Genomic DNA, 461,373 nt, shown 5'->3' with positions numbered 1-461,373 from the left:
GATGGCAGCTTCCAGGTCCTGAACAAGCGCGAGGCCCTGAGCCGTCGCCGCGAAAAGGACAAGCTGGATCGCAGCCTGGGCGGTATCAAGGACATGAACCGCATGCCCGATGCGATGTTCGTGATCGACGTCGGCTACGAGAAGATTGCGGTGGCCGAGGCGAAGAAGCGCGGCATTCCGGTCGTTGCCGTGGTGGATTCCAACCATTCCCCGGAAGGCGTGGATTACGTGATCCCGGGCAACGATGACGCGATGCGTGCGATTCAGCTCTATGTGGCCGCGATCGCCGATACCATCATCGAGGCCAAGGGTGCGGTGACCACGGGTGGCATGGGCGAAGCAGAAGCCGCCGAGCCGGCCGCTGCAACCACTGACGCCCCCGACACCGCGTCGCCCGCCAACCCCGCTTGATAACAGGAGCCGGTCGCCACGCTGGCGGCCGGCTCGAGCATGATTCAGGAGCAAGCAACGATGCAGATTACTGCTGCACAAGTAAAAGAACTGCGCGAGCGCACCGGCGCCGGCATGATGGAATGCAAGAAGGCCCTGACCGAAACCGGCGGCGATCTGGAAGCGGCGGTCGAGGCCATGCGCAAGTCCGGCATGGCCAAGGCCGACAAGAAGGCGGATCGTGTCGCGGCCGAAGGTCGCGTCGAGATTGCCAGCGACGGTTCGCGCGCGGTGATCGTCGAGATCAACTGCGAGACGGACTTCGTCGGCAATGACGACAACTTCCGTGCCTTCACCAGCGCCTGCGCCAATGTGGCGCTGAACACCGCCGCCGATTCGGTGGAAGGGCTGATGACCGAGACGGTCGATGGCCAGACCCTGGAAGAACAGCGTACTCAGCTGATCGCCAAGGTCGGCGAGAACGTCCAGGTCCGCCGTTTCGAACGCATGACCGCGGAAGGTGCGCTGGGTTTCTATCAGCATGGTGCCCGGATTGGCGTGCTGGTTGGCCTGAACGGTGGTGACGAGCAGCTGGCCAAGGATATCGCGATGCATATCGCGGCGAGCCATCCGGTGTGCATCGACGAGAGTCAGGTGCCGACCGAGATGCTCGACAAGGAACGTGCGATCTTCAAGGCCCAGGCCGAGGAATCGGGCAAGCCGGAGAACATCATCGAGAAGATGATCGAGGGGCGTATCCGCAAGTATCTGGGCGAGATCACCCTGGTGGGCCAGCCGTTCGTGAAGGATCCGGATCAGACGGTCGCACAGCTGCTGGAAAGCAAGGGGGCTTCGGTCTCCGGCTTCATCCGCTTCGAGGTGGGCGAGGGGATCGAGAAGAAGACCGAGAACTTTGCCGAAGAGGTAATGGCTCAGGCGCGCGGCGCCTGATCCAGCAGGACTCCGGGGCGGCCGCTTGATGCGGCCGCTTCCGGATAATAGGGCCAGAAAAAACTGGCAAGCGAGAACAACCGAGCCCGAGATAAGGAACCCCATGAGTCAGGACAGCCAGCCCGCGTTCCGGCGCATCCTTCTGAAGTTGAGTGGGGAGGCCCTGATGGGTCAGCAATCCTATGGGGTTGACCCGGATGTCCTGGCGCAGGTGGCCGAAGAGGTCTCGGAGCTCTCCCGCATGGGGGTCGAGGTCGGCATCGTGATCGGTGGCGGCAACATCTTCCGTGGTGCGGGTCTGGCACAAGGCGGCATGGACCGGGTGACCGGCGACCACATGGGCATGCTGGCAACGGTGATCAATGCGTTGGCGCTGCAGGATGCGATCGAGCGCGCCGGGCGTTTTTCGCGGGTGATGTCGGCGATCCGCATCAATCAGGTGTGCGAGGACTACATCCGCCGGCGTGCGGTACGCCACTTGGAAAAGGGGCGCATCGTGGTGTTTGCGGCCGGTACTGGCAATCCGTTCTTCACCACGGATTCCGCGGCCAGCCTGCGGGCGATCGAGATCAACGCCGACATCATGATCAAGGCGACCAAGGTCGACGGGGTCTACGATGCCGATCCGATGACCACCAAGGATGCCCGACGCTACGAGCGGCTGACGTTCGACGATGCGCTGGAACAGCGTCTGGGCGTAATGGATACCACGGCTCTGGTGATGTGCCGAGACAATGGCCTGCCGATCCGTGTAATGAATATGTTTGCCAAGGGCGACCTGCAACGGCTCGTGATGGGCGAGGCGGTCGGCACCTTGGTCGAGGGAGCCCGTAATGAGTGACGCCACCCTGAAAGATGCGCGCGAACGCATGGACAAGAGCCTGGAAGCGCTGCGCAACGAGCTATCGAAGATTCGAACCGGCCGTGCGCACCCCACGCTGCTCGAACATGTGCATGTGGAGTACTACGGCATGGATGTGCCGATCAACCAGGTCGCGAACATCAATGCCGAGGACGCACGCACGCTCTCCGTGGTCCCGTACGAGAAGGACATGGTCGGCAAGATCGAGAAGGCCATCATGACTTCGGATCTGGGACTCAATCCGGCGAGCATGGGGACGACGATCCGTGTGCCGCTGCCGGCGCTGACCGAAGAACGGCGCCGTGACCTGGTCAAGGTCGTCCGGGCTGAGGCCGAGCACGCGCGGGTGGCCGTGCGCAATATCCGGCGGGATGCCAACAACGCGTTCAAGCAGCTGGTCAAGGACAAGGAGATGTCCGAAGACGACGAGCACAAGGCGCAGGATCAGATCCAGAAGCTGACCGACGACCACATCGCCAAGGTCGACGCGATGCTTGCGGACAAGGAAGCCGAGTTGATGGAAGTCTGACCGGCGCAGGCGATGCCGGTTACTACTTCACCCAGCGAGGCGCTCCCGGCGCACGTGGCCATCGTGATGGACGGCAACGGGCGGTGGGCCGAGGCCCGAGGTCTGAGTCGTTCCGAAGGCCACCGGGCGGGGCTGGAGGCGACGCGGCATGCCGTGCGGTTTTTCGCCGAACAAGGCGTGGACACCCTGACGCTGTTCGCCTTTAGCAGCGAGAACTGGGGCCGGCCGCGCGAAGAGGTCGAGGCACTGTTCGATCTGTTTGTGTCCGCCATCGAGGCGGAACTCCCGGAACTGATCGAGCGCGGGATCGCGCTCACCTTTATTGGCGATCGCGCAAGCTTTCCGCCGGATCTGCAGACGCGGATGGCGGAAGCCGAGCAGGCCTCTGCCGCCAACGAGGGTATGCGGGTTGTCGTGGCACTGGGATACGGTGGCCGCTGGGATATCCTGCAGGCGGCCCGCCGCTGGGTGGCCGCCGGCGACGAAGGGGCGGACCCCGAGGCTTCTTTCGCCGGCTATTTGAGCACGGCCGGGATGCCGGACGTCGATCTGTTGATCCGCACTGGCGGCGAACGCCGCATCAGCAATTTCCTCCTGTGGCAGGCGGCGTATGCCGAGTTGCTCTTCATCGAGACGTTCTGGCCGGACATCACAGCCGATGATCTGCGACAGGGGCTGGCGTGGTATGCGAGTCGCCAGCGGCGTTTCGGCTGCGTGACCGGAGCCGCCGAGGCAAGTGCGCGGGAGGTACCGAGTGCTTAAACAACGGATTCTGACCGCCGCGGCACTGGGTTTGCCGGCGCTGGCCCTGGTGGCCTGGGGCCCGAACTGGGCGGTGCTGGCGCTGGTCGCGCTGGTCCTCGGGTTGGCGACCTGGGAGTGGGGTGGACTGGCCGGGCTCGAACACCCGTTGGCACGCGGCGCGCTGGTGGCGGCCGTGGTGGTTCCCGTGCTTGCGCTCGGTCTGGCGCCGGTTGCGGGGCTGCACTACCTGATCCTGGGTCTGGTGTTGCTGTGGTGGCTGGTGATCCTGTTGCTGTTGCCGTTTTATCGCGAGCGCGAGACGGCCGCACCGGCATCCAGTCGGACCCTCTTTGCGGTGGCCGCGATCATGACGTTGGTGCCGGCGGGAATGGGCCTGGTTTGGCTGCATGCCCTGGCACCGTTGCTGGTGGTCTATCTGGTGGTGCTGGTTGGCCTGGCCGACACCGGGGCGTATTTCGCCGGGAAGGCGTTCGGGCGCAACCCGCTGGCGCCGCATATCAGTCCCGGGAAGACCCGCGAGGGCTTGCTTGGCGGTCTACTGACGGTGCTGGCCTTCGCGATCGTGGTGGCGGCCGTTTGGGGCCTCGAGCCGATGGACGCGATGGTATTCCTGCTGCTGTCGGTGCTGATCGGGCTGGTCTCGGTCGTGGGGGACCTGTTCGAGAGCATCCTGAAGCGACAGGCTGGCGAGAAGGATAGTGGTTCCTTGCTGCCGGGCCACGGGGGTATTCTGGACCGGTTCGACAGCATGGTCGCGGCGGCTCCGGTTTTCCTGGCGGGGTTGCTGTGGCTGGCGCTGATTCCGGCCCCGCCGGTGGCGGCATAGCGCGAACGGACGCAGGTACCCATGAAGACGACGCAGATCACCATTCTCGGATCAACCGGCAGCATCGGGTTGAGTACGCTCGATGTCGTGGCGCGTCAGCCGGAACGCTTCCGCGTGTATGCCCTGACGGCGCATCGCAATGTGGAGCGCATGCGCGCGCAGTGCCTGGCGCACCACCCGGAAGTGGCCGTGATGGTCGATCCCGATGCCGCCGAGGCTCTGCGCACGGCTTTGGCGGCGGTCGGCTCGCGTACCGAGGTGCGGGCGGGTGCGGAGGCCCTGGCGGAGGTCGCCCGGGAGCCCCGGGTCGACGCGGTGATGGCGGCGATCGTGGGCGCAGCCGGACTGTTGCCGACGCTGGCCGCGGCCGAGGCGGGCAAACGGGTGCTGCTCGCCAACAAGGAGGCGCTGGTCATGTCCGGGGCCTTGCTGATGGATGCCGTGCGCCGCTCCGGTGCCTGTCTGCTGCCGATCGATTCCGAGCACAACGCGATCTTTCAGTGCCTTCCCAATGGCTACGTCTGTGCCGAGTCGGTGACACCGCACGGGGCACGCCGGATCTGGCTCACCGCATCGGGGGGGCCGTTTCGCGACCGTCCGCTGGACAGCTTTGCCGGGATTACGCCGGACGAAGCCTGCGCCCACCCCAACTGGGATATGGGGCGCAAGATCTCGGTGGACTCGGCGACGATGATGAACAAGGGGCTCGAGGTGATCGAGGCCTGCTGGCTGTTTGCCGTGGCGCCCTCGACGATTCAGGTGGTACTTCACCCGCAGAGCATCGTGCATTCGATGGTGGCCTACGATGACGGGTCGGTACTCGCGCAACTCGGCAATCCCGACATGCGCACACCGATCGCCCATGCGCTGGCCTGGCCCGAGCGTATGGAGTCGGGCGTTGAACCGCTGGATCTGCTCACGATGGGCAAGCTGGAGTTCTCCGAGCCGGAAGCCGCGCGTTTCCCGGCGCTCGGTCTCGCCTACGCCGCACTGGAGCGTGGAGGGACGGCCACCGCGGTTCTCAACGCGGCCAATGAAGTGGCGGTGGATGCCTTCCTGGGAGAGCGTCTGGCCTTCAGCGAGATCCCGGCGGTGATCGCCACGACCCTGGAGGCGATCGAGGCCGAGGCGGCCGATTCGCTGGAGCGCGTCCTGGGTGCGGACCGGCGGGCTCGCGAGGTCGCGAGCGAGTATGTCGCGAACGCACGACCCGTCCTGTCATGACGTTCCTGACGAGCCTGCTGGCGTTTGCGGTAGCCATTGGCGTACTGGTGACCGTGCACGAATATGGGCACTACCTCGCCGCTCGTCTGGTGGGGGTGAAGGTGCTGCGCTTCTCGGTGGGTTTCGGCCGGCCGATTTTCAAGCGCTACTTCGGGCGGGACCGGACGGAATTCGTGATTGCCGCATTGCCGCTGGGTGGCTACGTGAAGATGCTCGACGAGCGCGAGGGTCCGGTGGCGCAGGAAGAGGTCACGCGCGCCTTCAACCAGAAAGGTCTTGGGGCCCGTACGTTCGTGGTGTCGGCCGGGCCGGCGGCGAATTTCCTGCTGGCGATCCTGGTATACGCCGTGATGTTCATGGTGGGCGTGGGCGGGATCAAGCCCATTCTGGGCGAGGTGGCACCGGATACGCCGGCCGCCGAGGCGGGCCTCGAGCGGGGGCAGGAGATCCTGCGGGTGGGCGATCGTGAAGTGGCGGACTGGGAACAGGCCAACCTGCGCCTGCTGGACCATGCGGTTCGCGGCGAGGCGGTCACCCTGCTGCTGCGCGGCACGGACGGTCGAGAGATCGAGCGGGAGGTGGACCTGCGGGATCGCCAGGCGTTGCTGGCAGAGGGGCAGTTCCTCGACAAGCTGGGGTTGCAGCCCTATCGGCCGATGCTGGAACCGCGGATCGGTGCCGTCGAGGGTGGGAGCCCCGCGGCGGCGGCAGGACTGGAGGTCGGGGATCGCGTGCTGGCAGTGGACGGCGAGCCGGTCGCGGACTGGAATCGCTGGGTCGAGGTGGTGCGTGCGCATCCAGAAGCCGATCTGCGGGTCACCGTGGAGCGCGACGGGCGCACCCTGGAACTACGGATGACGCCGGAGGCGACAGATCACGACGGGGTGACCATCGGCCGTATCGGCGCGGGCGTGGATACGGATCAATCGGCGGCACGGGACATGGCCGTACTGGTGCGCCAGGGTCCGGGATCGGCATTTGTCTCAGGGGCGGAGCGGACGTGGGATGTGACCGTCCTGACACTTGGCATCCTGTGGCGAATGATCACCGGGGATGCGTCGGTTAAAAATATCAGCGGACCGGTTACCATAGCCGAGTTTGCGGGGGTCTCGGCGTTGATCGGGATTTCGGCGTTCCTGGGATTTCTCGGGCTGGTGAGCGTGTCGCTCGGGATCATCAATCTGCTGCCGATCCCGATGCTGGATGGCGGCCATTTGCTGTACTACGCCGCCGAGGCGGTGAAGGGCAGCCCGGTGTCGGAGCGCACCCAGATAATCGGTCAGCAGGTGGGTCTGCTGGCGATCGCGGGGCTGATGACACTGGCCCTGTACAATGATTTGACACGACTGTTCGGTTAGGCGAAGGCACGCTGGAGCGGCACCCCGGGTACCTCGATCAGCCCACCGAACGGCCTATTTTTTGGCGGAGAGCATGGCGCGAAACAGCTTGAGAGGAATGGCCCTGGTCGGTTTGCTGGGCCTGGCGGGGACGGCCTGGGGCCAGGCCTACGAGATCGAGGATATCGAGATCGAGGGGCTGGAACGGATCACCGCCGGTACCGCGCTCAGTTATCTGCCCGTGCAGGTTGGGGATACCTTCGACGACAATCGCAGTCCGGAGGTGATCCGCGAGCTGTTCCAGACCGGCTTCTTCGACGATGTGGAGATCGCCCGGCGCGGGGACGTCCTCGTTGTGATTGTCTCTGAACGCCCCGCGATCAACGAGATCAATTTTTCCGGTAACCGGGATATCCCCGACGAGGGCTTGCGCGAGGCGCTGGATTCGGCCGGCCTGCGTTCCGGGCGGGTATTCAACCGCACGATGCTGGACCGCATCGAGAGCGAGCTGCGCCAGCAGTATTTCGCGCGCGGGCGCTACAACGTGCAGGTCGATGTGGAGATCGTGGAACTGCCGCGTAACCGCGTGGACATCGAGATCGACATTACCGAAGGGCCGGTGGCCAAAATCCGCCAGGTCAATGTAGTGGGCAACGAGAGCTACTCGGGTCGTGAACTGACCCGGCGTTTCGAGTCCGGCGTGCCACGCTGGTGGGCCTTTTTCAGTCGGCGTGACAACTACTCGCGCGAGAAGCTGTCCGGGGATCTGGAACAGCTGCGTTCGCATTATCTGGATCAGGGTTTCCTGGAGTTCGATATCGACTCCACTCAGGTGACGCTGACGCCGGATCGGCGGGATCTGTTCATCACGATTAACGTCGACGAGGGCGATCGCTACACGGTGACGGGTGTGGATCTCGCCGGGGAGTTTGTGATCCCGCGGGAGGAGCTGGAGAGCCTGATTGACGTGGACATCGATGCGCCGTTTTCGCGCAGCCAGGTGACCGAATCCGCCGAACGGATCAGCGAGCGCCTGACTCGGGAGGGTTTCGCATTCGCCAACGTGAACCCGGTGCCCGACGTGGACGAGGACAACCGCGAAGTGGCGATCACGTTCTTCGTCGACCCGGGCCCGCGCGTCTATGTTCGGAACATCCGCATCACCGGCAATCAGAATACCGAGGAACGGGTGTATCGCCGCGAGATGCGCCAGATGGAGAGCGCCTGGTACAACGGGGCATTGGTCGAACGTTCCCGGGTGCGTGTCCAGCGGCTGCCGTTCGTCCAGAGCGTGAACGTGGAGACCGAGCGGGTCGCCGGCACCGATGACGAAGTGGACCTGAATATCACCGTGACCGAGCAGCAGTCCGGGGCCTTGTCGCTGGGCGCCGGGTTCTCGCAGAACCAGGGGCTGCTGCTGACCGCGAGCCTGACACAGGACAACTTCCTTGGGACCGGCAATCGCTTCTCCACCGAGGTGAGTACCAGCAAGGTCAACCAGCTGTTCCGGATGAGCGTCACCAATCCGCACTTCACCCCCTCCGGTGCGAGTCGCGGGTTCTCCGTGTTCTATCGCAAGATCGACGCCGAGGAGGCCAATATCTCGCGGTATTCATCCAACCGCTTTGGCTTCGACGTGACCTACGGGATTCCGCTGTCGGAGTTCGACCGGATTCAGGTGCGACCGGGTTTCGAGAACATCGAGATCGAGACGGTCGAACGCTCCGACACTCGTATCGGAACCCCGGACGAGATCATCGACGAGCTGGACGAATTTGGCGATTCCGCGAACCTCTACAAGCTCGAGACCAGCTACGTCCACGATACGCGGGACAGCACGACCTTCGCCTCGCAAGGCCGTCGTCATCGGGTCGGCCTGGAAGTCACGGTGCCGGGCAGTGACCGCGAGTTCTACAAGCTCACCTATTCGGGCCAGGAGATCTTCCGGCTGTCCGATCGGTACTCCTTCAGCCTCTCCGCCGGACTCGCGTACGCGGATGGCTACGGAGGGGATGACGTGCCGTTCTACGAACGGCTGTTTGCCGGGGGCATTCGCTCGGTCCGCGGCTACGAGGACAACCAGCTGGGCGATCTGCGACCGATCCGCGATGGTCAGGTGGCGACGCGCGATTCCAATGATGATCCTTACGGTGGGCGTTTCCGGACTACGCTGTCCGCGGAATTGTTCTTCCCGATGCCGTTTGCGGCCGACAACGATGCAGTCCGCATGAGTACCTTTGTGGACGCGGGGAATGTGTTCCATGATGTGTCGGACTTTGATACCAGCGAGTTGCGGGCATCGGCGGGTGTGGCGGTGACCTGGTTCTCGCCGGTGGGGCCGTTGAGCTTCAGCGTGGCCGAGCCGTTCAACGATCAGCCGGGTGACGAGCTGCAGCGCTTCCAGTTCCTGCTGGGGGCCAGTTTCTGAGGATGATCGATGCAAGCGCATCGGGAGGCGTCATGAGATCCGGGATGGCCTGGTTCGCGGCGGTGATTCTCGTCGTCAGCGGATGGCTGGTGGTACCCGCTGTCGCCGGGGCGCAGAACGTCGCATTCGTGACGATGAACCGGATTCTCGAGGATTCGCCGCAGGCCGAAGAGGCCATGCGCGAACTGGAGCGCGAGTTCTCGCCGCGCGATTCGGAGCTGGTGGCGGAGCGTGAGGAGCTGCAGCGGCTGCGTGACCGGCTGGAACGTGACGGGGACCTGATGAACCCATCGGAACGGGCGGACCTGGAGCGGGAATTCTCGCAACGTTCGCGGGAATTCCGGCGGGCGCAGGAGAGCTTCAGCGAAGACCTGAACGTACGCCGCAACGAGGAGCTGGCCAAACTGCAGCGACGGATCAACGATGCGATCGTTGATCTCGCCCGGGAACGCGACATTGATCTGATCCTGACCGAACGCAACGTGCTGTATGCCAGCGACCGGATCGACATCACGGACGACATCCTTGCCACAATGCAGCGAGACTGACGGCGGGTATTCGGCCCGCGAGCTGGCCGAGGCGCTGGGCGGGCAGCTCACGGGCGATGGCCAACGCCGCTTCACCGGGTTGAGCCCGCTGGCCACGGCAGGCCCCTGCGATCTGAGTTTTGTGACGGACGCCGGGCGTCATTCAGAGGCCTTGGCGGCGAGTGCCGCGGGTGTGATCCTGGTGCCGGAGGCCGCGGGCCTGCAAGCGACGTCTTCCCGAACCCTGATCCACTTGGATGATGTCTATCTGGGCTATGCCCGAGCGAGTCAGTGCCTGGGCAGGCCGCGTCGGGCACGGCCTGCGGGTGTCCATCCGGGTGCGTTTGTGGATCCCGAGTCCTCGGTTGCTCCCGACGCATTCGTGGGGCCCGGGGCGGTGATCGGGGCGGGGGCTACGGTGGGGCCCCAGAGCGTCGTGGAGGCGCATTGCGTGGTGGGCGAGGGGGTGATGGTGGGGGGCGATACCTTCCTGCACCCCCGGGTGACCCTGCTCGAAGGGGTTGAGGTGGGGGATCGCTGCATCCTGCACAGTGGTTGCGTGATCGGGGCCGATGGCTTCGGGTTCGCCCCCGCAGGCGACCAGGGGTGGGAGAAAATCGAACAGCTGGGCCATGTCGTGATCGGTTCCGATGTGGAAATCGGAGCGAACACGACCATCGATCGCGGGGCGTTGCGCGCGACGCGGATCGGGAGGGGAGTGAAGATCGACAACCTGGTTCATGTTGCCCATAACGTCGAGATTGGCGACCATACAGCCATTGCCGGCTGTGTGGGGATCGCGGGCAGTGCCCGGATCGGCGCGCATTGTGCAATCGGGGGCGGCGCCGGGATCCTGGGTCACCTGTCCATCGTGGATCACGTCACCATTCACGCGATGACCCTGGTCACGCGCTCCATTACGCGGCCGGGTCACTACGCCTCTGGAGTCCCGCATCAAGAGGCCCGGTTGTGGAATCGCATGCTGGCCCGACTGCGCCGTCTGGCGCGTTAGGCGATCGAGGGGCGATCGATCGGCCCTGGTAGTAACTGGCCTTGCCGCGCGTGGGGAGGCCGAGTCGAACGTCGTATTGCACGTCCCGCGCAGCGGTCCGGATGCGGCACAACAAGATCAAGAGAAAGGACACCGGCGTGGATGACTTTAATGTCCAGGAGATCATGCGCTACCTGCCGCATCGTTACCCGTTCCTGATGGTGGATCGGGTGCTGGAGTGGGAGGCGGGCAGCTATCTGACGGGGATCAAGAACGTCAGCATCAACGAACCGTATTTCCAGGGGCACTTCCCGATCAAGCCGGTGATGCCCGGGGTTCTGATCCTCGAGGCCCTGGCACAGGCCACCGGCCTGCTTGCGTTCAAGACCGAAGAGGCGCGTAACGAGAACCAGGACAAGCAGCAGCTGTACCTGTTTGTCGGGATCGACGAGGCGCGCTTCCGGCGCCAGGTGGTACCCGGCGATCAACTCCACCTGCGGGTGGATCTGAAGCGTACGGTGCGGGGTATCTGGCGCTTCGACGCGGTCGCGAAGGTGGGCGACGACGTGTGCGCGACGGCGCAGCTCATGTGTTCCGGTCAGGAAATCCCGGCGTGATCGATCCGCGCGCGGACGTCCACCCCAGCGCCGAGATCGACAGCTCGGTGACGATCGGGCCGTTCTCGGTCATCGGTGCCAATGTGAAGATCGGCGCGGATACCTGGGTGGGCCCGCATGTGGTGATCAACGGACCGACCGAGATCGGGCGGGAAAACCGAATCTTTCAGTTCTCCTCGATCGGGGAGGAGCCTCAGGACACCAGCTATCGGGGTGAACCCACGCGGCTGATCATCGGCGATCGCAACGTGATTCGGGAGTCGGTAACGCTGCACCGCGGAACCGAGAAGGGGCTGGGTGAGACGGTCATCGGGCACGACAACCTGATCATGGCGTATGTCCACATCGCGCACGACTGCACCATCGGGAACGGCATCATCTTCTCCAATGCCACGTCGCTTGCCGGGCACGTGGAGATCCAGGATCACGCAACGCTGGGTGGTTTCACCCTGGTGCATCAGTTCTGTCGCGTCGGCACCTACGCCTTCACCAGCATGGGTGCGGCGCTGAACCGTGACCTACCGCCGTATTGCCTGGCGAGCGGCAACTATGCGCGGCTGATCGGGATCAACAAGGTTGGACTCAAGCGCAACGGTTTCTCCAATGACGCCATTCAGGCGCTGCACCGGGTATTCATCCAGGGAATGCGTGGACGCGCCGGGCGCGAAAGTCATCTGGACGCCATGTTCGAGGAGACCGAGGTGCCGGAGGTGCGCAATCTGATCGGTTTCGTGCGCGGCAGTCGTCGCGGCATTCTGCGCGGCGGTCGTCCGCACTGACGCGGTCGCTGCGGGGCAGGGCCCTGTGTGCTGCCCAAGCGTTTGCTCCCCAAACGAACCGTCGCCCTTAGATCGGCTTCTCGCTGTCGCTTAGTTGGCCGTGGTGCAGGAGTTGGTGCGCCATTTCGGCCACGCGGCGGTCGGCTCCGCCATTGCCCAGGTGATCGCGCACTTGCGCCAGGCGATCGCGCATCGCGTCCAGGGCCGGGGGGCGGTCGAGCAGATCCGCGGCGTCGTGGGCCAGGCGCTCGGCGGTCGCCTGCTGTTGCAGGTATTCGGGCACCAGGCGCTCGCCGCCCACGATGTTGACCAGGGCGATGTTCTCAACCCGCACGAGACGCGAGAAGACCGCGTGGCTCAGGGTGCCCATGCGGTAGAACACCAGCATGGGGGCCTGGAGCAGACCGGCCTCTAGGGTTGCCGTGCCCGAGGCGATCAGCAATAGATCCGCCCCCGCCATCAGGGAGTGGGTGGCGGTGTGGCCGCCCACGAAATGGACGGGGAGATCGTCACAGGTGGCGAGGGCCCCCAAGTGTTCGGTGGTGACTCCCGGCGCCATGGAGGCCACGAACTGGATGTCCGGGTGCGACACGTGGAGGCGGCGGGCGGTGTCCACGAGCATGGGCCAGTGGCGCTTCAGTTCGCCGTTGCGGCTGCCGGGGAGAAGACCGACCAGGCGCGTATTGGCCGCGAGGCCAAGCTGTTCGCGAATCGGCTGTTTGGGCGGCTGCACCCGATCCACGAGAGGGTTTCCGACATAGCGTACTGGCACCCCGGCCTTCTCGTAGACGTCGGTTTCGAAGGGAAAAAGTACCGCCATCGCGTCCACGCTGCGCTGGATGCGCTTGATCCGGCCCGAACGCCACGCCCACAGCTGCGGGCTGACATAGAACAGCACGCGGATACCGAGGCGGCGGGCGTGGGCAGCCAGGCGCAGGTTGAACTCCACGTAGTCCACCAGGACCAGCAGGTCCGGGCGGTGGGTCTCCAAATGCTCGCACATGCGCCGGAACAGCCGGCGCAGGCGCGGGTAGTTGACCAGCACATCGACCAGGCCCACCACGGCCAGTTCGGAGACGTCGATCAGGGTGTCGACCCCGGCGGCGCGCATCTGCGTCCCGCCCATGCCCGTGTAGCGGAGACCGGGCTCCAGTGCCGAGAGTTCGTGGACCAGTCCCGCCCCGAGTGCGTCACCGGAGCTTTCGCCGGCGCAGATCACGACATGCTGCGTCATGACCGGTGGGGACCCCCTGTGGAAGCGATGTGGCGCGGCGTCACGCGAGGGCGGCGCGGATCTTCCCGCAGATCATGTCGATGGTCGCATCCTCGAGTTCCGGGAACACCGGCAGGGACAGGCAGCGCGCGGCGACGTCTTCGGTGACGGGCAGCGATTCCGGCCGGTTCGGGAGATCGGCGAAGGCCTTTTGCTGATGCAGGGGTACCGGGTAGTAGATTGCACAGGCCACCTCGGCGGCCTTGAGCGCCTCCATGATCGCGTCGCGATGATCAGTCAGCAGCGTGTACTGGTGGTAGACGTGGACCCCGATGCCGTCCTCGAACGGAACCTCGACCGGCAGCCCTGCCAGGCCGTCGCGATAACGTGCCGCCACCCGGCGGCGTTCGGCGTTGTAGGTGTCGATATGCGGCAGCTTCACCCGCAGGATCGCCGCCTGCATCTCGTCCAGGCGGCTGTTGTAGCCGATCTCGTCGTGGTAGTAGCGCACGCTGGAACCGTGGTTGCGCAATCGGCGCAGGGTGTCGGCGGCAGACGGGCAGTTGGTGGTCACCAGACCCCCGTCGCCGAAGGCCCCGAGGTTCTTGCTGGGGAAGAACGAAAAACAGCCGAAGGCGGTGGCCGCGCCGGTCTGTACGCCATCGACCGTCGCGCCGAAGGACTGTGCGCAATCCTCGACGATCAACACCTTGTGTTTCTCGGCGATGGCCTGCAGCCGCGGCATGTCGGCCGGCTGCCCGAACAGGTGGACCGGCAGGATCGCGCGGGTGCGCTCGGTGATGGCCGCCTCGACCTGGTCCGGGTCGATATTGAAGGTCCGCGGGTCGATGTCCACGAATACCGGGTCGGCCCCGACATAACGGATGGCCTCGGCGGTGGCAATGAAGGTAAACGGGGTGGTGATGACCTCGTCGCCCGGGCCGATGCCGGCCGCGGCCAGCGCCAGATGCAGGGCATCGGTGCCGGAGGCACAGGTGATCGCGTGTTCCACGCCCAGGTATTCGGCGAGCTCCTGCTCCAGGGTCTGGACGTTGGGGCCGAGGATAAAGCGCGCACCGGCCAGCACCTCCTGTAGCGCGGCATCGATTTCGGGGCGCAGGGTCTGGTACTGGCGCTGCAGGTCGACCATCGGGATCACGGCTTGACTCCTGTGGGGTTCGCGTCGAGGTGGCTGTGCGGGCCGTCGGCCCGGCTCATGATGTTCAGGTTCTCGTAGACCAGGTCGGTGATGCGGCTGGCCGTCTCCAGGGCCCGCTGGCCGTCGCGGCCACTGACCACGACCGGTCCCTGACCGTGCACGGCGGCCACGAAGGCCTGGATCTCGGCCAGCAGGGCGTCGGCCTCGTCGAAGACACTCTCCTCGCGGTGGATCGCGGGGGCCCCGGTCTCCGGGTCGGGCTCGCCGATGTGGTTCAGCGACAGGATGCGGTTCTGGAAGTCCACCGAGGCGTAGGCATGCGACTGGAAGATGCGCATGCGGCGCTCGGACTTGGTGCTGATGCGGCTGGAGGTCACGTTGGCTACGCAGCCGTCCGCGAATTCCAGCCGGGCATTGGCGATGTCGATGTCGCCGGTCAGCACGCGGGCGCCGGAGGCGCGAATGTCGGTCAGCGGGGCATCCACCAGCGACAGGATGATGTCGATGTCGTGGATCATCAGATCGAGCACGACCGACACGTCGGTGGCGCGCGGCTTGTAGGGCGCCAGGCGGTGCGACTCGATAAACCGCGGGTGCAACGGGGTCTCGGTCAGTCGGCGTAGCGCGGCATTGAAGCGTTCCAGGTGCCCGACCTGGAGGACGACGCCCTGTTGCTCGGCGATCTGGTTCAGCGTCTCGGCCTGCTCCAGGGTGGCGGTAATCGGCTTCTCGACCAGGACATGACAACCGGCCTCGAGGAAGTCCCGGGCGATGTCGAAGTGCAGGGTGGTCGGTGCGGCGATGGAGACCGCATCGACCTGACCGATCAGGGCGCGATGGTCGGTCTCCGCGCGGCAGCCGTGCTCCGCCGCGACGCGGCTGGCGGTTTCGGAATCGGCATCGACCACGGCAACCAGTTCGGTGTCGGGCAGCGCGGCGTATTTGGCGGCATGCCATTTGCCAAGATGGCCCACGCCGATGGCGGCGCAGCGTAACGGAGATTGGGACATGAGTAGGCTCGGATCCGGAGGGGGTGTGCTAGGATTTTCGGCGCTATTGTAACGGATCCCCGGCGCGGCGCATGTTCGCGTTCGGGCGATTGCCCGCAGTTCACCGTGGTGGAGACTCCATGTCCGATTTAGAGGCAGCGCAGCGCTATGTCGCCGGCGTGGACGAAGTGGGGCGCGGGCCGCTGGCCGGGCCGGTGGTGGCGGCCGCCGTCATCCTGCCGGAAGGCTACACCTGCCCCGGCTTGACCGACTCCAAGAAGCTCAGCGCGAAACGCCGCGAGTCGCTGGACGTGCAGATCCGTGCCGACGCGCTGGCATGGTCGCTGGGCCGGGCCGAGGCGGCGGAGATCGATGAACTGAACATCCATCATGCGACGCTGCTCGCCATGCAGCGGGCGGCGGCCGGGCTCGCCATCGCGCCGGCACATCTGCTGGTGGACGGGCGCTTCACACCGCAGGGCCCCTGGACCGCCGAGGCGATCGTCGGCGGGGATGGCTCGGTGGCTGCAATCAGTGCCGCCTCCATCGTCGCGAAGGTGGCGCGCGACGGCTGGTTGCGCGATCTCCATCACGACTACCCCGATTACGGCTTCGATCGCCATTCCGGCTACCCCACGGTGGCGCATCGCGAGGCCCTGGAACGGTTGGGGCCGTGCCCGCAACACCGCCGTAGTTTCGGCCCCGTAGCGCGTGCGCTGGCGGCGCGTGAACAGGAGATGGGGGCATGAGCGAAGGCCATCCCGGTTTCGTGCACCTGCGGGTGCATTCGGAGTATTCCCTGATCGACGGGCTGGTCCGCCTCAAGCCACTGGTGAACGCGGTGGCCGAGGGCGGGATGCCGGCCATCGCGGTAACCGATCACTGCAACCTGTTCGGGCTGGTAAAGTTCTACCGTGCCGCGATCGCAAAGGGTGTGCAGCCCATCATCGGTGCGGACGTTCTGGTGCGCGATGCCCGTGCCGACGGGAGCCTTGCTCGCATGACCCTGCTGGCGCAGAACGACCCGGGTTATCGCAATCTGACCCGGCTGATCTCGCGCGCCTGGCAGGAGGGCCAGGAGAAGGGCATTCCGCGGGTGGACTGCGCCTGGCTGGATGCGGCCGCCGAGGGCCTGATCGCATTGTCTGGCGGGATCGACGGCCTGTTCGTGAACGGTTCGGGGGCCGCGCGCGCGCTATTGGCCGAGGATCTCGAGCCGTGGATGCAGCGCTTCCCGGGTCGCTTCTATCTGGAACTGGTGCGCAGCGACCGCCCGGGCGAAGAGGCCTGGATCGAACAGGCGCTGGCCGCGGCCGAGGCCTTCGATCTGCCGGTGGTGGCCACCAATGATGTTCGCTTCCTGCGGCCCGAGGACTTCGAGGCCCACGAGGCGCGCGTCTGCATCCATGACGGCGTGACCCTGGACGACCCACGGCGCCCGCGCCGTTACTCGGAGGCGCAGTATCTGCGTACACCCGAGGAGATGGCGGAGCGGTTCGCGGACATTCCCGAGGCCCTGGCCAACAGCGTGGCGATCGCCCGGCGCTGTTCGGTGAGCCTGACCCTGGGCGAATCGGTGCTGCCGGACTTCCCGGTCCCCGAGGGCTATACCGTGGAAGATCACCTGCGCGAGACCTCGGCGCAGGGGTTGGCGGGGCGCCTGGAGCGCTTCTGCTTCGCGCCGGCGGCGGATTACGAGGCGCGCTTGCAGCGCGAGCTGGACGTGATCTGCCAGATGGGTTTCCCCGGCTACTTCCTGATCGTGGCGGACTTCATCCAGTGGGCCAAGGACAATGGCATCCCCGTGGGCCCGGGGCGTGGTTCCGGTGCGGGCTCTCTGGTGGCCTATGCGCTGGGTATTACCGACCTGGATCCATTGCGTTACGATCTTCTTTTCGAGCGATTTCTCAACCCTGAACGTGTCTCCATGCCCGACTTCGATGTCGACTTCTGCATGGAGCGACGCGACGACGTGATCGACTACGTCGCCGAGCGCTACGGGCGCGACAAGGTCTCGCAGATCATCACCCACGGCACCATGGCCGCCAAGGCGGTGGTGCGCGACGTCGGGCGTGTGCTGGGCCATGGCTACGGTTTCGTCGACCGCATTGCCAAGCTGATCCCGTTTGAGCTGGGCATGACCCTGCAAAAGGCCCTGACCGAGAGCGCGGACCTCAAGACGCAGTACGACGAAGACGAGGAGGTGCGCGCGATCATCGATCTCGCGCAGAAACTCGAGGGCCTCACCCGGAACGCGGGCAAGCATGCCGGCGGGGTGGTCATTGCGCCCTCGGCGCTGACCGACTTCTCGCCGCTGTACTGCGAAGACGACGGTGGCTCGCTAGTGACCCACTTCGACAAGGATGACGTCGAGGCGGTCGGCCTGGTGAAGTTCGACTTCCTCGGCCTGCGCACGCTCACCATCATCGACTGGGCGGTGGACAACATCCGCAAGATGGATGCCGCGGTGCAGGTGGATCTGGATGCGATCCCGCTGGATGACCCGGACACCTTCCGCCTGCTGAAGGACTACCAGACCACCGCGGTGTTCCAGCTGGAATCCGGCGGGATGAAGGATCTGATCAAGCGTCTGCAGCCGGACAGCTTCGAGGAGATCATCGCGCTGGTGGCGCTCTACCGCCCGGGCCCGCTGCAGTCGGGCATGGTGGACGACTTCATCGACCGCAAGCATGGTCGTGCCCAGGTGGAATATCCGCATCCGGATCTGGAACCCATTCTCCAGCCCACCTACGGCGTGATCCTGTATCAGGAGCAGGTGATGCAGATCGCCCAGGTGCTGGGCAATTACACCCTGGGTGGTGCGGATCTGTTGCGCCGCGCGATGGGCAAGAAGAAGCCCGAGGAGATGGCCAAGCAGCGCGAGATCTTCCTCGAGGGTGCACTGGGGCGCGGTGTGGATGAAGGGGTTGCGACCTACATCTTCGACCTGATGGAGAAATTCGCGGGCTACGGCTTCAACAAGTCGCACTCCGCGGCCTATGCCCTGGTTGCCTACCAGACCGCCTGGCTCAAGGCGCATTATCCGGCGCCGTTCATGGCGGCGGTGCTGTCCGCGGACATGGACAACACCGACAAGGTGGTGGGGCTGATCGAGGAATGCCGCAACATGGGCCTGGAGGTCCTGCCGCCGGACGTCAATCAGTCGGACTACCGCTTTACCTGCCACGACGCGCAGACCGTGGTCTACGGCCTGGGCGCGATCAAGGGCGTTGGGGAGTCGGCCATCGACACCCTGCTCAAGGCGCGCGGCGAGGGCGGTGAATTCCACGGGCTGGTGGACCTGTGCCAGCGGGTGGATCTCGGCAAGCTGAACAAGCGTGTGCTGGAGACGCTGGTGCGCGCCGGCGCGATGGATCGGATCGGCGCCAACCGTGCGACGCTGCTGAACGACATCCCGATGGCGGTCGCGGCAGCCGAACAGAGCGAGCGCAATGCCAATCTGGGTGTGGTGGACCTGTTCGGGGATCCGGCTGCGGCCGTGATCCCGGATAGTGCGACCCTCGCCGAGATGGAGGACGACGATCGTCTGCGCGGCGAGAAGGACACCCTGGGGCTTTATCTGACCGGTCACCCGGTGGAGCGCTACCGCGCCGAGTTGCTGCGCCTGACCGGCACCACGCTGCAGGCGCTGGAGGCCAAGCTGGAGGATCGCCCGGACGAGCCCCAGGGCCAGAAATGGCGGGGCAAGCAGGAAACCGTGCGCATCGCCGGTCTGATCGTCGGGGTGCGAGTGCGCAACACGCAGAGCGGGCGCATGGGCATCGTCACCCTGGACGACCGCAGCGGGCGGGCCGAGGTGGTGTTGTTCAACGACGACTTCACCACCTACAAGGACCGTCTGGAGCCGGATGCCCTGCTGGTCGCGGAGGGCACGGTGACGCTCGACGACTATGCCGGCGGGATCCGTATGCGGGCCCGTACCGTGTACAGCCTGGATGAAGCGCGGGTCCAGTGGGCCCGCGCGCTGCACCTGTGCCTGGAAGGGGTGGTTCCCGAGCAGGTGGCCCATTTGCGCGGGCTGATGGAGCCGCATCGTGAGGGGCCTTGCCGGGTGCACCTGTGCTATCGCCGTGACGGGCTGGAGGCGGATATCAGCCTGCCGGAGGGATGGACCATCCGTCCGGACGAGCGGCTGTTGCGTGGCATTCAGCAGTCCCTGGGTCCGGGTTGCGAGGCCGAGGTGCTCTACGGCCGATAGCTGGAAACAAGGCGTCGCCGCACCTGCATTGGAGCGGGGATCGCCGCAATTGGTTACAATTCGCATCCTTCGTCGGTATCCACAACCAAGTCTTCGGGACCCTGCATGAATCCGGACTTTCTCGACTTCGAACAGCCCATTGCCGAACTGGAAGCGAAGATCCGCGATCTGCGCTATGTCGGCGACGATGCCGAGGTCAACATCCAGGAAGAGATCCAGCGCCTGGAAGGCAAGTGCCGGTCTTTGACCGAGAGCATCTTCGCCAAGCTGACCCCGTGGCAGGTCTCGCAGATGTCGCGGCATCCGCGGCGACCCTACACCCTTGACTACATTCCCGACTTGTTCGACGAGTTCGAGGAACTGCACGGCGACCGTGCCTTTGGGGACGACCCGGCGATCGTGGGCGGCGTGGCGCGCCTGGACGGACGGCCGGTGATGCTGATCGGGCACCAGAAGGGACGCCAGACCCGCGACAAGGTCTACCGCAACTTTGGCATGCCGCGTCCGGAGGGCTACCGCAAGGCTCTGCGCTTGATGGAGATGGCCGAGCGCTTTCGCATGCCCGTGCTCACCTTCATCGACACGCCGGGTGCCTACCCGGGCGTCGGGGCGGAAGAACGTGGCCAGAGCGAGGCCATCGCGCGCAACCTGCGAGTGATGGCGCGTCTCGACACGCCGATCATTGCCACGGTGATCGGCGAAGGCGGCTCCGGTGGGGCCCTCGCGATCGGGGTGGGCGACGCCACCCTGATGCTGCAGTACTCGACCTACTCGGTGATTTCGCCGGAGGGCTGTGCCTCCATCCTCTGGAAGAGCGCGGAAAAGGCCTCGGAGGCCGCGGAGGCCCTGGGCATCACGTCGGAACGCCTGCGCGAGCTGGGGCTGGTGGACCGCATCGTGCCGGAACCCCTGGGCGGTGCCCACCGCGACCCCGACACCATGTCCTCCAGTCTGCGCGCCGCGCTTCTGGAAACCCTGGACGGCCTGGAAGGGCTGGACCCGGGCAAGCGCCTGGAGCGGCGCTATCGCCGACTGATGGATTACGGTGCCTTCCAGGAAGCCGCTTCCTGATCCCGGTGCCGGGGCGCTCGATCCTGTAGCCGCGGCGCTACGGGACTTCCTCCAGGCGCATCCCGGCTATCGTCAGGTGCGCATCGCCTTCAGCGGCGGTCTCGACTCGACTGTCCTGCTCCACGCCGCGGTGCGCCTGGGTATCCCCAACCTCGAGGCCATGCACGTGGATCATCGCCTGCGTCCGGACTCCGGCGAGCAGGTCGAGCACTGCCGCGCCTTTGCACAGGCACTGAACTGCCCGCTCCGGCTCCGTACCCTCGGCTCGCTCGACACCCGTGGCCTTGGCGTGGAGGCCGCGGCGCGCGAGGCACGCTACGCGATGCTGCGCGAAGGGCTGGACGCTACGGGCATCATCCTGGCCGCGCAACATGCGGACGATCAGGCCGAAACGTTCCTGCTGGGCGCCCTGCGCGGCAGCGGGCCCGAAGGGCTGCAGGCCATGCGGCCGCTGCGCCGCGAGGGCGAGACCTGGCTGGGGCGACCCTTGCTGGGCCTGCCCCGCGAGGCACTGGCCGCGTTGGCGGAGCAGGAGGGCCTCGATTGGTATGACGATCCCAGCAATCATGATCCCCGATTCGATCGCAATTTCCTGCGCCAGTCGGTGCTGCCCTTGTTGCGGGAGCGATTTGATGGCGCGGCCGGGCTGGCGCGCGCAGCCGGCTGGCAACAGGAGGCGGTCGGGCAATGCCGTCAGCACTTTTCCGGGCTGCTGAAGGGGCTGCGGGACCCGCTGGACGGTAGCCTGGACCTCCGCGCTTTGCGCGCGCTCGACTCGAGTACCCAGCGGGGGCTGCTACGGCACTGGCTGCGCGAGCAGGGCCTTCGTCCGCCCGGCCACGACCGCCTGGGTGAATTCCTGCGCCAGGCCCTCGTGGACAACCCCGAGGCCTCCCCCGCCGTGGAATGGGATGGCGGATGGATGCGGCGTTATCGCGATCAGCTGCACGCCGGGCCGAAGGAGGAGGCTGCGGGTCCGCCGCCCGAACAGCCGTGGCCAGCCGATCAGCCGGAACTGATGCTGGCAGACGGACGCCGCCTGACCCGGGAGATGCTGCCGCGGCTCGGCGTGGACCGCGAGGTCGCCCTCACCGTTAGCTATCGAAGCGGGGGCGAGGTGGTCGCGACCCCCGCCGGGCGCCGATCCCTGAAAAAGCTGATGCAGGAGCGCGGGATCGCCCCCTGGGAACGCAATCGGGTTCCGCTTTTGTGTCAGCTGGATGGAACGATTGTGGCGGTGCTCTGGCCCGGGTCGGTTCACGCTGGGAGTTGACGCGCCTGTCCAAATCGGACAATTCTTGGATCGTATTCAGGGGTGCGGGTGAGTGGTACGTGACAGGTTTCGCGGCACAATGCGGACGACGTACGGGCATGGGGGTGCTGGCGGCCGGGATGTTGCTGGCCGCGCCTCTGGCCGCGGACTCGCTGATGCTCACGACCGAGAGCTACCCCCCGTTCAATTTCGAGACCGAAACCGGCGAGCTGGACGGGATCTCCATCCGGGTGATGGATGCCCTGCTGGATGTCGCCCAAGTGGACGCCGAGATCCGCCTGCTGCCGTGGAGTCGGGCCTACGCCGAGGCTCAGTCGGACCCTGGTACCTGCGTCTTTTCCACCACGCGCACCTCCGAACGCGAAGATCTGTTCACCTGGGTCGGTCCTCTCGTGGAAAACCAGTGGCATGCGTTCGTGCTTGAAGGTGCCGAGGTGGATGCGCAGTCTCTGGAGGATCTGGAACGCTACCGCGTCGGGGGCTATCGAGACGATGCCGTGGCGCTCTTCGTTGAGGGCCGGGGCATCCCCGTGGATACCGCACCGAATGACCGGCTGAATGCGCGCAAGCTTGCGGCCAACCGGATCGATGTATGGGTCAGCGGTGAACATCTGGCCCCGTGGTTTGCCCGCCAGGAGGGTATCGGTGAACTCCGGTCCCTGTTCGCGTTCAACGATACCGTGATGTCCCTGGCCTGCCACCCGGAAACCGCGCGAGCCCCGCTGGATCGCATGCAGGAGGAACTGGATGCGATGCGCGCGGACGGGCGCTATGCGGCCATCGTGCAGGATGTCCTGGACAGCAATGGAGAGCGCAATGACTGACGCAGCCGAGGCCCGGACGGAATCGTCGGCCCTGATCGCCGAGGAGGTGCTGGGCTTTCAGCGCAACATGACGCGGCGCGGCATCATCTTTTCGTTCACTGGCTACATTTCCGAGGGCATCCTGAAGGCCCTGGGGGATGCGCTGCGGCAGAAAATCCGACTGGAGTCCACCGATACGAAGACCGTGAACCGCGTCTTTTCGGTATTCGTGGAACAGGTGCAGAACGTGATTCGCTATTCAGCGGAGCGTATCGAGCACGACGCGGAGCCCCCCGTCGAGCTGAGCTCCGGGATGATTACCGTCGGGTCGGAAAACGGCCGCTTCTTCGTCATTTGCGGCAACGTGATCGGGCGCAAGGATGCCGACACCCTGGCCGTGCGCCTGCGTGAGCTCGCGGGCATGGACAGCGATGAGTTGCGCCGCTTTTACAAGGAAAAGCTGCGGGAACCACCGGACGAAGGCAGCAAGGGCGGCAGCATCGGCCTGATCGAGATCGCACGCCGGGCAAGCGAGCCAATCCAGTTCGACTTTCAGCATCTCTCCGATGCGCAATCCTATTTTGTCCTGAAGGCCTATATCTGATGGCAGTCGTCGAGACCATTGAACACGCGGCAACCGACCGGACCCCGGCTGTCGTTTTCGATTTCGTGGCGGGGCAATACCGGCTGTCCGGCGAGTCGTATCCGGAAGATGCCGCGAACTTCTACGGCCCGCTGACTCAGGGGTTGCGGCAGGCGATCGAGGACCGGGCCAGCGACGAGGTGGAGTTCACCGTGGAAATGATCTACTTCAACAGTTCGACTGCGAAGGCCCTGATGAACATGTTCCAGATCCTGGAAGAAGGCGCCGAGTCGGGTCTGAAGGTACGGATCAACTGGTGTTACCACGATGACGACGAGACCATGGAGGAGTTCGGCGAGGACTTCTCCGAGGATTTCGAACACGCTGACTATCGAATGTGTCCGCTGACATGAAGGCCCCCTCCCGAGAGGACCCGATGAATCCTGCTACCCGGCCACGGGAGGGCCAGGAAATGGAGAGGCTCGCGGACTTCTCCCTGTTCGAGCAGGAAAAGTCCGTCATGCAGCGCTCCGAGCAGATGCTCGAGGCGCTGGATGCGGTAGGCGATGGCGTGAAGGTGCTCGCCAAGGCCTATTCCGAGAGCTATCGGGCGCAGCGTCGCATGATGCGCATGAGCGACCGCATGCAGGCGGATCTGCAGGAGGCCAACCGCCAGTTGCGCGAGCAGGCGGAGCACCTGGCACAGCTCAACAATGCATTGTCCGACGAGGTGCGCGAGCGCGAGCGCCTGACAGCCGAGCTGGAGCGCCTGGCGCTGGAGGATGCCCTTACCGGCCTGTTCTCGCGTCGCCGGGTGATTGACTGCGTGGAGGGCATGGCGGATAGCGTCGGCGAGGAATCGCGTTCGCTCACTGTGATGATGCTGGATCTCGACGACTTCAAGGCGCTGAACGACACCCACGGCCATGCCGCCGGCGATTTCGCCCTCGAGAACTTTGCCGACATCCTGCGGGGCGAGCTGGGGGCGGAACAGTACGCTGGGCGCATGGGTGGGGAAGAATTCCTGGTAGTGGCGGCGGATCTGGACCCCGAAGCGGCAGTCGCACTGGCCGAGCGCATTCGCTCGTCGGTGGAGAATGCATCGCTGCACTGGAAGGACGAACCGCTCGCGCTGGCGGTTTCCATTGGTCTGGTCATCACCACGAACCCGTGGCCGGACGCGGGCGAGCTGGTGGCTCTGGCCGATGACCTGCTCTATCGGGCCAAGAACGAGGGACGCAACCGTGTCATCGTGCAAACGCACGGCGAACACGGGTGATGGCGGGCGGCACCCGCCGGAATCGTAGCCTGGTCGCCAAGCTGGCCGTCGCCACGCTGCTGGCGGCGCTGGCGCTGAGCCTTCTCAGCAGCGCCTATGTCATTGCCTCGGACTGGCATGCCTTCCGGGCCGAGACCGGGGAACAGATCGACCGCCTGCAACGCCTGGTAGAACCACCCGCCGCCGAGGCGGCCTTCCAGTTGAGCGCCGCCCAGGCCGACTCCCTGGTCCAGGGCCTGCTGGTATTCGATAAGATCCGACGGGTCGAGATCCTCGACGACTTTGGCAACACCCTTGCGGAGGATTCCCAGGAACGCACCCAGACCGGTGGCGAATGGGCGCACTGGCTCTTCGGCGATCTGCAAACCCATGAGCGTGAGCTGCGCCACCCTGATACCCGCGGAAATATCCAGGGCGTGGGCGTCCTGCGCGTGGAACTGGACCCCGGCGTGCTGGGGCGGGCCTTCGTCAACCGGCTGCAGACCGGGGTCGTGACCAGTGTGACCCAGGCGGTGATCGTCTCTCTGGTGGTGGTTGTACTGTTCTATCTGCTGATGCTCCGTCCGATGTTGAAGATTTCACGTGCGGTGGCGGACACCGACCCGGAACAGCCCGCGCACTGGCCGATGCCACGCCTGGGCCATCACGAAAACGATGAGCTGGGGGCGCTGGGGCGTTCGCTGGATCGTTTGCTGCGGGCCTTTCAGGCGGGGCTGGACGCGCGCGACGGGGCCCGCGGCGAGCTGAAGGCGCTGAATGCAGACCTCGAACGGCGCGTCGAGGAACGCACCCGGCAGTTGGAAGCCGAGAAATCCGAGACGGAACGGGCGCTGGCCAAGGTGGACGAGGCCAACCGTGAGCTCGAGCGCAGTAATCGCCTGGTGGTGGAGAGCATCCGTTATGCCCGCCGCATCCAGACTGCCATGCTGCCGGACAAGCATGCCCTCGATGGTCACATGGACGAGGTGCAGATCTACTGGGAGCCCCTGCACCTCGTGGGTGGCGACTACTTCTGGGTCGAGGCCATCGACGGACACAGCATCCTGGTGGTGGCGGACTGCACCGGCCACGGTGTACCGGGTGCCTTCATTACCCTGGTGGTGGCCTCGGCGCTGGATCGCATCCTGCACGAACACCGCTTGCTTGAGCCCTCGGCCATCCTGCGCGAGATGGACCGACTGGTACGCTCGCGGCTGCGTCAGGATGGCTATGACTCCGACTCGGACGACGGGCTGGAGGCCGCGGTCTGCGTGTATCGACCGGAGGACCGCAAGCTGGCCTTTGCCGGGGTCGGGCTGCCGTTGATGATCGACCGCGGCGGCGAGGTCGAGGAGATCCGGGGCGTACGCGGCGGCCTTGGCTACCGCAGCCTGGAACCGGCCCAGCCCGTGGACCACGAGGTCGACGTGGAGCCGGGCACGGAATTCTTCCTGATCACCGATGGCGTGCACGATCATGTCGGCGGAGAGCCGCCGCGATTGTTTGGTCGGCGGCGGTTGCGCCAGGTGCTGACGGACAAGAGTGGCCGCGATCTGTCGGCCAAGATCGATGCCGTGGTGCGGGTGCTGGAAGATTATCGCGACGGCGAGCCGCGGCGTGACGATATGACCCTGGTGGCCTTCCGGCCGTTGTCATCCCGGGCCGGAAACGAGGCACTGCCCCCACCTTCCGATTGAGCGGGGGCGGGTGCTCTGGTACTCTCTCAGGGGTTTTCCGCCTGCCCCGGATTGCGTGTGCGAACCGGGGCAGGGTGCTTGTCAGCTCCCAGCCAGGTTTCCCGCATGACGCGTTTTGTTTTCATTACCGGAGGCGTGGTCTCGTCTCTGGGCAAAGGTATTGCATCCGCCTCGCTGGGGGCGATCCTGGAGGCGCGTGGCCTCAAGGTGACGCTGCTCAAGCTGGATCCGTACATCAACGTGGATCCGGGCACCATGAGCCCGTTTCAGCATGGCGAGGTGTTCGTCACCGATGACGGCGCCGAAACGGACCTGGATCTCGGGCACTACGAGCGCTTCGTGCGCATTCGCACCTCGCGGCGCAACAATTTCACCGCCGGGCAGATCTACGAGAACGTGATCCGCAAGGAGCGTCGCGGGGATTATCTCGGCGGCACGGTGCAGGTCATCCCGCACATCACCGACGAGATCAAGCGCTCGATCCACGAGGGGGCCGGCGATGCCGACATCGCCCTGATCGAGATCGGCGGTACGGTCGGTGACATCGAATCCCTGCCGTTTCTCGAGGCGATCCGTCAGATGGGCGTGGAGCTGGGGCATGACAACGCCCTGTTCATGCATCTGACGCTGGTGCCGTATATCGAGGCCGCCGGCGAGATCAAGACCAAACCGACCCAGCACTCGGTCAAGGAACTGCGCTCCATCGGTATCCAGCCGGATATCCTGCTGTGCCGCTCCACGCAGGCGATCCCCGAGGGTGAACGGCGCAAGATCGCGCTGTTCACCAACGTCGAGGAGAAGGCGGTCATCTCTGCAGTGGACGTAGACAACATCTACAAGATCCCGCTGTGGCTGCATTCGCAGAAGCTCGACGAGATCGTGCTGCGCAAACTCCATATCGAGGTCCCGCAAGCCGACCTTTCGGACTGGAAGCACGTGGTCAATGCCATGGAGTTCCCGGAGTCCGAGGTGACGGTCGGCATGATCGGCAAGTACGTCGATCTGACCGAGTCGTACAAGTCGGTGAACGAAGCCCTGACCCACGCGGGCATCCAGGCGGGTACCCGGGTCCGGATTCGTTATCTCGATTCGGAAAAGCTGGAAGGGGCCGAGAACGAGGCCGCGCGCGAACTCGAGGGCCTGGACGCCATCCTCGTTCCGGGTGGCTTCGGCGAACGCGGCGTGGAGGGCAAGATTGCCGCGGTGCGCTACGCCCGCGAGAACGATGTGCCCTATCTTGGAATCTGCCTGGGCATGCAAGTGGCGGTCATCGAGTTTGCGCGCGATGTGGTCGGGCTGGAAGGTGCGCACAGCACCGAGTTCGCCCCCGACACGCCGCATCCCGTCATCGCGCTGATTACCGAGTGGCAGGACAAGGAAGGCCGCATCGAACAGCGCGATGCCGACAGTGACCTCGGTGGCACTATGCGTCTCGGCGCCCAGAGCGCGCGCCTGACCCCGGGGTCACGCATTGCCGAGGCCTATGGTCGCGAAGAGGTGGGAGAACGCCATCGGCATCGCTTCGAATTCAACAACGCCTATCGTGAACGCCTGGAGGCCGCAGGTCTTCGACTCTCCGGGGTCTCGGAATCCGGCGAACTGGTAGAGGCCGTGGAGCTGGCCGACCATCCGTGGTTTGTGGGCTGCCAGTTCCACCCGGAATTTACCTCGACCCCAAGGGATGGCCACCCGCTGTTCACCGCGTTTGTGTGTGCCGCCCGGGATTACCAGGATGCCCGCGAACCGGAAACCACCACGGCGCTGACGGAATAGGCGCCCGTTCACTTTTTTGTGGCCGCACCCGGAGGGTGATGGCCTCCAGACAGGACAGAGCATGCAGCTTTGCGGTTTTGAAGTCGGCCTTGATCGGCCCTTTTTTCTGATTGCCGGCCCCTGCGTCATCGAATCCGAGGCCATGGCCCTGGAGACGGCCGGCGCGCTGAAAACGATGGCTGACGATCTCGGCATTCCGTTCATCTACAAGTCCTCGTTCGACAAGGCCAACCGGTCGTCGACGAAGAGCTTCCGCGGGCTGGGCATGGAAGAGGGCCTGCGCATCCTGGACAAAGTGAAGTCGGAGATCGGCGTGCCGATCCTGACGGATGTCCACGAGGACACCGCGCTGGACGAAGTCGCCAGTGTTGTTGATGTGCTGCAGACCCCGGCCTTCCTTTGTCGGCAGACCAACTTCATCCAGAACGTTGCGCGCCAGGGCCGGCCGGTGAACATCAAGAAGGGCCAGTTCCTCGCACCCTGGGATATGGGCAATGTCGTGGACAAGGCCCGCGAGGCCGGTAACGATCAGATCATGGTTTGCGAGCGCGGGGTCTCGTTTGGCTACAACACCCTGATCTCCGATATGCGCGGCCTGGCCCAGATGCGTCAGACCGGCTGCCCGGTCGTCTTCGATGCGACCCATTCGGTGCAGCAGCCGGGCGGGCAGGGCGCCTGCTCCGGTGGGCAGCGCGAATTCGTGCCGGTGCTGGCACGGGCGGCGGTGGCCGCTGGCGTATCCGGCCTGTTCATGGAGACCCATCCGGACCCCGAGAAGGCCCTGTCCGACGGTCCCAACGCCTGGCCGCTGCCGAAGATGGCCGCGCTGCTGCAGACGCTCAAGGCGCTGGACGCCGCCGCCAAGGCGCAGCCGTTTGCAGAGGCGGAGTACGGTCTCGGTTAACGACCGAAAGAATCGATAAAACGTCCCGGACGGGCCCGTCCGGGCGGGTATTTTCAAGGAGAGAGCATGTCCAAGATTGCGGAGATTCACGCCCGCGAGATCATCGATTCTCGGGGCAACCCGACGGTCGAGGCCGATGTTGTCCTGGATTCCGGCGCCATGGGGCGCGCGGCGGTGCCCTCCGGTGCCTCCACAGGCGCCCGCGAGGCCCTGGAACTGCGCGACGACGAAAAGCGTTACGGCGGCAAGGGCGTGCTGAAGGCCGTCAGCCACGTGAACGGCGAGATCCGCGACGCCCTGCGAGGTATGGAGCTGGACCAGACCGCGGTCGATCGCCGCATGCTGGAACTGGACGGGACCGACAACAAGGCACGCCTGGGTGCCAATGCCCTGTTGGCCGTCTCCATGGCCACTTCGCATGCTCTGGCCGCGGATCGCGAACAGCCACTGTTCGAGACCCTGGGCGGCGACGACGCCACGCTGCTGCCGGTGCCGATGATGAACATCATCAATGGTGGCGCCCACGCCGATAATAGCGTGGACATGCAGGAGTTCATGATCCTGCCAGTGGGGGCGGATTCGGTACGCGAGGCCGTGCGCTACGGCGCCGAGGTCTTCCACGCGCTGAAAAAGGTGCTGTCCAAGCGCGGGCTGGCGACGGCGGTGGGCGACGAGGGCGGTTTTGCGCCGGACCTGCCGTCCAACTCCGCCGCGATCGAGGTGATCCTGGAAGCGGTTCACAACGCCGGCTTCAAGGCGGGCGAGGACATCTGGATCGGCCTCGACTGCGCCAGCTCCGAGTTCTACCGTGATGGGCGCTATCACCTCGATTCCGAAGGCAAGGCCTTCTCTGCCGACGAGTTCTCCGAGTATCTCGCCCACTGGGTGGACCAGTACCCGATCCTGACCATCGAGGACGGGATGGCCGAAGATGACTGGGACGGCTGGAAGACGCTGACCGAGCGCCTGGGCAATCGCGTGCAGCTGGTGGGTGACGACCTGTTCGTGACCAATACCCAGATCCTGCAGGAAGGCATCGACAAGGGCGTTGCGAATTCCATCCTGATCAAGCTCAACCAGATCGGCACCGTGACCGAGACGCTGGAAGCCATCGAGATGGCGCGCAAGGCCAATTACACTGCAGTGATCTCGCATCGCTCGGGCGAGACCGAAGACGTGACCATCGCAGACCTGGCCGTGGCCACGCGCGCCGGCCAGATCAAGACCGGTTCGCTGTCGCGTTCCGATCGGGTCGCCAAGTACAACCAGCTGATCCGGATCGAGGAACACCTGGGTTCGCGGGCGACCTATCCGGGCATGTCGGCGTTCACCTTCGGGCGCTGATCGAGACCCGGGACGGCCTTGGTCACCACGCAGTCCTCAGCCTGCGGCGCGGTTCCTGTCCCCGGTCGTCAGGGGCTCGTAGAATGCCGGGCATGCCGGCCACTTGCGAAAGCCCTCGTCTCCACGTTGTCGCGTCTGTCGCGCTGCGCGGGCGAGGGCTTTCTCTGTTCAACCATACGGAGTGCGGGTGATGCGCGGCCTGTTGATCGGTCTGGCCCTCGTGCTGCTGGCCCTGCAATGGCCCCTGTGGCTGGGCGAGGGGAGTTGGCGCGATGTGCGCGATCTGCGCGAGCAGGTCGCGCAACAGCAAGCCGCAAATGCCGAGCTGGAACAACGCAACCAGGCCCTGGAGGCCGAGGTGCGCGATTTGCGCGGCGGTACTGCGGCGGTCGAGGAGCGCGCGCGTCGCGATCTGGGGATGATCCGCGAGGACGAGATCTTCTTCTTCGTGGTGGGCGAGGACGAGCCCACGAGGCTGCAGGTCGAGCCGCTACCGGGCCCGGCTGGAGAGACCGATCCGGGCCCGGACGCGCAAGTCCCGGAGGATGCGGAGCCCGCCACCGACACCCTGCCACCCGAGGACCCCTTTGATGGCTGACGCGGAACACGTGCCGACTCGGGAGCCAGCGTTCTGGGCGTTGATCCCGGCGGCTGGCATCGGTCGGCGCATGGGATCCAACCGTCCGAAGCAGTACCTGACACTCGGATCGCACACAATCCTGTCCCACACCCTGTCGATCTTTCTCGAACACCCGCGGATTCGCGGGGTGGTTCTGGTACTCGGTCCGGACGTCGACCCGGATGCCCTGGACCTGCCGCTGGCCGGCGGGCGGCTGTTCCGTGCGGCCGGAGGGGCGGAACGCGCGGATTCGGTCCAGAACGGGCTCGACTTCCTTGCCGAACGGGCGCACGAGGACGACTGGGTACTGGTGCATGACGCGGCACGACCCTGTCTGCCGCTAGCGGATGTGGACCGGCTGCTGCACGAGTTGCGTGACGATCCGGTGGGTGGGCTGCTCGCCAGTCCCAGCACCGATACCATCAAGTGGAGCGATGGTGCCGGGAAGGTCGAACGGACGCTGGATCGCGAACGGGTCTGGCGGGCCCTGACCCCGCAGATGTTCCGGCTGGGGATGCTCCGCACGGCCAACGCGCAGGCGCGTGCCGAGGGACATCCGGTGACGGACGAGGCCAGCGCCATCGAGTTCCTGGGCCAGGCACCCCGACTGATCGAGGGCTCCCCGATGAACATCAAGATCACCCGCAGCGAAGACCTTGAGCTCGCTCGCCTGTATCTGATGCAGCAGGGACGCCTGGAAGGCGGGTTTCGCGCATGAGTGGCTTGCGGATTGGCCAGGGCTTCGACGTACACGCCTTCGGCGAAGGCGACCACTTGGTACTCGGTGGCGTTCGTATCCCGTTCGAGCGTGGATTCGTGGCCCACTCGGATGGGGATGTGCTGATCCACGCGGTGTGCGACGCCCTGCTGGGCGCCGCGGCGCTGGGGGATATTGGCCTGCACTTTCCGGATACCGATCCGGCGTTTCGAGGGGCGGACAGCCGCGTCCTGCTGCGGGAGACGCTCGAACGAGTGGCCGGGGCCGGCTGGCGCCCGGTCAATATCGACACCACGGTGATCGCGCAGGCGCCCAAGCTTGCACCGCATGTGCGCGCGATGCGCGAAAACCTGGCAGCCGATACCGCCCTGAATATTGCCGATGTCAGCGTGAAGGCGACCACCACCGAGCACCTCGGCTTCACCGGGCGCAAGGAAGGGGTGGCGGCCCAGGCTATTGTGTTGCTCGAACCGGCCTCGGGGGTGATGCGGGTATGACTTCGGCGAAGCGGGTAGAACCCGGCATCCTGCGTTTGCATCACGCAAGCCTGGTGATTGCGGACACGCGGGTGGCGGCGGCCTTTTACGGGGAGCAGCTCGGCCTGGTGCCACTGGAACGCCCGGATCTCGACTTTCCCGGTCTGTGGTATGACCTGGGGAGCGGACAGGCTCTGCATCTGTTGCAGGTGCCGAACCCCGATCCGACCGAGCGCGGCGTGCGCTGTGGTCAGGACCGTCATCTGGCGTTGCGCGTCCGTGGCCTGGAGGCGCTGGCAGCGCGTCTGGAAGGGGCGGGGATTGCCGTGGAGCGCAGTCGTTCCGGGCGCCCGGCCGCATTCGTGCGCGATCCCGACGGCAACGCCATCGAGCTGATCGAGGAAGGCGGCTGAGGCCGGCCTGGGGGGGCGGCCACGAACCAGCGCCCCTGCACCCGTTGCGGGGCCATCCTTCTCCACGGAACGGATCGTGGGATCACCGGATCCACCCCCAAGCCTAGCTGGGTGGCCCGCTATGCCCATTGCGATCCGGGTTCCCAGCGCCCCGTCACCGCAGCCGTAGCGAACCGAAGAGCCGTGGTCTTCTGCATGGGTGCGAGACAGCGGGTCGGGGTTCGTTCCACGCAGTGAGATCCCGGATAACCGCTGCGCGGTTTCCGGGATGACGGAGAGGGGGACTCGCGCGAGGAACTTGCGGGATGCTGGGCTGGCTCGAGCTCAGTCCATGCTGGCCGGTTCGGCGGCGAGCTGGCCGGACTGGTAGTCGCTGATGGCCTGTTCGATCTCGTCGGAGGTGTTCATCACGAACGGGCCGTAGTGGGCGATCGGTTCGCCCAGCGGCCGCCCCTTGAACAGCAGTACCCGGGCATCCTGCTGCGCGATCAGGTGGATCTGGGTGTGGCCGTGCCAGACGCCCAGTTGGCCCGTGCCGAGGCCGGTCAGCTCGCCGTCGAACACGTAGGCCAGCACGCGATCCTCCAGTTGCACCGCAAGCGACAGGCGATAGCCGGCCGGTAGTGTGAGGTCGGCCATGGCGGCGCCTTCGCCGATCTGCGGCAGCGCGCCTTCGGTGTCCCCGGCGCTGGTCTGCCAGGAGCCGGCAATGGCCTTGAAGCGCAGCGAATCGTCGTCTTCCGGCAGGTGACGCATCGCGTCGGCGCGTACGTCGCGGTAGCGCGGCGGGTCCATCTTGCGCGCGGCGGGCAGGTTTACCCAAAGCTGGAAGCCGTGCAGGCCGTCCGCGTCCAAAAGCGGCATCTCGGAGTGGATTACGCCACGCCCGGCACTCATCCACTGGGCCTCGCCGGCCTCCACTCGTCCCTGGTTGCCCATGGAGTCCTCGTGGGTGAGCCCGCCATGGACCAGGTAGGTCAGCGTCTCGAAACCGCGGTGCGGGTGCGAGGGGAAGCCGCCGATGTAGTCCTCCTGGGCGCTGGCGTTCAGTTCGTCCAGCATCAGGAAGGGATCCAGCCCGCCACTAAAATCATGGATGCGCCGAATCTTCACCCCGGCCCCGTCCTGGGTGGGCTGAGAGGTCTTCACGCTGTCCGGCGGTGTCGGGTTCATGGCGTTCTCCTTCGCAACAGATCTGCACCATACCGACCATGAAACGAAAAGAAAATTGCATCGTTTCCCTTCATGGAGCGTTCTGTCAGGGCACGGGGAGCTCCCAGGAATCGGCAAACGCCTCGAGGCTCTCGACGAAGTCCGGGTCGTGCTCCTTGCGATTGATGGTCAGGTGCAGGATGACGGCGTGGGCGGCGGGCGGATGACCCGTGGTCAACGTCCAGGCGAGGCCATTCGGGCATTCCGGAAGGTAAAAGCGAACGCCACCGTTGATGACTTCCCGATGGACGCGAAACTCGCCCCACAGGCAGTACACGACGCCGGCATCGGGGCCCTCGTCGGCGATCAGCGTATCGATCGCGCCGCTGGCGTCGGGTAATGCGGGCACGGTGAGGCTTCGTTGCAGGCTTTCGGCATCCAGATCGGAATGCAGGGTGCGGAAGAATTCCATGGGGACTACTCGTTGCGCGGCAGGAAGACGGGCAGGCCGTCCACCTCGCCCACGCTCAGGCGTTGGTTGTACAGGCGCTCCAGTGCGCTGGGCACCAGCATGGTGGCCGTGGGGCCCCAGCACGCCTGTCCGTCAGGGAATAGCAGTAGCAAGTGATCGCAGTAGCGCGCCGCGAGGTTGACGTCGTGCAGGACCAACACCGCGCCTCGGTTTTCCTGACCGACGATGGACTGCACGCGGTTGAGCACGGCCACCTGATGATGCAGGTCCAGCTGGCTGGTGGGTTCGTCCAGCAGGAGCAGGCTGGGGTCCTGCGTCAGCACGGTCGCGATCGCCAGGCGCTGGCGTTCCCCGCCGGACAAGGTGTCCACCATGCGGTCCTCGAGGTCGGCGAGATCCATCGCCGCGAGTGCCGCCCGGGCGCGGGCGTAGTCCTCGGAAGACTCGATATCCCAGGGCCGTAGATACGGGTGGCGTCCGATCAGGGCCGTCTCCAGCACCGTGGCGGGAAAGCCGTCGTGGTGGGTCTGGAAGACCAGGCCCAGGCGACGGGCCAGTTCCGCGCGGGCGAGGGTCGCAATGGATTGTCCCTTGACCTTGATGGTTCCGGCACGCGCGGCCCGCAAGCCGGCGAGGGTCTGCAGGAGGGTGCTCTTGCCGGCCCCATTCGGGCCCAGGATGCCCCAGCACTGGCCCGGATCCACCGTCAGGTCCAGCGGCGAACCGGGCGGCCGCTCGGGCACGTCGATGACGAGCTCATGCGTCGCGAGCAGCGTCTTGGGCCCCGGTTCCTGGTGGACGCTGCGCGCGCCCAGGCCCGGCGTGTCATGTGGCTGGGTCGCCGCGGGGGCTGGGGGAGGTGTACGCGGCATCAGCGGCTCCGGTAGAGCAGGAACAGGAACACCGGGACACCCAGCATCGCGGTGATGACGCCCACCGGCAACTGTTCCGGGGCAATGATCGTCCGGGCCAGGGTGTCGGCCAGGGTGAGGAGGATGCCCCCGCCCAGGGCCGAGGCCGGGAGGATCACGCGCTGGTCGTTGCCAAAGATCAGACGCAGCATGTGTGGCACGATCAGCCCGACAAAGCCAACCGCGCCGACCTGGGTGACTGCGGTCGCGGTGATCAGGGCCGCCACCACATAGATCGTCCATTCCACCGGGCGTACGGCCACTCCGAGGGCCGCGGCCTGCATGGGCCCGCGCGCCAGGACGTTCAGGGTGCGGCCAAATGGCAGGGCGAGCAGGGCGACGACCACGAGTACGCCCCAGGCCGGGTAGGGGTTGCGGGCATGGGAGACGTCGCCCATTAGCCAGTACAGCATGCCCGGGAGCTCCGCAGTGGGGCTGACCGCGAGGATGAAACTGATCATCGCGCCCCAGCCGGCGGCCACCACGACACCGGTCAGCAGCAGGCGGGTCGGGGTCCAGCTGCCCGTGCCGTGGGCCAGGCCGAACACCAGAATGGTGGACAGCAGGGCGCCCACGAAGGCCGCGGCCGAGACCGAGAACATGGACAGCCCCGCGAGCATCGCCAGCAAGGCGCCCACCGAGGCACCGCCAGAGAGCCCCAGCACGTAGGGATCGGCCAGTGGATTGCGTAGCAGAACCTGCATCAGCGCTCCGGCCAGGCCCAGCAACCCGCCGGCGGCGAACGCGGCCAGCGCGCGCGGCAGGCGCAGATCCAGTACCAGGGTGCTGTGCAGTCGCGAGGCCTCGCCGAAGAAGACACTCAGGAGGTCAGGGAACGGAATCTGCACGCTGCCGTAGGCCAGTGCCACCAGGACGGAGAGCACAGACGCGGGCAACAGCACGCCCAGGGCCAGGAGGAACGAACGGGTCAAGCGGTAGCCCTCCGCTCCAGGCGGACGAAGCGGTAGGTTGCCGGAACGGCGGGAGCGCTGCCTTCAGCGCACGTACCACGCTCCTTCATTGGTGTCCCGCGATATCCTTTCCGGGAGACTGCGAGGCGGACCGTCATGGTCATGGGGCGGAACGGCGGGCGCGGGCGCGTTCGAGTTCTTCGCACATCAGGGCCGTGCCTTCCGCGATGCGTCCGGTATGGCGTTGCAGGAGCGAAGGGGGAATGAAGAACAGATTGTCGCGCTGGACCGCGGTCAGGTCCTCCCATTGGCCCCAGGCGACCACCCAGTCGGGACGGTCCTCGCCCATGCCGCCGCCGATGATGACCTCGGGGTCGGCATCCAGTACGGCTTCGCGCCCAATGCGTGGCACCAGGCGGTCGAGATCGCCGAACACGTTCACGCCGCCACACACGGCGATGGCCTCGGCGATCAGGTGGTCGTCATTGACCGTCATCAACGGTTGCTCCCACACCTGATAGAACACGCGAATCGGGTCCCGGTCACCGTACGTGGCGCGGAGCGCGTCCATTCGGCCCAGGAAGTCCTCTGCCGCGGCGTCGCCCTGGTCATGCGTGCCGGCGAGCGTGGCCATGCGCCGCATGCTCGAGGCCACACCCTCGAAGCTGCGTGGTTCCGATACGTACACCGGCAGTCCCAGTTCGCGCAGGCGTTCGACCTGGGAGGCGGAGTTGCCGCTCTTCCACGCGATCACCAGATCGGGGTCCCTTTCCAGTACCCGTTCCAGGTCAATCCGGCTGTAGCCGCCAATCCGCGGGATGGCCTCCGCCTCGGGCGGATAATCGCTGTACTGCGTTGCGCCCACGATGCGGTCCCCCGCACCCACGGCAAACAGCACCTCGGTGATGTGCGGCGCCAGGCTGACGATGCGCTCGGCAGGCTGCTCCAGATGGACCTCGCGGTCATCGTCGTCGGTGACCGTGATTGAGTCCGCCATTGCGATCAGCGGGGTTGAGAACAGGCCCAGGAGGCAAGCGAGAAGTGGAGTTCGGGAAGTCCAAAATTGCATGATTTTACAGTCGCATTGGATTGGTTGTTCAAGCGCCTTCGAGCCGGCTGGGGAGCCGCCACCTGGCGCTGGACTAGCGGGGCATCATAGCAGCAAGCCTGGGGCGCCTCGGAGCGTCAATTGGTCGGCAGTGGGCTTGCCGCGTATGATTGGCGCCTTGCTACCAGGTGCCCGGGCGACTGATCGCGCGGGTTAAACGGGAAGTCGGTGCAGGCGCGAGATCCTCCGCAGCCCCATTCCGACGCTGCCCCCGCAACGGTAAGCGAGTGGGTTCGAGGGGTGCTTCCGCAGGCCGCTCGGACCTCGACAAGTCGAAAGCCACTGGGCCGAACGCGGCCCGGGAAGGCGACTTGCCGCCCCGGGTTGCCGGGGCCTCGCGAGCCCGGAGACCGGCCTGGACGATGTTTCTGCGACCGCGCGGTGGGCGAGGGTCGGTAGGTGCGGGCCCCTGTGGCCACACCCCGATCCCTCTGCATCCGCGTCGTGTCCCCCTGACGGTAAGCCGATGCAGTCCGAGTTGCCCGCCAATGAGAACCCTTCCTGCCCGGGCGCTGATGCCGGGGGTTCGGGGTTTGCCCAAGATGAGCTTGCGGCCGTCTATCGCGTGATCGCGGAACGCCGGGATATGCGCCATTTTCGGCCGGACCCGGTCGATCCAGCGGTGTTGCGGCGGCTGCTCGAGGCGGCGCATCGCGCGCCGAGCGTGGGCTATATGCAGCCCTGGCGCTTCCTGCGCATTACCGACCCAGCGGTGCGCGAGGCGCTCCACGCCCACGCGGCGGAGGAACAGGCGCGCACCGCCGAGGCCTGTGGCGAGCGCGCGGCCGACGTGCATCGCTTGAAGCTGGAGGGCATCCGCGAGGCGGGCGAGTTGCTGGTCGTGGCCCTGACCGATGGCCGCGAGCGCTACGTGCTCGGCCGGAGGACCCTCCCCGAGATGGACCTCTGTTCGGCCGCGTGTGCGATCCAGAACCTGTGGCTGGCCGCCCGCGCCGAGGGCCTGGGCATGGGCTGGGTCTCCCTGTTCGATCCGGACTGGCTGGCCAACCGGCTGGAGATGCCCGAGGGCGGGTACCCCATTGCCGTGCTGTGCCTCGGGCATGTCGAGCGCTTCTATGACCGGCCGATGCTGGAAACGGCGGGCTGGGACACCCGCCGCCCCCTGGAAGACCTGGTGTTCCAGGATCGCTGGGGTGCGCCGTGCGAGCTGGCCTTGCCCACGGTTGTGCGGGAATCCGCCGCGCGTCCGGATGGGCCATCCGGGGGTGGCAACACATGAGTACCTTTCTGATCCTGATCGGAGCCCTGATCCTGGACCGACTGTTTGGCGACCCACGGCGGTTCCATCCGCTCGCCGGATTCGGCCAGCTCGCGGCCTGGGCCGAATCCCGCTGGCATGCGCCGAGTCGTGTACGCGGAGCGCTCCTTCTCGCGGCGCTGGTCCTGCCCTGGGTGGTGCTGGCCGCACTGGGCACCTCGTTGGCCTGGGGCTGGCTTCTGACGCTGGCGATCCTGACGCTGGCGATTGGCTGGCGCAGCCTGGACGAGCATGCGGAGGTGGTGGCCGAGGCCCTGGAAAAGGATGACCTGTCTGGGGCGCGCACCGGCGTCGGCATGCTGGTCAGTCGCGACACGGCGGCCCTGGACGAGCGAGGGGTGAGTGGCGCGACCATCGAGTCGGTGCTGGAAAACGGCAACGACGCACTGTTCGCCACGATCTTCTGGTTCCTGGTGGCTGGCGCGCCGGGCGTGGTGGCCTATCGCCTGGTGAACACGCTGGATGCGATGTGGGGCTATCGCAATGACCGGTTTCGCTCGTTTGGCTGGGCCGCCGCGCGCCTGGACGATGCCATGAACCTGATCCCCGCCCGCCTGACGGCACTGGGCTATGCCCTGGCCGGTCGTGGCCGGGACGCGCTGCAGTGCTGGCGCGAGCAGGCCGCCGGCTGGAAGAGCCCGAATGCGGGGCCGGTGATGGCCGCAGGGGCGGGTGCGCTGGGCGTGGTCCTGGGCGGAGCGGCACCCTATGGCGGGCAGCGCGAGTGGCGACCCCGTCTGGGGATGGGCCGCATGCCGGACGCGGCGGGCATTCGCCAGGCGATTACGCTGCTGGATCGTGCGCTGGCCATCTGGATGGCCTTCATTGTGGCCGGGGTGATTGTCGTTGTCCTGTTCTGAGGCCCAATCGATGCAGACGCCGGAGCCGCAGGCACTGATCCAGGTGCACGGGGGCGGTATCCGCCAGGCGGCCGCGCGCTACCGGATCCCCGAGGCCGACTGGCTGGATCTCTCCACGGGCATCAACCCGCATGGCTACCCCGCGGGCGAGCTGCCGCCAGGGGTCTGGGCGCGCCTGCCGGAACCGGACGACGGCCTGGAGGCCGCAGCCGCCGCCTATTACGGGACCGGGGCGCTGTTGCCGGTGCCCGGTTCCCAGGCCGCGATACAGCTGCTGCCCGCGCTACGGGAAGGCACGGCGCGCGTGGGTATCCTCGAGCCCAGCTACAACGAACACGCCCGGGCCTGGCACGGGGCCGGGCACGACGTCGTCCCGCTGGATGGGGATTCGATCGAGGCCGCACTGCCTGGCCTGGACGTGCTGGTGCTGGTCAACCCCAACAACCCGACCGGGCAACGGTTCGACCGCGCGGACCTGCTGGCGTGGCATGCGGCCCTGGCCGCGCGCGGCGGCTGGCTGATCGTGGACGAGGCGTTCATGGACGTGACACCCGAGGCAAGCCTGGCGAAGGACGCGCCGCGCGAGGGCCTGGTGGTGCTGCGCTCGCTGGGCAAGTTCTTCGGGCTGGCCGGAGCGCGCGTGGGGTTTGTCATTGCGGGCGAGGAACTGCGGGCGCGGCTGGCCGCCCGGCTGGGGCCGTGGAGCCTGTCCGGGCCGTCGCGCTGGATCGCGGCTCGGGCCCTGGCGGACCTGGCCTGGCAGGCGGAGACGCGCGGCATGCTGCGGGTTCGAGGACAGCGCCTTGAAGACTTGCTGCGCGCCCGCGGATTGGAACCCGCCGGCGGAACCGCGTTGTTCCAGTGGTGCCGCGTGGCCGATCCCGCGGGCTGGCAGGACCGCCTGGGCGCGCAGGGCATCCTGGTCCGACGGTTTGATCAACCGGGCAGCCTGCGTTTTGGCCTGCCGGGGCAAGAGCACGAATGGAAGCGCCTGGAGCAGGCGCTGGGGACGTCCTGATGGGTACGACGCTGATGGTGCAGGGCACGACCTCGGATGCCGGCAAGAGCGTGCTGGTGGCGGGGCTGGCGCGCGTGCTGCACCGGCGCGGGCTGTCGGTGGTGCCGTTCAAGCCGCAGAACATGGCGCTGAACAGCGCGGTCACGGCCGACGGTGGCGAGATCGGGCGCGCCCAGGCCCTGCAGGCTGCGGCCTGTGGTCTGGAGCCGCACACGGACATGAACCCCGTGCTGCTCAAGCCCAGCTCGGACCAGGGGGCGCAGGTCATCATCCATGGTCGGCCGGCGGCGGAGCTGGATGCCCGTGCCTATCACGACTACAAGCCGGTAGCGCGCGAGGCCGTGCTGGCATCGCATCGGCGCCTGACGGCGCAGTACGCCCATGTGCTGGTGGAGGGCGCCGGATCGCCGGCGGAAATCAACCTGCGCGCGGGCGACATCGCCAACATGGGCTTTGCCGAGGCGGTGGACTGCCCGGTGATCCTGGTCGCGGATATCGACCGGGGCGGGGTGTTCGCGCATCTGGTGGGCACGCTGGCCCTGTTGAGCGAAACGGAACGCGCGCGGGTACAGGGTTTCGTGATCAACCGCTTTCGCGGGGATGTCGGCCTGCTGCAGCCCGGGCTGGACTGGCTGGAACAGGAGAGCGGCAAGCCGGTGCTCGGTGTGATTCCATACCTGCACGGGCTTTATCTGGATGCCGAGGATGCCCTGCCGCGCGAGGCGATGCCTTCGACGCCCGCGGACGCGCTGAAGGTGGTCGTGCCGGCGTTGCCGCGCATCTCCAACCACACCGATTTCGACCCCCTGCGCCTGCATCCGGCAGTGGACCTGCGCTTTGTCGGTCCAGGCGAAGCCCTGCAACCGGCGGATCTGGTCATCCTGCCGGGCTCGAAGTCCGTGCGTGCCGATCTCGCCTGGCTGCGCGAGCAGGGCTGGGAAGAAGCGTTGCAGCGGCATGCGCGCTATGGCGGAAAGGTGCTGGGCATCTGCGGCGGTTTCCAGATGCTGGGGCGTGCCGTGCACGATCCCGATGGGGTGGAGGGCCAGTCGGGCTCCACGCCGGGGCTGGGCTGGCTGGATATCGAGACCCGGCTCGCACCCGAGAAGCACCTGGAGCGGGTTCGCGGCGACCGCGTGCTGGATCGGGAGGCCCGTGTGGAGGGCTACGAGATCCATGCGGGCGTGACGACCGGGCCGGGCCTGGGGCGTCCGGTGCTGCAGCTGGAACACGGCCCGGATGGCGCGCGTAGTGCAGATGACGCGGTGGCCGGCACCTATGTCCACGGCGTGTTCGATACATCGGACGCTGCCGAGGCCTTGCTGCACTGGGCGGGGATGCGCTGCGGGATGGAGACCGGGGAAGACCTGGCAACGGCGCGGGAACGCGGCCTGGAGCGCCTGGCCGATTCTCTGGAAGAACACCTGGATATGAATTACATACTGACCCTTCTGCAAGCCGAGACGAGGGAGCCAGTCGCATGAAGACCCTGGTACTGGGTGGCGTGCGCTCGGGCAAGAGCCGGCTGGCAGAACAACTGGCGGCGGCCAGCGGCCGGCCCGTGACCTACGTGGCGACGGCGCGCGCGGAAGATGCCGAAATGGCGCGCCGGATCGAACGCCATCGCGCCGACCGGCCCGTAGACTGGGGCCTCGTCGAGGCGGGCACAGGCCTGGCCCGGGCGCTGGAGCAGGCCGCTAGACCGGAGCAGTGCCTGCTGGTGGACTGCCTGACCCTGTGGCTGACCCAGCTCCTGTGCACCGATGACGAGGGCCGGATCGAGCGTGAACGCGAGGCCCTGATCGAGACCGTTCCGCGCCTGCCGGGCACGTTGGTGTTCGTCTCCAACGAGACCGGTATGGGCATCACGCCCATGGACGCACTGTCCCGCCGCTTCGCCGACGAGGCCGGCTGGCTCCACCAGCGCTTGGCCCCTGCGATGGACCGCGTCGTCCTCACCGTCGCCGGCCTCCCGCACGTCCTGAAGGGAGACCCGCTGTGACAAACCGGCCAACATGCATTCCGCCCTCCAGGCACATAGACAAGCACGCCGGCCGGCACCACCGCAGCATCCCGACCCCAACCGTCATCTCTGCCACCCAACCCTCGTCATCCCGGAAACTGCGAAGCGGTTATCCGGGATCTCCATCGTTGGCAGGTGGCACGGACGGCGGGGGGTATCCCTGGCGTGGGGAGATCCCGGCTCTCCGCTTCGCTGTGGCTGGGATGACAGACAGTAGTGGGAGGGCGGGCTGACGTCAGGGGGTGTGCTGCGCCCGGGACGACGGCAAGGGAAGCGCTTACGGCCGGAAGGGCGAGGAGTAATGGGCCGGGATGTCATGTGGGCGGGCGGCCAGGATTCCTGGTCCAGACATTCGGATGGTCCGCCAACGTCGTCATCCCGGAAACCGCGCAGCGGTTATCCGGGATCTTCGTCGTGAGAGGTGGCGCAGACGTCCCGGTGTTCCCGCGTGGGGAGATCCCGGCTCTCCGCTTCGCTGCGGCCGGGATGACGGGAAGTAGCCGGTCGGGATGGCGAGGAGTCATAGGCCGGGATGAAGGAAAGTGGCAGAGCGCGCACGAGAGACCAATGAGGACCAACAATTGACTGAAGACTGTGACTGGCTGCAGGTGCCGCCGGCAACCCTGGACGCCGCCGCCCGGCAGGCCGCGGCTGAACGGCAGGCCCAGCTGACCAAACCGCCCGGGTCGCTCGGGCAACTGGAGGCGATCGCCGAACGCCTTGCCGGGATGCAGGGCGTGGAGAAGCCCGCGCTGGAGAACGTCCACATCGCGGTGTTTGCCGGCGATCATGGCGTGGTGGCCGAGGGGATCTCGCGCTTTCCGCAGGCGGTGACGGCGCAGATGGTCGCGAATTTCGCGACGGGCGGGGCGGCAATCTCGGTGCTGGCGCGGCACCTGGGCGCCTCCATCGAGGTGATCAACCTGGGCACGGTCATGGAGCCGCCCGCTGTTAGCGGTGTGCAGCAACTGAACCTGGGCCCCGGCACCGCCAACCTCGCACGCGAGCCGGCCATGACGCCGGCGCAGCTGGAACGGGCCCTGAACGCCGGCCGCCAGTGCGCGGAACGCGCCCGGCGCAGCGGCGCCCAGATGTTCGTCGGCGGCGAGATGGGGATCGGCAACACGACCGCCGCTGCCGCGCTGGCCTGTTCCCTGCTGGATCTGCCGCCCGCCGATCTGGCTGGGCCCGGCACGGGGCTGGACGCGAATGGGGTGCGGCACAAGGCCGAGGTCATCGAACAGGCGCTACAGACCCATGCGGCCGTGCGGGGCGACGCACTCGGCAGCCTGCGCTGCCTGGGCGGCTTCGAGATTGCGGGGCTCGCCGGGGCGTATATCGCTGCGGGGCAGATTGGCCTGCCGGTGCTGGTGGACGGCTTCATCAGCACCTCGGCGGCGCTGGTGGCCGAGCGCCTGTGTCCGGGCACGGCGGACTGGTTCTTCTATGCACATACCTCGGCGGAGCCGGGTCACCAGCGCCTGCTGGCGGCGCTGGAGGCCGAGCCGCTGCTCGATCTCGGCATGCGGCTGGGCGAGGGGAGCGGGGCCGCCACGGCGGTGCCCCTGCTGCGCCTGGCCTGCGAGCTGCACTCCGGCATGGCCACCTTCGCCGAGGCGGGCGTCAGCGGAGAGGACGTTTGAGCGCCGGGGGCACGCGCATCGGCCTGCTGCGCCACGGCGAGACCACCGGCCAGGGCTTTTGTGGACGCGGCAGCGATGTTCCGCTGACCGAGGGCGGGTGGACGGCGATGCGCGATGCTCTGGCCGGAGGTAGCGTCTGGGATCGCATTGTCTGTTCGCCGCTGATGCGTTGCCGCGCCCCGGCACAGGCGTTTGCGGAAGAGGCCGGTGTACCGCTCGCCGTCGACGACCGCCTGGCCGAACTCGACTTTGGCACCTGGGAAGGCCGCACGGCGGCGGCCCTGATGGAGACGGACGCTGGTGCACTGGGCCGTTTCTGGCAGGACCCGCTGAATCACCCGCCACCCGACGGCGAGTCGCTTCAGGAGTTTCGCGACCGCGTCGTCGCCGGCTGGAACGACCTGGCGCCGAGCGAAAACGAGCGGGTGCTCGTGATCGTCCACGGTGGCGTCATTCGCCTGATCCGTGCCCTGCGCGAGGGCTGGCCATTGGAGAAGCTGCTCGGCATCGACGTCCCGCTCGCCTCCCTGCATGTTGTCGAGCCATGGGAGCCCTATCCATGAATCTCCAGCCCTTGGTGGGCCAAGGCCCTGTGGGCGCCCTTGTGAGGGCTCTTGTGGGAGCGTGCTTGCACGCGAAGCCCCTGCCAAAGTCAGGCGCGGGCAGGGGCTTCGCGGCCAAGGCCGCTCCCACAGGAATGCCGAGAACCAGCGGTGTGCGTCCCACATATTGTAGGAGCGCCCTTGGCCGCGAATACCTCCCACCAAAGTCCGACCGGGCACCCGCATGAGCGCCGCGCTGACACCCCTCTGGCTGGCCCTCCAGTTCCTCACTCGCCTGCCAACCCCCGCGCTCGACCCGCAACCGGCCGACCTGGGGCGTTCGGTGCTGGCTTATCCGCTGGTCGGCCTGATCCTGGGCCTGGTCGTGGTACTGGTCGGTATCGCGCTGGCGGCCATACCCGGCGCGCCGCCGCTACTGGTCGCGGCGCTAGTGCTCGCGTTATGGGTCGGCCTGACCGGCGCGCTGCACCTGGACGGGCTGGCGGACACGGTGGATGCCTGGGCCGGCAGCCATCAGGACCCGGAACGGGCCCAGGCCATCATGAAGGATCCGACCAGTGGCCCGATGGCCGTGGCAGCGCTGATCCTGGTCCTGCTGATCAAGTTCGCAGCCCTGGTAACCGTGGTGGAGACGGGTGCCTGGATCGCGTTGCTGGTCGCCATCGTGCTGGGGCGCGCGGCACTCACCGGGCTGTTTGTGCTGGTGCCCTACGTGCGGGAGCAGGGCCTGGGGGCCGAGATGGCCGCACACTTGCCGCGCAGCCCCGCCCAGATGGTACTGGTGGCCACCGGTGTGCTGATCCTGCTATTGGCACTGCTCACTGGCTTCTGGGGCCTGATCCTCGGCCTGGCGGTAGCACTCGCGTTGGTGTTCGCCATCGCCGCCTTCCTGCGCCGCTGGCTCGGCGGCTTCACCGGCGATACCGCAGGCGCCGCCCTGGAACTGGTGGAAGTGATGGCGATTACCGTCATGGCGCTCGTGCTCGCCCTGCATTAGGGAGTCGCCTCTCAATGAGGCGAGGTGTTCCCCATCGCCTTGTCCAACAGCGCCAGACCTTCCTGTTCCCGGCCCTGACCACGCTGGGCGGGCACCCGGAAACGGGTCTCCGCATCGTGTTCCGCAATCATCAGCGTGGCCATCTCGTCGACAAGGCGGTTCACGCTGGTCCCACGCTCGCGTGCCAGCGCCTTCAGCCGTTCGTACTTGTCGTCCGGCAAACGAATCGTTAATCGAGCCAATGCAGCGTCTCCGCGCTCAGGACCAGATGATGCATGCCTGAAGCTAGCAAAAGCTGTCATCGAATGGTCACGTAATTGCCACATACTTGGGTGATGACCGTTCCCGCGAAACTCAATCCGGCCCGCATGACCCTGCGCGCGCTCGTAAACCCGCTTGGGGCGGTGCGCGATGCGCAAGCAATCGAGCCGGCGCCGCCCTGGTGGCGGACATTCCTTTCGCTGGCGTTGCCGGTGCTGCTGGCGAGTGTGATCGCCAGTCAGTGGCTTTACCAGGTGATCCCGACTGGCCTGCCGCCGGAGGCGATGCCCGGTGCCTGGGGCTTTGGCGTTTATAGCGTGCTGGCGATGAGCATCGGGGTGCTGGGGATGGCCTGGTCCGCGCACTACCTTACCGAGCTGTTCCAGGGCTACTCGCACCCGGACCGTGCCATGCTCGCCGTCACGATCGGGCTGTTGCCCGCCTGGGTCGGCAAGGTGGTCGCCGCGTTCCCCTGGCCCTGGGGCAACGGCATCGCCTTGTTGCTGATCCTGTACTCCCTCTGGCTGCTCTACTGGTCGCTGCGCGAGATCATTGGCCTGCGCCGCGGCAACCGCATCGGCCTGTTCGTGGCCACCATCTTCTGCGGCGCCTTCATCACCCTGATCTTCGGCTGGCTCCTGATGGACCTGATCCCCGGCGCCACCCCCGTGCACCGCATCGGCACCACCTGGCTGATTTAGCCCGCGCCAGCCGTGGTGACCGGCGCCTGTGACTATCGCAGCAGTCGCCCCCACACACACCGTCGTCCCGGAAACTGCGAAGCAGTTATCCGGGATCTCCGTCGTTGGAGCCGGCACAAGCGTCGGGGTGTTCGCACGTGTGGAGATCCCGGCTCTCCGCTCCGCTACGGCCGGGATGACGGGGAGGGGAGCGCTGCGGCCGGGGTGACGAGAAGGCGAGCGCTGCGGCCGTGATGCCGGGAAGGGAGGCGGTGCGGCCGGGCTCGAGTAGTCGGGGCGGTCGGGATGAGGTGAGGGATACCCAGCGGCTTTGAGACCTTAAAGGCCGGCGGGTCCGATTTTCAGGTTCTCCTGCGCGTAGGTGCGCAGCGCGTGGTAGTCGGCGTGCATCTGGTCGGTGAAGCGGCAGGCGCGTTGGAGGGCCGGGGCCAGGTCGGCGGGCCTCTCCATGTATTCATGGACCAGGCGGTTGCGCAGCTGGCGCATTTGTAGCCAGGCGTCGGCGTCCTGGATGAGGGCGAGCTTCTCCAGACGTGACAGGTTGTCGATGGCCGGGCCCGTGTTTTCCCCGGCGCAGGCAAGAAACGTGGGGACGAGCTTGTCCATGATGGTGTCTTGCATGCGGCCGAACTTCGCGCCGAAGGACTCCAGGCGATCGACCCCGGTGTCCGTGGCAAGGATGCCCTGAACGCGTTCGGGACCGACTGTGCAATCGCCTTCCAGCAGGCGTTCGCGTACGGCGAGCAGGTGCTCATCCTCACGATCAACCAGATCAATGAGCCGTGCGAGTCGTTGCTGTGGCGTCGTAGCGGTCACAGGGCCACCCCCGTCCGGTCGGCATGCGTATCGATGGGGCGGTGCGGAGCGCCGCGTGGATGCACGACGATATCCACACGGCGTTCGCCCAGTTGGCGTTGCAGTGCCACGTACAGGCGCAGTTCCTGGTCCAGCAGTTCATCCGGTGTGCCGTCCGCCTCGATGTAGAGGTCGATGTCACCACCACGCGCGGCATCGTCCACGCGCGAGCCGAACAGCTTCACGCGAGCATCCGGCCCGAATGCACGGCCCACTTCCTCGCGGATGATCGTCTGTTGTTCGTCGGTCAGGCGCATCGCTCAAGTATATCAAGGCCCTGGAGCATATACCCGAACCGTCTCACCTCCGACCTCCACCACCGTCAGCCCGCGAACCAGCCGCGAATCCACCACCTCTGTCATTGCGAGGAGCGCAGCGACGAAGCAATTGCTCGGGACAAGCAGAGTGCTGGATTAAAACCAGAGTGCTGGATTAAAACGCCTTGCGTCCTGCCAGCCGATTGCCACGTCGCCTGCGGCTCCTCGCAATGATGGGAGGTAATCGCCACCCTTGAGAGGCCGGGTCGCGGCCCTCGTTTCCGTACAATCCTGCCACCCGAGTCATCCCGGAAACCGCGCAGCGGTTATCCGGGATCTCCGTCGTTGGGGGTGGCGCAGACGTCGGGGTGTTCGCGCGTGGGGAGATCCCGGCTCTCCGCTTCGCTCCGGCCGGGATGACGGGGAGGGGAGCGCTACGGCCGGGATGACGGACTGGGGCTGCGGCCGGCATGGCCGAAAGGGTTTCGGTGGGCGTAGTGCGGTCCGGATGATGGCTGGGCTTCGGTGCGTGGCGTTACGGTTTCGCGGCCGGAGGAACTGGGGGCGGCAAGGAATTGCCGCCGGTCGAAAAAAATTTCGATGCAGGGCTAAAGGTTCCTGGGTGAGGGTCGTTAAGGCTTCTGAGACCGGGGATCAACCCGTTCACCAGAACCGCCCGAGGCGGTGACGCAAGACTCTTACAGGAGAGCGATCATGTCCCAAGTAATTAACACCAACGTTCTTTCCCTGAACGCGCAGCGCAACCTGGGCAACTCCCAGGGCGCACTGGCCCAGAGCCTGGAACGTCTGTCCTCGGGCCTGCGTATCAACAGCGCCAAGGACGACGCGGCCGGTCTGGCCATTTCCGAGCGTTTCAGCACCCAGATCCGTGGTCTGAACCAGGCCGTGCGCAACTCCAACGACGGCATCTCCTTTGCGCAGACCGCCGAAGGTGCGCTGAGCACCGTCGGTGACGCGCTGCAGCGTGCTCGCGAGCTGTCGGTGCAGGCCGCGAACGACTCCAACTCGGCCACGGACCGTCAGGCAATCAACGACGAAGTACAGCAGCTGATGGCCGAGGTCTCGCGTATCGCGAACAACACCGAGTTCAACGGTGGCCGGATCCTGGATGGCAGCGTGAGTGATCTGTTCTTCCAGGTGGGTGCGAATCAGGGCCAGACCATTGCGGTGAGCGGTGTTGATTCTCGTACGACCGAGCTCGGCACCAACGAGGCTGTGGGCGAGAATGGACTCTCTCAGGAGCAGATCAATGACGACGGCATTGCTTCGATCGCAAAGATCGAGATCGATACTGCGGACGGACTTGACACTGCGATCGATGCTGACATGACTGGCGTGACGTCCCTCGAAGACGCAGTCCGGGTAATCAACACCGAGATTGCTGAACGTGCGGCGGCTGGCGACGATGACGCCGCCGCGATCGCCGATGCCGGATTCCAGGCGTCGCTGCGTGTTAATAATGACGGGACGACCACGATCGCCATTACTTCGACTTTTGATGAAGATAATTTGTTCACTGTTGATGGTGGACTGGTTACGCTGGAGGGCGGTGATACGGAACAGCTGTTTGGAGACGGAACAGACCCGACCACAGCGGTACAGGTTGACCTTACGGAAATCGACGTTACCACCCGTTTCAACGCGACTCAGGCTATTGGTGCCCTGGACGGCGCTCTGGATCAGGTGAACAGCCTTCGGGCCGAGCTAGGTGCGGTGCAGGTGCGCTTCGAGTCCACCATCGACAACCTGCAGGTGAGCTCGGAGAACCTGTCTGAAGCCCGTTCGCGCATCCGCGATGCGGACTTCGCGGCGGAGACGGCCGAGCTGACTCGCGCCCAAGTGCTGCAGCAGGCGGGTACCTCGGTGCTGTCGCAGGCCAACGCCGTTCCGCAGAACGTGCTGGCCCTGCTGCAGTAAGCTCGATCACTCGGGTTCGGGTTGAGGGTGGATGGCGAGAGCGCCATCCACCCCTTCTGATGAGGACAGCGATATGAGTGATGGAATCGGCAATATCACATCACCGCTGGTTGCAGTGAACCCGCGCGGGGGCGAGGGGGCGAAAGCGCCCGGCTCCGGCGTGGGTCTTGTTCGTGGCGAGGGGCGGCCGGAGGCCGTGGCTCGTTCGGACAGTAGTTCGGAATCAATGGCTCGCGGTTCCACCGGACCGGCGATCGAGGCCATGGACATGGCCGAGGTCAATCAGGTGGTCGAGTCGATTAATTCGTATCTGCAATCCACCAGGCGGGCGCTGGAGTTCAGCGTGGACGACAGCAGCGGCCGCACGGTGATTACGGTGATGGATGGAGAACGCGAACAGGTGATTCGTCAGATTCCACCGGAGGCCGTATTGGCCCTGGTGGAACAGTTCCAGAGCGAGCAAGAGCTTTCCGGGACGGGGCTGGCGGACAAGGCCTGACGGTCTTATCCAGACTGCACCTTAACGCGGTATGTTTCATTGAGCCGGATCCGGTAATGGGTCCGGCTTTTTTCGTTGGGTCAGCGGCAGCCTGCCGCAGATTCATGTGCCGCGGGCCTCTTTCCCGTCGTCTGCGCTTGCAGCGCCTTCGCCGCCATCCGGGGCACAGCCCCTTGCCTTCATGCCGCCCTAACCCCCGTTATGGTCATCCCGGCCGTAGCGCAGCGGAGAGCCGGGATCTCCTCCGTCGGAATGCCTCGACGTCTGTGCCACCTTCACGGTTTCCGGGATGACGGGGTCGCGGTCGGGGTCTGGGTCGGATGGACGTATTGGGACCAGGTGATCCCGGTTGCTTCGCTTCGCTTGCAATCACGGAGGAAGGTGGTGTTGGGACAGGGCAGACGGCTGGACCGAAGAGGGACGCCGGTGAAGGCTGGCTTTGACCGGTTTTTTCTTCGGTGGGCTCAAGATTTGGGCTAGGCTGTCGTTGTATACGCTATAGCGCGTGCAAAGGGTCCGAGACGTCGGACACCAAGGAGAATAACGACCATGGCCATTAGTGCGTTGGGTGTAGGATCGGGGCTCGATCTGAATCAGATTGTCGGCGACCTGTTGAATGCGGAACGGGTGCCGAAAGAGACGCGTTTCAACCAGCGTGAAGAACGGATCGAGGCCCAGATTTCCGCATACGGCAATCTGAGAAATGGCATCGAACAGCTGGGTAGTGCGCTTGGATCACTTTCCGGCTTTGAGCTCTCCCAGTCCGCCTCTGTTTCCGATGCGAGTGTGGCAAGCGTTACCGCCGACGGTACTGCGGCCAACGGAAGCTTCTCGCTTGAGGTTAATCAGCTTGCTCAGGCGCAATCAATCGCCTCGGCCCCGGGGGATTTCGCGGACGCCGACGCCGAGGTGGGAGCCGGCCAGCTGGAGATCCAGGTGGGTGGCGGAAATGCCATCACCATTAATGTGGAGGAGGGCGATACGCTCCGCGATCTCCGCAACGCGATCAACGAAGCTGACGCGGGTGTCACCGCATCCATCGTGAATGATGGCAACGGCGCTCGTCTTGTGCTGAATGCCAATGAGACCGGTGCGGACAACACGATCACGGTTAGCGCGACGGAGGATCCCGCGGGTAGTGGGTTGGCGCGTCTGGACGGCAACAACCTGGTTGAGACACGAGCCGCACAGGATGCCGAGGCGGTGATCAACGGCCTGACGGTAACGAGTTCAAGCAACACGCTCGATGACGCCGTCGAGGGGTTGAGTATTGAGTTGCAGAATACGTCGACGGGCCCCGTCAATGTTTCGGTCCGTGAGGACCAGGGCGAACTGCGTCAAGCCTTGCAGGCGTTCGTGGAACAGTACAACGCTCTGGTTGGGCAAACGCGTGAACTGACCTCGTACAACGCAGAAGAGGACGAAGCTTCGGTGCTCACGGGTGACAGTACGGTCCGCGGAATCCGCAGCCGACTCGGTGACGCATTGATGCAGCCCGCACAAGTACCCGATGCAAACGCGCAGACGCTCTCGGAGCTGGGTATTGTCTCGAACCGGGATGGGACGCTGAACTTCGATACCAGCCGCTTCAATCAGGCGATGGATAACAATAGCTTTGACAGTATTGCGGAGGTCGTTCGCGAGGTCGGTGGTCGAATGGAAGGGGTCACGAATACCCTTGTTGGAGCTGATGGTCTCATTGGTGCGCGTACCGATGGCCTGCGGAACGATCTGGAGCGAATCGGCCAGCAACGCGAACGCCTGGATATTCGCCTCGAGCGGATGGAGGAGCGCCTGATCGGTCAGTTCTCGAGGATGGACAGTGCCGTGGCGCAGATGCAGAGCACGGGTGATTTTCTGACGGGGCAGCTGGCGAACATGCCGCTGGCCCAGAACAATTCTCGTCGATAGTCGCCCCGTTTGGGCGAACGGATAACGGAGACCAACGCATGTACGGACCGGGCATGAATCGCGGAGTGAACCAGTACCGGCAGTCGGGCGCGCTGGCCGAGGCCCAGGTGGCGGACCCGTACCGGCTGATCCAGATGCTCTTCGAGGGGGCACTGGAGCGGATTGCCGTGGCCAAGGGCGCGATGCAGCAGGGCAACGTGGCGCTGAAAGGCGAAAAGATCGGCAAGGCGATCGACATTGTCGAGTCCCTGCGGGCGGTGCTGGACCACAAGCACAACGGCGAGCTGGCCGGGAACCTGGATGCGCTCTACGAGTACATGAGCCGCCGCCTGCTGGAGGCCAACGCGAAGAACGATCCGGCGGCACTGGACGAGGTGGCCAAGCTGCTGCGCGAGATCAAGGCCGGCTGGGACGATATTCCGTCCGAACAACGTGTTGCCCGGGCGAGTTGAAGGCGCCCATGGGCCAGCTTCTCGTGTGCCCCCAGGGCCGACGCCTATGACGGCCGGCGATAGGACCGATACCGCCGACGTCACGGTCGCGGCGACCATGGAGGATGCGGTCGAAGCGATCCGCGCCCATATGGCACGGGCCGTGGCCGAGGAGGATTGGGAAGAGTTGCAGGAGCTGGACCGGCAGACGAGGGCTCTGGTGGAGCGGGCCTTCGGAGCCGATCCGGTGCCGCTGCGCGATGACTCCGGTGCGGCGCTGCGCGCGGCCCTGGAGGACTTGGCGCGCTTCTACGAGACCTCCGTACAGGACCTGTCGCAACGACGGGGCGAGGTCGCACAGCAGATCCGCGAGCTGAAGTCCGGGCGCAAGGGCACCAACGCCTACGAGACGACCCGGCGGCATTCCATGCGGGCCGGGCCGGGCCACTCGGCCGACTGACGGGGCTCTGTACCCGGTCGGCACTTTTTCGACATCCAGCAAAGCTCGATCCCCCCTCCCGTCATCCCGGAAACCGCGGAGCGGTTATCCGGGATCTCTGTGGCGCGGTGCGCCCGCGCGTTGGGGCGTGTCCGGCGTGGGAGATCCCGGCTCTTCGCTGCGCTACGGCCGGGATGACGGGGAGCGCACGTTGTGCCGGGATGACGGGGAGCGCACGTTGTGCCGGGATGACGGGAAGGGGCGGCGATGTACGGTCTGGTTGACGAGATGCGGTCAGGGGTTTGGGGGTAGGCGGCGGACGGTTTGGACGCTGCTGAGGGATTGGAGGCGGTCGAAGAGGTGGCTGAGTTCGCCGAGGTCGCTGAATTCGGCTTCCAGTTCCATGCGCACACTGCGGTCTTCGCGGTTGGTTTCGGTGTTTACGCGCAGGAGGTTGATGCCGCATTCGGAGAAGGCGTTGCCGACTTCGCCCAGCAGGCCGGGGCGGTCGTGGGCATCCACCTCCAGGGTGATCGCCTCGCGTTCGGGCTCTTCACCCCAGGAGACAGGGATCAGGCGGCCGCGCTTGTCTTCTGGCATGTGCAGGATGTTCACGCAGTCGCTGCGGTGCACGGAGACGCCGGCGCCGCGGGTGATGAAGCCGATGATCGGGTCACCGGTCTGCGGATTGCAGCACTGGGCGCGCGTGGTCAGCAGCCCGCCGACGCCGCGGATTCGGATGTCGTCCGGTTTGGCTTCGCCCTCGTGGCGGCGCGGCCGCTGTGGCGCAGGGGTGGCAGCCGGCTGTTCGCCCGTTCGGGCGTCGCGCAGCTGGTGGGAGATACGTCCGGCGATCTGGGCGGTGGTGACATCCCCCGCGCCCAGGGCAATCAGGAGTTCGTCGAAGGTCTGATACTTCATTGCCTCGGCCAGCGCGCGGCGGTCGAGGTTGTGGCCGCAGCCAAGGCGCTGGCATTCGCGATCGAACAGGTGCTTGCCGGTCGCCAGGTGTTCGTCCTGGTGCTGCTGACGGAACCAGGTGCGGACCTTGGAGCGCGCGCGGGCGGTGTTGAGATAGCCCAGCGCGGGGCTCAGCCAGTCGCGGCTGGGCCCGCCTTCGCGGGTGGTCAGGATCTCCACGCGCTCGCCGGACTTCAGCTTGTAGGTGAGCGGGACGATATGGCCGTCGACCTTGGCGCCGCGGCAGCGGTGGCCGACCTCGGTGTGGACGGCGTAGGCGAAGTCCAGCGGGGTCGCGCCCTGGGACAGGTCCAGCACTTCGCCCTGGGGCGTGAGCACGAACACGCGTTGGTGCAGCGGCTCGCTCTGGATCTCGTCGAGCAGGTTCTGGTCGTTGTTGTCGGCGGCCTCCAGCAGCTGCCGCAGGCTGTTGATGGCGCGGTTGAGCGCCTGATCCTCGCGTCCGCCTTCCTTGTAGCGCCAGTGCGCGGCGACCCCGAGCTCGGCGAAGTCATCCATCTCGCGGGTGCGGATCTGCACTTCCACGACCTTGCCCTCCGGTCCGACCACGGCGGTGTGCAGGGACTGGTAGCCGTTGTCCTTGGGGTTGGCGATGTAGTCGTCGAACTCGCTGGGCAGGTGGCGCCAGTCGTTGTGGACGATGCCGAGCACGGTGTAGCAGGTGGCCAGCTGGTCGACGATCACGCGGGTGGCGCGCAGATCGTACAGTTCGGACAGCGAGGTGCGTTTTCGCTGCATCTTCTTCCAGATGCTGTAGATGTGCTTCGGCCGGCCGAAGACCCGGGCCTCGATGCCGTCTGCCTGCAGGCGTATCTTCAGTGTGCGGGCGAACTCTTCGACGTAGGATTCTCTTTCAGTGCGGTTTTCCTCGAGGCCGACGGCGATGTCGCGGTAGGTTTCGGGTTCCAGGATGCGCAGGGCGAGGTCTTCCATCTCCCACTTGAGCTGGCCCACCCCAAGGCGGTTGGCCAGCGGTGCGATGACGTCGAGGGTCTCCTGGGCGAGGATGCGGGCGCCTTCGTCGGGCTCGCGGACCAGCTGGCGCAGATGCTGCACCCGAAACGCCAGCTTGATCAGCACGGCGCGCACGTCGTCCACCATGGCCATCAGCATGCGGCGCAGGCGTTCGGCCTGTTCCGGACGCCCGGCCGGGGCCTCGAAGCGGCGGCGCACCAGCGCGGCGACGTTGGTGGTCAGCCGGGCCACCGCGGCACCAAAGCGCTGCTCGAGCTCGGCCGGCTTGATCAGGTCCGCCAGATACACGGGTACCAGCAAGGTCGCAATCAGCGTCTGCCGATCGACGTTGAGATGGCGCAGGATCTCGGCCACGTCCAGTGGATGCGATTCAAGCCCGGCGGTATCGACGGCCTCCAGTGCTTGATCCAGTGCCTCGGCCAGCTGCAGGCCGGTGGCGTCGTCCAGGGGCTGGCTGCCCGCGAAATGGCGCAGCAACGCGTCGCGGTCGAGCCCCTGCAGATCGGTATTGGTCAGCAGCGAATGGCGCATGGAGGCAATCGTCGAAACAGAGCGAGAGCCCTATTGTACGGGAGCGCAGACGGTGGCGAGAGGCTTGCGCATGGGGGTGACCGGGGTCAGGATCGCGGCATGGCCAACTTGTTCAAGATCCTGGTATTCGCGGGGCTGGGTTATGTCCTGATCACCGGGTTGATCTTTATCACCCAGGACCGCCTGATCTACATGCCTTCCAGCACCATCACCAGCACGCCGGAGCGCATCGGGCTGGACTACGAGGATGTGGAGCTGGTCACCGAGGATGGGGTGCGGATTCATGGCTGGTTCGTGCCGGGCCCGGATGGCGACACGCCCGTGTTGCTCTTCCTGCATGGCAATGCCGGAAACATCGGTCACCGGTTGCATTCCCTACGCCAGTTCCACGAGCTGGGACTGGCCGTGCTGATCATCGATTACCGCGGCTACGGGCGGAGTGCGGGGCGCCCCGACGAGGCCGGCACCTACGCGGATGCCCGCGCCGCCTGGCAGTACCTGATTGATGACCGTTCGGTTTCGCCAGAGGAGATCGTGCTATTTGGCCGTTCGCTGGGGGCGGCGGTCGCGGCGGAACTGGCAACGGGCGTGGAGCCGGGGGCGGTGATCCTGGAGTCCGCCTTTACCTCGGCTGCCGATCTGGGGGCGCGCCATTACCCCTGGCTCCCGGTGCGGGCGCTGCTGCGGCACCAATACGACACCCTGGGCCGGGTGGGCGCGATCTCCGCGCCGATCCTGCTGGCTCATAGTGCCGAAGACGAGATCGTGCCATTCGAGCATGCCAAACGCCTGCGGGCCGCCGCTACGAATGCGCGAGTGCTGGAGATGGAGGGTGGCCACAACGACGCCTTCCTGACCACGGGGAACGACTACACGGAGGGCCTGCGGGCATTCCTCCGCGATGCGGGCGTGGCGGTCTACGGCCCTCAATGACGAACGGACAAAGAGACTGGATGGGGCAGGTCGAGGGGAGAACCCGTGTTTCCATCGTGGGAGATTGGTAGACTCCGCGGCTGTTTTGGCTGGAATGGATCTCCCTGGCGTCCGGAATGAGCGAATCTGCCGCAAAAGCCCCCCTCACGGTTACCTACTGTCGTGATGAGCAGCCGGAATGCGCGTCGGCGCCGGTGGTGATCCGCTTTGGCGGGGCGAGCGGTGTGGAACGCCTGCCGGGGCGTCTGGAGATCCGCGTGGGGCTGGAGCCCCTGGGCGCCGAGTCGGACTGGGCGGAATGCTGGTCGCTGCCGGACGGCGCCGAGGGCGAGACCGGAGTGGAAGGCTCGCTGAGCTACCTTCGCCACAAGGATTGCCTGATCGGTTGCTGGATTCAGCCGCTGGATGCCGCAGGCGACCCGGACCCCCTGACCGAGCGCGCGTACCGCGAGATCCTGGCTGGCTGCCGTTCGCTGGGTTTCGAGCACCTGGTGCGGGTGTGGAACTATCTTCCCGCGATCAATGACCCGGTGGCCGGCCAGGAGCGCTATCGTGGCTTCTGCAGCGGGCGGGCGCGGGTGTTCGAGGCATTGCCGGAGTACGAACAGTTCCTGCCGGCGGCGACGGCGATTGGCACCCATTCCGACGGCTTGCTGATCTATTTCATTGCCACTCGCGAGGCGGCCGCGCGTATCGAGAATCCGCGCCAGGTCAGCGCGTATCGCTACCCGCCTCAGTACGGGCCGCGCAGCCCTTCGTTTGCCCGCGCCAGTTTGTGGCAGTCGGGGCCGGAATCGGCCGAGCTGTTCATCTCGGGCACCGCCAGTATTGTCGGCCATGAAAGCCGGCATGTTGGCGATCTCGAGGCGCAGATCGACGAAAGCCTGCGCAATATTGGTGTCCTGCTGGAACAGGCCGCCACGGATCACCCGGTTCGGGTGGAGAGGCCGCGCGACTTGTCGCTGCTGAAGGTGTACCTGCGCCATGCGGCCGATGCATCGGCCGCGGAACGTCACTTGCGCGCGCGCCTCGGTCACGATGTGCCGTACCTGTTGCTGCACGGGGATATCTGCCGCGAGGAATTGCTGGTGGAGATCGAGGGACTTTATTCGGAGCGTCTGACCGCGACGTTCGCGACACCATGAAGGATTGATGCCGGGCCGGTCAGGCCGCCGAATTGCGGTGGCGCCGGTCCCTTGCCTGGGGAGTACACGCAATGCAGCCAACCACCAAGAAGCCACACCCGGTCCTGAAGGACTACTACGGGGATGAAGCCAGCCGGCGCGCCTACGTCGACGACCTGTTCGACCGGACTGCCCCGTATTACGACCGAATCCTGCGGGTCGGCTTCTTCGGCACCGGGCAGTCGTATCGCCGGTTTGTCCTGAAACAATCCGGTCTGGAGGCCGGCATGGAGGTGCTGGACGTGGCCACCGGCACCGGCCCGGTTGCGGAGGAGATCCGCAAGGTGGTGGGCGATGACCACCTGACCTGCGTGGACCCGAGCCGCGGCATGATGGATGTGGCCCGAACCAAGATGGATGCCACGTTCGTCCAGAGCCTGGGCGAACAGATGCCCTTGCGCGACCAGCAGTACGACCGTTTGTACATGGGGTATGGGCTTCGCCATGTGCGCGACCTGCACGAGTTGTTCAGCGAGTACTTCCGCGTGCTGAAGCCGGGCGGGCGCTGCACCATCCTCGAGGTCTCGCGGCCACGTACGAAGTTCCAGTTTGGCCTGGCGCGTTTCTATTTCCGCGATTTCGTGCCGTTCGTGGGCAAGGTGCTCACCCGCGACCCGGACGGGCAACTGCTGATGCGCTATTTCTGGGACACTATCGACCAGTGCGTCCCCCCGGACGACATCATGGAAACCCTGCGATCCGTCGGTTTCGAAGATGTGCAGCGCAATGTCCAGCTCGGCGTCTTCAGCGCCTACATGGCGACGCGCCCGGCCGGGTAGGGTTTTTGGCCCGGCTGAAGGTCAAGGTGGCGCCCGGGAGCAAGCGCAACGCCATTGGCGGCTGGATGGGCGAGACCCTCAAGCTGCAGGTTCAGGCGCCGCCGGAGAAGGGCCGCGCGAACGAGGCCGTGGTGGCCTTGCTGGCCGCGGAACTGGGGTGTTCGAAGGCGGCCGTGCAGGTGGTGGCCGGTGCGACCTCGCGCAGCAAGACCGTGGTGGTCGAGGGCTGGTCCGAGGCCGAGTTGCACCGCGCGTTATCCTCATGACTCATACACTGTGACGGGGCCCAGTACCGGACGGCCCCCCTGCGAAGGGAACTACGGATGAACCGCCTGACCCTGACTCGACCGGACGACTGGCACCTGCACCTGCGCGATGGCGATGTGCTGGCGACGGTACTGCCGGACACGGCGCGCCGCTTCCGCCGCGCCATCATCATGCCCAACCTGAAACCGCCGGTGACGACGGTGGAGGCCGCCGCCGAGTACCGCGACCGCATCCTGGCGGCGCTGCCGGAAGAGGCGGACTTCGAGCCCCTGATGACGCTGTACCTGACCGAGGGCACGACACCGGGCATGATCGACGCGGCGAAGGCCTCCGGGTTCGTGCACGGGGTTAAGCTCTATCCCGCGGGTGCCACCACCAATGCGGCCAGTGGCGTGACCGATATCCGCCGCTGCTATCCGGTGTTCGAGGCGATGCAGCGGGTGGACCTGCCGTTGCTGATTCACGGCGAGGTGACCGATCCGGCCGTGGACATCTTCGATCGCGAGGCGGTGTTTATCGAGCGCCACCTGGAGCCGCTGATCCGCGATTTTCCGGAGCTTCGGGTGGTGCTGGAACACATCACCACCGAGTCGGCCGTGCAGTTCATCCAGGACGGGCCGGCCAACGTCGGCTCCACGATCACGCCCCAGCACCTGCTGTACAACCGCAATGCGCTGTTCGCGGGCGGCATGCGGCCGCATCACTTTTGCCTGCCGATCCTGAAGCGCGAACGCCATCGCAAGGCGTTGCTGGAGGCGGCCACCAGTGGCCACCCGCGCTTCTTCCTGGGGACCGACAGTGCTCCGCATCCACGCCACGCGAAGGAGTCGGCGTGTGGCTGTGCGGGTATCTATTCCGCGCACGCGGCCATCGAGCTGTACGCGGAGGCCTTTGCCGCGGCGGAGGCACTGGACCGGCTGGAGGGCTTTGCCAGTCATTTTGGCCCCGATTTTTACAAACTGCCGCGCAATACCGACACGCTGACGCTGGAGCGGTCCCCGTGGACCGTACCGGAGGCCGTACTGTTCGGGCATGATCCGGGTGTGCCCCTGCGCGCGGGCGAGACGATCGCCTGGCAGCTGGCGTAGTCCAGCCTCCGGAAGCGGCCGGCGTGGCGAACCCTGTAACGGCTCGGCGGTCAGCAGGGTAGACGAGTACAGGACAAGACGAGGATGGAGACATGACCGAACCCAATGTGCAACGCGGGACGCTGTTGTTCTGGATGGCCATCAGCCTGGGGGTGGCGTTGCTGATCGTGGCGCTTGGGGTCGGGCTGGAGCCGGCCGGCGCGCCGATCCTGCGCGCGCCGCTTAGCTCGCCGGCCGCCGGTGCCCTGGGCTTTGGTCTGCTGATGGTCTGGGCCGCGTATGCCTATGCGCTGTCTGCCGGACGTGCCGCGGGCAGCCAGGAGATGGGGGTGGTGATCCTCAACCTTGGGCTCCCGGTGGCCCTGATCCTGCTGTGGCGTGCCGAACTGAACGCGCTGGCGTTTTTCGTCGCGTTGGGCTGGGCGCTGACCCTGGGTGGCATGGCCGTGCGCCTGTTCCGGCGCGAGGCCCTGGCCGGCGTGATGATGTTGCCGCTGATCGGGGTCAGCCTGACGGCGATTCTGCTGTCGCTGACGCTCTGGGTGCTGCCGGCCGCGACCGGCGGGGCCTGAGGCCGGATTCCTATCCGGCCGCCGGCGCCTGACGGATGTCGGGCGTCAGCGCCTGCGCGCGGCGGCAGTGATCGAAAAAGGCATTGGCATCCATGGGCCGGGCGAACAGGAAGCCCTGAAAGAGCAGGTCACCGTGGGTGGTCAGCCAACGGTACTGGGCCTCGGTCTCGACCCCCTCGGCCACCACCGCCAGACCGAATTGGCGTGCGATGTCGCAGATTGTGCGCACCATGGCCTGGTCGTCCGGGTCGTGGTCGACCTGGCGGACGAAGCTCCGGTCGATCTTGAGTTCGTCGAACGGGAGACGCTTCAGGTAGCTGAGCGAGGAAAACCCGGTCCCGAAGTCGTCCATCGAGAAGCGCAGGCCCATTTGCCGCAGGGCCTGCATGATGTGAATCACCCGGTCGGTATCCTCCGCCACCACGTGCTCGGTGATCTCGAGCGTGATGCGGTGGGCGTGTTCACGGCCCAGATAGCGGGTGATCAGGTCTTGCATGCGGTGGACAAAGTTCAGGTGCACCAGTTGGCGCGGGCTGATGTTGATTGCGAGCTGCTCCAGGGGGAACCCGGCGCGATCCCAGTCGCGCAAGGCCTGGAACGCCCGCGCGATCACCGCGTCGCCCAGTTCGCTGATATAGCCGGTCTGTTCGGCGATGGGGATGAACTCCGCCGGTGACACGGCGCCCAGCTCGGCGCTGTGCCAGCGAATCAGGGTCTCGGCGCTGCGGATCCGCCCAGTGGTGTCCACCTGGGGCTGGAAAAGGACCTCGATCTCGCGATTGTGCAACGCAAAGTGCAGGCAGCGCTCGATCTGCAGATGCCGCTCCACCGCCCGCGACAGCTCGTCGCTGAAGACGACCACGCCGTCGCGCCCGCGGTCCTTCACTTCGTACATGGCGATATCGGCCTCGCGCACGAGTTGATGCGAGTCGACCGGCTGCGCGGGCTCGATCAGGCGGATGCCGATGCTCGCGCTCACGTGCAGGTGATGGTTGCGGATAATGTAGGGCGTCTTGACCACCTGAAGCAGCGAATGCGCCAGGCGGCGGGCGGCGCGCTCGCAAGTCTGGCGGTCTTCTTTGCCGGGGGCCACGATGACGAACTCGTCGCCGCCCAGGCGGGCGAGGTGGTGGCCCGGGGGCAGGGCGTTGGCGAAGTCGCGCGTCACGGACTTCAGCAGCTCGTCGCCGATGTCGTGCCCCAGCAGGTCGTTGACCGTCTTGAAATGGTCCAGATCGATCAGCAGCAGGTACGAGTGCTGTCCGTGATGTTGCAGGACCTCGAGGCTTTGTTCGAGATGCTCGATGAAGGCGGCGCGATTGTTCAGTCCGGTCAGGGCATCGTGGGAGGCCTGGTGGAAGCTGTTGCGCAGCAGCCCGAAGCTGCTGTTGGCCGCGTAAAACAGGACCAGGGCAAGGGTTGCCGAGAAGGCCGCCAGGACATAGCTATACCAGTCCCCGATTAGCAGGAAATACCCGGCCAGCGGCACCATCATGGCCGGGATTAGCGGCCGGAAAACCCAGGGGGCCGGGTAGAGCAGGGCCGCGACCACCGTGGTGGCGCCGATCTGCGTGAAAATGGCGATGTAGTGGAGATTGTGCGAGTCCAGGCGCACAAAGATCAGAAAGATCGCGGTCCACAACGCCAAGTAGAGATACAGGAAGAGGGTGAGGTGCAGCCGCCAGCGGAGCCGTTGCTCCGGCGACAAGGGAGAGCGGTGGTAACGCCAATACAGCTGCAGGCCCCAGAGCGATGTGGCAAGCATCACGCTGTACCAGGCTGCAGCCGCGGTGAAGGCCCCGTGCAGCGCACCCAGCAGGATGTAGCCCAGGCCGGGGACCAGGGACAGCGCCACCAGCACCGGGATCTGGCGCGTCAGATAGGTGTCGAACTGGGGATCGGCGCGTAATGCCTCGCGGGCCGGAACAAGCGCGCGTACGCTGGACGCCGGTGGATTGTCTCGCGGGGTGAGTGCCATCGGGGTCCAGACGGGGACGGTTTGTGGAAGAGCTGGACGTTACGGTAAATCGGGCGGGGCCTCAACAAGCGCGGCCCGGCGCATGAACAACGGACTACGGGATGTTGCTAACCGAGTTACAGATCGAGGCCCAGCTGGCCGATGCGGCGCGCCGCGGGGAGTTCGATGACCTCCCGGGGGCGGGTCGACCCCTGGAACTGGATGATGACAGCGCGGTGCCGCAAGAGCTGCGCATGGCCTTCCGGGTGATGAAGAACGCCGGCTATGTCCCCGAGGCCGTGCAACTGAGGGGCGAGATCGCCTCCACGGAGGCGTTGCTGCAGGCGGCGGACGACGAGGCGGCGCGCCAGCAGGCGGCCAAGCGTCTGCGCTTGCTGCTCGACCGGCTGAACCGCAGCGATGCGGGTCGGGGCATGCTCTCCGAGTCCGGCTATTTCCGACAGCTGTGCGAGCGCATGGATGGCCCCAGCCAATGAAACCGGTCCATGGACCGACCAAGGGCCGCGGCGCGACCATCGATCCCCATGCCCGCTTTGAGTCGACCCGGCACGAACCCTTCGACGACGGGTGGGTCGGTGATGGCGAGGCACCGGCGCCGCTGCGCACCGAGGTGACGGTCGAGCACCCGCGCAGGGTCCTGTCCTGGAATCAGTCCCCGGATGTGCCATTCGAGCTCTCCCTGAACCCTTATCGTGGCTGCGAGCACGGCTGTGCATACTGCTTTGCGCGGCCGGCCCATGCCTATGTGGGCCTTTCGCCGGGGCTCGACTTCGAGAGCCGGCTGTTCGCCAAGGTCGGCGCGGCCGACTGCCTGCGGCGCGAACTGGCGCGACCGTCCCACCGGGTGACCCCGTTGGCGCTCGGGATCAACACCGATGCGTACCAGCCGATCGAACGTGAATGGCGGATCACGCGTGAGCTGCTGGAGGTGCTGGCCGAGACCGGGCATCCCGTATCCATCGTCACCAAGTCCGCACTGGTCGAGCGCGACCTGGATTTGCTGGGTCCGATGGCGGAGCGCGGACTGGTGCAGGTGGCGATCTCGGTGACGACCCTGGATCGCGGGCTGTCGCGACATCTGGAGCCGCGCGCGGCGGCCCCGCAACGGCGCTTGCAGACCGTGGAGCGGCTCACGGCGGCGGGCGTCCCCGTCAGCTTGCTGGTGGCGCCGTTGATCCCCGTGCTCACGGACGGGGAGCTGGAGGTCTTGCTGGATGCCGGGGCGGCGGCTGGCGCAGTGGCCGCCGGCTATGTGCTGCTCCGGCTCCCGCGTGAGGTGGCCCCACTGTTCGAGGACTGGTTACGCACCCATCACCCGCTCAAGGCGGAGCATATACTGCAGCGCCTGCGCGAGGCGCATGGGGGCAAGCTCTACGATTCCACCTTCGGTCACCGTATGCGCGGGGCCGGGCCGTATGCGGAGCTGTTGCGGCAGCGCTTCCGGCTGGCGCGGCGCCGGGCGGGGCTGGCCGGACGTCTCGTGGAGCTGGACTGCAACCAGTTTGTCCCGCCCGCGCGCCCGCAGAAGACGCGGTCCGAAGGGCAGCTCGACCTCTTCTGACGCTCGGCGAATGCGGTCCGGCTGGCGCCGTTGTCCCGAGGACGCTTCTCCCGCGGGCGGGGTGTTCTGGTTTACAGTGAGGCCAACATCAAGACAGGGCGGACGATGCCGCAGAATCCAACCATGAGTACCAACGATGCGGCCTGGTGGGGGCGCCGGGGACTTGCATCGGGGCAACATGGACGCTGGTCCATCGGCCCCCTGGACCTCTGGCTGCTGCACGGCGAGCAGGAATGGCAGATGGTCCTGGAACGCCCGCGCGACCCCGCCGATGCCACACTGGCGATCGATGTTCCCTGCGCCGATGGGTTCCCTGCCGATGCGAACGACCTGCTGCGTTTTGCCGGATCCCCGGCGGATTCGGTACCGGAGCTGCGGGTGGCCCTGGCGGATCGGCCGATGGTCAGCCGGCCGCAAAACCCCTTCTATGTGCCGGCCCGTGGTCAGGTCACGCTTTATCTGAGTTCCCCGGCCTGGGTGCAGCTGCACCTGGGCGACGCCATGGTGCAGGAGTTTCCGGTCTATACGCCGTCCGATACCTGGTTCGGCCCCAATACCGTGAACGGCGAGCTCTGTTATGCCACTCGCACCCAGGCTCGCCTGGACCTGGCCGACGTGCCCGTGCGCCCGCACCGCGTCATCACGCCGCTGACCATCGAGAACAAGGCTTCGGATGCCCTGTTCCTGGAACGCGTGAACCTGCCGGTGCCGCGCCTTCCGGTGTTCGCCGACGAGCACCACCGGTTGTGGACCCCGGCGGTGCGCATGGAGCGCGAGGAAGATCGCGACATGGCGGACATGAAAATCGACTCCGGTCCTCCCGGCGTGGCCGGCGGGGCCCAGCGCATCGCCGAACCCCGCCAGGCCGGGGGGCGGCATTTGATGGTCAGGGCGTTCACCGCCCTGTTTCAGTAGGGAGCTTCCGGCGCGATGAATGAATGGCTGCAAACCGCTCAGACCTTTGTGACCAGCGAGGCCTTTCTCGCCGCCATCCGCGCCGCGGTTTACCTGCTGGTGGGCCTGTTGCTGGCTCGCCTGCTGTCGCGCGGTCTGGCGCGCGCGCTGGAGGACAAGCTCGACGCGCAGCAGGTCATGCTCACCCGCCGCATCAGTTTTTACTTGATCGTTCTGCTGGTGCTGGCCTCGGCGCTGCGCGAGCTGGGCTTCGATCTCACCGTGCTGTTGGGCGCGGCCGGCATCCTAACGGTCGCGCTTGGCTTTGCATCGCAGACCTCGGCCTCGAACCTGATCTCGGGGCTGTTCCTGATTGGCGAACGCCCATTCTCCGTGGGGGATGTCATCAAGGTCGGGGATGCCACGGGCGAGGTGCTGTCGATCGACCCGCTGTCGGTCAAGCTGCGCACCTTCGACAACCTGATGGTGCGCGTGCCCAACGAGACCCTGGTGAAGACGCAACTGACCAATCTCAGCCGCTTCCCCATCCGTCGTCTGGACATGCAAATCGGGGTGGGCTATCGGACCGATCTCAAGCAGTTGCGTGACGTGCTCATGGGCGTGGCCGAGCGCAATCCGGTCTGTCTGGAGGAGCCTAAGCCGCTGTTTATCTTCCTCGAGTACGGTGATTCCGCGCTGAAGATTCAGCTCTCGGTGTGGGCGCGGCGGGAGAAGTTCCTGGATCTGCGCAATTCCATGCACGAGGGTGTGAAGGCCGCGCTGGACGAGGCGGGGATTGATATCCCGTTCCCGCAGCGCACGCTGGGTGGCCTGGATGGAAGCCCGTTACCCGTGCGCATCGTCGACAACGTGCCGGAGGCCGAGGCGGAAGCGTCCGCGCGCGACTGACCGGCAGGCCGCTGGAGTGGAGTTGGGCCGTCACTCAATCCAGGCGGAGATCCGCCCAGGCCGGGTCGTGATCCGAGGCGCGCCAGGGCCCCGTGGCGGGCGCGCGACCGTCAAAGCCGAGGAAGCCGGGTTCGTCTGCATTGACCGGCCAGGCCGCACCGTCGTGCACGGCGTCGCGCAAGGCATCGGGACCCAGCAGGTAATCCAGCTGTCCGGCCCGGCCGCGAAAGACATAGGTATGGGCGGACGCGGGATCGTCATGCACCAGGTCCCGCTTGCCGGCCGCGGCCAGCGTTCGCACCGGGTCTTCGGCGGCGTAGGCGTTCAGGTCGCCGAGGATCAGTACGGGAACATTTGCGAATTCATTGCGTTGTTGTTCCCGGATCCATGTCACCAGACGTTCGGCCTGGGCCGTGCGCCGTTCATTCCAGCAACCCTGGCCGCGGTCAATATCGCCCGCGTCGGGGCAACCGCTCTTCGCCTTGAAGTGCACCACCACGGCCCCGAAACGCTTGCCACTCCCGGGTTGCTGGAACCAGCCGAGCAATGGCGGGCGATGATGCACGGCATCGCGATCGGTGGCGGACCCAACGAGTTGCAATCGGTCCGGACGGTAGAGCAGGGCCACCTTGATCGCGTCGTCGCCCGGCCCCGGGTGGGCGATGGCCGCATAGTCGCCGCGTGGCGGAGGGACGGCATTCAGTCGTTCGACCAGCTGCCGGCGCGCCGCCTCGGCGTTTTCCAGTTCGACCGCGCCCAGCAGGTCGGCGTCCAGCGTTTGCAGCAGGGCATCCAGCTTGGCCGTCTGGCGCTCGCGTTCCGCCCGGTTTTGTGCGCCGCGCTCGCCCAGCGTCACGAAGTCGTTCTCCAGATTGGCGGTGGCGATGCGCAGGTGGTCCGTCCCCGGCGTCGACGGCGGTTCGGGGCGCTCGCCGCAGAGCCAGTCCAGCGAGTGGGTGGGATGGATGCGATGGTCGCCGAAGGCGTGGGTCAGGATCCCGGTCAGGCCTTCCAGCGTGCTGCCCACCCGGCGCGTGCCATGATCGTCGCGATAGGGGATCGGGTCGGGGTTCGCGCGATAGCTGCCATCATCCAGGATGATCCGGCGATTCTCGTCCCGGGCGGTTCCTGCGGCCCCGGTCTGGCCGGGGTGCATGAGCCGCCCCCCGGCCGAGAGCGTCAGGCTGCCATAGCGCGCGAGTTCGTGGTTGGCGGTCACCGCCAGCGTCTGCGCAAAGCGAACACGGAGGTCGGCGTACTCGCCGAGGCGGCTGGCGTCGTCAGGCAGGCGCACCTCCAGCGGTGCCGGCAGTTCGCCGTGCCCGCAGCCCTGGATGCGGTCCAGCCGAGCGATCTGCGGGCGTCCGCGGTGGCGGCTAAAGACCCCGTGTACTTGCACATGCTCGCCGGTCGAGACCGGCTCGCGACGCGGGGCATACACGAACATACCGGCCGAGTCGGGCCCGGCGCCCTGCTGCAGATAGAACCCGCCGAGTTGATCGGGCCCCATAAACACACCGGTGACGATGCCCTCCGCGATGACGGCATCCCCCTCGGCGACCGCGCCGGCGCGGAGCTCGGCGAGAGGGGCGACCTCGGCCCCGGGGGAGGGGCAGGTCACCCGGGCATCGACCGGGGAGGCTGCGAATAGCAGAACCACCAGTGCGCCCCCCAGCGTGCGGCGCACGCACGGGGCCGGGTTGGCGTGGCGGCGGGGGTGCGTCAGCCGATCCATGGCCGCATGAGAAGAATCAGGCGCTCTTGCTGGGGTTCAGCAGTTCGTAGAGATAATCCGGCGCCTGGGTGACATCGGCGATGGTGTAGCGGTCGAGGACGTCCAGGAAGGCATCGCGCGCATCGTTCAGTACCCCACGCAACTGGCAACCAGGGAGAATCGGGCAGACGGGATTCTCGCAGTCCACCACGTTCAGGTTCGGCTCCATGTCGCGGATGACACTGCCTACGTTGATCTCGTTCGGCTCGCAGGCGAGCGAGATCCCGCCCCCCTTGCCACGCCGGGTGATGATGTAGCCCTTCTGGCCGAGCTGGTGAACGATCTTTACCAGGTGGTTGCGCGGGATCGTGAACTGCTCGGAGATATCGCTCACGGTCACGCGCTGGTCGCGCGGTTGCACGGTGAGGTACATCAGGACCCGAAGGGAGAAATCAGTATAGCGAGTGAGCTGCATAGGGAAGGAATCGTCGGTTCGCGGTTTTGAAGGATATGCATGCGCGCATATGTCTTGGAACCTTAATCGCTCCGGACACCCGTCACAAGTTCGGTCGTTGCCGCTGAGTGAAGGCCGGGGCGTATTCGGGGTTCAGAAACCGCACAGCCCGGCCGTTACATGCCAATAATAACAAGGCTTCTGAAGCCGAAATACAGGGGAATTCAATGGAGTCGATCAAGGGGTTGGGCCGGCTGTCACTCGCCGGACGGTTCTCGCTGGCCCTGAGCGCGATCGTGGGGGTGTTCTTTCTAATTGCCGCTGCCGCGGTGTTCTGGCACACCGCAACGCTCAAGGGGGGCATGGAGGCGACGTTGACGGGCGTCATGCAGGGCCACGAGACGACCCCGGCACTGGAGGCCGAGGTGGCGCTCGAGATCGACCGTCTGCTGGATCTTGCGGCCTGGCAGGTCAACGCGATGATGCTGGGTGTCGCGATCGGCGTGGTCGTCGTCGTGTATTTCCTGTTCGTGTTGATGATTCGCCGGCGCCTGGCGCATCTGGCCTCGCAGTTTCGCGGGGTATCGGAGGGGGAGGGCGATCTGAGCCAGCGGATCGAGGCCCCGCGCAATGACGGGATTGATCGCCTGGCGCGTCTGTTCAACGCATTTATCGAGCGCTTGCAGGGGATGGTGTCGGAGATGGTGGAACACGCGCGTGAACTGGGGGAGTCCGTCGGCACCCTTCACCGCGTGGCGGAAGAGACCAACCAGGAGGTGCAACAGCAACAAGCCCGGATCGGCCAGGTTGCTACCGCGATGAACCAGATGACGGCCTCGGCCGAGGAGATCGCGCGCAATGCCCAAACCGCGTCGGAAGCCGCCGATCAGGCCGAGAGCGAGACGCGTACCGGGTCCGATGTGGTGGACGCCTCGGTGCGCACGATGCGCGAACTGGCGAGCGAGATTGGCACGGCAAACGAGCAGGTGGCGCGCCTGCAGTCCGAGTCGGACAGCATCGGTTCGGTGCTTGACGTGATCCGCGGCATTGCCGAGCAGACCAATCTGCTGGCGCTCAATGCGGCCATTGAGGCTGCGCGGGCGGGGGAGCAGGGAAGGGGATTCGCTGTCGTAGCGGACGAAGTGCGGACCCTCGCCACGCGTACACAGGACTCCACCACCGAGATCCAGGCCATGATCGAACGCCTGCAGGCCGGCGCTCGGGCGGCGGCCAGCGCGATGGAGCGCAGCCGCGAGAGGGGCGAGGCCGGAGTCGACCAGGCCGCTGGTGCGGGCGACGCCCTGCAGGCGATCCGTTCCGCGGTGGAACGCATCCGTCATCTCAACAACGAGATCTCCGGGGCGGTATCGCAACAGGCGGAGGTCGCGCGCGAGGTGGATGGCACCCTCACGGAGGTTAGCCAGGGAGCCCAGATCACCGCGGGGAATGCCGAAGCCACGGCCAGCGAGACGGACGCCCTAGTGGGGCGGATCGAGCGGCTGCGGGGACTGACCACCCAGTTCCGGGTCTGATCCACGCCTGGCTGAGCGTGCGAACGGGGTCCCGGCGCCTCCCTGGCGTTTTCCGTATACTGCGGCCCGCCTCGGGTTCACGGAGCCGTATCTGCAATGACAGTCTGGGTCGCCGCCCTCCTCGGGATCGTTCAGGGCATCTTTATGTTTCTGCCGGTCAGTTCGACCGCGCACCTGGTCCTGACCCAGCACTGGCTGATCCGTCAGGGCGAACCGCTACCGGCGCCCGAGAGCCCCGAGATGATCCTGTTCGACCTGGTAGTGCACGTGGGCACCCTGGTCTCGATCGTCTTCGTCTTCCGCAAGAGCCTGACCCGGCTGACCGGTGGCATTGCCCGCGAAAGCCTGCAGTGGGCATCGGCCCGCGGGTCGGCCGGGCGCGAGATGCTGTCCCTGCGTCTGGCCCTGCTGGTGGTGCTTTCGGTGTTCGCGACCGCGGTGGTCGGATTCACCCTGAAGGCGGGCTTCGAGCAGGTGTTCGCCCACCCGACCCTGATCGCGGGCACGCTGAGCCTGACCGGGGTATTGCTGTGGTGGACGGACCGGCTGCAACGGCGCCCGTTGGGGCTGCGCCAGCTGAGTCCGAAGATCGCCACCATCATCGGCGTGGCCCAGGGCTTTGCACTGATCCCGGGGCTCTCGCGCAGCGGCATGACCATCACCTTCGCGCTGTTCACCGGGCTCAAGCGGCGCTGGGCGGCGGAGTACAGCTTCTTCCTCGCGATTCCGACCATCCTCGCTGCCACCGCCGTGCAGTCACTGGACGTGCTCAATGGCGACGGGCTGGGGAATCTGAACTGGACGGCGCTCGCGGTGGGCTTCGTGGTGTCCGCCCTGGTCGGGATCGTCTCGTTGAAGATGGTCCTGTTCTTCCTGTATCGCGCCAACCTCAAGGTCTTCTCGTTCTACCTCTGGGCGCTGGCGCTGCTGGTCCTGTTCGGATTCCTCGACGTGGAGATCATGTACGGAAAATGACCGGATCCCCGGGTGTGGAGTCTCACGAGGGGGGCCCATTTTCCCCAACTCTCCGTGGCGTCCCAATGATCGACGCGGGACCGGAGAGTGACCAAGGTGCTGCGCACCGCGCCTTGTCTCGAAAAAAATGGGGTAACCACGCGGACGGGTGAGTGAATCAGCCGCTCCCTGGATTCCTCGGCTTACTCCGGTCCGCGCAGGACCGCCAGGGGCGCCTGATCCAGCACCCGCCGGGTGCCCAGCCAGCCCGCCAGGGCAATCCCCAGCGTACCGCCACCGATGCCGTAGACGAAGGTCAGCGGGTTCACGCTGTAGTCGAACCCGAAGACCTGCCACGCGAGCAGGGCGCCGACCGCCGTGGCAATGACGGACGCCAGCAGCCCGGCCAGCAGCCCCAGGGCGCCAAATTCGGCCAGCAACCCGTTGCGGATCTGGTCGCGGCGTGCACCCAGGGTGCGCAGCAGCGCGGCCTCGCGCCGGCGTACATCGCGCGTCGCCTGCACCGCCGCATAGAGCACGGTCAGACCCGCAATCAGCGTGAACAGGAAGACGTACTCCACCGCCCGGGTGGCCTGATCCATGACGTCGCGCACCTGCGCGAGGATCGCGCTGACATCGATCGCCGAGACCGCGGAGAATTCGCGCAACCACTGGTTCTGGGCGGAGCGCTGCGCCTCGGGTACGTGCATGGCGGTGATGAAGGTCCGGGGCTGCTCGTCCAGCAGCGGCGGCGGACCGATCACGAAGAAGTTCACCTGGAAGCTGTCCCAGTTGACCTCGCGGACGCTGGTGATCGGGCTGCGAATGGCCTGACCGCCGACACGGAAGGTCAGGTGGTCCCCGAGTGCCAGGTTGAAGCGTTCCATCAGCCCGGCCTCGACCGACCACCCGCTATCGGGGTCCTGCCGCTCCTCGCCAAACCAGTTTCCCTCGACGATGGGGTTATGGTCCGGGGGCGACTCGGCGTAGGACAGGTTGAACTCGCGATCCACCAGCCGGCGATCGCGATCATCGTCGAAATCATCCGGACGCACGCGCTCGTCGTTGATCTCGATCAGCCGGCCGCGGATCATCGGGTCCAGTTGCGGGCGCTCGAGACCGGCCGCCTCGACGCGGTCGGCAAAGGCATCTTCCTGTCCCGGCTGGATGTTGATGAAGAACTGGTTCGGGGCATCCTCGGGGATGCTGGCATCCCAGGCCTCCAGCAGGTCTACCCGGACAATGGCAAGCAGCAGCAGTGCCAGGATGCCTACGCTGAAGGCCACGAGCTGCACGGCACTCAGGCCACCCCGACGGGACAGGTTGGCCAGGCCGAAGCGCAGGGCCATGCCGCCGCGGTTGCGCAGGGGCCGCAGGGCCAGCACCAGCGCCATCCCGAGTGCGGCCAGCACCGCGATCGCAACGGCCGTGCCTACCAGCACCCAGGCGGCCAGTTGGGGATCGGCGGCCTGCCAGTACAGCAGGCCGCCGAACGCCAGCAGTGCCAGGGCGCCGGACAGCCAGACCGAGGTGGGCGGCAGACCCAGATCGCGCCGGAGGACCCGCAGCGGCGAGACCTGGCCGATCCGCAACAGAGCGGGCAGGGCAAAGCCCACGGCCGTGATCAGCCCCACCCCAAGGCCGGCGATGACCGGGCGTGAACCGGGCGGAGGCAGGTCTCCGGCGAGCCAGTCGCCCAGCAGGGCCGCGAGGACAAACTGGGCCGCGAAACCGATCGCGAGCCCAACCCCGCTGGCCAGCAGGGCGACCAGCACAACGCGGCCGAAGTAGGTGAGCAGGACCTGGCGTCCGCTGGCTCCCAGCGCGCGCATCACCGCCGCCGGGTCGGCGCGGCGCTGGGCGAAGTGATGGGCCGCGACGGCGATCGCGGCCCCGGCCAGCAGTACCGCCATCAACGAGGCGAGGCCGAGGAAGCGCTCCGCACGTTCGATCGCGGTGCGCAGTTCCGGGTTGGCGTCCTCCAGACCCAGCAGGCGCTGGCCGGACTCCAGCTCATCCTCCAGCCAGTCACGGAACTCCGCGACGCCGGCGCTGGGTCCCGCGGCAAAGAACTCGTAGCGTACGCGGCTCCCCGGGCCGATCAGGCCACTGGCCTCCAGGTCATCGAAGGCCAGCATCAGTCGCGGCGCGATATCCAGCAGGTTGCTGCCGCGATCGGGTTCGTGCGTGATGATCGCGGTCACTTCCAGATCGAGGTCGCCGACCTCCACCCGGTCCCCGACCTCCAGTCGCAGGGCCTCGAGCAGCGCCGGCTCCAGCCAGGCCGTACCCGGTTCCGGACCGCGGTCGCGGACCCGCTCGTCCGCCTCGCGGCCAGGACGGATACGCGCCTCGCCTTTCAGTGGCCAGCCCGCCTCGACCGCGCGCAGGGCGGCCAGTCGCGATTCGTCGTCCGCAGTAAAGACGACGCTGGGGAGGGAGGCCGTACGCGCCGTTTCCAGTCCGTAGCTCGCCGCTTCGGCAGGCCAGACTTCCGGCAGCGGGTTGTCGCTGACGACTGCCAGGTCACCCCCCAGCAGCGCGGTCGCCTGCTGGGCCATGCCCCGATCCACCCGATCGGTGAAGAAGCCCACCGCCGCGACGGCTGCGACGGCGACGACCAGGGCGGCGGCGAGGACGCGCAGCTCGGCCGAGCGCCATTCACGCCAGGTGCCACGCAGCAGGGCGCGTAGATGGCTGCGGTCGGTTCCCCGGGTGGCAATCATTCGAGCACACCATCCTGGATCGAGATAATGCGATCACATTGTCCGGCCAGCTCGGGGTCGTGGGTAACCAGCACCAGGGCCGTTGCCGGCCCATCACTGTCGGGGTGACGCGCGAGGCTGAACAGCAGCTCAATGATGCGGTGCCCCGTCCGCCCGTCGAGGTTCCCGGTGGGTTCGTCGGCGAACAGCACCGCCGGGTGATCCACAATGGCGCGGGCAATCGCCACGCGTTGTTGCTCGCCACCGGAGAGTTGATGGGGGTAGTGTGCGGAACGTTCGCCCAGACCCACGCGTTCCAGGGCCTGTGAGGCCCAGTGGTTCAGGGTTTCCTGACTCTCTTGCGCATGGGCCGGGTTGAGCTCCAGCGGGAGCAGGGTGTTTTCCATCGCTGTCAGTGCCGGCAGGAGCTGGAAGGACTGGAACACAAACCCGACCCGGCCGGCGCGCAGGGCGGCCCGGCCATCCTCGTCCAGTTCGCTGATGGTTTGCCCGAGCAGCCGAACTTCTCCCGCACTCGGGGCGTCCAGACCTGCAAGCAACCCGAGAAGGGTGGACTTGCCGGAACCCGAGGCGCCGAGAATGGCCACCGTCTCGCCCGCCTGGACCGCCAGTGAGATGCCGCGCAGGATGTCCAGCGGTCCGCTGGGTCCGTTGATCCGCTGCTCGAGGTCCCGGGCCTCCAGTACAAATGACGAGGATGCATCCATGTTGCGTATTCCGTTGGTCGTGATGGGCTTGATCGCGTTGCTATGGAGTCCTGTTGCGGCTGCGAATTCCCTACCGGACGAAAATCGTTCGGCCGAGCCGCTCCGGGTCCTGGTGTTCGGGGACTCGCTGAGTGCCGCGTACGGCATGCCGGATTCCGCCGGCTGGCCGGCCCTGCTGGGCGAACGGCTGGCCGAGCGAGAGAAGGACTGGAAAGTGGTCAACGTATCCATCAGCGGTGATACCACTGCCGGTGGACGGAGTCGCTTGCCCGACGTGCTGGAACGCGCAGCGTTCGAAGTCGTCATCCTGGCCCTGGGCGGCAACGATGGCCTGCGCGGCCTGCCGCCGCAGGCCATGCGCGAAAACCTGGAGGCCATGGTCGATGCGATCGAGGCCGTCGACGCCAACACCCTGTTGCTGGGTATACGCATCCCGCCGAACTACGGCCGCCGCTATACCGAGCGTTTCGAGGCCGTATTCGCCGATCTTTCCGAGGAGCGGGGACTGGCATTCGAGCCATTCTTCCTCGAGGACATCCTGCTGGAAGACGGCATGTTGATGGACGACGGTATCCACCCCAGCGAGGCCGCTCAACCCCATCTGCTGGACGCGGTGTGGTCGCGGCTGGAACCCATGGTGGAGGAGGCCGAAGCCCGATCGCGCCCATGCAACGGAGCCGGGTAAACCCTCACTCCGTCAGCAAACCCCGCAGTTCGGCCACGACGGATTCCGGAAGCAGCTGGCGCAGGACCGGGTGCAGGTCGCGTTCAACCTCTGACAGCAACGAGAGGGTGCGAATTTCCGAATGGCGACAGAGGGGGTTGCCGTACTGATTGGCCTGGATGCTGCGCTCGGCGCCCATGCTCATCAAGGCGACCCCGGGCAAACCCCGAGGTCCCTCGTCCAGGACCTCGACCAGTTCCACCATGCAGCCGTCCACCTCGCCCTGAATGCCGATCAGCGGGGCGAGGAGATCGATCATGCGGGTGGACTGTTCGGTCGTCAGCATGGCCATCCGCCTACCTTACGACCGATGCGGGCACGGCGCCAGACCGGAGATCGACGCCCGCCTTGTGAATTTGGTGTCCCCGGCAGGATTCGAACCTGCGACCTGCCCCTTAGGAGGGGGCTGCTCTATCCAGCTGAGCTACGGAGACCTAGGGAAACACTGATCCATGTACACGCTCGCGCTCGAGTCGCTTTTGCGTGCGAACAAGGCGCGGCGACTGCCGTGCAGTCATTCTGCACAAGGGAGCCGCAACGCCGTGCGCGCTCAAAAGCGGCCGATCCCCGTCTTTCAATAGCTTGTGGGGTTGGCACCCCAGGTTCCCCGATCCTGCGTTGCGCCGCTTGCGGGTAGAACCACTACCCGCTGCACGACGCGCCTTGTCTCGGAAAACCTGGGGTGCCAACGCGAGCGTGTACATGGATCAGTGTTTCCCTAGCGCGAGAGTATAAGCGCCGGGCAGGGGCAGCCCCAAACGCTTCAGTCACCCGGGGCGGATTTCGGGTCGAGCTGGTGATGGGCCCAGGCGGTGAATTCCTCTAGCGTGGCGCGGTCCTCGCCGGGGGTGTCCGGCCCTGCAAGGTTGCGGTAGGTCAGTTGCCCGTCGTCGATGCGTAATACGCGCCGCACGGCCCAGTCGGCATCGCTCTCGCCATTGCTGAAACAGTGATCCGGCTGGATCGCGTCCGGCGTGATGGGGTCGGGGTGCTGGTGATGGCGCCGGGCCAATAGGTACAGGCGTGCCAGGTCGTCTTCCGTAAGGTCGAGATACAGGTTCATTTCGCGCATGGCGTATTCGAGGTCGTCCTGGCCCAGTCCTGCTCGCTCCAGGGCAGCCAGGGGACCTTGCTTTGGGGCTTCGGGCGTCGGCGTCAGGCTGGCCGGGTAGCGCCGCCAGGGGAACGGGTAGTTGATGATTACCGCGACAACCAGCATGACCCCCACGCTGGTCAACACGGGATGCAGGAGGAACCAGGGGCCCAGGGCCTGCACCGAGTCACCCCCGAGCACCGCATAGAGCGCGGTGGCGCCGCCGGGGGGATGCAGGCAGCGCAGGTAGTGCATCAGCCAGATTGCGAGCCCGACGGCGACCGCTGCAGCCAGCAATGGGTGGGGCAGAACGTCGCGCACCAGCACCCCCACGATGGCGGCGACGGCATGACCACCGAGCACGTTCCTGGGCTGCGACATCGCCGCGTGGGGCGCAGCGAAGAGCAGCACGGCCGTGGCACCCAGAGACGCGAGGATCAGGCCGTTGATCCCGTTGTCGGTGACCGATGCTGCGACTTCCAGCGAGAGGTAGAGGCCGATCACGCCGCCAATCAGGGCAATCAGCTTGTCCTTGTGGTCGGTGGTATCGAGCCAATCCCCCAACAGGGATCCGCGTCCAGAGCGCAAACCGGCCTCCTCGTAAGTGGAAAACGGAGTATATGTTCTGCGTACGCCGTCTCCGGGTCAAATGGCATCGCTTTGACGCGGACTGGCGGAGGATGTCAGCGCGGCAGGTCTATAACGCGGCCGCACCCGGAAAACGCTAATCACAGGCTTCTCCGGAGATCCAGTTTCCGCTACGCGGCCAGCGAGCGAGGCAATCACATCCGGGAAATGCCTGCATGAGCCTGCAGGACCCGTGGGAGGCCTTGCGAAACCGGGGCAGGGTGCCCGAGATGGTAGCCCTGTGCGAAATCGAACTTCAGGGCGCGCACCCGGCTGAGTTGTTCGGCGGTCTCGATCCCTTCCGCCACGGTGGTGTAGCCCACATCGCGAATCATCTGGACCAGGCCCTCGAGGATGTGGTGCTGGTCCGGCACATCCAGGCTGCGTATCAGGGTGATATCGAACTTGACGGTATCCACGGGCATGGAGGCCAGATAGCGGATGGAAGAGTAGCCGCTGCCGAAATCGTCGAGGGCGACGAGAAATCCTTGCCGGCGCAATCGCTGGAGATTTTCCGTCGCCAGTCCGATCTCGGTGATCAGGGCGGTCTCCGTGACCTCGAGGATGATTGGCCGGTCCTGTAGGAAGGGGACGAAGGCCTCCAGCCACTGGGTAACTCCGGCATTCACGATGGTGGGGCCCGACAGGTTGATCGAGATACCGACCTCAGGCGGGATGAGGGAGGCTCGCAGATCGCCGAGGATGCGGGTTAGTACGGCCCGGTCCAGGTCGACCTCCAGGCGGCGCGCCTCGACGACGGGGAAGATATCCGCGGGTCCGATGACCTCGCCCTGGTGTTCGATACGCAGCAGGGCCTCGACATACGAGCGATGGTGCTCGTTGAGCGCAACCACTGGCTGGTAGGCCATTCGGATCCCGGTTCCCCGGGTGGTGGCCTCGTACACGGCATTGTTGATCCAGTTCGAATAAAGGCTCTGGGTATCCTTCTCCAGTTCCGGGGTGAACAGCACGACCGGCGAGGATCCGGGGCGCTTGGCCTTGTACATGGCAACGTCGGCCTGCCACTGCAGGGCAAGCATGGCCGGTGCATCGTTGCCGGGCGCGACGGCCAGGCCGATACTGATCTTGATGGGTTCCCGCACCCCGTGCTGGGTGAAATCGGTGGCCCGGATCCGCTCCTGGCAACGCTCGCCCAGGCGCTGGGCGCCCGATTCGTCGCAGTTGAGGAGAATCGCGGCGAATTCATCGCCGCCGATGCGAAACAGGTGTTCCCCCTCCCGCAAGACCTCGTCGATGCTGCACGCCACACTCTGCAGGACTGCGTCGCCCGTCTGATGGCCGTAGCTGTCGTTGATGGCCTTGAAGTGATTGATGTCGAACAGGGCAAAGCACACAGGATAGCTGTGGCGGGCGGCCAGTCGCGGAAGGGTGTCCCAGTATTCATCGAAGGCCCGGCGGTTGCGCACTCCGGTCAGGGCATCGTGATGCGCGATGCGCCAGAATTCGCGGTTCTTCTCCTCCAGGCTGGAATGGACGTCCTGGAGCCGGGCCTGGTAGGAATTCAGCGATTCGCGGATCTTTTCCGTCTCCGCGACGGGCAGCAGCCCGCCGACGCGTTTCAGCACAAGGCCCCCGGCGCTTTCGCGCAGCCGGTCGACGTGGCCGGAGATGTCGCGCAGGGGGCGGACGATCAGATAGGCCAACGTGGAGAACAGGACAAGCGTGATCACACCCAGGATGGCCCCGAGATTGACCACCGCGCCCGACAGCAAGTCCTCCACCTGATCGGCCATGGGATTGGGGCGCAGATCGAACTGAGCATGCTGCAGAAGTTCCCTCGCGGGGATGGCGTTCCGCTCGCCGAGGTCGAATCGGATCGATTCGGGATCGACATGGCGGTAGACACGGCCCTCGCGGAGGGCATCCAGGAACCGGCTCTTCAGACCGACGAAGCCGGGTGGGGACTGGGCTGCGTCCGGCGCGGGAATCGGCTCGATGACCAGCAGGAAGGGCTCGGTGTCGCCCCGTACCGCCCGTGGAGCGGGTGGCGGGAGCTCGAGTCTCCCGGGCAAGTGGTCGCTGTCCGAACCGGGCAAGGTCATTCCCTGGTGATCATAGATCCCGGCGTCCAGGATCCTGTCGGTCAGGATCCCCGCCTGGTGCATGCGATGATTCTTCCAGTAGGCATAGTAGTGCGGCGTGCCCAGTTGCTGGCGCACTTCCTCCCAGCGGGCGAACCTTGATGCCTGTTCTGCCGCCTGCGTGAGGACGTGCTCGAGCGTGCCGGCAAGCTCCTGGCGGGCGGCCTCGCGGCCACTTTCCTGGATCTCGCCGCGTAGCTGGTCGACCTTGTACCAGGTGTAGAGGCCAAAACTGGCGAGGGTGACCAGGGCGATCGCTGCTAGCAGTAGGGCATAGTGCGTGATTGACGGGGTTCGGCCAGAAATCATTGCGCGCGGTGTCCCTGGAGGACGTGCTCGATCTCGTCCAGCAGGTCGAATTCGTGAAACTGATCGAAGAAGTGGTTGGCACCCTCCACGATGCGGACCTCTGCGCCATGCTGTTGCAGGGTCTCGATCCATTCCAGGTCGATCCGGTCATCGGCGCTGCCCGCGATCAGGGTGGAAGACACACCGCACGACTGGAAGGCCCGGTTGGTACGTTGCTTGTCCCAGTCGTAGTAGGACAGGTACGCCGCGGGCGTGGTGACGTACTGGCGACAGAAACCCAGGGCATATTCCGCCAGCCCGGCCTCACCACGGGCAAGGGCAGCGCGGGCACGAGTGGCATGTTCGGGGGATTCGAACGCGGCCTCGCCGTGCCCGAAATAGGTCACGCTGATGAAGATGGCGTGGGCGACGGGGCTGCCCGGGGAGTGCGTAAGATAGTCGAGAAGGTTGATGCTGCCGGCGCTGTGTCCGATGACGACGGGTTCCTGGCCGGTCTTTGCGTACAACCAGTCGACCCAGATCGCGATCTCTTCCTGGGTGTGTTCCATGGTGTGGGTATGTACGGCCTCGCATGGCAGGCTCGCCGTGCGCCGATCGATCCCCAGTGTCAGTGTGGGGGTCAGGACCGTGAACCCCGAGTCCGCTAACGCCAAGGCGAGGCGGCGCACGGTGGGGAAGTGACGGGTCTGCAGGAAACCGTGCTGGATCAGGATCGCGGGCATGTCCGGTTCGCCCGCCCAGTACGCCGCTTCAGCCGAATCCCCGGACGACATCTCCAGGATCACGGCTGTTTCCTTGGCGGTTGCAACCGTGTTCAGGCTCAGGAGGATCACGGTCGCAACCGCTGCCGCACTTCGCAAGAACCATCCAGACATCCTTGTATCCCCCTGTCCTGACGCGCAAACCGCTAACGAAAAATCCCTGATCGCAATGTACCAGCATCCTGCGGCGGCGGCATGCGTTGGCTAATAAACACGCGTGGGTCGTACCGCCTGTCGCGCGCTCGCCGCACCGGCGAAGACCCGCTTTTTCGTCGCGGTCGAGCAACGTTGCCTGAGCCGAGCCTACTGGCCGGGATCCGTGTGTGGCACCGCATCGGTCTCCAGCATGAGTGACACACGACGGTTGGCGGCGCGGCCTTCCGGGCTGGCGTTGTCGGCAACCGGACGAGTGTCGGCCAGCCCGACCGCGCGGAGCTGGGCTGCGTCCAGCTCGCGGGCCACCAGGTAGCGCACGACGCCGCTGGCGCGAATCGAGGATAGCTCCCAGTTCGACGGGAAGCGCTCGGTCGCGATGGGGATGTTGTCGGTATGGCCTTCCACGGTGATGGTGCCGGGGTGGTCTTCCAGGATGGGGAGCAGATCCTGGAGCAATGATTGCCCATCCGGGCGCAGGTCGGCCTCGGCGGTCCCGAACAGGATGTCGTCGCGGATGCGCAGCTCCATTCGCCCAGGTTGCTCGACGACGTCCACACCCTCGGGGGCGCGCGCGCGTAATCGGCCGGCCTCGCGGCTTGGGGGCTGTTCGGCGACCACCTCCGGGCCGGAGCGCTCACCGACCGGCGCCTCCTCCAGGGCGGGCCGATCCAGCAGAGAGGAATGGACCAGGGGTTCGATGAGGGCGCTGCGGTCCGGGTGGGCCAGGGCGATCGGGCTGGCCGAGACCGCCCTCGGATCATCGTCACGCGGGTCCATGAAGGTGAGCATGATGACGAACACCACGATAACCAGGGTCAGAACGTCCAGATAGGTCAGGATCCAGGCGTGCTCGTCGTCGCGCTGGCGTTCGCCCGGGTAGGAACCGAGAAAGGCCTGCTCCGGGCGTGTGGCGGCGTGGGCATCCATCTCTGCCTGCAGCGCGTCGCGTTCGGCGGTGGAGGGGCTGGGTCCGGACATGGACTCAGCGCCGCTCCGTGGATTCGCCGCTGGCGCGTTCGTCCGCCTCGGGTTCTTCCTCGCCATTCGGGGCCGCCTGGCGGATCTCGTCGCTGTGATTCTCCATGAACGAGCGCAGGGTCTCGCGGATGTAGCCAGGTGAGCGTCCCTTGCGCATCAGCATGATGCCCTCCAGCACCATGGTCATCAGCACCACGCGCTCCTCGGTCCGGCGCTCCAGCTTGATGGCGATGGGCCGGAAGACCAGGTTGGCGAGCAGGATGCCGTAGAACGTGGTGATCAGGGCGATACCCAGGTTCACCGCGATGACGGTGAAATCGTCGTTTTCGGTGGTCAGCAGCAGGTTGATCAGGCCAATGAGCGTGCCGAGCATCCCGAACGCCGGGGCATAGGTGGCCATGGTTCGGAACATCTGCGCATCGGCCTGTTCACGGGCTCGCAGGCGCGCCATGCGCCAGTTCAGCAGGTCGGACACATCGTCCATCGGGGTGTCGTCGATAACCAGCTGGATGCCGGTGCGCAGGAACGGGTTGCGGATCTGGTCCAGGCGATCCTGGATGCGCCGCAGGTTCTGGGAGAACCAGTAGCGCGAGACCTGGACGATCTCCTCGAGATCCTGGGTGACGTCGTAGCGTTCCTCGCGGATCGCGTTGGCACCGGCGCGAAACACGCGCATCACCTCGTGGAAGGGGTAGCTCATCAGCGTGGCCGCGATGGTGCCGCCTACCACGATGCCGAGGCCCGGCAGGTTCAGAAAGGCGTCGATATTCTGCGAGGAAAACGCGATGACGCTGCCGAACACCAGCAGACTGCCAAGGATGCCGAGGAGGGTGGAGAGATTCATGCGTACTTCCGGAAGGAGACCGGGGTCAGCATAAAACACCGCCATCGTGAGCGTCTGCCTTGTCGTGCTACCCGCATTCCGGCGTACACTCGGCTCGTCGACGATCAAGGAGTGTGGCGGGATGGATATGACTTGGGTGGTACTGGGGATCCTGGTTCTGTTGGTGATCTGGGGGGTGTGGACCTACAACCGCCTGGTGACCTCGCGCAACCGGTACAAGAACGCCTTTGCCCAGATCGACGTGCAGTTGACCCGCCGCTATGACCTGATCCCCAATCTGGTCAAGGTTGCGGAACGCTACATGAGTCATGAGCGCGACACCCTGGAGGCGGTCATCCAGGCCCGTAACAATGCGAAGGAAAGCCTGCAGGAGGTCGGCGGTGATCCAACCAACACCGAGGCAGTGCGCAAGCTCTCGAGCTCGGAACAGGGGCTGTCGGGGGCCTTGGGGCGGTTGTTCGCGCTGTCCGAGAGCTATCCCGACCTGAAGGCCAACGAGAACATGATGCAGCTGTCCGAAGAACTGACCAGTACCGAAAACCGCGTGGCTTATGCCCGCCAGGCCTTCAACGATGCCGTCATGCAGTACAACATCCTGCGCGAGATGTTCCCCAACAGCCTGATTGCCAACAACCTGGGGTTCCGCCCGGGGCAGCTGCTGGAGATCGAGGACCCGCAGAAGCGCGAGCCCGTGCAAGTGAACTTCTCCTGATCACCGAGGCGTCATGAATTTTTTCGAGCAGCAGGACCGGGCGCAGCGCCGGACGCGCTGGCTATTGTTTCTGTTCGGCCTGGCGGTACTCGCCATCGTGTTGGTGATGAATGCCATCGTGCTGGTGGTGTTCGGTCAGGCAGAGCCTGTCGCTGCGGGCGAACCCTGGCTGACCCGTGAGTTCCTTGCCAGCAATGTCGCCGTGATGGTCTGGACGACCGTGCTGACGGTTGGCTTGATTGGCCTGGGCAGTCTCTACCGCACGCTCGGTCTGCGCGATGGCGGCGGGGCGGTGGCCCGCGAACTCGGCGGGACGCGGGTGGATGGCGATACCCGTGACCCGCTGCGGCGTCGCCTGATGAACGTGGTGGAGGAGATCGCCATCGCCTCCGGCGTGCCGGTGCCCGAGGTCTACGTGCTCGAGCAGGAGGCCGGTATCAACGCCTTTGCCGCGGGTTACTCGCCGGACGACGCGGCCATCGCCGTGACCCGCGGGGCCCTGGAACAACTGGACCGCGATGAATTGCAGGGCGTGGTGGCGCACGAGTTCGGGCACGTACTCAACGGCGACATGCGCCTGAACATCCGCCTGATGGGGATGCTGTTCGGGATCCTGGTGATGGCCCTGATTGGCCAGCGTGTGCTGCTCGCCATGAGCCTGTCGCGCAATAACCGCAACGCCGGGGGCATCGTCGCCGCGGGCGTGGCACTGATCGTGGTGGGCTATATCGGGCTGTTCTTCGGGCGCTGGATCCGCGCATCCGTTTCGCGCCAGCGGGAATACCTGGCGGACGCCTCGGCGGTGCAGTTCACCCGGCAGCCGGAGGGTATTTCCGGAGCGCTCAAGAAGATCGGCGCCGCCCATACCGAGCTCGGGGCGGACACCGAGGAGGTCGGACACATGCTGTTCGCTTCCGGGGCCGTCAGTCAGATGTTTTCGACCCATCCACCGCTGGTCCAGCGCATCCAGGCGATCGAGCCGGGATTCAAGCCGGAAGAACTGGAGGCCATCCGCGAGCAGATGCAGAAGGATGCCCAGGCGCGTCGTGTCGAAAAGGACGCCCAGGCCGAGGCGGAGGAACGCGACCGCGGCTCGACGGAACGCCCGGGTGGCCTGCTCCTGAATCCGGAGCGGCTGATGGAAAACATCGGCGACCCGGGGCTTTCGCAGATCCTCGGGGCGGGGCTGCTGGTGGCGGCGATGCCGGGGCCGCTGGAGCGCGCGGCGCATTCCGATGCCTGGGGTGTCGATGTCTTGTTGTATCTGCTGATCAGTAATGATCCGGAAGTTCGCGATCACCAGCTCCTGCGGATCGCCGGCACGCGGGGGGCGGAGAGCGAGTCCCACGTCCGCACCCTGCTGGAGGCCGAACCCGAGCTGCGCCCGGACCTGCGCATTCCGCTGCTGGAAATGAGCTTTCCGGTATTGCGCCATCGCCCACGCGAGGAACGCCGGCAACTGGAAGGCCTCATCGACGAACTGATCCGCGCCGACGGCCGGGTATCGGCGTTCGAATACGCGACCGGCCGTCTATTGCGGCGCCAGTTGCGCGACCTGGAACAGCCCGAACGTGCCCGCGCGGGCGGACGCGACCGGCTGGCTCGCCATGCTGCCCACGCGCAGGACACGCTGGCCGTGCTCGCGCATCACGGACACCCGGACGACCCCGACAAGGCCCGGGCGGCCCTGCGCGCGGGCATTCTGGTCCTGGCGATCGAGGATCCCACCGGCGAGGCGATTGCCGCGGCTCTGGAGCGGACTGCCGATGAGGCCGCCTGGGCCGAGGGGCTGGATAGGACGCTGGAGGCACTGGATGCCCTGCGTCCGGCGGACAAGCAGACCCTGGTCACGGCGATGCTTGCCACGATCACGCATGGCGGCCAGACGGTGGTCGCGGAAGTGGAGCTGTTGCGGGCGATCGCCGCCTCGCTGCACGTGCCGTTACCCGTCGCGGAGATGCCCGCCGCCGACGCGGAATAGTGCGGCCCGCTCCCGCGGGTGCGACGATTGGGGCCGCGCGGTATGATGCGGCCGGTCCGGGGGCGTGGCGGAACTGGTAGACGCATCGGACTTAAAATCCGCTGGGCGCAAGCCCGTGCCGGTTCGATTCCGGCCGTCCCCACCAATCATTTCTACCCGGGTGTGTGATCGTGGCCAGCCCCCAACCCTGGTACGTCTATCTCCTGGAGTGCCGCGGTGCCCGGATCTATACCGGGGTTACACCGCGGCTTGCGGCGCGTCTGGCCGCTCATCGTGCGGGGCGCGGGGCGCGTTTCACCCGAATGTACCCGCCGGAGCAGCTCCTGGGGGCGAAGGTGTTTCCCGGCCACGGCGAGGCATTGCGCGAGGAACAACGTATCAAACGCCTGCGACCCGCCGAGAAGCGACGTCTCGCGGCGACCTGGAAGAGGCAAAACGACGGGCCCGAGGGCACGCTCGATCACGAGGCGTGAGGCGAAGGTTGGTGTTACATCCATGCAACGGTTCAGCGAGGACCGGGAAAAGCGCATAGTGGGGCTCTGAGCGTCCCTGTGAAAAGATCCGGCATGCCCCAGTCCACGGACACAACGGAAGGATCCGAAGCGCGGCCAGCGGCCCAGCCGGCCGACGCCCGCACCACCGAACCGCATATCAGCGGCCCGGTGGTGGCGGCGCTGATTGCCGGGTTGCTGTTTGCCCTGCTGTTCGTGGCCATCGACCAGGGCTGGAAACAGCAGATGGCCGACCGCTATCAGCAAGCCCTGGTCTCGGAGGCAAGCAGCCTTCGGACCCAACTGGAAAGCGTGCTGAATGGCACGGTCCATGCGACGATCGGGCTTGCCGCCTATGCCTATGTCCACCCGGACCTGACCGAGGATGACTTCGACCGGGCAGCGGACCGTCTTTATCGCAGCCAACCGGAACTGATTCGCTCTCTGACCCTGGCGCGCGGCGAGATCCTTGCGCTGGTCTACCCGCGCGATGGCAACGAGGACGCGATCGGCCTCAACCTGGCGGAACATCCGGAGCAGGGCGCCTCCTTTCAACAAGTGCTGGAGAGCCGGCAAACGGTCGTCGCCGGGCCCTGGACGTTGGCACAGGGGGGCCGGGGTCTTCTGGTGCGCGCCCCGGTCCTGACCGATCCGGAAGATCCGCCGGCGTTGGCCAATCCGTGGACACTGTCGAGTATTGCGCTGGATTTCGAAACGATCCTTGGCAAGGCGGGCCTGGCCCCGCGCCCGCCCAGCCTGCAACTGGCACTGCGCGGCCTCGACGGGACCGGCGCCGACGGTGAGGTCTTCTACAACCCCGAACAGATCGACGTGGCCAGCGCGCCGCTCGCGCTCGACGTGACCTTTGCCGGCGGCCAGTGGCAGATGCTTGCACACCCTGTCCCCAACCCATCCGCCACGGAGCGCCCGGCCGCCTGGTGGGTGATGGGCGTGGTCGGGCTGCTGGCGGTCAGTGGGTACACCTTCCGTGTGGGGGAGGGCATCCGGCAGCGGCGGGAGGCCCTCACGCGCTATCAGGCGCTCGTGAATCGTCTGGCGGATGCCACTCTGGTGGTCGCGGGGCGCCGGGTCCTTTGGGCCAATCCGGCCTTTACCCGCATGACCGGCCTGTCGCCGGATCCTGGCCAGACTCTTTCGGCGCTGGGGGTGATTCAGGCCGACGATCGCCGGCGCCTTCCCCCTGCGCTCGATTTTTCAATGGCATTGGAGGAGCCGCGCGGGCGCGAGATTCGCGTCCACACGGCGGACGGAGACCAGCGGTTTCATCTACTGCGTTGGGTACCGATTGACTGGGAAGGGCAGCGGGCCTTCCTGTTGAGCTTTGTGGATGTACACGACAACCGAATGCTGTTCAACGCGTTGAGCGAGGCCCGTGATCTTCAGGACGCGCTGTTCGAGGCCATGCCCGGCGATGCCCTGGTGATCGACGACACTGGTCTCGTTCGCGCGGTCTTTGGCGAAGCGCGGCGCGGCCAGGCACCCCAGCACACGGCGGCCGGGCACACACTGGCGGAACTGCTTCCGGATGAGGTCGCGCAGCGCTTTTCCGGCGTCGTGCGCCGGGCCTTGCGCGAAGGCGAATTGCAGGAGATTCAGTACCGCCTGCAGGCGAGCGTGTTCCACGGAGGCGAGACGAGTCCGTCAACGGAGGAAACCCGCTGGTATGAGGCGCGGGTACGCCCAATCGACGCACCGTTCGAGGGTTCGTCGGCCGTGGTGTGGCACGCACTGGACGTGACCGAGCGCAAGCAGCTGGAAGACCGCATGCAGGCCCTGGCCTGGGAGGACCCGTTAACCAGAACCGCGAATCGCGCGGCGCTGGATCGGGCATTTCCGCGGCTTGCGGCGCGAGCGGATCGCAAGGAGGGACAACTGGCGCTGCTGTTCATTGACCTGGACCGTTTCAAGCCGGTGAACGATCAGTACGGCCATGCCGTAGGGGACGAGCTCCTGCGCCAGCTGGCGCAACGGCTTGCGGCCAATCTGCGTCCGGATGACCTGCTGGTGCGCCTGGGCGGAGACGAGTTCATCGTGCTGAGTGCGCCGTTGAATCGGAATCGACGCGAGGAGGCCGGGGGGCTGATTGAACGGTTGCAGGGGGCTTTCCGGCAGCCATTCGAGTTGCATCCCGGCCATATGGAACCGGTGGAGGAGACCCTCTCCTGTAGTATCGGGGTCGCCTTCTACCCCCGAGATGGTCAGCGCCTGGCGGACCTGATGATGGCCGCGGACCATGCGATGTACCGCGTCAAGGCCGCCGGACGCAACGACGTGGCCTACGCGTCGGAGGCGGCGCCAGAATCCGGCACGGAGTGACGCGCCGGGGCGAACCGAGCCGCGGTTTGCGCCTCGAGGGGTTCGACCAGACCCAGCAGATGATCGGCCAGCCATTCGCCGGCCAGTGGGGCATAGAGCAGGCCGCGCGAGCCATGCGCCAGGCTCAACAGCACCCGGCCACCGGGATCCAGCCGGCTGCGCCCGACCAGCGGCAGGCGATCGCGGACCACAGCGCGTTCCCCGGTCCATTGCGCGAGGATCTCGACTGCCTGGGCATCCTGTAGCCCCGGCACCCAGGCCAGATGCCGCAGATTGGTCTGATCATCCTCGGCCTGCGGGGACTGGGACTGTTCATTTTCGGCCCCTGGGGCCTCCGTGCGGCGATAGGTCGCCCCAATCCAGGCGGTTCCGCCGCCCTCCGGGATGCAGTAGCCCTGACCTGTTGCCACAAAGCCACCCCAATCGGGGAAGGGTGCCCGGACCCGGGTCATCTGACCGGTCACCGTGGAGATATCCGCCTGTTCCGGGCACAAGGTCGTGCCACTGCCGGCGGCTGTGGCTACCACGACCGCGTCGAAGGCTTCAGATCCGGTGTCGCTCTCGACCTGCACGGGACCGGCGTTGGACGACGGTTTCAGCGCCTGTACCGATTCCTTGCGCAGCGGCGGCAGGTCGTCGGCCACGGCCTGGCAAAAGGCCCGCATGTCGATCGCCAGACCGTCTGGGTAATAGAGGTGTGGGGCCGCGGCGGTACAACCGGGACCGCCAGGGTCAAACAGCAGGGCCGCATGTTCGGGACCCGCTTTCAGCAGACGTTCCACGCGCTTGCGTCCGTGGGCGCTGATGCCATGGAAGGCCACGCCCGTTGCCAACCGGGTGCCGTATCCGCCGATCGCGTCGAGCTGGCCGGCAAGGAAACCGGTACGGCGTATCCCCGCGAGTGCCAGGGTATTCAGCTCCCCGTCGCGAGGATGAAGGTTCGGCAACAGGACGCCCGCCGGGTTGCCGGAGGCGCCACCGCCAACACCGTTCGGGTCGAAGACCGTGACCTCCACTCCTCGCGCCTGCAGGGCATGGGCGGCGCTGAGCCCGGCAATCCCGGCCCCCACGATGGCGACACGTTGCGGTACCTCGAGGGGCGGTGACTTCGTGGGCGACTGGGTGTCTCGAAGGGTCCCCACGAGACGCTCGCGTTTCGGGCCATGACCGGGCATCCGGCGTACCTCGAACCCCGTGCTCTCCAGGTCGCGTCGAACCTGACCGGCTGCGGTGTAGGTGCCGAATGTAGTACCCGGCGCGGAAAGCCGCGCCACTTGCCGGAACACCCCGGTGTTCCACAGGGCGGGATTGCTGCGCGGCGCGAACCCGTCAAAGAACCAGGCGTCCACGGTGCCGCGGATCTGTGCAAGAAGTGGAGCGGCGTCACCCAGGCCCAGGGTCAACGCGGCCCTGGCCTCGGGGAACTGGATTCGGTGGAGTCCGGGAACCGGTGGTGGATACTGGGCCCGTAGCTGGCGGGCGTCGGCATTGTCGAGGCCCAGGCGTTGGTGCAGGGCCGCAAGGTCGGCGGGTGCGAGCGGGTGGGCCTCGAGGCTCAACAGGGACAGGAAGGCGCCGGGGGGCGCGTGGCGTCGCCACTCCTGCAGCGCCAGCAAGAGGTTGAGCCCGCTCCCGAAGCCGGTCTCGGCAAGCACGAAGCGCTGACACTGGCGGAAGCGCCGGGCGAGGTCGTTGGCCTCGATGAAGACCTCGCGCACCTCGGCATGCGGATCGCTGGAGCCGAAGTAGCCGTCCCCGTAGTCGGCGGCGAAAGGTTGTCCGTCACGCCATTCGAGGCGTGCCCAGTCGAGCAAAGTGGGGGAGAGCAAGGGTGTCGCCAAGGACCGGACCGTCACAGCCCGCCAGGCGCGATTGCGCGAGACGGGCCGTAATGGGAGGTTAGCGGGCCAATTCTTCGAACGGGGTGAACGCCACCTGCTGGTTGCGCTGTCCGTTATCCAGCTGGGCCAGCAGGGTCTGGCTGATGGACTTGAAGCGGTCGAGCTCGTCGCCTTCCAGGGCGTCGCTTTCCGGCAGTTCCACGCGCATCGGGTTCTGGGGGCGGCTGTTCACGTGGATCTCGTAGTGAAGATGCGGCCCGGTACTGCGACCGGTATTGCCGGACAATGCGATGCGGTCGCCCCGCTCGACGGTCTGACCCGGGCGTACCAGCTGGCGGTCCAGATGCAGGTAGCGGGTGGAGTAGCCTTGACCGTGCTCGATCACGATGAAGCGACCGGCATACGGGTGGTTCTCGACGCGGGTTACGCGACCGTCGGCGGGTGCCTGGATCGGAGTTCCGATTGGCATGGCGAAGTCCGTCCCCTGGTGCGGGGCCACGCGTCCGGTCACCGGGTGACGACGATTCGGGTTGAAGCTGGAGCTGATGCGATAGTTGCCGGAAAACGGGCGGCGATCGAACGGGGGCAGCAGGCTTTCGCCATCCGGGGTGTAGAAGCGCCCGTTGACGTTGCGCGCCGCACGGATCTCGATGCGCTCGCCTTCGTAGTCGAATGCCAGCAGACGCAGGTTGAGCGGGGTGTCGTCGCCTACCAGGGTTTCCTGCTCTACCAGCAGGGTGAACTGGTCGCCGGTACGGGCGTGGGTGCGCACCGGCAGGTAGCGGTCCAGCAGCACGGCCAGGGCGTTGGCCGCACGCGCGGAGATATCCGCGCGTTCGGTCAAGGCGTTGGCGATGTTGCCATCGATCTCGCTCGTAATGATCAGGTGGCTGACCTCGCGGCCGTTCTCGACTTCGCCGAGTTCAAACTCCCAGCCATCGGCCTCGCGAACCCACTCATGCCCACGGGCCCGGTCGGTCCACAGGCGCAGGCGAGTCAGGTAGCCCTCGTTGTCGACCTGCCATTCGATCTCCTGGCCGGGGCGCACACGGTTCAGGATCGAGGCGTTGTCGTCGTCGTCCAGCAGACGGTAGAGGGTTGCCAGCGGGAGTTCCCATTCGCGTTCCCAGAGGCCCGTCAGACGCTCGCCTTTCTGCAGGGTGTGGGTGTACCAGTCGGTGTCCATGGCTGCGGCGTCAGCGGCGACATCGGAGTCGCCGTCGAGATCGAAGGTCTCGTAGGACGTCGGGGCCTCGGCGTCCGGGTCGATTGTGGCGTCGTCGTAATCCGGGGCGGGCTCGCCCGGCAGGTCGGAGGCAAAAGCCACGGTCTGGGCGCCACCCTCGAATGCGGCACTATGCGCCGTCCGTATCGACGCGCCGCCAGCCGGATGCTCCCCACGGGCGAGCGCGAGCTGGGCAGTGGGGAGCGGATTGCCGGCGCCGATTTTCAGCGGTTGGGACGTCTCGGAGGGCTGGGAGGCGAGAAGCAGGCTGGTGCCCACCAGAATGGTGAGTCCGGCGGTGCCCGCCAGAAAGAAATGCAAAGTCTTTCTGTTGTTACCCATATGGCCGTTGCCCTGCAGAGTTTCCGCTTTATACCACGTTTTTTCGGGCAATAAACAGCGTCGGAAGGCGGTCTCCCGGAGTTTCGCGGCCTGCGCGTCTCAGGATCGAATCCCCACGCCCCGGTTGAGCAGGACCAGCGCAACCCCGTACATGACTGCAATGAACCCGGCAATGATGGCAAAGGACATGGCGATCGGGAAGTCGCTATGGCCCAGGCTGCCGTAACGGAAGGCGTCGACCATGTAGAGGATCGGGTTCAGCATGGACACCCCCTGCCAGAACTCCGGCAACAGGCTGATCGAGTAGAACACCCCGCCGAGATAGGTCAGCGGCGTCAGGATGAAGGTCGGGACGATGGCGATGTCGTCGAAGGTACGCGCGAAGACACCGTTGATCAGCCCGGCGAGGGCAAACAGGATGGACGTCATCAGCACGATGCTCAGCATTACGGCGGGGTTGTGGATGCTGAGCGGGCTGAAGAACAGCGAGACCAGCAGTACGGCCACGCCGACCGCCAGGCCCCGCGCCACGCCGCCAAAGACGAACCCGAGAATGATCACGCTGTTGGGGATGGGCGAGACCAGCAGTTCCTCGATGTGGCGCTGGAACTTGGAGCCGAAGAACGACGACACCACATTGGCATAGCTGTTGGTGATCACCGCCAGCATGATCAGGCCCGGGACGATGAAGTCCATGTAACGGTAGCCTTCCATCTCCCCGATGCGCTCGCCGATCAACCCCCCGAAGATGATGAAGTACAGCGCCGTGGTAATGACCGGGGGCAGGACCGTCTGCACCCAGATCCGGGCAAAGCGCAGCACTTCCTTGCTAACGATAGTCCGGAAGGCGGTCCAGTAATCGCGCAGATGGGAGTCGCTCATGCCTGATTCTCCGGCTGCTCGGTGGTCCCGCTCGCGCCGGGGGTCAGATGGCTGGGGCTCTGGCCGGGGCGGGTCATGCGGATGAAGAGTTCCTCCAGCCGGTTGGACTTGTTGCGCATGCTCTGGACGCGAATGCCGGCCTGGTCCAGCACCCGGAACAGGTCGTTCAGGTGCTGGCCGCTGCGGATATCGGCCTCCAGCGTCATCTCGTCCACCTGGCGCAGGGCAATCGGGGAATCCAGCGGGATGCCGGGTGGCGGCTCGCTGAGATCCAGCACCATGGTCTCGGTCTCGAGCTTGGCCAGCAGCTGCTTCATCGTGGTGTTCTCGATGATCGCACCGTCATCGATGATCGCGATGTTGCGGCACAGCGTCTCCGCCTCTTCCAGGTAGTGCGTGGTCAGGATGATGCTGCGCCCGTCGGTATTGATGCGGGTCAGAAAGTCCCACATCGAACGCCGCAGCTCGATGTCGACCCCGGCGGTGGGTTCGTCGAGAATCAGCAGGCGCGGTTCGTGGACCAGGGCGCGGGCGATCATCAGGCGGCGCTTCATGCCGCCGGAGAGCGTGCGCGCCATGTCCTTGCGCTTTTCCCAGAGCCCCAGCTCCTTCAGGTAGTGCTCGCAGCGCTTCCAGGCCTCGCGCCGGGGGATGCCGTAGTACCCGGCCTGATTGACCACGATCTCGCCAATCGGCTCGAAATTGTTGAAGTTGAATTCCTGCGGGACCAGCCCGATGGAGCGCTTCACTGCCTGCAGGTCGGTATCCACGTCATGGCCGAAGACCTTGACCGTGCCGGCGGTCTTGTTGATCAGCGAGGTAATGATCCCGATGGTCGTCGACTTGCCGGCCCCGTTGGGCCCCAGCAGGGCGAAGAAGCTGCCCGGGGCCACCTCGAGGTCGATGCCCTTGAGGGCCTCGAATCCGTTCTTGTAGGTCTTCTTGAGCCCGCGAATCTCCAGCGCTGGCGTCATCGTCACATCCTGTAAGGCTAGGGGGATACGACCCCGGAGGGTCGACAAGGCAGGTATTATGAAGGCTTTGAATTGTTTTCGAGGAAAGCCGCGTGGATTCTGTTTTTGTTGCGTCGTCCGACACCGCCGTTCCCCTGATCCCGGTCAGCCGCGAGTCGCTGCCGGTCCGCCTGGAGAGTGCGCCGGAGAGCTGGCGCAAATGGGTGGACGCTTCTGGGTTCGAGGCGGAGCCGGGCGCAACCCTGCGCATCCCGGATACCGGGGGCGGGCTGGCGGCGGTGCTGGCCGGCTTCGATGCGGAAACTCCGATCTGGATGGTGGCCGCAGCGGCCGAGACCCTGGGAACGGGGGATTACCATCTGGAAATCGATTCCCTGAACCCCGAGATCCAGAACCTCGCGGCCATAGGCTGGGGCCTCGGACGTTATCGCTTCGAGCGTTACCGCGAGGCGCAGGATCGCTCGCCGCGGCTGGTGTGGCCGGAAGACGCGGATCAGGCGCGGGTGCTCGCGTTTGTGGAGTCCATCGGGCTGACCCGCGACCTGATCAACACCCCGGCCGCCGACATGATGCCGGCCAATCTGGCGTTGAAGGCTCGGGAGCTGGCCGAGGAATTCGGCAGCAGCCTGCATCTGGTGAGCGACAGCGACAAGCTGGAACAGGACTTCCCCTGTATCCACGCCGTGGGGGCCGCCAGCGACCACGGGGCCCGGGTAATCGAGCTGACCTGGGGGGCGCCCGACGCGCCGTCGCTGGTGCTGGTGGGCAAGGGCGTGTGCTTCGATTCCGGTGGCCTGAACCTGAAGCCCGGCAATTCCATGCGGCAGATGAAGAAAGACATGGGCGGGGCGGCGATCGTGCTGGGGCTTGCGCGCCTGATCATGGCGCAGGCGCTGCCGGTGCGGCTGACCGTGCTGATCGGGGCCGCGGAGAACGCCATCGGCGCCGGGGCCTTCCGCCCGGGCGATGTGCTGACCGCGCGCAACGGCAAGCGGATCGAGATCGACAACACGGATGCCGAGGGGCGCCTGGTGCTGGCCGATCTGCTGGACCGCGCGGGTTCCTTCCACCCCGACCTGCTGGTGGACTTCGCGACCCTCACCGGGGCGGCGCGTGTCGCCGTCGGGACGGAGATCAGCGCCTGCTTCACCCAGGACGAGGGCTGGGCGCGGGCGCTGGTGGAGCCGGCGCGCGAATGGGACGACCCGGTCTGCCAGTTGCCGCTACATACGCCCTATCGCTACATGCTGGACAGTGACGTGGCCGATATCGTGAACAGCTCTACCGGCGGCCACGGCGGCGCGATTACTGCCGCGCTGTTCCTGAAGGAGTTCGTCCCCGAGGGCACGACCTGGATGCATTTCGACATCATGGCCTTCAACGACCGCGCGCGCCCGGGGCGGCCCAAGGGCGGCGAGGCGATGGGCCTGAGGGCGCTGTTCGCGGCGTTGGAGTCGCGCTACGGGCAAGCGCGGTAGGCGGGGGCCCGCGGGAATCAGATCAGGCTCAGGTCGCTGCGGGCGCGAATGATCTTGCGCAGGGCGATCAGATAGGCGGCGGTGCGGTAGTCGAGTACCTCGCCATTGCTTTCCGTCTCGCGGACCTCGTGCATCTCGCGGAAGGCCTCGCGCATGGCGTCGTCCAGGCCCGAGCGGACCAGGTCGATCTCCTCGGCCCCGCGCACCACGGCATCGCGAATCCATTCGGGGACGCTCTCGTTGGTCATCATCTCGATGGCACTGACGATGTGCTGGCCCTGTGCCTGGTCGTAGCGGCGCTCCAGGCGCCCGAAGCGCATGTGCGACAGATTCCGCACCCACTCGAAGTAGGAGACGATGACGCCGCCGGCGTTGACGTACACATCCGGAAGGATCGTGACCCCGCGATCACGCAGGGCCTGGTCCGCCTCCCAGGTGCAGGGACCGTTGGCCGCCTCGGCGATCAGCCGCGCCTGGATCTGGTCGACGTTGTCCCGATGGATCGCGCCTTCCAGGGCGGCCGGAATCAGGATGTCGCACTCGCGTTCCATGATGCGGTTGCCATCGCGGACGAACTCGACCCCCGCGAAACCCTCCATGGTGCCGCTGCGGCGAACGTAGTCGTGCAGGGCCTCGATATCGATCCCGTCCTCGGAATACACCCCGCCATCGCTCTTGATGACGCCGACAATCTTCGCGTGATCGTCCTCCTGCAGGAAGCGCGCGGCGTAATAGCCCACGTTGCCGAAGCCCTGGATGATGATGCGCTGGTCACCCAGGCCGCCCTCGAACCCGGCCTCGCGGGCCGCCGAGCCTTCCCGGAAAAAGGCCTGCAACGCATACTGAACCCCCCGACCAGTGGCCTCCAGGCGCCCGACCATGCCGCCCAGCTCGACCGGCTTGCCAGTCACCGATGCGGCATGGTCGAGGTCCTCCGGGTGGCGATCGCGATAGGTCTCCATGATCCAGGCCATCTCGCGCTGGGACGTCCCCACATCCGGTGCCGGGACATTCTGGGCCGGGCTGATGTAGTCGCGTTGAATCAGTTCGTGGGCGAACCGTCGGGTAATGCGCTCCATCTCCCATTCGTTGTACTTCTGCGGATCGATGCGCAGGCCGCCCTTGGACCCTCCGAAGGGGATATCCACGATGGCGCATTTGTAGGTCATCAGGGCCGCCAGGGCCTCGGCGTGATCCTGATCCATGGTCGGGGAGAACCGCAGGCCACCCTTGGCCGGCAGGCGATGGGCGGAATGCACCGCGCGCCAGCCCTTGAACACCTCGATGCGGTCGCGAAAGCGGATCGGAAAGCTCACCTGAATGACCGAGTCGCAGGTCTTGACGGCCTCCCGGGCCCCCTCGGGAAGATCGAGGTAGCCCATGGCCCGGTCGACCATGTGTGAGACACTATCGCGAAAGGTTTCAGGCACTTCGCTTTCCGACATAATGGCAATCCTTTCTGATTTTTGGGCGCCGCCTGCGCGGCATGGAGATTCTGTGAATGGGTAACGCGGGCCACGCTCCCGACCCGCGGTTTTCGGTTGCGCCGATGATGGACTGGACGGACACCTGGTGTCGCCGGTTCCATCGGCTGCTGACACGACGGGCATTGTTGTACACCGAGATGGTGCATGCCAACGCGGTCATCCATGGGGATCGCGAACGGTTGCTGGGGTTCTCCCCGGTGGAACACCCGATCGCGCTGCAGCTGGGCGGCTCCGATCCGGCCACGCTGGCGCAGGCCGCGCGCATCGCGGCGGATCGCGGCTACGACGAGATCAACCTGAACGTGGGTTGCCCCTCCGACCGTGTGCAGTCGGGCGCGTTCGGGGCCTGCCTGATGGCACAACCGGGCCTGGTGGCCGAGTGCGTCGCAGCCATGCAGCAGTCCGTTGACGTCCCCGTCACCGTCAAGCACCGCATCGGCATTGACGACCAGGACTCGGAGGCCGACCTGCACGCCTTTGTCGAACGCGTGGCCACCGCCGGGTGCCGCCACTTCGTGGTGCACGCGCGCAAGGCCTGGCTCCAGGGGCTCAGTCCAAAGGACAATCGCGCCGTTCCCCCGCTGGACTATCAGCGCGTCTATCGACTGAAGGCCGAGTTTCCCGACCTGACGATTGTCCTGAACGGCGGACTGGACGACGTCGGCGCCGCGCGCGCGCACCTGGAGCATGTGGACGGGGTCATGTTCGGTCGGCTGGCCTACCACCAGCCCTGGAGCCTGTCGGTTGTGGACCGCCTGTATTTCGGGGGCGGGGACGACCCGACGCGCGAAGAGGTCCTGGAGGGCATCCTGGGGATTGCGGAGGGGATGCGCCGTGATGGCGTGCCGCTGGCGCGTCTGACCCGGCATGTCCTGGGCCTGTTCCACGGCGCGCCGGGCGCGCGCCAGTGGCGGCGGATCCTGACCGAGGGCGCCCACCACCCAGATGCCGGGCCGGCACTGATCGAGCGGGCCGCGCAGGCCTGTCTCCCCCGGGCAGCCTGAAAGCCCGGAGTCGTCGCGGCGTGACTATTCGCCCGGGTCGTCCGGTGCCAGCCAGCCGGCCTCGAGCCCATCCTCGAGGATCTGCCGGATCATGGGGATTGCCTCCTCCCATTCCGCGATGCTGAGCGTCTCCGCGCTACAGAAGGCCTCGAGAATATCCGCAGCAACCGCCTGTGCGGGATAGTCGTTTCCGGCGATGCACAGGATCGGGCCATCGGGGCCCTGGAACCACGCACGCCGGACGCCGGGGTGGATCGCAAAGCGATCGGCTGGGCCTGCAGTGGCCGCCAGCCCCGGGTCCTCCGGGGCGAGCTCGACATTGCCGGTGGGACGGGTCAGGAAACGCCCCAGATAGGCGTCCAGGTCGTGATCCTCCGCCGCCAGCAGGGCGCGCAGGGCTTCGCGCAGCGCCACGCGATCCGCGGCGGGAAGCTCCGCCGCGTGCGCGGACGGGTGCCGACCCGGATCCTCGAAGCGCGCCTGGTCGCCGATCACGTTGGCGCGTTCCTCGAGAAACCCGGTCAGGACATCGAGGATGGTCGGGGCGCGAAATCCTACCGACCAGGTCATGCACTGGTCGTCCAGCGACAGTCCGTAATGCGGCAGGTTGGGGGGCAGGTAGAGCAGGTCGCCGGGACCCAGCTCCCAGGTCTCGGTGGGATCGAATGCCCGCAGGATGGCCAGTGGCAGATCATCATGGCAATCCAGCGAGCCTGGCGGGTCCTGGATCTGCCAGCGGCGCCGGCCCGCGGCCTGGAACAGGAAGACGTCGTACTGATCCACATGCGGCCCGACCGAACCGCCGGGTGGGGCGTAGGAGATCATTAGGTCGTCCCGGCGCCAGCGCGGGATGAAGTCAAAGCGCGACAGGAAATCCGGGCCACCGGGCCAGAAGCGCTCCACGTCAGTAACCAGCAGGGTCCAGTCGCGTTCAGGAAGCTCGCCCAGCCGCTCGGCTTCGAAGGGGCCGTATTCGACATCCCAGTCCTGGCGGTCGACATGCCCGCTGACGATCCGGCTGGCCGCGTCTGGATCGGTGGCCAGGCCGGCGAGGTCATCGGGCTCGATCGGATTGTCGAAACCCGCAATCGCGTCGCGCACCAGTAGCGGGCGCTGTTGCCAGTAGTCGCGCAGGAATTCGGCGGGCGTCAGGCCGCCGAGTAGCGCGAGCGGTTGGTTCGGGTCCGGGGCCCCCATGCCGCGCGCGGGATCAGAGTTCGCGCGCGAGTCGGTCGGCGATCCCGGTGTAGCTGCCCGGCGTCAGCTCGCGCAGGCGGGCACGGGCCTCTTCCGGGATCTCGAGGCCGTCGATGAACGCCGCCAGGCCCTCGGGGGTGATGCGCTGACCCCGGGTCAGTTCCTTGAGCTTCTCGTAGGGCGACTCGATGCCGTAGCGGCGCATCACGGTCTGCACGGCCTCGCCGAGGACCTCCCAGTTCTGGTCTAGGTCCTCTGCCAGGCGTCCCGACTCGATCTCCAGCTTGCCGAGGCCGCGGCCGAACGCCTTGTAGGCGATCAGCGACCAGGCGAATGCCAGGCCGATGTTGCGCAGTACGGTGGAGTCGGTCAGGTCGCGCTGGAACCGCGAAACGGGCAGCTTGCTCGCCAAGTGGTCGAACAGGGCGTTGGCCAGACCCAGGTTGCCCTCGGCGTTCTCGAAGTCGATCGGGTTGACCTTGTGCGGCATGGTCGAGGAGCCGACTTCGCCGGCGACCACCTTCTGCTTGAAATAGCCCAGCGAGATGTAGCCCCAGATGTCGCGCGACGCATCCAGAAGGATCGTGTTCGCGCGCATGAAGGCGTGGAACAACTCCGCCAGGAAGTCGTGCGGCTCGATTTGGGTCGTATGGGTGTTCGGTTCCAGGCCCAGACTCTCGATCATCCGGCGCGACAGGGACGGCCAGTCGACCTCGGGGTAGGCCACGGAATGGGCGTTGAAGTTGCCCACCGCGCCATTGATCTTGCCGAGGCAGGCCACCCCGGCGATCTCGGCGCGCTGCCGCTCCAGTCGCGCGACCACGTTGGCCAGTTCCTTGCCCATGGTGGTGGGGGAGGCGGGCTGGCCGTGGGTGCGCGCGAGCATGGGCTGTTCGGCGAAGCGGCCGGACAGTTCGCGCAGCGGTGCGAGCACGGCGTCCAGGGCCGGCAGCATCACCATGTCGCGCGCCTCGCGGACCATCACGCCATAGGCGAGGTTGTTGATGTCCTCGGAGGTGCAGGCAAAGTGCACGAACTCGATCTGGCTCTGCAGGTCGGAGCGATCCGCCATCTGCTCCTTGATGTAGTACTCGATCGCCTTCACGTCGTGGTTTGTGGTCGCCTCGATCTCCTTGACCCGGGCGCCCGCGGTCTCGTTGAAGCTGAAGGCGATCTCGTCGAGGAAGGCGCCGGCCGTATCGGTCAGCGCCGGGACCTCGGGGATCGCGGGCTCGGCGGCCAGGGCCTTGAGCCAGGCGATCTCCACCCGCACGCGGGCCTGCATCAGACCTTGTTCGGAGAAGTAGGGGGCCAGGTCGCGGGTATGCCGGGCATAGCGGCCATCGACGGGGCTGATCGCGGACAACGGGCTCAGGGACATGGGGATTCCGGGGTCGGGTTCGGGACAGGCGGCGCAGTATACTAAGGTGCTCAACTGCAATACAGCATCGCGCCACGCGCAAACCAGGAGGAAGGCATGTCGAAGCCCGCAATGCGTCAGGAACAGGACAGTCTCGGGACGGTGGAGGTCCCGGAGCAAGCCCTGTGGGGCGCCCAGACCCAGCGCGCTGTGGACAACTTCCACATCAGCGGGCGGCCGCTGCCGCAGGCCTTCATTCGCGCCCTGGCCCAGACGAAGGCCGCCTGCGCCGAGGCCAACCAGGGGCTCGACCAGCTCCCGGACGAGGTGGTCGGGGCGATCGTCGCGGCTGCCGAGAGCATCGTCAGCGGCGAGCATGCCGATGCCTTCCCGGTGGATGTCTATCAGACGGGTTCCGGGACCAGCAGCAACATGAACATGAACGAGGTGATCGCGCGGCTGGCCTCGAGTGATGCCTTGACAGTCCACCCGAACGATCACGTCAACCGTTCCCAAAGCTCCAATGACGTGATCCCCACCGCCCTGCATGTGGCTGCGTCCGTTCAGATGGAAAAGCAGCTGATGCCGGCCTTGCGTCATCTCATTGCGACCATCGCCCGGCGCGAGGGCGAACTGACCGCAATCGTGAAGACCGGACGCACCCATCTGATGGACGCGATGCCGGTGCGGATGAGTCAGGAGCTGTCCGGCTGGCGCCGGCAACTGGAACTGGACGTCGAACGCCTTCGCGACACGCGCGCGCGGGTCAACCGACTGGCGATTGGCGGCACGGCGGTGGGCACCGGCATCAATGCACCGGCCCAGTTCGGGGACCGGGTCACCCACCGCCTGGCGGAGCGCACCGGGATCGCCTTCGAGCGCGAACCCAACGGCTTTGCGGCACTGGCCAGCCAGGACACCGCTGTGGAGCTCTCCGGCCAGCTGCGCACCACGGCCACCAGCCTGATCAAGATCGCCAACGACCTGCGCTGGATGAATTCGGGCCCGCTGGCCGGACTGGGTGAGATCGCCCTGCCGGCCCTGCAACCGGGCAGTTCGATTATGCCGGGCAAGGTCAACCCGGTGATCCCCGAGGCAGTGATCATGGCCGCGCAGCAGGTCGTGGGCCTGGACGCCGCGGTCGCCGCCGCGGGACAGGGGGGCAATTTCCAGCTCAACGTCGGACTGCCGCTGATCGCCGACAATCTGCTCAACCAGATGGGTCTGCTGGCGCGCGCGGCCGAACACCTTGCCGATCGGGCCATCGCCGGCTTCACCGTCAACGAGGAGGTCTTGCGCGCGGCCCTGGACCGCAACCCGATCCTGGTGACGGCGCTGAACGCAGAGATCGGCTACGAGGCCGGCGCCCGGATTGCCAAGGAGGCGTACGCCAGTGGCCGGCCGATCGTTGATGTCGCGGCGGAACATACGGACATCCCGCGTGAACGCCTGCAGGCCTTGCTGAACCCGGCGACCCTGACCGAGCCCCAGACGGACTAGTCCGAGGCCGCCCGGGCCCATGCATCGGGGGTGACGAACGGGGTCAGGCGGTCGCGGCTGGCAGCTGGATCCGGTCGCGGAGCAGACCCCGAAGCGCATCGAACGCCACCGGGTGCGAGAAATAGAAGCCCTGGGCCGTGTGGCAATCCAGCTGTTGCAGTATCTCCGCCTGGCGTTCGGTCTCCACGCCCTCCGCAATCACGTCCAGCCCCAGGGTATGGGCCATCAGGATGATCGCGCGGACGATCTGCGAATGTTCCTCGCCCTGGTCGAGATCCTTCACGAAGGAGCGGTCGATCTTCAGGGTGTCGGCCGGTATCTGCTTGAGCTGCACGAGGGACGCATGACCGGTTCCGAAATCGTCGACCGCCAGGGACATGCCGGCGTGACGCAGTCGCTGGAAGACCCGCGCCGCCCCTTGGGGATCGTCCATGATCGCGGTCTCGGTGAGCTCCAGCTCGATACAGCGGGGCGGAATGCCAGTCTCGCGGATAATGCGGTGGAAGGTCCCCGCAAGATCCGGCTGGCGCAGTTGGCGCGCGGAGACATTGATTGCGATACGCGGCAGTTCGTCTTCGGCCAGGCGCAGGGACTGCAGGTCCCGACAGACCTGGCGCAACACCCATTCCCCGATCTCCTCGATCAGGGTCATGTCCTCGGCCAGTTCGATGAAGTGGCTGGGGGGCAGCAGACCCAGCGTTGGGTGCTGCCAGCGAATCAACGCCTCCGCGCCGATGATTCGGCCGCTGTCCAGGTCGATCTTGGGCTGGTAATGCAGTCTTAGCTGATCATTGGCAATTGCCTGCCCCAGTTCGTTTTCCAGCTCAAAGTGGCGGAAGGTGCGGGCGTTGAGGTCCTGAGTGTAGAACCGGAACCCGTTGCGACCGCGCTGCTTGGCCTCGTACATCGCCGCATCGGCATTGCCGAGCAGGGTGTCCGCATCCTCGCCGTCATAGGGGTAGACGGCAATCCCGCAGGAGACACTGCTGACCACGGGCTGATCGAAGATCTGCCGCTCGGTCGCCGTTTTGCGCACGACATCGGTGACCAGCCGGACAACGCCCTCCAGGCCATGGGTGTCCTCGACGAGGATGCCGAACTCGTCGCCGCCAAGACGCGACAGGGTGGTTCGCAGGTGGCGTCCCGAGCGTTCTCGGGCATGGTCCAGCAGAGCGGACAGGTCCTGGGCGACCTTGCGGATCAGCTCGTCGCCGGCGCGGTGACCCAGCGAATCGTTGGTGCGCTTGAAGTTGTCCAGATCCAGCAGGATCAAGGCCACATGACCCGCCGCAGCACCCGCGTGGCGCTCCATCGCCTGCGACAGCCGGTCGCTGAACAGCATGCGGTTGGGCAGGTTGGTCAGCGAGTCGTGGGACATGTGGTGCAGCAGCTCGCGTGACTGGCGCTCGGTGATGCGCTGCAGTGCCTTCTGGCGCCGGTCCATCATCTGAAACAGGTCGGCACTCTCCAGGGCATAGGCGGTGTTGAACAGCACCATGGTCAGTGTCGACAGGATCATCTCGTAGCGTTGCAGCTCCGCCTGCCGGAAGCGGGCGACGAACATCCCGCGAATCCGGGTGCGCGTCGAGATCACGTGCAGCATCACACTCTCGCCCTCGACCGGGGAGGGCAGACAGACCGGATGGTTCTGGTGCAGCGCCCAGGAGAACTGGCCGTCCTGGATCAGTTGCTCGACAGTCTCCGACAGGTCCGGCGCCAGTTCCCCGGGGCGTTCCTGATAGTCCAGGTTGAACGAGCAGTCGTTGTCCAGGACGTACACCGCCATGTCCTGCGTCGGCAGCAGGCGCCGGATGGACTCGACGGTGTTCTGGATGATCAGTTCGGGACTGCGGTTACGGTCAGTGTCGCCGAAGATCGCCGTGGTCGAGGCGAGCACATCCATCGCGTAGGCGTTGGCCTCCAGCGCTTCCTCGAGGAAACGGATGCGCTCATGGAGGGCATTGACCTCCTCGGGCGTGCGGTACGATGGGCTCATGCAACAGCGTCCTTTGCTTGCATACAGGCTCAGTCGAGGAGGATCGTCTGCATCTGATCCAGATGCTTGCGGGCGTGGCCGATGATGTCCTCGTAGACCGCCATCTCCAGGCCAATGCGGTCGAAGGTCTCCGGGGCAACCGGGGGCACGAAACGTTCCCCGGAGGATCCCAGGCGCAAGGAGTTGGCGATGCTGTCGGCGACGTGCACGATGGCCGTCTCCACGGGAAACGCGCGGGCCTCTTCCGGGGCATGGTGGTAGCGCGTGGCTTCCACCTGGGCCGGGGCCATGCCCCATTCCTCCAGCAGGGCGGACCCGATGGCGGCGTGGTCAAAACCCAGCAGCTCGCGTTCTGCCTCGTACAACAGGCACTGCTCGCGCTCGCGGATGTTGATCAGCTCCTCGGTGCGGCTGCCCAGCCGGAGAAACAGCAGCAGCCGCCCGAGGTCGTGCATGATCCCGTAGAGGTACAGACGTTCGATGTTCGCTTCGCGCCGAAAGCGGGCGATCGAGCGGCTGAGCACGCCGACTGCAATGCTGTGGCGCCAGAACGATTCCATGTCGACGCCGATGACCGGCAGGCCGCGGAAGTGCTCGATCACGATGGTCGACAGCACGATCTGCCGCATCTGTTGCAGGCCGATGATGGAGACTGCCCGGTGCAGGGTATCGATCGGTTCGGGGAAACCGTACAGCGAAGAGTTCGCCATGCGCAGCGTCTTCGCCGCAATGGCCGGGTCCAGTTCCACCGCCTCGGTAATCCCGGCCACGTTCGCGGTCGGGTCGCTAAGGCGCGAGAAGATCGTGTTGTAACTCCCGGAAAAGCTGCACAACGAGTCATCCTGCTCGAGAAACTCGGCAACGGTCATCATGCGCTCCGGGCCTTGTGGCCGCGGCGCATGAGCTCGTCGAGCAGCTGGGTACGCGCGATGGAGTAGATGCCGTCCATGGGATAGCCGGTCAAGTCACAGTGACGGAAGCGCTCGGCCAGGATGGCATCGGCCTGTTCCTCCATCTCCGGCGTGGGCCGGGCATCCGCAGCCAGGTCCGGGACCTCGTCGTCCTGGGAATCGTTGGCTGCGGCATGTTCGTCCTCGACGATCTCGACAGTGCTGATGCCCCAGGACAGGAGCACGCGGATCTGCTTGTCCTGCAGCACCATGCCGGCGGGGATCAGGAGACGGCCGGAACGGTCATGCACGGCTGTTGCCAGCGTCTGACCGGACTGAATCACCTCCGTGGATACCCGCCGTCCCATGGCCAAACCTTATGCGGAAGCCGCGAGCTGGCGCAACACGTAGGGCAGGATGCCGCCGTGGCGGAAGTAATCCACCTCCTGCGGGGTATCCAGCCGCACACGCACGGCAAAGGTCTTGCGTTGGCCATCATCGGCCACGGCCGTGACCGTGGCCTCGCGCGACTCGCCGTTCTCCACGCCGGTAATGCTGTAGGTCTCGCGCCCGGTCAGTTCGTGGCTGGCCGCGTTCTCGCCGGGCAGGAACTGCAGCGGCAGTACACCCATCCCCACCAGGTTGGAGCGGTGGATACGCTCGAAGGTCTCGACGATGACCGCCTTGACGCCCAGCAGCAGGGTGCCCTTGGCGGCCCAGTCGCGCGAAGAGCCGGTGCCATATTCCTGTCCGGCGATGACGATCAGCGGGGTGTGCTCTGCCTGGTACTGCATCGCCGCGTCGTAGATCGACATCTGCTCGCCATCCGGCAGGTGCTGGGTCACGCCCCCCTGGGTCCCGGGCGCCAGCAGATTGCGCAGGCGCACGTTGGCGAAGGTCCCGCGCATCATCACTTCGTGGTTCCCGCGGCGGGAGCCATAGGAGTTGAAGTCGGCCGGCTTCACGCCCTGGGACTCCAGGTAGCGACCCGCCGGGCTGTCCTTGGCGATGGAGCCGGCCGGGGAGATGTGGTCCGTGGTCACCGAATCACCCAGCAGCGCGAGGACGCGCGCGCCCTGGACATCGTTCCAGGGTGTAGGCGTCATGCTCATGCCCTCGAAGTAGGGCGGGTTGCGTACGTAGGTGGAGTCCTCCTGCCAGTCGAAGCGCTGACCCTGTGGAGCCTCCAGGTTGCGCCAGCGTTCCTCGCCGGAATAGAGGTCACCATAGGCGCTGGTAAAGCTGCTGGCGCCGACATGGCTGGCCACCGCCTCGCGCACTTCTTGCGTGGTCGGCCAGATATCCTTCAGGTAGACCGGCTCGCCCTGTTGATTCTCCCCGATCGGGTCGCTGTACAGGTCGATGTTGCTGCGTCCCGCCAGGGCGTAGGCGACCACCAGCGGCGGCGAGGCCAGGAAGTTCATCTGCACCTCCGAGTGGATCCGCCCCTCGAAGTTGCGGTTGCCGGAGAGTACCGAGCTGACGATCAGGTCGTCCTTGATGATGGCCTCGGAGATCGGTTCCGGCAGCGGACCGGAGTTGCCGATGCACGTGGTGCAGCCATAGCCCACCACGTGGAAACCGAGGGCTTCCAGATCGGTCAACAGCCCGGACTTCTCCAGGTAATCGGTTACCACGCGGGAGCCGGGGGCCAGCGAGGTCTTGACCCAGGGCTTCACTTGCAGCCCGGCCTCGCGCGCCTTGCGCGCCACGAGGCCGGCACCCAGCATCACCGAGGGGTTGGAGGTGTTGGTGCAGGAGGTGATCGCCGCGATCACGATGTCGCCGTGATCCAGGGTGAAGGTCTCGCCGTCCATCTCGATGGCGGTGTGGTGGGGCTCCTCCGCCTGATGCTCCACGCCGACCGCGGTGTGCCCGCCCTCGGCCGCGAAGCGCTCGGCGTCGTCCGGTTCGTCGGCGCCGCTGGCGCGCTCCTTCAGCATGGTGTCGAGGTGACGGCTGATGGTCGCGCCGGCCTGGCTCAGCGGGATGCGGTCCTGTGGGCGCTTGGGCCCGGCCAGGCTCGGCTCCACAGTGGACAGATCCAGTTCGAACATGTCGCTGTAGCGGGCGATCGGGGCGTTGTCGTTGCGCCACAGGCCCTGGGCCTTCGCGTAGGCCTCGATGAACTCGATGTGCTGGGCGTCGCGCCCGGTCAGGCGCAGGTAGGTCAGGGTCTCGTCATCGATCGGGAAGATGCCGCAGGTGGCGCCATATTCCGGCGCCATGTTGGCGATGGTCGCGCGATCGGCCAGCGGCAGATCGGCCAGGCCGTCGCCGAAGAACTCGACGAACTTGCCGACCACGCCCTTCTTGCGCAACGTCTCGACGATCACCAGCACCAGGTCGGTCGCGGTCGCGCCCTCGGCCAGCTTGCCGGTCAGGCGGAAGCCCACGACCTGCGGGATCAGCATGGAGATCGGCTGGCCGAGCATCGCGGCCTCGGCCTCGATGCCGCCCACGCCCCAGCCGAGCACGCCCAGGCCGTTGATCATGGTGGTGTGGGAATCGGTCCCGACCAGGGTGTCCGGGTAGGCCATGCAGCCCCCCTCGGCCTGGTCATCCACGAACACCGTGCGGGCCAGGTACTCCAGGTTTACCTGGTGGACGATGCCGGTGTCCGGCGGCACCACCTTGAAGGTGTCGAACGCCTGCTGGCCCCACTTGAGGAAGCTGTAGCGCTCGCGGTTGCGCGAGTATTCGAGCTCCGCGTTCAGGTTCATCGCGTTGGCGTTGCCGTGGGCATCCACCTGCACCGAGTGGTCGATGACCAGTTCGGCTGGCTGCAGCGGGGTGATCTTTTTCGGATCGCCCCCCAGCGCCTCCATGGCATCGCGCATCGCGGCCAGGTCGACGACCGCGGGCACGCCGGTGAAGTCCTGCAGCAGCACGCGCGCGGGACGGAACGCGATCTCCTGGGAGGGTTCCGCCTTCGGATCCCAGTCCAGCAAGGCCTCGATGTCGGCGCGGCGCACCGTGCGCTCGTCCTCGAAGCGCAGCAGGTTTTCCAGCAGCACCTTCAGCGCAAACGGCAGGTCGGTCGCCCGGGCGTCGTCGGTGATCGGCACGTAGCGGCATTCGCGGCCGCCAGCGGTGAGGGTCCGGGTGTTCTTGGGGTCAGCGTGGCTCATGTGCGTCTTCCGCGTTCAGGTATTGAGTCGATTGAGGATGGCATGCGCTTCGCGAATCAGCCGCTTGCGGCCGAAAAGCAATTTCCAGCGCGATCCACCGGCCTGGCGCCAGAGGACCGCCGCCCGGATCCCGGCCAACAGCAGCGCGCGGATGCGCGCTGCGGTGTCGGGATTGGAGAGGTTGTTCTGTTCGCCCTGCACGATGATGCGCGGGCCGAGTTCGGAGATGGTCTCCTTGTAGATCTCGGCCAGCCGGGCAATCACGCTTTCGTGGGTGATGTGGAAGTAGTCGATCTGGCGCTGGGCGCCCTGCAGGCCGTCGGTCAGCTTCTGCAGCATGTCGTCACGCTTTTGCAGCTTGCGCTCGAGGAAGATCAGCCCGATGGCGTAACGGGTGATCTCCATGTCCGGCGGCTTGCTGCCGTTTTGCAGTTGGCTCTCGATGCGCTCCAGACCACTGCGCAGGCTGACCGCCTCGCGATAGACCGCTTCCGGGGTGTCCGCGTCGAAGGCGAACAGGCTCCCGACCAGGACCTCGAATTCGTAGTCGTCGCAGCTCCCGCGCCAGGCCAGATCCTTGACCAGGCTCGCGCACTGGAAGAGGGCGGCCAGCGCCAGGGTGCGGTTGTGATCGGAGCGGTCCAAACCAGTCGGTTCCTTGGGTGGGTCGGAGTCGGGTCGCCGGGCAGCGGCCACTATACCGGAAGTGGCCTGGCAGACTCACGGCGCATTCGTGGTTCGTGTGGCGATCACCGCCCCACCCAGACAGACATCGCCACGGTAGAAGGCGATGGACTGCCCCGGCGTCGCCGCGCGTTGGGGTGTGTCGAAGACCACGGTGGCGCCGGCCGTGTCCAGCGCCTGCACCCGGCATTCCTGCAAGGGCTGGCGATGGCGTAACCGGGCCTGCAGCGGCTCACCGGGGACCGGTACATCGTGGATCCAGTGCACCAACTCGGTGGTCAGCGACGGGCTCATCAATAGCGGGTGCTGGGGATCCTGGGCGACCACCAGGGTGTTGCTGTCCAGGTCCTTGTCGACGACATACCACGGGGCTTCGGCAAAGCCGTCGACCCCGCCGATCCCCAGGCCCTGGCGCTGACCGAGGGTGTAGAACATCAGACCCTGGTGGCGACCGACCACCTGGCCTTCCGGGGTGCGCATCGCTCCCTCGGGCGCTTTCAGGTACTGGGCGAGGAAGTCACGGAAGCGTCGCTCGCCAATGAAGCAGATCCCGGTGGAATCCTTGCGCGCATGGTTCGGCAGACCCAGTTCCCGGGCGCGTTCGCGGACCTGATGCTTGGGAATGTCTCCGAGCGGGAACAGGGCGGGGCGCAGTTGCTCCTGGGTCAGGGTATGCAGGAAGTAGGTCTGGTCCTTGTTGGCATCGGCCGCCTGGCACAGCTCACTGTAGTGCGCGTGATGGCGCACCCGGGCGTAGTGACCGGTGGCAATCCAGCGCGCCCCGAGATCCCGGGCATGATCGAGGAACGAGCGGAACTTGATCTCGCGGTTGCAGAGGATGTCGGGGTTCGGGGTGCGCCCGGCCTCGTACTCATGCAGGAATTGCGCGAAAACGCGCTGGCGGTAGTCCTCGGCAAAGTTCGCCTTGTGCAGCGGGATTTCCAGGCAGTCCGCCACCTCACGGGCCATGGCATAGTCGGCCTCGGCGGCGCAGTACTCGGCGTCGTCGTCATCTTCCCAGTTCTTCATGAACAGGCCTTCGACGCGATAGCCGGCCTCCAGCAGGCGGCTCGCCGCGACAGCGGAATCGACCCCACCGGACAATCCAACGATGACGCGCTCGCCGCGCATCATGCGCCCGGCGCCCGAACCAGATCGCCCACCGCCGCGAGCGGCAGCCGCAAGCCGTCCTGATACCGGCGGATGCTGCGCATCACCAGCAGACTGCGCAACGGCCATTCACCCTCGGCCTGTTCGGGCGCCAGCCAGTGCAGGGCATGAATCGCCGGGTCGCGGGGGGTTGGGGATTGAACCGGTGTCACCGGGCCGCAGAAGGCCACGCGCAGGATCACGGCGCCGCTGGCCACTTGCAGCAAGTCGCAGCCGAGGACCGCCTCGGGCACGAATTCCAGGCAGGTTTCCTCGCGGACCTCGCGGATCACGGCCGCGATCAGGTCCTCGCCGGCATCCAGGTGGCCTGCGGGCTGGTTCAGCACCCGGCGGCCGGCGTCGGTCTCCTCGACGAACAGGAACCGGCCCTCGCGCTCGATTACGGCGGCCACGGTGATATGACAGGGGAGGCGATCGGTCATGCCACGGATGATAACGCAGGCTGCCGGTCGGGCTGCCATACGGGAACGCGCAATCGCGCACTGGTTCGGTCACCGGAAAACCCAGTCCGGCATGTATAATCAGGTCATACGTGATTAACGATTCATCTACGAGATCCGCACAAGGAGTTGGCATGGCCTATCAGCACATTCAGGTCCCGGAGAAGGGCGAACGCATCACCGTCGACGGCCAGGGGAAGCTGCAGGTGCCGGATCATCCGGTGATCCCCTACATCGAAGGTGACGGGATCGGTGTGGACATCACCCCGGTGATGCGCCGGGTGACCGATGCGGCGGTGGAAAAGGCCTACGGCGGCAAGAAGGCCATCGAGTGGATGGAGGTTTACGCCGGCGAGAAGGCGACGCAGGTCTACGATGACGACTCCGGGCTGCCTGACGAGACCCTGGAGGCGGTGAAGGACTATCGCGTGTCGATCAAGGGTCCGCTGACCACCCCTGTGGGTGGCGGCTTCCGCTCCCTGAATGTGGCCCTGCGTCAGAAACTGGATCTGTATGTCTGTCTGCGCCCGGTGCGCTATTACGATGGCACCCCGAGCCCGTTGAAGGAGCCGGAGAAGACCGACATGGTGATCTTTCGCGAGAACTCCGAGGACATCTACGCCGGGATCGAGTTCGAGTCGGGGACCCCGGAGGTCAAGAAGGTCATCGACTTCCTGCAGGACGAGATGGGTGTCACCCAGATCCGCTTCCCGGAGACCGCCGGGATCGGTGTGAAGCCGGTCTCCAGCGAAGGCACCAAGCGCCTGGTGCGCAAGGCCATCGAATATGCGATCGATAACGATCGCCCGTCGGTGACCCTGGTGCACAAGGGCAACATCATGAAATTCACCGAAGGCTCCTTCAAGGCCTGGGGCTACGAGCTGGCACGCGAGGAATTCGGCGCGAAGGATCTGGACGGCGGTCCGTGGCAGACCTTCAAGAACCCGAAGACCGGGCGTGACATCGTGATCAAGGATGTGATCGCCGATGCCTTCCTGCAGCAGATCCTGCTGCGCCCGGAGGACTACTCGGTCATCGCGACCCTGAACCTGAACGGCGACTACATCTCCGATGCCCTCGCGGCCCAGGTGGGTGGTATCGGCATCGCGCCGGGGGCGAACCTGTCCGACAGCACGGCGATGTTCGAGGCCACGCACGGCACGGCGCCCAAGTATGCCGGTCAGGACAAGGTGAACCCGGGGTCGCTGATCCTGTCTGCCGAGATGATGCTGCGGCACCTGGGCTGGTCGGAAGCGGCCGACCTGGTGGTCAAGGGGATGGGTGGAGCGATCAGTGCCGGCGAGGTCACCTACGACTTTGCGCGGCAGATGGATGGTGTCGAGCCGATCGACTGCTCGGCCTTCGGCGAGGCGATGATCAAGCACATGTGAGGGTCGGGTGGTCGGAGTGTCCGTAAGGGCACTTGGCCTGAACCCGGAACCAATCGAGGATGACGACTAACAAACGAGTAACCGCTGAAGGCGTAATTTCGACCGATGAGTAATGACAAGCCCCAATCCCCCGATCGAGACGACTCGGTAACGGTCGAAGAATCGAGGCCGGAGCTCAAGCCACCGCGACAGTACAAGGTGGTATTGCTCAACGACGATTTCACGCCGATGGAGTTCGTGATCGAAGTACTGGAGACCTTCTTCAGCATGGATCGCGAGAAGGCCACCCGGGTCATGTTGCATGTGCATACGCGTGGCAAAGGCGTATGCGGCATCTTTACCCGGGATGTGGCCGAGACCAAGGTGGCGCAGGTGAACGACTATGCCCGCAGTCATCAGCACCCACTGCTTTGCTCGATGGAGGAGGTCTGACTCCCATGCTCGACAAGGAACTCGAATTCAGCCTGAACATGGTCTTCAAGGAGGCCCGCGAAAAGCGTCACGAGTTCGTGACGGTTGAGCATCTGCTGATGGCGCTGGCGCAAAACCCCAGCGCTGCCACGGTGCTGCGGGCCTGCGGGGGCGATCTCGATCGCATCCGCGACGAGCTTGCGGCCTATATTGACGAAAACACGCCGCGCATCCCGCCGAGCGATTCGCGCGAGACCCAGCCAACCCTGGGCTTCCAGCGAGTGCTGCAGCGGGCGGTATTCCATGTGCAATCCAGCGGGCGCAAGGAGGTCTCCGGCGCCAACGTGCTGGTGGCCCTGTTCGGAGAGCAGGACAGCCAGGCCCTGTACGTGCTGGGTCAGCAGAACATCTCGCGTCTGGACGTCGTGAATTTCATCTCCCACGGCATCTCCAAGGTCGGGGAAGACGAACTCGGGGCCCAGCCCAACCCGGGCGAGTCCCAGGGCGAGCCGGTGGAGGGTGAGCGCGAAGAAAAGACCAACGCGCTGCAGCTCTACGCCGCCAACCTGAACGACAAGGCGCGCAAGGACGAGATCGACCCGCTGATCGGGCGCGATCACGAGATCGAACGCACCATCCAGATCCTCTGCCGCCGCCGCAAGAACAACCCATTGCTGGTGGGCGAGGCCGGCGTGGGCAAGACCGCGATCGCCGAGGGCCTGGCGCGCCGCATCGTCGATGAACAGGTACCGGACGCGATCGCGTCTGCCACCGTCTATTCGCTGGATCTGGGCGCGCTGGTCGCCGGCACCAAGTACCGCGGTGACTTCGAAAAGCGTCTGAAAGGCGTGCTCGCCCAGCTCAAGAAAGAGCCGGGCGCGGTGCTGTTCATCGACGAGATCCACACCATCATCGGGGCCGGCGCGGCCTCCGGCGGGGTGATGGACGCCTCCAACCTGATCAAGCCGATGCTCGCCTCGGGCGAATTGAAGTGCATCGGGTCCACCACCTATCAGGAATATCGCGGCATCTTCGAGAAGGACCGGGCCCTGGCGCGGCGCTTCCAGAAGATCGAGGTGCCGGAGCCGACGGTGGACGAGACCGAGCAGATCCTCCGCGGCCTGAAGTCCCGCTTCGAGACGCATCACAACGTGCGCTTCACCAAGCCGGCCCTGCGCGCGGCGGCGGAACTGGCCGATCGCTACATCACCGACCGCTTTCTGCCGGACAAGGCCATCGACCTGATCGACGAGGCCGGGGCCAGCCGGCAGTTGCAGCCGGTCAGCCAGCGCAAGAAGACCATCGGCGTCCAGGACATCGAGACGATCGTGGCCAAGATCGCGCGCATCCCGCCGAAGTCCGTCTCCAGTTCCGACAAGGAGACCCTGCGCCACCTCGATCGCAACCTGAAGATGACCGTCTTCGGACAGGACGAGGCCATCGGGACGTTATCCACCGCGATCAAGATGGCCCGCTCCGGGCTGGGCGACATGGACAAGCCGATCGGCTCGTTCCTGTTTGCCGGGCCGACCGGTGTCGGCAAGACCGAGGTCACGCGCCAACTGGCGCAGCAGATGGGCATCCATCTGGCCCGCTTCGACATGTCCGAGTATATGGAGCGGCATACCGTATCGCGCCTGATCGGGGCGCCGCCGGGCTATGTGGGCTACGAACAGGGAGGGTTGCTGACCGATGCCATCCTCAAGCATCCGCATTCGGTGCTGCTGCTGGACGAGATCGAGAAGGCCCACCCGGACGTCTTCAATGTGCTGCTGCAGGTGATGGATCACGGCACGCTGACCGATGCCAACGGGCGCGAGGTCGACTTCCGCAACGTGATCCTGGTGATGACCACCAACGCGGGGGCCGAGCAGGCCAGCCGTCCATCGGTGGGCTTTACCAAACAGGATCATTCCAGCGATGCGATGGAAGCGATCAAGCGCACGTTCACGCCGGAGTTCCGCAACCGCCTGGATGCCACCATTCAGTTCGGGCCGCTGGACGAGGCCACCATCCTCAGCGTCGTCGACAAGTTCCTGATCCAGCTGCAAGCCCAGCTCGATGAGAAGAAGGTGCATATGACGGTCGAGCCGGAGGCGCGTGCCTGGCTGGCCGAGCACGGCTACGACGTCAAGATGGGCGCGCGCCCGATGGCGCGTACGTTGCAGGAGTACATCAAGAAGCCGCTGGCCGACGAGCTGCTGTTCGGGCGACTGGCCCACGGTGGCGAAGTGGTGGTCCGATTGGGCGAGGCCGGTCTGGAGCTGGATATCCAGGAAACCGCGGTGCCGTCCTGACGCGGCTCGCCGGTCCGGCGTTACCGGGCCCGGGAGGGCCCGCAAACGAAGAAGCCCCGGTCCGGCCGGGGCTTCTTCGTTGGAGAGGGAACTTACTTGTTGCGGTAGACGATACGACCCTTGGTCAGGTCATAGGGCGTCATCTGCACGATCACCTTGTCGCCGCGCAGGATCCGGATGTAATGCTTGCGCATTTTTCCGGAGATGTGCGCCGTGATCGTGTGCCCGTTTTCGAGCTCCACCCGGAAGGTGGTGTTGGGGAGCGTTTCGACTACAGTGCCCTCCAGCTCGATTTCGTCTTCCTTCGCCATACGGTCCCTCTCGTATTGAATCAAGGTGCGACATTATCCGGATGCACCGGCGGAACACAAGTCACGTGGCGGCTTTCGGGGGACATAGCCTCCCCCCGGCGACGGACCAGAGCCGGTCCCTGCGGATGGGCGGCGTTTGCCGGGGTGTACGTGACCGCCTACACTACGCGCGCTTTCACGCGCGAGATCTGTAACGAATGACAACTTCTTGGGCCGCCGTATTTCCGGGGCAAGGGTCCCAGTCCACCGGCATGCTGGCCGATCTGGGCGATGACCACGCCATTGTCCGCGACACCTTTCAGGAAGCGTCGGATTGCCTCGACGCGGATCTCTGGAGCCTTTGCCAGCATGGTCCGGTGGAACAACTCAACCAGACCGAGTGGACACAACCGGTGATGCTGGCTGCCGGGGTTGCCACTTGGCGCCTCCTGACCGAACAAACGGACGCCCGCCCGCAGGCCGTCGCGGGCCACAGCCTGGGCGAGTACAGCGCCCTGGTCGCCGCCGGCGTCCTGCGCTTCCCGGATGCGGTACGCCTGGTCGCCGAGCGCGCCCGGGCCATGCAGGCTGCGGTGCCGGAAGGTGAAGGCGCGATGGCGGCCATCCTTGGGCTCGACGATGCCGCGGTACACGCGCTTTGCCTCGAGCATGCCGGAGGCGAGATCCTGGAGGCGGTCAATCTGAACGCGCCGGGGCAGGTCGTGATTGCGGGCAATGCCACCGCGGTGGATCGGGCCGTAAGCGCCGCCAAGGATGCGGGTGCAAAGCGCGCCCTGAAGCTGCCAGTCTCGGTCCCGTCGCATTGCGCACTGATGCGCCCGGCCGCGGAACGCCTGCAGGCGGCCCTGGACGGCACCCGCTTTCAGTCCCCAACCATCCCGGTCTGGCAGAATGTGACCGCAGGGCCGACCGATTCCGCCGCGGCCATCAAGGATAATCTGGCCGCACAGCTGTATCGCCCGGTGCGCTGGGTCGAGACCATTCGCGGCTTGCGCGGGCAGGGCGTGGCGGTTCAGGTTGAATGCGGGCCGGGACGCGTCCTGACCGGTCTTGCCAAACGCATCGACCGCGAACTGGAGCTGTTCGATGTCGCCGACCGCGATACCCTGAAGGTTACGCTCGAACGTCTGGCCGCAGGCTGATCGACCGATCGCGACGGCGGCTTCCTCTCATTTGAAGTAAAGGCACAACCATGTCCGACAGCAAACGTGTAGCCCTTGTAACCGGTGCAAGCCGCGGAATTGGCGCGGCCATTGCCCGCCGTCTGGCGGAGCAGGGCCTGCAGGTGGTGGGTACCGCGACCAGTGCGTCCGGCGCCGAGCGGATCACCGAAACCCTGAAGCAATGGGGCGGGCGCGGCATTGCGATGGACGTGACCGACGCGGACTCCGTCGCGACCGGCCTGCAGGCGATCCAGGAACAGGAAGGGCCGATCGAGGTGCTGGTCAACAATGCCGGTATTACTCGCGACAACCTGTTCATGCGCATGAAGGACGCGGAATGGGACGCAGTCCTCGACACGAACCTGTCCGCTGCTGTGCGCCTGACACAGCGCCTGCTGAAAGGCATGATGAAACTGCGCCGCGGCCGCATCATCCTGGTTGGTTCGGTCGTGGGCTCCACCGGCAACGCCGGGCAGACCAACTACGCCGCCGCGAAAGCCGGCCTTGCGGGATTTGCCCGTTCCCTGGCGCGCGAGGTCGGCAGCCGCAGTATCACCGTGAACACGGTCGCACCGGGTTTCATCGATACCGACATGACCCGCGAACTGGGCGATGACACCAAACAGGCCCTGCTCGGACAGATTCCGCTGGGGCGCCTGGGGGCGCCGGAAGAGATCGCCGCGGCCGTCGGTTTCCTGGCCTCCGAGGAGGCCGGATACATCACCGGCGAGACCCTGCATGTGAACGGCGGGATGTTCATGCATTGATCACGACGGGTCGGCCGCAGGCCGCCCGCACGGCCCGCTGCGCGGATCGCTAGATCGCGGCGGGGCTTTTCTCTAGAATGGCGGACCTTTCAACGAAGCCGCCTCACACTGAAGGGGATTTCTGAACCATGAGTAGCATTGAAGAACGCGTCAAGAAAATCGTTGTCGAGCAGCTGGGTGTCAAGGAAGAGGACGTGACCAACGCGGCCGGCTTCGTCGACGACCTGGGTGCGGATTCGCTGGACACGGTGGAACTCGTCATGGCGCTCGAAGAGGAATTCGAAACCGAAATCCCCGACGAGCAGGCGGAAAAGATCACCACCGTGCAGCAGGCGATCGATTACATCAACGAGCACATGAAGGACTGATTCGACGCCTCCGGGCGCCGATCAGGACGACGCGAACGGGCCTTCCTGCGCGCAGGGCGGCCCTTCGTCGTTGCGCTGAGCGCGTAATTTCAGTCTTTCGAGGAGAACACATTGGCTAAGCGACGTGTCGTGATTACCGGACTGGGGATCGTCTCCCCGGTCGGATCCACTATCGACAAGGCCTGGAGCAACATCAAGGCCGGCAAGAGCGGCATTTCCCCCATCGATGTCTTCGATGCCTCGGACATGCCGGTGAAGATCTCCGGCGCGGTCCGGGACTTCGAGGCCAATGACTACGTCCCGCCGAAAGACCAGAAGAAGATGGATACCTTCGTCCTTTACGGGATCGCGGCGGGGCTTCAGGCCCTGGATGACTCCGGGCTGGAAGTCACCGAGGAGAACGCCGAGCGGATCGGGGTGGCCATTGGCTCCGGCATCGGCGGGCTGCCCTATATCGAACGTTCCTACGGCGCGTATCTGAAGGGCGGGGCGCGCAAGATCTCCCCATTCTTCGTGCCCAGTGCGATCATCAACATGGTGGCGGGGAATCTGTCCATCATGCGCAACCTGCAGGGCCCGAATATCTCCATCGTCTCGGCCTGCGCCACTGGCACCCACAATATTGGCGACGCCGCTCGCATGATCGCCTATGGCGACGCCGATGCCATGGTCGCCGGCGGGGCCGAGATGGCCACGACGCCACTGGGCATTGGCGGCTTTGCTGCCGCCCGCGCGCTGTCCACTCGCAATGATGATCCCGAGCGCGCCTCGCGTCCCTGGGACAAGGATCGCGATGGCTTTGTGCTGAGCGATGGCGCCGGGGTGATGATGCTCGAGGAGTACGAGCACGCGAAGGCCCGCGGGGCCCACATCTACTGCGAAGTGGCCGGCTTCGCCTGGAATGCGGATGCGCACCACATGACGCAGCCGGTCCAGGATGGTTCCGGTGCCGCCAAGTGCATGCATCGTGCCTTGAAAGATGCCGGTGTGAATCCGGAAGAGGTTGGGTACATCAATGCTCACGGAACCTCGACCCCCGCGGGTGACCTGGCGGAGACCCAGGGCCTGAAGAAGGCCTTCGGCGATCATGCTTACAAGCTCATGGTCAACTCCACCAAGTCGATGACCGGCCACCTGCTGGGTGCCGCCGGCGGGATCGAGGGCGTGTTTACCGCCCTGGCGCTGCGCGATCAGGTGTCACCGCCGACCATCAACCTGGATAACCCGAGCGAAGGGTGCGACCTGAACTACGTGGCCAACGAGGCACGCGAGATGAAGACCAAGGTCGGCCTGTCGAACTCCTTCGGTTTCGGGGGCACCAACGGCACCCTGGTGTTCCGCAGCATCTGACGCTGCGGCGCCGCCATGGCGGTCCATGAACTGGGCGCCGGGGTCGACTTCGCGGCCCTGGCGCGGCGATTCCCAGAGCGCTATCCCCACCTGCTGGAGTCGGCCCTGATCGGGCAGGCTCCCGCTCGTTTTTCCATCCTGTTCGCCTTCCCCGGCCGCACGTTGTCCAGTGCGGCCGGGGAAGACGTCCTTGGCGTGCTGGACCAGGATCTCTCGAGCACACCACCACTCGACCCCGAAGACGCCGCATATGCCCATCTCCCGTTCCTCGGGGGATGGTTTCTGTACGCCGGGTACGAACTGGCCTGGCGCATGGAGCCGGCCCTGGGTGACTGCCGATCCGACCCCTGGCTGCCGGATGCACTGGTGACCTATTTTCCGGCGGCACTGGTCCACGATCACCACGAGGGGACGACCTGGTTCGTCGACGAGGCAGGCGATTGCGCGCGTTTGGAGCGGGTGGAGTCGGACTGCGCGACAGTCCGGGGCCAGCCGAGTCCCGCATCCGAGCCGCTGCCCGCCCTGGCCCTTCAGGAGGAGGACGCCCAGTGCTATCGCGACGCAGTGATGAAGGGTCTCGAGTACATCCGGGCCGGCGACACCTTTCAGGTCAATCTGTCCCGCGAATGGCGTGCCACCGCCACGCAGCCGCTGGATCCGGCGGGGCTGTACACCCGCTTGCGCGAGGCCAATGCCGCGCCGTTTGCCGCGTGGCTGCAACTCCCCGGGGCTCACGTGATCAGTTCCTCCCCTGAGCGGCTGGTGTCGGTGGAAAACGCCATGGTCGAGACCCGGCCGATTGCGGGGACCCGTCGCCGCGATCCGGATGCGGAAGAAGACCGGCGTCTTTTCAGTGAGTTGACGTTCAACATCAAGGAACGCGCCGAGCATGTCATGCTCGTGGATCTGGAACGCAATGATGTCGGGCGGGTGGCCGAGATCGGTAGCGTGCGCGTGGCGGAGCTGATGACCATCGAGAGCTATCGCCGGGTGCATCACATCGTCTCCAGCATTGTCGGGCGCCTGCGCCCGGGCACCACCACGGCCGACATCCTGCGCGCGGTCTTTCCGGGCGGCACCATCACCGGCTGCCCGAAGATCCGCAGCATGCAGATCATCCAGGAACTGGAACAACAGGCGCCGCGTGGGGCCTACACCGGAGGCTGCGGGTACGTCAGCCGCCACGGCCGCATGGATACCAATATCCTGATCCGGACCCTCGTCGTTCGGGGGAACGAACTGCGTTTTCGGGCGGGGGCCGGGATCGTCGCGGATTCCGATCCCGAGCGCGAGCTGGAGGAGACCCGGCACAAGGCACGCGGCCTGCTGGAGGCGCTGCAGGGGGCGGGGGAGAAGAGCCCATGATCCTGGTGAACGGCGAGCCCGAGGGGCGGGTATCGGCATTGGATCGCGGGCTGCTCCTGGGCGACGGCCTGTTCGAGACGCTACGGGTGCGACAGGGCCGACCGCAGCTATGGTCCTACCACTGGGCCCGCCTGACGCGCGGGCTGGGGCACCTCGGGTTTCCGGAAATCGGTGAGACCGAGGTGCTGGACGAGATTGCGCGAGTGGCGACCCTGCCAGTCTGCATGGTCCGGCTGACGGTGACCCGGGGTGAGGGGCCACGGGGCTACGCGCCGCCTGCGGCACCGGTACTGACTCGGATCGTCAGTGCCGGTCCGGCGCTGGACGACGCCGCCCCCACTGAACGCGAATCCCTAAGCCTGGGTTGGGCCGCAGTGCCGATCGGCGTAAACCCGGCGCTCGCGGGCCTCAAGCACACCAGTCGCCTCGAGCACGTGATGGCCCGGCGCAGCTGGCAACCGGGCTGGGACGAGGCAATCCTCCACGATGCGCTGGGGCGCGTGGTCAGCGCCACGCAGGGGAATCTCTGGCTGCGCGAAGGGCGTACCTTGCTCACCCCGCCGGTGGATCAGTCCGGGATTGCCGGTACGCGGCGCGCCTGGGTCCTCGAGCATGCCGAACGGTTCGGGTTCGAGGTGATCAAGGCGTATCCGGAGCCCGCGCGTATCGAGCGTGCCGATGCGCTCTATGTCAGCAACGCGCGGATCGGGATGACCCCGGCCGTGCTGTCCGAAGGGGACAAGCGGGGGGCTGCGTGGCAGGATGATCCGCTGTATCCAATGGGAATCGCATTGCATGAAGCGGATTAGCCTCGCTGTCCTGGCCCTCCTGGTCGTTCTGGCCCTGGGCGCCGCCTGGTGGCTGAGCGAACACTACCAGGCGCAGCTGGATACGCCGATGGCGCTGGACGCCTCGGAACGCTTTCAGTTGGAACCGGGACAGGGGCTGCGTTCGGTGAGCAGGACCTTTGCCGAACGCGGCTGGGTGGATTCTGCCTGGGTGCTCGAGGCCTATGGACGGCGTCAAGGCATTGCAGCGCGTCTCCAGGCGGGGGAATACGCCGTGACGCCGGGCATGACCCCGCGCGAACTGATCCATGCGATGGCCCGCGGCGAGGTGGTGCAGCATCGCCTCACGTTCCCGGAGGGCTGGACCATCCGCCAGGCGCTGGCCGCCCTGCGCGAGCACCCGGAACTCATCGGGCCCGCCGAATCGGTCGGGGTCGACAACCTGCTGGAGGCACTGGGGCTCGAGGACCTGGGACACCCGGAGGGATGGTTCCTGCCGGACACCTATTTCTTCGGCTCCGGAACCGAGGCCCTGACGGTGCTGCAACGCGCCCACCAGGCGATGCGCCTGCACCTGGACCGCGCCTGGGAGGACCGAATCGAGGACCACCCGGTGAATTCCCCCTATGAGCTGCTGATCCTTGCCTCCATCATCGAACGCGAGACCGGGCGCGGGGACGAGCGTGACCGGGTGGCCGGGGTGTTCGTGAATCGGCTCAAGCGCGGCATGCGCCTGCAGACCGACCCCACCCTGCTGTACGCGCAGGAGCCCGGCGTACAACGCCTGACGCGCGCCGAACTGGACCGCGATCATCCCTACAACACCTATACCCGTGCCGGACTCCCGCCAACGCCCATCGCCCTGCCGGGGCGCGCGGCCTTGCAGGCGGCGGCACGTCCGGCCGCAACCAATGACCTGTTCTTCGTCTCGCGCGGCGACGGCAGTCATCATTTCTCCGAGACCTATCGTGAGCATCGCGAGGCCGTGATCCGCTACCAGCTGGGCGGGGATGGCAGCCGCTACGGCATACGCAACCGGTAACTGGAGACGCCCTGCACATGGAACGCTCGCCCCATTCCGGCCGTTTCCTGGTCCTCGAAGGCATCGAGGGCTCGGGCAAGACCACCCAGATCGAGCGCCTGGACAGCGCGCTGCGCGCTGCCGGACACCCGGTGCGCAACACCCGGGAGCCGGGCGGGACCGCCCTCGGCGAACGCCTGCGCGGCCTGCTGCTGGACCCCGATCTGCCGGGCATGTGTGCCGAGTCCGAGCTGCTGCTGATGTTCGCCGCGCGGGCCCAGCACCTGCACGAGGTGATTCGGCCGGCTCTGCAGGCCGGCGATTGGGTGCTTAGCGACCGCTTTACCGATGCCTCGTTTGCCTACCAGGGGGCCGGGCGGGGGCTCGGCTCCCAGCGGGTCGCGCAGCTGGAGGACTGGCTGCAGGGCGATCTCCGCCCGGATCTGGTAATCCTGCTGGACATCGACCCAGAGACCGGGCTCGATCGCGCCGTCCAGCGCGGCCGGCGAGACCGCATCGAACGCGAGGCGCTGGACTTCTTCGAGCGCGCACGCCAGGCGTATCGGGAACGCGCCGAGCGAGCGCCGGGACGCTATCTGGTCGTGGATGCATCCGCGGACCCGGACACGGTAGCCGAGTGCATCCTCGCGGGCGTGCGCGAGCGCCTGCCGTTGCACGCGTTGGAGGGTTAAGGGGGCCATGGCTGCGCCAGTCACCGACGATACCCTGCCGCCCTGGCTGCAAAAGCCGTGGGAGGCGCTGGCGCGGCGCGGGCGCGAAGGGCGCCTGCCCAGCGGTCTGCTGATTCATGGCGCTCCGGGCGTTGGCAAGGCACTGCTGACGCGGGCGCTAGTCCAGGCCCTGCTGTGCCAGCGCGCGACGGGCACCGAGCCGCCGTGCGGCGAATGCAACGGCTGTCGCAGCTTCCTTGGTGCTGTACACCCCGAGGTGATGACGCTGGAGCCGGAGGAGGCGGGCAAGGAGATCCTGATCGCGGCGGCCCGCGAGGCGATCGAGTTTCTCTCGCTGTCCGGTTCGGGCGGGCTGCGCAGCGTGATCATCCGCCCGGCCGATGCCCTGAACACGAATGCGGCGAATGCGCTGCTGAAGACCCTGGAGGAACCCCCGCCCAGGGCCATGCTGATTCTCGAGGCGGCGCAGCCGGCGCGCCTGCCAGCGACCATCCGCAGCCGCTGCCAGATGGTCGAGATCGCCACGCCGGGGCCTGTCGAAGCAACGGACTGGCTGCGCGGGGCCGCCGATGACCCTGCGGCAGTGGACGAGGCCTATGCCGCCAGTCTCGGGCGTCCGCTGGCCGCCCGCGAGATCCTGACCGACCCCGACCGTATGGCGCGCTGGGAACAGGACCGCGAGGCCCTGACCCTGTTACTCCGGCGCCCCGGGGTGACACCGATGGCCAGTGCCATGCAACGCAGCCTGCCGGAATCCCTGATCCCGCGAATCCAGGCCCTGCTGGTTGCGGCCCAGCGCCTGCTCGTCAACGGCGAGCCGGATGCGTTTGGCCGGCAGTTCCCGCGCGATCGACTCGAGGACTTCGCGCTCCGCATGGGACCGCGGCGGCTGGCCGAACTCTCGAATCAAGCGCTCGGCTGGCAACGCCAGGCCTCGCGCCAGCTCAACCCGCAGCTGCGCATGGAAGACATCGCATTGAGCTTCCTCGAGCAGTAAGGCGTCACTCGCCACGAGTACAGTCGGGGTGGCGCGGTATCGGTGCGATGGGCGATACTGCCAGACCCAGTACGATTTCAGGTCACACGGAGGGTCTATGGCCGGGCAGGGCATGCTCACCTTGGCAATCAAGGAAAAACCCGCGCTGTATGCGGCATACATGCCGTTCGTGACCAATGGCGGTCTATTCATCCCGACCGACAAGGCCTACAAGCTCGGAGACCAGGTCTTCCTGCTGCTGTCACTACTGGAGGATTCGGATCGCCTTCCGACCCCCTGCACGGTGGTCTGGATTACGCCGCCGCGCGCCCAGGGCAACCGGCTGCGGGGCATCGGCGTGCAGTTCAACAAGTCGGACAAGGGTGTGACCCACCGCCGCATCGAGGAACACCTGGGCGGCATGCTGAACTCCGACCGCAAGACGCATACCTTCTAGACGTCTGGAAGAGCCGTCTTGACCGACGCTGCGTCGGGACCTTGCATCGCGCACGAACACCCGCTTGCCACCCCTTCGCGACGAGCCTGAAACCGTCAGCGCACGTTCGCGGCACCGGTCTCGCGGATGGCCTCGCCCAGCGTTTCCAGCGCCTGGTCAATCTGCGCCCGCGTCAGGTAGAAGTGGGGCGCAAAGCGGATCCCGCCGCCTCGCATGGCACACAGGATGCCGTGCCCCTGAAGCCTCGCGTATAGCGCTTCCAGGTCATCCACCGGCGGTCGGAACGTCAGGATGCCGGCACGCCGGCCGCGCGGTGTCAGGATTTGGCAGCCATGCGCACGCAGGCCGTCTTCCAGATGCAGCCAGTGCTCGCGGATCTCGTGGTCGATGCTGTCCAGCCCGATCTCCAGCAGAAGGGAGAGACTGGCGTGCAGGGCGTGAATCCCGAGCATGTTCGGACTGCCCGGTTCGAAACGCCGTGCACTCGTGGCGGGCTCGATCCCCGGGTTCGAGAAATCGCCGGCATGCGCCAGCATGTTCCAGCCATATTCCTGCAGCGTCAGCCGTTCGCGGATCTCCGGGTTTACGTAGAACACCCCGATTCCCTCGGGCGCCAGCATCCACTTGTGGGCATCGGCCATCACGAAGTCGGCATGGCAACCCGGGGCATCGAAGGGCAGGGCGCCCAGGTGCTGGATCGCATCGACACAGAACAGGATGCGCCGCGAGCGCAGTTCCGCACCCAGCGCCTGGATGTCGACACGCAGCCCGGAGTCGTAGCGCACAGCACTGGTGGCCACCAGGCGGGTCCGCGCATCACATGCGGCCAGCAGGTCGCGCTCCGGTTCCTCGCCAATGGCGACCTCGCGCGCCTCGAGGCCGAAACGCTCTGCGGCGGCCAGCCAGACGACACGATTGGACGGGAACTCGTGCGCCGGGAACACCACATTGTCGCCCGGCTGCCAGTCCAGGCCGAAGGCCACCATCGACAGCGCCTCGGACGTGTTCTTCACGAAGGCAATGTCCTCTGCGGACGGCGCCCCGATCAACGCTCGTGCGAGTTCCCGCGTCGCGTCGATTTGCTGCAGCCACTGCAGGTAGTCACGCGAGCCATGGGCCACGTTCTCCCGGGCGAAGCGGCAGACCGCGTCCTCGGTGCGCCGGGGCCAGGGGCCCACGGCGGCATGATTGAGGTGGATGATCCCTTCCTGTGGAAACTCCGGGTGCATGCGATCCTCCTTGGCGGGAGCCAAAGGGTAACCCAGTCAGGCGAGGCTTAGAACACCCGGAGAGACGCAGCCGAAGGAGCCCGCCTGCGCACCCGACGCATCAGCCGCGCCCGGGAACTGGTTGTGAAAATGCTCTCAAGTTGTTAATTTACCGGCTTCTGAAGGTCCCGCTACCCCGCCCATCGACAGCGGCACGGGTCAGCATCTTACTCGCAGCTCTTCCGGACGCCGTTCGCGTGCGAATGGTCATCCCGTATTCCTAGAGCTTGAGCGCCCCGAACGTCCCGGGATACACGCGCATCCTCGCCCATCGCTGCGGCGAGGCACTCCAATTTCAGTTTGTCGGCACAGGAGTCGCGGATGAATTCCGTTGTCCAGTTCTATCGTGATCCCCAGCTTGGTGCGGTCGAGCCGCGCGAGTTCCGCGTCTTTAATGAACGCTCGATCGAACGCATCCCGGCCCTGGCCAGCCTGCCCGAGGCCATACGCTTCGAGATGCAGGTGGTTGCCAGTGTGCTTCCGTTCCGGGTCAATGACTACGTGATCGAGGAGCTGATCGACTGGAGCCGGGTTCCCGACGATCCAATCTTCCAGCTAACCTTTCCGCAACGGGACATGCTGGCCCCCGAGGCCTTCGACCGCATGGCCGTTCTGCATCGCCAAGGGGCAGGGCGGGCCGAGATCCAGGCCCTCGCGCGCGCGCTGCGCGAGGAGCTCAACCCGCATCCGGCCGGGCAGATGGAGCTCAACCGCCCGAGCGAGGAAGCGGGCGAGGTCATCAACGGCCTCCAGCACAAGTACCGTGAAACCGTGCTGTTCTTCCCCGGCCAAGGCCAGACCTGCCACAGTTATTGCACCTTCTGCTTCCGCTGGGCCCAGTTCGTCGGTGACAAGGAGCTGCGCATCGCCAGCACCGATGCCGCGTTGCTGCACGACTACCTGCGCGGCCATCCGGAGATCAGCGACCTTCTGATGACGGGAGGCGACCCGATGGTGATGAAAACCAAGCACCTGAAGGCCTATCTTGAGGCCTTGCTGGAGCCCGAGCTGGCCCACATACAGACCGTACGGATCGGCACCAAGGCCCTGACATTCTGGCCTTACCGATTCGTGACCGACTCGGATGCGGACGAACTGTTGCGTCTACTGGAACGGCTGGTCGAGGCGGGCAAGCACGTGGCCCTGATGGCGCATTACAACCATCCGAACGAACTGCGGACCCCGATTGCCCACGAGGCCATCCGTCGGGTACGGGATACCGGCGCCGAAATCCGTTCCCAGGGGCCCTTGCTCCGGCACATCAATGACGACGCCGAGGCCTGGGCCGAGCTGTGGCGCGAACAGGTACGCCTCGGGATCATCCCGTACTACATGTTTGTCGAACGCGACACCGGGGCACGGCGGTACTTCGAGGTCCCGCTGGCGCGCGCCTGGGAAATCTACCGCGAAGCCATGAAACAGGTCTCGGGGCTCGGGCGTACCGCCCGCGGCCCCTCAATGAGCGCCGAGCCCGGCAAGGTGGAGATCCAAGGCGTTGCCGAGGTCCAGGGCGAGAAGGTCTTCGTCCTGCGCTTCATCCAGGCACGCAACCCCGACTGGGTCCAGCGCCCGTTTTTTGCGCGCTACGATGACCAGGCCACCTGGCTCGATCAGCTCAAACCCGCCTTCGGCGAAGATCGCTTCTTCTTCGAGGACGAGCTGATGGCGATGAAGGCCGAATCGGCTCACTGAGTCCGCCTCAGCCGGGCGGGTTTGGCACAATGGACCTCATGGACAACAACACGCTCAAGCAACGCGACCTGCGCACCCTCTGGCATCCCTGTACCCAGATGAAGGACTACGGCGAGGAGGGGACCCTCCCGCTGCTTCCGATCCAGCGGGGGGAGGGTGTCTGGCTGTACGATTTCGACGGCAACCGCTACCTGGATGCGATCAGCTCCTGGTGGGTCAACCTCTTCGGGCATGCCAACCCGCGCATCGGTGATGCGGTCAAGGATCAGCTGGACCGACTGGAGCATGTGATCCTCGCCGGCTGCACCCACGAGCCGGTGGTCGAGTTGTGCGAACGCCTGATCGACATCACCCCCGAAGGCCTGGACCGGGTGTTCCTGGCGGACAACGGCAGCGCCGGGGTCGAGGTCGCCCTGAAGATGAGCTTTCACTACTGGCGCAACGTCGATCGTCCGCAGAAGACCCGCTTCATTCGCCTGTCCAACAGCTACCACGGCGAGACCCTGGGCGCCTTGTCCGTGAGCGACGTACCGCTGTACAGCGCAACCTACGAACCGCTGATGCTGGACGTCATCACCGTGCCGGCACCGGATTGTTTCGACCGCGAAGACGGCGAAACCTGCGCCGATGTGGCGCGTCGCCAGTTCGACCACATGGAGCAGGCGCTGGCGCAACATGCCGATGAGGCCGCCGCGGTCATCGTGGAGCCCCTGGTCCAGTGTGCCGGCCACATGCGCATGTACGACCCTGAATACCTGCGGCTGCTGCGCGAAGCCTGCGACCGTCACGGCGTCCACCTTATTGCCGACGAGATCGCAGTCGGCTTCGGGCGCACGGGCACGCTGTTCGCCTGCGAACAGGGGCCAATCACGCCCGATTTCATGTGCCTGTCCAAGGGCCTGACCGCCGGCTATCTGCCCATGGCAGCCGTGTTGACCACGGATACCATTTACCAGGCGTTCTACGACGATTACGAAAAGCTCAACATGTTCCTGCATTCGCATTCCTATACCGGGAATCCGCTCGCGTGCAGGGCCGCACTTGCCACACTGGACATCTTCGACTCCGATCCCGTTCTCGAGAGAAACCGGGAGCTTGCCGCCCATATCGAGAAACGACTCGAACCCTTGCGGGAACATCCGCATGTCGCCGACGTGCGCCAGCACGGCATGATTGCGGCGGTGGAACTGGTGCAGGACAAGTCCCGGCGCACCCCGTATCCGTGGCAGGAACGTCGCGGACTGCATATCTATCGCCACGGCCTGACACGCGGTGCACTGTTGCGACCACTGGGGAACGTGAGTTACCTGATGCCGCCGTACGTGATCACCGAGGAACAGATCGACTTCCTCGTCGAGGTGATGACCGAGGGCATCGAAAAGGCCGTGCGCGCCTGACGTGCGGGATCAGCCCTAAACGGGAACGGGAACGGGATTGGGCCTGGCGCAGGCCGCGTTCATGACTTCGGTGGGAACATCCCGGTCATTCCACTCGAGGCACGCCCATCTTCAATGTCGCATAATACATATTATGTTAAATCGTAGATAAGTGACCGTGTTGGTCGCCTTAGCGAGCCCCTGGACCATGCACGTGCGGTCACCCGGCCCGGGTTCTCTCCCCGGCCGGCCCTCCGAATTGTTAACGCCGTGGCGTCAGGAAAGACTGCTGATGACGTGCGTGAGGATCTGTTTCACCCGCGCCATGCCGACATCGAGATTCGCGGCGATGTCGTCCATGGTGATCTCGCCTTCGGCGCGTCCGGCCGCCCAGTTGGCGATTACGGCACAGCAGGCGTAGTTCAGCCCCAGTTCACGCGCCAGCGCCGCCTCGGGCATGCCGGTCATGCCCACCAGATCGCAGCCGTCGCGTTCCAGGCGATCAATCTCCGCGGCCGTCTCCAGGCGCGGTCCCTGGGTGGCCCCGTAGGTCCCGTGCTCCACGGCCTCGATACCCAGGTCGTCAATCGCGCGGATCAGCGTCTGGCGGACGCTGTCGCTATAGGGCCAGGTCATGTCGATGTGGGTGACCTCTTCCAGGTCTTTCCCCTCGAAGAAGGTATTCGCCCGTGACCAGGTGTAATCGATGATCTGATCGGGGATCGCGACCATACCCGGCTTCATCTCTTCGCCAATCCCGCCGACTGCAGCCACGGCCACCACGTTGTCGATCCCGGCATTTTTAAGCGCCCAGATATTGGCGCGGTAGTTCACCTCGTGCGGCGGGATGGTATGCCGGGCCCCGTGCCGTGGCAGAAACACGATCTCGGTGTCGTTCAGGCGGCCGAACACCAGCGGCCCCGAGGGCTCGCCATACGGCGTGTGCATTACCTGACGCCGAGTGATCTCCAGATCCTTCAGCTGGGTCAGGCCGGTGCCGCCGATGACGGCGATACGGGGTGTGGACATGAGCGCCTCGGACGTCAGTGGTTTATTGGTCGGCCACGGCGAAGATGCCGGGCGCATTGCGCAGATAGTCCTGGTAATCCATACCGTACCCGAACAGGTAGCGGTTGGGGGCCTCCAGGGCGGCGTAGTCGACGGTGATCGCCGGGTCCCGCTCCGGGTTGTGCTTGTCCACCAGGACGATGGAGATCACCTGCGCCGCACCCTGCTCCTCGCAGAACGTCTTGATTCCCTCCAGGGTGATCCCGCCGTCGAGGATGTCATCAACGACGACGACGGTACGGTCCTTGAGCGACGCCTGCGGACGAGCCAACCAGTGCAGCTGATCGCCGCCGCGGGTGCCACCGCGATAGCGCGTGGCGTGCAGGTAATCCACCTGCATGGGAAACGACCAGCGGGTCAGCAACCCGCCCATCAGCACCACACCCCCGTTCATTACGCCCATGACCAACGGATTGCGGTCCTTCAGCGTGGCGGCCGTGCGTTCCGCCAGGCGGTCGATCGCCGTCTCGACGGCATCGCGGCTGAAGAGGCAGTCGGCGTCGCGCAGCGTGGCTCGGGCCTGTTCCGGGCTCATGGCATGTCCTGAGGGTGTCGATGCGGGGAAATCATGTCCGAGCGTCGAACATTCGGCAAGGTTGGCCTCGCCTTTTCGGGGCCCGGAAACGCAACCGGCCGGCACAAGGGCCGGCCGGCTGAAAACGAACGTCGATAACCTTAGTAGGTAAAGGTGACCGTGTCGTCGTCCATCGCTTCGGAGATGACGTAGGCGCCGCCCACGGTTTCTTCGATCTCCGGAATCAGGTCGTTGCCCCACAGATCCAGCGTCGGGGTGCAGACCTTCATTACGACGCCGGCTTCGTGGGCGTCCTTCATGAAGTCGTAGACGCTCTTGCTGGAGCCTTCCTGCACGAACAGGTTCTCGGCAACGCCCTTCTTGGCGAGCTCGCCAGCACGGCCGGTCATCACGATTTCAACGTCGTATTCCATGGCGGCAGCCACGGTGGCCTGGAAGAACGGGGCACCCAGTTCGGAAGCGTTGCTCGGGTCGGTGTTGACCATGACGATCATGAGCTTATCGGCCATTTTGGATCTCCAACTTCAGTGGTGAGTGTGAATATTACTAGCTGCTCAAATGCAAACCGGTGGCGCATTATAGGCGGCTCGGCACGCGGGTGCCAATGCGCCCTTTCCATGGGGTTATGCCGTGGCGATCTGGGTGGCTTGAATCCAGTGCGTCAACTGCGCGCGCAATGCGACGAGACGCTGTGGATCAGGCTCCACTGGGCGCGCGCGCAAGCGTTCCAGTCGGCGCCGCGATTCAGGTGACAGCGGCTGATCCGCCTGGGCGGCAAGGATGATGTCGGCTTGTTCTGGCTGGTTGCAAATCAGCACCATGTCGCAGCCGGCCGCACGTGCGGCCGCAGCGCGCTCGGCGGGCCCGCCGATGCCCTCCGCCCCAGCCATGGCGAGGTCGTCGCTGAGGATCGCCCCGCGATAGCGCAGTTCGCGGCGCAGGATGTCCTGCAGCCAGACGCGCGAGAAGCCCGCGGGATGTTCATCCACCTGTGGGTATACGACGTGGGCCGGCATGATGGCCTCGAGGTCCCCAAGCACCGGGCGAAACGCCTCCAGGTCCTGATTCTCGATCTCGGAGAGTGGACGGTCGTCGACCGGCAAGGCGACATGCGAATCCGCGGCAACAGCCCCGTGACCCGGGAAATGTTTGCCCACGGCCGCCATGCCGGCCGCGGACAGGCCCCGGATCAACTCGCCGGCCAGGCGCGCGATCACGTCCGGGTCATAATGGAAGGCACGATCGCCGATGATCTCGCTGATGTCGAGGTCGCGATCCAGCACCGGGGTAAAGCTGAAGTCGATGTCCACCGAGCGCAGCTCACGCCCGAGAAGTTCGCCGGTCGCATGCGCGAGCTCGCAGGCCTTGTTGCGGTCGACATCGTGGACGTGGCCCAGCTGACGCATCGGCGGGATGGCGGTGAAGCCATCGCGCAGCCGTTGCACCCGTCCGCCCTCCTGGTCCACCGCAATCAGGATGCCGGGGCGCTCGGCGCGAATGGCGGCGACCAGCGCGCTCACCTGCTCCGCAGCCCCGACGTTGCGGGCGAACAGGATCACGCCGCCGGTGGCGGGATGACGCAGGCGTTCACGGTCTTCGGGAGTCAGTTCGGTACCGGTGACATCGAGCATCACCGGCCCCAGGGGCAAGGGGTCGTTCTTGGACATCACTCAGGGGCTCGATTCGGCGCTCCCGCGGGAGCCATCTTTTCAGGATAGCGAGGCTTCGGGGAGAAACGCGAGTGCCTTGAGCTTTTCGATGCGATTGCGAATCCGGGCGGCCTCCTCGAACTCGAGGTCGCGGGCCTTGGCAAACATCTCCTTTTCCAGGCGTTCGATTTCCTTGGCCGCGTTGTCCGGTGCGCCCACGTAATCGGCGCCCTCCTCCGCCACCTTTCGACCTCGTCGGCCGCCGGCGCCGGGCATCGCGTTGCGCGCCTCCAGGATGTCCGCAACGTTCTTGCGGATGCCGATGGGCGTGATTCCGTGGGCCTCATTGTGCTCGATCTGCTTGGCCCGGCGGCGCTCGGTCTCGTCGATCGCGCGCCGCATGGATCCGGTCACCTTGTCCGCGTACAGGATCGCCTTGCCGTTGACGTTGCGTGCGGCGCGGCCGATGGTCTGGATCAGCGAACGGTCGGAGCGCAGGAAGCCCTCCTTGTCGGCATCCAGGATCGCGACCAGCGAGACCTCCGGCATGTCGAGGCCTTCGCGCAGCAGGTTGATCCCCACCAGCACATCGAACTCGCCCAGGCGCAGGTCGCGGATGATCTCCATGCGCTCGACGGTATCGATATCCGAGTGCAGGTAGCGCACGCGTACCCCGTGCTCGGACAGATAATCCGTCAAGTCCTCGGCCATGCGTTTGGTCAGCGTGGTGATCAGGACGCGCTCGTTGCATTCGACCCGATCGCGAATCTCGGAGAGTGCGTCGTCCACCTGGGTACCGGCCGGGCGGATCTCCAGGATCGGGTCCAGCAACCCGGTCGGGCGCACCACCTGGTCCACGATCGCGTCGGCATGCTCGCGCTCATAGGGCCCCGGGGTGGCGGAGACGTAGATCGTCTGCGGCTGCAAGGCCTCGAACTCCTCGAAACGCAGCGGCCGGTTGTCCAGCGCCGACGGCAGGCGAAAGCCGTATTCGACCAGCGTCTCCTTGCGCGAACGGTCGCCCTTGTACATCCCGCCCACCTGCGGGACCGACACGTGCGACTCGTCGATCACCAACAGCGCATCCTTGGGCAGGTAGTCGAAAAAGGTCGGTGGCGGCTCGCCCGGGGCGCGGCCGGAGAGGTAGCGCGAGTAGTTCTCGATGCCGTTGCAGTAGCCGATCTCGAGGATCATCTCCAGATCGAACAGCGTGCGTTGCTCCAGACGCTGTGCTTCGACCAGCCGGTCTTCCTTGCGCAGAAAATCCAGGCGCTCCTTCAATTCGTCGCGGATGTGGTCCACCGCCCCCAACAGGGTTTCGCGCGGCGTCACGTAGTGGGTCTTGGGGTAGATCGTCAGGCGCGGGACGGTGCGCAGCTGTTCGCCGGTCAGGGGGTCGAAATACGACAGGCGTTCCACCTCGTCGTCGAACAGCTCGATGCGCACCGCCTCGATGTCCGACTCCGCCGGGTGGATGTCGATGACTTCGCCGCGGACGCGGTAGGTCGCACGGCGCAGCTCCGCATCGTTGCGGGTGTACTGCAACTCCGCCAGGCGCCGCAGCAAGTCGCGCTGGTCAATACGCTCGCCGCGCTCCAGATGCAGCACCATGGAGAGATACTTGCGCGGATCACCCAGGCCGTAAATCGCGGAGACCGAGGCCACGATGATCGCATCGCGGCGCTCCAGCAACGCACGCGTGGCCGACAGGCGCATCTGCTCGATGTGGTCGTTGATCGACGCGTCCTTCTCGATATAGGTATCCGAGGAAGGTACGTAGGCCTCCGGCTGGTAGTAATCGTAATAGGAAACGAAATACTCCACCGTGTTGTTCGGGAAAAACTCCTTGAATTCCCCGTACAATTGGGCGGCCAGGGTCTTGTTTGGCGCCAGGATAATGGTGGGGCGCTGGATATTCTCGATCACATTGGCGATGGTGAACGTCTTGCCCGACCCGGTGACCCCGAGCAGGACCTGATGTGCCAGGCCCGCCTCGAGGCCTTCGGTCAATGCCGCGATCGCCGCGGGCTGGTCGCCAGCCGGCTGGTATTCGGACACCACCTGGAATTGTTCGCCTTCGCCTGGCTGCACCTTATCCTCCGCGCCTGATTTCAGTATCATTTCGCACCCGACCGCCCGCGCGGCCCTTCGCCCCGATCACACAGAGGCCCCACCTTGGAAATCGAGCTCTCCGACCGCGTCCAGCGCATCCAGCCCTCCCCCACTCTCGCCGTCAGCGCCCTGGCCGCCCAGTTGCGAGCCGAGGGACGGGACATTGTCGGGCTGGGGGCGGGAGAACCGGATTTCGATACCCCCGAGCATATCAAGCAGGCCGCGGTCGACGCGCTTGCCCGCGGAGAAACCAAGTACACTCCGGTGGACGGAACGGTCAGTCTCAAGGCCGCCATCATTCGGAAGTTCGATCGCGACAACGGCCTGACGTTCACCCCCGACCAGATCCTGGTCTCCTCCGGCGGCAAGCAGAGCATCTTCAACCTCTGCCAGGCCCTGCTGAACCCGGGCGACGAAGTGGTGATCCCCGCCCCCTACTGGGTCTCCTACCCGGATATCGCCCTGCTCGCCGGTGCCCGGCCGGTGGTCGTCAGCGCCGAACAGGAAGCCGGCTTCCGCATCACCGGCGCACAGCTGGAAGCGGCGATCACCCCGAACACCCGCCTGGTGTTCCTGAACAGCCCGTCCAACCCCACAGGTGCCGCCTATTCGGCCGAGCAACTGACGGAACTGGCCGAGGTCCTGCGGCGTCATCCGCGCGTCGTCATCGCCACCGACGACATGTACGAGCACATCCTGTTCGGCTCCACGCCGTTCGTGAACATCGTCAACGTGGCCCCGGACCTGCTGGACCGTACCGTCGTCCTGAACGGCGTTTCCAAGGCCTACGCGATGACCGGCTGGCGTATCGGCTACGCCGGTGGACCGAAGAACCTGATCGCGGCGATGAAGAAGATCCAGTCGCAAAGCACCTCCAACCCGACTTCCATTGCCCAGGCCGGCGCCGAGGCCGCCCTCGATGGCGATCAGGACTGCGTGGTCGCCATGTGCTCCGCCTTTGCCGAGCGCGCACGTCGTGTGGTCGACGGCCTCAATGCCATCGACGGCATCGAGTGCCTGATGCCAGACGGTACGTTCTACTGCTTCCCGCGCGTCACCGGATTGATGCAGGCCGCGGACATCGATACCGATGTGGCCCTGACCAAACAGCTGCTGGACGAGGTGGGGGTGGCTCTGGTGCCGGGCAGCGCCTTCGGGGCCCCTGGTCATGTCCGCGTCTCGTTTGCCACCAGCGTCGATCAGCTCGACAAGGCCCTGGAACGCCTGCGCCAGTTCGTGGCCAACCACAGCTGAGGCCGCGAACGGCGGTAAAACGCGAAGGGCGGCCAGATTTTCCTTGACGCCCTCGCCCCGCCCCATTAGCATTTGCGCCCAATTCCCCGGTAGCTCAGTCGGTAGAGCGGGTGACTGTTAATCACTAGGTCGGCGGTTCGAGCCCGTCCCGGGGAGCCAGATACAGGAAAAGGGCCAGGTCATTGCGACTTGGCCCTTTTTCGTGGTGCGTACGGCGGTGCCGATTACTCGGGATCGTGTTCGATGGGCTCCAGGGAACCGATATAGACCGCGATGGCGCGGCGATCGGCATCGGTCAGATGGGCAGTGCCGTGATCGATCACGTCGGCCATGCCGCCGCCGGCAAAATCACCGTCACGGGTCAGGCCCATCTCCAGATAGCGCGCGATATGCCGCTCCCCCCAGCGTCCGATGCCGGTTTCGCGATCCGGGGTGATATTGGAGGCAACGTCCCCGTCGGGCAGTCGGGCGCCGGCCCCAATGCGCTTGAGGTCCAGGCCACCGGTCCGCGTGCGCGGAGTATGGCACTCCATGCAGTGTCCAAGGGCGTTGGCGAGGTAGGCCCCACGGTTCCATTCGTCCGACTGGTCGGGGTCCGCCTCGAAGGTGCCCGGTTCGAAATGCAGCCACTTCCAGCCCATCAGGGATGACCGGAACCGGCCATACCAGACCAGGTCATGCGGGGTGTTTTCCCGAGCGACGGGCTCCACCTCGGATTGCAGAAAGGCCCACAGGGCTTCCACGTCACGCGGCTTCATCTGGGTGTACGACGTATACGGAAAGGCCGGATAGTAGTGGCGCCCGTCCGGGCTGCGGCCCTCCAGCAGGGCGCGCTTGAAGTCCTCCTCCGACCAGCCCCCGATACCGTGTTCCGCATCCGGGGTGATGTTCGGACCATAGAACGCACCAAACGGGCTCTCGATCGCACGCCCGCCGGCCAGGAATTCCCCGTCTTCTGCCGTGTGGCAGGTCACGCAGCCACCGGCTCGCAAGACGTACTCACCGTAGGCGATCTGCCCGTCCGTACCCGCGGGCGGGTCGTGCTCGCCAATCTGCACCCCTGCCTGCACCGTGGCCGCCGACCCAGCCAGAAAAAGGGCTGACAGACAGGCTGTCAGCCCCTTGTTGCGCACTGCCGCCATGGATCACTCGCGGCGGAAGTCGTCGTGGCAGGCCTGGCAGGACTGTCCGAGGTTGCGGAAACGGATGGCGTACTCGTCTTCGTCACCGGCCTCCACCGCTGCGTGCAAGGCCTCGGCGGCCTCGACGGTGTCATTGGAGAGCTCCTCGAAGCGCTCCCAGTCGCCCCAGATCTCTTCCTTGGCATCGGTGTCCGGGAAGTCGCTCCCCTCCGGGAAGAGGCCCGGGATGTCCTGGCTCAGCGCTACCAGCTGGCTGGTATGCATCTCGAGGTTGTCGCCGAACTCGGCTCCGTCCACCACCACGGCGGCAATGGCCCCCACGTTGCCACCAATGGCGCGCATCACACCCTGGCGGTAGTCGATCGTGGCCTCGTGCTCATCGAATGCGTGAACGGTACTTCCGGCACCCAACCCCAAGGTCAGTGCGGCGGCCACGGAGGTGGCGGTAATCAGGCGTGCGACGTTCTTCATGGTGCTTCCTCCCTGTAACAATCAAGACTTCGCGGATATCTGGCGAACCGGATATGCGAAGCCACTATAAACGGCGGGCCCGCCCCATTTCCATGAGCGAAATGGATTACCCATCACGATTGCGGGCTTTCCCGATTGACCACATTCCCTGCGCGGGGTTCCCGGGCGAACCCGGTACAATCGCATTACGCCCAAGCGCTTCCGAGAAGATGACCCTGAACTCCCCCCACATGACCGACGAGACCGGCCTTCGCCAGGCCATCATCAACGCCGGCCTGGAGACCAATCGTCGGGGGCTCAACCAGGGCACCTCGGGCAACATCAGCGCGCGCTTCGGCGACGGCATGCTGATTACGCCTTCTGGCATCCCGTACGAGGCGTTACAGCCGGACGACCTGGTGTATGTCGCTGCAGACGGACAATGGGCGCCTGGCCGCAAGCCCTCGAGCGAGTGGCACTTCCACCGCGCCATCCTGCAGGCGCGACCAGAGCTGGGAGCGGTCGTCCATGTCCATTCCGTCCATGCCAGTGTCGTGGCGATCCAGGGACGCGACATCCCCGCGCTGCACTACATGATCGCCGCCGCCGGCGGGAACTCCATCCGCTGCGCCCCGTACGCCACGTTTGGAACGGAGACCCTCTCGCGGCTCGCGGTGGCGGCCCTGCAGGACCGCACGGCCTGCCTGCTGGCCAATCACGGGATGATTGCCACCGGGACGGACCTGGAGCGCGCCCTGTGGCTGACAGAGGAGGTTGAACTCCTGGCACGGCAATATGTGCTGAGCCTGCAGATCGGAGGGCCGCAATTGCTGGATGACGCGGAGATGGATCGCGTCCTGGAAAAGTTTCGCCACTACGGGCCACAGCGCGACAGCAAATAGACACACGTGGAGCGCGCCACCCTCAAAGACCGGGGGTGACACCTTCTCCATCGGCCAGCGGGGCCGAGCGCGGGGCGAAGTCGGCGCGATCACGGGTTTCCAGATAGTGCTGCAGGGCCCAGGTCACCGACGGGAAGGCGCGCTCCTCCGGCAGTTCATCGAAGCGGAACAGGCCGACCTCTTCCGATTCAGGGCCCGGCGCAATCGCATCGCTCAGCAAGCGCGCCCGATAGATCATCTGCACATGCCCGATGTGCGGGACGCTATAGACGCCCAGCAACTGTTCGATTTCGAGATCGGCCCGTGCCTCCTCCCAGGCCTCGCGGCGGGCCCCCTCGGCCGGGCTTTCCCCCTTTTCCATGAACCCCGCCGGCAGGGTCCAGAAACCACGACGCGGCTGAATGGCCCTTCGGCAAAGCAATACGCGGTCTTCCCAGATGGCCACGCTGCCGACGATGATTCGCGGGTTTTCGTAGTCAACGAAGCCACAATGGTCGCAGACACGCCGTTCGCGATCATCGCCTTCGGGGATATGGTGATGGAAGCTGGCATCCAGCCTGTTTTGATTGCGACTCATGGCGGTACCGTTAGGGGCGTTATAGCTTTTAATACAAAGTCGTACAGTGCCATGCGGTGCACCCGAGAGCCGAGCTCGAACACGCGCCGGTGGCCGCGGTCCACAATAGAGGCTTGCGCACCGAGGCAGGACAGAGGCGAACATGACCACACGCACGCGCTTTACCGTTGGTGAGCTCATTCACCATACCAAGTTCGATTACCGGGGTGTGATCGTCGATGTGGATCCGGTGTACGCCGGGTCGGACGAATGGTACGAAACCGTGGCCAAGAGCCGCCCACTCAAGGACCAGCCGTGGTATCACGTGCTGGTGGACGGCTATTCGCACAGCACCTACGTGGCCGAACGCCACCTGGAGCCGGATACTCGCGGCGAACAGGTCGAACACCCCGCCCTCGGGCAGTTCTTCGATCGTTTCATGAACGGCCGCTACTCGCGCCACGGCGAGCCCGGCGCCCACTAACCCACAACCGCAGGGAAGACCATGGCACAGGACAACCGCCGCAGCCGCGTCGTCACCGAAGGCCCCCGCCGCACGCCCAACCGCGCCATGCTGCGCGCAGTCGGCTTCGGCGACGACGACTTTCAGCGCCCGATCGTGGGCATTGCCAACGCCCACAGCACGATCACTCCCTGCAACATGGGCATTGGTGCCCTCGCCGCCCGCGCCGAACAGGCGGTGCGCCAGGCCGGTGGTATGCCGCAGACCTTCGGTACCATCACCATCTCCGACGGCATCTCCATGGGGACGCCGGGGATGAAGTACTCGCTGGTCTCGCGCGAGGTCATCGCCGACGCCATCGAGACCGTAGTCAACGGCCAGAGCCTGGACGGCATTCTCGCCACCGGCGGCTGCGACAAGAACATGCCCGGGGCGATGATTGCCCTGGCCCGTCTCAACGTACCGGGCATCTTCGTCTACGGCGGAACCATCAAGCCCGGGCACTACAAGGGCCAGGACCTGACTATCGTCAGCGCCTTCGAGGCCGTGGGCCAGCATGGTGCCGGCAATCTGTCCGACGAGGACCTCCAGGGCGTGGAACGCAACGCCTGCCCCGGCGCCGGCTCCTGCGGCGGCATGTTCACCGCCAATACCATGTCGAGTGCCTTCGAGGCCATGGGCATGAGCCTCCCCGGTTCGTCCACCCAGGCGGCCGAGGACCCGGAGAAGGGTGATTCGGCCGCCCGGTCGGCCGAGGTCCTGGTAGAGGCCATCCACGCGAACCGGCGCCCGCGCGACATCCTGACCCGCGAGGCCTTCGAGAACGCCCTCGCAGTGGTGATGGCCATCGGGGGCTCCACCAACGCAGTACTCCACCTGCTGGCGATTGCGCATGCCGCCCAGGTCCCCCTGGACATCGACGACGTCGAGCGCATCCGCCGCAAGGTCCCCGTGCTGTGCGACCTGAAGCCTTCCGGGCGCTACGTGACCACCCAGTTCCATGCGGTGGGCGGCACGCCCCAGGTGATGAAGATGCTCCTGAATGCCGGGCTGATGCACGGTGAGTGCCTGACGATTACCGGGGCCACCCTGGCCGAGACCCTGGCGGAGATCCCCGATACGCCCTCCCCGGATCAGGAAATCATCCGCCCGCTGGAGCGGCCGCTGTACCCACACGGGCACCTGGCCATCCTCAAGGGCAATCTCGCGACCGAGGGTGCGGTGGCCAAGATCACCGGACTCAAGCGGACCGCCATCGCCGGCCCCGCGCGCTGCTTCGACTCCGAGGAGGCCTGCCTGGATGCCATCCTCGACGGCCAGATCCAGGCCGGCGATATCCTCGTCATCCGCTACGAGGGGCCGCGTGGGGGTCCCGGCATGCGCGAGATGCTCGCGCCGACCGCCGCGATCATCGGTGCGGGCCTGGGCGATTCCGTTGGTCTGATTACCGACGGGCGCTTCTCCGGCGGGACGTACGGAATGGTGGTTGGACATGTCGCGCCCGAGGCGGCGACCGGCGGCACGATTGCGCTGGTCCGGGACGGGGATACGATCGAGATCGACGCCGGAGAAAACCGGCTCACGCTGCGGGTCGACGAAGCCGAACTGGAACACCGCCGCGCGGCCTGGGAGCCGCCGACGCCCCGCTTTGACCGCGGGGTCCTGGCGAAATACTCGCGTATCGTGGGCTCGGCCAGTCGCGGTGCCGTAACCGACGATTTCACCTGACGGCGGGGAGCAAAAGAGTCCGATGACACACCCGGACCCCCGGCACCCCGACTTCAGCATGATGCCGCCGGTGATCGGCTTCCTGCTGATCGCCAACGTGGGCCTGTTCCTCACCATGCCATGGCTGGGTGACTGGTTGATCACCCATTTCGGGCTCTGGCCCATCGGCACGCCGGCCACCGTCCATCAGGACGGCAGCTGGATGCGGGTGCCCGACTTCCAGCTCTGGCAGCTGGTCAGTTACGGCTTTCTGCACGGCGGTCCAGTCCATTTGTTCGTGAACCTGTTCGCCGTATGGATGCTGGGCGTGCAGATCGAGAACGCGTGGGGTTCACGCACCTTCGGCACCTACTTTCTGGTGTGCGTGATCGGCGCCGGGCTGGTGCAGCTGGTCATCACTGCCCACGGCAACGGTGACATGATCTACCCGACCATCGGGGCCTCGGGCGGGGTATTCGGGGTTCTGCTCGCGTTCGGGATGATGTTCCCCAACCAGCGCCTGTTCCTGATCTTCCTGCCCATCCCGATCAAGGCCAAGTATTTCGTGATCGGCTACGGTGCGCTGGAGCTGTACCTGGGGATCTCCGGCACGCTCGCCGGCATCGCGCATTTCGCTCATCTGGGCGGGATGGCCTTCGGCTTCCTGCTCATCCAGTACTGGCGCGGGCGCCTGCCGATCCGGCCGCGTCAGCGCCGTTTTTGGTGGTGACAGGACCCGCCGGGGCTCGGCGTCTCCCTAGCGGTTGCGGAGATACTCGGCGAAGTCGTCTTTCAGCTCCGGGTGGTTCAGAGCGAGCTCCACGGTCGCCTCCAGATAGCCCAGCTTGGAACCGCAATCGAAGCGGCGCCCCTCGAAGTTGAAGGCCGTTACCCGCTCCAGCTCCAGCAACCGCGCGATGGCATCGGTCAGCTGGATCTCGCCGCCGGCCCCTGGCTTTTGTGTGGCCAGCATCTCGAAGACTCTCGGGGTCAGGATGTAACGCCCAACCACCGCCACGTTCGACGGGGCCTGGTCCGGATCGGGCTTCTCGACGATCCCCTTCACATCCCAGCTGCGCGGGCCGGTCTTCACTGGATCGATGATCCCGTACTGATGTGTGCGGTCACCCGGCACTTCTTCCACCCCGAGCACGCTGCACCCGTGCTCGGCGTATTGCTCGACCATCTGCCGCGTCGCCCCACCATTACTTGACTCGATCAGGTCGTCCGCCAGGATCACGGCAAAGGGTTCGTTACGCACAATCGGATGGGCGCAGGCCACCGCGTGGCCGAGACCCAGCGCATCGGACTGGCGCACATAGACGCAGGTCACGTTCGGCGGAACGATATTGCGCACCTGCTCCAGGAGCTCTGTCTTGCCGCGCTCCTCCAGCTCGTGTTCCAGCTCGTAAGCCTTGTCGAAGTGGTCCGGAATGGAGCGCTTGTTGCGCCCGGTCACGAACACCAGGGTCTCGATCCCCGCTTCCACCGCTTCCTCCGCTGCGTACTGGATCAGCGGCTTGTCCACGATCGGCAGCATCTCCTTCGGATTCGCCTTGGTGGCCGGCAGAAAGCGCGTACCCATGCCGGCAACCGGGAACACGGCGGTACGGATCGGTGGGTGATTCTGGCTCATTCCATCTCCTGGGCGCTCAATAACGAACCCCTGGCCCACGCGTCCTGCCGGACCCATTGACCAGGGGCTGGAACCGGGTGGCAGCACGCGCTGCCACCCACTACGCTACAACGTTACTCGACGACGATGCGATCGAGATTCATCTCCACGGTGCGTTCACCAATCCCGGAGACCTCGGTCAGTGCCTGCACCGAAGCGAACTCACCGTGTGCCTCGCGGTGCTCCACGATCGCCTGGGCCTTCACCGGACCGACGTTGTCCAGCGCGGCCAGCTCTTCGGCGGATGCGCCATTCACGTTGAGCGGCTGGCCTCCCGAGGCCGTAACCATCACCAACGGCAGGACGCAGAGGCCCGCCAGGGCCCAGCACTTCGCGCATTGAAAAAGCTTCTTCATGAAAACGCTCCTTATCTTCATTGAACGATCGGTGCATCCATGCACCAACGGCATCCTAGCGGGATTGATGCCCTGCGAAAACCCCTCCAATCCACGCCGTCATTCCCTCTTCCCCAATCGTGTGATGAAGGCCTCCATGGCCATGCCCGGGTCCGCGGCACGCGTGATCGGCCGGCCGACCACGATGGCGCTGGCCCCGGCCGAGATCGCCCGTTCGGGGGTCATCACCCGCTTCTGATCGTCCCCGCCCGCGTCCTCCAGCCGAATTCCGGGCGTTACCAGCAACGGTTCCTCGCCGAGCAGGCGGCGCAGCATGGCGGCCTCCTGCGCCGAACAGACCAACCCTTCCAGGCCCGCCTTGCGCACCGCCAGTTCACCCAGCAGCCGCACCTGCTCGGCCGGTTCGCGATTCACGCCGATCTCACGCAAGGTACCGGCGTCACTGGAGGTCAGCACCGTTACGGCCAGAAGCGCCGTCGTATCATTCGTCTCGCGCACCGCCGCGTGCGCGGCGCGCATCATCTCTTCACCGCCGCTGGCATGGACGTTAATCAACCAGACACCGGTCCGCGCCGCGGCCCGACAAGCCGCTGCCACCGTATTCGGGATGTCGTGGAACTTCAGATCCAGAAAGACGCGAAAACCCAGGCCGTGCAGACGGTGCAACAGGTCGGGCCCGGCGACCACGAACAGCTCAAACCCGACCTTCAGCGCGCACTGGGCTGGATCGAGCTTTCGGGCGAACGCCAATGCGGCTTCGGCTTCGGAAAAATCGAGCGCCACAATCAGGCGCGTTGCTGGTTCCGGAATCGGATTCATGAACGGGGACTCCCTTCGCGGATTAGCGCCTCTTCGGCGGCCTCCGTCGTTTGATCAATGTCGAAGTCGAGACCGCGCAGCGTATCCCAGCGACGACAGCTTGGGCATTGCCACACATGCGCACGCCCTTGATAGCCACAGTTCACGCACTGGTACAGATGCTGGCTCCCGAGCTGGTCCGCAAGGGCCTTCTCGAATGCCGCAAACTCGGTGCTGTATTGCTGGACCGCCGGGAGAATCTTCATCCAGCGCACCGCCTCCAGCAATCCCGAGGTCGGCACCGGGCGCTGTGCCAGGATCGAACCCAGCTCCATCAGCGCGGCATCCAGTCGGCCCGTACGTCGGTAAAGACGCATCAGGGCAATGCGCGCCATCGTGATCCCACGGTTGCGCGCGAGATCGTCGAGGAGCTCCTCCAGCTGACCCAGACGATTCTCCCCAGGCAGCTCTTGATGCAACCGCTCGATACGCGGTACCAGCAAGGGCGCCAGCTGCGGGGTACGCGCCACCGCATCGCGTCCGAATCCGATCGCCTCGCGGATCTCGCCCTTGCGTGCCGCGATCTCCGACTGGATCAGCAGTGCCCGCGAAAGCCCCGGCACCAGGCCCTCGGCCTGTTCCGCGCGCGCTCTGGCGCTTGCCCAGTCACCCTTGTCCAGCGCGATCTGGGCCAGTTCGCAATGATAATGCGCGATCCTCTGATGCTCGTGCGCGACCCCATGTTCTTTCAGCCGGTCGCCCACCTCGATCGCACGCTCCCATTCCCGCTGGGTCTCGTAGACCTGACGCAGGCCTTCCAGTGCGGCGACCGCCTGATGCGGCGAATCCGCCAATTCACGAAACACTGCCTCCGCCCGATCCAATACGCCAGCCAGGAGAAAATCCTCGCCCAGTTCGCACAGGGCCTGCGCCCGCTGCGCCGCGGGCAGCGTGGGCCGCGCGACCAGGTTCTGATGGATACGGATGGCGCGATCGACCTCGCCCCGGCGCCGGAAGAGCCGGCCCAGGATCACATGGGTCTCGAAGGTTTCGTGATCGACTTCCACCATTTCGATGAAGGCCTGAAGGGCATCATCCGTGCGGTCGTCGAGGAGGTGGCGCACACCTTCCAGGTAGCGATCCAGTGACGGCTCCCGTTCCTCACGGTCTTCCGGCACGCCGTAACGCGCGAGCCACCAGCCACTTGCAGCCGCAATAGGGAGCAGCAACCAGAACCAGTCGTCGATCATGAGCGAGAATGGTTCCCGGATAAGAAAAGAAACGTGGAGGGCGTCAGTGGCCGCATACGCGCCACGTGACTAGTAGAAATCCCGCATGGGTGCGGTACGCAACTGCTCGACCTCGACCTTGAGGGCATGGTTCTGTTCGCGCAGGTCTGCAATCTTTTGCCGCAACCGGCGCAGCCGCAGCCAGAGTACGAGCGAAGCCAAAACGACCCCGAACAGGGCCGCAATCCCGAGGAACACCACGAGCGGCGCCTCGATCTGCACACCGGGTAACGCAAGGGTCACCAGGTCTTCGTTCAATACAACAAGAATGCCAACAGCGGACGAAATCACGATAAGCGCGGCAAAGGCCACGGCATTGCGAATCTGCTGTCGACGTCGGTCGTCCACGGACGGTCCCTAGTCGTTCCCGTCGATGGAACCGTTTACCCGTTCGCGCAATTCCTTGCCGGGCTTGAAATGGGGGACATGCTTACCGGGCAAGGCAACACCTTCACCGGTCTTGGGGTTACGTCCCAGCCTTGGGGGCCGGAAATGGAGGGAAAAACTGCCGAAGCCGCGAATCTCTACCCGCTGCCCATTGGCCAGCGCATGACTCATCCGTTCGAGTAATGCCTTGACCGACATCTCGACATCCCTGGCAGGCAAATGTGGCGATTTCCGGGCGAGGTTCTCGATCAATTCCGATTTGGTCATCTGGCACTCGTCACAGACAGGAAGGAAACCCGGTTTCCCGGAACAAAATGGCCCACGGCACCTTCCGGCACCGTGGGCCGCTGCAGAACGGACTTAGTCGTTCTTGTCCATCTGCTCCTTGAGCAGATCGCCCAGGGTAGTACCGGTACCGGCATTGCTGCCGTAATCGGAGACCATCTCGGCTTCCTCGGCACGATCCTTGGCCTTGATCGACAGGCTGATGGCGCGGGTCTTCTTGTCAACGCCCATGAATCGGGCTTCGACGGTTTCGCCGACCTTCAGCACGGTGCTGGCATCTTCCACACGATCCTGGGAGATGTCGGCGGCACGCAGGATGCCGTCGATGCCGTCGGCCAGTTCGATCACCGCGGCCTTGGCGTCCACTTCCTTCACGGTACCGGACACGATGCTGCCCTTGCTGTGCTCGGCCACGAAGTTGGCGAACGGATCGCGGTCCAGCTGCTTCAGACCCAGGGAGATGCGCTCGCGCTCGGGATCCACGGACAGGACCACGGCCTCGACCTCGTCACCCTTCTTGAAGTTGCGGATCGCCTCTTCGCCGGCCTCGTGCCAGGACAGGTCGGAGAGGTGGATCAGGCCGTCGATGCCGCCTTCCAGGCCAACAAACACACCGAAATCGGTGATCGACTTGATCTGGCCACTGACCTTCTCGCCCCGGTTGTGGTTGGCGGCGAAGTCGTCCCACGGGTTGGACTGGCACTGCTTCATGCCCAGCGAGATGCGGCGGCGCTCTTCGTCCAGGTCCAGGATCATCACCTCGACTTCGTCACCGATGGCAACCATCTTGCCCGGGTTGACGTTCTTGTTGGTCCAGTCCATCTCGGACACGTGCACCAGGCCTTCCACGCCGTCTTCGATCTCCACGAAGCAGCCGTAATCGGTGATGTTGGTGACCTTGCCGAAGATCCGGGTGCCGGTCGGGTAACGGCGGGTGATGTTTTCCCACGGATCCTCGCCCAGCTGCTTCAGGCCCAGCGATACGCGCATGCGCTCGCGGTCGAACTTCAGGACCTTGACCTCGACTTCCTGCCCGATCTCGACCACGTCGGACGGGTGCTTGACGCGCTTCCAGGCCATGTCGGTGATGTGCAGCAGGCCGTCGATGCCGCCCAGGTCCAGGAACGCACCATAGTCGGTCAGGTTCTTGACGATGCCCTTGACCTGCGCGCCTTCCTGCAGGTTCTTCAGCAGCTCTTCGCGCTCGGCGCTGTATTCCTGCTCGACCACGGCACGACGCGACACAACCACGTTGTTGCGACGGCGATCCAGCTTGATGAGCTTGAATTCCAGCTCCTTGCCTTCCAGGTACGCGGTATCGCGCACCGGACGGACATCCACGAGTGAACCCGGCAGGAACGCCCGGATATCGCCCAGCTCGACGGTGTAGCCACCCTTGACCTTGCCGGAGATCTTGCCGGTGACGTACTGCTCTTCTTCCATCGCACCTTCGAGACGGTCCCAGGCCTTGGCCCGCTTGGCCTTCTCGCGCGACATGCGCGTCTCGCCGAAACCGTCTTCCGGGGTCTCGAGGGCCACTTCGACGACATCGCCGACCTTGACCTCGAGCTCACCCTCTTCGTTCATGAACTGCTCGGTGGGAATGACCCCCTCGGACTTCAGGCCGGCGTTCACCACGACGACTTCCGGGGTGACCTCAATGACGGTGGCACTGAGGATGGCACCCGGCTGCATCTGGGTGTAGGCCATGCTCTCTTCGAGCAGTTGCGCGAAACTTTCACTCATGGATTTGTGAACCTGTGGTTTAACAAATGCTTGCAGATACTTCCTGCAACCAGTTCTAGACGTTTATGATCCCGCTTCCGACGGCTTATTCCGCGGGGCGGGGGCTTTGTTCCGGGAGTACGTCCCGAAGGCGCTCCAGGATCATGTCCACCACGCCGACGATGTCCAGGTCCGTGGTATCCACTTCCCAGGCATCTTCGGCGGGCTTGAGGGGGGCCACGCTGCGTTCGCGATCACGCCGGTCGCGGGCCTCCATCTCGTCCTGAAGGGCGGAGAGATTAGCACTAAGTCCTTGTTCCTTCAACTGCATGTATCGCCGCCTGGCCCGCTCCTCGGCCGAGGCCGTCAGGAAGATCTTCAGGTCCGCTTCGGGGAACACGACCGTGCCCATGTCGCGCCCGTCGGCGACCAGCCCCGGGGCCTTGGCGAAACCGCGCTGACGCTCCAGCAGCGCCTCGCGCACCGCCGGAATCGCAGCCACTTGCGAAGCGTCACTGCCCGTCTGCTCCGTGCGCAGCAGTTGGTCCACGGGTGCACCTTCCAGCAGCGTGGTCACGGCCGTGGCATCCCGATTGACCTCGAAGTCCACATCCAGACCCGCGGCCAGCCGGGCCAGTGCCTCCTCGTCGGTCAGTTCCACGCCGTGCTGTCGCGCAGCCAGCCCCAACAGCCGATAGAGGGCTCCGCTATCCAGAAGATGCCAGCCCATCGCCGCCGCCACGCGCATGCAGACCGTGCCCTTCCCTGCACCGCCGGGGCCATCAATGGTCAGTACCGGAATGGCCGTACTCATGCCGCCTCCAGTTGCAGTCCAGCCTCACGCGCCAGCGCCACGAAGCCGGGGAAGGAGGTCCCCACGTTGGCGCAATCGCGGATGCGGATCGGCGCTCGGGCACGCAGCCCGGCCATCGCGAACGACATGGCGATGCGGTGATCGCCATGACTGTCGACCTCGCCCCCAGTGAAACCGTCACCGCCCTGGATGCGAATGCCATCCGGCTGCACTGCGCAGTCCACGCCCAGCGCGGCCAGACCATCGGCCATCACCTGGATACGATCACTTTCCTTGACCCGCAGCTCCTCCGCGCCGGTCAGGACCGTCTCGCCCTCGGCACAGGCCGCGGCGACGAAGATGGCCGGGAATTCATCGATTGCCAGTGGCACCAGGTGCTCGGGGATCTGGATCCCCTTCAGAGTGGCCGCCTCGACCTCGAGATCGGCCACGGGCTCGCCGCCGGCCTCGCGCTGATCGAGGACGCGGATCTCGGCGCCCATCAGACGCAGGATGTCGATCACGCCCGTGCGCGTCGGGTTGATCCCCACATGTTCCAGGCGCATGCGCGAGCCGGTGGCAATCGAGGCACCGACCAAAAAAAACGCCGCCGACGAGATATCCGCGGGCACATCCACCGGGCTTGCGACCAGGCGACCGCCGCCCTCTACACAGGCACGGGGTCCGTCGCGCTCCACGCGGTAACCGAATCCGGCCAGCATCCGCTCGGTGTGATCGCGGGTGGGCGCCGGCTCGGTCACGCAGGTCCTGCCGTCGGCCCAGAGACCGGCCAACAACAGGGCCGACTTCACCTGGGCACTGGCGACTTTCAATACATGGTCCGTACCCCGCAACGGGGCCCCGCCGTGTACCCGCAACGGTGGCGTCCCGGCCTCGCTGGTATCGATGTGCGCACCCATGTGCGCGAGCGGGTCGGTGACTCGGCGCATCGGGCGCCCGCTCAGGGAGCGATCACCGACCAGCTCGCTGTCAAACGCCTGACCGGCCAGTACGCCGCACAGCAGCCGCATCGCCGTCCCCGAGTTGCCCATGTCCAGTGCCGCCGCCGGGGCCTTGAGCCCGTGCACGCCGGCACCCTCGATGCGCACATCGCCTGGCCCAGTCCGTTCGATCGCCACGCCCATAGCACGAAACGCCTCCAGTGTCGCAATACAATCGGCCCCCTCGAGGAATCCGGTCACACGCGTCTCGCCCTCGGCCAGCGCACCCAGCATGATCGCCCTGTGGGAGATCGACTTGTCGCCCGGCACGCGGGCGCGGCCCGAAAGCTGCCCGCCGGGCTGTACGGTAAAGGTATTCATCGATTTTCAGGTATCCAGTTGTGCGTCCGCGGGGTCGCAAAGGCGATCGCGGGTTTCCTTGGCGTGTTCAAAGCTCTGTTCGATGGTCGCGCCATCGCCGTGTTCGATGGCGCTGCGCAAACCCTCCAGATCGGTCTGGTACTGCCCGATCACCTCGAGGATGGCGGTGCGATTGGCGAGGCAGATATCCCGCCAGACCACCGGATCGCTGGAGGCGATGCGCGTGAAATCGCGAAACCCCCCGGCGGCGTAATGAAAGATCTCGTCGCGCTCGCTCATGTTCGCAAGCGACGACACCAGCGTGAAGGCCAGCACATGGGGCAAATGACTGGTCGCGGCCAGCACCCGGTCGTGGTGCGCCGGGGTCATGTACTCGACCCGCGCCCCGGCGGCCTGCCACATCTCGGCCACTCGGTCGGTCGCCAGCGCATTCGTGGCATCGACCGGTGTCAGGATTACCAGGCGCTCACGGAACAGGGTGGCAAAGGCCGCCCCCACCCCGCTCTTCTCGGTTCCCGCAATCGGATGGCCGGGGACAAACGCGCGCGGGACCTTGCCGAAGCCGGCACCCACCGCATCGATTACGGCCTGTTTGCTGCTGCCCACATCGGTCAGCGGGCTGTCTTCGGGCCACGCCGCAGCCAGGTCGCGCGCCAGTGGCTCCATCGCCCCCAACGGGACGGCGAGCACGCCCAGGTCCGCCCCCTCGGCGGCCTCGGCGACATCGGTGGTCCAGCGATCGATCACGCCCAGGCGCTGCGCCTCGCGCAGGTTGTCTGCATTGCGCGAACAACCCACGATCTCGCGCACGGCCCCCGCCTCGCGCAGGGCCAGGGCCAGCGAACCGCCGATCAGCCCGACGCCGAAGATGACCAGCCGGTCGATCACGCCAGGGCCTTTTTCAGGGCCGCGAGAAAGCGGTCATTGTCCGCACGGGTCGAGACCGTGACGCGCAGATGCCCGGGGAGACCGTAATTCTCTACCGGGCGCGTAATCACGCCGTCGCGCAGCATGGCGTCATATACCGGGCCCGGATCCCGGCCGGTGTCAAACGTCACGAAATTGCCCACCGACGGGATCACACGCAAGCCCAGCTCGCGCAGGGCCGCGCTCACCTGACGAACCCCCTCCCGATTGATGGCCACCGACTTTTCCACATGCTCGTGGTCGTCCAGCGCGGCCAGGCCGGCCGCCTGGGCAATCGCATTCACATTGAACGGCTGGCGCACTCGATTCAGCAGGTCCGCGATGGCCGGCGAGCTGACCGCATAGCCGAGGCGCAGTCCGGCCAGGCCCTGGATCTTGGAGAAGGTCCGGGTGACAATCAGGTTCGGATAGCGATCCAGCCATTGCGTGGTGTCCGGATACTCGGCCTCCTCGACATATTCGAAATAGGCCTCGTCGATAACGACCACGGTCGTGACTGGCATCGCGGCCACGAAGGCTTCGAGCGCCGCCGCATCCAGCCAGGTGCCGGTCGGGTTGTTCGGGTTGGCCACGAACACGACCCGCACATCGCCGTCCACCCGCGCCTGCATCGCGTCAAGATCGTGCCCGAAGGGCTGTTCCGGATGGTCGGCGGGCAGCGCCGCGGCAACTCGGGCCTCGGCATCCACCGCCTGAGTCACCAGCGGATAGACCGCAAACGCGTGGGCAGAAAACACGGCAGCACGCCCCGGCGCCAGCCAGGTCCGTGCAACCAACTCCAGCACCTCGTTGGAACCATTGCCGAGGGTGATCTGCTCCGGGGTCACGCCATGGCGTTCGGCCAGACGTGCCTTCAGCTCGAAGCCGTTGCCGTCGGGATAGACATGCGCATCGGCCAACGCCGCGCGCCCGGCTTCCACCGCAAGGGGCGACGGGCCCAGCGGATTTTCGTTGGAGGCCAGCTTGACTGCCTGGGTAATCCCCAGTTCGCGTTCCAGCGTGGCCACGGGCTTGCCCGGCTGGTAGGGGCTAAGCCCCTGGACGCCAGCAACCGCCAGGGTCACCGGATCAAACGCCGGGCCGGCCGTAGCGGATACGGAAGGATTGGATGCCATGCGGAAACCTCGGGGATTCAGGTGGCGGCCTGGGGATAGCTCCCCAGCACCTTGACGGTATCGGCGCTCGCGCGCAGCTGCTCCAGACATTCGCGGATCAGCGGATCCTGCTGGTGGCCGACCAGGTCGAGAAAGAAGACGTAGTTCCACGGCGTGCAGCGCGACGGGCGCGATTCGATACGGGTCAGGCTGATACCCGACTCGGCAATCGGCTTGAGCAGCGAATACAGCGATCCCGGGCGGTTGGCGGTCGTCAGCATCACCGAGGTGCGATCCGCGCCACTGGGTTCCGTGGTGCCGGAACCGATAATCAGGAAACGTGTGGTGTTGTCGGCGCGATCTTCCACGTGCGGCGCCCGCACCGGGATCTGGTAATGGTCGGCCGCGGCCTGGCTGGCGAGTGCCGCCACGGTCGGGTCCTGCGCCGCAATCTCGGCTGCGCGGGCGTTGCTGGAGACCGCCTCGCGTTCGGCGTGCGGCAGCTCCGCGTCCAGCCACTGGCGGCATTGCGCCAGCGCCTGGGCGTGAGCCAGCACGCGCCGGACCTGACCGAGATCCTCGGCGTGCGTCAGCAGATGATGGTGAATCGGAGTCACGACCTCACCGCAGATCTGCAGCGAAGAATCCATGAAGCAGTCGACCGTGTGGGTTACCACCCCCTCGGAGCTGTTCTCGATGGGCACCACGCCGAACTGCGCGCGACCGGTCTCCACGGCGTCGAACACGGCATCGATAGAGGCCAGCGGCTGGGTCTCGACCGCATGGCCGAAATGCTTGCGCGCCGCCAGATGCGTAAAGGTGCCCACCGGTCCCAGATAGGCCACATGGAGCGGATGCTCCAGCGCCAGGCATTCGGACATGATTTCGCGGAACAGCCGGGTAATCGCCTCGCCCGACAGCGGGCCGGGGTTCTGCTCACGCACCCGGCGCAGGATCTCGGCTTCGCGCTCCGGACGATAGAACACCGGATTGCTCTCCTGGCTGCGCTTCACCCGGGCCACGGCCTCGGCACAGCGGGCACGCTCGCTCAGCCGCTCGAGCAGCTCGACATCCAGCGCGTCGATGCGCGCCCGCAGGGCAGCCAGATTCTCCTGGCCGCCGGCGGGCTGCGACGAATGCGGGTCCGCGGCCACGATCTACAGCACCCGCGCCCGCAGCACGCCATCGATCTCATGCAGTGCATCCAGGGTCGCCTGGTCCGGCTGGCCATCCACATCCAGCAGGGTGTACGCAATGTCGCCGCGGGAGTCGTTCATCAAGTGCAGGATGTTGATGTTGGACTCACCCAGGGTATGCGAGATGCGCCCGACCCGGTCCGGCAGGTTGCGGTTGACGACGGCGATCCGGGTATCCCCCTTGCGATCCAGCACCAGGGTCGGCAGATTCACCGAATTGACCACATTGCCGTTTTCCAGGTAGTCACGCAGCTGATCCGCGATCATCACGGCGCAATTCTCCTCGGATTCGGTCGTCGAGGCCCCCAGATGCGGCAGGGTGATTACCCGCGGGTGCCCCATCATGCCCTGCACCGGGAAATCGGTGATGTAGGCGTGCAGGCGTTCGGCGTCCAGTCCCTCGCGCACAGCGGCGTCGTCCACGATGCCCTCGCGCGCCAGGTTCAGCACCATCGCCCCGGGATTCATCCCGCTCAGGTTCTTCGCGTTGACCAGATTGGCGGTGTTCTCGGTCAGTGGCACATGCACGGTGACCGCATCGGCCCCCTCCATCGCGGCTTCCACCGAGCGCGCGCGCTCGATGCCGGAGTCCAGACGCCATGCGTTCTCGACCGTCACCTTGGGGTCGAAGCCCACCACCTCCATGCCGAGCGCCCGCGCGGCATTGGCCACACCCACACCGATCGCACCCAGGCCGAGCACGGCCAGGCGCCGGCCGGGCAGTTCGAAGCCGGTGAACTTCTTCTTGCCGTGCTCCACCGAGGACATGAAGTCCTCCTTGGTGGGGTCCAGCCCCTGCACGTAGCCTGCCGCCGGCAACAGATTGCGCGCGGCCAACAGCAGACCGGCAATCACCAATTCCTTCACGGCGTTGGCATTGGCGCCCGGGGCATTGAACACCGCCACCCCGCGTTCGGACAGCGCCTCCACCGGGATGTTGTTCACCCCGCTGCCGGCGCGCCCGACGGCCAGGACGGAATCCGGGATCTCCACCGAATGCAGGTCGAACGACCGCAGCATCAAGGCGTCTGGCTGGTTGATGTCCGACGCGACCTCGTAGTGGTCGCGCGGGAAGCGGTCCAGCCCACGCACGGCGATGTTGTTGTAGGTCTGAATTCGGTACATCACGACCTCCTGGCCCGGTAGTTACGCCCGGCGACCACGATTCAACAGGATCAGGCGTGCCGGTTCTCGAAGTCCGCCATGAAATCGATCAGGGCATCCACGGAGCTTTCCGGCACGGCGTTATAGATACTTGCGCGCATCCCGCCCACCGAGCGATGTCCCTTCAACGAGGACAGGCCGGCCGCATCCGCCTCGTTGAGGAACGTCCCGTCGAGGGAATCATCCGCCAGGATAAACGGCACATTCATCCACGACCGGACCGAGGGCTCGACCGGGTTGCGATAAAAGGCGGAGTTGTCGATGTACTGGTACAGCTTGGCGGCCTTGCGCTGGTTGGTCTTGCCCATGCTCTCCAGGCCGCCCTGCTCCAGCAACCATTCGAACACCAGCCCGGCCAAGTACCAGCCAAAGGTCGGCGGGGTGTTGTACATCGAATCGTTCTTGGCCTGCAGTGCCCAGTCCAGCACCGCCGGCACGTTGCCCTTGTCGCGCTCCAGTAGGTCATTGCGCACGATCACCACGGTCAGGCCGGCCGGACCGATGTTCTTCTGCGCCCCGGCATAGATCACGCCGAACTTCGAGACGTCGATCGGACGCGACAGGATGGTGGAGGACATGTCCGCCACCAGCGGTACGTCGCCAACATCCGGGATATCCGGGAACTCGACCCCGCCAATGGTCTCGTTCGGGGTGTAATGCACGTAGGCGGCGTTCGGGTCCAGGTTCCACGAGGCGCGATCCGGGATCGAGTCGTACCCGCTCGCTTGCGAGCTGGCCACGATATTCACCGGCCCGTACTTCTGAGCCTCCTTGATGGCCTTGCCGGACCAGGCCCCGGTATCGATGTAGTCCATACCCCGGCCATTCGCCAGGTTCATCGGGATGGCGGCAAACTGCCCGGTCGCCCCGCCCTGCAGGAACAACACCGAGTAGTTGTCGGGGATGTCCATCAGCGTGCGCAGGTCCTGCTCGGCCTTCTCGGCCACGGCCATGAAGGGCTTGCCGCGATGGCTCATCTCCATTACCGACATCCCGGAACCGCGGAAGTCCAGCAGCTCGTCACGGGCCCGTTCGAGCACCGCCTGAGGCAGGGCCGCCGGCCCCGCGCTGAAGTTCATCACTCGCGTCATGCCTGTTCTCCATCGTCACTGGATTCGGGACCCGTCTCCGGGTCCGGGTCCGTCCCGATTTCCGATTGACCGGGCTCTTCATCGTCTTCGACACCGTCCTCGCCTTGCAACTGGGCGACCCGGGCGAGCTCGACCAGGTTTTCGTCTTCATCCAGACGGATCAGACGCACGCCCTGCGTGTTGCGACCGATCAATGGAATCTGGTCGATCGGTGTCCGCACCAGCGTCCCGCCATTGGTGATCAGCATGACCTCGTCGTCGTCCAGCACCCGTGCGGCCCCGACCAGCAGGCCATTGCGGCCCTCGGTCTGGATCGCGATCACGCCCTGGCCACCCCGGCGATGCACCGGGAATTCGTCGAAACGGGTGCGCTTGCCGTAACCGTGTTCCGTCGCCAGCAGCGCCGATCCCTCGTCGACATTCAGCAGCGCGATCACCCGCTGATCATCCTCCATGCGCACGCCGCGCACGCCGCAGGCCGTCCGCCCCATGGCGCGCACGTCGCTCTCGTGGAAACGCACGGCCTTGCCGGCCGTGGTCACCAGCATCACGTCGAGGGTGCCGTCGGTCAGGGAGACATCGACCAGATGATCCCCCTCGCGCAGATCCACCGCGATGATGCCGGAGGCGCGACGGCGCGAGAAATCCGTCAGCGGGGTCTTCTTCACCGTTCCCTGCGCGGTCACCATGAATACATAGTGATCCGGGTCGTACTCGCGCACCGGAAGGATCGTGCTGATGCGTTCATCCGCTTCCAGCGGAAGCAGATTGACGATGGGCTTGCCGCGCGCCGCCCGCGACCCCTGCGGCAGCTCGTAGACCTTCAGCCAGTACACCCGGCCGCGGCTGGAGAAGCACAGGATCGTGTCGTGCGTATTGGCCACCACCAGCCGGTCGATGAAATCCTCTTCCTTGAAGCTGGTCGCCGCCTTGCCGCGACCGCCCCGGCGCTGGGCGCGGTAGTCGGCCACGGGCTGGTACTTCACGTAGCCGGCGTGCGAAAGCGTGACGACCACGTCTTCCTCGCCAATCAGGTCCTCCAGCGTCAGGTTGGCCTGGCGCTCGCGGATCTCGCTGCGGCGTTCGTCGCCGAACTGCTCGGCCACCCCCAGCAGTTCGTTGCGGATTTCCTGTTGCAGGCGGTCGCCCGAACCGAGGATATCCAGGAGGTCTTCGATCAGCTCCAGAAGGTCGCGATATTCGTCGAGGATCTTGTCCTGTTCCAGCCCGGTGAGGCGGTGCAGACGCAGATCCAGGATCGCCTGGGCCTGGGCCTCCGACAGCCGATAACCATCCTCGCTCACGCCATATTCCGGCGCCATGTCCTCGGGACGCGAGGCACTGGCCCCGGCGCGATCGAGCATGTCGCTGACCACGCCCAGCGGCCAGGCGCGCGCCAGCAGCCCGGCCTTGGCCTCGGCCGGGTTCGGCGCGGCACGGATCAGTTCGATCACTGGATCGATATTGGCCAGCGCAATCGCCAGGCCTTCCAGGATGTGGGCGCGCTCGCGCGCCTTGCGCAGATCAAAGATCGTGCGCCGGGTCACCACCTCGCGGCGATGACGCAGGAAGGCCCGCAGCACCTGGCGCAGATCCAGCACCTTCGGCTGGCCATCCACCAGCGCGACCATATTGATGCCGAAGACATTCTGCATCTGGGTGTGCATGTAGAGGTGGTTCAGGACCACCTCGGCCATCTCGCCGCGCTTGAGCTCGATGACCAGGCGCATGCCGTCCTTGTCAGACTCATCGCGCAGCTCGGAGATGCCCTCCATGCGCTTTTCCTTCACCAGCTCGGCGATCTTCTCGGTCAGACGCGCCTTGTTCACCTGGTAGGGCAGCTCGGTGACGACAATCGCCTCGCGCTGGCCGCCTTCCAGCGGCTCCACGTGCGAGCGCGCCCGGATCAGGACCCGGCCGCGACCGGTCCGATAGGCCTCGCGCACGCCATCGATGCCGTTGATGATGCCGGCGGTGGGGAAATCCGGCGCCGGCACGTGTTCCATCAGGCCATCAATGGAGATGTCGGGGTCATCGATCAGCGCCACGCAGGCGTTGACGACCTCGCGCAGGTTGTGCGGCGGGATATTGGTCGCCATCCCCACCGCGATGCCGGCGGAACCATTGACCAGCAGGTTGGGAAACTTGCTCGGCAACACGGCCGGCTCGCTCTCGGAGCCGTCGTAGTTGTCGGTAAAGTCGACCGTTTCCTTTTCGATATCGGCCAGCAGCTCGGCCGCGATGCGCGCCATGCGCACCTCGGTGTAGCGCATGGCCGCCGGCGAGTCGCCGTCGATGGAACCGAAGTTGCCCTGCCCGTCCGCGAGCATGTAGCGCATCGAGAACGGCTGCGCCATGCGCACGATGGCATCGTAGACGGCGGAGTCGCCATGCGGGTGGTATTTACCGATCACGTCACCGACCACACGCGCCGACTTCTTGTACGGCTTGTTGTAGTCATTGCCCAGCTCGCGCATTGCGTAGAGCACGCGGCGATGGACCGGCTTGAGGCCGTCACGGACATCGGGGAGGGCCCGGCCCACGATTACGCTCATCGCATAATCGAGGTAAGACTGCTGCATCTCGTCTTCGAGATTGACCGGAAAAACTTCCTTGGCAAATTCAGCCATCGAGGGTTACGCCGTCCGTCTGAACAAGCTCGCGATGATACCACAGGGGTAACCACTGGGGGCGCCCTTTTCTCCCCTCAAAACGGTTCTCCGAGGCTCTCAGGCCCGAGGGCGGCCGGTGCCGGCCCCATTTTCCCGGGTGTCAGGCCCCGGTCGTGGTGGATTCCGCGGCAGCGGGCTCGCGCAGTGTGGCCAGGCGCTCCCGCGTCGGGGCCTCGACCACACCGCGTTCGGTGACGATGGCATCGATCAGGTCCGCCGGGGTCACGTCAAAGGCCGGGTTGTATCCCCGCGCACCGTCGGCGGCCACGCGCTGGCCGGCCAGCGCCAGCACCTCGTCCTCGCCGCGCTGCTCGATGGGGATGCCCGATCCGTCCGCCATCTCGAAGTCGATGGTCGCCACCGGTGCCGCCACCATGAACCGCACCCCGTGGGCCCGCGCCAGCAGCGCCAGGCCGTAGGTGCCGATCTTGTTGGCGGTATCGCCGTTGGCGGCAATCCGGTCCGCGCCGACGATCACCCAGCCCACCCGGCCGGAGCGCAACAGGCTGGCCGCCGCACCCTCGCACAGCACCTGCACCGGAATACCGTCGTGCACCAGTTCCCAGGCGGTCAGTCGGCTGCCTTGCAGCCAGGGGCGGGTCTCGTCGGCAAACACCTCCTTGATACGCCCGGCATCCCAGGCGGCCCGGATCACACCGAGCGCGGTGCCATAACCCCCGGTTGCCAGCGAACCCGTATTGCAGTGGGTCAGCACGCCGCGACCCGGCTCGATCAATTGCGCACCCAGGGCTCCCAATTGCCGATTGCCGGCAATGTCCGCCTCCAGCATCCGCTCGGCTACTGCCCGGGTCTCGTTCACGGCAGCATCCACCGACTCGCTGGCGACCACGACCGCCTGCATGCGATCCAGCGCCCAGAACAGATTCACCGCTGTGGGGCGCGAACCGCGCAGGGTCTCGATATCGGCGGCTACACGCGCACGCCAGTCGTCGTGACCTGTCGCGCGCTGACAAGCCAGCACCACACCGAATGCCGCCGTGATGCCGATCGCCGGCGCCCCGCGCACGACCATGTCGCGGATCGCCACGGCAACGGCGGGCGCGTCCTGATAGGTTTGCCAGACGCTCTCCTGCGGGAGGCGGCGCTGGTCCAGCAACTGGAGCGCGCCCTCGCGGAAGCGGATGGGACGGATGGTGTCGGAATGTTCGCGATTCATCCGGTCATTCTACCAGCGTGTCTCGTCCGTCGGCGTGGGGGTGCAACCCTCCTGCCCGCGCAAGGGTGGCCAGGGCGCAGGCTGCCAGAGCCTCCGGTGACGGGCCCGATGACCGGGCCCCACCTCCAGCTCCGAGTTCGCTTCCAGGCGCAAGGCGCCATGCAGCCCGGTCTCCTGCAGCGGCACACAGGCCGCCTTCAGACGTTCGCGGACAGCGCCCTCCAGACCGCGCCCGCGCCCATCGGTACTCGCCCAGGCCATGCGCGGCGGCGCATCCACCAGCCAGCCCCGGCTCAAGCTGCCCGTGCCAGCCCCGCGCGGCAGCAACAGAAGATCACTGGCACGCCCGTCCGGCACATCACGCATCAGCACTGCCTCGCCCAGTCCTCCGAGCCCGCCCGTCAGCAGCAGACGGACGCCACCGGCCGTCTCCACCGCCAGCACGCAGGAGGCCGAGGCGCTGCCATCCCATCCGGGCGGCGGGTGCAGCACTTCGAATCGCACCGCGTCCCATTCCCAGCGCTCTCCGACCTCGCACGCCCGCTCATCGGCCTCTGCCGGCACCCGTCGCAGGGTCTCGACCACGGGTATGGAATCCCGGACCCCGGCGCTGCCTCCGGCGTGCGCGGCGTGTTCGTGGCTGAGGATCATGCGATCCAGCCGGCGCACCCCCTCGGCCCGAAGGGTCGGGACCACAATCTGCTCACCCGCGCTGTAGCCACCCGCACGCCCGGGACCCGCATCGAACAACAGGTTGTGGTTACGCGTCTGCAGCAAGGCCGACTGCCCGTTCCCGACATCCATCAGGAGGACGTGCACGGCACCCGGCTCGATATCTGGTCGCATGGGCAAGGCCAGCGCCATGCCTGCGAGCACGACCCACAGGGCACCCAGACGCAGCCGCGGCTGCAAGGCCACGAGCACCGCGAGCCCGCCCAGCAGGCTCGCAGCCAGCGGGACCCGCCGCTCGTCCACCAGCACGGGCAATCCGGACAGGAGATCCAGCAACCCGACGAGCAGAGCCAGTACGCCGTCGCCCGCGTGCAGGAACGGCTGCCCCAAGGGGGCCCACAAGGCGGCCAGCCCTGCCCCGACCAGCAACACCGGCAGCACCAGCAGGCTGATCACGGGCACTGCCACCAGGTTGGCCACCGGCGCGACCCACGAACCCAACTGGAACCAGGCGAGACTGAGCGGGAGCATCGCCAGTGCCAGCATCACCTGGATACTCCCCGCCTCGCGCCAGCCCGGACGCCCCGAGCGCCCCTGCAACAACAGAAGAATGACCGCGACCGCGCCAAACGAAAACCAGAAACCGGGGGCCAGCACACTCGTCGGCTGCCACAGCACGACCGCGATCGCGGCCAGCATCAGACCGCGCCAGGCGAACGCCTCGCGGCGCCACACCAGGGCGGCCATGAAGGCCGCGAGCATGATCAACGCCCGCTGGGTCGGGATGCTGAAGCCGGCCAACGCGGCATACACCGCAGCCCCCGCCAGACCGGCCAGCGCCATGAAGGCCGCCTTCCGCAGACCCCGTTGCAGCGGCAACAAACCGCTCCAGGCAAACCCCGAAAGCAACCCGACAAAACCGGCAACCAGCCCCACATGCAACCCGGAGATCGCCATCAGATGGTTGGTTCCGGTGCGCAGAAAGGCCTGCCATTCCGGCGCGGTCATCCCCTGACGGTCGCCAATCACCAGGGCCTGCACCAGCCCCGGATGGCGCAACTCCGGGGCCGCGACTTCCAGCCGCCCGCGCAGCCAGCCGCGGACGCGGTGCAAGTCGGCCCGCCAGGGCCGTGCCGCAGCGGCCGGCACTCCGTTCCCGATCGACTCCAGATCAAGCAACGTCGCGGAGCCATGCAGGCCCTCGCGGTAAAACCACCCTGCGCGATCGAATCCGCCAGGATTCGCGGGCCCTTCGGCCGGGCGCAGGCGTAGGGTCATCTGGCCGCGTGTGCCTGCCTCGACCTCAGGCCGCGCCGGATACGCCGTCACCAGGAGCTCACGGGCAGCGAATGCCTCCGGCCCCGCGATGACCGCCTCCACTGTGACCCGGAACCGGCTGCGATGCCCGGCGTGTTCCGGCAAACTGGTGACCGTGGCAAGAACGGTGACCTCTTCTCCCGCAAGCGAAGGCGCCAAGGCCTGCTCGAGCCAGATGTTCGCGGTCATGGAGACGCTCCCCCAGGCGACCACCACACCCAGCGCCATCGCCCATGGCACAGTGGCCCGGTAACCGTATCGTCGCAGGCCGGCGCTGGCGCCCGCGGTGACCACCAGCAGCGCGAGCACCAGACCCGGGGCCATCGGAAGCGGCTCCGGTACCCGGTGTAGCCACCACGCCGTGACCAGAAGTCCGAGGGTGAAAGCGGTCACGTTGAGGCCCTGAACGCCCGGCCCACTGCGTGGCCCAAGACCCAAGTGCCGGGCGACACAGGCATTCGCCGGCCCAAATCAGCGAGAATGGACCCCACATGCGCGGTCGCGAGCCCGCGCCAGGCGCACCATCGGCAACCCGGAACATGGCTAGACACATCATCAAGAAGATGTTTCCCGGCATGGAGCGCATGCGTGGGCACAAGGCGCTCGCCCCGCTGGGGCCGCGTCTGGGGTCGCCGGATCTGTGGCATCTGAACCGCCGCTCCGTGGCTGGTGCGTTTGCCGTGGGGCTCTTCGTGACCTTCCTGCCACTGCCCATGCAGATGCTGATCGCGGCGGCCGTGGCCATTATCGTCCGCGTCAATCTGCCGATTTCGGTGATCCTGGTCTGGATCTCCAACCCGATCACCATGCCGCCCATGTTGTATACGGCCTACACGATCGGGCGCAAGCTTCTGGACGAACCCCGTCGCGATATCCGCCTGGACTGGAGCTGGGAGTGGTTCAGCACAGAGTTACTCACCATCTGGCAGCCCCTGCTCCTGGGGAGCGTCCTGCTGGGCTCGGTCGCGAGCCTGTCGGGTTATTTGCTCGTGCGCTTCCTGTGGCGGCTGAACGTGGTCCAGCGCGTGCGCAGCCGCCGTTATCTGCGGCGGTTGCGCAAGGAACTGGCGGAACGCGAAGCCGCGGAACGCAGCGAAGAGGAAAAATCGAACAAGAAGGAACCGCCGTTGGGCTGATCAACCGAGCCCGTTCAGGGTCCGATGCTGCAAGGCGCGCGGATTCGCGCTGCACGGGGGCTTATGCGTGGACCGCCGCCAATTGGCCGTCGAAGACCTCCGGCTCGAGGTGCCCCTTGACCAGCTGCACCGAGCGGTCCAGCTCGCGCGCCAGGGTGATGTCGTGGGTAACCAGGGCCAGCGCGGTGCCGGTGGAACGATTCATCGCACGCAGCAGCTCGAACACCTGCGCCGCCCGCTCCTGGTCCAGATTCCCGGTCGGCTCATCCGCCAGGATGGCCGAGGGTCGAGTGACCAACGCACGGGCGATCGCGACCCGCTGACGCTCGCCACCGGAGAGCTCCGAAGGCTTGTGCTCCAGGCGGTGGCCCAGATCCACCTGCTGCAGCCAGTGGCGGGCCTCCTCCCGCGCCTTGCGGTTGGACATCCGCCGGATCAGCAGTGGCAGGGCCACATTCTCGGCGGCCGTCAGTTCCGGCAACAGGTGGTGGAACTGATAAACGAACCCCAGATGCTGGTTGCGCAGATGCCCGCGCCGCGCCTCGCTCATGCGGGTCCAGTCCGTGCCCAGCAAGCGCACCTCGCCGGCCGTCGGGCGGTCCAGACCACCGAGCAGGTGCAGCAGGGTGCTCTTGCCACTGCCCGAGGCACCGATGATCGCGGTCTGGTCCCCCGGCTGCAGGGCGAAATCGACCCCGGTCAGTACGGCCACATCCAGCTTGCCGTCGCGGAAACGGCGTTCCACGCCCAAGGCCTCGAGGACCGGGGTCTCGCGGTCAGTCATAGCGCAGCGCCTCCGCCGGCTGGGTACGGGCCGCGCGCCAGGCCGGGAACAGTGTGGCCACGACCGTCAGCAGGAAGCCCAGGATGCCGACCCGGAGAACATCCGACAGTTTAAGTTCAGATGGCAAGTCACTGATATAATAGACCTCGGCGGACAGGAATTCGACGCCCAGCAGCCGCTCGATGAAGGGCACGACGACATCGATATTGGACGCCAGCGCGACCCCGGCCGCGGTACCCAGGAGAATGCCGATCGCCCCGATCACGACCCCCTGGACCATGAAGATCACCATGATGCCTGCGGGCGACAACCCGAGCGTTCGCAGGATCGCGATATCCCCCTGCTTGTCGGTCACCAGCATGATCAGGGTCGAGACGATATTGAAGGCGGCCACCGCCACAATCAGCGAGAGGATGATGAACATCACCATCTTCTCCATCTGGATGGCGCGGAACAGATTCGCGTGCTGACGGGTCCAGTCGGACACCCGGAAAAGCCCGTCCAGCTGCGCCGCTACGTCGCGTGCAATCACCCCGGCCTGCATCATGTCGGTCAGCCGCAGCCGCAGCCCGGTAACCTGATCGCCCATCTGGAACACCGCCTGGGCATCCTCCAGATGGATGAAGGCAGTCCCCCGGTCGTATTCATACATGCCGACCTCGAACAGGCCGGACACCTCGAAGCGCCGCATGCGCGGCATCACCCCGGCCGGCGACACCGAGGCCTGGGGAGCCATCAGGATGATCGAATCGCCAACCTGCACACGCAGTTCCGCCGCCAGTTCGCGCCCGAGCACGACGCGGTAGCGACCGCCCTCCAGGCTCCCCAGCTCGCCGCGGATCATGTGTTCGCCGATGCGCGCCACCCGTTCCTCTGCCTCCGGCTCCACACCGCGGATCAGCGCCCCGGAGATGTTCCCGCGCGCACTCAGCATCGCCTCGCCCTGAACATAAGGGGCCGCGGCCACCACCCGGTCATCGATCTCCGGCGCCTCGCGCTGCAGGCGCTCCCAGTCACGCAGCCCTCCGTTGGCCTCACCGATGGTCGCATGCGAGGCCATCCCCAGGATGCGCTCGCGCAATTCGCGCTCGAACCCGTTCATCACCGACAACACGGTGATCAGCGCCATCACGCCGAGCACCAGCCCGATGATCGACACCACCGAGATGAACGAGATGAAGTGGTTACGCCGCTTGGCACGCGTATAGCGCAGGCCGATGGCAAGGGTCAGGGGGCGAAACATCGCGAAAGCATGCCAGAGATACCGGGTCGCGCCTATAGGGGACGCGTCGGGGGAGGCATGGCGTCGCGGTTGACGCTACCATGGAGCCATCCAGCAAACGGAGAGTTGGTCATGCTAGGGAAATGCAACGCAGCGAACCCCACCTTGAAGTCCGGCGCACGCCGGGGCAGCACCGTGCGCGCCGCGGCCAGCGCCCTTGTACTGGCGCTTTTCGCCGGGGCCATGGCCACCGCCTCGGCCGACATCCTGCGCAGCCCCGAAGGGGGGTTCACCGTAAAGGAACGTGAAGGGGCCCCAACCCGTGGTCAGAGCCAGTCAGCGGTCATCCGCCAGCACGGCGAGCCGGAACAACGCCACGCCACCGTGGGCGATCCGCCGATCACACGCTGGGACTATGCCGACTTCTCCGTGTTCTTCGAGGGCGAGTACGTCCTGCACAGCGCAGTGCGCAACGGATCCCGCTCCGACCGTCCATGAGTACCGGGGACGCCACCCGGGTGCCGCCCAAACGCCGCCTCCCCGCCGAGTGGGAGCCCCAGGGTGCGATCCAGCTGACCTGGCCGCATGACGCCACGGACTGGGCACCCGTTCTGGATCAGGTGCACCCGGTATTTGCCACCATCGCCGCGAGCATCAGCCAGTACGAGCCGGTCATCATCGTCGCGCGCGATCCCGAGCACATTGAGGAGATCTCCGGCTTCCTGACCGAGACCGCCATCCGGCCCGACCGGCTGTGGTTTGCCCTGGCCTCGAGTAACGACACCTGGGCGCGCGACCATGGCGCCATCACCGTATTCGACGGCAATCAGCCACGCCTGCTGGACTTTACCTTCAACGGCTGGGGCGGCAAATACCCCGCCGATCTGGACGATGCGATCACTCGGGCCCTGGCCAGCCAGGGCGTATTCGGCAGCTGTGTACCGGAACCCACCGGGCTGATCCTCGAAGGCGGGTCGATCGAATCCGACGGCGCCGGCACACTGCTCACTACAACGCGCTGCCTGCTCTCCAGCACCCGCAACCCCGATCTGGATCGTACCGGGCTGGAACAGCGCCTCGGCGAATGGCTGGGTGCGGAGCGGATCCTCTGGCTGGAACACGGGCAGCTGGAGGGCGACGACACGGATGCCCATATCGACACGCTGGCCCGCTTCTGCGCCCGCGATACGATCGCCTACGTCCAGTGCGACGATCCGCAGGACCCCCATTACCCCGAGCTGCAGGCGATGGAACAGGAACTCCGGGCCCTGCGCCAGACCTCCGGAGAGCCCTACCGCCTGATTCCGCTCCCTTGGCCGGCCCCCATCGTCGAGGACGGCCGACGGCTGGCCGCCACCTATGCGAACTTTCTGATTCTGAACGGTGCGGTGCTCCTTCCGGTCTACAATGACCCCGCCGATGCCGTCGCCCGCGACCGGCTCGCCGGGGCCTTTCCGGGACGCGAGATCGTGGAGATCGACTGCCGGGCGATCATTCGCCAGGGGGGCAGCCTGCACTGCCTGACCATGCAATACCCTGCGGCCGCCCTCGGCATCCCGCAGGAATAACCTTCTGCACCGAGCACCCGTCATGCCCAACGCCCCACTGTCCGTCGCCCTGATCCAGCACCGCGATGCCGGGAGCGTCGACGCCAATCTCGACGCCACCGCGGCCGCGGTCGCCGAGGCCGCCGCGAACGGCGCCCGCCTGGTCGTATTGGCGGAGTTGCACACCGGCCCCTACTTCTGCCAGACCGAGGACCTCGCCACCTTCGATCGCGCCGAGGCGATCCCCGGCCCGAGCTGCGAGCGCCTGAGCGCCATCGCGCGGGACAACGGGGTGGTCCTGGTCGGTTCCCTGTTCGAGCGTCGCGCCGCTGGGCTCTACCACAACACCGCAGTGGTCTTCGAGACCGACGGCCGCCCGGTCGGCACCTACCGCAAGATGCACATCCCGGACGATCCCGGCTATTACGAGAAGTACTATTTCACCCCGGGGGACACCGGCTTCGTCCCCATCGACACTTCGGTCGGTCGCCTCGGGGTCCTGGTCTGCTGGGACCAGTGGTACCCGGAGGCCGCCCGCATCATGGCGTTGTCCGGCGCCGAGCTATTGATCTATCCCACCGCCATTGGCTGGGACCCGCAGGACACGCCCGAGGAACAAGCCCGGCAGCAGGACGCATGGATGACCGTCCAGCGCGGCCACGCCGTTGCCAACAACCTGCCGGTGATCGCCTGCAACCGCACGGGGCACGAACCGGCCCCCTCCGGACACGCGCCCGGGGCGAACTTCTGGGGCACAAGCTTCGTCGCGGGGCCCCAGGGCGAGATCCTGGCCCGCGCCGGCGAAGCGCAGCCGGAGATCCTCACCGTCGAGCTGGATCGCGGCCGGACCGAGGCCGTACGCCGCCAGTGGCCTTTTCTCCGCGATCGTCGCATCGATGCCTACGGCCCGATCCTGCAACGCTACATCGATCCCTCCTGAGGTGATCAACACCCACTAGCGCGATCCGCCCCAGGTAATCCCCCGCCTTCTCCGTGATCTCCATGCCCTCCGCCGCAAAAACACCCTTGAGCCGCACACGGCACAAACCGATTCGTCAGGGCGTCCTCTGGCTCACGCGCACCCGTCAGGCGGAATCCGTATAATCGCGGCCCTTTCCGCCCCCCCGACCGAACAACAGGCCCATGTCCGAACAACGGCGCAACCCGCTCCATCCCGGCCGCCTCCCCGGCTCCGGATTCGAGGTGTGGTCGGGGCTCAATGCCTCGGCGGCGACGCTCGCACTGTCGCGGAACGCCGGCGAGTTCGCCCGGCCACTTCTGGTGATCACGGAATCCAACGAGGCGGCCGACCGCTGGCAGGAAGAGTGGGAGTTCTTCGCCGGCGACCACGACCTGCCGCTGCTGCGCCTGCCGGACTGGGAGACCCTGCCGTTCGATGTCTTCTCCCCGCACGAGGACATCATCTCCGAACGCCTGCGCACGCTGTACCACCTGCCGGGGCTGGAACGCGGGATCGTGTTGATGCCGGTCTCGACCCTGATGCAGCGCCTGCCGCCGCGCGACTGGCTGACCACCCAGGGCCTTTCGCTGCAAACCGGCCAGCGCCTGGACCGCATGACCCTGCGCGAGAACCTCACCGAGGCCGGGTACAGCGCCGTTCAGCAGGTCATCAGCCATGGCGAATTCGCCGCCCGCGGGGAGATCCTCGACCTGTTTCCGATGGGCGCGGACGAACCCGTGCGCATCGAGTTCCTGGATGACGAGATCGACTCCCTGCGCCGCTTCGACCCCGAGTCGCAGCGCTCCACGGAAAAGGTCGAGCGACTGGAGATCCTGCCCAGCCACGAATTCCCGCTGAACGACACCTCCATCAGCGAATTCCGCACCCGCTACCGGGCGCATTTCTCAGGCGATCCCGCCAAGCACCCGATCTACCGCGACATCAGCGAGGGCCTGGTCCCGCCGGGCATCGAGGCCTACCTGCCGCTGTTCTTCGAGGGCATGGACACGGTGTTCGACTACTGCCCCGAGGTCCAGATGGTGCAGGTCGGCAACATCGCCGGGGCGGCCGAGGAGTTCGCCCAGGAGATCCATGACCGCTTCGAACAGCTCAGCCATCAGTATGATCGACCGCTGCTGCCACCCGAACGGCTCTACCTGGACGTCGACGACCTGGCCGGCGCGCTGCGCGAGCACTCCGGCATTGCCTTGGGCGACCCGGCCGCCCCGCTCCCCGCGGGACGCGGCGCGGACATCGCATTTGCCTGCGACGCGCTGCCGGAACTCGGCATGCAGCAGGGCCGCGACGATCCAGCCCAGCCCCTGAAGGTCTTTGTCGAGGGGCAACAGCGCGTGCTCCTGACCGCGGAATCCGCCGGTCGCCGCGAGGCCCTGCTGACGCTATTGCGGGACCAGGCCGTACCCCATCATGCCGTGGACGACTGGGACGCCTTCCTCACCGCCGAACCCGGCCTGTACGTCACCGTGGCCGCGCTCGGCGAGGGCTTCGTGCTGCCCGAGGGTGTGGCCGTCGCCCCCGAGGCCGCCCTGCTCGGAGAACGCGCGCGCCAGACCCGCGGACGCAACCGCACCACGCGGGACGCAGACGCGGTCATCCAGAACCTCAGCGACCTGACCATCGGTGCACCGGTGGTCCACGAGGAACAGGGCGTCGGCCGTTATCTCGGGCTGCAGACCCTGGACTTCAACGGCCAGCCTTCGGAGTTCCTGACGCTCGAGTACGCCGACGAGGCCAAGCTCTATGTCCCCGTGTCCTCGCTGCACCTCATCAGCCGGTATACCGGCGCGGATGCCGAGCACGCCCCCCTGCACCGGCTCGGCAGCGAGCAATGGGGCAAGGCGCGCAAGAAGGCGGCGGAAAAGGCGCGGGACGTGGCCGTCGAACTGCTCGATATTCATGCCCGGCGCGCGGCGAAACAGGGCACGGTCTTCGCTACCGACACCGCCGAGTATCACGCCTTCGCCGCCGGGTTCCCGTTCGAGGAGACCCTGGATCAGCAACAGGCCATCGACGCCGTGCTCGCGGACATGGCCGACACCCGACCCATGGATCGCGTGATCTGTGGCGACGTGGGCTTCGGCAAGACCGAGGTCGCGATGCGCGCCGCCTTCGTCGCGGTGCAGAACAACAAGCAGGTCGTGGTCCTGGTCCCGACCACCCTGCTCGCGCAGCAGCACCACCAGAACTTCACCGACCGCTTCGCCGACTGGCCGGTCCACATCGAGTCGCTGTCACGCTTTCGCAGCGCCAAGCAGCAAGCCGCGGTACTGGAGGGCCTGAAAGACGGCAAGGTCGACATCGTGATCGGCACCCACAAGCTGCTGCAGGCCAACCTGGACTTCTCCAACCTCGGCCTGGTGATCGTCGACGAGGAACAGCGCTTTGGCGTGCGCCACAAGGAGGCGCTGAAGAAGATGCGCGCCGAGGTCGACATGCTCACGCTGACCGCCACGCCGATCCCGCGCACCCTGAACATGGCCCTGGCCGGCCTGCGCGACCTGTCGGTGATCACCACACCACCGCGTGACCGCCTGGCGATCAAGACCTTCGTCAACGAATGGAACGACGCCATCATCCAGGAGGCCTGCCTGCGCGAGATCCGGCGCGGGGGCCAGGTGTACTTCGTGCACAACGAGGTCAACACCATCGAACGCACTGCCCAGGGCCTGCAGGAGCTGTTGCCCGGGGCACGGGTCGGCATTGCCCACGGGCAGATGCGCGAGCGCGAACTGGAACAGGTGATGCTCGACTTCTATCACCGGCGCTACAACATCCTGGTGTGCACCACCATCATCGAGACCGGCATCGACGTCCCCACCGCGAACACCATCATAATGAACCGTGCGGACAAGCTGGGCCTGGCACAGATGCACCAGTTGCGTGGCCGCGTCGGGCGTTCACACCACCGCGCCTACGCCTACCTGATCACGCCGCCGGAGAAGGCAATGTCCGCCGATGCCAAGAAACGGCTGGAGGCCATCGCATCGCTGGAGGACCTGGGCGTGGGCTTCACCCTGGCCAGTCACGACCTGGAGATTCGGGGTGCCGGCGAGCTGCTCGGCGACGAGCAGAGCGGGCAGATCCACGAGGTCGGATTCTCGATGTACAACGACCTGCTCAACCGCGCCGTGAATGCCCTGCGCTCCGGCAATATGCCGGAACTCGAAGGGCCCGCGGCCACCGGGACCGAGGTGGAACTGGGCCTTCCCGCCCTGCTCCCGGGCGACTACGTACCCGACGTACACACCCGGCTGATCCTCTACAAGCGCATCAGCAGCGCACCGACCTCCGATGCCCTTCGCGAGCTTGAAGTCGAACTGGTGGACCGTTTCGGCCTGCTTCCGGACCCGGCCAAGGCCCTGTTCGAGGCCGCCCGTCTGCGGCTGAAGCTGACCCCGCTCGGGATTCGCAAGCTGGAACTGGGCCCTGCTGGCGGACGCCTGGTTTTTGGTCCGAGTCCCAATCTGGACATCGCGGCCCTGATCCAGCTGGTGCAATCCGATCCGCAGATGTACAAACTGGATGGCCAGAAGGCCTTCCGCTTCTTTGCCCCGATGGAGACACTGGAGGCTCGGGCGCAGGCCGTCCTGCGCCTCTTAAACACCATCAGCCCCGAACAACAGGCCGCCTGAATGCGCAACGACCCATCCGAATCCCACAACCCCCTCCGACGCCGCCTGCTGGGCGGGCTGGCCGCCCTGCCCCTGGCTGGCGCCACGGGACCGGCCCTGGCACAGGCCGGACGCCAGTATCGCATCGAACTGGTGATCTTCGAGCATCGCACGGACGAGAGCCGGCGGCTGCAGATGGAGCTCGCCGCGCCGCGCGAGGCCATGCTCGGCGAATCCGAACTGGGCGGGCGGATCTATCGCGATTCACGCAAGGGCTTTGAACTGCAGCGCGTGGTACGCCGGGTGGAGGACTCCGGCGCCGGGCGCATCCTGGCGAGCCTGGCCTGGGATCAGACTGGACGCGACCACGCCTCCGCCCCCTGGCTGCGGGTGCAGCAGGGGCGGCGGCTCGGTACGCGTGATCATCTGCGCGACGAGGCCGACCGGATGCCGCGTCCGCTGATGGAGGAACAGGACGAACGCTTCGAGCTGGAGGGCCGGCTGCGTATCTGGGTGGGGCGATTCCTGCACCTGGAGACCGACCTGATCTACCACGTCGAGGAACCGCAGGGGGACCAGCCGCCGCGCGCGATAACGGTACGCGGCAGCCAGCGCATGAACTCCGGCGACGAGCTGTTCTACCTGGACCATCCGGTGATCGGCATGATCGCCCGCGTCACCCGCATCGATCGCAGCTGACCCGCAGACTGGGAGGCCAGGCAGCGCGCCTCAGCGCCACTGCGGCGTGGTCTCCCAGCTCATCCATTGCTGGAAAGCCGCCATGCCGAGGTCTTCGAACAGCAACTGCAGCGCACTGCGCCGCGGCTTGAACTCCACCATCTTCTCCACACCGATCACGTCGCGCGCCACGCTGCGGTCCGTGCCGATGCCATCGATCAGGCCGAGCTCCACCGATCGATCGCCCGTCCAGATCAGGCCGTTGAACAGATCGTCGCGTTCGACCAGGCGATCGCCACGACCGGCACGCACCACATCCACGAACTGCTCGTGCACGCCCTGCAGCACCCCGTCGAGGTGATTCACATGGTCATCGTCCAAGGGCAGGAACGGGTCCAGGAACCCCTTGTTCTCGCCGGCGGTAAACAGACGTCGTTCCACACCGATATTGTCGATCAGATCCACGAGCCCGAAGCTGTCCATGCGCACGCCGATCGAACCCACCATGCTGGCCTGGCTGGCATAGATCTCGTCCGCCGCTACCGCGATGTAATAGGCCGCCGAGGCGCCCACATCCCCAATGACCGCATACACGGGGATATCCGCGTGCTTCTCCTTTAGCCGCAGGATCTCGTCGTGCACGTTGGCGGCCTGCACCGGGCTTCCGCCCCCGCTGTTGATACGCAGCATTACCGCCTGGGTGCCATCCGCCTCAAAGGCCTCTTTCAGCACCTTGGAGATGTCCTCGGCATTGGCCGCCGCGCTGGAGGCAATCAGCCCCTCGACTTCGACCACGGCCACGTGTTCGGTGGGCTCGCGTTCGCTCTCGAACATCCCCGAAAGCCCCAGATCGCCGCCGCGCACCAGGATCAGCAGCGCGACCAGGTAGAAGAAGAACAACAGCTTGAAGAAGATGCCCCAGCGTCGGGCCCGGCGTTGTTCGATCACCTGTGCCTGGACCAGGTTCTCCAGGGCCTCGCGTTCCCAGCCCGGTTTGTTCTCGTTCGCCCAGCCCATCGTCATTCCTTTTCTAAGTTGTACCTTCAGCCCGCCGGAATGCCTCAAGCAGCGACTCCAGATCCGGCTGCAAGGCCAGGGGGGATTCGTCACTCAGGCGTTCCGGCGAATGCACCCCGTGGGTGACAGCCACGGCCGGTACTCCTGCATGCCGCGCCATTTCGAGATCATAAACGCTATCACCGACCATGCGCGTCCGGGCCGGTTCCACCCCCGCGCGTCCCATCACGGACTGGAGCATGGACGGATTCGGCTTCGACGGGTATTCGTCGCCCGTAGCGGTTGCCACGAAGTACCTGCCCAGACCGGTCGCCTCCAGGGCCTGGTCCAGTCCCCGTCGCGATTTGCTGGTCGCCACGGCCAGCAGGATCTCGCGCGCATCCAGCCAGTCGAGCAGGTCGCTCACGCCGGCGAACAGCGGGGTCTCCGGGGCATCGTCAGCCGCCAGATAACACTCGCGATAGGTGTCGGAAAAGTGCTGCACGAAGGCATCATCGGCGTCCGGGTAGAGCTCGCGGACCGCCGCCTGAACCCCGAGCCCGATAATATTGCGCAGCGTCGCCTCGTCCCGCACCGGGGCACCGGTATCCTTAGCCGCACGCTGCAGGCAGTGCACGATCCGGCGAGGCGAGTCCATCAGCGTTCCATCCCAGTCAAACACAACCAGGCGCAGGTCACCCTCCTCCGGTGGCAGCAACGGGGTCATCATGCGTCGTCCTCGCCTCCGGCATCCAGGTTCGCGAGCACCGCGGTCAGCTCGTCCGGCAACGGGGCGGAGAAGATATGTCGCTCGCCGTCCGCCGACTGGTATGCCAGTGCCTGTGCATGCAGGAACAGCCGTTTCAGCCCATGGCGCCGCAGGCTGCGATTGGCATCCGGCAAGCCGTAGTCGTGATCGCCCCCCACCGGATGGCCGATCGACTGACCGTGGACGCGTATCTGGTGCGTGCGGCCGGTCCCGATCTTCACCTCCGCCAATTGGAAGGCACCGTGCGCCTCCAGCGGCACAAAGACGCTCCGGGCTTCCCGTGCCCGCGGCCCGTCGCTGTCGGTCTCGCCCGCACGCATCCGGCGGCGGCCATCTTCCTGTCGGCCACTGGCGACCGGGGCATCGCATTCGACGGCCTGTTCGCCCGCGAACCGCCCCACCAGCAGCGCCAGGTAGCGCTTCTCGACCCGCCCTTCACGCAGCGCGGCATGGAACTCTTGCAGCGCCGAGCGGCGCTTGGCCAGCAGCAGGCAGCCACTGGTCTCGCGATCCAGGCGGTGCCCCAGTTCCAGCTCGATATCCGGCCGTAACTGGCGCATCGCCTCAATAATGCCAAACGCCAGCCCGCTCCCGCCGTGCACCGCCAGGCCGGATGGCTTGTCCAGCACCAGCACATCGTCATCCTCGTGGATAATCGCCCGACGCAACCGGTCCAGTACCTTCGGCGGGATCTCGCTGCTGGCCGCCTCCGGTCGATCCAGATCCGGCACCCGGACCTCGTTGCCGACAGCCAGGCGCTTGTGTGCCTTGGCCCGGCGCCCATCCACCCGCACGGCACCCTGACGGACCAGGCGGTAGATCAGGCCCTTGGGCACGCCCTTCAGTTCGCGGAGCAGGAAGTTGTCGAGCCGCTGACCGTCACCACGCTCGGTGACTTGGAAGGTACGTGGGCCGGAGGGTTCGCGCGTTGCTTTCATGGCGCGGGATGCTACCGGAGGCGCGCTCACCGGGCTACTGTACCCGTCCCCTTGCGGGCGGAAAAACTTGCCCGGACGGGGGGTTATGCCCTACATTGGCCCACGGTACGTTGCTGTGCTACGCCTGCAACGCGCCTCGAATCACCCGCCGCTTCGATCCACAGGCTGAAAGCAGCCTCCGGTCGAAGGGCCATCGCCACAAAGCGACACTGTGACGCTATTTCTTCTAACCCAGTCCTGTCTCCCCGGCTACGCCTCCCGCAGGCGACTGATCCCGTGGTTGCTGGTGAACACCTGGCTGGCGCGTTGGCTTGTGCTACGCGCCGCCGCTGCGAGCACGCGTGCGCAAGCGTTGCCGTGCCGCCGCTCGATCGCCGCACCCCGGACCCCGATCTTCCCCGCCGGACGCCAGGACGCCCTACCGAGTCCAATGCATGAAACGCATCCTGATCAATGCCACGCAGCCGGAAGAGTTGCGGGTCGCCATGGTCGACGGCCAGCGGCTGTACGACCTGGATATCGAACTGCCTTCGCGCGAACGCAAAAAAGCGAACATCTACAAGGCCAAGATCACCCGCGTCGAACCGAGCCTGGAGGCCGCGTTCGTCAACTTTGGTGCTGATCGCCACGGCTTCCTCCCGTTCAAGGAAATCGCTCATTCCGCGGTTGGCGCCCCTGCCGACAGCGACAAGCCAATCCGCGACTTCCTGAAGGAAGGCACCGAACTCCTCGTCCAGGTAGAAAAGGAAGAACGCGGCAACAAGGGTGCCGCGCTGACTACCTACATCAGCCTGGCCGGCCGCTATCTGGTCCTGATGCCCAACAACCCGAAAGCCGGCGGAGTCTCGCGCCGCATCGAGGGCGAAGACCGCGCCTCCCTGCGTGACGCACTCTCCGGACTGACGATGCCGGACGGCATGGGCGTAATCGCCCGGACCGCGGGCGTCGGGCGTACCACCGAAGAGCTCCAGTGGGATCTGGATTACATGACTGCCCTGTGGGCGGCGGTCACCGAAGCCGCGGAAAAGGCCAAGACCCCGGCGCTGATCCACCAGGAAAGCAACGTCATCATCCGCGCCCTCCGCGACCACATGCGCAACGACGTCGGCGAGGTCATCATCGATGACAACGACGTGTACCAGCAGGCCGAGGAATTCGTTCGTCTGGTCATGCCCAACAGCCTGCGCAAGCTCAAGCGCTACGATGACCCGGTCCCGCTGTTCAATCGTTACCAGATCGAGAGCCAGATCGAGAGCGCATTCGACCGCGACGTCACCCTGCCCTCCGGCGGTGCGCTGGTCATCGACCACACCGAAGCCCTGATCTCCATCGACGTCAACTCTGCGCGCTCGACCAAGGGTGGCGACATCGAGGAGACCGCCTTCCACACCAACCTGGAGGCGGCGGAAGAAGTCGCGCGCCAGTTGCGCATCCGCGACCTGGGCGGCCTGATCGTGATCGATTTCATCGACATGAACGCCAACAAGCATCAGCGGGAGGTCGAAAACCGCCTGCGCGAGGCGCTGGAGATGGATCGCGCCCGGGTCCAGGTCGGGCGCATCAGCCGCTTCGGACTGCTGGAGATGTCGCGCCAGCGCCTGCGTTCGTCGCTGGGGGAATCCAGCCAGAACACCTGCCCGCGCTGCCAGGGTCACGGCCAGATCCGTAGCGTGGAATCCCTCGCCCTGTCGATCCTGCGATTGATCGAGGAAGAGGCGATGAAGGACCGCACTGGCCTGGTGATGGGTCAGGTCCCGGTCGACGTGGGCACCTTCCTGCTGAACGAGAAGCGCGAATCGATCAACGACATCGAGGAGCGCCACAAGGTCGACATCAGCATCATCCCCAACCCGCAGTACCTCACCCCACGCTTCGAGGTCCGCCGCGTGCGCGGCGACGAACGCGAAGAGGCGATCAGCGACCGCGGCTCGCACGAACTGGTGGAGACCACCGAGGACGAGAGCGATCCGCATCAGGAGCGCCGCAGCAAGGTCGAGAAGCCGCTGGTCCAGGGCGTCAAGATGACCGGGCCGGCCCCGGTCAGCGACAGCGCACCCTCCGCACCGGAGACGTCACAGCCGGTATCGAAGCCCGGATTCTTCACACGCATCTGGTCCTCGCTGTTCCCCAACGCGCGTCCGGCGGACGGACCGGAAGATGAACAGGAAGACAGCCGCAAGGGCGGAGGTCGCGGGCGCGCCGGCGAAAGCAACCGCGGCGGCAAGGGCAGCGGCCGCGGGGGCAGTCGGAAAAAGGCCGACAACGGCGGCCGCAATACCGGCGACAAGCGTGACGACGCCGACAAGGGCAAGAAGGGCGCACCCGACAAGACGGATAGTGCCAAGGGCAATGGCACCAAGCCCGATGGTGCCAAGGGCCGTTCCCGTCGTGGCGGCAAGAAAGATGCCGATGCCGCGAAGGGCACGAGCAACGAATCGCCGAAACAAGCAACCGAAAGCCGGACGCCTGACACCAGGGGACCCGAGAAGTCCGCAGACTCGAAACCGGCCGAGAAGCCAGCACGGGACAAGGACGAGGCCGCCACGAGCGTAGCCGCGGACACTCCTGCGGGTAACGGACCGGAGAAGTCGGACGAGGATGACGGCGGCAAGGGTCGCAGCACCCGTTCCCGCCGTTCCCGTCGCGGTGGCCGGCGTCGTGGCGGTCGTGGACGTTCTGGCGAAAACGCCGGCGAAGCCGGCACCGACGGTGCGCAGAACACTGCAACCGAGGGTTCCGCTCCGGAGTCCGGCAGTGATACGACCGCCCCGGACTCAGCCCCCGCGGCCGACACCGGAAAGGCACACGCTGAGACCCCCAAAGAAGTTCAGAACGCCGAGTCCTCGGCCCCAACCAGGGACGGTGGCGAGAGCACCCCGCCACCGGAAAAGGCCAGCCCCGACGATGGCGCCCCCAAGGACGCCGCGCCCGCCAAGGGGCGTAGCCGCGGTGGTCGCGGCCGCAAGCCGGCCCCGGCCTCCGCAGAGACCTCCACCGGCGAAGTGACTCCGGGCTCCAGCGAGCCGAACACCCCGACGGAAAGCCAGCCGGCCGTTTCCGATTCCCGGGAACCGGCCCCAAAAGCCGAGCCGGCAGCGAAGCAGGACACGGCGGACGCCACAGGCCAAAGCGACAAGGCCCCGGCCAAGCGCCCGGCCCGGGCCAAGAAGGCCGATGCCGGGGATGCCGCGAACAAGACCGATGCGACCCCGACAGACCCGCCGGACACCGCTCCCAAGCCAAGAACCCGGCGGCCAAAGGCGACCAAGGCGGAGACCACCCCCACCGATGAAGGGGCCGCTGCTTCAAGGCCGGACGAAGTGAAAGCAGAAAAGCCTGCGGAGGCGAAAGACGACAAACCTGCCGCGCCCAGGCCCACTGCCGAGCCAGCGGAACCGGCCGCCGAAAGTCCGAACCGAAAAGGCGACGACTGACAGGACGAGGTCCCGCGTCCAACCAAAAAGGGCCCGCCTATTGGCGGGCCCTTTTTGGTTCTGGCCTCGGGATTCCGAATGGATGATCTTCCAGAAGGGTCATACCGATGCCTTTGGCTCGGCTTGCACGCGACCCTGCGCCAGTCGACTCCGGCAGCGACTCCTGCGCCCGGTCCGCAACGCGTCCGGCAGTGCTGTCAGGAGGCCTTCAACGTGTGGCGATCGCGGATATGTTCCAGCAACCCATCCGCTGCCGCTTCCACCAGGTCCATGACGTGCACGAACCCTTCGTCCCCGCCGTAGTACGGATCCGGGACTTCGTGTTCGCCGAACTGTGGCGCAAAGTCCAGAAACCGCAGCAACTCCGCCCGCGCATCTGCCGGACGGATGCGCTCGGCATTGCGGTAGTTTGCGTCGTCCATGGTCAGGATGTAATCGAACTCCAGGAAATCCTCGGGCTCCAGCTGACGCGCGCGCAGATGTTCCAGATCGTAGCCGCGCGAGCGCGCCTCCTGGCGGGCCCGGCTATCCGCCTTCGCCCCCACGTGATACCCGGCGGTTCCGGCCGAATCGACCTCGATGGCCTCGCCCAGTCCGTGGTCGCGCACTCGCGCCTCGAACACCCCATGGGCCATCGGCGAGCGACAAATATTGCCCAGGCAAACCATCAGTACACGTATCTTCGACATCGCTCCACAGTCCGAATCGCGAAAGGCATCAGGATAACAAACCGGGCATCCTGGGCGGGCCGGTTCGTTCCGCGCCCTCCGGTATGCCATGCTGAGGCTTTGCATCACGAGATCCCTTGATGGTCGACCTTGGCGGTCCGCGCATTCCCGGCTGGTCACCCCCCGGCAATGTGGCCAGTGGGGCGGGCACCGGAACGCGACAATCCCTCCAGACCGGAACGCGCATCGAGGTTCGTGTCCTGGACGTACTTGCCGATCGCGGGGTGCGGCTGCGTCTCGAACCCTCCCCGGGCCGCAGCGGCGCATCGACCGCGGCACGCCCCTCCCCCCCTGCAACGGTGGTCACCGCCCAGCTGACCGGCGCATTGCCCACGGCCTTGTTGAACCGACCCGGTTCGGGCGCTTCCGGCACCGCCATGCTGGCCGAGATCACCCGCACCGAACCACGCCTGGAGGTCCGCCTGCTCCCCCTGACCATGGATCGCGCCGCACCCCGCCCCGCCGGTAGCGGCTCAGCGCCCAACCCGGCCCAGCAGTGGCTGGGACAAGAACTGCGTCTGCAGCTCCCCGGGGCACGCCCGCTGGGGCCGGCTCTGCATGGCCTGCTGACCCAGCCCTCCGGGACCGGGGCGCCAGCCACGAGCGCCATGCCCGGGGCCCAGGCCGCACCCGCACTGCACCGTATCCTGGAGCTCCTGCCCACCCCGGCCCAACTGGCACAGCCCGAGACCCTGCGCCAGCACATCCAGCAATCGGGACTCTGGATGGAGGCCATGCTGGGGCATGCCGGACGCGGTCAAGGCCCGATGCATCCATTCGCGGCAGATCTCAAGGCCCAGCTTCTGCGTGCCGCAGACCAGGTTCGCCAAGCGGCGGACGCACGCCCTGCAGCGCAAGCACCCCCCGCCACCGCCTCGACTCCCCCTGCCCCGGCCGCGGCCCTGTCCGGCCTTCTGGAGGGACTCCTGAAACGTGTCACGTCGCTCCAGCTCCAGTCGCTGCAATCCTTCGCAAGTGACGAACCCGGCAACAGTCGCTGGTTATTCGAACTTCCACTGCGTAGCGAGCAGGGTATCCACGGTGTTTTCGGCGAGATCCACCGCGAAGGCGGAAGCGACGACGAAGCCGAAGCGCCCTGGTCGATTGTGTTGACGCTGGATATCGGTGACCTCGGCCCGACGCGGATCGCCCTGGCATCGCGCAATGGGGGCGTCAGCGTGCACTTCACCGCACCCGAGGCCGATACCGTCACGCGACTGCGCAGCGAAATGGCTTATCTCCGCGATCGGCTGGGCGAGCGCGACCTGACGGTGACGGGGCTATCGGTACGTCAGGGCGAGGTCGGTACGGACCCGCGCCCCACGAATTCGCATCGCATGCTGGACGAACAGGCCTGAGCCGATGGCACGAAAGGATCATGGGGACCGAACGGCCGACCGCGGCCGATCACCGGCCAAGGCGGTCGCACTGGAATGGGATCGTCGGCAGGCGCCGCGGATCACAGCCAGCGGCTCGGGCCTGACGGCCGAGGCCATCCTGCGCATTGCCGAGGAACATGGAATCCCGCTGCATCAGGACCCGGCCCTGAGCGAGGCGCTGGCGCAGGTCCCCGTGGGCAGCGAGATCCCGGAGGAGCTCTACGTCGCAGTCGCGGAGATTCTGGCCTTTGTGTTCCTGCTGGCAGGGATCACACCCGACGACCGGGGCCGTGGGTATCAGCCCCCCTCGCGCCAGTCCAACCCGGACCGCGAAGGGCCGGACCGGGGCTCATGAGCGCCCGGCGAACCCGGTGCCGCCGGCATTCCCGGAGCCATGCAGGCTAAACAACAAGTCGAGTTCGGTGGAGGTAAGGCCGCAACGCCGACGGACCTCTTCGCGCCCCAGGCCCTGCTGGATCAGAAGAATCGCCTGCTCGTAGGCGCCGCTGTCGCCCTCGCGGGCGCGTAGCTCGCTGTGCTGGTCATGCAGGCGCTCCAGGGCACGCTGTACCGAGGCCTGTGCCTGACCATGGGTCGCAACCCCCTCGGACAGGGCCTTCATTGCCCCTTGCAGGGCCATTACCGAGGTGGCCTGGCGCTGATAATCCTGGCGCAGGGCCGCCAACTGCCGACGCAACAGAATCACGAGCCCCACGGCAAATCCGGCGACGATGGTCGCCAGCAACGCAATCAACGCGGCGAGCCAGATCAGCATTCCCTCTCCCATTGCCTGCACACTCCTGAAACCCGGGGCCTGCCGATTGTCGCGTGATTCGTGAGGGCGTGACCAGCCATGGAGAAAAATCGGACACGGACCCGTGCCCGGACCCAGTTGGTGCCGGTCCCCGGGGACTTCAGGCGTAGTCGTCGATCAGGCCGCGCCGCTGGCGGCGTTCTTCCTTGCGCGGCGGACGCTGCTGGGTTGGACGCACTGCGGGACGAAAGACCGGGTCGCGGTCATGGTCGTCGCTCAAATTGCGCCCGGGAACAGTGGTATGGACCGGTCGAACAGTCCGGTCCGGCTGGAGTTCGTCGACCATGGTTCACCTCCCGGCTTGCGCCTCATGGTCATGGTCCTCGTCTGTTGACTGTAGACCCGACGTGCGCGGCTACAGTTCGCGCAACTGCGCCCACTCGTCGTCCGATAGCAGCCTGTTGAGGTCCACCAGGATGGTGAGGCCCTCCTCGGTGCTGGTCACGCCCTGGATAAAGCGGCTGCTGTCATCGTTACCCACCTCGGGCGCCGGCTCGACCGAATCCGGGGAGATCCGCACGACCTCCGAGACGGAATCCACCAGAATCCCCACGTTCTGGTTGTCTACATCGATGATCACGATGCGCGAGGCCTCATCCGACTCGCGATCATCCAGCCCCATACGCCGCCGGGCGTCGATCACCGTAACGACATTCCCGCGCAGGTTGATGATCCCGAGGATGTAGTCCGGCACACCCGGTACCGGGGCGATCTCGGTAACCTTTAGCACCTCCTGAACCTGCAAAACGTCGATCGCATAGGTTTCCTCCGCCAGACTGAAAGTCACATACGGAGCGGTGTCGGCCTTGGTCATGGCTTCTACGTCTTGTGCGCTGCTCATGTCATCCTCGATATTCCGTGCCGGCGGGGGCCGCCCTGTGGTGTCGTCTTGACCGGGTTATCGGCCGATTACCGCCATGCTTGAATGGCGCCGGCCGGGATCAGTCCCAGCCACCCTCGTCGAGGGTGCGATCCAGCGCCTCCAGGTCCAGCATCGTCGCCATCTTCTCGCGCTCCACGCCGGCCAGCCAGGGCAGGCGCCGGCGGTGGCTGCGCCAGCGCAACGACTCCGGCTGGATCACCCGGGTGCCGTGAATCGCGCGGCAGGCCAGCGCGAACCGCGAACCCGCGAGGAACACCACCTGCCGGGCCGTATCCGGCTCGTAGTCGCGATCTTCCGGTGTCACCACTGCGGCCAGGTCAATCAGCTGCACCCGCCCCTGCTTGGTATCCGCCAACCCAAGGTACCAGACCGAATGATTCGGGGTGGGCCGCACCTCCAGGCTGTCCAGCGGCGCCACCCCGCCCAGCGCATGGAGCGGCGCCAGCAGGGTCAGGTTGCCGGCCTCGATCACGAGGGCCGAAAACGGCTGCTCGGGACGCGCATACTCGCGCTCCGCCGGATCGACTGGCGGGGCTGGCGGGGTCGAGGCGGCTACCGGCGCCGGAACCTTCACCGGATCCGCTTCACGGAGCGGGGCTTCCAACTCCACTGCGGGCGCAGCTTCTTCTACCGGCGGCCGTGGCTCCAGGATGTCCGGCCGCAGAAGCGCGCGAACGGGCTCCGGCTCGTCCAGCAGGCTGCCGAAGTAGTCGTCCAGCGCCTCCGGCTCGGCCTTCAGGGCCAGGTTGTCGACTATGGAACGGTTCATCCGCGTCGCCTCCGTTCATGGGGTTCGGACAGCCGGCCACCGATGGCCTCCAGCAGATCCGAGTAGGCGAGCACACCCCGGGCGTCCGGGATCATGAAACACAGCGGCTGCCCGGCACTGGAGGCATCGCGGAATTTCGTGTCCACCGGGATTACGCCCGGCCAGACGTCGTCGCCGTACAAACGACGCAGTTCCGACAGGGCCTCGTGCGCCGCGCGCGTACGACGGTCGAACAGGGTCGGAATAATCCGGTACGCCAACTCGGACTTGCGCGATTTCTGTACCATTTTCAGCGTATTGATCATTCGTTCCAGCCCCTTCAGGGCGAGGAACTCGGTCTGCACCGGCACCAGCAGTTCGTCACAGGCGGCCAGCGCATTGACCATCAACACACCGAGCATCGGCGGGCAATCCAGCAGCACGTAGTCGTACTGCTCCGAGATCTTCTCCAGCGCATGACGCAGCACCAGCCCCATGCCACTGCGGGTGCCCAGCTGGCGATCCAGCGTCGCCAGCGCGGTACTCGCGGTCAGTAGGTCCAGCCCCGGGAACCGGGTCTCGCGGATCAGACCATTCGGGTCCGGATCCGCACCCTCGGCGCACTGGCTGAAAAGCTCGTACACCCCGCGCGTGGCGGTCTCCGGATCATGGCCGAAATACGCGGTCAGCGATCCGTGCGGGTCCACATCCACCAGCAGCACGCGTTGTTCCGGGCCCGACAGCAGGCCGCCCAGCGTCACCGTGGTGGTGGTCTTGCCCACACCCCCCTTTTGGTTTGCAACCGCCCAGACCTTCATGGTGTGTCTCCATCCATCGGGAGCGGTGCGGGCGGAAGATCCTCGCGCAGGCGCTCCGGTTCCTGCGCGCCCTCGGCGCGCGGACGCCCCCCGGGCAGTACCACGATGGACACGCGCCGGTTCTCGGCCCGCCCCTCCGCGGTGTCGTTGCTGGCCGCCGGCCGGTGCTCGCCATAGCCAAGGGCGACCAGATTCTCCGGATCGACCCCGACCTCCTCGAACACGCTGACCACCGCGGCCGCCCGTCCGGACGACAGCTCCCAGTTCGACGGATAGATCGCGGTCTGGATGGGCACATTGTCCGTGTGTCCCTCCACATGAACGCGCGAGACACGTGGCGCCAGAATCCCGCCAACCTCTTGCAGAAGACCCTCCGCCTGGGGGTTCAGGGTCGCCGCCCCGGACGCAAACAGCAGACGGCTGGTGATCTCGATCTCCAGCCAATAGGCCTCGCGCGTCACGCGCAGATCGCCATCCTCGATCCATTGCGCCATCGCCTGTTCGATCTCGCGCGCGGTATCCGCCAGTTCGTCCAGGAACACCTGCATCCCGGCGTCGTCCGGGCCCTCGTCAAGCATCCCACTCAAGGCCATGTCGATGGGCTGCGGACCCTCTTCCACCAGACCCGGCTGGACCTCGATAGGCACCAGGGCACGCAGATCCTGCGGTGTACGTTCCCGGGCCACAGTGGGGTCCCCGACCTGAATCGGGTCGGCCTGCATCGGTGCGCGGAAGGCGTCCACCAGCGACTCGGACAGCACCCGGTACTTGCCGTCGTCCACCGAGGAGATGGCGTACATCACCACGAAGAACGCCAGCAGCAGTGTGACCAGATCCCCATAGGGGATGGCCCATGCCTCGTGATTCTGGTGTTCTTCCGCCCGCTTGCGTCGCGCCATGGTGACCTCACTCGTGGATGAAGCCACTCAGCTTGCTTTCGATGTTCCGCGGGTTTTCACCTTCCGCAATGGCGATCAGGCCTTCCATCAGCATTTGCTGGTGTTGCGAACGGTTCTGAATAATCGACTTCAATTTGTTGGCCACCGGCAGGAACAGCAGGTTGGCCGAGGCAATGCCGTAAATCGTGGCGACAAAGGCCGCCGCGATGCCCGCCCCCAGCTTGCTTGGATCCGCGAGGTTCTGCATCACTGCCATCAGGCCCATCACCGCGCCGACGATCCCCAGGGTCGGGGCATAGATCCCCATGCTCTCGAAGATCTTCGCGCCCTGCAGGTCGAAGTGCTCGCGGTTGTCGAGGTCGGCCTCCATGATCTGGCGAATGGTCTGCGGTTCACTACCGTCCACCAGCAGTTGCAGTCCCTTGCGGGCAAAGCCGTCGGTCTCCTCGTCGGCCAGCGTCTCCAGGCCTAGCAGGCCTTCCTTGCGCGCGACATGCGACCACTCGACGATCTGCTCGACCGTCGCGCGATTGTCGACCTTCGGCGGCTTGAAGGCCCACGGCAAGATGCGCATACCGTGCATGAAGACCGACAGCCGTGCCTGCACCAGGGTCGCCCCCAGGGTCCCCAGCACCACGATCAGGAAGGCCGCGGCATTCCACAGCGCGCCCAGGCCACTGCCCTTGGCAATGCTACCGCCGAGCACCGCCACCAGCCCCAGGGTAATCCCGATGAGGCTCAGGATATCCATGTCAGCAGAACCCCTTCACCATTGCGGGCCCGATTTCGGGCAGCGGGTACACATGATCGGACAGGCCGGCCTCGGCCACTGCCGCCGGCATCCCGTACACCACGCAGGTCGCCGCATCCTGCGACCACACCTGCGCGCCGGCGCCCTTCAGCGCCCGCGTGCCTTCGCGGCCATCGGCGCCCATGCCGGTGAGGATCACGGCAAGCACCTGCCCGCGCAGCGCCTCCACGGCGGAACCGAAGGCCGCATCCACGCTCGGCTTGTAGATGGTGCCCAGGGGGCTCTCCGCGATTCGCACATGCGTCTGGCTGCCGCGCTCCAGCGTTGTCTGCATCCCGCCCGGGGCCAGCAGCGCCACGCCCGGCTTCAGCACATCACCGTCCTTCGCCTGACGCACCTCGATATTGCACATGGCGTTCAGGCGTTCGGCGAAGGCCGGGGTAAAACTGGCGGGCATGTGTTGCACCAGCAGGATCGGCAGCGGGAAATTCGCCGGGAGCGGCTTCAGCACCTCCTGCAGCGCCACTGGACCGCCGGTGGAGGTACCAATCAGCACCGCGCGCAACTGCCGTAACGGCGTCGGCGGCCGGGAACTGGCAACCGCCGGACCCGGCTTGCGCGCATCGGCCGCGGCCTGACGGTCGGTCTCTTCGCGGCGCGCGGACGGCCGGGCCTCCCGCGCAGGCGTGGTCGTGCCCGGGGCACTGACGGAACGCGCCCGGCTGCGTGACAGCGAGCGCACGCGGCGCCGAAGCAGCATGCGCGCGCTGTCCTCGTCCCCCGCCATGTCGCTGAAGCGCTTGGGAAGAAAGTCCACCGCCCCGGCCTCCAGCGCATCCAGGGTCGCCTGGGCTCCCTCGGTCGTGAGACTGGAGAACATCAGGATCGGAAGCGGGCGCTCGGCCATGATCTTGCGCACCGCGGTGATGCCGTCCATCACCGGCATCTCGATATCCATGGTCACGACATCGGGATCGAGGTCCCGGACCTTGGCGATCGCCTGCTCGCCATTCTCGGCCGAACCTACGACCTCAATGCCGGAATCGGAATCCAGGATCTCGGCGATACGCCGACGAAAGAACCCCGAGTCGTCAACTACCAGAACCCTGATCGGCATCCTCAGCCCTCGCTCGAGCGCGACGCGCGGCGCGGTCGACCGGACATTTGCAGTTGCCGCATCAGAATGGTCACCAGGTCGGAGACGTCGAGGATCAGGGCGATGCCCCCATCCCCGGTGATCGTCGCTCCCGCCAGGCCCTTCACGCCTTGCAGATTCTGGCCGAGCGGCTTGATGACCACCTCTTCCTGCCCCACGAGATCATCCACCACCAGTCCTACCTTGCGGTCGGCCGTATGGACCACCACCACGTGGGCATCCTTGCGCGCCTCAGGCTCGTGCCCAGGCTTCAGCCAGCGCTTGAGGTAATGGACTGGCAGGGCGTGCTTGCGCACCATGATGACTTCCTGATCATCCACGTAATTCGTCTTGGTCAAATCCAGATCCAGGATCTCGGAGACCGAGGCCAGCGGGATCGCAAAACGCCGGCCGTCCAGAATCACCATCAGCGCGGGCAGGATCGCCAGGGTCAGGGGCAGCTTCACCCGCAGCGTGGTCCCTACGCCGATCTCGGAATCGATCTCGATGGTGCCGTTGAGCTGCGAGATCTTGGTCTTGACCACGTCCATGCCAACCCCGCGGCCGGAGACGTCCGAGATCTCGGTCTTGGTGGAGAATCCGGCCATGAAGATCACGTTGAAGGCCTCGCGATCGGTCATGCGTTCGGCCATCGCGGGCTCCATCAGCCCCTTCTCCACCACCTTGCGCCGCAGGGCCTGCGGGTCCATGCCACCGCCGTCGTCCTTGATCAGCAGTGCGATGTGATCACCCTCCTGGGCCGCGCCGAGCACGACCGTACCCTTGCGCGGCTTGCCCGCCGCTTCGCGCACATCGGGCGTCTCGATGCCATGGTCCACAGCATTCCGCACCAGATGCACCAGCGGATCGGACAGGGCCTCGACCAGATTCTTGTCGAGGTCGGTTTCCTCGCCGAAGATCTCCAGTTCGATCTCCTTGCCCAGATTCCGCGACAGATCGCGGATCACTCGAGGGAAGCGATTGAAGACCTTCTTCACCGGCTGCATGCGGGTCTTCATCACCGAGGTCTGCAGGTCGGAGGTCACCAGTGCCAGCGAACTGATCGCCTTGCCCAGTTCGTCGTCAACATGCTGCGAACGCAGCATGCTCAAGCGGTTTCGCACCAGAACCAGCTCGCCCACCAGGTTCATGATCTCGTCCAGCCGCTCGGTATCCACGCGCACGGAGGTCTCGCCCTGTGGAGCCGGGCGCCCCCCAGCCTCGGCCCCGCCGGCGCGGGCACCACCACCGCCCTGCCCACCGGCGGCCGCCGGCTCCGGCGTTACCGCTTTTTCCGGCTCGGGCGCCGCTGCCGCAGGCTCGGTCGGCAGTGGATCCGCAGGGGCGTCCGCAGCCGGTTCGGGCGATGCCGGACCTCCGCCCTTGGCCTGCAACTCGTCCAACAGATTCTCGAACTCGTCGTCGCTGATCAGATCGCCGCCCGAGTCTTCGCTGGCCCCGGCGCCGCCCGACACGGCCGCGTCCACGGGTGCCGGGGCACCGTCACCATGCAACGTATCCAGCAGGGCCTCGAACTCGTCGTCCGTGATCTCCTCCCCGCCGCCCACCATGGCGTCGCCGGGGGCCGAGGCCTGTGGCTCGGGGAAGGGCTCCGGTTCAGGCGCGGGCGGCGCCGCGGCGGTATCTCCGGCGACGTCTTCGTTTTTTGCCATGCGCCGCAGGTCCTCGACCACCGCGGCATCGGCGGGGGTCGGGTCCACTCCGGAGCGCAGATCCCCGAACATGACGTTCAGGGAGTCCAGCACGCGGAGCATGGTGTCCATCAGATGGCTATCGGCCCGACGCTCGCCGTTGCGCAGCAGATTGAAGACGTCCTCGGCGTGATGACACACCGTCACCAGCGGATCCAGGCTCAAGAACCCGGCGCCCCCCTTGATGGTGTGGAAGCTTCGAAAGACCGCATTCAACAGATCCCGATCGTCCGGATTCTGTTCCAGGTCGATGAGTTGCTCGTTGAGCCCCTCCAGCAGTTCCCCGGCCTCGATCAGGAAGTCCTGAAGGATTTCGTCATTGGGGTCGATGGCCATTCAGTCTCTCCGGTCCCGTGGCGCCAGTCGTATGGGGGGCACTGCTAGAAGCCCAGGCTTGATAGCAGATCGTCCACCTCGTCCTGTCCTTGAACGACATCTGCGCTGGAATCTTGAGTCTTGGGCACACTGGGGCCGTGGCCCTTGCGGTCCGCCTCGCGGTCTTCTTCGCCACGTTCCAGCGACGCTTCGGCCGCTTCGACCTGCTCCATGCGCCCGCTGGAGAGCCGAATCAGGGTAACGAGGTTCTCTTCGAGGTCAGTCACCAACTGGATCACCCGGCGAATCACCTGGCCGGTAATGTCCTGATAACTTTGTGCCATCAGCACCTCGGAGAGCAGCCGCCGCAACTCCTCGGCGTCCTCGCCCGCCTGCCCGAAGAAGCTGTCCAGCTCACGCGCGAAATCGCGGAACTCGTCCACCGAGAGCTGCCGGTTGCGAAACCGCGTCCATTTGGCGGTCAAGTCGGCCGCCTGCTGGCTGAACGACTCGGCGATCGGCAGGCTCGACTCGATGGCGCCCATCGTGGCGTGCGCGGCCTGCTCGGTCATGGTGACCACGTAGTTCAGGCGTTCCTTCGCATCCGGGATCTCCGCCTGGGTCAGCTCTACCAGACGCGAGTCCCCACGGAAGCTTTGCAAGGCCTCGTGAAGGTCGCGCGTCAGCTTGCCCAGTTCGTCGAAGAGCTCGCGGTCGTAAGGACGCGCAAGATCCTGCACCAGTGCGCGCGCCGCCGCGTCGTCGCCCGCCTCGAGCGTCTGCACCAGTTGTCGGGCCAGCTCGAGCTGACCGTCGCGTGGGGGGTGTTCCTGTTCAGTCATGAGGAGCCTCTTGCTGGTACGGCGCCGAAGGAGCCGGGTCACGCCCACCCGCGCAAGCGAGACGGACGTCGTCCGTATTCACCACCGGGCGATCCTTAGCCCTGTGCTTCAATACGTTCGAAGATCTTGTCGATCTTTTCCTTCAGCGTTTCAGCGGTAAACGGCTTGACCACATAACCGTTCACACCCGCCTCCGCGGCCTCCACGATCTGGTCGCGCTTGGCCTCGGCCGTCACCATCAGCACCGGCATCGACTTCAGGTTGGCATCCGCGCGGACGGCCTTCAGCAGGTCGATGCCCGGCATGTTGGGCATGTTCCAGTCGGTAATCAGGAAGTCGAAGTCACCATTTTGCAGCATCGGCAGCGCGGTGCTGCCGTCGTCGGCTTCCTGCGTATTATTGAAGCCAAGATCTCGCAAGAGGTTCTTGATAATGCGCCGCATCGTGGAAAAATCGTCCACGATGAGAATTTTCATTCCCTTGTCCACACGTCACTCCGGGATTCGTAAGGTGAGTTTTAGAATAACTGCAAAGCCGCGCCGTCTTCGAGCCACGACCCCATGCGCGCGCGCAGCCGAATGACCGCCTGGCTGCGAATCTGGCTCACGCGCGACTCGGTCACGCCCAGAACAGCCCCGATCTCGCGCAGATTCAGTTCTTCGGTGTAATACAGCGAAAGCACCAGGCGTTCGCGTTCAGGCAGATCCCCAAGGGCCTCGGCCAACTCCTCGCGAAACTCGCCAGCCTCAAGGCTACGCGACGGCGAGACTTCCTGCCCCTCGATCACACGATCGGCCCCGTCATCCCCGCCGCCGAGATCGTCCAGTGCAAACAGATGGGCCCCGGCGTGGTCCTTGAGCATGTCGTAATAGTCATCGATAGGCACGTCCAGCTCGGCCGCCACCTCGCTCCCACGCGCCGCACGCCCCTCGCGGGCCTCGACACTCTGGATCGCGGCGGCCATACGCCGGCTGTTGCGATGCACCGAACGTGGCGTCCAGTCACTGCGACGCAACTCGTCGATCATCGCACCGCGGATGCGGATCCCGGCGTAGGTGGCAAAGGTCGCCCCCTGCCCGCCCTCGAACTGCCGCGCCGCCTCCAGCAGACCGATCATGCCGGCCTGGATCAGATCATCGACCTGGACCGACGCCGGCAGACGGGCCATCAGGTGGTGCGCGATGCGATGCACCAGTTCAACGTGATCGGCAATCAACTTCTCGTGTCCACCGGTCGCGGTGGACGTCGCCTGGTAGCCGGAAAGGCGATTACGCGTCGTCATCATGCGCTCTGCAGCATTCGTTCCACGAAGAACCCGACGCCCCCGTGGTCACCCCCACCGACTGGCCAGCGATCCACCGTGTGTGCCAGGTCGGCAAACGCCTTGCCGGCCGGACTGCCGGGATACTGCTGAACCACCGGCGCCCTTTTCTGCACGGCCTTGCGCAGATGTTCGTCCATGGGGATATAGCCGGCCAAGTCCAGGACCACCTCCGGCAGGTACTTGCCGCAGACGGTATTGAGTTTCTGCATCAGCCGCTCCGCCCCCTCGCGCCCGCTGACCATGTTCGTGACCATGCGGAAACGCCGCAGGCCGTGGTCACGGTGCAGCACCTTGATCAAGGCATAGGCATCGGTAATCGAAGCCGGCTCGTCGCAGACCACCACCAGGGTCTCCTGTACCGCCCGGCAGAACGAAGTCACCGACTCCTGCAGGCCTGCGGCGGTGTCCACGATCAGGACATCCAGCGGCCTGCGGTAGGCGCTGAAGGCATGGATCAGCCCTGCGTGCTCGGCCGGCGTGAGGTTCGCCATCGCCGCGATACCGGAGGCCGACGGGACCACCTTCACCCCGTCCGGCCCCTGGACCAGGACATCGTCCAGGCTGTCCACCGCGCCGGTCACCAGATCATGCAGGCTGCGCTCCGGGCGCATCCCGAGCAACAGGTCCACGTTGGCCAGACCCAGATCCGCATCGAACAGCATCACCTCGCGGCCCAACCGGGCCAGGCCGACCGCCAGATTGACCGACACGTTGGTCTTCCCGACCCCGCCCTTACCCGAGGCGACCGCAATGACCTTCAACGGCTTGTTAGTGCGTGGCATAACGCCCCTTTCCAACCGGCTGAATCAGTTCCAGTGTTGCCGGCTCGGCCCCCTGCGCCGGGCGCAGAGGCGAGCGCGAGCGCCCCGGCGGTTCCATTTCGGCAAGCCGTTCGGCAGCCCAGGTCTCACGGGCATTGCCACCCGCCCGCGCGCCCTCCGCGTCGTCGTCCAGCGCCAGACGGGTCAGATACCCCGTATCAACCCGGTGAAAATCCTCGGCAATGCGCTGGCCATCGCTCACGAACCCAAGTCCCAGGTGCTGATCCAGCAGGACCGACAGGACCTCGCCCAGCTGTTCTGCCTCGTCCAGCTTGGTCAGCACCAGCGCCGAGGGATCCGCCTTGCGAAACGCCTCCAGCACCCGCCGCAACGTACTGCCCTGGGTCGTGGCCGACACGACCAACCAGCTCTCGGCGCGGATATCCGGCGGCAGATGCGCGAACAGCGACTCCTCCTCCACCGCGCGCGGCGCCTGCCCAGCGGTATCCACCAGGATCAGGTGGCCATCGTCCACGCGCCGCGCCAGATCGCGCAGTTCGCGCGCATTCTGCAGCACGCGCACCGAGATCCCCGCCATCTGGGCGAAGGCTTGCAACTGCCGTGTTGCACCGATGCGCTGGCTATCGAGGGTCACCAGCGTAACCGAATCCGGTCCCATCCGACGGATCTGGCGCAACGCGATCCGTGCCAGCGTGGTGGTCTTGCCGACACCGGTCGGACCCACCATCGCCAGCAGCCCACCTTCGTCCAGGATCGCCGGGCGATGCGTGGCAATCGCGCCCGAAAGCCGCGCGCGGAGACGCTCCCAAGCCTGCTCGGGGGAGCTGTCATCGAGGATGCTGCCCGCCAGGCTGCGCGCCAGCGATTCACTAAAGCCGCGGTCGATCAGGCGGACCTTGCATTCTGCCGCCAGCGGATGACGGGCCGCCCAGCGAGCCTCGTCACTCTCCGCATACTGACGCGTCATCAGGCTGCGCAGGTCACGCAACTCCTGGCGCATCGCGGTGAGCTCGGGATCGGCCGGCCAGGAAGGCGCCGCCGAATTCGGGGCGCGGTCGGCGGTACGCGCCTCGCGGGCCGGTTTTGCAGCCTCCGGCTCGCGCACCGGCTCCGAGGACTCGCCATCCTCCAGGGCGGCGACCACCTCCAACCAACCATCCACCCGGCGACTGGAGAGGATCACGGCATCCTCTCCCTGTTGTTCGCGCACCTGACGCATGGCGTCGCGCATGTCCCGGGCCCGATATCGTCTGACATTCATGCTTTGATCTCCTGCGCCGCTCGCGCGGCGGAACCCCTATGTCTCATGCGGACTGCTTCGCTGTTTCTTCCTGACCGACCGTGGCCACTACCCGAATCCGCCGGTTGTCGGGGATCTCGGTAAACGCCAGGACGGTCAGGCTGCGAACCGCGCCGCGCAACCAGCCGGCAATCCAGGAACGGATCTCCGGTGCCACCACCAGGATCGCCGCTTGACCGGCTGTCTCCTGGCGGCGCGCCGCGTCCGCAACCGAACGCTGCAACCGTTCCGCCAGCCCGGGCTCCAGTCCAACCGTGCCACCCGAGCTGCCCTGCAGGGACTTATGCAAGAGCTGTTCCAGCGATGGGTCCAGGGCAATCAGTGGCAGCTCATCCTCCGGTCCCACAAGGTCCTGGACGATGGAGCGCGACAGCGCGACGCGCACCGCAGCGGTCAAAGTGCCGGGATCCTGACTCTTCACCCCGTCGTCTGCCAGGGTTTCGGCGATCGTGCGCAGGTCGCGGATCGAGACCTGCTCGGCCAGCAGGTTCTGCAACACCTTCAGCACGATCGAAAGCGACAGCGTCTTGGGCACGAGGTTCTCTACCAGCTTCGGCGAATGCCGCGCCAGCTGATCCAGCAGATGCTGTGCCTCCTCGTGCCCGATCATGCGGTGGGCGTTCTCGCGGAACACCTGCGACAAATGCGTCGCAATCACCGTGGAACAGTCGACTACGGTATAGCCGGCGCCCTGGGCCTGGTCGCGATCCGACGGGTCGATCCACAGGGCATCCAGGTTGAAGGTCGGGTCCTTGGTCGGGGTGCCCGGCACGGTGCCGAAGACCTCGCCTGGATTGATCGCCAGTTCGCGGTCGGGGAATACCTCGGCCTCGGCCACAGTGACCCCCAGCAGGCTGATCCGATAGGCGTTCGGACTGAGCTCCAGGTTGTCGCGGATGTGCACCGGCTGCAGCAGGAAGCCGAGCTCCTGCGACAGCTTGCGGCGCACGCCCTTGATCCGTCCCATCAACTGGCCGTCCTGGGTACGGTCCACCAGCGGGATCAGGCGGTAGCCGACTTCAAGGGAGACCAGATCCACCGGCGGGACATCTTCCCAGGTCAGGTCGCGATCCTCCGAACGCGCCCCGCCCTCGTCTTCCTGCGGGATGCGCTCCACTTCCACCTCGGCCTCGCGGCTCCGGCGCTTGAGCAGATAGGCCCAGCCAAAGATCAGCGCCGCCAGCCCCAGGAACACGGCGTTCGGCATGCCCGGCACGACGCCCAGCGCGCCGATCACGCCACCCGCGACGTACAGGACCCGCGGGTTGGAGAACATCTGCCCGTACACCTGCTGGCCCATGTCCTGGCTGCTGGTCACGCGGGTCACGATGATCGCGGTGGCGGAGGACAGCACCAGCGACGGGATCTGGGCGACGATGCCGTCGCCGATGGTCAGCAATACGTAGTTGGTCGCGGCATCGCCAATCGACATGCCGTGCTGCACCGCACCGATGGTGAGCCCGCCGATGATGTTTACGAACAGGATCAGGATCCCCGCGATGGCATCGCCGCGGACGAACTTGGAGGCACCGTCCATGGAGCCGTAGAAGTCCGCCTCGCTGGCAATCTCCTCGCGGCGCTTGCGCGCCTCTTCCTGAGTCAGGATGCCGGCGTTCAGGTCGGCGTCGATCGCCATCTGCTTGCCGGGCATGGAGTCCAGGGTAAAGCGGGCGCTGACCTCGGACACACGCCCGGCCCCCTTGGTCACCACCACGAAGTTGATGATGATCAGGATCGCGAACACCACCAGCCCCACGGTGTAGTTGCCGCCGACCACGAAGTCGCCGAAGGCCTGGATCACCTTGCCGGCGGCATCCGTGCCGGTGTGGCCTTCCAGCAGGATCACGCGGGTGGAGGCGATGTTCAGCGCCAGGCGCAGCAGCGTGGCGACCAGCAACACGGTCGGGAAGACCGCGAATTCCAGCGGCCGCGGGGTGTACACCGCAACCATGATCACCACCAGCGACAGCGCGATATTGAAGGTGAACAGCACGTCCAGCGCCAGCGGCGGCAGCGGCAGCACCATCATCGAGAGCATCGCGATCAGCAGGATCGGCGCCCCCAGCCCCCACTTGCCCACGTTACCCAGACGGTCAAAGAAGGCCATTAGCGATCCCTCCGCGGGCCGCGTTGCTTGTCGGGATCGAGATAGTCCTCGGGCACTGGAAGGTCATCCGGCATCTGCGCGTCGGCATCGGCCCGCTTGAGCTGGTAGACGTACGCCAGGATGCGCGCCACGGCCACGAACAGACCGTTGGGCACTTCCTGGTTCAGATCGGTGGTGAAATAGATGGCGCGGGCCACGCGCGGGGCCTCGACACGGATGATAGCGTGTTCGTCCCCGACTGCGCGGATCGAGGCGGCCACCTCGTCGACGCCCTTGGCCACCACCTTCGGTGCCGCCATGCGCGAGGCCTCGTAGACGATAGCCACCGCATAGTGGGTCGGGTTGGTGATGATCACGTCGGCCTTGGGGACCTCTTCCATCATTCGCCGCTGCGCCATCTCCTGCTGCAACTGACGGATCTTTTGCTTGACCTCCGGCTTGCCGTCGGTCTCCTTGTACTCGTCCTTGACCTCCTGACGGGTCATGCGCAACTGCTTCTGGTGATTCCACATCTGGAACGGCGCATCAATGGCGGCGACCACGATCAGGGCCGCCGAGACCGCGATGAACGTGCCCAGCACCAGCTGGGCGGCATGGATGATGCCCTGATGGACCGGTTCGTAGCCAAGCATCAGCAGCCGGTCGGAGAAGGTGGCCAGCACGGCGACCGCGACACTGCTGATCAGTACGAACTTGGCGAAGGTCTTGCCGAACTCCATCAGCCCCTGCCAGGAGAAGATTCGCTTGAGGCCCTTCCCGGGATTCAGCTTGGAGACCTTGGGCGCGGCGGCCTTCCAGGAAAAATTGGCCCCGCCGATCACGATCGGCGCGAGTACCGCGGCTACGATCAGTACGCCGAACAACGGGAACAGGGTCTGCAGGGTACGGAAAATCTCCTGGGACAGGTACGGCAACAGCAGCGACGAGTCGTAGGCCATTTCGCGTTCGAAATCCAGGCGACTGCTCATCTGTTCAGTAAGTTGCGCCCCCATGTTCGGGCCGTACATCAGCAGGAAGCTCCCGCCCGCCATCAGCACCAGAAAGGTGCTCAGCTCGCGCGAGCGCGGGACCTGCCCCTTCTCCTTCGCCTCGCGCAGGCGTTTCGGAGTGGGCTCTTCGCTTTTTTCCTGTCCGCTCTCGTTCTCGGCCATCTCAGAAGCCCATCCGGGTCTGCATCAGGTTAAAGCCCTCGAGCATCAGCTCGCCGAAGCGTTCGGGCAGGCCCGGCAGGATCAACATCATCAGTACGAACCCGATCAGGATCATCATCGGGAAACCCACCGCGAAGATGTTGAGTTGCGGGGACGCGCGGGTGATGACCCCCATGGAGATATTCACCAACAAGAGCGAGGCAACCGCCGGCAACGCCACCAGCACCGCTCCCACAAACATCGTGGAGCCGAAGCCCACCAGGGCGTAGAAGGCCTCGGCGTTCAGACCGGTCGGCGCGATCGGCATGGTCTCGAAGCTGGTCAGCATCAGCTCCAGAGCAATCAGATGGCCGTTCATCGCCAGGAACAGGAGGGTCGAGAAGATCACAAAGATGGTGGAAACCACCGGGACCTGCACGCCCTGGGCCGGATCCATGATCGAGGCAAAACCCAGGCCCATGCCCAGTGCGACCACCTCGCCCGCCTGGGTCACGGCCGAGAACACCATTTGCAGGATAAAACCCATGAACACGCCGATCGCGATCTGGTGCAGGGTGACCAGCACGCCCTCCAGGCTGAGCGGATCGATATCCGGCAGGACCGGCCCCTGCATGGCCACGAAGATCGCCAGCAACAGCGCCAGCCCCATGCGCACCCGCGCATTGACCGTATCCGCACCGAAGATCGGCATGGCGACGAGCATGGCGCCAATGCGGGCGAACGGCCACAGGACCGCCCCCACCCACAGCACCAGCTGTTCCGCCGCCAGGGCCATATGCCTACCCCACCATCCCCGGCGCACCCTCGTAGAGGCGCTCGGTGTAGTCGATCAACAACGCCAGCATCCAGTGCCCGCTGATCAGCAGCGCCGCGAACATCGCCAGCAGCTTGGGGATGAACGACAGGGTCATTTCCTGTATCTGGGTCGCTGCCTGCAGCATCCCGATGGTCAGACCCACGGCCAGCGCCGTCAGCAGCGGCGGCGCGGCCAGCAGGACCACCACGGTCAGCGTCTCGCGACCGATATCCACAACGAGTTCGGGGGTCATCGCGCTCTCCTACACGAAGAAACTGGTGGCAAGGGTGTTCATCATCAGCGCCCAGCCGTCCACCAGAACGAACAGCATCACCTTGAACGGCAGCGAGATAATCAGCGGGGAGAGCATCACCATCCCCATCGACATCAGGACCGAGGCCACCACCAGGTCGATGATCAGGAACGGGATCAGGATCAGGAAGCCAATCTGGAATGCGGTCTTGAGCTCGCTGGTAATGAACGCTGGCACCAGCAGGTTCAACGGGATGTCATCCGCCTCCTCGAATCCGTCGATCCCGTTGATCTCGGCAAACATCGCGATATCGCTTTCGCGGGTATGCATCAACATGAACTCGCGCAACGGCTGCACCCCCGCCTCGATCACCTCCTCCGTCCCGATCTCCTCGTTCACGTAGGGCACAAACGCGGTCTCGTAGATCTCGTCGAGCACCGGGGCCATCACGAACAGGGTCAGGAAAAAGGCCAAACCGATCAGGATCTGGTTCGAGGGTGTCTGGGTCGTGCCCAGGCCCTGGCGCAGGATCGCCAGCACCACAATGATCCGGGTGAAGGAGGTCATCATGATCAGGATCGACGGCAGCAGGGTCAGCAGCGTCATCAACAGGATGATCTGCAGCGTGACCGAGTAGGTCTCGCCCCCGTCTCCGTTGGTGGTCACGGTCAGGGCCTCGATGCCCTGCGCCACCTGGGCCCCGGCGAGGCCCGGCAGGAGCAGCAGGCCCAGTGCCAGCGCGAACCGCAGGAACAGCGCCATCACGACTGCCCCCGCTCGCTGCTACCGGGCGGAGCCCGGCGGGTCACGGCGCGCTTGAGTGCGCTGGAGAAATCCGGCGTCTCCCCGGCCGGCGCCACCACCGGCTCGCGCATCGTGTGCAGGGTGCGCATGCCCGAAGGCGCCACGCCCACCAGCACCTGTTCATCGCCCACCTGAACCAGCACCAGACGCTCGCGCGTGCCCACCGAGCGTGCCGCGACGATCTCGATCACCTGCGAGCCGCGGTTCAGTCCGCCCTGGGTCCGGCGCAGGATCCAGCCCAGCACCACAATGGCACCGATCACCAGTACCAGACCGCCGATTAGCTGGGTCAGATAGGCCGCGGCCCCGCCACTGCCACCCTCCGCAAGGGCAGTCAAAGGCCAGAGGGTCCCCGTGACGGCCGCCAGGACGAGGGCCGAACTGCGCGTATTACGTGGATTCATGGCTATTTGAGCTTGCGGATGCGCTCACTGGGGCTGATCACATCGGTCAGCCGGATACCGAACTTCTCGTTGACCACCACGACCTCGCCGTGCGCGATCAGCGTGCCGTTCACCAGCACGTCCAGCGGCTCCCCGGCCAGACGGTCCAGCTCCACCACCGAGCCCTGGTTCAGCTGCAGAAGGTTGCGGATCGGGATGCGCGTGCGACCGATCTCCATGGCGATGGTCACCGGCACGTCCAGCACCATCTCCAGGTTCATCTCCTCGCCGTCGCCCTGCACCACGCCCGACAGTTGTTCCGGCTGCAGCGCCTCCGCGGCCGAATCCGGCTTGTGCTTGCGTTCCTTCTTCTCGGTCTTCGGCGCCGCTTGCGCGGACGCGGCACCCCCACCGCCTTGCGCCTCGTTCAGCAGGGCGTCCGGGTCGGCGGCCTCTTCGTCATCCTTCTGTTCGGCCAGGGCGGACTGTTCCGCCAGAGCGGCCCCCCATTCGTCGGCCAGCGCCTGGTCGTCGCTACCGCCTTCGGTCTCGGCCATGGTTTCAGCGCCCGCGGTATCTTCATCCACGGCCGGGGTGTCCTGTTTGGGATCGTCGGTGTCAGCCATGCTGCGCCCTCTATCGTTTGATAATGCGTTCCGAAACCTGGATCGCATTCATGCCATTGGATACGCCGAACTTCCCGCGGAACATCGGGATGTCTTCGACCTGCAAGGTGATCTTCTCGGGGAGGTCCACCGGGATGATGTCGCCCGGCTGGATATCCAGTAGCTCGCGCACGGTGACCTCGGTCTCCGCCAGCATGGAGCTGATCTCGACCTCGGCGGTCTGGATCTCCTCCTGCAGCGCGTGCATCCAGCGCTGGTCGACGTCGGAGCGATCCGACTGGATGCCGGTATCCAGCTGCTCGCGGATCGGCTCGATCATCGAGTACGGCAGGGTCACGTGCAGGTTGCCGCCGCCCCCGTCGAGCTCGATGTGGAACTCGCTGATGACCACGATCTCGGTCGGCGAGACGATGTTCGCGAACTGCGGGTTGACCTCGGAGTTCAGGAACTCGAACTTCAGCTCCATCACCGGCTGCCAGGCCTTCTGCATATCCTCGAAGGCCCCCTCCAGCACGCCGTGGACGACCTTCATCTCCATCGGGGTGAAGTCTCGTCCCTCGATGCGGGTGTAGTAGCGTCCGTCGCCACCGAAAAAGTTGTCGACCAGGATGAACACCAGCTTGGGATCGAACACGAACAAGCCGGTGCCATGCAGCGGATGCGCCCGCACCAGATTCAGGCTGGTGGGGACAAACAGCGAGTGCATGTACTCGGAGAACTTGGTGATACGCGTGCCGACCACCGAGATCTCGGCCGAGCGGCGCAGTACATTGAACAGACGGACCCGGAGCTGACGCGCAAAGCGCTCGTTGATCATCTCCAGCGTGGGCATGCGCCCACGGACGATGCGATCCTGCGTGGCAAAGTTGAATTCCCGCGCCTCACCGTCACTCGGATACGGGTCTTCGGTCTCGACGTCGCCCTCGTCCACACCATGCAGGAGGGCATCGATCTCGTCCTGGCTGAGGATATCCGTCTGCGCCATAACGGGGCTCCTACTGCATCACCAGTTCGTTGAACAACACGGCCTCGACCGCGTCCGGCGCATCCCGCGAGCGCAGAATCTCGCGGATTGCTTCCTTCAGCTCCTCCGCCAGCGATTCCTTGCCATCCCGCGTATTCAGATCCTCGTAACGCTGTTCCGCCAGGATGCCCAGGATGTCGTTGCGGATCGCCGGCATATGCCGCTCGAACGCCTCGATCACCGGCGCCTCGTGCGTCACCAGGCTCACCTCGGCACGCAGATAGCGGATGCGGCCCGGCGCTTCAATGTTGACAGTCATCGGCTCCAGGCTGGTGTAGAAGCGCTCAGGAGGGCCTTCCACCACCTGTTCGGCAGCCTCGTCGCCCGCAACCAGGAAGAACCAGGCCGCAGCGGCCCCGCCGCCCACCAGCAGAATCACGATCAGCAGCAGCACAAGCAGCTTGCCCATGCCGCCCTTCTTCGGGGTGCCGCCTTCTTCGTCGTCCAGATTGACTTCCTTCTTCGCCATGTCGCACCCGCTATCCGGTAAACCGAGGATTTGCTCTCGGAAAAGACCCTAGCAAGGCCGATGCCAGCATTGGCTTTCTATCGCTTTATCCAATAGTTAGCGACCAGTACTGGAGGGGGAGGAAGGACACTTCCGGGGAAGGAACGGGCGATAACGTCAAGAATCGGCCGCCCGCCGCGCGGGAAAGACGGATTCTTGGCGGCACTCATGGAAGATCGCTACGACAGTGAAAGGGGCCCGATGGGGCAGGTCACGGATACCGCCGGCTGCCCATCGGATAGCGCAAGACCGAGCCCGCGCCGAGCTCGCCTCAGGCAAACAGATCCAGTCGCCGATTCAGCATCGAGAGCGTGCTGCCCTCATTCTCGTTGTCTTCGGCCTCGTCCAGCTCCGAAGCGGTCCCGGCGGCGGTCTGGCGCTCATCCTGCTCGGCCTGCTCCTCGGCCGCCTGGTCGGAGACGGTCGCGTCCTCGAGCATCAGCCCGCTCTCGGCGAGGCTGTCGCGCAAGCGCGGCATGGCCGCCTCCAGCACCTCGCGGGTCACCGGATTGGCGCTGATGAACTGGATGCTTGTGCGGTCACCCTCGACCAGCACCCGAATATCCAGACTGCCCAGCTGCGGGGGATGCAGCTTGAGCTCGGTTCGACCACCCTGTGCCTGGGCGAGCATGCGCACCTGATCGGCCAGCTCGCGGGCCCCATTGGGCTGCTGCAGGAGCCGGGTCAGGTCCAGTCGCGGCAGCGCACGCGCGGCCTCCGCCCCCTCGGCCTGCCCACCGGCGAGAGCCGGCAGGACGCCCCCCAGGGGGTCGGTACGCCCGCGGCGCGACTCGTCGTCCCCGCCCTGGGTCATCCACTGGGCGAGGACATCGAGCACGCCGTCCCGCGACAGTCCGCCCTGCGCGCCCAGCAATTCGGGCTTCAATGCGGCCAGGCCGTCGTGCCCGCCTGCCGCCTGGCTGGCCTCGACAAACAGGCGCATGACAGCTGCAGGCAGGGGCTTGACCGGCAACGCCTGGCCCTCGGCACCCCCGCGGCCAGAGGCGCTCGCCTCCCCACGGGCCGCGTCCATACGCCCCGGTTCCTGCACTGCCGCCATCAGGCTGGCGACCGGCAAGCCCTTGCCCCCCGCCTCGTCGCCCGCGGCGAAACCCTGCCCGTCGAGTAGATCCTGCAGCCGCGCCAGCATGGCTTCCAGATCGAGCCCTTCCAGCTCGTCCCCGGGCACGCCCAGGTTCGCCAGCAAGGCCTCCATCTGCGGCTCCAGAACCGCGAGGAACCCCTCGCCGTCCTTCCCTTTCAGCCCCTTCAGGTCGTCCAGGTCCTGCAGCGATGCCTCGCCGCCCAGCAATTGCAGCAGCGGCAGCATGCCCTGACCGGTGTTCTGTGTCGCGATCATCTCCGAATCCTCGGTGTGCCGGGTGGATCCCCGGGCCCTTGCCCTAATCGATAGTCACGGTCCATTCAAGAACCTTGCCAACGCGACGCTTCCTCGCGCGCATGAGCCTGCCGCGTGGCCCACATATCCTGTTCGGTCTGCTGGCGCCGGGCGCCGTGTTGCGCCGTCTCGGCCTTCCGGCGTTGCAGCAGCTTTTCCAGCGACAGGCTGTTGCGGTGGCGCTCCAGCCACTCCTGGCGCGCGGTCTCCACCTGCGACTCCGCCGCCTGAATGCGCAGGTCCTGTTGCTCCAGCGCCGAGCGCAACTGGTCGCGCATGCCCGCCAACCACTTGAGGGCGTTGGCGTCATCCGGCAGGGTCGCCTGCAGATACTCACGCTGATAGGTTTCCAGGCGCTCGCGCTGACCGGCAATGCCATCCAGTTGCTGCAGACGTTCACCCAGCTGGCGGGTGGCCTCGGTCTCCTCGATCCGGCGCAGGCGCAACAGTCGTTCCAGGCGCTTCGGGTTCATGCCGCCCCGCCAACCAGCGCCAGCAGGTCATCCCGCGCACGGTCAAAGCCGACGGCCTCTTCGCGGCCCTGCGCCAGATACGCCTCCAGGCGCTCGTGCATCGCCACTGCCTCGTCCAAGTGCGGGTCGGCCCCCTTGCGATAGGCCCCGACCGCGATCAGATCGCGATTCTGCATATAGGTGGCGGAGAGGCCGCGGAAGCGTCGCGCCGCCCGCTCGTGTTCCGGCGAGATCAGCGAGGACATTACGCGCGAGACCGATGCACCGACATCGATCGCCGGGTAACGCCCGGTCTCTGCCACCTCGCGCGACAGCACGACATGGCCGTCCAGGATCGCGCGCGCGGCGTCCACAATCGGGTCGTTCTGGTCATCGCCCTCGGCCAGCACGGTGTAGAAGGCGGTAATCGAGCCGCCCCCTACGTCGCCGTTGCCGGCACGCTCCACCAGTTGCGGCAGGCGCGCAAATACCGATGCCGCATAGCCCTTGGAGGCCGGCGGCTCGCCGATCGCCATCGCGATCTCGCGGGCGCCCTGGGCAAAGCGGGTCAGGGAATCCATCAGCAACAGCACGTGCAGGCCCTGGTCGCGGAAATGCTCCGCCACCGCAGTGGCCACCCAGGCCCCGTGCTGGCGCAGCAGCGGCGACTGGTCGGCCGGCACGGCGACCACCACCGTGCGCGTGCGCGATTCCTCGTCGAGAATCTCGTGGATGAACTCGTTCACTTCCCGACCGCGCTCGCCGATCAGCCCGACCACGATCACGTCCGCCGTCGTGTTGCGCGTCATCATCCCCAGCAGCACACTCTTGCCGACCCCGGATCCGGCGAACAGACCGAGGCGCTGACCACGACCCACCGACAGCAGACCATTGATTGCCCGGATCCCCACATCTAGCGGCTCGCGTACCGGTGCGCGTTGCAGCGGGTTGATCGGCCGCCCGGCCAACAGCCCAAAATCATGGGTGCGGATTGGGCCTTTTCCGTCCAGCGGCTGCCCGTTGGCATCGATCACGCGGCCCAGCAGCCCCTCCCCGACCGGAATCTGACGCTGGTTGTCCAGCGGCTCGATGCGCGCGCCGGGCGTCAGGCCCGCCGCGATTTCCTCGGGCATCAGGAACGTGCGTTCATTCTGGAAACCGACGACCTCGGCCGGCACCGTGTCTCCGTTCTCGCCGTGGATCAGCGCGCGCCCCCCAATGGGCAAGCGCAGGCCTTCCGCCTCCAGCGTCAGACCGGTCAGGCGCGACAGGTGACCCTCCGACTGCGGCGGATTGACCCGCTCGACCCGCCCGCGCGACTGCTGTAGACGATCCAGCAAGCCACTACTCAGCCGTTCCCGGCCCTTGCGGCGGACCTCGTCGATCGGGGTACTCATGAATCCTCCGGGGCCGCGCTGTCCACGGAATTGGCGGACTGGTGATCTTCCTCGTCGGGTGCGCCGTCCATCTCCGGATACTCGCCATCCCAGAGGGCTTCCACCGCGTGCTGCAGACGCCGCTCGAGGCTTGCGTCGACACTTGCCGCGCCCGATTCGAGGCGACAGCCGCCGCGCGCCAGGCCCGCGTCCGGGACCCAGGTGATGCGCGCATCCGCCCGCTCACCATAGGCCTCCACCAGCGCCTGGTCCTCCGGGTTCAAGTGCACCCGAACCTCCTGGTTGCGTCCGGGAAGCTGGGCCAATGCCCCTTCCAGGACGGTCCGGATGTGCTCCGGTCGCGTCTCCAGTTCGCTCTGGACGACCTTGCGTGCAAGCGCCGTCACCAGCGCCAGCAACTCCGGCTCCAGGGCATCGGCGGCATCCGCCAGGGGATCAGCAAGGCCGCCGGCCACGGATTCCAGCATGGCGACCGTCTCGCGCAGTTTCTTGTCCTCGCGCGCCCGGGTGGCCTTCTCGGCCTCTTTCTTGCCAAGCTCATGCCCCTCGGCATAACCGCCCTCGAACCCGTTCTTGCGGGCTTCGTCCTCGATCGCCTCGATCTCGGCGGCCGTCGGCAGGCGACGCGGGGGATGGACCCCATTGTCACCAATCTCCGGCGGCTCCCAAAGCGATGCCGCCGCGTCGGTGTAAAGCCTGGCCGCCGGGCCATCGGTCACAACATCGCCTCGCTACCACCGCCACCCAGCACGATATCGCCGTTCTCCGCGAGCCGGCGGGCCACGGACAGGATCTCTTTCTGCGCGCCCTCGACCTCGCTGACCCGGACCGGGCCCTTGGCCTCGAGGTCCTCGCGCAGCATCTCGGCCGCGCGCTTGGACATGTTGCGGAAGATCTTGTCCTTCATGTCGTCGTCGGCACCCTTCATGGCGAGCACCAGCGATTCCGTCTGAATCTCGCGCATCAGCGTCTGGATACCGCGGTCGTCGATCTCCACCAGGTTCTCGAACACGAACATCTCTTCCTCGATGCGCGAACCCAGATCGGAATCGGACTCCTTGATCGTATCCATGATCTCCGCCTCCCGTGAGCCTTCCATCAAGTTCATGATGTTGGCCGCCGAACGCACGCCACCCAGCATCGACGTCTTGCTCGCGGCATTGCCGGAAAGCTGACGGTCGAGGATCTCGTCCAGCTCCTGCAGGGCCTGGGGCTGGACTCCATCCATGGTCGCAATGCGCATCACGATGTCGGACTGCACCCGCGCGGGCAGGTACTGCAGGGTATCCGACGCCTGGTCGGAGTCGAGGTGGGAAAGCACAATCGCCACGATCTGCGGGTGCTCGTTGCGCAGCATGTCGGCAATCGCCCGTGGATCCAGCCACTTGAGGGCCTCGATTCCCTTGGAATTGCGCCCCAGCAGGATGCGGTCGATCAGGCCCGAGGCCTTGTCGCCCAGCGCGCTCTCCATGACGCTGCGCACGTACTCGTCAGCACCCACGCCCAGCGCCGTCTGTTCCTGCACGTGGGTGGAGAATTCATGCAGCGCGGCATTCACGTCACTGCGCGAAATGCGGTCCATGGACGCCATCGCGGTGCCAATCTTCTGCACCTCCTTGGGCCCCATGTGGCGCATGACCTCGGCGGCCGCGTCCTCGCCGAGGCTCATCATGAACACGGCGGCGCGCTCGGCACCTTCCTGTTTGGCGTTCTTGTCAGCGGCCATCGTCACCCAACCACGTCTTCATCACCTGTGCCACGCGCTTGGGGTCCTCGCGGACCATCTCGCGCACCGCCTCCAGATCCATCTCCTGCTGGTCCGGACCCTTGGGGCCGGTCAGCGCAGCCACGGCCGAACCCTCGCCCTGACCCATCCCCATGCCCATGCCCATCTCGCTGCCCGCTGACTCGTCGGTCAGCGCTTCGCGATCTTCCTCGCGCCGCGGCGGCGGCGCCGGCCGCTTCATCAGATGTTTCATCGCCGGACGCACCACCGTCAACAGGATAATCAGAGCCAGCAGCAATGCCGCCACGATCTTGACCACCCCGAGGAACCAGGGTTGTTCCCAGAACGCGATTTCGTCCGCCGCCACCGCCTCGATGGGCGCCTCGAACGGGGCAGTCACTACATTGATCGTATCCCCCCGTTCGGCATTGAATCCAACCGCCTCGCGCACCAGCGCTTCGATGCGTTGCAGTTCCTCCGCATCCCTCGCCACCTGCACGGTCTCGCCGTCCTCGTTGACCTCCTGGCGGAAGTCCACCACCACCGCCGTGGACACGCGTTGCACGCCCCCCGGCATCTCGCGGATATGGTTTATGCGGCGATCCACCTCGTAGTTGCGGGTGATATTGGTGCTGCGGCTGCCCGGGAGCGCCGCGGGCGGGCCCTCACCCTCCTCGCCTTCCTCGCCGACAACCCCACCGGCGGGCGGCTGGTTGGTCAGCGCCCCGGGGACACCCCCGATACCGCCCTCGGGTCCCGTGCGCTCGTCCTCGCGGGTCTGCTCGGACCGCAGGGCAATCGTCTCGGGATCGTACAGTTCCTCGGTGCGCTCGACGCTCGAGAAGTCGATGTCCGCGTTCACCTGCACCCGTACCTTGTCGCGCCCGACGATCGGAATCAGCAGGTCACGGATACGGTCGGTATAGCGGGTCTCCACGTCGCGGGTGAAACTCAGGCGGTCGCCACTACCACCCATGCCCGTCTCGCCGCCATCCTGGGTCAGGAGCGTCCCGCTTTGGTCCACCACGGTGACCCGATCAGGATCCAGATCAGAGGTGCTGGACGCGACCAGATGCACGATCGCACCGACCTGCGACTCGCTCAGGGACCGCCCACCGCGCAGGTGCACGACCACCGACGCGCTGGCCGGGCGCCGATCACGCACGAACACCGACTGCTCACCCTCGGCAATATGCACACGCGCCCGGTCCACCGCATTCAGCGATGCCACGGTACGCGCCAGTTCGCCCTCCATCGCCCGATGGTGGCGCGCCCCCTCGATCATCCGGCTCGTACCCAGGCCGGTATCCTCCTGCAGCAGCTCGAAGCCCATGTCGCCCGAACGTGGCAGGCCTTCGCCGGCCAGCTGCAGCCGCGCACCCGCCACCTCGCCCTGGGGCACCTTCACCTGCCCCGTCGTGGAATCGACCTGATACTGGATACCGGCCTGCGAAAGGACTTGCACGACCTCCGCCGCATCCTCCGCATCCATGCGCGGAAACAACGGTACGTAGGTCGGGCGCAGCGCCCAGTACAGCAGCGCCACGATCACCACAATGGCACCCGCCAGCATGCCGATCAGGGCCAGCTGGCGGCCCGCAGGCATCCCGTTAAACTCCTTGATCCCGCCGGTCACCACCGCGGGCAGGGATTGTGCATCTTCGGCCATCGTCCGTTCTCTCCCTCAGCCCGATCGGCCGATCAGACCTGCATCCGCATGATTTCCTGATATGCCGTCAGCAGACGGTTGCGCACCTGGTTGGTCGCCTCGAAGGCGATGCTCGACTTGCTCATCGCGGTCATCACCTGCGGCAGGCTCACGTTGTCGTCGCCCAGCTCGAAGCGCGTCTGCAGATCGGTCGCCTGCTGCTGCACCTGATTGACACCCCGTAGCGACTCCGTCAGCACGTTCTGGAAGTCCGTGCCGCCGACGCGCTGGGGTTCGCGCGTCTGCTGGGCCGCATTCGTGTTTTCCACGCCGTTGGCTTGCGTCAGTTGACGCATCTGCTGCAGGACGTTCTGGATCTGCATCTCGCTCATGCTCACTACCCCCGGGGCGTCTTGTTACGCCGGCCGACCGACCACGACGGGCCCGTCGTATTTTCGTGTTCGACAGAAACTCTCAAGCAATCCATATGCCAGGCGACTGCACATTAGCCCGACGCGGGCACCGCAAAGCCGTGCTCGCGCAGACGCGCAATCTTGTAACGCAATGTTCTGGGGCTGATTCCCAGCCGGTCGGCGGCCTCCTTGCGCCGCCCGCCGGACTCGCGCAGGACGTTCATGATCACCCGGCTCTCCTGCGTCTGCAGGGTCTGCTCCAGCATCGGTGTCGGGTTCTCGTCATCCGGCTTCGATTGCGCCCCGGTGGTCACCTCGCCGGCCCCGGTACTCCAGGGATTCACCATGTCCGCATCCAGCCAAACCGACTCTGCACTCACCTGCGGATCCGCGTTGTCATGCAATGTGACCGCGCGTTCCATCACGTTCGCCAGTTCGCGCACGTTGCCCGGCCAGTCGTGTTCGCGCAGCCGTCGTTGTGCGCCGTCATCCAGGGTCTGGAGCTGGCCGCCACTCAGGCGTCGGAGCAAGGCCTCGCCCAAGGGCACAATATCTTCTGCACGCTCGCGCAGTGGCGGGATGCACAGGGGAAAGACGTTCAGTCGGTAGTACAGGTCTTCGCGCAAATGCCCTTCGGCCACGGCCGCGCGCAAATCCCGATTGGAGGTCGCGATCACGCGCACGTCCACGCGCTGCGGCCGCCGCCCGCCCAGCGGCTCGACCTCGCGCTCCTGCAGCGCACGCAGCAGCTTTGCCTGCAAATGCACCGGGATCTCCGTCACTTCGTCCAGCAGCAATGTGCCGCCGTCGGCCCGCACAAACTTGCCCGGTCGCGCCTCGACCGCGCCGGTAAAGGCGCCCTTGGCATGCCCGAAGAGCATCGCCTCGAGCATCGCCTCGGGCAGTGCGGCGCAGTTGATCGCTTCGAATGGTCCCCGTCGCCGCGGCGAGCGCGCGTGCAGCTGCCGCGCCAGGACCTCCTTGCCCACCCCCGACTCACCGGTAACGAAGACGGTTGCCGTGCTGCCGGCAATGCGCGTCACGAAGCGATCGATGCCGCGCATCACGGGACTGCGTGTCACCAATGCAGGGACCTCGAGCGACGGCTCCGGCCGCACTCGCGGACGCAGCCACCCGGCCAGCTCGTCCGCCATCCGCGGGAGCGCGAAGTGCGCCTCCAGCCCGTGTCGCATCGCAGCCAGTTCCTGATCCTGGCTTGCGTCGCGGCTGACTGCCGCCAGTGCTGCCGTGGCTTGGCTCAGGGCATCCCGGGACACGTCCGCAGGATGCGCCAGCAGGATGACCACCGGGGCGGACACCTCCAGGGATTGCACCAGCGCGTCGGCAGTACACGTCTGCAGACGCACCCGCGGGATCGTGGCCAGCACCTGGACCACGGCCTCTCGCAGTTCGGGTTCGGCATCCACCAGCAGGATCGTGGCTCGCGACATGAAGGTCTTCCCGTATCGATTCGGGAAAGATCTAGCAAACATCGCGCCACCAAGGCAGGCGATTGGTTTATAGAGGGTTTTTCTGGATCGGCCCGGGATCCGTCAAGCCTATGACGCGGGGGTTGCCCATCTCGGATCCATCGAGTGACGGGATTCCGTCCACTTGAGCACACCGATTTCCGGGCGCGTTCACGCCCGCATTCGCGTCTTCTCAGGCCTTGCCCAGGCCGAACTTGCGCATGCGCTCAACCAGGGTGGTCCGCCGCATGCCCAGACGCCGCGCGGCGCGCGCCACCACGTGCCCGGTCTCGTCCAGGGCACGGGTGATCATGTCGCGCTCGAGGTCGTTGAGGAAGCTGCGCAGATCGACGCCCTCCGGTGGCAGACCACCGGCCAGCAGGTTGGCGCCCGCAGCGGAACCGCCTTCGAAACCATTCGGCGTAGTCGGCGGCAGGGTCAGATCCTCGATTCCATCCGGACGCACCCGCGGTGGCAGCTGCGCCAGGTCCACCGGTAGATCCGGATAGATGATCGCAAGCTGCTCCAGGAGGTTCGCCAGCTCGCGGATATTCCCCGGCCACGCTAGTTGCCCCAGGTGGGCAACCACCATAGGGGTCAGGTGGGCGGGGGCCATGCCCTGGTCGCGCAGCCGGTCTTCCAGAGCGGCGATCAGCAGCGGCATATCGCTGGTGCGTTCGCGCAGGGGTGGCAGCTCGATCGGGAATACACTCAAGCGGAAGAAAAGATCCTGCCGGAAGCTGCCATCCGCCACCGCATCATCCAGATTCCGGTGGGTGGCCGCGATGATTCGCGCGCGGGCCGGGATCGATTTGTTGGAACCGACCCGCTCGAACACCCGCTCCTGCAGTACGCGTAGCAGTTTCACCTGCATCGGCAAGGGCATGTCGCCGATCTCGTCGAGAAACAGCGTGCCATCCTCGGCCAGTTCAAACCGGCCGGCGCGCGCGGTGAAGGCGCCCGTAAACGCGCCCTTCTCGTGGCCGAACAGCTCGCTTTCCAGCAGATCCGCGGGGATGGCGCCACAGTTGACTGCCACGAACGGCTTGTCCGCGCGGTCGGAGGCGTTGTGGATCGCGCGGGCCACGACCTCCTTGCCGGATCCGGTCTCGCCCAGGATCAGCGCCGTGGCATCGGTCCGCGCCACTTGCCCGACCAGGCGCTTGACCGCCTGCATGGTCGGATGCGACCCGACCAGCCCGGGGATATCGTCGTACCCCGGCTCGCGACCGAAGCGCAGCCACTGAAGGACCTGAGAAACCCGGCCAATCGAGAGCGGATGCTCGACGATGCAATCCACCCCGTTGGCCTGCACCTGGCCACCGTCAGTCGGTTGCACGACAACCGGTGCCAGATTCCCGCGCGGCTCCTGCAGGCGCGCGGAGAGTTCGGCGGCAGGTCCGCAAAGCCACACGGCTGCGGCGGGCGTGCCGTCCATCAGATCAGTCGGGTTGGAGTGGGTCTCGGCCTCGCAACCAAGGCAGTTCAGGATCGCCCGTGTTGCGTCCGCGGCTCCCGCATCGCCGCTGAGTGCAATGCGCATGGCCTGTTGTTGTTCCCCCGGATCCCGCATCTGTGCCCCGATTGCCGCGATCGGATGCGCCCACCCGAGAAAAGTCCGGGCCGACATCCAATGGTGTGATCGAGTTCGCAGTATCGAGCTTATTTGTGATTGCCGTCAACTTTCTGGCGTTTCCCGGCGACCTCGCGGCGATGCAACCGAAAGATCCAGCGACCGATCGCCTCTTCCAGGGGACCTTCAATCCCTGTCCAGCGAGTCATCTGCAGGCCTCCACGGGTTGTCGGAGTCTCGACACCCAGAACGCACGGCTGGGGCAACAGGCGACTGAGATAGACCTCCACGCGGTCACAATCCTCCGGCAGCGTGCCCGCTGGCAGCACAATCCCGTGGCCACTGAGCGTCGCCTCCACCGGATCCGGGCGCTCGGGGTGGAGTGACTCCGCGACCAGATGCAACAACAGATCCAGCTTGTGTTCCAGACGCTGCACCTCGGGCGAGGACTCGTCCTCGTGCGGCATCGCTCCGCGCGGGTGCGCGTCGTCGAACAGGTCCAGGCTCTCGATCAGGCGCTGCGCCAGCACAGGATCGGTGGCGGACCGGACCGACGGACCAATCATCAGCGCGGTCGTCACACGCAGGTCATCTCCGAGAAACTCGTCCTGACTGGCGTCATCCATGTGCGCTCCCGCCTCCCTCGTCGCCGGAACAAATGTTTCCGTTATAGACCATGGCGGGCTTCAGCCGACGAACACCCGGGCATTGCGGAACAGCCGCAACCACGGGCCCTCCTCGCCCCAGTCCGCCGGGTGCCAGCTGTGCTGCACGCTGCGGAACACGCGTTCCGGATGCGGCATCATGATCAGCGCGCGCCCATCCTCACTCGCGAAGCCGGTGGCCCCGCCGGCAGAGCCATTCGGATTGGCCGGATAAACCGTCGCCGGGGTGTCATCGGCCTCCACGTAGCGCAGGGTGGCCTGATCATGGACCGGCACACCATTAGCGTAACGGGTGCGTCCCTCGCCATGCGAGACCACGACCGGCAGCACCGAGCCGGCCATTCCGTCGAGCAGCACGGCCGGGCCCGGCTCGATGCGCACCTGCGACAGGCGCGCCTCGAACTGCTCGGAACGGTTGCGCACAAAGCGTGGCCAGTGATCGGCTCCCGGGATCAGCGGGGCGAGATGCGAAAGCATCTGACAGCCGTTGCAGACCCCCAGCGTGAAGGTCTCGGGACGCTCGAAGAATCCCTGGAAGGCATCCCGCAGAGCCGGATGATTCAGGATCGTCTGCGCCCAGCCGCCGCCGGCACCCAGAACGTCGCCGTAGGAAAACCCGCCGCAGACGGCCATCCCCTGCATCGAGCCCAGATCCTGGCGCCCATCCAGCAGGTCAGTCATGTGCACGTCCACCGGGGCAAACCCGGCGCGCTCGAACGCCGCCGCCATCTCCAGCTGCCCGTTGACCCCCTGCTCGCGCAGGATCGCAATGCGCGGACGTTCGCCGCGCGCGATCATCGGGGCGGCCACATCCTCGGCCGGATCGAAATTCACCCGTGGCTGCAGACCGCCATCGGCATCCACCCGCGCGAGCTCCTCGTCGGCACACTCCGGATCATCGCGCAGCCGCTGCATCCGCGCCGAGGTCTCCTGCCACTGACGCTGCAGACCGGCACGGTCACCGGTGTACAGATCCCGCCCGTCCTGGCGGATGGCGATCTGTTCGTCCTCGCGCAGGCGCGCCACCGGGTGCAGGTGCGCCTCCAGCCCCGCCTCCGCGAAGGCGTCGCGCAGCGCGGACTCGGCACCCGCAGCCATCTGGACCACCGCACCCAGTTCCTCGTTGAACAGCCAGGCCGCTACCGGCTGTCCGCCAGGGATCTCCACATCGAGCCCACAGCGCCCGGCAAAGGCCATCTCCAGCAATGTGGTGACCAGTCCGCCGTCGGAGCGGTCATGGTAGGCGCGCAACAGGCCGTTGCGGCGCAGGGTGCCGATGGCGTCGAAGAAGGCGCGCAGACGGGCGGCATCCACCAGGTCCGGGGCGGTCTCGCCGATATGTCCGTAGCCCTGGGCCAGCGCCGAGCCCCCCATGCGCGCGCGACCCTCGCCCAGATCGATCAGCCACAGTCGATCGTCCGCAGCCGGATCCGGCTGCGGCGTCAGGGTCCGGCGCGCATCCGCGACCCGGGCAAAGCCCGAGACGATCAGCGATACCGGTGCGTGCATGTGCCGCGCCTGCCCGTCCTCGGTCTCCCATACCGTGCGCATGGACAGCGAGTCCTTGCCCACCGGGATCGATATCCCCAGCGCCGGACACAGGTCCTCGGCAATGGCGCGCACGGTGTCGAACAGGTTGGCGTCCTCGCCCGGTACCCCGGCGGCGGCCATCCAGTTGGCCGAAAGGCGAATCGCATCCGTACCGTCGATATCGGCCCCGGCCAGGTTGGTCACCACCTCGCCGATGGCCATGCGCCCGGAGGCCGGCGCCGACAGGATCGCCAGCGGCGTGCGCTCGCCCATCGCCATCGCCTCGCCGGTATAACCATCGAAATCCGTCAGCGTGACGGCGCAGTCCGCCACCGGCACCTGCCAGGGACCGACCATCTGGTCGCGCGCGACCAGCCCTCCCACGCTGCGATCCCCGATCGTGATCAGGAAGTGCTTGGCCGCGACCGAAGGCATGTGCAGCACGCGCTCCAGTGCCTCCGCCAACGGACAGGCCTCGGGATCGAAGTCCGTCACCGGCGGCGCCCGGCGGCGGTCCTCGCGGGTCATCAACGGCATCTTGCCCAGCAACATGCCCATGGGCATATCCACCGGCGGCTCGTGGAACAGGTCGTCCTCGACCTTCAGGTGCCCCTCGTCCGTGGCCTCGCCCACCACCGCGAACGGGGCGCGCTCACGCGCCGCCAGGGTACGGAAGGTCTCCAGATGTTCGCGGGCAATCGCCAGCACGTAGCGTTCCTGTGCCTCGTTGCACCACAGCTCCATCGGCGACAGACCCGGCTCGGCCGTCGGCAGGTCGCGCAACTGGATCACCCCACCGCGCCCGGCGTCGTCCAGGATCTCCGGAATGGCGTTGGACAACCCGCCCGCGCCCACATCGTGGATCGACAGGATGGGGTTGCCGGCCCCCAGGGCCGTGCACCGGTCGATCACTTCCTGGCAGCGCCGCTCCATCTCGGGGTTGCCACGCTGCACCGAGGCGAAGTCCAGCTGCTCCGAACTCGCCCCGCTCGCCATGGACGAGGCCGCCCCGCCGCCCAGACCGATCAGCATCGCCGGGCCACCCAGGACGACGATCGGGGTACCGGCCGGCACATCCTGCTTGTGCACGTGCTCGCCCCGGATCGACCCGACCCCACCGGCCAGCATGATCGGCTTGTGATAGCCGTACAGGGTCTCGCCGCCCGCGGCATCCGGCAGTGCCATCTCCAGGGTACGGAAGTAGCCAGCCAGCGCCGGCCGCCCGAACTCGTTATTAAAGGCAGCCGCGCCGATCGGGCCATCCAGCATGATCTGGCGCGCGCTCTCGATCCGGCCAGGGCGGCCAAAATCCCGCTCCCAGGGCTGTTCGAAGCCGGGAATGCGCAGGTTGGACACGGAGAACCCGGTCAGCCCTGCCTTGGGCTTGGACCCCTGTCCCGTCGCGCCCTCGTCGCGGATCTCGCCACCGGAGCCGGTGGCAGCCCCGGGAAACGGGGAGATCGCGGTCGGATGGTTATGCGTCTCGACCTTCATCAGGATCGCCAGATCCAGCGCCTCGCGACGATACTCGCCGGTAATTGCATCCGGCATCAGGCGCGTCCCTTCATGCCCGGCGATGACCGATGCGTTATCACTATAGGCGGACAGCACGCCCTCGGGATGGCGCGCATGGGTCTGGCGAATCATCCCGAACAGCGTGCGCTCGTCGGCCTCGCCGTCCAGCACCCAGGCGGCATTGAAGATCTTGTGCCGGCAGTGTTCCGAGTTGGCCTGCGCGAACATCATCAGTTCGGCATCGGTCGGCGCGCGCCCCAGCGCGGAGAACCCATCGGCCAGGTAATCGATCTCGTCCGGGGACAGCGCCAGGCCCAGCTCGCCATTCGCGCGCTCCAGCGCCGCGCGGGCATCCTCGCCGAGCTCCACACGCCCCAGCGACCGTGGCGTCTCGTGGTGAAAGAGTTGGGCCGCGGCCGCCGGATCCTCGATCACCGCGTCGGTCATGCGATCATGGAGCAGGTCGGCCAGCGCCTCCAAATCGGCCCTCGCCGCTGCTTCGCCCCCGATCTGCCAGTGGATGCCGCGCTCGATGCGCTCGACCGCGTCCTCCAGCCCGGCATGGTGGGCAATCTCGGTGGCCTTGGACGACCACGGGCTGATCGTGCCAAAGCGCGGGATCACCACCAGTTCGCGTTGCACCGCAAACTCGGGGGCCTCCCAGGCATCGCCCTCGCGCAGCAGGCGCGCCAGCACTGCCTCCTCGTCCGGACTCAGCCGACGGCGAGTCGCCACGAAATAGATGAACCGTGCCGCCAGCGGGCCGGCACCCGGTACGCTTGCCCGCAGCCCTGCCTCCAGAGCCCGCAGCCGAAACGGCGAGACCGCCGCGCCCCCTTCCACAACCCGCATTACGCTTCCTCGAAACCGGACGTACCGAAAGCCGCGCATTGTACCGGAGGCGCCTGCCGCGCGGGACCGGTACGTGACAGCAATTGCGCTGGTTGGGGAACTCCCGATGCGTTACCCTGTCCATGTAGTACTTGGGGGCGACATGGCTTCGACGCGGGTCGCGAAACCTGAGGTGCATGCCGAGGCTGTAGTGGACCTCGTTAAAACCACTGCAAAAAAATAGTTGCCAACGACGACAACTACGCACTCGCCGCTTAAAAACCGGTAGATGCCGTCCGACTGGAGCCGTGCTTATGCGTCCAGTATCGGGCGTCGACTCTCATAAGATCGTGGTGAAGCGCGCCCGGCGTGGACCCATTAAAACTCAACCGGGATCGCCAGCTACATGCCCTGACTGTCGGGTGGTCGCTGGTTAAACTAAAAGACAGAATAAGCATGTAGAGCCGAAGGCGGAGGTCCTGCGGACGCGGGTTCGATTCCCGCCGCCTCCACCAATTTAGATCGACCAATCAAGCGCCTACGGGCGCTTTTTTGTTTGTATTCGAGGAATACGCATGGCCGTCTACCAGGACACCCTGACCCAGCAGACCCGCGGACGCGGCACCCTGAACATTACTCAGGCGGTCGAGCACATTGTGCGCGCCTCCGGCATTACCACCGGCACCTGTCACGTCTTCCAGCATCACACCAGCGCCTCCCTGCTGGTCACCGAGAACGCCGATCCCGACGTCCGCCACGACCTGGAGACCCTGATCGCACGCATGGCCCCGGACGGCGACCCCGCCTACCGCCACGACATGGAAGGCGACGACGACATGGCCGCCCACGCCCGCGCCATGCTCACGCACAACGACCTGACCGTGCCGGTCGGCCAGGGCCGCCTGATCCTCGGCACCTGGCAGGGCCTCTTCCTCTGGGAGCACCGCTACGCCGCCCACACGCGCAAGCTCACGATTACGGTCCAGGGCGAATAGAAGCCGAGTCAGCCCCGCTCGACATGCAACGTAATCATCTCCCTCCGGACCTCATCAACGCGCACCCGGATCGGCGAATGCCGCGAGGCCCGGAAAGGCTTGAAACACGAAACTCAGACCAGAATCAGCAGCGTCGCCAGCCCCAGGAATGACAGGAATCCGACCACGTCGGTGACGGTCGTCAGGATGACCGCTCCGGAAAGTGCGGGGTCCATGCCGAGGCGTTTCAAGGTCAGCGGTATGGTGATCCCGGCCACGTTGGCCACCGTCATGTTGATGATGATCGCCAGCGTGATGATGAAGCTGATCGCCAGGTCCTGGAACCACAAATGGGCCACCAGGCCGACAACCAATGCCCAGATAATCCCGTTGGCCAGGCCGACCCACAGCTCCTTATTCAAGAGCCACCAGCGATTCGTACCGGCGATTTGACCCATGGCCAGGCCACGGATGACCACAGTCAGGGTCTGGCTCCCGGCAATACCCCCCATGCTGGCCACAACGGGCATGAGTACCGCCAGGGCGACGACCTGCGAGAGCACGGCCTCGAACTGGCCAATAACGTAGGCGGCCAGAAAGGCCGTTGCCAGATTGATGCCGAGCCAAATACCCCGACTGCGAATACTGAACCGGATCGGTGCGAACAGCTCGCCTTCTTCCTTGACCCCGGCCATCCCGAGCAGGGTCGCGTCCGCATCCTCGCGCACGATCTCCATGATGTGGCTCATGTTCAGCTGACCCACGAGGACGCCTTCGGCGTCTACCACGGGCGCAAACGGAAGTTCCCGGGCACGCAGGATGGTTGCCGCCTTGCGGATATCCATGGTGTCGAGCAGGCACGTCGGCATGTACATGAAATCGGCAACCGTCCTTTTTTGATGGTTGCGCACGAGGTCGACCAGACGTAGCGAGCCAACGAGGCGGGCATCCTTGTCCGTGACCAGCAATTCCTGCGACTCGCTGTCCAGCGAGTGACTAATGCGTACAAACCGTTGAACGGCCTCGAGTGTTACATCCGGTTTCACATTGGTGGTTTCGGGATCCATGTAACGCCCGACCGCATCGTCATCGTAGCCATGAAGCGTCGTGACATGGTGTCGCACTCCCGCGGCCAGCGTTTCGATCACGGACTCGCGGATCGGATCGTCGATCGTGTCCAGGAGCTCCGCCACCGTTTCCGGTGGAAGATCCTGCGCCAAGGCCGTGACCTCCTCGACCTGCATGTCCGCCATCAAATGCTCGCGGGCATCCACGCCGACTTCGGCCAATACCTCCCCGCGCTGGTCTTGAGGTATGCAGGACCAGATGCGTTCCCGCTCGCGGAATGGAAACGATTCCAGCAACAAGGCGATGGCCTGTTCGTCCAGCCCTTCCAGGAAGTCGCAGACAGCGGCTTGGGAGTCGGATTCGGCGAGCTGCGCCTGCAGGCCAAGCAACAACTCTTCGATCGTGGCGGAACCGTCACTGGCCAGAACTGAAGTCTCCCGTTGCGGATCAGGGGCGTCTTCGGTGGCGGGAGTCATTAGCAGGCCTCTTCAGTCCAGGTGCAGGGGGCCCGACCGCAACCCTCTCCTGCGGTCCTGGCATATGGTACATGGCCACCGCCCGGCCCGACGGGTGACCGCCAGGGTCGGACCACGGTAACCACCTGACTCCACGTCTTTTATGCCCACAAAAACCGCCCAGTGGGACGCTTATCCGTGCAATTTCGGACGCAAAACGGCCGCGTCAGGGCGAGTACATCCAACTCAGCCCCGCTCGACATGCACGGTGATCTCCTCGCGGTCGTGGTAGAGCTGGCGCGCCCGCATCTGGTGGGCGATCCGGGCGTCCAGAAGGCGCTCCTCGATGTGGTCGAGGCAGTCGTATACGGTCTGCCAGCGCTGTTTCATCGGCAGCTTGAGATTGAAGATGGCCTCGCGGCACCAGCCGGCCTCCAGCCAGTCCGCCATGCGTGCGGCCACCCGCGAGGGCTTGTCCACGATGTCGCAGACCAGCCAGGTGACCGATTTCGGTGGCACCCAGGAGAAGGCGTCCTCGCGGTGGTGCTCCACCTGGGTGGTTGCCATCAACGGGGCATCCATCGGCCCGTTATCTACGGCATGCACGTACATGCCGCGCCGCACCAACTGCCAGGTCCAGCCGCCCGGGGCTGCCCCCAGGTCCACGGCCTGCATGCCCTGCGCCAGGCGCGCGTCCCAGGCATCCCGCGGGATGAAGGTGTGCCAGGCCTCCTCCAACTTCAGGGTCGACCGGCTGGGTGCTTCGCGCGGCGAGCGCAGGTGCAGGATCCCGCCCGGCCACTCGCTGCGCTCGCCGGGCCGGCTAAGGCCCAGTTGCACGCAGTCGCCGGAGTGCCAGAACACATGCAGGCGCAGCCCGCCTGCCTGCGCCCGCAGTACCCCGCGTTTGCGCAGGACGGAGGCCAGCGGGCGTTCCACGGCCTTGATCAACCGGCGCAGGCCCTTGCCCTCGTTGGTATCGGGCATCTCGTGCCAGATGGAATCCACCGGGCATCCGGCTGCAAACGCCTGTTCGATGATGGGCGTCAGCCGATCCGCGCGATCCAGGCCCTCGAGTGCGGGCAACGCCGGAAACACCTGCCGCGCAAAGATCAATTCCTCGAACGGTAATGCGCGCGCCAGCGCCTCCACCGTGCAGCCGGCCGGCTCGAAATGGACGTACCCGCTGCCGGGCTGCACCCGCGCAAAACCACCCAGCCCCGCGCGCGCTGCGCGGTCGGTCAGCTCGGCCGTCAGGTCCGCCTCGAAGCCCGCGCGACAATACAGCAGCAGGCCGGAAAAGCCTGATCCGCTCGTTCCCATCCCAGAACCCCTCTCCCACACACAAAAAAGCCGCCGCACACCCCAATGGTGCACGGCGGCTGCGAGACTACCCGGACCGCTTGCGCGGGCCAAGCCAAACGCCGATCAGCGATCCAGGCCAGGATCACCCGCGACGTTCTTCAGCTTCGGCAGGTAGGGCTTGCCGGGGCTGATGGTGTCGCGATCGCGCAGATACCCGGCGACCACATCCCATACCGGATCGGTATCCAGCGGCTCGTGGACATTGGCCCAGCCGGCGACCACGTAGTTCTTGTCCGGGTCCAGCGGCTCACCGTTGATGTGCATGTCGCTGATACGGCTACCCATCGATTCGTGCGGATCGATGGTGTATTCGATGCCGGAGGTCCGCACCATGTCCCCGCCGCGGTGATGGTAGGGATTGGCATTGAAGATCGAGTTGGCCACGTCCTCCAGGGCATTCTTCAGTTGGGCACCGGTCATCTCGTTGCGCTGCGTCTCCGAGTAGGTGGTCGCGGTCTGCGTCATCAACTCCTCGAAGGTGATGGGCGAACCCGGCAGGACGCTAATGCCCCAGCGGAAGCCGGGCGACAGGGCCACCTCGGCATCCATTTCCTTGATCATCGCATCCATGATGACCTCGTCGAAGGTACCGTTGAAGTTGCCGCGGCGGTAAAGAACACCGTCGGTTACGGCCAGTTCTTCATTCAGTTTGTCCTCATAGGGCTCGCGCACCGAGCGGATGTGCTCCTCCATCTCGGCATCCGCCTCGATCAGGTTGGAGAACACCGGCAGCAGCGTGAACTTGTAGTCGCGGATGCCGCTGTCGGTCACGTCGAGATCCATCACGCCAAGGAACTTGCCATTGGAACCGGCATTGGTGACCAGCGTGGTCTCGCCGCCGGCATTCTCGATCTCCATCGCGCCCGGCACCGCGTCATGCGTGTGCCCGCCCATGATGATGTCCACATCGCGCAGGCGACGGGCCATCTCCATGTCGGTGACCATCCCGTTGTGCGACAGGATCGCCACCACCTTGGCGCCCTTCTCGCGGCACTCGTCGATCATGCGCTGCATGTTCTCGTCGCGGATGCCGAAGCTCCAGTCCGGGAACATGTAGTCGGGGTTGGCCACGGATGTATAGGGAAACGCCTGGCCGATCACGGCGACCGGCACGCCATTCATCTCGCGGATGGTATAGGGCTCGAACACCGGGTCGCCCCAGTCGCGATCCTCGATGTTCTGCGCCAGGAACTCGATGTTGTTGGGTTTGAAGTCGTTTTCGATGATCTCCATCACCCGCTCGTCGCCGAAGGTGAACTCCCAGTGGCCGACCATGATGTCCACGCCCAGCAGTTTCTGCGCATCGACCATGTCCTGCCCGTTCGTCCACAGCGACGTGGCGGAGCCCTGCCAGGTATCGCCACCATCCAGCAGCAGGGAATTCGGGCGATCCGCGCGCAGCTTCTGGATCAGCGTGGACAGATGGGAGAACCCACCCAGACGACCGTATTTCTCGGCCGCATACTTGAAGTCCATATGGGTGACAGCATGCGCCAGCGGCGTGCCCGGCTGGATATCGAAATATTCCAGCATTTCCTTGCCGGCCAGCACTGGCGGCTTGCCCTGCATATCGCCCACGCCGATGTTCACGTCCGGCTCGCGGAAGTGCACCGGTTTCAGCTGCGCGTGGCAGTCGGTGTAGTGCAGCAGCGACACGTTGCCGAATTTCGGCAGGTCGTACATGTTCGCATCGGCCGGCTTCCAGGACCCCTTCTCGCCTGCCCAGGCATTCATCGAGAAGCCGGCGGCACTGGCCGCGACCATGGCTTCGAGAAACTCTCTGCGCGTGAGACTCATATGGATCTCCTTGGTGGCTTGGTTTTATCCGGGACGCCAATCGCACCCCTTACCAAGCTCCCGACGCACGGCCACCGCGAATGTTCCCCGAACCGGGCGGGGGAATGCGCACAACAAAAGCGTATTTTCGCGCTGTTTGATGGAGATCGGGAGGAAAACACGCCATTTCCTGAGTGTTGGCGAATTTCCATCTTTTTGCCACGCCCGTCACATTTCGCACCGGTGCAGACACAAAAAAGCCTGCTATCCGGAGATAGCAGGCCAAGACGCGACATACACCGTCGGAAGCAATCGGCCCGCAGCGCACGCTGGGGGATCGTGCATCCCTTGCTGGGCCGAGGATCGGATCCGACGATCTCAGGCTAGTCAGCCTTCCGACGGTCTTTCTTGATCCAGATCAATGTATACGGCGATCCGTTTGCTGCGCTTGCGCACCGCGGCTGGCAGGCGGCGACCTCAGGCCCCGTACTTTCCCTGGGCCGCCAGCCCGTTGTCCCGGGCGCGCTCGAACACCGTCTGCTGGGCCTTCTCGAAATTGGCGGCGGGATCCTTGCCCCAAAGCTCCATCGCGGCCTGCTGCATGCCACGGCCATAGGAGAAGGACAGCGGCCACGGTGTCCCACCGATCTGGTTCATGGCGTCCAGGTGGTTGGTGGCATCGGCGTCGCTCTGCCCGCCCGAGAGGAACACCACCCCTGGCAGGATCGCCGGCACGGCGGATTCCAGGCAGCGCAGGGTCGCATGGGCGACGTCCTCGACACTGGCCTGCTCGGGGCAGTCCTTGCCCGGCAGCACCATGCTGGCCTTGAGGATGGTGCCCTCGAGCAGCACGTGATGCTCGTACAGCGCCCGGAACACGGCCCGTTGGGTCGCCTCGGTCACGCCGTAACAGGTCTCGATGTCATGGTCGCCATCCATCAGGACCTCGGGCTCCACGATCGGCACGATCCCGTGCTCCTGGCACAGTGCGGCATACCGTGCCAGGGCATGCGCATTCGACTCGATGCAGGTATCCGTGGGCATGGTCTCGCCAATGGTGATGACCGCGCGCCATTTGGCGAACCGGGCCCCCATCCGCGCGTACTCCTCGAGCCGCTCGCGCAGTCCGTCCAGGCCCTCGGTCACCTTCTCCCCGGGAAAGCCGGCCAGATCCTTCGCGCCGGTATCGACCTTGATGCCGGGCAGGATGCCGGCCTCGTTCATCACGTCCACGAACGGCTTGCCGTCACGGGTGGACTGGCGAAGCGTCTCGTCATACAGGATCGCGCCCGAGATGTACTCCTTCAGCTTCGGCGTCGTCAGCAACAGCTCGCGGTACGTGCGGCGGTTCTCCTCGGTATTCTCGACACCGACCGCGCCCAGGCGCTTGGCAATCGTCCCCGTCGATTCATCAATGGCGATGATGCCCTTGCCGGGGGCCACCATCGCTTCGGCCGTCTCTACCAACTGATCGATCTTCATGCCTGCTCCTTGGGTTTCTGCGTGGGACTGCCTTCGAAGAGTAGTCACCCTCCGCGGGTTCTTCCAACCCGACAGGGAAAACCCCACCACAGTTTCCGGAACAGCACGAAAGGCCGTGTGCACGGCGCACGAAAACCGCTCAGGCGTACTCGCCCGCGGCGTGTCCGGAGGCCCAAGCCCACTGGAAGTTGTGGCCACCCAGGTGCCCGGTTACATCCACCACCTCGCCAATGAAGTAAAGGCCCGGGATCGTCCGGCACTCCATCGTCTTGGATGACAGCGCAGCGGTATCCACCCCGCCCAGGGTGACCTCCGCCGTACGATAACCCTCGGTCCCTGCGGGCCACACCGTCCATGGCTGACAAGCGGCCACTACCTGCTCGATATCCGCGTTGCTCAAGTGCTCCAGCGCCCGGTTCTCCACCCACAGCTCGCACCAGCGCTGCGCAACCCGGCGCGTCAGCTGCTCGCCCAACACACTCTTGAGCTCCAGCTTCGGTCGCTGTTCGCGCAGTTCGCGCAAATGCGCCGCCAGATCCATGCCCGGGAACAGGTCGATCGCCACCGCTTGCCCCTCCTCCCAGTAGGACGACGCCTGCAACACCGCCGGCCCGCTCAGCCCCCGATGCGTAAACAGCAGATTCTCCCGAAACCCCATGCCCCCGGCCGTCGTCACCGTATCCAGCGCCACACCCGAAAGCCCCTCCAGCTCCTCCAGGGGCCGCCCGCTCAGGGTGAACGGCACCAGGGCCGGACGGGTTGGCTGCACCGGCAGCCCCAGCGAACGCGCAAGGTCCAGCCCGAATCCGGTGGCCCCCATGCGCGGGATGGAATAGCCGCCCGTGGCGATCACCAGCGACTCGCAGGCAATGGCCTCCGCACCGGCCTTCAGGCGGTGCGGCGTGCCCGTTTCCACATCCGTCACCGGCGTGTCGGTGCGCACCGTGACACCGGCCGCCGCGCACTCGTCCAGCAGCATCTGCACGATGTCCTTCGACGAATGGTCGCAGAATAGCTGGCCCAGCTTCTTCTCGTGGTACGGAATGCCGTGCTTTTCCACCAGGCCGATAAAGTCCCACTGGCTGTAGCGGCTGAGCGCGGACTTCACGAAATGCGGGTTCGCGGAGATGAAATTCTCCGGCTCGCAGTACATGTTGGTGAAGTTGCAGCGGCCGCCGCCCGACATCAGGATCTTCTTCCCGACCCGGTTGGCGTGGTCCAGTACCAGCACCCGGCGCCCGCGGTCGCCCGCCGTCAGGGCACACATCAGCCCGGCTGCCCCGCCCCCGATCACGACCACATCGAAATGCTTCGCCGCCTCACTCATGGCGCGCGCTGCGGCTCGAACCGGGAGTCGGGCGTCGTCCCCGGCACAATCAGCGCACCCACTCCTTGCGCACCACCAGGGTCTGCGCGATCAGGTCATGCAAGGCCTGCCGACGCTTGGTAAAGGCCACCATGATGTAGCCGATCATCAGGATCAGCCCGGACAGGATGGTCGCGAAATGCCGCCCGGTCGCACGCAGGAACGAGATCCGCTCGCCCTGGAAGTCCACCACCCGCAGCCCGAACACCATCTTGCCCAGCGTCGCCTGGTATTGGGAGCTGTGCATGCCGGCCCAGTACAACCAGGCCACCACGACATTCACCAGAAACCAGGCCGCCTCCCCCGGCGGCACAGGGTCATCCGGCCCGCGCGCGGCCAGGGTCTCCGGGCTGATCAGCGCCTGCGCCACGATCTGCGGGACCCCGATAATCACCGCATCCAGCAGATAGGCCCCCACGCGCACCCAGAAGCCACCGTAGGCCGCGCGCGCCTCGGGCGGGCCGTCGTCACTACCGACTCCGGCCGCCAGTGGCGCACCACACTGAATACAAAACCGCGCCTCTGGCGGGTTCTGCTTGCCACACTGTCCACAATCCATGATGTCTCGCTCTCCCTTTATGTTGTGCGGTCTCGCCGGGGCGGTCCGCCTACAATAACGGCTCGACGGGAAGGATCCGGGTCATCCCGGACACAAACCGACGCCACAGACCCGCCTTGGGCTCCTGACGGTAGGCATTTCCGGAACCGTCCCGCCATACCAGACCACCGGATGCATCCCGCTCCACCCGGTAGGCCACCTGCGGTCGAATCCCCCGTTGATGCAGCGCGGCCAGCTGCTCCACCAAAACCGGCTCGGACAGGAACACTCCGGACTCGCTGTTGGTATGCGCCGAGCGCGGGTCCAGGTTGAACGAGCCGACAAAGGCCTCCTCGCGGTCGAAAACCAGCAGCTTGGAATGCAGGCTGGCCTGGGAGGCCTCGATGCCGCGATCGCGCTCCAGGCGCGCCCAGCGCGGCGGCCCGGTCGGACGCAGCTCGAACAGCTCGACGCGTGCATCCAGCAACGCATGTCGCCGTCGCGCATAGCCGGCATGGGTAAAGGCCACATCGTTGGCCGCCAGCGAGTTCGTCAGCACCTGTACACGCACCCCCGACTCGCTCATCCGCGACAGCTGGGCGGTCCCGTCACGCCCCGGAACAAAATACGGCGAGACGATCAGCAGTTCCTGCTCCACCCCCAGCAGCCGCTCACCCAGGGCGTCCGCAACGCGCGAGCCATCGCCTCGTGCACGCGCCTTGGCCTCGTCATCGACCACGAACTCGGCTTGCGTCGTCCACACATATGCCGCCGGATCGGCAATCGGCTGCGGCACCGGTTGCCCATTCAGGGGTTCCATCTGCATCAGGGGATGGGTGTGATTCTGCGCCAGCCAGGCCCGCAAGGACCCCTGCTGCATTGCCAGGCGCTCCGGCGAACCGTCCTTTCGCGCAACGCGCTCGACCCCGATCGCGCCCGGACTGTTCCAGAATTCCACGAACGACCGGTCGATCTCCCGGACCAGCGGCCCCACCACCACCAGATCCAGATCCGCAAAATTGTAATCGGGGCTCACCTCGAAGTACTCGTCCCCGACATTACGCCCGCCCGTAATCGCCAGGCGCCCGTCCACCACCCAGGCCTTGTTGTGCATCCGATGGTTCAGGTCGCTACCGCGAAAAAAGAACTCGGCACTGGCCCGCAGCAGGCCCTCGCGCGTACGAAACGGATTGAAGATCCGAACCTCAACATTCGGATGCTGCGCAATCGCGGCCAGCGTCGCGTCACGCCCGCGCACGTCGACGTCATCCAGGAGCAACGAGACCCGAACGCCACGATCGGCCGCCCCGAGCAATTCGCCCATCAACACCCGTCCGGCAGCATCGTCGCGCCAGATATAGGCCTGCACCTGGATTCGTTCGCGCGCCATGCGCACGCTCATCACCCGCCAGCGGAAGGCCTCGGCCCCCTCGTCCAGCAGCCGGAATCCCGTCTTGCCGTGATCACGGGCCGGCGCGAATCCTTCCAGCCACTCCGCCAGCGGTCCTTCTGAGGCGGGGGGCTCCAGCGCTTGCCATCCGCGTTCCGGCGCCGGCTGCAACGGCGCACAACCCGCCGCGAGTGCCAGAAACAGCACTCCCAGAAGCCAGGAAAACCGATACGAATCACGCATGCACAAGCAATCGCCCGACGCGATGCCCCCTTTATCGAATAGCACGCCCGGTGCCAGCCTGACGCCGCGTACGCGCCCTGTCGATACCGACCGCCCAGGCATAAAAAAAGCGAGCCGGGCGGACCCTGACTCGCTTTTTTCAACAAATTGGTAGGCGCGATTGGACTCGAACCAACGACCCCTACCATGTCAAGGTAGTGCTCTAACCAGCTGAGCTACGCGCCTGTCGTCTTCGAGCCGCGTATTCTACCGACTCCCCGCCCCCTGTCAAAGCCTCCCGTAAGCTTCGGACTTTCGAGGCCTTATCTCCCCTCGAGCGATCACGTTTCGATCCCGCAGCGACGGGTTCCTCGAATACGCACGGCACCGAGGCCAATGCCGACAAAAACACTTGAGCCCATCTGGGGCCCACGTGGAGCCCACCGCTAGCCCAAGGGCCTTTGGCGGGCCATCCCTCGTCGCTCGAAAAGTGAGCACCACCCATTCGTGGGCCCAGCTTTACTGAGGCTCCTCGACACGTTCGGCGAGCTCGCAGACGGAGCACCCGAAGTAAGCGCAAAGCGCATCAAGGTTATCGGTTGTTGTGTTGTACCCCTTCTGATTCGCGATCTTCGATAGCGTCGTCCGGTTGACGCCCGTTTCGCGTGACACCTCGTCAAAGGTGATACGGCGACCTTCCGCGAAAGACTTGTCGGCCATCCGCTCTTTCAAGAGAAATCGAATCATAAATGTGCCTGTGGGGATCGGTTTGTTCTTGACAGGAACAAACGTTAATCGTAATATTTGTTGCGTAGGGTTAACGTTTGTTACGCAAAGGAGGCTATCGTGAATCAGAACACCTACCTTACCCCCGAACAAGCTGCGGCGCGACTGCACTTCTCGACGCGGTACTTCCGAAACATCGTCATGAAGCGGGACCTCATCGAGGGCGTCCACTTCATCCGCGCGTTCGACCGGCGCAAGTACCTGGTTATCTGGGAGCGCGTCGAGCAAGAACTTCTCCGAGACCATCCCATAGCATCCACCATCGACGCGGGTATCCCGATGTCAAAGGGGGGCCGCTGCTATGCCTAACATCCGCCGGCACCACAACGGAAAACTCTTCATGGATTTTCGTTACCAGAACGTCCGTTGCAGGGAATACACCAGGCTCGACGACACCCCCGCCAATCGCAAACGCTTGGAACGCGCTATGGAGAAGATCCAGGCCGAGATCGTCCTGGGTACCTTCGATTACGCCAAAACGTTTCCCAACAGCCCTCGCGCGGCACGGTTCTCTCAACCCACGTCTGTGCTACAAGCCACAGAAGGCGCAAACGCAGGCCCTACGTTCCAGGAGTTTGGGGAGACCTGGTTTGCTGAGAACGAGCCCACCTGGAAGCCGTCCTACCGGACGAAGCTGCGGGACATCTTCGATAAGCAACTGGCCCCGCAGTTCGGGGAAAAGAAAGTCAGCGACATCCAGAAATCCGAGATCCTCCAGTACCGCGCCGAACTCGCCAAAGTATGCCGCGACACTGGAAAAACGCTGTCCGCGTCCCGGATCAATCAAATCATGAATGTGCTCCGGCAGATCCTGGTGGAAGCCGCTGACCGATTCGACTTTATCACGCCCTATCAGGGTATCAAGCCGCTGCGTGTCCCCCGGACGCAGGTCGACCCTTTCTCGCTGGAGGAGGTCCAGAAGTTTCTCGATACCGTCGACCCCAAGTGGCGGCCGTACTTCATCGTCCGGTTCTTTACAGGTATGCGGACATCCGAGGTGGACGGTCTGAAGTGGCAGTACGTGGACTTCGACCGACGGGAGATCCTCGTCTATTCCGCCCGCGTCAACGGTGAAGACACCACGACGAAGACCGACGGGTCGATGCGCACCATCCAGATGTCCGAGATGGTCTATCAAGCGCTCTTGCAGGCCCGAGAAGAGATGCGCGAACGGCCTGTCTCCTGTCGGAGTGATTACGTGTTCTCCAGTCGCTTCGGCTATCCGCTCTCGTACCACAACGTCAATCACCGCGTGTGGTACCCGACGCTCAAGAAGGCCCAGCTCAAACGCCGCAACCCCTATCAGACGCGCCACACGGCCGCGACGCTGTGGCTTGCCGCTGGTGAGAGTCCGGAGTGGATTGCCCGTCAGATGGGGCACTCCAACACCAAGATGCTGTTCACCGTGTACTCGAGGTATGTCCCGAACCTCACCCGCCAGGATGGCTCCGCCATGGAGCGACTGCTGCGCTCGCGCATGCAATTTCCTCAGACCACTCCCGATCCGGTCACCGAGGAGGTCTCCGATGATGAGTGAGTCCCCGAAGACGACTCGCGTCGGCAACCACCTGATGCAAACCGATGCGCCACAACAGATGGCATGGGCGCTCATTCGTGCATATCAACTCGAGCACCGGCTCGACCTCGCCCAAGCGCTTGGTACCGATCCCAGCGAGACCATCCTTGAAACGGTCGCCGCATGGATCGCCAGGGAACTGCCTTACACCCCCATGGCATTGGACGGCGCAGTGATCAACTGGCTCGCATCCCGCCTCGAGGAAGCGCTCAAAGCTCAGGAGGCGACCGGCCATGTGTAAGACCGTCGCAGACGTAAAGAGCCTGCTGGCAAACCCGGAGTCCGAGATCGACGTTCCCGTCACTGGGACCTTCGGTGCAGAGATCGGCAAACCGAGGTCCGGGCGGAATGGCGTGGCGTACTACCTCGTGGATCTTTGGGATTACACGGGCAGCGTTCGCGCCTTCGCGCCGAAGACGGACTGGCAAGGAATTCTCCCGGGCCCGCGATCAACGCTGGACTGCGGTATCGAATTGCGACGCGACCGCCACGGGCAAGCCCAGGCGGTCCTCCGTCCCACTCGGGAAACCGATAATCCGAGGTCCTCAATCGAACTGCTTCCTGGCCACGTCGCCCCCAATGTCGAAGACCTGGAACGGCTTGTCGACTTGGCCAGCGCCTTGCGCACGCCCGCCTATCGCGCATTTCTCGAGAACGTCTTTTGTGACCAGTCCTTCACCCGACTCTTCGTGACGCTCCCGGCATCCAAAAGCTGTCACCACACGGATGCCGGTGGCCTGCTCTCTCACAGCCTGGAAGTCGCAGAGGCGCTTAAGGCGGCCACGCGCGAGCTCCCGAACACCCCAGAGTTGTTCGCCGAAGCCGCTGTGGTGGTCGCCCTGCTTCACGATGCCGGGAAGGTTCTGCTGCGCGGACCCGCCGGCCATCGTTATCCCTGTCGCCACCACGACCACGACCACCTGTTGGAATTGGCTCTTAGTGGTCCGCTGACCCGGCTGAAGCAAACCAATCAGAATGCTACCGGGGTTCTCTGGGGCACGATCAAGGCATACCAAAGCGGCGACACCTACAACATGCCCCTGGCAGGAGTCATTCGCGGCCTGGATGGGACAAGCGCCCAGAACAGCGGGCTCAAGACGCATCTCACCTCAAACCCCGGCTACTACTGGACCAAGCTCGGAGGCCGGCGCCCGGTCTGGATCCCGCCGACGCTCAATCATCACAGCGTGCCCTGAGCTGGGGAAACCTTCCCCTTATCAGCCTTGGACGCACCCAAAGGGCGCTATCCACCAGCCTCAGGGCCCGCTCCCGATACCCTTCGGCCGACAGACACCTTCTTCGACCTTACTCAACATTCGTGCGCCCGGAAAGCGAACATCCGACGGCTACCTGCTACCCCAAAATCTCTTTCCATTGTCATCTACGCACGCCAACGGACGATTCCGCAAAGACAGCACTTCGGGTACCACCCACTCAGTTCCTCATCTTCAATAACGACGTTTTTTGTCGCCACCTCTACGGTTTAAAGATGTCGACCTTTGTCTCGAGGCACCGCCGCATCGCCAAGTCGTGTGCTCCCACTCCGAACCAAAGATCCGGTTTTTGGTAAAAATCCAGCCCCCGCCCAATTTTAACCACCCAACCGTTGTCTATCTTAATCTCGCGGTCATGAAGATTCTCATTGATCAGAATTGCCAACTCAATATCCTGTTCAAGAAGGCTTTGTTTGAGCTCCTCAAAACGATCATTCAAAATCTTCAAGTCGGTTTCCTTATCATAACTTGTGGTCAGTACGACCTTCCGAATCGTAGGAACCTTAATAACTGCTTCACAGAAACGCACAAAATTATGCACCTGATGGGTAGCCCGGATGTATGGGTCTTCTACTTCTACCCTCTTTGCTCCGGCAAGGTATGGCGAGAGCAGCATCTCGTAGCTATAACCTGTATCACCGTAATGAATGGTAAAATGTTGTTCCTCTGGCTCACCATGCGCCACCAGATCTGGCCCACCGACGGCAGCTTGATTTTTAACATCCGGCCGAGTCGCAGTTGTGGATGAAGGTGGCGAAGCCGATATGTCATTGCCACCTTCGTTTATATTCCGCCTACTGGGATCTTGCGTCGCCTGGGCATTTTTAGACTCAGGACAGTAGACCACGACCTCTTCGCCCTCCGCGCGGAAATAAGAAAGGTTTATGCGCGAGAACTCATCATCCGTCTTTCGCTTGTTCATCTGCTCTTTGATACGCCGCCTGGCCTCCACCGCGTAAGCCACGTACTCCTCAAACTCTTCATCGCTGGGTTTGCCGTTTGGATGTAGGATCTTCAGGAACGCGCAGACAGTTTTCTTGATCCCTTTCTCGTCCCGACCCTCTACGGCATCGCCGAGCCTAATCCGGCTAGAGACCTCCTCATACCGGTTGGTCTGTTTGAACTGAAAATGGAAAGCCTCTGCCAGGTAGTCGGTGATGAATCCATAATTGTTGGTGAGGAAATCGCTACTGTTCTTCGGCATCTCCCAGCCCGGGACATAGCAGGCAAAGCGATCCTGAATCGCAAGATCGAATTCTTTGGGCAATGGCTGGAAAAGATCATGCACCTCGGAATTGACGATCTGGGATACAGACAAATCAAGATTGCCAACATAGGCCATAGACGCTTCGGCAATCACTTCTACGCCGCGGGAAAAGCGACCATTCGCCATGAAATCCTTCATGATCTGGATCGTGTCAGGGTCCTTGATTTTGATCCCACCGACCTCATCAAAGGCTACCGTGTCCCAAAATCCCACCAAACCGATTTTGCGGCGTTGCACGTTGTAAAATAGGGTCGCCTTGGTCGCTTGGCCACCACTAATTAGCGTCGAGTAGGGCGAGAATTCGCTGTAGAAGTACGATTTTCCGGTCCCACGTGGCCCAAGCTCAATAAAATTGAAGTTCGGTTCGATCAATGGCGCCAGGCGAGCAACGAAGTGGAACTGCTCGCGCGTCGACAGCTTGCTTGGCTCCAGACCCACTGAGCGGAGAATTACACCCAGCCAGTCGTCACGACTAAAGGCATCCCGGCCCTCGCAGTATCGGTCGAAATCGAAGCGACTAAGCTGGATGGGCCTCAGCTCTTCGACAAAAAAGGCGTAATCGTCGTCCTCGATATCGTTGTACGCGATGGTGACCTCGGCCCACAATCCTCCCTGAAGCAGGCGTTCGTTGTCACGATAGAACTTTTCGCTGATGGCCACGCGCCGGGAATCGAAATTCTCCAATGCCGCCCAATGGCGGCGATCCTTCTCGACGTAGTTGACGTGCACCTTGTCTATAAACCGGTGCTTTCCCTTCGTCGCAACGCGCGACTGTGCGGCGTTTGCTTCGTTAGGGCGCACATAGTTGTCGTTGAGCGTATCCAGAACGGCTTCCATGCCCGCCTGGATCTCCTCCGGCTCGTCGCTGGCGCAGTAGCGGGCCAGCAAGAACTCCAGCACGAAGGTAGGCACGTTCGTGCCCTTCTTGATGCGATGAAGGAGGTCCTTGCGCACCACCTTCCCATCGAACAGGGACATCAACTGCTGATCGAGATCATCCATGGCTTAAACCGTATAGTCGCTTTCAAGTTCAATTTGGCTGTATACGGCGTGCGTCCTCGGGTCCAATGCCTTCACCTTAAACTTGCCTTCAAACTCCATCTGCATCTTGAGCGTCACCTTCACCGACTCCCCCGCCTGAAGGGTTAGCGTACCTGTAGCCGGATTCACCGGGCCGCCGGTTCGCGCTTCACCCACCACATTGCCACGCTTGTCATGCGCCTCCAGCAAGATTTCGTAGCTCCCTTCGCTCGAGAACATATCCACTGCATCCACGGTCACATCGATCACCGGCACTCGGGTGGTGATCCGGGTCGCACCGTTCTTATATCGGATCGTCACCTGGGCACGCTTCACGCTTGGCTGGTCCTGCTGCCTAAGCTGCATCCGAATCACCGGCACAACACATTCCTGCAGCGAGGCGCCTCCGTGAAAGTACTGCAAGCCCGAACGGTATGCCGCCATACTCAGCGGGGCAGCAAAACGCGCCGCATTGCCGCGCATTCCCACCCGTTCCGCCTCCATCACCAGGTGGTGGTCGTCGGCAGAGCCATCACCCAGGGCACAGCGGTCATGCACAATCAGCCAGTCCCCATGCGGTTTGGACGCCCTGTCCCCAGCGCCCGCATGTGTATTCATGAAGAAGCCGTGGTCGGTAACGATGACGACCTCATTGAACTTGTGCTTGATCAGCCGGTGTACCGCCATCCGGATCCGCTTCAGTGCATTCTTGATCTCTACAGGCGCCGTTTCAGGATGATTCTCGAAGTGACTGTCGATCTCGACCGACCGCAACACCAAAAGGTCGGTCTCCTCGCCAATTTCGGGACCCTTGTTGCGCACAAAATCCTCAAGCCGCATCTCCGCGAAACGCTGGCCATAGCGACACCGAAACGCCTCCATGCGCTGTGGGACGGACGTGACCGGTTTGCCGTCCAGCCTCGGGGTCAGTCCGTCCTCATGCTTTTCAACTTCCAAGTGATCGCTCGCGCCTGGAAGCAGGCTAGCCATGCCCACGGGGGTCACGCTCGGTAGCTGCGCAAGCGCCGCTTGTAACTCGATCACGCCATCCTCGGCTAGTTGCTTCTCCAGCGCCACGCCCAACTCATAGCGCAGCGCGTCCACCATCACGTACGCCACCTTGTGGCCGTTTTGTTTCAGCCCAGGCGCCACCAAGCGATCGAACACCTGTGAATTCGCCAACATGCCGAGCAATGGCCATCCGGTTTTCGCTAGGCCTCGCATAAACACCTGCTGAGCCGCTTCGGCCAACTTGGCGTACCCCTTGCGGGCGCCTTGAATCAGGCCGATCATCTCGCCCGCTGTATCCTGCCACTCATAATCTGCCACCGCGTGTTCGAACTCGCGGTGGAGCCGGTCGACCTCCCGCAGCCGTCCTACATAAAACTGCACCAGTGATTCGAGGCTCGCCGCATGCCCGGCTAGCTGGCCTTCCAGATCCCCGCAGTCCTGCGAAAGGGCCGTGGCGGCCTCTACCAAATACCATTTGGCACGGCTCTCCCCCTTGCCAATCCACACAGAACTTTCATGCTGTTTCAGAATGGCTCGAACGCGTACCAGATCACCTAGCTCGTAGGCCGTCATCGCCTGAGCTAGGAACGTCCGCTCCTCGAACGGGAAGGTGTCGCGGAGCCCAAGATCAGTGAACCCTTGGCAATGGGTTGGCAAATCCAGGTCGCCCTCGATTTCCTCGGCCTTCTCGATGTACAGATCCTGGCGGCGGCGATCGTTACGGAGCGCATCACAAAGCGCCTCGACAATTGGGCGCGCACCCTCCTCGGCTCTTGGAATGTCGCCCAGGGCATCGGGCAACTCCCCGGGCAGGTCAAAAGCGAACTCACTGAACAGCACGAATCGCCAAAGCTCGTCCGCGATTGGGGACCAGGTCTTTCCGCGGGTGCGAAGCTTCAACCCCAATGATCGGCTGAACAAATCCCGTGCCTCGTTCACCCACGCCTCGTTGGCCCTCAAGGCCTGGAGCTGGCCCTCGGTCGGCGTCAATAGGCCCAGCAGAATGTCCCGGCTGGATTCAGCGTTCAACAACGCCCTTAGGTTCGGCCAGCCAACGCCCCCCCCAACCGCGTCGATGACCGAAAATTCCGGATCGGAATTGTTCTCGAAAAGGCGCCGAAGCTCGTCGGCATGTTCGGGCTTGGCCTTCAGGCACAAGGTCTGGAAGCTGTCGCCGTCCCCATCGGGGAACAACGCGCCACAAGCTGCAAACGGAGAAAATGGATCGGTCTGTTTCTGCTCGGGCTCCAAGGGCGCCTCCGCCGGCACGTATACGACCAGACCATTCAGTTCCCCACGCCCCAGCGAACGGAGCGCCCGCATAGCCTCCTCACGGCTCTGGATGCTGCTCTCTGTGGCATCAACCACTTCGCATTGGTCCGACTGAAGACTTCGGCAGAGGCTACGGTACCGGCGCCGTGGATCGTAGACCACCAACACGGAATGTTGACGAACCCGGTCCGCAAACACCTTCTCCTGAATATATGCCTCAATGCCCATACGCTTGCTTCTTCCATCCCATGACTGTCTGTTCCCTCAGCCCCTCAGGCCAGAGCGGCTCTCGCGATGCGTGGCCTTCTTTACGTTCCTTCTTGATCACAGGCCCGAATCAGGCTTCCTCTACTTCCGCTCCCTGCCAAAGCGCGTGGACATCGGGATGCCTGCCGCACGCAAGATCTCCAACTGCTCGGGCAACGCGTTCGGCCCGGTCTCGAAGGAACGCATCAAAATCCCCCCGCAGCTTTTCCACCTCCACGGCATCACCAAGATCGCCGTATTTGGCCTCAGCCAGCCGGTCGTAATCGATAAGGTGCGTTCTCATGCGCTGGCGCACAGTATCTTCTCCGGCCCAGTCCACACGCTCTTTCAGATAGTCCAGTGGATCCTTACGCCCAATCACCCGGTTCGTTCTCCAGGTAATCAGCGCGCAGTTAAGCGCGAGGGAGCTGGGAAGCTCCGCCTCTTGCAGCAACGCATCGGGGAAGATGTGGTGGTACTCCCGCTGTCGAAGATTCTGATAGCTAGCAGGCTGATTGTCGGCGAAGTCACGGGCTTCCAAGTACGTCGTCACCGCCAGCACGCCCCTCGCTTCGATGCCCATGGACTTCGGCCAGCCGGCTGCTAATAGCTCGTCCACGGTTGCAAGGGGATATTCGTTCCGGTCCAGCACGGGCACCTTCGCGACATGCGACTCATCAAACTGGTGATTTTGCAAAACCACCTTGAGCGCCTTGAAATCGGCATAGGCGCGCGAGGCGGAAGAATTTTCGTACCGATCCGTAAAAAACGCGGACCAGATATAGCGTTGCAGAAGTGTTTCCGCCTTACCGCGGTAGTCCCCGTCATCGGGAATTAACTCATAACAGGCCGCGATCACCGGCAACACCGCGTTTGTCGGCAGTCTTGCTGCGTCATAAATTCCCTGGCTTGCGAGGAACGTGGCCATCCGTTCAAGGCCCCGTTCCAAATGCTCCCAATTGTTCACCAAAACCTGCTTATTCATCTCGATCATGCCCCGGTTGTTCGGAGCCTTGTCCTGCAGCAGCGCGGAGGTCGAGAGGATTAGGTCCCGGAGCTCGGCATAGCGCTTGGAATAGGGGCAATGGGAGTCGAGCCGCGCCTCGAGATCATGCAGCGAGCTGCCGGCAACGCTCTCGACCTCTGCGACGATGATGTCGTAGAGCGACAGCGGCTTGCTGTTGGTGTTCATATTGATAAACACCTGGAGCGCCACTTCTTTAGGTGTGGCCGCCGGCAGTGCCAGGTAGGGAAGGTTGAAGTGAGTGACCCGCTCCCTGAGCTGATTGATGGCGTCTTTCAACTTTTCCTGAAGCGTCATGTAGGCCTGGAGCTTTTCGAAGGCATCATCTTGCCCACCCATCGGCTTCAGATGCTGAGTGGCATTGGCTAGCCAGCCAGATATTTCAGCGCTCATGTCGCCGGGCCGCAGAAGCGAGATGGGAAACAGCCCCCTCTCCAAGGTGGACCTGGGGTCATTCGCCCAAAGCGGCATCCGCCTGCCCTGCTTGTCGAACCACCTAGGCTTCATGAAGACCTGAACCTCCTCCCCAGCCTTCTCGGAGCGGGGGTCAAATTCGGGGTGGTAGACGAAGAAGGTTTCGTAGTCGTAGTTGTTATGCATCGCGCGCCAGAAGGCTGTCAGCCGCTGCTGGCCATCCAGCAGGTGCTGGGTAACCGTGCCTTCCTTTTCCGGCTCGGCGGTACTGATATGCCGAGAGACGAATTTCTCATTCTCGTTACCATCAACCTGTAGGATCAACACGACCCCCATTGGCAGGTTGCTGATCACGGTATCCAGGAAGCTAGCGATCCGGTTTCTGTCCCAGGCCTCCATGCGCTGGAAGCGCGGAAGCTTGATCGAGCTCCGCTGGATATCGTAAAACCATTCGCCAAGGCTGCGATCGTGCGCCTTGCTGGACTGCACCATGATGCTCATTCACTGCTCCCTGTGCTTTTCTTCCGGCCGCGCGTCTTCTTGGGCGCCGGCTCGGGTTCGACGTAGAGGTGCTCGAGGTCGTGGGCGATGGCCAGTGACTTGTCGGTGACGCACTTCTCGCGCACCCGGTCCGGCCAGTAGGCCATGGCCAGGTGGGCCCAGTCGTAGTCGCCCTGCTCCAGCTTCTCCCAGGTCTCCTTGAGCACCTTCTGCCACGGCTTGTGTCGAAACAGCGGCCAGAGCGGCGCGGCGGTGATCTGCACGCCGTCGTCGTGGTTGGGCTTGTAGTCTGGGGCGATCTTCAGCAGGGTGTCGCGCAGGTCGGCCAGTTCGTCGCGGAAGTCGCTCAGTTCCTCCAGGCGTTTCTCATCGGCGCGGCTTCGGCTGGCGCCCGCCAGGCGCAGGTGGCCCAGCTCGGTCTCCACCTGCTTGACCTTGGGCTCGACGAAGTCATTAACCGCGGTGAAGAGGGTCTGGTCGGTCAGGTCCGGGTAGTAGAGCCACAGGGTGTAGCTGCCTGATGCCGTGGCCAGCGGCCAGTAGATCGGCGCCTTGCGGCGGCTCTTGGAGTACTGCTGCAGGTGGTACTTGAAGAAGTCTCGGCGAAGCCAGCGGCGCAGGTCCTCGTCGACCTGGGCATCCACCGTCTCCAGCACATCGGCCATCAGCCGCGGCAGGTCATGCTCATGGCCCGGATCATCGACCAGGATGCCGGCATGGCGATGGTAGGGCTCGGCACCGTCGGGCAGCATGCCGGGGCTCTTGGCCGGAAGTGGATCGAAGGGCTCTGGCTCGGGTGGCGCTTCGCGCTCACCGGTGGCCAAGCGCCAGTCGAAGCGGCCGAAGGCAACGCCGGCTGCCCAGGAGAGCAAAGCATCAAAGGGCGGAGACCCTTTAGTATCTTCACTAAAAGGATCATCGGCCTCCTCCGCCTCTCCAACTACCTCGGCCGCCGCCTTACGGTCCTCTTCAGAAAAGCCATAGAGTTCAAAGGTGATATCATCAATTTGGCTCTGAATATTGACCAGCTCTCCATGAATAGCAGATGGATCAAAGTCTCCCAATCGCTCGCGGATGGCCGCTGGCAACAAAAAAGCATGTGAACTCTCTGCCACTGTATCGAGCTTTCGCTTGCATGACCACCCACTAAGAGCGAGCTCCGCAAGTATGCGCTGATGCGTCAACTCTATATCAGGAACTGGTGTTTTCTGAATAATCCCAACTTCGTAGGACCTTGCCGCGGTATCAGCTGCCGCAAGCTGCAATTCGACCAGAACAGAAAAAGGTCTTGAAGCAGTTATTGCCAGCAGTGAAAGTATAGCATCTGGAGCGTCTCCCTCTACAAACGCAGCAGATCCTTTTACAGAGAAAACACAGCCACGAGGAAGGATCCTTAAACCTAAACCACTCGTTGTTCTCGTGGGCCAGGTCAGCCCAGGCGCAAAGTATCTTGACTCACGGTGCATCACCCATTCAGCGTTACCGTTTAAATATGGATAACGCTGAAGAACAAGAGCCTCAATCTCCCTACCATCCTCTTTCCAATTAATCATCAACTGGATATCGCAATAATACTTAGAGTACACCCCACCCTTAGCAAACCCAACCCATTTACAACTTTTACTCAATGGCTCCCAAGACAATCTTAAGAAACGAAAATCATCCTTGGTAGAAGCTCCAACTTGCGCCTCTCTTCCATCGCTTTCAAACCGATTTAACCGAGAAAATGCCTCTCGCACATTCTCTGAAACCCAATAAGAAAATGGCTTTCCCGGGATAGTCTCAAAGGATTTTTCAGAGACATCATATACCCTTTCGTCAACATTCCCATGGCGTTCACTACGACATACCTGAAGAAGCGACGATTCTTTTTCACTTTCACTCAGCAATCTCAGGAACTTAGTCATCACTGCTTCTCCAAAACATATGATGCTGCTTCAACCATGGCGTCATCCATAACACCATGACCAAGATCTGCCATCACTTCGGGAGTCGCAGACCCTAAAACCACCCGTTCACGCCATTTAGCAAAACTTGTAAGGAAGAAGCATGTACGCGACGTAATTGCCCCCAACCGCCCACCTTGATAAAGAAGCTCCAGTCCGCGCTCGACGAAAACTGCCAACAGATCGTTCTTGCTGTTGGGATATTCCTTGCCCAGCTTGGTCTTGACACCAGCACTGAGCGCCCCAAACGGCGGATTCATCACCACCACATCGAAAATGACCCGGCAGAGATCGATCATCCGCAGCCCCTGCAGAGCATCCTGAGCAAAGAGGCGGCTCTGGTAGGTGGCGCCGGCTTCCTCAGAGAACTCGAGCAGGGCTCGGCGCAGGCGCTCCTCGGCCTTGTGCCAGGTCTCCTGCTCCTGTTCGGCGAAGAGATCGCTGCCCTTGCCCACATAGACCTGGCGGATCAGGGCGGGAAGCTCCTTCTCGGCGCGCAACAGCACGCCAAGCTCGGGCAGCCCCTTGAGCATCTGCAGGGTCTTCTCGAACAGTTCGGCATCCTGGCGATCCAGGCGGGCCATAAAGGCCTCGCGAAGCTCCTTCTCTGCAGGCGGGGCCACCGCGGCGATGACGTTGCCTTGCCCCACGTCCGGGCGCTCCAGAGCCGTCACACCAGCCTCATGCCAGGCGCGCTGGGCGCGCAGCCACAGCGCCAGCGAGGAGATTTGGGCGGCACGGGGGTCGATGTCCACCCCGTAGATGTTGTGCTCGATGATCAGCCGCGGCACGTCTCGCAGCAGGGCCTCTTCATCGGCATAGGTGTGGCATAGCGGCTCGAAGCCGGCCTCCGGCTGGGTGGAGAGATCCAGCGAGCCGGGACCATGCTGCTGCTCCCACTGCCAGGCGTCCCGATAGATCTGCAGGAAGAGGTCGAAGGCGTAGAGGCCGAAGTGCATGGAGCCACAGGCCGGGTCCAGCAGCTTGAGGGTACGCGGGTCGCGCAGCTTGATGCCGGCCTCTGGCTGCTCGTCGGGCTTGACCAACAGGTACTGGCAGCTGTCGCGCAACGGCGTGGTGCCACCGGTGGCGTTGAACCATTGGCGGCCCAGGGTGTTATCGACCAGGAACTCCACCACATAGCGGGGGGTAAAGAATTGGTTGCGCACCGCCAGCTCGCGGCTGTTGCGCGGGGCCTGGCTGGCCTTGCGCATCGCCTTGCGCTCTTCCTGGCTATTGAAGTACTGGTAGATCCAGCCGATGGTCTCATCCAGCGCCCACAGCGGCTCGATCTCGTGATTGTTGAGCAGCTCGAGCAGCGAGTTCAGCGCCGTCTCCCGGGGGAAGAGCCGCCCCTGGGGAGCGAAGCGGTCGAATAGTGCCGGCAGGTCAATGGCGAACTCGTCGAACAGGCTGAAAAGGAAGGTCTGGTAGGCCTCGCCGGTCTCGCCCAGGGCGGTGCCCGCTACGTGGCGGTACAGCTCGAAGGCCTGGGATTGGGTGGCCTGGCTGACGGCCGGTAGCAGCAGCCCACGAGCTTCCATCATCAGCAGCGCGGCCAGGCGATTGAGCACGGTGAAGGCCTGCTCACGAATGATGCGGTTAATGGCCGCCTGTCGCTGAGCGTTGTTACCCCCCTCGCCCGCCAGATAGTGGTCCAGGGTCTCGCGCAGCAGGGCGGCGGTATGGCGCTCACGGTCATTCAGGTGGGTCAGGCGCGAAAGTTCGATCACCTCCCCGTTCTTGGGGTCCAGCCCGTAGTCTTGCTGGAGTTGCAGGGTGAACTCTTCCGTCAACCGCTCGCGGCAGTCGCTCACTATCTGCTGTAGGCGATTGCGGGTGCCTTGGTCAAAGGCCATAGCTTAGTCCTTACCGGAGTCGTCGATTGCCAGGTCCAGCTCGAAGGCGTGGGCGTACTTCAGTTCGCCGTGCAGCTTCTGCAACTCACGGATCATGAAATCCAACTCCTCAAGCGAGTTGATACGGGCGCGCGCCTTAAAACGGCGGCGTAGTACCTGCTTTTCTTCCTCATGCTCGTTTTCGAACTCTTTCTGCTCTTCGCGAATTCGCTCCTGCTGGCGTTCACGGCCCACCTGCTCAACGCGCTCTTTGAGCATTGTCACTTCCGCCTGGACCTCATAGTCCCGATTGACCAGATCCTTGAGGCCAGCGAGATCTGGCTCGACCTCCAACACCAGCTTATCCAGGCGCCCCAGTAACTCCTGCTGCTCCTGGTTGGTCAGCTCCGGCCATTCTGGTACTCGTTTCAGCTCCTGCTCGGCCTGGCGCAGCCTGTGCTGCTGTTGCTCCTGCATACGCTCGGCAGCGCCGCGGACTTGCGCCCGCAGCTCGGTAAGCTGCGTGTTGAAATCGGATGCGTTGCGGTAGGCATCGTCAGAAGCCAGGCGTGCCGCCAGATCTTTCAGGGGTTCCGCCAGATCCGCCTTGAGCTCGCCGGGAATACCGCTGCCTGGCAACCCAGCAATAGCTTGATCTAGACTGCGAAGCTCCTTCAGCGTGGTTTCCAGGCCCTGTTCCAGGGCATTCTTGATCTCGCCCGCCCAAGTGAGGTTGTCGTACAGGCTGGACTCCTCAGCACCGAGCCGCTGAGGCGCATCGGAGCCGTCGGTCAGCAGGATATCCGCAATCTCACGACTCATCGCCTCCAGGCGGTCATCGCCTGGCAGCCCCAGTGCCTGCAACCGACCGGAGAGCGAGGCATAGCGCTGCTGAAGTTGAGGAAAAAGCTTGGTAGCCGCATTGCTGATGTTGGCCTCTAGAGGAACGACCATGTCCCCGCTGAGCTCGGTCAGCCGCTTGGCGGCAAGCGCCAGCATCTCGTTGGATGGACGCTCCGAGCGCAGGGAGATCCCGACGTTTTTGAAGGTGTTGTTGCTTTTGAGCGCATCGATGGCCTGCTGACCGTTGACGGTAACCTCGCGCCCCGACACCTTCAGCTTGATCACCCCGCCGACCAGCAGGGCGGCAACCAGATAGCGCAGGGTGTCCTGGGACCATCCGTAGGGGGCATCACTAAAACGGCTGGACAGGTTCTTGCCCTCGACCATACCCACCCGATCGATATGGTCGCGGATACTGACGAGCGCCCGATGATCGACGTTGATTCCAGTCTGACCCGCCTGTTGCGTGACCAGGCCCAGAGGATCCAGCTTCGTAGTAATACCGCTCAGGTTACCCACACGCAGAAAGCGCTCGGCCAGATCGGTCTGCACCCGTTCGGGGGCTTCGCTGTAACGGCTGAAGACCTGGTCCGCCACGCCGGCCAGGTGCTTGCGCGCTGCCTCCGCCAGGTCACTGGACACGCTTTCCACGGCCGTCGTCTGGCCGCGAAAGATGAAGGAGCCTTGGACCAGGCTACGCTTGATCAGGCGTTGCAGATCGGCGCTCAGCCGACCAGCGCGGTCTAGCTGGGCACGGCAATAGTCGCGTACTTCCTGGTCAGGATCGTGTCGAAACTTGGCGTCGATCTCCTGACAGCGATAGATGTCGGCAGTCAGGTCGTCAAAGTCGGGTGACTTGCGCCCCACCAAGTAAATCAGGTTCTCGTTCGTCTTGACGCGGGAAATATCCTGCAACCGTGAACGGGCCCCTTCGTAGTCGGTGGGTTCGACCAGCTCGACCACCGTCTGGATGGGATGGCGATCGCCCGCCAGGGATGTTGGAAGCCCTTCGGAGCCCTGGGTCTTGAGACCGGTATGAACCGAGAGCGATCCATGCAATTGGACGCTGGGCAGGGGCGAGAACACCTCCTCCAGTGATTTGTTGAGGATGCGCTTCAACTCTATGGCACGAAGCGGAATCTGCGTACGTTCTTGCTCAATGTCGTTGAGTTTCTCGCTGAAGAAGCACAGAAAGCCCTCCTGTTCGCCGAAGGGGACGATTGTGTCGGCCATCAGTGCTTCAATCGCTGTATTCACCGCCTCGGCCTGGCTTTCACTGGCCACGTCGGCGTGGACGAGGCTGGCCACATTGCGCCGACTGATGGGGAGATTGCCGAGGATCTGCAGCACGGCCACTGTCTTGGCCACACGCTTTTCCAGCTCTGAATCCGGGAAGCGATTCTTCGTGACCGTGTTGACCGCCTTGTGCCAATTGGGAAAGGCGCGTTCAATATCCTTTTCGAGGGCGTCATAGAGCGTGACCGTGGTCGCCAGCCAACCCACCGGCTCCTGGGCGACCGGGACCCGCTTGCCCTCCCCTTCGATCAGAATGTCCTGAATCACCTTGATGGCTGAACGTAAGCCGATACCGCCGGTGGAGCGCGCCAGGGCACCCAGCAGGTGCAACAGAATTTCGAAATGCGCCGGCAGGAAAGGATAGAGGTTGACGAACGTCTCGCGATCAAAGTCGGCGCCATAGGCGCGGGCATCTTCCAGCTTGGTGTTGTGTCGGAGCGCCTGGCCATGCTGATCGAACAATTGGCCAAGGGACTGCGCACCCTGCGGCGACTTGCCCAGAAGACGCGTGTAGCAGATCTCCTTAATATCATCGGCTTCGAGATCAACGGGGATGGGAAAGCGGTCTTTGAGCTTGAAAAGCTCCGGCGAATTCAGTGAGGCGCGAGGGTCATCCTCAGTCAAGGTCTGCTGCCCCGTACCGATCAGCCAAACCTTGCCATCGCCCTCCTCCTTAATGTTAGTCGCCAGACCATCCAGGTTGAGGATCAGCGACTGCCGGGCGCCAACGTACTGACCCACCTCGTCCACGATGAAGATGACGTACTCCTTGCCGGAGCGCTCGCGGACGATGTCGAGCATCTCCTTAACACGATCCTTCTCGAAGCGGATGAAGTCACTCGTGGCAGTATTGAACGCGTTCGGTGTCGAGAATAGCGCTGGGTATAGTTCGTGCGCGATCGCTGGGATCAGGCTGTCGACCACCAGTGGATCGTTTCGACAATCCACCCAGGATTCGCCGCTCGTCTTCTCCTCGAACAGGCGCAGAAACTCCTCATAGCGCCCCTCGTGCTTCAGCCTGCGCTCAAGGGCCGCCACCTTGAGGTTGCGCGAATAGCCGGCCCATTGCAGGACCTTGTAATAAAGGACACTGGAAACCTCCTCCATCGTCGCACCGCTGACCTGCTCGGTGGCCAAATCAAGCATCAACACAGCGGCGGGAAATCGCTTGGCGACGGTGCTCAGAAGCTGTCGCGTGGTAGTGTTCCTGAGACGGTCCTGGAGATGCTGCCGGAACGGCACGCCGCTGATGGTCACGCTGTCATCGAAGGCCAGACCCAGGTACTTGGTGAAGGAGCTCTTACCCGATCCGTAGAAGCCTGAGACCCATACGCCAACCTCGTGCTCTCCGCCGGCCTCCATGGCAGCCTGCATCTTGGTTAGAAGCTGGTTGAACTGATCATCTATGGCGTCCGTAACCACATACTCGGAGATCTCCTTGCCCAGGCGTTCTTCCTGCGAAACACCATAGGCGATCACCTTTTCGATGCTGCGGTAGATATCGCGGCTGGGATCGAATAGCTGCTTGATTTCCATTTATGAACTCCGTCCTTACCCGCCGACGTGAACCGAGCGGTAGTTGCCATCTTCTGGGTAGAAGCCCAAAAACTGAAGGCGTGTCTTGCCAGTGCGTACCCCGGGATAGAGGAACACGGTGGGCACGTGGAAACGCCCCTGGAGCTGCCCTTCAATAACACCGATCCGCATGTATGGGTGCAACGCTTCCAGGTCCGTGACGAGCAGAATGCTGCTTGACTTACCTTCCAGCTCTGAAAGTCTCGCCTCGAGACGCTCCTGAAGAGCCCCATTGGCCACGGCATTAGCGAGCGATTCGTTGGTCTTTTTCCAGTCCTGAGGGTTACGCTGATCGGCAGCCAGCCAGATATTGCGCATCCTGGCCTGGGACAAAATCTCGTCCACGGCTTCCGCAATGGAGAAGGTGTGGACATCCCACCCTTCATTTCGCAGACGGCTCTGCCAAGCGGGCAAGTGACGCTTCACGGCCAGAATCTGTTCGGGCCGAAAGACTAGGTAGAAGATCGGTTCGAAACTGGCGTGGCCGAATTCACGGCCGTGGCGCACCCGCTCCATCAGCTCGTTGAAATCATTATCCAATGAGGACATCGATGACCTCCTCCATATTCTTGTGTTGCCAGCTAATGTGTGTGACATCACCTGCGGCTTGCAGGATCACGTGGCCATCCAGCGACAAACGCTTGAATTGGTCGCGCACATCGGGCCACTCGAGTCCGAAGAGCTGCCAATCAGGATGGTTGAGCACCTGGTTGTCACCCAGCCCCTGGAACTTGAGGTCATAGGCGAGATAGGCAGCCACCCGCCTGGCAAGGCGCAATGAATAAATCCGCCGCGACCCGCTGCGTCGGGCTTCGATCAAGCCAAAATCAGCACAGGCGCTGAGCAGGTAACTGGAAACCCGGCTGATTGTGCTCTCGGACCACGGCTTCTGAGTTTTCCCCTCCCTCACCGCGTTTTCCACAAACCGCACTGCGTCTTCTCTACTCAGGCCATCTCGCCCAGACGTGTAACGCGGCCAGTACACCTCCCGGATGAAGTCCGACAGGATGACGTTGGCCCTGGCGGTGTGGAGCATGAGCACCTGCAGACGTTCCTCGCGCTCGAGGTTGGGCAGCAGACGTTGCAAGTTTTCGGCAACGCGAGGCTGGCGCAGGAAGCGCGGTGCAAAGCATTCGCGAACAATGTTGTCCAGGCGGCGGGCCGAGACCAAGGGAAATTGGCCGGACTCGAGCGCCTTGGCGAACAACTGGCGGGAACCCATGCCCGGCTCAAGTAGTTCGAACAGCCGCTGTGTTTCGTCGATGAGGCCAAGTCCCGCCTGAAGCTGGGTGGTATAGCTTGGCTCCCCGCTCACTGCGCCTCCCTCAGGTAGGGATAGGTCTGGAAACCTCGGCGAAATGCATCGAGATAAAGGCCCGCGATCGAGGCCAGTTGGACATCCAGCTCAACCCCGAAATCTCCGACAAGCACGGGCCCTTCCTCGGCAGGCTGAGTGCTCGACAGTGTTTCCAGTCGCGCCTGAGCCCGCTCTGGGGTATCTGCGTGTGCGAAGAGCTCCACGCCACGTTCACGATCAGCCACCAGGCTGGCGACTGCCTGTTCATACCCCTCCGGAAGGTGGAAGAGGTGCAGCGTCCGGCCAACGCCAATGCGTTCATCATGAACCCGACGCGCCGCCTCCAACACACCTTGATACTGGGCCTGTTGCGCTGAACGCCCGAAGACAGGGCTTAGAAAGGCCGTGGCCGTCGGCGAGAGGAAGGAGGAAGACCACCAAGTCGGCTCCTGCTCCCCCAAATAGCCGACCAGCAGCCGAAGCTCGGCTAGCGTAGTTGCATCTTTGATCATCTTTTCCCCGAAAAAAGTCAGCCGTGGCATCCAGGTACCGGACGGAGCAAAAGCAGCGGCTCCGCCCGCCCAGGCCCACCGCCACGCGAAAGGGACCACAAGACGCAGCCCCTCGCCCGTCAAGCTTAGGCGCATGGTCTCATACAAGCTTGAAGTCGGCCCGACGTCTCCCACTTGTCCCACTACGGGTACTTGCTACCACCATTCGGTGCCCCGCGTTTGTCGAACACCCCAGCCCACCAGACTCGTACCACTACCCATTCCGCTCCAAGATCGGGCAAATCAGCCAGACCGGCGGATGCTCACGCTGCCTTGCAATGAAGATGGACCTCGATTCTGGCAGCACGCCCGCATATCAGAAAAGTACTCTCAGTAGAGCGCTTCCGCCGCGCCCCCGAGCTCTGCAGGCCCCGGTCCCTCCCTGTGCGATGCACGAATGAAGGGAACCGACCCATTGATTAGTTAGGCCGGGAGGCGCAAGGACAGATACGGAACCACGGCCGCTTGGACCGAAGCGCGCGCAGCAAAGCGATCCCGTGCTTCGGATGCGATGTCCCGCTCGCAACCGCTGTACTCTGCCCTCTGTATGCGCCCCCGCCATACATCCATGACGGCCCTTCTGCGAAAACAACTCCGTCCGCCGCGTACCGCCGCCCAAAGCTACGCTATCCCATCAGCGCAGCATGGCACGGCCCTGCAAACCTTGACCGACGCCTGCGACGGAACGTGTCGCATGAGCCCGAACCATGGCCCCAGCAGATAACTCCAGTACTCACCAACGATTCGGAACCCTCTATCCCGAGCTGTGGCAGACCACTCATCTGCGCCACACGTCGCCGCCCAAGCTACCACCGCACCATCGACGACTTGGGTCAAACCATCAACCGATCAGCCTCCTCAGCGCCTCCGGGTTCAGAGAGCCGATGCGATCATTTGCTCCATGAACACTCTCAATCTCCTCAAAAAGGACGGTCCGCCAGTCGGCTCCATACGTCACCATGCTCTAAACCGCAAGACAATCGCACCACTTCTCAAACAGCTCATGATTATCCGCATCAAACGCACCCTCACCCATTATCCACCGCAGCGTTTGCCTTCGAGTTTCGCCAGATCTGTCCCACACCTCGGCGGCCAGCACCACCCTCTGGCCCCAATTCATGATCGGATCGATGTGTCCGTACATCCAAAGCTGCCCCCGAAGATTGGCCCACCCATCAAGTCGCAGCTTTGCATCTGTACACTTTATCTCCAAGATCACCACCGTCCGTGATGCCTCGTTATAGAACACATAATCCGGGACCCCGCGCATAGCGCATCCCGCCACCTTCAACAAAGAAATCTCGAACGCCTCTGGTTTTTCTTTTTCTATTCCGCTGTACCATAAATTCCATCCATCCTTCGCACCCAACGACAAGCGCATCAATCTCCGCCTTCGTTCCATCCGTTTCTTTTCAACCTCTTTTTCGCTTAACGCTCCTAATGCTTTCACGAAAGGATCGGGATAAACCCCCTGCAGCCTGTAAAGCCAATCAGAGAAATCCGTCACCCTGTAAGAGGTCCGTGGACTTGCGATATCACCACCAAACCTATCAGCCATCCGAAGCAATTCAGCTTGCGCACCCCTAACGCGAACCTGACCCCCATCATTACTCGGGTTGCCGAACATCGTCGCCCAGCGTTCCTTATCACGTTGACCGCGCTTCCACTCAAGCTCCGCGGCGTACTCTTTCGGAAAGTATCGTTCTAAAACTTTCTCCTGATCTCGGGCGGACGCGGACGTTTCAGCTAGTCGTTTCTTTAGCTCTTCATAAGAAGTCTCGATCTCGTCCCCTAAACCCAATGGAATTTTTTTTCTAGGCACTCTAAACCCCTTGCTGAGTTCTATAATAAAATGATCCACACATCGGGAACTGGTTTAATGAAAACTTCCTACGCGATTTTCTTACGCACGTAGGGAGATCGCTAAACGTCATCCTTATCGACATAACGCGACTGCCAAGCTAGTTGGCCAGTGCAGATACTAGCGTCCGACATTGCGGCCCCTTTATTTAGCGCGCCCAGCTCCATTCGACTGAGCCCATAGGCGACTGCGAGCCGATCGTAGGAATCGTTCGAAATCCCCGGTGCCTCAAGGTCCGCAGGGCGCTCGAGAGGTGTCTCAATAGCGCTGAGATAGCTGTAATTACGGTGTGCGGTCATTTCGGGCGGAAGCTGTTGGTAAAACTCCGACCGCATCCCGCCACCGCAATAGAATGCGGGGATGCTGCGGAGGTCATCCCTTGTTAGTTTGCGATTTCGTTCCGCCGCCGAGAGTGTATCTTCTCTCACCTGGCGTAGAATGCGATCAAAAAACTGCCGGTCCGGATCCATCTCACCGTCGTTGAGTTCGACTTCAAAGTCTTGGACGTAGTCGTGAAAACTATCCGGGATTCCGCCCCGCCGGTCAGTGGGCCACTTAATTCGTTCCAAGTCGCGCGTCAGGCCGTCGGTACCCTGCGCATCCCCCGCCATCTCGAGCCACCACCGGACCCGATGGAGATGGAGGTTCATGGCGCCCGTCGCGCGCACCTGGGATTCAAAGAAAGTGAAATCCCAGCGTCCTGCTCGTCCTTCATGGACGTGAAAGACGCAGGCATCTACCGTACCGCCACCGACATCCACCATCAGGTAATGGTTGGGCGCCTTTGGATCGAATCGAGCCGAACGGACGAAGCCGTAGACCTGTGCTGCAATTTCCGGCAACCCTTCCACTTGGACGTCGTCTTCGTCAGTACCGCTGCCTTGATTGTTGCGGAGATGCGCATAGTGTTTGATCGCCTCGTCAATGACCGCCACTGTTACGCCACGGGGATTCCGGGAAGCACGCCAAGCAATCTCAGCAGCCCCTACAAACGCGAGGGACACAGGGTCGGCTCTATCGTAATAGCGGGATGGATGTCCAACGGTAATTCGCCAAAGGATATGAACGTCTCGGTAGACCGCTTCGTGTTGCGAAAAAAGCCATCCACGGGCATGGCGGAGGGCCAATGCCATGAGGGCGATCAGGCGGCGATGTGTGTCGTGATCTTTTGGATTTCCGAGGAAAGCCAGCTTAATATCTCGGGAAGTCGCATCATCGCTGGAAACCGGGATCTGGAACTTCCCCTCTGCGAGTCTGAGGCGGGAAGGGAGGAGATAGCCGTCCATGCCAATCGCATCGAAGAATGGGACCGCAAATGACTTGCGAAGCGCCGGATCGGATATCACCACCTTGACCGAGGACGTGCCCAAATCGAGCCCTATGTTCACCTCACGGGTGTCGTTTGGAATGCCCTCGAAAACCTGCGTCTTCGTAGCGATGCGATCTTCGACCTTCACCCACCTTTGCTCAGCCTCGACGCCTTCGAGCAACCCAACGGAGACCCGGGGTTGAGGCCCGATGTGTTTCCGAGTTCGGGTCGAGTCAGGCCTTGAAACAGTGGCGTGGTTCGGCGGTTGATTGCCCCGGTAAACGCTCAAATCGCCGTGGTTCACCTCGGGTATCGGATTTGCCTTCTGCCCAGCGCTGACGGTCTTGGATCGATTTCCCGACGACCGTTGGTTGGCAGCACCCTCCCCAACACTAGGCCTCGATGAACTGGGTCCACCGAGACGTGCCCCCTTGCTCTGTCGTCCCTTCCCCGCTTTGGGCGACGGGTTCGGCTCCCGTGGTAACAAGTCTTCCCCGCCACCCTCCCGTAGGGCCTTCATCAGTTCTTCTTTCATGGAGTCGGACATAATGCCCCCTGATCTAATCCACAATTCGAAGCAGGCCTGCCGATACCTCGCGGTTATCGCCCCTCACCTGCTCTTGTGCCTTTAGCTCTGCAATCCGGTCATCCATCTTCCGGTTCAGCTTGGCGATCTTCCCTTCCTCTGCCGGGATCATCCGGGTCTTTTTCTGATTGCCAGACGCTCTCAATCCCTCGATACGCTCGCGGATCTTTCGCTCCGTGGAATGGCGATGTGCCGTTAACGCGTTCACCATCATGCGGATACGGTCGCCGTTCTCTCGGTCCTGCATAGCAAGGAACCGCGTAAACCGACGTTCGTTTTCGTGCCGGCAGTCCTCGGCTCGATCCGCCGCCAGGTCATTGGGCACCAGGTTGGCCGCACCCAGCCAGTCATCTCCGTGCAGGGCCGCCGTGTTCAACACCAGCTCAGCGGTATCACTGTCCACCACGCCATCGGCTTCGAGCGGAAACAGTAAATATTCCAGGCGTTCGATCGTGCGTACACCTTCCACACTCCACCGGCTCACGAGATAAACCCATGTCCCCTTAAGCCGGTGCTCGATCCTTGCCGCATCGATCTGGATGGCCGAGACCAAGCTATACGGCGACACGCCCCCACGGCTCTTCAGTCCCGCGGTCACGAAACGCACCAGCGGGTGGCCCTGCGACACAATCTCGAGCTTCCCTTCTCGGTGGGCAACGCGATTCTCGAATTTGAGGCGTGGGGGATGATGGTCAAAAAGCCTCGTCGTACCCCGCAGCTCTTCCTGTTCAATAAAACGGACAAAATCCGCCCGTGCATCGACAGCGAGCTCCGCCGTCACCTCGAGTGGGTCGTGAGCACTGCCGATGAATCGTGTCCCCGGGTACTCGCGGTCCATGAAGTCCGACACATACGCGAGGAGATCCGCCCCCTGAATGTAACGGCCCAAATCATGAGCCGCCTGCACCTTCTTCTGAATAAAATCACTGTGCGCGATCAAGTGAGTGGCCTGTTCTTCCAACGCCTCCCGCTGACGCTTTTCATTCTGTATCGCGAGCGCGGCTTGCTCGATCTTCTCCACCTGTTGCTGTGCAGAAAGGTCATGGGTCAGAAGCGTGGCGGAAAGGCCAGAAATCTTGTCCCCCAGCATTGCCTCCATGCTTCCCAATGCTTGGCGGAAGATATCCAGGCGGGCGTGCAATCGGTCGTGAATCCGCTCGTCCACCGTATCCGCGTACAAGAAGTTCCAGATCAGAATCCGCTCGGCGTGCTGCCCAATCCGGTCGATCCGCCCAATGCGCTGCTCCACCTTGGCGGGGTTCCAAGGAAGGTCATAATTGATCAGCACGCTGGAAAACTGCAGGTCCACACCTTCGGCCGCCACCTCGGACGACAACAGCAGATCGGGTCCTTCGGGGTCTTGGAAGTCGCGAAGCACTTCCTGCTTGTCCATACCTCCATACAGTACGCAGGCCTGCACACCCTCGCGCGCAAGACGCGCTGCCAGATAATTGAGGGTCTTCTTGAAGTAGGAAAACAGAACGACCTTGCTCCTCGGGTAGGTCTTCCAATACCTCTTGAGGGCCGCAACCAGTTCCCGGTATTTGGAATCCTGCTTTTCCAGCACCCCCGGATCGCCAGCCGCCGACGCCTCGCGAACGATGTGCTGCATGAATTCCGAAGCCGGCGCCACTTCGTTCCCAGCGGCATCGTCCCCCCATCCAAGATCCAGCTCCTCCGCCTCTTCCGCATCGAACATCCCGGCGCGTTCCCCACGTTCGAGCCAGTGGTTCAGGGCCGCCGGAACCGAACTGGCCATCTGGCGTTGAGGAAGCGTGAGGAGGAAGCCCTCACTTACCTCCTGCTGCTCACAATACTGACGTATTGAGTGCGACATCCGGTCGTAAAAAGCCCGCTCATCTGGTGACATATGCACGCGAATCGCCACCGGGTCACGCGTGGGTCTCTTGGTTTGCACATCACGTTTCAGCGTTCTTGTAACCACCTTCGCCAACGGATTGATTCGATCGAGCTGCTCCGACAGAGTGGAACGCTGCCCAGGGTCCGACAGGTCATCCATGGTCGGTGGTTCTTCCAATAGGTACCGGATCTGCTCGTTGTCAGCAAACAAATCCGACCCTCGGACCTCCTCAAGCGCCGCCACAAAACTCTCTTGCGAAACAGGCCCTCGCAGGATTGCGTCGCGCAGTTTCACCAAAGGGGCATTCGCTCGAAGTGTGTAGTCGAAAAGCTGTTCATGCTGGAACGTATCGGGATCCAGGACATGCAGCAGACTGAACAAGTCACGGCTGCCAATCTGGATCGGGGTCGCCGAGAGCATCACGAGATACTCACTCACCGGACGAAGCACCCGAGCCAACTGGTTGGTCAGGGTTGACGGATTTCGAAGGTAGTGGGCCTCGTCGATCACCGTGAGATCGATTAGCTCGTCCTCCACCTCCGCCTCGCGCAGGAAGCGTCCGAGCTTTGCGGTAGGAGTCTGTGGGCCGTCAGGTTGGTCCCAATCGCGGGGTGGACGCAGCCCCTGCATACTGCAAACCAAAGCGAACTCCTCCCGCGGGTTTTCCCTCGCCCGCGAGAGCCGAGCCTTCAGTTCGGTGGCGTTCACCACCTCTGCACGCACCCCAAAGCGACTGCCCAGTTCCTCGCGCCACTTCTCCGTCAACATAGCCGGGCACACCACCAGGAGTCTTCGGGCGTCTTCCCGCGCGCGCAGCTCCGTCCAGATAAGACCAGCCTCGATCGTCTTTCCCAGACCCACCTCGTCGGCAATGACTAGCCCCTTAACCGGCGACTCCAGGAATTGGAGCACCGGCTTGAACTGATAAGGGAGAAACTCGGTATTGGTCGTGTTCAGGCTGTAGAGTAGATTTGCCAGACGCCCGGTCAGCCGGTAATACGTGATGGCGCCTCGGAGGTCGTGTACCCGCCCATACCGGCCACTACGCACCAATGCATCAGGCCCGCGCGGTCCCGACCGTTCCACTTTTTCCAGCGACGACGCGAGGATGAACTCCTCCCCGTCGGGAAAATCCACCAAGAGCTTCAACCGTGCCCCCGAACCATCCGTCTGGTCCGAAACGGTCCCAACACGCTGGGGGTTTGCCCTGACCCGCACCTTGCTTCCAGGCTCCATCGATCTCCTCTCAACCTTTCGGGCTTATCAGCGACTCAACCACCAGCGCTCAACCATCGAGCACAAGTCTCAGTGCTTCACTACGAGCGTAGAGGCGATTAGATCGTGCAGCGCTTGTTTACGACGGGTGAACGCCGCCATCAGAAACCCAATCAACAGGATCAGCGTAGACAGGATCTTCGACCAATAACGTGCGTTCGCCCTGCCGAAGCCGATCCGTTGGCCCTCGGAATTCGTCACTCGAAGGCCGAGCATGCGTTTTCCGGGTGTGGCCTGCCAACCTGAAGATTCGAAGATCGTCCAGTAAAGCCAACCCACTAGCAGACCGATGAAATTGCCCAGCCCTTCGCCGGCTGCCTCGATTTCCTGCATGCTCGCGGACCCAGCCATCGAGGCCCCTAAAATAAAGGCAAGGGGAAGGATGATGATGAACATCAAAATCCAGCTCAGAATGACATCGATCAACAGCGCCAGTGCGCGGTACCAAAATCCTGCGTAGCGGACCGTCTCGATCGCCGTACTTCCCACTCCCTTCGCTGACGCCGCAGCTACGCCTGGGGCGGCAATCGAGCCAGGGTGCCTACCTGTATCGGATTCCCCAACCGTCGCGTCGCTCCCAATCGGTGCGCCACACTTGCCACAGAATCGCGCACCCTCTGAATTCTCTTGCCCACATTGCGTACAGAACATCTCGCCTCCCTACCCTTCTACGTCCTTGTGTTTGCCCGATCACGTGGAATCTGAGCCCCCCGAACCTTGTCCCTACACTCACGAACTGCAAACCATCCATGTGTCCGTTCTTCTGTAGTGCCGAACCACAGGTTGAAAAGAAAGGTTATCCCCGTTAACGCGGACACTTGTGAGGAGACCCATATTCGCTGAATAGCGATGGACCCCTTTCCCGATTATCGACAGCTCCCGAAATACAGTTCGATCGCGTGGTGTTCGGTAAACAGGGTATGACCCGCAGGACAACGATAGTCCGTGTTCCACGTTGTGAAAGCGCCGTCGCGGCCTCGATCCCGTTCTTCTTGGTCCAGCCGACCGACCGTCGCACCGCACTGTGCACAGGTCAGTGTTCCCTCCAGCCGCGGAATCAGTTCGCCCAGTTGAGGGAGAATAAGTGATCCAAAGGGCTCGGGCAGATCAGAGATCGTATCGGAACGCTCCTCGGCTCCCTGTAACCACAACAGGAAGGCCATCGAGTCCGCACGCGCTACGGCCAGTGACTTGTGCCTGTCACTTAACCAGGCTTCCAATTCCCGGGCGGATACCACCCATTCGCATTGAACCTTCTCATCACCCCCGGACGGCCGCCGAACACGGACCTGGCGCTGGCAACGAGGCAGTTCAAGGAGGAGTTGGCCGACCCTCCTTGCATCGGCCTCCCGCCGTGGCTCATGCGACGTTCGGCGGTCCGCCTTCCCCAACCAGGAACGAAACATCTGGCCCGCCTTCACGGGTGGGGCTTCCGATAGCGCTGCTGCGCAGCTTCAATCTCCTCCGCAATCGCTTTGCGCAGATGGGCGGGTTGAAGCACCTCAACACCCGCACCCAGTCCCAACAACCACCATTTGAATCGGGCGGTGTCTCGCACGGTGGCGGTCACACGGGAGCCTCCATCAGGGTCCCGTTCGATGGCCTGGTCGTCGGACAGCCGGGCCTCATGCAGGTGGTACGCGAGATCCGCGTTGACACGCAACTCGAGGGTCATCGTGTCACCCTCGGGGTAGTCGAAGTCGCCGTCGGCGATCCGCTTTGCCAGATCGAAACCGGCATCGGGATCTTTGGCGGGTACATCGGTGAGGCTCACCGCCTCAAGGCGGTGGACGGCCAATTGCAGGACATTCTGGTACGGCTCCATGGTCGCCAGCAGATAGGTGATCGGCTCGCGGAACACGAGCGCCAGTGGATGAATGCGGTGATCACGCGTGTGCCCGCGGGAACGGGAGCGATAGGTGACGTCGAGGCATCGCCGTTCGAGCAGGGCTTGCTGCACCGTGGGGAACACGCCGTCCGGGATCGGCGGTGGGTTCAGTGGTGGCCCCGCCGATAGGATACGGACGCGATCCGGCCACAGACGAAGCCCGGAGCCTTCGCCGGACGCCTCGAGCACCTCCGTGGCCCGTTTCACGTGCGCCTTGAGCCGGTCGCGGGCGGCCGGCGGCAGCAGGCTGGACGCATGGGCATCCACAATGGCGAGCGTGAGAGCCGTCTCCGGGTCCAGTGCGGGAACGTCCTGCAGTGGCGCGTCGTCGGACCAGTACCAGCCGTAGGGCCGTTCACGGTCGTCGCAACCCAGCGGGAGGAAGGATGAGAGATTCTCAACATCGCGTTCGACCGTGCGCAGCGACACGTCGATACCGCGATAGGCGAGCCGCTCCTTGAGATCCGGGGCGCTAAGCCGCCTCGGGCGCCGCGGGATCATTCCCAGCAACAACATCCGGCGCTGCAACGTGGCGCGCATTCCCTGCCCTTCCGGCATCCCTTCTCCCCTGCCGCCCAGTCCGTTAAATGCCAGTGCATTTGGCGCCACCTTATCCCACACCGCCCTCATGGCAAACCGAACCCCTACCCTTTCGCTCCTCCGAGTACATCTCATCGGGGCGTCAGGTCATGTCGGACGGAGGCGCCAGACTGGCCGAAACATCACCAGAACAGGAGATCGCCATGAGATGGATCGTGATCGGACTCGCTTGCCTGCTGGCAGGGTGCGCCGGGACGGCGCCTGCCGGATTCGGCAAGCCCTCCATCTATGACGCCGACGGGAACCGCAAGGGCTACATCATCGAAGGCGCCTTGGGTCAGAAGCAGGTCCGCGATACTCGAGGCGTGCTGCTCTACGAGATCCGCGACTGATGGGGCAACACGCATTCGCCAAGGAGTGCGTGGCCCATCCCTATAGAGGGAAAAGGACGATCCTTCCGAATCTGTCATGCGTCAAACTCTGTCGCCTTCCTGGATGAAGCTGGGGCCTCACTAGATCCAGGAGTGCTCCATGCCCTTGAACCTTCGTCGTCGACTGCGCAGACACCGCATGCGATCCAGCCGTCCATCCCCCTCGAACGACGTACGAAACATGAGAACGCTGTGGAGCCTGCGAATCCTTGCAACCGCCCTGCCGCGGGATGCGAGCGACAATCTGGATTCCTGGCGACGTAGAGGCGAGCTAAAGGGACTCGGGATACACCTCGACGAAGAACACGAGGATGACCATCTCGCCTTGGAGCAAGCCGTTCACGAACGCCTTCGGACATTCGAGGCCGATGAATCGCGGTTCCAGGACCGCGCGATCGCGCGGAACGTCCGGATCCTTGCTGAACCATTGGGCCTGAACGACACCGAATGCGAAATCCTGGAGTTTCTCACCATCTATGCGTCCCACTACAGCTTTGAACACCTGTTATCCGATGTTCGCGAATCCTGCGACCTGGCCTCGGCAGAAATCGTCGCGCTTGCCCTGAACCGGACCACAGGGGAGATCCAGAACGCCCTCTCACGCAGCGAAACCCTGGTCCGTTCTGGCCTTGTAATGGTGTCGTCGCACAACAGCCGCGATCTCGGGTTCGATTTGCTGGACAGTCTCGCCTCCCAACTGCTCGGAACGTTGGACTCCCCCGACCGCATCTTCGCGGGGTTCTTCCGTGACGCGCCCGTTCCCGAGGAGAATCAACTTGCCCTGTCACACCTCGAACCCGATATCGAACGAGTCAAGGCGCTGCTCCTGCAGGCGGCCGGGGATGGCGTTCAGGGCGTCAACATCCTGTTGTATGGACCCCCAGGCACGGGGAAGACGCAGATCGCGCGCCGCGTCGCCTGCGAAGCCGAGCTACACGCACGGGAGGTGAACCACGAAGATGACAACGGTAGCCCGATGGAACCGCACCGTCGGCAACGCGCCTACCAGCTCTGCCAGTACCTGCTGCGCCGGGCCAAGGATGCCTTGATCATCTTCGACGAAATCGAGGATGTGTTCGACGCCAGTTCAGACGCGGCGCAGTTTGGCGGCCACCATCGCTCGAAAAATCGCGGGAAGGCCTGGACCAACCAGATGCTGGAGGAAAATCCCGTTCCGGCGATTTGGATCACCAACCATTGGGATCAACTGGACCCAGCGTACCTGCGCCGTTTCGACTACGCCCTAGAAGTAGGGCACCCACCACGTTCGGTCCGACGCGCACTCCTGGCGCGCGCCTGTGAAGATCTCGACGTGACCGAGGCCTGGCTCGATTACACGGCCGGGAGAGACGCCCTGACCCCTGCCGAGATCAGCCGCGCCGCCCGGGTGGCACGGCTTCTACGTAATGGCCCGGATGCGCCGGAATTGGTTATGGCGAATCACCTTGACCAGCAAGCAGAACTTCAGGGGCGCCCACCAATGATCACGCCCCGTGGGCTGGATGCACTGGATTACGGCCTCGAATATCTCAATACCGACACGCCGGTCGAGGCGGTCGTCCAGGACCTGGTCGCTGGTGGGCAAGGCACCCTGCTGGCGTATGGCCCACCCGGCACCGGCAAGACAGCGCTGGCTCATCATCTTGCCGAACACGCGGACCGTCCGCTGCGCAAGCGCACCGCCTCGGAACTGATCTCGCCATACGTGGGGGTGACCGAGAAGAACCTGGCCCAGGCTTTTCGGGAAACGCGGAAGGAAGGGGCCGTTCTGTTACTCGACGAGGCGGATAGCTTCCTCACGGCTCGGTCCCGGGCCCGCCAGACCTGGGAGATGACGCAAACCAATGAACTGCTCGTCCAGATCGAGGCGTTCGACGGCATCCTCATCTGCGCCACCAACTGCCTCGAAGCCCTGGACCCGGCCGCCCTGCGCCGCTTCGACCACAAGCTGGAATTGCGCCCACTGGATCACCAGCAACGCGCGCAACTCTTCGACCAACTTGTCTCGCGACTCCAGCCGAGCGATGCAGACGATCGTGCCGCGCTCGATACCGCTCACGCCATCGTACGCCAGCTCGACAGCCTCACTCCTGGCGACTTCGCGACGGTGGTGCGAAGAAGCCAATCGCTCCGGGGCACGCCAAGCGCGGGCCTCACCTTGCAGGCACTTGCCAACGCCCTGGTCGCCGAGCATCGCATCAAGCCCGGTGCGGGCGCACGACGGGCCGGCTTCGCCTGACCCAAAACCGCCAACGCGTAGCAGCACGGATTGCAGAGGCCAAGGAGCGCCACATGGATGACATTCAAGAGTCGACACAAGCTGGCACCATTGCCGCCCTGAAGGCGGAAAGGGATCAACTCCTCACGCTGCTGAAAGCCCTGCCCGACATTTCTTTCGTGCTGGACGCGGAAGGGCGGTATGTGAAGGTCATCGGCGGCGCCAACGAGGCCATGTACGCGAGCGGCAAGTCACTGGAAGGCTATACGCTCGCGGATGCCCTTCCGCCACCGGTCGCCGAGGCATGTTTGACCCACGTGCAGCAAGCCCTGCGCACCGGAGAGATGCAAACGCTGGAGTATCAACTATGCGTTGCCGATGTGATGCTGCTTCCTCCGTCCGTCCGGGACAACGATCACCACCAGGCCGAGCAGTGGTTCGAGGGCCGGGCCCTTCCGCTGCCCAGCTACGATCATTCAAAGCCGGTGGTCCTCTGGGTCGCCGTCAACGTCACGCCCCGCAAGCAACTCGAACAGTACTGGCGAGAGGCGGCCTACACCGACCCCCTGACCGGCATCGCCAACCGACGGGCCCTCTTCGAGCAGGCCGAGCACGAAATCGAACGGGCTCACCGGCACCACCGCCCGCTTTCGCTGCTCGTCCTGGACATCGACCACTTCAAGACGATCAACACCCGGTACGGCCACGCCCAAGGGGATGAAGCCCTGCGCCAGTTCACACAGTGCTGTGCCAGCCTGTTGCGCGATACCGATTTCATAGGGCGCATCGGCGGCGAAGAGTTCGTGGTGCTCCTGCCGGAAACCGATCAGTTGGGCGCTGAACAGCTCGGTACGCGCGTCGTCGAGGCAATACCAACCCTCGACGTGCCGGGGATGAACCACGAGCACAGGATGACCGTATCGATCGGAGCCGCGACACTGTTCGAACACGAAGGGTTCGAGGACCTTCTCCGTCGGGCTGACGACGCGCTATCCACAGCGAAACGTTCAGGTCGAAACCGACTACGGCTGGGTGAGCGCTAACGTGTAGCGCCGGCGCGACAGGTACAGCCAGCACTGCCAGGGACACCCACGGGCTTGGGCCAACTTCAGCAGAAACGCCTGGCGGCCTCTCTCATTGAGTGGGCCCATGGCACTTCGTCGAGGTCGTCTGCACGGCTGGCACTCAATCACGCACGATCCGATGGAGCTCGAGGCCGTATTCTCCAAATCCAAGGTGCTTCACCTCGCCCTGGACGGTTACGCGGCAACCCGAGGTCGAACAGCGCTCCAGGATCTGCGCCCGGTCATTACGTGGCAGGCGCTCTGCATCCGCCATCACAGGGTTCGCATCGAACGGCTGCCCGGGATCAGTCAACATCACCATGCCTGCGATGGACTGCACCGAGGCTGTCAGCTTCACCTGCTCCCCACCCATGCGGTTCATGTCCAGTTTCAGGTCCGTCAGGGAAACCGAACGGTAGCCATTCGCAGCGTCCCGTGTCCGTTCCGGGCTTTCGCCGACCATCTCGTAGGTCCCGTCCGCGTGGAGGAGGATCTCCCGACCATCAGTCGTCTGAACCCTCTCCTGGGCTGACACCGCTCCCAGAGCCACAACCACCCCAAACATCAACGCCGATCCAAAATACATTCGCTTCGTCATCGCCATCTCCTTGCTGTTTGACAGAGCTCACGCCCACCCTGGGGCATTGGTGCGACCAAACCAGTCGCACGGCGCAGGCCATGCTGTGGCGCTCGACGAACGGAGCGTATCTGGGCGGCTGGACTCAGCGGCGTAGCACAAGCGTTGAGGCGATCAGGTCATGCAGGCCCTGCTTGCGACGGGTGAAGGCCACCATCAGGAAGCCGATAAACAGGATCAGTGCCGACAGGATCTTGGACCAGTAGCGGGCATTCGCTCGGCCAAAGCCAATCCGGTTGCCTTCGGCGTCCGTCACGCGAAGGCCCAACATCCGTTTGCCGGGGGTCGCCTGCCAGCCGGAGGACTCGAAAACCGTCCAGTACAGCCACGCGATCACAATGCCGAGAATGTGGCCGAGCCCTTCCGCACTCGCTTCGATTTCCGGCCCGGTCGCAGACCCCATCATCATGATCCCGTACAGGAACCCGATGGGCAGGACGATGAACAGCGTCACGATCAATGAGAGGACGTAGTCGATCACCCATGCGAGCACGCGATACCAGAAACCCGCGTATCGAAGGTCCGTGGCGTCACTGACCCCGGGATCCGGAACACGCGCCCCTCCCGTGTGGCTCGTCGATGAAACGGCCTGTTCATTGGTTGCAGACAATTCCGCACTGGCGAGCGTCGCTCCACACTTCCCGCAGTACCGCGCGCCTTCGGCCGCCTGCGCCCCGCATTGGGTGCAAAACACATCCATGTTCCGTTCTCCCTGTTTGATTCGCCCGAAGCCCCGCTGTCGAGCCTCCGCAGGACTCCCGCCAGTCCGTAATCCGCGAGTCAGTCCACCAGATGCAGTACACGCTCGCGGTACTCGTCTTCCGTCATCACACCGCGGTCTCGAAGCCGTCGGAGGGCCTCAATATCCGCCTCCAGCTCGCTGGATGGCTGAGCCTCGGCGGGGCCGTCGGCGATGGCCTGGTGCAGACGCTCGTCGTCCAGGGCCTCGTCGATGGTCTCCCAAAGGGTCCGCGTCAGGATCTCTTCGAGCTTCTCGATGGATGCGAAGATCCCGCCCCCGGCACCGCCCTCCACATTGCTCGAGCGAACCGAATTCTCGTAGACGATCTGGCGTGAGCCCTGTTCGATCAGGGCGACATCCAGTCTCGAATGCGCCTCGCGCCGCATCACCTGGTTCGAATCCAGTTGCTCGATATCAACCTCGAGAATGAACTCCCCCTCGCCTTCCTGCGCCAGCATGCCGCGCTGTTCCAGTCCCGTGATGAACTGTTCGCGGACCACCTCGGATACCGGCTCCTCGGTCTTGAGCGTCTGCAATGGATTCCCGAAACCGCCCCGTATGGCCCCCAGCCAGTTCGCCCCATGGCGGCGACTGTCGGTAACCGTCGCCATCTCCACATTTGCGTCGCCGGCCACAGCCGCATCACGGCTCGAGGCCGGATCCAGCGTGACCGGTGTGGTCGTACACCCGGCCAGAAACAGCCCGCCCAACACAAACCCTGCCAGTCGTCCGATGATCACCCTGTCTCCTTTGCAAATTGCGCGGGCCGCGCCCGCGGATCGGCGTATGCATCGCGCCGGATCAAACAGGCGCGCTGGCTCCACGATGGATTTCGATCGCCGCGTCTTCGCGGAAAAGATCGTGGCCGCGTTCGCAACAAACGCGCGTCGTCGAGAGGGTGAATGCGCCATCCTGGGTTCTGCCCTCTTCCTCCACCCACGGGGACACCACGAACGCCTGGCACTGCACGCAACGAAGGTCTCCCGTGGTCGCCGACAGGATCTCCCTGTAGCGGCCCTGCACCTCGGCTCGAAACGCCTCCGGAAGATCCGTGGTGGCATTGCCCTGATCATGCGCGGCCTGGATCCACAGGTGGAAAGCCCGGCGGACCCCGTCCGGCCTCGCGGCGACTACGGGCTTGGGACGCGACTGAATCCAGTCCGCCAGGTCACTCGCAGGCACGATCCATTCACAGCCTGTGTTCGTCCGGTCGTTCTGCGGCCACAGGAGCCGTATGCGAGGGCCACAGCGCGGAAGCTCCAGCAGGAGCTTGCCGACGGTCCAGGCTTGGACGTCCGCTTGCGTGGCGGAGCGGCGGCGACCGGAGAGTCCCAGCCATCCGTCCCGCAAAGCGCGAAGACCCCTCACGCACGCGCCTCCGATCGGTAGGCGACCCGGGCCGATTCCAGCTCCTGGGCAATCGCATCGCGCAGCGCCTTCGGCCCAATCACCTCTACACCCGCACCCAACCCCAGCAGCCACCACTTGAGGCGGGCGGTATCCCGCACGGTCGCGGTTACTCTGGATGTGCCATCGGCCTGCGCCTCGATCGTCTGATCGTCCGACAAACGCGCCTCGTGGAGGTGGTAGGCCAAGTCGCCATTCACTCGAATGTCGAGCTGAATGCGCTCGCCCTCGGGGTAATCGAAGGCGCCATCCCGGATGAGCTGGTCCAGGTCGAACCCATCGACGGGATCGCCGGCGGGGCGGTCCGTCAGCGTGGCCGCCTCGATGCGGTGGGCTGCCAAGTGAAGGGCATCCTGATGGGGTTCGATGGTCGCGAGCAGGTAGGTGACCGGCTCGCGGAACACGAGGGCCAGCGGGTGGATCCGGTGATCCTTTACGCGCCCACGCGAGCGGGAGCGGTAGGTGATATCCAGGCAGCGGCGCTCCAGCAGGCCCTGCTGAAGGACCGGGAAAACGCCCTTAGGCATTTCGGGAGGATCCAGCGGGGGACCATTTGAGAGTATCCGTATCCGCTCGGGCCACAGGCTCAGACCGGAGTCCTGCCCGGCGGCATCCAGCACGTCACGCGCTCGTGCGATCTGCGGCTTCAGGCGCTCGCGTGCAGATGGCGGTAACAGCCGAGCAGCATGGGCATCCAGGATCTGCAGCGTCAGGGCCGTCTCCGGGTCGAGCGCGGGAACATCCTGAAGCGGCGCCTCGGACAGCCAGTACCACCCGTACGGCCGATCACGCTCATCTCGACCCAGTGGCAGGAAGCCGGATAGCGCCTCCAGGTCCCGCTCAATGGTGCGCAGCGTGGTGGACAGCCCACGCGCCTGCAGGTATTCGACCAGAGCCGGCGCACTCACACGGCGAGGCTGTCTTGGGATCATCCCCAGCAGCAGCATCCGACGCTGCAGCGTGGCACGCATTCCGTTGCCCTGACTCATCTCCGGCTCCCTGTTCATCCGGCGCAGGCCCCTGCCCCCTATTCAGACTGACAGGCGGCCTGCCCCAACGCAAAACCGGGAGATGACGACGACGCCACCTCCCGGGATCGGATGCCGCTAAGTAAGGTCATCCTTCGAGCGTACGAATGCGCGACTCGAACCGTCAGAACCGGTAGCCAAGACCGAATTGCACACGAGTCGCACCGGGGTCGATCTCCAGGTCGCCATACGACTCGCTGCTGTAGGCGGTGTAGGACACCTCGCCCCGCATGAACCATCCGGTATCACGCTGCACTTCCACGCCCGCCCCGATTCGAGGGCCGCTGATACGGTCGGTATCCGAGCCATTCACGAAGCCCGGACCGCGCACGCTGCTGCGGACTTCCGTTTGCTGATAGCCCAAAAGACCGTAGACGAGCACGCTGTCGCTCACTAGCCCGCCGATACGTCCGGTGACTCCGTAGCTGTGCCGGGCCTCGACACCGGCGGTGCCTTCGCCGTCGATCGACACCGTGGCATCCGCGTCCTCAGCCTGGGCGTCGATTTCGATTCCGCCGTAGACACCTCCATCGGATACGCCTCCATAGCCGGCGAAGATCCCGCCGGTCACTCCCGTACCGCTCAGCCCGGAGAGGCTGCCGACTCCACTCACAGACGCGTCGATATCGTACGAGGCCCCTCCAATCTGGCCACCGACGTAGCCGCCATTGAAACCCGACGCCTGCGCGGTCCCAACGCCAAACATCGCTGCGAACGCAGCAACGGCAAGGATGTTTCTATGCATGTTCATTCTCCCCTTGGTCATGATCGGCCCCTCTCGGGACCCGAGACCGGGAGAATGCGATAGCGGGGCGTCAAACCCTGACGCCCGGGATCCGCCCTGTTAACACTCGATCTGCCAGGGAACCCGGCCACCCGCGTTGCACATCTCCTACGGCGCGGCCGAAGTCGATTTCCCCGGCACGCGTCCGACACTCACCCGCGAACCTCCACCCCCGCCGCCGATGGAGAAATCCGTTGTTCATTTTTGGTACCCGCCCACCCGGACAAGAAACGGACAAGCCAGTCGCATCAAGCCCTATCTAACGTGCCACTGAACGATCAAGCCCTATCTAACGTGCCACTGAACGGCCACCGATCAGGGCGCTCGATCCATGCTCCAACGACGCGGCAGGCCTGACCGTCATCAAGCAGCTCTACCTTTTCGAGCAGTAGCGAGAATTCCGTCCGATCATTGCCAGGAGGATAGCGCTCGTACTCAGCGACTGCCTCCGCCGAGAACCCCTCTCCCTCAGGAAGCTTGGTTGCCGTGCCGCTGACATGAAAAACGCCCCAATCCAAGTCATATCCTCGCAGTCGAAAGCCAACCTCGCCCGAACGCACGATTAGTTCTTTGAACGCCATTTCAAATTCGCTGTCTTCAACCTCGACTTCCCCAGAGAACCTCATACCACCCCCTTTATTTATGATAGAACCCCACATACCGCCTTTACGAGCGACCAAAACCCGTCCAACAGCAAGGCTCAGCCCGGGACCTGAAGACCGCGAGCGCACCCCTCGCAAGCTCCACAGCCGGGACACAGGCAAGTTCCTCCGAGGGCTACTCGCTCCTGCATCCACCCCCCGTGGCGTTGCTATACTGAACACCCAGACCGCGAAAAGAACGCATACAAAAAATATTCACTCTCTTCGCTCTCTTCGCTCTCTTCGCCCTCTTCGCTCTCTTCGCTCTCTTCGCTCTCGTTATATTCGCTAAACAGTTCCTTCCAAGGGAGCTTCTCATAACCACCCACTGGATCCACAAGCCCGGAAAGAGCGTCACCGAGATCTTGCCAACTTCGCGCCCACTTTCCTTTGGGTACACGACCCGGTGAGTCTGTTGTTCTTGAACCGAATTTCCCACCCCACCACTTAGCCAATTGATAGTCGCAAGTCAAAGCCACAATCAATCCAACATCACTCTCGAGCTTATCGAGGACCTGCGCTCCGTCGTTGTTTTCTTTAATAAAACTGAACTCGTTTATTCGATCGATATCTCGTGTCAGCGAGTCTGCGGTACTCGTGTTGTGCAAACGCTTGGCCTCTACAAGGAGCCTACCCTCCAGTTGCTCGCGGCAGCCCCAAGTGACCACCAGATCCAACCGACGATTCTTCGCCGACTGGGGCTCCCTTTGGTTCTCCCCAGCGGTAAGCGGTGTTGATGGTGCTTCTGTATAAGCCTGAAAGAAATAGCCGGAGCACCCCTGGCATCTATTGGTTTTTGTGCAGGCCGAGCCTGATCGATCCTGCAGAACGCGGATCAGTGCCGAAATCGCGTTGCTCTCGCCGATCCCATTGTTCCCGAAAGCCGGCCAATACCAGCGCAGACCCTCCCACAACTGGCATGCTGCATCCTTCGCCAGTTTCTCCACGGGCTGCCCCATCACTTCCATACCACCCCCTCAACCAAGCGAACTCCAAAAAACACCGGTCCTCATCGGTTCCCGATCCGCGACCGCAAGCGGTGCGGCCAGAACCAGAGCGGACTCTCTGGGAATATTGCGCCTTACGGACTGGGCAACGACATCCACAGTCCCCGGCGTCACGGTGTCGTCCACCGGAAGCACCACCATAGCCGAGCACGCCGGACCATGCTCACTCACTTGTCCGGCAAGAATCTCTTGAACATCGTCCAGATCGCGTTGCCCCCTGGGGCGCTGGCATTCGGCTATAAGACCCATCCCGTCTGTCATGGGAAGCACCGAGAACACGTCGGCGGCATCTATACCCATCATCCCCGGGGAGACCGCCCACTTGAAAAACCGAACCACTTCCGAGGAATGGGAGAACGGGAAGCGGATCCTCTTGGCATTCTGTGCATGCCCGTCAAGGTAGATCTCGGCGACTGAGCCATCCTTGTCGTCCTCTACGTGGAGGCTCAAGGCGGCATTCGTTTCACGTCCCATCACGCCCCGCCCGTCTGGCAGGTTGCCGGGATAGCCCTCAAGGACCGCGAATGGCCCGCTTCCAGGTTGCTGGACCCATAGCGTCCAACCGCCATCGCCATGCTCTACAACGCGGCTCTCGAAATCTTCCACTTCATCCCCCCTTTGATCCATTCCAACCACCCAGAAGCCATCCGAGAACCCACTGCTTGGTTCACAGGCGGCCGCGTACGTGGGGGCGCTACCCCGTTCCACTCCCGAACCAGGGACCGTCGTTCGTGGGTTCAGGCATTTGCCACCTGCCCACCCTAATCAGTCGATCTGGCGCAGGATTCGACTATCCGTTCCGCCAATATACGTGGGTGCCGCGCCCGGTCCCTCTTCTACCGTCCCCAGGATCCGTCCGTCCGGGGCACGAATGTACGTCGGCCCGAACCGCTTTTGGTCGACGTATCCCGTGATCCGGCTATCCGCCTCGCGGATCAAGGGCTGGCCCACGTGGTGACTATTGCCCGAGGGGAGCGTCGGAGTCGTGCAGCCTGCAAGCAAGGCCAGCACAAGCGGGGCAATACCCCGGGCTAGGCGCTTCGTCTTCATTGGCCTCGTGCTACGGCTGAATGCCTTCCCAGCATCTCACCCCAGTGCGTCGTTTTCTGTCGCCCAGGTTTTGTATCGTGTCGTATCGGGTGGAACGGAATCCCCCCCGGGCCCGCGACCGCCCTTCAAAATCCGCCTCGTGGGTCACCGGAAAGACAGCCTTATCGACGGTTGACGCAAGACCAGGAGCATTGCCATGAACGCACAGCATTACCCTGTCCGCATCGAGCGCGACGCCGCTGGACGGTACCTCGCCACCTGCCGTGACGTACCGGAGGCGCTCACCGACGGCGCTGAACGTGATGAAGCCAAGACCGAGATGGCCGATGCGCTGATGGTCGCGCTCGAGGGCTATCGGCTTGATGGGCGCCCGCTGCCCCCGGCTTCGCGCCCGGAACCGGGCGAAGTGCTGATCCGCGTGAAGGCGGATTGATTGCCTGAACGCAGGCCTAATCGTCTTTGGCAACGAGCGGGCACAGAACTGCGCCGCTCAACCACAACCCCTCTATTCGCCAATTTCACGCTCAAAGAAGCATTCGTGGGGGTCAACAATCTCGCCCCTAGGGCCGAATGCTTGGGAGTAGTACCGGAGAGTTCGATTCCATTCCGCAACGATCACCCCGGTGACTGATGCGGACGGCCATACGGCGTTGTGGACGCGGATTCGGTTGGTCCACTGATCAGTCAACCTCTTCCGATCCCCTCCGTGCCCCCAATCTCCAGGCTCAGCCGACCATTCAGCACAGACCACCAGAATCTTTAGAGGTGCGTGAAGGCATGCAAGTTTGCGCATCTCGTGCCCGGCGGATCGAGCATTGTTCTCTGACTCAACGAAAACGATGGGAACTGCGTTACCAGAAGAGTCCACTTCACACAGGGTGTAATCGACTCTGAATTCCTCTTTCTGGAACTGAAGCCCCATCTTCTTCGCCACTTCCGGGAGGACGTGGTCTTCATACCGTTTCGTCCTGGCAGCACTCCCCTTCCAGGCCTCTCGGAACTCGTCGGACCTCATCCCTTCAAGTGACTTCTCGAACGCCGTACGAAACTCTCTCCAAAACCCAATAATCGGCCGCATACCATCCCTTTCTGTGTCACGTCCATCTCAAGCATTCGCACCCTTCGTGTTACAAGGGGAAGAATCCCCAAACGAATCGGCAAACCAGCGTAGAAAACTCAGAGAAACCCAGATTTCCTTCCCTCGACCCGTCCTTTCGAGGCGCTCTCACGCTCCAAAGCGTCGACGAGCGTTTTCGGCTCGAAACAATGCCCGAGGTTACAGGCGCGCCGGAACAGCATCGCGAAGTCGCCGGGGGCCAGATTCTCCAGCCGCCCGATCCGTTGTCGCAGGTATCCCGCTTGCCCGGAGTCTGGCACGGCAAGGGAGAGTGCTTCCAGAAGGTTCAAAAACAGCGCCCAGCGCCGCTCGGGACTCGGGTATTGCAGTTCGATCTTGGCGTCGAAGCGCCTCATCACCGCAGCATCGAGTCGGTCGAACGCGTTCGTTGCGCATACGAAGATCCCCTGGAACTCCTCCATGCGCGTCAGGAGTTCGTTGGTCTGGGTGACTTCCCAACGATGTCGAGCACCGTCCCGATCGGTGAGAAAGCTGTCGGCCTCGTCGAGGAACAACACTGCGCTCGATTCCCTCGCCTGCTCGAACATCTCGGCGATGTTGGCCTCGGTCTGTCCGAGAAACTGGGCCAGCAGGTCGGATGCACGCTTCAGGATCAACGGCGCATCAAGCTCCTGCGCCAATGCGCGGACGAGCTCGGTCTTTCCGGTTCCCGGTGGGCCGTAAAGCAGTAGACGCCCGCGGCCACTGCGCTGAAGACCCTCGAACAATTCCTCCAGGTCGGTGCTGGCCTCGAGGGCGTCGCGCTTCCACGGGAGCGTTTCCGGCGGCGCCTTCGGCAGAGCTGCGAATCCCTGTACGCCGAGGTGCTGATCGATCTGGTCCCTGAGAAATGATTCCGTCGTCGCGATGTTCGAGCCGGATGTTCCCATGCAGCCCAGGGCCGCCACCTGCCGCATCATTGCCGGAGTGACTGCGCGATGGTGTGAAAGGGAGTCCTCGAATTCCGCCGATATCGGGACCCCCTCGAAACAATGACGGACCATCAGGCGCCGTGTCTCGGGGCCGGGGGACCGAAACTCCCTGACGTAGGTGAATCGGCGCAAGTACGCCGATTCGATCTGAAACGTCGAATTGGCGACCCAAATACTGGGTACAACGCTTGCCTCAAGCCTCGAGTTGATCCAGGCCTTGCCCACTTTGACGCCGCCGCGCGACCAAGCGTGGGGGCCCTGGTCCCCGGACATGGTGAAAACATCATCCATATCGTCGAACAGCAGCAGCGCGTTGCGTTCCTGGCCATAGAGATTTTGAGCCAGGGACCAACGGCGAAGACGCTGTAACGGTCCGATGGGTTCGCCATCCGGCTCGCAGTGGGCCACTTCAACCAAGGATATCCCGACCTCCTGCGCCAGGAGCCGAACGAACTCGGTCTTTCCCGTGCCGGGCCCACCATAGAGAAGGATGTTGACGGCCTTGCCGCCCCGTTGCTGGCTCTCCCGGATGATCTGGACCAAGCGGTGCAATTCACCTTCCAGATGCGGGATGTCGCTTACCGTGATTTCCGGACTCGGCGTACGCGTATAGAACCACCGAAGAAGGTCCTCGACCTCCGCGACGTCTTTCGCTAGCTCCTCGTGCATCCGACCTCGAAGCTGAAACTGCAACTCGTTCGCGCGCCCGAGGCTGGGACCGAACGCGCACACCAGCCCCGTCTCAAAGAGGCGCCCACTTTCATCCAGGCCGTCGCGGACATCCCGCGTGGGAACTCCGAGCAACCGACCAAGAATGTAGAAGCCGCGGCCCGAACGTCGATCCAGATAGGCGTCCAGTGCCTCGTACAGATCGCCACTAAGCTGGATCAGCGCCAACGCGCCCAACAACCGAATCTCAACCGGGCTGAGGCTTAACCGTTTCCCCAATCGCTCCAGGTTGGTTCGCATGGGCTCGGGAAAGTCGCCGCCAACGCCTCGGTCCAGGAGGTCCTGAATCCTGCGCTCGGTTCCGGCTTCGCTTTGTACATCCGAGCCTTCCGGTGCTCCCTCTCCTTCAAGGCCACAGGCCGCCAACAACGAAGGACTGACGTCGGACAACGACACATGCGTGTGGAACTGGAGGTCGTGCAGGACACGCAGACACCACAAGCGTATGAGCGCGTCCATCTCCGCCATGTCGTCGGTGTGCTTCGGATCGAGGCAGGCTACTGCGGCCACGAATATCTCCTGTCTGGGTGCGATTCGATCGTCGACCCAGCAGGCGACAGCTTTTGACGCTCGGGTAGAAATCACATGGGATGTCCCCGAGACCGTACTGGAGCAACGCGCCGTTTTAGGCGCGATATCCTGTCTACTACCCCGGATTAAGTCCACGCATGAATAAAGGGTTCCGGGTGGTGTAGCTATCGGTATTCCACCAGGCTCCAACACAGTGCTTAAGACTTCCCAGAGAGCAGGTCGACACTTTTTGACAGCATGAGACATTCAATTTGTAATTGCGCACCAGTTGCCTGCCTGCAAACGGAAGGCTCTCTCGGCCATAGGGGTATGGCGGATTAGACGCACTGGATCTGCCATTAGATCGCCATGCTCTCCCGAAGGGACGGCACACAAATTTCGTCCTTTCTCGGAGGAACCATGCCCAGACCGGCCATCGTCGCCATGGTGGCGACACGCGCGCGTGAGTATTTTCTGCTAAATCGCGCTTTGCCCTCCATACAATCCCAGTCGCGCCTCGCCGATGCGATCATTGTGATCGACGACGGCAAATCACCGGATCTCGGTAGTCGGATGACCGCGGCTGTCCCGACCGCCCAATACCTGCGCAATCGCCGCACTCCGGGGCTTTCCGGCGCATTGAACACCGGGCTCGATCATCTCGCGCGCATTACACCCGACCCGGCTGCCATCGTCGTCGCAATACTCGACGACGATGACGCATGGCTGCCCGAGCATCTCGTCGCGATAGAGGCACGCATCCGCGAAGGTGCCGAGGTTGTCGCAGTTCCCTTTCTGCGCGTCGAGGCGGGGAGGGACACGAGCCGAGTGGACCCCCCCACTTCGGTGTCTCCTGACCTTTTCATGGAACGCAATCCAGGCATTCAGGGCGCCACTTTCGCCGCGCGACTCGACATCCTGCTCGAAGCTGGAGGGTTCAACGAGGCCCTGCAAAGTTGCACAGACAGAGACCTGTGGATCCGCCTCTGCCGCCGAGCCGAATTGCGATATGCGACCACATCAGTGCCGAGCGTGCTGCACCACGCCTGCGCTGAGCGCCTTCGGCTCTCGTCGCCCGGCTCGGAGGCGAAACGTGCCGGATTGGATATGTTTGATCGCATTCACGGGCCAATGATGCAACCGGCGACGCGCGAGAAGCATCTCGATCGTGCAGCGCGCCTTTTCGACTGGCGCCCAACCTGCGCATCGGTTGAAGACGGGGCGACTTGTGCGCCGACGCCTCCTCAGGAGGCTGAAACACCACCTCTATTAGTTGGCATCATCGCCGACGACCGGCGTGTCTTGGCGCTGTCCCGGCTACTTGAGGACCTTGCAGACCGGGTCGAGGCAGAGGGGCTTGAGCCACCCGATGTGCTGCTACTGGAGAACCGGCCCGAAACGACCTCCGGACAAGCGCTTGCCGCCATGGTTTCGCAGAAGCGCGGGCGGTTACGTATCCATCTCATTGGACGGACTTCGCTCGAACGCCTTGCGGAAGCGGGCGAATGGCAGCCCGAGGGAAGCGACCTACGCGGTCGGCTGGCCATAGCCGATGCGCGAACGGCGCTGCAGTCCTGCCTTTATCACATGGCACTGAAACGACCAGGCTGCGCAATCTGGATTCTCGATGACGACATGCGGCTCGACCCCATCATTGCGCAAGCCTCCGGGCCAGTGCGCCAGACCCTTCGCCTCGGCCAGGCTCTGCGACGGATGCGAGCGACCGGAGCCGACATCGTCATCGGAAGCTACACCGGAGCGCCACCACTCCCTGCGGTCGCCAGCGTCCGGGGACAGCTCGTAGATCTTCTCGCGAACGTGCGCCGGCTTTCCTCCTACCCCGAGGAAGCGCCGGTTCCGCCGGCGGCGCCGCACAATGCCGCACTACGTGCCAGACGGCGCGACTACTATCATGATCTCTCTCGCATTGAGACCGACCGGCTTGAAACACCCTTCGCCCTAGAACCGATGCATCCCGACGAACGTTGCGGCGCGGCACTCGTACGGCTGGGGGCAATGATCCCGCGCATTCTTGCCGGCGAGGCCCCCCTTCGAACGTTGGTGGCTGAACCGGAGGAAATTGAAGCATTCGCACCAGCAGACGCCCTGCATCGTGGTGGAAACACCTTTATTTTCGACCCCGAAGCCCTTGCGGATTTGCCCAACCTGTCTCCTACAGTTGAAGGCAGGCCAGCGCGCCGGTCGGATATGATCTGGGCGTTGATGCAGAAACGACGCTTCGGTCGACACGTAATTTCGGTGCCATTCCCGGTGCGCCATGACCGAAGTAATACGCCCGCACCCGATGCGCTCGACCACTCCGGAATCGCCGACGATCTACGCGGTTTCGCAATATTCAGTGCCTTGCAGGACGCGGGCGAAAATTCGGTGCAGGTCGAGTTCCTCTGCGACAAGTACGAAGAGGAACGCCTTGCCGCCCTCCGCCTCTCATTCCACCGCGTCCGAGGCCTGGCGCGGGAACTTCTCGCATGGAGCCAGAACGCAGCTCCAAGGCATGCCCCACGTATCGCGCTTGCCGCGCAAGCCCGACAACTGCTCCAAATGTTTTCTCCGTACGAATTCACGCGCATCGAAACTTCGGTACGTGCGCTCGGGCCTGTTCAGGTTCGGGATTTCCTCGCCGGACTGCCCGCGTATATCGCCGCGCACGCCGAACGAATCCATCGCGCCATTGTGATCCCAAGCCTACTAATGGAGTCGCGTGTCAAAGCAGCAAGGACTGCGATAGTCCCCCATATCCAGGCTGAGGCAACGTTACGGTTGCTTGGACAAGGGTCGGAGGGCGTCGTGTTCACAGACGGTCGGACAATCTGGAAGCTCTTCGACTGCTGGAACGCGGAACAGGCAGCCAGAGCCACGCCGGTGCTGCAAGGACTGACCGATTCGCCCATTTCCGGAACGTCGTTGATTAAGCCCTTGGCATTGACGCGGACACGCTCAGGTTGGCTTCTGAGCCTGCCCTTCGAAGTGTCTCGACCCTGGACCGGCGGTCATGGCCCGGGGCTTGTCGAATTGGTCGCGGACTTGCACAGAGCGGGACTCGTCTGCCGCAACCTGCATCCAAAAAACCTGCGGGTAGCGAACGGCGCCGTCCGGCTGATTGACTACGGCGCGGACATGCTGCCAATCGATGATCCTGAAGCAATAAGTCTTGAGTTCCAGCGCATGTGCCGTCGAGCCTGGCTCTGCTGGCGATGGTGGTGGCGGGAGGACCTTGATCAACTGTTACGTCTTTCCCTGCACGAGGCGGATCTGCCGGAGCTTGAGGGCCATGAGAACCTGATCCGGGCCGTCCGTGAACGACTTGGCCTGAACCTGCCGCCCGACCCGACCATCACGCGCGCCTTGGCGTTGCGCCCGACACGGGTTCTCGATTACGGGGCTGGCAAGGGAAAGCAGGCCGCCACGCTCGCGCGGGCCGGGGCCGAGCTTATTGCATGGGACCCGGATCCGGATGTCGCAGCGCGACTGGATAAGCTAAAACCACTTGGCGTGCGCAGGACCATCTCCGCCGCAGAGGCTGTTGCAACGGGCCCATTCGATCTGGTGATCTGCCGGCGTGTTGCCTGTCTTATCGGTGACGCTGCGTTGGATACGGTCCTGCATGATCTGCGTGCTGCCCTCGCGCCGGAAGGGCGCGTGCTATTTGCGGTCTGTCACCCAGCTTACGCACACCGGGTGCGAGTGGCCGATGCCGAGCCCCTTACGCCTCCTTGCAATTGCGGCACAGCACCATGGACAAAGAGGGTGCATGCCACAGGGCGTGTCCTCCACGAGGTACACCGGAGCGAAAGGCTTTTACGCCGACGCCTGATGCGCGCAGGGTTACGCGTACTCGGCCGACATGAGCGCGTCCGCACCGAATTCGACCGCTTCGAGACCGTGGCGGACATACTCACGTTGGAGTTGACGTCCGCCCCGAAGCCGTCGGTGTCCCTGCTGATCAAGGCGTGCGCAATGGACGCCGAAGCTCTGGACCACCAAGTCCGTGACATCTTGGCCGCGCTGGAGGAACCCGCGGTGTTCCGCGAGACGGTTCTCGCACTCGACACACGCACTGATAACTTCCCACGAGCACACGCCGCCGGAGACCTCACCGCATTACGCGCAGCTGCAAAGCGCCTTCTTGCTGAGGGCGAGATCGACCGTATTGTGGAGGCACCCTCCTCGGCTGAGGCGCTACGCGCGCTCAACCACCGATGGTTCGGACTGGATCTGCCAGCCAGCCACAGTGCAGGTGGGGCGGCCACCGGCGCCCTGTTGGCCGGGTTCGATGCCTGCTGCGCGCCTCGTGTTCTCCATGCCGATCTCGATATGATGATCGCTCGCACTGACTCGATCCGTGACCCGATCCGTGAGTTGCTGGAGGCACTGGACGCGGATCCGAATGCGTTAACCGCAAGCTTTCCCATCGCACACGCCGAGAGCCGCCCATGGACGGCCGAGGGGCCGCGCGGCCCTTGGAGGGTCGAAAGCCGGCTCGGCCTCGTCTGCCTGGACCGCGTGAGGGCGATCCTCCCGCTCCCCAACGAGACCAAAGGTGGGGCGCCCAGCCTCTCATGGCATCGCGCCATGGACGAGGCCGTGCGGAAGGGTCAGGGTACCTCGCTACGTGGCGGCGACGGGCGAGATTTTTGCGTACATCCGCCGAATGCTCGAAAGATGGATATTGACGCGTGGGAAGAGGTGCGAGCCGCCGTCTCACGCGGCCGTGTTCCCTCGGTCCAACGGGGCAACATCGAGTGGACTGGATCACTGGCCGAATGGCGCCACCCGGAGCGGCACGAGCGCTTCGTCTTCATCATCTGCGGACGGAATGTAAGCCCGGAGCGATTCCGGCGCTGCTGGAATTCGGTGCTGCTCCAGGATCGTCGTGACTGGGGTGCAGTCGTGATCGACGATGCCTCAGACCCTTGGATCGCCGAGGAACAGCAGCGCATTCTCGCTCCCCACACGACGCAGACCAGTTTCATCGCGCGGCGTCGACGCGCCGGCCTGCTGGCCAACACGGTTTATGCTGTGCGCCATTTGTGTGCAAGGTCCGATCAGATAATGGTGACGCTCGATGCCGATGACCACCTGATCGGGCCCGATGTGCTGGACCATCTCGCCGAGGCCTATGACGCCGGATCCGATCTGACCGTAGGCTCCATGCTGCGCACCGACAAGAGCGCCGACTACACGGTGCGCCTGGAGGATCCCCGTCGCCATCGCGGCGGCAATGTCTGGCAGCATCTACGCAGTTTTCGTAAAGACCTCTTCGATGCCCTACCGGACGATGCACTGCGCCTCGACGGCGAATATGTCGAGATTGCTTCAGACTGGGCCTTCATGCTGCCGATGGTGGAAATGGCGCGTCGTCCGGTCTGGATCCGCAAACCCCTTTATCTGCATGAACCGGGAGAGGCTCGCGACCGGTCCCGCACCTCATGCCGGGAAGCCGTAATCACCAAACTGATCGCAAAGGGCGCACCGGGAAAGGAGACGGCTCGATGAACGACACGCCCCGTCGCCCCATAATCTCTGTCGTGGGAGATGCGCGCCTCTCCGATGACGATCCGCGCATTGCGATCGCTTATCGGACGGGTCGAAAGTTAATCGATCATGGCTTTGCGGTGATGACTGGCGGCATGGGGGGCGCCATGGATGCAGCGCTCCGAGGCGGACGGGAGTCCACGAATTGGAGTCCCGGATCCTGCATCAGTCTGCTTCCCGGCAGCAACTCTGACGCGCCCCAAGTTTCGGGCGCCGCAGACATTGTCATCCCAACCGGACTCGATCATGCCCGCAACCTCGTGGTGGCTCAGTCTGATGCAGTCATCGCCATAGGTGGCGGCGCTGGAACGCTCTCCGAGATCGCTTTCGCCTGGATCCACAGACGCCTTTTGGTCGCGGTCCGTTGCGAAGGCTGGAGCGGGCGACTTGCAGATGCACCGATCGACAGTCGAACGCGATACGAAGATATCCCGGACGATCGAGTTTACGGCGCCGACGACGCCGACGAGGCCGTCGCGCTCGTACGCCGCTTGCGACCCAACTACACGCGCCGGCACCGACGCATCGCCGGGTAAGGGCACCGGGTACCAGGCCCGACTTCAAGATATCGCCCATCGCCTGACGGACACTGACGGACAGCCCCTGATCCCGGGTCAGATCCAGCAGTGCTCGATGGGGTGCTCGGCACACACCCGGTAGCACGGGTGGCGCCAGAGATTCGGGAGCAAGGTTACTCAGCGTCTGCGCCCGTAGAAACTCGCGGCAAAGCCGATCGGCAGTCTCGCGAAACCATCGGGATACCGGTTACGGAGAGGGAATCACCGTCGACGCTCCAGCCAGATCGCCAAGCCCACAATAAATGCTGTTCCCACCGCAATGAGACCGATCAAAATATAGCTGCTCATGGTGCCTCCTGCGAGTGTGTAGGTAGGATCCCAGATTACGCCCGGGGATTAGGCTGGATCTACAGGATCAAGCACGGACCGATCGTCATTCGCCGGACGATTCACTCGGGTGGAAACTGGATACGCCCGCAAAGCGGAGGGCGGCATACGGCGAGCGATATGGCGGACCTGCTCACGCTCGGTGATCTCGGGATCCAGCCAATCCCATCGGCATTCCGCGTCCAGCGCGAGTGGCTGTCGGTCGTGGATATGCGCCAGGTGTTCGGACGCAGGCTCGGTGATGATCGCGCAGCAGGCCCCTCCGTCCGCGGTCGGCGCCCAGATGCCCGCCAGGAACAGCACGTCCTGCGTCGCGTCGTCGGTCAACGTGATGAAATGCGGCTGCTTGCCCTCTTCGGTCTTTTGCCACTCGTACCAGCCATCCGCCGGGACGATGCAGCGCCGATGCGCGAAGGCACTGCGGAAATACGGACTGCTCGCTACCTTCTCGGCGCGGGCGTTGATGGGCCGCGGCCCATCCGTTACCCGTTTGGGCCGGAACCCCCAGTGCATCGGCTGAAACGCGGCCGGCGTTTCCTCCCCCGCCCGAAAGGCCTCAATGTCGGTGCCCGGGGCAACGTTGTACCGAGGGGCGTCGAATCCCTCGTCCACCGGCACCTGGAAGTACCGCATGGCCAGCTCGCTGGTCGCGCTGTAGCGCGCAAATCGTCCGCACATTCGGTATCGCCTTACCGGGTAGCCGCCTCATGTCGCATTCGAAGTCTTTCTAGACGCCCATCGGCGCGAGGTCCAGGTTCCAGTTGCTCAGCGTACCGGAGCGCCCGCTCCCAGTCCCGGCGCTGGTGTTCGTGGTACTTGGCCAGCGCCTCCAGTGCCTCCTGAACGCCCCGCTCGGCCAGCGCTTCCCAAACGGGCACCGCCTGGTCGAATCGCCCCTCTCGCCGCCATTCGCGAGCGAGCCACAGCAGGCCCGGCGCCGACAGGCTCTTTTGGTGGCGTTCCAGCAGCCGCCGAGCCGCCGCGGGGCCATCGAGGCGCTCCATCAGGCGTGCTGCGCCCTCGACCGACGCCTCATGGACGTCGGGCTGCGCCAGGACGCTGGCCAGCGCCGGTCCCAGCAGCGTGAGGGAGAGGATGTCATCGGTGTTGTGCTGGACCACGCGCTCGAGATCCTCACTGCGCCCGAAGCTGAGATAGGCCTTCCAGGCCCACGGGGCCTCGGACCCCGGCAAGTCGTCCTGCCGGTCGAGGCCAAGCAGGCGTTCCTCGACGGTGCGCAGGCGACAGTCCGGCCAAGCGTGCCCGTACAGGCTACGCACCGGGTGAAGGAAATCGGTGTGCGCGGTCTCGGGGACATCGGGTCGGCGCTGCATACGGCGCCGATCCCGCAATAACGGCAGATCGAAGGTCTTGCCGTTGAAGCTGACCAGGTGGTCGCAATCGCAAAGGGCCGCGTCCACGGCGGCCAGCAGCGCCCCCTCCCCCGCGAACGCGGTCATCAACCACTGGCGCAGGCGGACCTGGCCTCCCTCTAGCGTCGCCAATCCCACCATGAAGGCGACGGTGCCGGCACCGCCGGCGAGACCCGTGGTCTCGGTGTCGATGAAACCCACCCGCTGGTCGGATGACCAGAAAGGGCTCGCCGGTTCGCGGGCGAGTTCGAGCGTGTGGCGTCCATGGGCGTGGCTCGCCGCGATGATGCGATCGACCCGGACCAGATGCTCGTCGATGAGCTCGCCGTCCAGGCGCTTCGCCAGTTCATCGGGTCGAACGGCGGCACTGGAGGGTGGCGGGGTTGCGCGGGTACGCCCCGTTCCCGCGACGCCCATTCGGTCCAGTCGCGCCCGGATCTCGTCCAGCACGTTGCCGGATGCTGGTTCGGACGCCGGGGCGTGGGCCTCGGCTGAAGTTCGGCCGGGCGCCGGCGGTTGACTGCCCGCCTGGCGGCGCAGGGTGTTCAGCCGGTCATGCAGCCCCATGGGATTCCAGGCCTTCGAGGACCGTGATCGCGGCCTGTTTCGGCGAAAACCCGCGTACCTCGTCGCTCGAGAGGATCGGACCGATGCAGCCCGGACAGCCGTGGGCGCAGTCGCACTGCCGGATCAGGCTCAGTGCATCGCGGATGACCCGGTCCCGGTTGTCGAACAGCGGTGCCGACAGCCCGACACCGCCGGGATGGTGGTCATACAGAAACACGGCCGGGCGGAACCGGCCTTCCTGCTCCGGATCGCACTCGCCCCCATCGAGGGTGCGCAGCTGGCCGCGGCCGTTCGATCCTACGGTCGCAAACCAGCGCGCATCGCCATCGCCGACCGCCCGGCCCAGATCCTGCGGCTCGGACATCACCACCAGTGCCGCCACGTGGTGCATGGCGTAGGCCGCGCCGAGAAACCCGTCCAGGGCCTCGTGGCGGGATGCGAAGCGCTGCTCCAGGGCCTCGGGGGCCATCTGCCACCAGACGGCCGTGGTGTGCATCTCCTGGTCCGGTAGGTGGATGTTGCCGTAACCGATGTTCTCGTGGGTGTAGTAGCGGATCTTCTTGTAGCCCGGGATGCGCCGGACGATGTGGACCTCGCCACGGGCCGCCTCGCCTTGGCCGGCCGGGCTGCGCTCGAAGTCGTCGAGGATCTTGAGGCGCGTGTAGTCGATGGCGTCGGTGTAGTAGTCGGCGCGGGTGCGCGTGACGAACGCCTTGCGCCCGGTCCAGTCGAGGCGTTCGACCTGATAGGGCACGGCCTGCACCAGGTAGATCGCGCCCTCGTACAGCGTCTCGGCCGCACTGGAGAAGTCCACCTCGGCGATAATCTGTTGCTGGCCTTCGGTCGTATCCACCACCACGAAGTTGCCCTCGGCGACGGAACGCAGGCTGACGCTCTGGGCGGGATAGCTGTCCTCGGTCCAGTGCCAGGTGTCGGACTCGCGGTGCAGCACGCCCTGCTCTTCCAGGTAGGCCAGCAAAGACTCCAGGTCCTCGCCACCGAAGGTCTCGCCCTTCCGGAATGGCAGCTCGAAGGCGGCGCAGCGCACATGATCCAGCAGGATCAGGAGCTGGTCCGGCGCGATCCGCGCCTGCTCCGGGGACTGCCCCAAGAAGAACTCCGGGTTGCGGATGATGTACTGATCCAGCGGATCGGAACTGGCGACCAGCACGCCCAGCGACGGGCGGTTGCGCCGGCCCGCGCGGCCCAGGCGCTGCCAGGTGCTGGCGATGGTGCCGGGATACCCGGTCAGCAGGCAGACATCCAGGCTGCCGATGTCCACGCCCAGCTCCAGCGCGGAGGTGGCGATCACGCAGTCCACGCTGCCGCTTCTCAGGGCCTTCTCCGTCTGGCGCCGCTCGTTGGGCAGATAGCCGCCCCGGTAGGCAGCGACCCGCGAGGCCTTGCGCGGGTCGTTGTCGAACACGTCCTTCATGTAGCGGGTGATCACCTCGACCATCAGCCGGGTGCGCGCAAAGATGATGGTGGTGAGCTTGCCGCGCAGGGCCATACGCGCGATGCGCGTGACCTGGGATCGGGCCGAGGCGCGGATGCCGAGATCCGCATTGACCACCGGCGGGTTCCACAGCAGAAGATGGCGCTCCCCCGCCGGTGCCCCGCTCTCGGTGATCGCCGTGACCGGCTCGCCGATCAGGCCCGAGGCGAGTTCTTCCGGGTTGGCGATGGTCGCCGAGCTCATGATGAACACCGGGTCCGCGCCATAGAAGCGACAGATGCGGCGCAGCCGCCGCATGACGTTCGCCACGTGCGAACCGAACACGCCGCGATAGGTATGGGTCTCGTCGATCACCACGTACTGCAGGCTCTCGAAGAACTGGGCCCACTTGGTGTGGTGCGGCAGGACCCCCTGGTGGAGCATGTCCGGGTTGGTCACGACAATGTCGCCACGGGTGCGCACCGCCTTGCGGGCATCCCCCGGGGTATCGCCGTCGAACGTGTAGGCACGGACTCCCAGGTCCCCGGCCTCATTGAGCTCCATGAGCTCCGCGACCTGGTCCTGCGAGAGCGCCTTGGTCGGGAACAGGTACAGCGCCTTGGCCTTCTGCTCGCGGGCTGCCTGCAGCACCGGGAGGTTGTAACAAAGCGTCTTGCCGGACGCTGTCGGGGTCACGACCACCGTGTGTTGTCCGGCGCGGATCTGGTCCCAGGCGGCGCGCTGATGGCTGTAGAGCTGCTCGACGCCCCGGGATCGGAGCGCGCCGGCAATGGCCGAGTCCAGATCCACTGGCAGATCCGCGTACTGCGCGTGCCGCGCGGGCAGGACCAGCTCGCCCGTGATGCGCGTGGCGTAGCGTTCTTTGATGCGCTCGACCAGCCGCCGCGCACCCCCTTCTGCGACCGGGACTTCCGCGCGCAGCTCGGGTTCGGGGACTTCGGGGAGGACGCGCGCCGGTTCGGTCATGGCAATCTTCTCGCGGGAGCCGTACAGTGGCGATCATAGCCCGGAGAACAAAGGGAGAACAATGTTCTCTTGCCTGTGCGATCACGATCCTGGAGAACGGATGCCATGGAGGCACTGACCCCGCACCAGCGTCGCGTGCTCGAAGCCCTGCAGCGCTTCGCCGCCGAGGGCCATGCGCCGAGTCTGGATGAACTGGCCGAGACCTTGGGCCTGAGCTCACGGGGATCCCTTCACAAGCACATCCGCGCCCTGGAAGCGGCCGGCTATGTAAAGCCCGCCCGTGGCCGCCATCGAGGGATCCGCCTGGCTGATGGCCTGGAAGGGTCATTCCCGCCGGAAGACGAAGCGGCCGCAACGGGTTCCTGGGGTCCCGACACCCTGCCGCTTCTCGGACGCATCGCCGCCGGACAACCGATTGAGGCATTGGCGCATCCGGAACCCGTCGAGGTCCCTCAGGCCCTTCGCGGCCAAGGCGAGTGTTACGTCCTCGAGGTCAAGGGCGACTCCATGCAGGACGCCGGCATCCTGGACGGCGACTGGGTCGTGATCGAGTCCCGCAGCCACGCGAGCAACGGTGACGTCGTGGTCGCTCTGATCAATGGCGAAGAAGCCACGCTTAAACGGATCGAGCAGACGCCGGACGGCGTCCTGCTTCATGCAGAGAATCCGGCGTATAACCCACTGACCGTTGACGCGGAAGCACTCGAGATCCAAGGCGTGCTCGTCGGGCAGATGCGCCGATACGCTCCATGATGGAGTGCCCGTCTAACCGTATGAATGGGTCGGGAGACCAATCTGAAAGCGCATACGCCAAACAGCGGCTTATCCACCAGCGGCTGTCAGAACTCCAAGAGTTAAGCTGAGCCATAGGATTGACAGGTAATCGAGCCGTGAGACCATCAGTCGCACTCAGGCATCATCGCGCCGCGGTCCGGCAGATCGTCGAGCGGCACCACGCCAGGAACGCTCGCGTCTTTGGCTCCGTTCTCCGTGGAGACGACAAGCCAGGAAGCGATCTGGATTTGCTCGTCGATCCGACTGAAGAGACCTCTCTACTGGACATCGGTGCAATCCGCGTTGAATTGACTGAACTGCTCGGGGTGGAAGTCGACGTCGTCACCCCCGGCGCGCTTCCCGAAAAGTGGAGAGCCCAGGTGCTCGAGACAGCGCGAGCCGTATAAGCCAAAGGCCCGGACCACACGCTATGGCGTCAGCAGTGCCAGTTCTGGATGCTCGTCGTTCGCCTTCAGCATAACGAGTGCCCAACAAACCCCGTACACCCAGCGGTGCCGGCCAGCCTCGCCACTTCGTCGGTGCCGGGCAATCACAACGCCTTTTCGTTTCTCGGGGAGATTCTCCGCGAACGGCTCGGGATTGGCGTCACCAGACTCGAGTGCGACCGGTGCGCGCTGCGCCCAGTATTGATACTGCCCCATCGGCGTTTCTCGGCCTCCACCCTTACCTGAGAAATGCATGTATTCGAAGGCATCATCGAGCTGGATCTCTCGGAGGAACCGCACCCAAAGATCCAGCGCTGGCAAGGTCGCCAGGACAACGTCGAGCGGACCACTCGCCAGCTTCCCTGACAGAAAGATCCGAAGCAGCCGGGCGCGTTCTTCTTTGCCCCAGGCGCCTTTCACACCCAGGAGTAACTGGACCGCTTCCTTCGATAAACCCAGCCCCTGCTGAGTCCTGGGTGGAGCAATGATCCGTTCATGGCGCCCCGTGCGTGGTCTGCGAAAGTGCTCCGGAACGTCCGATATCCAGGCCCTCAACACATCGAGAGTGGGCCCTTGCCAAGGTCCCACGAAATGAACGACTTTTGAATCGTCCTGCGAAGCGCGATTCAGGTGGTCAGTTAAGGACAGAAGTGCTGCATGAGGATCACGCGGCGGGAGTAGCTGCTTGGGCTTTCCTGCATCCATGTCCGCGAGGACAGGGCTGCCGAGATGACGGTCCAGCATCCTTTCAAGCAGCAGTACCGGGTTCCCCGTTTGGAAGGTTCGCTCGCTTCGCTGAACATGCTTGAGAGACACACCCAGTATTCGAGCCACATCATGGAATTCGAGCGAGGGAAGCGCTCCCCGAACGGCTTGCCCCCAAACAAGATCCGTCAGATGAATGTAGTGATTCATCGTGATCTCGGTCGTCAGATGCCCCATCAAGGCACTGATCAGCCGCAGGCTGCGGCGCTGTACCGGGGAGTCGCCAAGGAGGGTTGTTCGTAACGTCGCGACGTCTTCAAAACCGATCAGGGGATCAAGCCGTTCGACCACCAGCGCATCATCGCGGTGCTCGTGCCGCCAAAACGCGAGCAGGAGCTGATTGGCGAACGAGTGCCGCAGGTGGTGATAACGCAACCCCCCATCTCCCGTCACCCGTATTAAGGCATCGGTAACTCGTTCCAGGTCCCGATCGAAGCGCCGCAGATTGTCGTTTTCCGCTCCCTTTTTTCGGGGACGGTCGAACAGCGGCGCCGTCGCAGGATCGCCACCTTCCGCGAGCATCGTTTTTCGACGCTCAGCCCACCACTTCTGCAGTCGATTCAGGTATCGCGCAGGCAGGAGCACGCCCAGTGGGACGACTCGGTGCGCGCTTGAGCTTTTGAGCCCCCGATTTCGGTTCGGTCGCACGACGCAGTCCCAGGCGGGTTCGCCATCAAGATCACCGATGAGCAGCCCAATCGCCTCAGAGCGCCGCAGGCCCGCGAAATACCCGAGACACGCGATCAAAACGAGGCTCTCCCGCAGCTCAGGATCCTCGGCGTATCGATAGTCCAACCAGCGTACCGCCCATTCAAACGCTCGCGGTTCGATGAAATTCGCATCGACAGCGTGGGGCTGGCGCCCGCGCACCGTGAAGAGACCCGCCGACGCAATGTCTGGTGCCCCGTGCGCGTTCCGCAGGAAATCATGAAAGCTCGCCAGAGCTGCGGCTAACCGCTTGCGCTTTGATAAGGTATCGACTGTTTCAAGGACTGCGGTGTAGACCTCCACGAAGTCGTCCACGCATTCGAACGTGGCCGGATCCTCGTTGCCGAGAAAGCCGGCGAGAGGGACGGCCAACGCATTGAAGCGATCGTAGGCCGTCTTGGGTTTCATGGGTCGGGCACCGGCACGACTCGAAAACAGCCAACGCTGGGCCCACTCTCCCATCCTCACGACACTCGGTGGTACCGAGTCAGGCCCAGAGCCCTCACCATTCGCTTGGCGTTCAAGCCAGGCCGCCACACGTTTCGGGTCCGCCGCCGATCCCCCACGGATTGCGCTTCCCAATTCGCGAATCCAGGGGCCCGCGGGCGGGGCAATTTGCCTGCCCTGGCTGTCAGAATCTTCACCAGCAGCCGGCTGTCCTACTGGCACTACGCCTTCAGAGTCAGCAGTGACGAGTCCTTCGCCCGAAGGCACCTGACCAGGCGGGAACTCTATTCGCTGAATTACTTCCGGCGACAACGATACGGAGTTATAAAAGCCCGTGGCGTACCCCATCAGGTGCGGCGAGACGTACAAGGCCAGGCGGGTTTCGACGAAGTCGCGCAATTCCGTCCAGTTGTCCGGAATCCGTAGGCTGGGGTCCAAACGCCGCAAGTAGGAACCAATCACGCGACTGAGAAACGCCGGGCTCCGCCCCTTACCAGGAGGCATCTCCGGCCAACCAACGTCTCTCCAGTGCATCACCACCGAACGCGTGATCGGATCCAGGTAATGCCGACGAATCACCGGTCGTTGGTTGTCGGGCAATGACCGCTCGACATCCAGCCAACGCAAGTGAGCCGGTGCATGTTTGAGCGAATCCGGCACCGCGGCAAGCCATGCTGGCTGAACCAGCCCACCGAACAAGAGGAACGAACCGAGAATCTGCCCCCAAGCCAGGCGCCCATCATCGAGGCCTCCTACATCGGCACCCACCCCCTCCACGAAACGCGCACACAACGGTTCGTACTGGACCATGCGCTCGAAGCTGTCAGGGCGAAACACCGGTCTTCCGGGCGGTGGGAGCGGAGCTGGAATGTCATACAGCGGGATTTTCCACACACACAATCGATTGCCGGCATCGAGCACTTCGGCGACCCGCCAGCGCGCGCGGAAAGAGGACCCCCGCGGGGCCGCTCGACGGACCGTGTCCATCAGGGCCACAAACTGTTCACGGGACCAGACCGACCTGGGAATCCGGTCTCGCCTAAGGACCTCCGGGTGATGCTTTTCGATGGCCGAAATGACTCTGCCAAGCGCCGAACCGGTATCCCGCGAAAGATCGTCGCGAGCGCACCAGAGATGATCCCTCTGGGCTAGCAGGTCTTCCATCGGCTCCACAAGATGACGCCAGAGCGAACAGACCCGCCGGGTTTCCGGTGCGTCAGACATCAGATCCGGACAACCTCGAATTTCAGGTGGTCCAGCATCCGATCCAGAATCGGTTCAACTTCATTCCGTAACCGCACCGGATCCATTGCCGAGTAGGCGGTCCAGGGCTCCTCGCCGTAATGCCAATGCCCCATCATCGTGTTGATGACCGTCGAGGGCACATCCAACTCCGTCAGATAGGTCCGATGAAAATGGCGTGCCTGGTTCTCAATAGGCCACGAATCCTTGCGCACTTGCTCGCACTGCTGTTGCAGGCTTTTCCCGGTCAACTCCACCGGACGCCACTCGTCCGCCGCCCCTTTTTCCCAAAAAAAGACCGACTTTCTGAGGTCCAGCGGGAAGCCCTCGGCCCCATACCGGCTCCGATCCCGGCTTTTGCTCGCCTTGATTTGAAGCACCGTTGGCATGTCCAACGAACCCGAAAGAAAGCTCCGTTGCAGCCAGGCGAGATAGATCTGCACCTGGTCGTACACCCGTTGCGGCAGCAGCGCGAGACGAGCGTGCAAACCGTCACCACGGTCCTTCTCTTGCAGGCATAGCGTCCGGGTCGGCCCATGGATCGCGGTGAGGTCTGGAATGGGGGTACGGATGGCGCGGGCCCCCGTTACGAGAACCAACGCCAATGCCGTGTAAAGGGCGAGCCGGTTATGGAACGTATACGCAGATCCAACGTGCGCGGCGGCGATCGAGTCGCGGACTTGCTGCAGAACATTGCTCATCGGCGTAATGCTTGGCGTCCGATCATCCCCAACCCAGCTTTTCTTTTTAGGGTCAATCGTTGCCTTTGTATCTGAATCCGCCGGGCATCGAGCCAGAACAGCGCCATTCCGTTGATCGACTGTTGGAAGTGCGATAGCGGCACCCAGATCATCCAGGACCTCTTGAAACCTCTGCGCGAGCTTCTCACGGTTAACGGCGGTGTAGAACTGGTGCGTAGCCGCGAGCGGATCTCTCTGGCCGAACAGCATTGAAGGCCCGATATGTTCACCTTCTTCGAGACCTCTGAACCAAGCCGGCAATACGGCCGCCATCCCGTCAAACGTTTGGTGCCGCTCCGACACGCCCATCCGGCCGAGTAAAGGCCGAACATGGCGGCCCCATACGCCTTCGTAAGTAGCCAGTTGATGAATGGCGAACGGCTTCCCGCCAATACTACCCGTCTTCCATCGAAGAACGCCCCAAGCATCCGGAATCACGACCGTTTTCGTGCTCGGCACCCACTCAGTCGCTGCCAGCCCCCGAAACCGACCACGCTCCGGACCCTCGTAGCTACGTACCCATACCCCAGAGGCTATGTCGATATTGAGGTTCGGCGGATGCTCATCTTCATCCGCGACCTTGACGATTCGAGCATTCCTGACAGTGTGTGCGAGCGTACCCGTGACCAGACACGCCGCGGCGAACTCCACCGCCCGACAAATCTCTTCGCCTTCAGACGCGGAGACAGCGCCGGGCAGTTCGCTGGAACGCGCCATCCTGTAAACGTCGTTCAGACCCGTAACGAGGCGCTTGATCTCAAGTAGCCTGGGCCGCGATCGCGCAACCCGGAGTCGCTGATTTTGGACCGCGATATGTCGTCCCCTGTGGGCAGCCTTCGCGAAGACTGTCGAAAGGTGCGGCAACGAGCCGAGATCCGATATGCCGGGATCAAAACCCAAGACATCCTCAATCGCAATCGCCGCGCCTTCTGGATCGCCGAACTCGGCAGGATCGATGGCCGCATCCAGCAGCTCATTGCGAGCTTCGGTCCCCGGAACGTAGAACCCCAGCTCGGTACCTGATTCTTTCCACAGTTGCACATCCTCTAGGCGCTTGAGGATGGACCAATACATGGCGTGGTGTGGGTACAGAAACTGGGCTGGCAGCCGGCCATTCTCAGTCCGTTTCCCACGCCTTTTCGGATCGCCGTCAGAAGCGTCGTCCGCAAATCCGTAGGCAATCGAAAGCAGGTTCCCGAACGCTTTGAGGTCCGAAGGCAATGATCGGTACGGTCCTTTGCCTTTGGCCTTGGCTTCACCGTTCTGCACCTTCTCCTCATACCAATCGGGAGAGGTTCGTTTGCCTTCGTGGATTACGGCTTTGGCTAAGGCGCGGGGTTCATGACAAACACCCTCAAGCCGCGTAAGCAGCCACTCCGTATGCCAATCATGGAGGTTCCGTATCAGCCGACCTGCGGCACGTCGCGGATTCCGAAGATCCTCCGTCTCCCTCCAATTCCTTTCGGCCAAGACTGATGCGACAAGGAGCTGAGCCTGCAGCCACGCATACGCCTCGGCTAGCTTGGAACTGGGATCCGGAGCCCAGAACTGAAACCACATCGCAGCCCAAACGCCATGCTCCGTGTACACGCCCTGCACGGCTGGGCGTATTCGATCGCCTTCCCGACTCCCGTAGAAATGTACCTTGTACTTGTCAACAAGACGTTGGTCCGACTTGAGCCCGTCCACTTCTCGAGCCCATCGGACAATCAGCTTCGTTCTGTGCCCGAAACGCTGTTCTAACAAAGACAGCTTCGGCTCGAGATTCACCAGGTTTTCAGCTACAAGCAACAGCCCTTCGAGCGTTTTGGGTAGCTGCAAATCGCTTTTGAAAGTGTCCTGAATCCGACATAGATCGGGTCCCAACCGTTGGGAGATCGCCTCAACGACCCGCTCATTAGCCACTTTCACTGGCCCGTTTTCTTGCCACTCGCTGCACCGTCTGCCTGCTTACCCCCAAGAAATCCGCGATCCCCTCCCGTGTGGGATCAACCCATATGAAACGCAGCCATTTCTCGTTCTGATCTGCAGCCTTTAGGTACCGGGAAATCGTCTCTTCGTCCGTTGGTGAGCCCAAGAGCGGACACACCAATTCGTCGAGCACCGCGACCATCTCGGAGTTCTGGAAGGAGGCCGATACGACCCACGTAAGACGGCCCGGATTGTCGGCCAATGCGCGGATAATTCGGTAGGTTCGGTGGCCCCCACAAAGGCTCATATCTGTCTGGTCAACAACTATCGGATGGAGTAACTCGAGCGTCGAAAGGTGTGGCGAAAGCTTCTGGATCGCGACCCTGATGGCTGCTTCTGGGAGTCGTGCTTGAGGGCTATTCGGTGGAACAACGATGCTGTCGAAGGGCACCTGTTTCCATTCAGGCTTGCGTCTCTGTGGCATGGGCTAGTCTGTGCTGAGTGGTGTTCACTCTAGAGTGCCACAATGGCACAGACTCGGGATCTTTTCTTGAGACACAATTAGAGACGTTTTGAGCCCAACAGGGGATCTGGGATGACTTCAGATGCCTCGTAAGGCCTTGAATATGGGAATTTCGAGGGAGGGCCTGAGGACGCGGACTACTATGTCAAGGTAGTGCTCAACCAGCTGAGCTACGCGCCTGTCGTCTTCGAGCCGCGTATTCTACCGACTCCCCGCCCCCTGTCAAAGCATCCGTTAACTCATTTTGCGTGCCGCGTTAACGGGGTCGGCCCACGGCACCCTGGACGCGCAACGCTGCATTGACCGTCGATCGCGCTCTTGCCGGTCGCCGCGGTTTCCCGGCGCGCGACGCACCAGGGTGTGGACGAGCGGTTCCGGCCTCGAGACCCAACCGGCCTCAGCCCCGTTGCACCGCCTTTTCATAGAGTCCCGGAAAGCGCCCTTCGGGATCGCATTCGCGCTTGAGGGCCTCGTAGGCCGGGCGGTCGTAGTTCTGCCAGAAGGTGGCTTCGTCGTAGGTGCTGCGCGAGTACAGGCTTTTCTTGCCGCCGTGTTTCGCAACCAGTGCCTCGACCCGAGCGTTGTAATAACCGTCGGGCTCGCTGGAGCGGACCATGTCCCAGAAGCCGAAGTTGATGTACGCGGTATCGGTACGCAGCTGGAACAACGAGAACCCGGCCTCGGGTACGACAAACGGGCAGATCCACACCGGGCGGATACCGATTTCGGCCTCGAAATCGGCCAGAAACGCCGCGGCGCTGGCGATCGGGATGTCGACGTCCTGGATCACCGCCTCGCTGCGCGGGCGCACGGCGTGGAGCAGGCTCAGCGGCCAGCGGCGGCTGGCGCGCATGATCTTCTGGTAGGTCACGCTCGACAGGCGCTTGCGCCCCAGAAGCAGCCGCACCGGCTTGAGGTGGGCGCCGACATTCCTGCTGCACCAGAACCAGTCGGTGTCCCAGCGCCAGAGGTAGTCGTGGATGCTCAGATAATCCTCGCGCCGTTCGCGCAGGCTCTGCCAGTACTGTCGCATCCAGGTGTAGTCGCTGGCCTCGGTGTCCGCCGGCGGCGATTCCACGCAATGCGCGCGGGTCAGCACGAAATCGCCGGGGGCGAAGTACACGCCATCGAGAAACGCGCAGGTCGGGTGCGCGCATTCCTCGGCGATCGCCGCGAACAGTTCCTCGGGATCGTGGAAGCGGGTGTGCGCCAGCCGGATATAAGGCTGCACCCGGATCAGCCGCAGCCGGACCCGCGTGGCGTAACCGAGGCTGCCGTAGGAGTTCGGAAAGCCGTAGAACAGTTCCGGGCGCTGCTCGCGCGAGCAGGTCAACACGCGGCCGTCGGCGACCATGACGTCGAGCTCGTCCACCGTGTCGTGCACCAGGCCGTAGCGGAACGCGCCCGACTCGATGCCGATCCCGGAGGTCGCGCCGCCGACCGTGATGCTCCTGAGTTCCGGCACGATGGCCGGTGCCAGACCGTGCGGCAGGGTTGCGTCGACCACGTCGGCATAGGTCGTCATGCCCTCCACCTCGGCAACGCCGGCCTCGGCGTCGATCTCGATCACGTGGTTGAGCGAAGCCACGTCGATCTCGGTCCGGCGGGCCTCCTGGCGCGGCCTGAACAGGTTGCTGGTGGACTTTCTCAGGCGCACCGGTCCGTCCGACCCGGCCAGCGCCGCGGCCATCGCCTCCACACGATTGCGGTGGGCGGCCCAGGCGGCGCTGCTCATCGGACCGGCTCGTAACGCGGCAGATCCCCGTGGCTGAGCACGAGCTGCCAGAGATTCAGATGGCGCGCCCGGAACGCGCCGGCACAGCTGAGCAGGTAATAGCGCCACATCCGGTAGAAGCGCTCGTCCAGCCCTTCGCTTTGTTTCAGCTCCGGCCAGGCGGCGACGAAATTGTCGTCCCAGGCCATCAGGGTGCGGTCGTAGTCCGGACCGAAGTTGTGCCAGTCCTCGAGCACGAACAAACCCTCCTTGGCCCGGGTGAGCTGCGCCTCGGACGGGATCACGCCGCCGGGAAAGATGTATTTGGCGATCCAGCGGTCGGTACGAACGCAGCTGACGTTGCCCCCGATGGTGTGCAGCAGCATCAGGCCAGCGGGCTTCAGGCGGGCCCGGGCCAATTCGAAGAAGGCGCGAAAGTTCTTCGGGCCGACGTGCTCCATCAGACCGATGCTCACGACACGATCGTATTGCCGGGATTCGTTGGCGGCCTCGCGGTAGTCCTGCTTCCGGACATCGACCGGCAGGCCCTCGCAGAGTCCTCTCGCGTACTCCACCTGCTGGCTGCTGATGTTGTAGCTGTCCACCTCGCAGCCGTGCTCGGCGGCCAGAAACCGGGCCAGCTCGCCGAACCCGCCGCCCAGTTCGAGCACGCGCATACCCGGCTCCAGGTGCAGCTTGCGCGCGATCAGGTCCAGCTTCGCGCGCTGGGCTTCGTCCAGGGTCGCGTCAGCCCCGTCGGGGCCGTAATAGGCGCAGGTGTATTGCATGGTCGGCCCGAGCATGGCCTCGTAGAGCCGGTTCGAGAGGTCGTAGTGCTGCTCCGCGACCCGCCGCGAGCGCCCTCGACTCTGCTCATTGGCGAGCCAGCTCAGCAGCACCCGGCCGAGCACCGCGGGGCTGCGCACCTTGCGCTCCAGGCGCGCCCGGAGGATCCGGAAGAACAACTCGTCCAGCCGCTCGACGTCCCACCAGCCATCCATGTAGGCCTCGCCGGTCCCGAGCGACCCCTCGGCCAGAATCCGCTGATACAGCCGCTCGTCGTGGACCTGAACATCCCAGGGCCGCTCGCCGCCGACCTCGACGTCAGCGCTGCGCAGCAGTTCCCTGACTTGTTGGCTTGCTGACATGCTCGTGCTCCTTGCAAGAATCGGACGGCCGGTTTCCAGCCGCGATAAATCCCTCCACTGTAGGCATAGTTATGAGCTAGACCCAAGTTCGCAATGGTCCGTTCTCCTCCGGATCCGGCCCCCTCGTTCACCCGACTTCCGCCGTTGTGCATGAACGATCCGCCACCAAAAAGACCTGCGACGGGATAAGCCAACCCACATCACAGCCCGTACCCAGAAGATGTACGGCCAGGCCAGGGCTGCGCCGCTACGTCGGCAAGCAGCCCACCGGTGCCGGGCTACCTCATCAGACCGCCTCCGGCAGGTCCGCACACGCGACTGATTGATCCGCTCATATGCCCCGGGACGACCGAACACTGCTTTTTGGAACATGATCGCCCTTCAGACCATGCGCGCAAGCCGTATCCCGTGCAAAGCGGAAACCCCGGTCGCGCACCCTCGCACACCCCGGGGCCATTTCGGATTCCAATCCCGTAGCGAAGGCCGCATCTCAGGACACAGCATTCTGCACCTCCGGGGCCTCGCCTGATATCTCTGGAACAGAACCGAACTCGAAGTGCAGGGCCTGCAGAATACGGTTGTATTTTTCCAGCAATGCCTTGCGATCCTCTGCGCCCGTATGGACATGAGCGATATCGTAGCTGTAGCTGTCCTGCTCCAGCAGGCTCGAGAGCCGCGTCCCCTGCTCGACCTTGAGCTCGATCAGGGTATCCGGAAATTCCTCTTGGATACGCTCGATATCGCCGGCGCTGGGAACATGCGTGGCGATGCCATCCTCGAACACGCGCACGTGAAACTTCGCGGCACACCCATAACGGCCGCGTCGTAACGGTAAATCCGGTGCCCTTCCCAATGCCAGTTCAAGCATGATCTGGAAATTGGAAGCCCCATCCACTTTTTCGAACATATCGCTATGTGATTGTGACAATCGAGGATTGACTTCCAGCAACGTGAGCTCCTCGGTCTTTGGCCGGTAAAAAAATTCCACGTTGTAGGTCGCACTGTCGTAGCCAAAGTGTAGCAATACTTTGTTGGTTGCCTCACTGATCCTGTTCTTCACCCGCTTCGGAAGGCTAGACGGGTATTGATAGCGAAGAAACGACGAACGGTTGGGATAATTGATCGAATCGATGATCCCGTAATGCTGCGGCTTGCCGGCAAACACGTAACCCTCTATCGTGCACTGGCGCCCGCCAACAGCCTGTTCAACGATACAGTTCCGGCCGCCGATGGCGGCAATCTCCTCTGGGAGATCTGCATACGAAAGGATCTGGTCGAAGGGTCCGGCGATCCGATCGATGCGCGCGCGGAACTGGCCAATGGCATGGCTCAGCTGGCGCCGGTTGCCCACCCTGAATGCAAGAAGCGAGTCCATCCCCTTAACTGGCTTGATCCAGAAGGGAAAGGGAACGTCCATAGCGTCGATGGCGGCATCATCGAACGGATCCAGGACATCGAATCGCGGGACCATGCCCGGGATTACTTTGTGCTGTTCCAGCCGACTCCAGTATTTGTGCTCGCAGCGGAGGACACTCTCGAGCGAGGGCGAGGAAAGTCCATATTCGCGGCAGAGGATCGCCACCATCGTGGTCACTGGAAAATCCCAATAACCGAGAATTCCGTCGATCGAACCGTCGAACTCCTGTAGACGTTCTCGTGCCTTGCCAAGGCATTCTTCGACAGGATAAAACCCTTTGGCTTTTACTTCATCAAAACTCAATAGCTCATGGAGTCTGTAGTCGATGCCGATGTCGACCGCCCTGATCTTCTTCATGTTAAACGGGTCGGCCCCGACGATGAAAATATTCTTGGCCATTTAAAATCCTCCACGGCGAAGTGGTACAGAACACAATCGCCTTGGCCTGCACCAGACCAAGTGCAGGAAGTACAGAGCCGGGCTGGCCAAAACGCTCGCCCTGTCACATGAGGGCATTACTCCGAGATTAGATGCTGCCTACCAGATAGCAAGCTCGGGGGCCGCCCCGATGACCGGCCCGACTGTCGTGGCGAGAGGAGTTTGTCAGCGTGATCCGTCAATCGAGTGCGCGAAGCGGCTGATCATCATCCTGGGCCCGGAGATCAGGACACACAGGGCCTGGTTCGCCCCACGGCTCAGGGTTTCAACGAGGATCGCCTCTTTCCAGGCCGTCTTTCATGCTGACGTCCACCGGTTACGGGAGATCGTCCACCCTATCGGTCAACGTAGTGGTCACCTGCCGGGTTCTGCCGCAGCGCCCAGTTCCTCCAGCGCGGACTGCAGGGTGCGGACAATCTCTCGCTCGTCGGTGCCGTAATGCGCGGGAAGGACCGGCTCCCCAATGACCACGCGCACCCTTCCGCCGAAACGCGGGAAATGCTTGCCCGGCGGCAGCACCTCGCGCGTGCCCTCGATCCACACGGGCACCACCGGTACGGGCTGTGCCGCGAGGACGAGCCCGATACCGGGCCGCAGTCTCTGGAGCGTGCCGTCCAGGGAGCGCTGGCCTTCCGGAAACCAGATCAGGCTGTTGCCCCGCTTCACGCTCGCCGCGGCCAGAGCGAGGCTCCGGCGCGGCGCGGACCCGGGGTCGACCGGCAAGACGCGCGCGGTGCGGCTGAGGGCTCCATATACCCGGTTGGAGAAGAAGTAGTCCTCCAGACCGGCCCAGTACAGCGACTCGAGATCCTGCCTGCTCAGGGCGGGCAGTAGCGCCAGGGGGTCCACGAAACTCAGATGGCGGGGGGCGAGCAGGTAAGGACCGTCGGCTGGAAGACTGCCCTGGACCTCCACGCGCATCAGCAACCGCGAGAGCAGCCGCGCCAAAACCAGCAGCAGGCCGCCGATCACACGGCGGGCCGCGCCGGGGGGCTCCAGGTCCTTTTTCTGGTCTTCGACGAGCAGCGCTTCCGGATCTACGAGCTGCGCCTTCAGTTCGCCCCGACCCTCCTTGGCTTCGGAGGCCCCGGCCGCCTCCTGCAGCAGATCCCGGACCGTCTCGACGCGTTCGATCGCCGAATCATCCAGGTCGATCCCGGCGCGATCCTGCAGCGCAAGCGTGAGGTCGACCCAGCTGAGCGAATCGATCCCGAGCTCCTCGGCGAGGCTACTGTCGGGCGTAACGCGGATATCATGAAAGCGCTCGGCGAGGTAGTTCCAGGTACGTTCGGCGCCCGGGTCCGAGAGCAGCTGCTGGTCCTCGGGGGCCATCGACTCCGGAGAGACCGGCTTTGGTCGCGCCTCGGAAACGGCATCTTCCTTGCCCAATTCCTCGAAGAGCTCTTCGAGCTTGTGCCGGCGCAGCTTGCCCAGGCGCGTACGCGGAAGGGGATCGAGCGCAATGCGCACCACGCCCGGGCGGTGATGACTCGGCAGTTCCTCTGCCGCGCGCTTGACCGCATCCTTCACCCGTTTCTCCAGGTCCTCGCCGGTGACCTCGCGCAACAGCCGCGACTCCGGAACCACGACCGCCGCCAGGCGATCGTCATGCGCCAGCACGCCGGCCTCGCGGATCGCGTCAATGCCTTGCAGGGCGCCCTCTACCCGTTCCGGGTCGACGTTCTCGCCCCCGGAGAGCAGGATCATCGAGGACTCGCGACCGTGCAGGTGCAGGTAGCCATCGTCGTCGATCTCGCCCGTGTCCCCAGTGCGGAACCAGCCGTCCTCGTCGAGGACCTCCTCGGTCTTGTCCGGAAGATTCAGGTAGCCGGCAAAGATGTTCGGGCCGCGTGCCATCACCTCGCCGCGGCCGTCGCGGGAATCAGTGTCGTCGATGGCCAGCTCGACGCCCGGCAAGGGCAGCCCCGCAGCCTCCAGTCGCAACCGGTCCGGGGGGTTGTACGTGAGAATCGGCGCGGTCTCGCTGAGACCGTAGCCGGTACCCAACTCCCAGCCCAACGCCTGCAGATCGCGCCCGAGGTTGGGGTCGAGCGCGGCACCCCCGGCGACTACCAGGCGCAGGCGCGGGGCGAGCCGCTGGTGCAGGCCCTTGAACAGCCTCTGGCCCAGGCGCAGTCCAAATCGCTGGCGCGCCAGTTTCGACAGCCGCAGCATCTGCCGGAACAACAGCGCCGCGATCCGCCCACGCCCCGCAACCCGGTCCTCCAGGGCCTTCCACACGGCCTCGTAGAGGCGCGGCACCCCCAGCATCACCGTTGCCTCGCCGCCGCGCAGGCCGCGCACGATCTGCGGCCCTACCAGGGAGAACGGCACGATGATGGGCGCCCCGAGGGTCAGGGGGACCAGGATGCCGACGGTGAACGGATAGACATGATGGAACGGCAGAGGGACCAGGACCCGGTCCCGATGGTCCGCGATTTCCTCCGCACACAGCGCCTCGACATTGCTCGTCAGGTTCCGGTGGGTCAGCGGCACGCCCTTCGGCGGTCCGGTGGTACCGGAGGTGTAGAAAACCGCCGCGACATCGTCGTGTCGCGCAACCGACGATGCCGCATCCTGCTTCAGAAGCCCCTCCCACGCCTTGGAAGCCTCCGGCTCGGCATCAAAGAGGCAGGTGCGCCCCTCACCCAAATCAGCCGGGAGGCGCTGTTCCAGCCTCGAGGTAGTGAAGATGAAGCGCGGCCGCGAATCGGACAGGGCGTGCTGCAGATCCTCGGAGGGCATCTGCGTGTCCAGGGGAACCACAGTGCCCCCCGCGTTCATCACCCCCAGCGCGGCGATGACCCACTCCGGGCTGTTCGGGGCGAACAGCCCCACCCGGTCTCCGCGTTCCAGGCCGGCCTCCCGGAGTCCGGCCGCCAGACGCCCGGCTCGCTCGAGCAGATCCGCCCGCGAAGTGGTTTCGAGGCCATCGCGGGTCATGGCGACCACCGCCACCTGCCCCTCCTCCGGCGACTGCGAGGCGAAGAGTTCGTCGACGGTCTGGGCATTCATGTCGGAAACCTCCAGGGAAACACGGATCAATGTGCCGCGTCGGGCTCGACCCCGCCGGTGCGATTCTCGTCGCGCACGCGTTCCTCCGGCTTCAGCAGCCGGAAGCGGCAGTCGTCGCCGGGCGCCAACTCCCGGTAATGACCGCGGTAAGCCACCATGATCGAGTGGGTGGTATAGGCACCGCTGCGGATCTCCAGCAACTCGCGGGTGGCCTCCACCTCCAGCGTTTGGTTGCGGTAATGCAATCGCACCTTCACGCAGTGCAGTTCCGGGGGGAACACCGGATCGAAGTGGAGCACGTTACCCCGCATGTCGATCCCCAGGTAGCAACGCTGAACCAGATCGACGCTCCCGGCCATCGCGCCGACATGGATGCCCTCGGGCGTCGTACCGCCCTGGATGTCCTCTAGGTCGCTGTCCAGGACGCGCTGAAAGAGATCCCAGGAATGGGAGCGGTCAGACCGCGCCATCACCCAGGAATGCGGCACGTGGCTCAGGGTCGAGCCGTGCGAGGTGCGGGCCAGGTAGTAATCGACGTTGCGCGGGATCATCGACGGATCGAACGGATAGCCGAGCTGTTCGAACAGCATCGCCAGCTCCTCCGCCGAGAACAGATAGAACATCATCAGGACGTCGGCCTGCTTTGAGACCTTGTAGCGATTTGACGAATCGCCCTCGGCCTCCAGGATCCGGTCCAGGCGCTGGATATCACCGTAGCGTTCCCGGTACTCCTGCCAGTCGAACTCTGCGAGCTGTTCATAGCCCTCGAACTGACAGATGATCCCGTCCGCGTCCATCGGCACGCGCAGCTTGCGGCTGATCTCGTCCCAGAGATCGAGTTCCGCGTCGTCCAGGCCGACACGTTCCCGCAGCTCCCGCCAGCGGATCTCCGGAAGCAGGTCGATGACGTCCCGCGCGCGGGTCAGTACCCAGGCCGCCATCACGTTGGTGTAGGCATTGTTGTCCACCCCGCCCTGGGCCTCGGGGTCGGCGTCCGGATACGCGGTGTGATACTCGTCCGGCCCCATCACGCCCTTGATCTCGTAGCGGTCCAGGTTCGGGTTGTAGACCGATGCACTGGCCCAGAACCGGGCGATCTCCAACAGCATCTCCGCCCCGTAGAAGTTCATGAACTCCTGGTCACCGGTGGCCTGGAAGTACTGCCACAGGTTGTAGGCGATCGCGGAGTTGATGTGCCGCTGCCGGTGGGAGGTATCCGGGAGCCACCGCCCCGAAGTCGGGTTCAAATGCAGTCGCTGCGTCTCCTCGCGTCCGTCGCTGCCGCTCTGCCAGGGATACATCGCGCCCCGATAGCCGGCCTCAAGCGCCGCCTGCCGGGCCTCCCCGAGGCGGCGATAGCGGTAGCGGAGCAGCGCCCGGGTCAGCATCGGAATACGCAGGTTCAGGAAGGGGAAGATGAACAACTCGTCCCAGAAGACATGTCCGCGGTAGGCCTCGCCGTGCCAGCCCCGCGCGGGGATGCCGGTATCGAGATCGACCGAGTGCTTCGAGGTGGTCTGCAGCAGGTGAAAGATGTGCATCCGCAGCTTGAGTTCGGTATCCGGCGCCGCGTCATCCTCGAGCGCAATGTCGCATTCCCTCCACAGGTGGCGCCAGGCCATCTCGTGGCGGGCGCGAAGGGCGTCGAAGTCACCGGCACGGCCGAGGGTTCGGAGGGCCTCTATGCCGGGTTCGGCGATCGCGGCATCACGCGACGAGTACAGCGCGAGGACCTTCTCAATCCGGAGGTTCGCGCGTTCCGGCAGATCGAGGATGATCTCCTGCGCCACGCCCTGCGCCTCCCGCAGCGTTTGGCGCTCGGCCCCGGCCTCCACGCCTTCGTGGTACACACGGGTGCGGGCGGCCTGCGCAATGTCGAGCCGGGACTGGTTGGTCCGGGCCCGAAGAAACAGGGTGTCGTCGCCCCGGTGGTCCGCCTCGAGAATCTCGAGATGGCGGTTCTCGAGCCCCCGGTAGCGCGCCACGCCATCATTGACCACCCCGCCGTCGAGCGCGGAATGCAGGGTGACCCGTCCCGACCAGTCCTCCGCGGTCAGCTCCACGCACAGGGCCGCGAGGTGCGGGTTATCCATGCTGACCAACCGAAGCTCGCGCCACTGCGTGGTACGGCCCGCCGGATCGCGGAAACGCAGGCTGCGCAGCAACAGGCCGCGGTCAACATCGAGTTCCTGTGCAAACGACAGGATCTCCGTGTCGTCAAGCCGGAACCAGTCGCCGTCATCCACGCGGAAGGTCAGCGGCAAGGCGTTGGGTAGGTTGACTAGGTCCTCGTTCTCGACCTTCCTACCGGCCACCTCGCTGATCAGGCGGTTGTAGCCGCCGGCGAGATAGGTGCCCGGGTAATGCACGTCATCCGCCCACGCGTCCGGCGCGGCACCCCGCATCGCGAAATACCCGTTGCCCAGCGTGCACAGCGCCTCGCGCAGACGCTCCTGCCAGGGACGGTAGCCGGAGTAGCGCAACACCCAGCCTCCCTTTTCCCGTGTATCCGCCGCGGCATCGGAGACGCGCGCCGCCAGGATCCCGGTCAGGGACTGGAGCAGACGTTTCACGCCGAGGACGTCATCCACCACGCAGTCGGCAGCGGTCGCCCGGGTTTCGTCGTGACGCACCGCTACGCAGATACCCTCCCCCGCAAGCGCGCGGAAGGCGTCCTCATCGGTCAGGTCGTCGCCGACATACACCGGCACGAGGTTCTCGCCCGGGCCGTCCACCTCGCCGAGAATCCAGCGCACGGCCTCGCCCTTGTTCCAGCGGATGCCCGGACCGATATCCAGCACCTTCTTGCCGTGGCCGAGACGCAGTTTCGGGTGTGCCTCCAGCACCTCGCGGACGATCGCGCCGACCCGATCCACCTCCGCGGCGGCGACACGCCGGTAATGCACGGCAATGGAAAAGCGCTTGCGCTCCACCATGTGGCCCTCGATCCCGGCCAGCCGCTGCGTTAATTCCTGTTCCGCCGCATCCAGTTCGGGGAGGAACTCACCGCCCTTCTCCAGACTTCGGTCGTCGTCCTTCGGACCGGCGATCTCGAAGCCGTGGCTGCCTGCGAGCCACACGGAGTCGAGGGCGACCAGCTCCCGAAGCTTCATCAGATCGCGACCGCTCACAATGACCACACTGCAGTGCCGGGCCAGCGCCGCCACCGTCGCGCGCATGTCGCCGGCCAGCCATGCCTGCGTGTGATCCTCGATGATCGGCGTCAGGGTGCCGTCGTAATCCAGGAACACCACCGGACGCGCGGCCTGCAGGCGCGCGAACATCTCGCTCTCGCGATCCCGGGCACGGGGCAGATCGACGAGCGTGCGTCGGGTCAGTCCGGCGGCACGACTGTAGCGAAGCTCGGCGGCATCGCGAACCACCAGGTCGGCGCCGAGCTCGAGCACGGTATCGGCACGGTCGGGACCGGCTATGCCGATCACGGGCCGAAAGCGGCCACGCACCGCCGCCTTGACACCACTGCCCGCATCCTCGAGGACCGCGCATTCCTGCGGCGCTACGCCCAGTCGCCGCGCCGCCTCCAGCAGCATCGCCGGATCCGGCTTGCCGGGGATATCCAGCCGCGCCAGCTCGTTGCCATCCACCCGTACGTCGAAGGCGTCGAGCAAGCCGGCGCTGCGCAAGACGGCCTCCGCGTTGCGACTGGAGGAAAACACGCCGGTCGATATCCCGCCTCGGCGCAGTGCGTCCAGCAGCCGCAGGGTGCCCGGGAACGCCTGCACCCGGTTCGCCTCCAGCCAGGCATGGAAATACCGGTTCTTGCGCCGGCCCAGGCCCGCGACCGTCTCCGTCTCCGCCTCCGCCTCCGCCTCCGGGCCATCCTCGTCGCTGCCGGCCGGCAGTTCGATGCCGCGCGCGTCAAGAAACGTGCGGATGCCCTCGGCACGAGGGCGCCCGTCCACATACCGGCGATACTCCGCATCGGCGTCGAAGGGCTCGAACGTCTCTCCGAAACGCTCGGCGCGCGCCTCGAGGAACTCGTCGAACAGGCGCTTCCAGGCCGCGGCGTGGGCGCGTGCCGTATCCGTCACCACCCCGTCCATATCGAACAGCACGGCCCTGGTGTTTGCCCCTCGTTCCGCCTGATCCTTCATGCGGGCCTCCCGCTGCATGAAATCCCTCGGTCGAATGGCGGCGCCTACAGGCAACCCCCACTCTCATCATACGCATGGAAAGATTTCGCCAAGAAACCCTGATCTTCGATGAAACCCTGCCGCCGCCACGCGGCACGGATATCACCCTCGCGCAGATAATGAGCACCCCGACTGTCGTGCTGAACGGGGTTTTTCAGAGTGATTAGCCAATCGAGTTCGCCAAGCGGCTGATCATCATCCCCGGCCCGGAGATCAGGGCACACGCCCCGGGCCTGGGTCGCCCCAAGGCGCGGGTGTTTCAACGAGGATCGCCTGTTTCCAGGCCGTCTTTCATGCGGACTTCTACCGGTTATGGGAGATCATCCGAACCGGACCGACCGTGGTCTTCACCACCAGTCTCCCGAAACAACCGTTCGACATCCTCTGCACGGCACATCACGGTTCCTTCGCTCAACAGCGCGGCGGCACCCGCGGCAACGGCATACCGGGCTGCATCCCCGAGTGACTCTTCAGCCGCCAGTCTGAGCACAAGGGCGGCCACAAAGCTGTCACCCGCACCCACCGCGCTGCGGGCTTCAACCTCTGGCGAGGGAAGATGGAAAACACCCTCGGACGAGGCAAACAGCGCCCCTTCCCCGCCAAGGCTCAGCGCGACGATCTCCGAGCCGCCGGCGTCGAGGATCTTCTGCAGCGCGGCCTCCTGCTCTTCCCGCGAATCCAGATCGGCCCCGGTTAGCTGGCGCAATTCCTGTTTGTTGGGCTTGACCAGGAAGACCCCTTCATCCAGCGCAGCCTCCAGGGAGGCGCCGGAAGCATCGACAACACAGCGGGTCCCTGCCTGCTTTGCCAGCCGTGCCACCCGGGCCGTGAAATCATCCGGGACCCCTTCCGGCAGGCTGCCGCTCACCACCAGATAGCCACCCCCCGAAAGCGCCTCCTCCACACGATCCAGCGCCCCGCGCCACTCCTTCTCCTGCCACTCCGGACCCTCCAGAACAAAGCGATATTCCTTGCCGGTCGACTCCTCGGTCACATTAAAGCTCTGGCGGGTGCTGCCCTCGATTTCAATCGGCTGTGCCCCATCCAACTCGGCTTCCAGCAACCCGCGGTACACGTCGCCCATCGGGCCGCCCACGGCGTAGAGCGCCGTCGCCTCGCCTCCCAGACGCTCGATCACGCGGGCGACATTGACGCCACCGCCACCGGGATCGAAACGGCCGCCCGAGCAGCGCAACTTGTGTTTGCTGACCACCTCCTCCACCGACGTGCTGACGTCGAGTGCGGGATTCATCGTGAGCGTGACGATCGGTTGCATCGTATTTCCTCCGGTGATTGCGCGCGGATGTTCTCAAGTACCGAATCCGGGTATCGGCGTAGCGCCCCCCTCATCGGCTGCGAGTTCCTCTGTGCATTCGGCCTACGCGGCCCTCCGCTTCACCACCATGAAGCTGTCCGGACACTCACCAGGATGCGTTCGATCCCCTGCTCCACCCGAAACGCGGCGAACTCCGGGTAGTCGTTCGGGGCCCGACCGCCGAGACCGGTCTCCACACCGGCGTCCCGGGCCTTTTCCAGCATCACACCGTTCGCGGCGATGCTCTCGCCGAAGCCGGGATCGCGAGACCACTTGTCCGGCACTGGCGTCCAGGCACCCGCCTGCGCATTGACAAACTTCGCCACCAAACCCCAGTCTCTAGGCAGCCGCTACGCGGTCCTACCGACCGGACGAGCAGTTGCGCTTCAGGGGCCACCCGCCACCGCAGCCGGGCGGGTTCCCTGACATCAGTGTAGCCCACCATCGGAGGGGTCCCGTTGAACGTCTCTGAGATGCCCCCGCCACCTCTGGACGGCTATGTGCCGATCGAGGATCACGGCCTGATCGGGGATGGTGCCAGGACCGGAACGCTGCCGCGTTCGACCCTGGCCGGCGCTTCGGGCTGCGCATGAGGCGCGGGCGCTGGTTCCTGCTTGGGCTGCTGGCTGTCTACCTCTCGACCGGCGCCTACCACCTGTACAAGCCGCTTCCCGAAGGACTCGATGTCGCCACGCCCTACCGTCCCGCCGAGGGGGTCGAGTTCCTCGCGGATGCCACGTGGACGGACACGCAGGGCAATCAGCACACAGAGCAGGAGATATTCGATGCCGCCCTGGAGATGATCGGACAGGCGCAGTCGCTGGTCGTCGCGGATTTCTTTCTGGTGAACCAGTTTGCGGCGACGTCCGAGGCTGCGCATCGTCCACTCTCAAGCGAGTTCGTCCTCGGACTGGCGGAGTGGCACGCACAACGCCCCGGGGTCGAGGCGCTGCTGATCACCGATCCCTTCAACACCCTCTACGGCGGCATCAAGCAGCCCCTGCTCTCCCGGCTGGAGGCGCAGGGGATCCCCGTGATCGAAACGGATCTGCGGGCCCTGCGCGATCCCAACCCCCTGTGGTCGGCCACCTGGCGCATCTGTTGTCAGTGGTTCGGCAACAGTTCGCATGGTGGTTGGCTCCCGAACCCGGTGGGCGATACACCCGTCACCCTGCGCACGTACCTTGCGCTTCTAAACTTCAAGGCGAACCACCGCAAGACGCTGGTCACGGATGGGCCGGACGGCTGGACCGGACTGGTGACCTCGGGGAATCCGCATGACGCCAGCAGCCGGCACGACAACATCGCCGTGCGTTTCCGGGGCGCCGCGGCCATCGACCTGCTGCACACCGAGCGCGCGGTCGCAGAGTTCTCGAATGGAACCCGAACGGCCCTTCCGGATCGCGTGGAAGCGAACGGAGCCGTCGATTCGCCCGTCCGGATCCGAGTCCTGACCGAGTCACGGATCCGCGACGCCGCCCTGGAGATGATTGACGCCGCGGATCCTGGGGACCAGCTGGACCTGTGGATGTTTTACCTCTCGCACCGGGCCATCGTGAAAGCCCTTCTGGCCGCGCAGCAGCGCGGCGTCGACCTGCGGGTGCTTCTCGATCCGAACCGTGATGCATTCGGCCGGAAAAAGCAGGGACTACCCAACCGGCAAGTGGCGCTGGAACTGAACGCCGGGGGCGTCTCGGTGCGCTGGTGCAATACCCAGGGCGAGCAGTGCCACGCGAAGATGCTCCTGCATCGTCCTCGCGATGGAGATGCCACGCTGCTTGCGGGCTCCGCGAACTTCACCCGGCGCAACCTGGACAATTTCAACCTGGAGACCAACGTGCAGATTCAGGCCGAGGCCGGGACTCCGGTTATCGCCGATGCCGCCCAATTCTTCGATACCCGCTGGCACAACGAGCCGGGCCGGGTTCACAGCCTCCCCTACCAGGAATATGCCGACGACTCCCGGCTGCGCTACTGGCGCTACCGGATGATGGAGGCGACCGGGCTGTCTTCTTTCTGATCCGCACCAGACACCGCTTACTGCGGTGCGGACCCGTTCCACACTCGGAAACACCACGCCGAGGGCGGACGCCCACGAGTATGGCGGTTATTCGCGAACCAGCAGGCGCGGGCCACACCACGCTGGGCTGAACCCACCGAAGCGACCTCCCCCACGGGGGACGCACCGCCCCCGGGACGGACTCGCGGCCATGCCTCTGGCAGTGCCAGGCACTGGGCCGGGGAGCAAGAAAAGGCGATCGGGGCGGCGACGCGGCTCGCGCGACCGTTTCCATTTCGCCAGGCCTCGTTCTTACCGGAAGCGTTCCGAAGCGTTCCGTAGGGCCTTTGCCATGTCATCCCAGGCGGACTCCATTCCTTCCCGCAACTCCTTCCACGAATCCTCGCTCGCCTCGCGCACCTGGCGTAGCCGATCCTCGGCCTCGTCGCGCCGTTTACGCAGTTCCTGGATTTGCTCTTCGTACTTGGCGCGCAGATCCGCATCCGCCTGCTTGGCCTTCGCCTCCAGCTTTCCCAGGTCGTGGTTCCACTCGTCAATTTTCGCTTTCATCTTCTCGACGTATTGTTCGCGATCACTCATCTCGTCCGTCTCCTTGTTCTTCGTGAATTGCATGGGTCCGCTGCGAACCAAGGATCCGCAGCATATAAAGCTGCGCCCTGAACACGCCCCAATACATCCGTTAGCGGAAGCATTGATCCGGGACTCGGGCCTGCTGGCTCAAACTAGAGCCCTCTGCTGTATGTGCGGGGGAATCATCCCAGTTTTTCGAGCAACGCCCGACAAAATGCAGGCAAGTTATCCGGCGTGCGGCTACTGATCAGGTTGCCATCCTGCACGACTTCCTCGTCGAACCAGTCGGCGCCCGCGTTGACCATATCGTTACGGATCGAATGGAACGAGGTCACCCGCCGCCCGGCCAGTATGTTGGCCGATACGGCCATCCAGCCACCGTGACAGATCCAGGCCACCAGCCCGCCACGCTGGTGCACGGCGCACACCAGATCGACCATTGCCCGATGCCTCCGCATCTTGTCGGGTGCCATGCCGCCCGGGATGATCAGTGCATCAAGGTCGTTCGCATCGACCCCGACTGGGTGGTGATCGAATCGCGCGACCATGCCCGCAACGGCGAGATCCTCGTGGCCCTGATCAATGGCGAAGAAGCCACCCTCAAGCGTATCGAGCAGACCCCGAATGTCGTCCTGCTGCACGCGGAGACTCGGACCTATGCGCCCCACTTCGTCGCCCCGGACCGGCTCCGCATCCAGGGCGTACTGGTCGGGCAGATGCGCCGTTACCTCTGATCGAAGCAGCCCGTCAGCAGGCGAAGTCGAAAGGATGCTGCGGCGGCTCGGCCGGGTAGATCCAGGCGGGTTTGCCCTGGCTCCACTGCCAGGCCGCCAGACCCGCGGCACAAGCCGCCACCGAATGGTCGCTGGCCCGATCGAGATCGCGCACCCCACTGAGGCCCTTCCGCTCCAGCCAGGCCAGCAGCTCCCGTCGCGCCTCCGACGTGCGCTTCATGGCCTTCAAGGTCGCAATCGTGGCGCCTCTCAGGGCCATGGCCACCGTGGGGTGTACCTCCACCACCCGGGCGTCCGGGCGCTCGCTGCGGAGCATGCGGCTGACCGCCACGCCCCGCAGCGTCAGGTAGGCCATGCGCGGTGCGGAAGGGGCCATGACGGTTCCGGCCGGCAAACCGTGTTCGACCGCCACGCGTCGCAGGGACTGGTCGGATGTGCGACTGCCTCCGGTGGGCGAATACGACAGGGGCGCATCCAGCCCGACAATCGCGCCCGCGGATACACGGTCGAGGATCGCCTGGTCGTTGGCTCCCGCCACCAGCTCCAACAGAACGAGCGCCCCACCCTGTTCACGGAACACGGCGACGGAGGTATGCGCGGCACTGCCGGGGCCGGACAGGTCCACCCCGATGATCGTCTGCCCCATTCGATCGACCTCGGCCCGCTGCTGACGAACGGCCACCATCGCATCGATCCTGGCCGGGTGCGATCAAAAACGGGAGCGCGTGGTCCGAAAGTAACCTTCACAACCATGGTGAGCCGTGCAGCCAATGAATTCTCCGGATGTGGAACGCGACCGAACCGTCGATCCGAACGAGGTGGAGCGCTATCGCGCCCTCGCCGAGATGTGGTGGCAACCGGATGGCAGGCTCTGGCCCCTGCACGTGCTGAACCGCCTGCGTAGCGACTATATACGCCATCAGCTCTGCCACTCGCTCGGACGGGACCCGGAAGCCGAGCACCCCTTGTCCGGCCTGCGCATGCTGGACATCGGCTGCGGCGGCGGCCTGCTGAGCGAGGCCATGGCCCGCTTGGGCGCGAACGTGCTAGGGGTGGATGTCGTCGACCGCAACATCGCCGCGGCACGGCATCACGCCGACGAGCAAGGCCTCGACATCCACTACGAGGTCAACACGGCGGAGGCCCTCGCGGAGCGCGGGGAAGATTTCGATGTGATCCTCAACATGGAGGTGGTCGAACACGTGGCGGACCTGCCCGCGTTCATGGGGAGCGTCAATCGCATGCTCCGCCCCGGCGGCCACACCTTCGTGGCCACGATCAACCGCAATCCGGTCTCGTTCGTGGTGGCGATTGTCGGAGCCGAGTACCTCTTCCGCATCCTGCCCCGGGGCACCCATCAGTGGAAGCGGTTCGTCACGCCCCGGGAAACGCGGGACCTACTGGCACGGGACGGCCTGGAGCCCGTGACGCAGACGGGAGTCAGGGTCAATCCTCTCAACCGCCGGATGTGGCTGTCAGGATCCATGAGCGTCAACTACATGATCCTGGCGCGCAAGCCCCCTGCCTGATCCGGCGCCCCCGCTCGCCGGGCACGCCACCACGAGGCAGGAAGCGCGCGACCCATGGGTCGCTATCACGCTCCATTCCTCCACCACCAGATCCGCGGCCGCGAGCTGGGCGCAGAAATCAGCCTCGTAGGTCACGTGCCCGAAATCGATGGTCGTGATCCGTCGCAGCAGGGGCTTGAGGATCTCGACCCAGCGCACGGGGCGGTGCTGGATGGTCTGCGTGAACAGGAACCGGCCGCCTGGCGCGAGCAGCCGCTTGCAGTGGCGCAGGGCCTGTTCCGGATCGGGCAGCAGCATGAAGCTCGCGGAAAAGTACACCACGTCGTAGGGACCACCCGCGTGGTCGTACACGGATTCCCGAAAGACCGCGGCGCAGTCGGCCAGGGTTGATTCCTGCAACCGGAGCCGCGCCCGCCGGACGTAGTCGCCATCGATATCGATCCCGGTCAGGTGCAACTGCTTGTGCCGCGCCCGCTCGGCATTGGCCAGCAATGCCCCCGCCGTGCCGATGCCCACATCCAGCACTCGCGCGCCATCGGGCATCCGCTCCAGGGCCTCCGCATACCAGCGGGCGGTCAGTCGCAGGATCAGGAGATCGTAGATCGCACTTCGCATCAGGCTTCTCGCCAAGGACCGGTAGGGCAGCGCGGCAGGGACAAGGGCCGTAAGAACCCTCGCCAGGCCCTGCGCGCATCATCGCACCCAAGCAGACAGTCTTCCACGAACCTCTCGCCTCCCGGCCCGACCCATAACTGGCATCTTCTTTGCATGTCGCTACAAGAGGGCGGAAACGTCATTTTTCCGTCGCCCGACGGAGGACCCGCCCCTCGATGACGAAAAGGCAAAGATTGCCAAGGAGGGTCACAAGATGATCAATCTGTTCCTTACCCGACGCCAACTGTTCCTCCTGGTGCTGGGCACCCCGCTGGCCACGGTCCTGCTGTTCATTCTGGGTGTCTTCTCGGGCGCCGCGATCGGGGCCCCCGGACCGCTTGGCGCCGAGCCCGAATCGCCGGCAACCGAGAACACGGGCTCGGCGCCGGAATCCGGACGCGCCCGCGCGTCTTGGCTGGATACCCCGGCACCCTTGTCGACCCGCGCCGGCGATGACACCGCATTGCCACTCTTCTCGCCGGCTCGCCATTCCGGCCGCATTGAGGGGAAAAGCCAGGAGCCGTCGCTGGCGGAACCCACGCCGCAACGCCAGCATGAGCGGAGCGAAGACGCCTCCGCACCCGAGGAGCTGTATTCCATCCAGGCCGGCGTATTCACCGAACTGGAAAACGCCCGGAAGTTGAACCGGACCCTCAGGGCCCGCGGGCTTGCCAGCCGGCTGGAGGTCGTGGACGGACCCGAGCCGGCCTCCGAACGCTACCGGGTTCGCATCGGCCTGTTCGACTCGCGCGCAGCCGCGATGGCCGCCCTCGAGGCACAGGAAAGGGATACGCTCGCGGATGCCTTTATCGTCGCGCGGCCGTTGAACCACTCCTGAAACGCACCTCAGTCCGTGCGCGGCAAGCTGCGCAGGTAGCGTTCCTGGTCGGGGCTTTCGATCGCGCCGGGACGGGCCGACCGGACCTCCCGGATGGCCGCCTCCGGCGCAAGCCCGCGTTCGATGAGGGTCAGGGCAGCAATGGTGCCCGCACGGCCCTGACCACCCCCGCAGTGGAACACCACGCGCTCGCCGGCCCGCAACCGCTGGTGGACCTGCGGCCCGACATCCTGCCAGCCCTCTTCCCAGGGCTGATCGGGAGCGGCCATGTCGCCGATCGGAAGATGCAGCCAGCGCATCCCCGCCGCCTGAACGCTCTTCCCGAGACCCGGGACACCCAGATCAGTTAGCTCGGACCCCTGATTCAGGGTCACGAGTACGTTCGCACCCCAGTCCCACAGCGCCGCCAGATCCGCCTCCACGTCCTGCGCCGCGCAACTCGTTCCATCCGGCCGCTTGCCGGGGCAGCGAGTCATGCCAATCGCCCCGCCCTCGGGCAGATGAATGACCCCGATGTCGAGCGAAGGGGTCTGGCCGGCCGTGGGGGATGTCATGGCGTGCTCCTGCCGTGGGGGTCGAAATGGTGCATCAAAGATAGGGACCAATCAGGTGCGTGATCCACCCCGCCAGGCGGCGCCGCAGCGGCCGGTTCTCCCAGTCCTCGATGGTCAGGCGCTCGGCATCGGCCTTGTCCACCTCGATCAGTTCGCGGATCTCGCGGGCGAAGCCTTCGTCCCAGATGTTCAGGTTGGCCTCGTCGTTCAGGCGAAACGACCGGTTGTGCAGATTCGCGGAGCCGATACTGGCCCAGCGGTCGTCGATCGCCATCAGCTTGGAGTGGTACATGCGCGGATGATACTCGTACAGTTCCACCCCGGATTCGAGCATCGGCCGCCAGCGATTAACCGATGCATGACGGAAGAAACCGAAGTTCATGCTGTCGCCCGGGACCAGCACGCGAATACGGACACCCCGGTCGGCCGCCTCCTCCAGCACCTCCAGGAACCGCGGATCGGGATAGAAATAGGCCGTGCCGATCGTGATGTGCTCTTCCGCCGCGGCAATGGCATGCAGAAACATCAGGCGCACCCGGTGACGCCCCTCGCGCGGGGCACTGTTAACCATCTGGGCGTCGCGATCCCCCATTTCGGACAGCTCGGGGAAATACGCCGCGCCGGTGGGCATCCGCCCCGTGGCGTCCAGCCAGGTCTCCAGGAACACCGCCTGCAGATTGCCGACCACCGGGCCCTGAATGCGAAAGTGGTTGTCGCGATAGCCATCGCGGTCGTCACCGTCAATCCAGGGATCCGCTACGTTGGCTCCCCCGATGAAACCGGTATGACCGTCCACCACCAATAGCTTGCGATGGGTGCGGTGATTGAAGCGCGACAACTGGTACCAGGACGGCTCGCGCCAGCGCACTAGCTCCACCCCGGCCTCTTCCATGCGTTCGAACATCTCCGGGTCAGCATCGCGCGAACCAATGAAATCCAGCATGGCATGCACCCGAACCCCGCGTTCCGCCGCACGCGCCAGGACCTCGGAGAAGATCGCCGCCTGCTCGCCCCAGTACTCGTATACCTCGAAGGTGACCGAATGCTCGGCGTTTTCGATCGCCTCGATCTTGGCCGCGTAGATGGCCTCGCCGTCCTGTAACAGGTCAATGCGGTTGCCGCTCACGATCGGCTGCTGCAGGAGCAGGCCCATGTCCCGCCGGAACTGCTCCGACGAAGTCCCGTACTCCAGCGCCAGCGGCTCTTTCAGCCGGTCGGGTTTCGGCAACGCATTGAACAGCACCACATTCCCCAGCGCAAAGATCAGGGCAATCAGCACCACCGGGAGCAGGACGTAGCGCATGGGGTCTCCAGGCACGCAGCGAATACATGAGGATTTTGGCCCAGTGTACACAGCCGGTTACAAAAACCGGCGAAGGTTCGTCAGGTGGCCTGTTATCCCGGCACCGCGTTCAAGCGTAATGGGTTGGCGATCCCCCCGGTCATTGTGGGACGGATTCCATATACTGTATATATCGACAGTATATGGAATCCGCAGCCCATCCCCCCACCCGCAAGCATGCCGGCGCCCCCCCGGCCTATGCCGAACTGACGACGCTCAGCAACTTCTCGTTCCTGCGCGGGGCTTCGCACCCGGAGGAACTGGTCGAAAGGGCGCAGGCACTGGGCTATCGCGCGCTGGCGCTGACCGATATCGCCTCGCTGGCTGGTGTAGTACGAGCACACTCGGCAGCAAAGGAATGTGGGTTGCACCTGATCCTGGGGGCGACCTTCCGGCTTGCCGATGGCCCCGCCCTGACCCTTCTGGTGCGCAATCCCACGGGATACTCCACCCTGTGCCGATTGATCACTCGAGCCCGCGGCGCGGCAGACAAGGGACACTACCACCTGACGCGCGCCGATCTGGATGCCCTGCCCGCCGAGAGCCGTGCCGGCTGGCACAGCCTGCTGCGGGTCGACGCCGACAGCCCAGAGGCGGCGTTCGCCGAAGCGGCCCACTGGCTGTCCGGATGGGCCGCCCCAGGTCAGGGCCACCTGGCCGTGAGCCAGTTGCGTACCCCCGAAGATGCCACCCTGCCGGCCCGCGCCCGGGCGCTGGGAACCGCCACTGGGCTCCCGATCGTCGCCTGCGGCGACGTGCACATGCACCGGCGCGGCCGGCGCGCCTTGCAAGACGTGCTGACCGCCCTGCGCCTGCGTTCGACGGTCGCGGAGGCGGCGCATGAACGCTTCCCCAATGGGGAACGCTGCCTGCGCCCACGGGCCGAGCTGGCCGCGCTGTATCCCGCCGCCTGGCTTGAGGCCAGTGTAACCATCGCGCGGGACTGCAACTTCTCGCTGGACGCGGTCACCTACCGCTACCCCACCGACCCGTTGCCGAAGACCATGACCCCGTCCGCCTACCTGCGCGAGGAGACCCTCAAGGGCGCGCTCAAACGCTGGCCCGACGGCATCCCGCCGAACGTGCAGGAACAGATCGAACGCGAACTGGGCATCATCCGCGAGCTGGGCTACGAGCCGTACTTCCTGACCGTCTACGACATCGTGTGCTTTGCCCTCGGCCGCGGGATCCTGTGCCAGGGGCGCGGCTCGGCCGCCAATTCGGCCGTGTGTTATGCCCTCGGCATCACCGCGGTGGATCCGTCGCGCTCCAGCATGCTGTTCGAGCGCTTCATCTCCGCCGAGCGTGGCGAACCGCCGGATATCGACGTCGACTTCGAGCACGAACGCCGCGAGGAGGTGATCCAGTACATCTACCGGCGCTACGGTCGCGAGCGCGCCGCGCTGGCCTGCACGGTAATCCGCTACCGCCGCCGCAGCGCCCTGCGCGACGTCGGCCGCGCGCTGGGCATCTCGCGTGCACGGCTGGATGCGCTGACCGCCAACCTCGCCTGGTGGGACGACGGCATCCCCGCCGAGCGCCTGCGCGAGGTCGGGCTGGACCCGGACGGCGCCCTGGCCCGGCAGTGGCAGATGCTGACCGCCGAGCTGCTCGACTTCCCGCGCCACCTGTCGCAGCACACCGGCGGCTTCGTGATCGCCGACGGCCGGCTGGACGAACTGGTGCCCATCGAGAACGCGGCGATGCCTGAGCGCTCCGTGATCCAGTGGGACAAGGACGACCTGGACGCGGTGGGCCTGCTGAAGATCGACGTGCTGGCGCTGGGGATGCTCTCCTGCGTGCGCCGTGCGCTGGAGCTGATGGCGCGTCACCGGGGCCGCGACTGGGGCCTGGCCGACATCCCCGCCGAGGATCCGGCGGTCTACCGCATGCTGCAGAAGGCCGACACCCTGGGCGTGTTCCAGATCGAGTCGCGCGCGCAGATGAGCATGCTGCCACGCCTGAAGCCCGCGAACTTCTACGACCTGGTGATCGAGATCGCCATCGTGCGCCCCGGCCCGATCCAGGGCGAGATGGTGCACCCGTATCTCAAGCGCCGCGCCCACCCGGAGCGGGTGCGCTATCCGAACGCAGAGGTGAAACGCGTGCTCGGACGCACCCTCGGCGTACCGATCTTCCAGGAGCAGGTGATCGAGCTGGCGATGGTCGCGGCCGGTTTCTCCGCCGGCGAGGCGGACGGGCTGCGCCGCGCGATCGGCGCCTGGCGTCGCACCGGCCAGCTCGCGCGCTACCGCGAGCGCCTGATGGAGGGCATGCGTGAACGGGGCTATCCGGAGAAATTCGCCGAGCAGCTGTACAAGCAGATCCTCGGCTTTGGCGAATACGGCTTCCCCGAGTCGCACTCGGCGAGCTTTGCGCTGATCACCTATGTCTCGTCCTGGCTCAAGTGCCACGAACCGGCGATCTTCGCCTGCGCCCTGCTGAACAGCCAGCCGATGGGCTTTTACGCCCCGGCGCAGATCGTCGCCGACGCCCGCCGCCACGGCGTGGAGGTCCGCCCGGTGGATGTGCGCTGTAGTGACTGGGAGTGCACGGTGGAACCGCTGGCCGGGAGCGACGCGCTGGCCCTGCGCCTGGGCCTAAACCGCGTCGGCGGGCTGGCCCGCGACGTCGCCGGGCGCGTGGTCACCGCCCGCGTTGAGCGGCCATTCGCGGACGTGCCGGACCTGGTGGCTCGCGCCAGGCTCACCCGCGCCCAGGCCAATCGCCTCGCGCGCGCCGACGCCCTGAAGGGCCTGGCCGGTAACCGCCACCAGGCGCGCTGGGCGACCGAGGCGGTGGAGGAGCCTCTGCCGCTGTTCGCCGAGGGTCCGGGCGAGACCGTGCGCGAGGCCGACGTGACCCCGTTGCTGCCCCGCCCGGATGCGGTGGACGACCTGGTGCAGGACTACGCCACCCAGGGCCTGAGCCTGGGCCCGCACCCGCTGGCGCTAATGCGCCCATTCCTGGAACAGCACCGACTGTCCACCGCCGCCCGGCTACTCGAACAGCCCGGCTACAGCGGGGCCCGCTACGCCGGACTGGTGATCACCCGCCAGCGCCCCGGCTCGGCCAACGGCACGGTATTCCTCACCCTGGAGGACGAAACTGGCACGTTGAACCTGATCGTCTGGCCGGACCGGGTGGAGCACTTTCGCGCCGAGGTCCTGCACGGCCGCCTGCTGGAGGCCCACGGCGAGTGGCAGTACAGCGAAGGCGTCGGCCACCTGATCGTGCAGCACCTGATCGACCGCAGCACCTGGCTCGGCGAACTCGCCACCCACTCCCGCGACTTCGGCTGAACCGCAAAGCGGCCAGTTCAGGTACGTCCGGCGAGGTGGCCGATGCGCTGGCTGACCTTCTCCCAGGCTCCTTCCAAAGCGGCCAGCGGATCGCGGCGCCGGAGGGCGCGGCGGGAATGGATCCACTGCCCCGTGGGACCAGCCGGCTCGGTGTCGTGTGCAGCCTCGATAATCCGCGAGACCACGGCGAACTGGTTGTACTCCTCCAGCAGCCGGCGCCGGGCCTCGAGGATGTGTGGCAGGCGCTGTTCATACTCGTTGTCGCGGATGGCGCGGCGAATGCGTTCCGCCGTCCCCTCCACGTCATCGATATCAACCGCGATGAAGCTTTCCGGCGGAAAATAGTCCGCCGCATTGGGCGCACCGTAGTAAAACGGGAGCGTCGCGCCGAGAAAGGCGTCCGCCAGCTTCTCGGTCCAGTGATGCGGCCCCACGTAGTTCTCCACCGCGAGGTGATAGCGGTACGCATCCAGGCATTCGGCCTTGTCATCCAGCGGCTGCACCCCCTTGCCGAAGATCTCCAGTTCTGGCAGCTCGGCCTTCAGCGCCCAGGTGAAGTCATAGCGCCGCCGGTGCAGAGTGTGGCGCTGGCGTTTCGCCGAACACATGGTGGCGATCTCGCGGGTCTTCTCCAACGGCGGGTTCGCCCGCATCTCGTTGTACGGCCGCTCGCCCTGACTGCCGAAACCGTAGTACCAGAGCATCCCCTGCTGGGAATGGATGCGCCGACGGTGCTTGAGGGCCCATTCCGGGTGCGAGGTCAGCACGCGACCAAACTGCCGGGTAAAACGCCGGCCATAGGACTTGATGGACGGCGGCTCCATGGTTACCAGCAGAGTGCGCTCGGCCCCGCAGGCCATTTGCTCGCTGTAGTGCCGATTACGCCCCGTGTTCGAGGGAAACTCGTCGTAGACCACCAGCCAGTCGTATTCCGTCGCCTGGGGATCGAAAATGAACTCGCAGTCTCCCCACCGCCCTTCACCGTCCGGCAGCTGGTGGCGCCAGATGCTCTCGCGCATGGTCGAGAGGAACTTGACCCGGATTGGACGCGACACGGGGTCCGTCACGGCCTCTCCCCGCCGCGTTCCAGGAATTCGGCATAAGCTCCCGCGAGGCCCTCTTCAAGTTCGATCCGGGCCTTCCATCCCAGCGCCGCGAGTCGCGAGACATCCAGCAGCTTGCGCGGCGTCCCGTCCGGCCGCGAGGTGTCAAAACGCAGTTCGCCGGCAAAGCCGACCACCCGGGCCACCAGCCGCGCCAGATCGGCGATCGCTAGATCCTCGCCGGTGCCGACGTTGATATGGCTCAGCATCGGTTGCGTGTGTTCTGCGTAGGTCACGTGATCGAGGTTCATCACGTGTACACAGGCCGCCGCCATGTCATCCACGTGGAGGAACTCCCGGCGCGGGGTGCCACTCCCCCAGACGGTCACATGCCCGGCTCCGGCCCGCTTCGCCTCGTGAAAGCGCCGGATCAGCCCGGGAATCACGTGGCTGTTCTCCGGGTGATAGTTGTCACCCGGGCCGTAGAGGTTGGTCGGCATCACCGAGCGGTAATCCGTGCCGTACTGCCGGTTGTAGCTCTCGCACAGCTTGATGCCGGCGATCTTGGCAATCGCGTAGGGCTCGTTGGTCGGCTCCAGCGGCCCGGTCAGCAGGGCCTCCTCGGGGATCGGCTGCGGCGCCTCGCGCGGATAGATGCAGCTGGACCCGAGAAAGAGCAGCCGCCGCACGCCCGCTCCGTGCGCGCCATGGATCACGTTCGTCTGGATCGCGAGGTTGTCGCGGATGAACTCGGCCGGATAGGTGTTGTTGGCATGGATGCCCCCGACCTTCGCCGCCGCGAGGTAGACCCGATCCGGGCGCTCCACGCGCATGAAGGCCTCGACCGCCGCCTGATCGGTCAGGTCCAGCTCCGCATGGCTGCGGGTCAGCAGTTCCACCCCCGGCCAGTCCTCGAGCTGGCGACACACCGCGCGGCCCACCATCCCGCGGTGTCCGGCGACGAAGACGCGTTGCAATTTACTCATGGCGACTCAGGGTCCGGTAGCCGTGGTCGCGCACCAACTCGTCCCGCTCGGCACTCCTGAGATCCTCGCGCACCATCTCGGCCACTAGTTCGTCAAAGCGAATACGCGGTTCCCAGCCCAGCTCGCGCTTGGCCTTGCTGGCATCCCCCAACAGGGTCTCGACCTCGGTGGGACGAAAATAGCGCGGGTCCACCGACACGATGCAGCGGCCCTTTTCGTCGAAGCCCTGCTCGTCCACGCCCTCGCCGCGCCATTCGATGCGCATGCCCAGCTCGCGCGCTGCGGCGTCGACGAAGTCGCGCACGCTGTGCTGTTCGCCGGTGGCGATCACGTAGTCGTCCGGGGTTTCCTGCTGCAACATCAGCCACTGCATCTCGACGTAGTCACGGGCATGTCCCCAGTCCCGTTTGGCATCCAGGTTGCCCAGATAGAGGCGTTCCTGCAGCCCCAGCTTGATGCGGGCCAAGGCGCGCGTAATCTTGCGGGTGACGAAGGTTTCGCCGCGCACCGGCGATTCGTGGTTGAACAGGATGCCGTTGCAGGCATACATCCCGTAGGCCTCGCGGTAATTCACCACGATCCAGTAGGCATACAGCTTGGCCACCGCATACGGGCTGCGCGGATAGAACGGGGTGGTCTCGTCCTGCGGGGTGGCCTGAACCTTGCCGTAGAGCTCCGAGGTGCTGGCCTGATAGAAGCGCGTGGTCTGCTCCATGCCAAGGATGCGGATCGCCTCCAGCACGCGGAGCGTGCCCAGGGCATCGGAGTTGGCGGTGTACTCCGGCTCCTCAAACGAGACCGCGACATGCGACTGCGCGGCGAGATTGTAGATCTCGTCCGGCTGCACCTGCTGAATGATGCGGATCAGGCAGGTCGAATCAGTCAAGTCGCCATGATGCAGGATGAACCGGCGATCACTCTCGTGCGGATCCTGATACAGGTGGTCGATACGATCGGTATTAAACAGAGAGGAGCGGCGCTTGATGCCGTGCACCTCGTAGCCCTTGTCCAGCAAAAACTCGGCCAGGTAGGCCCCGTCCTGCCCGGTAATCCCGGTGATCAATGCCACTTTGGCCATGCCAACTCCTGCTCGCAGGCCACGCCCCGTCCGCGCGCCGCCCAAAAGGGCGGATCATAGCATTCCCGGAACCACCCGATGCCCGGTCACGCGCGGCCGTACACGTCCTCCAGGCGGACAATGTCATCCTCGCCGAGGTAGCTTCCGGACTGCACCTCGATCAATTCCAGCGGGAGCGCGCCGGGGTTCTCCAGGCAGTGAACCTGGCCAATCGGGATGAAGGTCGATTCGTTCTCGGTGACCAGGTAATTCTGCTCGCCATTGGTCACCCGCGCGGTGCCGCTGACTACTACCCAATGTTCGGCTCGATGATGATGCATCTGCAGGGAAAGACGCGCACCGGGGTTCACGGTGATGCGCTTGACCTGATAGCGCGCCCCGGTATCGATGGATTCGTAGCACCCCCAGGGACGATAAACCGCCGTGTGATTGACGTGCTCGCTGCGGTTGTCCGCTTTCAGGCGCTCCACGATGAGTTTGACGTCCTGAACGCGGTCGCGGTCGGCAACCAGTACGGCGTCACGGGTGGCGACCACGGCCAGGTTGCGCAGGCCAATGCCGGCGACCAGCAGGCCGTCGGCATCCACCACGCAGCCCTCGCTATCTTCCAGCAGGCAGTCCCCGCGCAGGGTGTTGCCCTGCTCATCCATACCACGCACGCGCGCCAGAGCGGACCACGAGCCGATGTCGCTCCAACCGGCGGCCAGCGGTGTGACGGCGGCGTGCTCGGTGCGCTCCATCACGGCGTAATCCACCGAGATGTTCGGGGCCGCGGCGAAGGCCTCCGGGTCCACCCGCAGGAAGTCGAGGTCCTCGCGAGCGCCCTCCAGCGCGGCGCGACAAGCCTCGACGATGCCCGGTTCGAAACGCTGCAACTCCTGCATGTACAGCGAGGCGCGGAACACGAACATGCCGCTGTTCCAGAGGTAATCGCCACTGTCGACGTACTCGCGCGCGGTGGCGGCATCCGGCTTCTCGACGAAACGCGCCACTCGCGCCCCGGCCTCCCCCAGGGACTCACCCTGTTGGATGTAGCCATAACCGGTCTCCGCAGCAGTAGGTACGATCCCGAAGGTCACCAGGTGGCCCGCCTCCGCCAGCGTCATGGCTCGCGCCACGGCGGCCTGGAAGGCCTCGGGATCACCGATGTGGTGGTCCGCCGCCAAGATCAGCAACAACGGGTCGCGCCCTTCCACCTGCGCCTGCAATGCGGCCAGGGCGATTGCCGGGGCGGTATTGCGCCCCTCCGGCTCCAGCACGATGCGGGCATGCTCCACACCTGCCGCCCGCAACTGCTCGGCCGCCAGGAAGCGATGCTCGACGTTGGCCAGCACCAGGGGCGCCGACGCGCCCAGGCCGTACAGCCGCTGGGCCGTCTGCTGCAGCAACGTCTGCTCCCCGGTCAGGGGCAGGAACTGCTTGGGGTAGTGACTGCGCGATACCGGCCACAGCCGAGTCCCCGATCCGCCGGCCAGTATCACCGGCTGCAGCTCCGTCCGGCTTTGCGTAGGTTCCATCGGCCTTACCCCCGTATCAGGCGTGAAATCTCGTCCACGCGGCGTTCCAGCAGGGCCGGATCGGCGCGGGTCTCCACATTCAACCGCAACAGCGGCTCGGTATTGGAACTGCGCAGGTTGAAGCGCCAGTCCGCGAATTCCAGGCTGACGCCATCCGTATGATCCAGCCCCACGGCTTCCGACGCGTAGGCCTGCATCACCCGATCGGTGGCGGCGGCGGCGTCCTCGACCTCGAAGTTCAGCTCGCCGCTGCAGGGGAAGCGCGCCATGCGCTCGGCTACCATCTCGCCCAACGCCTGGCCGCGTCGGCCCATGAGCTCGGCCACTCGCAACCAGGGCAGCATCCCGGTATCGCAGTAGTAGAAGTCCCGGAAGTAGTGATGAGCACTCATCTCGCCCCCGTAGATTCCATCCTCGTGGCGCAGCCGCTCCTTCATGAAGGCATGTCCGGTCTTGGACTGGATGGGCTCACCCCCCGCGGCACACACCATCTCAATGGTGTTCCAGGTCAGGCGCGGGTCGTGGACGATGCGCTCCCCGGCGTGCCCCTCCAGGCAGGCCTCGGCCAGCAGGCCCACGATGTAATACCCCTCGATGAAGTTGCCTTGGGCGTCGAACAGGAAGCAGCGATCAAAGTCGCCGTCCCAGGCCACGCCCAGATCGGCGCCGTGCTTGCGCACCGCCTCCGCGGTGGCCGCGCGGTTTTCCGGCAGCAATGGATTGGGAATGCCATTGGGGAAACGCCCATCCGGTTCGAAGTTGACGCGGATCAGCTCGAACGGGAGATGCGGCTCCAGGGCCTCCAGCACCGGCCCCGCCCCCCCGTTGCCGGGGTTCACGACCACCTTGAGTTTCGGCAAGGTTTCGCGGTCGACCGAAGCCAGCAACCGGGAGATGTAGTCCGCCCGATGATCCAGGTGCCGGACCTGCCCGTGGGGCATGGGCCGGAAGTCACCGCGCTCGGCGCGAGCGCGAATCGCCTGCAGCCCGGAATCCCCGCTGATCGGGCGCGCATCGCTGCGAACCAGTTTCAGCCCGTTATAGTCCAGCGGATTGTGGCTGGCCGTCACCATGATCCCGCCACCGGCCCCATAGTGCGCGGTGGCGAAATACACCTCTTCGGTGCCACACATGCCGATATCGGCAACATCACTCCCGCCCGCCGTAAGCCCTTCGGTGAGCGCCCGCGCCAGTTCCGGGCTGGAAAGGCGGATATCGTGCCCGACGACCGTGCGTCCCGGCCGGATCTCCTCGGCGAAGGCGCGCCCGATCGCTCGCACCACATCCGGATTGAGCTGGTCCGGCACCCGGCCACGTATGTCGTAGGCCTTGAAACAGTCGATCTTCATGCACGCCCCTTACCGGCATCATTCGCTTCCCGCACCGGACAGAAATCCGTTGCGTACACCTTCATGATACATAGCCAAAGGGCTCCGCGAGGCCATGCCAGCATCACTGGCGTGAGTGCCGTTACTTGACGCTCTACACGCATACCCCCGAGCATGGTGGGTTTATACAACGAGGAAAAGCCGATGAGTGAGCCGCAAGTGAAGACCGAGGAGAAGAAACAGCATTTCGACGATATCTACGTCGCCGAGACCCCGGTGCCGTTCAAGGAGCGCATTATCGACGCGCTCGACTACATCTCCGACGACTTCAACCGGCAAACCTTCGACCGGCTGATCCTTCCCTGGGCCGAGCAGCAGGCCGCCACCGGCAAGACCCTGAACTACGTGGACCTGTGCTGCTGCTTTGGCAACACCACCATGGCCGCCATCCACAATATGGATGTCGAAGCGATCCGCGCCAACTGGGCCGATGAGCAAGCCTGCAAGACCGTCGCCGCCCCGCGCCGTCTGCCGATGAAGACCACCGGCATCGACATCTCGGGCAACGCGCTGGCCTATGGCAAGAGCGCCGGGCTGTTCGACGAAACCTTCGAGGCCGACCTGAACCAGCCCGCACCGGAGACCCAGGCCGCGATCGAAAAGTCCATGGCCGACGCGGACATCGTGATCTCCACCGCATCGCTGGTCTATCTGGACCCGCCGGCAATCGAGAAGCTGATCCGCTCCTTCGCCGAGACCCCGCGCGAGGGCTACATGCTGGTCAACTTCCTGAACCCCTTCGCCCTGGAAAAGGCCGACGCGACCAAGCGCCTGCTGCTGGAACACCTGGAATTCGTCGGTAGCACCGCCAGCCGCCATCGCCGCCTGTCGCCGCTGGAGCAGGAAAACTATCCGGGCGAGGACTGGGCCCTGCTGGAGATCTGGGTCCTGCGCCGCCGCGCGTAGTCCGGATGCTGCCAATATCGGGGCATGGCATCCCCGACAGGACACAGGACGGGCCGACCCTTTTGGGGTCGGCCCGTTTTCGTTACGGCCACCGACGCACTACCGGAACCACGGCCTCAGAGCAAGACGATCCGGTTACGCCCCGCCTCCTTGGCCTGATACATCGCCTCGTCCACGCGGCGGGCGAAGGTCTTGGGGGTATCGCCCTGGCGCATCTCGGTCACCCCGAAACTCGCCGTAACCGACACCGGGCACGCCGTTTCCATGGCCGCCACGGCCCTGCGCAGCTTTTCGGCCATGGCCTCGGCGCCCGCGCCAGGGGTCTCCGGCACGACGACCATGAACTCCTCCCCGCCCCAGCGCCCAAGGGCATCCGCCTCGCGCAGCGCGCCCTGCACCGTATCGGCCAACCGCTTGAGGACGTCATCTCCAGTCTCGTGACCGTAGTCGTCGTTGAAGTCCTTGAAATGGTCGATATCGAACATGATCAGGGAAAGGGGCCGTTCGTAGCGGCGGCTGCGCTCCATCTCCGCCTCCAGGGTGTTGCCCAGGCTCAGGCGATTGGCCAGCCCCGTCAGCCAGTCGGTATGCGCCAGCCGCCGGATCTCGTCCTCCATGCGCACTCGATCGGTCACATCCTTGCTGATCGACACGTAGTGCGTCACCCGGCCATGGGAATCGGTCACCGGACTGATGCTCTGCTCCATGTTCATCAGGGTGCCGTCGCGGCGGCGGTTCACGAACTCGCCACGGAAGGCTTCGCCGCGCGCGAGCGTATCCCACATGTCGCGATAGAACCCCGGCTCCTGCTGACCGGACTGAAGGAACCGCGGATTCTTGCCTACCGCTTCATTCCGGCTGTATCCGGTCTGCTCCTCGAAGGCCGCGTTCACATAGGTGATCGTGCCTTCGGGATCGGTGATCATCACGGGGTCCACCGACACCTCAAGCGCCGTCGACAATAGCCGCAGCTCGTCATCCCGCCGCCGCTCCTCGGTAATGTCCTTTTGCACCGAGACGAAGTGGGTGATGTCACGGTCGTTATCGCTGGCATATACGGGCGAGATGTGCCAGCGAACCTCGTACGGGGAGCCATCCTTGCGGTAGTTGACCGTTTCGCCATCGAAATACTCGCCACTGACGAGTGCCCCGCGCAACCTGTCCAGAACGGCACGCGAGGTGGCCGGGCCCTGAAGGATACGCGGGGTTTTCCCCAGGGCTTCCTCCCGCGAATACCCGGTCATGTGCTCGAAACCGGTATTGACGTAAACGATCCGCGGACCGCCGTCCAGATCCGCGTCGGTAATGACGACCGAGTTGTACGATTGCTCGATAGCGGCATCCAGCAATCGGAGTTTCTCGAACCCCTCGATGATCGACACGGACGCCATATCGGGCCTTCTGCAAAAAATGAACGCACGACACAGGGTCATGCGCGAGGTCACTGAAATCCGACCCGCTTGGGGCGGCGCAGTTCAGTCCATGTCCGCCATCTCGAGGATCGATCCGACAATGTCGCTGGTCGTCACGATCCCTTCCAGCTCGTTGCCCTTCAGCACCACCAGCCGTCGAATGCCCTGGCTCACCATCAGCCGCGCGACGTACTTCACATCCATCTCGGCGGGCACCGTGATCACCGGTTTCGTGCAGACATCATAGACATTCGAGAGGTCGATATCGCCCTCTTCCGCCACGATCGTCTTGAGGATGGTGGTGTAGGTGATGATGCCGTAGGCATCGTGGGCGTGCTGCTTCTCCACCACCAGCGACTTGACGCCATGCTTGCGCATCAGCTGCATCGCCTCGCGCAGCGGTGCCAGGGGAGACACAGTGACGACATTGGGTCTTAGAATTTCGCTTACCAGCATGTTGCTCTCCGTCAGAGTTCTTCCTTGACCTGTTCCTGGAACTGCTCGATCTGCTTGCGCCCGATACCGGCGAGATGGGCCACATCCACCGTAAAGGCCACTCCCCGCGGGTCATTGGCCAGGTCCAGCTCCCTCGAGATGCACTTGAGCACGTCCAGGGCCACCTTCTTCTCCAGCACCCACAAGAGGACCGACTGACTGCCCTCGTAGGTCATGCCGAGAAACGTCCTGCGGGCCTCGGCGCCAATCCCGCGCGCATCCATGATGGTCACGCCACCTGCGCCCGCTTCCTTGGCCGTGGCAATCGCCTGTTCCTCCAGATCATCCGAGAGGACGGCCACCAGTGCAGAAAATCGCATTGCTCACTCCTCCTGCCGCTCGTCGCGAGCGGACCAGCGTTCGTAAAGATCCACGGCGATCGCGTAGAGCATCACCGTGACGATGGGAAATATCGACGCGAACGCGATCAGACCGAAGCCGTCGATCAGTACGTTGCGATCCTCCAGGTGCGTCGCCAGGCCGATCCCCAGAGCCGTCACCAGGGGCACAGTCACCTCGGAGGTGGTCACCCCGCCAAGATCGAAGGCCAGTGCCACGATCTGCTTGGGCGCCAGGATCGTGAGCACGATCACCAGCAGGTAGCCGCCCATGATGTAGTGGTGGATGGAGTCCCCCGCCAGGATGCGGTGCACTCCGATGGTGATGCCAATGGCCACGCCCAGCGCCACCAGGATGCGGATTACGTTGCCGCGCAACGAACCGCGAGCGGCCTCCTCGGCCTTCTGGCCAATCGCGATCAGCGCTGGTTCCGCCATGGTGGTCGCGAACCCGATGGAAAAGGCGAACAAATACACCCACACGAACAGTTCGTTGGTAATCAACTGCTCGGCCATACTCTCGCCGATCGGGAACAGGCCCAGCTTCAGCCCCACCACGAAGGCATAAAGCCCCAGCACCACCAACACGAAACCGAACATCACCCGCGGCAGATACGGGATGCGCTTGCGCAGCACGAAATACTGGAACACCACGATCACCGCGATGATCGGTGCCACGTCACGCAGCATCAGCAACAGGTCCATGCCCATCGCGGACAGCCAGTGCCGCTCGCCTGCGCCTGGCAGATCGGTTCCCGGATCCATGGCCGCTGTCTCGGCGCCGGTTGGAGCCGCGATCTCCGCTCCCGTGAACACGATGATCCCGTAGATCTGCACCGTGATCATCGGCACCATCACCGCCAGCGCCACCAGCCCGAAGCCGTCGCGCAGCGGGTTGCGCCCGCTTATGGAGGCCGCCAGCCCCAGGCCCAGTGCCGCCACGAGCGGCACCGTCACGATGTTCGTGGTCACCCCGCCCGAGTCGTAAGCCAGGCCCACGATCTCCTCGGGGGCGAAGAAGGTCACCAGCACCACCAGCACATAGCCGGTCAGGATGTACCAGTGCAGCGGATGTCCGAGCACCGTGCGCAGGATCCCCAGCGCCACCACGGCCCCTACCGAAAGCGCGACAATCAGCCGCAGCACCATGCCCTCGATACGGCCCTCGCTGATCACCTCCGCCTGCTCCGCCACCGCGATCAGGGCCGGCTCCGCGATCACCGTCGCAAACCCGAGCGTAAAGCCGAAGGCCATCAGCAACAGCAACGATCCACGCCGCGCCAGTGCGTTGGACAGGTTCTTGCCGATGGGGAAGATCCCCATCTCCAGGCCCTGCAGGAACAAGGCCACGCCGAACACCACGATGGCCAGGCCCACCACCATCGACAGCAGGCCATCCGGCACCGTGCGCAGCACCAGCGCCTGGAACACCGCCACCACGATCACGATCGGAGCGAGGTTGCGTGCCGCATGACCCAGGGTGTGGAGAAAATTCATGCGCTCCCTAGGGAAACACTAATTAATGTACACACTCGCGCTCGAGTCGCTTTTGCGTGCGAACAAGGCGCGGCGACCGCCGTGCAGTCATTCTGCACAAGGGAGCCGCAACGCCGTTCCCGCGCCCGTTTTTGATAACAACGGGCGGCCGAGCCCCTGCTTTGCAATGGCTTGTGGGGTTGGCACCCCAGGTTCCCCGATCCTGCGTTGCGCCGCTTGCGGGTAGAACCACTACCCGCTGCACGACACGCCTTGTCTCGGAAAACCTGGGGTACCAACGCGAGTGTGTACATTAATCAGTGTTTCCCTAACCGAGGCGCCGCCCCGGAATCAATCGCAAGCGTAATGGTCCTACGCTGCATGGAATCCCTGCAGATACCCTATCGCGCTGTAGTCATCGGCGCCACGGGCGGCCTCGGTGCCGCGTTTGTCGACCACCTGGAGAACGACCCGAACTGCGAACGCGTGGTCGGCCTCGGACGCCAAAGCACCCCGTCCGTGGACCTGCTCGACGAGGCCAGCATCGAACACGCCGCCGCCTGGCTGCGAGACCAGGCACCCGAGTGGGACCTGATCCTCGACGCCACCGGGATCCTGACCATCGACGGCCACGGCCCGGAGAAGCGCCTGCGCGATCTCGACCCGACGATCATGGGCCGTGCCTTCGCCATCAACGCCATCGGCCCTGCATTACTGTTCAAGCACCTGGCACCCCTGCTCCCGCGGGGCCGCAAGGGCATCCTGGCCACCCTCTCGGCCCGGGTGGGCTCCATCGAGGACAACCACCTGGGCGGCTGGGTGAGTTATCGCGCCTCCAAGGCCGCGCTCAACCAGATCGTGCGGACCACGGCCCTGGAACTACGCTTCAGCCATCGCCATGCGCTGGTGATTGCGCTTCAGCCTGGCACCTGCGACACCCGTCTGTCGGAGCCGTACCGGTCACGCGCCCCGGAGGTCCTCAGCCCCGAATACGCAAGCGAACGTCTGCTCGGTGTCCTGGACCATCTGGAGGCCGACCAGTCCGGCAGCTTCCACGACTTCGAGGGCCAGCGCCTGCCTTTCTGAACGCTCACCCGCCACAACCATGATCTGCATCAACAACCGCTAATACCGATGGCGGGATAGTGCCTGCGAACATACACCGATTCGGAGGCTCGACATGCAACGTTCCACCACCCTGCGCGCTCTGACCCTGGCCGGCCTGCTGGCCCCCGCAGCCATGATCCCGGCCCACGCGACCGCTGCCAACGCCGATGTCTCCGCTGGCGACTGGCTGCTGCGCGGCGGCCTGACCCATGTGGCCCCCAAGTCCGACAACGGCAATCTGGATGCAAGCGGATTGGGCCTGAGTGCAACCGCACCGGTCGACGTGGGCTCTAACACCCGCCCCTCCGGCAATATCACCTACATGATGACCGACAACCTGGGCCTGGAACTCCTGGTCGCCATCCCGTTCAAGCATGACCTGAACGTAGGCGGTGTCGACATCGGCAGCACGCGCCACCTGCCGCCGACCCTGAGCCTCCAGTACCATTTCAACACCGGAACGGCCGTTCGACCCTACGTCGGCGCCGGCATCAACTACACCCACTTCTTCGACGAAGATACGGCTGACGTGACTTTGGGGCAGGACATCGACCTGGATGATTCCTGGGGTGCAGCGGTGCAGGCCGGCATCGACTTTGCCTTGGACGAAAACTGGTTCGTCAACGCCGAGGTCCGCTGGATCGACATCGAAACCGACGTGTCGCTGGGCGGCGCCGACCTGGGCACGGTCAAGATCGATCCCTGGACCTTCGGGATGAACGTCGGCTACCGCTTCTGAGGCTAGCCACGACCGTCTGACGCCGGCCTAGCCGCCGACGTCTCCGACGAGGCCGAGGACCCGAGCAATGCGGTCCTCGGCCTCTTGCGTTTCCAGCCCGCGCGATTTCGGGGCACCCCACACGGGGCCGGGCCACGCCGGGTCCCCCTCGCAGCGCGCTACATGATGCAGGTGCAGCTGCTCCACGATGTTGCCGAGCTTGGCCACGTTCAGCGCCTTCGGAGCAAAGGCCTGCTCCATCGCCCGCGCCAGTGCACCGGACTCGCACGCCAACTGGATGGCATCCTCGGGGGCCAGTTGATGCAGTTCGCGCACATCGGCGCGACGCGGCACCAGGATGAACCAGGGATAGTCGTGATGATCCATCAACCGCAGCCTCGACAGTGGCCACTCGGCCACAGCCCAGGTATCGGCCTCCAGGCGTGGATCCAGCAGAAATTCATTCGTCATCGTCAAACTCCTGCCATATTCCCGGCTGGGACCAGAGGCCGGTCTGCCATTCGCCGTTCGCGCCGGGCAACAGGTAACTGTAGTGGGATCGATGCCGCAGGGCAGCCATGGCCTCGCGCCGTATATCCGCGTCCGCCCCACTGATCACAACCAACCGGGTATCCGGTACGGCCCAGGCCCGCGCACCCGGACCGATCTCGCCTGCGTTCGCCAGTGCGACAGGGTCGCTCGGCAAGTCATGCCGCCCCAGCCAGCCGGCCACGGAGGAATGCGAGCCCAGCACGATCCGCATGCCTTCTGCGTCGTCCGCGGAACCCGGCACTCGACCCAGCCAGGGAGCGACCTCGGAGGGGTCCGCATCGTCCAGCGCCACCACCCGGGCTTCCGGGTCCAGCGCCCCCTGACGCAGGATGGCGGGCGACTCGTCCGCTGCCAGCTGGCGGAACATTCGCCAGTCGGGGTCGATGGCAATGGCCAGGGGTCGGCTGGAGGTCTCCAGCGAAATCCCCTTCTCTACCGCATTCAGCTCGACCCAATGAGTCTCGCGGCCGTTCTCGGTTACCAGCACCAGCGGCACATACAGATCCCAAGGGGCCTGCTCGTCGCGTTGTTGCAGCCGGCCCTGTACTCGCCAACCGTCTCCCCGCGCCTCACGGTACAGTCCCGTCAGTTCCAGCGCAGGCGCGCCGGGGCGCTCTACCCACTGGGAAAAGAAGGGCTGCAGGTCTTCATCCGTCGCTCCGTCGAACGCCCCGATCACGGCGTCCCAGTCCGCCTCGCGAAAGCGCCATTCGTCGTACAGGGCCCGCGCACCCGACAGCAGCGCCTCGCGCCCGATTCGATCCTCCAGCATTCGCCACAGCATCGCGCCGCGGTAATAGCCGGCGATGCGAGCCGCCCCCGAATTGCCGCCCCGGAAGCTCCCGTGCGCACGATCTTCCCCGGCCGGCAAGGCCGCGTAATCGCGCAGCCACTGGCCCCGTTCCTCCCGCCCTTCGCCGCGGTCGCGCTTGAATTGATAGTCGGCCATGTAGGTCGTCAGCCCTTCCGACCAGTTGCCTGCGGAATAATCCACGTACACCCCGGTTCCCCACCAGGCGTGCAGGACCTCGTGGCCCAGCGAGGTGTACGGAATGAATGGCAGCGGAATCACACGTTCCCCCAACAACGTAAAGCCGGAAAACGCCAGCCCCACGGGCTGCGGACTCGCAGCGATCGTGAAGGTCGCAAACGGGTACGGGCCGATCTCGTCATTGAAGCGCTGCAGGTATTTGGCCGCCTGCTCGCGATAGGTCTCCCCGAATCGCTCCTCGAGGCCGACCGGAAACAGGGTGCGTACCTCCACATCTCCAACCCGCCGCTCGGCCGACTCCCAGGGGCCGGTGGCGATCGCCAGGGCTCGACCAGCGGGGTGCTCGAACGTGGCATGGTATTCGTCACCCCGGCGCTTTTCGGCCACGCGGGAGCCGGACGCCACCCCGAGATGGCCACCGAGGCTCCTCAATTCGATCCGCACAGCGTGGGGCTCGGCATCGGGACGGCGCGGATACCAGTCGGCGCCCGGCGGCAGATACCCGCCGTCCGGGCCCAGATATCCGCTCCCGGGACGTGCCTGGTCCGGTGCCGAAAGACGCGCCCCATAGCGGATCGCCAAAGGCCCGTCATCCGCGGCCGGCTCGCGCGCCAGTTCCAGCCAACCATCCTCGCTGCGGTCGAACTCGACTACCTGCCCGCCAAGCGTCACCGCATCCACGGCAATGCCCGGATCCAGTCGCAACCGGCGCAGCGAGGCCGGATCGATCCGGGCCGGATCCGCCTGGAACCGCCCCTCCAGCCGCGCCTGGCTGGGATCCAGTTCCACCTCCAGCGTCACACCATCGTATGCCGTGTCGGCCGAAGCCGCTCCACCGGCCAGCCACAAGACAACACTGCACACCAACAACCCCGGGCGCATGCGTCAGTCCTCGCGCGGGAAGCGTGCCACGCGCTCTAGCCGCTTGCCCTCACGCTCGATCTGCAGTGGCAGCCACATGCCCGGTGGCGTCGCTTGCACCACGCGTTGCAGATCGCCAGCGGCGCGAATGGTCTGTTCGCCTGCCCGCAAAACCCGATCTCCAGCCTCCAGGCCGGCCGCCTCACCGACCGACCCCTCCTGCACGCGCAGGATGCGAATCCCCGGCGCGTCATCGGACTCCAGGTGCACGCCCAGCATCAACCTCGAACGTTCAAAACGCTCGTCGTGTGGCACGCCGAAGACGGCGTGCGCAAGCGCCGGATCGCTGTCCGCACAACCGCCGGGCTCGCGCGGCAACAACACCGCGGCCTCGGTCACGCCCAGATCGGCAAGTTGATGCGGCACCCCATAGCCGTATTCCAGGTGCCCGGAGCCAATGATCGCGGCCACCAGCGGCGGCGTATCGCCGCCCGCCTTGATGCGCGCCGCAATCCCGCCAGCCATCATCCGATCCCACGCCAACTGCGTCGCGATAAACCGTTCCGAGTCCGGTCCCATGCCCGCTGGATGACGTTCCAGCACGGCTTCCAGATAGTCACGGTAGCCCTGGCTCGCCGCGGCCGGGGCCGACACCCCATCGCGCGTATCGGCATCCACGGTATCCCAGCCCTCGTGACCCAGACGCTGGATATACTCCCGCTCCAGGTTCAGCGCCAGCAGCGGCACGTCGTGGACGCGGGCAAAGTGCAGGATCGGCCAGTACAACTCCGGGTCGAAACCCCAGTGCTCGTACCAACCGCTCTTCTCCAGGAATGCCTCCGGGTCCAGCTCGCCCGCGACCCAGGCATCCAGCACCGGCTGCCTGGAGCGGGGCAGCATCTCCAGCCCGATCACCATGTCCGGACGCTGACCATGCAGCGCAGAAAGCGTGCCCAACTGCCAGCGATGATGATCCATCCGGTCGTGGCGCTCGCCCAGCAACACCACCTCGCGGGTGGCAAGGTCGACATACAGTTCGGCGGCATCCAGCGGCTCGCCCGCCGGCGTGGACCACGCCCCCGGAGCCGGACAATCACTGCCCGCTTTCACGGTACCCGCCAACAAGGCCGCCAGCAGGCCAACCGCGCCCACCCATGTCCCAACCCGAAAACCCGCCTGCATGCAGCACTCCTCGTTGCGAACCCACTACGCGCGGGACCATTTTCCAACGCCCACTCTTCGACGAACCCGGAGATCGGGTCCCGGCACGGCCAAACTATCCAGAAGACCCTGCGGCGCCTCCAGCGTTCCCCCGAGACCTCCGCTCGGTTAGCCTGAAAGGATGAGCACACCCCCGCAAAACCCACGCCACCTGGCCTGGCTGGATCAGACCATCGGTGTCCTGCGATCCCTGATCATCTATCGCCGGCCCGGACGCCAGCGCGGACTCCAGCATATGTATGCCCCGTTTATTCGGTCCGGGGATCTGGTGTTCGACATCGGAGCCCATGTCGGCGACCGCACCCGCGCCTTCGCCGATCTTGGCGCGCGTGTGGTCGCTCTGGAACCGCAACCGCAACTCCTGCCCTGGCTGCGCCGTGCGGTGCGCGGGCGCCCGGGCATCTCGATTCGGCGCGAGGTGGCCGGGCCACGTCCTGGTACCGCACAGCTGCAGGTCAGCCGACGTCACCCGACGGTCTCCTCCGCCTCGCGTTCCTGGGTACGATCATTGCGCACCCGTAACCGCAGCTTTGAACACGTACGCTGGGACGAAGAGATCGCGGTGCCCATGGTCACCCTCGACCAGCTCATCGCCGAATACGGGCCTCCAGCCTTCTGCAAGATCGATGTGGAGGGCATGGAGGCCGAGGTTCTGCGCGGCCTGAGCCACCCCATCTCCGCCCTGTCCTTCGAGTTCGTGGCCGGCGCGCTGGACGTCACCCGCGACTGCCTCGACCAGCTGGCGGAACTGGGCACGTACGAATACAACCTGATCCGCGGCGAACGCCGCCAGTATCAATTCGCCGACTGGCAATCCGCCGCAGCGATCCTTGCCTGGCTGGAGCGACACGGCGAAAACCTGGGTTCGGGCGACCTGTATGCCCGCCGACACGATGCTTGATGGGGTCGCCTTGACGGAACCAGTGCGAGCGGCAAGGCTGAGCCTATGAACGCCGACAACCTCCCCTGGTGGCAACACCACACGAGCGACGGGATCGCCGCGCTCGCCGCGCGCGATGCGGTCGCGATCCTGCCCCTGTCGGCCATCGAACAACACGGCCCCCACCTGCCGCTGGATACCGACTACCGCATCGGGCTGGGCCTGCTGCAGGCCGCCTGCGAGACCATACCGGAGGACCTTCCGCTCGCGGTCCTGCCGCCGGTGGCGATCGCCACCAGTACCGAACATACCGGATTCCCGGGCACCCTGAGCCTGCAGCCCGAAACCGCATTGGCCACCCTGCGCGACATCGGCGACAGCGTGTCCCGCAGCGGCCTGCGGCGCCTGCTGGTCGTCAACAGTCATGGCGGCAATACCGCGATCTGCGACCTCGCTGCCCTGGAGTTGCGCCGGGCCCACGGCATGCTTGTGGTCAAGTATCACTATTTCACCCAGCCCCCGCCGGACGCGCCCCGCATCGCGCCCGACGAGCTCCGCCACGGCCTGCACGGCGGCTTGCTCGAGACCGCGATGATGCGGTTCCTCGCTCCGGAGCACGTGCGCATGGAAGCAGCCCTGGACGCGCCTTCACTGGGCGCGGAGCTCGCAGAAAAGCTGGAGGTGCTGGAACCCGAAGGGCGCGCCGCCTTCGCCTGGATGGCGGGCGACCTCCACCCGTCCGGTGTCGTCGGGGATGCCCGCGGCGCAACCGCCGAACTGGGACAGCAATTGGTGGAGCACTACGCTCGCACCCTGGCCGCGGCAATCCGCGACGCCGCGCGGTTCGACCTGACGCAACTCGCGCCCTGAGAGGGAGCCAGTTGCGTCAGCCGCGCTCGGCCTCCGAGGCCAGCAGCTCCTGGAGCCAGTGGCCGCCACGGTCGGCCTTGGTGCTGAGATAGCGCAGGTTGTGCGGATTCAGCTTGCCATGCACCGGCTCGCGTGCCACCACGTCGATGCCACCGGCACGCAGGGCATCCATTTTTCCGGGATTGTTGGTCAATAGCCGCACGCTGTCGATGCCGAGGAACTCCAGCATCTCCACCGCCGCGTCGTAACGCCGGCCATCGGCCTCGAAACCCAGCTGGCAATCGGAATCGATGGTATCCAGCCCGGCCGTCTGCATGGTATAGGCGCGCAACTTGTTGGCCAGTCCAATACCACGACCCTCCTGCGCCAGATACAACAGGACGCCGCCGCCCGAGTCATTGATGGTCTTCACGCCCAGGCGCAGCTGATCACCGCAGTCGCAGCGGAGGCTGCCGAACAGATCCCCGGTCAGACAGGCCGAGTGCAGCCGGACCGGTACCGCATCCGGCCAGTCGCGGGGCTCCCCTATCAGCACCGCGACGTGCTCCAGGATCCCGTTGCCCTCGCGGAACAGCATGAACCGGGTCACCGGCGCGTCCGCCAGCGGCACCGGGGCCTCACTGACATAGGCCAGTTCCAGGCGCGGGTGCTTGGCCACCGCGCGCGCCTCCTGCTCGTCGACGTCGAGGAACATGCCATCCGCCAACGCCGCGCGAATGGCCTCCGGCATCGGCTCGGGGACCGGCGCGGCCACCACCGCCGGCAACAGACGCCCCGCACGCACAAGCTCCAGGGCCGCGACCTCTGCGGGAAGCGCACGGACCACCGTGGGCTGCCCCATCGCGGCGTACGGGTGGGTCGTCTCGTTCGAGGCCTCCGGGGCACTGGCCAGGGTAAACAGGGCCTCGGGATCGGTATTCGGAGCGAATTCCAGGGCCACACCTTCCCAGCCTTCCTGCAGCGGCTGGGACCAGCCCATTGCAGAGGCGCGGTGCGCGGTTAGAATCAGTCGAGGCGCGGACCCGGTCATGTGGGTCAGGCGATCCAGCAACACAGGGGTCAGCCCCTCGACGGCCGCAACGAGTACACTCGACTGCGAACCACTCACCAGGACCGGATGGCCCCGGCGAAGATCAAAGATCCCGCGATCGGCGTTGTGCATCGGGTGCTTCCATACGGAGTTTTGTTTATGACCAGCCCGCAAACCGCGAATTCCCCGGATGCGGTTCCCGGCTTGGCCAGGCAGGTCGAAGACGGCGTTAGCCTACCCCAACTCGCTACTTGCGGTCCCGTAACCCCGGGGATTGCGGCATGACAGCCTATCCGGTAACCGAGGAGCAGGCCTGGCGCTGGCTGCTGGCACAGCGGGCCGATCCCGGGTGCTGCCCCCTGCCCGGCCCCCTGGCACCGGGTGCCCACGAGCTGCTGGATCTCTACGGCCCGATCGTCGAGGCCCCCAGCATCACCGTGGCCCAGCTCGGCCAGAGCCTGGACGGGCGCATTGCCACCGCGAGCGGCAAGTCGCACTACGTCACCGGCCCCGAGGACATCGAGCGCCTGCATCGCCTGCGGGCCCTGGTCGATGCCGTGATCGTCGGCGCCGGCACGGTCGTGGCCGACGACCCCCGCCTGACCGTGCGCAAGACCGAGGGCCCCAACCCGGTCCGCGTGATCCTGGACCCCGATGGCCGCATTCCCGCTGATGCCCATGTCTTTCGCAATGCCGAGGTCCGGACCATTGTCCTGCACGCGGCCGGGTATGGACCCTGCGGCCTGCCCGAGCATGTCGAATGCCTGGAGATGCCCACCGGGACCGACGACCGCTTCGACCCCGCCAGGATCCGCGGCCAACTCGCGGAAATGGGCCTGCATCGCCTGCTGGTCGAAGGCGGCGGCCAGACGGTCTCGCGCTTTCTCGAGGCGGATACCCTGGACCGGCTGCACCTGACCATTGCGCCCATGCTGATCGGCTCCGGGCGTCCGGGTGTGACCCTGCCGGAGATCGATTCGCTGGATCAGGCGTTACGCCCGCCTTGCCGTATCTTCCGCCTCGGCGGCGACACCCTGTTCGACCTGGACCTGCGCAGCAAGCCCTGACCCGACCCAGATTCGTTCGCCGCCATCGCGTCACGCGCGATGGCGGGGCACCTCAAACCAGGTTGTCGCGGATCGCGCGCGAGACCGCGTCCAGCTCCGCCGGGACCTTGGCTGGCTGAACCACGCTCTGGGCGATGGCTGTATCCGGGTCCTTCAGGCCGTTACCCGTAAGGGTGCACACCACGGTGGAGCCTTCCGGGATCTTGCCCTCGCGGATGTCGCGCAGCGCACCGGCCAGCGACGCGGCTGAAGCCGGTTCGCAGAACACGCCTTCCTTTTCCGCCAGCAGCTTCTGCGCAGCAAGAATCTCGTCGTCCTGGCACTCGTCGAACCAGCCACCGGATTCCTCGCGGACCTTCCAGGCCATGTCCCAGGACTGCGGATGGCCGATACGGATCGCGGTCGCCACGGTGTCCGGGTTATCGACCATCGCGCCACGCATGAACGGTGCGGATCCCGCCGCCTGATAGCCGACCATGTGCGGACGGTTACCCACCATGCCGCCACCGGCGTACTTGCAGTGGCCCTTGCAATAGGAACAGGCGTCGGTCACGTCGTCGCTGCTCTTGGCCGCCATCTCGCTGTACCCGATCCAGTGCGCGGTGATGTTCCCCGCGTTGCCCACCGGCAGGCAGTGGTAGTCCGGGGCGCGGCCCAGCTCCTCGACGATCTCGAAGGCGGCCGTCTTCTGGCCTTGCAGGCGATAGGGGTTCACCGAGTTCACCAGCGTCACCGGCGTATTGGAGGCAACCTCCTTGACCAGACGCATGCCGTCATCGAAGTTGCCCTCGATCTGGATCACCGTGGCGCCGTGCATCATCGCCTGGGCGAGCTTGCCCAGGGCGATCTTGCCGTCCGGGATCACCACGAACGCGGTAATGCCCGCACGCGCCGCATACGCGGCGGCAGCGGCCGAGGTGTTGCCGGTGGAGGCGCAGACAATCGCCCGCGAGCCTTCCTCGATGGCCTTGGTCACGGCCATGGTCATCCCCCGGTCCTTGAACGATCCGGTCGGGTTCAGCCCCTCGAACTTGACGTAGATCTCGACCTCGCGCGTGAGCTCGCGCGGGATGTTGTTCAGACGGATCAAGGGCGTGTTGCCCTCGCCCAGCGAGATGATGCGCGTGTCGTCGTGTACCGGCAGGCGGTCACGGTAGCGCTCGATCAGTCCGGTATAGCGATGTCCAAAGGCCATGGTGTTCTCTTCGTCGTTGCGAAAGGGATAGAGCGTCAACTAGCGCGCCAGTCCTTCCATGCGGATACGGGTAATCGGGGTCAACAGGTGATCCAGGGCCTCGATCGCGGCAATCGCCTCGTTCATCGCACCCTCGCGGACCTTGTGCGTCAGCATGATGATCGTGGCCTCGCCGCGCTCCGGGTCCGGCTCGCGCTGCAGGATCGCCTCGATGCTGATGCCGTGCTCGCCCAGGATCCGGGTAATGTCGGCCAGCACGCCGGGGCGGTCCTGGGTGCGCAGGCGCAGGTAGAAGGAGGTCTCCACCTCGGCAAGATCCAGCACCGGTTTGTCCGACAGGGCATCCGGCTGGAACGCCAGATGCGGCACGCGGTTCTCGGGATCGGTGGTCAGGGCGCGCACCACGTCGACCAGATCGGCCACTACTGCGGAGGCGGTCGCCTCGGCCCCGGCCCCGGCGCCGTAATAAAGCGTCGGGCCGACGGCGTCGGCATGCACCAGCACGGCGTTCATCACGCCGTCGACGTTCGCGATCAGCCGGCGCTCCGGGATCAACGTCGGATGCACCCGCAGCTCGTAGCCCTTCGGCGTCCGCCGGGCGATGCCCAGGTGCTTGATGCGATAGCCCAGTTCCGCGGCGAAGCCGACATCCTCGCGGGTGATATCGCTGATCCCCTCCACCGCGACACGGTCGAACTGGAGCGGGATACCGAAGGCAATCGAGGCCAGGATCGCCAGTTTGTGCGCGGCGTCGATCCCCTCCACGTCGAAGGTCGGATCGGCCTCGGCATAGCCCAGTGCCTGGGCCTCGGCCAGCACGTCCTCGAAGTCACGACCCTTGTCGCGCATCTCGCTGAGGATGAAGTTACCGGTACCGTTGATGATCCCGGCCAACCACTCGATCTGGTTGCCAGCGAGACCCTCGCGGATCGCCTTGATGATCGGGATGCCACCGGCGACTGCCGCCTCGAAGGCCACCATCACGCCCTTCTCCTGGGCGCGCTCGAAGATCGCGTTGCCATGCAGCGCGATCAGGGCCTTGTTGGCGGTGACCACGTGCTTGCCCGCGTCAATCGCGGCCAGTACCAGGCTCAGGGCGAGATCCGTCCCGCCCATCAGTTCGACGACGACCTCGACCTCCGGATCGTTGACGACCTCGGCCGGATCGGTGGTCAGGCGGATCTGCGAGCAATCGCATTCGCGCTCGCGCTGGATGTCGCGCGCGGCGGCCGCCACGACCTGAATGTCGCGACCCGCGCGGCGAGCGATCTCCGTGCCGTTGCGCGCGAGCACGTTGATCGTGCCGCAGCCGACAGTTCCCAGTCCCAGAATTCCGATCTTTACCGGCGTCATAGCCTTGCTGTCCTTGACGTCGGGCACCAGCGGCGCCCCGTGTTCATTGCGTTGAGGGTCTGCGGCGGTCGAACTAGCTGCCCGAACCCGGATTTTCCTCGGAGGCGTCGGCCAGGATCGAGTCCGCGCGGAACATCGCCTTGATCCCGCGCAGGGCCTGGCGCGTACGCTGCTCGTTCTCGATCAGGCTGAAGCGCACGTGGTCGTCTCCGTAGTTGCCGAAACCCACCCCCGGCGAGACCGCCACCTTGGCGTCGCTCAGCATTTTCTTGGCGAACTCCAGCGAGCCCATCTCGCGGTAGGGCTCGGGGATCGGCGCCCAGACGAACATGGTCGCCTTCGGCTTCTCGACCTGCCAGCCGAGCTTGTTCAGCCCCTCGCAGAGGACATCACGGCGCACCCGGTAGAGCTCGCGAATCTCCTCCACGCAGTCCTGCGGGCCCTCCAGCGCCGCGATTGCGGCGACCTGGATGGGGGTGAAGGTGCCATAGTCCAGATACGACTTGATCCGCGCCAGCGCCGCAACCAGGGTCGCGTTGCCGCACATGAAGCCGACGCGCCAGCCCGGCATGTTGTAGGTCTTGGACAGGGTGTAGAACTCCACCGCAATGTCCTTCGCCCCCGGCACCTCGAAGATCGAAGGCGCCTTGTAGCCGTCAAAACTGATCTCGGCATAGGCCAGGTCGTGCACAATCCAGATGCCATGTTCCTTGCAGATCGCCACGACCCGCTCGAAGAACTCTCGATCCACGCACTGGGTGGTCGGATTCGCCGGGAAGTTGAGGATCAGCATCTTCGGCTTCGGCCAGGAGTCCTGGATCGCCCGCTCCAGCTCGGCGAAGAAGTCGACATCCGGCGTCAACGGCACATGGCGCACATCCGCGCCGGCAATCACACAACCATAGGGATGAATCGGATAGGCCGGATTCGGCACCAGCACCGCATCGCCCGGCCCCAGGGTCGCCAGCGCAAGGTGCGCCAGACCTTCCTTGGAACCGATGGTCACGATCGCCTCGGTCTCCGGGTCCAGATCGACATCGAACCGGGTCTTGTACCAGCGCGTGATCGCCCGGCGCAGCCGCGGGATGCCCTTGGACACGGAATAGCGGTGGGTATCGCCGCGCTGCGCCGCCTCGCACAGCTTGTCCACGATGTGCTGTGGCGTCGGCTGATCCGGGTTGCCCATGCCGAAGTCGATGATGTCCTCGCCGCGGGCGCGGGCCTCGGCCTTCAACTGGTTCACGATGTTGAAGACGTAGGGCGGGAGGCGCTCGATACGGGGAAAGACGTCGGTCACGGATTCTGGGTCCTGGTTGGGGCCTTGGGGAACGCTTTGCAGGGCCAAAACGGCCCCTCCGGATGCCGCACCGGAAAGCGCGCCAAAGTATAACCCGGGCCCCCGGCTGTCAACGAACCGAGGTTCGGACACCCCGCCGGACGGGGATGGCATCTTGAGCCTTTCGCGGGCTCGGAGTAGCGTAAAGGGATGCTGTTTTCCGAAGTCACCAGCGAAGACTCCTACATCGTGACCGGCTACGAGTCGGGGCGCGTCGGAATCAACCAGATTGCGCACAGCCGCAGCCTGATCGTGCGCCCGCACGAACTGCGCACCGACTGGCCAGTCGACTCGGTCGAACAACTGGGCGTGGATCACCTGCAAGCAATACTGGACGCGCCGCCCGAGGTCCTGCTAATCGGCACCGGTACGGTCCAGCAATTCCCGGACCGCGCGGTCTGGCGTCATCTGCGCTCGCAGGGCCTGGGGGTGGAGATCATGGACACCGCGGCCGCCTGCCGCACGTACAACCTGATCATGGCCGAGGGCCGCGACGTCGTCGCCGCCCTGATCATTAACGGATAAGCGACACGTCATCCTCCAGCAAAGTGGAGGGCTCGGGCGCTTTTCGGCAACCCGCTCAGGAACGCGGCAGGACCTCGTCGCCCTTCATTCCACGCGACTCCAGTAGCTTGCGCAGCCGCTTCAGCGCATCCATCTGAATCTGCCGCACCCGCTCCCGGGTCACGCCGATCTCCGCCCCCACCTGCTCCAGGGTCGAGCGCTCGAAACCGTGCAGCCCGAACCGGCGCACCAGCACCTCGCGCTGTTTGTAGTCGAGCTCTTCCAGCCAGGCATCCACCAGATGATGAAGATCCTGATCCTCCAGCAAAGTGGAGGGCTCGGGCGCATTCACGTCGGCAAGGATATCGGCCAGCGAGCGATCGCCGTCCGGGCCCGACGGCAGATCCATCGAGGTGGAGGGCTCAGACATCGCGCGCAGCTTCTGGATCTCCGCCACCGGCCGGCCCAGGCGCTCCGCCAGCTCTTCCTCGGTGGGGTCGCGGCCCAGTTCCTGCGTCAGGTTGCGCGCAATCCGTGCGTGCATGCGCAACTCCTTGCTCACATGCACCGGAATGCGGATGGTCCGCCCCTGATTCATCAGGGCCCGTTCGATGGTCTGGCGGATCCACCAGGTGGCGTAGGTGGAAAAACGAAAGCCGCGCTCCGGGTCGAATTTTTCCACCGAATGCATGAGGCCGAGATTGCCCTCCTCGATCAGGTCAAGCAGCGGCAGACCCCGGTTCTGGTAGCGACGGGCGATCTTGACCACCAACCGAAGATTGCACTCGATCATGCGCCGGCGGCCACTCTCATCTCCCTCGCGCGCCAGACGCGCGTACTTGCGCTCTTCCTCGGGGGTCAGCAGCGGGCGGTATTCGATATCGCGCAGATAGATCTGGATCGCATCCAGTTCCGCGGGACGGGCGTCGCGCAGGGTTTTCGGCCGTACCGGAGCGCCTTCTTCCGGTTTCAAGCCGGCGGTAACGTCGGGTATCACCGCCTCCGAGACGTCTTCCGGATCCTCGGATTCCTCGATCTTTTCGACCGGATGGGCCAGATCCTCGGGCACCTGGACCGCCTCCTCCGGATCCGGATCGTGGGTCAGGTTGTCGTTGTGCAGTTCCGGAGCGGCCGGTTGCCGGGTCTTGGCCATGTAGTGTCCTGCTCTCGATCGAGTCAGCGGTCCGGGAGGTATCGCGCCGGGTCTACCGGCGTCCCGTCCACCCGGATCTCGAAGTGCAACATCGGGCGCTCGGCCCCCGATGACCCCAGACGCGCGATGGTGTCGCCCGCCTGCACCTGGTCACCCTCGCTCACCAGCAATTCATCGTTGTGCCCGTAGGCACTGAGGAACCGCGCGTCGTGCTTGAGGATGATCAATCGACCATACCCCACCAGGCCGCCACCTGCATAGACCACTTCCCCGGCCCGCGTTGCCTGTACGTGATCCCCCCGTTCGCCGCCGATCGCAAGCCCTCGGCGCGTGCCGCTGCTGGAGAATCCGCGCAACACCTCGCCCGCCGCCGGCCATTGCCAGCCCCCCGGATCGGAGGGCGGCGGACTCGAAGTCGACGAGCTTGAGGTGGAGCCGGACGAGGTCCCGCCACCGCTGTCGCGGCCAGAAGCGCCCGAGGATGGTTGCCGCGTGCTCGGCGCTGAAGAGGCCTGTGGCGCACTGGGCGGCGACGAGCGCGCCGCACCTCGCAGCCGCAGGCGCTGACCGGGATGGATGACATAAGGGGCACCGATGGCATTGCGCCGGGCCAGATCGCGCCATTCCACGCCGTAGCGCTGGGCAATGCGATACAGCGTCTCGTTGCGCTGCACCACATGGGTGTCCGGCATCGAGGCCCCGCTAGGCGCACGCGCCGCACAACCGGCCAGGACACTCGCAACCAGGACCAGCACCAACCCCGTCACCAATCCCTGAACCATGCGCCGGCGCATGTCAGTCCATTACCAGATAGATCGCCATGGCCACGGCCAGCAGGATAATGGCCGCCCAGCCCAGACGCTCCATATACGGTCGCAGATGACGTTCCGCACGCGGCCCGGCCCAGGCCATGAACAACGCGACCAGGAAGAAACGTAGCCCGCGCCCCACCAGCGACGCGATCAAGAACGGCAACAGGGCCATCGAAAGCGCCCCGGCGGTCACGGTGAACAGCTTGTAGGGGATCGGTGAAAAGCCGGCGACCAGGACGACCCAGACTCCCCAGGTGTCAAACCAGGCCTCGGCCTGGCTTAACTCCTCGCCGTACCCGACCTGATGCAGCCAGGGCCCGATCCACTCGAACGCCAGCCACCCGATCAGGTACCCGAGCAAACCGCCAAGCGCGGAAAACAGGGTGGTCAGCGCGGCCAGCCGCCAGGCGGAACGCGGCTGCGCCGCCGCCATCGGCGCAAGCATCACGTCCGGGGGGATGGGAAAGAACGAAGACTCGGCGAACGAGAGCCCAGCCAGATAGCGCGGCGCATGACGATGGCGGGACCAGGCCATCACCCGGTCGTAGAGCGGCTCGAAGAGCTTCATCGATGCCGTACCGCCGCGACCGGTTCAGTCACAAAAGCCTCGACCTGCACGGTCCGCCGTCATTGCTCGGCCCCCGGAAGCATCGGCACGAACATCACCGCGTCCAGGATATCGCGCACATAGGCCTCTTCCGTCCGGGTATAGCGCACCAGCTGCTGACGCCCGTCCGGGCCTTCCACGGGCGCGACCAGGCGCCCGCCCAGCGCCAGTTGGGTCAGTAACGCCTCGGGGACCTCCTTCGGCGCTGCGGTCAGGATGATGCCGTCGAACGGCGCCTTGTCCGGCCAGCCGTCGGCCCCGTCACTGTGCCGAAGATTGACGTTATTGATGCCCAGACGGCTCAACAGTTCGCGGGCGTTCCGGCTGAGCGCCTGAATGCGTTCCACCGAGAACACCCGATCCACGATCTGCGCCAGGACCGCCGCCTGATAGCCGGAGCCGGTCCCGATCTCCAGGACCGTCCGGGGGCGCTCGCCCTCAAGCAGTGCCTCGGTCATGCGCGCGACGATAAAGGGCTGGGAGATGGTCTGGCGATGTCCGATCGGCAACGCCGTGTTTTCGTAGGCGCGATGGCTCAGCGCCTCCTCCACAAACAGGTGGCGCGGAATCGAACGGATCGCCTCCAGTACTCGCGGGTCGCGGATCCCCTGCCCCTCCAGCAACCGCACCAGTCGGTCACGGGCACGTTGCGAGGTCAGGCCGGCGCCGGTGGCGTCAGGAACCATGTCCAGCCTCCGGAAGCGAGTCGTCCAGCCAGCGTCCCACCGTGTCGATGGCGTCAAAGCGCGTGAGGTCCACCTGGATCGGCGTCACCGAGACGTAGCCCTCGCGCACCGCGTGGAAGTCGGTACCCGGGCCGGCATCCTGCTCCGACCCGGCCGGCCCGACCCAGTAGATCGGGCGCCCGCGGGGGTCCTCGTCCGCGATCATCGGTTCCGCCCGATGGCGATGCCCCAGGCGCGTGGCCTGCACACCACGGATCTCCGAGCGCGGCAGATCGGGGACATTCACATTCAGGATCGTGGCCGCCGGCAGTGGCACACGGTTGATGCGGTCCAGCAATTCGACCACGACGCTTGCCGCAGCATCGTAGTGCTGCAGATCCGGACCCACCAGCGACACCGCAATCGACGGGAGCCCCAGAAAACGTCCTTCCATCGCAGCTGCCACCGTGCCGGAATACAGCACGTCGTCGCCCATGTTCGCACCGGCATTGATCCCGGAGATGACCACATCCGGCTCCTGCTGCAACAATCCGGTGATCGCCAGGTGCACGCAGTCCGTCGGGGTACCGTCGACCTGTACATCACCGCCCTGGAGATGACGCGCCCGCAGCGGCCGCACCAGCGTCAGGCTGTTGCTGGCGCCGCTGCGATCCCGGTCCGGGGCCACCACGTGCACCTCGGCAATCCGCCGCAGATGCGTCGCCAGGCACTGGATGCCCGGGGCGTGAATTCCATCGTCGTTGCTAACCAGAATGCGCATGCAGGAACAGGGCCGTTGGGAGGGCGTTCAATATACTGGAAACCGTCCAGGGAGACGCTCTCGAATCGACTCGATCGCGCCCGCCCCCCGAAAAGTGCGAGTATCCTGCCATGAACTCCGGGGATGATCCCAACGATTTCGACGAATTCCTGCAGGCCGTTGGCAACGTGCGACGGCTGCACAGTGATCAGGCCGATGTCCGTCCCCCGCCTCCCACAGCCCGGGCACGCCAGCGAGAGGCCGACGAGGCGCGCGCCCACGCCGACTGGCTGAGCGATCCGCTGAACGCCGCCGATCTGCAACCGGGCGATGAACTCCGCTTTGCCCGCCCCGGCATCAGCCCGCGCGTGTTCCGCAAGCTGCGGGGCGGACACTACCGCGTACAGGACGAGATCGACCTGCACGGCCTGTTCGCCGAGGAGGCGCGCCGCGCGATTGGCCTGTTCCTTGACGATGCCCGCCGGGGCGGCGCGCTGTGCGTACGGATCGTGCACGGCAAGGGCCTGCGTTCACGCCACAAGGGCCCGGTACTCAAGGGGCTGACCGACCACTGGCTGCGCCAGCGCGACGATGTCCTTGCGTTCTGCTCCGCGCGGCCGACCGACGGCGGCACCGGTGCCGTGTATGTCCTCCTCAAGCGGTCCCGGAGCCCGGATCCCGGGCGCTGAAAGCCGCATCCAGAGACCATCTTTCACCCGACAAACGGCGCCCTCACATGCGCCATTCGATATATTCGCATTTTGCGATTTGGATGCTTAGACTGGATCCAGACTCGCAAGGCGGACCCCGGAATCCTGACCCGGATTCATCTATCATTTGGTGAACACCGACCTTGCGCTTTATCCACGATCGGTCCATGATTTGTACAAGTCTTGTACAGACACAGGACGCAACGGACTCTGCACTACGAGGTATTTGCCATGAAGAACTGGAAGCTTGCCCCCCTGGCCCTCGGCCTGATCGCCTTCTCTGCCGCCAGCGGCCAAGCGGGCGCAGACAGCATGCCGCAGCTCTCTCAGGACGACCTGCAAGAGCGCATCGCTGCCAATCGCGACGCCATTCAGAAGTTTGCCAGCACGCTCCAGGGCGAACTGATGTCCGCCATGCAGTCCGGCGGTCCCACCGAGGCGATCCAGGTGTGCAACGAGCGCGCCCCCGCAATTGCGCGTGACATCTCGGCGGAAACCGGCATCGAGATCGGCCGAACCAGCCTGAAGCTGCGCAACCAGGACAACGCCCCCGACCGCTGGGAACGCCTGACCCTGCAGGGTTTCGAGGCCCAGCATGCGGCTGGCACTCCAGCCACGGATCTGCCGCCGCGCTTTGGCGTGGTCGAATCCGATGATGGTGACCCGAAATTCCGCTTCATGGCGGCCATCCCGACCGGCGGCGCCTGCCTGGCCTGCCACGGCTCCGACGTCAGTGGCGACGTGAAGCACGCGCTGGAACGTCTCTACCCCGACGATCAGGCCACCGGCTTCCGCGAGGGTGACGTGCGCGGTGCCTTCACCGTGACCCAGGAAATGTAGGCATTCCGGGACCATCGGGCCCGAGTCCCGGGTCCATCGGAAGAGGCCGCCTCCGGGCGGCCTTTTTTGTGGCCGGGACGATCCCGAAGCACCCGCCACAGGCTCCATTCTTGAGCACAACCGCACCGGAACGTGCTATTTTCGTGGCATGGAAGCCGAGAGGGGCGCCAGAAAAACGCCCCTCCGCGCGCACGACCCGCAGACCCGACCGAAACACCTTATATGACGCGAACCATAGATGCCGAACTGCTTGCCCTCGCCGTGGATGCCTCCAATGACGGCATCGTCATCGCCGAGCGCGAGGGCGACGACAACATCCTGATCTACGTGAATCGTGCCTTCGAGGAACTGACCGGCTATCGCTCCGAGGAGATCCTCTACCGCGACTGCCGCTTCCTGCAGGGCGAGGATACCGACCAGGACGTGCGCCAGGAGATTCGTGCGGCCATCGACGAAAACCGGCCCTGCCGCGTGACCCTGCGCAACTACCGCAAGGACGGCAGCCTGTTCTGGAACGAGCTCTCACTGACCCCGGTGTTCAACGACGAAGACCGACTCACCTACTACATCGGTATCCAGAAAGACATCACCGACCGCGTGGAAGCCGAGCAGCGCGCCGAACGCGCCGAACGCAAGCTCAAGAACTCCGCCTGACGCCGACTCAGGCGCGATCCGCTGCCCGCGGGACGCAGATCGCCTCAAGCACACCGGTCGCATACTCCCCGGCACCCAGCTCCAGCGTCAGCCACAGGTCATGCCCCTCCCAGCGCCACTCCACGGCGCCTGGCACCATGCGCAGCGCGCGCCGCGCCGCCTTCACGTCCGCCTTGGCCAGTCCTTCCGCCAACGCCGGCTCGCCAGCGGCCATCGCCGTCTCCAGTGCCTCGACCTCGCCTTCCGTCTGCATCGCACCCTTGCCCCACAGCGGCCCCGTCGGATGGAGATCCAGCCGGGCAGCGCGCGCCTCCAGCTCGGCATCCACCTCCGCCACCGGAAACACGCTGCCCGAGCCTTCGAGATTGGCCACGTCGCCCGGCAGCAACCGGTCCCAGTCGCCGCGGCGGACCCGCTCGGCCAGTACCGCGTTGAAGATCGCGGAACGGGCGGCGGACAAGAGCAGACTGCGTTGGTTGCGGCTGCGCGGCGCGCGACCGCCCCCCAGCCAGGCCCGCGCCTTGGCCAGGTTGTCGCGGCCAAAGCGTTGCGCCCCGAAGTAGTTGGGGATCCCCCCGCTACGGATCGCCTCGAGGATCTGTTCCGCGGCCGCGCGATCGCCCTGCACATCACCCAGACGGATCTCGAAGCGATTGCCCGCCAGGTGCCCAGTACGCAGCTTGCGCGCATGGCGGGCGATCTGCAGCACCCGCATCCGGCCCGCCTCCTCCCCGCCTTCCTGGGCGGCATTCCAGGCCTCGGCACGGGACGTCCAATCCAGCTCGGACTCCGGCGGGCATTGCACGCTGAACCACTGGCGCGTCACCGCCTGGCGGTCCTTGCGCCCGGCGTAGCTGACCTTGCCCCGGCCTGCGCCCGACTCGCGCGCCAGCCAGACCGCCACGTCCTCGCTGTTCAGCAGGCGCTTCTCGATCTCCAGCCAGACATGTTCCCCCTCACCTTCGGGCGTCGTTGCCGGCAATTCCTCAACCCGGAAATCTTCCGGGCACGCCTTGATCATCGCGGTCAGTGGCGGGCGCCAGGGGTAGGGTGTCGCGTTCATCTCGGGCTCCTGACTCATCGGGGGGATGCCGGCCGGGCAACATCGTCGCGCACATAGACCGGCTGCGCGTCTTCAGGCGCCACCGCCTCGCCGCGCTCCCAGGCATCCACTGCCAGCAGCGCAACCTCGCGCGCGTCGGGCAACGCGTCGGCGTCCACCGCCTCGCTCGCCAGCCCCTGCGCGGCGGCCAGATCGGGGAAGGTGGCGAAGGCCGACCCCAGCCCATAGCGCTCGCCCACCGGCCAGGCCACGACCAGGCTCTCCGGTGCGGCCACCTGCTCCGGCCCAAGGCCCACGCGCTCGCCCTGAACCGGACAAAGGCTCCAGTACACCTCCCCCATGCGTGCATCCAGCGCCGCAAGCACGGCCGCCGGCCGGCGATCGTCGCGCAGCGCCTGTTGGGCCAGCGCCTGCAACGTGGAGACGGGAACCACCGGGCGGTCCAGGGCGAAGGCAATCCCTTGCGCCACGCCCAGCCCCAGGCGTACACCGGTAAACGCACCCGGCCCCCGTCCGACGGCCACGCCATCCAGACTGCTGCGCGGCACGTCCGCCTCGCGCAGCAATTGCTCGATCTGCCCCAGGATCAGCTCGCCATGCCGGCGCGCCGCGCGCTCGCGCACACAATGGATCTCGCCATCAAGATAAAGGGCTGCCGAACACTGTTCGGAAGCGGTCTCCAGTGCGATCAAGCGCATATGTTGCGTCCCCGGGCATGCGCGAGAAAACGCAGCGCGGCGGCCGGCTCCCGCGTCCGGTGAAACGCCGGCAGGCTGGCCAGAAAGCGCCGGCCGTAGGATTTTCCGGTTAGCCGCGGATCACACAAGGCGAGGATGCCCGCATCGTCGGCGTCCCGAATCAGCCGCCCCGCGCCCTGTTTCAGCGCCAGCACGGCCTGCGGCAGGGTGAATTCCATGAACGGGGAACGCCCCTCCGCCTCCAGCGCGGACGCGCGGGCCTGCAGCACCGGGTCATTCGGCGCGGCAAACGGCAAACGATCAATGATCACCACCGACAGTGCCTCGCCGCGGATGTCGACGCCTTCCCAGAAACTGTGCGCCCCCAGCAGCCACGCATTGCCCGACTCGCGAAAACGCGCCAGCAGGTCGCCCCGCGGCTGCTCGCCCTGCACCAGCAGTTCGCGATCGGCCGGCAACTCCGCACGCAGGATCGCCGCCGCTTCCTGCAATGCGCGATGGCTGGTAAACAGGAAGAATCCGCCGCCCGGGTTGTCACGCAGCAGCGGCCAGGCCCAGGCGATGCAGGCGCGGGTATAGCCCGGGTCGTTCGGATTGGGCAGCGGGGGCTGTGGGTGGACCAGGCAGGCCTGATTGGGGAAATCGAACGGGCTGTCCAGGCGTTCGCTTGCAACATCGGCCGGCAGGCCGAGTCGGCGCGCCGCATGGCCGAAGTCCTCGCCCACCGCCAGGGTGGCCGAGGTAAAAATCCACGCCGCCGGCCGCGCGGCGCGCCGCTGTGCCAGCGGCCGTGCCGCATCCAGCGGTGTCCGGTGCAAGATCAGGCTCTGACTGAAACGCTCCGCCCAGGCCACCGTGTCCGGGGTCTCCTCGCGCCAGTCGCGCAGGCGTTCCAGCAACAGGGCGCTGCGCCCGCGCAGCTGCTCCAGGCCTGGTGCCCGTGCGGCCGCGGCCTCCAGCGCGTCGCCGACAAAACCGAGGTTCGTGTCGAGCCGATCCAGCAACGGATCGAGCTCGCCGCCGGGACTGACCGTATCCCAGCTGGAGCGGCCCTCCCAGGTGCGCGAGGCATCCAGCAACTCGGCCACACTCGCCTCCAGCTCCGCGATGCGCTGGCGGATATCCAGCATCTCCGGGGCATGCTGTTCCTGCTCGCGCCGGGTGTCCCGTGCCAGTTCGCGCAACGCGCGCGTGCCGACCGCAATGCCAAAAAACGACCCGGCGATATCCGGCAGCTGATGAGCCTCGTCGACAATCACCGCGTCGACCTCCGGCAGGAGTTCGCCGAAGCCCTCTTCTTTCAGGGCCATATCCGCGAGCAGCAGGTGATGATTGACCACCACCACGTCGGCCTCCTGTGCCCGCTTGCGGGCCTGCACCACGAAGCAGTCGTTGTAGCTCGGGCATTCCCCTCCCAGGCAGTTGTCCACGGTCGAGGTGACCTGCGGCCACAACCTGGAGTCCTCCGCGAGGATCCCGGCCTGCCCCAGGTCGCCGGTAGGGCTTGTACGCGCAAACCGCTGCAGGGCCTCGATGACCGGCAACTGCTCGCGGCGCACGGGGCTGCCGGTCGCACCCCCGGCCTCGGCCGCGGCCAGTTCCAGGCGGTAGTGGCACAGATAGTTGGCGCGGCCCTTCAGCAGCGCAGCCCGCGGGCGGTATCCCAGGGCCTCGCAGACCACCGGCAGGTCGCGCTCGAAGAGCTGGTCCTGCAGGGTCTTGGTTCCGGTGGAGATCAGGGCACGCCGGCGCGACTGCAGGATCGGCACGAGATATGCGAAGGTCTTGCCGACCCCGGTCGCCGCCTCGACCAGCAGGGCGGTGGGCGCTGTCGCCAGCGTCTCTTCCACCGCCACGGCCATGCGTTGCTGTGGCTCGCGCGGACGGAAGCCTTCGACCGCGGTGGCCAGATCCCCGCCCGGGCTCAGGGCCCGTACCGCCGCCGACTCCACCGTTACCGCGTTCGACGAGTCAGACAATGTCGGCTTCCAGGCGGCGGATCGCCTCGCGGGCCTCGTCGGCCCCGGCCGCGTCGCCCTGCGCCTCGCGGGCCTTCAGGATCAGTCGCCAATTCTGCAGGGCCAGTTCGCGGTCTCCAGCGCCCACCATCTGCAACGAACGACCGGCCAGCCGCTCGGCCTGCTGATAGCGCCCCTGTTCCATGCGCAGCGCGGCCATCTGGTGCCACAGCCCGGCATCCCGCGGCGCGATCCGCAAGGCGCGCTCTAGACGCTGCTCCGCTCGCGCGGTGTCCCCGGCCTGGCGCGCGGACTCGGCCTGCTGGGCCAGGTTCAGGGCCGCGGCGGGTGTCGCCGCGCGTTCCGGCTCACGGGGTTCGGCCCGATCTTCGCTGGGCGCTGCATCCTCCCCGGTGATATCCCCGTCGTCGGGCGCCGGGGCACTCGCATCCCGGGGCGCCGGCGTCGCACAGGCGGCGAGCAGCGCGGCCAGCGCAACAGCACCCAGCCACTGCGCCGGGCGCCATGCCGAACCAGCGGACAGCGCGCCGCGAAACGGGGATCGTGCGGTACACAACATCTTCACCGGAATAGCCTCTCGAACCAGCCTTGCGGGCTGGAATCACTGCGCAGATCACACTCGGCGCGTGTCTCGGGGCTCGAATTCTGCCAGAACGGCAGCCTCTTCACCGACTCGCAGGCGTGATCATCGCTTTCCACACGCAACCCGGAGGCAAGATCGACCCCCTGATAGTCGATGCCGGGGTGGCCCTCCAGGCGCAGGGATTGCACCCCGATCCCCGCCATGATCTCCGCCCACACCGGCGCGGCGGACACCCCACCGGTCAGGCCGGTGGGACGGTTATCGTCCATACCCAGCCAGACCACCGCCACATGGCGATCATCAAAACCCGCAAACCAGCTGTCGCGAAAGTTGTTGGTGGTTCCGGTCTTCCCGGCCACGACCTCACCGTTCAGGCGCGCATTGATCCGGCTCCCAGTACCTTCCCGGGTCACGTCATGCAGCGCGTGGGTCAGCAAACGCACCGCACCATCCGACACCGCGCCCTGCAGGGACAGCCCGTAGTGCGAGAGCATCTCGTCGTCCTGATCCAGCACGTCGCGGATCACCCGGGTTTCGGTCGCATAGCCACCGTTCGCCAGGGCCTGATAGAGCCCGGCCACCTCCAGTGGCGAGAGCTCGATCGCACCCAGCGCCAGCGACGGCAGCGGGGCCGGCGTGCGCTGCAGACCCAGCGTCTGCAGCAAGCTGACCACCTGCGAGATCCCGATATCCTCGGCCAGACGCACCGTAGCGATGTTGTAGGACTGCACCAGGGCCTCCCACGCGGTCACCGGCCCCCGGTGTTCGCGGTCGAAATTGCGTGGCGTCCAGGGCTCGCCATGCGGCAGCTGCAGGGTCAGCGGGCTGTCGTCGAGGAGCGTCGCCAGGGTGTATCGGTTCGGGTTGGTCAGAGCCGCGAGGTACACGAACGGCTTGATCACCGAACCGACCTGCCGCTGGGCCTCCACCGCCCGGTTATAGCCGGGATAACGCGGGTTGCGATCCCCAACCACCGCCAGCACCTCGCCAGCCTGCGGGTCGGTCACGACGGCCGCGGCCTGCAGATCTTCGAGGTCGGTGCCGCCCCCGCGACGCCGGACCAGGTCGTCCACGCCGCGTACCAGCCGTTCCTCGAGACGCATCTGGACGACCGGGTCCATGGTCGTGAAGATCCGCAGGCCCTCACTGCGCAGGTCCTCGTCCGCGTAATCCGTACGCAGCTCCCGGCGCACCAGATCCAGAAACGCCGGAAAGCGGCTGCGCCCTTCCGGCATGACCGGGGAAACATCCAGCGCCGTCGCCAGCGCCCGGTCCACCCGGTCGCGTTCCGCCAGTCCGGTCTCGGCCATCGCCTCCAGCACCCGGTCCCGGCGCTGCGTGGCACGCTGCGGATAACGTCGGGGGTCATAGTAACTGGCCCCGCGCGCCAGCCCCACGAGCAGCGCCAGCTGGTCCAGCCGCAACTCGTTCAACGGGCGCTGATAGTAGAACTGCGCAGCCTGACCGAAGCCGTGGATCGCCCGTTCACCGGTCTGCCCCAGAAACACCTCGTTCAGGTAGGCCTCGAGGATCTCCCGCTTGTCATAGCGGTGCTCCAGCAACAGGGCCATCACCGCTTCGTTCAGCTTGCGCGTCAGCGTCTGGTCACGGGTCAGGTAGAAATTCTTCACCAGCTGCTGGGTCAGGGTGCTGCCACCCTGCACCGTGCGTCCGGCCCGCAGGTTCGCGACCGCGGCCCGCCCGATGCCGACCGGGTCCACCCCCCGATGGGACATGAAGCGGCGGTCCTCGATCGCCAGCAAGGCCCCGATCAGCTCGCGCGGCACCTCGTCAATATCGACCAGGATACGGTCCTCCCCGTGGGTCGGATAGATACTCCCAATCAGCAGCGGCTCCACCCGCATCAGGTCCACATTGCGCCCACTGGACTGCTCGGCGACCGACTCTACGCGGCCCTCGGACAGGCGCACCCGCACCGAATGCGCCGGCTCCCGACCATCCCCAAAGGTAAACGGCCGGGTGGTCAGGCGCGCGCTACTGCCTTCGATGCGGAACTCGCCGGGCCCGGCGCCATCCGGGGTCTGGCGATAGTTCAGGGCGCGCAGCTCGGTCTCCAGCGCATCCGCGGTCAACGGCCGCCCCGCATAGAGCTCCAGGGGACGCGCATACACCCGCGCCGGCAGCGCCCAACGCTGCCCCTCGAACCGCTCACGAATCTCGCGGTCAAGTTGATGTACATAGATGCCACCCACCGTAAGGCCAGCGAGCAGCAGCCCCGCCAGGGTCCAGCTGCCCGCGCCGAACAGGCGCCGGAGTCGGCCCCTTCGGGGCGCGCTTCGCTTGCGGGGACGTGTAGTGGCTTTTCGCGGCATGGCGTGTGATGGGCGAGGTGACCGAAACGGCAGCAATGGTAACCTGATGCGTAAGCGAAAACGGGTGCATGGCCGGCGATTCCGGGAAAAAGACCCGGCTCCCGATGCCCAACACCCCCACGGCCTACTGCGGAGCCCCGATGACCGAACTGGAACAGCACCACAAGCGCCTGCACCAACTGGTCGCGGACCGCGGATTTCCCGCCCCGGTGCCGGATGCCGACACCGTGCGCACCATCGAAACCCACATCTCCACGGTCATCCTCGCGGGCGAGGACGCCTACAAGTTCAAGAAGCCGCTGAACCTCGGTTTCCTCGACTTCTCCACCCTCGAGGCTCGCCAGCACTACTGCGAGACCGAGCTGGAGGTCAATCGCCGTCTGGCACCCCAGATCTACCTGGAGGTTGCCACCCTCAATGGCGACGATGCCCACCCCGTCATCAACGGCGAGGGGCCCATCCTCGACTACGCCGTGCATATGCGCCGGTTCGACCGCAAACGGCAGCTGGACCACCTTCTGGACAAGGGCCAACTGCCCGCCGCCGCCATGGATGCCCTGGGCCACTACATCGCCGCCTTCCACGAACGCACCGAACGCACCGATGCGCAGTCCGAGTACGGCACCGCAGAGGCCGCCACCCAACCGATGCTGGACAACTTTCCGGCCCTGAACGAGACCGTTCGTGGTGCGTCGGACCGGGCACGCCTGGAACGGCTGGAACAGTGGACGCGATCGGAAATCCATCGATTGAAGGCTACACTTGACGCTCGGCATGACGCGGGTTTCGTGCGCCATGGCCATGGCGACCTGCACCTGGGCAACCTGGTCTATGTCGATGACGAGAACGGCGAGGAAGTGCCGGTCGCCTTTGACGCGATCGAGTTTGACCCCGCCCTGCGCTGGATCGACGTGATCTCCGAGGTCGCCTTCACCACCATGGATCTCCTGGCCCGTCAGTCGCGCGCCCACGCCTGGCGGCTACTCAACGCCTACCTCGACGGGCGCGAAGACTTCGACGGTCTCGCGCTCCTGCCGCTGTACCAGGTCTACCGCGCACTCATCCGGGCCAAGGTCCAGGGCATTCACGGGGCCGAGGCGCAGCTCCCTTCCGACGAACAGGCGGCCCACCAGGCGGAGATGGGCCGCTATCTAGCCCTCGCCGAGCGCCTGACCGAACCTGGATCCCCCCGCCTGATCCTGATGCATGGCGTCTCCGGCAGCGGCAAGACCGTGATCAGCACACAGATCATCGAAGCCCTGGGCGCCGTGCGCCTGCGCTCGGATATCGAACGCAAACGCATGTCCGACGCCGTCTCCTACAGTGCCGACGCCCGGGCCCAGATCTACGGCCATCTGCGCGAGCGCGCCCAACGCCTGCTGGCGCTCGGCCTGACCGTGGTGGTCGACGCCACCTTCCTGACCCAGGACCAGCGCGCCCCGTTCCAGCGTCTGGCACTGGAACAGGCGGCCGGCTTTGCGGTGGTTGCCTGTCGCGCCCGTGACGAAGTACTGCGCGAACGACTCGAGGCCCGCACCCGTGCGGGCCTCGATGCCTCGGATGCCGGCGTCGAGGTGATGGAACAGCAACAGCCGCAGCAGGAATGGCCCGCCCCCGAGGAGGGCCGCATCGATGTGGCCCCGGAGGCACCGCTGGATCCGGACGCGCTCGCCCGCCAATTGCTGCAACCCGTCGCAACCTGAGCGACCGCGTACAATCAGCGATAGACAGACCCCGGATACTCCGTCAACTTCGAGACACAGGAACTGGCACGCTCGCCCTCGAGCCCGGAACCCGACCAGGAACCCGCAGGAGCCCCCATGCATCATCACCGCCCCGGTCCGCTCGACCGAATCCGCCGCACCCTCACGCCCATTGCTGTCGGCGGGCTGCTAGCCATCGGCTCCACCGCCCAGGCCGATGCCCTGTTGCACTACGTCGACGACGAAGGACTGGAGAGCCAGATCCTGGTGCGCGGCGACATCGTGCGCATGGAGCTCAACGAGTCCATCAGCGGCACCTCCGGCTACATGCTCTTCGACGCCAGAACCGACCAGCTGACGGTCGTGGACGACACGGAACAGACCTACACCCCGCTGACTCGCGAGGTGATGGACCAGCAGATGCGCGCCATGACCGACATGGTCAGCGACCTGCGCCGGCAAATGGAGCAGCTCCCGCCCGAGGTGCGCCAGCAGCTCGAGGAGGAGCTGGGCATTGGGTCGGAGGGTTTCGATGCCGAGATCAACACCCGCCCCACCGGCGAACAACGCGAGATCGGGGACTTCGTCTGCGACGATTACGAGGTGCTGATCGACGGCCAGGTGCAAAGCACGGTCTGCGTAACGGAGCCGGATACCCTGGGCCTGGGCAGCGCGGATTTCGCGACCCTGGGCGCCCTGATGGATCGCCTGTACGAGCTGTCCCTGAACGCCCTTGAGGCCGGCGGGCCGATGGCCTCGCAGATGGGCGCCTCCCTGCTGCCGCGCGTCGACGGCATCCCACTGCAGGTCAGTGAAAAGGGCGGCGTGACCACGCGGCTTGCCGGCATCTCCACCGACGACCTCAGCGCCGCACTCTTCAGCGTCCCCGACAGCTATGCCGAACGCGATCTTTTCTGACACCCGGCGCCGACGGCTGCCGCTTGCCCTGGCCGGCCCCGGGCTTCTGCTGCTTGCGGCCTGCAGTGCGGGCCCCGAACCCCGCGGAGGGGACACCGCGCCCGTTGCCACACCCGAAGGCCTTGCGGACGGCCCAATGAGCCCCACGCCCGAGGCTGGCCTGGAACGCTCCGAAGTCGTGCTGACCGCCCTCGGTCACCTCGATACCCCGTACCAGTACGGCGGCACCGAGGCCACCGGGCTGGACTGCTCGGCCCTCGTCCAGCGGGCCTACCGCGAGGCCGGGCGCGCCGTCCCGCGCACGACACGCGACCAGGCCCGCGCCGCGACCCGACGCGAGGGACCGCCCACCCCGGGTGACGTGGTGTTCTTCGCCATTAACGGGAATCAAATCGACCACGTCGGGGTCTACGTGGGAGACGGCCGCTTCGTGCATGCGCCCAGCGCACGGGGTCAGGTTCGCATCGAGCATCTGGACAACCCGTACTGGGCGCCCCGAACCCGCTTTGCCGGTCATTTCTTCAACTGACCGCGATCAGAGCCCGCCCGTCGTCGCCGGATCCACCGCTGACGGCGCGCATACAACCCCATCCTGGCCAGGCCTGGAATCACAATAGAGGAAGGAACCATGAAACCACTCACCGGTATTTCGCGCACCTTGCGCCACTCCGCCCTGGCGATCGGCCTGGGCCTCGGTCTCGCCGTCGGCGGCACCGCCAGCGCCTATGAGACGTTCATGGAGACCGACGAACGCGTCATCTTCACGACCGAAGGCGAATACGACTTCTACTTCGAGATGGTCGAAGAGGCCATCGCCGCTGAAGGCCTGGTCATCAACAACGTCGGCTACATCGCCAACATGCTGGACCGCACCGGCGGACAGGAAAGCGGCGAAGGCATCTACCTCAACGGGCAATCGGTCGACTTCTGCAGCGCCACCTACTCGCGCGCGACCATGGAGGCCGATCCGCACAACATGCTCTTCTGCCCCTACATCATCACGGTCTACGAGCTCTCCGAGGAACCGGGCACAATCTACATGGGCTACACGCCAGTTCCCGAAGTCGGCGACAAGGACTCGAAGGAAAGCCTGCGCGCCGTGAACGAGCTGGTCGAGCGCATCATCAAGGAAGCCCTCGCCTTCTGATCCCAAGGGCCTTTGTCGCAACGAAAAATGCCCGGAAGCCTTGCGGCCCCGGGCATTTTTATGTCCCCTGTCCTGCATGGCTAGGACAGGGTGATTCGGACAGGCGTGACCCGGGTCAGGGCGTCTGATCCTCTTCCGCCCCTTCCTTCTTCACCGGCAGCAGGACCTGACGGTCCACACCCAGCATCAACGCCGCGGTCGCCGCGATGAAGATCGACGAGTACGTCCCGACGACCACCCCGATGATCAGCGCAATCGAGAAGTTCTGCAGGGCCGCCCCACCCAGAATGGCGAGCGAGAGCAACACCAGCAGGGTGGTCAAGCTGGTCACGATGGTCCGCGCCAGGGTCTTGTTCACCGCATTGTTCATCACCTGTTCCGTGCTCTGCTTGCGCAGCACACGGAAGTTCTCGCGTATTCGGTCGTACACCACGATGGTGTCATTCAGCGAGTAGCCAATCACCGCCAGCACGGCGGCGAGCACCCCCAGGTCGAACTCCATCTGCAGCAGCGAGAAGATCCCCAGCGTGATCAGCACGTCGTGCACCAGCGCCAGCACCGATCCAATGGAGAAGCGCCACTCGAAACGCACTGCCACATAGATCAGGATGCCGGCCAGCGCATAGATCATCGCCAGACCGCCCTGCTCGCGCAGCTCCTCGCCGACGGCCGGACCGACGAACTCCACGCGGCGAAGGTCCGGATCAGACGGCCCACCTTCCTGCAGGGCGTTCAGGACCCGGTTGGACAACATCGCCGGGTTGTCGTCGTCTTCGCTTGGCGGCAGGCGAATCAGCACATCGCGCGAGGTGCCGAAGGTCTGAACCTGCGCCCCCTCATAGCCGCCCGCCGACAGGGTCTCGCGGATCGTATCCAGCTCCACCGCTTCGGGGTAGCCCACTTCCACCAGGGTCCCCCCGGTGAAGTCGATCCCGAAGTTCAGCCCGCGGGTGGCCAGCAGCGCTACCGAGATAATGATCAGGACCAGCGAGATCGCGATCGTGATCTTGCGCTTGCCGAGGAAATCGATGTGCGATTCAGCGAAATTCAGATGCGGAAGCATGGTTTTCTCCGCGCTCAGATGGACAGGCGCGTCAGTCGACGCTGGCGCCCGTAGGTCAGATTGACGATTGCGCGGGTCACGATGATCGCGGTGAACATCGATGCGATGATCCCGATCGACAACGTGATGGCAAAGCCCTTGATCGGCCCGGTGCCGAACAGGAACAGCACCAGGGCCGCGATCAGCGTGGTCACGTTGGCGTCCGCGATGGTAGTGAACGCTCGGTCATAGCCCGACGAAATCGCCGCCTGGGGTGACAGTCCGTTGCGGATCTCCTCGCGTATGCGCTCGAAGATCAGCACGTTGGCGTCTACCGCCATGCCGACGGTCAGCACGATCCCCGCGATCCCCGGCAGGGTCAGGGTCGCCTGCAGCATCGACAAAACCGAGACGATGAAGATCAGGTTCAGTGCCAGCGCCACGTTCGCGATCAGTCCAAAGGCGCGGTAGTAGAGGATCATGAAGATCATCACCAGGATGAATCCGATCACCACCGACTGCATGCCGCGATCGATGTTCTCCTGGCCCAGGCTCGGACCCACCGTGCGTTCCTCGACAATCGACATCGGCGCGGCCAGCGCACCGGCGCGCAGCAGCAGCGCGAGGTTGCGCGCCTCACGCGTGGTATCCAGACCCGAGATCTGGAAGCGTCGGCCCAGCGGCTCGTTAATGCGCGCAACGTTGATGACCTCTTCGCTGCGCGAGGTACGCATGACCTGCTCGCCGTCTTCCTCCACCGTCTCGGTGGTCGTCTCGATGAACACCGACGCCATCAGGCGGCCCACGTTATCCGAGGTCACGCGCGAAAAGATGCGCGCCCCCTGGCCATCGAGATTGATGAACACGGCCGGGCCGCCGCTATCCTGGGCAATCCCGGAAGAGGCGTCGGTAATATAGTCACCGGTGAGCATCACCTGACGCTGCAGCAGCACCGGGGTCCCGTCACGCTCGTGGTACAGGCGCGTCCCGGACGGTGCGCGGCCGGTTTGGTCGGCCTCCATCGGGTCGCCGGCCTCGGAGACCAGGCGAAACTCCAACGTGGCGGTCGCACCCAGTACTTCCTTGGCCCGCGCGGTGTCCTGCACGCCCGGCAGCTGCACCACGATCCGGTGCTCGCCCTGCTGGGCAATGATCGGCTCGGCCACGCCCAGCTCGTCCACGCGCGAACGCAGGGTGGAGATGTTCTGCTGCAGGGCCTGGCGGCGTAGCTCGGTCAGGTGGTCATCGCTCAGGGTGGCCACCATGCGGGTGGTTTCGCCGCCCCCACGGATCTCCCATTCCAGCTCGCCGCGATATTCGCGGGTCAGCCAGCTCTCGGCCGCCGCGAGGCTTTCCTCGTTCGCGAACATCACGGTCAGGTCACTGGAACTGCGCTCGATCGTGCCGAACGTCAGACGTTCGTCGCGCATCCGCCCGCGCAGCTCGTTGGAGTAGCGCTCCATCGCCGTGCCGATCACGGCATCCAGATCGACTTCCATAAGGAAGTGCACCCCGCCGCGCAGGTCCAGACCCAGCGCCATCGGCTGGCCATTGATTGCGCGCAGCCAGTTCGGCGTCGCCGGGGCCAGATTCAGGGCGACGGTGTGGTTGTCATCCAGGGCATTGCGCAGGATCTCCGCGGCCAGCGACTGCTCGTCGGTGGTCTCGAAGCGCAGGAGTAGCTGCCCATCGTCCTGCTCCTCCACCTGTTTCGGCGTCACGCCCTGGGCACCCAGGATGGTGCCCATCAGGTCACGGATGTTCCCGTCGATCTCGCCGGTGACCGGATTGCCGATCTGCACCGACGGGTCTTCCGGGAACAGGTTGGGCGCGGCATACAGCCCCGCGCCCAGAACGACCACGACGATCAGGGCGTACAGCCACGCCGGATAGGAATTGCGCATATCAAAAACCCTGGAGGGCGTTTAGAGATCTTTCAGCGTGCCCTTGGGCATCACGGAGGCGACCGACTGCTTCTGTACCGCCACGTTCACGCCGTCGGCAATGTCGACCTTGATGAAGTCGTCGCTGACTTCGGTAATCTTGCCGGCCACACCGCCATTGGTGACGATCTCGTCGCCCTTGGACAGGGCCTCGACCATGGAGCGGTGCTCCTTGGCGCGCTTGCTCTGCGGGCGGATGATCAGGAAGTACATGATCGCAAAGAAAATAACGATCATGATCAGGAACTCGATCATGCCGCCGCCGGCCGCTCCACCTTCCTGGGCATGCGCTGCAGAAATCAGAAAGTCCATCGAAACACTCCGTCTTCGGTTCAGATTCGGACGCTACCGGGGAGCTCGGGCCACACCCGGCGAGCGAAAAAATACCGCGCGGATTATGGCACAGGCGGGATTGCCATGCCGCGTCGACTGTAGAAATCGGCGACGAACTCATTCAGGGCGCCGGCCGCGATCGCCTCGCGCAATCCGCGCATCAAATCCTGGTAGTAATGGAGGTTGTGGGTCGTCGCCAGGCGCGAACCGAGGATCTCGTTGCACTTATCCAGGTGCTTCAGATACGCCCGCGAATAGTGGCGACAGGTGTAGCACCCGCATTCCGGATCGACCGGGCCGACATCGTCGCGGAAGCGCGCATTGCGGATGCGCAGCACGCCCTCGCGGGTATAGAGGAACCCGTTGCGGGCATTGCGGGTCGGCATCACGCAATCGAACATGTCCACGCCGCGTCGCACGGCCTCGACGATGTCCTCCGGCCGGCCCACCCCCATCAGGTAGCGCGGACGATCCTGCGGCAGCAGCGGCAGGGTGGCATCCAGCGTCTGCAGGCGCTCGTCCTCCGGTTCGCCCACCGACAGCCCGCCGATCGCGTAACCGTCAAAGCCGATCGCCTGTAACCCCTCGGCCGACTCCCGCCGCAGGTCCGGGTACATCCCGCCCTGCACGATGCCGAACAGCGCCGCCGGGTTGTCACCGTGTGCCGTGCGTGAACGCGCCGCCCAGCGCAGCGACAACTCCATCGACTGGCGCGCCGCTTCCTCGGTCGCCGGATAGGGCGTGCACTCGTCGAAGATCATCACGATGTCCGAGCCCAGCTCGCGCTGCACCTGCATCGAGGACTCCGGCGTCATCAGCACCTTCGAGCCATCCACCGGCGACTGGAAACGCACACCCTCCTCGCTGATCTTGCGCATCTCCGCGAGGGAGAAGACCTGGAATCCGCCGGAATCGGTCAGGATCGGGCCCTCCCAGTGCATAAAGTCGTGCAGGTCGCCATGCGCCCGGATCACCTCGGTGCCCGGGCGCAGCATCAGGTGGAAGGTGTTACCGAGGATGATCTCCGCGCCCAGCTCGCGCAGCTCCTCCGGCGTCATCGCCTTGACCGTGCCGTAGGTTCCCACCGGCATGAAGGCCGGGGTCTCCACCGTCCCGCGCGGGAAGTGCAGACGGCCGCGGCGCGCCGCGCCATCGGCGGCCAGATTCTCAAACTCCATCGGACTCTCCCGCGGCGGTGGCCATACTCGGGGGCAGATCATCGCCCTGCCCCGGCGCCAGCCACATCGCGTCGCCGTAACTGAAAAACCGGTAGCGCTGTGCCACCGCGTGGGCATACGCATCCAGGATCCGGCGATAGCCGGCAAATGCCGCCACCAGCATCAACAGCGTGCTCTGCGGCAAATGAAAATTGGTCACCATCCGGTCCACCACCCGAAATCGATCCCCCGGCTGGATGAATAGCCGCGTCTCGCCCTGGAACGGCGCCAGTTCTCCCCCCGCGGCCGCGGTCTCCAGCGAGCGCACGCAGGTCGTACCGACCGCGACCACACGCCCGCCACGCGCCTTGCAGGCCGCTACCGCCGCGCAGGCCTCGGGCGACACCTCCAGCCACTCCGCATGCATCTCGTGCGCCGCGGTGTCCTCGACCTTGACCGGCTGGAAGGTCCCCGCCCCGACGTGCAGGGTGACCGTCGCGGTCTCCACCCCCGCCGAGCGCAGGCGCCCCAGCAGGGCATCATCGAAATGCAGGCCTGCCGTGGGGGCAGCAACCGCACCCTCGCGCGCCGCGAACACCGTCTGGTAGCGATCGGCATCATGCGCCTCGTCGGCGCGCTCGATATAGGGCGGCAGGGGGATGTGTCCATGCTCGCGCAACAACGCGAGCACATCGTCGGCATCAACCAGGGCCAGGCGGAAGAACGGGCCCTCGCGGCCGGTTACTTCGACGGTAAAGGCATCCGCCAGGCGTAGCCGGGCCCCGACCTTCGGCGCCCGGCTGGCGCGGACCATCGCCAGCACTTGGCCGGGCGACTCGATTCGTTCGACCAGAACCTCCACCTGCCCCCCGCTCTCCTTGCGCCCGAAGACACGCGCCGGAATCACCCGGGTATCGTTCAGCACCAGCAGGTCACCCGGCCGCAGAAGATCCTCGATCTCTGCAAAGCGAGCGTCCCGCGGTCGCTCTTCCTCCAGGACCAGCAGGCGCGAACCCGCCCGGTCCGGTAGCGGATACTGTGCAATCAGCTCCGGCGGGAGCTCGTAATCGAAATCGGCGACACGCATGGCGCGCGATCCTACCACGCACCACTCGACGCGGCTCGGAGTGCCGAAGATCGCTCTGCCCCGTTTGTGCCGCAGAGAACCTGCGCTACACTACGGCCCCACAAGCCGGGATGGCGGAACTGGTAGACGCGCCGGATTCAAAATCCGGTTCTGGCAACAGAGTGCGAGTTCGATTCTCGCTCCCGGCACCAAATTTTTTCGGGCCCGCCGCCAGGCCCAAACCCCAGGGAAGCATTCAATGATGCTTCCCTGGCACCAGGCCGGTGTAGCTCAGTTGGTAGAGCATCTGATTTGTAATCAGAGGGTCGCAGGTTCGACTCCTGTCGCCGGCTCCATTTTTCTCGGGGAACACCCCGGCACCGGCCGGATCGCCCGCAATCCGCACCTCATTGCCGGGCCGGTCGTACTACCAGAGTGGATGCCACCATGTCGTGCAGTCCTTGCTTGCGTTCGGTGAACGCGACCATCAGAAAGCCGATGTAGAGGGTCATGGCGGAGAGGATCTTGGACCAATAGCGAGCGTTGGCTCGCCCGAAGCCGATCCGCTGGCCATCCGCATCCGTGACTCGCAGGCCCAGCATCCGCTTGGCCGGTGTCGCCTGCCAGCCGGACGACTCGAAAACCGTGAAGTAAAGCCAGAACACAGCCGTCCCCATCACGATCCCCAGCAAGGCCCCGGCGCCAGCAATCACCTCGGGTTCATGGCCCACCATCGTCATGCCCAGGACAAAGCTCAGGGGCAGCACGACCAGCATCCCCAGGATGTTGGCGAGCACCCAGTCGATCAACAACGCCAGCGCCCGATACCAAAAGCCGGCGTATTGGGCGCAAGCCCGGGGCGTCGCAACCTCGCACTCGACGCCCAACGCCTGCGGCTTTAGCGCCGTCCCGCACCCGTGACAGAACCGCGCTTCCTGGTGGACTTCCTGTCCGCATTGCATACAGAACATCTCACTCTCCTTGTGTCATGCCCGTTCCCGGGCCCATCTGAAGGCCTTCTCCTTGGTCTGGCATCCGCCTGAAACGCGCGCGCCATCACTTGTCCCGCCGTGCGCGGAAGAAACGGCGCAGTCGCTCTCCGGCCACATCCCCGAGCACTCCACCTGTCACATCGATGCGGTGGTTGTGCGCGGGGTGGCCGAACAGCTCCAGGGCGCCTCCGGCGGCCCCGGTGCGGGGGTCGCTGGCACCGAATACCACGCGCGCTAAGCGGGCGTGGATCATCGCGCCGGCACACATGCTGCAGGGTTCAAGGGTCACGTAGAGCGTCACACCCGGGAGCCGGTAGTTCTCCAGGCGCTCACCGGCGGCCCGGAGCGCCCGGATTTCGGCGTGCGCGGTCGGGTCGTGCAGCCCGATCGGCGCGTTGTGGCTGGCCGCCAGGCATGTGCCATCGGCGGCCACCAGCACCGCCCCCACCGGCACCTCGCCGACCTGTGCCGCTTGTTCGGCCTGTTCCAGGGCCTTCTCCATCCAGTAGTCATCGGCCCCTGCGTGATCCGGCGCGGGGCCGGCGCCGCTAGGATCCATTCGCCGCGCTCGGGCGTGGTTCGTCCAGCGCCGCCTCGATCGCGGGCGCCAGGTCGGCCGGCTTTTTCTGCGGGGCGAAGCGGTCGATCACGCGGCCGTCGCGCCCGACCAGAAACTTGGTGAAGTTCCACTTGATGCCCTGCGTGCCCAGGGCACCCGGCGCCTGGGCCTTGAGATACCGGTAGAGCGGATGCGCACCGTCCCCGTTCACCTCGATCCTGGCGAATACCGGGAACGCGGCCCCGAATTTCACCCCACAGGCCCGAATCTGGTCCGCGTCTCCCGGTTCCTGCCCGCCAAACTGGTTGCAGGGGAAGCCCAGCACCCGGAACCCCTGTTCAGCGTAGCGATCGTGCAGGGCCTGCAGGCCCTCGTACTGGGGAGTAAAACCACACTGGCTCGCGACATTCACGATCAGCAGGACATCGCCCCGCCAGTCCGCCAACGGCTGCTCGCCTCCCTCCGGCAACGGCGCGGAAAAGTCGAAAACGTCGCTCATTCGCGGGCCTCCCCTTCAGCTGCACGCAGCAGTTCGTGCTCCAGCTCCGCGAGGACATCAGCGGTCGCCTGCGACAACGCGGAGACCAGGCGCGCCGCCGAACGCCGGTCGATGGTGTGTTGTGCCTCCATGTGGACCAGGCGGGAACGCTCCGCAGTGCGCAACTGGGTGCGCAGGCCTACACGACCGACCCCGCGCACCGGGTCATCGGGACCCACCTCGCCCAGCTCTTCCAGATTCGCGGTATCGAGATCGCCATACAGGGCCGTCACCAGGATGTGCAATTGCACGGCCGGACGCCCCTGCGCGCGCGCAGCGGAGGCGTTGTCGACCAGCTCGATGGCCGCCCCGTGGCGCGTCCAGCGTTCCCGCAGCAGCTGCTCGAGCTGCTCCGCCGGCGCCAGGAACCATTCGTTGTAGTAGTCCGACTCGTAGCGGTGATCTCCCAGTCGGTAGACCAGCCCCTTCCCGCCATACGCCGGCGCCACCCGCACCGACCCCAGCTCCACGGCCAGCGGTTCGCTCGTCTCGGCCATTCGCGGGGCCGGATCGGGCGGGAGTTCCAGCAGGAACCACGCGCGGTCCACTGCATCGCGCTCGGGAATCAGCGTGCAGCCGCCCAGCGTCCAGGCCATCAGTAGAAGCGCGGGAAGGGTCCATCGGGTCATCGGTTTACTCCTCGTCCATCGAACTGCGCGGCGGCGGGGCACCGAACAGCGCACCTCCGGGATTGCGGCGAACATCGTCCGACAGGCTGCGCAAGCCGGTGATCGTAGCCTGCAGCTCGTCCAGAGTCTCCAGCAACTTGCTCTCACTGACGTCCATCCCCCTGTCCAGTCGCTCCACCATGGCATCCATCCGGTCCACCAGGCGCCCGACATCGGCCGCCTCGGCGGTCTCGCGCAGTTCGCGCAGCGCGGCGCGGGTCTCGCTGGGCAGGGCCTGGGTATCCGGATGCTCGACCAGACGCTCGACCGACTCCATCACCCGGGTCGCCGTGCGGGTCGTGGTCTTCAGTTCGTCGATCATTTCATCGGCCTGCTCCGCCAGGCGCCCGGTATCCAGTTCGTTAAGCGTGGTATCCACGGTCACCAAGAGGTTGGTCAGGTTGTCCACGACGCCCTCGATATCCAACTCGTCGATGCGCTTGAGCAGGTTCTCCGCGTATTCGAGGAACTGCATTGCGGTGCTGGGCGCAGACGGCACATAGATCGAGTGTGGCTCCCAGTCATGGGCTAGTGGCGGATGGGTTCCCGGCTCGGAGAAATCCGTCTCCAGGTAGCTCATGCCGGTGATTCCCTGTGCCGCCATGCGCACGCGCAGCCCGGCCTCGACCAGATTCTCGAGAATACGGGTCTCGAACTCGCCTTCCCGCGCACTGGCGGCAAAACGGTCCGGGTACAGCCGCGCCCGCACCATCACGTAGCGCCGGCGATCACGCGGGCGCACATCGGATTCGTAGACCACCGAGGTAAAGGTCAGGTCGGTCACCTCGCCGATGTTCACGCCGCGAAACTTGACCGGCGCCCCGATCTCCAGGCCCTGGATCGAGGAATCCATGTAGGTCTCGATCTGGATGGACGGGCGCAGCAGGTTACCCGCCGTCAGGATCAGCAACGCCGCCACCAGGGCCGCCAGCCCGCCGAGGATGAACAACCCCAGTCGGAAATGATGTCGGGCACTCATGCGGACCTCTCTTGGTCGGAATCCGTCCGCCGCAGGAAGCGCTGCACCCACGGATGATCTGATGTGTCACGCAGGGTGGCCGGGTCGCCCTCGGCGGCAATCCCCTGACTCTCCTTGTCGAGCATAATCACCCGGTCGGCAATCGCAAAAATGCTGGCCAGTTCGTGACTCACGATCACGATGGTCATGCCCAGGGTCCGGGCCAGGCGCTGGATCAGCCGATCCAGATCCGCCGAGGTGATCGGGTCGAGGCCGGCAGAGGGCTCGTCCAGGAACAGGACCTCCGGGTCCAGCACCATGGCGCGGGCGATGGCCGCGCGTTTCTGCATGCCGCCGCTGATCTCCGAGGGCATGAAATCGGCGAAGGCCCCCAGCCCCACCAATTGCAGACGGGCGCGCGCGACCGCATCCATCGCCTCGCGCGGGAGATCGGTGTGCACCTCCAGTGGCAGGCGCGCGTTCTCCAGCAGCGTCATTGACCCGAACAGCGCCCCCATCTGGTACATCACCCCGACCCGGCGCAGGATCGCCTCGCGCTGCGCGCCCTCCGCCTCGGTGATATCCGCACCGGCGACCCAGATATGCCCGGCCTGCGGCCGGTTAAGCCCGATCATGTGCTTGAGAAGCGTGCTCTTGCCACTACCGGAGCCTCCCAGGATGACGAAGATCTCGCCCCGGCGAACATCGAAGTTCAGATCGCGCATCAGCACAAGGTCATCGAAACCCATGGTCAGCCCGCGAACACGGATAACCACTTCGCCTTGCGTGCCATCCGGGACGGTCATGCCCGCGTCGGTCATGCCTCAGACCCCCAGATGGTAGAACAGCACGGCGAACACGCCGTCCAGCACCACGATGAGAATGATGGATGTCACTACCGCGCTGGTGGTGGAAAGCCCGACCGAGGCAGCCCCGCTGCCGGTCTGCAATCCGCGCAGACAGCCTACCCCGGCGACCACCAGGCCGAACACCACCGCCTTGACCAGCCCGGAAAACAGGTCCGAAAGTGACAGTGCGGACGTCACCTGATTGAAGAACGCCACCCAGGGAATGCCGAAGCCTTGCATCACCACTGCAGCGCCGATCAGCCCGATCATGTTCGCGTACAGGGCCAGCAATGGCGCAACCAGCAACCCCGCGAGCACCTTCGGCAGCACGAGAAAGCGCACCGGATCCAGCCCCATCGTCTTCAGGGCGTTGACTTCCTCGTTCACCTTCATCGTGCCGATCTCGGCCGCAAAGGCGGCGCCCGAGCGGCCCGCCAGCAGGATCGCCATCATCAACGGCCCCAGTTCGCGGAACAGCGACACCGCCACCAGGTTGGCGACGAAGATCTCGCCCCCGAACTGGCGCATCGCGATCGCCGACTGAAAGGCCAGGATCACGCCCAGCAGGAAGGCAATCAGCGAGACGATTGGCAGGGCCTGGAAGCCCGCCGCCTCCGCCACCCGCAGGGTATCGCCCCACCGCACCTGGCGCGGGTGGCGCAGGGCACTGCCGACGGCCTGGGTCAGCTCGCCGACAAAGCTGAACTGCAAGTGCGCCGCACGCCCCACCCGGTCCACGCCGTCCATCCACCCCTGCCACCAGCCACGCCCGTCCGCAGCCCGAGCCGGCTCGACCGCATCCAGCTCCCGATAGGGGGCAAGCTGCTCCTCGACCATGCGGCTCATACCCTCGAACTGGACCTCGGCGTCTGCGCGCGCGAAGTCTTGCTCCAGCGCATGCAGCAACGCCGCCCCCGCCCCGTCGCAGTACTCGACGCCCCGCAGGTCAACCAGCACCGCACCCGCCGCCTGCTGCCCCAGATCGCGGGCACGGCGACGCAGCGAGCCCCAGTGTTGCTCCACGGCATGCACGTCCAGCCGCCCCGACAGACGCAGCCGGGGCGCGGGATCGACTGTGGCATCATATTCGAACGGGGGTTCCGCACTGGCGGCCGTGGAATCCATCGCGTGACTCGCGGAGAACGAACCTTCATGGTAGCCGCATCCTGGACCCTGGAACCATTCGCCGGTGAAGAACTCAAGGCAAACTGCCAATCCATCCGCAGCAACCAACAACGAGGCTCGAATGTCATCGGCCAAGGACGCCCTGCAACAGGTAGAACGCGCACTGAACGAGGTCCTCCTTGGCAAACCCGAGCCGGTGCGCCTGGCGCTGGCCTGCCTGCTGGCCAATGGGCACCTGCTGATCGAGGACGTGCCCGGGGTGGGCAAGACCACCCTGGCCCACGCCCTGGCCCGGGCGATGAACCTCGAGTACCAACGCGTGCAGTTCACCAGTGATCTGCTGCCCGGCGATGTCCTCGGTGTCTCCATCTTCGAGCAGGCCAGCGGCCAGTTCCGCTTCCATCCCGGGCCGATCTTCACCCAGGTCCTGCTCGCCGACGAGATCAACCGCGCGCCCCCGAAAACGCAGAGTGCCCTGCTGGAAGCAATGGAAGAGCGCCAGGCCAGTGTGGAGGGCGCCACCCGCGAATTGCCGGTGCCGTTTTTCGTCATCGCCACCCAGAATCCGGAGGAGCAGGTTGGCACTCACCCGCTGCCGGAATCCCAGCTCGACCGGTTCCTGATGCGCATCCAGCTTGGCTACCCGGACGCCGGCGCCGAACGGGCCCTGCTGGAACGCAGCGGTCCCGCCCCCGCGGCCGCACCGGTGGCGGAGAGCCACCCCACTCCGCCCAGCCTGGTGGCCCCGCACCAGCTGCGGGAGTGGCAGGACCGGGTAGCCGAGGTCCATGCCGGTGCGGAGGTCCTCGACTATCTCCAAGGCCTGATCAGTGCCAGCCGCGACCGAGCGCGCTTCGCCCACGGCCTGTCACCGCGTGCCGGGCTGGGACTACTGCGTGCGGCCCGGGCCCACGCCTTCCTGGAGGGCCGTGACTACACGACACCCGACGATATCGCCCTCGTATTGCCAGCCGTTGCCGGACATCGGGTGCGCGCACGCGAGCCGGAGCCCCCCGAACGCACGGTCGCGCGCCTGATGGAATGCGTCCCGACTCCGTGACCGGACCGGCCCGCTCGCGCGGCCGAATGGCCCGCCTGCGCGACGATGCCATCCGCTGGATCACCCGGCGCCACGCACACGATGGCGACCAGGCGCACCTCGGGCGCGACCGCATCTACATCCTGCCCACGCGTGCCGGGTACACCCTGTTCGGCATCATCCTGGTGATGCTCCTGGGGGCGATCAACTACTCCAACAACATGGCGTTCCTGCTGACCTTCCTGCTGGTGGGCATCGGCCATAACGCCATGTGGTATACCCATCGCAACCTGCTGGGGCTGCAGGTCTCCACCCTGCCCGTCCCTGCGGTATTTGCCGGTCAACCGCTGCCCCTCCCGCTACGCCTGAGCGAGACCGCTGGACGGGCCCGCGAGGCCCTGGTCCTGCGCATCGGGGCGCACTCCAGCGCCCCCTTCCCGGTCCCGGCACAGGGGACCCATACCGCACAGCTGGAACTCCCCGGACTCGCGCGCGGCGTCTACCGCCTGCCACGCCAGCGGCTGGACACACGCTACCCGCTGGGCATCCTGGAGGTCTGGAGCTGGCTGACCCTGGCGCCGGAGATCGTGGTCTACCCGGCGCCGATCGATCCGGGACACACCGCCGGGGACGATGGCGAAGAAGCCGCAGGGGCACACGACCGGCGCGAGGGCGATGCGCCCGACCAGATCCGCCCCTACCGTGCGGGGGATCCACCCGGTCGCATCGTCTGGAAGGCCTTCGCCCGCAGCGGCAAGCTGCATGTCCGTGAATTCGCCAGCGGCCAGGGTGATCGCCTGTGGCTGGAATGGGGGGCCATGCCCGCCTCCGATACCGAGACCCGCCTGTCCATGCTGTGCCATCAGGTACTCGCGGCCCACGCGGAGGGCCGCGTCTTCGGCCTGCGCCTGCCAGACCAGGCCCTGGAGCCGGCCCAGGGAGTGATTCACCGCGATCACTGCCTGCATGCCCTTGCGCGATTCCGCAGCAACCCGGTCGAATTGAACCCGGAGCCGGGCTCATGAGAGACAAGACCACCAGGCCTGCAGACCACACGGATCTGCGCGGATTGGAGCTGGCCCTGGTCGCCCTGCCGGTCGCCGCCCTGCCACACGTCTGGCATCAGCCACCGTGGATCACCGCGCTGGTCGTGCTCGCGATCGCCGCGCGGGCGTGGCTGCTGGGCACGGGCCGCCCCGCCCCTTCGCTGGGCGTGATGAGCGTGCTGGCCGTGATCGCCGGTGGCCTGACCTTCGCGCAGTTCGGCACCGTATTCGGCCAGGAGGCCGGCACCGCGCTGTTGCTGGTGATGATCGCCTTCAAGCTGCTGGAGACCCGCAACCGCCGCGACATCGTGATCGCACTGTTCCTCGGCTACTTCGTGGTGGTCACCACCTATTTCTTCGACCAATCCATCCTGATCGCGGCCTATTCGCTCCTGGCCACCTGGCTGCTCACCGCCGCACTGATCCAGGTGCATGCCGGACGCGTGATCCCCCGCCCGCGCCTCGCGCGGCAGGCGGGCGCCATGCTGCTGCATGCCCTGCCCTTCATGCTGATCCTGTTCTTCGTCTTTCCGCGCGTCGAGGGTCCGCTGTGGGGCGACCCACAACGCGAGCAGACCGCGCGCACCGGGTTGTCCGGCGAGCTCAATCCCGGCGATATCGCCAACCTGCTGCAGGACGAATCGACCGCGCTGCGGGTCGAATTCGACCGCCAAGTGCCGCCCCTGCGGGCGCAATACTGGCGCGCCCTGGTCATGACGGACTTCGATGGCCGGCGCTGGTCCGCGGACGAAAATCGCTCGGTGATCCAGCCCACGGCCGCCGACACCGACAACGTCATCCGCTACACCGCCACCCTGGAGCCCACCCGAGCGCGCTATCTGCCGATGCTGGATTACCCAAGCGCCCTGCCCGAGGATGCCGAGCTGCGCGCGAACTACCAAGTCCTGCGCGATCGCCCCGTGACCAGCCGCATCCAGTACAGCGCCGAGGCCGCCCTGACCACCCCACCCGGAGCGGGCGAACCCACACTGGATCCACAGGAGCGTACCCGCGCACTGCACCTGCCGACTTCCGCCGCGCCCCGGTCGCGGGCCGAGGTTGCCCTGTGGCGCGCCACCCACGGAGACGACGATCGCGCCATCATCCAGGCGGCGCTGCAACGGTTCAGCGCCGAGCCATACCGCTACACCCTCCAGCCCCCACGACTCGAAGACGACACCACCGACACCTTCCTGTTCGAGACCCAGGCCGGTTACTGCGAGCACTATGCCTCCGCGTTTGCAGTGCTGATGCGCGCGGCCGATATCCCGACCCGCGTCGTCACCGGCTACCAGGGCGGAGCATGGCAGGCCCGTGGCGAATACCTGCGCCTGCGCAACGCCGATGCCCACGCCTGGAACGAGGTCTGGCTGGATGGCGAAGGCTGGATCCGGGTCGACCCCACCGCCGCCATCGCACCCGAACGCATCGAACAGGGGCTGCCCGGGCTGGCCAGCGACACCGGCGAGGAGATACCCGGCTTTCTTCGCCGCGGGGAGGGGCTCTCCTGGCTGCAGCGGGCGCGCTTCGGGATGGACGACTGGGGCGACTTCGTACGCTTTCGCTGGGAAAGCTGGGTGCTGGCCTTCGACCCCGAACGCCAGCGCGAGCTGTTCGCTCGCCTCGGGCTGGATTCGCAGGACTGGCGCTCGGTCCTGATCGCGCTGGGGGTTGGGTTCGGCAGCCTGGCGCTGATCGCCCTGACCTGGGTAGGGCTGCGCCGGCCGCGCCAGCGGCACGCGCCCGCCGATCGCGTGCTGCAACAACTATCGCGCCGCATCGCGCGCCACGACCGCCGCCTGGCCCGCCAGGCCCACGAGCCTGTGGATGCCTGGTCCCGCCGCGTCGCACGGGCGCGCCCGGATCTGAGGGAATCCTTGAAGGCCTTCGCAGAGGCCTACAACCGCCAGCGTTTCGCCCCGTTGACGCCCGAACAACGCCGAGAAGATTTGCGTCACCTGCGCGGCCTGCTGTACACGGTACCGCGAGGGAAGCCGCCCGCGCCCGGACCGGACCCCGTCCAGGCGTAGTGCGCGCTCGTGTTTCCGGCGCCCCAAACGAGTCGGGGCCGTCCGGTCTGTCTGACCCGGACGGCCCCGTTCTCTGTCCACGATCCGCGTGAGCGAATCGTCCCGCGCGACGCCTTATGCCGCGTCGTTACGGAAGATGAAGTGGTGCCGCGCACCGCGCCGCTCGTCCTGACGCCGCGCGACCTTCTGCACCTCGGGACGGTTGGCAAACTGCGCCAGGGTAATCCCGTCGAGGAAGTCGTAGAGCTGCTGGCTCAGGTCGTCCCACAGCTCGTGGGTCAGGCAGCGATCGCCGTCCTGGCAGTCCTTGTGGCCCTTGCAGCGCGTCACGTCGACGGATTCATCGACCGCCGTAATGATGTTGGCAATGCTGATCTGGTCCGCACGCTTGGCCAGGCGATAACCGCCACCCGGGCCCCGCACGCCTTCCACCAGATCGGCCTTGCGCAGCTTGGCAAACAGCTGCTCGAGGTAGGACAGCGAAATGCCCTGGCACTGCGAGATGTCGGCAAGCGTCACGGGACCGATCCGGTCGTGAATCGCCAGATCCATCATGGCCGTCACTGCATAGCGGCCCTTGGTTGAGAGTTTCATGCTTGTTGCCTCCGAATAACCTTGAGTATGTGTCCTGCTCGACATCCGTTCGCAGGCTGGCATCCATTCTTAATTCCTGACAACGCCTGTCAAGAATAATTCCTTACTTACCTGACAATGGTAGTCGGGAATAATTCCCTCATTCTAGCAGGCGAATGAAGAAAGATCACGGAATGCTAACGTAGGTATTCAGAACCGTTCCATGCCACGGAGTTCCCCGGCACAAGAGCGAATCGGCAACGGGCCAGCCCTGGCAGAAGGCAGGGGGGAGGAAGGACGAAGAGACGATATGCCCGAGCGGAGACGCGCTTTTCCGATGGGTACCGGAGATGACGGACGTGCCCGTCCGGGCACTTGGCTTGTCAGCCGGACGGCCGACTGAGCTCCGGCACGGCCGGACCCTCGAGGATCATCACCAACGTCCCGACCGGCAGGCGCGGGAACAGCTCGATCACTTCATCGTTGCGCATGCGCACACAGCCCTCCGAGGCCGGTTCGCCAATGCGTCCCTCCTCGTCGGTCCCGTGGATGTAGATGTACCGGCGCAGCGAATCCACATTGCCGCCCCGATTGATGCCCGGCTCCAGCCCTTCCAGCCAGAGGATCCGCGAAGTGATGTTGTCGCGTGGGCTTTGCGCGCCCGGCTCGGTCAGAATTTCCGCGATCTGGCCGGTGTTGCCGCGGGCACGGAAGATCGTGCCCCGCGGCGCGCTGTCACCGAAGCGCTCGGCAATCCGATGCAGGCCCAGCGGCGTCTTGAAGGTTCCCTCTTCGAAACCCACCCCGCGCGCCGAGGTCGATACATCGAAGATCTCCGTCACCCGCCCGGCCTCCCAGACGTACAGCCGCTGCTGATCCACCCGGACCACCACCACCGGGACATCATCCACATTGCGGGCTCGTTCGCGGGCATCCCGGACGACGGGTTCGATCCATTGGAGACTGGGCAAGAGCACCTCGCGTCTACTTCTTGTTGGCCAGATCCAGCACCTCGCCGGCGACCGGCGTGTTCACCAGCCCGTCACCGCGCAGCGCTGCGAGGTGTTCCAGGTAGTCCGGAGGCAGTCCAGTCACGTACTCCCCGGTGAAGACCGAGCAGTCGAACTCCTGGATGTTCCGGTTGCCGCGGCGCACGGCCTTTTGCAGGTCTTCAAGGTCCTGGTAGATCAGGCGGTCGGCGGCAATCGCCTCGCACACCTGGGCCTCGTCCCGACCGTGGGCAATCAGCTCGTCGGCGGCCGGCATGTCGATCCCGTACACGTTGGGATAGCGCACCGGCGGCGCGGCCGAGGCGAAATAGACCTTCTTCGCCCCGGCCTCGCGCGCCATCATCACGATCTCGCGCGAGGTCGTGCCGCGCACGATGGAGTCGTCCACCAGCATCACGTTCTTGCCGCGGAACTCCAGCGAGATCGCGTTGAGCTTCTGGCGCACGGATTTCCGCCGCTTGGTCTGGCCCGGCATGATGAACGTACGCCCGATGTAGCGGTTCTTGATGAACCCCTCGCGGTACTTGATGTTCAGCTCGTGCGCCATCTCCAGCGCCACGGTACGCCCGGTGTCGGGGATCGGCACGATCACGTCGATGTCGTGATCCGGCCAGATACGCCGGATCTTTTCACCCAATGCGGTCCCCATGCGCATGCGCGCGCGGTGGACGAACACGTTGTCGATCACCGAGTCTGGGCGCGCGAAGTAGACGTGCTCGAAGATGCACGGGTTCAGGCGGGTCCCCTCGGCACACACGCGCGTGCTGACCTCGCCGTCCGGCGTGATGAACACCGCCTCGCCCGGTGCCAGGTCCCGCTCCAGATCAAAGCCCTGGGACTCCAGCGCGGCACTTTCGGAGGCGACCATCCATTCGCGCCCGCCCTCTTCGGCCTCGCGCGAGCCATAAACAATGGGCCGAATGCCGTGCGGATCGCGGAACGCCAGCAGACCGCCCCCGGCGATCATCGCGACCACCGCGTAGGCGCCTTCGGCCCGCTGGTGCACGCGCTCCACCGCATCGAACACGGAATCCGGCGTCAGCCCGTTGTCGAGGAAGCGCAGCAGCTCCTGGGCGAAGACGTTCAGGAGGATCTCGGAGTCCGAGTCGGTGTTGATGTGCCGGCGATCCGTGGCGTACAGCGCCTGCTTGAGCTCGCGCGCGTTGGTCAGGTTGCCGTTGTGCCCCAGCGTAATCCCGAACGGCGAGTTCACGTAGAACGGCTGCGCCTCGGCCGAGCTGGACGAACCGGCCGTCGGGTAGCGCACATGGCCGATACCCATATGGCCCGTCAGGCTCTGCATGTGCTGGTTGTTGAACACATCGCGCACCAGACCGTTGTCCTTGCGCAGATGCAGCCGCCCGTCATCGTCACAGGTCACAATGCCTGCGGCATCCTGGCCCCGATGCTGCAAGACCAGCAGGGCGTCATAAAGGGGCTGGTTCACCGGGCTGCGCCCGACGATTCCGACAACTCCACACATACGGTTTCAGGCTCCAGGGTTTTGCAAACGCTGACCAAAGCCGTTCACGGCCTGTCAGCACACGTTGCGCTGCAAATGCCGTTTGCAGCTCGCTTCTAGGGCGTCGCCGGCTCGTCGGCGTCGGGGATTACTTCTTCGACCGGCTCGTCACTCGCCAGCAGATCATGGATCTGTTCCTGCCAGCCTTCCGGCAATTGGGCAATCAGCCAATCCACCAGGCGCTCGAACTCCGGGATCAGGCGGCTGTTTTCCCACCAGGACTCGTCCGGCATCAAGGTCAGCGAGGCAAGGAAGATCAGCACCGCCACCAGCAGCACACCGCGCAGCAGCCCAAAGATCACGCCCAGCGAGCGGTCGGTACCGGTCAGCCCGGTCCCCTTCACCAGGCGATTGGCCACCACGCCGAGAATGCCGCCCACAATCAGGACGCCAATAAAGATCAGAGCGAAGCCAATGCCCAGGCGCAGGGTGGCATCCGACACCGCCTGGGGGACTTGTTCCGCCACCTCGGCCGCATAGCGGATACCCAGCCACACGCCCACGATCCACGTGGCGAGCGAAAAGGACTCGCGCACGAAGCCACGGAAAAGGCTGATCAGCCCTGACACAACGATCAGGGCGATGATGATGAGGTCGATCCAGTTCACGGGGCCGGCATCGCGTGCTGAAAGGGCGCGTAGTTTACCCCAGCCATCGGTTCCTCGCAGGGTGCCCCGGTCGTCATGGCCATCAGGGGTGTGCCACCACGATACCGGACAACTCCAGCTCGTCCTGCAGGCGTTCGCCCAGCTTCACGGCCTCCTCGCGCTGCGCCAGCGGACCGACCTTCACCCGGTAAATCGGGCGGCCATCGGCCATGGAGTCATCGATGAAGGCGGGCCAGCCCGTGTCGCGCAGGCGGGCCGCCTGCTCGCGCGCGTTGTCCTCGCCGCGGAAGCTCCCCACCTGCACCGCCCACCCGGCCTGGACCGGCTCGTCTGGCTCGACCGAGCGCACCGGCGCATCCTGGCGGGCCGCGGAACCTCCCTGCTCCCCAGCGGCCGCGCGCGCGCCCTCGCCATTCTCCAGGCTGTGCAACTCGGCAACCGGCCTGTCGCGTTCCGCCGCCGGAGCGGCGGGTGCCGTGTCCCGACGCGCAGCCGGGCGCTCCGATGGCAGGGCGATATCGGGCTCGGCAAAGGTGGGCGCCGCGGGCACCGGGTCATCGATCCCGCTCATGTACTCGTACCCTGCCCCGTCGAACAACCAGGGCAGAAAGATGACCGCCAGCACGATCAGGATGACCGCGCCAACCAGGCGAAAGCGGATGGGATTGTCGCTGCTGGTCATGCGGTCATCCGAGGGCGGCGCCAGGGCCAGTTAAGGAAACACTACACGCCTGTGACACTACGCTCGCTCGCGCCGGCGTCGCAAGCCGTCGGGCGTGACGCTCCTGACGCTCAAAGGGCATGCACAACCTCGCCCGCACCACCAAGCGCCTCGGCCTGCCCGGACAGTGCCAGCTCGGCCAGCTCCTGCGACTGCTCCAGTACCGCCGCCACGGTGTAGAACGAACCGAACACCACCACCCGGCCGCAAGGTCCGGCGCAACGCCTTGCTTCTGCGATGGCCGCCGCGACGTCATCCACGCGGGACACCCGGCGTTGTCCGCTCGCCTCCAACTCGGTGGCCAGCGCCGCAGCGGGCAATGCCCGCGGCAGGTCCAGCGGGACTGGCACCCAGGCATCGACGAGGCCATCCAGACGACTCCACATGGCGGCCCGCTCCTTGTCCGCCATGACGGCCACCAGGGCCACCACTGCGCCCGGGACGGGATGCGCCTCCAGCCAGCGCGCGAGTTCGTTGACCGCATGCACGTTGTGGGCAACATCCAGCAGCCATTCCGGCTCGCCGTGCACCCGCTGCAGACGCCCCGGTGCCGAGATTGCCAGGGCCCGGCTGACGACACCATCGTCGAGCCCCCGGGCCAATCCCAGTGATTCGACCACAGCGAGGGCCGTAGCCGTGTTCAGGAGCGCCGCACCATCAATCCGGGCGGCTGCGCCCTCGACCCGCCATTCGCGCGCCGTCCCCTGCCACTGCCATCGTAGCGTCGTCGCGTCGCGCGTCAGGGCGAAATCACGCCCACTGCGCAGGACCTGCGCCCCCAGTTGTGCGGCATGCTCCAGCACGCTGGCCGGCGGTTCGGGCTCGCCCAGCACTACCGGGCGATTGGGGCGCATGATACCGGCCTTCTCGCGGCCGATCGCCTCGCGACTGTCGCCCAGCCAGGTCTGATGATCGAGGTCCACCGCGGTGATCGCAGCGACGTCGGCATCCCAGATGTTGACGGCGTCCAGGCGCCCGCCCAGCCCCACCTCCAGCACCTGTACCGCGACTCCCTGCTCGCGGAACAGCCAGACCGCGGCCAGTGCACCGAATTCGAAATAGGTCAGGGAATCCTCGCCGCGAGCCTGGTCGATCGCCTCGAAGGCACGGCACAGGGCGGCATCGGAGACGGGCTCGCCGTCGATGCGGATGCGTTCGTTGTAGCGCAGCAGGTGCGGCGAGGTGAACAGGCCGACCTTCAGCCCCTGCGCCTGCAGCAGGGCCGCGGTGCGCGTCGCCACCGTCCCCTTGCCGTTGGTCCCGGCCACGATCACGGTGGGCGGTCTGCCGGCCCCACGCAGCCCCAGGCGGTCGGCCACCAGGGCAATGCGCTCCAGGGTCAGATCCATTCCCACGGGATGCAGTTGCTCCTGGAAGGCGAGCCACTGCGCCAGGGTCGTGAAGCGCACCGGCTGCCTCAGGCGGGGCGCGGCGCGTCGACGCGCTCGCCGTCCGCCCCGTTTTCGGGACTGATAACCTCGACGGACCCCTCACCCTCCGCCTCATCCGCGGTTGGGTCGGCGCCCGGCGCCGGGGCGTGGGTCAGCATGCCCAGCACCGCAGCCAGACGGCTGCGCATGTCACGGCGATCGACGATCATGTCGATCGCGCCATGCTCGAGCAGAAACTCCGAACGCTGGAAGCCCTCGGGAAGGGTCTCGCGCACGGTCTGCTGGATCACGCGCGGCCCGGCAAAGCCAATCAGGGCATTCGGCTCGGCCACGTTCAGATCACCCAGCATGGCCAGGCTCGCCGACACACCCCCCATGGTCGGATCCGTCATCACCGAGATGAACGGGATGCGTTCTTCCTGCATGCGCGCCAGTACCGCGCTGGTCTTGGCCATCTGCAACAGCGAGAACAACGCCTCCTGCATGCGCGCACCACCGGAGGCACTGAAGCACACCAGCGGGATGCCCTGTTCCAGCGACCGGTTGGCCCCACGCACGAAGCGCTCGCCCACCGCGGAGCCCATGGAACCGCCCATGAAGCGGAAGTCGAAGGCAGACGCCACCAAGGGGCGCCCCAGAAGCTGGCCCTGCATCACGACCAGGGCATCGCGCTCGCCGGTGGCCCGCTGGGCCGCCACCAGGCGATCCTTGTACTTCTTGGAATCGCGAAATTTCAGGACATCGGAGGATTCGATATCCGCCGCGATCTCCTCACGGCCCTCGGCATCCAGGAAGGTTTCCAGGCGCCGGCGTGCGCTCATGCGGCGGTGATGACTGCATTTCGGGCAGACATCGAGGTTGCGTTCCACCTCGGGGCGATAAAGCGTCGCGTCACAGCCCTCGCAACGGACCCACAGGCCCTCCGGGACCCCCCGCTTGGTCGCATTGTCGGTGCGGATGCGCGAAGGCATCAACTTCTCGAACCAGCTCATGCCGTCTCCCCGTAATTCGAATCGGCGCCGCGCATTCTACACCGTGGCTGCCGCGCCCGGGGAGCGCGCCGCATCCATGGCACGACGCATCTCACTGACCACCGCCGCCGCCGCACGGGCGAAGCCGTCGGCATCGCCGTCGTGCTCCTCGGCCAGGCGCACGATTGCGCTGCCCACCACCACGGCATCGGCCACCTGCGCGACCCTCCCCGCGGTCTCCGCATCGCGAATGCCGAAGCCGACGCCCAACGGCAGCCCGGTGTGGCGACGCAGACCCTCCAGGCGCGCGGCCAGTGCCGAGGTATCCAGGGTCTGCGAACCGGTCACGCCCTTCAGCGATACGTAGTAAACGAAGCCGCGCGCCGCCCGGGCCACATGATCGATACGCGCCTCCGAGGTCGTGGGTGCGATCAGGAAGATGGGATCGATGCCGGCCTGCTCCAGCAGCCCCACCACGTCCTCGCTCTCCTCCGGCGGCAGGTCCACCGTCAGCAACCCATCCAGCCCGGCCGCCTTCGCGGTCTGGGCAAAGGTCTCGTACCCCATGCGCTCCACCGGATTCAGGTAGCCCATCAGGACCACCGGCGTGGTGGTGTCCTGCTTGCGGAACTCCGCCACCATCGCCAGCACGTCGCGCAACCCGGTGCCAAAACGCAGGGCCCGTTCGCAGGCCTTCTGGATCACCGGGCCATCGGCCATCGGGTCGGAAAACGGGACGCCCAGCTCGATCAGGTCGGCCCCGGCCTCCACCAGTGCGTGCATCAGGGGTACGGTGGCCCCCGGCTCCGGGTCGCCCGCCGTCACGTACGGGATCAACGCCGCGCGATTCTGTTCGCGCAGTTCGGCAAAACGCTGCTCGATGCGGCTCATAGCGTAATCCCCTCGCGTTCGGCCACGGTGTTCAGGTCCTTGTCGCCGCGCCCGGACAGATTGATGATGATGCTTTGATCGGGACGCATCTGCGGGGCCAGGTCCAGCACATGGGCAATCGCATGACTGGTCTCCAGCGCCGGGATGATGCCCTCGGTGCGGGTCATGCGGTGGAAGCCAGCCAGCGCCTGGTCATCCGTTACCGACACGTAGTTCACCCGGCCGATGTCCTTCAGCCACGCATGCTCCGGCCCGACGCCCGGGTAGTCCAGGCCCGCCGAGACCGAGTGCGTGCCGATGATCTGGCCATTCTCGTCTTCCATCAGGTACGTCCGGTTGCCGTGCAGAACGCCCGGCTGCCCGGCGCACAGCGGCGCAGAGTGGCGTCCGGTCTCGACCCCGTCGCCCCCGGCCTCGACCCCGATCATCGCCACCGACTCGTCGCCAAGGAACGGATGGAACAGCCCGATGGCATTGGACCCGCCGCCAACACAGGCGACCAGGGTATCCGGCAGGCGGCCGGTCATTGCCAGGTGCTGCTCGCGGGCCTCGCGGCCGATCACCGCCTGGAAGTCACGGACCATCGCCGGATACGGGTGCGGCCCTGCCACGGTGCCAATGATGTAGAAGGTGTCGTCGACGTTGGTCACCCAGTCGCGCATCGCCTCGTTCAACGCGTCCTTCAGGGTGCGGGTGCCGGACTTTACCGCCACCACCTCGGCGCCCAGAAGGCGCATGCGATAAACGTTCTGAGTCTGGCGCCGGGTGTCCTCCTCGCCCATGTAGACCACGCATTCCAACCCCAGCCGCGCGGCCACGGTGGCCGTCGCGACGCCGTGCTGTCCGGCACCGGTCTCGGCGATGATTCGCTTCTTGCCCAGGCGCTTGGCCAGCAGGGCCTGGCCGATCGTATTGTTTACCTTGTGCGCCCCGGTGTGGTTCAGGTCCTCGCGCTTGAGGTAGATCTGCGCACCACCCAGTTCCCGCGACATGCGCTCGGCGTGATAGAGCGGGTTGGGCCGCCCAACGAACTGCTTCAGGTCATGATCCAGCTCCGCCAGGAAGTCGGGATCCTGCATGTACTGCTCGTACACTGCCTGTAGCTCGTCCAGCGCCCCCATCAGGGTCTCGGACACGAAGCGCCCGCCATACGGCCCGAAATGCCCACGGGCATCCGGGAAAGCCGCCCAGTCAATCTTGTTCATCAGTCTCCACCTCGCATTGACGCACCGCCTGCACGAAGGCCCGCATGCGTCGTGCATCCTTGACCCCGGGCGCGGATTCCACCCCGGAACTCACATCGACCCCGTACGGGCGCAGGTGTTCCAGCGCAGCGCGCACCGAGTCCGCATCCAGCCCCCCGGCCAGCAGCCAGGGCCGTTCCAGGGCATCGGGGACGCGCTGCCAGTCGAAGCGGTGCCCCGACCCGCCGCTGCGCCCCCCACCATGGCTATCCAGGAGAAACCCCTGGGCATCCGGGTGCTGCTCCATCGCCGGGCGTGGATCCTGCCCCTTGCCCATGGCGATGGCCTTCAGATAAGGCCGCCCGAAGCGCGCGCAAAACGGCGCCGTCTCGTGCCCGTGAAACTGCAGGCAATCCAGCCCTACCGTCTGCAACACCGTTTCGACTCGTGACGGATCCGGGTCCACGAACAGACCCACCGTGGTCACGAACGGCGGCAGCGCGGCCGCGATGGCCGCGGCCTGCGCCGGCTCAACCGCCCGCCGACTCGCTGCATGAAACACCAGCCCGATGGCATCGGCCCCGGCCGCCGCCGCGGCGCGTGCCTGTTCCGGGCTCGTCACTCCGCAGATCTTCACCCGATAACGCATGCGCCCGCCGGCCTCCTCTGTCCGGTCGCAAAGCCTACCAGAACCCGGCACGCGATCCGGCTTTCCCGCAATCACCCCGGCGCATTCCCCGGGACGCCATCGAGGACCGGCCCCGCGGTGATCGGCAGCTCGAACTCCACCGGATAATCCACATGCACGAAATAGAGCCCGCCGGCCGGCGCGGTGATCCCCGACGCGCGCCGATCACGCGCCGCCAGAACCTCCGCCGGCCAGCCGGGATCGGCGCGCCCATCCCCTACCGCCAACAGCACGCCGGCGATGTTGCGCACCATGTGATGCAGAAAGGCATTCGCGTGGATGTCCAGGATCACAAGGGCCCCGCGCCGGATCACCGACAACGAATGCACGCGCCGCACCGGCGATTTCGCCTGGCAAGCCGCCGCCCGCAGGCTGCTGAAGTCATGTTCGCCGACAAAGGTCTGACCCGCGCGATGCATGCGCTCCGCATCCAGCGGACGCCGCCACCAGGACACTCGTCCGGCCTCCAGTGCCGGACGCACCGCTCGATTCGCAATGACGTAGCGATACCGTCTGCCAAATGCGCCGAACCGGGCGTGAAACGCCCCCGGAACCGGTTGCGCCCAGGTCACGGCAATCGCGTCAGGCAGGCGACTGTTGGCGCCCAGGATCCATGCACGCGGCTCGCGCTCCGCCGGAGTATCGAAATGCACCACCTGCGCCGTGGCATGGACTCCCGCATCGGTGCGCCCCGCACAACTCAACGCGACCGGATGATTCGCCACAAACCCCAGTGCCGCCTCCAACTGCTGCTGCACGCTGGGACCGTCCTTCTGGCGCTGCCAGCCCAACAACCCACGCCCGTCATATTCGACCCCCAGCGCCCAGCGTTGTACCTGCTCACCCGCATCATTGAAGCCCGGTTGTGCGTGCGCCTCACTCAAATGTCCGCTCCTCAAAAAAACCACCAAGTGAGCCAGGCCGCCAGCACCCCGAACCACAAGCCGATGACTGCCCAGCGGGGCACTGCCCGATTCTCCGTCCCAAGGTCGGCCGGGCCGTCCTCCGCCCCGCTCGGTCCGGAAAGGGCCTGATCCAGACGCTGCACCAGCCACTCGCGCACCGCTTCCAGCCGAGCCTTTCTCGCCCCCCCAAGCGCCTCCCGGCGCGCCTTGATCGCCGCTCGATCCCCCTCGAAATACATCAGGGCGAGAAACAGTCGCCGGGCGAAACGCTCGCCCCAGGCACCGAACACCTGCCAAGGTCCGCCCAGAACCAAACCGAGACTGCGTACGAGCACAGGCCTTGAAAACCGCTCGGTGAGCCAGACCACCAGCAGCAGCACCAGGACCAGGGCGAGGATACGAGTCCCGGCCTCCTGGAGCCCAGCGGCAAGATCGCCACCCTCCATCGGCCACAGGCCATAGAAGACCAGCAGGGAGAGGTAGAACCACTTCATGCGCAGGATCAAGCGACCGGCACGGCCCCAGGCAAACCCGCCGGGCCACGCCAGCCCGCCCACGAGCACGGCCATCACCACGAGTACCCGTGGCTCGGCCGATACCAGCGCAGCAGAAGCAGCCAGCACCCCCAGAAACGCCCACACCGCCCACACCACGCCCGGCGGGTGCGGTACCGATTCTGGCGGCAATTCGGAGGTCTGAACCAAGCGTGAACCGCCCTCGCAGCGATTAATGAATCACAAAAAAGGCCCCGCCCGGGGTTTTGCCCCCGGGCGGGGCCGGTCTGCACATTCCGGGAGTCAGCCGAGACCGAACCGGGAACATCCGGTCCGGAACCCCGACTTCCCGATGGTCACGAGCCCTGAATCTGCTCGCGGATCCCCTCGGCCTCGCGTTTCTGATCATCGGTGCCCGAGGCCAGGACCTCGTCGATCAATTCCTGGGCACCTTCCTGATCTCCCATGTCGGCATAGGCCTGGGCCAGACTCAGACGCGTGACGTTCTCGTCCGCGTCCGCTCCTGCGGAACCATCGTCGGTTTCATCCTGACCGGCAACAGGCGCATCGGAACCACCCGGGCCAAGCAGGTTCTCGTCCAGATCCAGGCCAGCTTCCGGCTCCGCCTGTTCCCCGCCACTCGCGGTGGAATCTGTCTCCGGCAGCTCGTTCTCGTCGATGTCGAACGCAAGATCGTTCAGGTCCCCATCAGCATCCGCGCTGGAAACATTACCTTCCGCGGCGTTCGCCAGATCCGCTTCCAGATTCTCGTCGAGGTCGAACGACAGGCCCTGATCATCCGCAACCGGCTCGCTCCCCAGGCTTTCCGCCGCCTCGTCGGTCTCGGGAAGCTCCAGACCCGAGAAATCGATCTCATTGCTGTCGGATTCCGTCGCGCGGCTTCCTTCCGCCGAAGGCACATCACCGAGATCGCCGGCCATCGTGCCACCAGCTGCAGTGGCGCCAAGACCGGCCCCCTCCCCAATCCGGGATTCCAGATCGGACAGGCGATCACGCGTAGCCGTATCACCCGCATCCAGCCGACCGCGCAGCGCACCGGCCGCCTGCCTTGCGCTCTCTTCATCCTCAAGCGCGAGATGTGCCTCGACCAACTTCAGGCGGTACTGCTTGTTATCCGGATCGCGCTCGATCGCCGCATTGAGCGTCTCGACCGCCTGATCGTTCATGCCGTACGCCAGGCAGACATCTACCTCTGCCAGTACGTCATCTGTCGCCTCGCCTCCCTTCTGACTGGTGCTGGCGACCACGACCTCGCCAACCTCTTCCCCCGAATCGGCCGACAGATGGGAAGCGTCTTCCTGTTGCCCATCATCGCGTTCCGCGCCACCCGCCGCCGCGGCCGTGCCAACCACGGTGGCAGCGGCGGCACGGGTCGTCGAGCGATCTGGCGAACCCATCTCCCCGGTCTCGTAACTGCGGGCATCGAAGCCGGTCGCCTGCACCTTGCTGTTGTCCGCACGCGGCTTCAGGCCGGAACCGTGATCGTCGACCATCACCTCGCGGCGGCCGCCGCGGGCAAAAGCCAGCAACACCAGCAGCAGCAGAATGACCAGCGCAATCGCCATCATCAGCAGCAACGGGTCATTCATGATGCGTTCGTGCAGCGGGGCATTGCGTTCAGCATCCGCACGATCCAGACGGGTGCGCAGCTGTTCGCGCTCGGCGCGCAGCTGGCTCAGCTGTTCCTCGAGCCCAGCCATGTTCTCGCTGGAGATCTCGGCCAGACGCCCACGCTCGCCAAGCTCCTCGCGCAATTCGGAGAGCTCGGCGCGCATTCCGTCCATTTCGGCGCGCTGGGACAGCAGGGCTTCCTGCAGCAGCTCCTCGGAACCCCCCTCGGTTGCCCCGGCTTCGGCATCTTCCGGCAGCAGATCGGCGACGATCTCCAGGCGATCCTCGGGCGCCACCGCCTCGGTCGCGGCCTCGTCGCCCACCGCCGTTTCGTCCTCGGTCACGGCCGAGTCCGATTCGGCCACTGCGGATTCGTCGTCCGCAACCGCCGCGGCAGCGTCCTCCGTAACAGCCGATTCTTCGTCCTCGGCGAGCGCCTCGCCCTCGACACCCTCCTCAGCCGCGGCCGGAGCCGGCTCCGGTTCTTCGCGAGCCGCGCGAGTGGATTCCTGCCAGGAGCGCGTCTGATCGGCAACCTCGGCCCGCGCCTCGGCGGTACTGCGCGCGTCCAACTGTTCGCGGGACGGCGTACGCAATTCCGCGTCCGCGCGCAGCGAATTGATGTTGTTACCCATGAAGGCCTGCGGATTGGCGTCGAGGAACGCGAGCATGGCCTGCTCGTCGCTGTATCCCGAGACACCGCTGCGGCGCACGACCGCGTAGAGGGTGTCGCCACTACGCACCCGGATGGTTTCGCCTTCGCGGGTCGCACGCGGCGCTGCGCCGGGGTCCCCGCTCACGGCCGGCGCAGAAGTTCCGGAAGGCATCGTGCCGGGCGGATCCAGCAACAACGAGACCTCGCGCATGGCGCGCCCGCCATCCCAGCGCGCCTCCAGCAGCATGCCCACATAGGGCTCGCGCACCGGCCGGCGTGTGGTCAGGATGATGCGGTCACCCTCGACCTGGATGTTCAGGTCCCCCGGAACACCGCCACGGTTCAGACCGGCGCGGCGGTATGCATCCTCGGAAGCCTGGCGAATTCGCAGGGAATCGCCCGCAGCTGCCGCTCCCCGCAAGGGAATCTCCGCCCGCAAGGGCTGATTCAGGAAGGATTGAAGATTGATTTCGCCGAAGCCCACGGAACTCGAGGACGCCGGGGCCACCAGCAGCAAGAACAAAAACCCAACCAAAAACTTGCGCACGAATTCCCCCTGAAAATGCCACGTGGCCGTACTGCCTCGGCCAACACGGCCGATGACCCCCTGGCCACGGATGTACCGGGTAGTGTCCCCGGCGTTTTCCCGGATTAAATCACAGGTAATCGCGGATCAAAACCTCCGCGATCTGAATCGTGTTCAACGCGGCCCCCTTGCGCACGTTGTCCGAGACCACCCACAGGTTCAGTCCGCGGGGGTGGGAAATGTCCTCGCGGATGCGGCCGACGAACACCGCATCCTTGCCGGAACCCTCGGTCACCGCAGTCGGATAGCCCCCGTCCTCGTGCTTGTCCAGCACCGTGATCCCCGGTGCGCCGGAGAGGATTTCGCGCGCCTTCTCCGCACTGATCTTCTCGCGCGTCTCGATATGCAGGGCCTCGGAATGCCCGTAGAACACCGGAATGCGCACCGCGGTCGGGTTCACCAGGATGGACTCGTCGCCCATGATCTTCCGGGTCTCCCAGACCATCTTCATCTCTTCCTTGGTGTAGCCATTGTCCTGGAAGACGTCGATGTGCGGCAGGGCATTGAACGCGATCTGCTTGGGATACACGTTGCACTCCACCGGACGGCCATTCAGCAACGCCGCCGTCTGGTGCGCCAGCTCCTCGATCGCCTCTTTTCCAGTACCGGACACGGCCTGGTAGGTTGCCACGTTAATCCGTTCGATGCCGACCGCATCGTGCAGCGGCTTCAGCGCCACCAGCATCTGAATGGTGGAGCAATTCGGGTTCGCGATAATCCCGTGTTTCGTGTAATCGCCCACCGCGTCCGGGTTCACCTCCGGAATCACGAGCGGGATCTCCGGGTCGTAGCGGAACTGGGAGGTATTGTCGATCACGACGCAGCCGGCCGCCGCCGCCTTGGGCGCATATTCCGCGGACACCGAGGCGCCCGGCGAGAACAGCCCGATCTGCACCGTGGAAAAATCAAAAGTCGCCAGGTCCTCGACCTCCAACTCGCGCCGGCCGTAGTCCACCGTCTTGCCCACCGACCGCGAGCTGGCCAGGGCATGCACGCGCCCGATCGGCAGGTCGCGCTCGGCCAGGATGGACAGCAGGGCCTCGCCAACGGCGCCCGTTGCCCCGACCACGGCCACGTCAAATTTGCGGTCACTCATCGTTAATTCCCGGTTTAATTTTGATCTTCAAGCTATTGATAGTTCTATTGAACCGTAGGATGCGACGAGCGCAGCGAATCGCATCAATCTCTTCCCCAGCGGAGGCAATGATGCGTTTCGCTGCGCTCAACGCATCCTACACTTGCGCGTGATACAAGCCCCGTTCGTGAGGCCGCCTCAATCGTCCAGCGCAGCCACCAGGGCATCCCCCATCCCCTGGGTACCCACCAGTGTCATGCCTTCACCGAAGATGTCCGGCGTGCGCAGGCCCTGATCCAGTACCCGACCCACAGCCGCCTCGATGCGTTCGGCCAGGTCGTTGCGGTCCAGACTATGACGGAGCAGCATCGCGACCGACAGCACGGTCGCCATCGGGTTGGCCTTGCCCTGTCCGGCAATGTCGGGCGCCGAGCCGTGGATCGGCTCGTACAGGCCCACGCCCTCGCTGTTCAGCGAGGCGGACGGCAACATACCGATGGAGCCGGTCAGCATCGCGGCGGCATCCGACAGGATGTCGCCGAACATGTTGCCGGTCACCATCACGTCGAACTGCTTGGGATCGCGCACCAGCTGCATCGCGGCGTTGTCCACATACATGTGAGACAGCTCGACCTCGGGGAATTCCTTTCCGACGCGCTCGACCACCTCGCGCCACAGCTCGGATACCTCCAGCACATTCGCCTTGTCCACGGAACACACGCGCTTGCTCCGGCGCATTGCAGCCTCGAAGCCCGCGCGGGCGATGCGTTCGATCTCGGATTCACTGTAGACCAGCGTATTGAACCCGACCCGCTCGCCATTGCGCTCCTCGATCCCGCGTGGCTGGCCAAAGTAGATCCCCCCGGTCAGCTCGCGCACGATCAGGATGTCGAGCCCGCTGACCACCTCGGGCTTGAGCGTGGAGGCCGAGGCCAGCTGCGGATACAGGATCGCCGGGCGCAGGTTCGCGAACAGGCCGAGATCCGAGCGGATGCCCAGCAGCCCACGCTCGGGGCGCAGGTCGCGCTCCAGCGACTCGTACTGCGGGCCACCCACCGCCCCCAGCAGGATCGCGTCTGCACGGCGTGCCGCCTCGCGGGTGGCCTCCGGATAGGGGTGCCCGGCCGCGTCATGCGCCGCGCCCCCGATCAGGCCTTGCTCGATCTCCAGATCCAGACTACCGATCTCGCCCACGCGCTCCAGCACCTTCAGCGCCTCGGCCACGATCTCGGGCCCAATCCCGTCCCCGGGCAATACCAGAATTCGGCTCACAAACCTCTCCCAAGTAACTATTATGCTTTACCTATACATTCCTAGTAGCACCGTCATTGCGAGGCCCCGCAGGCGACGTGGCAACCTTCGGTCGCAACCCCCGACGTGTACCCGAGCCAGCGCCGGAACTCCCCTGGGAGATCGCCACGTCGCTCCGCTCCTCGCGATGACGGTGCTTCTACCTCGTCATTGCGAGGCCCCGCCAGGGGCCGTGGCAACCTCCCAACGAACCCCCGACGTCCGCCCAAGCCCGGCGCCGGGGCCACCTACGGAGATCGCCACGTCGCTGCGCTCCTCGCGATGACGGTGCTCCCTGCCCCCCGTCATTGCGAGGCCCCGAAGGGGCCGCGGCAATCTCCCAACGCAACCCCCGACGTTTGCCCCGGCCGGCGCCGGGGCTGCCCAAGGAGATCGCCACGTCGCTCCGCTCCTCGCGATGACGGTGCTTCCTGCCCACCCCCGTCATTGCGAGGCCCCGAAGGGGCCGTGGCACAAAAGCGCGAAGCGCGTTGAACGGCCGCAGGCCGGCCCGAAGGGCGAGCGCAGCGAGTAACCTCCCAAAGCTGCCAGAGCGCCGGTACGGGGATCCGGTGGTTCCGGACGGAGGTTGCTTCGTCGCTTCGCTCCTCGCAATGACGGTGCCCGGATCCAGGCCGTGCCAGACGCACCGTCTACCGTTGTTGTTCCGCCATCCACGGCCACTCGCTGCGCTGGCGCTCCTCGAAGGCGCGGATATCGTCCGCGAACTGCAGCGTCAGGGCGATATCGTCCAGCCCGTTCAGCAGGCGGTGGCGGCGGTCCTCGTCCAGTGTGAAGTCGAATACGGTACCGTCCGGCGCGGTCACGGTCATCTCTTCCAGATTCACCTCGACCTGCGTGCCCGGATTCGCCTCCACCTGATCGAAAAGGGCCTGGACCTCGTCCTCGGCCAGCACGACCGGCAGAAGCCCGTTCTTGCAGCTGTTGGAGAAGAAGATGTCCGCGAACGACGGCGCGATCACCGCGCGGAAGCCGAAGTCCGTTAGCGCCCAGACCGCATGCTCGCGGGAGGAGCCACAGCCGAAGTTCTTGCGCGCCAGCAGGATGGTCGCCTGGTCAAACGGCGCCTGATTCAGCACAAAGTCCGTGTTCGGCCGGCGCTTCGAGCCATCCATCCCCGGCTCGCCCGGGTCCAGATAGCGCCAGTCGTCGAAGGCATTCGGGCCGAAGCCCGTGCGCTTGACCGACTTCAGGTACTGCTTGGGGATGATCGCATCGGTATCCACGTTGGAGCGGTCCAGCGGCGCGACGATCCCCTTGTGTACGGTAAAGGCCTGCATCGCTTACGCCTCCTTCAACGCGGACGGTTCAATGAAGTGCCCGGCGACGGCCGCCGCGGCGGCCAGCGACGGGCTGACCAGATGGGTGCGCCCACCCTGCCCCTGACGCCCCTCGAAGTTGCGGTTCGAGGTCGAGGCGCAGCGCTCGCCCGGTTCCAGGCGGTCGGCGTTCATCGCCAGGCACATCGAACAGCCCGGCTCGCGCCACTCGAAGCCGGCGTCCAGGAAGATGCGGTCCAGCCCCTCCTGCTCCGCCTGCTGTTTCACCAGCCCGGAGCCCGGCACCACCATCGCCAGCTTGATGTTGTCGGCCTTCTTGCGGCCCTTCACCACCTCAGCGGCGGCGCGCAGGTCCTCGATCCGGGAATTCGTGCAGGACCCAATGAACACCTTGTCCGGACGGATCTCCGTCATCGGGGTATTCGCCTTCAGGTCCATGTACTCCAGCGCCCGCTGCATGCCCTCGGCGCGCACCGGATCGGACTCGGCCGCCGGGTCCGGCACCCGCCCGTCGATCGGCGCGACCATCTCCGGCGAGGTGCCCCAGCTGACCTGCGGGGCGATCTCGGCGGCGTCCATCTCCACCACCGCGTCGAACTCGGCATCCGGGGCGGAGACCAGCGTGCGCCAGTACTCGGCCGCCCGCTCGAACATCTCGCCGGTCGGTGCCTGCGGCTTGCCGCGCACGTATTCGATGGTCTTCTCGTCCACCGCGACCATGCCCGCACGGGCCCCGGCCTCGATGGACATATTGCAGACGCTCATGCGGCCCTCGATCGACAGGCTGCGGATCGCCGAGCCGGCAAACTCGATGGCATAGCCGGTACCCCCGGCGGTGCCGATGCGGCCGATGATCGCCAGTACCACGTCCTTGGCGGTGACGCCCGGGCGCAGCTCGCCCTCCACGCGGATCTGCATCGCCTTGGTCTTCTTTTGCCACAGGCATTGCGTGGCCAGCACATGCTCCACCTCGGAGGTGCCGATGCCGAAGGCCAGCGCGCCCAGCGCGCCATGCGTGGAGGTATGCGAATCGCCGCAGACCACGGTCATCCCCGGCAGGGTCGCGCCCTGCTCCGGACCGATCACGTGCACGATGCCCTGGCGCACGTCCGCCATCGGGAAGAATCTCAGCCCCAGGCTGGTGACGTTGCTCTCCAGCGTGTCCACCTGGATGCGCGAGACCGGATCCGCAATCCCCTGGTCGCGGTTCTCTGTGGGCACGTTGTGATCCGGCACCGCCAGCACAGAATCGCCGCGCCACGGCTTGCGCCCGGCCAGCCGCAGCCCCTCGAAGGCCTGCGGGCTGGTCACCTCGTGCACCAGGTGGCGGTCGATGTAGAGCAGCGTCGAGCCATCCGGCTCCTCGCGCACCCCATGCGCCTCCCACAACTTGTCGTACAGGGTCTTGCCTGCCATTACCTACTCCCGCGATCGTTACATCGCCAAGGGCACCGTTATTGCACGGCGCCGCCACTGGCACCGTCATTGCGAGGCCCCGCAGGGGCCGTGGCAACCTCCGTCCGAAACCACCCGATCCCGATACTGGCGCTCTGCCAGCTTCAGGAGGTTGCCGCGTCGCCTTCGGCTCCTCGCAATGACGTCGTTTCATGGCGACCTTTGACGCAGAGTCTGCGGCCAGCCCGGTATTCTTTCAAATCCGATTTCTTATCCGTATCATTCCATACGGTTATATAAATGCCGAGTCATGCCGAGCCCGACCATCGAACGGATCATTATCTCACGCAGGGACTGGAGAGACATGGATGCGCCCTGAACAACTGAGCGTCGAATCCCTGCAGGCCTTCGTCGCGGTCGTCGACACCGGCGCCTTCTCCGCCGCCGCCGAACGCCTGCACCTGACCCAACCCGCGATCAGCAAGCGCATCCAGTCCCTGGAGGCCACGCTGGAGCGCCCGCTGTTCGAGCGCCAGGGCCGCCGCGTTCGCCCGACGGAGGTCGCGGAGCGCCTGCTGCCCGAGGCCCGCGAGATCCTCGCCCGCCTGCGCGCCATCGAGCAGCAGGTCGCCGACCTCGACCAGGTGGTGCGCGGCCGCATCCGCCTGGCCACCTCGCACCACATCGCCCTGCACCGCCTGCCCACGCCACTGTCGGCCCTGCGCGAGCGCTACCCGGAACTGGAACTGGAACTGGCATTCATGGATTCCGAGGCCGGCATCGAGGCCGTCATGCACGGCGACGCCGACCTGGCCCTGGCCACCCTGCCCGAGGATCTGCCGAAGGGCGCCGAGGCGCACACGGTATGGACCGACGACCTCGTCCCCATGGTCGCCCGCAACCGCGCTGACGATACCCCGCTGGATACCCTGCGGCGCCTGCACGACTGGCCGGCCATCCTGCCGCCCGCGGATTCCACCACCCGCCGCCAGATCGACCAGGCCCTGGCCGCACAGGGCCTGCACCCCACCGCCGCACAGGAAAGCCCCTACCTGGAAGTCATCCGCATGATGATCGCGGCCGGCCTCGGCATCGGCTTCCTCCCCCGCACCATGGCCACCGCTGACCTCGCCGTACTCGACTGGCCCGGCGCGCCCGTCACCCGCCACCTCGGCTGGGTCCGCCACGCCGACCGCTACCGCTCCCAATCAATAAAGTCAATGATTCTGATGCTAGAGGGCCGTTAACGCTTTCAAGACGAGTGCTTCATCGAGGCGTCGCCCCCGGCTTGCACGCGTCCTGGTCCAGGACGAATTGTTCCCCGTCCCACACGAACATCGCGGCGACCGCCACGGCATCCTCCTGAAGCGGACGAAGGCTGTACTGGGCGCAATCGCGTTCATCGAAGCCCTGGAACACGAACGCCGCGACCGGGTTGCCCTCGGCATCGTACTGGTAGCCGTGGATGTTGGGGTCGGCGTTCATGTCCGCTCCGGCACAGGCCGCAAGAGGGAGGAGGAGAGCGGCCACGAGGACCGCCCGGTTGCAGGTGAGTGTGCGCATCGTCATGGTTCAGAACCGCTTGGAGAAGGTGGCAACACCCGCCGCGTCGGAACCATCCTGATGGTCCGGGTTGTTGGAGTACAGCAGGTTCACGTTCAGTCGGCTATCCACGCTCGGGGCGTAGGCGTAGCCCAGCTCGACATCCTGCTGACGCCCGTTCGGGGCCAGGCTGGCGCTGCGCTGTTCGCGGATCACGTTGCCCTCGACGTCCCGACCCACCGGCACATCCAGGTTCGCGGTGCCGGCGGTGACGCGCAGCGGCTGACTGACCATAAACACCGCTTCGTGCTGATCCCGCTCGAAAGTCAGGCCCAATGCGGACTGCTCGGTGGTCAGGCCGTCAATGGAGCGGATCATCCCCGGGCCGCCGGCCACATCTGCCTGGCCGCGCTCATAGCGCGCCATCAAGCCGAAGTAGTCACCCATGGACCAGTTCGCCCCCACCGACATGAGGCCCATGGTGGAGCGGTCGCCCAGCGACAGGGCGCCGTACCCACGAGAACCCAGCAGGCCGCCTTGTTCGTGGCGCTGGCCGTAGCCGACTTCCAGTTCCAGCGCATCGGTCGCATCGAAGCGCATGGCGACATCAGTGCGGGCCTGACGGTAGCCGTTATACAGGCTGTCCTCGTCGCGCTTGGCCGAGCCTGCCCAGTGGCCCACATCCATCGCTACACGGTCGGTCATCGACAAGGTGGCGGCGAAGCCCGCACCCTGACTCAGCAAGTGGGACAGGCCGCCCGAACCATCGGACAGCATCGCCATCCCGTTTTCCGGGGTCCACGGGTCCATGAGGGCTGTTTCACCCTGGTGGAAGCCGAATGCCGCCAGCTCGACCGTTCCGGTATCGAGGCGCACTTCACTCGCCCCCATCATTCCGCCAGTCGTGTGATGACTGGTCATCGACAACCCCGGGGCGACCTCATTGGTGATCGGGCGCGGGTTCAGGCCGGCCGTGGCGATCTTCTGCACTCGACCCGCCAGGCGCTGGCCATAGGCCATAACCGGGTGACTCTGACTGGACAGGTCCAGCTGGTAGTCCCGGCCCAGGTCATCAAATCCCACGACCCCTTCCAGCGCCGCGGTGTCGAAGCTGCCGCCGAAGCTGGAGGACCACGTCGCTTGCGTCTCGGACAGCGCGTGGCCGCCGTCTTCCACCTTTCCGCTGGACGCGATGGCCGTTTCGCCCTGCGGCTTCAACGCCTCCTCCAGGTCCGCGTGACCCTGACCGAGGTAGTAGTTCCCGCAATTCAGGTTCTCGTCCGGGCCGCAATCGTTCTTCTCGAACAGCTCGGAACCCTGGTCTGCCGTATCCAGCAGCAGCCCCGTGGTCTCTTTCGCCGACATGTGCGGCCACTGCGAGTTGATCGTGGCCACCATGCCCGCGATCTGGGGCGCGGCGATGGAGGTTCCGCCAAACGTGCCCGTGGCGTCATCGCTCGTATTCGAAGCGGACTGCGCAACAAACGGTGCCGCCAGTGCACGGGCCTGGAGATCCTCGTCCGCGCCGGGATAATTACTGGCCGGATGCTTTTCCCATTCATCCGACCCGACCGCAATCAGCGTCTGGTCCAGCACCGACAGCAGCCCATCGTCGGTGGCCTTCTCCATGTCAAAGTTATCCGTAACGCTCTCGCCTTCGTTGCCGGCCGCAATCACGATCGCCGTTCCAAGACGCTCGAAGCTACCATCCGGCATTTCCATTTCCACCGAGCTCGCCAGTGCGTCCGCGGTGTCCGCATCGTTCAGGGCATTGAGGCCGCCCGAAAAGCTCAGATTGGCCACCCGGGCATCCTGCTCGGCCGACCACTTCATGCCCTCCTGAAGATAGCTCCTCCGAACAGACCCGCCGGAACCCGCCTTGAACAGGGCGAGCTTCCCATTGCCCGCCACACCGAAGGTGTTGCCGGCGGCGAGGGCGGCCACCGGCGTCCCGTGCATATAGGCAGGAATACCATCCTCGTCGTCCACCGATGCCGTTACATCCTCGCCGCCGGTCTGACGGTTATAGGAGGTCTCGATCCGGCCTTCGAATTCTTCATGGCTGGTGCGAAATTCCGTATCAATCACCGCGATTAGTGCGTCTTCCCCGTCTTCGATCGTGGTTTGCTGAACGGCCGGCGTAACGTTGACGTAAGTGTCTTCTTCCGGCTTCACGTTCGAGGAGGAGGAGCCGCCGCCACCGCAGCCGGTCAGCGCCAGCCCCGCGGCCGCCACCCCAGCAAAGAACACACTTCTCCCTGAAAGAGTCATTGATCCCCCAACGTGAAAAACAGAAAGATGCCCGGTGAAGTCCGGGCAATAGGCAATGGACAAGGCGAACTCACACCTCGTCGCCGGGCCTTGTGTACTACTTCATTATTGCTGCCCGGATCTTCTTATCCGTCTTGTACTGGTTCAACGCGTACACCGACCAGATCACAGCTGGGATCCATCCAATGATGGTGAGCTGCAACAACAGGCAGAGGATGCCCGAGAACGGTCGACCAATCGTAAACATCTGCAACCACGGCAGAAAAAAGGCAAGAAGCAATCGCATGGGACCTCCCTGGTACGCAATCTTGATCAAAAGTGTGATATCCGTCACACAACAGACCATTGCACCGTAAAGAAATCCGACATAGCAGGCAAGGCGACAACGGACCCAGCTGCTCCAAGTTGGAGAATGCCGATTCGGTTCTCAGGCGCGGGCGGCTTCGCGGGGGAGCAGGGACGAGATCATCCAGGTGGCGAAGATGAAGAAGGTGGAAGCGATCAGGGCGCCTTCCAGGCCCCAGACCATGAAGATGGCGCCGGAGGCGACGGTACCCACCAGGCGGCCGCCGGCGTTGGCCATGTAGTAGAAGCCGACCTTCATGGCGACGCGGTCGGCCTCGGCGTAGTCGAGGATCAGAAAGGAGTGGACGGCGGAGTTGATTGCGAACACCACGCCGAACACGCCCAGCCCGACCATCAGCACCCAGGCCGGGTCCAGGCCCACCTCCAGGCCGATCACGATGGCGATCGGCAGCAGCATCAGGATGAACGCCCACAGGCGCGCGGTGAGCCCGGTCGGATGCACCCCGCCCTTACCCAAGAGGCGGGGCACGGAGGCCTGCACGATGCCGTAGCCGATCACCCACAGCGCGAGGAACGCACCCACCTGCATGTGGTTCCAGTCCAGCGTGGCGCTGAGGAATACCGGCAGCGCGACCACGAACCAGACATCGCGCGCGCCGAACAGGAAGAAGCGCGCAGCCGAGAGCACATTGATGGCGGCGGAATTGGAGAACATCTGGGTGAACTTCGGCTTGCCGCCGACGCGCCCCAGCCCGCGCGGCAGTCCGACCACCGAGAAAAGCATGACGAGCGCCAGCATCCCGGCCAGGATGACCAGCGCCACCTGGAAACCCACGCTGTAGAGGAGCGCCCCGCCGACGAAGAAGCCGACCCCCTTCAGCGCGTTCTTCGAGCCGGTGAGTACCGCCACCCAGCGAAACAGCCGCCCCTCCCCGTCGCCGGCGATCAGCTTCACGCCGGACTTCGCGCTCATCTTGTTCAGATCCTTGGCGATCCCGGACAGGGCCTGCGCGAACATCACATAGGCGACCCCCAGCCAGGCCTCCGGCACCGTGAGCATCAGCAGGGCGGCCACCTGCAGCAGCGTCCCGCCGATCATGGTGGTGTTCACCCCCAGCCGCGCGGCCAGCCAGCCGCCGGTCAGGTTGGTGATCACCCCGAACAGCTCGTAGAACAGGAACAGGAAGGCGATCTCCAGCGGGCTGTAGCCCAGCTGGTGGAAGAACAACACGACCAGCATACGGATCGCGCCGTCGGTGACGGTGAACGCCCAGTAGTTCGCGGTGATCCGCGCGTAGGCACCCAGCCCCAGGGTGGGCGGCCCGCCCGGGTTTGGCTGGTCGGCCGCTCCGCTCAAGACGGCCTCAAACCCCCAGCTTGGCGACGCGGGCGACCAGCTCGACCAGCCGGTTCGCGTAGCCCCACTCGTTGTCGTACCAGGCCAGCACCTTCACCTGCGTGCCGTCGACCACCATGGTCGACTGGGCATCCACGATGGACGAGCGCGGGTCGGTGCGGAAATCGCTGGAGACCAGCGGGCGCTCCTCGTAGCCGAGGATGCCGTTCAGATCGCCGTTCGCCGCCTCGCGCAGCAGGCCGTTGACCTCCTCCACCGTGGTCTCGCGCGCGGACTCGAAGGTGAAATCGGTCAGCGACGCGTTCATCAGTGGCACGCGCACCGCATGGCCGTTCAGACGCCCGTTCAGTTCGGGAAAGATGTCGCCAATCGCCTTCGCCGAGCCGGTAGTGGTCGGGATCAGGTTCAGCCCGGCTGCACGGGCCCGACGCAGGTTGTCGCGCGGCAGGTCCACCGGGGACTGGGTGGCGGTCATGTCATGCACCGTCAGAATCGTCCCGTGGCGGATCGACAGCGCCGGGTGCAGTACCTTCACCAGCGGCGCCAGGCAGTTCGTGGTGCAGGAGGCGGCCGTCACGACGTGGTGCTTCGTGGGATCGTAAGCGGCGTCGTTCACACCCATCACCACGTTCAGCGCGCGCTCATCCTTCACCGGCGCCGCGACCACCACGCGCTTCGCGCCCCGGGTGAAATGCGGCTCCAGCGTGTCCATGGTGCGGAAGGCGCCAGTGGCGTCGATCACGATGTCCACGTCCGACTCGCCCCACGGCACCTGCCCCGGCTCGGCCAGGCTCGTGTGGCGCAGCTCGCGCCCGTCGATCCGGATCTGGTCCGCTTGGGCCTCGGGCTCGCGACCCCAACGCCCGTGAACGGAATCAAACTCCAGCAGGTGTCCGGTGACGGTCCCGTCGGCCGCGACCTCGTTCAGATGCACGATCTCGATGTCGTCCCGGTCCCATGCCGCGCGCAACGCCAAGCGACCAATCCGCCCCATCCCGTTGATCCCTACGCGCACCGCCATGGAGCCCCTCCCAGGAAAAATCGCGTCAGCATACCCCGCCCAAATGACAACCGCATGACGCCCAACCGCTGAAGACCCGGCTCGTCAGTTGAGCCAGACGATCCCGGCGTTGAGGTAGATGGCGAAGGCGACCCACAGCAGGTACGGCACCAGCAGCGCGCCGGCGATACGGTCGATCCGCCAGAAGGCAATCAGGGTGGCCAGGATCAGCGGCCACAGGATCAGGATCTCGGCGAGCGCCAGATCCGGGCGTTGCATGCCGAAGAACAGCACCGACCAGCCGAGATTCAGCGCGAGCTGGGCCAGGAACAGCCCCAGCGCCATCGGGGCACCGGTCAAACCGACGCGCCGCCAGACATGCCAGGCGGCGAGACCCATCAGGCCGAACAGCACGGACCAGACCGGGCCGAATACCGCGTCCGGCGGGTTCAGCGGCGGGCGCGTCAGCGTCGGATACCAGTCGCCCACCGACAGACTGGTCGCCCAGCCACCCAATCCCGCCACAGCGAAGACCAACACCATCCAGGCCAGCAGGCCCAGCATGTCCATGGCAAAGGAGCGCCGCCGCGGGCGCGGGGAACGGGCCGAATCGGATGTCGTCACGGAATTCTCCTTGTACTCGGGGGTCCTAGTCCGGGCTTCATCGAATCGGCGCCGGATTCCGAACGGAATTCATGCACGATTCAGTCAGCCACGCGACACTCTAACCTGACCACCCGGCACACAAGCGAGTTGCAATGCCCCGCCCCGCCACACTGATCACCGCGCTCCTGTTCCTCCTGGCCGCTGGCATCCTCGCCTGGATGCTGCTCGGGCCGGAAGACGACGCGGCCCCTTCCGGTCGTCCGGGCGGCGGCGAGACCCGCCCGGTCGCAGTCGCCATTGCCGGCATCGAGACCCGCGACCTGGTCGAACGGCGGCGCTTCACCGGCAGCATCGAGGGCGCCGACCGGATCGAGATCACCCCCCGCGTGGGCGGGCGGGTTGCCGAGGTGTTCGTCAATCTGGGCGACCGCGTGGAGCCCGGTGATCCGCTGCTGCAGCTGGATACCGAGGAATTCGAGCAGGACGTGGCCCAGGCCGCGGCGGAGCTGGAAGTCGCCGAGGCCAGCCTGGCCGAGGCCCTGGCCAGCCGCGATGCCACCCGGCGCGAACTGCAGCGCACCCGCGAGCTGCGCGACCAGGGGATCGCGTCGCGCTCGGAGCTGGAGGCCGCGGAAACCGAACTCGCCCTGGCACAGACGCGCGTCACCCTGGCCGAATCGCAGATCCGCCAGCGGCGTTCCGCGCTACGCACCCGCGAGATCCAGTTGAGCTACACCCGCATCGAGGCGGGTACGGCCGACAGCACCCGCTGGGTCGCCGAACGCCACGTGGATCCCGGCACGGTCATCAGCGCCAACGACACCGCACTGGCGCTGGTCCGGCTGCAGCCGGTGCGCGCCATCCTGGCCGTGACCGAGGCCGACTACGGCCGGCTGTCGCCGAGCCAGGGGGCGCAGGTCTACACCGCCGCCTATCCGGACGCCGGCTTTGCCGGCACCATCGCCCGCATCGCCCCGGAATTCCGGCCCGGGTCGCGTCAGGCGCGGGTCGAGGTGGAGATCCCCAACGAACGCGACCAGCTGCGCCCGGGCATGTTCGTGGAGGCCGCCATTACCCTGGGGGAACGCAACGCCGTCCGGGCCATCCCGCGCGACGCGATCATCCAGCGCGAGGCCGGCCCGACCCTGTTCAGCGTGGACCGCAGCGGCGAACGCCCGCAGGCCCGCCGCCATCAGGCGGTTACCGGCGTGCGTGATGGAGACTGGGTCGAGCTGCTGGAACCGGAGCTGCCGGAAGGCACCGAGGTCGTCGTGCTCGGCCAGCACCTGCTCGCGGACGGCACCCCGCTGCGCGTGACCGACCCGCGCAACGTGCCGGGTGGAGACGACACACCCGAGTCGGACACCCCGTGAATCCGGCCCGCGTAACGGTCCACCGCCCCGTGCTGACCAGCATGGTAGCCCTGATCGTGGTGATCCTCGGCCTGACCGCGCTGACCCGCCTGCCGGTGGATCTGCTGCCGAATATCACCTACCCGGTGGTCACGGTGATGACGTCCTACCCCAATGCCGGGGCCGAGGAAGTCGAACAACTCGTCACGCGCCAGGTGGAGCAGGCCGCGGCCGCCATTACCGGTGCCCAGGAGATCCGCTCGACCTCCGCCGAGGGCAACAGCAACGTCCGCATCAACTTTGCCTGGGGCACGGACATCCGCCAGGCGGTGGACGACCTGCGCGATCGCCTGGCGCGCATCGAGGACCGCCTGCCCGATGACGCCGATCGCCCGCTGGTACGCCAGTTCGACACCCAGGACTCGCCCATCATGCGTCTGGGCATCGGCTCGCAACTGGACGCCATCCACCTGCGCACTCTGATCGACAACCGTATCGCCCCGCGTCTGGAACGCATCCCCGGCGTGGCAGCTGTGGATACCTTCGGCGGCCTGGAGCGCGAGGTCCGCGTGGAGGTGGACCCGGAACGCATCGAGGCCATCGACCTCGGCCTGGACGACCTGCGTGATCGCATTCGAAACGCCAACGTGATCACCCCCGGCGGCCCGATCATGGACGGGCGCCGCGAATACCGCCTGCGCACCCCGGCCGAGTTCCGCTCGGTGGACGAGGTCCGCGACACCATCGTGCAGCGCAGCGAGGACGGTGTGACCTACCTGCACCAGGTGGCCGACGTGCGCGACACCCACCAGCGCGTTACCCGCCGGTTCCGGGTCAACCAGGAGGAAGGCGTGCAGCTCGCCGTGCGCAAGCTGGCCGACGCCAACACCGTAGAGGTCTACGAGGCGGTCCACGCCGAACTGGTGCGCCTGAACCGCGACTTCCCCCAGATCGACATCCGCGCCGTCACCGACGAGGCCGGTTTTATCCGCAACTCCATCACCAACGTCGGTCGTTCGATCCTCTACGGCAGTGCACTGGCCGTGCTGGTGCTGCTCGTGTTCCTGCGCAACATCCGCTACACGCTGGTGGCGGCCACCGCGATCCCGCTGGCGGTGATCGCCACCTTCGGCCTGGTCTACTTCGGCGGCTACTCGCTGAACCTGATGACACTCGGCGGGATCGCGCTGGGCGTGGGGCTGATGGTGGACAACGCCATCGTGGTGATCGAGAGCATCGCCCGACGGCGCGAGGAACATGCCGAGCAGACCGCCGCCGAGGCCGCCATCAGCGGCACCGGGCGCGTCGCGCCCGCCATCGTCGCCAGCACCCTGACCACCGTGGCGATCTTCCTGCCGCTGTTCTTCGCCGAGGAACTGGCCGGCCAGCTGTTCAAGCCGCTGGCGGCGGTGGTCGCCTTTGCCCTGGCAGGCTCGCTGATCGTCGCGCTGACCCTGGTCCCGATGCTGATGGCCCGCGCCCCGATGCCGAAGCGTGACACCAGTGCCCTCGCGCGCATGGAGCAACGCTACCAGGGGGTGCTACGGCGCACCCTGGCCCAGCCGTGGATGGTCATCGGCATCAGCCTCCTGCTGCTGATGATCGCCCTGGCGGGGCTGCGCGGCGTGGGCACGGAATTCCTGCCCGCCACCGACGAAGGCGAATTGCGCGTGCATGTCGCCATGGAGCCCGGCACGCCCCTGGAAGAGCTCTACGCCACCATGTCCGGCCTCGAGGCGATCATCCACGCCGGGGTCCCGGAACTGGAAAACCTGGTCTCCAGCTCCGGCGCCTCGGCGTTCCGCGCCTCCTCGCCCGCCTCGGGCAACATGCGCGTGATGGTCGGCTCGCGCGACAGCCGCAGCCGCTCCTCCGACGCGATCGCCGCGGCCCTGCGCGACGCGCTGGGCAGCCCGCCGGGAGTCGAGATCCGCGTGCGCGCCTCCAGCGGGATCTTCTTCCGCGGCTTCGGGCGCGGCGCCGACGAGGAAAGCCTGTCCATTGAGGTCCGTGGCTTCGAGCTGCCCACGATGAACGCCGTCATCGAGCGCTTCGAGACCGCGCTGGCGGACGTCCCAGGCGTCACCGACACCCGCGTTGGCTCCGACGGCGGACAGCCGGAATTCGCCACCCGCATCCACCGCGACCGCGCCGCCGACCTCGGCGTGGACGTGCGCACCATCGCCCAGACCCTGGAAACCGCCCTGGGCGGCTCCGGCGCCGGCCAGCTGCGCGCGGGCGGCGACGAGACGCGCATCTGGGTCCAGCTGCGCGACGCCGACCGGAGCTCGCTGGACGACCTCCTCAACCTGACCGTGCGCAGCGAGGACGGCGAACGCGTGGCATTGCGCAGCCTAGTCACGTTCGATACGGCGATCGGCCCGGACAGCATCCAGCGCCGCGAACAGGCGCGCATCAGCACCTTGTTCGTGAACATCGGCGACCGCTCGCTGGGCGAGGTCGCCGCCGACGTACGTGCGGCGCTGGCCGACATCCCGCTGCCGGAGGAGATCGACTTCTCGGTCACCGGCGACATCGAGGAGCAGGAAGCGGCGTTCTCCGAACTGCTGCTGGGCACCCTGCTCGCGACGTTGCTGGTCTACATGGTCATGGCCAGCCTGTACGAGTCCCTGCGCGACCCGCTGATCGTGATGTTCTCCATCCCGCTGGCGATCATTGGTGTAACCGGCGCACTCCTGATCACCGACACCACGCTCAACGTGCAGTCGCTGATCGGCATCCTGCTGCTGGTCGGGATCGTGGTGAACAACGCGATCCTGCTGGTGGACCGCATGGCGCGGCGCCACCGCGAAGACGGCATGGAACTGCAAGCGGCCATCGTCGCCGCCGCGGGCGAGCGCCTGCGCCCCATCCTGATGACCACGCTGACCACGATCCTCGCGCTGTCGCCGCTGGCCATCGGCATGGGCGACGGCGGCGAGGCCCAGGCCCCGATGGCCCGGGTCGTGATCGGCGGGCTGCTCTCGTCTACCCTGATCACCCTGGTGCTGATCCCGACGCTCTACCTGCTGTTCCACCGCCGGGGCGAGCACCCGCAACCCGTCTACCGAGTCGCCACGGATCATGCCTAGAACTCCCCTGCCCTTCCTCGTCGCGCTCGCACTGGCGCTGGCCCTCCCGGCCCACGCCTCTGAAGCGCCGGATGCCTCCGACGGGCTGCGCCTGTCCCTGCCCGCGGATGCACTGACCGACGCCCGGCCGTTCGAACGCGAGGCGGTGGCGGAAGAGACCCTGTCCCTGGAGGAGGCCGTCGCCCGCGCGCTGGAAGGCAACCGCGGCCTGCGCGCCGAGCGCCTGCAAACCGCGATCCAGGGCACCTTCGAGGCGCAGGAACGCGCGGTGTTCGACCCCGAGCTGTTCGCCGAGCTGGAGATTAGCCGCGACCAGAGCGTGCGCCAGCTGGAACAGATCGGAGAAACCGATGAAGTAACCACTACCCGGCGCTTTGGCGAGGCGGGCCTGAGCCAGTCGCTGCCAACCGGCACGGACCTGACGGTCTCCGTACGCAGCTCGCGCAGTTCCAGCTCGCGCGTGGAGGCACCCCAGTTCACCACCCGCGCGGGCCTGAGCCTGACCCAGGCCCTGCTCCGCGGCGGGCGTATCGAGTCCAACCTGGTGCGCCTGCGCCAGGCCGGCCTCGACGTGGAGGCCTCGGAGTACGAGGTCCGCGGCTTCGTCGAACAGCTGATCACCGACGTCGAGGGACGCTACTGGGATCTGGTGCTGGCCGACGAACGGATCGCCATCTTCGAGGAGGCCCTGGCCGTGGCCCGCGAGCAACTCGACCAGACCGAGCGGCGCATCGCCGCCGGCGACCGCCCCGAGACCGAGGCCGTGTCGGCCCGTGCCGAGGTGGCGCTGCGCCGTCAGGGCCTGATCGACGCCCGCGCCGAACGCGCCCGCGCGCAGGACGGCCTCGCGCGACTGCTCCAGGGCGACGGCGGCCTGTGGGATACCCGGCTCGAGGCGAGCTCCGAACCGGGCCTGGAACGCTACACGCTGGAACCCCTGAATGCCTACGTGGCGCTGGCCCGCGACCACCGCGCCGATCTCAACGAAACGCGACTGCGGGTCCAGCGCGACCAGCTGGAGGTCGTGCGCACCCGCAACGGCCTGCTGCCGCGCCTGGACTTCTTCGTGACCCTGGGCCAGTCGGGCTACGCGGACAGCTTCAGCCGCACCTGGCGCGACCGCCAGGGCGACGGCTACGACCTGGCGGCCGGCCTGCGCTTCGAGATGCCGATCGGCAACCGCGCCGCCGAGGCCGAACACACCCGGGCCCGGCTGACCCGCCAGCAGATCCAGGAGACCCTGGCCAACCTGGAGCAACTCGCCATCGAGGACGTGCGCGGCACCTGGTTCGACGCGGCCCGCATCCGCGAACAGATCCAGGCGCAGAAGGACACCGTCGAGTTGCAGGAAGAGCTGCTGCGGGTGGAACAGACGCGGTTTCGCGTCGGTGCCGGGACCGCGCTGGCCGTCTCCCAGGCCCAGCGCGACCTGCTGGAGAGCCGCCTGAACCTGACCGAGACGGTCGTGCGCTTCCGTCAGCTCACCACCGAACTGCTGAACGCCAGCGGCACCCTGCTGCTCCATCGCGGCATCGACGCCCCCGGCGCCGAACGCGTGGAGATCCGTCTGTAAGCTGACTTGCACACGACCCGGCGCCTTCGGTTCGCGCGGCTATTGATCCACCGGGCGGGCATTGCCCTGCGCGTCGATCTCGACGACCAGCATTGCCCCGGCGCCAAGGCTGCGGCCGCTCAGCTCCATGATATTGGCCCGGTGGGTCACGTAGACCGCCGGCCCCGCCGTCTGCCGGTATTCTTCCGCCAGGTGTTCGCGCCACGCGCGCATGCGCCGCTCGCGATGCGGGGCATTAGTGCGAAACACCGAGCCCAGCGCCTCCAGCACCACGGGCTCACCGAACCCCAGGAGCGCCGCGGTATCGACATTGCGGCACCACGGGCCCGCGAACACCCGGATCGACTCCAGGCCCGCCGCGCGCAGGCGCTCCCCACTGGCGCGCGCCTGCGCGCGCCCTTCAGCCGACAGGTTGCGCTGCGTGGCGCAGTCATCCACATCGAAGCCCGACGGGTCACCGATGCCGGGCGCCAGGGCATGGCGCAGCAGCAGGATGCGGTGGGGTTCCTGTAATTGCGCGACGATCGCGCGTTCATCCGCCAGATCGCCCGCCACCAGTGGCAGAGGCACCGCCAGCGCGGCGATCCAGAACACCAGAACGACAAAGCGCGTCGTCACGCGATCTTCCCCGAACGGCGACGCCGGCAGGCGTCCGAACAGTAGCGAACCTCATCCCAGCACCGGGCCCATTTGCGCCGCCAGGCGAACGGGCGGCCGCATACCGCACAGGTCTTCTCCGGTAGATGCGGCTTGGCGTGGGCCACCTTAAGGAGACGCTGATTTAATCGCGCGTCCGCGCTCGAGTCGCTTTTGCGTGCGAACAAGGCGCGGTGACTGCCGTGCAGTCATTCTGCACAAGGGAACCGCAACGCAGTTCCCACGCAAAAGCGGCCGAGCCCCTGCTTTCAATGGCTTGTGGGGTTGGTGCCCCCTGTTCCCCGATCCTGCGTTGCGCCGCTTGCGGGTAGAACCACTACCCGCTGCACGACGCGCCTTGTCTCGGAAAACAGGGGGTACCAACGCGGACGTGCGATTAAATCAGCGTCTCCTTAACGGTCCGGGTGACAGACCCCATCGTCGCAGCGCGAGCGCCAGCGATAACGCGCAATCACGTTGTAGACGCGATCCATCAGCCAGACGATCGGCGGCAGGCGATGCAGCACACCGCCAAGCCAGCGGTAATATGGCAGGTGCCGCCAGACCAGCACGAAGGCCCAGGCGCCGCTGCGAATGCGCCCGTCGGCGCTTACGGCATGCATGCGCTGCATCGCACGATCCCAGGTAATCCCCCAGGCGTCGAGCGGTGTGGCATCGGCATGGATATCACGCCAATCGATCGCGCCCGCGGTGTCGAGCCGCTGATAGTGGCCGATCTCACGCCGGCAAAGCGGACAGCCGCCGTCGAAGAACACCACCGGTCGTCCCGGGGCCTCGGAGTATTGGTCCTGGTGGTTTTCAGGCATGCCCCACCGGCCCGGTCTGCTGGTGCCGGGCGCCATCGAGGGATCTGAGCGCCCGCTCGACCACATCACGCGCCAGATCCTGGGTCATCTCGGGGTTAGCCGGGATCATCTCCGTGCGCACGGCCAGGGCCATTGCCAGCGCTTGCAGCACGTCGCCATTGCAGGTATCGCCCAGCACGCCGATCTCGCTGTCCAGCGTGTCGGTCAGGCGATCCAGCAACTGCTGTACCCGCACCGCCGAGCCGGTCTCGGGATGCAGATAAAAATCGAAGGACACGGCCTCGCCGCTCGGGGTGACATAGCGATAGGGCAATACGTCCATGGCTCTCTCCTTCGCGAACGGTTGGCTTGTTAAGGCGAATTCCGGGGTCGTCCTTCTCACCCCTTCGTCATTGGGCCACGAAACCGCAAAACAGTTCGCCGCGCGTGCTTCCAGGCGGGAAGAAAGGGCACGCCCCATCCCGCCCGCCGAGCGCAGGCGTTATCCTTTCAGCCCATGAATCCACGTGTCCGGACAGTCATCCATCCGCACGCCCACCGCCAAGGGGGGAGACCGTAGTGGCCGCGCGCCGCAAGCGCCGCCCGCTCCGGCGGTTGCTCTACTGGACGGGCGGGCTGGCCGCATTCGTCCTGGCGCTGGGAATCGGGGCAATGCTCGCCCTGGTGGTGCTCTTCGCCCGGATCGACCCGCCCTACGGCATGGCCATGGTGGTGGCAACCGACTGGCAAACCGCCTCCAACCGGCGCCCGGACTGGCAACGCCTGGACGATCTGCCCCGCCATCTGATGCTGGCGGTGATCGCGGCCGAGGACCAGCACTTCCCCAACCACCGCGGCTTCGACTGGGGCTCGGTGCGCCAGGCGCTCAGCGATCACGCCCGCGGCGGGCGCCTGCGCGGAGCCAGCACCATCAGCCAGCAAACCGCGAAAAACCTCTTTCTGTGGCACGGCCGCTCCTGGGCACGCAAGACGCTGGAGGCCGGGTTCACCTTCGGCATGGAGACCCTCTGGCCGAAGCGGCGCATCCTCGAGATCTACCTCAATCTGGCCGAATGGGGTCCCGGCATTTACGGCATCGAGAACGCCGCCCAACACTACTTCGGGATCTCCGCCACCGAGCTCGATCGCCACCAGTCCGCGCGCCTGGCAGCCATCCTGCCCAGCCCCGGCCGCATGAACCCGGTCCGCCCGGGACCCAACCTTGACCGGCGGATCGTCTGGGTCGAGCAGCAGATGGCCCAGCTCGGCATCGCCTGGCTGGATCCGATGCTGCTGGAATAAAGCCTGTGCGCAGGCCACCGAAATTGTGGCACGGAACTTCCAGCCTTTAGACTGCCTCGGACTGACTGACCGTACCGGGGGCTCGCAAGGATGTCCCTCCCAGACATGGAGGTTTTCCGTGACCCATCTGCGCGCGCCGCGTATCGACTTCTCCCGCCTGCTGGTGCTTTTCGCGCTCCTACTGATCCTGCCCCTCGGGGCCGCGTCCGCACAGGGCACCGGTCAGCAGGATTCCGGCAGCGATCTGCGCCAGATGCTCATCGACGCACTGGAGAACGAGGAGGCCCGCGAAGACTTGCTCGAGGCCCTGCGCTCCGGCGACGGCTCCAGCGCGGAGGACGCCGCCACGAATAACCTGCCGGTCGAAACCGGCGACAGCGAATCCGTGGCGCGCCAGATTGCCCAGCTCACCCAGTCGCTGGCCGAAGGCACCGTGGCCGAGGTCCGGGCCCTGAACGACATCGCAGTGGATATCGCCGAGCGCGTGCGCGGAGTCGAGCCCACCGTGTTCGGGCTGGCGGTACTGGATCTCGCCTTCGTCATCGTGTTCACCGTGGTGGTGTTCCTGATACTGCGAAGGCTGGGCGCGCCGTTGTTCACCCGACTTGATCGCTGGGCCTTGAATGCGGCCGAGCATATGCGGCTCATGCGGGCGCTACCGGCCGTGGTCCTGGCCGCGGCGATCGACTTCCTCGTCGTGATCCTCGCCTGGCTGGCCGGCTATGCACTGGCGCTGTTCGTGCTGGGCGACTCGGGCGAGATGAACACCCGGTACTCGCTGTTCCTGAACGCATTCCTGCTGATCGAGGTGACCAAGGCGGCCCTGCGCCTGATCTTCGCGACTCGCTACCACGGCCTGCGCCTGCTGCCGATGGCCGGGGACGAGGCCGCCTACTGGAACGCCTGGCTGGCCCGCATCGTGGGGTATATCGGCTACGGCCTGTTGCTGCTGGTCCCGATCACCAACAACCAGATCTCCTCCGAGGCGGGGCGCTCGTTGGGGCTGATCGTGATGCTAACGGCCTTCCTCTACGCCGCCGTGATCATCCTGCAGAACCGCACCCGGGTGCATGACCGCCTGATCAGGTTGGCCAACAGGGCGCAGTACGCCTTCACCCGCATCGTGATCTCGTTGCTGGCGAACTTCTGGCACTGGATCGCCCTGATCTACTTCCTGGCCCTGGCCGTGGTCAGCATCACCCGGCCGGAAGATGCGCTCCCCTTCATGGCCAAGGCGACCGGACAGACCCTGCTCGCCATCTTCGTGGGCATCTTCGTCGCCAACCTGCTGACCCAGTTGATCGGCCGCCGGATTCGGGTGCCCGAAGAGACCCGGGAGAAGTTCCCGTCGCTGGAGCTGCGCCTGAACTCCTACATCCCCAATGCGCTGAAGGTGATGCGCCTGGTGATCCTGCTGGTCGTGCTGGCCGTGGTCGCGGATGCCTGGGGTGCGTTCAGTCTGACCACATGGCTGGCCTCGGATATGGGCATGGCGGTGCTGGGCACCGCGATCTCGGTGGCGCTGATCCTGCTGGGCGTGCTGGCCATCTGGCTGGTCTTTGCCAGCTGGGTCGAGCACCGCATGAACCCGAACACCGGTGGCGGCGGGCCGACCGCCCGCGAGACCACCCTGCTGACGATCTTCCGCAACGCCATGGCCATCGTGCTGATCGTGATGACCACCATGATCGTGCTCGCCGAGATCGGCGTGAACATCGGCCCGCTACTGGCCGGTGCCGGTGTCCTCGGCCTGGCGATCGGTTTCGGGGCGCAAAAACTGGTGCAGGACGTGATCACCGGCGTCTTCATCCAGCTGGAGAACGCCATCAACGTCGGCGACATCGTCACGGTGGCCGGCACCACGGGCGTGGTGGAACGCCTGACCATCCGTTCGCTCGGCGTACGCGACCTCTCCGGGACCTACCACCTGATCCCGTTCTCGTCGGTGGATGCGGTCGCGAACTACATGCGCGAGTTCGCCTACCACGTCGGCGAATACGGCGTCGCCTATCGCGAGGACATCGACGAGGTCATCGTGCGCCTGCGCGAGGCCTTCAAGGAACTCCAGCAGGATCCCGACCAGGGACCCAACATCCTCGACGAGATGGAGGTGCACGGTGTCACCGCACTGGCCGACAGCTCGGTCAACGTGCGGGTCCGGATCAAGACCCTGCCGGGCACCCAGTTCGGCCTGGGCCGCGCGTTCAACCGCCTGGTCAAGAAGCACTTCGACGCCGCCGGCATCGAGATCCCGTTCCCGCACCAGACCATCTACTTCGGTCAGGAGAAGGACGGCGGCGCCCCGGCAGCCAATCTACGGCTTCTGCAGGAGAAACCCGCCAACGAGCAGGATGGCGACGACTACTCGGATGACCGGCGGGCGCGCCCAAATCCGAAGCACAAGGGCGACTACGACGAGGCCGACGACTGAAGCGCTTGTCCGTGAGCGGGGCGCGCACTCGAATCCCCCCTGCCGCGGCCACTCCCGGGCAGGCGCTTCGCGGGCGACCCCGCTCCCAAGGCCCCAGGGAGACGCTGGCTCTTTCCGACGGCTCGGGCTTCGGGAGATCATGAGCGCATGCGTCTCCTGATCCTGCTTGTGCCTCTGCTCCTGCTCGTTGCCTGGACACCCGGCTGGTGGGTCCGCCACACCATGAAGAAATACCACCGCCCGGCGGACCGCTACGATGGCACCGGCGCGGAGCTGGCGCGCGAGCTGCTGGACCGCCACGGACTGCACAAGGTCCAGGTGGAAACCACGAAGGACGGCGATCACTACGACCCTGCCGCGCGCACCGTGCGCCTGTCACCGGAGAACCACGACGGCCACTCGCTGACGGCGATTACCGTGGCCGCCCACGAGGTCGGCCACGCCGTGCAGCACGCCCAGGGCTATGCGCCACTGCGCATGCGCAGCACGCTGGTCGGAATGACGCGCTACGGCCAGCAAATCGGCGCCTGGCTGCTGGTCGCCATTCCGTTCATTACGCTGCTGGCGCGGCACCCGGCGCCGGGGATCCTGTTCTTCCTGGCCGGGGTGCTGTCCATGGGCCTGGCCGCACTGGTCCACTTCATCACCCTGCCCACCGAGTTCGACGCCAGCTTCCGCCGTGCCATGCCGATGCTGCGCGAGGGCAACTACCTGCACCCGCCCGACTACCCGCATGCCGAACGCATCCTGAAGGCGGCGGCCTATACCTACCTGTCGCAGTCGCTGATGAGCCTGCTGAACATCGCCTCGTGGTTCCGGTACCTGCGCCGATGACCGTTCCCGCCCCGGACGCCTGCCCGTTGTGCGGGCAGCCCACCCGGCCGTTTCACCACCGCGGCATCGGCGACGCCTCGCCCGGAGACTATCGCCGCTGTCAGCACTGCGGCGTGATCGCGCTGGAACGCAACGCCTGGCCGCGCCGCGAGGTGGAACGGGCGTATTACCGCACCCACGAGAACCGGCCGGATGATCCCGGCTACCGCGCCCATCTGCAGCGGCTGATCGAACCATTGGTCAAGGCGCGGCCACCCCCGGCCCACGGACTCGACTGGGGTTGTGGCCCGCAACCCGTGCTCGCCGGGTTGCTACAAGGCTGCGGCTACACGATGGCGTTCTGGGACCCAGCCTTTGCCCCCGCACAACCCGATCCGCCCGACGACGGCTGGGACATCCTTACCTGCACCGAGGTCCTGGAACACCTGCACACGCCCCTGAACACGCTGGGAACCATGGTCGCGGGACTGCGCCCCGGCGGGGTCCTGGCCGTGATGACCGAATGGCCACCTGCGGCGGCCGGCTTTCGTCGCTGGCACTATCGCCGCGACCCCACCCATGTCGCCTTCTACGGCCCGGCCACACTCCAGTGGCTTGCCACCCGCCTGGGGTGCACACTGGACCTGCCTGCCCCCGATATCGCCCTGTTCAGCCGCACAGGAGACCCCCCGCAATGATCCACCGACTGCGTGCCTGGCGCCCGGAGTGGTTCGGTCTGCCCGTCGCGCACCTGCAGGCAATCCACGTCTGTGCCGCGGCTGGCGACCCGATGGATTCGATCGAGTCCATCGAAGCCATCGCCGGCAGCGGACTCCGGGGCGATCGCTACGCCACCCATCGCGGGCACTGGCATGCGGTCGAGAGCTGCCCGGTCACACTGATCACGGCCCCGGAACTGCAACGGGCGTCACAGCGACGCGGCCGCCCGATCGCCCCCGGGGAACATCGCCGCAACCTCGTGGTCTCCGACTGGTACCGCATACCCCGCCAGAGTGGCTTTCTTCGGATCGGAGAGGCGGTCCTGAAGATCGGACGGCCACGCCCGCCCTGTGGGTATCTCAACCAGCTAGTGGGCGACAACCTCGCGCGAGCCCTCGGTCTCGACAGCGGGATTTGCCTTGAAGTCGCGCATTCCGGGATCCTTCGCGTCGGCGACCGGGTGAGCTGGCACCCGGGCGGGCCCGCATGATTCGGCCACGCTTGTTAAGCTGGGGTTAAGTGCCGTTGACTACGATATACGTGTATTCACAAGGAGAAACTTTATGAAGATTCGTTCCCAGTCCCTCGCCGGACTGATTGCCGCCGCCGCGCTCGCGCTGGCCAGCCCACTCGCCATCGCCCAGGGCATGGGTCAGGGGCAAGGTCAGGGCGGCATGGGCATGCAGGGTGGCCAGGGCGGCAACCCGCAGATGGAGATGCAGCAGCTCCAGCAGACCCTCGCCGAGACCCAGCAGCAGGCCATCGAGAACAACCCCCAGCTGGAACAGAAGGGTGAAGAACTGGAGAACCTGGTGCTGGACAAGATGGAGGCCGCCGGCTACCAGCCGCGCCGGGATCTGGAGACCCTGGAATCCGCCGAAGAGCAGCTGCGCGACCCCGATCTAAGCGCGGAGCAACGTCAGGAAGTCATTCAGTCCGAAGACGTGCAGCAGGCGCAGATGAATCTGCAGGAAGCACAGCAGGCCGTCGCGGAAGACCAGGAAATTCGTCAGGCGCAGGAATCCCTGCGTGAAGACCTGATGGCCGCCATGCGCCAGGAGAACGCCGATATCGACGACGTAATCGAGCGCATGCAGCAAATGCAGCAACAGATGCAGCAGCAACAGGGTGGTCAGGGCGGCATGATGCGCTAATCGCGCAACCAGCCCGGTAACAAAGAAAGCCCGGCCCCTGCAAAGGGACCGGGCTTTTTTCATGTCCGGGCCGGCGGACCGTCAGTCGAGGCGACCCGTCTCCTGCGCCAGCGCGCGCAGCGCCTCGGTCTGTCCATCGGGCAGCTGGTTCCAGCCAAAGCGCCAGCTCCAGTTGCCGTTACCGACTGTTCCGGGGGTGTTCATGCGCGCCTCCGATCCCAGGTGCAGGGCGTCCTGCATCGGCAGGATCGCAAGCTGGGCCGGTGAACGGCAGGCCGCACGAATCAGCGGCCAGGGCATCTCCTCGGCCGGGCCCTCATCCAGTGTCCCGATCACATGCTCCTGCATGGCCGGCTCCAGGGAGCGAAACCAGCCCAGCGTGGTGTCGTTGTCATGGGTCCCGGTATACACCGCACTCAGTTCATCGTGGTTCGCCGGCAGATAGGGGTTGTCCTCCCCTCCTTCGAAGGCGAACTGCAGGATGCGCATGCCCGGCAGATCGAAACGCAGGCGCAGTTCGGTGACCTCCGGCGTGATCACGCCCAGGTCCTCCGCAAGCAGCGGCAACACACCCAAACGAGCCTGCAATTGCTCGAAGAAGTCGGCGCCCGGCCCCGGCACCCAGTGGCCCTGAGTCGCATCCGGCTCGCTTGCCGGGACCGCCCAGCTCGCCTCGAAGCCGCGGAAGTGGTCGATGCGCACGGCATCCACTGTCTCCAGCGTCCAGCGCATGCGCTCCACCCACCAGTCGTATCCGCGCTCGGCAAGACGATCCCAGCGGTAATGCGGATTGCCCCAGCGCTGCCCGGTCGCGGAGAAGTAATCCGGCGGCACGCCGGCCACGGTCTGCGGATGCCCCGTGGCGTCCAGGTCGAACAGGTCGCGGTGGGCCCAGACCTCGGCCGAGTCGTGGGCCACGAAGATCGGCATGTCGCCGAGGATCAGGATGTCCTGCTTGCGTGCATGCTCGCGTACATCCTGCCACTGGTCGAACAGGACGAACTGGGCGAAGCGCACGGCCTCCAGGGCCTGGGCCGCTTCGGCCTCCACGGCCGCCAGGGCGGCCCGATCGCGATCGCGCAATGCGGCCGGCCATTCCCACCAGGGGCGGCCGTCCTCGCGGCCGCAGATGACCACGAAACGGGCAAAATCATCCAGCCAGACCGGACCCTGGGCATCAAGGAAGGCCTGGTAGGCCTGCGCCCAGCCCTCGCCCGCCTGCCCCAGCCGCTCCCGCGCCTGTTGCAGCAGGGTCTCGACCGGCCCGTCGTCCGCATCCAGCCCCGCCCGTGCGGCCAACCGTTGCGGGTCGATCAGGCGCACATCGCCGGCGAAGGCGGAGATACTGGCGTAGGGCGAACCGTCCTCCTGCGGCGGATGCAACGGCAGGATCTGCCACAGGCTGAACCCGGCATCCCGCGCCCAGTCCAGAAACCGGAAGGCCTCCTGCCCGAGCGTCCCCACCGGGCCCGGGCCCGGCAGTGAGGCCGGATGCAGCAACACACCGGCCCGCCGGCGCTGCATCAGGGGATTACAGTGTTCTTCGCCCGCCTCCATCGGTTACTGCCCCTTGCGCATGGTGCCGCCGGAGGCGGGATCACCACCCCCGACCGAGAGCACCTCGCCCAGTGACTCGGGCACTTCAAGGTCTGCCAGCTGGTACAGCCGCGCCAGGTGGCGGCGGTAGAGCTGTTCGAAGTCGCTGACCGAGCCGGCCGGGTTGTATTCCCCGAACCACCAGCACCAGTCAGAGCCCTCGCACACCGCCAGCTGCTTGCGCAGGGCCGGCGTATCCAGCGCGGGATGCCGGGCAATCGCCTGGTCCACCGCGGTCCACGCCTCGATCAGGCGGTCCCAGCCCAGGTTCTTGTCCGGATCGCCGATCCAGGTGGAAAAGGTCCCGTAGACCCAGGAGCCCGCCACCAGTCCGGACAGTTCGCCCCGGTCGGCCCGCGGGCCAGTGCGCTGGCAGACGTCCGAAAAGGTGCACAGGTTCAGCCTCGGGTTTTCCGCCAGGCGCTCATACAACGCCCGCAGGAAATGGAAGCCGTTGTCCGGGTAGTATTCCCAGGCGTTCTCGCCATCCAGGATGACGGCCACCACGCCACCCTCGGGCGAAACGGAGGCGATATTCTCCAGGTGATGGACGAAATCGCCGACTGCGTCGTCGGCATGCCAGTCGGCATAACGAAAACCGATGGCATCGGACAGCCCGTCATCACGGAAAAACATCTCGGTTTTGGCATCCGCCAACCGATAAGGTCGGTGCAGCCAGCCCTCCTGTTCCGCCGATCCGGTATTGGATTCGGCCGTCTGACCCGCTGCGGCCAGGCTGTTACCCAGCACCGTCTGGCCACTGGCCGTCCAGCAAATATCGTAGTCATCCAGCAGGCGCACGGTCGCCTCGCTGATGCCCCCCTCCGACGGCCAGCAGCCACGCGGACGAAAGCCGAAATACTGCTCGAACACCTCCAGCCCACGTTCGATGTGCCAGCGCACGCGGGCCTCGCCATCCGGGTAGACCGGGGCCTGTGGCAGGGCAATATCCGGCATCGCATCGCGAGCGGAACCCAGATCCAGCAGCAACGGCATGATCGGGTGGGCATACGGGGTAAACGACAGCTCCACCCGCTCCTGCTCCGCCAGCGCACGGTAGCGCGGCAGGATCGCCTTGACCTCGTCCCGGATCAGTTTCAGCAACCGTCCGCGGACATCGCGATTGAACCCCGTGTCCGCCTTCAGCCAGCCCTGCACCTCCGGATACGCCCGACGCACCGTCTCCCCCAGCCAGGCCAGGTGGTAACAGGTCGCCAGGTCCTGGAAGTAGCGGGTGTCCAGATGCGCCAGCAGCACCGGATCCTCCAGCGCCTGGCGCGCCAGGGCCGCCAGGCGCTCGAACAGCGGGAACGGCTCGATCATCCGCGGGGCATGCGCCCGCAGGCAGACACGCAGGATCTCGCGGCGCTGCACCGGGTCCACCGGCACGATGTCCATCTGCAGCAGATCCAGCACCGGATCACCGAAGCTCGAGCGGTTGCCGATGCCGCTCTCCAGCCGCTCGCCGTAATCGGCAATCTGCTCCAGCAGGATCGGGGCGAAGTTCACCACCGCGCGCGCCTGGGGGCAGGCCTCCAGGTGCGCGGCCATGTCGGTGTAGTCCTTCAATGCGTGCAGGTAGGTCCACGGCAACACGTACTCACCCGCGCCCGAGTCGTAGTATTGCGGCTGGTGCATGTGCCAGCACAACACCACATCGAGCTGCGGCGGCTGCGTGGCGAGCGCAGTGGAACTGCCGGATTCAGCGGACATGATGAGTGGCCTGGCCCAGCATTTCCGGCGTGACCACGCGCACTCCGCCCGGAGAGACGAAGTAGTCGCGGGCATCCGCCTCGTCGTCCACCCCGATCTCGGTCCCGTCCGGCACCTTGCAGCCCTTGTCGATCACCGCGTTGCGGATCACGCAGTTCTCGCCAATGGTGACGCTCGGCAGAATCACCGAGTCCTCGACCGTGGCGCAGGCGTTCACCTGCACGTTGGAGAACAGCAGCGAGTGGCGCACGGTACTGCCGGAAATGATGCAGCCGCCGGAGACCATGGAATCGATCGCCATGCCGCGCCGGTCCTCGTCGTCGAACACGAACTTGGCCGGCGGCAGCTGTTCCTGGTAGGTCCAGATCGGCCATTCCGAATCGTACAGGTTGAGTTCCGGGGTCACGCCGATCAGCTCCAGGTTGGCCTGCCAGTACGAGTCGATGGTCCCCACATCACGCCAGTAGCCCTGGCGCACGCCCTGCTCGTCGCGGAACGGGTAGGCCATCACCTGATTCCGCTCGATGATCTCGGGGATAATGTCCTTGCCGAAGTCGTGACTGGAGAAGGTGTCGTCGGCATCCTTGATCAGCTGCTCGAACAGGAAGTCGGTATTGATCACGTAGATCCCCATGGAGGCCAGCGAGTGGGTCTTGCTGCCGGGGATCAGCGCCGGCTCCTCCGGCTTCTCGGCAAACGAGGTAATGCGGCTGGCGGCATCCACGCCCATCACCCCGAAGGCCTTGGCGCGTTCTTGCTCGACCTCCAGGCAGCCCACGGTCATGTCCGCGCCGCTCTCCACGTGGAAGGCGATCATCTGGCCGTAGTCCATCTTGTAGATGTGGTCCCCGGCCAGGATCAGCACGTAGCTCGGATTGTGCTGCCGGATAATGTCGATGTTCTGGTAGACCGCATCGGCCGTTCCCGCATACCAGGAAGTCTCGATGCGCTGTTGCGCCGGCAGCAGCTCGATGAATTCGCCGAATTCCCCGCGCAGGAAGCTCCAGCCGCGCTGCATGTGCTGGATCAGCGAGTGCGCCTTGTACTGGGTCACCACCGCCACCTGACGGATGCCCGAGTTGATGCAGTTGGACAGGGGGAAATCGATAATGCGGAACTTGCCGCCAAAGGGCACGGCCGGCTTGGCCCGCCACAGCGTCAGTTGTTTCAGTCGCGAGCCGCGCCCGCCGGCCAGGATCAGGGCCAGGGTCTCCCGCGTCAGGCGGCTAACGTAGCGTTGCGGTTGCGGAGTCATGCACCCTTCCTTGCTTAGTCATGTTGTACTAGAGACCGTAAACCCGAATTCCGTCGTTCCACATACGAAATGCGAGTTGGATCCGAGTATGGCAACAGCCCCCGACAAATGCACCCGTTCCGTCGCCGATTCGTTAGGACGCCTGACCGAGGCGCGGCTACATGATCCCCACCGCGTCCTCGGGCGCCATGCGCTGGATCAACAAACCACCTGCTACCGGGCCTGGCTGCCACATGCGAGCGCGGCGTCCATCACACTTTTTGACGGTCGTCTCGCGACGCTGGAACCGGCTGCCGGGTTCCCGGGGTTGTTCCTCTGGCAGGGGTCGGCGGACGACCTCCCCGCGCACCCGCAACTGGACTGGCAGCCCGAGGGTGGCACGACAACATTGCAGCAGGTCGATCCCTGGGCCTTCGCGCCGGACATCCCCGAATTCGACCGCCACCTGTTCGCCGAAGGCCGCCACTGGCATGCCCACCGCATGCTGGGTGCCCATCCGCTCACCCGCGACGGCATCCACGGCGTGCGCTTTGCCGTCTGGGCGCCCAACGCCGAGCGCGTCTCGGTGGTCGGCGACTTCAACCGCTGGGACGGCCGCTGCCACCCAATGACCGTCCACCCCGGCAGCGGCATATGGGAGCTCTTTATCCCGGACCTGGCCACGGAGACGCTGTACAAGTTCGAGATCCGCAACCGCGACCAGGGCAGTCTGCACCTGAAGGCCGATCCCTACGCCCGCGCCTACCAGCTCCGCCCCGAGACGGCCTCGCGGATCCAGCCCCCCAGCAGCTACGCCTGGGACGACGACCACTGGATGCGCAATCGCGACCCCGAGGCCTGGAAGCACCGGCCCATGAGCATCTACGAGGTGCACCTAGGCTCCTGGCAGCGCAGCCCGGAGGGCGAATGGCCCAACTACCGCGACCTGGCCGAGCGTCTGGTGCCCTACGCGCGCGACCTGGGCTTCACCCACCTCGAGTTGCTGCCGATCACCGAGCACCCGTTCGACGGCTCCTGGGGCTACCAGAGCACGGGGTTTTTCGCCCCCACCTCGCGCTTCGGCAACGCGGACGACTTTCGCTACTTCGTCGACCAGGCCCACCAGGCCGGACTGGGCGTGATCCTCGACTGGGTCCCGGGCCACTTCCCGCGCGACGAGTTCGCGCTGGCGCGCTTCGACGGCACGGCGCTGTACGAACATGCCGACCCGCGCATCGGCGAGCATCGTGGCTGGGGCACGCTGATCTTCAACTATTCGCGCCCCGAGGTCCGCAACTTCCTGCTCTCCAGTGCGCTGTGCTGGGTCGAGGACTTCCACCTCGACGGCCTGCGCGTGGACGCCGTGGCCTCCATGCTCTACCGCGACTACGACCGCGAAGGCGAGGACTGGCTGCCCAACATCCACGGCGGCAACGAGAACCTCGAGGCGATCGACTTCCTGCGCCACCTCAACGAGACCGTCCAGACCAGCCACCCCGGCGTCGCCATGATCGCCGAGGAATCGACCGCCTGGCCGGGTGTCAGCCGCCCACCGTCCATGGGCGGGCTGGGCTTCACCATGAAGTGGAACATGGGCTGGATGCACGACACCCTGACCTATTTCGGCATGGACCCGATCTACCGCACCCACCACCATGGCCAGCTCACCTTCGGCCAGCTCTACGCCTACAGCGAGAACTTCGTCCTGCCGTTCTCGCACGACGAGGTGGTGCACGGAAAACGCAGCCTGCGCGGGCGCATGCCCGGCAACGAGTGGGAGCAGCACGCCAACCTGCGCCTGCTCTACAGCTGGCAGTGGCTCTACCCCGGCAAGAAGCTGCTGTTCATGGGCCAGGAGTTCGGCCAGGGCCCCGAATGGTCCGAGGATCGCGAGCTGGACTGGTACGTGCTGCAGTACCCCCTGCACCAGGGCCTGCAGAATCTGGTGCGCGACCTCAACCGGGTGTACCGCGAAGACCCGGCCCTGCACGCCCGCGAATTCGAGCCGGACGGCTTCGACTGGCTGGACTGCGACGACGCCGGGCACTCCACGCTCAGCTTCGTGCGCCGCGACCACCAGGGTCGCCAGGTGGTCGTGGTGCTGAACCTGACGCCCATGGAACGCGCGGCCTATCCGGTACCCGCACCGCATGCCGGGCGCTGGCGGGTCACCCTGAACACGGATGCGGAAGTCTACGGCGGTGGCTCACGCGGCCCGGCAGAGGCCTACGCCGAGCCGCTCGAACGTCACGGCCATCCCGCCACGCTCTACCTGCACCTCCCGCCGCTCGCGGCGCTGCTGCTGGAACCGGTCGCAGACTGACATCACGTCGCCTCGGCTACTCGATGCCCAGACGCTTGATCTTGCGCCACAGCGACACGCGGTCAATGCCCAGCAGCCGCGCAGCCCGGGTGCGGTTGCCTCCGGTCTGCTCCAGCGCCTGACGGATCTGCAACACCTCCTGCTCTTCCAGCGTCCGCAGCGGGGCCGCGTCCTCGTGCACTACGCGGGCGCGGGTCTCGCGCAGGGCGCGCGGCAGATCGGCCAGGGTCAGATTCGCCGTACGTGCCAGTGCCACCCCGCGTTCGATAATGTTGGACAGCTCGCGCACGTTCCCGGGGTAGTCATGCTCGACCAGGCGCTCCAGCGCCTCCGGCTCGATGTCGTCGATGCGCTTGCCCATCGACAAGGCGTGGCGCTTGAGGAAGTAGTAGGCCAGCAGCGGGATATCGTCGCGCCGATCGCGTAGCGGTGGCAGCAGCAGGTTCACCACGTTCAGACGGAAATACAGGTCCTCGCGCATCTCGCCACGATCCACCGCACGATCCAGGCGCCGGTTGCTGGCGGCGATCACTCGCACATCCACCGGGATCGGCGTCCGCCCGCCGACCCGCAGCACTTCGCGTTCCTGCAGGACCCGCAACAGGTTCACCTGCATCGCCGGACTGGTCTCGGCGACTTCGTCGAGGAACAGTGTGCCCCCCGCCGCGGTCTCGAACAGGCCCTTCTTCTGCTGGGTGGCCCCGGTGAACGCGCCCTTCTCGTGGCCGAACAGCTCGCTGCTCAGCAGTTCGTCCTGCAGTGCCCCGCAGTTGACCGCGAGAAACGGCCCCTCGGCCCGCGCGCTGTGGTTATGGATGTAGCGCGCCAGCAACTCCTTGCCGGTCCCGCTCTCGCCCGTCAGCACCACATTGCAGTCGGTGGGCGCAATCTGGCGCGCGGTCTCCAGCAACCGCTGCATGGCCGTGTCCTGTGCCACCAGGGTCGCCTTGCGCCCGCCCTGGTCCACTTGATCGCGCAGGGTGCGGTTGTCGCGCCGCAGGCGGGTGAATTCCACCGCCTTGGCCACGACCTCGCGCACCTCGTCGATACGAAACGGCTTGGCAATGTAGTGGAAGGCCCCGGCCTTCATCGCCTCCACCGCGGAGTCCAGGGTGGCGTGCCCGGTGATCATGATCACCGCCAAGTCCGGATCCAGCTCGCGCGCCCGGCGCAGGATCTCCATACCGTCCACCCCGGCCATGCGCAGGTCGGTCAGGACGGCGTCAAAGCGCTCCTGCTCCAGTGCGCGCAAACCCGTCGCTCCCTCCTCGCGGGTCGTCACAGAATACGGGGAATGCCGAAAGACCTGCTCCAGCTGGCGGCAGGCAATCGGCTCGTCGTCAATCACCAGCAGGCGCGCCTCCCGCATTTCGCCGGCCGGAGACGTCCGATGACCGTTGTCCTCGCGACTCATGCGCGGTCCCCGCATTCGCAGGGCAGCCAGACCTGGAACCGCGTCCCGCCCATCGGGCAGCGACTGACGCCGATTGCCCCTCCGTGGTCCTGGACGATTTCCTGGCCCACGAACAGGCCCAGGCCCGAACCGCTCCCCTCGTCCCGTCCGCGGTAAAACGGCTCGAATACGTGATCCAGCGCCGCGTCCGGGATCCCCGGGCCGTCGTCGTCGATCGAAATCCGCACGACCGGGGTCGAATCCTGGCCGTGCACCACAAGATCGCCGACCACATGCCCGCCGGGACCCGGCCTCAGGTCCGCCAGGCGGCCCCGCTGGGCCTGGATGTGGACTTCTACGTCGTCGCCCCCTGCCTCGAAGGCATTGCGTAACAGGTTCACGAACACCTGCTGCAACCGCTCGGGGTCCACGGTGACCTGGAGGGCATCATCCACTCGCATGGTCACCTGATCCGCAGGGAGCGTGGCACGGATCAGATCGAGTGCCCCGTCCAGGATGGTCTGCAGCGAGCGGCACTCCTCCCGTTTGGGGCTCCGAGGCTGCTGGCGCGAATACATGAGCAGTCCGCGCACGATGTTCTGCGCCCGCGCCGTCTCGCCCTCGGCCTGCTGCAGCCACTCTTCCAGCAAGGCCGGATCACCGCCCCGCCCTTCCTCCGCGACCAGCTGCAGTGCCGTGGAGATATTGCCCAAGGGGTTGTTCAACTCGTGGGCTACACCCGATACCAGCACCCCCAGGGCCGCCAGCCGCTCGGAACGGCGCAGATCCTGGCTCCGCGCATCCAGCTCATCCAGCATCGCATTGAAGGCGTGGGTAAAGGACACCAGTTCACGATCCTGGTTGGGCGCGGTCAGACGCCTGCGCGACCCCGCCCCGATCGCCCGCAGCTGGTCCTCTACCGAGCGCAGCGGGGCGAGGATCCGCCGCGCCAGCCACCAGCCGCCCAGAAGGACCAGCACCAGCACGATACTCGTCGCCAGCAGCAATTCCGTACGTGATACCTGAACCCCGGTGCGCAGGTTCTCGCGCTCGCGCTGACTCAGCACCTTGGTCAGCGCCGAGGCCTCGCCGCCGGCGTTGCGAATGGACTCGACCAGCTGCTCGCGCCGCTCACCCGCCAGCCCGGGATACCGGCCCAGCCCCGTGCGATACAGCTCCAGAACGGCCTGTAACTCGTCGAGCTCGCCGGGGCGCGCATGTTGCGCCAGCGCCGCCTCGTTCTCGCGCACCCGTTCCAGCGCCGCCTCGGCATGGTCCCGCGCCGCAGCCAGGTCCCCATGCTCCCCGGAGCCATAGAACTTCTTCTCGAAGCGGCGCATCTCGAGACTGTCCTGCAACAGCTCGGCTACCACGTCCCCCTGTTGCAGCCGCGTCTCGATGGTCGAAAGCGCGATGTACTGCGCGAGCACCAGACCCAGCACCAACCCAACCACTCCGGCATACACCCAGCGGACCTTGCTGCGCAGACTGCGCCCCATAACGTTACTCGTTGCAATAGCGAACGCTACATTCTGCAACGCCCGGATGGTCGCCCGCAACGCTATTCGCGGCCCCTCACCTAGTCAAACGTTACAGGGTGCAACACACGCCTCCTCAGCACCGCATCACAAACCGGATAAGTCATTGTTTTCATGGAGTGGCACGCGATCTGCATAGAGGCTTCGTGGACGAACCACAACGGAGACATCGATGCCTGCCCTGAGCCACACCATGAAACAGATCCTCGAAGGCCTGGCCTATGCCGACCTCGCCGAGATGCAACCGATGGGCGACAAGTATCGTGCGCTCGCAAACGATAACCCGACCGCGAATCCGCCATCAGTCAGCGCACCTCAAGCCGCTGCGCAGCCCGCACCGCGCCGGCGGATTGGCCTGTTCGTCGGGCCATTCGCCCCGCGCCCCGTGTTCGACTATGCCGCCGACAGCTGCGAGCGCCTGGATGCCGAGCTGGTTGTCCTGACCTTTCTGGGCAAGGCCGAGGCAGGCGCGCTGATCGACGGCTTCATTCGTGACACTGGGCCCCTGCCGCACGGCGTTCACATCGAGGCCCTGACCGGCGACCCGGAACGGGCCCTGCGCCGGGTCCTCGGTCGCGGTCTGCGTCTGGACTTCCTGGTCTGCGACGAACAGGGCTACCTCGGCCACCAGATCCTTGCCACCGAGACGGCCGCGGAATTGCCGGTGGTCATGGTCGCCGCACCCCGCAAACCGCGGCCGGGCGACACCCGGACCGCGCCGTCCGGCGCCGCGCTCCCCTCCGCGGGCTAGTCATCCCCGTCGAGTTGCAGACCCGGCCGCAGCGCATCGCGGCCGGGCCGAACACGTTGGCCCGAATCCGAAAAAAGGAACACCCCACCTACATGAATACCGACCGGATCTACCGCCTGTTTCCCTTTCTCGCCTGGTTTCCCATGTCCGGGAAATCCGTCCGTGCCGACGTCATGGCCGGCCTCAGCGTCGCCATGATCCTGGTGCCCCAGGGCATGGCCTATGCCACACTCGCGGGCCTCCCGGTGGTGTACGGGCTGTACGCCTCGGCGATCCCGGCGATCGTCGGCTCGCTGTGGGGCTCCTCGCGCTTTCTGCATACCGGGCCGGTCGCGATGCTGTCGCTGCTGTCGGCCGCGTCGCTCGCGCCGTTCGCGGTGGCCGGCACCGAATACTTTATCCAGCTCTCGATCCTGCTCGCGCTGATGGTCGGCATCATGCGCCTTCTGCTGGGCGTATTCCGCCTCGGCATCCTGATGAACTTCGTCTCCCAGCCGGTCATCGTCGGCTTCACCAACGCGGCGGCGCTGATCATCGGACTCTCCCTGATCAACACCTTCTTCAATGTCCCGAAGCCCGATACCGGCGCCTTCCTGACCGACTTTGCCGGCGTCATTGCCCAGCTGGGGGAGGCCCACTGGCCGACCATCGCCTTCGGCGCCGGCACCCTGGTCACCCTCATGGTGATGCGACGGATCATGCCCCGCCTGCCGGGCGTGCTGGTGGTCGTCGTGCTGGGTACGCTACTCAGCGCCCTGACCGGCTTCGAGAACAACGAACGCATCACGCATGGGCAGATCCAGGCCACCGACGTGCGCAACCTGTACCAGGAGCTCGCCGCAACCCGCACGGAGATGGGTACCACGTCGGAAGAGTTGAGCGAGGCCAACAGCGCACTCAAGGAGGCCGAGAAGGCGGGCGAGGAATCACCCGACCTGGCGGTGCGCGTGGCCCGCCTGGAGGTCCGCGAGTCGCAACTCAAGCGCGAACTGAGCGACCTGCGCATAACAGCCCACCAGGTGCGCCTGGAGCGCACCGAGACCGCAGACGGCCAGGCGCGCTACCGCGCCTGGCATGCCGATGCCGAGGGCCGCCCATGGCGGCTGTCCGGCTTCGACGAGGAGCGCATCATTGTCGCTTCCGGCGGCCAGGTGGTCGGCACGATCCCCCAGGGACTGCCCAGCCTGCAGCTACCGGTGCTGGACTGGGAGGTCATCCCGGCCCTGCTGCCCGCCGCGTTCGTGATGGCCCTGATCGGCTTCATGGAGGCGACCTCCATCGCGCGCGCGCTCGCCGCCCAGCGGCGCGAGAAGCTGAACCCGAATCAGGAACTGATCGGCCAGGGTCTGGCCAACATCGTCGGGAGCTTCTTCCAGTCCTACTCCGTCAGCGGCTCGTTCTCGCGCTCGGCGGTCGCGGCCCGCTCCGGCGCACAAAGCGGACTGTTCGCGGTGGTCAGCGCGATCGGCGTGCTGATCACCATGCTGTTCCTGACCCCCTATCTCTACCATCTGCCCCAGGCAGTGCTGGCGGCCATCGTGATATCGGCGGTGTTCGGCTTGCTCGACTTCCGGGCCCTGGCGCGGTCGTGGACCATCAACCGCGCCGATGGCCTGGCCGGGTTCCTGACCTTCTTCGTCACGTTGTACATGGCCCCGGATCTCGCGAATGGCGTGATCGTCGGCGTAATCCTGTCATCGCTGCTGTTCCTGGTCGGCACCGTGCGCCCGCGCTCCGAGATCCAGGGCCTGCGCCCCGACGGCTCCCTGGCCGGGGCGATCAGCAACGACCTGCGTCCGGCCGGCCCGAACTTCACCGTACTGCGCTTCGATGCCTCGTTGGTGTTCATGAACGTCGCCCACTTCGAGGACGCGGTCATGGACGCCGTCGCGCGCAACCCGAATGCCCGGGCGGTGCTGGTGCTCGGCAACAGTATCAACCGCATCGACGCCTCGGGCGTGGACAAGGTGCGCGCCCTGATCAGCGATCTTGCGGCCGCCGACTGCAAGCTGATGTTCAGTGGTCTCAAGAAACCCGTCCGCGAGGCCATGGAACGTGCCGGCCTGCTGGACGAGATCGGCCGCGGAAACATCTTCCCCAACAAGCGCGTCGCCCTCGCCGAACTGCAGCAGCGCGCCCTCGGCACCCCGGACCGAGTGGAAACCGCCAACCCGGCACCACCCGGCGCTCGAGGCGACGATAATCCATCGTGAAGGGAGGCCGGGACTCGCCCATGCAAGGCCGGCCTTCCCGTCTATACTCGGCAGAAAGCGAGCATGCAACCCGTGGCGAACCCGAATTGACGCGTTTCGAGGAGATCCAGCTGGACGGCGCACACGCGATTGGGCCTTTGCGTGGGGGCCGCCTGATCAGAACCTTTCCTGACGCGCCCGGGGCGCAATGCGATACTGACGCGCAGCCGGTCCTTGCCACTCCCCAGAACCCACCATCAGGTCTCGAACTCATGAATCTGCGCCTTCTCTACCTTGCCGTCGCCCCGCTCATCGTCCTGCTGGCGGCGTGCAGCCCCGGTCAGTCCGACACCATCCCGCTCGAGTCGATACAGGCCATCGTCGACATCGGCCAGGAACACGGTTTCGACACCTTCGAGGAACTGGAGGCAGAAAGTGACCGGGAATTCGTCCTCAAGGGCTGGGACGACGCACAGCTGCGCATGGAGACCCGGTTTAATCTGGATGGTGATCTGCTTCGCGAAGAACGCGTACGCGACCCCGATCACGCGGCGGGCATGACCGCCCAGATGATGCTCCGCTCAGCGGCTGTCGCGCGGGATCACGGCATGCTCCGCTTCAAGGAGATCGAGTTCGAAGACGACGGCGTCATCGAGCTCGAGGGCATCACCGAAGACGGCGACGAGCTGAACATCCGACTCGATGGCGAAGATTTTACGCTGCTGTCACTCGAACGAGATTGACGAAACGCTAACCCCTTCGCCGCCCTCGAACCGCCCCCGGTCGGCATGACCGACGCGCGAGGGTTCAGGCCTCCGGGCGCAGGTGCGGGAACAGCAGCACGTCGCGAATCGAGGCGCTGTCGGTCAGCAGCATCACCAGGCGGTCGATGCCAATGCCCTCGCCGGCGGTCGGTGGCAGGCCGTACTCCAGCGCGCGGATGTAATCGGCGTCAAAGTGCATGGCCTCGTCGTCACCGGCGTCCTTCTCCGCAACCTGGGCGCGGAAGCGCTCGGCCTGGTCTTCCGGGTCGTTCAGCTCGGAGAAGCCGTTCGCGATCTCGCGCCCGCCGACAAACAACTCGAAGCGATCGGTGACGAACGGGTCATCGTCGTTGCGCCGCGCCAGTGGCGAGACCTCGGTCGGATAGGCGGTAATAAAGGTCGGGTGACGCAGCTGGTTCTCGGCGGTGTACTCGAAGATCTCGGTCCACAGCTTGCCCAGACCGAAGCTCGGCTTAATCGGGATCTCCAGGCGCTCGCAGTGCGCGCGCACCTTCTCGATATCCTCGAGGTCGGCGTCCGCGATCTCGGCATTGTGGGCCAGGATCGCCTCGCGCACGCTCATGCGGGTGAACGGCTTGCCAAAATCGTAGCTCTCGCCCTGGTACTCAATGGTGGTCGTGCCCAGCACGTCCTCGCACAGTCCGCGCAACAGGGTCTCGGTGCGATCCATCAGCGCGCGATAATCCACGAACGCCTCGTAGAACTCGAGCATGGTGAACTCGGGGTTGTGCCGCGTGGACAGCCCCTCGTTGCGGAAATTGCGGTTGATCTCGAAGACCTTCTCGAAGCCGCCGACCACCAGGCGCTTGAGATACAGCTCCGGCGCGACGCGCAGGTACAGCGGCATGTCCAGCGCGTTGTGATGGGTGGTGAACGGCCGCGCGGTCGCCCCGCCCGGGATCACCTGCATCATCGGCGTCTCCACCTCGATGAAGTCCTGATCCTCGAAGTACTCGCGGATGTAGCGCACGATCCGGGTACGGGTGCGGAACAGCTCGCGGCTGTCCAGGCTGGTGATCAAGTCCACGTAGCGCTGGCGATACCGCTGTTCCTGATCGGTCAGGCCGTGGAACTTTTCCGGCAGCGGACGCAGGCTCTTGGTCAGCAGACGCAGCTCGTCGAGCTGGACCGTCAATTCCCCGGTCTTGGTCTTGAACAGCGTGCCCTGGCCACCCACGATATCGCCCAGGTCCCACTGCTTGAACGCCGGGTACACGCCCTCCGGCAGGCTGTCGCGCTGCGCGAACAACTGGATGTCGCCCGACTGATCGCGCAGGCGGATGAAGCTTGCCTTGCCCATCACGCGCTTGCCGACCATGCGCCCGGCGACCGTCACGCGAATCCCCTGGGCCTCCAGCGCCTCGCCCTCGGTCTCGTCGTGCGCGGTGTGCAGCGCACCCGCCAGCGCATCGCGACGGAAATCGTTGGGGAACGCCGGACCGGCCGCGCGCAGCTCGTTCAGCTTGCTGCGGCGCTGCGCGACCAGCTTGTTCTCGTCAGTGGTTTCGGTCATCAGAAATCCATGCAATAGATAGACTTACAAGCCACTCTTGAGACTGGCTTCAATAAAGGGGTCGAGGTCGCCGTCGAGCACGCCCTGGGTGTTGCCGACCTCCACGCCGGTGCGCAGATCCTTGATCCGCGACTGATCCAGCACGTAGGAGCGGATCTGGCTGCCCCAGCCGATGTCGGACTTGGTGTCCTCCACCGCCTGCTTCTCGGCATTGCGCTCCTGCAACTCGCGCTCGTACAGCTTGGCGCGCAGCTGGTTCATCGCCATCTCGCGGTTCTTGTGCTGCGAACGCCCGGCCTGACACGCCGCCACCACTCCGGTCGGGACGTGGGTAATGCGCACCGCCGAGTCGGTGGTGTTCACGTGCTGACCACCGGCGCCGGAGGAGCGATAGGTGTCCACCCGCAGATCCGCCGGATTGATCTCGATCTCGAAGTTCTCGTCGATCTCCGGGGAGGCGAACACCGACGCGAACGAGGTATGCCGGCGGTTGCCGGAATCGAACGGCGACTTGCGCACCAGCCGATGCACGCCGGTCTCGGTGCGCAGCCAGCCGAAGGCGTACTCGCCCTGGATGTGCACGGTCGCACTCTTGATCCCGGCGGTCTCGCCCTCGGAGAGTTCGGTGACCTCCGCCTTGAAGCCCTTGTGCTCGGCCCAGCGCAGGTACATGCGCAGCAGGATATTGGCCCAGTCCTGGGCCTCGGTGCCCCCGGAACCGGCCTGGATATCGAGATAGGCGTTGGCCTCGTCCATATCGCCGGAGAACATGCGGCGAAACTCCAGGCCCTCGATACGCGCGGTCAACGCCTCTACATCGGCCGCGACCGACGCCGCCGTCTCCTCGTCGCCATCCGCCTCGGCCATCTCCAGCAGGTCCCGGCTTTCATCCAGCTGGGTGCCGATCTCGCGGATGTTGACCACCACGCCCTCAAGCTGGGCCCGCTCCTTGTTCAGCGCCTGGGCCTGCTCCGGGTCGTTCCAGATATCCGGGTTCTGCTCCAGCTCGCGCTGGACTTCCTCTAGCCGTTCTTCCTTGGCAGGGTAGTCAAAGATACCCCCTAAGGCCTTCCAGGCGGCCTTTCAGGTCATCGATCAGGGAATACAGCGCGTTCAGTTCCATGGCAGTTTCCGTCGGGTGCCGTGGCGCACACGGCAGGTTCGATCACGTGGCGAGAAAAGCCGCGCAGTATAACACCCGACAGCGGCTTCAGGGCCGGCGGGGACGGCGCCAGAACGCCAGCGCGTCGCGGCGTTCCAGCACCAGGGCGCCGGCGCCTGACCCGGCCGTGGATTGCGGATCAACAAATTCCAGCGCGCCCAGGCCGCCACGGAGCAGAGCCCGCAGCTTCGGCGCCACCACGTCGTCGGCAACCGACTCCAGAAGCTCGAGCCGGCGCTCGAGCGACGGCGCCGCCTCCAGTGCCTCGACGACGACCACGGTATCGCCGGATTCCGCCAGGTCGGCCGCCGGGTCGGCTGCCCAGTCGATGCCGGCGCCCCGCGCCAGCCAGTGCGCGACCACACCGCCGCCGCACACACGGCCCACACTCGTTGGTCCACCGGGATGCCCGGGCGACCAGGGCCAGAGGCCATGCACGGCTCCACGCCCCTCCCGCTCGCGCGCCAGATTCACCGGGTGCTGGAACCAGGCCATCTGCAAGGCGTTGGCCAGTACCTGCAGGCGCCGAGCTACATCGCCCTGCATCGACGGCGCCACCATGGCGCGCCCCATGCCGATCGACGGTGGCGGGCCCGACGCATCGCCCTCGGCGTCCATCCGCAACTCCCACAAGCCGTCTTCACTCAGGGCCAAGGTCGCCCCGGCCGCCTCCAGTTCCGGTTGTGCAGCCGACCACAAGGCCTCGCGCTCGGCCTCCGACACCGGCTCCACCGGATAGGCCACCAGGTCCTTCATCCCCGCAGTCAGCTGCACCGGTTGGACCAGCCAGGTTCGCCAGCCGGAAGCGGCTGGCCGGTATCCCAGCCGCTCGGCCAACGCGGCCTCCCATCCTGGTGCTTCCGTGCCGGTGACCCCGCTCCGCGCCCGTCCCAGCCAGCGCGCCAGACGTCGCACAGAGAGCGGAGGCGCACCGGCCACCGCGCCCTCGGGCGCTGCCCACAGGCCGGGCAGCAGGTGAATCACCCGCGGGCTTGCACCCGGTCGTGTCATCGATCGGACCCGTAGCGTCCCTTCGGCACGTCGCGCTCCTTCGCCGGATCGTCCTCGATCCCCGGCGTGATGCGACCTTCGTCGTCATACGGGAGCCGGACATGCCCGTAGCGAAGCACCAGCACTGCGCCCGCCAGAATCAGGACCCCGGCAGTCACCGCGATCAGCTCCCATACGTCCATGTCCTTCATGTCGATGATCACGTAGCGCGCCAGCGCGACGATCGCGATGTAGATCGGCAGGCGCACCGGGAGACGCCCGGAACGCAGGTAGATCCCGACCATCGCCAGCACCTCAAGAAAGATGAACAGCAACAGCAGGTCGGCCAACCCCACCCACATCGCCGAGACCATGGTGGCGATCTCCTGCAGGATCGCGATCACGGTGGCGATGGCGATCACCACCAGCACGGCCACTTCGACATGATGCAGGGCACGGCGCCCGGCGCGTTCGACGTTCATGCATTCACCACAATTGCCCCAATAAGTCCGGCCATCCTACCACCCGCCCCGGGCACGAACGCTCAATTCTCCCATTGGTCTATACCAATAGGCACAACGATCTGAAGCACCCGCCATGACTCGATCCGTCGACATCAAGAAGCTGCCCGCCATACGCCGCATCCAGTGGTCCGCCGCATGCGGACTCGGCGCGGGACTCGTCCTGCTGTTGCTCGCGCTGCCGGCCGCCGCGGAGGACTACCCCGCCGATTCCGCGATCGCGTGGCAGGACTGGGACAGCCAGCTTTTCGAGGAGTCCGAGGCACGCGAGCGGCCCATCTTCTTTTATTTTCACGGCCAGTGGTGCACCTGGTGCCGCGACTTCCAGGACGAGTCCCTGGAGAACCCCGACGTGGTGGACACCGTCGACCAGCACTACATCCCGGTGCTGGTCGATCTCGACGAACGTGCGGATCTATTCCGGCGCTACGGTGGCCGCGGACTGCCCTTCGTGGTCATCGTGAACTCTGATGACGAGATGCTGACCCGCTTTACCGGTCACGTGAATGCCCGCGACCTGCAGAACATCCTGGTGGCCCAGCGGGACATGTTCTCGGTCACCGGCCGCGAGATCACGCCGGACGATGCCGCGATCGACGATCTTGAAGCCTTCATGGAGATGCTCGACGAGGTCTACGATGCCCGCGCCGACCGCCTGAGCGGCAGCGCCACCTTCGGCACCCTCAGCAAGCGCCCGCAGCCCTGGACCTATCGCTTCCTGCTCACCGCCGAAGGGTGGCGGGATCGCATGCCCGGGCTACTCGACCAGATCGCGGAGGACCTCTACGACGAGGTCGAAGGCGGCTTCTTCTTCTTTCACGATCCGGACCAGCGCGACCCCGTCCTGGCACTGGAGACCTCCAAGCGCCTAGACCAGAACGCGGCGTTCCTGTGGCTGTTCTCCGAGGCCCATGACACCACCGGCGGCGAGCGTTACGCCGAGATCGCCCGCGGCATCCGCGACTACCTGCAAGACCACCTGTGGGACAGCCGCCAGCTGCGCTTCGGCAACAGCCAGTACGCCGACCGCGACTACTACCAGCTGGACCCGGAGACGCGCACGCAAACCGACCCGCCGCAGGTCGACCGCAACACCTACGCCGACACCTCGGGCCAGGCGATCGCCGCCCTCGCCAACATGGCGCGGGTGCTGGAAGACAGGGACACACTGGAGTGGGCACACGAGGCCCTTCGGGCGCTGGATCGCTACCTGCAGACCGAACAGGGCTACCTGCACGGCATCACCGCGGCGGGTCGCCCGGCGATGGAGGGCTACCTGCCCTCGCAGATCTGGCCGGAGATCGCCCGCCAGGAGCTGGCGCGCGCCACGGAGGCACTGGACGGCGAGCGACCGGAGATGCCCGCCCCGCTCCCGGCACTGGACCGGCTGGAACCGTTCTTCAACGAGGAGCTGGGCGCCCACGCCGAGCGGATCGGCACCGATCTGGAACCCTGGTCGGAGACCCGCACCCAGGCGGCGCTGGCCTGGTGGCTCTACCGCCTGCCGGACGCCGCCATCGAGGAATCCCACATCGATCGCAACATGGTGCGCGAACGCCTGCGCATCGAGCCCGGTGCCGACCCCGACGACGTCGCTCTGGGCTTCGACGCCCTGCGCCGGGGCTTCTAAAGCCCCGAAGCAAACCCTCGCGGTCGCTTATCCGGCGTCACACCACCCCCGGTTTCCCAGGATGGCGAGCCGAACCTGCGATGGGCCTGGCTCGGCCGTTACGCCTGTTGACGGAAGCCCGCGACCTCGCCCTGTAGCTTCTGTGCCAGGGCCTCCAGGGCCTCCACCGCCTGCTGCATCTCGTTCGCCCCGTCGGCATTGCGCACGGCGATGTCGTTGATGTGGTGGATGTTGCGGTTGATCTCTTCCGCCACCTGGCTTTGCTCCTCGGTCGCGCTGGCCACCTGGCGGGTCATGTCGTCGATGGCGGTCACCGAGTCGTGGATGTACTCCAGGGTCTCGCCGGCCTCGCCCGCCTTCGCCACGGAGGTCTCCGCATGCTGCTGGCTGACCTCCATCGCCTGCACCGCACGGGTGGCCCCGCCCTGCAGGCGCTGAATGATCTCGCGGATCTCCCCGGTCGAGTCGTTCGTGCGCTGTGCCAGGTGGCGCACTTCGTCCGCCACCACCGCGAAGCCCCGCCCGGCCTCGCCGGCCCGCGCCGCCTCGATGGCCGCGTTCAGCGCCAGCAGGTTGGTCTTCTCGGCGATCTCCTCGATGACCTGCAGGATCGTGCCGATGTTGTCGCTGTCACCTTTCAGCTCCACGATCACGTTGTTCGCCTGACGAATCTCGCCGGCCAGGGTGTTGATCGCCGCCTGGGTCGCCTGCACCACGGTGCGCCCGCCTTCCGCCGCACGCGTCGCCTGCCCCGCGCTCTCGGCCGTACTCTGCGTGTTGTTGGCGACCTCCTGCACCGTGGCAGACATCTGGTTCATCGCCGTGACCACCTGCTCTACATCACCGCGCTGTTCGTGAGTGGCACGCGTCATTTCATTGCTGCGCCCATCCAGCTGCCGCGCCGAGGCGGCAATCCCGTCCGCCGCGTCCGCAACCTGGCGAATGAGCCCCGAAAGCCGGTCCATCACCGTGTTGAAGGCCGCGCCGGTGCGCCCGATCTCGTCGTCGGTCGTCACCTCCACCCGGTGCCCGAGATCCGCGCGGCCCTCGCCGATCGCCTCCAGCCCCTCGGCCAGGCGCTCCATGGGGCGCGTCAGCACATTGGCGTAGAACCAGCCAATACCCAGCGCCACCACGAACGCGACGATCCACAGCACCCACAGCAGCCACCACAACTGGGTCACCAGCGCCGCGTCCACACCCGCAGCGAGATCGCCCTTCATGGTGTGGAAGGTCACCCCGCCCATGATGGACAACGGCACGGTGCTCACCACGATCACCAGGATAATCAGCTTCAGTCGCAGCCCACCCAACGGTCCAATCTTCATCGACGCCCTCCTTTCCGTCCCTTAACGACCAGCCGATCCCGGTCTTGAGCCCGACACAGTATCCATCCGCCCCGCCCCTATCGTCTTGACCCGGGTCAACCCCAGGTCCCACGACAAGCCGAAAAACCGTTTCACCACGAAACGAATGAAGGCACGAAGAAGATCAACGGCGATTGCGCCAGAAAGGACACGGAGTTCACGGAGAGGATGGAAAGGCTGTCAACTTGAAGCAGGGGGCTCGCTTGGTTTCAGCGGTGGGGCCAGCGGCGATGGCTAACGGACGTTCCAGACAGAATTCGTCCTTTCTCTGGGTCCTCCGTGTCCTCTGTGTTAATACGCCTTTGGCCTTGACCTTCTTCGTGCCTTCGTGCGCTTCGTGGTGAATAAAGCCCTTGAGCGGGCGCTCGCCTCACCCCCGATACCCAGACACAAAAAACCCGCGGGCCCGAGACTCGGGACCGCGGGTTCGCGGTACTGCGTTAGCGGATCCGCTTACCGGCTGCGGGCCGCGCGGTTGCCGCTGGCGGACGGGCGACCGTTGCCGCCGCGACCCCCACCGGGCTTGCCACCGCGACCGTTGCGCGGGGCGCCACTGCGGGCACCTCCGCCCGGCTTGCCACCCGGACCACCACGGCGATTGCCGTTGCCGTCATTGGCAGCCGGTTTCGGCGTGGCGAAGCCCTCGGTTTCGATACGGTCGATCGGGCGCTTGATCAGGCGTTCGATGCCCTTCAGCAGCTTGATCTCCTCGCCATCCACTAGCGACAGCGCGGCGCCGTCGGAGCCGGCACGCCCGGTGCGACCGATGCGATGCACGTAGTCTTCCGGCACGTTCGGCAGCTCGAAATTGACCACCTGCGGCAGCTGGTCGATGTCCAGCCCGCGCGCGGCGATATCCGTGGCTACCAGGACCGGCACCTGGCCGGACTTGAACTGCTTCAGCGCCTTGGTGCGCGCCGCCTGGCTCTTGTTGCCGTGGATCGCCTCGGAGCGCACGCCATCCTTCGACAGCTTCTCGGCCAGGCGATTGGCGCCATGCTTGGTGCGGGTAAACACCAGCACCTGTTCCCATTTGTTGGTGCGGATCAGGTGGCTCAGCAGCTCGCGCTTCTGGCTGGTCTCGACCAGGTGCACGCTTTGCTTCACGCCCTCGGCGGTCGTGTTGCGCGGCGCGATGTCGATCTCCGCCGGGTTGTTCAGCAGGCCGTTGGCCAGCTTGCGGATCTCGTCGGAGAACGTCGCCGAGAACATCAGGTTCTGGCGGTTCTTCGGCATCATCGCAATCAGCTTCTTGATATCACGGATGAAGCCCATGTCGAGCATGCGATCGGCCTCGTCGAGGACCAGAATCTCCACACCGGACAGGTCGATGGTCTTCTGATTGGCGTGATCCAGCAGACGCCCCGGCGTCGCCACCACGATGTCCATGCGATCACGCAGGGCCTTGATCTGCGGGTTCATGTTGACACCGCCGAAGATCGTCATCGAGCGCATCTTCAGATTGCGCCCGTAGGTCTTCACGGATTCGTGAACCTGCGCAGCCAGCTCGCGGGTCGGGGTCAGCACCAGGCAACGCGGGCGGCCATTGCCGGCCTGCGGCGCATCCGAGGTGGAAAGGCGCTGCAGAATCGGCAGGGTGAAGCCCGCGGTCTTGCCGGTGCCGGTCTGGGCGGCGGCCAGCAGGTCGCCTCCCTTCAGGACTTCCGGGATGGCCTGGGCCTGGATCGGGGTCGGGTGCTGGTACCCGGAGGTTTCCAGCGCACGCAAAAGGGTATCGGCCAACCCGAGGTCGGCAAAGGTCGTATCAGTCATGGAATGCTCCAACGCCACCCGCCACTCGTTCAACACAGAGCACCCATCGGGGGAAACGAAATCAGGGGGATCACTGCGAGCCGGAAGGCTCTGGATCAAATGAACGGACGCTGACGGGCGGGGCGTTCGATCCGGGCACTATACGCCTTTTGTCAATGAAAAGACACCGCTCCATACCCCATCGGATATATATTTGTTTTGTGCGGGAATATCCGCTAGCTTCATCTCAAAAAAACCGATGCCAACGCAGCATCGGTCAGGCCGACGCGACCCCAAACAACAACGATCGGCCATCAGGGGAACAAAATGAAACGCAACCTGCCTGTCACCGGGATCGAGGTGGACTACCCGGAGAGTGCCAATATCCTCTCCACCACCAACCTCAAGGGGGCCATCAGCTACGTCAACCCAGAGTTCATCGACATCAGCGGCTTCGAGGAAGAAGAGCTGCTGGGCAAGAATCACAACGTGGTTCGTCACCCGGACATGCCCCCTGCCGCATTCGAGGACCTCTGGCAGACCGTTCAAGGCGGACGATCCTGGATGGGAATGGTCAAGAACCGCTGCAAGAACGGCGACCATTACTGGGTCAGCGCGTACGTCACACCGGTGACCGAGGACGGTCAAACGGTCGAATACCAATCCGTCCGCACCAAGCCGCAACGCGAGCTGGTGGAAAAGGCCGAATCCGTCTACACCGCCCTGCTCGAGGGGCGCATGCCCCTGTCGCTGCGTCTGCCACGCATTGGCATCAAGACCCGGGCCGTCGCCTCGGTGGCCGGTGGCGTGCTGCTGGGCCTGATTGCCAGCCTCGCCCTGACCGGCATCACCTGGGGCTCCGCACTGGTCTTCACCCTGACCACCCTGCTGGTCGCCGGCCTGCTCGTCTGGACCAGTCTGACGCCGCTTTGCCGCGCGGTGGCCCACGCCCGCCGCATTGCCAACAACCCGGTCAGCCAGTACATCTACACCGGGCGTACCGACGAGGCCGGCGAGATCCTGTTCGCGATGCAGATGCTGGAGGCAGAGGCAGGCTCGGTCGTCGGGCGCATGGGGAACGCGGCCGAACGCCTTACCCGGACCGCCGACGCCCTGGTCACTGCGGTCGGTGACAGCCGGCAAGCCTGCAACCATCAACAGACCGAGACCGAGCAGGTGGCGAGCGCCACCCAGCAGATGGTGAACAGCGTGCAGGAGGTCGCCCGCAGCGCCCAGGGTGCGGCCGATGCAGCCGACCGGACCGACCGCGAAGCCGGTGCCGGAAGCGGCGTCGTGGCCGAAAGCACGCAGGCTATCGAAAACCTGGGACAGCATATTCGCGATGGATCGGGTGTGATGGCCGAACTGGAACGCCACAGCCAGGACATCAGCAGCGTTCTGGACGTGATCCGCGGCATCGCCGAGCAGACCAACCTGCTCGCCCTGAACGCGGCGATCGAGGCCGCACGCGCCGGCGAACAGGGGCGAGGCTTCGCCGTGGTGGCGGACGAGGTGCGCACACTGGCCAGTCGAACACAGGATTCCACCGCCGAAATCCAGCAGATGATCGAGCGTCTCCAGGATCGCGCGCGGGCTGCGGTGGCCTCCATGGAGCAAAGCCGCACGCAGGCCGAAACCAGCGTCGAACAGGCCCGGCAGGCGGCGGCGGCACTCGAAAACATCACCTCGGGCGTCGGACAGATCCGCGACATGAGCACCCGGATTGCGGCCGCCGTGGAACAACAGGGGACCGCCGGGGAAGAGATCCGCCGGGGGGTCGACTCGATCCGCAGCGCCGCCGACACCACCGCGAACCGGGCCGATCAAAGCGACACCGCCGCCCGCGAGGTCGCGCAGCTCGCAACCGGACTGCAAGGCCTCGCCCGGCAGTTCTGGGCAAGACATCGCTGAAAGGGAAAGCTCCCCAGATGACTTCCCCATCCGATCGGTACCTGCGGCAACATATTGCCCTCGCCTCCGGCGTTCTGCTGGCGCTATTGCTGTTACCGCTGGCGATCTGGATGCTCGGGGCGGAGCTGCCCCGCATCCTGCCCAGCGAACACCTGACCGCCTTCCACACGGGCGCGGAGTTGTTCGCGGTGGTTGTGGCCGTACTGGTGTTTGCGGTGGGCTACCACGTAATCGACCGCCGCCGCGTGGCCGCTTCTCTGCTGCTGGCGTGCGCCTTCCTGGCGGTCGCGTTGCTTGATTTCCTGCACCTGATGACCTATCCGGCCATGCCGGATTTCATCACCCCGAACTCGCCACAACAGACCTTGTTGTTCTGGCTGGCCGCGCGCCTGGTCGCGGCGGCGGCGTTGCTCGCCTACGTGGCCCTGCCCATGGTCTCGCAAAGCGACGGTCCACCACGCCATGTCTACCTGATCGGGAGTCTCCTGCTAGTCGCCTTGCTGGCGTGGATCGGACTTTGGCATGCGGAGATCATCCCGCCCCTGTTCGACCCGGTCAGCGGGCTCACGCCCATCAAGGTGGGGCTGGCGCTGGTGATCAGCCTGCACCTGGTCACCCTGGCCCTGCTCGCCCTGCGCCGTGAGCTGCTGCAACGTCCGGGCATGCCCCTGGTCGCCGCCGCCCTGGTCATCAGCATCGGCAGCGGGCTGTTCTTCATGTTCTACGAAGACCTGACGGACACCCCGTTTGTACTCGGCCATATCTACAAGCTCGCGGCGTATCTCCTGATCTACCAGGGCCTGTTCCTGGAAAGCGTACGCTCGCCCCTCCAGCGCCTGCACCAGGCCCACCGCGATATCGAGATGCGCGAGCAGCGTTACCAGCAACTGGTGGAGACGGCCCCCGACGGCGTGCTGGTCACCGACATGGACGGCCGTATCGTGATGGCCAATCGCAACATCGAACGTCTGTTCGGATATCCACGCCAGCAATTGATCGGGCAACCGGTGGAGCGGCTGGTCCCCGAGCGCCTGCGCGAACGCCACCGCATGCACCGGCGAACACATGCCCACACCATCAACCGCCGCACCATGGGGCAGGTGCCCCACCTGCGCGGGTGCCGCATCGACGGCACCGAGTTCCCGCTGGACATCAGCCTGAATGCTTTCGACGACAGCGAAGGCCGCCGCATCACCGCGTTCATCCGCGACATCACCGACCGCCAGCGCCGCGAGGCGCGGATCCAGCACCAGGCCACCCACGACAGCCTGACCGAACTACCCAACCGCTGGCTCCTGCACGACCGCCTGACGCAGGGGATCGCCCAGGCCGAACGTCACGGCCACCCGATCGCCGTCATGCTGCTGGATCTCGACAACTTCAAGATGGTCAACGACACCTTCGGCCATCACGAGGGCGACCAGCTGCTGAAGGCCGTGGCCGCCCGACTTCAGGGCGCCCTGGACCAGGAGGCGACCATCGGGCGTTTCGGCGGCGACGAGTTCATGATCCTGCTGACCAACGTCGAGGACGAACAGGCCATCGGCCAGGTCGCCCAGCGCATCCTCGGCATCTTCGACAGCCCGTTCCAGACCGAACACGCGCGCAACCTCGCCTCCACCGGGAGCGTCGGTATCGCCCTGTTCCCGCGCGATGCCCGCGACGAATGCACCCTGGTGCGTTACGCCGACATGGCGATGTATGAGGCCAAGCACTCCGGACGCAACACCTATGCCTTCTTCTCACAGCACCTGGACGCCCAGGTGCATGAGGAACAGCGCCTGCAGCAGCGCCTCCAGCAGGCGCTGGAGAACCACGAACTCGAGCTGCACTACCAGCCCCTGCTCGATGTCGCCTCGAACCGCATCATCGGCGTCGAGGCCCTGGCACGCTGGACGGACACCGAGCTCGGACCGGTTGCTCCGGCACGCTTTATCGCCAGCGCCGAGGCCAACGGACTGATCCTGCCGCTGGGCGACTGGGTCATCCGCACGGCCTGCGAGCAGCTCGCCCAGTGGTCCCGCGCGGGACTCGACCTCCGCGTCGCGATCAACATCTCCGCCATTCAGTTCCGCCGGCATGACCTGGTGGACCATCTGGGCAGGGCTCTCCGGGCCACCGGCGCCCCACCCGAGCACCTCGAAATCGAGGTCACCGAAACCGTGGCCATGGCGGACGTCGCATTGACCCGCGATCAGCTGCGCGGACTAAAGGCCCTGGGCATCCGGGTCGCACTGGATGATTTCGGCACCGGCTATTCCTCCCTCGCCTACCTGAAATCGCTGCCGATCGACAAGCTCAAGATCGATCGCTCGTTCATCGCCGACATCGGCCAGGACCCGGAATCCGACATGATCCTGCGCTCCATCGTCCACCTCGGCCACAGCCTGGGCCTGACCCTGGTGGCCGAGGGCGTGGAGACGGAGGCGCAGCGCGACTTCCTCCGGACGATCGGCTGCGACCTCTACCAGGGCTGGATTCATTCAAGGGCCATGGCGCCACTCGCCCTCGCCGACTGCCTGGAGACACGCCTGGTCTGAAGCGGGGCCCCCACACCACCCCGCCGTCCCGGACACGGGGAAGGCGACACACCCACCATCCGCTCGAACCAGCAAGCAATCATTCCGCGTGTCGTTTCGCCTCACTGCTCAACGCCTGCGCGCCAGCCAGCAACAAAAAGGCCGCCCGAAGGCGGCCTTTCGTGACCGAATCCAGCCGTTCGTGCCGCCATCGAACCCAGCGACGCGGCGCTGGATCAGTACCCCGTACTGCCGTGCACGTCCGGCGGGGCCTCGCGCGTCAGCATCGCCCACGTCAGGTGCGCCATCACCTCGGGCGCCACCACCGTATGGCGGTTCCCGCTGTTCTGCATCCCCTCGCGCAGCTCCTGGCGGACCTGCGGCTGCCCGGTCAGATCGAAGATCACATCCACCTGATCCCCGCGCGCCACGAGATCCGCAACCGACTCCAGCGGGATCCCCTTCGCCTCGGCCAGCCGGCGCCCCTCGGTCTCGCCCTGCTCCGAGGCCGCGCAGATCGTCATCCCGGGCAGACCGGACTCCAGCAACATCTCCAGGAAGCGGCCGCCCACCCGGCCAAGCCCCACCACTGCAATCTGAATCGACATATGCACTCCATCCTTTTCTATTTTTGTTGTTTCCATGCATGCCCACGGTTGCCATCCGCCGAGCACGCTCCCCGACTGTAGGCCATGTGCGGCGCCCACGCACGCCAACCCGTGCACCGGGCCGCCCCGCCCGCCATCCGGCCATTTGGAGCGGCCCGCGGCACGCCCTAGAGTGCCCTGAGTTTGCCAACCAACCGGAGCCCCCCATGGAAAACGTTCACCTGCCGATCCGCGCAGACCGCCGCGAGCAGGGCAAGATCATCCAGCGCATCGAACGCCTGGAGGGAGTGGAGCTGGAATTCACCGACCTCGACGTCGGCGACTACCTGCTGCCGAACGGCGTCGTGGTCGAGCGCAAGTCCGCCACCGACATGGTGCTCAGCGTCGTCGACAAGACCCTGTGGGAGAGCGCCGCCAAGCTGAAGGCCAACTACCAGCAGGTCGTCTACATCGTGGAGGGGGACCTCTACGAGCCGCGTTTCCACCAGCAGGCGCTGGACATCCACCGCGCCCTGGCCCACCTGACGATCGCCCTCGGCATCAGCGTCCTGCCCAGCTCCGATGCCGACAACAGCGGCATGCTGATCTACCTTCTGGGGCTGAACGCACAGATCGAGCCGGACCCGTCTGACCGCCCGACCAAGCCCGACACCCGGCGCAAGGCCGCCGAATTCATCGTCAGCGGCCTGCCCGGCGTCGAGGCCGACCAGGCCCGCGACCTCCTGCGCGACATCGGCAGCGTGCGCGACATCATCAACGCCGATGCGGCCACCCTCGCCCAGACCGACGGCCTCGACGCGGAACGCGCCCAACGCATCGAATCCGTCGTCACCTACGGCAGCCGCACCACCTGAACGCCCCCCCGAGCCGCCCGCCGCACCGCCCTCTGTGGGAGCCTGCTTGCAGGCGAAGCCCCCGCCAAAGCCGGACCTGGACAGCGGACGATTGGCGAGGTGATGCGATTCGCGAGGCTCATCGCATCCTACAATGCTGCCAACCCCGGACACGGGCAACGGACGTAGGATGCCGATGAGCGCAGCGAATCGCATCAAGAGGGCGCGTGTTGTCCCGTGAACGGTGCGTTTCGCGATGCTCAACGCACCCTACGACGCTCTACGACGCGTTCCCCAGCCACCGCCGCAGGCCGCCGCTACGGCGGATCTGGTGCTGGCTGGCCGCGACCAGCGTGCCGGCGCGCGGCTCCAGCAGACTGAACCAGCGGCTGGCGCGGGTGATGGCGGTGTAGGCCAGCTCGCGGGTCAGGATCGGGCTGTCCGCGTCCGGCAGCACCAGGGCCACGTGCTCGAACTCCGACCCCTGGGCCTTGTGCACCGTCAGGGCAAACGCGGTCTCGATGGCCTCCAGGCGGTTGGGCAGCACCCAGCGCACACGCCCGCCGTCCCCGGCGGCCAAGAACGCCACCCGCAGCACCGAGGCAGCTCCAGCGTCCGCACCCGCCTCCGGCTCACCCCGCGCCAGCCAGGCCGGGATGGCCAGGGCGATCCCGATATCGCCGTTGATCAGCCCCAGCGCGTAGTCATTGCGCGTGACGATCACCGGGCGCCCCTCGACCCATTGTCCGCCGGCCCCGGGCCCGTCCATCCGTCCCGCATCCCCCGCGAGCAATCCGCGCGCCTGCAAGGCCGCGGCAACGCGCCGGTTCAGCGTCTCCAGCCCCCACGGGCCGCGGCGCACCGCGCACAGGAGCTGGAACCGTCCGTGGGCCGCCAGCACGTCGCGCGCCCAGTCCTCCCAGGCCGCGCGCGGGGCCGCCGGGGCCGGCCGCGCCGCGCGCAGGCCCTCGAGATAGCCCGCATAACCCACCGCCTCGCCTTCCGGCGTGTCCGCGCGCCCGTCCACCGCGAGATCCACCAGTGCCGGGTCCTCGGGCCCCGCGAGTACCTTTTGCCGGACGGCATCGTCCCCGTCCGCCCCTTTCCATGCCTCGCCCGTGTTCACTGCCGCGGCCAGCCGCCCGATTCCGCTGTCCGCGCCGAAGCGATGACTCTCGCGCAGCATCACGATGTGCTGGTCCAGCGCCTGACCGGCCGCATCCTGCATGGCCGCCGACACGGCCATCCCGGTCACGGCCTCCAGCCACAGCGCGGTCGACGGCGTGTAGTGCCCGCCCCCGGCGCGATGGCACAGCTCGCCCAGCACCGCGCCGGCCTCCACCGAGGCGAGCTGATCGCGATCCCCCAGCAGGATCAGGCGCGCGGTGCGGGGCACGGCCTCGACCAGGCTCGCCATCAGCTCCAGGTCGATCATCGAGGCCTCGTCCACCACCAGCACATCCACCGCCAGCGGGTTGCGCGCCCCGTGGCGGAAGTGCCGGGTATCCGGGCGCGCCCCGAGCAGGCGGTGCACCGTCACCACCTCGGCGGGCAGATTGCGGCGCAACGCATCGCCGTCCGGCAACGCCTCCAGCCCCAGGCGATCCAGCGCCCCGCTGACCGAGGCATTCAGGCGCGCCGCCGCCTTGCCGGTCGGCGCCGCCAGGCGGATGCGCAGCGGGTCGTCCGGACCTTGCAACCCCTGCAACAACGCGAGCAGTCGCAGCACGGTCGTGGTCTTGCCGGTCCCCGGCCCGCCGGTAATCACACTGAAGCCGGAACCGGCCGCCAGGGCACAGGCCAGGCGTTGCCAGTCCGGATCGGTGGCAGCCTCCGCCGGCGTTCCGAACAGATGGTCCAGCCAGTCCCGCGCCGCCTGCGCGTCCAGCGCACCTTGCCAGGCCTCGCGGTCCGCCAGGCGCGCGCGGATGGCCTGGCCGATGCGGCGCTCGCTCTCCCAGTAGCGGCTCAGATAGACCTGCCCCCCGGTGTACACCAGCGGCGTTCCACCCGCCTCGCCCGGTCCGGCCAGGCCACTGTCCTGCAGGGCCGCCGCAACCTGCGCAACGGATACCCCCTGCAGTACCGACGAGGGTCGCGGCGGCGGCTTTGATCCCGGCTCGCCCTCCGGCGGCAGGGCCAGCGTGGCGTCGGGGGCCTGCAGCAATGCGTCCAGTTCCAGGCACACATGGCCGCGCCCGACCTGATGGCTGGCCAGCGCCGCCAGCAGCAGGGCCAGCGGCGACGCCGCCGGGGCCTGCTCGTGCAGGAAGCGCACCAGCGCCCGGTCGACGCCGCGCAGCCAGCCGGCCTCCTCCCACTCGCGCAGCAGCTCGAGCACGGCCTCCGCCGACGCCAGGGGTCCCGTGGGCATCACCGTGCTCATGCCGTCGCCTCCCGGTCCGGGCCGGCCGCCATGCGGTGATCCAGCCATTCAATCAGCGCGCGCGGCGGACAGTGGTGGAACACCCCGTGCCCCGGCGCATCCACGCCACGCAGGAACAGGTACACCCCGCCGCCCATGTGCTGGTCATAGTCGTAGCCCGGCAGCCGAGCGCCCAGTTGGCGATGCAGTGCCAGGGTGTAGAGCACCAGCTGCAGGTCGTAGCGGTGTTCCAGCACCGCCGCCTGCAGGCGTTCCGGGGTGTAGGCCTGCGCCGAAGTCCCCAGCCAGTTGGATTTGTAGTCGGCCACGTAATAGCGCCCGCCGTGCTCGAAGACCAGATCGACGAATCCCTTCAGCATCCCGTTCAGGGTCACGTTCCCCAGCGGCGGGCGCGGCTGTCCGGCCAGGATCTGCGCGCGGACCGCCTGATCCAGCTCGCCCGCCTGCAGGTTGCGCGTCGGATACAGGAACTCCAGCTCCGGCTGATAGGTGGTCAGGCCGCCCAGACTAAAATGTTCGCCGTCCTCCAGCGGGAAGGCGACCGCAAGCAACTGCTGCATCCAGTCCGCGACCGTCTCCGACCACTCGCTCCAGCCCCGCCGCTCGCAGCGTGTCGCGATCTCCTGCGCCATCCGTTCGGGATCTGCCGCCTGCGCGGCGAGCCCCTGCTCGGCCGCCCACTCCAGCAGCCCGTGGAGGAAGGTGCCGGGCCCGGGCCCGCGCGGGAAGGCATGCAGCCCATTGGCCGCGCGCGACTCGGGCTCCGGCGCCTCCAGCGGCGGCCGACTCGCATCCGCCACCCCCTCGCGCAGCACGTCCTCGCGCGCCGAGTCAGGGGCCACCGGCGCGACCCCCTCGTCATGCGCGGCAATCGCACTGTAGCTGGCCACCCACCAGCGCTCGAAGCGGCGCGTCGGCGGCACCCGGGCCGGCCCCGTCGCGGTCGTGGCACTGCCCATCTGCGCGGCCACCGCGCTCGCCTCCGGCAGGGGGCCCACATGAATCGCCGATGCGTCGCCGGCTGCATCCCGCAGCGCGGCCTCCAACCCGCCGTCCTGCACCCCCGCGGGTCCGGCCAGCAGGTATCCGGCCGCGGTGCGGTCGAAGTGATTGGTCTTGCTGTTTCCGGAGACGATCGGCGCAATCCCCAGCCAGCAGGCATGCCGCGCGCGGGTCATGCCGACATACAACAGGCGCAGGTCCTCGGCCAGGCGCTCGCGCTCGGCGCGCTCGAACACCTCGCCGTCCATGCGGAATACCCAGCGCGCCCCACCCTGCGGCGGATGGTCGCGGTAGGGCACATCCTTGGCCGTATCCGTCTGGCGGAAATTGCAGACGAACGGCAGGAACACCAGCGGATACTCCAGCCCCTTGGACTTGTGCAGCGTAACCACCTTGACCAGGTCCTCGTCGCTCTCCAGACGCAGGACCTGCTCCTCCCCGGTCTCGCCTTCGCCGCCGCGATGTTCCGTCAGGTGCCGGATCAGCGCCTGCTCGCCATCCAGCTCGGCGGCCGCCTGCTGCAACAACTCGCTCAGATGCAGCAGGTTGGTCAGGGCACGCTCGCCCTCGGCCGTGGCCCGCAGCCGGCGCGGGACCTCGAAGTCGTGCAGCAGGCGGCGCAGCATCGGCAGCACCCCGCGCGACTGCCACAGCCGCCGATAGTCGCGGAACTGCTCGACGCGGACCTCCCACGCCAGCTCGTCCAGCGTCAGCCGATGCAGTTCGGCCAGCGACTGCCCCAGGGTCGCGGTCGCCAGCGCCGCGCGCAGCAGCCGTTCACTGGTCGGCTCGGCGCAGGCCCGCAACCAGCGCAGCAGGTCTCCCGCCTCGGCGGTCGCATACACCGACTCGCGATCGGACAGGTACACACTGCGCACACCCCGACGGCGCAGCTCGGCACGGATCGCATCCGCCTCGCCCCGCCCGCGCACCAGCACCGCCATGTCGCGGGGCCGTACCCCGGTCAATTCCTCACCTTTGCGGAAGCCACAGCGACCGGCCATCCCGCCGTTGAGCAGTTCCACCATGTAGCTGGCGCAGGCCTGCGCCATGCGCTCGCGATAGATGCCCTTGCCCACCGGCTCGCCCGGATCAAAGCACCACAGCGTGACGGCCGGCATCGCCTGTCCATCGTTCTCGAAGACCTCCGCACGCCCGTTCGCGTCCACCGGCAGAAACGGCAAGGGGTTCTCCGTTCCCGAGCGGAACAGAAAGGCCCCGTCCTGCCAGCCCTCGGCATGCTGGAACAGCCGGTTCACGCCCTGCACCAGGGCATCGGTCGACCGGAAGTTGCGTTCCAGCGTGTAGTGCCTCCCGGCGGTGGCCGCGCGCGCGGCGAGATAGGTATGGATATCCGCTCCGCGAAAGCGATAGATCGACTGCTTGGGGTCGCCGATCAGCAGCACGCCCAGATCGCGCGGGTTCTCGTCGATGCGGTAGACGCGGTGGAAGATCCGATACTGCACCGGATCGGTATCCTGGAACTCGTCGACCAGCGCCACCGGAAACTGGGCGCGCAGGGTCGCTGCCAGGTGTTCGCCGCCGGATCCGTCCAGGGCGTCGCGCAGCCGGGTCAGCAGGTCGTTGAAACCCATCTGCGCGCGTTGACGCTGTGCCTGACGAAACCGCGCGTCCACCTGCCGCGCGGCCGCCTGCAACAGGCGCTCGCGGTCGTCCACACAGACCTCGGCATGATCGTCCAGCGCGGCGAAGGCCGGATGCAGATCGTCCGGCAGCGCCTGCCCCGCCTTCAGCCGGGCCTGCATCCCGGCCGCGCTGAAACGCTCCAGGGGCGAGTCGCCGGAGACCCCGCCTGGCCGCAGTGCGCCGGGGTCCGCCGCCCAGTCGCGCATGGCCCCCAGCAACTTCTCCGGGTTGCTGTACTTCTGCTTGTTCAGGACCGAGTTGCGCAGCGTCTCGAACTGCGCGGCCACCGCCGCGAACGCCTCGCGCCAGGGCCGCTTCATGGCCTCCAGCCGCGCCAGCCGATCGCCCAATGCAGCTGCCAAGCCTTCCGGCGTCTCCAGCTCCACATCCGCCGTGTGGGCCGGGAGATGCCCGACCAGCGGCCGGATCTTCTGCAGCAACGTGTCGGGATCAGCACCGAAGGCGTTGCGCAGCAGCGCGAGTGGCGCCGCCGGTTGCGGATAGACAAAACGGCGCCAGTAGTCGCGCGCCGCGTCCGCCAGCAACTCCTGCTGGTCGCTCGCCAGGTCCTGGGTGAACAGGCTCCCGCTGTCGAAGGCATGCTCGCGCAGCATGCGGTAGCACCAGCCGTGAATGGTGGAGACCGCGGCCTCGTCCATCCACTCCGCCGCCAGCTCCAGCCGGCGTGCGGCGCCCGGACGCTCCGCCTCGGCATATTCGCGGCGCAACTGCTTGTGGATGTCCTGCACGCCCGGCACCGCATCCGGGTCCTCCGCGCGGAACACGCGCGCGGCAATCGCCAGCGCATCGCGGATGCGCTCGCGCAACTCCTGGGTCGCGGCCTCGGTGAAGGTCATCACCAGGATCTGCGGGGGCGTCAGGGCATCAGTGCCCTCGGGCAGCTCGCCGTGCCCCAGCACCAGGCGCAGGTACAGCGCGGCGATGGTGTAGGTCTTGCCGGTGCCGGCACTCGCCTCGATCAGGCGGCTGCCGTGCAGGGGCAGCCCCAGCAGATCCAGCTTGTGGGCGGTCGCGCTCATGCGGGGTCCTCCGCCTGATTCACAACGAAAAACACCGGCCGGTAGATCCGGTCGCGCCAGAAGGCAAAGTCCGGGTCGTCCAGCAGGGTCTCGGGGTCGGGCCAGGCACGCGCCAGCGCCGGGCTGCGCGACCATTCGCCGGCGGCGAAGTCATTCCCGGCCAGGGTCTTCAGCGCCTCGTCATACGGATCCTTCGATCCCTCCTCCGCCGCGAGCCAGGCAAAGGCGGCGGCGCAGGCCAGCGGCAGCGGCCGCTCCTGGCCGGCCGCCCAGGCCTCAAGCAGCGTCCCCAGCAACTCCTCGGCCAGCCCCGGCTCCAGCCCCGGGAGCTCCAGGCGCTTGTCCAGTCCAACCAGTTCGGAGCCCACGCCGCCCGCCCCGGCGTTCGCCAGCAGATGCATCACCCAGGGTGCCATCAGCTTGTCGAAGCGCCACTTCTTGCCATCACCAATGCGGCTCGCGGTGTAGTCGAGGCATACCCGCGCCTGCCCATCGCTGCGCAGGGCGGGTGGCACGGCCTCCAGGCCCCAGTGCTCGTGTTCCAGACGCAGGGGGCGCGCGGCCGGCAACGACTCGGGGTACAGCGCATAGCGCTCGCCGATCCGCTCCAGAAGCCGCGCGGCCTCCTCCACCATCGCGCCGCGCTCCAGCTCGCCTGCCGCCCCCAGCGGCAGCCGGCCCGCGCGCTGCAGCCGGGCCGACTCCGCCTCCAGGATGCTCGGCCAGGCGTCCGCGTCGTCGGTGGTCTCGAGTGCCGCCGCGACCAGTTGCTGACGCACCTGCCACTGCTCCAGCCCGGCCAGACCAAAGGGTTCCAGGTCGTCGCCGGCCTCTTCCTCCTCGTCGAAGAACACCCCCAGACGATGGCGGAAGAACGCCTCCACCGGGAAGCGCAGAAAGCGCGTCAATGCCTCCGGCCCCAGGGCGCGCGGCTCGCGCTCGGCCTCCAGCAACGGAACCGCCGCGGGGGCGCCACCAGCGGCATCCGCCGCAGCGCCCGGCGCCGGGTCGTGCACCGCCTCCCACTCCCGCGCGTAGGTAAAGTACCGATCGCCGGCGGCGTCCGCCACCGGGAAATTCACCGGCGAAAACGGCTGCAGCGGGTGCCAGGTGGTCAGGTGGCCCACCAGGGCCGGGCCGGCCTCCGGCTCGTCCGACCCGGCCAGCCCCCAGCCCGCCGCCAGGTGATCACGCAACTGGCCCACCAGCACCGACGGCGGGCGCGGCTCGTTGTCGCGCACGTGCCGCCCTACCCAGCTCACATGCAGCTGGCGCCGCGCGGAGAGCAGCGCCTCCAGGAACAGGTAGCGATCGTCCTCGCGCCGCGAGCGATCGCCCGGGCGGTAGTCGTTGGCCATCAGGTCAAAGTCCACCGGCGTCGGGCTGCGCGGGTAGTCACCGTCGTTCATCCCCAGCAGACAGACCACCTGGAACGGGATCGCCCGCATCGGCATCAGCGTGCAGAAGTTCACCTGCCCGGCGAGGAAACGCTGACCCACCCCGGAATCGTCCTGGCTGGCCAGCCACTGCTCGCGTACCACCGCCAGCGGCAGCGCCTCCTCCAGGCCGGCCGCCGCGCAGTCCTCGCGCCATTGATCCAGGGCCTCGCCCAGCTGCTCCAGGGTGAACAGCTCGGCATCGGTCTCGGCCGCGAAGAACTGCTCCAGCAGCCCACCCAGATGCACGGCCCAGTCTGCCGGCGCATGCGCCTGGCGCAGCCACGCCCAGGCCTCCTCCAGGGCCGTGATCAGGGCGTCCAGCGGCCCCAGCAGCGCGGCACTCAGCCCGCCGATCTCGTCGTAGGGCTCCAGGCCCTGCCACGGACCCTGGTCGCCCAGCGCGTAGCCCAGCAGCATCCGTCGCAGGCCGAAGCGCCAGGTGTTCTGCTCCAGCCCCTCGGGCAGGCCCAGCCCGGCGCGCTGCGCGGCATCCAGCCCCCAGCGCACGCCAGACCCCTCGGCCCAGCGGTGCAGCTGGCCCAGGTCCTCCTCCGCGATGCCAAAGCGCCGGCGCACCGCCGAAACATCCAGCAGATCCAGCAGCTCGCTGACGCCCATCCGGCTCTCCGGCAGCGACAACAACTGCTCCAGCGCGATCAGTACCGGATCGCGGCCGCGCGGACCCTGGTCCGACAGCGTGTACGGGATAAAGCGCGGGTCGTCCGTCTCGGGCTGGCCGAACACCGCCTCGATGTGCGGGGCGTACTGGTCGATGTCCGGCACCATCACGATCACATCGCGCGGGCGCAGCGACGAATCGCGCTCGAAGTGATCCAGCAGCCGGTCGTGCAGCAGCTCCACCTCGCGCAGCGGGCTGTGCGCGACATGGAACTGGATGGAACGATCCTCCGCCGGGACCGCGGGCCAGGTCTCCCGGGTCTCGGCGAGCGGGCGCAGCTCGCGGATGTCCTCCTGCAGCTGGTGCAGCAGGCAGTCCTCCGGCCCGCGCGTGCCGTGTGGCTCGAAGACGTCCACGCGCTCCCAGTCTAGCGTGCGCAGCACCCGGCCGTAGTGTTCGGGATCGTCGTGCTCGTCCAGCAGCCCGATGTAGTCACGTCCCTGCTTGCCCCAGGCCGCCAGCAGGGGGTGGGCGTGGTTGTGCAACTCCACCTCGTCGAGGACCTCGGGCATGCCCGCCTTGCGCGCCTGGCGCCGGCGCGTGGCGCGCAGCAGGTCCTTGTCGGCGACGATGTCGGCCCAGTAGTGCTCGCAGGGGTTGTGCACGCAGACCAGCACCTGGCAGAAGCGCGCCAGGCCCTCCAGCGCCTCCAGGATCTGCCCCGGAAGCGAAGAGATGCCGAACACGATGATCCGCCGGGGCAGGCCCGCCGGGCGCTGCTCCAGCGCGCGCACCGCGTCCATGTACCGGGCGTGTACCGCGGAGCGGCTCACGCCTTCCTGCGCGACACCGATATCCGCCTGCAGCAGGCGCCACAGCTCGGCCTGCCAGCGCTGCCCGGGCGCCAGCTCGCGCTCCTGCCCGCGGGCGTCGCGCAGGATGTCGCGTCCGGCCGCCCAGTCGGTCAGCCAGTCAGCACGGTACACCTGGTATTGATCGAACAGGTCCGCCAGGCGCTCGGCCAGCTGGAAACGCTTGCGCAGGTCGCCCCCCTGCCCCGGATCGTCGTCCTGCAGGAACTGGCGCAGCGGTGCAAAGGCCTCCTGCGCCAGGCACTCCGGCAGCAGGCGCATCAGGCGCCAGGTCAGCGGCCGCTTGGCGTAGGGGGATTCCAGCGGCACGGCCTCGGCCCCCAGGACCGCACGATAGGCGGACCACACGAAGCGCGACGGCAGCTGCATGTCCAGCGCCGCCGCGATCCCGCAGCCCGGCGGGTCGGCATCCGGCGGCGCGGCCAGGGCATGCCGCAGCCACTGCGCCATGCCGTTGCTCTGCACCAGGATGGTCTCGTTCTCCAGCGGTGCCAGCGGCGCACGGCGCATCCACTCCACCGCCAGCGTGCGCAGCGACTCCAGGTGATTGCCATGCAGTACCACCATCCCTGGCTGCAACTCGCGCGACTCCACCAACCCGGCTCCTTGATCCATTCGGGAAATGCCGCGCAAGGCCTCAAGGCCCGCGTGGTCCAGATGCGCCTACCCTACCATCCCCAGGCGACGATCCCCGTCGCGGTATTCACCGTTACGGCGTGAAATCCGGGCTATCCTCAAGGCAACAGGCTTCAGGCCCGAGGCGCAGCCAGCAAGGCCTCGAACTCGAGCGCCGGCACCGGGCGGCTGGCGTAGAACCCCTGATAGTGGTCACAGCCCAGCTCGCGCAGAACCGCGAGCTGGGCTGCGGTCTCCACGCCTTCCGCCAGCACGGTCAGCCCAAGGCCATGGCCCAGGCCAACGATGGAGCGGGCAATGGAGCGATCGTCCGCGCTGCCGGCCGCATCGTCCTCGGCCAGGCCGTCGACGAAGCTCTTGTCGATCTTGAGCGTATCCACCGGGAAACGCTTGAGCTGCGCCATGGAGGAGTACCCGGTGCCGAAGTCGTCGATCGCAAAGTGCACCCCGCGCTCGCGCAGGCGCTGCAGGATGCGCCGGGCCCGGCTCGGGTCCGCCATCAGCGCGGACTCGGTGATCTCCAGTTCCAGTTGATCCGCCGGGAACTCGAAGTCCTCCAGCAACTGGCCCACCTGCTGGTCGATCGGCACCCGCTGGAACTGCAGCGCCGAGACATTCACCGCCAGGCGGATCGGCGGATAGCCCGCCGCGCGCCAGCGATGGCCCTGTTCGATCACCCGGCGCAGCACCCAGCCCCCCAGCTCCACGATCAGGCCCGTCTGCTCGGCCAGCGGGATAAAGCGCCCCGGCGAGATCGGACCCAGCTCGGGATCGGTCCAGCGCAACAGCGCCTCCGCCCCCAGCAGACGCCCGTCCTCGACGTTGTACTGCGGCTGGTAGTGGACCTCCAGCGCATCCGCCTCGATGGCGCGGCGCAGGCGCGCCGACAGGTCAATGCGCTCGCGTGCCGCACGGGTGAACTCGTCGGAGTAATACCGATAGCTGCCGCGCCCGTCCATCTTGGCCTGTGACAGCGCGGTACTCGCCTGCTGCAGCAGGGTGTCGGCATCCACCCCATGGTCGGGGAAGACCGCGATGCCAACCGTCGCGGCAATCTCCATCTCCACGCCGTTGCCGAGATCACAGGGGTAGCCCACCTCGCGGATGATGTTCTCCGCCACCAGCGCGGCATCGTCCACATGCCCCAGGTTCTCCACCAGCACCGCGAACTCGTCGCTCGCCAGGCGGGCAACGGTATCGGTCCCGCGCCGCCCCACCTGCAGGCGCTCACCGACGATCTTCAGCAAGCGGTCGCCCGCGGCGTGGCCCTGGCTGTCGTTGATGTCCTTGAAGCGGTCGATATCCACGAACAGTAGCGCCAGATGCCCCTGGCGGCGACGCATCAACGAGATGCCGTGCGTCAGGCGTGCGCGCAGCAAGCGGCGATTCGGCAGCTCGGTCAGCGGATCGTGATGCGCGAGGAAGTCGAGCTCCGCCTCCGACGCCTTGATCCGCGAGATATCCGCGAACACCGACACGTAATGTGTAAGGTGGCCCTGCTCGTTGCGCACCGCGGTAATGCTCTGCAACTCCGGGAAGATCTCGCCGTTCTTGCGCCGGTTCCAGATCTCGCCCTGCCAGTGACCGTTCACCTGCAGCTCGTGATACATGTTGGTGTAGAACGCCTGATCGTGGCGCCCGGACTGGAACATCTTCGGCGTGTGCCCCACCACCTCGTCCTGGGTGTATCCCATCAGCTGGGTAAAGGCCCGGTTCACCGACAGGATATGGGCGCTGGCATCCGTAATCACCACCCCTTCTCGGGTGTTCTCGAACACCACCGAGGCCAGGCGCTGCCGCTCTTCCTGTTCGCGCTGTTCGGTGATGTCCCCGACCGTCGCCACCACCCGGTCCAGCTCGCCCTGCGGCGTGCGGCTGCACTTCACGTCGATATCCGCGACCATCACCCGCCCGTCACGGCGCAGCAGGCGCTTCACCACGCTATAGCCCGGACGGTCGCCGCGGCGCATCTCGGCGTCCAGCACCGCCTCGCAGCCACGATCCTCGGGTATGGCCAGGCGGTCCCAGTCCATCGCCGCCAGCTCGTCCGGCGCATAACCCAGCATGTCGGCCAGGCACGCATTCACGCGCTCCCAGCCCTGACCCCGCGGCCCGGAAATCGCCATGCCGACAAACGGCATATCGAAAAAGATCCCGAGCAGCCGATCTTGATCGGCGTGAGCCCGCACCAGGACCAGGTTGCGCCGCAACCACTGCTGACGCCACAGCAACGCCCCCGCCCCGAGCACGACCAGCCAGACGAACAGCGTGGCCCCGGCCGCCCACGCCGCCTGCTGCCGTGGCAGCGCCTGAAGCGCGTCGAGATCGCGCTTCAGCACCAGGTCCCAGCCCGCGGGTTCCAGCCCCTGTATACCGGCAAGGAACGGACTGTCCGCATCCTCAAAGCGCTCGATCACAACCTCGGCACGGGGATGATCCAGGACCCGTTCGCGCAGCCGGGGGAAGGCCGCAGGCGCCGGGATAATCAGGCCCCCGGACTCGGTGATCCGGGCAATCATGGCGCGTTGGTCACCCTCGCGCACCACGATATGCGCCTGGGCATCCATGCCGTTACGGTTCGCGGTCAGGGTCAGCAACGGATGCAGGTTCTCGAGCGTCGATGACAGCAGCACCAGTCCCACCACCGGATCCTGCGGCGCCGCCCGGTCGCGCACCGGCACCGCCCAGCTGATCCGCGGGCGCCGGTCCGGGTCCGCGTGCAGGATCGGCTCACTGGTCTCGCCACTGCGACGCACCTCGCGCAGCACCGCGTCCATCGCGGCCTCGTCGAGGGCACTGCGGCCCAGTTCGATCACCGGCTGACGATCCGCATCCAGCAGGGCCACGCTGTCGTAATCATAAGCCGTGCGCATCAGCTCCAGGCGATCGAGCACCTGCTCCAGCGCCAGCGTCGAACGCCGCTCCAGGGCCGTGACCGCGAACAGGTTGAAGCCCCGCGCCTCGCCCAGAACCATCGCGTCGCCGGTGCGCTCCGCCAGCCATTGGTCGATCACGCCGCCCTTCAAAAAAGCCGCGCGTTGCAGATCCTCATGCGCCTGCGATTCGGCGGCAGCCCCCTGCAAATGCCACGCGCCCAGCCCTACCCCTGCGGTGGAGGCGATCACCGCCACGGCCAGCACCAGCCAGGGCCAGGAGCCGAAACGCGCCAGCTCCTCGCGCGCACCCGTACCCGGCGCCTCGTCGCGCCAGGCCGGCAACCAGCGCATCGCCAGATAAAGCAGCGCCCCGGAAACCAGCACGAACCCAAAGCCCTTGCCCAGGTTCACCCGTGTCAGGGCAGTCGTGATGTCCGCCCCCGCCCACCAGGCCAGCGCCACATCGGACAGGGCAATCCACAACAGCCCCAGCACGACATAGGCACCCGCGATCCACCCGGCCGCAAAGCGCCGCGACACCTGACGCCGGGTCGTCATCGGCGGTGCCCGCACGCGCTCGACGCGGACGCAAAAAAGCGCCGCGCCCCGTTTCCGGCTGGCGCGGCGCCCCATCGGGCCGAATCCCTGCTAATCGCGTCGCTTCTCGTCAATGCCAACGGCATCTGCATCGGGGGGCACCCCGTCTCCATTCAAGCGTTCATTGCACATTTCAGGGGAACCGGCGGGCCGTCATCCCTCGACCCCAACAACAAGGGACCCGCCGAAGCGGGCCCCATTGCACCGGGCACGTCAGATCCAATCCAGCCTGACGCCCGGCCTGCGGTACCGGACTGTACCGGATTGCGTTACTCGGCGATGGCCCGCTCGATAATCGCCTCGATCTCCTCGGAAGACTTCTCCATCACCTCGGCCACGCCTTCCGGCATCATCGGCAGGAAGTCCGGGACATTCATCCGCGAGATGAACACATCCCCCTGGCTGTCCTGATAGATGCTCACCCGGCAGGGCATGAAGGCGGAAACCGGGCGATACGCATCCTCTTCCAGGATCTGCGCGCTGTAGCGCCCGCTGCACACGTCCAGGATCACCACCGGATCAATGGTGAAACCGCGCTCGGACAGCGTCCCGGCCATGTTGTTGCGGTTCAGGATGCTCCAGCCGGCCTCGGACGCCTCGCGCTCGAACGCGGCCAGGGTCTCCGGGAACGAATGCGGGCTCTGCGTCACCTTGACCATCTCCGGCTGCTGGTCGCCATGGTTATCGGCCTGCGCCGCACCGACGAACGCCAGCGCCAGCAGCATCGCCACCAGTGCGAGGAACCGCGGGCCGTGGCGCATGGTCATCACTTTAGAATGCATCATGGTTTCTCCTTTCCCGGGAAGCGGGAATGCTCGTGGTCGGCTGCCTCTTCGGTACGTTGGAGGCAGCAACAGTTATACAGGATAGCGCCCAACGAGCCCGGCTATCTTGATGCAGGTCAACCGAACACGAATCAGACCCGTTCTACACGGGCACAACCGACGTCACCAACATCGCAACCAGGAGATCGACATGGAAGCCACACTGAAGGACGGAACGGTCACCCTGAAGATCGACAAGAAGACCGCGAAGGACATCGCCGAAAATATCACCGAGCTCGAAGGCGAGATCAGCAACGGCGCGCGGGCACTGGGCTCCGTGCTGCAAGACGGCATCTACGAGCTGGAAAACGAATTCCGCCAGCCGCCGCATGCCTTCGACGAGCAGGCCCCCAAGCAGCCCTCCATCGAGGACTGAGCCCGCCGCCGCAAAGGCATCATCGACTCACCACAAGACACTAAGGAGCAGCACATGCACCTGGAAAAAGCGGAAAACGGGGAACTCGTCATCACCATGCCCCAGGCGGAAGCCGCCGACGCCCTGGCCACGCTCAAGAAGCGCGCCGACGAACTCGACGAATGCGAGGAACTAACCGAAGCCCTGGAAAACGCCGGCATCCAGCTGCCCGAGCAACCGGACCACATCCGCCACGAATACATGCCCCCCGCCGACCACTAAACCAAGCGCCGCCCCACAACCCCGTGGGGCGGCCTTTCGCCGGAGAACCACCTCCCGTCTGGCAACCGCATAGTTGCATCGCCCCAACGGATACGGCCCTTGTGGGATCAGACCCTGTGGGAGCGGCCCTGGCCGCGAAGCCCCCGCCCGCGCCAGACAACACCCCCATACATGGGGTTCCCTCCTATGGGGCCCGACAGCAAACAATCACCCCGGCAAGCGTCACGAGCCCGCGCATTGCCGATACGCGCAGACATGCTCGCCCGCCAAGGCCCCAGCCATCCACACCGGCCACCCAAAGACGGCCGGCTTCGCACTGAGGACCCGCCCGCGGTCCGCATTCCGGGCATCACCGCAGGTATCGCGCGCACCCTCCACTTGGTGCCCGTCCGCCCGCCTCAAAGTGCGCGCGCGGAGCCTGCGTGCCCGGCGAGGAAACAGAAGAACGGGCCGCCGAACCACACCCTCCGATCACCAGTTAGAGAGCCTCGCTCTTCACCAGCTCCAGAAAGAGAAAGAGCCACCTCGGCGTCCATGCCCAGGCGGCTCTTTCGGGGGCATCCTTGTCCCCGCGGCAAAAATTAACACAGCGACAAAATTATTCCATCCACACACCAGGAAAATACGTCAGCGGTCGATTTCCGCCCCTGAGCGGTCGTTTCGCCTCCCGTCGCAGCCCGTGATTCGCGACCCAACGCACTTCTTCCGCCCGTACTGCCCCACCGCGGCACCCGAACCACCGAGGCCATCCCACCAGGGCGCCAGGCCTGAACCCGGCATCCCGAAGCCGCTTCCCCACCTCGTCAATCCGGGGCGGGCCCTCCCCCGTCATCGCGAGGCGCAAAGCGACGTGGCGATCGCCTCGAGCCACCCAAACGCCCGCCCATTACCTGCGACCGTAGCGCCCCACCCGACATGCCGGCTGCAACCCCACCACTACAATGTCACCCCGGCCGCAGCCCCCACCCCGTCATCCCGGCCACCGCGCCACCCTTACCCCGTCATCCCGGCCGCAGCGCAGCGAAGAGCCGGGATCTCCAGCGCTGGATCAACCCCAATGTCGAAGATCTTGAATCGCCGCCGAAGGGCCAGCAGTCGCGGGGCAACCTGCCCGAAAACCGATCTACCTTCACCATACCCAGAAAGAGAAAGAGCCACCCCAGCATCCTTGCCCGGGCGGCTCTTTCGGGAACGTCCGTGTCCCCGCGACAGAAACTAGCACATAAAGTAGAGGATCCCAGCCCCGCAGCAGAAAAACCCGCCAACGGTCCATGTCCGCCTGTCAACGGTCGATTCTCATGGCCTCATGAGTGCCACACACGGCTGCCCCTACCCGTTTCTCCGATCCCGCATCCCGGAATTACGGGCGCCGAACACCGGCCCAGGAGCACATGCGACCCAGGCCGGGGACGAACCCCCGCAACATACTCAAGCGGCTACCTCCACTCCAGCCGCAGCGCGACCCCGTCATCCCGGCCGTAGCGCAGCGAAGAGCCGGGATCTCCACCGCGTGAGCCACCCCCAACGCACGAGATCCCGGCAACCGGCTACCTGCGCCGCGGTTTCCGGGATCGCGAAGGATGGGAATGTGGCTTTCCGGCGGGGGGTGAAGCTCCCCCGAAATCCCGGAGCCAGGGCACCCTCTAGTTGTCCAGGGCCTGAACCGCCACCGGGGCAAGACAACCACCGGCGAGCGCCCAACAACACTGAATCCTGCGGCACAAGGCCCGACCCCCAATAGGCGCTCAGCGCTCGGCGCAATCCCCCGCGCGTCGCAGCCCCAGCAGCCAGGGTGCAAGCCCACCTCTGCGAAGCATTCGATGGATCGCCTCGGTCCGGGCGGCCCTCAGCCCTGCAACAGCGCCTGCGTATCCGGGTCCAGGGCCCCCCAGTGCTGGCGCAACCGCTCGGCCAGGTCCGCCGGCTCCAGCAGCATGACCGGAATGGACAAGTCCGCCGCACGCTCCCGCGCCTCGGCCGAAAACCCACCCGGGCTCACGTACATCCCTCGGTCCCCGGCACGCCGACCGCTGGCAAAGGCCTCCAGCTCGTCCAAATCCGTTTCCACCGACGGATCACGCGCCACAGCCACCACCAGCCGCGGCAGGTCTTCGCCACCCGCCGCAGGCACCATTACCCGCTCCAGCCACGGGCGGGCACCCTCCTCCGGCTCCACGACCTCGACATACCCCATAGCGCGCAGCAACCCTTGCACCAGCCGAACGCGGTCCGCAGTCCCCAGTTGTTCCAATCGCTCAGTCCAATCGTCCATCTTGATCGCCCTCCCGGAGCACCCACACCCCAAACGCTACCGGAACCTTGCCGAATGTACACGCCCGAATCGAGTTCCCACGCAGCCAACGCGCGCTGACGCCCATGCAGGCGCGCTGCACACTCACGGAAACGCTCACCCATTCCCCCGTCCAGGCCACAGGATCTCATCCCCACCCGGTCATGCCCGGCGCAGCACCACCCCGTCATCGCGAGGCGCAAGGCAACGACGCGCTGTACAAGCCCCCCCTCCACCACCGGCCTAACCCCGTGGGAGCGGGCTCGCCCGCGAAGCCCCCGCCAATGCCCGAAAACCACGAACCCTTTCAACGAAACGGCACGACCGCCCACCCCACTCTGTCATCCCGAGGCGCGCAGCGACGCGGCGATCTCCACGGGCGACGCAAATGCCATCCCGGCCGCAACGACCCTACCCCTTCATCCCGGCCGAAGCGAAGCGAAGAGCCGGGATCTCCCACGTCGGAATGACGCCAAACGCCAGTACCACCACCCACGCCAGAGATCCCGGATAACCGCGACGCGGTTTCCGGGATGACAAGAAAGGGGAAACACGGGCTGGATCACACAGGGACATTGGCGCCGCCCATACGCAGACTCCCGGACCGCGCAGAACCCGCTCAACCGCCAACCGCACCCGCGCGGCAGAACTCCACCCCGACCCGGCGAATGTGATCGCGCAGGTCGGGGGCATCGATCTGGTGCCACAACGAAAGGTCCACTTTCCAGGGCAACAACAAGTCGTCAATCTCGCCCTCGATCTTCAACAGATCCGTCACCGCCAGAGCATCTGCTTCCACGCACAGATCAATATCGGACGCCTTTCGAAACGTGCCCATCGCACGGGAACCGTACAACCAGACCGCGGAAACCTCCGGCCAACGATCAAACACCTGGCACAACCGCGTTACCACATAATCCGGGAGCCCGAACTGGGAATCCGTCGCCACGGCCGTCACGCACGCGCCTCCAGTTCGCCCATGCGCGTCGCAAATGCACGAAAAAGCCCGCAATAGCGCTCGATCACCTGATCCGAGATCTCCCGCGCGACCTTCTCGTTGTAGGCATGAGCCGTCAGATTCCGACTGCGGATCATCTCCATCCAGCCTTCACCATCCTCGATCAACCCCTTGCCAAAGGCTTCCCGGACCGCATCGCGCGAGCCGGTAATCGCCGTATTTCCCTGCCAGGCGAAATAGTCCTTCATCACGTTCCAGGCCAACTCGTGGTTGAACTCGAACGCCTGAATCAGCCCTTGACGCTCCAGGTCCGAAAGCTCGCGCTGGCCAGCCAGTTCGACCGCTCCCTCCAGCTGCTCCAGTGCCCGCCGAAAATTCGCCAATCGCTGTTTCCAGCGTACATCCACGTCCGCCATCAGAAACTCCATCGAAACCCAGCTTCAACGCTACGTGACAACGCATCCTGCGTCACGCAGCGAAATCCTGGCCCGCTCCCATCATCCCGACCGCAGGACCAGCCCACCCCGTCATCGCGAGGAGCAAAGCGACGCGGCGATCTCCACGGACTACCCCAAAGGCCTGCCCATTACCCCGACCGCAGCGCCACCACTACAACGTCATCCCGGCCGTAGCGCAGCGAAGAGCCGGGATCTCCCACGCCGGACCAACACCAAACGCCGGTGCCACCATCTACACCTGAGACCCAGGACAACCGCTACAACCGAAACCCCGAACGCATCACCATCTCTCAAATGACCGTAATTGACCCACATGATGAATGCGCACATTCTATGCGCACCGCATATGAACAGACCGGGAGCCACCATGAACCTCATGCCCTACAACACCGACGCCCCGCGCAAGGCCACCAACCTCACCGTCAATTCCGACCTTCTGGCTCAGGCGCGTGAACTGGGCATCAACCTCTCGGCCCTTTTCGAGCAGCAGTTAGTCCAGGCCGTGCGAGAAGCACGCCGCGATGCCTGGATCGCCGAGAACCGCCAGGCCCTGGCCGGATACAACCAGCGTGTTGCCGAGCGTGGCAGCTTCGGTGACCGCGCTCGCCGGTTCTGATGGCCCAGTTCTCGGTCCACCGCAACCCATCCGCCGATACCGCATCCTGGGTACCGTACCTGCTGGTACTCCAGAACGACCTGCTCGCGGAGATCAGCACCGTGGTCGTGGCCCCGCTGATACACGCGGAGTCATTTGGCCCCCCCGCCCACATCCTCAACCCCGCCTTCACTATCGAAGGTCACCGGGTGGTATTGTCCACCGCCGAGCTTGCCGGGGTCTCCCGGACCACGTTAGGCGAAGAAGTCCTCTCCCTCGGCGGCGAACGAGACACCATCATGGCCGCCTGCGACTTCCTGTTTACGGGCATCTGATCGAGGCCCACGCGCCGCCCATCGCGTTCTGTGCCCGCCTCTTCAAGGTGACAATCCACCTGTGTCCGTTTCCTTCCCACGAGAGGCCCGCACGTCTCCGCATCCCTGTATTCGCTCAGAGCCGATCCTGCAAAAGCAGCCGGAACCAGAACCTCATGGTCTCGATATTGACCAAACCCTCCGTCATCCCGACCGCAGCGCCCCCATCCCGTCACCCCGGCCGCACCACCACCCCGTCATCCCGGCCACAGCACCACACCACACCGTCATCCCGGCCGCAGCACCACCCCACACCGTCATCCCGGCCGTAGCGAAGCGAAGAGCCGGGATCTCCCACGTCGGACCAACGCCAAACGCCAGTACCACCACCCACGCCAGAGACCCCGGATAACCGCAACGCGTTTTCCAGGATGACGAAGGATGGAGATATGGCTTTTCGACGGTGCCGGAAGCCGAAGAGAGGGACGTGATGCGGCTGCTAGACAGCAAAGGACGCCGCGCCCGGTTTGAGGGGTCGGGCCAACGCCGGATCGGCCAGAGGGCTGGCCTCCCACAATACCGGTGGCCCGAACCTTCAGGAGGTCAGGCCCGATCCTCCAGATGCAGTCGGAGCCGACGCCCCGTGGCCTCTGCATACCGGCAAAGGGTCTTCCAGGTAGGGGCCGACCGGCCACCCTCCAGCCGCGCCACCACCGACTGCGTGGTCCCCATTCGTCGGGCGACTTCTGCCTGGCTGAGGCCCGCCCTGGCGCGCGCGTCGAGCAGAGCCTCGATGAACTCGAACTCCGGCCCCAGCTGCTCATACTCGCGGCGTACCTCCGAGTCTTCCAGCAGCTCGGCTTTCAGTTCCTCATGGGTCTTCATCACAGATACTCCTCCCACCGCTTCCTGGCCGTATCAATCGCCCGACGCGGGGTCTTCTGGCTTTTCTTCACGAAGGCATGCAGAACAACCACCTCGCGTGAAGCTGCGCAGACATAAAGGGCCCGAGCAATCCCGTCACGCCCCTTCAGCCGCAACTCCCAGATCTTGCCCTCCACCTGCCGCGCATGGGGCATACCTAACACCCCCGGGCCGTGGTCCTGAATCACATCCACCAGCCGCAGATAACGAGCCTGAAGATCCGGCGGCAGCGCCCTGATCTCCTTCTAGGGAGACGCTGATTGAATCGCGCGTCCGCGCTCGAGTCGCTTTTGCGTGCGAACAAGGCGCGGTGACTGCCGTGCAGTCACTCTGCACAAGGGAACCGCAACGCTGTTCGCGCACAAAAGCGGCCGAGCCCCTGCTTTCAATGGCTTGTGGGGTTGGTGCCCCCTGTTCCCCGATCCTGCGTTGCGCCGCTTGCGGGTAGAACCACTACCCGCTGCACGCCGCGCCTTGTCTCGGAAAACAGGGGGCACCAACGCGGACGTGCGATTCAATCAGCGTCTCCCTAGGCGAGTGGTACGACACGCACCTTCCATGGAGTATATCGCATTTTTGCTATCTTCCTTCGCCATCCATGGCGTAATACCGTCCCCGAAGCCACTCAAGCCGCAGCGCCACCGACCCCGCCATCCCGGCCGCAGCGCCACCACTACAACGTCATCCCGGCCGCAGCACCACCCCACCTCGTCATCCCGGCCGTAGCGCAGCGAAGAGCCGGGATCTCCCACGTCGAAGGCACACCAAACGCCAGTGCCACCACCTACGCCAGAGATCCCGGATAACCGCGACGCGGTTTCCGGGATGACGACGCATAGGACCTGGCTGTGAGGTAGTCCGGAAACCCGCAAACCGAACTTTGGCCCAACCCGATCCCCCGATCCCCGCCCCAGCACCGTCAGCACCAGATACCGGAAATACGCCCGGATCGTCAGCGCATCCAGCATCTGCCGGTCCACCTCGGCCAGCTCGCGCGGCGTGGACATATCGATCCCGCGAATCTGTGCCAGCCCGGTAATCCCCGGTCGCACATCCAGCACCCCACGCGATGGCCGCTCCTGCAGCAGCTCTTCCTGATTGAACAACCCCGGCCGCGGCCCCACCAGGCTCATCTCGCCCTTCAACACATTCCACAGATGCGGATCCAACTTCGTCTTGCGCAGAAAGCGCCCCAACGCGTACCCTGTACACTAGCGAGAACCGGCATAAGGATATGCCTCAAGTGAGCCATGCCATTGAATTCATTGAGACCCCAACCTTCACCCGACAATTCCAGGCGATCGCCACGGATGATGAACTGAAAGAACTCCAGTGCACGCTGATCGCCCAACCCTACAAAGGCGACCTGATCCAGGGAACGGGAGGATTGCGCAAGATCCGCATCGGGTTGGCTCAACGAGGCAAGCGGGGCGGCGGGCGCGTCATGTACTTTCTGGCGAGCAAGGAGATCATCTACCTGATCCTAGCCTACCCGAAGAATGCGAAAGACAACCTCACCGCCACCGAAAAGGCGGCCCTGAAAGCACTGACCTCACGGCTAACAGAGGGAGCTCCCTGATGAACATCTACGACGAACTCCAGACATCACTACAGGAAGCGGTCGACATCAAGCAGGGCAAGAAAGCGGCCAGCCGCGTCACCCGCCACGAAGTGGCGGACGTGAAGACCATTCGCGCCCAATTGCGCGTTTCCCAGGCAGAATTTGCCAAAGCCATGGGAACGAGCCTCGACACCATCAAGAGCTGGGAAGCCAAACGCCGCAACCCCACCGGACTGGCTGCCAAGGTCCTCGCTACCATCCAGGACAACCCGAGCTTCTTCAACGAAATCGCCGCGCACTGACCCGAGCGACGCCAGGAACCTCCGCATCCCCCGTAGGAGCCCAGCCCACTGGGCGACGGGCCCCAACCAACACCCCCATCGCCGAGAGGCCCGTCTCCGACACGGCCCAGAGCCACTGCAGCCACATGCCCCCTGTAGGAGCGGGCTCGCCCGCGAAGCCCCCGCCAAAGCCCGAAAACCAGCAACTCTCTCCACCCTGACGGGCCGCTCCGCCCCCCTCCGGTCATCGCGAGGAGCAAAGCAACGCCGCGATCTCCAAGGGCGACCGCACAAGCCATCCCATTACCCCACCGTAGCGCCCTACCCCGTCACACCAGCCATGCTGGAGCGAAGAGCCTGTATCGCGCCCAGTCAGCGAACGTGGCGCGCGCTACCGCTACCCGGCCACCGCATCGTCAGGACGTCGCAGCCGCGCGGCCTCGCGGGCCACATTCACCTGCATGCTCTCCCGCGCCACTTCGTGCAAAGTTGGATCAACGGTGCGCCCCTGGCGATCAAACCACTCCAGCACATCGGCCAAGTGCCACAGCGACGAATGCCCCTCGTGCAGCGGCAACGGGAAGCTGTCCCGGTGAGTTTGCACCAGCTTGCGCATATTCTGCCGGGAAAACTCGAACAGATCGGCCATATCGGTCACGCCCACGAGATCCGGCGCCGCCTCCACCAGACGGGCCTCTGGTATCGCATTGCGTACATCACGAATCGCACTGCCCACCGCCTCGCGTGCCGCGCCTGCCTCGCGGACAAAAGACAGCGCGAGCCGACCTTTCTGGCCCGTACCGATCAGGGCATCATCGCAGCCACCCTCAAACAACCGGCCCTCTAGCGTCTGCCGATCCAATCCCTCCGGGATCGCGAATTTCAGCGTGAACTCGTATGCGCTCATGATCGCTCCTCTTCACCGACACGGCCTCCGGTACACCCCTCCACCACGCGGCGAATCTGCCGTGCGTGGGAGGACGAGTTCCTCGGTGTACTCCAGACGCTCACGATGCAGAATTCTCCACAACGGCATTCCCGTTCATTCCAGGGGCAATACAACCGCGCCCAGGCATGACCACCAGCCATTTCGACCCGCCAACCATTGGCCTCGGCATGGGCCACAGCCGCTTCAACGTCCTTGTTGGGATGTCGTCGCCTGCCCATCTCCCTCCCTGTGAAGCTAGCCCCAGGAGCAACAGTTGTCAATTGACAACCGTTGCTCGCCACGTCCCTGTTAACCTAGCCGAAGCCCCACCACCAGCTCGTCGTCCCAGCCGCAGCCCCCCTCTCAATCATCCCGAAAGTAGGCCCCACACTCTGTCATCCCGGCCGTAGCGAAGCGAAGAGCCGGGATCTCCCACGTCGGACCAACGCCAAACGCCAGTACCACCACCCACGCCAGAGATCCCGGATAACCGCGACGCGGTTTCCGGGATGACGACGCATGGGACCTGGCTGTGAGGTAGTGCGGAAACCCGCAAACCGAACTACGGCCGAACCCGGTCCCCCGATCCCCGCCCCAGCACCGTCAGCACCAGATACCGGAAATATGCCCGGACCGTCAGGGCATCCAGCATCTGCCGGTCCACCTCGGCCAGTTCGCGCGGCGTGGACATATCGATCCCGCGGATCTGTGCCAGGCCAGTAATCCCCGGTCGCGCATCGAGCACTCCGCGCACCGCCCGCTCCTGCAGCAGCTCTTCCTGGTTGAACAACCCCGGCCGCGGGCCCACCAGGCTCATCTCGCCCTTCAACACATTCCACAGCTGCGGCAGCTCATCCAGCTTTGTCTTCCGCAGAAAGCGCCCCAGGGGCGTCACCGCCGAGGCCTCGGCCAGATGCGTCGCCACCGACGCCGTATCCGGCCGCATCGTGCGGAACTTCACCAGCACAAAAGGTCGCTGATAGCGCCCCACCCGCTCCTGCCGAAACAGCGGCGACCGCGACTCCATCCAGCCCAGCACCCACAACACCAGCAACACCGGCGCCGCCACCACCAGCCCCAACACCGACAACACCACATCCAGAACCCGTATCAAAACACCCTCATCCTTATCGCCAAATGTGGAGCCGGGCCCTCTCGGCGAACACCCGAAAAAGCCCCCGTCATCTCGACCACAGCACCCTCACCGTCATCACGACGAGGAAAGCGAAGCGGCGATCTCCAAGTTCAAACCCCAAAGCCGGCCTTACCTCAATCGTGGGGGCGACCCTGGCCGCGAAGCCCCCGCCAAAGCCCGAAAACCACCAACCCTCAACGCCGCAACGTTCCCACCACCCACCGCGCTACCACCACCTGGTCATCCCGGCCGCAGCGCAGTGGAGAGCCGGGATCTCCCACGCCCACATCACCCCCAAAACGAAAAATCCCGAGCAACCGCGACACGGCTCCCGGGATGCTCATCACTCATACCACTACACCGACTCACAGCAGCCTCCGCACCGAACTCCAACCCTGTTCTGGGCCTATTGTGGGAACGGGCTCGCCCGCGAAGCCCCCGCCAAAGCCAGAAAACCACCAACCCCGGGGAAACAGTGCTCCGCGCACACAGCCGCCCCGGGCAAAACTTGCACGCCAGTCAGGCGCAGCCAGCGCGTCGATGGATCAATCCCTGGTTAGGCAGGCGGACCGGTTTCGGCCGAACGCCGGGCTCGCTCCAGAATCCGCGGCGCAACGAACAGCGCCACCATACCGAACAGGTCGAGTGTCCCAATAATGCCAGCCGCAACCGCACTGAAGGGCGCAATCGCAACCGCCGCACCCAAGCCCGCAACCGCAATGATCACTCCATAGCGTTGGCCTCGGCGGTCTTTTTCGATAGCGCCTTCCAGGCCGCGCTCCCGCACTCGGTGCGCGTGCATCTGCTCATCCACCGCCATCTGCACGATGGCGCGGCGAGTCGGCTCGTCAAAACGATTCAAGAGATCAGGGTGCGGCAAGGGTCCGCTATATGATTCATGCCGCGTTGCCGCCATCACCAGCTCCGGTGGCCCGGCAACCAAAAGATCGGCGAGCCGCCGTTGCTCCTCCGCCGACAGGGAACCGGCCTCCAGCCTGTCCACCAATGCCACAAACGTACCGCCATTTTCGCTGGCGGCATCTGGCGGGTCCTCAGGTAGGCCCTCCGTCGGCCGATCGCTCATCCGTCATCTCCCTTCCCTGGCTGGATTCCACGCGCTCCATCCCTGCGCGCAACCGATCGCCCGCATAGGCCCAATGCAACGCCATACGCTGCTGTAGGGAACCAGCGGGCATAAATGCCGAGTAATCATGCGAAGGCCAAAAGTCCATCACCGACCCGGCGGCCAGCCACATCCTTCCAGTACTTCGCTGTCTCGTCTTCACCTTTTCACCACCATTGCTTCGATACCTGCCACAAGCCCATCTTGGCCCAGCCCGCCGCCACGTACAAATGCACCCGCCCCACCATCCACAACCCGCCCTCGCACCCGGCGTGCCCCCTACATTGTGGGAGCGGGCCTGCCCGCGAAGCCCCGCCAAAGTCCGAAAGCCACCAATCACACCCTCATCACCAGGCGACACCCCAACCACCCCGTCATCGCGAGGAGCCAAGCGACGGAGCGATCTCCAAAGCCAACCCACGCAGCCGATCCATCATCGGCGGCCGCAGCACCACCCCGTCATCCCGGCCGCAGCGCAGCGAAGAGCCGGGATCTCCCACGTCAGGAAAACACCAACGCCAGTACCACCACTTACGTACGAGATCCCGGCTCTCCGCTGCGCTGCGGCCGGGATGACAGCAAGACCGTAAGCCAGCGGCATAGGGCGCTCGAAGTCCCAGCAAGGGTATTCCCGGTACACCCCGTATTCACGGAACGTTGGCTAGGCGACACCTTCGAACATATAATCCCACTTATATGCCTAGCAGGAGGAACGTATGGGCCAAGTCACCATCTACCTCGACAATGACCACGAACAGCGTCTCAAGCGCGCAGCTCAATCGGCCGGCATCCCCGTCAGCCGCTACGTCGCACGGCTGGTAGAAGAAAACACCCGAACCGAGTGGCCCGACTCCGTCCGCACCCTGGCCGGTCAATGGAATGACTTCCCCACGGCCGAGGAACTGCGCGACACGCCCCCGGACAGCCCCCGCGAAGCGCTGTGAAATACGCCCTGGACGCCAACACCCTGATCTATTTCTTCAAGGGTCACGGCAAGGTCGCCGAAAACCTGCTGGCCACAGCACCCTCCGACGTCCTCGTTCCCGCCATTGTGGTGTACGAGCTCGAAACCGGCATCGCCAAGTCCAGCGAGCCCGAAAAACGCCAAAAGCAGCTGGCCGAGCTACTCGATGTCGTCACCGTCCTCCCGTTTGACCGACCCACCGCCAGCCATGCCGCCCGCATACGCGCCCACCTCGAGCAACAGGGCACGCCCATCAGCCCCATGGACACACTGATCGCCGCCACTGCCCTGGCCCACAACGCGACCCTCGTCACCCACAACGTAGCCGAGTTCCAACGGGTCCCCAGTCTCCCACTCACCGACTGGTTCACCTGACCCGCAAGCCCCTCCGGCCATCCCGACCACACCCCACTACAACCCGTCATCGCGAGGAGCAAAGCGACGAAGCGATCTCCAAAGCCAACCCCCGCAGCCGATCCATCATCGGCGGCCGCAACGCCACCACTACAACGTCACCCCGGCCGCAGCGCAGCGAAGAGCCGGCATCGCGCACGGATGGGATTCCACAGCCACTGTGCTATCACTGGACGGTGGAGATCCCGGATAACGGCTTCGCCGTTTCCGGGATGACCCGGGGGGTTAATCCTGCGAGGCGACGGAGCAGGCAGTCTCCGTGGTAACCCCTTGCCGTCATCCCGGCCGCAGCACCACCCCACACCGTCATCCTAGCCGTAGCACCACCCCACCCCGTCATCCCGGCCGTAGCGAAGCGAAGAGCCGGGATCTCCCACGTCAGACAAACACCAAACGCCGGTGCGGCCACCCACGCCAGAGATCCCGGATAACCGCTCCAAAATTTCCGGGATAACGGCCAACAACAAAATCCTCTCCGCCCCAGCGTTGCCTCTACTAAGGAGACGCCAATCACCCATGAATGCGAACGTGCACATTCAAAGACATCTCCCTACACTGGGATGCATGAGCCATCGCACCGAAATCGATCGCATTCGTGCCGTGTTGCGAAACCATCACGAGCTGGAGCTAGCCATTCTGTTCGGATCCCTGGCGAGCGGAAAAATGCACCCACATAGCGATGTCGACCTGGCCGTCAGCGCAGGAGCGCCGCTTCCAGCCACCACGCGCATCGCGCTCATCGAAGAAATTGCCTCCACCACCGGGCGTCCCGTGGACCTTGTGGACCTCACCCAGGCCGGCGAACCCTTACTGGGCGAGATCGTCACACGCGGCATCCGCCTGACCGGACAGGACGAGGCCCACGCCCGCTTCCTCACGCGCCACTTGCTCGACCAGGCCGATTTCTCCCCCTACCGCGACCGCATTCTGGCCGAACGGAGACAAGCGTGGATCGCCGGGTAATCGAACAAAAGCTCGAAACGCTGCGCTATTGCGTCCAGCGGGTCGCGCAACGTTGCCCGGAGGACCCCAACCAACTCCAGCAAGATCCGGACACACAGGACATCATCGCCCTGAACCTGTCCCGTGCGGTGCAACAATGTGTCGACATTGGAGCCCATCTCGTGACCTCCCTCGAACTACCCCCTCCGGACACCATGGGCGAGACGTTCGACCGTCTCGCTGAAGGCGGCATCATTGAAGCGAGCCTGGCCGACCGGCTCAAGAAGGCCGTCGGCTTTCGCAACATCGCAGTCCATAACTACGAGCGCATCAACTGGGAGATCGTCCACGCCGTGTGCTCACGCCACCTCGACGACTTCCGGACTTTTGCACGCACAGTCAACGAACGCCTCTAACGCGTCACCCTTCAACCAGGTGCAACCATCGATTCGCACGAGCACCCCCCGTAGGAGCGGCCTTGGCCGCGAAGCCCCCGCCAAAGCCAGAAAACCACCAACGCTACCGCCGCAACGGCGCCACCGCCCGCCGCAACCCCTCATCCAGCGAAACCGGCGGCACCCACCCCAACACCTCCCGCGCCTTCGAAACATCCACCTGCAACGATCCCAACAACCGCCGCGCCATCTCCCGCTTGCCCAGCGCCGTCGCCCCGGCCCGCAACATCCACACCGGTACCGGCACCAACCGCGCCGGCCGCTCCAGCGCATCCCCCACCTTGCGCAACAACCCGGCCGTGGACACATCCTCCCCATCCGCCACCAGGAAGGTCTCCCCCGCCGCAGCCGGATGGTCCAGACACGTCACAATCAAATCCACCAGATTATCCAGCGCCACCAGACTGCGCCGATTCTGCGTCACCGCACCCAGCGGCAACGGCACCCCCTTGCGCACCCAGCGCAGCAGGCTGCCGAAATTCGCGCCCACACCCGGCCCGTACACCAGCGGCGGCCGGATGATCACCACCTCCAGCCCCGTCTCCGCACTCAGCGCCCGCAGCCCATCCTCCGCCTCGCGCTTGGACACGCCGTACGGGTCCTCCGGCGCCGGCGAATCCGCCTCGCGGAACGGCTGCGCCGTCGGCGTCTCCTCCCCGTTCACCTTCACCGAGCTGACAAACACGAACCGGCGCACCCCGGCCTCCGCTGCCTGGCGCGCTAGCCGCAGCGTGCCTTCCACATTCACCCGCCGGAACGCCTCAAGCGGATCCGCCTCCGGCTCATCCATCACATGCACCCGCGCCGCCAGATGCACCACCGCATCCACCCCGGACACGGCATCCGCCCACTGCGTATCAGGTCCAATACTCCCAATCACCACACCATCGCAGCCCGACACGCGCCGGAGCCCCTTCCGAACATCCCACCCTCTACAGGATGCTTCCGCACAAAATCGCCTCCCGACGAACCCGTTCGAACCAGTTACAAACATTTTCTTCCGGCTCAAAACATGAACCTTTTTAGTCGAAACCACGGGGCGGCCTACGAAAACACTCGAGAAGCTTCGCTGGAATTTTTAAGGAGACGCTGATTTAATCCGCGGCCGCTCCCGTCTGGCGAGCGGGTTTGGGATAATGGCGGCAGGTTTCCTGCCCGAGGTGATGGGCGATGTCC

The 461,373-nt window shown here is 65.4% G+C and carries 401 protein-coding genes, 6 tRNA genes, 1 other RNA gene, 5 pseudogenes and 1 riboswitch (1 of these 414 only partly in view); of the genes and pseudogenes, 162 read left to right on the top strand and 251 right to left on the bottom strand.

The window, feature by feature from the left end:
- The 13 genes from rpsB to lpxA form a co-directional block, all read left to right on the top strand.
- Positions 1-411, top strand: the 3' portion of a protein-coding gene (gene rpsB, locus G315_RS0102040) for a 30S ribosomal protein S2 (protein WP_018145572.1). Its footprint begins 366 nt before the window's first position; 411 of the gene's 777 nt are visible here — the last part of the coding sequence; the start codon falls outside the window, past its left edge; it ends in the stop codon at positions 409-411.
- A 60-nt stretch (positions 412-471) separates the two neighbouring features.
- Positions 472-1,341 carry a translation elongation factor Ts gene (gene tsf / locus G315_RS0102035; protein ID WP_018145573.1) on the top strand — a complete coding sequence of 290 codons (870 nt, stop codon included), beginning with the start codon at positions 472-474 and terminating at the stop codon, positions 1,339-1,341.
- A 103-nt stretch (positions 1,342-1,444) separates the two neighbouring features.
- Positions 1,445-2,182 (top strand): UMP kinase, encoded by a 738-nt coding sequence (gene pyrH / locus G315_RS0102030; RefSeq protein ID WP_018145574.1) that lies wholly within the window; start codon positions 1,445-1,447, stop codon positions 2,180-2,182.
- On the top strand, positions 2,175-2,732 hold the full coding sequence (frr, locus tag G315_RS0102025) for a ribosome recycling factor (protein ID WP_018145575.1): 558 nt from the start codon (positions 2,175-2,177) through the stop codon (positions 2,730-2,732). The genes pyrH and frr overlap by 8 nt, the downstream gene beginning before the upstream one ends.
- 12 nt (positions 2,733-2,744) lie before the next feature.
- Positions 2,745-3,494 carry a polyprenyl diphosphate synthase gene (gene uppS / locus G315_RS0102020; RefSeq protein ID WP_019611815.1) on the top strand — a complete coding sequence of 250 codons (750 nt, stop codon included), beginning with the start codon at positions 2,745-2,747 and terminating at the stop codon, positions 3,492-3,494.
- Positions 3,487-4,323: a phosphatidate cytidylyltransferase gene (locus G315_RS0102015; RefSeq protein WP_019611814.1), complete on the top strand. Its 837-nt coding sequence runs from the start codon at positions 3,487-3,489 to the stop codon at positions 4,321-4,323. Before uppS ends, G315_RS0102015 begins: the two co-directional genes overlap by 8 nt.
- A 21-nt stretch (positions 4,324-4,344) precedes the next feature.
- On the top strand, positions 4,345-5,547 hold the full coding sequence (gene ispC, locus G315_RS0102010; protein ID WP_018145578.1) for a 1-deoxy-D-xylulose-5-phosphate reductoisomerase: 1,203 nt from the start codon (positions 4,345-4,347) through the stop codon (positions 5,545-5,547).
- Complete coding sequence (gene rseP / locus G315_RS0102005; protein ID WP_019611813.1) at positions 5,544-6,905, top strand: RIP metalloprotease RseP; 1,362 nt, start codon at positions 5,544-5,546, stop codon at positions 6,903-6,905. Before ispC ends, rseP begins: the two co-directional genes overlap by 4 nt.
- 73 nt (positions 6,906-6,978) lie before the next feature.
- A complete protein-coding gene (gene bamA / locus G315_RS0102000; RefSeq protein WP_369699422.1) occupies positions 6,979-9,312 on the top strand; it encodes an outer membrane protein assembly factor BamA in 2,334 nt (777 codons plus the stop codon).
- Between the two features lie 44 nt (positions 9,313-9,356).
- Positions 9,357-9,860 (top strand): OmpH family outer membrane protein, encoded by a 504-nt coding sequence (locus G315_RS0101995; protein WP_018145581.1) that lies wholly within the window; start codon positions 9,357-9,359, stop codon positions 9,858-9,860.
- Positions 9,838-10,851 carry a UDP-3-O-(3-hydroxymyristoyl)glucosamine N-acyltransferase gene (gene lpxD, locus G315_RS0101990; protein WP_019611812.1) on the top strand — a complete coding sequence of 338 codons (1,014 nt, stop codon included), beginning with the start codon at positions 9,838-9,840 and terminating at the stop codon, positions 10,849-10,851. Before G315_RS0101995 ends, lpxD begins: the two co-directional genes overlap by 23 nt.
- Before the next feature lie 101 nt (positions 10,852-10,952).
- Entirely contained in the window at positions 10,953-11,447 is a 495-nt protein-coding gene (fabZ, locus tag G315_RS0101985) for a 3-hydroxyacyl-ACP dehydratase FabZ (protein WP_018145583.1), read from the top strand.
- The gene (gene lpxA / locus G315_RS0101980; RefSeq protein WP_018145584.1) at positions 11,444-12,226 is read left to right on the top strand and encodes an acyl-ACP--UDP-N-acetylglucosamine O-acyltransferase; all 783 of its coding nucleotides are present in this window, start codon (positions 11,444-11,446) and stop codon (positions 12,224-12,226) included. The genes fabZ and lpxA overlap by 4 nt, the downstream gene beginning before the upstream one ends.
- A 67-nt stretch (positions 12,227-12,293) precedes the next feature.
- On the opposite strand, the gene lpxB is transcribed toward lpxA, so the two are convergent.
- Genes lpxB through G315_RS0101965 form a run of 3 tightly spaced genes read right to left on the bottom strand, consistent with a single transcriptional unit; the run spans position 12,294 to position 15,608 of the window.
- The gene (gene lpxB, locus G315_RS0101975) at positions 12,294-13,460 is read right to left on the bottom strand and encodes a lipid-A-disaccharide synthase (protein WP_019611811.1); all 1,167 of its coding nucleotides are present in this window, start codon (positions 13,458-13,460) and stop codon (positions 12,294-12,296) included.
- A gap of 40 nt (positions 13,461-13,500) precedes the next feature.
- On the bottom strand, positions 13,501-14,598 hold the full coding sequence (locus G315_RS0101970; RefSeq protein WP_019611810.1) for a DegT/DnrJ/EryC1/StrS aminotransferase family protein: 1,098 nt from the start codon (positions 14,596-14,598) through the stop codon (positions 13,501-13,503).
- Complete coding sequence (locus G315_RS0101965; RefSeq protein ID WP_019611809.1) at positions 14,595-15,608, bottom strand: Gfo/Idh/MocA family protein; 1,014 nt, start codon at positions 15,606-15,608, stop codon at positions 14,595-14,597. The genes G315_RS0101970 and G315_RS0101965 overlap by 4 nt, the downstream gene beginning before the upstream one ends.
- A gap of 119 nt (positions 15,609-15,727) precedes the next feature.
- On the opposite strand from G315_RS0101965, the gene rnhB reads away from it, so the two are divergent.
- From rnhB to G315_RS0101885, 16 genes are all read left to right on the top strand, one after another.
- The gene (gene rnhB / locus G315_RS0101960; protein WP_019611808.1) at positions 15,728-16,336 is read left to right on the top strand and encodes a ribonuclease HII; all 609 of its coding nucleotides are present in this window, start codon (positions 15,728-15,730) and stop codon (positions 16,334-16,336) included.
- Positions 16,333-19,806: a DNA polymerase III subunit alpha gene (gene dnaE / locus G315_RS0101955; RefSeq protein WP_019611807.1), complete on the top strand. Its 3,474-nt coding sequence runs from the start codon at positions 16,333-16,335 to the stop codon at positions 19,804-19,806. The genes rnhB and dnaE overlap by 4 nt, the downstream gene beginning before the upstream one ends.
- A gap of 105 nt (positions 19,807-19,911) precedes the next feature.
- Complete coding sequence (locus G315_RS0101950; RefSeq protein WP_018145590.1) at positions 19,912-20,877, top strand: acetyl-CoA carboxylase carboxyltransferase subunit alpha; 966 nt, start codon at positions 19,912-19,914, stop codon at positions 20,875-20,877.
- Positions 20,878-20,953: 76 nt separating this feature from the next.
- A complete protein-coding gene (tilS, locus tag G315_RS0101945; protein WP_019611806.1) occupies positions 20,954-22,150 on the top strand; it encodes a tRNA lysidine(34) synthetase TilS in 1,197 nt (398 codons plus the stop codon).
- Between the two features lie 98 nt (positions 22,151-22,248).
- Complete coding sequence (locus G315_RS0101940) at positions 22,249-22,974, top strand: ABC transporter substrate-binding protein (protein ID WP_018145592.1); 726 nt, start codon at positions 22,249-22,251, stop codon at positions 22,972-22,974.
- The gene (locus G315_RS0101935; protein WP_018145593.1) at positions 22,967-23,557 is read left to right on the top strand and encodes a SiaB family protein kinase; all 591 of its coding nucleotides are present in this window, start codon (positions 22,967-22,969) and stop codon (positions 23,555-23,557) included. Before G315_RS0101940 ends, G315_RS0101935 begins: the two co-directional genes overlap by 8 nt.
- Positions 23,557-23,949 carry a DUF1987 domain-containing protein gene (locus tag G315_RS0101930; protein ID WP_019611805.1) on the top strand — a complete coding sequence of 131 codons (393 nt, stop codon included), beginning with the start codon at positions 23,557-23,559 and terminating at the stop codon, positions 23,947-23,949. Before G315_RS0101935 ends, G315_RS0101930 begins: the two co-directional genes overlap by 1 nt.
- A 59-nt stretch (positions 23,950-24,008) precedes the next feature.
- Positions 24,009-24,815, top strand: a complete 807-nt coding sequence (locus G315_RS0101925; protein WP_019611804.1) for a GGDEF domain-containing protein — start codon at positions 24,009-24,011, stop codon at positions 24,813-24,815.
- On the top strand, positions 24,815-26,491 hold the full coding sequence (locus tag G315_RS0101920; RefSeq protein WP_019611803.1) for a SpoIIE family protein phosphatase: 1,677 nt from the start codon (positions 24,815-24,817) through the stop codon (positions 26,489-26,491). The genes G315_RS0101925 and G315_RS0101920 overlap by 1 nt, the downstream gene beginning before the upstream one ends.
- A 105-nt stretch (positions 26,492-26,596) precedes the next feature.
- Positions 26,597-28,264 carry a CTP synthase gene (locus G315_RS0101915; protein ID WP_019562555.1) on the top strand — a complete coding sequence of 556 codons (1,668 nt, stop codon included), beginning with the start codon at positions 26,597-26,599 and terminating at the stop codon, positions 28,262-28,264.
- Between the two features lie 61 nt (positions 28,265-28,325).
- The gene (gene kdsA / locus G315_RS0101910) at positions 28,326-29,168 is read left to right on the top strand and encodes a 3-deoxy-8-phosphooctulonate synthase (RefSeq protein ID WP_018176738.1); all 843 of its coding nucleotides are present in this window, start codon (positions 28,326-28,328) and stop codon (positions 29,166-29,168) included.
- Between the two features lie 66 nt (positions 29,169-29,234).
- Positions 29,235-30,512: a phosphopyruvate hydratase gene (gene eno / locus G315_RS0101905; protein ID WP_018145599.1), complete on the top strand. Its 1,278-nt coding sequence runs from the start codon at positions 29,235-29,237 to the stop codon at positions 30,510-30,512.
- A gap of 190 nt (positions 30,513-30,702) precedes the next feature.
- On the top strand, positions 30,703-31,110 hold the full coding sequence (gene ftsB / locus G315_RS0101900; RefSeq protein ID WP_018145600.1) for a cell division protein FtsB: 408 nt from the start codon (positions 30,703-30,705) through the stop codon (positions 31,108-31,110).
- Positions 31,103-31,849 carry a 2-C-methyl-D-erythritol 4-phosphate cytidylyltransferase gene (gene ispD, locus G315_RS0101895; protein WP_019571334.1) on the top strand — a complete coding sequence of 249 codons (747 nt, stop codon included), beginning with the start codon at positions 31,103-31,105 and terminating at the stop codon, positions 31,847-31,849. Before ftsB ends, ispD begins: the two co-directional genes overlap by 8 nt.
- A complete protein-coding gene (ispF, locus tag G315_RS0101890) occupies positions 31,846-32,346 on the top strand; it encodes a 2-C-methyl-D-erythritol 2,4-cyclodiphosphate synthase (protein WP_018169848.1) in 501 nt (166 codons plus the stop codon). Before ispD ends, ispF begins: the two co-directional genes overlap by 4 nt.
- Positions 32,343-32,738, top strand: a complete 396-nt coding sequence (locus G315_RS0101885) for a VOC family protein (protein WP_018176741.1) — start codon at positions 32,343-32,345, stop codon at positions 32,736-32,738. Before ispF ends, G315_RS0101885 begins: the two co-directional genes overlap by 4 nt.
- A 324-nt stretch (positions 32,739-33,062) precedes the next feature.
- Here the strand turns inward: G315_RS0101885 and G315_RS0101880 are convergent, their stop codons facing one another.
- The 5 genes from G315_RS0101880 to G315_RS0101860 all read right to left on the bottom strand — a co-directional run bounded on the left by G315_RS0101880 (position 33,063) and on the right by G315_RS0101860 (position 37,181).
- Positions 33,063-33,911 (bottom strand): pirin family protein, encoded by an 849-nt coding sequence (locus G315_RS0101880; RefSeq protein ID WP_019611801.1) that lies wholly within the window; start codon positions 33,909-33,911, stop codon positions 33,063-33,065.
- A gap of 85 nt (positions 33,912-33,996) precedes the next feature.
- The gene (locus tag G315_RS0101875; protein ID WP_019611800.1) at positions 33,997-34,362 is read right to left on the bottom strand and encodes a hypothetical protein; all 366 of its coding nucleotides are present in this window, start codon (positions 34,360-34,362) and stop codon (positions 33,997-33,999) included.
- Between the two features lie 5 nt (positions 34,363-34,367).
- The gene (locus tag G315_RS0101870) at positions 34,368-35,234 is read right to left on the bottom strand and encodes an ABC transporter ATP-binding protein (RefSeq protein WP_019611799.1); all 867 of its coding nucleotides are present in this window, start codon (positions 35,232-35,234) and stop codon (positions 34,368-34,370) included.
- Entirely contained in the window at positions 35,234-36,205 is a 972-nt protein-coding gene (locus tag G315_RS0101865; protein WP_018145607.1) for an iron ABC transporter permease, read from the bottom strand. Before G315_RS0101865 ends, G315_RS0101870 begins: the two co-directional genes overlap by 1 nt.
- 139 nt (positions 36,206-36,344) lie before the next feature.
- On the bottom strand, positions 36,345-37,181 hold the full coding sequence (locus tag G315_RS0101860; RefSeq protein ID WP_018145608.1) for a cobalamin-binding protein: 837 nt from the start codon (positions 37,179-37,181) through the stop codon (positions 36,345-36,347).
- 220 nt (positions 37,182-37,401) lie between these two features.
- Positions 37,402-37,666: riboswitch (cobalamin riboswitch) on the top strand.
- A 92-nt stretch (positions 37,667-37,758) separates the two neighbouring features.
- Here G315_RS0101860 and bluB point away from each other — a divergent pair.
- The 8 genes from bluB (at position 37,759) to cobS (ending at position 45,675) form a co-directional block, all read left to right on the top strand.
- Complete coding sequence (bluB, locus tag G315_RS0101855) at positions 37,759-38,532, top strand: 5,6-dimethylbenzimidazole synthase (protein ID WP_018145609.1); 774 nt, start codon at positions 37,759-37,761, stop codon at positions 38,530-38,532.
- A complete protein-coding gene (cbiB, locus tag G315_RS0101850; RefSeq protein ID WP_018145610.1) occupies positions 38,529-39,431 on the top strand; it encodes an adenosylcobinamide-phosphate synthase CbiB in 903 nt (300 codons plus the stop codon). Before bluB ends, cbiB begins: the two co-directional genes overlap by 4 nt.
- Positions 39,432-39,441: 10 nt before the next feature.
- Complete coding sequence (cobD, locus tag G315_RS0101845) at positions 39,442-40,449, top strand: threonine-phosphate decarboxylase CobD (RefSeq protein ID WP_019611798.1); 1,008 nt, start codon at positions 39,442-39,444, stop codon at positions 40,447-40,449.
- A complete protein-coding gene (locus tag G315_RS0101840; protein ID WP_019611797.1) occupies positions 40,449-41,933 on the top strand; it encodes a cobyric acid synthase in 1,485 nt (494 codons plus the stop codon). The genes cobD and G315_RS0101840 overlap by 1 nt, the downstream gene beginning before the upstream one ends.
- A complete protein-coding gene (gene cobU, locus G315_RS0101835; RefSeq protein WP_019611796.1) occupies positions 41,930-42,451 on the top strand; it encodes a bifunctional adenosylcobinamide kinase/adenosylcobinamide-phosphate guanylyltransferase in 522 nt (173 codons plus the stop codon). The genes G315_RS0101840 and cobU overlap by 4 nt, the downstream gene beginning before the upstream one ends.
- 602 nt (positions 42,452-43,053) lie before the next feature.
- Positions 43,054-44,115 (top strand): nicotinate-nucleotide--dimethylbenzimidazole phosphoribosyltransferase, encoded by a 1,062-nt coding sequence (gene cobT / locus G315_RS0101830; protein ID WP_019611795.1) that lies wholly within the window; start codon positions 43,054-43,056, stop codon positions 44,113-44,115.
- A complete protein-coding gene (locus G315_RS0101825; RefSeq protein ID WP_019611794.1) occupies positions 44,112-44,678 on the top strand; it encodes a histidine phosphatase family protein in 567 nt (188 codons plus the stop codon). The genes cobT and G315_RS0101825 overlap by 4 nt, the downstream gene beginning before the upstream one ends.
- A 223-nt stretch (positions 44,679-44,901) precedes the next feature.
- Positions 44,902-45,675: an adenosylcobinamide-GDP ribazoletransferase gene (gene cobS / locus G315_RS0101820; RefSeq protein ID WP_019611793.1), complete on the top strand. Its 774-nt coding sequence runs from the start codon at positions 44,902-44,904 to the stop codon at positions 45,673-45,675.
- Positions 45,676-45,686: 11 nt separating this feature from the next.
- On the opposite strand, the gene G315_RS0101815 is transcribed toward cobS, so the two are convergent.
- Complete coding sequence (locus G315_RS0101815) at positions 45,687-45,896, bottom strand: hypothetical protein (protein ID WP_019611792.1); 210 nt, start codon at positions 45,894-45,896, stop codon at positions 45,687-45,689.
- A 114-nt stretch (positions 45,897-46,010) separates the two neighbouring features.
- Between G315_RS0101815 and G315_RS0101810 the strand changes: the two genes are divergently transcribed.
- The gene (locus tag G315_RS0101810) at positions 46,011-46,637 is read left to right on the top strand and encodes a YIP1 family protein (RefSeq protein WP_019611791.1); all 627 of its coding nucleotides are present in this window, start codon (positions 46,011-46,013) and stop codon (positions 46,635-46,637) included.
- A 318-nt stretch (positions 46,638-46,955) separates the two neighbouring features.
- On the opposite strand, the gene G315_RS0101805 is transcribed toward G315_RS0101810, so the two are convergent.
- The gene (locus tag G315_RS0101805) at positions 46,956-47,453 is read right to left on the bottom strand and encodes a hypothetical protein (RefSeq protein WP_019611790.1); all 498 of its coding nucleotides are present in this window, start codon (positions 47,451-47,453) and stop codon (positions 46,956-46,958) included.
- Positions 47,450-47,749, bottom strand: a complete 300-nt coding sequence (locus G315_RS0101800; protein WP_019611789.1) for a nucleotidyltransferase domain-containing protein — start codon at positions 47,747-47,749, stop codon at positions 47,450-47,452. The genes G315_RS0101805 and G315_RS0101800 overlap by 4 nt, the downstream gene beginning before the upstream one ends.
- 714 nt (positions 47,750-48,463) lie before the next feature.
- Here G315_RS0101800 and G315_RS0101795 point away from each other — a divergent pair.
- The 5 genes from G315_RS0101795 (at position 48,464) to G315_RS0101775 (ending at position 52,988) form a co-directional block, all read left to right on the top strand.
- Positions 48,464-49,687: a flagellin gene (locus G315_RS0101795; protein ID WP_019611788.1), complete on the top strand. Its 1,224-nt coding sequence runs from the start codon at positions 48,464-48,466 to the stop codon at positions 49,685-49,687.
- A 31-nt stretch (positions 49,688-49,718) separates the two neighbouring features.
- The gene (locus tag G315_RS14790) at positions 49,719-50,186 is read left to right on the top strand and encodes a flagellar protein FlaG (protein WP_369699421.1); all 468 of its coding nucleotides are present in this window, start codon (positions 49,719-49,721) and stop codon (positions 50,184-50,186) included.
- A 549-nt stretch (positions 50,187-50,735) separates the two neighbouring features.
- Positions 50,736-52,097 carry a flagellar filament capping protein FliD gene (gene fliD, locus G315_RS0101785; protein WP_019611786.1) on the top strand — a complete coding sequence of 454 codons (1,362 nt, stop codon included), beginning with the start codon at positions 50,736-50,738 and terminating at the stop codon, positions 52,095-52,097.
- 38 nt (positions 52,098-52,135) lie between these two features.
- The gene (fliS, locus tag G315_RS0101780; protein ID WP_018169828.1) at positions 52,136-52,549 is read left to right on the top strand and encodes a flagellar export chaperone FliS; all 414 of its coding nucleotides are present in this window, start codon (positions 52,136-52,138) and stop codon (positions 52,547-52,549) included.
- A gap of 46 nt (positions 52,550-52,595) precedes the next feature.
- Positions 52,596-52,988: a flagellar protein FliT gene (locus G315_RS0101775; protein ID WP_018176759.1), complete on the top strand. Its 393-nt coding sequence runs from the start codon at positions 52,596-52,598 to the stop codon at positions 52,986-52,988.
- 273 nt (positions 52,989-53,261) lie between these two features.
- On the opposite strand, the gene G315_RS0101770 is transcribed toward G315_RS0101775, so the two are convergent.
- Positions 53,262-55,454: a bifunctional (p)ppGpp synthetase/guanosine-3',5'-bis(diphosphate) 3'-pyrophosphohydrolase gene (locus G315_RS0101770; RefSeq protein WP_019611785.1), complete on the bottom strand. Its 2,193-nt coding sequence runs from the start codon at positions 55,452-55,454 to the stop codon at positions 53,262-53,264.
- Between the two features lie 99 nt (positions 55,455-55,553).
- Here G315_RS0101770 and G315_RS0101765 point away from each other — a divergent pair, with 99 nt between their 5' ends.
- The 6 genes from G315_RS0101765 (at position 55,554) to G315_RS0101740 (ending at position 60,277) form a co-directional block, all read left to right on the top strand.
- A complete protein-coding gene (locus G315_RS0101765; RefSeq protein WP_019611784.1) occupies positions 55,554-56,387 on the top strand; it encodes an alpha/beta hydrolase in 834 nt (277 codons plus the stop codon).
- A gap of 116 nt (positions 56,388-56,503) precedes the next feature.
- Entirely contained in the window at positions 56,504-57,532 is a 1,029-nt protein-coding gene (locus G315_RS0101760) for a hypothetical protein (RefSeq protein WP_026338807.1), read from the top strand.
- Positions 57,533-57,603: 71 nt separating this feature from the next.
- Positions 57,604-58,350 carry a class I SAM-dependent methyltransferase gene (locus tag G315_RS0101755; protein WP_018145628.1) on the top strand — a complete coding sequence of 249 codons (747 nt, stop codon included), beginning with the start codon at positions 57,604-57,606 and terminating at the stop codon, positions 58,348-58,350.
- Between the two features lie 5 nt (positions 58,351-58,355).
- Positions 58,356-58,616 carry a DUF167 domain-containing protein gene (locus G315_RS0101750; protein ID WP_019611782.1) on the top strand — a complete coding sequence of 87 codons (261 nt, stop codon included), beginning with the start codon at positions 58,356-58,358 and terminating at the stop codon, positions 58,614-58,616.
- 57 nt (positions 58,617-58,673) lie between these two features.
- Positions 58,674-59,705, top strand: a complete 1,032-nt coding sequence (pyrC, locus tag G315_RS0101745; protein ID WP_019611781.1) for a dihydroorotase — start codon at positions 58,674-58,676, stop codon at positions 59,703-59,705.
- A 92-nt stretch (positions 59,706-59,797) separates the two neighbouring features.
- On the top strand, positions 59,798-60,277 hold the full coding sequence (locus tag G315_RS0101740; RefSeq protein ID WP_018169820.1) for a hypothetical protein: 480 nt from the start codon (positions 59,798-59,800) through the stop codon (positions 60,275-60,277).
- Positions 60,278-60,287: 10 nt separating this feature from the next.
- On the opposite strand, the gene G315_RS0101735 is transcribed toward G315_RS0101740, so the two are convergent.
- Positions 60,288-62,255 (bottom strand): bifunctional diguanylate cyclase/phosphodiesterase, encoded by a 1,968-nt coding sequence (locus tag G315_RS0101735; protein WP_019611780.1) that lies wholly within the window; start codon positions 62,253-62,255, stop codon positions 60,288-60,290.
- Between the two features lie 101 nt (positions 62,256-62,356).
- On the opposite strand from G315_RS0101735, the gene G315_RS0101730 reads away from it, so the two are divergent.
- From G315_RS0101730 to G315_RS0101715, 4 genes are all read left to right on the top strand, one after another.
- On the top strand, positions 62,357-62,731 hold the full coding sequence (locus G315_RS0101730; RefSeq protein WP_018145633.1) for a DUF1992 domain-containing protein: 375 nt from the start codon (positions 62,357-62,359) through the stop codon (positions 62,729-62,731).
- Positions 62,728-63,816, top strand: a complete 1,089-nt coding sequence (locus G315_RS0101725) for a PA0069 family radical SAM protein (RefSeq protein WP_018145634.1) — start codon at positions 62,728-62,730, stop codon at positions 63,814-63,816. Before G315_RS0101730 ends, G315_RS0101725 begins: the two co-directional genes overlap by 4 nt.
- 105 nt (positions 63,817-63,921) lie before the next feature.
- Positions 63,922-64,731 (top strand): hypothetical protein, encoded by an 810-nt coding sequence (locus G315_RS0101720; protein WP_018176768.1) that lies wholly within the window; start codon positions 63,922-63,924, stop codon positions 64,729-64,731.
- A 15-nt stretch (positions 64,732-64,746) separates the two neighbouring features.
- Positions 64,747-65,619 (top strand): mechanosensitive ion channel family protein, encoded by an 873-nt coding sequence (locus tag G315_RS0101715; protein WP_018145636.1) that lies wholly within the window; start codon positions 64,747-64,749, stop codon positions 65,617-65,619.
- Positions 65,620-65,653: 34 nt separating this feature from the next.
- Here G315_RS0101715 and G315_RS0101710 read toward each other — a convergent pair whose 3' ends face one another.
- The gene (locus G315_RS0101710) at positions 65,654-67,354 is read right to left on the bottom strand and encodes an ExeM/NucH family extracellular endonuclease (RefSeq protein ID WP_019611779.1); all 1,701 of its coding nucleotides are present in this window, start codon (positions 67,352-67,354) and stop codon (positions 65,654-65,656) included.
- 16 nt (positions 67,355-67,370) lie between these two features.
- Positions 67,371-67,808, bottom strand: a complete 438-nt coding sequence (locus tag G315_RS0101705) for an Rrf2 family transcriptional regulator (RefSeq protein WP_018145638.1) — start codon at positions 67,806-67,808, stop codon at positions 67,371-67,373.
- A gap of 206 nt (positions 67,809-68,014) precedes the next feature.
- Here G315_RS0101705 and G315_RS0101700 point away from each other — a divergent pair, with 206 nt between their 5' ends.
- On the top strand, positions 68,015-69,319 hold the full coding sequence (locus G315_RS0101700; protein WP_019611778.1) for a methyl-accepting chemotaxis protein: 1,305 nt from the start codon (positions 68,015-68,017) through the stop codon (positions 69,317-69,319).
- 96 nt (positions 69,320-69,415) lie between these two features.
- Complete coding sequence (locus tag G315_RS0101695) at positions 69,416-70,294, top strand: undecaprenyl-diphosphate phosphatase (RefSeq protein WP_019611777.1); 879 nt, start codon at positions 69,416-69,418, stop codon at positions 70,292-70,294.
- A 182-nt stretch (positions 70,295-70,476) separates the two neighbouring features.
- Here the strand turns inward: G315_RS0101695 and G315_RS0101690 are convergent, their stop codons facing one another.
- A complete protein-coding gene (locus G315_RS0101690) occupies positions 70,477-72,999 on the bottom strand; it encodes an ABC transporter permease (protein WP_019611776.1) in 2,523 nt (840 codons plus the stop codon).
- On the bottom strand, positions 72,996-73,706 hold the full coding sequence (locus tag G315_RS0101685; protein WP_018169811.1) for an ABC transporter ATP-binding protein: 711 nt from the start codon (positions 73,704-73,706) through the stop codon (positions 72,996-72,998). The genes G315_RS0101690 and G315_RS0101685 overlap by 4 nt, the downstream gene beginning before the upstream one ends.
- On the opposite strand from G315_RS0101685, the gene G315_RS0101680 reads away from it, so the two are divergent.
- The gene (locus G315_RS0101680; protein ID WP_019611775.1) at positions 73,705-74,391 is read left to right on the top strand and encodes an arylesterase; all 687 of its coding nucleotides are present in this window, start codon (positions 73,705-73,707) and stop codon (positions 74,389-74,391) included. The genes G315_RS0101685 and G315_RS0101680 overlap by 2 nt on opposite strands.
- Positions 74,392-74,395: 4 nt before the next feature.
- Here the strand turns inward: G315_RS0101680 and G315_RS0101675 are convergent, their stop codons facing one another.
- From G315_RS0101675 to G315_RS0101645, 7 genes are all read right to left on the bottom strand, one after another.
- Positions 74,396-74,722: a hypothetical protein gene (locus tag G315_RS0101675; protein ID WP_018145644.1), complete on the bottom strand. Its 327-nt coding sequence runs from the start codon at positions 74,720-74,722 to the stop codon at positions 74,396-74,398.
- Between the two features lie 65 nt (positions 74,723-74,787).
- Positions 74,788-74,864, bottom strand: a tRNA-Arg gene (locus tag G315_RS0101670).
- Between the two features lie 329 nt (positions 74,865-75,193).
- Complete coding sequence (locus G315_RS0101665) at positions 75,194-76,111, bottom strand: HPP family protein (RefSeq protein WP_026338806.1); 918 nt, start codon at positions 76,109-76,111, stop codon at positions 75,194-75,196.
- Between the two features lie 194 nt (positions 76,112-76,305).
- Entirely contained in the window at positions 76,306-78,561 is a 2,256-nt protein-coding gene (locus G315_RS0101660; protein WP_019611772.1) for a bifunctional diguanylate cyclase/phosphodiesterase, read from the bottom strand.
- On the bottom strand, positions 78,558-79,421 hold the full coding sequence (locus tag G315_RS0101655) for an alpha/beta hydrolase (protein WP_026182106.1): 864 nt from the start codon (positions 79,419-79,421) through the stop codon (positions 78,558-78,560). The genes G315_RS0101660 and G315_RS0101655 overlap by 4 nt, the downstream gene beginning before the upstream one ends.
- A 204-nt stretch (positions 79,422-79,625) precedes the next feature.
- On the bottom strand, positions 79,626-80,456 hold the full coding sequence (locus G315_RS0101650; protein WP_018145648.1) for an OmpA family protein: 831 nt from the start codon (positions 80,454-80,456) through the stop codon (positions 79,626-79,628).
- Between the two features lie 4 nt (positions 80,457-80,460).
- Positions 80,461-81,300, bottom strand: a complete 840-nt coding sequence (locus tag G315_RS0101645) for a motility protein A (protein WP_018145649.1) — start codon at positions 81,298-81,300, stop codon at positions 80,461-80,463.
- Between the two features lie 121 nt (positions 81,301-81,421).
- Here G315_RS0101645 and G315_RS0101640 point away from each other — a divergent pair, with 121 nt between their 5' ends.
- From G315_RS0101640 to G315_RS0101620, 5 genes are all read left to right on the top strand, one after another.
- The gene (locus tag G315_RS0101640) at positions 81,422-82,012 is read left to right on the top strand and encodes a LemA family protein (RefSeq protein ID WP_018145650.1); all 591 of its coding nucleotides are present in this window, start codon (positions 81,422-81,424) and stop codon (positions 82,010-82,012) included.
- Positions 82,013-82,025: 13 nt separating this feature from the next.
- Positions 82,026-83,993, top strand: coding sequence for a M48 family metallopeptidase (locus G315_RS0101635; RefSeq protein ID WP_018145651.1), 1,968 nt, complete (start codon positions 82,026-82,028; stop codon positions 83,991-83,993).
- A 58-nt stretch (positions 83,994-84,051) separates the two neighbouring features.
- A tRNA-Leu gene (locus G315_RS0101630) sits at positions 84,052-84,138 on the top strand.
- Between the two features lie 19 nt (positions 84,139-84,157).
- Complete coding sequence (locus G315_RS0101625; protein ID WP_019611771.1) at positions 84,158-84,466, top strand: GIY-YIG nuclease family protein; 309 nt, start codon at positions 84,158-84,160, stop codon at positions 84,464-84,466.
- Between the two features lie 93 nt (positions 84,467-84,559).
- The gene (locus G315_RS0101620) at positions 84,560-86,821 is read left to right on the top strand and encodes a diguanylate cyclase domain-containing protein (protein ID WP_018145653.1); all 2,262 of its coding nucleotides are present in this window, start codon (positions 84,560-84,562) and stop codon (positions 86,819-86,821) included.
- On the opposite strand, the gene mnmD is transcribed toward G315_RS0101620, so the two are convergent.
- The 4 genes from mnmD to G315_RS0101600 all read right to left on the bottom strand — a co-directional run bounded on the left by mnmD (position 86,782) and on the right by G315_RS0101600 (position 92,085).
- Positions 86,782-88,635, bottom strand: a complete 1,854-nt coding sequence (gene mnmD / locus G315_RS0101615) for a tRNA (5-methylaminomethyl-2-thiouridine)(34)-methyltransferase MnmD (RefSeq protein ID WP_019611770.1) — start codon at positions 88,633-88,635, stop codon at positions 86,782-86,784. The genes G315_RS0101620 and mnmD overlap by 40 nt on opposite strands.
- A gap of 85 nt (positions 88,636-88,720) precedes the next feature.
- Positions 88,721-90,229: a peptidoglycan DD-metalloendopeptidase family protein gene (locus G315_RS0101610; protein ID WP_038034566.1), complete on the bottom strand. Its 1,509-nt coding sequence runs from the start codon at positions 90,227-90,229 to the stop codon at positions 88,721-88,723.
- Positions 90,230-90,328: 99 nt separating this feature from the next.
- Positions 90,329-91,111 (bottom strand): ABC transporter permease, encoded by a 783-nt coding sequence (locus G315_RS0101605; RefSeq protein ID WP_019611768.1) that lies wholly within the window; start codon positions 91,109-91,111, stop codon positions 90,329-90,331.
- Positions 91,108-92,085 carry an ABC transporter ATP-binding protein gene (locus G315_RS0101600; RefSeq protein ID WP_018145657.1) on the bottom strand — a complete coding sequence of 326 codons (978 nt, stop codon included), beginning with the start codon at positions 92,083-92,085 and terminating at the stop codon, positions 91,108-91,110. Before G315_RS0101600 ends, G315_RS0101605 begins: the two co-directional genes overlap by 4 nt.
- Before the next feature lie 92 nt (positions 92,086-92,177).
- Here G315_RS0101600 and G315_RS0101595 point away from each other — a divergent pair, with 92 nt between their 5' ends.
- Complete coding sequence (locus G315_RS0101595; RefSeq protein WP_019611767.1) at positions 92,178-93,563, top strand: M17 family metallopeptidase; 1,386 nt, start codon at positions 92,178-92,180, stop codon at positions 93,561-93,563.
- 17 nt (positions 93,564-93,580) lie between these two features.
- On the opposite strand, the gene G315_RS0101590 is transcribed toward G315_RS0101595, so the two are convergent.
- Positions 93,581-95,008 carry a Glu/Leu/Phe/Val dehydrogenase gene (locus G315_RS0101590; RefSeq protein WP_019567867.1) on the bottom strand — a complete coding sequence of 476 codons (1,428 nt, stop codon included), beginning with the start codon at positions 95,006-95,008 and terminating at the stop codon, positions 93,581-93,583.
- A gap of 56 nt (positions 95,009-95,064) precedes the next feature.
- Between G315_RS0101590 and dusA the strand changes: the two genes are divergently transcribed.
- Positions 95,065-96,054: a tRNA dihydrouridine(20/20a) synthase DusA gene (gene dusA / locus G315_RS0101585; RefSeq protein ID WP_019611766.1), complete on the top strand. Its 990-nt coding sequence runs from the start codon at positions 95,065-95,067 to the stop codon at positions 96,052-96,054.
- A 24-nt stretch (positions 96,055-96,078) separates the two neighbouring features.
- Here dusA and G315_RS0101580 read toward each other — a convergent pair whose 3' ends face one another.
- Complete coding sequence (locus G315_RS0101580) at positions 96,079-97,251, bottom strand: cupin domain-containing protein (protein WP_019611765.1); 1,173 nt, start codon at positions 97,249-97,251, stop codon at positions 96,079-96,081.
- 13 nt (positions 97,252-97,264) lie between these two features.
- Positions 97,265-98,632 carry an adenylosuccinate lyase gene (purB, locus tag G315_RS0101575; protein WP_019611764.1) on the bottom strand — a complete coding sequence of 456 codons (1,368 nt, stop codon included), beginning with the start codon at positions 98,630-98,632 and terminating at the stop codon, positions 97,265-97,267.
- Between the two features lie 96 nt (positions 98,633-98,728).
- Between purB and G315_RS0101570 the strand changes: the two genes are divergently transcribed.
- Positions 98,729-100,111 (top strand): lyase family protein, encoded by a 1,383-nt coding sequence (locus G315_RS0101570; RefSeq protein WP_019611763.1) that lies wholly within the window; start codon positions 98,729-98,731, stop codon positions 100,109-100,111.
- Positions 100,112-100,154: 43 nt separating this feature from the next.
- Here G315_RS0101570 and G315_RS0101565 read toward each other — a convergent pair whose 3' ends face one another.
- The 7 genes from G315_RS0101565 to G315_RS0101535 form a co-directional block, all read right to left on the bottom strand.
- Entirely contained in the window at positions 100,155-102,107 is a 1,953-nt protein-coding gene (locus G315_RS0101565; RefSeq protein ID WP_018145664.1) for a bifunctional diguanylate cyclase/phosphodiesterase, read from the bottom strand.
- Between the two features lie 29 nt (positions 102,108-102,136).
- Positions 102,137-102,976 (bottom strand): HDOD domain-containing protein, encoded by an 840-nt coding sequence (locus G315_RS0101560; RefSeq protein WP_018951458.1) that lies wholly within the window; start codon positions 102,974-102,976, stop codon positions 102,137-102,139.
- Complete coding sequence (locus tag G315_RS0101555) at positions 102,976-103,308, bottom strand: hypothetical protein (protein ID WP_019611762.1); 333 nt, start codon at positions 103,306-103,308, stop codon at positions 102,976-102,978. The genes G315_RS0101560 and G315_RS0101555 overlap by 1 nt, the downstream gene beginning before the upstream one ends.
- 66 nt (positions 103,309-103,374) lie before the next feature.
- Positions 103,375-106,128 (bottom strand): aconitate hydratase AcnA, encoded by a 2,754-nt coding sequence (gene acnA, locus G315_RS0101550; protein WP_019611761.1) that lies wholly within the window; start codon positions 106,126-106,128, stop codon positions 103,375-103,377.
- A 15-nt stretch (positions 106,129-106,143) separates the two neighbouring features.
- Positions 106,144-106,773 carry a high frequency lysogenization protein HflD gene (gene hflD / locus G315_RS0101545; protein ID WP_018145668.1) on the bottom strand — a complete coding sequence of 210 codons (630 nt, stop codon included), beginning with the start codon at positions 106,771-106,773 and terminating at the stop codon, positions 106,144-106,146.
- A gap of 75 nt (positions 106,774-106,848) precedes the next feature.
- On the bottom strand, positions 106,849-107,946 hold the full coding sequence (gene mnmA / locus G315_RS0101540; protein ID WP_018145669.1) for a tRNA 2-thiouridine(34) synthase MnmA: 1,098 nt from the start codon (positions 107,944-107,946) through the stop codon (positions 106,849-106,851).
- Positions 107,943-108,404: an NUDIX domain-containing protein gene (locus tag G315_RS0101535; RefSeq protein ID WP_019611760.1), complete on the bottom strand. Its 462-nt coding sequence runs from the start codon at positions 108,402-108,404 to the stop codon at positions 107,943-107,945. The genes mnmA and G315_RS0101535 overlap by 4 nt, the downstream gene beginning before the upstream one ends.
- Positions 108,405-108,556: 152 nt before the next feature.
- Here G315_RS0101535 and icd point away from each other — a divergent pair, with 152 nt between their 5' ends.
- The 3 genes from icd to clpA all read left to right on the top strand — a co-directional run bounded on the left by icd (position 108,557) and on the right by clpA (position 112,521).
- Positions 108,557-109,813 (top strand): NADP-dependent isocitrate dehydrogenase, encoded by a 1,257-nt coding sequence (icd, locus tag G315_RS0101530; RefSeq protein WP_018145671.1) that lies wholly within the window; start codon positions 108,557-108,559, stop codon positions 109,811-109,813.
- 105 nt (positions 109,814-109,918) lie between these two features.
- The gene (clpS, locus tag G315_RS0101525; RefSeq protein ID WP_018650138.1) at positions 109,919-110,245 is read left to right on the top strand and encodes an ATP-dependent Clp protease adapter ClpS; all 327 of its coding nucleotides are present in this window, start codon (positions 109,919-109,921) and stop codon (positions 110,243-110,245) included.
- A 5-nt stretch (positions 110,246-110,250) separates the two neighbouring features.
- Positions 110,251-112,521 (top strand): ATP-dependent Clp protease ATP-binding subunit ClpA, encoded by a 2,271-nt coding sequence (clpA, locus tag G315_RS0101520; protein WP_018145673.1) that lies wholly within the window; start codon positions 110,251-110,253, stop codon positions 112,519-112,521.
- Between the two features lie 92 nt (positions 112,522-112,613).
- Here the strand turns inward: clpA and infA are convergent, their stop codons facing one another.
- A complete protein-coding gene (gene infA / locus G315_RS0101515; RefSeq protein ID WP_012982660.1) occupies positions 112,614-112,832 on the bottom strand; it encodes a translation initiation factor IF-1 in 219 nt (72 codons plus the stop codon).
- A 197-nt stretch (positions 112,833-113,029) separates the two neighbouring features.
- On the opposite strand from infA, the gene fabD reads away from it, so the two are divergent.
- From fabD to G315_RS0101465, 10 genes are all read left to right on the top strand, one after another.
- Positions 113,030-113,974, top strand: coding sequence for an ACP S-malonyltransferase (gene fabD, locus G315_RS0101510; RefSeq protein ID WP_081624439.1), 945 nt, complete (start codon positions 113,030-113,032; stop codon positions 113,972-113,974).
- Positions 113,975-114,024: 50 nt separating this feature from the next.
- Positions 114,025-114,762 carry a 3-oxoacyl-ACP reductase FabG gene (gene fabG, locus G315_RS0101505; RefSeq protein WP_018169780.1) on the top strand — a complete coding sequence of 246 codons (738 nt, stop codon included), beginning with the start codon at positions 114,025-114,027 and terminating at the stop codon, positions 114,760-114,762.
- 128 nt (positions 114,763-114,890) lie between these two features.
- Positions 114,891-115,130 carry an acyl carrier protein gene (gene acpP / locus G315_RS0101500; RefSeq protein WP_018145676.1) on the top strand — a complete coding sequence of 80 codons (240 nt, stop codon included), beginning with the start codon at positions 114,891-114,893 and terminating at the stop codon, positions 115,128-115,130.
- A gap of 129 nt (positions 115,131-115,259) precedes the next feature.
- Entirely contained in the window at positions 115,260-116,480 is a 1,221-nt protein-coding gene (fabF, locus tag G315_RS0101495) for a beta-ketoacyl-ACP synthase II (RefSeq protein ID WP_018145677.1), read from the top strand.
- Positions 116,481-116,495: 15 nt separating this feature from the next.
- Positions 116,496-117,845: an aminodeoxychorismate synthase component I gene (locus G315_RS0101490; protein ID WP_019611758.1), complete on the top strand. Its 1,350-nt coding sequence runs from the start codon at positions 116,496-116,498 to the stop codon at positions 117,843-117,845.
- A complete protein-coding gene (locus G315_RS0101485) occupies positions 117,842-118,654 on the top strand; it encodes an aminotransferase class IV (protein ID WP_019611757.1) in 813 nt (270 codons plus the stop codon). Before G315_RS0101490 ends, G315_RS0101485 begins: the two co-directional genes overlap by 4 nt.
- Positions 118,641-119,675, top strand: a complete 1,035-nt coding sequence (gene mltG, locus G315_RS0101480; RefSeq protein WP_019611756.1) for an endolytic transglycosylase MltG — start codon at positions 118,641-118,643, stop codon at positions 119,673-119,675. The genes G315_RS0101485 and mltG overlap by 14 nt, the downstream gene beginning before the upstream one ends.
- A gap of 17 nt (positions 119,676-119,692) precedes the next feature.
- On the top strand, positions 119,693-120,346 hold the full coding sequence (tmk, locus tag G315_RS0101475) for a dTMP kinase (RefSeq protein ID WP_019611755.1): 654 nt from the start codon (positions 119,693-119,695) through the stop codon (positions 120,344-120,346).
- Between the two features lie 7 nt (positions 120,347-120,353).
- On the top strand, positions 120,354-121,343 hold the full coding sequence (locus G315_RS0101470) for a DNA polymerase III subunit (RefSeq protein WP_019611754.1): 990 nt from the start codon (positions 120,354-120,356) through the stop codon (positions 121,341-121,343).
- Positions 121,344-121,440: 97 nt separating this feature from the next.
- Positions 121,441-121,779: a PilZ domain-containing protein gene (locus G315_RS0101465; protein ID WP_017941553.1), complete on the top strand. Its 339-nt coding sequence runs from the start codon at positions 121,441-121,443 to the stop codon at positions 121,777-121,779.
- Between the two features lie 95 nt (positions 121,780-121,874).
- On the opposite strand, the gene G315_RS0101460 is transcribed toward G315_RS0101465, so the two are convergent.
- Positions 121,875-123,008 carry an aminotransferase class V-fold PLP-dependent enzyme gene (locus G315_RS0101460; RefSeq protein WP_019611753.1) on the bottom strand — a complete coding sequence of 378 codons (1,134 nt, stop codon included), beginning with the start codon at positions 123,006-123,008 and terminating at the stop codon, positions 121,875-121,877.
- A 360-nt stretch (positions 123,009-123,368) separates the two neighbouring features.
- Here G315_RS0101460 and G315_RS0101455 point away from each other — a divergent pair, with 360 nt between their 5' ends.
- On the top strand, positions 123,369-124,739 hold the full coding sequence (locus G315_RS0101455; RefSeq protein WP_019611752.1) for a KamA family radical SAM protein: 1,371 nt from the start codon (positions 123,369-123,371) through the stop codon (positions 124,737-124,739).
- A gap of 38 nt (positions 124,740-124,777) precedes the next feature.
- Positions 124,778-126,136, top strand: a complete 1,359-nt coding sequence (locus tag G315_RS0101450) for an adenosylmethionine--8-amino-7-oxononanoate transaminase (protein WP_026338805.1) — start codon at positions 124,778-124,780, stop codon at positions 126,134-126,136.
- A gap of 255 nt (positions 126,137-126,391) precedes the next feature.
- Here G315_RS0101450 and G315_RS0101445 read toward each other — a convergent pair whose 3' ends face one another.
- The 5 genes from G315_RS0101445 to uvrB all read right to left on the bottom strand — a co-directional run bounded on the left by G315_RS0101445 (position 126,392) and on the right by uvrB (position 131,458).
- Positions 126,392-127,144, bottom strand: a complete 753-nt coding sequence (locus G315_RS0101445) for an S-methyl-5'-thioinosine phosphorylase (RefSeq protein WP_019611750.1) — start codon at positions 127,142-127,144, stop codon at positions 126,392-126,394.
- Positions 127,145-127,166: 22 nt separating this feature from the next.
- Positions 127,167-127,718, bottom strand: coding sequence for a hypoxanthine-guanine phosphoribosyltransferase (locus G315_RS0101440; RefSeq protein ID WP_018145687.1), 552 nt, complete (start codon positions 127,716-127,718; stop codon positions 127,167-127,169).
- A 140-nt stretch (positions 127,719-127,858) separates the two neighbouring features.
- Positions 127,859-128,227 carry a DsrE family protein gene (locus G315_RS0101435; RefSeq protein ID WP_018145688.1) on the bottom strand — a complete coding sequence of 123 codons (369 nt, stop codon included), beginning with the start codon at positions 128,225-128,227 and terminating at the stop codon, positions 127,859-127,861.
- Between the two features lie 114 nt (positions 128,228-128,341).
- The gene (gene nagZ / locus G315_RS0101430; protein ID WP_019611749.1) at positions 128,342-129,385 is read right to left on the bottom strand and encodes a beta-N-acetylhexosaminidase; all 1,044 of its coding nucleotides are present in this window, start codon (positions 129,383-129,385) and stop codon (positions 128,342-128,344) included.
- Between the two features lie 42 nt (positions 129,386-129,427).
- Entirely contained in the window at positions 129,428-131,458 is a 2,031-nt protein-coding gene (gene uvrB, locus G315_RS0101425; protein ID WP_018951441.1) for an excinuclease ABC subunit UvrB, read from the bottom strand.
- 84 nt (positions 131,459-131,542) lie between these two features.
- On the opposite strand from uvrB, the gene G315_RS0101420 reads away from it, so the two are divergent.
- Together G315_RS0101420 and G315_RS0101415 are read left to right on the top strand one after the other, a co-directional pair.
- Positions 131,543-132,733, top strand: coding sequence for a pyridoxal phosphate-dependent aminotransferase (locus G315_RS0101420; protein WP_018145691.1), 1,191 nt, complete (start codon positions 131,543-131,545; stop codon positions 132,731-132,733).
- A gap of 83 nt (positions 132,734-132,816) precedes the next feature.
- A tRNA-Asn gene (locus G315_RS0101415) sits at positions 132,817-132,892 on the top strand.
- 65 nt (positions 132,893-132,957) lie between these two features.
- Here the strand turns inward: G315_RS0101415 and G315_RS0101410 are convergent.
- Positions 132,958-133,875, bottom strand: a complete 918-nt coding sequence (locus tag G315_RS0101410) for a cytochrome c (RefSeq protein WP_019611748.1) — start codon at positions 133,873-133,875, stop codon at positions 132,958-132,960.
- 3 nt (positions 133,876-133,878) lie between these two features.
- On the bottom strand, positions 133,879-134,346 hold the full coding sequence (locus G315_RS0101405; protein ID WP_018145693.1) for a cytochrome c: 468 nt from the start codon (positions 134,344-134,346) through the stop codon (positions 133,879-133,881).
- Positions 134,347-134,555: 209 nt separating this feature from the next.
- Here G315_RS0101405 and G315_RS0101400 point away from each other — a divergent pair, with 209 nt between their 5' ends.
- Positions 134,556-135,227: an L-fuculose-phosphate aldolase gene (locus tag G315_RS0101400; protein WP_026338804.1), complete on the top strand. Its 672-nt coding sequence runs from the start codon at positions 134,556-134,558 to the stop codon at positions 135,225-135,227.
- Positions 135,228-135,249: 22 nt separating this feature from the next.
- Here the strand turns inward: G315_RS0101400 and G315_RS0101395 are convergent, their stop codons facing one another.
- Positions 135,250-135,804: an NUDIX domain-containing protein gene (locus G315_RS0101395; protein WP_018145695.1), complete on the bottom strand. Its 555-nt coding sequence runs from the start codon at positions 135,802-135,804 to the stop codon at positions 135,250-135,252.
- Between the two features lie 142 nt (positions 135,805-135,946).
- On the opposite strand from G315_RS0101395, the gene hspQ reads away from it, so the two are divergent.
- From hspQ to G315_RS0101380, 3 genes are read left to right on the top strand one after another with little or no spacing between them, the layout of a single operon-like run.
- Positions 135,947-136,267 carry a heat shock protein HspQ gene (gene hspQ / locus G315_RS0101390; RefSeq protein ID WP_019611746.1) on the top strand — a complete coding sequence of 107 codons (321 nt, stop codon included), beginning with the start codon at positions 135,947-135,949 and terminating at the stop codon, positions 136,265-136,267.
- A 21-nt stretch (positions 136,268-136,288) separates the two neighbouring features.
- Complete coding sequence (ilvD, locus tag G315_RS0101385) at positions 136,289-137,974, top strand: dihydroxy-acid dehydratase (protein WP_019611745.1); 1,686 nt, start codon at positions 136,289-136,291, stop codon at positions 137,972-137,974.
- Between the two features lie 22 nt (positions 137,975-137,996).
- The gene (locus G315_RS0101380; RefSeq protein ID WP_018145698.1) at positions 137,997-138,683 is read left to right on the top strand and encodes a rhomboid family intramembrane serine protease; all 687 of its coding nucleotides are present in this window, start codon (positions 137,997-137,999) and stop codon (positions 138,681-138,683) included.
- A gap of 27 nt (positions 138,684-138,710) precedes the next feature.
- Here the strand turns inward: G315_RS0101380 and galU are convergent, their stop codons facing one another.
- The 17 genes from galU to G315_RS0101295 form a co-directional block, all read right to left on the bottom strand.
- Positions 138,711-139,589, bottom strand: a complete 879-nt coding sequence (gene galU, locus G315_RS0101375) for a UTP--glucose-1-phosphate uridylyltransferase GalU (protein ID WP_018145699.1) — start codon at positions 139,587-139,589, stop codon at positions 138,711-138,713.
- A 113-nt stretch (positions 139,590-139,702) separates the two neighbouring features.
- On the bottom strand, positions 139,703-139,984 hold the full coding sequence (locus tag G315_RS0101370) for a ComEA family DNA-binding protein (RefSeq protein ID WP_018145700.1): 282 nt from the start codon (positions 139,982-139,984) through the stop codon (positions 139,703-139,705).
- A gap of 99 nt (positions 139,985-140,083) precedes the next feature.
- Positions 140,084-140,803, bottom strand: coding sequence for an orotidine-5'-phosphate decarboxylase (gene pyrF / locus G315_RS0101365; protein ID WP_018145701.1), 720 nt, complete (start codon positions 140,801-140,803; stop codon positions 140,084-140,086).
- The gene (locus G315_RS0101360) at positions 140,800-142,032 is read right to left on the bottom strand and encodes a tetratricopeptide repeat protein (RefSeq protein WP_018145702.1); all 1,233 of its coding nucleotides are present in this window, start codon (positions 142,030-142,032) and stop codon (positions 140,800-140,802) included. Before G315_RS0101360 ends, pyrF begins: the two co-directional genes overlap by 4 nt.
- A 69-nt stretch (positions 142,033-142,101) precedes the next feature.
- Positions 142,102-142,419: a lipopolysaccharide assembly protein LapA domain-containing protein gene (locus G315_RS0101355; protein WP_018145703.1), complete on the bottom strand. Its 318-nt coding sequence runs from the start codon at positions 142,417-142,419 to the stop codon at positions 142,102-142,104.
- A 9-nt stretch (positions 142,420-142,428) separates the two neighbouring features.
- Positions 142,429-142,725 carry an integration host factor subunit beta gene (locus G315_RS13920; protein ID WP_018145704.1) on the bottom strand — a complete coding sequence of 99 codons (297 nt, stop codon included), beginning with the start codon at positions 142,723-142,725 and terminating at the stop codon, positions 142,429-142,431.
- 93 nt (positions 142,726-142,818) lie between these two features.
- Positions 142,819-144,489, bottom strand: coding sequence for a 30S ribosomal protein S1 (rpsA, locus tag G315_RS0101345; RefSeq protein WP_018650149.1), 1,671 nt, complete (start codon positions 144,487-144,489; stop codon positions 142,819-142,821).
- An 85-nt stretch (positions 144,490-144,574) separates the two neighbouring features.
- Positions 144,575-145,282 carry a (d)CMP kinase gene (cmk, locus tag G315_RS0101340; RefSeq protein WP_018937600.1) on the bottom strand — a complete coding sequence of 236 codons (708 nt, stop codon included), beginning with the start codon at positions 145,280-145,282 and terminating at the stop codon, positions 144,575-144,577.
- Positions 145,279-146,583: a 3-phosphoshikimate 1-carboxyvinyltransferase gene (aroA, locus tag G315_RS0101335; RefSeq protein ID WP_018145707.1), complete on the bottom strand. Its 1,305-nt coding sequence runs from the start codon at positions 146,581-146,583 to the stop codon at positions 145,279-145,281. Before aroA ends, cmk begins: the two co-directional genes overlap by 4 nt.
- 6 nt (positions 146,584-146,589) lie before the next feature.
- Positions 146,590-147,471 (bottom strand): prephenate dehydrogenase/arogenate dehydrogenase family protein, encoded by an 882-nt coding sequence (locus tag G315_RS0101330; RefSeq protein WP_019611743.1) that lies wholly within the window; start codon positions 147,469-147,471, stop codon positions 146,590-146,592.
- Positions 147,468-148,625 (bottom strand): histidinol-phosphate transaminase, encoded by a 1,158-nt coding sequence (gene hisC / locus G315_RS0101325; protein WP_018145709.1) that lies wholly within the window; start codon positions 148,623-148,625, stop codon positions 147,468-147,470. Before hisC ends, G315_RS0101330 begins: the two co-directional genes overlap by 4 nt.
- Before the next feature lie 17 nt (positions 148,626-148,642).
- The gene (pheA, locus tag G315_RS0101320) at positions 148,643-149,758 is read right to left on the bottom strand and encodes a prephenate dehydratase (RefSeq protein ID WP_018145710.1); all 1,116 of its coding nucleotides are present in this window, start codon (positions 149,756-149,758) and stop codon (positions 148,643-148,645) included.
- Between the two features lie 3 nt (positions 149,759-149,761).
- On the bottom strand, positions 149,762-150,925 hold the full coding sequence (locus tag G315_RS0101315) for a 3-phosphoglycerate dehydrogenase family protein (RefSeq protein WP_018145711.1): 1,164 nt from the start codon (positions 150,923-150,925) through the stop codon (positions 149,762-149,764).
- A 50-nt stretch (positions 150,926-150,975) separates the two neighbouring features.
- Entirely contained in the window at positions 150,976-152,055 is a 1,080-nt protein-coding gene (gene serC / locus G315_RS0101310) for a 3-phosphoserine/phosphohydroxythreonine transaminase (protein WP_019611742.1), read from the bottom strand.
- The gene (gene gyrA / locus G315_RS0101305; RefSeq protein ID WP_019611741.1) at positions 152,052-154,685 is read right to left on the bottom strand and encodes a DNA gyrase subunit A; all 2,634 of its coding nucleotides are present in this window, start codon (positions 154,683-154,685) and stop codon (positions 152,052-152,054) included. The genes serC and gyrA overlap by 4 nt, the downstream gene beginning before the upstream one ends.
- A gap of 142 nt (positions 154,686-154,827) precedes the next feature.
- Positions 154,828-155,904: an S-methyl-5-thioribose-1-phosphate isomerase gene (mtnA, locus tag G315_RS0101300; RefSeq protein ID WP_019611740.1), complete on the bottom strand. Its 1,077-nt coding sequence runs from the start codon at positions 155,902-155,904 to the stop codon at positions 154,828-154,830.
- Positions 155,905-155,913: 9 nt separating this feature from the next.
- Positions 155,914-158,217 (bottom strand): DNA internalization-related competence protein ComEC/Rec2, encoded by a 2,304-nt coding sequence (locus tag G315_RS0101295; RefSeq protein WP_019611739.1) that lies wholly within the window; start codon positions 158,215-158,217, stop codon positions 155,914-155,916.
- 215 nt (positions 158,218-158,432) lie between these two features.
- Here G315_RS0101295 and G315_RS0101290 point away from each other — a divergent pair, with 215 nt between their 5' ends.
- Positions 158,433-159,029 carry a DUF2062 domain-containing protein gene (locus G315_RS0101290; protein ID WP_026338803.1) on the top strand — a complete coding sequence of 199 codons (597 nt, stop codon included), beginning with the start codon at positions 158,433-158,435 and terminating at the stop codon, positions 159,027-159,029.
- Positions 159,030-159,090: 61 nt separating this feature from the next.
- Here the strand turns inward: G315_RS0101290 and G315_RS0101285 are convergent, their stop codons facing one another.
- Positions 159,091-159,813 carry an ABC transporter ATP-binding protein gene (locus tag G315_RS0101285; protein ID WP_019611737.1) on the bottom strand — a complete coding sequence of 241 codons (723 nt, stop codon included), beginning with the start codon at positions 159,811-159,813 and terminating at the stop codon, positions 159,091-159,093.
- Complete coding sequence (locus G315_RS0101280) at positions 159,806-161,056, bottom strand: lipoprotein-releasing ABC transporter permease subunit (protein ID WP_019611736.1); 1,251 nt, start codon at positions 161,054-161,056, stop codon at positions 159,806-159,808. Before G315_RS0101280 ends, G315_RS0101285 begins: the two co-directional genes overlap by 8 nt.
- Before the next feature lie 144 nt (positions 161,057-161,200).
- Here G315_RS0101280 and G315_RS0101275 point away from each other — a divergent pair, with 144 nt between their 5' ends.
- From G315_RS0101275 to G315_RS0101255, 5 genes are all read left to right on the top strand, one after another.
- Entirely contained in the window at positions 161,201-161,533 is a 333-nt protein-coding gene (locus G315_RS0101275) for a hypothetical protein (RefSeq protein ID WP_018145719.1), read from the top strand.
- Positions 161,530-162,603, top strand: a complete 1,074-nt coding sequence (locus tag G315_RS0101270) for an agmatine/peptidylarginine deiminase (protein WP_019611735.1) — start codon at positions 161,530-161,532, stop codon at positions 162,601-162,603. Before G315_RS0101275 ends, G315_RS0101270 begins: the two co-directional genes overlap by 4 nt.
- Before the next feature lie 22 nt (positions 162,604-162,625).
- Positions 162,626-163,522, top strand: coding sequence for a carbon-nitrogen hydrolase (locus tag G315_RS0101265; RefSeq protein WP_019611734.1), 897 nt, complete (start codon positions 162,626-162,628; stop codon positions 163,520-163,522).
- 203 nt (positions 163,523-163,725) lie between these two features.
- Positions 163,726-167,196, top strand: a complete 3,471-nt coding sequence (mfd, locus tag G315_RS0101260) for a transcription-repair coupling factor (RefSeq protein WP_019611733.1) — start codon at positions 163,726-163,728, stop codon at positions 167,194-167,196.
- Entirely contained in the window at positions 167,197-167,874 is a 678-nt protein-coding gene (locus G315_RS0101255; RefSeq protein WP_018145723.1) for a CsiV family protein, read from the top strand.
- 30 nt (positions 167,875-167,904) lie between these two features.
- Here the strand turns inward: G315_RS0101255 and G315_RS0101250 are convergent, their stop codons facing one another.
- The 3 genes from G315_RS0101250 to G315_RS0101240 are packed head-to-tail and all read right to left on the bottom strand — an operon-like array spanning position 167,905 to position 170,556.
- Positions 167,905-168,870, bottom strand: coding sequence for a S49 family peptidase (locus G315_RS0101250; protein WP_019611732.1), 966 nt, complete (start codon positions 168,868-168,870; stop codon positions 167,905-167,907).
- A gap of 13 nt (positions 168,871-168,883) precedes the next feature.
- Positions 168,884-169,579, bottom strand: a complete 696-nt coding sequence (locus G315_RS0101245; RefSeq protein ID WP_018169744.1) for an HAD family hydrolase — start codon at positions 169,577-169,579, stop codon at positions 168,884-168,886.
- Entirely contained in the window at positions 169,576-170,556 is a 981-nt protein-coding gene (locus G315_RS0101240; RefSeq protein WP_018145726.1) for an RluA family pseudouridine synthase, read from the bottom strand. Before G315_RS0101240 ends, G315_RS0101245 begins: the two co-directional genes overlap by 4 nt.
- Before the next feature lie 434 nt (positions 170,557-170,990).
- On the opposite strand from G315_RS0101240, the gene G315_RS0101235 reads away from it, so the two are divergent.
- Positions 170,991-173,990 carry an Rne/Rng family ribonuclease gene (locus G315_RS0101235; RefSeq protein WP_019611731.1) on the top strand — a complete coding sequence of 1,000 codons (3,000 nt, stop codon included), beginning with the start codon at positions 170,991-170,993 and terminating at the stop codon, positions 173,988-173,990.
- Between the two features lie 197 nt (positions 173,991-174,187).
- On the opposite strand, the gene G315_RS0101230 is transcribed toward G315_RS0101235, so the two are convergent.
- Entirely contained in the window at positions 174,188-174,679 is a 492-nt protein-coding gene (locus G315_RS0101230) for a low molecular weight protein-tyrosine-phosphatase (protein ID WP_038034552.1), read from the bottom strand.
- Between the two features lie 119 nt (positions 174,680-174,798).
- On the opposite strand from G315_RS0101230, the gene G315_RS0101225 reads away from it, so the two are divergent.
- Positions 174,799-176,076 (top strand): flagellar hook-length control protein FliK, encoded by a 1,278-nt coding sequence (locus tag G315_RS0101225; protein ID WP_019611730.1) that lies wholly within the window; start codon positions 174,799-174,801, stop codon positions 176,074-176,076.
- 4 nt (positions 176,077-176,080) lie between these two features.
- Entirely contained in the window at positions 176,081-176,452 is a 372-nt protein-coding gene (locus G315_RS0101220) for an EscU/YscU/HrcU family type III secretion system export apparatus switch protein (protein ID WP_018145730.1), read from the top strand.
- Here G315_RS0101220 and G315_RS0101215 read toward each other — a convergent pair.
- From G315_RS0101215 to purL, 34 genes are all read right to left on the bottom strand, one after another.
- Entirely contained in the window at positions 176,447-176,872 is a 426-nt protein-coding gene (locus G315_RS0101215; protein ID WP_018145731.1) for a DUF2802 domain-containing protein, read from the bottom strand. The genes G315_RS0101220 and G315_RS0101215 overlap by 6 nt on opposite strands.
- A gap of 139 nt (positions 176,873-177,011) precedes the next feature.
- Positions 177,012-177,197, bottom strand: a complete 186-nt coding sequence (locus G315_RS0101210) for a hypothetical protein (RefSeq protein ID WP_018145732.1) — start codon at positions 177,195-177,197, stop codon at positions 177,012-177,014.
- Positions 177,198-177,266: 69 nt separating this feature from the next.
- A complete protein-coding gene (locus G315_RS0101205) occupies positions 177,267-177,725 on the bottom strand; it encodes a chemotaxis protein CheW (protein ID WP_018145733.1) in 459 nt (152 codons plus the stop codon).
- A gap of 127 nt (positions 177,726-177,852) precedes the next feature.
- A complete protein-coding gene (locus G315_RS0101200; RefSeq protein ID WP_019611729.1) occupies positions 177,853-178,563 on the bottom strand; it encodes a chemotaxis protein CheW in 711 nt (236 codons plus the stop codon).
- On the bottom strand, positions 178,560-179,360 hold the full coding sequence (locus G315_RS0101195; RefSeq protein WP_018145735.1) for a ParA family protein: 801 nt from the start codon (positions 179,358-179,360) through the stop codon (positions 178,560-178,562). Before G315_RS0101195 ends, G315_RS0101200 begins: the two co-directional genes overlap by 4 nt.
- Entirely contained in the window at positions 179,357-180,259 is a 903-nt protein-coding gene (gene motD, locus G315_RS0101190) for a flagellar motor protein MotD (RefSeq protein WP_018145736.1), read from the bottom strand. The genes G315_RS0101195 and motD overlap by 4 nt, the downstream gene beginning before the upstream one ends.
- A 7-nt stretch (positions 180,260-180,266) precedes the next feature.
- Positions 180,267-181,010: a flagellar motor protein gene (locus tag G315_RS0101185; RefSeq protein ID WP_018145737.1), complete on the bottom strand. Its 744-nt coding sequence runs from the start codon at positions 181,008-181,010 to the stop codon at positions 180,267-180,269.
- Between the two features lies 1 nt (position 181,011).
- Positions 181,012-182,127 (bottom strand): chemotaxis response regulator protein-glutamate methylesterase, encoded by a 1,116-nt coding sequence (locus G315_RS0101180; RefSeq protein WP_018145738.1) that lies wholly within the window; start codon positions 182,125-182,127, stop codon positions 181,012-181,014.
- Between the two features lie 2 nt (positions 182,128-182,129).
- Positions 182,130-184,193 carry a chemotaxis protein CheA gene (locus G315_RS0101175; RefSeq protein ID WP_018145739.1) on the bottom strand — a complete coding sequence of 688 codons (2,064 nt, stop codon included), beginning with the start codon at positions 184,191-184,193 and terminating at the stop codon, positions 182,130-182,132.
- Positions 184,194-184,237: 44 nt separating this feature from the next.
- Entirely contained in the window at positions 184,238-185,014 is a 777-nt protein-coding gene (locus G315_RS0101170) for a protein phosphatase CheZ (protein WP_018145740.1), read from the bottom strand.
- Between the two features lie 95 nt (positions 185,015-185,109).
- Positions 185,110-185,490, bottom strand: coding sequence for a chemotaxis response regulator CheY (gene cheY / locus G315_RS0101165; protein WP_018145741.1), 381 nt, complete (start codon positions 185,488-185,490; stop codon positions 185,110-185,112).
- A 41-nt stretch (positions 185,491-185,531) separates the two neighbouring features.
- Positions 185,532-186,299 carry an RNA polymerase sigma factor FliA gene (locus G315_RS0101160; protein ID WP_018145742.1) on the bottom strand — a complete coding sequence of 256 codons (768 nt, stop codon included), beginning with the start codon at positions 186,297-186,299 and terminating at the stop codon, positions 185,532-185,534.
- A complete protein-coding gene (locus G315_RS0101155; protein WP_018145743.1) occupies positions 186,296-187,120 on the bottom strand; it encodes a MinD/ParA family protein in 825 nt (274 codons plus the stop codon). The genes G315_RS0101160 and G315_RS0101155 overlap by 4 nt, the downstream gene beginning before the upstream one ends.
- Positions 187,107-188,351: a flagellar biosynthesis protein FlhF gene (gene flhF, locus G315_RS0101150; RefSeq protein ID WP_018145744.1), complete on the bottom strand. Its 1,245-nt coding sequence runs from the start codon at positions 188,349-188,351 to the stop codon at positions 187,107-187,109. Before flhF ends, G315_RS0101155 begins: the two co-directional genes overlap by 14 nt.
- Before the next feature lie 73 nt (positions 188,352-188,424).
- Complete coding sequence (gene flhA, locus G315_RS0101145) at positions 188,425-190,527, bottom strand: flagellar biosynthesis protein FlhA (protein WP_018145745.1); 2,103 nt, start codon at positions 190,525-190,527, stop codon at positions 188,425-188,427.
- Positions 190,527-191,678 (bottom strand): flagellar biosynthesis protein FlhB, encoded by a 1,152-nt coding sequence (gene flhB / locus G315_RS0101140; protein ID WP_018145746.1) that lies wholly within the window; start codon positions 191,676-191,678, stop codon positions 190,527-190,529. The genes flhA and flhB overlap by 1 nt, the downstream gene beginning before the upstream one ends.
- Position 191,679: 1 nt before the next feature.
- Positions 191,680-192,453 carry a flagellar biosynthetic protein FliR gene (gene fliR / locus G315_RS0101135; protein ID WP_018145747.1) on the bottom strand — a complete coding sequence of 258 codons (774 nt, stop codon included), beginning with the start codon at positions 192,451-192,453 and terminating at the stop codon, positions 191,680-191,682.
- 4 nt (positions 192,454-192,457) lie between these two features.
- Positions 192,458-192,727, bottom strand: coding sequence for a flagellar biosynthesis protein FliQ (fliQ, locus tag G315_RS0101130; protein WP_018145748.1), 270 nt, complete (start codon positions 192,725-192,727; stop codon positions 192,458-192,460).
- Between the two features lie 9 nt (positions 192,728-192,736).
- The gene (gene fliP, locus G315_RS0101125) at positions 192,737-193,489 is read right to left on the bottom strand and encodes a flagellar type III secretion system pore protein FliP (RefSeq protein ID WP_018145749.1); all 753 of its coding nucleotides are present in this window, start codon (positions 193,487-193,489) and stop codon (positions 192,737-192,739) included.
- Entirely contained in the window at positions 193,489-193,935 is a 447-nt protein-coding gene (gene fliO, locus G315_RS0101120; protein WP_018145750.1) for a flagellar biosynthetic protein FliO, read from the bottom strand. The genes fliP and fliO overlap by 1 nt, the downstream gene beginning before the upstream one ends.
- A gap of 2 nt (positions 193,936-193,937) precedes the next feature.
- Entirely contained in the window at positions 193,938-194,540 is a 603-nt protein-coding gene (gene fliN, locus G315_RS0101115) for a flagellar motor switch protein FliN (protein WP_018145751.1), read from the bottom strand.
- 10 nt (positions 194,541-194,550) lie between these two features.
- Positions 194,551-195,525, bottom strand: coding sequence for a flagellar motor switch protein FliM (gene fliM, locus G315_RS0101110; RefSeq protein WP_018145752.1), 975 nt, complete (start codon positions 195,523-195,525; stop codon positions 194,551-194,553).
- 10 nt (positions 195,526-195,535) lie between these two features.
- The gene (gene fliL, locus G315_RS0101105) at positions 195,536-196,033 is read right to left on the bottom strand and encodes a flagellar basal body-associated protein FliL (RefSeq protein WP_018145753.1); all 498 of its coding nucleotides are present in this window, start codon (positions 196,031-196,033) and stop codon (positions 195,536-195,538) included.
- 310 nt (positions 196,034-196,343) lie between these two features.
- The gene (locus G315_RS0101100; protein ID WP_018145754.1) at positions 196,344-197,432 is read right to left on the bottom strand and encodes a flagellar hook-length control protein FliK; all 1,089 of its coding nucleotides are present in this window, start codon (positions 197,430-197,432) and stop codon (positions 196,344-196,346) included.
- Between the two features lie 65 nt (positions 197,433-197,497).
- Positions 197,498-197,944 carry a flagellar export protein FliJ gene (fliJ, locus tag G315_RS0101095; RefSeq protein ID WP_018145755.1) on the bottom strand — a complete coding sequence of 149 codons (447 nt, stop codon included), beginning with the start codon at positions 197,942-197,944 and terminating at the stop codon, positions 197,498-197,500.
- On the bottom strand, positions 197,941-199,320 hold the full coding sequence (locus G315_RS0101090) for a FliI/YscN family ATPase (protein WP_018145756.1): 1,380 nt from the start codon (positions 199,318-199,320) through the stop codon (positions 197,941-197,943). The genes fliJ and G315_RS0101090 overlap by 4 nt, the downstream gene beginning before the upstream one ends.
- Positions 199,317-200,039 (bottom strand): FliH/SctL family protein, encoded by a 723-nt coding sequence (locus tag G315_RS0101085; RefSeq protein ID WP_018145757.1) that lies wholly within the window; start codon positions 200,037-200,039, stop codon positions 199,317-199,319. Before G315_RS0101085 ends, G315_RS0101090 begins: the two co-directional genes overlap by 4 nt.
- On the bottom strand, positions 200,036-201,046 hold the full coding sequence (gene fliG, locus G315_RS0101080) for a flagellar motor switch protein FliG (protein ID WP_018145758.1): 1,011 nt from the start codon (positions 201,044-201,046) through the stop codon (positions 200,036-200,038). Before fliG ends, G315_RS0101085 begins: the two co-directional genes overlap by 4 nt.
- Positions 201,036-202,715 carry a flagellar basal-body MS-ring/collar protein FliF gene (fliF, locus tag G315_RS0101075; protein ID WP_018145759.1) on the bottom strand — a complete coding sequence of 560 codons (1,680 nt, stop codon included), beginning with the start codon at positions 202,713-202,715 and terminating at the stop codon, positions 201,036-201,038. The genes fliG and fliF overlap by 11 nt, the downstream gene beginning before the upstream one ends.
- Before the next feature lie 32 nt (positions 202,716-202,747).
- Positions 202,748-203,086, bottom strand: a complete 339-nt coding sequence (gene fliE, locus G315_RS0101070) for a flagellar hook-basal body complex protein FliE (protein ID WP_018145760.1) — start codon at positions 203,084-203,086, stop codon at positions 202,748-202,750.
- 113 nt (positions 203,087-203,199) lie between these two features.
- Entirely contained in the window at positions 203,200-204,558 is a 1,359-nt protein-coding gene (locus G315_RS0101065; RefSeq protein WP_018145761.1) for a sigma-54-dependent Fis family transcriptional regulator, read from the bottom strand.
- Between the two features lie 211 nt (positions 204,559-204,769).
- On the bottom strand, positions 204,770-206,149 hold the full coding sequence (locus G315_RS0101060) for a sigma-54-dependent Fis family transcriptional regulator (RefSeq protein ID WP_026182109.1): 1,380 nt from the start codon (positions 206,147-206,149) through the stop codon (positions 204,770-204,772).
- A gap of 89 nt (positions 206,150-206,238) precedes the next feature.
- The gene (locus G315_RS0101055; RefSeq protein ID WP_018145763.1) at positions 206,239-206,775 is read right to left on the bottom strand and encodes a PilZ domain-containing protein; all 537 of its coding nucleotides are present in this window, start codon (positions 206,773-206,775) and stop codon (positions 206,239-206,241) included.
- 60 nt (positions 206,776-206,835) lie between these two features.
- Positions 206,836-210,711 carry a phosphoribosylformylglycinamidine synthase gene (gene purL / locus G315_RS0101050; RefSeq protein ID WP_018145764.1) on the bottom strand — a complete coding sequence of 1,292 codons (3,876 nt, stop codon included), beginning with the start codon at positions 210,709-210,711 and terminating at the stop codon, positions 206,836-206,838.
- 133 nt (positions 210,712-210,844) lie between these two features.
- On the opposite strand from purL, the gene ssrA reads away from it, so the two are divergent.
- Positions 210,845-211,205: a transfer-messenger RNA gene (gene ssrA, locus G315_RS13915) on the top strand.
- A gap of 60 nt (positions 211,206-211,265) precedes the next feature.
- Positions 211,266-211,685, top strand: coding sequence for a secondary thiamine-phosphate synthase enzyme YjbQ (locus tag G315_RS0101045; protein WP_018145765.1), 420 nt, complete (start codon positions 211,266-211,268; stop codon positions 211,683-211,685).
- A 113-nt stretch (positions 211,686-211,798) separates the two neighbouring features.
- Here G315_RS0101045 and mgtE read toward each other — a convergent pair whose 3' ends face one another.
- From mgtE to G315_RS0101000, 9 genes are all read right to left on the bottom strand, one after another.
- A complete protein-coding gene (gene mgtE / locus G315_RS0101040; RefSeq protein WP_026182110.1) occupies positions 211,799-213,208 on the bottom strand; it encodes a magnesium transporter in 1,410 nt (469 codons plus the stop codon).
- Positions 213,209-213,433: 225 nt separating this feature from the next.
- The gene (gene rlmM, locus G315_RS0101035; RefSeq protein WP_018145767.1) at positions 213,434-214,510 is read right to left on the bottom strand and encodes a 23S rRNA (cytidine(2498)-2'-O)-methyltransferase RlmM; all 1,077 of its coding nucleotides are present in this window, start codon (positions 214,508-214,510) and stop codon (positions 213,434-213,436) included.
- Positions 214,511-214,615: 105 nt separating this feature from the next.
- Entirely contained in the window at positions 214,616-216,349 is a 1,734-nt protein-coding gene (gene soxB, locus G315_RS0101030; RefSeq protein ID WP_018145768.1) for a thiosulfohydrolase SoxB, read from the bottom strand.
- Positions 216,350-216,805: 456 nt separating this feature from the next.
- Positions 216,806-217,810, bottom strand: coding sequence for a class I fructose-bisphosphate aldolase (locus G315_RS0101025; RefSeq protein ID WP_018145769.1), 1,005 nt, complete (start codon positions 217,808-217,810; stop codon positions 216,806-216,808).
- Between the two features lie 139 nt (positions 217,811-217,949).
- Positions 217,950-219,137, bottom strand: a complete 1,188-nt coding sequence (locus tag G315_RS0101020; protein WP_018145770.1) for an NAD(P)/FAD-dependent oxidoreductase — start codon at positions 219,135-219,137, stop codon at positions 217,950-217,952.
- A 49-nt stretch (positions 219,138-219,186) separates the two neighbouring features.
- Entirely contained in the window at positions 219,187-219,735 is a 549-nt protein-coding gene (locus G315_RS0101015) for an RDD family protein (protein ID WP_018145771.1), read from the bottom strand.
- Between the two features lie 49 nt (positions 219,736-219,784).
- The gene (locus G315_RS0101010; protein WP_019611725.1) at positions 219,785-221,347 is read right to left on the bottom strand and encodes a phospholipase D family protein; all 1,563 of its coding nucleotides are present in this window, start codon (positions 221,345-221,347) and stop codon (positions 219,785-219,787) included.
- A 148-nt stretch (positions 221,348-221,495) separates the two neighbouring features.
- Positions 221,496-221,572, bottom strand: a tRNA-Val gene (locus G315_RS0101005).
- Positions 221,573-221,845: 273 nt separating this feature from the next.
- A complete protein-coding gene (locus G315_RS0101000; RefSeq protein ID WP_019611724.1) occupies positions 221,846-222,073 on the bottom strand; it encodes a helix-turn-helix transcriptional regulator in 228 nt (75 codons plus the stop codon).
- A 99-nt stretch (positions 222,074-222,172) separates the two neighbouring features.
- On the opposite strand from G315_RS0101000, the gene G315_RS0100995 reads away from it, so the two are divergent.
- The 4 genes from G315_RS0100995 to G315_RS0100980 are packed head-to-tail and all read left to right on the top strand — an operon-like array spanning position 222,173 to position 224,884.
- Positions 222,173-222,421, top strand: coding sequence for a hypothetical protein (locus tag G315_RS0100995; RefSeq protein ID WP_019611723.1), 249 nt, complete (start codon positions 222,173-222,175; stop codon positions 222,419-222,421).
- A gap of 31 nt (positions 222,422-222,452) precedes the next feature.
- Positions 222,453-223,649 (top strand): site-specific integrase, encoded by a 1,197-nt coding sequence (locus G315_RS0100990; protein ID WP_019611722.1) that lies wholly within the window; start codon positions 222,453-222,455, stop codon positions 223,647-223,649.
- Entirely contained in the window at positions 223,639-223,929 is a 291-nt protein-coding gene (locus G315_RS0100985; RefSeq protein WP_019611721.1) for a hypothetical protein, read from the top strand. Before G315_RS0100990 ends, G315_RS0100985 begins: the two co-directional genes overlap by 11 nt.
- Positions 223,922-224,884 (top strand): TraI domain-containing protein, encoded by a 963-nt coding sequence (locus G315_RS0100980; protein ID WP_019611720.1) that lies wholly within the window; start codon positions 223,922-223,924, stop codon positions 224,882-224,884. The genes G315_RS0100985 and G315_RS0100980 overlap by 8 nt, the downstream gene beginning before the upstream one ends.
- 280 nt (positions 224,885-225,164) lie before the next feature.
- Here G315_RS0100980 and brxL read toward each other — a convergent pair whose 3' ends face one another.
- The 4 genes from brxL to G315_RS14605 form a co-directional block, all read right to left on the bottom strand.
- Positions 225,165-227,231 carry a BREX system Lon protease-like protein BrxL gene (brxL, locus tag G315_RS0100975; protein WP_019611719.1) on the bottom strand — a complete coding sequence of 689 codons (2,067 nt, stop codon included), beginning with the start codon at positions 227,229-227,231 and terminating at the stop codon, positions 225,165-225,167.
- A gap of 3 nt (positions 227,232-227,234) precedes the next feature.
- Positions 227,235-229,760 (bottom strand): PglZ domain-containing protein, encoded by a 2,526-nt coding sequence (locus tag G315_RS0100970; protein ID WP_019611718.1) that lies wholly within the window; start codon positions 229,758-229,760, stop codon positions 227,235-227,237.
- A gap of 109 nt (positions 229,761-229,869) precedes the next feature.
- Complete coding sequence (locus G315_RS0100965; protein ID WP_019611717.1) at positions 229,870-231,717, bottom strand: DUF262 domain-containing protein; 1,848 nt, start codon at positions 231,715-231,717, stop codon at positions 229,870-229,872.
- Positions 231,714-232,469 (bottom strand): hypothetical protein, encoded by a 756-nt coding sequence (locus G315_RS14605; protein ID WP_196801691.1) that lies wholly within the window; start codon positions 232,467-232,469, stop codon positions 231,714-231,716. Before G315_RS14605 ends, G315_RS0100965 begins: the two co-directional genes overlap by 4 nt.
- On the opposite strand from G315_RS14605, the gene G315_RS14600 reads away from it, so the two are divergent.
- Positions 232,434-232,820: a hypothetical protein gene (locus tag G315_RS14600; RefSeq protein WP_196801690.1), complete on the top strand. Its 387-nt coding sequence runs from the start codon at positions 232,434-232,436 to the stop codon at positions 232,818-232,820. The genes G315_RS14605 and G315_RS14600 overlap by 36 nt on opposite strands.
- Before the next feature lie 803 nt (positions 232,821-233,623).
- Here the strand turns inward: G315_RS14600 and G315_RS0100955 are convergent.
- The 11 genes and pseudogenes from G315_RS0100955 to G315_RS0100910 form a co-directional block, all read right to left on the bottom strand.
- Positions 233,624-235,522 (bottom strand): SAM-dependent methyltransferase, encoded by a 1,899-nt coding sequence (locus G315_RS0100955; protein ID WP_019611714.1) that lies wholly within the window; start codon positions 235,520-235,522, stop codon positions 233,624-233,626.
- 3 nt (positions 235,523-235,525) lie between these two features.
- Entirely contained in the window at positions 235,526-239,176 is a 3,651-nt protein-coding gene (gene brxC / locus G315_RS0100950) for a BREX system P-loop protein BrxC (protein ID WP_019611713.1), read from the bottom strand.
- Between the two features lie 15 nt (positions 239,177-239,191).
- Positions 239,192-239,764 (bottom strand): BREX protein BrxB domain-containing protein, encoded by a 573-nt coding sequence (locus tag G315_RS0100945; protein WP_019611712.1) that lies wholly within the window; start codon positions 239,762-239,764, stop codon positions 239,192-239,194.
- Positions 239,748-240,530, bottom strand: coding sequence for a BrxA family protein (locus G315_RS0100940; RefSeq protein WP_019611711.1), 783 nt, complete (start codon positions 240,528-240,530; stop codon positions 239,748-239,750). The genes G315_RS0100945 and G315_RS0100940 overlap by 17 nt, the downstream gene beginning before the upstream one ends.
- On the bottom strand, positions 240,527-241,024 hold the full coding sequence (locus G315_RS0100935; RefSeq protein WP_026338800.1) for a BrxE family protein: 498 nt from the start codon (positions 241,022-241,024) through the stop codon (positions 240,527-240,529). Before G315_RS0100935 ends, G315_RS0100940 begins: the two co-directional genes overlap by 4 nt.
- A gap of 1,003 nt (positions 241,025-242,027) precedes the next feature.
- On the bottom strand, positions 242,028-242,924 hold the full coding sequence (locus G315_RS14510) for a hypothetical protein (protein WP_155986084.1): 897 nt from the start codon (positions 242,922-242,924) through the stop codon (positions 242,028-242,030).
- A gap of 62 nt (positions 242,925-242,986) precedes the next feature.
- Positions 242,987-244,381, bottom strand: a complete 1,395-nt coding sequence (locus G315_RS14505) for a hypothetical protein (protein WP_155986083.1) — start codon at positions 244,379-244,381, stop codon at positions 242,987-242,989.
- A gap of 412 nt (positions 244,382-244,793) precedes the next feature.
- Positions 244,794-247,829 (bottom strand): SNF2-related protein, encoded by a 3,036-nt coding sequence (locus G315_RS0100920; RefSeq protein WP_231370700.1) that lies wholly within the window; start codon positions 247,827-247,829, stop codon positions 244,794-244,796.
- A 156-nt stretch (positions 247,830-247,985) separates the two neighbouring features.
- A complete protein-coding gene (locus G315_RS13685) occupies positions 247,986-248,444 on the bottom strand; it encodes an RDD family protein (RefSeq protein WP_019611705.1) in 459 nt (152 codons plus the stop codon).
- Between the two features lie 96 nt (positions 248,445-248,540).
- Positions 248,541-248,606: pseudogene (locus tag G315_RS14785) on the bottom strand (zinc-ribbon domain-containing protein); the annotation flags it as partial.
- A gap of 766 nt (positions 248,607-249,372) precedes the next feature.
- A complete protein-coding gene (locus tag G315_RS0100910) occupies positions 249,373-250,401 on the bottom strand; it encodes a YafY family protein (protein ID WP_026338798.1) in 1,029 nt (342 codons plus the stop codon).
- Between the two features lie 185 nt (positions 250,402-250,586).
- Between G315_RS0100910 and G315_RS0100905 the strand changes: the two genes are divergently transcribed.
- From G315_RS0100905 to G315_RS0100895, 3 genes are all read left to right on the top strand, one after another.
- On the top strand, positions 250,587-250,775 hold the full coding sequence (locus tag G315_RS0100905) for a hypothetical protein (RefSeq protein ID WP_019611703.1): 189 nt from the start codon (positions 250,587-250,589) through the stop codon (positions 250,773-250,775).
- Between the two features lie 466 nt (positions 250,776-251,241).
- A complete protein-coding gene (locus G315_RS0100900; RefSeq protein WP_038034605.1) occupies positions 251,242-253,053 on the top strand; it encodes an ATP-binding protein in 1,812 nt (603 codons plus the stop codon).
- Between the two features lie 53 nt (positions 253,054-253,106).
- On the top strand, positions 253,107-254,075 hold the full coding sequence (locus G315_RS0100895) for a sensor domain-containing diguanylate cyclase (protein WP_019611701.1): 969 nt from the start codon (positions 253,107-253,109) through the stop codon (positions 254,073-254,075).
- Between the two features lie 142 nt (positions 254,076-254,217).
- Here the strand turns inward: G315_RS0100895 and G315_RS0100890 are convergent, their stop codons facing one another.
- The 11 genes and pseudogenes from G315_RS0100890 to G315_RS14690 all read right to left on the bottom strand — a co-directional run bounded on the left by G315_RS0100890 (position 254,218) and on the right by G315_RS14690 (position 261,392).
- On the bottom strand, positions 254,218-254,694 hold the full coding sequence (locus G315_RS0100890; RefSeq protein ID WP_019611700.1) for a hypothetical protein: 477 nt from the start codon (positions 254,692-254,694) through the stop codon (positions 254,218-254,220).
- A 124-nt stretch (positions 254,695-254,818) separates the two neighbouring features.
- Positions 254,819-255,259: pseudogene (locus tag G315_RS13680) on the bottom strand (RDD family protein); the annotation flags it as partial.
- A 102-nt stretch (positions 255,260-255,361) separates the two neighbouring features.
- Positions 255,362-255,433, bottom strand: a pseudogene (locus G315_RS14815) (zinc-ribbon domain-containing protein); the annotation flags it as partial.
- 80 nt (positions 255,434-255,513) lie between these two features.
- Positions 255,514-256,215: a YajG family lipoprotein gene (locus G315_RS0100880; protein WP_019611698.1), complete on the bottom strand. Its 702-nt coding sequence runs from the start codon at positions 256,213-256,215 to the stop codon at positions 255,514-255,516.
- 61 nt (positions 256,216-256,276) lie between these two features.
- Positions 256,277-256,843 carry a hypothetical protein gene (locus G315_RS14595; protein ID WP_019611697.1) on the bottom strand — a complete coding sequence of 189 codons (567 nt, stop codon included), beginning with the start codon at positions 256,841-256,843 and terminating at the stop codon, positions 256,277-256,279.
- Positions 256,840-257,871: a YafY family protein gene (locus G315_RS0100870; protein ID WP_019611696.1), complete on the bottom strand. Its 1,032-nt coding sequence runs from the start codon at positions 257,869-257,871 to the stop codon at positions 256,840-256,842. Before G315_RS0100870 ends, G315_RS14595 begins: the two co-directional genes overlap by 4 nt.
- 163 nt (positions 257,872-258,034) lie before the next feature.
- The gene (locus G315_RS0100865; protein WP_019611695.1) at positions 258,035-258,676 is read right to left on the bottom strand and encodes an outer membrane protein; all 642 of its coding nucleotides are present in this window, start codon (positions 258,674-258,676) and stop codon (positions 258,035-258,037) included.
- A 296-nt stretch (positions 258,677-258,972) separates the two neighbouring features.
- Positions 258,973-259,320, bottom strand: a complete 348-nt coding sequence (locus G315_RS0100860; protein WP_019611694.1) for a hypothetical protein — start codon at positions 259,318-259,320, stop codon at positions 258,973-258,975.
- Positions 259,321-259,505: 185 nt separating this feature from the next.
- A complete protein-coding gene (locus tag G315_RS14495) occupies positions 259,506-260,303 on the bottom strand; it encodes a hypothetical protein (RefSeq protein ID WP_155986082.1) in 798 nt (265 codons plus the stop codon).
- Between the two features lie 9 nt (positions 260,304-260,312).
- On the bottom strand, positions 260,313-260,948 hold the full coding sequence (locus G315_RS0100855; RefSeq protein WP_231370697.1) for a hypothetical protein: 636 nt from the start codon (positions 260,946-260,948) through the stop codon (positions 260,313-260,315).
- 159 nt (positions 260,949-261,107) lie between these two features.
- Complete coding sequence (locus G315_RS14690; protein WP_019611692.1) at positions 261,108-261,392, bottom strand: hypothetical protein; 285 nt, start codon at positions 261,390-261,392, stop codon at positions 261,108-261,110.
- Positions 261,393-261,588: 196 nt separating this feature from the next.
- Here G315_RS14690 and G315_RS0100845 point away from each other — a divergent pair, with 196 nt between their 5' ends.
- Positions 261,589-261,825, top strand: a complete 237-nt coding sequence (locus G315_RS0100845; protein ID WP_018939056.1) for a type II toxin-antitoxin system HicB family antitoxin — start codon at positions 261,589-261,591, stop codon at positions 261,823-261,825.
- Between the two features lie 743 nt (positions 261,826-262,568).
- Here G315_RS0100845 and G315_RS0100835 read toward each other — a convergent pair.
- Positions 262,569-264,680: an AAA family ATPase gene (locus G315_RS0100835; protein ID WP_019611690.1), complete on the bottom strand. Its 2,112-nt coding sequence runs from the start codon at positions 264,678-264,680 to the stop codon at positions 262,569-262,571.
- Between the two features lie 420 nt (positions 264,681-265,100).
- Here G315_RS0100835 and G315_RS0100830 point away from each other — a divergent pair, with 420 nt between their 5' ends.
- A complete protein-coding gene (locus G315_RS0100830) occupies positions 265,101-270,197 on the top strand; it encodes a glycosyltransferase (RefSeq protein ID WP_019611689.1) in 5,097 nt (1,698 codons plus the stop codon).
- The gene (locus G315_RS0100825) at positions 270,194-270,772 is read left to right on the top strand and encodes a hypothetical protein (RefSeq protein WP_019611688.1); all 579 of its coding nucleotides are present in this window, start codon (positions 270,194-270,196) and stop codon (positions 270,770-270,772) included. The genes G315_RS0100830 and G315_RS0100825 overlap by 4 nt, the downstream gene beginning before the upstream one ends.
- Positions 270,773-271,150: 378 nt before the next feature.
- On the opposite strand, the gene G315_RS0100820 is transcribed toward G315_RS0100825, so the two are convergent.
- Genes G315_RS0100820 through G315_RS0100810 form a run of 3 tightly spaced genes read right to left on the bottom strand, consistent with a single transcriptional unit; the run spans position 271,151 to position 275,503 of the window.
- Positions 271,151-271,819, bottom strand: coding sequence for an SOS response-associated peptidase (locus tag G315_RS0100820; protein ID WP_019611687.1), 669 nt, complete (start codon positions 271,817-271,819; stop codon positions 271,151-271,153).
- 11 nt (positions 271,820-271,830) lie between these two features.
- Complete coding sequence (locus G315_RS0100815; protein WP_019611686.1) at positions 271,831-273,081, bottom strand: ribonuclease H-like domain-containing protein; 1,251 nt, start codon at positions 273,079-273,081, stop codon at positions 271,831-271,833.
- Positions 273,068-275,503: a DEAD/DEAH box helicase gene (locus G315_RS0100810; protein ID WP_019611685.1), complete on the bottom strand. Its 2,436-nt coding sequence runs from the start codon at positions 275,501-275,503 to the stop codon at positions 273,068-273,070. The genes G315_RS0100815 and G315_RS0100810 overlap by 14 nt, the downstream gene beginning before the upstream one ends.
- A 105-nt stretch (positions 275,504-275,608) precedes the next feature.
- Between G315_RS0100810 and lexA the strand changes: the two genes are divergently transcribed.
- Positions 275,609-276,256, top strand: a complete 648-nt coding sequence (lexA, locus tag G315_RS0100805) for a transcriptional repressor LexA (protein WP_019611684.1) — start codon at positions 275,609-275,611, stop codon at positions 276,254-276,256.
- A gap of 137 nt (positions 276,257-276,393) precedes the next feature.
- Complete coding sequence (locus G315_RS0100800) at positions 276,394-276,684, top strand: nucleotidyltransferase family protein (protein WP_026338794.1); 291 nt, start codon at positions 276,394-276,396, stop codon at positions 276,682-276,684.
- A 21-nt stretch (positions 276,685-276,705) separates the two neighbouring features.
- Here G315_RS0100800 and G315_RS14685 read toward each other — a convergent pair whose 3' ends face one another.
- The 9 genes from G315_RS14685 to G315_RS0100750 form a co-directional block, all read right to left on the bottom strand.
- Positions 276,706-279,867, bottom strand: a complete 3,162-nt coding sequence (locus G315_RS14685; RefSeq protein ID WP_231370696.1) for a site-specific integrase — start codon at positions 279,865-279,867, stop codon at positions 276,706-276,708.
- Complete coding sequence (locus tag G315_RS13670) at positions 279,867-282,530, bottom strand: hypothetical protein (protein WP_019611681.1); 2,664 nt, start codon at positions 282,528-282,530, stop codon at positions 279,867-279,869. The genes G315_RS14685 and G315_RS13670 overlap by 1 nt, the downstream gene beginning before the upstream one ends.
- A 926-nt stretch (positions 282,531-283,456) precedes the next feature.
- Positions 283,457-284,794, bottom strand: a complete 1,338-nt coding sequence (locus G315_RS0100780) for an FAD-binding oxidoreductase (protein ID WP_018145773.1) — start codon at positions 284,792-284,794, stop codon at positions 283,457-283,459.
- Positions 284,791-285,921 carry a cyclopropane fatty acyl phospholipid synthase gene (cfa, locus tag G315_RS0100775; RefSeq protein ID WP_018145774.1) on the bottom strand — a complete coding sequence of 377 codons (1,131 nt, stop codon included), beginning with the start codon at positions 285,919-285,921 and terminating at the stop codon, positions 284,791-284,793. The genes G315_RS0100780 and cfa overlap by 4 nt, the downstream gene beginning before the upstream one ends.
- Positions 285,922-286,411: 490 nt before the next feature.
- On the bottom strand, positions 286,412-287,737 hold the full coding sequence (locus G315_RS0100770) for an acetyl-CoA carboxylase biotin carboxylase subunit family protein (RefSeq protein WP_018145775.1): 1,326 nt from the start codon (positions 287,735-287,737) through the stop codon (positions 286,412-286,414).
- Between the two features lie 393 nt (positions 287,738-288,130).
- The gene (locus tag G315_RS0100765) at positions 288,131-290,791 is read right to left on the bottom strand and encodes an AMP-binding protein (RefSeq protein ID WP_018145776.1); all 2,661 of its coding nucleotides are present in this window, start codon (positions 290,789-290,791) and stop codon (positions 288,131-288,133) included.
- A 26-nt stretch (positions 290,792-290,817) separates the two neighbouring features.
- Positions 290,818-294,924 carry a trehalose-phosphatase gene (gene otsB, locus G315_RS0100760; protein ID WP_026338791.1) on the bottom strand — a complete coding sequence of 1,369 codons (4,107 nt, stop codon included), beginning with the start codon at positions 294,922-294,924 and terminating at the stop codon, positions 290,818-290,820.
- Between the two features lie 331 nt (positions 294,925-295,255).
- Positions 295,256-296,221, bottom strand: coding sequence for a 1-phosphofructokinase family hexose kinase (locus G315_RS0100755; protein WP_019611677.1), 966 nt, complete (start codon positions 296,219-296,221; stop codon positions 295,256-295,258).
- A 119-nt stretch (positions 296,222-296,340) separates the two neighbouring features.
- Positions 296,341-296,586 (bottom strand): hypothetical protein, encoded by a 246-nt coding sequence (locus tag G315_RS0100750; protein WP_231370694.1) that lies wholly within the window; start codon positions 296,584-296,586, stop codon positions 296,341-296,343.
- A 132-nt stretch (positions 296,587-296,718) separates the two neighbouring features.
- On the opposite strand from G315_RS0100750, the gene G315_RS14780 reads away from it, so the two are divergent.
- Complete coding sequence (locus G315_RS14780) at positions 296,719-296,853, top strand: hypothetical protein (RefSeq protein ID WP_255349435.1); 135 nt, start codon at positions 296,719-296,721, stop codon at positions 296,851-296,853.
- Positions 296,850-298,280: a phospholipase D-like domain-containing protein gene (locus tag G315_RS0100745; protein WP_019611676.1), complete on the top strand. Its 1,431-nt coding sequence runs from the start codon at positions 296,850-296,852 to the stop codon at positions 298,278-298,280. Before G315_RS14780 ends, G315_RS0100745 begins: the two co-directional genes overlap by 4 nt.
- Before the next feature lie 291 nt (positions 298,281-298,571).
- Here the strand turns inward: G315_RS0100745 and G315_RS0100740 are convergent, their stop codons facing one another.
- Positions 298,572-298,892 carry a hypothetical protein gene (locus G315_RS0100740; RefSeq protein WP_019611675.1) on the bottom strand — a complete coding sequence of 107 codons (321 nt, stop codon included), beginning with the start codon at positions 298,890-298,892 and terminating at the stop codon, positions 298,572-298,574.
- Between the two features lie 140 nt (positions 298,893-299,032).
- Positions 299,033-299,398, bottom strand: a complete 366-nt coding sequence (locus G315_RS13665) for a DJ-1/PfpI family protein (protein WP_081624438.1) — start codon at positions 299,396-299,398, stop codon at positions 299,033-299,035.
- On the opposite strand from G315_RS13665, the pseudogene G315_RS13660 reads away from it, so the two are divergent.
- Positions 299,360-299,584 (top strand): annotated as a pseudogene (locus G315_RS13660) (LexA family protein); the annotation flags it as partial. The gene G315_RS13665 and the pseudogene G315_RS13660 overlap by 39 nt on opposite strands.
- A 13-nt stretch (positions 299,585-299,597) precedes the next feature.
- Here the strand turns inward: G315_RS13660 and G315_RS0100730 are convergent.
- Positions 299,598-300,269, bottom strand: coding sequence for a DUF429 domain-containing protein (locus tag G315_RS0100730; protein ID WP_019611672.1), 672 nt, complete (start codon positions 300,267-300,269; stop codon positions 299,598-299,600).
- A gap of 85 nt (positions 300,270-300,354) precedes the next feature.
- Between G315_RS0100730 and ubiG the strand changes: the two genes are divergently transcribed.
- Entirely contained in the window at positions 300,355-301,113 is a 759-nt protein-coding gene (gene ubiG / locus G315_RS0100725; RefSeq protein WP_038034546.1) for a bifunctional 2-polyprenyl-6-hydroxyphenol methylase/3-demethylubiquinol 3-O-methyltransferase UbiG, read from the top strand.
- Here ubiG and G315_RS0100720 read toward each other — a convergent pair.
- On the bottom strand, positions 301,060-301,728 hold the full coding sequence (locus G315_RS0100720) for a bifunctional 2-polyprenyl-6-hydroxyphenol methylase/3-demethylubiquinol 3-O-methyltransferase UbiG (RefSeq protein WP_019611670.1): 669 nt from the start codon (positions 301,726-301,728) through the stop codon (positions 301,060-301,062). The genes ubiG and G315_RS0100720 overlap by 54 nt on opposite strands.
- Positions 301,729-301,981: 253 nt before the next feature.
- Here G315_RS0100720 and G315_RS0100715 point away from each other — a divergent pair, with 253 nt between their 5' ends.
- Complete coding sequence (locus G315_RS0100715) at positions 301,982-302,605, top strand: SPOR domain-containing protein (RefSeq protein WP_019611669.1); 624 nt, start codon at positions 301,982-301,984, stop codon at positions 302,603-302,605.
- An 8-nt stretch (positions 302,606-302,613) separates the two neighbouring features.
- Here the strand turns inward: G315_RS0100715 and G315_RS0100710 are convergent, their stop codons facing one another.
- Both G315_RS0100710 and G315_RS0100705 read right to left on the bottom strand, forming a co-directional pair.
- Entirely contained in the window at positions 302,614-303,159 is a 546-nt protein-coding gene (locus tag G315_RS0100710) for a cyclin-dependent kinase inhibitor 3 family protein (RefSeq protein WP_018145788.1), read from the bottom strand.
- Between the two features lie 34 nt (positions 303,160-303,193).
- Positions 303,194-304,462: a phosphatidylserine/phosphatidylglycerophosphate/cardiolipin synthase family protein gene (locus tag G315_RS0100705; protein WP_018145789.1), complete on the bottom strand. Its 1,269-nt coding sequence runs from the start codon at positions 304,460-304,462 to the stop codon at positions 303,194-303,196.
- Between the two features lie 182 nt (positions 304,463-304,644).
- Between G315_RS0100705 and G315_RS0100700 the strand changes: the two genes are divergently transcribed.
- The gene (locus G315_RS0100700; protein ID WP_019611668.1) at positions 304,645-307,803 is read left to right on the top strand and encodes an error-prone DNA polymerase; all 3,159 of its coding nucleotides are present in this window, start codon (positions 304,645-304,647) and stop codon (positions 307,801-307,803) included.
- A 17-nt stretch (positions 307,804-307,820) separates the two neighbouring features.
- Here the strand turns inward: G315_RS0100700 and G315_RS0100695 are convergent, their stop codons facing one another.
- The 5 genes from G315_RS0100695 to G315_RS0100675 form a co-directional block, all read right to left on the bottom strand.
- Complete coding sequence (locus G315_RS0100695) at positions 307,821-308,870, bottom strand: glycosyltransferase family 10 domain-containing protein (RefSeq protein WP_019611667.1); 1,050 nt, start codon at positions 308,868-308,870, stop codon at positions 307,821-307,823.
- Complete coding sequence (locus tag G315_RS0100690) at positions 308,867-309,832, bottom strand: GDP-L-fucose synthase (RefSeq protein WP_026182115.1); 966 nt, start codon at positions 309,830-309,832, stop codon at positions 308,867-308,869. Before G315_RS0100690 ends, G315_RS0100695 begins: the two co-directional genes overlap by 4 nt.
- Positions 309,825-310,910, bottom strand: a complete 1,086-nt coding sequence (gmd, locus tag G315_RS0100685) for a GDP-mannose 4,6-dehydratase (RefSeq protein WP_018145793.1) — start codon at positions 310,908-310,910, stop codon at positions 309,825-309,827. The genes G315_RS0100690 and gmd overlap by 8 nt, the downstream gene beginning before the upstream one ends.
- A gap of 86 nt (positions 310,911-310,996) precedes the next feature.
- The gene (locus G315_RS0100680; protein WP_026338789.1) at positions 310,997-312,427 is read right to left on the bottom strand and encodes a mannose-1-phosphate guanylyltransferase/mannose-6-phosphate isomerase; all 1,431 of its coding nucleotides are present in this window, start codon (positions 312,425-312,427) and stop codon (positions 310,997-310,999) included.
- 5 nt (positions 312,428-312,432) lie between these two features.
- Complete coding sequence (locus G315_RS0100675) at positions 312,433-313,776, bottom strand: phosphomannomutase/phosphoglucomutase (RefSeq protein WP_019611665.1); 1,344 nt, start codon at positions 313,774-313,776, stop codon at positions 312,433-312,435.
- A gap of 183 nt (positions 313,777-313,959) precedes the next feature.
- On the opposite strand from G315_RS0100675, the gene G315_RS0100670 reads away from it, so the two are divergent.
- Positions 313,960-314,721, top strand: coding sequence for a class I SAM-dependent methyltransferase (locus G315_RS0100670; RefSeq protein WP_018176861.1), 762 nt, complete (start codon positions 313,960-313,962; stop codon positions 314,719-314,721).
- 116 nt (positions 314,722-314,837) lie between these two features.
- Here the strand turns inward: G315_RS0100670 and G315_RS0100665 are convergent, their stop codons facing one another.
- From G315_RS0100665 to G315_RS0100650, 4 genes are all read right to left on the bottom strand, one after another.
- Positions 314,838-316,112 (bottom strand): diguanylate cyclase, encoded by a 1,275-nt coding sequence (locus G315_RS0100665; RefSeq protein ID WP_018176862.1) that lies wholly within the window; start codon positions 316,110-316,112, stop codon positions 314,838-314,840.
- 84 nt (positions 316,113-316,196) lie between these two features.
- Positions 316,197-316,589, bottom strand: coding sequence for a CBS domain-containing protein (locus tag G315_RS0100660; RefSeq protein ID WP_018145798.1), 393 nt, complete (start codon positions 316,587-316,589; stop codon positions 316,197-316,199).
- Positions 316,590-316,600: 11 nt separating this feature from the next.
- Positions 316,601-316,948, bottom strand: a complete 348-nt coding sequence (locus G315_RS0100655) for a hypothetical protein (protein WP_018145799.1) — start codon at positions 316,946-316,948, stop codon at positions 316,601-316,603.
- A 3-nt stretch (positions 316,949-316,951) separates the two neighbouring features.
- Positions 316,952-318,463 carry a DUF1538 domain-containing protein gene (locus G315_RS0100650; protein WP_018169656.1) on the bottom strand — a complete coding sequence of 504 codons (1,512 nt, stop codon included), beginning with the start codon at positions 318,461-318,463 and terminating at the stop codon, positions 316,952-316,954.
- A gap of 360 nt (positions 318,464-318,823) precedes the next feature.
- Here G315_RS0100650 and G315_RS0100645 point away from each other — a divergent pair, with 360 nt between their 5' ends.
- Both G315_RS0100645 and G315_RS0100640 read left to right on the top strand, forming a co-directional pair.
- Positions 318,824-319,528, top strand: coding sequence for an SDR family NAD(P)-dependent oxidoreductase (locus G315_RS0100645; protein WP_019611664.1), 705 nt, complete (start codon positions 318,824-318,826; stop codon positions 319,526-319,528).
- 94 nt (positions 319,529-319,622) lie between these two features.
- Positions 319,623-320,288 carry an OmpW family protein gene (locus tag G315_RS0100640; RefSeq protein WP_019611663.1) on the top strand — a complete coding sequence of 222 codons (666 nt, stop codon included), beginning with the start codon at positions 319,623-319,625 and terminating at the stop codon, positions 320,286-320,288.
- 27 nt (positions 320,289-320,315) lie between these two features.
- On the opposite strand, the gene G315_RS0100635 is transcribed toward G315_RS0100640, so the two are convergent.
- From G315_RS0100635 to G315_RS0100625, 3 genes are read right to left on the bottom strand one after another with little or no spacing between them, the layout of a single operon-like run.
- Positions 320,316-320,738, bottom strand: a complete 423-nt coding sequence (locus G315_RS0100635; RefSeq protein WP_019611662.1) for an HIT domain-containing protein — start codon at positions 320,736-320,738, stop codon at positions 320,316-320,318.
- Entirely contained in the window at positions 320,728-322,692 is a 1,965-nt protein-coding gene (locus G315_RS0100630; protein ID WP_018176867.1) for a M1 family metallopeptidase, read from the bottom strand. The genes G315_RS0100635 and G315_RS0100630 overlap by 11 nt, the downstream gene beginning before the upstream one ends.
- 3 nt (positions 322,693-322,695) lie before the next feature.
- Positions 322,696-323,853 (bottom strand): ChaN family lipoprotein, encoded by a 1,158-nt coding sequence (locus G315_RS0100625; protein WP_018176868.1) that lies wholly within the window; start codon positions 323,851-323,853, stop codon positions 322,696-322,698.
- Positions 323,854-324,013: 160 nt separating this feature from the next.
- Here G315_RS0100625 and G315_RS0100620 point away from each other — a divergent pair, with 160 nt between their 5' ends.
- Together G315_RS0100620 and G315_RS0100615 are read left to right on the top strand one after the other, a co-directional pair.
- Positions 324,014-324,793 (top strand): FkbM family methyltransferase, encoded by a 780-nt coding sequence (locus tag G315_RS0100620; RefSeq protein WP_019611661.1) that lies wholly within the window; start codon positions 324,014-324,016, stop codon positions 324,791-324,793.
- A 45-nt stretch (positions 324,794-324,838) separates the two neighbouring features.
- Complete coding sequence (locus G315_RS0100615; protein WP_019611660.1) at positions 324,839-325,642, top strand: creatininase family protein; 804 nt, start codon at positions 324,839-324,841, stop codon at positions 325,640-325,642.
- A 16-nt stretch (positions 325,643-325,658) separates the two neighbouring features.
- Here G315_RS0100615 and ribA read toward each other — a convergent pair whose 3' ends face one another.
- Entirely contained in the window at positions 325,659-326,804 is a 1,146-nt protein-coding gene (gene ribA / locus G315_RS0100610) for a GTP cyclohydrolase II RibA (protein ID WP_018176871.1), read from the bottom strand.
- Between the two features lie 149 nt (positions 326,805-326,953).
- On the opposite strand from ribA, the gene G315_RS0100605 reads away from it, so the two are divergent.
- Positions 326,954-327,739, top strand: a complete 786-nt coding sequence (locus G315_RS0100605) for a RibD family protein (protein WP_018176872.1) — start codon at positions 326,954-326,956, stop codon at positions 327,737-327,739.
- A 52-nt stretch (positions 327,740-327,791) separates the two neighbouring features.
- Here the strand turns inward: G315_RS0100605 and thrC are convergent, their stop codons facing one another.
- From thrC to alaC, 3 genes are all read right to left on the bottom strand, one after another.
- The gene (gene thrC, locus G315_RS0100600; RefSeq protein WP_026304833.1) at positions 327,792-328,934 is read right to left on the bottom strand and encodes a threonine synthase; all 1,143 of its coding nucleotides are present in this window, start codon (positions 328,932-328,934) and stop codon (positions 327,792-327,794) included.
- 39 nt (positions 328,935-328,973) lie between these two features.
- Entirely contained in the window at positions 328,974-330,287 is a 1,314-nt protein-coding gene (locus tag G315_RS0100595; protein ID WP_018176874.1) for a homoserine dehydrogenase, read from the bottom strand.
- A 73-nt stretch (positions 330,288-330,360) separates the two neighbouring features.
- Positions 330,361-331,584 carry an alanine transaminase gene (alaC, locus tag G315_RS0100590; RefSeq protein WP_018937712.1) on the bottom strand — a complete coding sequence of 408 codons (1,224 nt, stop codon included), beginning with the start codon at positions 331,582-331,584 and terminating at the stop codon, positions 330,361-330,363.
- A 189-nt stretch (positions 331,585-331,773) separates the two neighbouring features.
- On the opposite strand from alaC, the gene G315_RS0100585 reads away from it, so the two are divergent.
- The gene (locus G315_RS0100585; protein WP_018176875.1) at positions 331,774-332,148 is read left to right on the top strand and encodes an Mth938-like domain-containing protein; all 375 of its coding nucleotides are present in this window, start codon (positions 331,774-331,776) and stop codon (positions 332,146-332,148) included.
- Positions 332,149-332,203: 55 nt separating this feature from the next.
- Here the strand turns inward: G315_RS0100585 and rpoS are convergent, their stop codons facing one another.
- From rpoS to surE, 5 genes are read right to left on the bottom strand one after another with little or no spacing between them, the layout of a single operon-like run.
- Complete coding sequence (gene rpoS / locus G315_RS0100580; RefSeq protein ID WP_018176876.1) at positions 332,204-333,280, bottom strand: RNA polymerase sigma factor RpoS; 1,077 nt, start codon at positions 333,278-333,280, stop codon at positions 332,204-332,206.
- Positions 333,281-333,303: 23 nt separating this feature from the next.
- Entirely contained in the window at positions 333,304-334,074 is a 771-nt protein-coding gene (locus G315_RS0100575; protein ID WP_018176877.1) for a peptidoglycan DD-metalloendopeptidase family protein, read from the bottom strand.
- Position 334,075: 1 nt separating this feature from the next.
- On the bottom strand, positions 334,076-334,660 hold the full coding sequence (locus G315_RS0100570) for a YqaA family protein (RefSeq protein ID WP_018145816.1): 585 nt from the start codon (positions 334,658-334,660) through the stop codon (positions 334,076-334,078).
- 59 nt (positions 334,661-334,719) lie between these two features.
- A complete protein-coding gene (locus G315_RS0100565; protein WP_018169643.1) occupies positions 334,720-335,385 on the bottom strand; it encodes a protein-L-isoaspartate(D-aspartate) O-methyltransferase in 666 nt (221 codons plus the stop codon).
- Complete coding sequence (surE, locus tag G315_RS0100560; RefSeq protein WP_018176878.1) at positions 335,375-336,145, bottom strand: 5'/3'-nucleotidase SurE; 771 nt, start codon at positions 336,143-336,145, stop codon at positions 335,375-335,377. The genes G315_RS0100565 and surE overlap by 11 nt, the downstream gene beginning before the upstream one ends.
- Positions 336,146-336,255: 110 nt before the next feature.
- On the opposite strand from surE, the gene G315_RS0100555 reads away from it, so the two are divergent.
- From G315_RS0100555 to G315_RS0100545, 3 genes are all read left to right on the top strand, one after another.
- Positions 336,256-336,813, top strand: coding sequence for a Smr/MutS family protein (locus G315_RS0100555; RefSeq protein ID WP_018176879.1), 558 nt, complete (start codon positions 336,256-336,258; stop codon positions 336,811-336,813).
- A gap of 252 nt (positions 336,814-337,065) precedes the next feature.
- Positions 337,066-337,674 carry a DUF3365 domain-containing protein gene (locus G315_RS0100550; RefSeq protein WP_018176880.1) on the top strand — a complete coding sequence of 203 codons (609 nt, stop codon included), beginning with the start codon at positions 337,066-337,068 and terminating at the stop codon, positions 337,672-337,674.
- 222 nt (positions 337,675-337,896) lie between these two features.
- Positions 337,897-338,328, top strand: coding sequence for a PAS sensor domain-containing protein (locus G315_RS0100545; RefSeq protein ID WP_018169641.1), 432 nt, complete (start codon positions 337,897-337,899; stop codon positions 338,326-338,328).
- Between the two features lie 7 nt (positions 338,329-338,335).
- Here G315_RS0100545 and truD read toward each other — a convergent pair whose 3' ends face one another.
- From truD to mrcB, 5 genes are read right to left on the bottom strand one after another with little or no spacing between them, the layout of a single operon-like run.
- The gene (gene truD / locus G315_RS0100540; RefSeq protein WP_018176881.1) at positions 338,336-339,391 is read right to left on the bottom strand and encodes a tRNA pseudouridine(13) synthase TruD; all 1,056 of its coding nucleotides are present in this window, start codon (positions 339,389-339,391) and stop codon (positions 338,336-338,338) included.
- Between the two features lie 14 nt (positions 339,392-339,405).
- On the bottom strand, positions 339,406-340,089 hold the full coding sequence (gene tsaB / locus G315_RS0100535; protein WP_018176882.1) for a tRNA (adenosine(37)-N6)-threonylcarbamoyltransferase complex dimerization subunit type 1 TsaB: 684 nt from the start codon (positions 340,087-340,089) through the stop codon (positions 339,406-339,408).
- Positions 340,080-342,041, bottom strand: a complete 1,962-nt coding sequence (locus G315_RS0100530) for an ATP-dependent DNA helicase (protein WP_018176883.1) — start codon at positions 342,039-342,041, stop codon at positions 340,080-340,082. Before G315_RS0100530 ends, tsaB begins: the two co-directional genes overlap by 10 nt.
- Before the next feature lie 19 nt (positions 342,042-342,060).
- Positions 342,061-342,633, bottom strand: a complete 573-nt coding sequence (locus tag G315_RS0100525) for a tetratricopeptide repeat protein (RefSeq protein WP_018176884.1) — start codon at positions 342,631-342,633, stop codon at positions 342,061-342,063.
- Positions 342,630-344,984, bottom strand: coding sequence for a penicillin-binding protein 1B (mrcB, locus tag G315_RS0100520; RefSeq protein WP_155986081.1), 2,355 nt, complete (start codon positions 344,982-344,984; stop codon positions 342,630-342,632). The genes G315_RS0100525 and mrcB overlap by 4 nt, the downstream gene beginning before the upstream one ends.
- A 140-nt stretch (positions 344,985-345,124) precedes the next feature.
- Here mrcB and G315_RS0100515 point away from each other — a divergent pair, with 140 nt between their 5' ends.
- The 4 genes from G315_RS0100515 (at position 345,125) to G315_RS0100500 (ending at position 348,752) form a co-directional block, all read left to right on the top strand.
- Complete coding sequence (locus G315_RS0100515) at positions 345,125-346,687, top strand: bifunctional aminoglycoside phosphotransferase/ATP-binding protein (RefSeq protein ID WP_018176886.1); 1,563 nt, start codon at positions 345,125-345,127, stop codon at positions 346,685-346,687.
- Positions 346,688-346,804: 117 nt separating this feature from the next.
- Positions 346,805-347,605, top strand: coding sequence for a hypothetical protein (locus G315_RS0100510; RefSeq protein WP_018176887.1), 801 nt, complete (start codon positions 346,805-346,807; stop codon positions 347,603-347,605).
- Positions 347,583-348,134, top strand: coding sequence for a C40 family peptidase (locus tag G315_RS0100505; protein WP_231368507.1), 552 nt, complete (start codon positions 347,583-347,585; stop codon positions 348,132-348,134). The genes G315_RS0100510 and G315_RS0100505 overlap by 23 nt, the downstream gene beginning before the upstream one ends.
- A gap of 99 nt (positions 348,135-348,233) precedes the next feature.
- A complete protein-coding gene (locus tag G315_RS0100500; RefSeq protein ID WP_018145830.1) occupies positions 348,234-348,752 on the top strand; it encodes a DUF302 domain-containing protein in 519 nt (172 codons plus the stop codon).
- Between the two features lie 115 nt (positions 348,753-348,867).
- Here G315_RS0100500 and secF read toward each other — a convergent pair whose 3' ends face one another.
- The 5 genes from secF to queA form a co-directional block, all read right to left on the bottom strand.
- A complete protein-coding gene (gene secF, locus G315_RS0100495; RefSeq protein WP_018145831.1) occupies positions 348,868-349,815 on the bottom strand; it encodes a protein translocase subunit SecF in 948 nt (315 codons plus the stop codon).
- Positions 349,816-349,829: 14 nt separating this feature from the next.
- Positions 349,830-351,698, bottom strand: a complete 1,869-nt coding sequence (secD, locus tag G315_RS0100490) for a protein translocase subunit SecD (protein WP_019611657.1) — start codon at positions 351,696-351,698, stop codon at positions 349,830-349,832.
- Between the two features lie 21 nt (positions 351,699-351,719).
- Positions 351,720-352,049 carry a preprotein translocase subunit YajC gene (yajC, locus tag G315_RS0100485; protein WP_018145833.1) on the bottom strand — a complete coding sequence of 110 codons (330 nt, stop codon included), beginning with the start codon at positions 352,047-352,049 and terminating at the stop codon, positions 351,720-351,722.
- Between the two features lie 83 nt (positions 352,050-352,132).
- On the bottom strand, positions 352,133-353,248 hold the full coding sequence (tgt, locus tag G315_RS0100480; RefSeq protein WP_018145834.1) for a tRNA guanosine(34) transglycosylase Tgt: 1,116 nt from the start codon (positions 353,246-353,248) through the stop codon (positions 352,133-352,135).
- Positions 353,238-354,314, bottom strand: a complete 1,077-nt coding sequence (queA, locus tag G315_RS0100475; protein ID WP_019611656.1) for a tRNA preQ1(34) S-adenosylmethionine ribosyltransferase-isomerase QueA — start codon at positions 354,312-354,314, stop codon at positions 353,238-353,240. The genes tgt and queA overlap by 11 nt, the downstream gene beginning before the upstream one ends.
- A 104-nt stretch (positions 354,315-354,418) precedes the next feature.
- Here queA and G315_RS0100470 point away from each other — a divergent pair.
- Both G315_RS0100470 and G315_RS0100465 read left to right on the top strand, forming a co-directional pair.
- Positions 354,419-354,505, top strand: a tRNA-Leu gene (locus G315_RS0100470).
- Between the two features lie 68 nt (positions 354,506-354,573).
- Positions 354,574-354,649: transfer RNA gene (locus G315_RS0100465), tRNA-Thr, on the top strand.
- Between the two features lie 51 nt (positions 354,650-354,700).
- Here G315_RS0100465 and G315_RS0100460 read toward each other — a convergent pair.
- From G315_RS0100460 to G315_RS0100430, 7 genes are all read right to left on the bottom strand, one after another.
- On the bottom strand, positions 354,701-355,264 hold the full coding sequence (locus G315_RS0100460; RefSeq protein ID WP_018145836.1) for an RDD family protein: 564 nt from the start codon (positions 355,262-355,264) through the stop codon (positions 354,701-354,703).
- An 85-nt stretch (positions 355,265-355,349) separates the two neighbouring features.
- Positions 355,350-355,844, bottom strand: a complete 495-nt coding sequence (tadA, locus tag G315_RS0100455) for a tRNA adenosine(34) deaminase TadA (RefSeq protein WP_018145837.1) — start codon at positions 355,842-355,844, stop codon at positions 355,350-355,352.
- Positions 355,834-356,343, bottom strand: a complete 510-nt coding sequence (locus G315_RS0100450; protein WP_018145838.1) for a glutathione peroxidase — start codon at positions 356,341-356,343, stop codon at positions 355,834-355,836. The genes tadA and G315_RS0100450 overlap by 11 nt, the downstream gene beginning before the upstream one ends.
- Positions 356,340-357,011: a membrane integrity-associated transporter subunit PqiC gene (locus G315_RS0100445; protein ID WP_026182119.1), complete on the bottom strand. Its 672-nt coding sequence runs from the start codon at positions 357,009-357,011 to the stop codon at positions 356,340-356,342. The genes G315_RS0100450 and G315_RS0100445 overlap by 4 nt, the downstream gene beginning before the upstream one ends.
- A 4-nt stretch (positions 357,012-357,015) precedes the next feature.
- Positions 357,016-358,029: an MlaD family protein gene (locus tag G315_RS0100440; RefSeq protein WP_018145840.1), complete on the bottom strand. Its 1,014-nt coding sequence runs from the start codon at positions 358,027-358,029 to the stop codon at positions 357,016-357,018.
- Positions 358,026-358,829, bottom strand: coding sequence for an ABC transporter ATP-binding protein (locus G315_RS0100435; RefSeq protein ID WP_018176891.1), 804 nt, complete (start codon positions 358,827-358,829; stop codon positions 358,026-358,028). The genes G315_RS0100440 and G315_RS0100435 overlap by 4 nt, the downstream gene beginning before the upstream one ends.
- Positions 358,830-358,832: 3 nt before the next feature.
- Entirely contained in the window at positions 358,833-359,981 is a 1,149-nt protein-coding gene (locus tag G315_RS0100430; protein ID WP_018176892.1) for an MlaE family lipid ABC transporter permease subunit, read from the bottom strand.
- Between the two features lie 121 nt (positions 359,982-360,102).
- Here G315_RS0100430 and G315_RS0100425 point away from each other — a divergent pair, with 121 nt between their 5' ends.
- Genes G315_RS0100425 through G315_RS0100415 form a run of 3 tightly spaced genes read left to right on the top strand, consistent with a single transcriptional unit; the run spans position 360,103 to position 364,096 of the window.
- The gene (locus G315_RS0100425; protein ID WP_018145843.1) at positions 360,103-361,041 is read left to right on the top strand and encodes a MoxR family ATPase; all 939 of its coding nucleotides are present in this window, start codon (positions 360,103-360,105) and stop codon (positions 361,039-361,041) included.
- A complete protein-coding gene (locus G315_RS0100420) occupies positions 361,023-362,045 on the top strand; it encodes a DUF58 domain-containing protein (protein WP_018145844.1) in 1,023 nt (340 codons plus the stop codon). The genes G315_RS0100425 and G315_RS0100420 overlap by 19 nt, the downstream gene beginning before the upstream one ends.
- A 44-nt stretch (positions 362,046-362,089) precedes the next feature.
- Positions 362,090-364,096: a transglutaminaseTgpA domain-containing protein gene (locus G315_RS0100415; RefSeq protein WP_019611655.1), complete on the top strand. Its 2,007-nt coding sequence runs from the start codon at positions 362,090-362,092 to the stop codon at positions 364,094-364,096.
- A 114-nt stretch (positions 364,097-364,210) separates the two neighbouring features.
- On the opposite strand, the gene iscR is transcribed toward G315_RS0100415, so the two are convergent.
- The 17 genes from iscR to leuC all read right to left on the bottom strand — a co-directional run bounded on the left by iscR (position 364,211) and on the right by leuC (position 383,009).
- Positions 364,211-364,690 carry a Fe-S cluster assembly transcriptional regulator IscR gene (iscR, locus tag G315_RS0100410; protein WP_018145846.1) on the bottom strand — a complete coding sequence of 160 codons (480 nt, stop codon included), beginning with the start codon at positions 364,688-364,690 and terminating at the stop codon, positions 364,211-364,213.
- A gap of 362 nt (positions 364,691-365,052) precedes the next feature.
- Complete coding sequence (locus G315_RS0100405; protein ID WP_026338788.1) at positions 365,053-365,640, bottom strand: L,D-transpeptidase; 588 nt, start codon at positions 365,638-365,640, stop codon at positions 365,053-365,055.
- Between the two features lie 13 nt (positions 365,641-365,653).
- Positions 365,654-367,162: an amidophosphoribosyltransferase gene (purF, locus tag G315_RS0100400; protein WP_018169616.1), complete on the bottom strand. Its 1,509-nt coding sequence runs from the start codon at positions 367,160-367,162 to the stop codon at positions 365,654-365,656.
- Positions 367,163-367,257: 95 nt separating this feature from the next.
- Positions 367,258-367,809 (bottom strand): CvpA family protein, encoded by a 552-nt coding sequence (locus G315_RS0100395; RefSeq protein ID WP_018145849.1) that lies wholly within the window; start codon positions 367,807-367,809, stop codon positions 367,258-367,260.
- A gap of 82 nt (positions 367,810-367,891) precedes the next feature.
- Entirely contained in the window at positions 367,892-368,491 is a 600-nt protein-coding gene (locus G315_RS0100390; RefSeq protein ID WP_019571860.1) for an SPOR domain-containing protein, read from the bottom strand.
- A gap of 110 nt (positions 368,492-368,601) precedes the next feature.
- On the bottom strand, positions 368,602-369,939 hold the full coding sequence (gene folC / locus G315_RS0100385; protein ID WP_019611653.1) for a bifunctional tetrahydrofolate synthase/dihydrofolate synthase: 1,338 nt from the start codon (positions 369,937-369,939) through the stop codon (positions 368,602-368,604).
- A gap of 8 nt (positions 369,940-369,947) precedes the next feature.
- On the bottom strand, positions 369,948-370,913 hold the full coding sequence (accD, locus tag G315_RS0100380; RefSeq protein ID WP_018145852.1) for an acetyl-CoA carboxylase, carboxyltransferase subunit beta: 966 nt from the start codon (positions 370,911-370,913) through the stop codon (positions 369,948-369,950).
- Between the two features lie 36 nt (positions 370,914-370,949).
- Positions 370,950-371,783 carry a tryptophan synthase subunit alpha gene (gene trpA, locus G315_RS0100375; protein WP_018145853.1) on the bottom strand — a complete coding sequence of 278 codons (834 nt, stop codon included), beginning with the start codon at positions 371,781-371,783 and terminating at the stop codon, positions 370,950-370,952.
- Complete coding sequence (gene trpB, locus G315_RS0100370; protein WP_018145854.1) at positions 371,780-372,988, bottom strand: tryptophan synthase subunit beta; 1,209 nt, start codon at positions 372,986-372,988, stop codon at positions 371,780-371,782. Before trpB ends, trpA begins: the two co-directional genes overlap by 4 nt.
- Positions 372,975-373,616, bottom strand: a complete 642-nt coding sequence (locus G315_RS0100365; protein WP_018145855.1) for a phosphoribosylanthranilate isomerase — start codon at positions 373,614-373,616, stop codon at positions 372,975-372,977. The genes trpB and G315_RS0100365 overlap by 14 nt, the downstream gene beginning before the upstream one ends.
- A 71-nt stretch (positions 373,617-373,687) precedes the next feature.
- Positions 373,688-374,539, bottom strand: a complete 852-nt coding sequence (truA, locus tag G315_RS0100360) for a tRNA pseudouridine(38-40) synthase TruA (RefSeq protein WP_018145856.1) — start codon at positions 374,537-374,539, stop codon at positions 373,688-373,690.
- Between the two features lie 11 nt (positions 374,540-374,550).
- Positions 374,551-375,213, bottom strand: coding sequence for a hypothetical protein (locus G315_RS0100355; RefSeq protein ID WP_018176895.1), 663 nt, complete (start codon positions 375,211-375,213; stop codon positions 374,551-374,553).
- Between the two features lie 197 nt (positions 375,214-375,410).
- The gene (locus tag G315_RS0100350; RefSeq protein WP_018176896.1) at positions 375,411-377,888 is read right to left on the bottom strand and encodes a FimV/HubP family polar landmark protein; all 2,478 of its coding nucleotides are present in this window, start codon (positions 377,886-377,888) and stop codon (positions 375,411-375,413) included.
- Positions 377,889-377,997: 109 nt separating this feature from the next.
- Positions 377,998-379,023 (bottom strand): aspartate-semialdehyde dehydrogenase, encoded by a 1,026-nt coding sequence (locus tag G315_RS0100345; RefSeq protein ID WP_018145859.1) that lies wholly within the window; start codon positions 379,021-379,023, stop codon positions 377,998-378,000.
- Positions 379,024-379,200: 177 nt separating this feature from the next.
- Positions 379,201-380,274 (bottom strand): 3-isopropylmalate dehydrogenase, encoded by a 1,074-nt coding sequence (leuB, locus tag G315_RS0100340; protein ID WP_196801688.1) that lies wholly within the window; start codon positions 380,272-380,274, stop codon positions 379,201-379,203.
- Between the two features lie 671 nt (positions 380,275-380,945).
- A complete protein-coding gene (gene leuD / locus G315_RS0100330; protein WP_019611651.1) occupies positions 380,946-381,593 on the bottom strand; it encodes a 3-isopropylmalate dehydratase small subunit in 648 nt (215 codons plus the stop codon).
- Positions 381,594-381,596: 3 nt separating this feature from the next.
- The gene (gene leuC, locus G315_RS0100325; RefSeq protein ID WP_019611650.1) at positions 381,597-383,009 is read right to left on the bottom strand and encodes a 3-isopropylmalate dehydratase large subunit; all 1,413 of its coding nucleotides are present in this window, start codon (positions 383,007-383,009) and stop codon (positions 381,597-381,599) included.
- Positions 383,010-383,356: 347 nt separating this feature from the next.
- On the opposite strand from leuC, the gene G315_RS0100320 reads away from it, so the two are divergent.
- Complete coding sequence (locus G315_RS0100320) at positions 383,357-384,235, top strand: LysR family transcriptional regulator (RefSeq protein ID WP_018176898.1); 879 nt, start codon at positions 383,357-383,359, stop codon at positions 384,233-384,235.
- Between the two features lie 19 nt (positions 384,236-384,254).
- Here G315_RS0100320 and G315_RS0100315 read toward each other — a convergent pair whose 3' ends face one another.
- From G315_RS0100315 to G315_RS0100290, 6 genes are all read right to left on the bottom strand, one after another.
- A complete protein-coding gene (locus tag G315_RS0100315; RefSeq protein ID WP_018169603.1) occupies positions 384,255-384,473 on the bottom strand; it encodes a hypothetical protein in 219 nt (72 codons plus the stop codon).
- A gap of 87 nt (positions 384,474-384,560) precedes the next feature.
- Positions 384,561-386,780 carry a S8 family serine peptidase gene (locus G315_RS0100310; RefSeq protein ID WP_026338787.1) on the bottom strand — a complete coding sequence of 740 codons (2,220 nt, stop codon included), beginning with the start codon at positions 386,778-386,780 and terminating at the stop codon, positions 384,561-384,563.
- Positions 386,781-386,898: 118 nt separating this feature from the next.
- Positions 386,899-387,087, bottom strand: a complete 189-nt coding sequence (locus tag G315_RS0100305) for a YqaE/Pmp3 family membrane protein (RefSeq protein ID WP_018169601.1) — start codon at positions 387,085-387,087, stop codon at positions 386,899-386,901.
- 141 nt (positions 387,088-387,228) lie between these two features.
- Positions 387,229-388,464, bottom strand: a complete 1,236-nt coding sequence (arsJ, locus tag G315_RS0100300) for an organoarsenical effux MFS transporter ArsJ (protein WP_018176901.1) — start codon at positions 388,462-388,464, stop codon at positions 387,229-387,231.
- Positions 388,465-388,471: 7 nt separating this feature from the next.
- The gene (locus G315_RS0100295; RefSeq protein ID WP_018176902.1) at positions 388,472-389,485 is read right to left on the bottom strand and encodes an ArsJ-associated glyceraldehyde-3-phosphate dehydrogenase; all 1,014 of its coding nucleotides are present in this window, start codon (positions 389,483-389,485) and stop codon (positions 388,472-388,474) included.
- Between the two features lie 84 nt (positions 389,486-389,569).
- Complete coding sequence (locus G315_RS0100290) at positions 389,570-390,028, bottom strand: TspO/MBR family protein (protein WP_038034590.1); 459 nt, start codon at positions 390,026-390,028, stop codon at positions 389,570-389,572.
- A gap of 194 nt (positions 390,029-390,222) precedes the next feature.
- Here G315_RS0100290 and G315_RS0100285 point away from each other — a divergent pair, with 194 nt between their 5' ends.
- Genes G315_RS0100285 through G315_RS0100275 form a run of 3 tightly spaced genes read left to right on the top strand, consistent with a single transcriptional unit; the run spans position 390,223 to position 396,087 of the window.
- Positions 390,223-391,443: an efflux RND transporter periplasmic adaptor subunit gene (locus G315_RS0100285; RefSeq protein WP_018176904.1), complete on the top strand. Its 1,221-nt coding sequence runs from the start codon at positions 390,223-390,225 to the stop codon at positions 391,441-391,443.
- The gene (locus G315_RS0100280; protein WP_019611647.1) at positions 391,440-394,514 is read left to right on the top strand and encodes an efflux RND transporter permease subunit; all 3,075 of its coding nucleotides are present in this window, start codon (positions 391,440-391,442) and stop codon (positions 394,512-394,514) included. Before G315_RS0100285 ends, G315_RS0100280 begins: the two co-directional genes overlap by 4 nt.
- Positions 394,507-396,087, top strand: coding sequence for a TolC family protein (locus G315_RS0100275; protein WP_019611646.1), 1,581 nt, complete (start codon positions 394,507-394,509; stop codon positions 396,085-396,087). Before G315_RS0100280 ends, G315_RS0100275 begins: the two co-directional genes overlap by 8 nt.
- Before the next feature lie 39 nt (positions 396,088-396,126).
- Here the strand turns inward: G315_RS0100275 and G315_RS0100270 are convergent, their stop codons facing one another.
- From G315_RS0100270 to G315_RS0100260, 4 genes are all read right to left on the bottom strand, one after another.
- Complete coding sequence (locus tag G315_RS0100270; RefSeq protein ID WP_019611645.1) at positions 396,127-396,705, bottom strand: histidine phosphatase family protein; 579 nt, start codon at positions 396,703-396,705, stop codon at positions 396,127-396,129.
- Complete coding sequence (locus tag G315_RS13900; protein WP_081620877.1) at positions 396,702-396,851, bottom strand: DUF2256 domain-containing protein; 150 nt, start codon at positions 396,849-396,851, stop codon at positions 396,702-396,704. The genes G315_RS0100270 and G315_RS13900 overlap by 4 nt, the downstream gene beginning before the upstream one ends.
- Before the next feature lie 285 nt (positions 396,852-397,136).
- Complete coding sequence (locus G315_RS0100265; protein WP_018169593.1) at positions 397,137-397,550, bottom strand: thiol-disulfide oxidoreductase DCC family protein; 414 nt, start codon at positions 397,548-397,550, stop codon at positions 397,137-397,139.
- Entirely contained in the window at positions 397,543-397,872 is a 330-nt protein-coding gene (locus tag G315_RS0100260; RefSeq protein WP_018169592.1) for a hypothetical protein, read from the bottom strand. The genes G315_RS0100265 and G315_RS0100260 overlap by 8 nt, the downstream gene beginning before the upstream one ends.
- Positions 397,873-398,108: 236 nt before the next feature.
- Here G315_RS0100260 and mtgA point away from each other — a divergent pair, with 236 nt between their 5' ends.
- From mtgA to G315_RS0100230, 6 genes are all read left to right on the top strand, one after another.
- A complete protein-coding gene (mtgA, locus tag G315_RS0100255; RefSeq protein ID WP_018176908.1) occupies positions 398,109-398,831 on the top strand; it encodes a monofunctional biosynthetic peptidoglycan transglycosylase in 723 nt (240 codons plus the stop codon).
- A gap of 118 nt (positions 398,832-398,949) precedes the next feature.
- Positions 398,950-401,262, top strand: coding sequence for a mechanosensitive ion channel domain-containing protein (locus tag G315_RS0100250; protein WP_019611644.1), 2,313 nt, complete (start codon positions 398,950-398,952; stop codon positions 401,260-401,262).
- A 147-nt stretch (positions 401,263-401,409) separates the two neighbouring features.
- A complete protein-coding gene (locus tag G315_RS0100245) occupies positions 401,410-402,096 on the top strand; it encodes a zinc metallopeptidase (RefSeq protein WP_019611643.1) in 687 nt (228 codons plus the stop codon).
- Positions 402,097-402,122: 26 nt separating this feature from the next.
- Positions 402,123-402,773 carry a class I SAM-dependent methyltransferase gene (locus G315_RS0100240; protein ID WP_018176911.1) on the top strand — a complete coding sequence of 217 codons (651 nt, stop codon included), beginning with the start codon at positions 402,123-402,125 and terminating at the stop codon, positions 402,771-402,773.
- Positions 402,770-403,285, top strand: coding sequence for an MOSC domain-containing protein (locus G315_RS0100235; protein WP_018169587.1), 516 nt, complete (start codon positions 402,770-402,772; stop codon positions 403,283-403,285). The genes G315_RS0100240 and G315_RS0100235 overlap by 4 nt, the downstream gene beginning before the upstream one ends.
- A gap of 73 nt (positions 403,286-403,358) precedes the next feature.
- Positions 403,359-403,949 (top strand): hypothetical protein, encoded by a 591-nt coding sequence (locus tag G315_RS0100230; protein ID WP_018169586.1) that lies wholly within the window; start codon positions 403,359-403,361, stop codon positions 403,947-403,949.
- A gap of 81 nt (positions 403,950-404,030) precedes the next feature.
- Here G315_RS0100230 and malQ read toward each other — a convergent pair whose 3' ends face one another.
- Genes malQ through glgC form a run of 3 tightly spaced genes read right to left on the bottom strand, consistent with a single transcriptional unit; the run spans position 404,031 to position 408,513 of the window.
- On the bottom strand, positions 404,031-405,506 hold the full coding sequence (malQ, locus tag G315_RS0100225) for a 4-alpha-glucanotransferase (protein WP_019611642.1): 1,476 nt from the start codon (positions 405,504-405,506) through the stop codon (positions 404,031-404,033).
- A 3-nt stretch (positions 405,507-405,509) separates the two neighbouring features.
- Entirely contained in the window at positions 405,510-407,258 is a 1,749-nt protein-coding gene (locus G315_RS0100220) for a glycoside hydrolase family 57 protein (RefSeq protein WP_018176914.1), read from the bottom strand.
- Positions 407,248-408,513, bottom strand: a complete 1,266-nt coding sequence (gene glgC, locus G315_RS0100215; protein ID WP_018176915.1) for a glucose-1-phosphate adenylyltransferase — start codon at positions 408,511-408,513, stop codon at positions 407,248-407,250. The genes G315_RS0100220 and glgC overlap by 11 nt, the downstream gene beginning before the upstream one ends.
- Positions 408,514-408,601: 88 nt before the next feature.
- Between glgC and glgB the strand changes: the two genes are divergently transcribed.
- Positions 408,602-410,815 carry a 1,4-alpha-glucan branching protein GlgB gene (gene glgB / locus G315_RS0100210; RefSeq protein ID WP_019611641.1) on the top strand — a complete coding sequence of 738 codons (2,214 nt, stop codon included), beginning with the start codon at positions 408,602-408,604 and terminating at the stop codon, positions 410,813-410,815.
- 16 nt (positions 410,816-410,831) lie between these two features.
- On the opposite strand, the gene G315_RS0100205 is transcribed toward glgB, so the two are convergent.
- Both G315_RS0100205 and G315_RS0100200 read right to left on the bottom strand, forming a co-directional pair.
- On the bottom strand, positions 410,832-412,229 hold the full coding sequence (locus G315_RS0100205; RefSeq protein WP_026304837.1) for a sigma-54 dependent transcriptional regulator: 1,398 nt from the start codon (positions 412,227-412,229) through the stop codon (positions 410,832-410,834).
- A complete protein-coding gene (locus tag G315_RS0100200; protein ID WP_018176918.1) occupies positions 412,226-413,707 on the bottom strand; it encodes a HAMP domain-containing sensor histidine kinase in 1,482 nt (493 codons plus the stop codon). The genes G315_RS0100205 and G315_RS0100200 overlap by 4 nt, the downstream gene beginning before the upstream one ends.
- 211 nt (positions 413,708-413,918) lie before the next feature.
- On the opposite strand from G315_RS0100200, the gene G315_RS0100195 reads away from it, so the two are divergent.
- The 3 genes from G315_RS0100195 to G315_RS0100185 all read left to right on the top strand — a co-directional run bounded on the left by G315_RS0100195 (position 413,919) and on the right by G315_RS0100185 (position 417,432).
- Positions 413,919-414,497, top strand: coding sequence for a hypothetical protein (locus G315_RS0100195; protein ID WP_018145881.1), 579 nt, complete (start codon positions 413,919-413,921; stop codon positions 414,495-414,497).
- A gap of 92 nt (positions 414,498-414,589) precedes the next feature.
- Positions 414,590-416,710: a SulP family inorganic anion transporter gene (locus G315_RS0100190; RefSeq protein WP_019611639.1), complete on the top strand. Its 2,121-nt coding sequence runs from the start codon at positions 414,590-414,592 to the stop codon at positions 416,708-416,710.
- 251 nt (positions 416,711-416,961) lie between these two features.
- Positions 416,962-417,432 (top strand): PepSY domain-containing protein, encoded by a 471-nt coding sequence (locus G315_RS0100185; protein WP_018176920.1) that lies wholly within the window; start codon positions 416,962-416,964, stop codon positions 417,430-417,432.
- A gap of 64 nt (positions 417,433-417,496) precedes the next feature.
- On the opposite strand, the gene lysS is transcribed toward G315_RS0100185, so the two are convergent.
- The 4 genes from lysS to G315_RS0100165 form a co-directional block, all read right to left on the bottom strand.
- The gene (gene lysS / locus G315_RS0100180; RefSeq protein ID WP_019611638.1) at positions 417,497-418,987 is read right to left on the bottom strand and encodes a lysine--tRNA ligase; all 1,491 of its coding nucleotides are present in this window, start codon (positions 418,985-418,987) and stop codon (positions 417,497-417,499) included.
- A gap of 24 nt (positions 418,988-419,011) precedes the next feature.
- Positions 419,012-420,110, bottom strand: a protein-coding gene (prfB, locus tag G315_RS0100175; protein WP_155986080.1) for a peptide chain release factor 2 whose coding sequence is annotated in 2 segments (ribosomal slippage) — positions 419,012-420,037 and positions 420,039-420,110 — 1,098 coding nt in all. Because the reading frame shifts where the segments join, the coding sequence is not laid out codon by codon here.
- A gap of 87 nt (positions 420,111-420,197) precedes the next feature.
- Complete coding sequence (locus tag G315_RS0100170; protein WP_019611636.1) at positions 420,198-420,986, bottom strand: hypothetical protein; 789 nt, start codon at positions 420,984-420,986, stop codon at positions 420,198-420,200.
- A gap of 170 nt (positions 420,987-421,156) precedes the next feature.
- Positions 421,157-421,621 carry a phosphate-starvation-inducible protein PsiE gene (locus tag G315_RS0100165; protein ID WP_019611635.1) on the bottom strand — a complete coding sequence of 155 codons (465 nt, stop codon included), beginning with the start codon at positions 421,619-421,621 and terminating at the stop codon, positions 421,157-421,159.
- A 115-nt stretch (positions 421,622-421,736) separates the two neighbouring features.
- On the opposite strand from G315_RS0100165, the gene G315_RS0100160 reads away from it, so the two are divergent.
- A complete protein-coding gene (locus G315_RS0100160; RefSeq protein ID WP_019611634.1) occupies positions 421,737-423,290 on the top strand; it encodes a DUF255 domain-containing protein in 1,554 nt (517 codons plus the stop codon).
- 98 nt (positions 423,291-423,388) lie between these two features.
- On the opposite strand, the gene G315_RS0100155 is transcribed toward G315_RS0100160, so the two are convergent.
- Both G315_RS0100155 and G315_RS0100150 read right to left on the bottom strand, forming a co-directional pair.
- Positions 423,389-424,618: a methyl-accepting chemotaxis protein gene (locus G315_RS0100155; protein WP_018176926.1), complete on the bottom strand. Its 1,230-nt coding sequence runs from the start codon at positions 424,616-424,618 to the stop codon at positions 423,389-423,391.
- A 492-nt stretch (positions 424,619-425,110) separates the two neighbouring features.
- Complete coding sequence (locus tag G315_RS0100150) at positions 425,111-426,430, bottom strand: DEAD/DEAH box helicase (protein ID WP_018176927.1); 1,320 nt, start codon at positions 426,428-426,430, stop codon at positions 425,111-425,113.
- Between the two features lie 306 nt (positions 426,431-426,736).
- On the opposite strand from G315_RS0100150, the gene G315_RS0100145 reads away from it, so the two are divergent.
- Together G315_RS0100145 and G315_RS0100140 are read left to right on the top strand one after the other, a co-directional pair.
- Entirely contained in the window at positions 426,737-428,320 is a 1,584-nt protein-coding gene (locus G315_RS0100145; RefSeq protein WP_018176928.1) for a PAS domain-containing methyl-accepting chemotaxis protein, read from the top strand.
- Positions 428,321-428,337: 17 nt separating this feature from the next.
- Complete coding sequence (locus G315_RS0100140) at positions 428,338-430,860, top strand: EAL domain-containing protein (protein ID WP_019611632.1); 2,523 nt, start codon at positions 428,338-428,340, stop codon at positions 430,858-430,860.
- A 215-nt stretch (positions 430,861-431,075) separates the two neighbouring features.
- Here G315_RS0100140 and G315_RS0100135 read toward each other — a convergent pair whose 3' ends face one another.
- Entirely contained in the window at positions 431,076-431,447 is a 372-nt protein-coding gene (locus G315_RS0100135; RefSeq protein WP_018145893.1) for a hypothetical protein, read from the bottom strand.
- Between the two features lie 206 nt (positions 431,448-431,653).
- Here G315_RS0100135 and G315_RS0100130 point away from each other — a divergent pair, with 206 nt between their 5' ends.
- The gene (locus G315_RS0100130) at positions 431,654-432,301 is read left to right on the top strand and encodes an ERCC4 domain-containing protein (protein WP_018169567.1); all 648 of its coding nucleotides are present in this window, start codon (positions 431,654-431,656) and stop codon (positions 432,299-432,301) included.
- Between the two features lie 259 nt (positions 432,302-432,560).
- On the opposite strand, the gene recD is transcribed toward G315_RS0100130, so the two are convergent.
- The 5 genes from recD to G315_RS0100105 form a co-directional block, all read right to left on the bottom strand.
- Complete coding sequence (recD, locus tag G315_RS0100125) at positions 432,561-434,666, bottom strand: exodeoxyribonuclease V subunit alpha (protein WP_019611631.1); 2,106 nt, start codon at positions 434,664-434,666, stop codon at positions 432,561-432,563.
- Positions 434,663-438,355: an exodeoxyribonuclease V subunit beta gene (recB, locus tag G315_RS0100120; RefSeq protein ID WP_019611630.1), complete on the bottom strand. Its 3,693-nt coding sequence runs from the start codon at positions 438,353-438,355 to the stop codon at positions 434,663-434,665. Before recB ends, recD begins: the two co-directional genes overlap by 4 nt.
- On the bottom strand, positions 438,352-441,852 hold the full coding sequence (gene recC, locus G315_RS0100115; RefSeq protein ID WP_038034583.1) for an exodeoxyribonuclease V subunit gamma: 3,501 nt from the start codon (positions 441,850-441,852) through the stop codon (positions 438,352-438,354). The genes recB and recC overlap by 4 nt, the downstream gene beginning before the upstream one ends.
- 182 nt (positions 441,853-442,034) lie before the next feature.
- Positions 442,035-445,355, bottom strand: coding sequence for a bifunctional diguanylate cyclase/phosphodiesterase (locus G315_RS0100110; RefSeq protein ID WP_026313064.1), 3,321 nt, complete (start codon positions 445,353-445,355; stop codon positions 442,035-442,037).
- Positions 445,356-445,663: 308 nt separating this feature from the next.
- Positions 445,664-446,161 (bottom strand): DUF302 domain-containing protein, encoded by a 498-nt coding sequence (locus G315_RS0100105; RefSeq protein WP_018176934.1) that lies wholly within the window; start codon positions 446,159-446,161, stop codon positions 445,664-445,666.
- A gap of 208 nt (positions 446,162-446,369) precedes the next feature.
- Here G315_RS0100105 and G315_RS0100100 point away from each other — a divergent pair, with 208 nt between their 5' ends.
- Positions 446,370-446,594: a hypothetical protein gene (locus G315_RS0100100; RefSeq protein WP_018145900.1), complete on the top strand. Its 225-nt coding sequence runs from the start codon at positions 446,370-446,372 to the stop codon at positions 446,592-446,594.
- 54 nt (positions 446,595-446,648) lie between these two features.
- Positions 446,649-446,855: a hypothetical protein gene (locus G315_RS0100095; RefSeq protein WP_018145901.1), complete on the top strand. Its 207-nt coding sequence runs from the start codon at positions 446,649-446,651 to the stop codon at positions 446,853-446,855.
- A 1,846-nt stretch (positions 446,856-448,701) separates the two neighbouring features.
- Here G315_RS0100095 and G315_RS0100090 read toward each other — a convergent pair.
- From G315_RS0100090 to G315_RS0100080, 3 genes are all read right to left on the bottom strand, one after another.
- Entirely contained in the window at positions 448,702-449,127 is a 426-nt protein-coding gene (locus tag G315_RS0100090; protein WP_026338786.1) for a restriction endonuclease, read from the bottom strand.
- 637 nt (positions 449,128-449,764) lie between these two features.
- A complete protein-coding gene (locus tag G315_RS0100085) occupies positions 449,765-450,103 on the bottom strand; it encodes a nucleotidyltransferase domain-containing protein (RefSeq protein WP_019571823.1) in 339 nt (112 codons plus the stop codon).
- Complete coding sequence (locus G315_RS0100080) at positions 450,100-450,519, bottom strand: nucleotidyltransferase substrate binding protein (RefSeq protein ID WP_026338785.1); 420 nt, start codon at positions 450,517-450,519, stop codon at positions 450,100-450,102. Before G315_RS0100080 ends, G315_RS0100085 begins: the two co-directional genes overlap by 4 nt.
- Before the next feature lie 409 nt (positions 450,520-450,928).
- Here G315_RS0100080 and G315_RS0100075 point away from each other — a divergent pair, with 409 nt between their 5' ends.
- Both G315_RS0100075 and G315_RS0100070 read left to right on the top strand, forming a co-directional pair.
- Positions 450,929-451,177 (top strand): type II toxin-antitoxin system CcdA family antitoxin, encoded by a 249-nt coding sequence (locus G315_RS0100075; RefSeq protein WP_018145904.1) that lies wholly within the window; start codon positions 450,929-450,931, stop codon positions 451,175-451,177.
- The gene (locus tag G315_RS0100070) at positions 451,177-451,491 is read left to right on the top strand and encodes a CcdB family protein (protein WP_019611625.1); all 315 of its coding nucleotides are present in this window, start codon (positions 451,177-451,179) and stop codon (positions 451,489-451,491) included. The genes G315_RS0100075 and G315_RS0100070 overlap by 1 nt, the downstream gene beginning before the upstream one ends.
- Positions 451,492-452,073: 582 nt before the next feature.
- Here G315_RS0100070 and G315_RS0100065 read toward each other — a convergent pair.
- The 3 genes and pseudogenes from G315_RS0100065 to G315_RS13650 form a co-directional block, all read right to left on the bottom strand.
- Positions 452,074-452,355 (bottom strand): helix-turn-helix domain-containing protein, encoded by a 282-nt coding sequence (locus G315_RS0100065; RefSeq protein WP_017926249.1) that lies wholly within the window; start codon positions 452,353-452,355, stop codon positions 452,074-452,076.
- Positions 452,355-452,582: a type II toxin-antitoxin system RelE/ParE family toxin gene (locus G315_RS0100060; protein ID WP_231370693.1), complete on the bottom strand. Its 228-nt coding sequence runs from the start codon at positions 452,580-452,582 to the stop codon at positions 452,355-452,357. Before G315_RS0100060 ends, G315_RS0100065 begins: the two co-directional genes overlap by 1 nt.
- Positions 452,583-453,275: 693 nt before the next feature.
- Positions 453,276-453,590: pseudogene (locus G315_RS13650) on the bottom strand (lipid carrier--UDP-N-acetylgalactosaminyltransferase); the annotation flags it as partial.
- Between the two features lie 47 nt (positions 453,591-453,637).
- Here G315_RS13650 and G315_RS0100050 point away from each other — a divergent pair.
- Positions 453,638-453,973: a type II toxin-antitoxin system RelE/ParE family toxin gene (locus G315_RS0100050; protein WP_019611622.1), complete on the top strand. Its 336-nt coding sequence runs from the start codon at positions 453,638-453,640 to the stop codon at positions 453,971-453,973.
- On the top strand, positions 453,973-454,257 hold the full coding sequence (gene nadS / locus G315_RS0100045; RefSeq protein ID WP_019611621.1) for a NadS family protein: 285 nt from the start codon (positions 453,973-453,975) through the stop codon (positions 454,255-454,257). The genes G315_RS0100050 and nadS overlap by 1 nt, the downstream gene beginning before the upstream one ends.
- Positions 454,258-454,633: 376 nt before the next feature.
- Here nadS and G315_RS0100040 read toward each other — a convergent pair whose 3' ends face one another.
- The 3 genes from G315_RS0100040 to G315_RS0100030 all read right to left on the bottom strand — a co-directional run bounded on the left by G315_RS0100040 (position 454,634) and on the right by G315_RS0100030 (position 457,383).
- Positions 454,634-455,143, bottom strand: a complete 510-nt coding sequence (locus G315_RS0100040) for an AlpA family transcriptional regulator (RefSeq protein ID WP_018939111.1) — start codon at positions 455,141-455,143, stop codon at positions 454,634-454,636.
- Positions 455,144-455,726: 583 nt separating this feature from the next.
- Complete coding sequence (locus G315_RS0100035; RefSeq protein ID WP_019611620.1) at positions 455,727-456,278, bottom strand: sugar transferase; 552 nt, start codon at positions 456,276-456,278, stop codon at positions 455,727-455,729.
- A 577-nt stretch (positions 456,279-456,855) separates the two neighbouring features.
- A complete protein-coding gene (locus G315_RS0100030; RefSeq protein WP_019611619.1) occupies positions 456,856-457,383 on the bottom strand; it encodes a hypothetical protein in 528 nt (175 codons plus the stop codon).
- Between the two features lie 755 nt (positions 457,384-458,138).
- Here G315_RS0100030 and G315_RS0100025 point away from each other — a divergent pair.
- The 4 genes from G315_RS0100025 (at position 458,139) to G315_RS0100010 (ending at position 460,158) form a co-directional block, all read left to right on the top strand.
- The gene (locus G315_RS0100025) at positions 458,139-458,366 is read left to right on the top strand and encodes a hypothetical protein (protein WP_019611618.1); all 228 of its coding nucleotides are present in this window, start codon (positions 458,139-458,141) and stop codon (positions 458,364-458,366) included.
- A complete protein-coding gene (locus G315_RS0100020; RefSeq protein ID WP_019611617.1) occupies positions 458,363-458,761 on the top strand; it encodes a type II toxin-antitoxin system VapC family toxin in 399 nt (132 codons plus the stop codon). The genes G315_RS0100025 and G315_RS0100020 overlap by 4 nt, the downstream gene beginning before the upstream one ends.
- 603 nt (positions 458,762-459,364) lie before the next feature.
- Entirely contained in the window at positions 459,365-459,763 is a 399-nt protein-coding gene (locus tag G315_RS0100015; protein ID WP_019611616.1) for a nucleotidyltransferase domain-containing protein, read from the top strand.
- Complete coding sequence (locus G315_RS0100010; protein WP_019611615.1) at positions 459,748-460,158, top strand: DUF86 domain-containing protein; 411 nt, start codon at positions 459,748-459,750, stop codon at positions 460,156-460,158. The genes G315_RS0100015 and G315_RS0100010 overlap by 16 nt, the downstream gene beginning before the upstream one ends.
- 103 nt (positions 460,159-460,261) lie before the next feature.
- Here G315_RS0100010 and G315_RS0100005 read toward each other — a convergent pair whose 3' ends face one another.
- Positions 460,262-461,191, bottom strand: coding sequence for an SDR family oxidoreductase (locus G315_RS0100005; RefSeq protein WP_081624430.1), 930 nt, complete (start codon positions 461,189-461,191; stop codon positions 460,262-460,264).
- Positions 461,192-461,373: the final 182 nt, after the last annotated feature.

This window comes from Thioalkalivibrio sp. AKL7 (genome assembly GCF_000381705.1).
GTDB lineage: Bacteria > Pseudomonadota > Gammaproteobacteria > Ectothiorhodospirales > Ectothiorhodospiraceae > Thioalkalivibrio > Thioalkalivibrio versutus.
This window is presented reverse-complemented; position numbering and strand designations above follow the sequence as displayed.

Excerpts from the sequence above, each read along its gene's own strand:
- G315_RS0101285 (WP_019611737.1), bottom strand. The coding sequence starts at position 159,813 with ATGACTGACCGCGAGACCCCGGTCCTCGAGGCCTTGGGCGTGGAACGC.
- G315_RS14495 (WP_155986082.1), bottom strand. The coding sequence starts at position 260,303 with ATGGAAGTGATGGGGCAGCCCGTGGAGAAACTGGCGAAGGATGCAGCA.
- G315_RS0100265 (WP_018169593.1), bottom strand. The coding sequence starts at position 397,550 with ATGCCTGAAAACCACCAGGACCAATACTCCGAGGCCCCGGGACGACCG.
- G315_RS0100435 (WP_018176891.1), bottom strand. The coding sequence starts at position 358,829 with ATGACCGACGCGGGCATGACCGTCCCGGATGGCACGCAAGGCGAAGTG.
- cfa (WP_018145774.1), bottom strand. The coding sequence starts at position 285,921 with ATGTCAGCAAGCCAACAAGTCAGGGAACTGCTGCGCAGCGCTGACGTC.
- G315_RS0100295 (WP_018176902.1), bottom strand. The coding sequence starts at position 389,485 with ATGGCGGTGCGCGTAGGGATCAACGGGATGGGGCGGATTGGTCGCTTG.
- G315_RS0101715 (WP_018145636.1), top strand. The coding sequence starts at position 64,747 with ATGAATGAATGGCTGCAAACCGCTCAGACCTTTGTGACCAGCGAGGCC.
- fliN (WP_018145751.1), bottom strand. The coding sequence starts at position 194,540 with ATGGCTGACACCGACGATCCCAAACAGGACACCCCGGCCGTGGATGAA.
- purL (WP_018145764.1), bottom strand. The coding sequence starts at position 210,711 with ATGCGGGTTGTGGAAGGGGGCGCGGCGGTCTCGCCGTTTCGGCTGCGG.
- G315_RS0101535 (WP_019611760.1), bottom strand. The coding sequence starts at position 108,404 with ATGACCGATCGCCTCCCCTGTCATATCACCGTGGCCGCCGTAATCGAG.
- G315_RS0100755 (WP_019611677.1), bottom strand. The coding sequence starts at position 296,221 with ATGCAACCGATCGTCACGCTCACGATGAATCCCGCACTCGACGTCAGC.
- G315_RS0100815 (WP_019611686.1), bottom strand. The coding sequence starts at position 273,081 with ATGGGGCTGCATGACCGGCTGAACACCCTGCGCCGCCAGGCGGGCAGT.
- G315_RS0101460 (WP_019611753.1), bottom strand. The coding sequence starts at position 123,008 with ATGCACCCGGAGTTTCCACAGGAAGGGATCATCCACCTCAATCATGCC.
- G315_RS0100705 (WP_018145789.1), bottom strand. The coding sequence starts at position 304,462 with ATGCGCTACGTCCTGCTCCCGGTGGTGCTGATTGCCCTGATCTTTGCG.
- G315_RS0101470 (WP_019611754.1), top strand. The coding sequence starts at position 120,354 with ATGGCTGCGCCAGTCACCGACGATACCCTGCCGCCCTGGCTGCAAAAG.
- G315_RS0101155 (WP_018145743.1), bottom strand. The coding sequence starts at position 187,120 with ATGCCACGCACTAACAAGCCGTTGAAGGTCATTGCGGTCGCCTCGGGT.
- G315_RS0101185 (WP_018145737.1), bottom strand. The coding sequence starts at position 181,010 with ATGGATATCCTGAGCCTCATCGGGATTACCCTGGGGCTGGTGGCGGTG.
- G315_RS0100205 (WP_026304837.1), bottom strand. The coding sequence starts at position 412,229 with ATGAGTCGCGAGGACAACGGTCATCGGACGTCTCCGGCCGGCGAAATG.
- fabG (WP_018169780.1), top strand. The coding sequence starts at position 114,025 with ATGTCCGACAGCAAACGTGTAGCCCTTGTAACCGGTGCAAGCCGCGGA.
- G315_RS0101765 (WP_019611784.1), top strand. The coding sequence starts at position 55,554 with ATGGCCAACTTGTTCAAGATCCTGGTATTCGCGGGGCTGGGTTATGTC.
- G315_RS0100185 (WP_018176920.1), top strand. The coding sequence starts at position 416,962 with ATGAATCTGCGCCTTCTCTACCTTGCCGTCGCCCCGCTCATCGTCCTG.
- ispD (WP_019571334.1), top strand. The coding sequence starts at position 31,103 with ATGGCTGACGCGGAACACGTGCCGACTCGGGAGCCAGCGTTCTGGGCG.
- G315_RS0101200 (WP_019611729.1), bottom strand. The coding sequence starts at position 178,563 with ATGAACCGTTCCATAGTCGACAACCTGGCCCTGAAGGCCGAGCCGGAG.
- G315_RS0100030 (WP_019611619.1), bottom strand. The coding sequence starts at position 457,383 with ATGAGCGATCGGCCGACGGAGGGCCTACCTGAGGACCCGCCAGATGCC.
- trpB (WP_018145854.1), bottom strand. The coding sequence starts at position 372,988 with ATGAACAAGATTGACTGGGCGGCTTTCCCGGATGCCCGTGGGCATTTC.
- G315_RS0101100 (WP_018145754.1), bottom strand. The coding sequence starts at position 197,432 with ATGATCGCGACACAGAACACCGGTCAGGGCATGCTGCCGCTGCTGCAA.
- iscR (WP_018145846.1), bottom strand. The coding sequence starts at position 364,690 with ATGAAACTCTCAACCAAGGGCCGCTATGCAGTGACGGCCATGATGGAT.
- G315_RS0101755 (WP_018145628.1), top strand. The coding sequence starts at position 57,604 with ATGCAGCCAACCACCAAGAAGCCACACCCGGTCCTGAAGGACTACTAC.
- ribA (WP_018176871.1), bottom strand. The coding sequence starts at position 326,804 with ATGCACAACGCCGATCGCGGGATCTTTGATCTTCGCCGGGGCCATCCG.
- G315_RS0101690 (WP_019611776.1), bottom strand. The coding sequence starts at position 72,999 with ATGATTGCCACCCGGGGAACCGACCGCAGCCATCTACGCGCCCTGCTG.
- ubiG (WP_038034546.1), top strand. The coding sequence starts at position 300,355 with ATGAATTCTCCGGATGTGGAACGCGACCGAACCGTCGATCCGAACGAG.
- tadA (WP_018145837.1), bottom strand. The coding sequence starts at position 355,844 with ATGGATCCTAGCGGCGCCGGCCCCGCGCCGGATCACGCAGGGGCCGAT.
- cobU (WP_019611796.1), top strand. The coding sequence starts at position 41,930 with ATGAAGACCCTGGTACTGGGTGGCGTGCGCTCGGGCAAGAGCCGGCTG.
- glgB (WP_019611641.1), top strand. The coding sequence starts at position 408,602 with ATGGCAACAGCCCCCGACAAATGCACCCGTTCCGTCGCCGATTCGTTA.
- leuD (WP_019611651.1), bottom strand. The coding sequence starts at position 381,593 with ATGCAGGCCTTTACCGTACACAAGGGGATCGTCGCGCCGCTGGACCGC.
- fliP (WP_018145749.1), bottom strand. The coding sequence starts at position 193,489 with ATGGCGCTGTTCCTGCGGTTCGCGCTGGCACTGGGCCTGCTGCTCCTG.
- G315_RS0100570 (WP_018145816.1), bottom strand. The coding sequence starts at position 334,660 with ATGAAGCTCTTCGAGCCGCTCTACGACCGGGTGATGGCCTGGTCCCGC.
- G315_RS0100110 (WP_026313064.1), bottom strand. The coding sequence starts at position 445,355 with ATGACGACCCGGCGTCAGGTGTCGCGGCGCTTTGCGGCCGGGTGGATC.
- secF (WP_018145831.1), bottom strand. The coding sequence starts at position 349,815 with ATGCTTCCGCATCTGAATTTCGCTGAATCGCACATCGATTTCCTCGGC.
- G315_RS0101705 (WP_018145638.1), bottom strand. The coding sequence starts at position 67,808 with ATGCAGCTCACTCGCTATACTGATTTCTCCCTTCGGGTCCTGATGTAC.
- rseP (WP_019611813.1), top strand. The coding sequence starts at position 5,544 with ATGACGTTCCTGACGAGCCTGCTGGCGTTTGCGGTAGCCATTGGCGTA.
- G315_RS0100285 (WP_018176904.1), top strand. The coding sequence starts at position 390,223 with ATGCCCCGCCCCGCCACACTGATCACCGCGCTCCTGTTCCTCCTGGCC.
- soxB (WP_018145768.1), bottom strand. The coding sequence starts at position 216,349 with ATGAGTCTCACGCGCAGAGAGTTTCTCGAAGCCATGGTCGCGGCCAGT.
- G315_RS0100550 (WP_018176880.1), top strand. The coding sequence starts at position 337,066 with ATGAAGAACTGGAAGCTTGCCCCCCTGGCCCTCGGCCTGATCGCCTTC.
- thrC (WP_026304833.1), bottom strand. The coding sequence starts at position 328,934 with ATGGCCTTTGGACATCGCTATACCGGACTGATCGAGCGCTACCGTGAC.
- aroA (WP_018145707.1), bottom strand. The coding sequence starts at position 146,583 with ATGAATACCTTTACCGTACAGCCCGGCGGGCAGCTTTCGGGCCGCGCC.
- G315_RS14600 (WP_196801690.1), top strand. The coding sequence starts at position 232,434 with ATGGCGATGGTAGGGCTCGGCACCGTCGGGCAGCATGCCGGGGCTCTT.
- G315_RS0101020 (WP_018145770.1), bottom strand. The coding sequence starts at position 219,137 with ATGAGTGAGGCGGCGAAGCATTTCGATGTGGTCGTGATCGGGGGCGGG.
- G315_RS0101220 (WP_018145730.1), top strand. The coding sequence starts at position 176,081 with ATGGCACGAAAGGATCATGGGGACCGAACGGCCGACCGCGGCCGATCA.
- G315_RS0101060 (WP_026182109.1), bottom strand. The coding sequence starts at position 206,149 with ATGCGGGATCCGGGGGAACAACAACAGGCCATGCGCATTGCACTCAGC.
- galU (WP_018145699.1), bottom strand. The coding sequence starts at position 139,589 with ATGAGCCAGAATCACCCACCGATCCGTACCGCCGTGTTCCCGGTTGCC.
- G315_RS0100620 (WP_019611661.1), top strand. The coding sequence starts at position 324,014 with ATGAGCACACCCCCGCAAAACCCACGCCACCTGGCCTGGCTGGATCAG.
- G315_RS0100090 (WP_026338786.1), bottom strand. The coding sequence starts at position 449,127 with ATGGACGATTGGACTGAGCGATTGGAACAACTGGGGACTGCGGACCGC.
- G315_RS0101405 (WP_018145693.1), bottom strand. The coding sequence starts at position 134,346 with ATGAAGAACGTCGCACGCCTGATTACCGCCACCTCCGTGGCCGCCGCA.
- lpxB (WP_019611811.1), bottom strand. The coding sequence starts at position 13,460 with ATGACGCAGCATGTCGTGATCTGCGCCGGCGAAAGCTCCGGTGACGCA.
- G315_RS0101290 (WP_026338803.1), top strand. The coding sequence starts at position 158,433 with ATGGCTAGACACATCATCAAGAAGATGTTTCCCGGCATGGAGCGCATG.
- G315_RS0100640 (WP_019611663.1), top strand. The coding sequence starts at position 319,623 with ATGCAACGTTCCACCACCCTGCGCGCTCTGACCCTGGCCGGCCTGCTG.
- frr (WP_018145575.1), top strand. The coding sequence starts at position 2,175 with ATGAGTGACGCCACCCTGAAAGATGCGCGCGAACGCATGGACAAGAGC.
- G315_RS0100710 (WP_018145788.1), bottom strand. The coding sequence starts at position 303,159 with ATGACATCCCCCACGGCCGGCCAGACCCCTTCGCTCGACATCGGGGTC.
- G315_RS0101760 (WP_026338807.1), top strand. The coding sequence starts at position 56,504 with ATGAGCGAATCTGCCGCAAAAGCCCCCCTCACGGTTACCTACTGTCGT.
- G315_RS0101770 (WP_019611785.1), bottom strand. The coding sequence starts at position 55,454 with ATGCGCCATTCGCTGCTGACCAATACCGATCTGCAGGGGCTCGACCGC.
- G315_RS0101160 (WP_018145742.1), bottom strand. The coding sequence starts at position 186,299 with ATGATGACGACGCGTAATCGCCTTTCCGGCTACCAGGCGACGTCCACC.
- nadS (WP_019611621.1), top strand. The coding sequence starts at position 453,973 with ATGAACATCTACGACGAACTCCAGACATCACTACAGGAAGCGGTCGAC.
- mnmA (WP_018145669.1), bottom strand. The coding sequence starts at position 107,946 with ATGATGCGCGGCGAGCGCGTCATCGTTGGATTGTCCGGTGGGGTCGAT.
- G315_RS0100500 (WP_018145830.1), top strand. The coding sequence starts at position 348,234 with ATGAAACCACTCACCGGTATTTCGCGCACCTTGCGCCACTCCGCCCTG.
- G315_RS13665 (WP_081624438.1), bottom strand. The coding sequence starts at position 299,398 with ATGGTCGCGCGATTCGATCACCACCCAGTCGGGGTCGATGCGAACGAC.
- G315_RS0101175 (WP_018145739.1), bottom strand. The coding sequence starts at position 184,193 with ATGGCCATCGACCCCAATGACGAAATCCTTCAGGACTTCCTGATCGAG.
- G315_RS0100645 (WP_019611664.1), top strand. The coding sequence starts at position 318,824 with ATGGAATCCCTGCAGATACCCTATCGCGCTGTAGTCATCGGCGCCACG.
- G315_RS14605 (WP_196801691.1), bottom strand. The coding sequence starts at position 232,469 with ATGCTGCCCGACGGTGCCGAGCCCTACCATCGCCATGCCGGCATCCTG.
- clpA (WP_018145673.1), top strand. The coding sequence starts at position 110,251 with ATGCTCGACAAGGAACTCGAATTCAGCCTGAACATGGTCTTCAAGGAG.
- fliJ (WP_018145755.1), bottom strand. The coding sequence starts at position 197,944 with ATGAACCCGAAGCGCCTGGAACGACTGTTGCGCCTGCGCCGGATCGAG.
- G315_RS0101620 (WP_018145653.1), top strand. The coding sequence starts at position 84,560 with ATGCCCCAGTCCACGGACACAACGGAAGGATCCGAAGCGCGGCCAGCG.
- mtnA (WP_019611740.1), bottom strand. The coding sequence starts at position 155,904 with ATGAATCGCGAACATTCCGACACCATCCGTCCCATCCGCTTCCGCGAG.
- G315_RS0101370 (WP_018145700.1), bottom strand. The coding sequence starts at position 139,984 with ATGAAGAAGCTTTTTCAATGCGCGAAGTGCTGGGCCCTGGCGGGCCTC.
- G315_RS0100745 (WP_019611676.1), top strand. The coding sequence starts at position 296,850 with ATGAGGCGCGGGCGCTGGTTCCTGCTTGGGCTGCTGGCTGTCTACCTC.
- G315_RS0101650 (WP_018145648.1), bottom strand. The coding sequence starts at position 80,456 with ATGTCCGGACCCAGCCCCTCCACCGCCGAACGCGACGCGCTGCAGGCA.
- G315_RS0101930 (WP_019611805.1), top strand. The coding sequence starts at position 23,557 with ATGGCAGTCGTCGAGACCATTGAACACGCGGCAACCGACCGGACCCCG.
- G315_RS0101295 (WP_019611739.1), bottom strand. The coding sequence starts at position 158,217 with ATGGCCCCGGGTCTGGTGCTCGCGCTGCTGGTGGTCACCGCGGGCGCC.
- uppS (WP_019611815.1), top strand. The coding sequence starts at position 2,745 with ATGCCGGTTACTACTTCACCCAGCGAGGCGCTCCCGGCGCACGTGGCC.
- G315_RS0100290 (WP_038034590.1), bottom strand. The coding sequence starts at position 390,028 with ATGCTGGGCCTGCTGGCCTGGATGGTGTTGGTCTTCGCTGTGGCGGGA.
- G315_RS0100860 (WP_019611694.1), bottom strand. The coding sequence starts at position 259,320 with ATGAGGTTCTCTGGGGAAGTCGAGGTTGAAGACAGCGAATTTGAAATG.
- G315_RS0101875 (WP_019611800.1), bottom strand. The coding sequence starts at position 34,362 with ATGGAATTCTTCCGCACCCTGCATTCCGATCTGGATGCCGAAAGCCTG.
- G315_RS0101090 (WP_018145756.1), bottom strand. The coding sequence starts at position 199,320 with ATGAGTACCCCGATCGACGAGGTCCGCCGCAAGGGCCGGGAACGGCTG.
- cobS (WP_019611793.1), top strand. The coding sequence starts at position 44,902 with ATGAGCGCCGCGCTGACACCCCTCTGGCTGGCCCTCCAGTTCCTCACT.
- G315_RS0101795 (WP_019611788.1), top strand. The coding sequence starts at position 48,464 with ATGTCCCAAGTAATTAACACCAACGTTCTTTCCCTGAACGCGCAGCGC.
- hisC (WP_018145709.1), bottom strand. The coding sequence starts at position 148,625 with ATGGCATCCAATCCTTCCGTATCCGCTACGGCCGGCCCGGCGTTTGAT.
- purB (WP_019611764.1), bottom strand. The coding sequence starts at position 98,632 with ATGTCCCTGAGCCCGTTGTCCGCGATCAGCCCCGTCGATGGCCGCTAT.
- G315_RS0100450 (WP_018145838.1), bottom strand. The coding sequence starts at position 356,343 with ATGAGCGACGTTTTCGACTTTTCCGCGCCGTTGCCGGAGGGAGGCGAG.
- G315_RS0101400 (WP_026338804.1), top strand. The coding sequence starts at position 134,556 with ATGACCCTGAACTCCCCCCACATGACCGACGAGACCGGCCTTCGCCAG.
- G315_RS0101950 (WP_018145590.1), top strand. The coding sequence starts at position 19,912 with ATGAATCCGGACTTTCTCGACTTCGAACAGCCCATTGCCGAACTGGAA.
- G315_RS0101455 (WP_019611752.1), top strand. The coding sequence starts at position 123,369 with ATGAATTCCGTTGTCCAGTTCTATCGTGATCCCCAGCTTGGTGCGGTC.
- G315_RS0100200 (WP_018176918.1), bottom strand. The coding sequence starts at position 413,707 with ATGGGGCGCAGTCTGCGCAGCAAGGTCCGCTGGGTGTATGCCGGAGTG.
- G315_RS0101560 (WP_018951458.1), bottom strand. The coding sequence starts at position 102,976 with ATGACCGTTGCCGAGTTTCTCGAGCAGGATGACTCGTTGTGCAGCTTT.
- fabZ (WP_018145583.1), top strand. The coding sequence starts at position 10,953 with ATGCGGCACAACAAGATCAAGAGAAAGGACACCGGCGTGGATGACTTT.
- G315_RS0100135 (WP_018145893.1), bottom strand. The coding sequence starts at position 431,447 with ATGTCGATTCAGATTGCAGTGGTGGGGCTTGGCCGGGTGGGCGGCCGC.
- tsf (WP_018145573.1), top strand. The coding sequence starts at position 472 with ATGCAGATTACTGCTGCACAAGTAAAAGAACTGCGCGAGCGCACCGGC.
- fliD (WP_019611786.1), top strand. The coding sequence starts at position 50,736 with ATGGCCATTAGTGCGTTGGGTGTAGGATCGGGGCTCGATCTGAATCAG.
- G315_RS0101450 (WP_026338805.1), top strand. The coding sequence starts at position 124,778 with ATGGACAACAACACGCTCAAGCAACGCGACCTGCGCACCCTCTGGCAT.
- G315_RS0101230 (WP_038034552.1), bottom strand. The coding sequence starts at position 174,679 with ATGTCGAAGATACGTGTACTGATGGTTTGCCTGGGCAATATTTGTCGC.
- ftsB (WP_018145600.1), top strand. The coding sequence starts at position 30,703 with ATGCGCGGCCTGTTGATCGGTCTGGCCCTCGTGCTGCTGGCCCTGCAA.
- G315_RS0100780 (WP_018145773.1), bottom strand. The coding sequence starts at position 284,794 with ATGAGCAGCGCCGCCTGGGCCGCCCACCGCAATCGTGTGGAGGCGATG.
- G315_RS0101635 (WP_018145651.1), top strand. The coding sequence starts at position 82,026 with ATGAATTTTTTCGAGCAGCAGGACCGGGCGCAGCGCCGGACGCGCTGG.
- G315_RS0101485 (WP_019611757.1), top strand. The coding sequence starts at position 117,842 with ATGATCCTGGTGAACGGCGAGCCCGAGGGGCGGGTATCGGCATTGGAT.
- pyrF (WP_018145701.1), bottom strand. The coding sequence starts at position 140,803 with ATGAATCCGATTCCGGAACCAGCAACGCGCCTGATTGTGGCGCTCGAT.
- truD (WP_018176881.1), bottom strand. The coding sequence starts at position 339,391 with ATGAACGCGACACCCTACCCCTGGCGCCCGCCACTGACCGCGATGATC.
- G315_RS0101810 (WP_019611791.1), top strand. The coding sequence starts at position 46,011 with ATGACCGTTCCCGCGAAACTCAATCCGGCCCGCATGACCCTGCGCGCG.
- G315_RS0100585 (WP_018176875.1), top strand. The coding sequence starts at position 331,774 with ATGCTGTTTTCCGAAGTCACCAGCGAAGACTCCTACATCGTGACCGGC.
- G315_RS0100505 (WP_231368507.1), top strand. The coding sequence starts at position 347,583 with ATGCCGAACGCGATCTTTTCTGACACCCGGCGCCGACGGCTGCCGCTT.
- G315_RS0100190 (WP_019611639.1), top strand. The coding sequence starts at position 414,590 with ATGAATACCGACCGGATCTACCGCCTGTTTCCCTTTCTCGCCTGGTTT.
- G315_RS0101000 (WP_019611724.1), bottom strand. The coding sequence starts at position 222,073 with ATGATTCGATTTCTCTTGAAAGAGCGGATGGCCGACAAGTCTTTCGCG.
- G315_RS0101925 (WP_019611804.1), top strand. The coding sequence starts at position 24,009 with ATGGAGAGGCTCGCGGACTTCTCCCTGTTCGAGCAGGAAAAGTCCGTC.
- G315_RS0100700 (WP_019611668.1), top strand. The coding sequence starts at position 304,645 with ATGGAATCCGCAGCCCATCCCCCCACCCGCAAGCATGCCGGCGCCCCC.
- G315_RS0100320 (WP_018176898.1), top strand. The coding sequence starts at position 383,357 with ATGCGCCCTGAACAACTGAGCGTCGAATCCCTGCAGGCCTTCGTCGCG.
- G315_RS0100150 (WP_018176927.1), bottom strand. The coding sequence starts at position 426,430 with ATGACTGATACGACCTTTGCCGACCTCGGGTTGGCCGATACCCTTTTG.
- G315_RS0101685 (WP_018169811.1), bottom strand. The coding sequence starts at position 73,706 with ATGGATGCATCCTCGTCATTTGTACTGGAGGCCCGGGACCTCGAGCAG.
- G315_RS0100230 (WP_018169586.1), top strand. The coding sequence starts at position 403,359 with ATGAAGATTCGTTCCCAGTCCCTCGCCGGACTGATTGCCGCCGCCGCG.
- G315_RS0100095 (WP_018145901.1), top strand. The coding sequence starts at position 446,649 with ATGCACCTGGAAAAAGCGGAAAACGGGGAACTCGTCATCACCATGCCC.
- G315_RS0101885 (WP_018176741.1), top strand. The coding sequence starts at position 32,343 with ATGACTTCGGCGAAGCGGGTAGAACCCGGCATCCTGCGTTTGCATCAC.
- queA (WP_019611656.1), bottom strand. The coding sequence starts at position 354,314 with ATGCGTGTCGCCGATTTCGATTACGAGCTCCCGCCGGAGCTGATTGCA.
- G315_RS0101205 (WP_018145733.1), bottom strand. The coding sequence starts at position 177,725 with ATGACCAAGGCCGACACCGCTCCGTATGTGACTTTCAGTCTGGCGGAG.
- fliF (WP_018145759.1), bottom strand. The coding sequence starts at position 202,715 with ATGGCCGAAGATGCACAATCCCTGCCCGCGGTGGTGACCGGCGGGATC.
- infA (WP_012982660.1), bottom strand. The coding sequence starts at position 112,832 with ATGGCGAAGGAAGACGAAATCGAGCTGGAGGGCACTGTAGTCGAAACG.
- mltG (WP_019611756.1), top strand. The coding sequence starts at position 118,641 with ATGAAGCGGATTAGCCTCGCTGTCCTGGCCCTCCTGGTCGTTCTGGCC.
- pyrC (WP_019611781.1), top strand. The coding sequence starts at position 58,674 with ATGAACCGCCTGACCCTGACTCGACCGGACGACTGGCACCTGCACCTG.
- cobD (WP_019611798.1), top strand. The coding sequence starts at position 39,442 with ATGCAGACGCCGGAGCCGCAGGCACTGATCCAGGTGCACGGGGGCGGT.
- G315_RS0100990 (WP_019611722.1), top strand. The coding sequence starts at position 222,453 with ATGGATTTTCGTTACCAGAACGTCCGTTGCAGGGAATACACCAGGCTC.
- G315_RS0100080 (WP_026338785.1), bottom strand. The coding sequence starts at position 450,519 with ATGGCGGACGTGGATGTACGCTGGAAACAGCGATTGGCGAATTTTCGG.
- G315_RS0101710 (WP_019611779.1), bottom strand. The coding sequence starts at position 67,354 with ATGGATCGGCTGACGCACCCCCGCCGCCACGCCAACCCGGCCCCGTGC.
- G315_RS0101660 (WP_019611772.1), bottom strand. The coding sequence starts at position 78,561 with ATGATTTCTGGCCGAACCCCGTCAATCACGCACTATGCCCTACTGCTA.
- G315_RS0101235 (WP_019611731.1), top strand. The coding sequence starts at position 170,991 with ATGAAACGCATCCTGATCAATGCCACGCAGCCGGAAGAGTTGCGGGTC.
- G315_RS0100145 (WP_018176928.1), top strand. The coding sequence starts at position 426,737 with ATGAAACGCAACCTGCCTGTCACCGGGATCGAGGTGGACTACCCGGAG.
- G315_RS0101740 (WP_018169820.1), top strand. The coding sequence starts at position 59,798 with ATGACCGAACCCAATGTGCAACGCGGGACGCTGTTGTTCTGGATGGCC.
- G315_RS0100345 (WP_018145859.1), bottom strand. The coding sequence starts at position 379,023 with ATGAGTGACCGCAAATTTGACGTGGCCGTGGTCGGGGCAACGGGCGCC.
- tsaB (WP_018176882.1), bottom strand. The coding sequence starts at position 340,089 with ATGCGCTTGATCGCACTGGAGACCGCTTCCGAACAGTGTTCGGCAGCC.
- G315_RS0100140 (WP_019611632.1), top strand. The coding sequence starts at position 428,338 with ATGACTTCCCCATCCGATCGGTACCTGCGGCAACATATTGCCCTCGCC.
- G315_RS0101610 (WP_038034566.1), bottom strand. The coding sequence starts at position 90,229 with ATGGGTAACAACAGAAAGACTTTGCATTTCTTTCTGGCGGGCACCGCC.
- G315_RS0101860 (WP_018145608.1), bottom strand. The coding sequence starts at position 37,181 with ATGGCGGACTCAATCACGGTCACCGACGACGATGACCGCGAGGTCCAT.
- fliO (WP_018145750.1), bottom strand. The coding sequence starts at position 193,935 with ATGAATCCACGTAATACGCGCAGTTCGGCCCTCGTCCTGGCGGCCGTC.
- acpP (WP_018145676.1), top strand. The coding sequence starts at position 114,891 with ATGAGTAGCATTGAAGAACGCGTCAAGAAAATCGTTGTCGAGCAGCTG.
- G315_RS0101025 (WP_018145769.1), bottom strand. The coding sequence starts at position 217,810 with ATGAAGATCGATCAGTTGGTAGAGACGGCCGAAGCGATGGTGGCCCCC.
- G315_RS0101395 (WP_018145695.1), bottom strand. The coding sequence starts at position 135,804 with ATGAGTCGCAATCAAAACAGGCTGGATGCCAGCTTCCATCACCATATC.
- secD (WP_019611657.1), bottom strand. The coding sequence starts at position 351,698 with ATGCGCAATTCCTATCCGGCGTGGCTGTACGCCCTGATCGTCGTGGTC.
- G315_RS0100105 (WP_018176934.1), bottom strand. The coding sequence starts at position 446,161 with ATGACCATGCGCCACGGCCCGCGGTTCCTCGCACTGGTGGCGATGCTG.
- G315_RS0101675 (WP_018145644.1), bottom strand. The coding sequence starts at position 74,722 with ATGGCCATGCTGACGACCGAACAGTCCACCCGCATGATCGATCTCCTC.
- fliQ (WP_018145748.1), bottom strand. The coding sequence starts at position 192,727 with ATGACCCCCGAACTCGTTGTGGATATCGGTCGCGAGACGCTGACCGTG.
- G315_RS0101995 (WP_018145581.1), top strand. The coding sequence starts at position 9,357 with ATGGCCTGGTTCGCGGCGGTGATTCTCGTCGTCAGCGGATGGCTGGTG.
- hspQ (WP_019611746.1), top strand. The coding sequence starts at position 135,947 with ATGACCACACGCACGCGCTTTACCGTTGGTGAGCTCATTCACCATACC.
- G315_RS0101270 (WP_019611735.1), top strand. The coding sequence starts at position 161,530 with ATGAGTACCGGGGACGCCACCCGGGTGCCGCCCAAACGCCGCCTCCCC.
- G315_RS0101920 (WP_019611803.1), top strand. The coding sequence starts at position 24,815 with ATGGCGGGCGGCACCCGCCGGAATCGTAGCCTGGTCGCCAAGCTGGCC.
- G315_RS0100970 (WP_019611718.1), bottom strand. The coding sequence starts at position 229,760 with ATGGGCATTGAGGCATATATTCAGGAGAAGGTGTTTGCGGACCGGGTT.
- G315_RS0100670 (WP_018176861.1), top strand. The coding sequence starts at position 313,960 with ATGAGTGAGCCGCAAGTGAAGACCGAGGAGAAGAAACAGCATTTCGAC.
- G315_RS0100365 (WP_018145855.1), bottom strand. The coding sequence starts at position 373,616 with ATGCGTTATCGGGTGAAGATCTGCGGAGTGACGAGCCCGGAACAGGCA.
- accD (WP_018145852.1), bottom strand. The coding sequence starts at position 370,913 with ATGAGCTGGTTCGAGAAGTTGATGCCTTCGCGCATCCGCACCGACAAT.
- G315_RS0100245 (WP_019611643.1), top strand. The coding sequence starts at position 401,410 with ATGCGTCTCCTGATCCTGCTTGTGCCTCTGCTCCTGCTCGTTGCCTGG.
- cheY (WP_018145741.1), bottom strand. The coding sequence starts at position 185,490 with ATGAAAATTCTCATCGTGGACGATTTTTCCACGATGCGGCGCATTATC.
- G315_RS0100630 (WP_018176867.1), bottom strand. The coding sequence starts at position 322,692 with ATGCGCCCGGGGTTGTTGGTGTGCAGTGTTGTCTTGTGGCTGGCCGGT.
- G315_RS0100430 (WP_018176892.1), bottom strand. The coding sequence starts at position 359,981 with ATGGATTCCACGGCCGCCAGTGCGGAACCCCCGTTCGAATATGATGCC.
- clpS (WP_018650138.1), top strand. The coding sequence starts at position 109,919 with ATGAGTAATGACAAGCCCCAATCCCCCGATCGAGACGACTCGGTAACG.
- eno (WP_018145599.1), top strand. The coding sequence starts at position 29,235 with ATGTCCAAGATTGCGGAGATTCACGCCCGCGAGATCATCGATTCTCGG.
- G315_RS14790 (WP_369699421.1), top strand. The coding sequence starts at position 49,719 with ATGGCGAGAGCGCCATCCACCCCTTCTGATGAGGACAGCGATATGAGT.
- purF (WP_018169616.1), bottom strand. The coding sequence starts at position 367,162 with ATGTGTGGAGTTGTCGGAATCGTCGGGCGCAGCCCGGTGAACCAGCCC.
- dusA (WP_019611766.1), top strand. The coding sequence starts at position 95,065 with ATGGGTAACGCGGGCCACGCTCCCGACCCGCGGTTTTCGGTTGCGCCG.
- G315_RS0100870 (WP_019611696.1), bottom strand. The coding sequence starts at position 257,871 with ATGAGTCAGGGCAACGGAATGCGTGCCACGCTGCAGCGTCGGATGCTG.
- G315_RS0100665 (WP_018176862.1), bottom strand. The coding sequence starts at position 316,112 with ATGGCGTCCGTGTCGATCATCGAGGGGTTCGAGAAACTCCGATTGCTG.
- ilvD (WP_019611745.1), top strand. The coding sequence starts at position 136,289 with ATGGCACAGGACAACCGCCGCAGCCGCGTCGTCACCGAAGGCCCCCGC.
- G315_RS0101445 (WP_019611750.1), bottom strand. The coding sequence starts at position 127,144 with ATGTCCACACCCCGTATCGCCGTCATCGGCGGCACCGGCCTGACCCAG.
- G315_RS0101605 (WP_019611768.1), bottom strand. The coding sequence starts at position 91,111 with ATGAGCGACTCCCATCTGCGCGATTACTGGACCGCCTTCCGGACTATC.
- brxL (WP_019611719.1), bottom strand. The coding sequence starts at position 227,231 with ATGGATGATCTCGATCAGCAGTTGATGTCCCTGTTCGATGGGAAGGTG.
- G315_RS0101215 (WP_018145731.1), bottom strand. The coding sequence starts at position 176,872 with ATGCTGATCTGGCTCGCCGCGTTGATTGCGTTGCTGGCGACCATCGTC.
- G315_RS0100015 (WP_019611616.1), top strand. The coding sequence starts at position 459,365 with ATGAGCCATCGCACCGAAATCGATCGCATTCGTGCCGTGTTGCGAAAC.
- G315_RS0100675 (WP_019611665.1), bottom strand. The coding sequence starts at position 313,776 with ATGAAGATCGACTGTTTCAAGGCCTACGACATACGTGGCCGGGTGCCG.
- G315_RS0101280 (WP_019611736.1), bottom strand. The coding sequence starts at position 161,056 with ATGTTTCGCCCCCTGACCCTTGCCATCGGCCTGCGCTATACGCGTGCC.
- G315_RS0101170 (WP_018145740.1), bottom strand. The coding sequence starts at position 185,014 with ATGACTGAACAGGAACACCCCCCACGCGACGGTCAGCTCGAGCTGGCC.
- G315_RS0100040 (WP_018939111.1), bottom strand. The coding sequence starts at position 455,143 with ATGAGCGCATACGAGTTCACGCTGAAATTCGCGATCCCGGAGGGATTG.
- G315_RS0100985 (WP_019611721.1), top strand. The coding sequence starts at position 223,639 with ATGATGAGTGAGTCCCCGAAGACGACTCGCGTCGGCAACCACCTGATG.
- fliE (WP_018145760.1), bottom strand. The coding sequence starts at position 203,086 with ATGAGCGAGATGCAGATCCAGAACGTCCTGCAGCAGATGCGTCAACTG.
- G315_RS0100690 (WP_026182115.1), bottom strand. The coding sequence starts at position 309,832 with ATGAGTAAATTGCAACGCGTCTTCGTCGCCGGACACCGCGGGATGGTG.
- G315_RS0100830 (WP_019611689.1), top strand. The coding sequence starts at position 265,101 with ATGCCCAGACCGGCCATCGTCGCCATGGTGGCGACACGCGCGCGTGAG.
- cbiB (WP_018145610.1), top strand. The coding sequence starts at position 38,529 with ATGAGTACCTTTCTGATCCTGATCGGAGCCCTGATCCTGGACCGACTG.
- recB (WP_019611630.1), bottom strand. The coding sequence starts at position 438,355 with ATGAGCGCGACCGCCCACAAGCTGGATCTGCTGGGGCTGCCCCTGCAC.
- G315_RS0100070 (WP_019611625.1), top strand. The coding sequence starts at position 451,177 with ATGGCCCAGTTCTCGGTCCACCGCAACCCATCCGCCGATACCGCATCC.
- G315_RS0100680 (WP_026338789.1), bottom strand. The coding sequence starts at position 312,427 with ATGGAACCTACGCAAAGCCGGACGGAGCTGCAGCCGGTGATACTGGCC.
- G315_RS0100425 (WP_018145843.1), top strand. The coding sequence starts at position 360,103 with ATGTCATCGGCCAAGGACGCCCTGCAACAGGTAGAACGCGCACTGAAC.
- G315_RS0100605 (WP_018176872.1), top strand. The coding sequence starts at position 326,954 with ATGACAGCCTATCCGGTAACCGAGGAGCAGGCCTGGCGCTGGCTGCTG.
- G315_RS0100895 (WP_019611701.1), top strand. The coding sequence starts at position 253,107 with ATGGATGACATTCAAGAGTCGACACAAGCTGGCACCATTGCCGCCCTG.
- G315_RS0101250 (WP_019611732.1), bottom strand. The coding sequence starts at position 168,870 with ATGGGCTGGGCGAACGAGAACAAACCGGGCTGGGAACGCGAGGCCCTG.
- G315_RS0100720 (WP_019611670.1), bottom strand. The coding sequence starts at position 301,728 with ATGCGAAGTGCGATCTACGATCTCCTGATCCTGCGACTGACCGCCCGC.
- G315_RS0101600 (WP_018145657.1), bottom strand. The coding sequence starts at position 92,085 with ATGACGCCAGCGCTGGAGATTCGCGGGCTCAAGAAGACCTACAAGAAC.
- G315_RS0100575 (WP_018176877.1), bottom strand. The coding sequence starts at position 334,074 with ATGCGCCGGCGCATGGTTCAGGGATTGGTGACGGGGTTGGTGCTGGTC.
- G315_RS0100730 (WP_019611672.1), bottom strand. The coding sequence starts at position 300,269 with ATGGTGGCCGTTCGTCAGCAGCGGGCCGAGGTCGATCGAATGGGGCAG.
- G315_RS0100510 (WP_018176887.1), top strand. The coding sequence starts at position 346,805 with ATGCATCATCACCGCCCCGGTCCGCTCGACCGAATCCGCCGCACCCTC.
- G315_RS0100165 (WP_019611635.1), bottom strand. The coding sequence starts at position 421,621 with ATGAACGTCGAACGCGCCGGGCGCCGTGCCCTGCATCATGTCGAAGTG.
- motD (WP_018145736.1), bottom strand. The coding sequence starts at position 180,259 with ATGGCGCGACGCAAGCGGGCGGAAGAACACCAGAATCACGAGGCATGG.
- dnaE (WP_019611807.1), top strand. The coding sequence starts at position 16,333 with ATGAGCGAAGGCCATCCCGGTTTCGTGCACCTGCGGGTGCATTCGGAG.
- surE (WP_018176878.1), bottom strand. The coding sequence starts at position 336,145 with ATGCGCATTCTGGTTAGCAACGACGATGGAATTCACGCCCCGGGCATC.
- G315_RS0101870 (WP_019611799.1), bottom strand. The coding sequence starts at position 35,234 with ATGCCGCGTACACCTCCCCCAGCCCCCGCGGCGACCCAGCCACATGAC.
- rpsA (WP_018650149.1), bottom strand. The coding sequence starts at position 144,489 with ATGAGTGAAAGTTTCGCGCAACTGCTCGAAGAGAGCATGGCCTACACC.
- G315_RS0100820 (WP_019611687.1), bottom strand. The coding sequence starts at position 271,819 with ATGTGCGGACGATTTGCGCGCTACAGCGCGACCAGCGAGCTGGCCATG.
- G315_RS0100420 (WP_018145844.1), top strand. The coding sequence starts at position 361,023 with ATGCGTCCCGACTCCGTGACCGGACCGGCCCGCTCGCGCGGCCGAATG.
- G315_RS0101255 (WP_018145723.1), top strand. The coding sequence starts at position 167,197 with ATGCGCAACGACCCATCCGAATCCCACAACCCCCTCCGACGCCGCCTG.
- mgtE (WP_026182110.1), bottom strand. The coding sequence starts at position 213,208 with ATGACTCCCGCCACCGAAGACGCCCCTGATCCGCAACGGGAGACTTCA.
- yajC (WP_018145833.1), bottom strand. The coding sequence starts at position 352,049 with ATGGACTTTCTGATTTCTGCAGCGCATGCCCAGGAAGGTGGAGCGGCC.
- G315_RS0100910 (WP_026338798.1), bottom strand. The coding sequence starts at position 250,401 with ATGCCGGAAGGGCAGGGAATGCGCGCCACGTTGCAGCGCCGGATGTTG.
- G315_RS0101245 (WP_018169744.1), bottom strand. The coding sequence starts at position 169,579 with ATGATGACCCCGTTGCTGCCACCGGAGGAGGGTGACCTGCGCCTGGTT.
- G315_RS0100810 (WP_019611685.1), bottom strand. The coding sequence starts at position 275,503 with ATGACCGAACCGGCGCGCGTCCTCCCCGAAGTCCCCGAACCCGAGCTG.
- G315_RS0101380 (WP_018145698.1), top strand. The coding sequence starts at position 137,997 with ATGACACACCCGGACCCCCGGCACCCCGACTTCAGCATGATGCCGCCG.
- fliM (WP_018145752.1), bottom strand. The coding sequence starts at position 195,525 with ATGGCGCAGACGGATATCCTCAGCCAGGACGAGATCGATGCCCTCCTG.
- G315_RS13920 (WP_018145704.1), bottom strand. The coding sequence starts at position 142,725 with ATGACCAAATCGGAATTGATCGAGAACCTCGCCCGGAAATCGCCACAT.
- recD (WP_019611631.1), bottom strand. The coding sequence starts at position 434,666 with ATGAGCACGGTGATGCCCACGGGACCCCTGGCGTCGGCGGAGGCCGTG.
- G315_RS0100260 (WP_018169592.1), bottom strand. The coding sequence starts at position 397,872 with ATGGACGTATTGCCCTATCGCTATGTCACCCCGAGCGGCGAGGCCGTG.
- gyrA (WP_019611741.1), bottom strand. The coding sequence starts at position 154,685 with ATGGCTGAATTTGCCAAGGAAGTTTTTCCGGTCAATCTCGAAGACGAG.
- G315_RS0101935 (WP_018145593.1), top strand. The coding sequence starts at position 22,967 with ATGACTGACGCAGCCGAGGCCCGGACGGAATCGTCGGCCCTGATCGCC.
- rnhB (WP_019611808.1), top strand. The coding sequence starts at position 15,728 with ATGTCCGATTTAGAGGCAGCGCAGCGCTATGTCGCCGGCGTGGACGAA.
- leuC (WP_019611650.1), bottom strand. The coding sequence starts at position 383,009 with ATGGCAGGCAAGACCCTGTACGACAAGTTGTGGGAGGCGCATGGGGTG.
- G315_RS0100935 (WP_026338800.1), bottom strand. The coding sequence starts at position 241,024 with ATGATCAAAGATGCAACTACGCTAGCCGAGCTTCGGCTGCTGGTCGGC.
- icd (WP_018145671.1), top strand. The coding sequence starts at position 108,557 with ATGGCCTATCAGCACATTCAGGTCCCGGAGAAGGGCGAACGCATCACC.
- G315_RS0100075 (WP_018145904.1), top strand. The coding sequence starts at position 450,929 with ATGAACCTCATGCCCTACAACACCGACGCCCCGCGCAAGGCCACCAAC.
- G315_RS0100965 (WP_019611717.1), bottom strand. The coding sequence starts at position 231,717 with ATGAGCATCATGGTGCAGTCCAGCAAGGCGCACGATCGCAGCCTTGGC.
- G315_RS0100625 (WP_018176868.1), bottom strand. The coding sequence starts at position 323,853 with ATGCAGGCGGGTTTTCGGGTTGGGACATGGGTGGGCGCGGTTGGCCTG.
- G315_RS0100890 (WP_019611700.1), bottom strand. The coding sequence starts at position 254,694 with ATGACGAAGCGAATGTATTTTGGATCGGCGTTGATGTTTGGGGTGGTT.
- G315_RS0100315 (WP_018169603.1), bottom strand. The coding sequence starts at position 384,473 with ATGAACGCCGACCCCAACATCCACGGCTACCAGTACGATGCCGAGGGC.
- G315_RS0100195 (WP_018145881.1), top strand. The coding sequence starts at position 413,919 with ATGCCTGCCCTGAGCCACACCATGAAACAGATCCTCGAAGGCCTGGCC.
- G315_RS0100765 (WP_018145776.1), bottom strand. The coding sequence starts at position 290,791 with ATGAATGCCCAGACCGTCGACGAACTCTTCGCCTCGCAGTCGCCGGAG.
- G315_RS0101225 (WP_019611730.1), top strand. The coding sequence starts at position 174,799 with ATGGTCGACCTTGGCGGTCCGCGCATTCCCGGCTGGTCACCCCCCGGC.
- G315_RS0100305 (WP_018169601.1), bottom strand. The coding sequence starts at position 387,087 with ATGCGATTGCTTCTTGCCTTTTTTCTGCCGTGGTTGCAGATGTTTACG.
- G315_RS0100565 (WP_018169643.1), bottom strand. The coding sequence starts at position 335,385 with ATGGTTCCTGACGCCACCGGCGCCGGCCTGACCTCGCAACGTGCCCGT.
- G315_RS0101010 (WP_019611725.1), bottom strand. The coding sequence starts at position 221,347 with ATGCGTGATTCGTATCGGTTTTCCTGGCTTCTGGGAGTGCTGTTTCTG.
- G315_RS0100555 (WP_018176879.1), top strand. The coding sequence starts at position 336,256 with ATGAACTCCGGGGATGATCCCAACGATTTCGACGAATTCCTGCAGGCC.
- G315_RS0100515 (WP_018176886.1), top strand. The coding sequence starts at position 345,125 with ATGACCGAACTGGAACAGCACCACAAGCGCCTGCACCAACTGGTCGCG.
- G315_RS0101695 (WP_019611777.1), top strand. The coding sequence starts at position 69,416 with ATGACAGTCTGGGTCGCCGCCCTCCTCGGGATCGTTCAGGGCATCTTT.
- G315_RS0100005 (WP_081624430.1), bottom strand. The coding sequence starts at position 461,191 with ATGTTTGTAACTGGTTCGAACGGGTTCGTCGGGAGGCGATTTTGTGCG.
- G315_RS0100615 (WP_019611660.1), top strand. The coding sequence starts at position 324,839 with ATGAACGCCGACAACCTCCCCTGGTGGCAACACCACACGAGCGACGGG.
- G315_RS0101360 (WP_018145702.1), bottom strand. The coding sequence starts at position 142,032 with ATGATCGACGACTGGTTCTGGTTGCTGCTCCCTATTGCGGCTGCAAGT.
- G315_RS0101880 (WP_019611801.1), bottom strand. The coding sequence starts at position 33,911 with ATGAACCCGACACCGCCGGACAGCGTGAAGACCTCTCAGCCCACCCAG.
- G315_RS0100460 (WP_018145836.1), bottom strand. The coding sequence starts at position 355,264 with ATGTTCTGTATGCAATGCGGACAGGAAGTCCACCAGGAAGCGCGGTTC.
- G315_RS0100100 (WP_018145900.1), top strand. The coding sequence starts at position 446,370 with ATGGAAGCCACACTGAAGGACGGAACGGTCACCCTGAAGATCGACAAG.
- tgt (WP_018145834.1), bottom strand. The coding sequence starts at position 353,248 with ATGGAGTTTGAGAATCTGGCCGCCGATGGCGCGGCGCGCCGCGGCCGT.
- brxC (WP_019611713.1), bottom strand. The coding sequence starts at position 239,176 with ATGGAAATCAAGCAGCTATTCGATCCCAGCCGCGATATCTACCGCAGC.
- G315_RS0101265 (WP_019611734.1), top strand. The coding sequence starts at position 162,626 with ATGCCCAACGCCCCACTGTCCGTCGCCCTGATCCAGCACCGCGATGCC.
- G315_RS0101435 (WP_018145688.1), bottom strand. The coding sequence starts at position 128,227 with ATGGCCGATAAGCTCATGATCGTCATGGTCAACACCGACCCGAGCAAC.
- G315_RS0101465 (WP_017941553.1), top strand. The coding sequence starts at position 121,441 with ATGGCCGGGCAGGGCATGCTCACCTTGGCAATCAAGGAAAAACCCGCG.
- tmk (WP_019611755.1), top strand. The coding sequence starts at position 119,693 with ATGGAACGCTCGCCCCATTCCGGCCGTTTCCTGGTCCTCGAAGGCATC.
- G315_RS0100740 (WP_019611675.1), bottom strand. The coding sequence starts at position 298,892 with ATGCAATTCACGAAGAACAAGGAGACGGACGAGATGAGTGATCGCGAA.
- G315_RS0100220 (WP_018176914.1), bottom strand. The coding sequence starts at position 407,258 with ATGTCCGCTGAATCCGGCAGTTCCACTGCGCTCGCCACGCAGCCGCCG.
- G315_RS0100440 (WP_018145840.1), bottom strand. The coding sequence starts at position 358,029 with ATGAGTGCCCGACATCATTTCCGACTGGGGTTGTTCATCCTCGGCGGG.
- lysS (WP_019611638.1), bottom strand. The coding sequence starts at position 418,987 with ATGACCGAAACCACTGACGAGAACAAGCTGGTCGCGCAGCGCCGCAGC.
- G315_RS0100715 (WP_019611669.1), top strand. The coding sequence starts at position 301,982 with ATGATCAATCTGTTCCTTACCCGACGCCAACTGTTCCTCCTGGTGCTG.
- G315_RS0100825 (WP_019611688.1), top strand. The coding sequence starts at position 270,194 with ATGAACGACACGCCCCGTCGCCCCATAATCTCTGTCGTGGGAGATGCG.
- G315_RS14690 (WP_019611692.1), bottom strand. The coding sequence starts at position 261,392 with ATGAAGACGAAGCGCCTAGCCCGGGGTATTGCCCCGCTTGTGCTGGCC.
- G315_RS0100155 (WP_018176926.1), bottom strand. The coding sequence starts at position 424,618 with ATGAAGATTGGACCGTTGGGTGGGCTGCGACTGAAGCTGATTATCCTG.
- rpoS (WP_018176876.1), bottom strand. The coding sequence starts at position 333,280 with ATGGCCAAGACCCGGCAACCGGCCGCTCCGGAACTGCACAACGACAAC.
- G315_RS0100905 (WP_019611703.1), top strand. The coding sequence starts at position 250,587 with ATGAGATGGATCGTGATCGGACTCGCTTGCCTGCTGGCAGGGTGCGCC.
- bamA (WP_369699422.1), top strand. The coding sequence starts at position 6,979 with ATGGCGCGAAACAGCTTGAGAGGAATGGCCCTGGTCGGTTTGCTGGGC.
- G315_RS14685 (WP_231370696.1), bottom strand. The coding sequence starts at position 279,867 with ATGTCTGACGCACCGGAAACCCGGCGGGTCTGTTCGCTCTGGCGTCAT.
- G315_RS0101915 (WP_019562555.1), top strand. The coding sequence starts at position 26,597 with ATGACGCGTTTTGTTTTCATTACCGGAGGCGTGGTCTCGTCTCTGGGC.
- G315_RS0100160 (WP_019611634.1), top strand. The coding sequence starts at position 421,737 with ATGACTCGATCCGTCGACATCAAGAAGCTGCCCGCCATACGCCGCATC.
- acnA (WP_019611761.1), bottom strand. The coding sequence starts at position 106,128 with ATGAGCCACGCTGACCCCAAGAACACCCGGACCCTCACCGCTGGCGGC.
- kdsA (WP_018176738.1), top strand. The coding sequence starts at position 28,326 with ATGCAGCTTTGCGGTTTTGAAGTCGGCCTTGATCGGCCCTTTTTTCTG.
- serC (WP_019611742.1), bottom strand. The coding sequence starts at position 152,055 with ATGACGCGAGTGATGAACTTCAGCGCGGGGCCGGCGGCCCTGCCTCAG.
- nagZ (WP_019611749.1), bottom strand. The coding sequence starts at position 129,385 with ATGTCCAAGAACGACCCCTTGCCCCTGGGGCCGGTGATGCTCGATGTC.
- ispF (WP_018169848.1), top strand. The coding sequence starts at position 31,846 with ATGAGTGGCTTGCGGATTGGCCAGGGCTTCGACGTACACGCCTTCGGC.
- otsB (WP_026338791.1), bottom strand. The coding sequence starts at position 294,924 with ATGCAGCGGGAGGCCCGCATGAAGGATCAGGCGGAACGAGGGGCAAAC.
- G315_RS0101565 (WP_018145664.1), bottom strand. The coding sequence starts at position 102,107 with ATGAGCCCATCGTACCGCACGCCCGAGGAGGTCAATGCCCTCCATGAG.
- G315_RS0100655 (WP_018145799.1), bottom strand. The coding sequence starts at position 316,948 with ATGCGATTTTCTGCACTGGTGGCCGTCCTCTCGGATGATCTGGAGGAA.
- G315_RS0100275 (WP_019611646.1), top strand. The coding sequence starts at position 394,507 with ATGCCTAGAACTCCCCTGCCCTTCCTCGTCGCGCTCGCACTGGCGCTG.
- flhF (WP_018145744.1), bottom strand. The coding sequence starts at position 188,351 with ATGCGCGACGCCATGCGTCAGGTGCGCGAACAACAGGGAGAGGATGCC.
- G315_RS0101965 (WP_019611809.1), bottom strand. The coding sequence starts at position 15,608 with ATGTCCCAATCTCCGTTACGCTGCGCCGCCATCGGCGTGGGCCATCTT.
- G315_RS0100770 (WP_018145775.1), bottom strand. The coding sequence starts at position 287,737 with ATGGCCAAGAATATTTTCATCGTCGGGGCCGACCCGTTTAACATGAAG.
- G315_RS0100025 (WP_019611618.1), top strand. The coding sequence starts at position 458,139 with ATGGGCCAAGTCACCATCTACCTCGACAATGACCACGAACAGCGTCTC.
- G315_RS0100955 (WP_019611714.1), bottom strand. The coding sequence starts at position 235,522 with ATGGCCTTTGACCAAGGCACCCGCAATCGCCTACAGCAGATAGTGAGC.
- G315_RS0101440 (WP_018145687.1), bottom strand. The coding sequence starts at position 127,718 with ATGAGCCCGGAACAGGCCCGAGCCACGCTGCGCGACGCCGACTGCCTC.
- G315_RS0100545 (WP_018169641.1), top strand. The coding sequence starts at position 337,897 with ATGACGCGAACCATAGATGCCGAACTGCTTGCCCTCGCCGTGGATGCC.
- G315_RS0100390 (WP_019571860.1), bottom strand. The coding sequence starts at position 368,491 with ATGACCAGCAGCGACAATCCCATCCGCTTTCGCCTGGTTGGCGCGGTC.
- mfd (WP_019611733.1), top strand. The coding sequence starts at position 163,726 with ATGTCCGAACAACGGCGCAACCCGCTCCATCCCGGCCGCCTCCCCGGC.
- G315_RS0100845 (WP_018939056.1), top strand. The coding sequence starts at position 261,589 with ATGAACGCACAGCATTACCCTGTCCGCATCGAGCGCGACGCCGCTGGA.
- G315_RS0101775 (WP_018176759.1), top strand. The coding sequence starts at position 52,596 with ATGACGGCCGGCGATAGGACCGATACCGCCGACGTCACGGTCGCGGCG.
- G315_RS0101700 (WP_019611778.1), top strand. The coding sequence starts at position 68,015 with ATGGAGTCGATCAAGGGGTTGGGCCGGCTGTCACTCGCCGGACGGTTC.
- G315_RS0100235 (WP_018169587.1), top strand. The coding sequence starts at position 402,770 with ATGATCCACCGACTGCGTGCCTGGCGCCCGGAGTGGTTCGGTCTGCCC.
- G315_RS0101410 (WP_019611748.1), bottom strand. The coding sequence starts at position 133,875 with ATGGCGGCAGTGCGCAACAAGGGGCTGACAGCCTGTCTGTCAGCCCTT.
- malQ (WP_019611642.1), bottom strand. The coding sequence starts at position 405,506 with ATGGAGGCGGGCGAAGAACACTGTAATCCCCTGATGCAGCGCCGGCGG.
- flhA (WP_018145745.1), bottom strand. The coding sequence starts at position 190,527 with ATGGCCTTCTTTGACCGTCTGGGTAACGTGGGCAAGTGGGGGCTGGGG.
- fliS (WP_018169828.1), top strand. The coding sequence starts at position 52,136 with ATGTACGGACCGGGCATGAATCGCGGAGTGAACCAGTACCGGCAGTCG.
- G315_RS0100445 (WP_026182119.1), bottom strand. The coding sequence starts at position 357,011 with ATGACCCGATGGACCCTTCCCGCGCTTCTACTGATGGCCTGGACGCTG.
- pyrH (WP_018145574.1), top strand. The coding sequence starts at position 1,445 with ATGAGTCAGGACAGCCAGCCCGCGTTCCGGCGCATCCTTCTGAAGTTG.
- G315_RS0101315 (WP_018145711.1), bottom strand. The coding sequence starts at position 150,925 with ATGTACCGAATTCAGACCTACAACAACATCGCCGTGCGTGGGCTGGAC.
- fabD (WP_081624439.1), top strand. The coding sequence starts at position 113,030 with ATGACAACTTCTTGGGCCGCCGTATTTCCGGGGCAAGGGTCCCAGTCC.
- G315_RS0101680 (WP_019611775.1), top strand. The coding sequence starts at position 73,705 with ATGTTGCGTATTCCGTTGGTCGTGATGGGCTTGATCGCGTTGCTATGG.
- glgC (WP_018176915.1), bottom strand. The coding sequence starts at position 408,513 with ATGACTCCGCAACCGCAACGCTACGTTAGCCGCCTGACGCGGGAGACC.
- ispC (WP_018145578.1), top strand. The coding sequence starts at position 4,345 with ATGAAGACGACGCAGATCACCATTCTCGGATCAACCGGCAGCATCGGG.
- G315_RS0101840 (WP_019611797.1), top strand. The coding sequence starts at position 40,449 with ATGGGTACGACGCTGATGGTGCAGGGCACGACCTCGGATGCCGGCAAG.
- trpA (WP_018145853.1), bottom strand. The coding sequence starts at position 371,783 with ATGAGCCGCATCGAGCAGCGTTTTGCCGAACTGCGCGAACAGAATCGC.
- G315_RS0101195 (WP_018145735.1), bottom strand. The coding sequence starts at position 179,360 with ATGAAGGTCTGGGCGGTTGCAAACCAAAAGGGGGGTGTGGGCAAGACC.
- G315_RS0101490 (WP_019611758.1), top strand. The coding sequence starts at position 116,496 with ATGGCGGTCCATGAACTGGGCGCCGGGGTCGACTTCGCGGCCCTGGCG.
- lexA (WP_019611684.1), top strand. The coding sequence starts at position 275,609 with ATGGAGGCACTGACCCCGCACCAGCGTCGCGTGCTCGAAGCCCTGCAG.
- G315_RS0101725 (WP_018145634.1), top strand. The coding sequence starts at position 62,728 with ATGAAACCGGTCCATGGACCGACCAAGGGCCGCGGCGCGACCATCGAT.
- fliG (WP_018145758.1), bottom strand. The coding sequence starts at position 201,046 with ATGGCCGCTGACAAGAACGCCAAACAGGAAGGTGCCGAGCGCGCCGCC.
- G315_RS0101800 (WP_019611789.1), bottom strand. The coding sequence starts at position 47,749 with ATGCGCCTGACCGACGAACAACAGACGATCATCCGCGAGGAAGTGGGC.
- G315_RS0100660 (WP_018145798.1), bottom strand. The coding sequence starts at position 316,589 with ATGCTGGTAAGCGAAATTCTAAGACCCAATGTCGTCACTGTGTCTCCC.
- G315_RS0101730 (WP_018145633.1), top strand. The coding sequence starts at position 62,357 with ATGTTGCTAACCGAGTTACAGATCGAGGCCCAGCTGGCCGATGCGGCG.
- G315_RS0100980 (WP_019611720.1), top strand. The coding sequence starts at position 223,922 with ATGTGTAAGACCGTCGCAGACGTAAAGAGCCTGCTGGCAAACCCGGAG.
- G315_RS0100945 (WP_019611712.1), bottom strand. The coding sequence starts at position 239,764 with ATGTCCTCATTGGATAATGATTTCAACGAGCTGATGGAGCGGGTGCGC.
- G315_RS0101640 (WP_018145650.1), top strand. The coding sequence starts at position 81,422 with ATGGATATGACTTGGGTGGTACTGGGGATCCTGGTTCTGTTGGTGATC.
- G315_RS0100650 (WP_018169656.1), bottom strand. The coding sequence starts at position 318,463 with ATGAATTTTCTCCACACCCTGGGTCATGCGGCACGCAACCTCGCTCCG.
- G315_RS0101570 (WP_019611763.1), top strand. The coding sequence starts at position 98,729 with ATGTCGAAGCCCGCAATGCGTCAGGAACAGGACAGTCTCGGGACGGTG.
- mrcB (WP_155986081.1), bottom strand. The coding sequence starts at position 344,984 with ATGCCGCGAAAAGCCACTACACGTCCCCGCAAGCGAAGCGCGCCCCGA.
- G315_RS0100635 (WP_019611662.1), bottom strand. The coding sequence starts at position 320,738 with ATGACGAATGAATTTCTGCTGGATCCACGCCTGGAGGCCGATACCTGG.
- G315_RS0101210 (WP_018145732.1), bottom strand. The coding sequence starts at position 177,197 with ATGGTCGACGAACTCCAGCCGGACCGGACTGTTCGACCGGTCCATACC.
- G315_RS0101735 (WP_019611780.1), bottom strand. The coding sequence starts at position 62,255 with ATGGCACTCACCCCGCGAGACAATCCACCGGCGTCCAGCGTACGCGCG.
- bluB (WP_018145609.1), top strand. The coding sequence starts at position 37,759 with ATGCAGTCCGAGTTGCCCGCCAATGAGAACCCTTCCTGCCCGGGCGCT.
- G315_RS0101055 (WP_018145763.1), bottom strand. The coding sequence starts at position 206,775 with ATGGATGACGCCAGTCAGGACGAGTTTCTCGGAGATGACCTGCGTGTG.
- G315_RS0100130 (WP_018169567.1), top strand. The coding sequence starts at position 431,654 with ATGGAAAACGTTCACCTGCCGATCCGCGCAGACCGCCGCGAGCAGGGC.
- fliL (WP_018145753.1), bottom strand. The coding sequence starts at position 196,033 with ATGGCGAAGAAGGAAGTCAATCTGGACGACGAAGAAGGCGGCACCCCG.
- gmd (WP_018145793.1), bottom strand. The coding sequence starts at position 310,910 with ATGGCCAAAGTGGCATTGATCACCGGGATTACCGGGCAGGACGGGGCC.
- rlmM (WP_018145767.1), bottom strand. The coding sequence starts at position 214,510 with ATGGGAACGAGCGGATCAGGCTTTTCCGGCCTGCTGCTGTATTGTCGC.
- cmk (WP_018937600.1), bottom strand. The coding sequence starts at position 145,282 with ATGAGTACGGCCATTCCGGTACTGACCATTGATGGCCCCGGCGGTGCA.
- G315_RS0101645 (WP_018145649.1), bottom strand. The coding sequence starts at position 81,300 with ATGAATCTCTCCACCCTCCTCGGCATCCTTGGCAGTCTGCTGGTGTTC.
- G315_RS0101940 (WP_018145592.1), top strand. The coding sequence starts at position 22,249 with ATGGGGGTGCTGGCGGCCGGGATGTTGCTGGCCGCGCCTCTGGCCGCG.
- recC (WP_038034583.1), bottom strand. The coding sequence starts at position 441,852 with ATGGTGGTACTGCATGGCAATCACCTGGAGTCGCTGCGCACGCTGGCG.
- flhB (WP_018145746.1), bottom strand. The coding sequence starts at position 191,678 with ATGGCCGAGAACGAGAGCGGACAGGAAAAAAGCGAAGAGCCCACTCCG.
- G315_RS0100865 (WP_019611695.1), bottom strand. The coding sequence starts at position 258,676 with ATGACCAAGGGGAGAATGAACATGCATAGAAACATCCTTGCCGTTGCT.
- G315_RS0100065 (WP_017926249.1), bottom strand. The coding sequence starts at position 452,355 with ATGAAGACCCATGAGGAACTGAAAGCCGAGCTGCTGGAAGACTCGGAG.
- G315_RS0101720 (WP_018176768.1), top strand. The coding sequence starts at position 63,922 with ATGCCGCAGAATCCAACCATGAGTACCAACGATGCGGCCTGGTGGGGG.
- G315_RS0101015 (WP_018145771.1), bottom strand. The coding sequence starts at position 219,735 with ATGGATTGTGGACAGTGTGGCAAGCAGAACCCGCCAGAGGCGCGGTTT.
- G315_RS0101045 (WP_018145765.1), top strand. The coding sequence starts at position 211,266 with ATGGCCGTCTACCAGGACACCCTGACCCAGCAGACCCGCGGACGCGGC.
- G315_RS0101065 (WP_018145761.1), bottom strand. The coding sequence starts at position 204,558 with ATGTCGCGAGCCACGATCCTGCTGGTGGATGCCGAACCCGAACTGCGA.
- G315_RS0101590 (WP_019567867.1), bottom strand. The coding sequence starts at position 95,008 with ATGTCGGAAAGCGAAGTGCCTGAAACCTTTCGCGATAGTGTCTCACAC.
- G315_RS0100595 (WP_018176874.1), bottom strand. The coding sequence starts at position 330,287 with ATGACGCCGGTAAAGATCGGAATTCTGGGACTGGGAACTGTCGGCTGC.
- G315_RS0101180 (WP_018145738.1), bottom strand. The coding sequence starts at position 182,127 with ATGCCGATCAGGGTTCTGGTAGTTGACGACTCGGGGTTCTTTCGTCGG.
- G315_RS0101240 (WP_018145726.1), bottom strand. The coding sequence starts at position 170,556 with ATGAAAGCAACGCGCGAACCCTCCGGCCCACGTACCTTCCAAGTCACC.
- fliR (WP_018145747.1), bottom strand. The coding sequence starts at position 192,453 with ATGGCCCTGGCGGCGGAACAGCTGGTGCTGTGGGTGGGGGCGGTCCTG.
- G315_RS0101580 (WP_019611765.1), bottom strand. The coding sequence starts at position 97,251 with ATGGGGGCCCCGGACCCGAACCAACCGCTCGCGCTACTCGGCGGCCTG.